The organism is Rheinheimera fenheensis (genome assembly GCF_039871805.1).
Taxonomy (GTDB): Bacteria; Pseudomonadota; Gammaproteobacteria; order Enterobacterales; family Alteromonadaceae; genus Alishewanella; species Alishewanella fenheensis.
This window is the reverse complement of sequence record NZ_JBDPJM010000002.1, coordinates 57443-518815: the sequence shown is the minus strand read 5'-3', so window position 1 is coordinate 518815 and position 461373 is coordinate 57443. Positions and strand designations below refer to the sequence as shown.

The window sequence follows — 461373 nt, the reverse complement described above, 5'->3', positions numbered from 1 at the left end:
GGCATTAAGGTATACCGGCAGCCGGTAAATAAAGGCACTGCCCCCTTGGATCAGCGTAATGGGGCCGACCAGACGCGCCTCGCGTCTTTCAATAATGGCCGCAATATCAGGCCACTGTTCGGTCAAATCGGGGTAGTAGATGCCAATGGCTTTTTCATTACCGCTTAGCGGGTACACGTAGCGCAGGGTGTTGCCGGGAGCAATACCAATATTGCGGATATGCCGTGCCTGGTGCGCCAGCTCGGGTAGCAATAACTGCATTTCAGTGGGGGAGATATCACCATTATTGGCCTGGATATGCGCGGCCAACCCAATGGTCAGATACAGCGGGATATTCAGCTCAGATTCCAGCAGCGCCCTAAGCTGGCCGGCGCTGGCAATTTCATGGCGTAATTGCTGACTGCGCTGATGCTGCTGTTCATGCGTGACCAGGGTTTCGGTGGCCCACACCGCACCCAGCAGCAATGCCAGCAGCAATAGCCATTGCCAAAAAGTTAATAAGGTTTTGTTACGCATCCGTTCAGGCAAAGTCCAACAAAGAAGGCCGACAACCACAATAGCGCTAAGGCATTTAGCTTGTAAATATGCACCATGCAACTGAGTGTTGAAAAAACGCGCAGTCAGGCAATAGACACACACCACAAGGCTGTCTATAATGCGCAGCTTCTGCACATTAGCAGATTGCGCACCCGTAGCTCAGCTGGATAGAGCGCTGCCCTCCGGAGGCAGAGGTCATAGGTTCGAATCCTATCGGGTGCGCCAAAACAAACAACCGCCATTTCGGCGGTTTTTTGTTTTGTGCATCCGTGGATTAGAACCTACGTTCGACAAAAACGTCAGGAACGTTTTTGAACAGCTCCGCTGGCCCGCAGGGCGAGGGCAGGATAGCCCGAGTAATCCTATCGGGTGTGCCATAACCCCAACCATCACAGCTGTTTTTTGTTTACAGCAAATTCCCCGCCACTTACCTCGCGTTATGCTGCGTTGTTTGTCACCTGTGCTAGTATTTTGCCGCTACCTAAACAATAACAACGGAGTTATCCCGATGAAAAAACTGCACCTTTTGCTGGTGCTGTGCTGGCTGCCCTTAATAGCACTGGCGCAGGACGACAGCAGCCTGAGCGTTGAGCGGCTATGGCAGCTTGAGCGTATTGGCCAGCCGGTTACCTCAAATGATGGCCGCTTTATTGTGGCGCCGGTAACCAAATTTGATGTTAAAGCCGATAAAGGCCATACCCGGCTGTGGCTGTTCAGCGCCGATGGCAAACAGCAAACGCCGTTAACGGCGGAAGGCCTGCGTGCCAGTGAGCCGGTGTTTTCACCTGATGGTAATACCCTTGCCTTTATCAGCCAGCGCGATAAAGACGATGCCGGCCAGATTTACCTGTTGTCGATGAACAAACCGGGCGAAGCGCAGCGCTTAACAGAAGTACCCACTGGCGTGTATGGCATTAAGTGGGTAGGCAAGCATCTGTACTTTATCAGCCGCGTTTGGCCGGAAAAAAGCTGGGATGAGATGGCCGCGCATATTAAGGCCGAGAAAGACAATAAAATGTCAGCCAAACAATGGAATGCACTGCCATATTCATACTTTGACCACTGGATAGACGAAAACCGCCAGGCGCATCTGTTTCGCATAGCGGCAACAGGTGGCGACGTACAGCCGGTTACTCAGCCGCTGGGGCTGGAGCTACCGCGCGAAACTCAGGGCAGTGATGACTACGACATTGATGCCAAAGAGCAGTATGTTGCCTTTAGCGCCAATGGCAGCAGCAACCGGGTCGACCCGAATATTGATATTTTTATCGCCCGCATCGGTAGTGATAAAGCCGACAACCTTACCAATGCCAACCCGGCGGCAGATTTTAACCCCAGCTTCAGCCCGGATGGCAAAACCCTGGCCTTTAGCAGCCAGCGTATCCCCGGTTTTTATGCCGATACTGCCCGGTTGCAGCTGTATGACCTGGCTGCGAAAAAACAGCGCGAGCTAACCACCAACTGGGATCGTTCGGTAACTGGCTTTGTTTGGGCGGAGGATGGTAAAGGCTTCTATGCCAGCATCGACGATGCGGCCGTGCGCCGGTTGTATTACATTGATGCGAAAAACGGCAAGCCGCGTGCTATTACCCAAACCACCAGCTTTGGTCAGCCGGCGTTGGCAGCGAAAAACCAGTTGGTGGCCACCAACGACAGCTTTATGTACCCGGCACGTCTAGTGTTGGTCGACAGCAAAAACGGTAAAACCCGCCGCCTGGATACTTTCAACGACGAGGTATTAGCCCAAGCCAAGCTCGGCAGCTATGAGTCAGTTACCTACAAAGGCGCTGACGGTGCCGATATTCAAATGTGGGTGCATTACCCGCCGGGCTTTGACAAGAGCAAAAAGTACCCGCTGTTTATGTTAATTCATGGCGGCCCGCATAATGCCATTGGCGACAGCTTTAGCTATCGCTGGAATGCGCAAACCTTTGCCTCCTGGGGTTATGTGACTGCCTGGCCAAACTTCCACGGCTCCAGCGGCTTCGGCCAGGATTTTGCCGATGCGATAAACCCGGACTGGCGCACCAAGCCGCTGGCGGATATTCAGGCGGCGACCAAATGGTTTGAACAGCAAAGCTGGATTGATACCGAGCGCATGCTGGCAGGCGGTGCCAGCTATGGCGGCTATTTAACCTCAGTGCTGTTAGGCACCGAGCACCCGTATAAAGCGCTGCTTATTCATGCTGCGGTATATAACATGTACTCGCAAATGGCGGCGGATTTTGCCGTTCATTCCACCCGCTTTGGCGGCTTTTGGGATAACCCGGATATTTATAAGAGCATTTCGCCGCATTACCATGCCGACAAGTTCAACACGCCCACCCTGGTGATCCATGGCCAGCTGGATTACCGTGTACCGGTAGGCCAGGGTTTTGAGCTGTTTCGCACCTTGCAAACCCGTGGTGTCGAGTCGCGGATGATCTACTTTCCGGATGAAAACCACTGGATCTTAAAGCCGAACAACTCGATTTATTGGTATAACCAGGTAAAAGACTGGATGACCAAATTTGCCGAGCCGGGCGGTCGTTAAGCCGTTTAGCTGAACATAACGCCGGCGCTGTCCGGCGTTTTTTTGCGCCAGCGCAAAGCCACAGCAGTTAACGCGTAAATGACTTGGCAGTATTGGCATTGGCCGGTAGATTAAGCCTAGGTTGCACCATTAAGGCAGGCTGTGATGAGCAAAAGCAGCAATAAAACCATGCAATTGACGCTAAAGCGGGTGGGCATAGACACCTACCGCGAAAACGTCGCCTATTTACACCGTGACTGCGAAATATACCGGGCTGAAGGCTTTCAGGCACTGGCAAAAATTGAGGTGCAGGCCAACGGTAAGCGTATTTTGGCCAGTTTAAATGTGGTGGATGACACCAGCATAGTCGCCTGCCAGCAGCTGGGGTTATCAGAAGAAGCCTTTGCCATGCTGGGCGTAGCCGATGGCAGTGCTGTTACTGTGTCACCGGCCGAGCCGGCGCGCTCTATTCCGGCGCTACACCGCAAAATTGCCGGCGAGCGCTTAAACGCTGACGATTTTCACCGCATCGTGCAGGACATTGCCAACCACCGCTATTCGAAAATAGAACTGACCGCTTTTGTCGTGGCCTGTAATCAGGGTGAGCTCGATCGCGAAGAGGTGTTCTTTTTAAGCGATGCCATGAGCAAGGTCGGCCGCCATCTGGACTGGCACGAACACCCGGTGGTAGACAAACACTGCATTGGCGGTATTCCCGGTAACCGTACGTCCATGCTGGTGGTGCCGATAGTGGCGGCGCATGGCATGCTGTGCCCGAAAACCTCATCCCGTGCTATTACCTCACCGGCCGGCACCGCCGATACCATGGAGCTGCTAGCCAATGTCGATATGCCGTTTGAGCAGCTCACCGACATCGTACACCGCCACCGCGGTTGCCTGGCCTGGGGTGGCAGCAGCGATTTATCCCCCGCTGATGATGTGCTGATCTCAGTCGAGCGGCCGTTATCGATTGACTCGCCCGGCCAGATGGTGGCGTCTATTTTGTCGAAAAAAGTCGCCGCCGGCTCTACCCACTTACTGCTGGATATTCCACTTGGCCCTACCGCCAAAGTGCGCTCGATGCCTGAGGCACAAAAACTGCGCAAATTGTTTGAGTTTGTCGCCAAGCGTATGGGGATTACCATCGATGTGGTCATCACTGACGGTCGCCAGCCAATAGGTCGCGGTATAGGGCCAGCGCTGGAGGCCCGCGATGTGATGCGGGTGCTGCAAAACCATGAGCAGGCACCCAATGATTTACGGCAAAAGGCGCTACGGTTAGCCGGCCGTATGTTAGAGTTTGCGCCAGACGTGCGTGGCGGTGATGGTTTTGCCATCGCGCGCGATATTCTCGACTCAGGCCGGGCATTGGCGAAGATGCAGGATATTATTGCCGCCCAGGGAAAAATAGACTTCGACCCGGACGCGCCGCCGCTGTCGAAGCTCAGTTTTGATATCACGGCTACAGACAGCGGCACTGTTATTGGCATTGATAATGTGCAGCTAGCGCGCATTGCCCGCTCTGCCGGGGCGCCGCGCGCCAAAGGCTCAGGCGTTGACTTAATGGTAAAACTGGGCGAGACGGTAACTCAAGGCCAGCTGCTATACCGGGTGTATGCGGCTTTCCCAACCGAGCTGGAATTTGCCCGCCAGGCCTGCGAGCGCAGCAGTGGTTATACTATCGGCCCGGCCGGGGCGCTGCAGCCGCTGTTTGTAGAATACTAAGGCTTATTGATGAGTAGAATATGTTGACCGCTGACGGGAGTCTTCTGATGTCTGTAATGTTACTCGCAAGTAGCGATGAGCACGCACCCGCACAGCGCCTGGCCGATGCGGCTGGCTTGCCGCTGTCACTGTATCAGCAGCACCGGTTTCCTGATCAGGAGTTAAAGCTAACGCTGCCTTTTAGCGATAACCTGCCCAAGCAGCTGGTACTGTATCGCAGCCTGAATAACCCGAACGATAAGCTGATAGAACTGTTATTAATTGCCCGCCATGCCCGGGCGCTGGGCATTAATAAGATTTGGCTGGTGGCGCCCTATCTGGCCTATATGCGCCAGGATATTGCGTTTAACCCCGGCGAAATTGTCAGTCAAAAAATTATCGGCCAGTTTTTAGCTGAATTATTCGATGGTGTAATTACCGTCGACCCACACCTGCACCGCATTAATCACTTAACCGAAGCCATTGTCAGCGGCGAGGCGATAGCGCTTAGCGGTGCGCCCCGCTTGGCTGAACTGATTGCTATTGAGTGTCAGCAGCCCTTGTTAATCGGGCCGGATGCCGAGTCAGAACAGTGGGTGGAAAGGGCAGCAACGCAAATAGGCTGTGACTATGCGGTATGCACTAAGGTGCGCAGCGGCGATAAACAGGTGCACATTCAGCTGCCTAACATCAGCGTAAACGGTAGAAATGTGGTACTGATGGACGATGTCGCCAGCTCCGGCCATACACTGGCCGAAGCGGCTAAGTTACTACGTAGCGCTGGCGCGGCCTCGGTCGATGTCGCCGTGACCCATGCCTTATTTGCCGGCGATGCCTTAGCGCTAATTAAAGCCGCCGGCGTAAACCGGGTGTGGAGTACAGATTGTATCGCCCACGCCAGCAACGCCATTAGTATGGCACCACTGCTTGCCAAAGCGTTAAAGCCTTTGCTGTAAATCATCGCCATAAAAAAGCCCCGCCTAACCTGGCGGGGCTGTTTACACTATGACGCCTTAAGCCAGATCAAAACGGTCGGCGTTCATTACTTTTACCCAGGCTTTAACAAAGTCCTGCACAAACTTTTGTTTGTTATCGTGCTGGGCATACACCTCGGCGTAAGAGCGCAGTATCGAGTTTGAGCCAAACACCAGATCGACCCGGGTCGCTGTCCATTTGGTTTTACCGGTGTTACGCTCGACAATGTTATACAGGTTTTTACCCGCAGGCTGCCAGCTGTAGGCCATGTCGGTGAGGTTAACGAAAAAATCATTCGTTAACACACCGGGCTTGTCGGTAAACACGCCGTGTTTAGTGCCACCGTAGTTGGTATCCAGCACGCGCATGCCGCCAATCAGCACGGTCATTTCCGGTGCGGTTAAACCCAGCAGTTGGGTTTTATCCAGCATTAGCTCTTCTGGCTGCACCACATAATCCTTTTTCAGGAAGTTACGGTAGGCATCGTGCAACGGCTCTAACACTTCAAACGACTCGGCATCAGTTTGCTCGGCGCTGGCATCGCCGCGACCCGGCGCAAAGGGCACGCTGATGTTGTGGCCTGCTGCTTTAGCAGCTTGTTCGACGGCCGCACTGCCACCTAATACAATTAAATCAGCCATACTTACCGGCTTGCCAAAGCCGGCTTTAATGCCTTCTAACACCTTGAGCACCTTGGCTAAACGTTCTGGCTCATTGGCCTGCCACTGGTTAAGCGGTGCTAAGCGAATACGCGCGCCGTTAGCGCCGCCACGGTAGTCCGAGCTGCGGAAGGTACGGGCACTGTCCCAGGCGGTGGCGATCAGCTCGCTTTGGCTTAAGCCGCTTTGCAGTAACTTATTTTTTAGCGTAGCAATATCGGCGTCGGTTAAGTCGTAATTGCCTTTAGGTACCGGATCTTGCCAGATCAGGTCTTCTTTTGGCACATCTGGCCCCAAATAGCGGCTTTTCGGTCCTAAATCGCGGTGGGTTAATTTAAACCAGGCACGGGCGAACACCTCAGAGAAGTAGGCCGGATCTTTATAAAACCGCTCAGAAATTTTGCGGTACGCCGGGTCCATTTTCATCGCCATATCGGCGTCAGTCATAATAGGAATAGTGCGGCGCGATGGGTCTTCCACATCGACCGGTTTGTCTTGCTCTTTGATATTAATGGGTTGCCACTGCCAGGCACCGGCCGGGCTTTTTTTGAGTTCCCAGTCGTGCTCTAACAGCATTTTAAAGTAACCGTTATCCCACTTAGTCGGGTGGGTTGTCCAGGCGCCTTCAATACCGCTGGTTACCGTATCGCGGCCTATGCCGCGGGTTTTGTGGTTATTCCAGCCAAAGCCCTGTTCGTGCACATCGGCGGCTTCCGGCTCCGGCCCTAAGTTTTCTGCTTTGCCATTACCATGGGCTTTACCTACCGTATGGCCGCCAGCGGTTAGGGCAACGGTTTCTTCATCATTCATCGCCATGCGGGCAAAGGTAATACGCACATCGTGTGCAGTTTTTAGCGGATCCGGCTTACCATCCACGCCTTCAGGGTTTACGTAAATTAAGCCCATCATTACCGCCGCTAACGGGTTTTCCAAATCGCGTTCACCGCCCTGTGCCGATGAAGAGTAGCGGCTGCCCTCACTGCCACTGGGGGCCAGCCACTGTTTTTCTGAGCCCCAATAAATGTCTTTTTCCGGGTGCCAAATATCGGCGCGGCCGCCGGCAAAGCCAAAGGTTTTTAACCCCATAGACTCATAGGCCATATTGCCGGCTAAAATCATTAAATCGGCCCACGACAGGCTATTGCCGTATTTTTGCTTAATAGGCCACAACAGGCGGCGGGCTTTGTCCAGGTTACCGTTATCTGGCCAGCTGTTTAGTGGTGCAAAACGCTGGTTACCGGTGCCACCACCGCCACGGCCGTCGGCAATGCGGTAGGTGCCGGCACTGTGCCAGGCCATACGGATAAACAAACCGCCATAGTGGCCCCAATCAGCCGGCCACCAACTTTGGCTGTCGGTCATCAGCGCTTTAAAGTCATTTTTAACGGCTTCAAGGTCCAGTTTTTTAAACGCTTCAGCATAGTTAAAGTCCTGGCCCAGCGGGTTAGTTTTGCTGTCGTGCTGGTGCAAAATGTCAAGGTTAAGGCTGTTGGGCCACCAGTTTTTCTCGCTTTTGGCAGCAGAGGTATTGCCACCGTGCATTACCGGGCATTTACCGGCGGTATTGTTGTCCATCAGTTGCTCCTTGGTCGTTAATTTTGTGCAGGTTGTTAAACAGATACCTGCTAAGGTGCCTAAAACTATAGACGGCGAACTTAGGTTACGACAGCGAGTTTTAGCGCTTGGTTTAATCGGTTTTATTGATACACGCTGGTCTAGCCGGTGTGCTTTAGGCTTAAACTGTCCACAGTGAAGCCCTCCGAGCTTAACCAGGCCAGTGCTTGCTGCTCGTCGGGGTAAACCCGGCGTTCAAATGTTGCCGTATGCTCGACAATCATTTTGTCCAGCTGATAACGCTTTATCATATTCGGGCAATATACCTGAGCGGCGTAGCGCAGGCCGTTAGCAAGGCACCAGTTAACCAGCTCAGTGATGACGGGCTCTATTTCCGGCACGCCCAATTGCCAGTTATCCAAATAAACAATGTGTGCCCAGTCAGTGCCGGCCAAGGGCTTCGCCAGCACTTTAAACTCCTGTGCATAATCCTCGGCAGTGAAGCGGTTCCAACTGCCATTCACGCTGGCCAGAATAACCCGCTGTTCTCGCCATATTCTGAATTTAGGCATGGGTTTCATGACTTTTCACCGGCTTGCGTTGCAGGCTTTAAGTTTAGCAGCCGCTAATAATGTCAGCTTGATGTAAAACAGGTTTTTAAGGTTAAATTTTTATCAGCGTGCAATAGTAGCAACATCATTAAGCTTTAAAGGAAGCGCTATGACAACATCTACATGCTCTTACCTGGACTCCCAGCGCCTTACGCTGCACTGCGGCAGTGATCTTCCGGCGGCACAATCCTTATTGCAGCGCTCTGGGCACAGTGCTTTAGTCAGCCAGTTAACGCCGACACCATCGCCACAGCAGTTACTCGATGCTGCCGAACAGGCTTATCAGCAAGGTTATGAGCAGCAGGCGGCGACAGAATTTGAATTACAGGGTCTGGCTATCGCCGGTATTGGCGACCCACTGCTGCATTTAGATGTGTTAGCTGCGTTTCTACCGGCCTTTAAGGCCAAACGCCATGGCGTGCCGATAACGTTGCTAACCTATGGTTTGGTGGACGCGCAGCAGGCCCCGGCAATTTGCCAGCAGCTGCTTGAACTGGAAGTAGAGCGGTTAGAAGTGTACCTGCCAGCGAGCAATCCGCCTGCCTATCAGCAAGCGGTTAAGCCCACCCGGTTCGGTTTTAGTGAAGTCTGCCAGTTTATTCACACCGCCAGCGACGCCGGCCTGCAGGTTAGCTGTTTTGCCTATGCGCCAGTGGCCCAGCAAACCGAACTGCGCGCACTGGCGCTTGATTTAGGCGCCAGAGCTTTTGTGGTTAAGCCTTAGCTGTCGTTTAACCCAACCTATGTGCGTGGCAGCTATGTCGACTTGTACTCATTAATGACTGCTTACGGTAATAAACTGCCGTTAAGTTTGCCTTTTTGACTATTTAGCGGTAACAAACTACTGTTGTATACTATTTAAACGGAGTTAAACTACCGTATATAGCTCTGGAGGGTGTTAATGCTGTTGCAAGTCTTTTCCCGGCGATTGGCTTTACCCAGTTTGAAACCAAACTAAAACGGATGCAGTTGTTATGAGCCAACTTAATCAAAACGACGTTATTGCGGATATTTGCTATAAGTTAAACCGCGCTGAAATAACGCTAGGGCAGGCTATTTACGCTATTCGCACCCGCTTGTATCAGCTAACCCAGGCTGATTACGCCAGGCTGTGCAAGGTGTCAGAGAAAACCCTGCGCGAAGTTGAAAAAGGCAATACCGACCCACGATTGTCGATTATTGAACGGCTGCTGCGCCCCGGCGGTTTAGCGTTAACCACCAGGGTGTTGACCAATCGTGTGCAAACTATGTCTGAGCGGGTGCAGGCTAACAGCCAAAGGTAATACCTTTCTAGCCTAAGCCAAACTATGCACCACTTCGCTGGTGTGGCTTAAATTGTCATGCAGCGGGCAGCGCTGGCATACCTCGTCTAAAAACTGCGCTTTTTGCTCGTCGGTTAAATTGGCATCTATTACCGCGCTAATACGAATTTGTGTAAAACCCACCCTGTCATCGGTCGGCTTGCAGTCAGTATCGTCGGTCATCGCAGCATCAAAAGCTGGGGATGATAACTAAATTGGGCTGGTTACGGGGGATTTGAGTATGTTCATCATCTAGTGCGACAATCGGCAGTATTAATTACTAGTCCAAAAATACGGATATTTAATATGAACACGCCAACAGTCAGCTCAGCTGCCGATGCGGTTGTTTACCCGGCGGATGAATTTCGCACCCCAGTGAATGTACTTGCGCCGGACCAGCGTAATTTCCATTTCGGTGTGACGTCAATCGAAGTGCTTTATGCTCGGATTTCGCAGTGCAGCCTGAATAGTTATGTGCCGGAAGATATCAGAGTGCAATTCGATACCGCTAGAAATCTGTATCTACACGCCTTTTATGTGTATCGCTTTTACGTTGTGGCTGAACGGCATGTGCTTACTACGTTAGAGCTGGCGATTCGGGAATGCATAGGCGATAAGACGCTGGTCGCGTTTCAAAAAGAGCTTAAAGCAAGAGGTATAAATTTCAAAAAAGGCTTAAGGCTGTATCTGGAGTATTTAGCTCAACATCAATTAATACAAAACGAAGACTTCCCGCGCTGGCATCGTCGCAACAGAATGGCTGCAGAGGATGCTTATCGGGATAAAGTCTTTAAGCTAATGGAAGAGCAGGGCTTGGAAGAATACCAATGGGACGAAAGCGAGATAGACGAGAGCGCTTTTAATGTCGAATGGGATTACGTGAGGGATTTAAGCGAAATACTGCCAAAAATCAGGAACAATCACTCACATGGCAGTACAATGCTGCACAATCAGGTCTCGCTTAGCTTTGTAAATGTTTCTGTCATTATTAATAAGATGTTTGAGCGCACTGCCACAGCGCAAAAATAACCGTTATTTAGTAGGGTAAATCAGTAAATGCTAACAGGTAAAATTAAAAATCAGGTCGATGAAATTTGGGAAGCATTCTGGACGGGTGGCATAGCCAACCCGATTTCTGTCATCGAGCAATTCACTTTTTTGCTGTTTATCCGCCGTTTAGACGAAATTCACACCCAGCGCGAGAAACAAGCCATGTTGCTGGAAACGGCTTTTACCAACCCTATTTTTGGTAAGAACGGTAACGATGACGAACTGAGCTACCGCTGGAGCAAGTTTAAAGATCTTGATCCTAAAGTGATGTTTGATTTGGTGAAAGATAAGGTGTTTCCGTTTATCAAAACCATACAGGGTGAAGACACAGCTTTTGCCAAGCATATGGAAGACGCCATCTTTATGATCCCCAAACCAGCGGTACTGGATAAAGTGGTTACTATGATCGATAAAATCGACATGTCAGACCGCGATACCAAGGGCGATTTATACGAGTACATGCTTAGCAAGCTGCAATCATCCGGCACCAACGGCCAGTTCCGTACGCCGCGGCACATTATTCAAATGATGGTAGAGATGACAGCGCCAAAACTAGACGGCGACAAGTCAGATATTATCTGCGACCCGGCCTCCGGCACTTGCGGCTTTTTAATGGCTGCCGAAGAGTATGTGCGTAGCACACACAAAGATGCCTTGTTAAAGCCGCTGAACAGCCAGCATTTTCACAAAAAGATGTTTAATGCCTACGACTTTGATCAGCATATGCTGCGTATTGGCGCTATGAACCTAATGCTGCACGGCGTTGAGCAACCAACCGTAGAATACCGTGATTCACTCAGTGATTATGGCGACGCCAATATCAAAGAAAAATACACGTTGATATTAGCTAACCCGCCGTTTAAAGGCAGTGTTGCCTACGATGAGTTATCGCCGGATTTACTCACCGCCCTTGGTAAAACGCCGAAAAAAGTGCAGGCGAAAACTGAAACTGACGAAGACGGCAATAAGAAAAAAGCCAAAGGCCCATCGGAAAAAACCGAACTGCTGTTTTTAGCATTGATACTGCGTATGTTACAGCCCGGCGGGCGCGCAGCGGTAATAGTGCCAGACGGCGTATTGTTTGGTTCTACCAACTCACATCAAACCATTCGTAAAACCATTATCGAACAGCATAAGCTGGATGCGGTGGTGTCATTGCCGTCCGGTGTATTTAAACCTTACGCCGGTGTATCAACGGCAATTTTGTTCTTTACCAAAACCAACAGCGGCGGTACTGACAACGTATGGTTTTACGATATGCAGGCCGATGGTTTTTCACTGGACGACAAGCGTACGCCATTGATTAAGGATCAAGAGCTAACCACCGAAGCTGATGCTATCGATACCAAGGCTGCCCACGGTAATACCGTACCGTCTGAACTGCCGAACCATAAACTGAATAATATTCCGGATGTACTGTACCGCTGGTTTAACAAGCAAGGCGAAGCGCAGCGTCAGCGTACCGAGCAAAGCTTTTATGTGCCGCTGCAAGAGATCGTTGCCAATAACTACGATTTGTCGATTAACCGCTATAAAGAAGTGGTGTACGAAGAAGTAAAATACGACCCGCCAAAAGTGATCCTGCAACGCATTAAAGACCTGCAAGCAGCTATGGATAAAGGCATCGCCGATTTGGAGGCCATGCTGTGAGCTTTACTTTAGTCGAGCTGTCAGAAGTAGCGGAGATTTTTAACGGTAAAACGCCTTCCAAGGCTGAACAACGTGATAAAGGTTTTCCTGTTTTAAAGATAAAAGACATTTCCGAGCATCGGAAGTTTAAGGGGATTTTTGAGTCCTTTGTGGATGAAAGTGTTGCGTTAAAATCCAAGTCTAAGTTTTTAAGATTAAATGACACGTTGATTCTTAATGCCGCTCATAATGCTGACTATGTCGGTAGTAAGCAGTATAGGGTAGAACCAGAGGTTGTCGGGTGCTTGCCAACTGGCGAATGGTTATTGGTAAGAGCGACAGCTGGAAATATATTAGATGGGATATATCTGAATTTTTGGCTACGCAGTGATTTTGCGCGGCATCAAATTAAAACTTTAGTAAAAGGAATACATCTTTACCCCAAGGATGTAGCGAGATTAAAAATCCCTCTCCCGCCATTACCTATCCAAAAGCAAATCGCCGCAGTATTGGAAAAAGCCGATACCTTGCGTCAGCAATGCCAGCAAATGGAACAAGAGCTTAACGCACTCGCCCAAGCGGTGTTTTTGGAGATGTTTGGTGATCCTACTAAGAACACGAAGGGGTTTAAAACATCATTGCTGGGCAATATAGCCTATGTGCAAATCGGTCCTTTTGGCACCATGCTTCATAAAAGTGACTATGTTACCGGTGGTATTCCACTGATAAACCCCACTCATATTTCGAAGTCGCAAATTATTCCGAGCTATGAATTAACTATTACCAAAAGCAAGTATTTGGAGCTTCCGCAATATCACCTTAAAGAAGGCGACATAATTATGGGCCGTCGCGGTGAGATGGGTAGATGTGCCATAGTAACAGGTAAATCAGCTGGCTATTTCTGTGGCACCGGCAGTTTATTTGTAAGGCCCAATCAGCAAAAAGTAAGATCAAGGTTTCTGAACGATTTTCTGTCGAGTGCTCCTGTAAAACGGTGGTTTGAAGAGCAATCACTTGGTGCGACTATGCCTAACCTGAACAAAGGTATCGTGAATAATTTGTCAGTTCCATTACCGGATTTAGCTGAGCAACTCAAATACGAACATGTGCTAAGCAATCTTTCTGGCAGGCTTGAAAATTACAGAGACCTGAAAGCTGAAATTGAACATAACTTCAACTCTCTAATGCAGCGCGCCTTTAAAGGCGAGTTGGATTTAACAAGCAACGCTTAAGGATAAGCTGATGAGCGAGCGTAGACAGCGATTTAATGATGGCAACAAATGTAGCTGAGCTAATCTGCATATAGAGTTGTTGAAATAGAAACAAAAGTTTGTTTAATGAACACTATCAAGCTGTTATAAATGACACAGGTTTGGCCGCTATGATCTTGTTAGTGGCTGAAGCTTACCCGCGGGAAAGCAGACGTTAATTCGGTTGATTGAGAATGTATTGGCAAAATAATAAATAGCACAGGATGTTGCATGTCGAATTTTTTATTCTTATCTGAATGGCCTGAGTTGCAGCAATATGCGCAAAAAGCTGAAGCGGTGGTGAATGCCGACCCGCGCTCCAGCTGCTTTTACAGCCGCTATACGCTGGAACGTACAGTGCAATGGATGTATGAATTCGACAAAGGGCTGCAAAAGCCGAAATACGATCAAAGCTTAAATACCCTGATTAACCAAAGTGACTTTAAAGCGGCGCTTGGCAGTACAATTTTCCCCAAGATTAAAGCAGTGCAAAAGGCTGGTAATAATGCGGTTCACAGTGAGCGCAAGGTTACAGAGCCGGAGTCGACTCAGGCGTTAAAAGAGCTGCACCATATTCTGTACTGGTTTTACCGAACTTACAGTAGTGCCATCAGCAGCGCCATACAACAAGGCCAGCCGCTACAATATCAGGTATTCGACCTGGCCAAGCTGCCAAAAACTGTGCAAATAAGTGCGGACTTGGTGATGCAGTCTGCCAAGCAGTTAAAGCTGCTGCAAAAGCAACTGACTGAGCGCGACGAAGCACATCAGCAAGCGCTGGACAAAGCCCGAGAGCAAAATACCGCACTGCAACAGCAGTTACAGGCACTGCAAAACCAGCTGGCGCAGCAAAAGGTCAGCAATGCCAAAGTCACGCAAAAGGTAAAGGACCCGCACGATTATAACGAGGCTGAAACCCGTGAATTTATTATTGATCAGTACTTAAAAGAAATGGGCTGGCAGCTGGATGCGGCAAATGTAAAAGAGTATGAAGTAAAAGGCATGCCGCCCAGCTTCCACAATAAAACCGGTGCCGGCTTTATTGATTACGTGCTTTGGGGGGCCGATGGCAAGCCACTGGCAGTAGTCGAAGCCAAGCGCACTATGCTCAGCGCCAAAGATGGTAGGCAACAGGCCATTTGCTATGCGGATTGTCTGGAGAAAGCCTTTGGCCAACGCCCGCTGATTTACTACACCAATGGTTACGAAATCCATTTTTGGGACGATTGCCAATACCCACCGCGTTTAGTGCAGGGCTTTTTAAATCAGGACGAAATGCAGCGTCTGATCAACAGACGTACCGCCAGACAGGCCTTAAGCGCGGTGGAGCTGGATACCAGTATTGCCGGCAAGGGCAGGCCTTATCAGCGCCAAGCTATAGAATCAGTGTGCCAGCAGTTTGATGTGAAAAAACAGCGTAAGGCCCTGCTGGTTATGGCCACCGGTACCGGTAAAACCCGTACCACTATTGCTTTGGTTGATGTACTCATGCGGGCAGGCCTGGTAAAAAACACCTTGTTTTTGGCCGACCGCAATGCGCTGGTAAATCAGGCAAAAAAGGAATTTTCTAAATTACTGCCAAAAAGCTCGCCGGAGATTTTATCCAGCGGTACTTCGCAGTTAAAAGGGCGGGTATACCTTTCTACTTACCCAACTATGATGGGGCTACTCAGTGCCGCACCCGATAGCAGGTTGTTTGGTGTCGGCCATTTCGACTTAGTAATAGTCGATGAAGCACACCGCTCGGTATACAAAAAATACCGCTATATCTTCGATTATTTTGATGCCCTGTTATTGGGTTTAACCGCGACCCCTAAAGCGGAGTTAGATAAGAATACTTACGATATTTTCGAGCAACCGGAAGGTGACCCGACCTTTGCTTATGAGTTAGAGCAAGCCATTGCCGACAAGGTGTTAGTGCCGCCCAAAGATGTAAAAATTGAACTGGGTTTTATTCGTAAAGGCATTAAATACGCCGAGCTGACTGCAGCAGAGAAAGAAGAGTGGGAAAGCAAAGAGCAGTTGGAAGGTAAAGAAGAGGTGTTGCCATCAGAGGTGAACAAGTTTCTGTTCAATAAAGATACCGTTGATAAAGCACTGCAGGTACTAATGGAGCGCGGCGTTATGGTCGCCGGTGGCACCCGGCTGGGCAAAACCATCATATTTGCTGCCAACAACGACCATGCCGAGTTTATTGTTGAGCGCATTAATGCCAATTACCCGAGTTACAAAGGTAAGTTTGCCCGGGTGATCACCTACAAAGAAAAGTACGCTGATACCCTGATTGATGAATTTAAAGGTGAAAAGCCGCCGGCAGACCCCAACCTGCCATTAAGCATTGCGGTTTCGGTAGATATGCTGGATACCGGCATAGACGTGCCGGAAGTGGTTAACCTGATGTTCTTTAAGGTGATCAAGTCTAAAGTTAAGTTTATGCAGATGCTGGGCCGGGGCACCCGTTTATGTGAAGACTTATTTGGCCCGGCAGACCATAAGCAATTTTTTAAGGTATTCGATTGTTGTAAAAACTTTGAATATTTTGAAATGAACCCGGAAGGTGCAAAAGACAACCTGAGTAAAAGCTTGACGCAAGCGATTTTTGAGAGCCGTTTGCAGTTGTCGCAACGGCTTAAAGATAAACCTGAATTCGGCAACTTCGGTATCGACTACCAACAATACAATATTCGCACTTTGCAGCACCGTGTTGCCGGCATGAAACTGGATAACTTTATTGTGCGTGCTAAACGCCAGTTAGTTGAAAAGTATCAACAAAGTGCAATATGGCAGCATTTAACGAACGAACACCTGGCTGAGCTGGAAAAGCAAATTGCGATATTACCCAGTGAAGCTACACCGCTGATCCCCGAAGAAAAAGAAGAAGAATTGTCACTGCGGTTTGATCAATTGCTGCTGACCATGCAATTGGCACTGGTGAATAAAACCGGCATTTCTGATTTTTATCGTGACAAGCTGACTCAGATAGCGGCAAAGCTAGAGAGCAAAGCCAGCGTACCAGCAGTAATGGCGCAGTTGGAATGGATCCAATATGTACAGAGCAGTAATTTCTGGACTGATATAACACTGGAAGATTTAGAGAAAACCCGGCTAAAGCTGCGCTTATTAATGCGTTTTATTGAAAAAGAAAGTACCGGCATAGTGTTCACCAACTTTCAGGACCAGTTGCTGGAAGTACATGAAAATGACGGTGTGTATGAATTTTCTACTGATTCAAGTCTGGTCTTGTATCGCAAAAAGGTTGAAGCCTATATCCGTGAGCATGAAGATGACTTAACGATACAGCGGATTAAGCGTAATCAAGCAATCACTAAGCTGGATTTGCAGCAGCTGGATTACAAGCTATATGAAGCCAGCGGCATCGCAGATTTAGACCAGTACAATAAAACCATTCATCCTGATAAAAGCGTGGGTGAATTTGTGCGAGAACTGGTGGGACTGGATCGCGGTGCTGCCAAAGTGGCTTTTGCTGATTATCTCGATAGCGCCAGATTTAACCCGCAGCAACTGCAGTTTGTGAATACCATTATCGATTATCTTACGCAGAACGGCGTGATGAGCCCGGCACAACTGGCAAAGCCGCCATTTTCAGATATTCACTTCGAAGGTGTGTTTGGTTTATTTGACGATAACGCAGTTATCGATATTAGAAATAGAGTCAAAGGTGTATCGGATGTATCTGCTTTGGTGGTGGACCCGGACTTCCAAATTGAAAAACTAGCCATCGGCTCGGCCAAGCTAGTGCTTGACGAAGAGTTTGGTGCTTGGTCAATCGGGTTTGCCAATGACCTCGCAGCATCAATCAATGAGCGTTTTGTTGAAGCTCTGCCGCCAGAAGCAAACGATTTAACAGTTAATATTGAAGTCACTGAGGTTAAAGCTGGCAGTGTCGATATTGATCTTGTGATCAAATATACGGGTATTGCTGGGGCAGCAATTATGTCGTATCCGGTGCTTAGGGCTGGATTCTTAGCGATCTGGCGTGATTTGGAAGTTATTTACGTTAACTTAGCTCCGAAACTACAAAAGAAGTATCAGCGCAATTTCAAAACTAATATTAAAGCCAGTGAACTAAGACTAATGACGGATGATGAGCTGTTGGAAAGTATTAAGCAGCAAGCCCGAAAATCTGCCCATGACAGAAAAACCGGTTAGCCATGAGCAAAACCATTGATCATTACCATCAGGGCGCAGAGTTATTTGCTGCCCAGTACGATGCGCTGAGCTTTGAGCAGGTGCATGCCTGTTGGAGTGCCTATTGGCCCCAGAGTGGGCAGCAACAACAGCTGGTGCTGGATATTGGCGCCGGCAGTGGCCGCGATGCATTGTGGCTGGCACAGCAAGGCAGCCAAGTTATTGCTGTGGAACCTGCTGCAGATTTACTGCGACTGGGCCAGTTAAAAACGGCTGAAAAAGTAAAATGGTTACACGACAGCTTGCCGGAGCTAAAAGCCTGTTATCAGCTAAACCTGCAATTTAATACCATCTTACTCAGTGCGGTGTGGATGCATATTCTGCCGTCTGAGCGCGAGCGGGCGTTTCGTAAAATCACTAACCTGTTGGCACCCGGTGGCCGTTTTGTGTTAAGCCTGCGTTTTGGCGATTTTAGCGATGAGCGCACGGCGTATCCGGTAACTGTAAATGAAATAGCTGCACTGGCGCGGCAGTTTGGTTTGCTGCTGCGCTTTGTCAGCGAGGTAACCGCAGATGCCGGTGGCCGCGCAGGGGTAGAGTGGCAAACTCTGGTGTTGGAACTGCCGGACGATGGCAGCGGCAGCCTGAGTAAAGTGCGGCATATAGTAGTAAATGACAATAAATCGTCTACCTATAAACTGGCTTTGCTGCGCACTTTGGTGCGCATTGCTGATGCTCACCCTGGCGCTGTGCTGGATAAGCAGGACGGTACTGTCGCTATTTCGCTGGGCTTAGTAGCGCTGTATTGGATCCGGCTGTTTAAACGCTTGGTGGATAACAATATTCAGCAAAGCTCAGATCCGGCCAAAGGCCTGGGTTTTGTCACTGATAACGGCTGGAGATTGTTGCAGCATCTTACGGCAGACGATTTTGCTATCGGTAATTTTTACACCGGCCAGGAGGCTGGCGCTTTGCAGCAATTGTTCAGCGATACTTTAGCCACAATTAAAGCCGGCCCGGTGAAGTATACCTGGCAAGGCCATAAAGATAACCGCCTGTTTGCTATGCAGCGCAGTAAAAACAAACGCCAAAGCACGGTATTGCTGGATAAAACCTTTTTAGACAGCTTCGGCAGCTTTGTGCTGCGCGAGGATATGTGGAACTGCTTTCGCCAATACGGCTGCTGGATAGAACCCTTGCTGGTGCAGCAATGGGTGGTAGAAATGCAAAAGTACGAGCTAAACCAGCAGCGGCAGATCACCCTTGATAGCTACCATAATCAGCTGCGCTGGTTGGATCGGCAGCATGATACGGCGTTGGTCAGGAAAAAGGTTGAAGCACTGCGCGGGCAGGGCGCGGCGGTACATAGCGTCTGGAGTGGTGACTTGCTGTATAGCTACGATATTGACCACTGTGTGCCGTTTAGTTACTGGCCGAATAACGATTTATGGAACCTGCTGCCAGCCAGCTCGCGGGAGAACAAGCTAAAACGCGACCGGCTGCCCAGCCAGGCCCGGTTAACATCTGCCCGCTACCATATTAAAGACTGGTGGCAGCAAGCCTGGCAGAGTGAGGCCGAGCAGCAACGGTTTTTTATTGAAGCCGCTTTATCGCTGCCAAACATCACCAGCGGCTGCCGCGATTTTGATGAGGTATTTCACGCCCTGCAGTTTCAAATTTTTGGCGTTAAACAGCGACTGCAAGTAGCTGAGTGGTAAGAAAAATTAAATCTAATTTGTCTGGCGCAAATGCATTAAATGGCAGTCCGACACCTTCAGCGCCTTTTTCGCTTCTTTACTGCTAAGCCAGTTTTCAGTTTCTTGCTGTTTAGTCGGTTGCATGCTGCACCATTAATAGCCTTGCCGACGTTTGACGATGTGAATTGATAATACTGTTAAGCTGCTTAGGGCACAACAACCCGCATACCGTGCGCACTGTTTAGAAAATCCTGAAAACTGTTTTTGACCTGTCGCAGCAATTCATAGTGCTGCTCAACCTGGGCAACATCGGCACAGCCGTTGGTTAACGTTATAGCGTCGTCTTCTGCTAGGCCGGACATGACCAGCATTTTATTGTCTTTGATAATACTAAGCTCTGCCACCATGAAGGGAATGCCAAAACTTTCTTGACGCACAAATGACGAGACATATTTGAAGCTGTCTGTAGGCTGAGCGGTATGTTCCAGCAATAACACGTCAGTGTTGCCGCTTGTAGCGAGATCGCGGTAGTAGTCTTGCTGAGGTCCTGAGTAAGTCGTAAACATCACAGAGGCTGGCTGCCAGTTTTCTAAATCGCTGGCATCAACACTATTACTGTATTCGTGCTCGGCTTTTTGCTTCAGGCTAGTTGGAATAACCCAGTCGCAGCCCATGTAATGGTGGCTATTTGCCTGACAGGCTGCAGTAAAAACTAACACAATTAATAAAAAGACAGGTTTGAGAAAGCTCATGGGTTTACTACCAAGTGGCTATTTTTGTCTGAGTAATGGATGGCTTCGATTCTCAATCTGGTGTCATAAGTCCACCAAACTGAAGCGCCGATTGGCATACTATTGGCGGTAGTTGTAGGCCCTAGTACTTTCGCGACTAAACCTACAGCACCTGCTGGGGTGCCAGAGATAATAATGGGCGTGTCTGACTTAAGAAAATCTGCCTGCAGTAATTGCACAGCAATGTTTCTTAAATTAATTATCTCTATGTTTACGGCTTGCTGCAGTTGTTGGTCTGTAAATCTGCTGGCGCTTATGCCTTGACCAAGCAACAGCGTTCTGAACTCCTTCATGGACATTTTGCTGAGCATTTTCATCTCATCGAGTGTGGCGTTACGCATGCGGGCAGCCAATACCCGGTCGATAGTAATACTTTTATCTTTCAGGGAGGCTTCAGATATATCCTGCTTCTTCTGTAATTTGTTACTAATGCTTGGCAGGATACTTGTCCCGCCGATCAATAATTGTATCGTCGCCATGATTAAGAGCTTTGCAGATAAAGTAGATGCACTTAATTTACATTAAATAAACAACTAGTCAATTATGCTGTGTTGCTACCAGCGGTTGAATAACGCGCCGGTTAGCTATAGCGGGTATGCACTTCCGTTTTTGCTTGCGTCATCAGCTTATGAATAGAGCATTTGTCGGCAATGGCTGCCAGCTGCGCTTTTGCTGTTTTGTATCTATTTAAGCCTGGTCATGTATTTAAAAAGTTAAATATAAATAAACCCTTGCTTAAAATTGCTAATTTATGTTGTTGACATGTTTGTTTTTTGGGGTGTATGTTGGTTTCGCATCAGTTGCGCTGTCGATGTTTTAAAATTCAAAATATCAACAAGTTGGAGCTAAAAATGAAAAAAATTCAACAAGCAATAATGAAAAAAATGGGTCTACGTATTGATAACCGCGGCTGCGGTTCACGCAATGAAACCTGGTGGCGTTGGGTGTTATACCATAACATCTAACCACTAACGCTGCAGCTTTGCAGTAGAGAGAGTTAGCGTCCTGGCTGGTTACTGCAGGGCGCTGTTACAACGACATAACATAGCTGTGTAACACGCAAATAACGACAATAACAAAGCGAATTGAGTGATGGCTATACCTACAGAAAGTCCGCATATTTCTGCTTTAAAACAGCGTTGCCACGCGGGTGAAGAAAACTTCAAATTGAATGACCATACCGCTTGCATTTTTTCCGCTGCAGCGTCAAAAACGGTCAGCAAAGAAAATTACGCTGATTTAACCTTACCTGACCGACTAATTGATTTAATTCTACGTAGGAAGTCAGCTGCTGTTAGCTGGCAGGAAATTCGTATGCTGTGGCTGGATACGTTACGCAATGCAACGTCGGCTACCGCATTACTTCAGCTGCATGGTGATATGGCTGCGCATTTGCATCAGGCAGAGCAGAGCGCTTCAGCGGTAAACTTTAATGATGTGATCCAACACATGGTTGTCAGGACCTTATTGCCGCAGTTAGTGTCGGGTTTGTCTGAGCAGGATACGCGAGTTATCCATGCTGACCAGCAGAATAAACTGGCCTATTTACTGGACCCTGAACCGAAGCCGCAAACCTGGCGACAGCGTCTGAGCATGATGCGCCATAGTATGCGAACGGCATCGGTGTTTCGTAAACATATCAAACTCCGGGCCAGGGGCAAGTTACCTGGCCAAGCAGATTTACTTGATGCCAGTGTGCGCTTATTAGACCGTCTTGGTATGGACAGGGCCGTTGACGCTATGGTTACTGTGCATACCGCGGTCAATGGGCCACCGGGGGCAGCGCTGAGTTGCCTTGCGTTTGAGTTAAGTAGGCAGCCAGTATGGGCCGAAAAAATCCGTGAGGAGTTGCAACTTCTGCCACTGGCTGAGTTTTGCCAGGCACCAATGAAGCGGGCTCCACTGTTGTATGCGTTTGTGCGTGAGGTGCTCAGAATGTGGAATGTTCCGGTCGTGGCGCGTACAGCCCGCACTGACATGAGTATTGCCGGGCAGGAAATTATGCAAGACTCGGCCATTATTATGAGCCCCTATTTTATTCATCGAAACCCACGTTACTGGCATGACCCTGACCTGTTCAGGCCTGAGCGGTGGCTCGAAGAAAAAGAAACCCAGCCTGGCAGCTATGTGCCGTTTGGCTGGGCGCCCAAAGGCTGTATCGGGTCGCAGCTGGGGTTATGTCAGATGATGTTACTAGGCCATTTACTTAGCTGCCGGTATAGACTGCAATTGCCGGCTGATGCTGCACCTTATGTGGTAATGACAGCCTTACCTACACCGGTTGGTTTTTGTGGCCGGGTGTTGGCAGATAAGCGGGGCAATACAGATGAAAATTGAACAATCGGATGCACTGTATCGCGATCCTTATCACTTTCTTGATCTTGGTTTGGCTTCAGGCGATAACGTAATTGAATTTCCCGGTGGCAGTCATTTCCTTACCTCCGTCGAGGATGCTAAAGCGGTGTTAGCGAATAAGGAACAGAACTATGCCCCGCACTCGGACTTCTTTTTTACCAAAAACGGCCTGTTTGGGCCGCGTAGCCGGCAGGTAGACATTGCCAGAGCAGCGATAAAATTATTACATAACCATTATCTTCAGCACAAAACGCTGTTGGCGCCATTAGTTGAGTCCAGCTTGACCGGGCGCACGCAGTGGCCTGATAGCGGTAACTGGTTGATATATCAGTTTTTACGCTCTGCGCTGATAAACCAGCCACAGATGAAAAACACGTTTAAGTATGTCGATTTGATCGTTCGCCGGTCGGTGTTCTCAGGTGCACGAAGTCAATTTTCCTGGTGGCGGCGTATGGTGTTTCGCCACAAAGCGCTGCGGGCGTTAAAAGCCGAGGTACAAGCGAGGCTACGACATAAATCGGTGCACAGTGATGTGTTGGATGCCGTTATCCAGCATTGCAACGATGATGTCCCAGTCATGGACATGGTGGAAGTGTTTTTATCGTTTTTATTCGCCAGTGCCGGCTCAGTGGGGTTTGCATTGAGCTGGAGTTTATATCTGCAAGGTAGGCATCCGGCGGCGCAAGTTGATAACAAAGAGTGGGTAGTGCTGGAGGCATTACGGTTATGGCCGGTTGCGTGGAACCTTACCAGGCTGCCTTTGAAAGATCATACCTTACCGAGTGGGCTGAAAGTCAGCGTTGATGACACCATAGTTGCTTGCCCATATGCATCGCAGCGCAATCCTGCACAATGGCAAGATGCCAGCGAATTTATGCCGCAGCGCTGGTGTGATGCTGATCTGCGTCGCAATCTTATCGCATTTGGCTGGGGGGAACATAAGTGTGTTGCGGCCAACCTGACCTTACTTATCGTTACTGATGTATTGCAGATTATTAGTCAGTACCGCAGCGAATATCAATTTGTAGAAACCCGGCCGCTAGCACAGGCCGCGCTCGCTCCACCGGCTTTTGAGCTGTGTTTGCATAAGAAAACGGAAGCCGCCTGATATGTTGTCCTGGCAGGTGATCCGCCAACAGGTATTTGTGCATCGCAAGGCGTTGCTGCTGGCCAATATTTTTGCCCTCTGTTCTGTGTTACTCAGCGTGCCATTGCCGCTGATGATACCGCTACTGGTTGATGAAGTACTGCTAAACCAACCGGCACAGTTAAGCGAGTGGTTATCGCTGATCCTGCCAACCCCATGGTCAACTCCAGTGGGCTTTATCTTATGTGTACTGGTGTTTGTGCTGCTATTGCGCACTGTCAGCTTAGGCTTGGATGTTTTGCAGTCGCAATGTTTTACCCGTATTGGCAAAGACATTTCTTTCTTGCTGCGTCAGCGTTTGTTAGATCACCTGGCGATAAGCCGGCTGCAGGAATTTGAAGCGCTGGGCGCTGCTTCGGTTAGCTCGCGCTGTATTGTTGATGTTGAAACTATTGATGATTTTGTCAGTCGGGCGTTATCACGGTTTTTGATCAACGTTCTAACGGTAATCGGTACTTTGCTGGTGCTTTTTTACATCAACTGGATATTGGCATTGGTACTTATTTGCCTTAATCCGGCTATGATAATTTTTGCCCGCTCGTTTGGCCAGCGGGTAAGGACCATGAAAAGTGAGGAAAATCTCGCTTTCGAGCACTTGCAGCAAGCGTTGGTAGAAACGCTGAATGCGATTCAGCAAATTAAATCTCACCGTCAGGAGGGGCCATTTTTTGCTCGTATTAGCCATTGTGCTGAAGTATTAAAAGCCAAAGCCATAGCATCACAATGGAAAACAGAAGCGATTTTTCAGGTAAATAATACGGTTTACTTGGCAGGTTATGAGCTGTTCCGTGTACTGGCAATGTTTATGGTTTTGTTTAGCGGTTTGTCTATCGGCCAGATGTTTGCTGTGTTCGCCTATCTCTGGTTTTTGATGGGGCCAATTCAGGAAATGTTATCACTACAATACGCATATAATCAGGCCGACGGGGCGCTGGCTCGTTTGAATGAGTTACTGCAGCTGAAAACCGAACAGCGGCTGGCGCCGGCGCAGGCAACAAATCCATTTCAGGATACTGCGGCCGTAACAATACGTTTTGATAATGTCAGCTTTGGCTACAGCGCACAAAATCCCGTGCTGGATCGGGTGAATTTGACTATTGCAGCCGGCAGCAAGACGGCGTTGGTGGCAGTGTCAGGTGGCGGTAAGTCAACGCTGGTTAATTTAATGCTCGGCCTGTATGAAAAAACCAGCGGTGATATTCTGATCAATGAGGTGTCGGTTGCTAACATTGGTTATGATCTAATCCGCGAACATATAGTCACTGTGCAGCAACAGCCAGTGTTCTTTAACGCCAGCCTGCGGCAAAACCTGACACAAGGCCGCGTTGATGTCACTGACGACGCGTTATGGCAAGCGTTAGAACTGGCAGAGCTAGACAACACAGTACAAGGCCTGCCTGACGGTTTAGACAGCAGTATTGGCCGCGATGGCGTTAAATTCTCCGGCGGGCAACGTCAGCGTTTGATGATAGCGCGCATGCTGCTTAATCCTGCACCGGTAATTGTGCTGGATGAAGCGCTATCGGCAGTTGATGCCCTGACTGAGGCTCGCATACTGGCAAATTTGCAGCCCTTCATGCGCGATAAAACTGTACTGATTATCTCGCATCGTCTGAGTGTGTTACGACAGGTTGATATGATCTATGTGCTGGAAGATGGCAGCGTCAGGCAGGCTGGTAGTCACTCTCATTTACTGCAACAAGACGGTTTGTACAACACTCTGTATGCGTTACAAAGCTAACTGCGCTGCAAAAATTGCTGTGACTTTCCGATCTGGTGCTGGTTAGCTATAGCGGGTGTTGACCTCAGTTTTCGCCGCCGTCATCAGCCTATGAATAGGGCATTTATCGGCAATGGCTGCTAATTGCGCTTTTTGCTCGTCGCTCAAGTTACCCAGTAGTTTTAACTGCACGTTTAATACATAAGTGCCCTGGGCTTCCTGGCTGTTGTCGCGGGTGATTTCAATGTCGATATAATCCAGCGGCAGTTGCTTGCGTTTAGCGTACATCATTACGGTAATGGCCTTGCAGGCGGCCAGTGCGGCATCGTAATAGTCGTGTGGGTCGGGTGCGCTGTTATCGCCGCCTAAGTCTTTAGCCACATCGGCAAAAATAGTGTGTTGCTGAATACGAAGGGTTTGGCGGTAAATGCCGCTGTCGCTTTTGCGTAGTTGAATTGCCATAACAAGCCTGCTGTTTGCCAAAGGATGCTGCTAAGCCTATGGCATAAATGTGGTTTTTGCCAGTGAGCAAAAGAGCAAGAAATAACTGTGTGAATCGCTTAATTTTTGTTCCGTTTTGTTAACCGCACTGCTATGATCTGCCGTAATTCAAACCCTGTAGTTAAAGGATTAAACGATGTTAACAAAAATAAGGATGTTGGCGGGTGCCGCGACGTTATTGTGTGCCAGTTTTTCCAGCCAGGCCGGGCTTATTGTAAACGGCGATTTTGAAAGCCATAGCGTAAAGACAGGCAACTGGGCCTGGATGAGCAGCAATCTGTTTGAGGGCTGGCAGGGTAGCAACATTGAAGTGTGGAACGCCATGAATGGTGTGTTCGCCGCCAGCGGTAGCCATTTTATTGAGTTAAACGCCCACGGTGCCAACCAGGGCAGCTGGTCTATTTTTCAGTTATTTGAAACTGAAATTGGCCGTGAATATGAGCTGAGCTTTTTCTACCGGGCCCGGGCGAATAACAATGAGCAATTTCAGGTCGCGGCAGCAGACATTAACTGGCTGCTTAACGATCACACGACCAAAAGCTGGAATCAGTTTACCCAGCGCTTTGTAGCAACAGATACCACCACCAAACTGCAGTTTACCTCGTTAAACAGCGGCACTGTGGGTAACTTTTTAGATGCGATACAGGTAACCGCGCTGCCAGCGGTACAGGCGGTGCCGGCGCCAGCCAGTCTGGCCGCTTTTGGCCTGGGCCTGGTGTTACTTGCCGCTGGCCGGCGTAAACGCCGCCAGCATTAAGCCTGGCGTGTTGATAAAAGCCGTCTGTTTATGACGGCTTTGTTGTTTTTACCGCTGCCATTACCCCTTACCCACGTATTTACCCAACCAATACGCCGACAGCAGCGTACTCATGCACTAATCTTGATCACGATGCTGGCGCTTGGTCAGCTTTTTTCTGCCGTTTGTCTCGGCACTGCAGCTTTTGGCTTGATTACATACAGTCTTGTATGTATATTGCGCAGCCTAATCTGCCCCAGTTGCACGTTGTGCTATGCCGCACGGTGCGCTAAGGGGTAGCGACAACAGGAGAGGCTATGGGGTTTAACAGTAAAACGAAGGCTGCATGGGCAGCGGTAATGTTAGCGACGGCCGGGTTATTAACGGCCTGCAGTGAACCACAGCAAGCCGGAGCAGCGCAGGGTGCGCCCACACCCGAGGTTGAAGTGGTTACTCTGCAGCACAGTGAGCTGGCGCTAACGACTGAACTGCCCGGACGCACCACCGATTACCGTCAGGCCGAAATAAGGCCGCAGGTAAGCGGGATTTTGCTTAAGCGTTTATTTACGGAAGGCCAGGTTGTGCAAGCCGGCCAGCAGTTATACCAAATTGATGCAGCGCCTTATCAGGCAGCATTGGCGCAGGCCAAGGCGAATTTAGCCAGCAGCAAGGCACTGGCACACAACGCCAAACTTAAAGCTGAACGCTTTAAAGGTTTACTGGGCAGCAAGGCGGTAAGCCAGCAGGATTATGATGACGCCAGTGCCGCCTTGATGCAGGCCGAAGCTGCCGTAGCCAGCAGTGAGGCGGCGCTGCAAACGGCGCAAATTAACCTGGATTACACGGCGATCCATGCGCCGATCAGTGGCCAGATTGGCCGCTCTCTGGTGACCGAGGGCGCGCTGTTAACGGCGAACCAGGCGCAGGCACTGGCGGTTATTCGCCAGTTAGACCCAATTTATGTGGATTTAACCCAGTCAGCGACTGAACTGTTGCAGCTAAAACGCCAACACAAAGCCGAGAGCGCTGAGGTGGTAGTCGATTTGCTGCTGGATGATGGCAGCCGTTATGCCGAGCAGGGTAGCCTGCAGTTTTCTGAAGTCAACGTCGACCCCAGCACCGGCATGGTGACACTGCGGGCGGTATTCCCCAATACCCAGGGTGAGTTACTGCCAGGCATGTTTGTCCGCGCCCGTTTGCAACACGGCATAGATAACCAGGCGCTGCTGGTGCCACAAGCCGCGGTAAGCCGCACGCCCAAAGGCGACGCTATGGTGATGCTGGTAAATAGCAATAACGAAGTCGAGCAGCGCCAAATTGTCACCGGTAAAAGCAGTGGCCAACACTGGCAGGTACTGTCGGGGTTAGCGGTGGGCGATAAAGTGATCGTCGCCGGCCTGCAAAAAGTACGGCCCGGTGCTCAGGTGCGGGCCGTAGCTGCAGCGCCAGCTGCCAGCCAGATGGCAACAGAGTAACGGGAGCAGTTATGGCGAATTTTTTTATCAGCAGGCCTATTTTTGCCTGGGTAATTGCATTGGTGATTATGCTGGCCGGCTTACTGGCCATTAAGCAGTTACCGGTAGAGCAGTACCCGCGCATCGCCCCGCCGGCCATTAGCATCAGTGCCAGCTACCGCGGCGCCTCGGCGCAAACCGCCGAAGATGCCGTCACCCAGGTAATAGAGCAGGCGATGAACGGCCTGGATAACCTGATGTATATGTCGGCAAACTCAGACTCGTCCGGCAATGTGAGCCTGACGCTGACCTTTGAAACCGGCACCGATGCGGATATTGCCCAGGTACAGGTGCAAAATAAACTGCAGCAAGCGCTGCCGTTATTGCCGCAAGAAGTGCAGCAAAACGGTGTGCGGGTAGCCAAATCAAACGGCGCTTTTCTCATGGTGGTGGGCTTTATCTCTGACGATAACAGCCTGGGCCGTGATGATATCAGCGATTTTGTTGTTGCTAACGTTCGAGACCCGCTAAGCCGCACACCGGGTGTGGGTAACGTCGTGGTGTTTGGCAGCCAATACGCCATGCGGGTGTGGCTGGACGCCGACAAGCTAAACCAGTTTCAGCTGACACCTGCCGATGTTACCGCAGCCATACAGGTGCAAAATAATCAGGTGACGGCCGGCCAGTTAGGCGGCGCGCCAGCGTTGCCGGATCAGCAGTTTAACGCCGCTATTATTGCCCAAACCCGGCTGACCAATGCTGACGAGTTTGGCCAGATTTTACTCAGAGTGAATGCCGATGGCTCAACGGTGCGGCTATCCGATGTAGCACGTATTGAGCTGGGCGGGGAAGATTACTCGGTCATGGCGCGCTATAACGGCAAAGTGGCGACCGGCCTGGCCATTGAGCTGGCGACCGGTGCCAATGCGCTGGATACCGCTGCCGCAGTAAGGGCCAAATTAGACGAGCTGAAGCCGTATTTCCCAGCCGGTTTAAGCACGGTCATTCCTTATGACACCACGCCCTTTGTCGAAATTTCGATTAGCTCGGTAGTGCAAACCCTGATTGAAGCCATTATTTTAGTGTTTTTGGTGATGTATCTGTTTTTACAGAACTTTCGCGCAACGCTTATTCCAACGCTGGCCGTGCCGGTGGTGCTGTTGGGTACTTTTGGCGTGATGGCCGCCTTTGGCTTTTCGATTAATACGCTGACCATGTTCGGTATGGTGCTGGCCATCGGCCTGTTGGTGGATGATGCCATCGTGGTGGTAGAAAACGTCGAACGGGTGATGAGCGAGGAAGGTTTAGGCCCGGTAGAGGCCACCCGTAAGTCGATGGGGCAAATTACCGGTGCCTTAATCGGTATCGGCCTGGTGTTATCGGCCGTGTTTGTGCCGATGGCATTTTTCGGCGGCGCGACCGGCGCCATTTATAAGCAGTTTTCTATTACCATTGTTACCGCTATGGCGTTGTCGGTGCTGGTGGCGCTGATGTTTACCCCGGCGCTGTGTGCCACCATGTTAAAGCCAATTAAAGGCGATCATCATGCCAAGGGCGGCTTTTTTGGCTGGTTTAACCGCGGCTTTGACCGTACCAACAACAACTATCAGCGCGGTGTGGCGGGCATGCTGGCCCGGCCGAAACGCGCTATGCTGGTGTACGGCGCTATTGTTGCGGTGATGGCACTGATGTTTGTACGCCTGCCGACGTCGTTTTTACCGGAAGAAGATCAGGGCGTGTTTTTAACCCTGGTGCAGCTGCCTACCGGCGCCAGTCAGCAGCGTACTGAAGCGGTAATGGATAAGATTTCTGCCCATTACGCCACCGAACAGGCGGTGCAGTCGGTATTTACGGTGACGGGTTTTAGCTTTGCCGGCCGCGGCCAGAATATGGGCCTGGCCTTTGTGCGGCTAAAAGACTGGAATGAGCGTGGCCCGGCGGATGCCGTACAGGCGGTAATTGGCCGAGCCTGGGGCTTTTTTGCCACGGTAAAAGAAGCGCAGATTTTTGCCTTTAACCTGCCGCCTATCTCTGAGCTTGGCCGCGCCACCGGCTTTACGTTGTTTTTGCAAGATCGTGGCGGCCTGGGCCACGAAGCGCTGCTAAATGCCCGAAATCAGCTGTTGGGTATGGCGGCGCAGCAAGCCAATTTGGTTGGTGTGAGGCCAAACGGCATGGAAGATGCGCCGCAGCTGCAAATTGAGGTAGACCAGCTAAAGGCGCAGGCGCTGGGCGTGTCGCTGAATGACATTAACCAAACGCTGTCTATTGGCTGGGGGTCGACCTACGTAAATGACTTTATCGATCGCGGCCGGGTGAAAAAAGTGTTTGTTCAGGCCGAGCCCGAGTTTCGCATGACGCCAGAAGACATCAAACGCTGGCATGTGCGTAACCAAAGTGGTGACATGGTTAGCTTTGCGTCTTTTGCCAGCAGCCATTGGGTGTATGGCCCGCAGCGGCTGGAACGTTACAACGGCGTATCGGCGATGGAAATTCAGGGGGAGCCTGCACCGGGGACCAGCTCAGGTGAGGCTATGGCCACCATGGAGCGGTTAATCAGCCAGTTACCGGCCGGTATCGGTTTTGAATGGACGGCGACGTCTTATCAGGAAAAACTGTCCGGCTCGCAGGCGCCAGCCCTCTATGCGCTGTCTATTCTGGTGGTGTTTTTATGTTTAGCGGCCTTGTATGAAAGCTGGAGCGTGCCTTTTGCTGTGATTCTGGTGGTGCCGCTGGGGATTATTGGTGCCTTAACCGCGGCCTATATCGGTGGTTTGGGTAACGACGTCTACTTCCAGGTGGGGTTGTTAACCACCATGGGGCTGGCATCGAAAAACGCCATCTTAATTGTTGAGTTTGCCCGCGAGTTGCAGCAGCAGGGCAAAGCGCTCACCGACGCCATTTTAGAAGCGGTGCGCCTGCGCCTGCGGCCGATTATTATGACGTCAATGGCATTCTCGCTGGGCGTGCTGCCACTGGTGTTAAGCTCGGGCGCGGGCTCTGCCAGCCGTAATGCAATTGGTGCCGGTGTGCTGGGTGGCATGATCTCGGCCACGGTGCTGGCCGTGTTTTTAGTGCCGGTGTTTTATCTGGTGATTATGCGGCTGTTTGCCAGCAAAGCCGCGCCAGCGGCAGCAGGTACTGAAGTGCCGGCGAAATAAGCGAATAAAAACGGGCAGCGTTGTTAGTGCTGCCCGTCTACAGCGGTTTTGGTACCTTTACCGGCAGGTTTGCACCTTGCAACTTGCCGGTTTTTTTAGGGTTGTTTCAGCCCCTGCAGCATAGTATCAATCAGTGCCGGCGCGTGCTGGCGCAGGTCACACTGTTGAGGCTTTAACAAAAAGTGGCTGATAATGCCGCCGACATACATATGCAGTGACATCGCCGCCAGGCGCGGCGATACCCCTTCACGTAAGCTGCCAGCCCGGGCCGCACGTTCAAAGGCGCGCTGCATCACCGCTACGGCCTGCTCATCTAATTGGTCTTGCTGGGTGACTGCCGGGTTTAACTCGTCAATATATTCACAGCGATGAAATACGATAGTCAGCACCCGGTGGTGCTGTTCACTGCTGGCAATAAGCTGTAGGCCATTGATGTACAACTGGCGTATTTGCTCGAAGGGTTCGTCAGTGGTGTTGTTGTCCAATGCATCGAGTAAATGCTGAAACGGCAGCCGCACCCGCTCTAACATGGCATTGAATAAATCAGCCTTATTTTGAAAGTGCCAGTAAATGGCGCCACGCGTGACATTAGCCGCCGCGGCGATTTTCTCCAGCGTAGTGCGCGACACGCCCTGTTGATAAAACAACACTTCGGCAGCATCTAAAATTGCCGCGCGGGTACTCTCTGCTTCGGCCTTGGTACGTCTTGCCATCTTACTGTCTCTTCACCGGAGTAGCTGCTTAATCCGGCAGCAATTTTAACATAATAAGCCAACGCAGGCCTAACCTAATCTGGGCAGCAATAAAGCTACCGGAGAGCTTGAAACCGCATCTCTGTTTACAGTATTTCAATTTTGGCTCGTTATCAGACCGCCGTTTTTTAAATAACATGCCATTAAATTTATTAATTTAATGGGTTTATTGTTTTTTTTGTTCTGTCATTGAGGTAATAATTTGTTGACTATATCTGTTTTAAAAGATAAAAAGCGAAAAAATTAATATCTTTTAGTCAAGGATGATCTGGATGCTGTTGTTAAGAGCTTTAGGGGAAGTGCGATGCTTTTTAATTGTTACAATTTCTCTTTTTCCTCTTTTGGGTTCATTGCCCGTTTTAGCTCAATCCCTCACCGATACAACAAGTGAAAACAGTATTCAGTACGACTGTGAGCCTTTTATTATTCAGAAAGTGCCTACAGGAAGTGAAGATGACATCAGTCATGAGGCTTCGGCGAGTAATGCGCCAACAAACTGTTTAAAAGTTCCGCCGCCAGTGCCAAATGCGCCAGCTGTCAGTAGCTCTGGCCTGACCTTGAATGTGGTGTGGTCGCACACAACGAATGCAAACTATTATTTTGTTCAGCAGAGCGTCAATCATGGCGCCTGGCAAAGTGCCGTCGCCAGCACGACGAGTACTAAAGCATTTAACGGGGTATCAGGTAGTGCTTACAAATATAGAGTATCTGCGTGTAATGATTGGGGCTGCTCACCATACTCCAGTATCAGTAATACTGTTACATTGGTAGCTGTACCAGCCGTTCCGACAGGACTAAGCCCTACGCTTCTGACGGGAGCCATCAATGTCATGTGGAACGCGTCTGCCAACACAACATCATATCGTATCAGACAAAGCGTAAACGGTAGCTGGCAAACCGAAATTAACAAAAACACCACCCGAACGCATTCCTTTTCTGTATCACCGGGCAACAGTTATCAATATCAGGTTAGAGCATGTGGAGCCGCTGGTTGTTCAGCATGGTCTGCTGCAACTGCAGCTATCGCGCCTCCTGCTATACCAGCAGTACCAGTAGGACTAAACGCCAGCCAGGCCGGTTTAACTATTAATACTGCCTGGAATGCATCTTCAAATGCCACGTCTTATCTTATTCGCCAAAGCGTTAATGGCAGTTGGCAGGGCGAAATTAATAAAGGTACAGCGCGCAGCCATCCATTTACCGCTACACCGGGCAGTACTTATCAGTATCAAGTACGGGCATGTGGACAAAGCGGCTGCTCGGCTTGGTCAGCGGCAACAGCGGCGATTACGCCGCCGGCAATACCGGCGATACCGGGTGGTTTAACTGCGCCTTTATCGGCATTAACAATAAACACGACCTGGAATGCAGCGAGTAATGCTACCTCGTATCGTATCCGGCAGAGTGTGAATGGTAGTTGGCAGGGTGAAATCAACAAAGGCACGACCCGCACGCATGCGTTTACGGTAACACCGGGCAGCAGTTATCAATATCAGGTAAGAGCCTGTGGAACCAGTGGTTGTTCTGCCTGGTCTGCTGCGACAAGCAGTGTGACGCCACCGCCAGTGCCTGCTGTGCCGCCTAAGCCGACAGGAGCACAGCAGACTACATCAAGTATTTTGGTCAGCTGGGCGGGTTCGGCACCGCCACCAGTTGATCCCTGTCAGATTGAGGGTAATTGTCATTGTCAGGATGGACAACCTTGTATTCCACAAAGCGAACCCTCGCCAGAGATAATGGCGGTTAAAGCTGAAGAAGACATGTTCACGACTCAGAGCAGCGCAGTGAGTTATCGGGTTCAGCAACGTTTAGGCAGTGGTAGCTGGCAAACAGAGGTGAATAAAGGCAGTAGTACCAACCACACCTACACCGGGTTAGCCGCCGGCAGTTATACTTACCGTGTCCGGGCTTGCAACAGCAGTGGCTGCTCTAATTGGTCTGGCATAAGTAGTGCCGCCACTATCGTTGCGCCACCGGCAGTACCGGGTGGCCTCAGTGCGAGCCAGAACACGGGTAGTTTAAGTATCAACAGTAGTTGGAACGCTGTGAGCGGTGCGACGTCATACCGTATCCGGCAGAACGTAAACGGTAGCTGGCAAACCGAGATTAACAAAGGGACTAACCTGACTCACAGTGTTTCGGTGGTGGCAGGGAGCAGTTATCAGTATCAGGTTAAAGCCTGTAATACCGGCGGTTGCTCGGCCTGGTCAGCGGCAACAGCGGCCATTACGCCACCGGCAATACCGGCGATACCGGGTGGTTTAACTGCGCCTTTATCGGCATTAACAATAAACACGACCTGGAATGCAGCGAGTAATGCTACCTCGTATCGTATCCGGCAGAGTGTGAATGGTAGTTGGCAGGGTGAAATCAACAAAGGCACAACCCGCACGCATGCGTTTACGGTAACACCGGGCAGCAGCTATCAATATCAGGTAAGAGCCTGTGGAACCAGTGGATGTTCTGCCTGGTCTGCTGCGACAAGCAGTGTGACGCCACCGCCAGTGCCTGCTTCACCAGCATCCCCTATGGCTAGTTTGCAAAATGGGAATAATATTGTCGTGAGTTGGTCCGGCAGTGGCGGCGGTGGAGAGCTTCCCCCATGTCAGATCACCGGAACGTGTCATTGTGACGACTATAACCCTTGTATTCCGCTAGGTGAGCCTGACCAGCCGCAAGCTATGTCATTAAAAGACAGTGAACAGTCTGTAACGGTGCAAACCAACGCTGTCAGTTACCGCCTGCAAGGTTACCGGGATGGTGCTGTTTGGGGTAGTGAAATTGTGAATATTAGCGGCACCTCGCGCTCGGTCAGCTGGAGTCAGCCTGGGGCTTACACTTTTAAAGTCCGTGCCTGTAACAGTAGTGGTTGCTCGGCTTATACTGCGCTTAGCAATACAGTTACGATCAGTCAGGTTGCTACACCGGCTGCTACACCCAATGGCGGTACGCACAGTGGGCACGTTAATGTGACGCTGAACACGGCAACAGCTGGCGCGGTAGTACGCTATACACTGAATAATTCAGCGGTAACCGGTAGCTCAACACAATATACGGCCGCCATACCACTAAGCCAGAGCACTACTATACGCGCTAAAGCCTTTAAGGCCGGCATGGCGGACAGCGGTGAAGTGGTGAAGAGTTTTACGTTGGTACCAGATGTGCCAGCAAAACCATCAGCAAGTGGAGGTGGTAGTCGAATATCAGTTAGTTGGCAGGCTGAGCCGAGTGTGGCGACCTTTAAACTAAGGCAAAGTACTAACAGCGGCACTTCTTGGCAGGAGATCCCCGTTAGCGGTAATAGTGCTTGTCAGCAAAACCAATGTGTATTCAACGATGCCAGTGCTGGCGTCTACAGCTATCAGCTCAGCGCTTGTAATTCTTCAGGTTGTTCCAACTGGTCTGTTAGCAGCGAGTCAGTGGTAATTACAGCAAGTGGTTTCGACAGCGATTTTATTGCTAACGTTCCTGCTGTCGTCAGCGTAACGGTGCCGCATGAGTCTGTTGCCTCCGCTGCAGTCATTGCCGTGAATGGTAGTTTTTCTGTTACAAATCAAGGTGCTGCTACTTACACTATTCCGCTGGAGGTGCCTCAGGGAGTTGGCGGTTTTGCTCCGGAACTGTCGTTACAGTACTCCTCATTATCCAGCAGCGGTGATGCTGGCTTGGGCTGGTCTTTATCTGCAGTGTCATCATTAAGTCGCTGTCAGAAAGTGTTAGAAGAAGATGGTTTGTATCAAGAAATTACATTTACTCACTCTGATGCCCTGTGTCTTGGCGGTGAGAAACTACGCTTGGTTTCAGGCACTAATCTGGCTGGTGGCGCAGAGTACCGTTTAGACAAGCAACCTGATATTAAAATTGTGCAAACAGGCAGTGGTGTTAGTAGCTATTTCACTGTGTACCGCCCTAATGGTGATACGCTAACCTATGGCGATAGCGATAACAGTCTACAAATCGATACAGTTTCAGGCATGCCGCATGCTTGGCTACAATCTGCGCATTTTAATTTATTTGGCCAGAAAATTGAGTATCAGTATCAACGGCAGCAAGACTATGCGCCACTGCTACAGTACATACGTTATGCAGGCAATCAGGTTGAGATAGTGTATGAAGACCGGCCAGATCCGTCTGCCCACTATTATTTAGGTAATAAGTTAGTTTATAACTCACGTATTGCCGACATTATTGTTCGTAACCACAGCAACCAAGCCATCCGTAGTTATCATTTGGGCTACAAGCAAAGCGGCTTTAGTGATCGCAGCCTGCTGCAAACTGTGCAAATGTGTAATGGCACGGCTAGTGGGGTGTGTAGCCTGGTTACACAACTGAATTATTCCGACTACGATTATGCTGGGCTACAAAGCCAAGATGTAATAATTAATCTTGCCAACTTTGAGCCAGTCCAAGGTGAATCGAATTGCAGTGTAAGGAGGCCAAACGCATATTGCCTGACATATAAGCTCCAGGCAGTTGATATTGATGGGAATGGTAAGCGTGACCTGCTGGTATCATCTCACCACGGTGAAGTCGGTAAAATTATGGCTTTTGAGATTGGCAATAATGTTGGTGGTTATAAACCAGCGAGCTCCAAACTTGATGTTGGTCTTCGAGTATACCGAACATTAGATGATGGTGAAGGTAGGCAGTTTTATGAGTTTCCCTGGGGGGTAGCAGATACCGCCGGCACGGGAATATACGATTACAAAATAGGTTACGCCGGCTATTACGATTGGAGTGGTGATGGTATCGATAGGGCCTCTCCACGTGTAACAGATGAGCTGCGGGATTATATTCAGGATAATTTCGATTCGTCATACCCAGGTGTAGACCGTTATTTTGAAGCCTATGGTATTGGACAAAAAATGTCGGATTTTTTGTTTGACTATAACGGCGATGGTTTACTCGACCGGGCTATCCCGATCCACCGTTATGAGGAGGTATATGATCCGGAAACGGGGGATACACCTGCGAGTTTCTTGGGAGAGTTCTGGATTGTGGAGATTAACCGTAGTGTGGGCACCGCATATACCGGCGAATTATTAACAAATGAGTTGTGGGAGCATTTTGATAAACCCGATACCTTGGGTGATGTGAATGGCGATGGCATCACTGATTACTTTACGTCGGTAAGATCCGGTAGAAGGGGCGTTGGAACAACAGGCATGCAATTTGGAGTGGACATAGCCAATTGCGACCCTAAATATACCGGTTACATCAATTGCTTGAAGGGTGTATCAGATATCAATGGTGATGGTAAAGAGGATGTTGTCTATTTAAAGAACGGCGGTATTTATTGGCGACAGTCACTATCTAGCAGTAATGCACCTGAGCAACTGCTTACCACTGTAGATTGGCAGCCACAACAAACGGCACCTTTCCTATGGGCTGACTTAGATGGTGATGATCAGCCAGAGCTGATTTATTTTGACATCGCGGCGCAAAAAATTCACATTCGCTTTGACCGTAATCTCAACAATGAAGTACTGGATAAACTGATTTCAATTGAAAACGGTTTAGGCAAGAATTACGCAATTGAATACCGCCGGTTAAACGACTCACAAGTTTACCAAAAAGGCACCGGTGCAGCGGCAGTGAATTGGGGCCGTGGCTCAAAGGTGCGGGATATTGTCTCGACCATGCCGGTAGTGGCCAAAGTCACTGAAGTGACGGGCTTATCACAAAGCGGCCAGCCACTGCGAAAAGAGATTAACTACAGCTATAAGGGCATGAAAACTCAAGCCGGTGGTCGTGGCGCATTAGGTTTTTCCGAGGTAACAACAGAAGATATCACGGCGAAAACTAAGACCATTAAGTATTTCCGGCAAGACCCACCCTATAATGGCCTACTGGATAAGTCAGATATCTTTGTCGACGGTAAGTTGGCTGAGCGCACCACGGTTTTAACCTGGTGGAACCTGGCCAGTAACAATAACCAAAGCCGTTTTGTGGCGCCACGTAAACAGCAGACGGATAAGTACTATCTAAACGCCGATTATGGTGACATTTCTTCTACTGTTGCCGCTTCTACTACGGTAGCAGAAACTACCGTTGAAATGACCGCTGCAAACTATCCCAGAGTCAAAAACACTGTTACTACACTATCTGATTTGCTTGACAGTAGCAGTAGCAGCCAAACGGTCAGCTATGAGTATACCGACGAGGATCTGGCCAACTGGCGTATTAAGCGGCCTACCCGCACGGTTACTACCCGTAGCCGCAGCGGCCAGAGCAGTATAAGCCAGACTGCTGACACGGTATATAACACTAATGGTAGTGTGCAGCAGGTGCTTCAGGAGCCGGACAGTAGTGATGCCAGCTTGTATCTGCAAACCTTTATGCGCTATGACGATAAGGGCAATCTTACTGAGCAAACCCAATGTAGCCTGCATTTTGCGCAAAACTGTGGTGATGCATCGGTACCCGCTACTCAGGATAATGCTGAAAAAGTATTTCGACGTAAAACGTTCAGCTATGATTCAGCTGGCCGCTACCTGACCAAGATCAGTAACCCGCATTATACTGAACAGTCATTCCATAGCTTTAATAAGTTGGGGCAGGCACAAGAGGTACGCTTTAACCAGTACGACACCCGTGCAGGACAGCGGGAATATTATCGCTATGATAGTTTTGGTGAGCGGTACTTTAGTTACAATAATCAGGGGAGTTCAAGCAAGGTTACTAAACAGCTGTGCAGTAACCGCAGTGATTGCCCGGCAAATGCCATATTGGCAGTAGTAATGTCGTCGCCAAACCAGCCAGATGCTATTACTTATCTGGATAATAGCGGTAATAAAGTGCGGCAGGCAGCTCAATTGCTTGATGGACGCTGGAGCCTTATGGATACGGTATACGACAGCCAGTCCCGCCCTGTTAAAGTGTCTAAACCCTATATTATCGGGCAAGCAACGCACCATGAAACCATCAGCTACGATGCGCTTGGCCGTAAGGGGACAGTGCAGTCAGCAGATGATTTAACTACCCGCTTTAGCTATTACGCTGGTAAGGTTACGCAGCATATAACCGGCAGCTATAGTGACGAGGCCAGCAGTGCCAGCCTGGACCGCACACGGGAAGAGCAACACAATGGCCGTGGTGAAGTAAGCTATTCTACCGATGGCCTGGGTAATAATACCCACTTTACGTACACCGCGCTGGGCTTGCCAGAAACGGTAACCGGCGTAGACGGTGCGGTAACGTCGCTTAGCTATGACCGTTATGGCCGGCGCATAGGTATGGATGACCCGGATAAAGGTAACATTAGCTATGGCTTTAACGCACTGGGTGAAGATGTAAGCCGTAGCAGCCCGGATGGCGTAGTTAAAACCCATTACCGTAATGCCATTGGCCAGGTTGTCAGCATCAATACGGTACAGGGTGCTACGTCGCTTAGTTACAGCTTCAATTATGCAAATACGCCTTTTATCCAGCAACAAAACCATAACGGCAGCGTAACCAGCTATAGCTACGACAGCTACCACCGGCCCTTTACCGAAAGTTATCAGCTAGACAATAAGAGCTGGAGCCGAACCTATTATTACGATGAATACGGCCGCTTGTTCCGTGATATGGATATTGCCGGTAACGGCTATGGTCAGCAGTTTCAGTACGCTTATGGTCATATGAACCGCATTTTTGAGGTGAAAACCGGCCAGGCCTATTACCGGATGCTGGAAGCGGATGCATATCAAAACCTGACGCAGGCTGAAGCGGCTAACCACATACAGGTAGAGCGCGACTACGATGCAAAATCGGGCCGGTTAACCGGGTTGTTCGCCGGCTTTGGCCTTATTCAGCATCAATATTATCGTTATGACCAACTGGGTAACCTGCGCTATCGCAGTAACCTAAATGCCTTTGGCAGTGCCGATTTAATCGAAAGCTTTGGTTATGACGAGTTAAACCGGCTGGAAACGGTCACGTTTAACGGCGTGCTGAGCCAGCAGATAGCCTATCTGGATAATGGCAATATTCTGACCAAGTCGGATGTAGAGAACGCGGCTACCTACCAATATGGCACTAAAGCCAGCTCGTGCAGTGTGACACCTGGCGAGCATGCCGTTAGCCAAATTGGCACGCGGCGCTTTTGTTACGACGCGCGCGGTAACCAAACGCACCGCTATGTTGGTAGTAGCTTAACGCGGCGGGTAGATTACACCGCCTTTGATAAGCCGCACACTATCTGGTCGAATCAGGGTGAAAGCCGGTTTAGCTATGACGCGACAGAAAAGCTGGTAAAACGGATAGACAAGAAAGCCGGCGGCGATATGGTGACTTACTATGTCGGTGGCCATGAGGCGATTTATCAGCCGGACGGCAGCAGTGAAATAAAGCGCTATATCCGTGATATTGCCATTCATACGATAAAAAGCAGCGGCAGCCAAAGCTTGCATTATGTGTTTAATGACCACTTAGGCTCGGGCAGTGTAATAACTGATGCCGATGGCAACGTGGTAGAAACTGCCAGCTTTGATGCCTTTGGTAAACGGCGTAATGCCAACAGCTGGCAGGGTTATACAAACCCGTTTAGCCAACTGCCCAACCTTGCAGCTTTGCTTAACATTACACAAAAAGGCTATACCGGGCATATTCAGGTAGACCATGCGGCGGTTATCCATATGGGCGGTCGGATATACGACCCGGATTTAGGGCGGTTTATGCAGGCCGACCCGATAGTGCAAGACCCACGTGATGCGCAAAGCTTAAACCGGTATAGTTATGTGTTTAACAACCCGTTAAGTTATACCGACCCAACGGGCTATGACTGCAACAACTTAAAAGGGAAACCATGTAACTCTGCGCTGAAGCAACAAAAGGAAGATGCAGTAAAAGCTGCGCAAACTAAGGGTAGTTCAAGCAACGCAGAGGTTAGCCAGGGCAACAGCGGAGCTGATTTGCAGAATTCAGCTAGAGCAGCGAATCGCAAGCAGCTAACACCAGAGCAAAAGCGGGAGCTTCGAAATGCTGAACGAAAAGCGCAAAGGGGTGGCCGTGATTTGGAATTTTGGAGAGAAGTTGTAAATGAATTCATTAATTATCCTGGAGGCTATGCAAAACAATTTGCCAGCGGGTTTGTTAATAATGTGGCAACAAATACACCGCAAGCGGCAGCAGATGTTTCTGGTTATACTACCGCAGTAGAAATTGCGGATGCAGTAAAAGCACGTGATGGACAAGCGCTGGCGATAGCGGTGGTAGTAGGCGTTGCTAGGCCGTTAAAGATTGCAGAACGGTTGGATGATGTTATTCCGGGGCAAATAAGTGTTGATGAAGCTCTGGATAAGGCCGGTGACTTCCTGAAAGATGGAGTTCCAGTAAGAAGTATTGATGGAAAGACTGGCGTCCAGTTTATCCAAGAATTTACTGAGAACGGTCAGGAAATTACGAAACGAGTTGGCTTTGATCTAAATCCAAACTCTAGTCACGTCCAGCAGTTAGGGCCACACCTCAATTTGCAGACTCAAATTAACGGCAAAATTCAAAAAGGTGTGCTTGCAGATCCGCACATCCCAATCGACCCAAAAACAATACGACCTGGAGATTATTAGTATGATGGCTCAGATTTATGTGGCTTGTGATGGTAATTGGAGCGAGCCAGAAGTACAAATATCTGGCTCAGCGAAAGATCTTGCGGATTTTGGTGTATTTTTAAATTCTGTCACTGAATCCACTAGCCTTGAGGTTCCTGTATTAGATAGTGAATTTTATCCTGTGTCAGTGAAGAGGATAGTAATTGAACCTGCTGGGTCGGGAGATGATCGTATTATCGTGACGATTGACGAAGACAACTTTAACCTAACAGGTACTAAAGTTGCGTTGAATAAATTGGGAGATTCATTAATTAATTTCTTTGATAAAAACTCAATTACAGGGGAGCATTTTCAACTGGATTATTACGAAGGGAATAAAGTGTTGAGTGAAACTAACTGCCATTTTATTTTTATATGTGACCGTTAATTTAGCAATGTTATAGAATTAAGATCAATGGGGTCACCCATTAGTCTCTCGTAATCAGTGGGGTCAGGTTCTGAGAGATCCCCACGAATTCAGCCCTCGCATTCAATGCTGTAACTAGCCGTATTTAGCAAGTGTTTACAGTGGCTCAAGGTATTGCGCCACTGTGCTGTTGTAAGTATCACCTGCTTAGCCATCGCTCTTAACCCCAGAGTGTGAAACGGCAAGACACTTTTATCACGATAGCTGTTTGCCTGAAATCGGCGCTGCTGATTAGCTATGGTTAGGCCCACGCCGAGCAATATCAATACCAGCGAAGCTAAATTACTCAGCAGCAGTAACAGGCTTAAGCGGTGTAGTTTGGTACTGCCATTTTGCTCAAAGCCCAGACCATACTGCGTACTTTTCATATCTCTGAAGCTTTCTTCTATCTACATGCGTTGCCTGTAAATCGCGACAACGCGCTTACTGTGGTTATCTTTAGGAGGCAAGTTAGATGTTAGCAACCAAGGATCTGAATTAGCCTGCGCATTGGATTTAGATGTTTTAGAGCGCTTGATGCTGCTATCAGCATTGAGCGAGTGACGTCCTTGGGCTTTGTGCTTGTACAGCGTCAGTGTGCAGGGGAACGGCGTATTCCGTGCAATCTGTGCTTGATATTGTTTCGGCCGCTGCGTTGCCTTGGGATACAACTGGCTAATACACTGCCAGTGTGCTCCATTATCGATAGTGTAAAAGTTGGGCTTACGAACCCTGCCGACAAAATACCAACCGAGCGCTTCAACTTGCCTGAACCAAGGTGTTTTAACGCCTGCATCAGTAACAATCACTGGTTTACAGCCAGTAGGTAGTCACAGTGATAACCGGCGTAAAAATAGTTTATGCGCAGCAGGTTTCTCTTTGGTGCTCAGCGGATGTACTTCCTCATACAGTGTGATAGCACGACCATCAAAGCTCAGAGCAGCGCGAAGCAGAAAGTGCCTTTTACACTCATCTAAATCAGACCAATCAATACTTATCGTTGGATGTTTGGCAGTACAAAATAACCTACAGACGGCTGAGTAAATCAGCGGTTGCTCACGCAGTAAATGCGTATTGGACAGCAACCTGTCAGCCCGCTTAATGTTATGTTTTTCATAGGCATTAGAGTGAATACCCCGGCCAATGCTGGTCACGGTAGCGGCACTGCCGCTTGCCAGGCTATGCACACAATCAATCACTGCTTTTTGTCGGGTAGCATGCATTTTGGGTGTGACAAATGAAACGATATTGGTCAAGATAGTGCGAACATTCATGGCTGTTTGGTCTCGGTGACGTTTGGCGATTGATCTGATCACCGAACGCCATGAATGTTCCTTCCTAGCTCATCTTTTTGTTTTAGCTAGCAATTTTTTGGGGATACCTCAGACTCTGCCCCCTTTGGTCTTTCAGCAGAGCCTGACGACATGGGTGACAACTTAACTTGCTAGTAATAGGCAAAGCTCCGCAGCATTTGGCCAGCAATACAAGGGTAATTCACACTGATATTGTCGGCCGTCACTACGCCAGCTACCGCACCACAAAATCAAAATAGGTATCGGTATAGGCCGGTGGCTGATGGGTAAAATGCCACCATTCCATGTTGTATACCTTAAAACCGCCTTGCAGCATCAGGTTTTCCAGTAGCTGGCGGTTGGCGGTTTGCGCCGCGTTAACAGCCGGGTTACCGACATTGGATACCGGATCAAACATATCAAACGGCGAACCCATATCTATCGGCCGCCAGTTGCCTTCTGTGTCTTTAGCCGCCAGAGTTAAATCTATTGTGCTGCCACGACTATGGCCGGATTTTTCGGCAATATATTCGCCGACCAACTGGTCTTTACCCAGATTAGGGTAATAGGTTGCTTTGGTTGAAGTGTCAGCCAAATCGGCGGCCCAGCGCATAAAATGATTTACCGCCCGCTGTGGACGGTAACAGTCGAAAATCCATAAGCTGTAACCTTGTGCCCTGGCGGCTTGCTGCACTTTCACCAGTGCCTGTGCAGCATTCTGTTGTAAGTAACATTTGTTGGCTTCGTAGCCATCCACGTTGGTACCAACGAAATTGTCCTTGCCCAGGTAGGCCATTCTTATCTGTGCATCCGGTATCAGCTGAGCCACGTCGACAAAATCGGCTGGGATCTCAGTAGCCGCTACACTGTAGCAGCTTAATAGGGCTGCACACCGCCATAATGATTTCATCCGTTGTCTCCTGGTTGTTGTGGCCAGCGGCCATTAGATCATCAGCATACCTGCGGCTAAAAACGCCAGAAAGGCCAGCACACCACAAAATAATGCATAGGGCAGCTGGGTTTTTACGTGCTCCAACAGATCACAGCCCGAGGCAACTGAACTGACAGCGGTACTATCAGATATCGGCGAGCAATGATCGCCAAATACGCCACCGCTTAAAATGGCTGCCAATACCAGCGAAGGCGGTAAGCCCAGCAGCTCTACCATCGGCATACCAATGGGGATCAAAATGGCAAAGGTGCCCCAGCTGGTGCCGGTAGTAACAGAGATCAATGCACCGGCCAGAAACAGCAACGCCGGGATCAGCACCAGCGGCAGATTGTCGTTAACGATAGAAGCGATAAAAGTACCTGTACCCAGCAGCTTTAAGCTGCTGCCCAGTGCCAGTGACAGCAGCACTATGGTCACCAGTGGTAATAGCTCGCTCATGCCTTTAAAGCCGGTGTCGACTAACTGCTGATGGCTAAAGCGCTTGCTAAACAGCATCATACAATAGGCCACCAAACAAGCCAGTGTGGTGGCGTATAACACCGATTGCGAGCCTGAACCTGATACCAGACGGCCGTTCCCAGTGAGTAACATAAAGCCCAGCATAGACGCGACTAATGTCAAAAGTGGTACCAGCATAAAAGCCGGATGGCTGGGTTTAACATCGATCTCGGTATGCGAGGCCAGGGTATGCAGTTGCTGCTCAGACTTACGCATAGGGCCATACACCTTGCCGCTAATAATGGTGTATAGCACCAGTGCCAGGGTAAATAAGGCATAGAAGTTCAGTGGTATAGTGCCAATAAGTACCGATACGGCGGAATCGCCAAGTGAATAGGTGCTAAGTAAGCCCAGAATATAAGCACCCCAGCCATTAAGCAGAATAATAATGCAGATAGGTGCACTGGTACTGTCGATAATATAGGCCAGCCGGGCACGGCTCATTTTAAATTTGTCGAATAAGCCGCGTGAGCTGATACCAGCGGTAAGCGAGCTAAGGTTAGATTCAATAAAGGTGACAGAGCTGATAAAAAACGTCATTAAACCAGCCTGACGCGGCGTTTTGGCAATGCCTTTATCTACCAACATTTTTACTGTGGCCGAGACTCCGCCTGAGTCGCGCATATAGGCCAACAAGCCACCGACTAATAAAGAGAACATCAGAATACGCGCATTGTCGGCGTCACCGGTTACTGCCACTATTCGCTCCAGCGTGGCGATGCTGCCATCGAGCAATACTGCAGGTCCGGCACCTTGTGCCTGGATAAAAATCAGCAGCTCAGCACAGCACAGGGATAACAACAGCGCCAATATCACTTCTTTGCGCCATAACACGATAACGATCGCCACTAAGGCCGGCAGCAAGGTTAACCAATCAGCCAAAATGGCCTCCTGTCATTATTATTGTAATTTGCTTTATTGCTGAATAATTTATACAGATTGTGCCAGAGCGCTGCAAGTGTTTGTGTTACTGACGATGCGATAGCCGGTTGCTACTGCCGGTTTAACCGATACTAATGCACTTGCAATTGTTAACGGCAATGCGCCATGCTAACGGCTTTACTGTCAAGTAAAGAGGGTTGTATGCAGCGTTTCAGCAGCGGGCTACTGGTGGCCACCGTGGTGGGAGCGATGGTTTTGGCCGCCATGACGTTTAAAACAGGGGCAGAGCAGGTAATGACACAGCAAGGGTTAACCGCACAGCACTATTTGCAGATAAAAGCTGCGGGCCTGGATAAGGCGCAGCTGAGCTACCCCGACATCGAGCCACTGCTGCAGCAACATCGTGCTAATACCCCGCTGCGTATTAGCCAGTTAGGCCAGTCAGTGTTGGGGACGCCGATCTGGCAAATAGATATCGGTAACGGGCCGGTAAAGCTGATGGCCTGGTCGCAAATGCATGGCGATGAATCTACCGCTACCGCGTCGGTATTGGACTTACTGCAACTTTTGGCCACCGCAGAGGGGCAACAGTGGCTACAAGGCTGGCAAGACAAGCTGACACTGCGGCTGATACCCATGCTAAACCCCGATGGCGCCGCGGCGGGCTCGCGTTTTAATAGCATGGGCATCGACATTAACCGCGACGCTAAAGCACTGCAAACGCCGGAAGGCCGGCTGCTAATGCAGGCGGCCAAAGAGTTTAAACCGGATTTTGGTTTAAACCTACATGATCAAAACCGTTTTTATGCCGTGGGCGACAGCACTAAGCAGGCGACCATTTCATTGTTAGCGCCAGCGTTTAACGAAGCGAAAGACATTGATGCTGCGCGCGCTAAAGCTATGCAGTTGATAGGCGAGATGCGTGATTTAATGGCGCAAGAGCTGCCGGGCTATCTGGCTAAATATGATGACACCTACTCCTGGCGCTCGTTTGGCGATACCTTCGCTGGCATGGGCATTAGCACGGTATTAATTGAAGCGGGTGGCCACCCGGCTGATGATAACCGCCAGGTGGCGCGCCAGCTGATCACCCAGCTGTTGGTGCTGAGTATCAACAGTATTGCCAGCAACCGCTATCAGCAGCAACCATTAAGTGCCTACCAGGCTATTCCGTTTAACCGCGACGGCGGTATTAAAGATTTGCTGATCCATAACCTGAACCTAAGGCTAAACGGCCAGCAAGCAGAGGTAGATCTGGCGGTCGATTTAGATATTGAAGGCGCTAAACAGGCGCGGTTTAGAGATATTGGCGATTTATCGATTTACGGCAGTTACCACCAATTTGATGCCAAGGGGTTAAGCTACCAACCACCAAAAGCCTATGTGCTGAGCAAACCACTGCAGCTGACTGAGCAGGCGTATCTGGCATTACTGCGCCAGGGTTATAGCCACTTTAGCGGCGATGAGCGCTTGCTGACAATTGAAACCCGCTTGCCTGTGCTGGTTAACCCTACCGGTCTGCCAGGTGATACACCACAGCGCCAGCGCAGAGCGACCTTTTTGCTGACCAATGCGCAGGGCGTGCAACTGGCGCTGCTAAATGGCCAGTTGCTAGAGCTAAGCAGCGGTAAACTATTAAACCCACTGGGCACTTAAAGTACACTTCTTGAGTGTTAAGTGCTTAGGGATGAGTGTTGAGAGCTTGGAGTTTAGCGTTTTGGCTTTGGCCGAGTAAAAAGGTTAAAGGCAGGTGCAGGCGCTCGGCCCAGGCGTTCTCGCTATGCTCAGCACCTTCAAAGCGCAGGGTTTGCCAGTTAGCCGTGGTGTAGCCTTTGCTGGCTAAAATGGCATCGGCTTGTGCTTGTAGCGGCGGATACCAGGCGTCCAAGGTGGCGGTACCGTAATCAAAATACAGTTTGTGGCTAGCGGGTTCAGGCAGTTTTTGCCGCATATAGGCAAAAAATGCTGCGGGTACCGGGTTGTCGTCCTGCTGAAACACGCCGGGCCAGTGGGTAGATAAACAGGCCGCACCGCCAAAAATATCTGGATACTCGCTAATGGCATACAGCGAAATTAAGCCCCCCATGCTGGAGCCCATGACAAAGGTATTGGCCGCATCGGTGTGCACCTGATAACGGCTATCGATATAGGGTTTTAGCTCCTCAACCAGAAACTTCAGGTATCGGTCGGAGTAAATGGCTTCAGTAAACAGGGGCTGCTGGCTGTCACGTTGTAGCTGATACAGCTGGTGTTGTACTGCTTCTGGCAGGCTGGTAAAAGGCTGCTGCGGAAAATACTCGCTATGACGGCGCGCGCCGCCGTTAAAAATGCCCACCACAATAAAAGGCCGGGTAGCGCCGGAGGTCATCAGCGCACTGGCCACTTCATCTACCCGCCATTCTTGTTTATTCCAGCTGCTGCTGCCGTCAAATAACATCTGGCCGTCGTGCATATAAAGTACCGCATAGCGCTGGTTTGGGTTGCTGCCATAACCAGGCGGAAGCCAGATATCGATGTGGCGTGAAGGTACGTGCGCTGAGCTAAAATGGGCCAGGCGCTCAATGCTACCGGCACTGACTTTGGGTAAGTCGGCCAGAGCAAAGCAGCTAAACAGCAGAATAAGCAGCGCCAGTAATTTCAGCATAAAGAGGCCCCAACGGCAGAACATAGCAGGAATTCTGCAACTGATTTTAGCCGATGTTGCGGCCCGCACCCTACTGAATACGAATTCAGCCACTTTGCTATACTAAATGACTTTTAGCCTGAGCTATGTTGCCCAACCTGCAGTTGCGGGCTTCGTTAAACCGGAGGAAGATGTCATGCGTTACCTGATATTACTGCTGGCCAGCCTGAGTATTTTCGCTGTGAATGCCAACCAAACCACGCACTGCCAGAGCGGGGACGCCGTGCGACTGATTGAGGTCGTGTATCCGCAAGGCGGTGAAGTACCCTGTGAAGTGCAATACACCAAGGATGGCAACACAGAGGTATTATGGCGCGCCAGCAATGAGGCGGGTTACTGTGAGCAAAAAGCTGCCGAGTTTGCTGAGCGCCAGCGTAGCTGGGGTTGGCAGTGTGTCACCACTGCCAGTGGCGCTGAGACTCTGCAGCCAAACCCCTAGTGGTTACTTTTGCAGCTGCAGTGCCCACTTTTGCAGGGCACCAAGCTGTTTTACCACCAGCCCCTGAATGCGCTCGTCGGTAAGGTTACCGTCGGTATCAAAACTGCCGCTAAAGGCATTGGCAAACACTTCCGGCTGGTTGAGTGGATGCAGGTTTAAATACACACACACCTGGCGCAAATGGTACTGCGCCCGGCTGGTACCCATGCCGCCGCCTGCGCCCATAATGGCGACTGCTTTACCGCTGAGCAGGTGGTTATCAGGCTCGCGCGAGGCCCAGTCCAGCACGTTTTTAAGTGCCGGCGCCATCGAATAGTTATATTCGGGGCAAGCCAATAACAGGGCATCGGCTTGCGCCAGTTGCTTTAGCAGTTGTTCAACGGCAGCGGGTTTTGCCGCTAAGTCGGCATTATAAAAAGGCACATCCAGAATATCGGCGATATGAATTTTCATGCCTTCGGGCGCACTGGCCTGGGCATAACGCAGCAAGCCGCGGTTGGTCGATTTAGCACGCAGGCTGCCGCAAATCGCCAGAACATTCATCGTCATATCTCTCTCCTTTGCTAGGTTAGGGTAACTTGTGCTGTGCTCTAGTGTAGTTCAGTCAGTTGGCTTCTGCTTAGGTTCAAAAAAACTGAACATTAACGGCAAATTATTCCGCTTTTTCTAAGGCAGTCCGCTGGTTAAGCTGTGCCAATACGCTATGTAGCGACAAACAGGAGTACGCAAATGGTTGAATTACGTAAAGCCAGTGCCCGTGGCCACGCCAACTTTGGCTGGTTGAACAGTTATCACAGTTTTTCCTTTGGCCGTTATTATGATCCGGCCCAGATGGGCTTTTCCGCGCTGCGGGTGATTAACGACGATACCGTGGCTCCGGGTGCCGGTTTTGACACCCATGGCCATCAGGATATGGAAATTTTAAGTCTGGTACTGCAGGGCAGTATCGCGCACAAAGACTCTGCCGGTAATACCGAAGTACTGCCTGCCGGTGAGTATCAACTGATGAGTGCCGGCCGCGGTATTTACCACAGCGAATTCAATGCCAGCAACACTGAGCCACTGAAGTTTCTGCAAATTTGGTTGCAGCCAAATCAGTTTGGTGGTGCGCCGGGCTACCAGCAAAAGGCCTTTGGCGAGAAGCCCGGCCTGACGCTGATTTTATCGCCGGATGGCCGTGATGGCAGTTTAACCCTGCGCCAGAATGCGCTGCTGTATCAGCTTATGTTGGCATCAGGTGAGACAGAGCATGTGACGATAAGGCCCGGCCGGAAAGTATATATACACCTGATAAGCGGTGAGCTGAAGCTGCTCGGGCAGCGGCTGCAAGCTGGCGATGGCATAAAAATCGCTGACGAGACCGAGCTTGCGCTGATGGCACAAGGTGCAGTTAAAGCGCTGCTATTTGATTTACCCTAAGCGCCAGGATCACCACTACGTTTAGGGATAAAGTAAATAAGGCTGACGCTGTTGTTTAAACTGCGCCAGAGCGCTTTGCCAGCTTTGGCGTATTTCGGCTTCCGTTAAACCCTGGCTTATCTGCTGGCGCAGCTGGTCGGTGCCAGCCAGTTTGTCCATAAAGTCCGGCGCAGTAAAAAACACCTCGTTGTGTTTGGCAAATAGCGCCTGCCAGCGCAGCAGATATTGTAAGCTCAGGCCTTGCGCCGTCACCTTTCGTAAGTCTTCAGCTTTAACCTGTTTATTCATCAACGGCGGTGTAAGTGCTGCGCCGGGTGTAGACACCGGGGTAAAGTGAAAGTCTGACGGGCCAAATTTGTCATAGCCTAGTACCTGAAAAGCAACGTCGGTGCCACGGCCAACGCTCATTGGCGTGGCCTCAAAAAAGCCCAGTGACGGGTACAAGGCAATGGCCTGCGCATTGGGTAAATTGGGGCTGGGCTTTACCGGCAGCGAATAGGCCATATCACGGCGGTAATGCTTAACCGGGACCACCTGCAAGTGCAGTTTCTCCGCATCAGTGATCCAGCCTTCGCCTTTAATCATCAGTGCCAGCTCGGCCACTGTCATACCGTGCAGCAGTGGTATCGGGTGCATGCCAACAAAAGACTGAAAGGCCAAGTCCAGCACCGGGCCATCAACATAGGCACCGTTTGGATTTGGCCGGTCCAGCACCAGCATCTGCACGCCGTATTGGGCGGCAGCCTGCATCATATAATGCATCGAGCTGATATAGGTGTAGTAGCGCACGCCAACATCCTGAATGTCGAAAATGACGATATCCAGTTGCTGCATCTGCTCTGCCGACGGTGCTTTGCTGGCGCCATACATTGACCACAGCGGCAGGCCGGTTTTGCTGTCGGTGCCGCTTTGAATATGGGCGCCGGCATCCTTGTCACCACGAAAGCCATGCTCAGGAGCAAAAATGGCCACCACCTGTACCTGGTGCGCTAACAGCACATCGACCAGATGCTGCTGGCCAATCAGGGAGGTTTGGTTAACCAGCAGGCCGACTCTTTTGTCTTTTAACAGCGGTAAATACTGCTGCAGCTGTTCGGCGCCGGTTTGTAAGGTTGGCTGGGCGGCCACAGCAGGCCACAGGGCGGTTAGGTACAACAAACTGAACAGCCACAGTGCTTTTATTGTTGCGGCGCCTGTCATAGTTGCTGCTCCTGTGCTGGCAGTGCGCGGCGAATAAAGCCCTGTTGCTGTGCCAGTTGCTGGCGACAGGCGTCAATGCTGTGGCCGGTTAAAATATGCAAAATGGCCAACTTGGCACTCATGCCGGCGCTTTGTAGCGCGTCGCGGGCGATGGCGGCACTGCAGTCGGTGGCCTGCATAACGATGCGCACAGCACGAGCGACCAGCTTTTCATTGCTGGCGTGTAAGTCGACCATCAGGTTCTGATATACCTTGCCACTGCGGATCATGGCAGCGGTGGTAAGCATATTTAGCATCATTTTTTGCGCGCTGCCGGCTTTCATCCGGGTAGAACCGGTCACCACTTCGGGCCCGACCACGGCGCAAATGCCGGTATCGGCAGCGGTTAATACCGGTGCGCCGGCGTTGCAGCTGATAGCCGCGGTATAACAACCCAGTTGGCGGGCATAAGCCAGGCCACCCAGCACATACGGGGTGCGGCCACTGGCGGCTATGCCCACCAGCACATCGTTGGCGCAAAGGGCAATACTGCTCAGATCGGCCACGGCCAGGTCGGCGTTATCCTCGGCGCCTTCTACCGCTTTGTATACCGCATTGGCGCCACCGGCAATCAAGGCCACCACCTGAGTGGCTGGCACGCTGTACGTAGGCGGGCATTCTACCGCATCTAAGATACCCAGCCGACCACTGGTGCCAGCACCCAGATACACCAGCCGACCGCCGTTGGCAAAGGCCTCGACAATCTTGTCTACTACAGTTGCAATCTGTGGCAGGCACTGCGCCACACTGTGCGCTACGGTTTGATCTTCGCGGTTAATTAGCGTGACAATGTCGAGGCTGGACAGCAGATCAATATTATGGGTGGCCGGGTTGCGCGCTTCTGAGCTCATCGCAGCCAGTTGTTGAAGTAAGGCGTCCTGTTGCGTGTTGGTCATAAGGGTATCCTGCGGTAAAAGCGCTAAGCTGTTGTGTCGGTAAGCTGTTGTGCCAGTAAATAGGCGCCATCTAAAGCGCTGCCGCGCGCCGGCTGCAACAGGGCACAACAGGGTGCATCTAGCAAGGGGGCGGTACGCCCAGCCAGGCCGCCCAGCAATACCACCGGCAGGGCAAAGTGTTCGCGGCCGGCTTGTATTAACTGTTGTACAGCCGCGACATGGCGCTGCTGCAGCTTGTCTGCTATCTCGCAGCGGCCAGCATAATCAAATACCAGCGGTGCCAGGGCGGCAAAATCATTTGGGCTGGCGCTTTTCAGCCAAGGCAGCAAAGTGTCGGCATGGCTGCCGATTTGCGCACCAGCTTGTAGCAGCACCGGGCTTTGAATGCCGGCCAAACTGTCCACCTGCCATAATAGCTCCCGCACCAGTTGTTTACCCAACCAGGCACCGCCGCCCTCGTCACCAATATTGAAGCCCCAGCCGCCAACCTGTTGCTCGCTGCCATCGGCCAGCAAGCGCATGGCCACCGAGCCGGTACCCAGCGCGACCACTAATACCGGCTGGCCTAAATTGGCGCCATACATGGACGTGCGGGCATCGGTGGTAATAAACAGCTGCTGATAACGCCCAGCCAGTTGTTGCATGGCCTGTTGCTGCTGTTGCGGGTTACCGGCGCCGGCCAGCCCCATTACGCAGCGCAGCTCGGTGCTTTGCACACCGGCTTGCTGACACAGGCTGTCAGTAAGTTGGTTAATATTGGCCAGCGCCAGAGCAAAGTCATTAGTCAGCGACGCTGGGCCGGCTTGCTGCTGCCAATGCTGGCCGCTGGGTTGATGCGTTAACCGCGCCAACGTTTTGCTGCCACCGCCATCAACGGTAAGAGTCCACATGTTATTGCTCCTTGCTGGCCGTTGCGGGGTTGCCAGCCAGACACACCAGTGTCGCGATCAAGGTGCCCAGACATAACTGCCAGGTAAAACCTAAGTCCAGTGCTGCCAGTGACGGGCTAAGTTGCTGCAGAATATAGGGTTGCAGCAGCAGGGTCACGCAAAATCCGCTTATAAGCGCGGCTGTCACCGAGTAACGGTTGCCGCGCTTACTAAACAGTGCAGTAAAAAACACGCCAAGCAAACCGCTGTAGGAAAACACCATTACGCTTAAGGCAAACGCCAGTAACGGCATGTTTGAATACTGCTGCCAGTAAAAACACAATATGGCCATCAGCGACAGCACGGTAGCGGTAAGCAGCATGCCAACCTGACCGGCGCGGACAAAGTGCTGCTCGTCTGTTTGCGCATCACGTGCCAGACGCCAGGGTTTGTACATATCTGCCACTAATACTGACGACATCGAATTAAGGCCCGAGGTAATAGTCGACAGTGCCGCAGCAATCACGCCCACTACCACCAGCCCCCGCAGGCCAGAGGGCAGTTCGTTTAGCACATAGTACATAAACACCGTGACTTTTTCGCCGGCAAAGCTGTCGGCAAAGCCCTGCGCTGGATGGTACAGGTCAGGTCTTTGGTAAAAGATATACAGTAAAAAGCCGATCAGAATAAACACCAGCATAGTGGGGATCACCATCAGCGTGGAGCTGAGCAAGGCGCGGGCGCCGGCTTTGTTGTCTTTGCAGGTTAACACCCGCTGGGTCATATCCTGATCCAGACCAAAGGCGGCAATATTCAGCAGAATAAAACCGGTTAGCGCCGAATACATATTAAATACGCCGGCTGAGCTGACATCAAAACGCCAGTCAAACAGCAGCAACTTAGAGTCACCCGCTGGCGGCGTGCTTAACGCTTGCTGTAGCTGTGTCAGTTCAAGCCCTAAACTCTGGTACAGATAGCCCAGCACCAATAATGCTGCCAGCACATACACAGCGCACTGCAGCGCGTCGGTATAAATAACCGAGCGGATGCCACCGGCGACGGTGCAGGCCAGGCCGACCAGCGCCAGTAAGATAATGGCAGCCACCACACTTTGCGGCGCTATATTGTTAAACAGCAACATGGCTACGGCGATAGCGGCCATGTATAGCCGGGCACCACTGGCAAACACCCGGCCGAATAAATACATTTTACCGGCGTGCTCTTTCGCGCTGGCACCAAAACGCTGTTGCAGCAGCTCATAGACAGTGGTCACTTTGAGTTGGTAGTAACGAGGCAGCAAAAAAGTAATCACAATAAAGGTGGCGATCAGGGCGCCGATATTAGTCGCCAGATAGGATAAGTTGCCGCGAAAGCCCATATCCGGGCCACCAAGAAAAGTTGCGGCAGATTGTGAGGTTGCCAGCACCGAGATGGCCACTACCCATACCGGCATGCTGTTGCCGGCTAAAAAGTAATCGGCACTGTTGCCGGCCCGGCGGCGGTTTACCCACCAGCCGACCGCAGTGAGCAGCGTGAAATAGCCGAAAAACACCGTCCAGTCCAGTACAGTCATTTGCATCGCTTCAGATCCGCCACCCTAACTTCGCTATAAAAGGCCTTTACCTTAGCACAAGCTGTAGGATATGAGTAAAGTATACATAAAAAAAAATCTTGAATGAATAATTTATTTTTGTTGTACTGCTTAGCGCTTTCGCCACAATAACAGGAACTCATCGTGTTCAGTGTCAGGAAACCTATGCTATGTCTTTATCGTGCTCTGCTGTTGTGTTGCACTGTGTTCAGTTTGTCACTTTCTGCTGCTGCCATGTCGGTTAAGTTACCTAACGCCAGTGTTAAGCAAATGCTGGGGCAGAAGCTGATGCTGGACTTGCGTTATTACTGCGACACTGTGCCGCTTAACGGCCAGTGCCGCACAGCGATGACGACCTTGCCGCCAGAGCTGGCAGCGCTGCTCCGTGACCATGCGATAGGCGGGGTGATTTTATTTGCCGAAAACCTCAGCGGCACAGAACAAACCATCACGCTAAACCGGGATCTGCAAACTGCGGCTCAGGCCTCAGCGCTGGGCTTGCCACTGTTTATTGGTATTGATCAGGAAGGCGGTCGGGTGGCCCGTTTGCCGCGCAGCCTCGCCACGTCTTTTGCCGGCAATATGGCGATAGGGGCAACGTATCATCGCCACGGCAGCCACTTTGCCACGCAAGTAGGCCACATTCTGGCCGACGAGCTGTTAAGTTTGGGTATTAATGTGAATTTTGCGCCAACGGTTGATGTTAACGTTAACCCGCTTAACCCGGTGATTAATGTGCGTGCCTTTGGTGAAGATCCCGCCGTGGTCAGCGCATTAGGCGGCGCTATGACAGCAGCGATGCAAAGCCGCGGCATGATAGCGGCGCTAAAACACTTTCCCGGTCATGGTGATACCGAAGTTGACAGTCACCTGGGCTTGCCGCGGGTAGAGCACAGCCGTGAGCAAATAAAGGCAGTTGATTTAAAACCCTTTGCCGACATTATTGCCGATCAGCAGCCGGGTATGATCATGACGGCGCATATTCAGTTTCCGGCGCTGGATAGCAGCACCTTTGTGTCAAAAGACGGTGAGCAGATGCTAAAGCCGGCAACGCTTTCTCGTAAAATCCTGCACGATGTACTGCGTACCGAGTTGGGGTATCAGGGCGTGGTGGTCACTGATGCGCTGGACATGGCCGGGATCAGCAAGTTTTTCAGCCAGACTGAAGCGGTGGTGCAAACCTTTGCTGCCGGTGCCGATATTGCATTAATGCCGGTGAAGTTACAGCACCCTGGCGAACTCGCGGCACTGGCGCAGCTACTTGATGCCTTAGCGCAGGCGGTAGAGCAGGGCAGCCTGAGCCTGGCCGAGCTTACTGCGTCTTATCAGCGTATCGTGGCGCTGAAACAGCGTTATCCGCTGTTACCCAAGGCCGAAACTGCCAGTGAGCAGCTGAGCAAGGCGACCGCGCTGCTGGGTAATCCGGCGCATCGCGCGGCCGAGCTTGCCCTGGCCAAAGCGGCCGTTACCAAGGTAAAGCCAGCCACTGCAGACTGGCCGGTTAGGCTTAAAGGCAAACAAAAACTGCTGCTGATTATGCCGGACATGAGCAAGGCGCAGGCATTAGCGGCGGCGCTGAAGCATTACAGTAAAACAACGCTACAGATAGACAGTATTAGCCTGCAGCAGACTGACTTTAGCCGGGCCGGCGCGCAAATTGGCGACGCGGATCTGGTGATCAGCGGCTTTATCGCGCCGATGCAAAGCCTGGCCGATATTGGCGGTATGGATGATTTAACCGGTATTGCTAACCTGGCGGCAGCCTTTGAGCGGCAAAGCCGCAACTACGAGGCACTGCTGCCGCTGATTAGTCAAAGCGGCAAACAGCATGTTTTTTTAAGCTTGCGGGCACCTTACGATATCAGCCGCTACGGCCAGTATGCACAGCTGGTGCTGGCTAGTTACGCTTATAACACCGCAGAGGATGTCAGTGCTATCGGTGCCGGCAACGCCACCTATGAAGCGTTAGCTCAGGCGCTGTTGCAGCAGTATGATCTTTCCGGCACCTTGCCGGTGACGGTAGCGGGGTATAACGACTAATGCTGAGCCTGTACCGGCGCTATGCCGATGCCATTTTGGCTAAACTGAATACCAACCGTATGCTGGCCCTGGACGTGCTGCGCGGTCTGACCATTACTGCGATGATCCTGGTCAATAACCCGGGCAGTTGGAATTATGTGTATAGCCCGCTGTTGCATGCGCAGTGGCATGGCTGGACGATAACCGATCTTATCTTCCCGTTTTTTATTGTCATTGTCGGTATGTCGTTGCAGTTAAGCCTGCGCCAGCACAGCCTGAATAATAAAGGGTTGCTTATTCGTCAGGCGCTGCTGCGCAGTAGCAAGCTATTTGGTTTAGGGCTGCTACTGGCGCTGTTTTATTACAACTTCCGTGACCCGGCGTTTAATTATGTTGAAGACCGTTTGCTGACGATACGCTGGCTGGGCGTGTTGCAGCGCATTGGCTTGGTGTATCTGGCCACGGTACTGATAGTGCTTTACTTTGGCCAGCGCGGCCGCCTGCTGTGGTTACTGGGGCTAATGGCGGTGTATCTGGCCGGGTTGTGGTGGCTGCCGTATCAGGACGCGCAGGGTAATGAATTTCGTGGCTTGCTGCTGTTTGGTAACAGCTTTGTTGCCTGGCTGGACCAACTGCTGTTGGGTGCCAATCATGTGTATTACCGCTCGGCAACGCCTTTTGCCTTTGACCCTGAAGGGCTTTGGTCGACCTTGCCGGCAGTAGCCAGTTGTTTAAGTGGCGTGCTAATGGCGCAATGGCTACAAACCGAGTGTAGCCTGGCGCAAAAAATTCGCGGCCTTTTGCTCTGTGGCGTGGTGGCGGTATGGCTTGGCGAGCTGTGGCATTTTAGTTTGCCGATTAATAAAAGCCTTTGGACACCCAGTTTTGTGCTGTTAAGCAGTGGCTATTGCGCGATTGCGTTGGCCGCTTGCTTATGGCTTTGCGATGTAAAAGGCTGGCGTCGCTGGAGTGCGCCCTTTGTGGTTTTTGGCGCAAACGCCATACTTTTCTATATGTTTTCGGCGCTGTTCGCCCGTATTTTGCTGATGGTGCCGGTGGCTGACAGCTCCTTGCATGGCTGGTTGTACAACAGCGTATTTGCACCGCTGTTTGGTAACTACAACGGCTCCCTGGCCTTTGCCTTAGCGTTTCTGGCATTGTCGTACCTGTTAATGCACTGGTGTTTTAAGCGAGGAATTATTTTAAAGGTATAGCTGCTGCCGCTGGCAAATTTCAGGGGTTAACGTAAGCTGTTCATATAGAGCAAAAAGTTAACCGCCGGAGACGGGATGAAAAGGTGTACGGCCTTATGGCTGCTGTTGTTGTCGCATGGTCTGGCGTTAACGGCACAGGCGCGGCAAGTGGTGGTGGGGGTGTATCAGAATGCACCGAAAATTGTCGCAGCGGCAGATGGCAGCCCGTCGGGCATTTTAGGTGAGTTGCTGCTAAAAATTGCTGCTGAGCAGCAGTGGCAAGTTAAAACGGTGCAATGTGACTGGGCATATTGCCTGCAGTTATTACAGTCGGGCGATATTGACCTGTTGCCCGATGTTGCCTACTCCGAGCAGCGTGCCCAGCAACTGGATTTCCATCATACTCCTGCACTTTACAGCTGGTCGCAGTTTTTTACGGCACCAGGCGTACAATTGACGTCATTGCAACAATTATCCGGTAAACGCCTATTGGTGTTACAGGACTCCATCCAACAGGACTACATACAAAAGCTGATCGCTGAAACTGGCTTGCAGCTGGAGTTACTAACGGCTCGCTCTATGCCGGAAGCCTTTGCTATGGTGTCGGCAGGTCAGGCAGATGTGGTGGCAGCAAACCATTATTTTGGCTTAGCCCAATTGAGCCGTTATCAGTTAAGCCCAAGCCCGGTCACTTTTCAGCCGTCACGGCTTTTTTATGCCACCAAAAAAGGCCGCAACCAGGACTTGCTGGCAATAATAGAGACGCGGCTGGCACAGTGGCAGGCTAATGTCAGCTCACCTTATTATGACATTTTGCAGCGTTGGGGCAGTGATGTACCAAAACCACGCTTGCCTGACAATATCGGCTGGCTACTCGCCGCACTAAGCGGCTTATTACTGTTGTCGATGTTGGCTGTCTGGTGGTTTAAACGCCAGGTCAGGGAGAAAACCCGTCATTTGCAGATGAGCGAAGCCAGGCTCAGTACCATTTTAAACAGTGTCGATGCGCACATTTACATTAAAGATCTGAAAGGCCGGTATGAGTACGCCAATTTGCAGGTTGCGCAGCTGTTTGGTTGCACGGCACAAGAGGTGATAGGGCGGCGTGATGAGGCATTTTTTGATGCTGCAACGGTGGCAAACTTGCGCCAGAACGATGAAAAAGTGCTGCGGGCCGGCGAGCGCCTGGTATCAGAGGAAGACAACGTATCGCGCGATGGTAGACGCCGCCGCGTTTATTTGTCGGTAAAGCTGCCGCTGCGTGATGAGCGCGGTAACATTTATGCGCTGTGCGGCATTTCTACCGATATTACCGAGCATAAGCAGCAGCAACAGGCCATTCATCAGTTAGCCTTTTACGATGCACTAACCGGGCTGCCGAACCGGCGCATGTTGCTGGACCGCCTGCAGCAGGGCGTTGGCAAGCATCAGCGCCAGAGCGATGGCGCTCAGGGGGCGTTATTATTTATTGATTTAGACCATTTTAAAGATTTAAACGACAGCCTGGGCCATGCGATGGGCGATGAGCTGCTGCAACAGGTAGCGCAGCGGTTGCAAAGTCATTTGCGTAAGGTTGATACACTGGCACGGTTGGGCGGCGACGAGTTTGTTGTGCTGCTGACCGATTTACACCCCGACCTTGAGCTGGCCAGCCAAAAAGCCAATCTGATTGGTGAGAAAATTGTGCAGTTATTGTCTGAGCCCTTCATCCTGCAACAGCGGCCCTACAGCTTATCGGCCAGCGTGGGTGTCGCCATGTTCAGCGACGGCTGTAATAGCGATGAGCTGCTACAGCGGGCAGATCTGGCCATGTATGACGCCAAAGAGCGCGGCCGAAATGGCGTGCGGTTTTTTAATCAGCAAATGCAAGCCGATGTCAGTGCTCGTGCTGAGCTGGCGGCAGGTTTGCGTGAGGCGTTGTTACAACACCAATTTGTGCTGCATTTTCAGCCGCAAATTGAACACAGTGCTGGTGTAGTCGGTGCAGAGGTTTTGATCCGTTGGCAGCACCCACAGCGGGGCTTGCTGGCACCGGGAGAGTTTATTAGCGTGGCAGAAAGCAGCGGCCAAATATTGGCAATTGGTAACTGGGTGCTGCAGCAAAGCTGTTATCAATTAGCTGAGTGGGCCAGACAGCCAAACAGCGCGCATTGGTACTTAGCGGTGAACATCAGCGCGCGTCAGCTGCACTCGGTTAATTTTGTGCAAGATGTACACAAAGCGATCAGCGATAGCGGCGCTTTGCCACAGCAGTTGGTGCTGGAAATTACCGAAAGCCAGCTGTTGCAGGATGTCGACAGTGTGATTGATAAAATGCTACAGCTCACCGAGCTTGGCGTCCGTTTTTCTCTGGATGACTTTGGTACCGGTTATTCGTCGTTAAGTTATTTAAAACGGCTGCCGCTGGCGCAGTTGAAAATAGACCGCTCCTTCGTACGCGATGTGCTCACTGATCCAAACGATGAAGTGATCATCAAAACCATGCTGGCATTGGGGCAGAGCCTGGAGCTTTCGGTAATAGCCGAAGGGGTTGAAACACAGGCACAACACGAAAAACTGCTGCAACTGGGCTGCCAGCAGTTTCAGGGCTACCATTTTGGTAAACCGGTACCGCTTATCGACTTTATCAGCCAGCAGCAATCGTCAGCGCAACGCTAAACGGCACAGTTGGCACAGTTGTGCCAGGGCCGCGTGAAACTCAGCATCGCTGTTATTCGCGATGCCCAAAACCAAGCCACAACGCCGCTCAGCGCCAAACAGATACCGACTTAGTGGCTGCGCCTTAATCTGGTGCTGGCTAAGTGTGCTCAGCAAGGCTGCTTCATCTACCGGTGCAGGGAATTGCAGTACCAGATGCAGGCCAGCATCTTTGGCGTGTAACTGGCACTGCGGCAGTTGCTCGGTTAACAGCGCAACGGCCAGTTGTTTACGCTGCTGATAAAAGCGGCGCATTTTACGCAGGTGACGGCCAAAATGGCCTTCAGCGATAAAGTCGGCCAGTGTCGCTTGCGGTAATAATGGTACATCGCCATGCAGCGCCTGCACTATCGCCGCGGCCTCGCCAATAACGCTTTTAGGTGCGACCAGATAGCCCAGCCGCAGCCCCGGAAACAGGGTTTTACTGAATGAGCCGGAAAACAGCACGCCTTCGCCACCGGCTAAACCCTGCAAACTGGCAATAGGCCGGTGTTGATACTGAAACTCGCTGTCGTAGTCATCCTCTACCAGCCAGACGCCGTGCTGCCTCGCCCAATCCAGCAGTGCCAGCCGGTTTGGCAGCGGCATAATGCCGCCCAGCGGATACTGATGGCCCGGCGTTAAAAATAACGCCTTTGCCATGGTCTCGCCGGGCAGGCTGGCAATGTCCAGCCCGTCGGCAGTTGCTGCGTTCAGATGCTGTACCTGCAGCTCACATAGCTGCAGCGCCTGTTTTAACCGTGGATAACCCGGCGTTTCCATTAATACCTGCTGATTGGCGCGGGCCACCAGTTTCGCCGCCACAAACAGCGCCTGTTGGGCGCCGGCGGTGATCAAAATATTATGCTCATCACAGCAAACCTGACGGGATTGTCGTAAATACGGCACCAGTGCCTGACGTAGCGGCAAATAACCAAGCGGATCGGCAAAGCCACTCAGCGCAGCGCGGCTGGCGTGGCGCTGCTGCAAACGTTGCCACAGGGCATAAGGAAAGTGCTGCAGCGCCGATACGCCCGGCTGCAGCAAGCCATTAACCGGGCCCTGTTTTTGCGGCAGCTTGTAGTGTTGCAGTGGTAGTGGTTTTACCGGTATGGTGCTGGCTGGCGCTGGCTGAAAGTACTGCTCTGGCAGCTTACACACCTGATAACCGCGGCCGGGCAGGCCGGCAAGATAGCCTTCTGCCACCAGTTGCTGCAGTACCTGATTTACCGTGTTCCGGCTTAAGCCCAGATCGGCTGCCAGCATGCGACTGGACGGCAAAAATGCACCGCCGGGCCAGTGCCCGCTGAGCAGTTGTTGTGTCAGCACCTGGTAGAGCTGTTGTTGCAGGCTGCCTGCGCCACTGAGTTGCAGGCCCTCAGTAAGTAAACGCAACTGGATCTATCCTTTTGTCAGAACCGGTACTTTTTAGCGTACCAGTTTAGCCGCTATGCTAGGGGCAACACAACCGGAGAGCAGAAGATGAACATAGTGTATCAACAAGAAAGCAGCTTTAAGCTGGACGAGATGCTGGCGCTGTACCGCGCCTCTGGCATTAACCGGCCAGTGGGTGACAGCAACCGGATGGCGACTATGCTGGCGAGCAGCAACCTACTGCTGACTGCCAGACTAGACGGCAAACTGATTGGTCTGGCGCGCTGTTTAACCGATAAGGCCTATGTGGTGTATATCTGTGATTTACTGGTCGATAAGGCTTACCAGCAGCAGGGCATTGGCAAAGCCCTGTTGGCGGCGGTGCAGCAGGCTACCGGGCCGCAGGTACAGCAGCTACTGCGTAGTGCACCGTCGGCAATGCAGTATTATCCGGCCGTGGGTTTTACCGTGATAGACAATGCTTTTCATATCCAGCGCCAGTATTAATGAGAGGCAAAGATGTATCCACCGCCTTATTATGTTTGCCATGACGTCGCCAGACTGCAGGCATTTTTACAGCAACATTATTTTGGTTTGCTGTTAAGCAGCAATAGCTGTTTACGCTATACACCGCTGCCGTTTTTATTTGACTGGCACAGTGACGTAGGTAAAGCTTACTGTCATTTAGCCCGCAATAACCCGCAGCTTGGGCAACTGGACGGCGCACAGGTGAGTATTATTATTCAGGGCCCGCATGCTTTTGTGCCAGCCAGTTGCTACAGTCAGCAACCGGCGGTATCGACCTGGAACTATGCGCTGGTGGAGCTAACAGGCACAGCCCGCGTGCTCAATACAGAGCAAACGCTGGCATTAGTCAGGCAGCAGGAAGCGCATAGCGCACCGGCTATGCTGCAAGCGTCGGAGTATCAACAGAAACTGGTTAAAGCCATCGTCGGGGTGGAGATTAGCTTAAGCAGCCTTATCGGTCGCTTTAAGTTGTCACAAAATAAGCCAGCGGCTGAGCAGCAAGCTGTGATGGCGCACTTACAACAAAGCGAGCAGCCCGCCACCGTATGGCAGCTAATGCAGCAAGCTGGCCAGAGCTAATCTGGCGCTGTTACCCCGCCTAATGGGTTTGGGGTAACTTATCCAGGCCAAGAAGTTGCTCCACAAAAATCAGATTTAGTAAGGTGCCAGCTGCAACGCCCAAAATTATGCCAGTTGCTACTGCAGTAACAGGTGCAGGTAACGACAGATCTATAACCAGATGAAGGTGCAGAATGGCGAAGCTCAGTACGATTAAACCCGCAGTAATGATATTAAACAACAAGCTGGTTGGTACATCGAACACCCACAGACTGGTCGCTGATTTAAAGCGGAAGTAGATTTGTAGCGTTGGTACTATTAAGCAAAGGCCGATACTGGCCAGCAATAGCCAGACGTCCAGCCCAAAGCTCTGCGACTTGATAAGCTCATAGCTTCTGATTCCACCAAAGATTGCGGCGGCAACATAAAAAGCAAAAGCGGGGAGTAGAATAATGCCCATTTAACATCCTTATTATAGGGTTGGTTATGTGGAGTATTGAAATCGTTTCTAGTCACGCCAGCGGCAAATGCTAAAACTGCTATGCGGGAAGTCGGGTTTTTCAATGTTCGGAAAAACGTGCTCCAATTCTTCATTGCTAAGGTCGCAGTTTAACGAGGCAAGCCGCTGTACTACGGCTTGCTGTGGTTTGATACTGGATGTGTTCAGATACCAAAGCAGAAACAGTTTGCCTTGATAGTCGAGTGATATGACTTGCCGACTTCTCGATTGATCAAATTTATTGCCTGGCAGGCGTGATTTAATGTTTTTAGCAGCAAAATAGAAATGACCATTCTCGTCGGTCACTACATCATCGGTATACGGTTTGTCGTAATCCAGTTCACGAAATACTCTGATCCCAGCTAATGGTTTACCATTTAGTGTAACCGTGCCTTGAACAGCAGGGCATAAATGCACATCGTATTTTTTAAACCAACTAAACATAGTTGCCCTGACATCAAAAGAGTATGAAAAGACCAATATCACAGTCAGACATACCAATAACTGTGACATTTTATTGAGATTTTTTTTCATTTTGGGTGGTAGAAAATGGGCCCAGAACACAGTGGCTACCGGGCCGGTGAGGGTTACATCACGCTGTTGATGGCTTCACGAGCGGTGCGGTATAAGGCCCCTAACGTGACATCAAACACCCAGCGGATAAATTTAAACGACAAATCAGCAACCGTTGTTACCGCCTGACGGGCAAACACCAACATATGGCCGAGTAAGCCTTTAGTTTGTTCAGCAAGTTTGGTTGACGCTTTGGCAACAGCCTCTAAGGTTCTGGCCAACATGTCGTAAAATGTTAGTCCGGTACCGATAGCAGCTTGTGCCATAACAGCGGTGTAATATCCGGCATCTTTTAACAAGGTGATTAAACCGGAACTGATCTTTTCCGCCCAGTAGCTGCTAAACGACGCCTGATGCCGGTTCTCATATTTAAACCGCACCGTAGCATGATTTAGCGTAGATTTTGTCTGCAGACTGCGCCAGCTGTTGCTGTTTGCTGTGTTTAAATAGCCCGGTGTCGCTTCCATCGCCATTTTATGTGCGGCAAAACTAATACCCTGGCCCGGCGCCAGTAAAACTTCTTCGCCCTGATAAGGGGCGTGGACAAAAGGCCACAATGGCACCATAGGTACCGGATCAGCAGCATGGGTGCAGCGGAAAATACGGTCAATATTGTTTGAGGTTTTCAGCGCGAAGCCATCAAGCCCTACACGGGGAGCGCCAAAGGTGTATAAAAATACTTTTTGTTTATAGCGCCGCTTTACCCAATCTGCCGTGATATGGGCCAGGGCGCCACCTAAGCTATGACCTACGCAATGCACAGTGCCGGTTGAGCTGCGGGCCAGCAGTGGGGTGAGCGTTTCTTCTAATGCCGGTTTCATGCTTTGAAAGGTTTTATTAAAACCAGCATGGATCAAAGAGTTATTATCGCCACCCGTTAAACCGATATGTGCATCCGTAATGCCATCACTTAAGCTGGCAGTGCCACGAATAGCAATCACATGATCGCCATCGTACTGTCCCTTGCCTTTACCCACTGCAGCAAAACCGGTTGAGCGCTTTAACATGCGGGCCAGTATACTGCCGGAGATGCCCTGAATCGGGCCTTTTGACATGTCAAACTGAAACGACTTGTCGATATCAGGTGCTGATTTACCAAAATAATAAATGCCGGACGAGCCCGGAGCCTTAATGTCATATGCGGCTGATGCCAGCTGTACTGCCAGTTTAGGGGTTAACGTTGCCATGAGATGATCCTTTCGATGGTAATTAGTCCAGACTGCAGACACCTGTAACGCCATGCGGGTGTTCAGGAAACTCTTGGTTAGGTAGTTCGTAGGTTTTTTCCGGTTGGGTTAATTCGCAGCGCAATTGTTGCATTTTCTCGGTCAACGTTTGCGCTGCCGAGGTGTTCAGCGTCGAGTAATACCACAGCACGTAACGCTGGTTGTTGTAATCCAGATACAGTACCTGACGCTTTGAGGTGTCAAAGGCACTGCCAGGCCGGCGTGAGCGGATATTCTTCTCGTCAAACGAAAAACGTCCCTGCGTATCGGTCATGGCGTAATCGAGATATTCTTTGTCATATGTCAGCTCACGAAACACCTTGACGTTAGCGACTGGGTTACCATTAAAGCTAATGTTACCCCGCACTGCCGGTGACAAATGCACGTCGTATTTTTTAAACCAACTAAACATATCTGCCATAACCTGTTGTGAAAAAACAAAAAATACTAAAAACCCTAGGGCGGCTGTTAATAACAGCCATGGCTTGCGCTTTGTACTTATACCTTGCATGGAAAGCTCTGCACCAACGAGGTTGCTAAAAGATAACCAAAAGACAATATTTTGTAAATTAAATATTTGTTAATGAAAGTAAGGGGGAGGGATGGCGCTGTGGTTACAGCGCCTGACAGAGATGGGGTTAGTAGTCGAATTTATGTGCGCTAAATAGCTGTTGTACGCTAAGCCAAACATCGCCGACCTCGCCGTTACCCACTGGCTTGTCGTTAACAAACAGCACCGGCGCGATTTCTTTGCTGGAACTGGTTAGCCAGATTTCGTCAGCAGCCAGCACTTCGGCTTCGCTGATATCGCGCTCTTCTACCTGGATATTGCTGTGCTTGGCTAAAATAGCCAGCAACAGTTGCCGGGTAATGCCAGGCAGCAGTTTATGGCTTAGTGGCGGTGTGGCGATAACGCCGTCTTTAACGATAAACACATTTACCGCAGCGCCCTCGGTAAGGTTACCGTCTTTATCAAACAGCAGAATTTCCTGCGCACCCTGGCTGTAGCCTTGCTGGTAATGCAGCACATTGCCAAGTAGTGAGGTCGATTTAATATGGCAGCGCTGCCAGCGTAAGTCCTGGCCGGTGACCACGGCATAAGTGGTGACTTTCGTTTTATCGGCGACCGGCTCAGGTGGGATAACAAAGGCAAAACCGAATACCGTTGGCGTAATATTGGCCGGGAAGGCATGACCGCGCTTGCTGTCGGTGCCGCGGCTAACCTGAAAATACACGCCGATATTGTCGCCCAGTTCAGCGCGATTATCGGCCAGTAGTTTATCGGCAATACTCTGCCAGTCGGCCTGGCTAAGTTTGGGGTCTATCGACAGCTGGGCTAAACCGCTGTGCAAGCGCTCAATATGTGGGCCAAAGCCAACAAAGCGGCCACTGTAGCTTGGGATCACTTCATAGATACCGTCGCCAAATAAAAAGCCGCGGTCCATCGGCGATATTTTCGCTTGACTGGCCGGTACAAAGGCGCCGTTTAAATATACTGTTGTCATTACGGTTCTCTCGTCAAAGATACTCAAATGTTTGTTGAGCGGAATCGTTATGCTCTAAACCAACCGTTGCAGGTCAGGACGGCCGAATCGAGCCTACAGGGACGTATTTACGGCGTGTTGGTGTGAGCATATCGATTCTGCGATTAGTCAGCACGTTGAAGTAAAGTGCGCAAATCTTTAATCAACTGTTCGCCTTCAGTATGCGCCAGGCCATCTTCGGTGAGCGTATTTAATCTGGTAACACCATCAACGCTGCCTTTGGCCGACAAATACTGCAATATGGTCAGCGGATCGGCGTCGCTTAACAGGTTTTCACCGCGCAATACCGATACCATAGCGGCTAAGGCCCAGGCCGCCCAATTGGATACATCCGCGACAATTAACTCATCGCACTGGGTCACACTGGGGGTGATGTTCAGCGCGCTGACCTGCTGATACACATTCCCCATACCAATTTCGTTGCCACCATCGCCAATGCCAATGGTCGGGCAGGCGGCGTGTGTTAAAAAATAATCGAAGCTGGCGCAGCGTGCGCTAATGTCTTCGCCGCGCATATTGGCGTAGCCTTTACTCGCATTAAAGCCCGGCCGTTCAATCGACACCACCAACTGGGGTTTAAGTTCTGCCAGCGCTGCGCTGGCAATCTCTGGTAGCGCATCATACTGGTTTACGCTGATCTGGTAGCACTGATAATCGGTTTTGAGTGCGCTAAAAAGCGGATCGCCGCAGACAATCACCGGCTTGGCGCCCAGTTTTTGCAGTAACTGGTATAAACCAATAGCACCGACCGGACCGTCGGTTTCAAACGTATCCAGCACCGGAAAGCCGGTGCCGATAAGCACAGTACCGCGGCATTGGTTTAGTAGTTTCGCGGCGCGCAGAATGTAACCCGGCCGCAAATGTGGCTGCAGCGTCGCCATGCCACGTAAATTTTGCCGTACTAATAACTGTTCTATTTGCTGGCTGATAGCCAGATAATCCACTGCAGCTGTGCTCATTTACAGGTTCACCAATTGGCTGGTTAGGGCATCCGTGCGCACTTTAGCCAGGCAAAGCGCATTGTGCGCTTGCTGCGGGCTAACAGGCGTAAAGTAAACTTCAGTACCGGCGCCGGCCTGAGCCAGCAAGGCACAATCCAACGACAGCACACTGCCGATTTTCGGGTAGCCGCCTAAAGTTTGCCTATCGTTTAATAGCACTATAGGCTGGCCATCCGGCGGAATCTGCACCGCGCCATAGCAAATGCCCTCTGATAGCAGTTGAGTTTGCTGGCACTTTATCGCACTACCGCTAAGTTTATAGCCCATGCGGTCGGCCCGCGGCGTCACTTTGTAACTATGCAGATAAAAGCGCTGGCGCTCGGTAGCGCTAAAACTGCTAGCCTGATAGCCCTCAATCAGCCGCAGCGTCAATGTCTGGTTAAACTGCGGCCGGTAGCGGGCCGGTAAGCGCTGGCGTTGCAGCGTGTTGACGGTCTGCGCGGCAAGTTTATCGCCAGCTTGCAGTTTATTGCCGCTTAAACCGCCGATGCCTTCGCGCAGCACGGTCGCAGTGCTACTAAACTGCGGCGCAACGTTAAAGCCGCCTGCTACGGCAATATAAGCACGCAGGCCTTTAGTGACCATACCAAGCTCAATCACATCGCCAGCCTGTACCTTATGCACCGTCCATTGTTCTACTGCTTTACCGTTAATGCTCACTGGCAATATTGCACCGGTAACCGCAATAAAACTGTGGCTGTCGGCGCGTAGCTGCAGGCCGCCAACACTGCACTCAATCAGGGTGGCATTAATGTTGTTACCCAGTAAGCGGTTGGCCCAGGTTGCAGAGGGGGCATCCATAGGACCGCCAGTGGTTAAACCCAGTGCGCTCTGGCCAAAACGGCCGCTGTCTTGCAACAAACTGAGCACGCCGGGCGCGAGTACGCTAAATCCGCTCATAGTTTGCCTCCCGCCTGCTCGGCTTCGGGCAGCTCGCCACCTAAGCGGAGAAACTCGGCTTTATCTATAGCGACAAAACGCACTTCATCACCTACCGCCACCGGCATTGCCGGCTCGGCTTGCGGGTTAAACATTTGCGTAGGGCACAGGCCAATCAGGTTCCAGCCACCAGGAGATGATGCCGGATAAACGGCAGTTTGCCTATCGGCTATGGCAACTGCGCCACGCGGCACTTTGGCTCTGGGTGTGGCTAAACGCGGCATCTGCAGCAGTGGGTCAACCTCGCCTAAGTAAGCAAAGCCTGGTGCAAAGCCAATAGCATAGACTCTATAGCTTATTGCCTGATGCCGCTGTATCACTTCATCAATACTGATATGTTTTGTTTCGGCAATCAGGGCTAAATCCGGGCCGCTTTCTTCACTGTAATATACCGGCAGCTCGACGACTTTACCGCTGTGGCTGTTACCGGTTTGCAGCTTTGCCAAACAATGCTGCAGCTGTGCCTGCACCCGGTAAAAATCGGTGCTAAAAGGGTTAAATATCACCAGTACAGAAGCATAAGACGGCAGAATATCGACGACATCATCGGTCAGCTCTGCTTTAATCAGCGCACAGGCTTGCTGCACCAGCGCGGAAATGGCCGGATCGATGCGCTGGTCAAAATACAGCATCAGGGCATTTTCACCGGCAATCGTCAGGTGGTATTGCACCTGACTCATGCCAGCAGCGCCCGTACTTGTTGCACCTGGGCTATCGCCGCCTGATTATCGCCATGCACACAGAGTGTATCCGCTTGCAGCGCCAGCGATTGTCCGCTGGCAGTGGTAACCGTGCCTTGAGTAACCAGCTGTCTAACCTGTGCCAGCATATCATCAGCATGCAACACCGCACCGGCTTGGCTGCGTGGGGTTAGCGTGCCTTCGTCGGTATAACGCCTGTCGGCGAAGGCTTCAAACAACAGGCTAACGCCTTGCGCTTTGGCCTGGGCAGCAAATTCCTGTTGACGGGCGGTGGCTAAAATCATCAACTTTAACGGTTTATAAAAACCGGCTACGGCGTCAAGCACAGCCGCAAACACGGCCGGTTTGGCCATCATATCGTTGTACAGCGCACCATGCGGTTTCACATAACTCAGCGTTACGCCTGCGCTTAATGCCATACCATCCAGTGCGGCGATTTGATAGCGCATGCAATTAACAATTTCGCTGTGCGACAGTGCCATGCTGCGCCGGCCAAAGCCTTGTAAATCCGGGTATGACGGGTGGGCACCAATAACAACGCCGTGCTGTTTGGCCAGTGCCAGAGTGCGCGCCATCACATCGGCATCGCCGGCATGAAAACCACAGGCGATATTAGCCATATCAATATGCGGCATTACCTCGGCGTCCAGCCCCATTTGCCAGCTGCCATAACTTTCGCCCAGATCACAGTTCAGTTTCATTGCCACGTCACCACTGCAGAAATAATTTATTCATGTTGCTTGCTAATTTTGTAATAGTCTAGTCGGATGCGACCAATTTCGGTAGCCCACCGCTAAGGTTTGGCTTAGGTAAGCCGCCTAGTCCAGTGGTGGCAGCGCCGCCTGATAAAAGTCGCTTGCCACGGTATCTGCCAGCAGTTGCGCCACGGCAAAGACATCACCTTCCTGATAGGGCTGACCAACAATTTGTACCGAGCTTGGCACACCGTTGTCGCAAAAACCATTCGGCATCGCCAGCACCGGGCACTGGCTTAAGCTGTTAAACGGGTAGGTCATAAACCAGCCTTTATTGGCATCAACCGGCTTACCATCCACTCTCACCTGATGTTGGCTGTAGTCAAAGTCTGGCTGAATGTCGCTGGTCGCGACCGTCGGGCAGAGTAACACATCGTAGTGTTTAAATACCCTGGCCAGTGCATCCCACATTTGGCACAGGTATAAATTGGCATCCAGCATTTGCTCTGGCGTTAAGCTATCTACCTGCGCCAGATATTGCTGCATATAAGGTGTCATCATGGCGCGTTGCTCCGGTTTACCAAACTGTCGCCGTAACAATAATCCCATTAACGCGCGCTGCTGAATTTTGGCGGTGTCGATGACGCGCTCATCCCAGTCAAGTTCTACCTCATCCACCTGCAAGCCTTGTGCACGTAAAGCGTCGCTGCTTCGCAGCAATTGGCGCTTAATATCCGCTGCCAGCGGATAAAAGCCTAAATGAGCACAGACCGCGATTTTTAGCTGCTTTACCGGTTTGCGTGGCAAAAGCGCCGGGTTGGTGTCAGGAATAAAAGAGTGGGAGTCGCGCCAGTCGGCACCACGCAGCAAGGGATACACATAGCGTAAGTCGGCCAGGCTACGGGTGAGAATGCTGTGATGGCAGTATAAATCGATGTTGTATGGGCTGATTTCGGCGACCCGGCCATGCGGTGGTTTATAGCCATACAGGCCACAAAACGCTGCCGGAATGCGCACTGAGCCACCGATATCGGTAGCATTGGCAAAGCTGGCCATGCCACTGGCCACCGCAATGGCTGAACCGCCAGACGAGCCACCACAGGTGATAGTGCTATTCCACGGGTTAGAACTCACACCCCATAAATCTGACCAGGTTACCGCTGAGGTAGAAAACTCCGGCGTCGTGGTGCGGCCAAGCAAAATGGCGCCGGCATCCAGCAGGCGCTGCGCTGCCGGATCGGTCTCTTTGGCAACAAAATCCGCCAGGCAGCGTGAGCCATTGGTAGTGATTTGCCCCTTGATATAGGTTTCATCTTTAATCGCCAACGGTAAACCACAAAGTGGTCCGGCTGTACCTTGCTGATAAGCCTTTGCCGCCTGCTCTGCCTGCGCCAATGCGGTATCGGCAAACACGAAGTTAAACGCATTTAGCGTCGGGTTATGCTTAGCAATACGCTCCAGGCTTTGCTGCATCAATGTCACCGGTGACAACTGGCCACTGCTAAACTGGCGCAATTGCTCGGTCAGGGGCAGATAAAGTGGGCTCAAGGGCAGACTCCGCTAACAAATAATACGCCATTGTGCGCACAGCCTGAGCGGGTAGAAAATGAATAACCATCGGTTTACGCTATGGAAGCAGCCGGGCTGAAGCGCCTGCAAGTGCGTTTTTCCCGATCGCCGACATATCGTGCAAACCGATAGTTACTAACATGCCAGAGATTACAGCCACTGCTAGCATCGGGTGACATCAGCGCAAAAAGGACACCTTATGCGAGCTTATTCGTTATTGCTCATTAGCCTGTTAACCGCCTGCAGTAGCGGCTCCCAGTCTGATCTAATGCCACCGCAGCAACACACTGCTGCGGCAGATTTTATTCAATTAGAACAAGACACCGTCTATCAGTTTGACCGCGGTGAAGGCATGCATCGGGTGCGTTTTAATTACACCGGTAAGAACTGGACGGTGGCCGATGTGGCCGCTATCCGGATAAATACCAAGGCACCGATTGCGATAATTCCGCAGCAATATACGACAGAAGGCAAGATGATGCCGGGCGCAGCGGTTAATGGCCGTAATGTCGGAAAATTGTGGAATGAAATCACCCAGCAGGAGATGGCCTGGCGTTTACGGGAGCAAGGCTTTTTCGTGCTGACGCCCAGCATTCAGTACTACGGCGAAAACCTCGATGGCTATCAGGCGTTTGAGCATTACATCGCGGCCATTCATAAGGGTAACCCGCATGTTCAAACGGTGTTGCTAACTGCCGATGCTCACAATCCTAATGTGCAAAACCCGCTGCCAGGTGCGCAAATGCTGGTTACCGGCACTAACCCGCGCAACCCTGAGTGGGAAGCGCTGATTCAGCGGCATATCGCAGCGTTTTATACGCAAGTAGGCCTGGGCAATCAGGGCGCCCGGGTGCGTGGTGGCCATTCAGATGTTGAAGGCTCCTCTGCCGCCTGGCATCCGCTGATTGAGCGCGCCGCCGGCTACGGCGCTACCGTCAGCATTATGGAGGTGAGCCGTGCTATCGATATCGTTGATCAGGCCGGCAGTATTGAAAACGGCCGACAGTGGGCTGCACCGCTGTTTGATGCCCTGACAACTGCTATGACCGAATGGGCCTGCGTTAAAGGCTACCCGCTGAACCGCTGCAAGGAGTTTGCTTATGTTACAACGCATTAATGCGCATTATGTGAATGGCCAGTGGCGCACGATAGCCGCGCCCGACTGGCATACCCTGGTTAATCCGGCCAATGGTGAAGCCTACGCCTGTGTCGCCCGGGCTGATGCCGGCCTGGTGAATGATGCGGTTTCGGCGGCCAGCCATGCCTTTCCCGCCTGGGCTGCACTGAGCTTTGTGCAGCGCGCTGAGTGTCTGGCGGCGTTTGTGCAGCAATTACAACAACGCCGTGACGAGCTGGTCGAGGCGGTAGTGACTGAATTGGGGGCACCGTTATGGTTTGCCCGTGAGGTGCATGTTGATGACCCGTTAGACGCTTTTGCCAAACATCTGCATTATGCCCAGGTGCTTGAAAACGAGCAGTTACAGCTGGATGCCCGTTTAAGGCTGCGCAAAGAGGCGGTAGGGGTATGTGCACTGATTACGCCATGGAATTACCCGTTGCACCAGATTGTTGCCAAGCTGGCGCCGGCACTGTTAGCAGGCTGCACTGTGGTACTCAAACCGGCTGAGCTGACACCGAAAACCGCGCTGTGTGTGGCGATGGCCGCCGATGCTGCCGGTTTGCCGCCGGGTGTGTTTAATCTGGTGCTCGGCAGTGGCAGCCAGATTGGCGATATTTTATCGACGCATGCTGACATCGATTGCGTGTCTTTTACCGGCTCGACTGAAATTGGCCGCCATATTCAGCAGCAAGCGGCTGCGACGGTAAAACGGGTCTGTCTGGAGCTGGGCGGTAAATCGGCTTTTATCATCAGCCCGACTAAGCAGCTTAGCGCGGCGGTAAAGCTGGGCGTGGAGGACGTAATGGCCAACTCCGGCCAAACCTGCACGGCGCTGAGTCGCATGCTGGTGCATCACAGCCAGTATGTCGATGCGGTCGCCATTGCGGCGGCACATGCCAACAGCCTGACATTAGGCGAGCCACATCAGGACGGGGTATTTTTAGGCCCACTGATAAGCGCCAGTCAGTATCACAGTGTGCAGCGCTATATCGAGCTTGGGCTGGCAGAGGGCGCTGAGGTGGTAGCCGGTGGCGCTGAACCGGTGCCTGAACTGGGTGCGGGTTATTATCTGCGGCCGACCGTGTTTGCCAATGTTAATAACCAGATGCAAATCGCCCGTGAGGAAATTTTTGGCCCGGTGCTGTGTATTTTGTCGTATCAGGATGAAGCCGAGGCGCTACGCATTGCCAATGACTCACCCTACGGCTTAAGTGGCCGCGTTTGGGCAGATGATGACGCTACCGCACAGCGGCTGGCAGAAGGCATCCGCGCCGGGCTTATCTTTATCAATGCGGCGCCCTGGCATAACGCTGCACCTTTCGGTGGTTACAAGCAAAGCGGTAATGGCCGTGAGCTGGGTTTAAAAGGCGTAGAAGAATACCTGGAAATTAAAGCCATTGTCGCTGAGGGCGCAGTATGAGCACTGGCAGAGTGTTAAATCAACCGCTTGGCGGCAATGAGATGCCACGCTTTGGCGGCCCGGCGACCTTTATGCGCCTGCCAACGGCGACTGAGCTTAGCGGTATTGATGTCGGTATTATTGGCGTGCCCTTTGATATCGGCACGTCTAACCGGCCCGGTGCCCGGCTGGCACCGCGGCAAATCCGTGATGAGTCACGTATGCTGCGGCCTTACAATATGGCTACCCGCGCCGCGCCTTTTGATTCATTGCAAGTTGCTGATCTGGGCGATGTGGCCATTAATACCTTTAACCTGAGCAAAAGCATCAATATTATCGAGCAGCATTACCGCCAACTTACCGCTGCTGGCGTGCTGCCGCTAACGCTGGGTGGCGATCATACCATAGTGCTGCCGATACTGCGGGCGCTGGCGGTGGAACATGGCCCGCTGGCGCTGGTGCATGTCGATGCCCATGCCGATGTTAATGAGCATATGTTTGGTGAGCCTATTGCTCATGGCACGCCGTTTCGCCGCGCGGTGGAAGAGGGCTTGCTGCAGGGCGATAAGGTGTTTCAGATTGGCCTGCGCGGTACCGGCTATGCCGCAGATGATTTTGACTGGCCGCGCCAGCAGGGTTTCACTGTGGTTACCGCAGAAGAGTGTTGGGGCAAGTCGCTGGAGCCATTAATGGCTCAGGTGCGCCAGACAATCGGCAATGCGCCTTGCTATATCTCGTTTGATATCGACGGCATTGATCCGGCCTACGCGCCAGGCACTGGTACTGTCGAAATTGCCGGCCTTACCGTGCCGCAGGCGCTGCAAGTTATCCGTGGCACTAAGGGGCTAAACCTGGTCGGTGGCGATCTGGTTGAGGTATCGCCGCCTTATGACACCAGTGGCAATACCGCGCTGCTGGCGGCAAACTTAGTCTATGAAATGCTCTGTGTGCTGCCGGGCGTGCGCTACCGTACGGCAGGCGGGAGCTGGTAAATGCAACTGGCAAACTGGAGCGAGCAATTGCTGCGGGTGCAGCAAAGCCAGGGTACAGAGCGGTTTTATCCGGCGCTGTGTCAGCTGCTGAGCCAGTTACAACACCCGGATGAATGTGTGGTACTGTTGTTTCGCCCGGCTGAGCCGCCGCAGTTGTTGTATCAACGTGCGCCTTTGCCCGGTGATAACTTTGGCTGTTACCTGAAGTCGGCCTATGTGCTGGATCCGTTCTACCGCCTTGGCCTACGTGGCAACCATAAAGGGGTGTGGCGCTTAAGTGATATTGCGCCGGAAAACTACACCGAGTTTGAGCAGTACTACAACAGCTACTTTCGGCATCTGAAAATTCAGGATGAAGTTGGCTTTATTATTCCGCTTGGCTTGCATCAGGGCTTTGTGCATATTGAACTGGCGCAAATTGCCGGCAGCGAGCTGTTCCGGCTGGAGGTTATCGCCCAGTGGCAAGCGCTGTTTTGTCTGGTTGAGCAGCTGGTGTTGCAGCATCAGCAACTGTTTCATGCCGACGAGCCAAGGCCTTACGCTACCGGTTATCTGGTGGATGATTTTCAGCGCTGCTTTGGCAGTGAGGTGTGCACCGCACGGGAGCGCGATGTGCTGAATTTAATGCTGGAGGGGAATTGCGTTAAAGCCATTGCCCGCCAGCTAAAACTAGGGCTGGAAACGGTGAAAATGCACCGCAAAAACCTGTACGCTAAGCTGGGCATCAGCTCACACCCAGAGCTGCTGGCATTGTTTATTGAACTGCTGGCTAACTCAGATGCACCGGTGCTGCGCGATCCGTTGCTGCCGGTAGCGGCTGCAGCAGAGTTAAAGCGCACGGGATAAAGGAGTGTTGATGAAATACCGGCTATTACTCAGTGCTTTGCTCGCACTTGGCACTGCATTTTCTGCTCTGGCCGATCTCTTTGCGCCCTTGCCACTGTCGTTACCAGCAGGCAGCAGCAGTACCGGTGTACCATCCGCGCAGTACTGGCAACAGCAGGTCAATTACCGCATTCAGGCCGAACTGCTGCCAGACACAGCCACACTCAGCGCCAGTGCCGACATTGAGTACCAGAATAACTCGCCACAGCCTTTAACCGAGCTGTGGTTTGAGTTGCCGCTTAACCGCTTTTTGCCCGATAGCATCAGTAGCGCTTTGCATGGCGAGGGCTTAGGCAGTGCCGGCGTTAGGCAAATTGCATTTTTCGCCAAAAAACAACCGTTGCCGCTGCTACGTCAGGATACCTTTTACCGTGTAAACCTGCCCCAGCCTCTGGCTGCTGGTGCCAGCATCAAATTAAATGTTAGCTGGCAGCTACAGTTGCCCGAACGCACCGATCCGCGCCGGCCGCGGGCCGGTGTCGAGCGTTTTAGTGATGGCAGTAAACTATTTGGCGTGGCGCTGTGGTTTCCGCGCGCAGTGGCCTTTACCGACAGCGGCTGGGCGTTAAGCCCTTTTATTAAAGATGCCGAATTTGCCACTGAACTGGGCGATTATCAGTTGAATATCACCGTGCCAGACGGCTATTTAGTGCTGGCCAGCGGCGAGCTGCAAAACGCCGCCGAGGTGTTAAGCAAAACGCAGTACCAGGCCTGGCAGCAGCGGGGTGGCAGCCAAACACTGCAAGTGCAGCCGGAGAGTGGTTCGGGCAAGAAAAGCTGGCAGTTTCAGGCGCAAAATGTGCGCGACATTGCGTTTGCCGCCGGTAATAAGCTTATCTGGCATACTGAGCAACTTAAGCTTAACGGCCGCTGGCACAGGCTAAATGTGGCTTACCCGGACAATGGCCGCTGGCTGTGGCACAAATATGCCCTGGCCAGCACCAGGCATTCGGTGCAGCAATTGGCAGAGTATTTCGGTGAATTTCCGTTTTCTGTGATGAACGTGGTGAATATTGCTGGCATTGGCATGGAATATCCGGGTATCACTTTTGTCGGTTTTCGCGGCCCGGATGCGCCGGTTAACGGCCCGGCGCCGGCCTATAGCCGCACTGAAAAACATGATGTGTTAGGCGGCATTATGCACGAAGTGGCGCACAGCTATTTCCCGATGCTGGTCAATACCGATGAGCGGCAGGAAGGTTTCTTTGATGAAGGCATGGTCAGCTTTTTATCGTACTTGCTGGAGCAAAGCTGGAGTATCGATTTTCAAAGCTTTTATGGCAATCCTGATGACGTTGGCGCGGTAATGCACCAAGCCACCTATGCCGCACCGGTGCGCCGGGCTGACCATTTTAACGCCAAGCTCGACTCGCACTACCATGTGCCGGCAGTGGCTTGGGTCATATTACGCCAGCACCTTATCGGGCCTGAATCGTTCGATGCAACATTACGCGACTTTGTTCGCCATTGGCGCGGAAAAAGGGCGCAGTTTGCCGATATTATCCGCTTTTTCCATGCCAAAACCGGCCAGGATTTACACTGGTTCTGGCGCGGCTGGTTTTACAGCAATAAGCATGTGGATTTAGCGCTGGCAGGCATAGACGAGCAGCAAGGTCAGCTAAGCGTGCGTATTGCTAATCGCGGCGGCATTGTGATGCCGTTTTCACTGAAGCTGAGTTTTGCCGATGGTAGCACGGTTGAGCGACATCTGCCGGTCGATAGCTGGCGCTTAGATAATCAGCAAACTCGTGTAAAGGTTAAACGCCCGACAGCTGCTTTGCTGCAGGCTGAGTTAACGGTGTTAGCCGATGCCGATTTGAGCAATAACAGCCTTAAACAGGCAGATTAAAAATAAACGGCGATAAAGCAGCATGTTTATCGCCATGTTTAACCAGATGGTTAGCGCTAATTAGCGGTAAAAGGCTTCTACTTTGCCTTTTAGCGTCATTAACAGTGGTTGGCCGCGGCGGTCCAGCGCTTTGGCGGCAGCTACTTTTACCCAACCTTCGCTAATGCAGTATTCTTCCACATCGAAACGGTCTTTACCGTTAAGTTTAATACCGACATCGTACTGAAAAATCTCTTTCATATAATGTGGGCTGCGCGGGTTAACCGACAGGCGATCCGGTAATGCCGGGCGGTCTTGTTCACTGTTTACTGCATCTTGCGTGGTATCGTTCATGGCGAGTGCCTTAATGTTCAAAAAGTGCATCATTGTAGGCAAAGCCGGCGGTGGGCTCAAGCATGCTGATAACAAAGCTTAAGCCGCAAGGACACGGCTCGGTTTTAATCAGCTGTTTGCGGCGCAAACAGGTGTAACCACAGATCATCGCCGCTGCCGTTGTCGTTGATGGCATGCTCAAATTCGGCTTTCGGGTAGCGGATATTCTTCCCTGACACGCTGGTGTCGTAACTGCCGAACTTAGTCAGATCCCATTTACCGTAAGGGTCATGTACGGTGTAGTACTCGCCATCATAGCCGGTTACCACCAGAATATGCCCAGGCGGCGTAAACCAGCCATGTATTATGGCCGGCAGGCCTTGGCTAACGTGTTGCTGTAACTGCGCAAAGGTACCATTGGTAAGACCGGTAGCGCGGGCAGTGCTGCCGGCCTCCAGCGCCAGTTGATTAAAGGCGCCGGACAGTACCGGTACATCCTGTAGCAAGCCATAGCGTTGATAAAGCTTGTCGGGCACCCGTTCGGTGTCAGATGGCTGCGTAATGCCAAAAAAGTCGGTCACCATCGCCAGTGAGGTGACACTGCAGGTAGATGCAGGCTTATTCTGGTTTTCCAGCTGACTGTAATAAGGTATCGGTGTGTTAATGCTGGCAAGGGTATTAGTTGTAACCTTGGCGATAGCCGCAGCTGCCGCATGGGGCTTTGTATCATCTGCCGTACTGCCACAGCCTGGCAGTGTTAAAAGCACTAAAATGTAGCCAATATTAAGGTGGCGCATAAGCAGCATACCAGGGTTCCTGACAGTGTTTCAGTTACCCTAGATGCAGTGGTTAAATAATTGAAATGATTTACTATCGGCTGTGGCGATAGAACAGCCTGGACGCTATTACTGGCATAGCTCCGGCTTTAACCGCAGGCCGGCCTGAAAATCGGCTTGCGGTATCGGTTCTATCCGCACATAGCCCTGATTGGAGGTCATGCGGTGGATATAGTTACCATCGCCGGTAGCAATACCGACATGTGTAATCACGCCTTTATTCCAGTTGCCGTAGGTATTTTGTAAAAACACTAAATCACCCTGTTGCAGCGCAGCGATACGGGTAATTTTAGTGCCAAATTCATCGGCGGCGAGTGAGTCAGCATGCTCGGGTTTTAGCTCATCAGCCGGCCCAAGCTGGGCTAAGTCCCACGGTTGTTGGCTTTGCAGGCTGGCAAATTTGTCGCCGCAGGCTTGCTGTAATACCTCGCGGGTCCAGTTCATACATTGCTCGGCCTTGCCCTGCGCAAAGGTTTGGTTTTGCCAGGGCAGAGCCGCCTGCATAATCTTATCGGCAGGGGCGGCATCAGCGCAGCCTTGTTGCAACAGACAGCCCAGTAACAGGCCGGAAAATAAGTGACTTTGGCGCATAGTGCTCTCCTTAAGCGCAGATACTGTTTGCAGGCAGCGCATCTTGCTGGCGGACTAAATGCCCCTCAGCATAAAGATCGTCGATGGTCAGTTCAATCGCTTTGCGCAAGGTGACAACAATCTCATCAATTTGCGAGCGACTGATAGTCAGTGGTGGCGACATCACATTTAAATGCACTATCGGCCGTACTATCAGCCCCAACGTCTCGGCGTGATCGGCAATGCGCTTGCCAATATCCAGCTCTTCCGGGAACAAGGCCTTGGTTTTTTTGCAGCGCACATTCTCTACACACACCATCAGTTGCATGCCGCGCACCTGACCAACAATAGGTAAATCCTCCAGTGTTTTCATCTGCTGCTGAAAATAAGGTCCCAGCTGCTGTACGCGTTGCAGCAACTGTTCACGCTGGATAATTTCGATGTTCTTTAGCGCTGCGGCGCAGGCTACCGGATGGCCGGAATAGGTAAAACCGTGGGCAAAACAGCGGCCATGGCCGGGTTCACTGATCACCTTGTGGATGCGATCTGAATAAATACAGGCGCCAAGTGGTTGATAGCCCGAGGTTAAGCCCTTGGCGCTGATAATCATGTCCGGCTCAATATCAAACACTTCTTTGCTGGCAAACCAATGGCCAAGGCGGCCGAAGGCGGTAACCACTTCATCGGAGACATAGAGCACATCGTACTTACGGCAAATAGCAAAGGTGCCCTGATGATAACCCTGCGGCGGCACGATAACGCCGCCGGCACCCAATACCGGCTCGGCATAAAACGCTGCTACCTTATCCGGGCCTATGCGCAAGATGGTTTGCTCCAGCTCATCGAGCAAAAAGCTAAGATACTGCGCTTCGGTTAAGCCCTGCGGCGCGCGATAGTAATTCGGGCAACTGATGTGGTGTATGGTATCACTGATAAAATCGAACTCCGGCGGGTGGTCACCGGCTTTGCCGCCAATCGACATCGACAGGTAGGTTGAGCCGTGATAAGCGTTCTTGCGTGAGATAATGTGCTTCTTTTCGGGTTTGCCGCGACAGTTCTGGTAGTACTGGATCAACCGGTAAGACGAATCGACTGCGGTAGAGCCGCCACAGGTAAAAATAATATGGTCCAAATCGCCCGGTGCCAGCTCGGCCAGCCTGGCAGCCAGCAGGGTGGCCGGTACATTAGTCATATCGACAAAAGGATTGGCAAAGGCCAGCTGACGGCACTGGGCGGCAATAGCATCGGCCATTTCAGTGCGGCCCAGGCCAATATTGGTGCACCAGAGGCCGCCTACGGCATCCAGATAACGGCGGCCGTTAGTATCTTCAATGTAACAGCCCTCGCCATAGCTTATCGGTAAGGCGCCCTGTTCAGTAAACACATCAAACACGGTCCAGGGGTGAGTAAAATGTTGTTTATCCAGCCGGGTCAGTTCGGCGGTATCAAAAGGCTTGTGCATAAAGTACTCCTGTTTCAGTAACACAGGTTGTACCGCAGTTGACGTTGGCGCAGCCATTCCCCGTTCGGGCGGATGGGGGCGGCTTTACCCCCGTTTGTGGGTGATAGATCCGCTTAAATGTTAGCTTAGCTCGCCGCTTTGCTTGCTAAAAGCAATGCCTTGCTCAGTCAGGGCATTAAGTAGCCACTGCATACCCTGGCCAACCGGTGTTTCGCTTTGCCACACCATATCCACGCAGTGTGGAAACGACACCGCCTGATGGCTGGTTGGCAGCTTGACCAATTCGCCGCTTTGCAGCTGCTGTTTAATTAAGTGCAGCGGTAGCTCGGCCCAGCCTAAGCCGGCTGTTACTGCATCAATCAGTAAGGTAGAACTGTTGGTAAACCAGATATTGCTGGATAAATCAGAATCAAAACGGCGAAAACCACTGTCGGCATCGGTGATACGCAGATGGCGGTGCTGCGATAAATCGTAAGGCGTGACCTGGCTGAGCTGTGCCAACGGATGCTGGCTACTGACCACAGTGCCATAATGCACATGCGAAATACCACGAAAAGCCACGTTTTCCGGGTAGTCATCCTGGCTAATGGCAATCGCAATATCCACTTTGCCCTGTTTTAAGAGCTGATACCCCTGTTGATGGCTGGCTTTAAGCAGCATCAGTGAGGTATTGGCAAAGTGCTGTTTAAACTCGTTGGCCACTTTCAGCATAAGGGGCACCGGCAAGGCTAAATCATCAAACGCCAGGCTGATTTCAGTTTCGACATCTTTGTTCAAATTCTGAATGCGGCTTAACAGATTGTTATAGCTTTTCAGTACCGACTTTATATCGTTAAGCAAAGCCAGCCCTTCAGCCGTCAGCGGTGGGGTGCGTTTACTGCGATCGAACACTTCAAAGCCGGCATCTATCTCAAGATTGCTGATCAGACCACTTATCGACGATTGTGCCTTACCCAGTTTACGTGCCGCTGCCGAGAAGCTGCCGGTCTCGACTGTAGTTAAAAACGCCTGCAGTTGTTCAAAGGATAATTGCATCTTGTATCGCCTCAACCGATGGTTAGCAACTGTACTTAGCATAAAAAAGCTTTTATTGATGCTAGTGTACAAGTTCTGAGCAAACAATTTAGCAGGATTACCAGACTTGTAAATTAAAAATAATAATGGCAACAGGAAGGAAACTTAGCATGCTACCTTTTAGTAAACACAGGTTAAGTCTGGTAATTTCAGCAGTATTACTTAGCGGTGCCGCTCAGGCGCAACAGCAACAGGCGCCGGACAGCGAACAGGCCAAAGATGAAAAGCAGATAGAAGTGATTACCGTCACAGCGTCTGGCCGGCCGCAGTTAGCATCGGAAATTCCGATGAATATTAGTGCCATGACCGAAGCTGAATTGCGGGAAAAGCGCATTGGTAACCTAAAAGATTTAATTGCCGATAGCGTGGAGATTAGCGCACCGGGTAACAGTGCCCGTTTTGCCGATTCAGTATCAGTGCGTGGTTTAAACGTGTCGGGCGTAAATGCCAATAATATTCAGCAGTTTATCCGCACCACCATGGCATATTATTTGGATGCAACGCCGCTGCCGAACATAAACTACCGTATTAAAGACATTAACCGGGTAGAGACTCTGCTGGGCCCACAGGGCACCCTGTACGGTGCCGGCAGCCTGGGCGGTACCATCCGTTATATCACCAATCAGCCGGTGCTGGATGATTTCCAGTTCGACTTTAATACCAGTCTGTATCAAACCAAAAATGGCGGCGTTAGTAACGATACCGATATCGTCGTAAACGTGCCACTGGGCGAGCGGGTGGCTCTGCGTGCCTCTCTGGCGAATTTGAATGAAAAAGGTTACACCGACCGTCAGGTCAACCCCAGCTGGCTGGCAGAGGGTGAAGGCTTCCCCGGTAACCCTAACCCGAACCAGACGTTATACAAAGACGACGATTATCAGTACGTCACCGGTGGTAAGGTGGCGCTGTTGTGGCAAGTCAGTGATGATGTAAAACTGACCTTTAGCCATATTCAGCAGGATCAGCTGGCGCACGGGACTAATGGCGCAGCGCGCTTACCGGTGGACCGGGCCTGTGAAGGCATTGCCGATTGCGATCTCAGCTCGTTTGAAACGCCGTTTCAGTATAACGACCACACTATCGTCGCGCGTTTTGAAGAATATGCCGACCGTGAGCTGACGATGGATACGCTGGACTTAGACTGGCAACTGCCGGGCATTAAACTGCACAGTACCACCTCGTACTATAAAGACAGCAGTATCGGCCAGGCCGATTACGCCTCACAGGGTGATGCGTATTATGGCTGGATCCCGGGTTTAGCACTGGCAGATGGCAACGACTCGGCCTATATGACCTTTGATAACACCTACAAAGGCCTGACGCATGAAACCCGCTTAACCTCAGATACCGATAGCCGCTTAAGCTGGATCGCCGGGATATATTACACGGATCAGAAGCGCAATTTTCGTTTCTCCGAATGGTTTGAGCAATTGGATGACATTGCCTCAGAAGTGGGCTGGCTCGGTTTTGACCGCGCCGCTGTCGGCGGTGTGCCGGGCCAGGGCTACGAGGAAGACCTGGGTAGTAAATACAAAGAACTGGCGCTGTTTGGTGAAATTGGCTACGACATCACCGACAAGTTAAATGTCACTGTGGGCGCGCGGGTATTTAACTATGAAGATACCGGCCTGGCGCTTATTCGTGATTACTTAGGTACCACCGACTCTAACCGTGAGTTTAGCAATAAAGAAAATGGCGAGAGCTTTTATAAATTTAATGCCTCGTACAAATTCAGTGATGAAGTATTCGCCTATTTTACCTATTCGCAAGGCTTCCGTCGCGGCGGTACCAACGGCTTTCGTGATGAAGGCGGCCAGCTGGTGGCCGATGATGTGCAAAACTACGAGCCGGATTCTACCGATAACCTGGAGCTGGGGGTAAAAGGCCACTTGGCTGATGGCTGGTATGTACAAACCAACGTGTATCAGATCAACTGGAACAACGTACAAACCTATTTTTCGCAAACCATTGACGGCATTTTCCCGGTTAACGGCACTACCAATGGCCCGGATGCGGTAACCCGGGGCTGGGAATTAAATACCCGTTACTATTTAACCGACAATATTACCTTAAGTTATGCCACGGCTACCACTGAGGGCAAGTGGGATGAAACCTTAACCAAGTGCGTATACCAGGACGTGGCCGAAGCGGATAACGAGTGTCGCACCTGGAACAAAGGCGGCCTGCTGGGCGGCTCACCGAAATGGCGGCATAACTTTGGTGTGCGTTATGACACCGACTTTGACAACGGTATGACGGCGTACGCCGCATTAAACGGCCGCTATGTTGGCAAAGTACAGAACGACCGTCAGGATGACCCAACCTCACCGGTATTTGAATACCCGTCGTACACCACTTTTAGTGCCAATATTGGCTTTGGTAAAGACAACTGGGATGTGGCGATTTGGGCACAAAACCTGACCGATGAAGATGCCATTGTATCGAACTTAAATGGCGGTGTACTGGGCCGGCGTACTATAGCGCTGACGCCACGCACTATTGGTATTAATTTCTCCTACAAATACTACTAACAGTATTGTAGGCTTGGTAAAAGTGAGCCGGTTCGCCGCGCTCACTTTTTCTGCTTTAAGGAGCCGTAGATGCAGGAATTATCCATGGACACCGAGGTTAAGCCTACCGGCTACTGGGCCGAATATGCCGGTCTGATGCTGATTGCCATGATGGGTGCAGCTGTAACCAATTTAATGCCACTTATCGTCGGCGCTTTTTCTGATAGCGGTTTATTCAGCACCCAGCAGGTAGGCTATCTGGCTGCGGCTGATGTTGCCGGTATTTTACTCTCTACCACCTCTGCTTTTTGGTGGGTGCGTAGGGTGCCCTGGCGCCCGGCAGTACAGCTGAGTTTGCTGCTATTTATAGGCGCTAATCTGCTTACCAGCCTGGCAGATGGCTACAGTGCGCTGCTGCTATTGCGCTTTGCCGCAGGCATCGCTTGCGGTGTCAGTTACGCCATCGCGTTGGCGGCACTGGGTGACTCACAGCGGGTAGACAAAGCCTTTGGCGTGATGGTAACGATACAGGTGGTGTTTGGCACTGTCGGTTTTATGCTGCTGCCAGAGCTGATTGGTCGTTTTGGCTATAGCGCCATTTACCAAAGCTTTAACCTGTTTTTACTGGCCGCCTTGCTGCTGAGCTTTATTCGTTTTGCGCAAAACCAAAAACCGCAGCACAGTGTGCGCTTTGAACTCAGTGGCCGCTTAGCGCCGGCCTTGTGGGTATTTGCCGGTGTCGTGCTGTATTACTTTGCGCAGGGCGGCGTGTGGGGCTACCTCGAGCGCTTAGGTGTCTCAGCCGGGCTAACTATGGCTGAAGTCGGCTATGTGCTGGGGTTAGGCTTTGCCATCAGTGCGGTGGGCTCAATGTTATCGGGCACCTTTGTCGGCAAATATGGCCGCACGGCTGCGCTGTGGCTAACAGTCGCGGTTCAGTTGCCCTGTTTACTGGCGCTGGGTTTGTTAAGCAGCGGTCCAGCCTGGCTGATTTATGCTGCAGCGACCATTGTGTATCAGATTTTCTGGAGCTTTGTGGTGCCGGTGATGATGGGCATTTTCAATGATGTCGACCCGTCTGGCCGCTTAATTGTGTTTTGCTTAAGCGCATTTAAAGTGGGCTTAATGCTGGGGCCACCCATTGCAGCGCTGACGATCAGTACCTTTAGCCTGACGGCGGTGTTGCCACTGGGTGCCGCAGCGATAGTGTTAAGTGCGCTGTGCCTGCAGCTGGCACAGCGCAGGGGTTAGTTACTCAAACCGGTGCAACCACAGGTCATTGCCGCTGCCATTATCGTTAATGGCATATTCAAACGCCGCTTTCGGGTAGCGCACGCCCTTACCGGATTTACTGGTGTCGTAGCTGCCCCATTTTTGCAGGTTCCACACACCGTAAGGGTCGTTTACCGTGTAGTGGGTGCCGTCATAGCCAGTTACCACCATAATGTGGCCTGGTACGGTAAACCAGCCATGTACTATGGTGGGTTTGCCGGCACTGGCCAGCGCCCGCAGTTGGCTGATTGTACCGTTAGTCACACCAATATCGCGCAGCGGGCTGCCTTTTTCCTGCGCTATGGTATTAAAACCCCAGGCCAGTGAGGGCACGTCCTGCAATACACCAAAGCGGTTGTTTAAATAATCCGGTGTGCGCTGGCCCAACACTGCCGGGTCGGTCAAGCCAAAAAAGTCGGTGATCATCGCCAGGGAGGTAATGCTGCAAGTGCCGCTTGGGTTCACCGCATTTTGATTCTGGTTCCAGTAGGGGACGGCTTGTGGTGCAGGTGGCGGAGGTGTCGGGCTGCCGGTCAGGTAGTTTTTAAAGCTGTTGTTACCGGCTGAGCAGTCGACATCAGCATCAAAGCTGCTGCGCTGCCAGTTGACATTGCTCCAGTCCTGCCATACGGCTTGCGGTACTGAGCCGCCGGGCACACGCCAGATACTGGCATTAGGGCCGGCCACATTTAAGAACGTATTTAGCTGTGCCGGGCTGATAGTATCGTACTCGGTAGACACGATATGCCAGATTGGTTTATTGGCACCCAAGGCACGGTATTCGCAATTACCGGCTTCAATCCAGCGTTTCGGATCGGCCATGTAGCTGCTGCCCCACACTTCCAGATAGGTTTGCGGCATATGAAAATCGACATACTGGTCGATAATATCCACCCGCATGCCCTGATCAGCCGGGTTGCTCCAGGTAGTCGCACCCAGCGGGAAATCACTCGTGGCATAGCCATCGTTGATGGCGCGGGTGCGGGCGGCACGGAATGCCTGAAACAGGCTGTGCAGTTCCGTGGTTTTGTTATTAAATTCCACTTCAACATCAGAGACAAAACCAACATAACCATAGCGGGCCGCCTGATATAGTGCATCGGCCTGAGCGGCATTATTGCCCGGATAATTGTACGACCAGGCCCAGGGCTCGATGCCTTTGTTTTTGTAGATATTGGTGGTGGTGGTTGAGCACGCATCGACAAACAGCGAGCAAGCGGCGGCATCGTCGGCAATCTTGATAAAGATGCGTTTTACGCCCATAGCGGCAAGCTCATTGGCCAGTTGGGTATGGGTTTTGTTAACCCCAGCCTCGTCGATATACCAGAGCCAGGCACCAAACTTGTTTACCCAGCTGCCGGGCAGGGTGGTGTTTTTTACGCTGGTGTAGAAGGTTGCTGACCAGCGGGTGGTTAAACAGGCCGTGCCGCCTTGTAAATACTGGCATTTTGCTACTTCGTCGGCAGTGAAGTTGCCATAAACATTATTCGGTGTGCCGTCGTTGCGTTGCTCATAGCAGTGGTTGCCATATTGTGCTGAGCGCACGGAACCATCAGGGCAGCTGCCGCTACCGCGCAGGTTAGTGGTAAAGGCCCGCGACCAACGCAGTACACTGATATTAGTGCCGTTTACGCTCACCGTGCGTGGCGTGGTGCAGGCACTGCCACCGCCGGCACTAACACAGCGATCAGTCATGGTTTTGGTAAAGGGGCCATAAACATCGCTACTGTTGGCACAAAAGCTTAAATTATTATCAAAGCTGCTGCCATCCGGGCACAGCGCCAGGGTGTCAAATGATGCCAGTGCTGATAGCAGCAACAGGCCGGATAAATATTTCATTACACTCTCCAACTGTTATTTTTGTCGTTGTCCGTCTTGTTATCTCACTACTCCTTGTAGTGGCGATGGCACGGTACAGCTGGGCCATTGGCAGACTATAAAAACGATAAAACAGCTTGGGAAAATGGTTAGCATCGGCTGATGCGATGAATTGTTTCATTTTTGTGAAAATAGGGCTAAAAAACAGGGCGCCAGGCGCCCTGCGGTAAATATAATACCAGGAGGTAAGTTAAACGCAGGCCGCGAACGGGAGTGTTTCGGCCTGTAACCCGAGGCAGTAATCACCACCGGCCTCAGAATAAGCGCGTATTACAGATAACAAAAATGAGCCACTATCGGTTAACACGATAGAAAGAGGTTTTTGCTTACGGGTAATGAGGTAGCAGCAGACTCGTGCTCATTCTTGTTAGTGCTGTGCTTTCAGCAGGCGCTGCAGTATACCCAGGGCCAGCTGCACCTTGGCGCTGTCGCGGGGTGTCTGTTTACTGACAATAGACTGATTGAAAGGATACCGATATTCAGCCGCTTTCAGATAACGCAATTTACCATCATCTATGTAGGGCCGGGCAATCTCTTCTGGTAAAAAGCCGATATAAACACCAGATAGTAACAGCGCAAGCCGGGTATCAAACTGATAGGCGCGGGCGCCGGCCTTTAGTTTCTGTAATTGTTTGCGCCCTTCCGGGTTAATGTCGACACCCGGGTGAATGGCCGGGTATTGAGCGAGCAACTCATCATTTATGGCGTCATCAGCTACGACAAACAGCGGATGTGTACAAGCGCAGCATAAAAAAATCGGTGTGCTAAGCGCGTGTTGATAGTGTAAGCCATCAATCTGCCGGTAGCCTGGCATCAGGGCCAGATGGGCCTGATCTTTTAGCAGCGCCAGTTCAATTTGCTGCAGGGGTAATACATCCAGCGCCAATGTTAACTGCGGTGCCTGTTGTTGCAGCGCGGTGCTGAATTTACTTAGTAAATGCAAACGCGATTGATCCAACTGATCGGCGGTTAAAATGACCAGCTCGCCACTTAATGAATCCGTCAGGCTGGCGACCAGCTGGCTAAACTGCTGATGTGCCTGCTCCAGCTGCGCTATGGCGTTATAAACCGCCTGGCCTTCCCGTGTTAACGAAAAGCCTTGCCGGCCGCGCTGACATAAGCTTAGGTTTAGCCGGTGTTCCAGATTGGCGATATAAATACTGATGGTCGAGCGGCCAATATTCAGCTCCGTTTCTGCTGCGGTAAAACCACCACAATCCACCACCGTCTGAAAAATGCGCAGCAGCTTAATATCATGCTGCGTCAGGTTTTTTGGTAATCTGGCCATAAAGTTGATTATTTTCAAACTAAGCGTTGAATGTTTGGTATTTAATCCGGTCTGCTAAGCTGGTGCAATACCCCCAATGGTGTGGAGATAAAGATGACCCCTGACACAACCAACCCTTTACTGAAAACTGGCTGCTATATCAATGGCCGCTGGTGCGATGCCGACAAAAGATTTGCCGTGCTAAACCCGGCCAACCAGCAGCTGCTGGCCCAGGTCAGTGATGCCGGTGCGGCCGAGGCTGAGCAAGCGGTACTGGCTGCCAGTACAGCCTTTGCCGGTTGGGCGGCCTTACCGGCGGCCAAACGTAGCGAGCTGCTGCAGCGCTGGTATCAGTTGGTGCTACAACATCAGGATGAACTGGCCCGCTTGCTGACGCTGGAGCAGGGTAAACCGCTTTCCGAGGCCAAAGGCGAAATAGCCTATGGCGCGTCTTATTTACAATGGTTTGCCGAAGAAGCCAAACGGCTTTACGGCGATACCATACCGGCGCCCTCAGCTGATAAGCGCATTATTGTGCAGCGGCAACCGGTAGGGGTGGTAACGGCCATTACGCCGTGGAATTTCCCCAACGCCATGATTGCCCGTAAAGCCGCTGCAGCCCTTGCAGCTGGCTGTACCTTTGTGGTGAAACCGGCGCAACAAACGCCATTGTCGGCGCTGGCGTTGGCAGAGCTTGCCGATCAGGCCGGTATTCCACCTGGCGTATTTAATGTGGTAGTGGGCGGTGATGCCAAAGCCATCGGCGCTGTGCTTACCCAGCACCCTAAAGTGGCCAAGTTTAGCTTCACCGGCTCTACGGCGGTGGGTAAGCAGCTGCTGAAACAATGTGCTGATGGCGTAAAACGGGTCACCATGGAGCTGGGTGGCAATGCGCCCTTTATCGTGTTTGACGATGCCGACTTAGACGCTGCGGTGCAGGGCCTGCTGGCATCGAAGTTTCGTAATGCCGGCCAAACCTGTGTCTGTGCCAACCGCATTTTGGTGCAGCGCGGTGTATATCAGGCTTTTGCCGATAAACTGGCGATTGCCATCACCCAGCTTAAGGTCGGCGATGGTTTAAGCAGCGACAGCCAAATAGGCCCTTTAATTGACGATGACGCGCTGCAGAAAGTCAGCAGTTTAGTGCAAAGCGCAGTAGCGGATGGTGCCCGTGTATTGCTGGGCGGTAAAGCTGATAGCGCAGGGAAACAGTTTTACCAACCCACCTTGTTGTGCGGTGTGCGCGCTGATATGGGCATAAGTCGCGAGGAAATTTTTGGCCCGGTGGCGCCACTGATGGCATTTGACACCGAGCAGGACGCCATTGCGCTGGCTAACAGCACCGAGTATGGCCTGGCAGCTTACTTTTACAGCCGCGATATTGGCCGGGTGTTTCGGGTGGCACAACAACTACAGTTTGGCATGGTGGGTATTAATGAAGGCATTATCTCCAATGCGGCCGCGCCTTTTGGCGGCGTAAAGCAATCGGGCTTTGGCCGTGAAGGCTCTAAATATGGCCTGGATGATTATACCGACGTTAAATACCTGTGTTTAGGTGGGATCTAACCGAGCATATTGAACAGGCAACAGCATGAGTAATCAGCAGTTACAACAGCGTAAGCAGGCCGTATTCGCCCGTGGCCAGGGTAATCTGTATCCGGTGTATGTACAGCGGGCAAAAAATGCCGAAGTGTGGGATGTCGAGGGTAACCGTTATATCGACTTTGGCACTGGCATAGCGGTATGTAATACCGGCCATGCTCACCCCAAAGTGGTGGCGGCGGCACAAGCCCAGTTGGCCGATTTTAGTCACAGCTGCCTGATGATTAACCCCTATGCTGAAGCAGTCGAACTGGCCGAAAAGTTGACCCAGCTAGCGCCTGGCTGCAGCGAGAAAAAAGCCATCTTTGTCAGCACCGGCGCTGAAGCGGTAGAAAACTGTATTAAAATCGCCCGGGCCTATACCCGCCGTCGTGGTGTTATTGCCTTTAGCGGCGGCTTTCATGGCCGCACCAATATGACGATGGCGTTAACCGGCAAAGTCGCGCCCTATAAAACGCTGTTTGGGCCTTTTCCGGCCGATATTTACCATCTGCCCTTTCCGATGGCGCTGCATGGGGTCAGCACAGCGCAGTCATTGGCCGCACTGCATAAGTTGTTTAAGGTGGATATCGCGCCTGAAGATGTTGCGGCGATTATTATTGAGCCGGTGCAAGGTGAGGGCGGTTTTTATCCGGCACCGGCTGAGCTGCTTAAGGCGCTACGCCAGGTTTGTGATCAACACGGCATAGTGCTGATTGCCGATGAAATTCAAACCGGCTTTGGCCGCACCGGTAAGCTGTTTGCCATGGAGCATAGTGGGATTGAGCCAGACCTTATCACCATGGCCAAGGGGATCGCCGGTGGCTTGCCATTGGCGGCCGTGGTGGGTAGAAGTGCCATTATGGATGCGCCGTTACCGGGCGGGTTGGGCGGCACCTATGGCGGCTCGCCGGTAGCCTGTGCCGCAGCACTGGCGGTGCTGGAGGTGATTGAGCAGGATAAACTGTGCGAGCAGGCCAATCTAATTGGTGAAGCCTTTGCCGCACGCTTAGCGGCACTGCAGCAGCAGTTTCCAAAGCGTATTGCCGAGGTACGCCAGCTCGGTGCCATGATCGCCATTGAATTTATGCGCGATGGTGAGCCTGACGTGGCCTTAACCCAGCAGATCATCGCCCGCGCTGTTGATCACGGCCTGATTTTATTGTCCTGCGGCTTTTATGGCAATGTACTGCGCTTCTTACCGCCGCTAACGATAGAAGCCGACATCCTGCAGCAGGGGCTGGACAAGCTGGATGTATTGCTACGCTCGGCGTTAACTGTTTAATATTTTGCTTTTTTGTTAAATATTTGGTTAGTGTCTACGCTTAGTGTTTAGCATAAGGATGGCTAAACATGTTTAAAAATGTGCTTTTGTCGTTGTTGTTGTGTTGGACGCCCCCGCTGATTGCCGCCAAACCCGAGCTGCTGTTGGCCGAAACATACAACAATACGGTGGATGTGCAGCAGTACTGGGTAAGCGAAAAGCTCGACGGTGTGCGTGCGTATTGGAATGGCACGCAACTTATTTCACGCGGCGGTAATATTATTGCGGCACCCGCCTGGTTTACTGCCGGCTTTGGTGCTCAGCCCTTAGATGGTGAGTTGTGGCTCGGGCGTAATCAGTTTGCAGCAACCTTAAGTATTGTCAGTAAGCAGCAGCCAGTTGAGGCCGAATGGCAGCAGCTGCGCTATTACATTTTTGAACTGCCTGCAGCGGCCGGAAACTTTAGCTCACGTGTGGCAGCCATGCAGCAGTTGGTGCTAAAGCAAAACAGCCCTTACCTTACGATGGTGCCGCAATTCAGGCTGGCCGATGCGGCGGCGTTACACGCCAAGCTGGCAGAGCTGGAGCAGGCCGGTGCAGAGGGCTTAATGCTGCACCATCAGGATGCGCATTATCACACCGGCCGAAGCAGTGTGTTATTAAAGCTAAAATCGTATCAGGACACCGAGGCAGAAGTTATTGGTTACCGGCCAGGCAAAGGCAAGTATCTGGGTATGGTTGGGGCTTTAGTCGTGAAAACGCCAGAGGGCAGAACCTTTGCGCTGGGCAGTGGTTTAACCGACGAGCTACGGAAAAACCCACCGGCAGTAGGTACACTAGTAACCTACCGCTACAACGGAGAAACCAGCACCGGCTTACCACGCTTTGCCCGCTTTTTACGGGTGCGGGTGGGCTTTTAGTTCAAATTATTCGACGTTTTGAATTTGCTCTCTCATCTGCTCAATTAGCACCTTCAGCTCCACGGCTGCATTGGTAATGTCGGTGCTGATAGCTTTGGATGACAGCGTATTCGCTTCGCGGTTAAATTCCTGCATCATAAAATCTAACCGTCGGCCGCAGGCGCCGCCTTTTTTCAGCGTATGGCGAGTTTCTTTGATATGGGCGTCGAGGCGATCCAGCTCTTCGGCGACGTCTGATTTGGACGCTAAAAACGCCATTTCCTGCTCTAAACGGCTTTGGTCTAAATCGGTTTGAATTTCATTTAACCGGTTAACGATGCGATCACGCTGCCACTGCATCGCTTGTGGCAGATGGCTGCGGACAAAGGCCACTTGCTCTGAAATTGCCGTTAAGCGCTGTTGGATCATCTCTTCGATGGCTTCACCTTCGCGGCCACGGCCGGCCAAAAAGTCTTGTAACGCAGCGTCAAATCCCGCCAGTAATTCAGCTTGCAGACTATCTACATCTTCGCTTGGGGTTTCCATCACACCAGGCCAGCGCAAAATGTCGGCAATGTTGAGTTGCGCTTGGGGCGCTTTTTGCAGTAGTTGCTGGGCTTTTTGTAGCAATTGCTCAGCGAATACCTCGTTCAACGTCAGCTCGCCGGCGGCCTGGTTAGCCTGATAACGCAGGTTTACTTCGATTTTGCCGCGTTGCAGGGCGTTACGCAGTTTGTCGCGCAGCAAGCTTTCTAAGCCACGAAACTGCTCGGGCAGGCGAAAGTAGGATTCCAGGTAACGCTGGTTTACCGAGCGGATCTCCCACTGGGCGGTGCCCCAGCTGGCTTTGGTTTCGTGGCGGGCGAAGGCGGTCATGCTGTGGATCATAATGAGTTCTCTGGCGACAAATAAACACCGAGTATACCGTAGGAACACGGAATTTGGCGAATTGCTCGCCCTCAACCTGGATCCACCCTATAATAACCGCCATTGTTAATTTCAGGAGTGCAGCTATGCGTCCAAGTGGCCGAACCGCTAGTCAGATCCGTGCCCTTACCTTTACCCGTCAATTTACCGCCCATGCTGAAGGCTCGGTGTTGGTGGAATTTGGTAATACCAAAGTTATTTGTACCGCCAGTGTGATTGAAGGCGTACCACGCTTTATGAAAGGCCAGGGCAAGGGCTGGGTAACGGCAGAATACGGTATGTTGCCACGCGCTACGCACACCCGTAATGACCGTGAAGCAGCGCGTGGTAAGCAAGGTGGCCGCACCATGGAAATTCAGCGCTTAATTGGCCGCGCACTGCGCACCGCGGTAGATTTAAAGCTGCTGGGCGAAAATACCATTACTATCGACTGTGATGTGATTCAGGCTGATGGCGGCACCCGCACCGCCTCTATTACCGGTGCCTGTGTGGCGTTGGTGGATGCGCTTAACTTTATGCGCGCTAAAGGCATGATTAAAACCAACCCATTGAACTTTATGGTAGCGGCTGTTTCCGTTGGCATATACAAGGGCACAGCGGTGGCTGATTTAGACTACGCCGAAGATTCTAATGCTGAAACCGATATGAATATCGTGATGACCGAAACCGGCAAAGTGATTGAAATTCAGGGCACGGCCGAAGAAGCGCCGTTTAGCTTTGAGGAAATGCAGCAAATGCTGGATTTAGGCAAGCATGCCATCCGTGAAATTATTGACGAGCAAAAGCGCGTTTTAGCGTAAGACTTCATTCAGGTTTACAGGTAAAGATAACCCTATGAAACAATTTCAAATTGATTTTATTGAGTTTGCGCTGTCGCGCCAGGTGCTGAAGTTTGGCAGCTTTACGCTGAAATCTGGCCGCACCAGCCCCTACTTTTTTAATGCCGGGCTGTTTAACACTGGCGGTGATTTAGCCAAGTTAGGCCGTTTTTATGCCGCGGCATTACAGGATAGTGGCCTGGAATTTGATGTGCTGTTTGGCCCGGCCTATAAGGGTATTCCTATTGCGACTACCACCGCAGTTGCGCTGGCTGATCACTATAACCGCGATGTGCCGTACTGCTTTAACCGCAAAGAAGCCAAAACCCATGGCGAGGGTGGTAACTTAGTTGGCTCGCCACTAAAGGGCCGCATTATGCTGGTGGATGATGTTATAACCGCCGGCACGGCTATTCGTGAATCGATGCAGCTTATTCAGGCGCAGGGCGCTGAGCTGACCGGTGTGTTAATTGCGCTGGATAGGCAAGAGCGCGGTCAGGGTGAGCTGTCGGCCATTCAGGAAGTGGAGCGTGATTTTAATACCAAGGTTATCTCCATTATCAGTTTGCCGGATTTAATTAGCTACCTGGCCGATAAGCCTGAGATGGCACAGCACCTGGAAGCCGTGAAGGCCTACCGGGCGCAATATGGTGTGAACTAAAATGTTAAAACCAAACGGTGTCGGTTTAGGTCGCATTATCAAAGCAGCAAAATGCTCGATGCAAGGCTTTGCGGCCAGCTGGAAGTTTGAGTCCGCCTTTCGGCAGGAAGCCACTTTAGCCGTTATCTCTGTGCCATTGGCGGCTTGGCTTGCCACTTCGGTTAGCCAGTTTGCGCTGTTAGTCAGTGTTTGGTGTTTGGTGCTGGTGGTGGAGCTATTAAATTCTGCCATTGAATCACTGACTGACCGGGTTAGTTTAGAGCGGCATGAACTGTCTGGCCGGGCCAAAGATATGGGCTCGGCAGCGGTGTTTGTTAGCTTAGTGATCGTGGCGCTGGTATGGGGCGCTGCGATTTACGAACGTTTTATCTGAGCCTAACTTGATGAAAGAAGGGATTAGGTGTGCTTCGGCGCGTTGGCGTAAAGCAGTGTGGCTGGAAATGCTTTCTCCGCCGGCTTCAAGGATCACATCCATGTGCCCTCTCAGCCTGCGCGGCATCCATGCCGCTGCTACGAAAGCACACCAGCCACGCTGCTAACAGTCCGGTGTTTTATTCAGGAAAATAAAGCCAGTTGTAGTTGTGTCCACTGATTAGCCCAGTGCTGGGTGGGTAACCGGGTGAAACCGGAGCGGACAAACTGGCTGAGTTTACCTTCTACCGTGGCCAGCAGCAGGTTAGCCAGCTCACCTTCATCGATACCAAAGCTTTTGCCCTCACGCAGCTTACGTTCACGCAGACATTGCTTTAACTGAGTTTCCAGTTTTTCAAACAGCTGGGCGACGCGTTCTTGCAAGCGCTCCTGTTCGCCTTGTAACGCATCGCCGGTTAAGATGCGGCAAATGCCCGGGTTACGCTCAGCAAACAGCAGTATCAGCTGCAAAATTAACTCGGTGCGGCTGGCGGTGTCTTTGTGCTCGTCCAGAATCACGTTAATGCGTGACAATAGGGTGTCTTCAATAAACTCGATCAGGCCTTCAAACATGCGGGCTTTGCTGGGAAAGTGGCGGTAAAGCGCGGCCTCGGAGACGCCGACTTTCTCAGCTAATGCTGCAGTAGTTATACGCTGGCCGTTATTGCTTTGCAGCATGGCGGCTAAGGCTTGCAGAATATCTTCTTTACGGTTGGTACGACGTGGTGCCGGCATTTACGCTTTCCCTGAATGGCCAAAGCCGCCTTCGCCGCGCGCGGTCTGCTCAAAACTGTCTACGATATTAAATTCAGCTTGCACCACCGGCATAAATACCAGCTGAGCGATGCGATCACCCGGTTCAATGGTAAAGCTATCGCTGCCACGATTCCACATTGATACCATTAATGGCCCCTGATAATCTGAGTCGATTAAACCGACCAGATTGCCCAACACGATGCCGTGCTTATGACCCAGGCCAGAGCGGGGCAGGATAGTCGCGCACAGGTTAGCATCGCCGATAAAAATGGATAAACCGGTTGGGATCAGTACTGTCTCACCCGGTGCCAGGCTTAAAGTGTTATCCAGACAAGCGCGCAAGTCTAACCCGGCAGAGCCTGCTGTGGCATAGGCTGGCAATGGAAACTCGTTACCAATACGCGGGTCAAGAATTTTTAAATCGATGGCTTTTTTCATTTACGGCATAGCTCTTCTATCAAGTTTAAAATTAGTTGGCGCTAAACAGCTGCTTAATCTGTAGCAAAATGGCAGTAGCCAGCGCGGTTTTGCTTTGTACCGGTAAGCTGTGCTGGCCATGCTGCCATAACAAAGTGACAGCATTGTCATCGCTGTTAAAACCTAAATGCTGCGCTGATACGTCGTTAGCGCAAATCAGGTCGAGCTTTTTACGGTTAAGTTTATCCTGGGCGTACTGCAGTACATTTTGCGTTTCTGCGGCAAAACCGACAGTAAAGGGACGTTTGGTTGTTAATGCGGCGACGCTGGCAATAATATCCGGGTTTTGCACCAGCTTAAGCTCAAGCGCGCTGTCGCCTTGCTTTTTCATTTTTTCATCAGCAATTTGCGCCACGCGATAGTCGGCCACCGCCGCACAGCCGATAAAAATATCGCTTTGCACCGCCAGCGCCATAGTGGCGTCATACATTTGCTGCGCGCTGGTCACGTCAATCCGCGTTACACCCGCCGGGGTAGCTAACTGCACCGGACCGCTGATTAGTGTGACCTCTGCGCCCATGGCGGCCGCTTGTGCGGCTAAGGCAAAGCCCATTTTGCCGGAGCTATGGTTAGAAATGTAGCGCACCGGATCAATGGCCTCGCGGGTGGGGCCGGCGGTTATTGTAATTTTAATGTTATTAAGTTGGTGTTCAGTATTAAAATGCTTTTCTAGCGCACTAACCAGCTCTAATGGTTCCAGCATGCGGCCTGCACCTGTATCGCCACAAGCCTGATCGCCTACGCCCGGACCATAAATGTAAAAATTATATGAACTTAACCTGGCTAAATTTTGCTGGGTGGCTATGTTTTTATACATCTGCTGGTTCATGGCAGGCGCAACAGCCACCGGCGCAGCGGTGGCCAAAATGCAGGTAGTCAGCAAGTCGTTTGCCAGGCCATGGGCCATGCGGGCAATAACATCGGCGCTGGCCGGGGCAACTAATACCAGGTCGGCCCATTTTGCCAGCTCGATATGGCCCATAGCCGCTTCAGCGGCCGGGTCGAGCAGGCTGGTGCTAACCGGGTTGCCGGAAAGCGCCTGTAAGGTGAGCGGCGTAATAAAATGCTGGGCGGCGTCGGTTAAAATAACCCGCACCTCAGCACCACGCTCTTTTAAGCGGCGCACAAGGTCGGCACTTTTATAGGCGGCAATACCGCCACTGATACCCAGTAAAATGCGTTTATTGGCAAGCGTTTGCTGCATAACAGAGCCACCGGCAACAGAAAAAACTGGCGCTAAGATAGCATGGAAACACTAATTCAGCATCAATTCAGGGAGTGATTGCATGAGTATTCGACACTGGCCCACCACCGAGCGGCCACGGGAAAAATTGCTCGACAGAGGGGCTACGGCACTGTCGGACGCTGAGCTGTTGGCAATATTTTTACGCACCGGCATCGCCGGTACTGATGCCGTTACGCTGGCGCGCCAATTACTTGGCCAGTTTGGTTCGTTAAGACGCTTACTGGGCGCCAGCCAGGCCGACTTTTGTGCCGCCAAAGGCCTGGGTGAAGCCAAATTTGTTCAGTTACAGGCGGTGTTGGAGCTAAGCAAGCGTTACTTGCAGCAGCAAATGCAGCGCGAAACCGTATTTAACGAGCCTGCCGCAGTAAAACGCTATTTGCAGCACGCGATAAGCGGCGAGCAGCGCGAAGTATTTTTATTATTGTATTTAGACAGCCAGCACCGGCTAATTAAGGCCGAGCCGTTGTTTGCCGGCACGATAGATGCCTCGCCGGTGTATCCGCGTATTGTAGTTCAGCAGGCTTTAGCGCATAATGCCGCCGCTGTTATTCTGGCGCACAATCATCCTTCTGGCGTGGCCGAACCCAGCCGGGCGGATAAAGCGATAACTGAACGTTTGGTTCAGGCGCTGATGTTGGTAGATATCAAGGTGTTGGATCACTTTATAGTGGGCGATGCCGATGTGATCTCCTTTGCTGAGCGTGGCTGGCTGTGATGATCTGCGAAGATCCACGGCGGATCCTTGCGCGCGGCCGAAAGATTTCGCTTGAATAAGGCGGCTTATTCGTGTATAAATTGCGCCCTCTTGTTTTGGGGCAACCTTCTTGGCCGGAAGGGTGATGACAGCTCGAGCTGATGTAATTTTGGAGAACTATTGACATGTCTAGAGTGTGCCAAGTAACTGGCAAGGGTCCGATGGTAGGTAACCGTCGTTCGCACGCCAACAATGCTACTAAGCGCCGTTTCCTGCCTAACCTGCAAACTCACCGTTTCTGGGTTGAAAGCGAAAACCGTTTTGTTACATTACGTACTTCTACCCGTGGTATGCGCATCATCGATAAGAAAGGTATCGATGCGGTATTAGCCGAAGTGCGTGCTAACGGTCACAAGGTGTAAGGAAATAAAAAATGCGCGATAAAATCCGTTTAGTCTCTTCTGCAGGCACTGGTTTCTTCTACACAACGACGAAGAACAAGCGCACTATGCCAGAAAAGATGGAAATCAAAAAGTTCGATCCTAAAGTGCGTAAGCACGTGATTTTCAAAGAAGCGAAAATCAAGTAATCGAACAGCTAAACCCGGCCTATGCCGGGTTTTTGCTTTTTAAGCCCCGCCTCGGCTACTATGCCCCCTGTTGTTTAATCACCTCAGATTTTTACCATGCTAAAACTGTCCCGTCGCAACTGGAACAATGTGCTGATCTTTGCCGTGCTGATTTTAATGTTTGTGTTATACGGCATACCACAGCGCTTGGCAGAGCGGAGTGCTGACGAGCATCGGTTAATTCCTGCCGATGCTGAACTGCTTATGGTAGCGTTTGGCCAACAACGGCTGATTAAGGCCGGGCCACAATGGCAGCTACAACCTGCAGCGACAGTACCGGTAGATGCGGCTAAGCTGGCATTGGCCTGGCAGCACAGTCTGTTAACACCGGTTGAGGTTAATAATGATCAAAGCCGGATACCGCTGGCACAGGCCAGTGTGCAACTGGTGGGCCACAGCGCGCCGATGATATGGCTGTTATATCCGGATGTGGATGGACGTTATTTGTTGCAGCAGGCGGGGCAACAACAATTTTATGCACTGAATGCAGCGGAAGCGCAGTTGTTGTTTCTACTGTAGTGGCAAAGTAAGCAAAAAGCGCAAACTGGCCGCAGCTTGGCCAGTTTGAACAAGGCAAATTTAGAATATTCCGGGTATGAACGCAGCAATCTGCTGTTTGTACTTACGGTAAGTGTGACCAAAGCTGCGCAGTAAATCACGCTCTTCGTAATACATACCCACTGCGATATATATCGAGAACAGCAATGCCAACACAAAACGGCTGGCTGACATCTCGGGCGTTGCCCACAGTAGCATCAGCATGCCCAGCATCATGGGATGGCGGCTGTAGCGGTACATGAACGCCTTGGTAAACGGCAGCGCAGTGTGAGGTGTGCGGATAAAGTACAAATACACCTGGCGCAGCCCCATCAGCTCAAAGTGGTTGGTGACAAACGTCGACAGCAGCAAGTACATCGCGCCAGCACCGTAAAGCAGGCTAAGCATGATGATTAGGCTTAAGCTTTCGACTTGCCATACCATGCCGGGTAAGCTTTGCCAGTAATACATTACCGTGCAGGTGGCTACACCCGACATCAGAATATAGGTAGAGCGCTCTGTCGCTTGTGGCAACAGTGTTGTTAACCATTTTTTAAAGCCGGCTCTGGCCATGACGGAATGTTGTACGCCAAACAGGCCAATTAAGCCCACGTTGGTTAGCATGGCAATCAGTGGAGAGGAAGCTTGCCACAGGCTGAGGCCAGCGGGTGCTAGACCACCCGCTGCCAGGATCAGCCAGAACAAGCCAAAACAGCCTACTGCGTAACTGAAGATACCATAACCAAGTACTGCGGTACGTTTGATAACGCCCTGGTTGTCCAGGTTTGTTGTTACTGCTGATGAGTGTTCTGTTAAGGTTTTCATAATATGTCTGCCTGTTGATCCTGAGCCAGAGTTAGCGCTTTTGCACCACGATTTCCAGGTACTCTGACGGCACTACCATGCTGCCATCTTCTGCGCGGTTAAAGCGGCCAATCAGCGCAATAATGTCTTGCTCTAACTGTCTGGCTTGTTCTGCGCTTAATGCGGCAAAAGCTTTATGCACCGGGCCGTAGTAAGTACGGAACAGCTCTATCCAATGTTGCGCCGAGCGGTAACGGAAATTGAATTCACGGCTGCGATAAGTAATTTGGGCTGCTTGCTGTTCAAACTGCGCATCGATAAAAGCACGGGTGCCCCATAATGCTGGTGACTGCACGCCGGCAGGTGGCGTGACGTAGCTGCCAATCAGCTTAAATAGTTGGCCGATAAAGCCTTCTGGTGTCCAGTTTGCCAGGCCAATTTTGCCGTTGCTTTTGCACACCCGGATCAGCTCTGCCGCACTTTGGCGTTGATTCGGGGTAAACATCACGCCAAAGGTCGACATCACGTTGTCAAAGCTGTTGTCGGCAAAAGGTAGGGCTTCGGCATCGGCCAGTTGATACTGCACCAGTAACCCCTCAGCGTCCGCACGACGTTTTGATTGCGCCAGTAAGGCGTCAACATAGTCGGTAGACATCACCTGGCAAAAGCGCCGGGCAGCAGCGAGCGTGGCATTACCATTGCCGCTGGCTACATCCAGTACCGATTGGCCAGAGCGTAAATCCATTGACTCGCATAATTGTTCACCACTGAGTTGCAGGGTGACACCAATGCGGCCGTAGTCGCCCGAGCCCCAGGTGTTGCGTTGTTTTTCTTTAATTGCAGTAAAGTCGATAGTAGGTGTTGCTTGAGTAGTTGCTAACATGGTTATTTCTCCGCTGGTTGATGTGAAGCACTGTTGTGCCAACGGCAGCAATAGTAGGTTGCAAGCAGATCTGAAGCTTGAAGAGGGTATGGAGATTTTGTGGGGATTTTATGCAGAGCCGAACAAAGTGGCGTGCTGTTTGGTTTTATTGTTTAATTTCAAAGAGTTTGCTGAACTTTGTTTTGGTCTGATTTTAGTTGAGTAAACCATATTGCTGCATTTTTGCCACTTCATCGGGCATAACAAAGCGTTTGATGTCGGCCATGCTCAGCTGTGGCCGTAACCGCCTGGCGTCTTCAATCGCCAGTTTTGCTGCTTTGGGTTTGTCAGCCATTGCCAGTGCAACGCTGAGTACCACGCGGGGTAAAAAAATCTTATCGTCAAAGGCACAGGCATTTTGGGCCACTTCTATTGCCTCATCCAACCGGCCATAGCTGAGCAAGCCTCTGGCCAGCAGGGCACCCCAGGCACCGATACGGTTGTCGCGCGGGCTGATACGAATACCGTGGTACATATGCGCAAAACCCTGCTCGTTACCCACCTGTAATTTGGCTGCGCCCAGTGCGGCCCAACCCTGAGCATTGCTTGGGTCCAGCTCCACGGCGCGCTCCAGCAACTTAATACCGCGAAAATGATCGCCCATATCGGCAAAAGCACAGCCGACATAACCTAATACGTCCGGGTCCTGGCTATCGAGTGCCAATGCGCGTTCGGCAGCGGCCAGTGCTTCGTCATGCCAGCCGTCGTGGCTAACCAAACCTACCAGATGGCCAATGGCTAAGGTGAGTGACAAATAGGCGTGGGCAAAGGCCAGTTCCGGATCTTTGGCGATGGCCTGGCGCAGTAAATTGGCGCATTCGGTAAAGCTGTCTTCGCTCCAGCCTTTTAACCCCAGCACCGCATGGCCCTGGCGGTATAACTCCCAGGCGGCCAGATCGACCTGGCGGCGTTTTCTGAGTGTGGTCAGTTCTACCCGGTTAATTTCCGGCTCGATAGCACTGGTCAGGTGCAGAGTAATGTCTGCTAACTGCTCAATCAGTTGCTCTACCGGTAAGTTTTTTCTTACTCCCCATAACACCCGGTCGCTGCCGGTTTCAATCAGTTTCACTGACAACATGGCCTGCTCGCCCAGGTTACCTACTGCGCCATCAACCAGATATTGAGCGCCGAGTTCCTGTGCAATATGCGCCGCATTAGCGTCTTTAGCGCGGTAATAGGCAGCACTGTTACGTGAGATGACTAAAAAGCCCGGTGTACGGGCTAAATGCAGATTAATGTCTTCGTACAGCGTTTCGGCCAAAAATGCCAATTGTTCAGAGCCATTGCAGGTGAAGGGCAGTACGGCAATTTTTATGCGTTTGTCCGGTGCCAGGTTGCGGATAGGAAACAAACAGGCACTGCCGCTTTCCTGGCTGCTGTCCAGGGCGCTTTGCAGCATCACTTTACTGACATCGGCCGTAAGATTCAGCTCGTTGCTGGCAGGGGCGTCAATGACGCTGGCAATAAACTGAAAGCCGCGACTGTGTAAGGTGGCAATGTATTTTTGCTCTTTACCATCATCACCAATGGCTTTACGGGCCGCTTTAATACAGCCGCTAAGGGTAGACTCCGATACCACTTTACCGGCCCAAAGTTCATCCAGTAGTTCAGTCTTACTCACAATGCGGTCGCGGTGGGCAATTAAATAAGCCAGCAGGTTAAACACCTGCGGCTCTATTGCCTGCACGTCGTCATTACAACGCAACTGATAGGTGCGGGTATCCAGTTCAAACTGATCAAATAACACGTGCATTAGCTTATCCATTACAATGCGCTGTTGCGCTTTCAGTCCATGATGCTGATGTGCAGCTGTTAGCAAGCGGTAGAATTAAGTTAGTAAAGCATAGTGATCGCAACGTAAAATGCCAACTGTCCATTTTTTTGCAGGAGTGTATCGTGCCAGAGTTACCAGAGGTTGAAGTGTCGCGCCAGGGCATTAGCCCGTATTTGCAAAACCAGCAGCTGGTTAACGTGGTTGCCCGCCAACGCCAGTTGCGCTGGTGGGTACCGGACGAGGTATTGGCACAAACTAACCAGCCGATTTTATCGGTTACCCGGCGCGCCAAATATTTGCTTATCCAGCTACCTGCCGGCGATATTATTCTACATTTGGGTATGTCCGGCCATTTAAAGGTTATCCCGGTCGATACGCCAGCCACTAAACATGATCATATTGATTTAGTGTTAGCCAGTGGTATGGCGCTTAGATTAAACGATACCCGTCGCTTTGGTGCGGTGTTGTGGCAGCAGAAGGGGGAAGTACACCCGTTGCTGGCCAGCTTAGGGCCGGAGCCACTGAGCGATAACTTTAATCTGGCACACTTAACGGCGGCGTTTGCCAAGCGTGGCAGTGCCGCCAAACTGGTACTGATGGATAACCATGTGGTGGTAGGCGTGGGGAATATCTATGCCAACGAGGCGCTGTTTAAAGCCGGAATTTTGCCGTCTAAACCGGCCAAAGCGGTTACTGCAGAGCAACTGAAGACACTGTTGCCGGTGATCAAAGACACCCTTGCTGCTGCGATTAAGCAAGGTGGCACCACGTTAAAAGACTTTAGCCAGGCCGATGGTAAACCGGGTTATTTTGCCCAGCAGTTACTGGTGTATGGCCGGGGTGGCCAGCCCTGTATAACCTGTAGTACAACACTGAATGAAATTCGGTTGGGCCAGCGCAGCACCGTGTTTTGCCCCCAGTGCCAGCGTTAAGCTAAAAGCCCCTGGTGGCGGTAACGCGCAGCTCAATACCATTTAAATTGTCGTTGTCAGTCATCGCCCGGGTCAGGTCGATATGAATTAAGGTGCCGCGGCTGGAATGATTTGACAGCAAACGAATGCCGGCGCCCACACCAACCAGCGTGCCGCCGGCTGAGGTATTGGCGTCCTGCTCGGCGGTTTGCCAGATTTTGCCGGCGTCGATATAAGTAGCAAAGGCCACGTCCAGTAGTTGCCATAACGACCAATCGGTATAGCGGCGATATTCCGCTGTTAACAACGCCCTGGCTTCACCACTTCTGAAATAGCTGGGGTAAGCACGTAGCTGGTCATCACCGCCAATATACAGTGGCTCATCACGGAATAAATTTTTCCCTTTATCCAGATGTAATTTACCCACCAAACTGTGGTACTCATCTAGCTGCTTAACCAGTTGCCAGTGGCTACTAAGCAGGTATTGCGGCTGCGCAAACTGACGCTCCAGGTAGCGGGCATCGGCCAGTAAATACAGATCGGCTGCCAGCTGCCAGTTTTTCGCTGCGCTAAGCTGCCAGAAAAGGGCGTTATTGTCAGCACCAAGCTGCTTGCTGTATTGACCAAGACGGGCATTAAACTGCCAGCCAAAGTTAAAATCCTCAGTGCGGTTAAACGAGTTAATATTAAACAGTTTTTTATAGTCAGCCCTTACCAGCTCATATTCCAGCCAAAGTGCCGATAGATTACGCTCCTCTGGCAGGCCAAACAGGGTGTTGTCATTGGCGCTAAACTGCACGTCTTCAAGATCCAGCGCGAAGCGCAGCCGGTGAATATTGTGGCTGTCGGGGTAAAGCCGGTAGCCAAACTCGGCTTTGGCATGGTCGCGTTGACGGTTAAAGCTGTTGTACTCTTCGCCGGCGTCATATTCAAACACGTCTTCGGTGGTGCTCTCGACTTCAAACCCCAGCGCCCATGGGGAGGACAGCCGGTAAAAAGGCCGGTTAACACTTAGCAGATAATTATCGCCGTCGCTGTTGTTGCTGTAGGCCAGAGTACCGTTCCAGAACTCACCAAACAGGTTGGGTGAAAACAGCGTAAAGCCGACGCCACTGCGCTCACTGTCGCGTTTGTACAGCAGGTTTAGCCGGTTGCCACTGCCTAACAGGTTGTCCTCTTCAAAACCTATGGCGCTTTTACTGCGGCCACCCTCACTGGAAAAATCCAGCGTGGGTAGCAGTGACCAGTTGTCCCAAGTGCTGACATTAACAATTACACTGTTATCGCTGGCACAAAAATGAGTAATGCGTACTTCAGCCTCGCGCAGGTAACGGCGGCTACGCAGCAACCGCTCGGTTTCTTTAAGCTCCTCTAAATGCAGGGCATCGCCCTCAGCAAACAGTAAGTCTTCTGCCAGCACTGAGGTTTTGGTGACTGTATGGGTATAGTTGGCAAATTCGTGCAGCCAGAAAGAGGCGGGATCATCCAGATCAAAGATATTATTTGCCGTAAAGCTGATGCTGCGGATAGTGATGCCGGCGTCACTGGTTAAAAACTGGTTTTCAGCGACCGGCTGGCAGTCAGCATAAACCTGGCCACAACACAGCAACAACAGGCTTAGGTTTACGCTTGCTCTCATAACCGGCTCCCTTGGCAGTATGCTGTAATTGTAGTGCAGCAACCTTAAAACTACCTTAACCTGTGCCAAGGCGCCAATAAAATTGGTAATACAATTATTTAGTTGTAGTCAAATTAAGGTCTTTTAGCGTTTTTACCATATTCAGTGGAAATTCACCGCTATGCTTTATAAAATAACGCCATCTTTTGCTTATTGTGCAATAGGTTAATCCCGTTAACCGCAAATGAGGAACCCTATGGACGTGCCCAGTAGCAGGTGTAGCCTGCCAATGATCATTCGTTACGCCATGTTCGCTTAGCCGGGCGCCCAACAGCCCTTGCTAAGCCAGTTTAGTAAGAGGTTGCTATGGAATTGCCGGCGCTTATCAGCACACTGCGTACTGCGCTTGAATCTGATACCGTGCACCTGCTGCGTGAGCAGGTAGAGGATGTACACCCGGCCGATTTGGCCACCGCCTTAGTAGAATTTGCGCCGCAAGACTTATGGACGCTGCTGACAGTGCTGCCGCGCGCCGAGCAGGCCGAAGTGTTTGGCTATTTGCCGCCAGAGCAGCAGGTTAGGCTGTCTATTCGCATCAGCCGGCGCAAGCTGGCGCCTATAATCCGCCAGATGTCAGCTGACGAGCGTGCCGACTTATTTAACCGCTTAAGTGACGAGCAACGCGAAACACTGCTACCCGCACTGGCTCAGGCCGAGCGTGAAGACTTACTGCGCTTAAGTTCGCACGAAGAAGGCACCGCCGGTGCCATTATGACATCTGACTACGCCATTTTGGCGCAGCACCTTAATGTGGCACAGGCGTTGGAGTCATTACGCCGCGAAGCACCGGATAAAGAAACCATCTATTCCGCCTATGTAGTAGACGATGCCCGTAAGTTAATAGGCGTGGTGACCCTGCGCGATCTTATTCTGGCGCCGGTGACGATGCCGATTGACGAGCTGGTAAACCATGACCCTATTTATGCCGGTGTTGAGATGCCACAGGAAGAAGTGGCGGCACTGGTAGCCAAATACGACTTAATGGCACTGCCTATTGTTAACAGCCAGCATCAGATGGTGGGTATTGTTACCTATGACGATGCGATGGACGTTGCCGCCGAAGAAGCCACCGAAGACTTTCACAAAACTGCCACCATCGGCAAACTGGAAACCAGCGTTAAAGAAGCCGGCATAGGCTTGCTGTACCGTAAACGTGTGCTGTGGCTGGTGATCCTGGTGTTTGGCAATATTTTCTCTGGTGCTGGTATTGCCTACTTCGAAGGCACTATTGCCGCCCATGTGGCGCTGCTGTTCTTTTTACCGCTGTTAATCGGCAGTAGCGGCAATGCCGGTGCGCAATCCGGCACCCTGATGGTGCGCGCCCTGGCCACCGGCGAAATTAAACTGCGCGACTGGGGGTATTTACTGGGTAAAGAGTGCCTGGTCGCTGGCCTTTTAGGCCTGACCATGGCCGCGGCGGTAGTAGGCTTAGGCTGGTGGCGCGGCGGTTATGATATTGCAGTTGTTGTTGCCCTTACCATGATGCTGGTAGTACTGGCCGGCAGTTTAATTGGCCTGTCGCTACCCTTTTTACTCAGCCGCTTTAAGCTCGACCCCGCCACCGCCAGCGGCCCGCTGATTACCTCTATCGCCGACGTCGCCGGCGTGGTGCTGTATTTTTCTATCGCCACCTGGTATTTGGGGCTGTAAAAACCCATGAAAATTTAGCTGTAAAAGTAAGCGGTTAATGGCTGCTTACAAATCATTGTTGCCAAAATTTTTGCCGCAGGTAAACTCGCCGTGCATTTAAAGGAGGTTATATGCGCAATATATTAAAAACAACAATACTGGCTTCAATGTTATCAACTGTTGCGGTGGCAGGTGCTGCCCAGGCAGAGGTGTATTATGAGCTGGGTGCGACACAAATTTCTGCCGATATTGAAAGCGAAAGCGTCAGTCATTTCGGTGCAACTGGCGTGGTGGGAACTACTTTAAAAACAACAGAAAAGTTCGCCCACAAAGTAGAAGCGTTAGCCGTTATTGGCTTAAATTCTGACAAAGTGTACGGTGTTGATGTTAAGTTGCAGTCTCTGATCGGTGCTGCTTACCGCCCAACGCTGAAACTGAATGACTCTGTTGAATTACATGCCCGTTTAGGCGTATTCAACGGTCGTGTTAAAGCCAGCGGCTTTGGCATGAGTGAGTCTGACTCGAGCACAGAAGTGGGTTTTGGTGTAGGTATTGATTTTAACAAGGTGTCACTGTCTTACTTAAACGTAGACGACACGAACTTTATCACTGCGACTTACCGCTTCTAATCACACTATCAGAGGTGTGGGTTAAAAAGTATTAAGGCCTGATAATTCAGGCCTTTTTTGTCTTTAGTGTTTACCACAACCAATCAAAACTGATTTCAACCGGCACCCCTTCAATGTCGGTAATTGGCTGCTCGGGCGTTAAGGTGAGTTTAAGTACCGCCTGTTCGCCATCAAACGGGCCGGCTAATTTCGCCGGCAGGCGCTCCAGCAGCTGGGCGGGCTCGGTAATGGTAGCGCGCACCTTATCACCGTTGGGCAGCCGTACCGTTGCGCTGCCGCCTACCTTGGCATAATCGAGGTACTTTGGCTCCAGATAGCCGAAGATCACCGGCGCGGGCCGGTTGGATAACAGCAAAAGCGGCTGGTTTTGCTGGACAAATTCGCCGGCTTTTACCTGAATATCAATAACCCGGCCGGCCGATAAAGCGGTAATCGCCAGCTGCTGTTGCTGTGCTTGCAGCTGGGCCAGAGCCTGTTGCAGCTGGCGGCGGGCCTGGGCCACGCTACCGGCCAGTTGCTGAATTTGTTGCTGCTGGCTTAGCTGCAAGGTATCGGTTTTGGCCTGCTCTAACGCCAGTTTGGCGTTGGTCAGTGTTTGCTGCACGGCGGCCATTTCATGGGTTAGCACTAAGCCCGAGCGCTTAAAGTTCTGGTAGCTGCTCAGGTACTCGCTTTGCTGGGTAACGGCTTGCTCGGCAATGCTAATGCTGGCCTGCCGCTGCTGTAATACTGCCTGATCAGACACAGCAACCGGTTGCGCCAGTTGTGCCAGTTGCTGTTGCAGCTCCGTTATTTGCGCACCTAACTGCGGGTCTTGCAGCTGCAGTAGCAGGCTGCCGCTGTTTATGCGTTGGCCTTTGGTAACCGCAATACTGACTAAACGGGCATTGGCCGGTGAGCGCAGCTCGAGTGGCTCGGTACTGATAAGGCCGGGGGCCAGGATCAGCAGTTGTGGCCTAAGCAGCACCCACAGTACCAGTAGTACCGGCAACAGCACTAACGCCAGCAGCATATACCAACGCGCTTTATAGGCACCGCGTTTGGCCGCTGCGTAGTCGACTTTCAGCCCCTGCTCCACGATGGGCTGGCTGGCTTTGCTGCTTGGCTGATAATTAATTTTCATTAAAACTTTCTTCCCCGTTTCAACACCCACCAGGGTGCCATAGAACTTTCTTCGTGCGAGCGGCGCACCACTTCATTTAACAAGGCAAACATACAGACCAGACGCATAAAAAAGGCATAGAACGGGTACAGCGGTAAAAAGGGCAGTAAGCGAATGTCCTGCCTGACGCGCTCAGAAATGGAGATAAGCACCAGCAGATAAAAAAAGCTTAAGGCGGTCAGATACAGCAAATAAATGGTCAGGCTGATAGAGACTAAAAACTGCCACGGAAAGCTAAGCACCAGGCCCACGCTGTAGCCAACAATAACAAAGGGCATTAACACGTTTTGCATAAAACCATACAGCAGGGTAAAGATAAAAGTACCCATGCCAAGCAGGCGTGGACTAAATGCCGGCCAGTGCTTACGAAAATATAAAAATAGCAGGTCGCCATCCCAGCGCAGCCGCTGCAGTACCAGGGTTTTTAAATCGGCCGGCGCATCGGTATGGCCAATGGCCAGGGTGGCAAAGGGAATACGCAAATTAGGATGCCGGCCAAAGTATTGCTTAATGCGTACCGTTAAATCTAAGTCTTCGGCGGTGTGGGTATCCCAGCCGCCAATTTGTTGCAAAAAGCTGCGGCGAAAGGCACCAAAGGCGCCGCTGATGTTGTTGAGCAAATTCCACTGCGCCAGACCGGTTTTGCCGCCCTGCATTGAGATCAGATATTCTATCGCCTGCATCCGGGTGAGCAGGCTGTCGCCAACATTACGCACCCGTAAGGCACCGCCCAGCGCCGGTACGTTAGGGTCGGCAAAGTAGGGCACCACTTCGCTTATCATGTTGTTATCAAAGGAGGTGTCGGCATCGGCGTTCATCACTATCTCGCCGCTGGCTACGCTTAAACCGGCATTCAGCGTTGACACCCGGCCGCCGCGCTGCCACTTGGGTAACACAATGATGCGCCGGTTGGGTAAGTTGCAGGCGGCTGCTGCGGCTTTCGCCGCCTGATAGGTATGGCTGTTTTGCACGGCGCCATCGACCACAGCAATAATTTCCAGCTTGCCACTATAGGTTTGCTCGGCTAATGAGCTGATAGTGGCTGTTACCGCGTCGCCTTCACCGTAGCAGGTAATAATGCAACTGACATCGGGCTGGTACAGCGACTGGCGCGGTATGGTCATATAGCGCTGATGGTAAAACCGCACTATGCCGCTGACCACCAGCAGCATCAATGGCAGCTCGTACAGCAGTACCAGTGGCAGCAGCCACACCAGTAAAGGCAAATGCGTGCTGATGGCATGCCACATATCCAGCAGGATATAGCTTAGGGTATTGAACTGGCTCATGTCAGCGGCGTAGCCTTTACCAGCTCGTCGGTTAGCCAGTCGGCCACATTGTCACCAATGTTTGCCGGTAAGCTTACCACTTTAATGCAGAGTTCTAGTGCGGTGCCGGCTTGCTTCTGTTGCAGCTCTAACAGTTTGGCGTGCACCGGCTTAATTTGCTTAATGTCAGTCATTGGCAACAGCATCAGTAAGCCGTCGCGGCTATAGTTGCTGCAGGCATCGGTAACCCGGATCACGTTACGCAACCGCTCTTGCAGTGCATCCAGCTGCGCCAGCCCTTTGCTTTCGCCGACACTGGCTAAAAACGAGTTTAGGTTTAAAATTTGCACCGACAAAATGCTGTGGGTTTGTTTGTGTCGCTTCGCCAGCTTATTTTGCCAGTCGATCAGCCAGTAAAATTGCGCCACCGGCATTTGCTCGCCCGGTGTCAGGCTAAATAACGAGTGCAGCCGGCCCTGACGCAGTAGAGTACGGCCAGCGGTGGCCAGTTTGTAGCTGTAAACATTGCGCACCTGCAAGTCAGACACCGCTGTGTGGCTGTGGCAGTGCAGGCACTCGGCCTGCACTAGTGCATCGGTAAACAGCGTATCACAGCTGTTGCAGTGCTGGTTTTCTATCGGTCTGTCATAGTCGACACCGATATGGCGTAGCTGCTGCAGGCAGTTCGGGCAGCTTAGGGTTGATAGCTTACGAAAGCTGCTCTGCTCGCCTACATGGCCACAGCTAAAACAATGCAGGCTGCTTTGTGGCTTAGTGTCGATACTGTGGCAACTGGGGCAGACATCAATATAGTTCAGATGGCCAGAGCGGCAGGACGGGCAAAATCTGACGCGGTTATGCAGTTTGTTCTCATCCAGATAGCCCTGCTGTTTTAAGCCGGTTAACCAGCTAAAACTGTCTTCAGCGCTTAACCCCCATACTTTTAACAATGGGTATTGATATAAAAAGGCTTTGGCCGGCAGTGCATGCGGCAGCAGTATTTCATCGTGCAGCCATAAATAGGCCAGCAGTTTATGGCTGACATCATCCTGGCAATCCAGCTTCAGTTGTTGTTTACGTGCCTGATAAAACTGCACTTTTTCTTTGTAGTTACTGCTCCAGACACCGTTGGCTAAATAGGGTGACAGCGCGCTTTCATGCAGCACCAGGATCAGGCAATGTGAGGTAAGTGCGCAGCGGCGTAAGTTTTGCAGCAGCGTATCCTGCTCTTCAGACTGCACCGCCAGCACAATCAGTTCAGGTGTTTTACCCGCTGCAGCAATATCTTCGGCGCAGTTAACACTGTCAAACCACGGATGCCAGGGTAAAGGCTCGCGCTGACCAATCCACAAATAATAAGGGTGGGGTAAACTAACAGTGTGGGAACGTGATGACACTTCAGACATGCTACAACCTGATCAACAACGGGTGAGGGGGTTACGTCCATTGTGATTAACCGGGCGGCGTCACTGCGTGCCTTGATATATAAATGTAAATAAATAAAGCCAGTAAATATAATTTAATAACACAATTAAATTATATTTAATTATTGAAGCCTTATTTATCTTTTTGTATATGTGCTGCGCATTATAGCGACAGTTTGCTGGTTTTTTAAGTTATTATTTTACTGTAGAGTGAAGATTAATGGTAGGTCCTGCAAAGCGCAGCGAGCATTGGCGTGAGAAATGAGTGAAATTACTTTGTTAGGTACTATTTTTACAGTGCTGCGATACCAAATATTTCTCTTAGGGCGTAGCCGACAAAAAATGCCAGTGCTGCTGCGGTGCTGCCGGTTAACAGGGTGGCCAACCCAGAGCGGATAGCTGATTTAGACAGCATCCAACTTTTCATTGCGCCGATAGAAAAAAACATCACAGCCGCGAGCAATGCACTTATCAGAAACTGGGTGTTCGTTTCTAACCCCGACACCATAAAAGGTGCTAAAGGCATAGCGCCAACGGCAACGAATGAGGCAAAAGTTGTACTTGCTGCCTTGACCGGACTTCTACTGTTTTTTTGCACGCCGTACTCTTCTGTCAACATGGTTTCTACCCATAAGTGTTTATCCGCACTTATGGTGTCCACTATTTCTTCCAGTACTGCTCCGGAAAACCCTTTATTATTGAATATTTGACGAAGCTCTTCCCGTTCACCTGACGGTATTTGATCGATGTGTTCAATTTCTGTGTTGCGAATTTTTTGAATGAACTCGCGGTCTGTTTTTATCGATTCATAGTTGCTTACAGCCATGCTAAAACCGTCCGCAATCAGATTAGCAAAGCCCAACACCAAAGCTACGGCTGGAGGGAGCCCGGCGCCAACCACACCTGACACGACAGCAAAGGTTGTTACGCATCCGTCAATACCACCGAGGACAGCGTCGGAAATAAGGTTTTCCTTTACAGGGCCATTTAACCTTTGCTGTATTACTGCTGGACGGTGTTCATCTATGAGGTTGTTTTTGTCATCACTTTTCATATGACGATATCTCGCCTGTTGTGCTGAGGTGGGTGTAGGCTAAGCATGTTCTTCGGTTAAACGCCTTTCAACCACTGCAGTGTAGAGTAAGCTTAACTGCTTGTCATACGTGCTGTTTTGGCAATAAAGCCGAGACCAGCACAGTGGCGACTAGCAGGGCGCTGGCGATCCATAAACAGGCGGCTAAACCGGCTTGCTGATATACCCAGCCCGACAACACAGTGCCAAGTAGCCGGCCCATCGCATTAGCCATATAGTAAAAGCCAACATCCAGCGATACGCCGTCGCTATTGGCAAAGCGCACTATCATATAGCTGTGCAAAGACGAGTTAACCGCAAACACCGCGCCAAATAGCAATAAGCCGGCAAGCAGCGCTGTTTCGCTATGCCAGTTTTGTTGCAGGGCTATGGCAATAGCGGCAGGTATGGCGCACAGCAGCAGTGCCCATAGGGTTAGCGTCCGGCCATCGGGCAGGCGGCTTTTGCTGCTAAGTGCCGGCGCGATACTTTGTACCGCGCCATAGCCGATAACCCAAAGTGCGAGAAAGCTGCCCACTGCCCAGTGGCTCCAGCCAAACTGGCTGGCCAGTGTGAGCGGCAGCGCGATAACAAACCAGACATCGCGGGCGGCAAATAGCAGCAGGCGGGCGCCAGAGAGCACATTAATGGTGCGGCTTTTTGACAATAAATCTTTGAATTTGGCTTTGTACTTGGCTTTGCCTAAATCTGCTTTTAAGCGCCACAGGCTGATAAGCCAGACGGCTAACAGCATTAGCAGCATCAGTAAAATGGCCAGCTGAAAACCATACACACTGAGCAGTAAACCGCCAACAAAAAAGCCAATGCCCTTTAGTGCGTTTTTTGAGCCGGTAAGCATCGCCACCCATTTAAACAAGGTGCTTTGGGCGCTGTCCGCCACCAACAGCTTAATACTGCTTTTGGCACTCATTTTGTTTAAGTCTTTGGCAATACCCGATAGTGCCTGGGCCGCCATTACCCAGGGTACCATTAAGTACTCTGGCGGTAGCAGCAACATAGCCAGCGCCAGGATCTGCAGCAATAAGCCAATATTCATGGTGTTATTCAGGCCAATACGGGCGCCTAACCAGCCGCCGACTAAATTGGTGACCACACCAAAGATTTCATAAAACAAAAATAGCATGGCAATAGCCAGGCCGCTGTAACCCAGGCTGTAAAAGTGCAGCACCACCAGCATGCGCAGCGCACCGTCGGTCAGGGTAAAGGCCCAGTAGTTACCGGTAACCAGTAAATACTGCCGCACGGGTGCGCTTAGCTGAGCGAACATTATTCTGCTTTATCCTGCAAACCAACCAGTTTGGTCAGCTCTACCGTGCGGTTGGCATAACCCCACTCGTTATCGTACCAGGCATAAATTTTTACCTGAGTGCCGTTCACGACCATGGTTGAAAGCGCATCTATAATGCTGGAGCGCGGGTCAGTTTTATAATCCACCGACACCAATGGGCGGGTTTCAAAACCTAAGATACCTTGTAGTTCGCCCTCTGCGGCAGCTTGCAGCAGGGCGTTGACTTCTTCCGCGCTGGTAGCACGCGCTACTTCAAATACACAGTCGGTCAGCGAGGCATTGGCCAGCGGTACCCGCACGGCATGGCCATTTAAGCGGCCTTTTAACTCAGGGAAAATCTCGGTAATAGCAGTTGCCGAACCTGTGGTAGTCGGGATCAGGCTGCTGCCACAGGCACGGGCGCGGCGCAAATCTTTATGCGGCGTATCCAGAATGCTTTGGGTGTTGGTTAAATCGTGAATCGTGGTAATACTGCCATGCTTAATGCCCAGTGTTTCGTGGATAACTTTTACCACCGGCGCTAAACAGTTTGTGGTGCAGCTGGCGGCGGTAACAATTTTGTGGACTTCTTTGTTATACAGCTGGTGGTTAACGCCCATTACCACATTTAATACGCCAGGCTCCTTTACTGGTGCGGTTACCACCACGCGTTTTACGCCTTGGGCCAAATAGGCCTGCAGCACGGCCTGGCTTTTCATCTTGCCGGAGGCTTCAATCACCACATCACAGCCAGACCAGTCCGTATCAGCAATGGTCTTGTTTTGGCAAACGCTAATACGTTTGCCGTTAATCAGTATGCTGTCGCCATCACTGCTGGCGTTGTGGCGCCAGATGCCGTGTACCGAGTCGAAGTTCAGTAGATGGGCAAAGGTGGCGGCATCCGCTGCCGGGTCGTTAATCTTAACAAAGTCGAACTCGGGCCAGTCAAAGGCGGCGCGCAGCGCCAACCGGCCAATGCGGCCAAAACCATTAATACCTATTTTAATTGTCATCCGGGCGCTCCTTAGCAGCAGCTATTGGCCGGCTGCTGTGCAAGCCGGGCCAGATTAAGTTGAAGAAAGTCAGTATTTTGCTCGGTTGTGTGCCGTAGCACCTGTTGTGTCCAGCCTGGCAGCGCTGCTGACAGAGAATAGTATACCCACAGCCCCTGTTTGCGATGTTGTACCAGACCCACTTGTTTGAGTATCGCCAGATGGCGCGAGACTTTGGGCTGGCTTTCGTCCAGTGCTTGCATCAAGTCACACACGCAAAGCTCTTGCTTATGCCACAGCAGCAACAGGGCTTTAAGACGCGTACTGTCGGCAATGGCTTTGTAAAAGACGATCGGGTCCATAACGAGACTGCTATATCTGTTTTTTCATATGTAATGATGCCGAGTTAATATGACGCTTTGATGACAGTCAAGCGCGTTGTCATATAACTGTCATCTGGTCTGACTAGACTACTTTGCATCACTTCTTTCGAATCGGGCCTGTTATGTTGTCCAGGTTATCTATCTCTTCACGGGTGTTATTGCTGGGTATTATTCCGCTGCTGCTGTTAGTGCTGGTGCTGGGGGCCGCATTTTTCAGCATTCAGCAAAAAGACAAATTGTTTAATAAGCTGTATGACGATCATCTGGCCATACTGTCGGATGTTATGGCGGTGCAGCAAATTCTGCAGCAAAGTGCGCTGCAGGATATCCGCAAATACCGCACTGGCTGGGCGTCAGCTGAGGCGACCGAGCAGGCAATTAAACAGCAGCTGGCTACCGCACAGCAGCATTGGCAGGCTTTTATCGCAGCACGCCCCTCTCACGCTGACGAGGCTTATTACACAGAGCTGGATAGCGCTTTTAGCAAGGCGCTTAAGCACTATGAAGAGTGGATAAGTTATGCCGGCAGTGACGCACTACTGGTACGCATCTTGAATGAGTCTACGGTCAATAACGAAATTGAGCTGCGTATTACCGGTTTTACCAAGTTAGCTGAGGCTTTTATTCAGCAGCAACTTGCCGCTGGGGCCACTGTGCGTGATGAAGCTCAGCACTTTACCTCAATGCTGGTGCGGGGTTTTGTGGTGTCGGTACTGGGGTTATTTCTGCTAATAAGTTTGCTGATCTGGCGGGTACAGCGTTCTGTTTGCCGGCCGCTTTGGGCGCTGCGTGACCTGCTACAGGCAGTGCAACAGAATTCAGATTTAAGCCTGCGCGCCAATGCGCAGGGTAGCGATGAAATTGCACAAGCGGCGCAGGCGCTAAACCAGATGATCAGTCATTTTGAACAGCTGGTAGCTAAGTTGGGCGCCAGTGCTATCGCGTTAAGTGAGCAGGCTGGCACAGTGTTTCAAAGCAGTGACACCGTAAGCCACAGTGCGGCGGATCAGGCCGGGCAGGCGGCGCAGTTGGCCACAGCAGTAGAGCAAATGAGTGCCAGCGTGCGGGATGTTACCGATAATGCCCGTGCTGCGGCGCAGGCGGCACAGCAAGCTGAGCTGCTATGCTCATCCGGTCGAGGGGTTGCAGCAGACAGTGCCGGCGGCATTACAGCTTTAGCACAGCAGCTGACACAAAGTGCCGTTGTGGTGCAAAAACTGCAGCAGGAGTCTGGCCAAATCTCTGCAGTGGTCGATGTGATCCGTAAAATTTCTGAACAAACTAACTTGCTGGCGCTTAATGCAGCGATTGAGGCAGCAAGGGCCGGCGAAGCGGGGCGCGGTTTTTCAGTTGTCGCAGACGAGGTGCGCACCTTATCCGCCAATACCCAGCAGGCGACAGAGTCAATTAATACTATGGTGACCTTACTGCAACAGCAGGCTGCCAGTGCGGTACAAGTGATACAGCAAGCACACCAACAAGCCGATCATAGCGTGCAGCTGGCACAGGAGACCGGCCAGCGTTTTGCACAGCTGGCCTCTGCGGTTGAGGGCATTCACAGTGCTAATCAGAGTATTTGTAGTGCTACGCTGCAGCAACAAGCGGTTACTGATGATATTGCCGATAATATTCACCGCTTAAACGACAATATTAGTCAGTTAAGCTATAGCGCAGGCATTGCTACCGGTGCTAGTGAGCAGCTAACGCAACTCTCTAATCAGCTTAACGCTGACTGGCAGGTGTTTAATAGGCGCGCCTAAGCCAGATTAACCCGGCGGACAGGCACGATACAATGCCATCATTTGGCTGCCGGTTTGCATCAGGCTGAGTAGCAGGCTGGCCGCATAAACAAACACCAGGCTTAGCAGCGCGGAGAATATAATTTTGCCGCTACTTAGTTGTTGCTGCTTACCGTAGGCAAACCAGGCAATAAACAGCCAGCAGACCAAAATAAGCTGCATACCTGCTTGTAACCCGACTCCCAGCAAAAACAGCGGCCGCTCTGTTGCTTGCAGGTACAGGCTTTGCGCCTGCGCCAGTTGCTGCTGTAGAGCATCACTTGCTGTCGGGTTGGCTGCTAACTCGCCTGAGACATCAGTATTGCACAAAAGCTGTGCTGTCATGGGCTGCAATGCTTTAGCGCTTTGCTCCAGCTGGATCCAGCTTTTGGCAACTGTGGGATCTATCATGCCGATATTGGTCAGCGCGTTGGCAAATACCAACAGTACCATGGTGATACCGCAGAAAAAGGCAAACAAACGAAAAAAGGTAAAGAAGCTGCCGCCAGCACCCACCATTTTCAAGCAGCCAAAGGCGATAGCAGCGGCGAAAAATAACAGAAATAAATCAAACAGTGCGCTACTGGCCAAATTAGTAAAAGCAGCGTCGTCGCTGGGTAGGGTGACAGGGTTTACTGCTTCGGGTAACAACTGGCTGATAAACAGCGCAATAAGAAAAGATAAAATAAGAAACTCAACGCCTTTGCTGACTTCATCGGGTTGTTCGGCAATTGCCAGTTGTTGCTGAATAAAGTGTCTTGGGCGAAACAAACACTGGCTGAAGTGCGAAAAAAATAACGGAATTTCAGCAATAACGCGCTCTACATAGCTTTTCATCATGTGTCCTTGTCAGCGAATAAGCCGGCGGAAACAACATAATTCCGCTTCAACTATAGGCGTTGCGGCGCCGTTGTGCATTGCATGGACCAATAAAACGCTATACACTTGCGGCGCGACCAAGGGGTGCAATTGCTGAGATGCCGTCAGGCGAACCCTTAGAACCTGATCCGGATTATACCGGCGGAGGGATGGTGCTAACTCCTCAAGCTGGTGTGATCTCTGAAGTTTGGAGATTCATACAACAATGCGTGTTTTACCTTCAATTTTATCCTTAGCCGTATGTAGCAGTTTTACTGCGCTTGCCAGTCCGTCTGAAACCGCTATTGAACGCCTAACCGTGCAGGGCGATTTACGCCAGCAGTCGGTGCAGCAGCTAGCAGGTAGTATCGCTGTAGTCAGTGAGCAGGACGTAAAGCGCACGTCGGCGCAGCACCTGGACGATTTACTCAGCCAGTTTGCTAACGTCAACTTTGCTGCCGGCGCCTCGCGTGGTCGCTATATTCAAATTCGCGGCATTGGCGAGCGTAGTGAGTTTGTCGATACGATAAACCCTTCAGTTGGCATTTTAATTGATGGCATCGATTACTCGGGGCTGGGCATCAGCGGCATTAGCGATATTGCCCAGCTCGAGGTTTTTCGCGGCCCGGAAGCCAGCCGCTTTGGTGCTAATGCCTTAGCAGGTATGTTGAACTTAACCAGCAAAGGCCCTACAGCAACTGCTGAGGGTAAACTTAGCGCTACGCTGGCTAATTATGACAGCCGGCAGCTGGCCGCGCAGTATAGCAATAGCCTGAACAGCAAGCTGGGTTATAGCCTGTCTTTAGAGCAGCAAAGCTCAGACGGCTTTATTGATAACGCCTTTTTAAACCGCGACGACACCAATAACATTGACGAGTTTACCGGTCGCGCCAAGCTGGCGTATCAGACCACGGATGCGCTGGTGCTGACGTTTATTGCCCATCTGACCGATCAGGATAATGGCTATGACGCCTTTTCGCTGGACCGTAACCGCACCACCTTGTCAGACGAGCCGGGTCAGGACCAAATTCGCAGCAAAGCGCTGGCGGTAAAAGCCGATTACAGCGGCTTGCCATTCGCCACCCTGCAAGGCCAGCTAAGCTGGCTCAGTGCCGACAGCGATTATGGCTTTGATGAAGACTGGAGCTATGTCGGTATTCACCCGGATGAATACTCCACCACTGACCGTTACCTGCGTGCACGTGATCAGCTGACACTGGATTACCGCTTTGTCTCTACACCCGAAGGTAAACTTGGCCAAAGTGACTGGGTGCTGGGGCTTTATGTTGCCAACAAGGGCTTTGATTTAACCCGCCAGTTCTGGAACTGGGATTTATGGCAGGCCGACAGCTTTATCAGCAGCCTGAATCGCACTAATGCTGCAGTATATGGTGAGTTAACCACACCGCTTAACAGTGGCTGGAGCCTGGTGTCTGGCCTGCGCTTAGAGCGCTACGACGATGACTACAGTGATAGCAGCGCCAATGCCATTAAAAACCATGACACCATGTGGGGCGCCAATATTAGCCTGAATTACCAAGTGAATAATCAGGCACTTATTTATTTGCTGGCCTCACGTGGCTACAAGGCTGGTGGTGTAAATGGCGATGCGCTGGCGAAAGCCGCCGACGGCAATTTAGCCGAGCTGAACAGCAAAGCTAGTTTTAAGCCGGAAACCCTGTATAACGCCGAGTTTGGTGTAAAGGGCAGTGCCCTGGATCAAAGCATCACCGCCCGTGTGGCCGCGTTTTATATGTGGCGTGATGATATGCAGGTAAAAGGCTGGCTAAACCCGAACAGCGGCCCGCAATTTGCCGGTTTTATTGATAATGCCGGCAGCGGCCGTAACTACGGTATTGAGATGGAAAACCGCCTGCAGCTGCACCCGCAACTGGCACTGTTTTTATCGGCCAGCTGGCTTAAAACCAAGCTTGGCCGCTATGTTACGCTGGACGGTGATAACTTTAGCGGCCGCGAGCAGGCGCAGGCACCGCGCTTCCAATACAGCCTGGCGACCGACTGGTATATCACCGAGGCGTTAACCTTTAACCTGAGTTTACAGGGTAAAGACAGCTTCTTTTATTCTGATGGCCATAATGCCCGCTCGAGCCGCTATGAGCTGTTAGGCGCGCGCTTAAGTTATCAGCTGGCCAACTGGGAGCTGGCACTGTGGACGCGTAACGCGCTGGATCAGGATATTGGTGTGCGTGGCTTCTACTTTGGTAACGACCCTCGCGACGGCTACCAGCCGCATGTATACGAGCAATTTTCCGAGCCGCGCCGTTTTGGTGCCAGTGCCAGTTATCAGTTTTAAGGAGAAGCTAATGCAACTGTCTGTTGAAATTAGTAAGTATCCGCTGGCGGATGACTACATAACCCCGATAAAAGGCTTTATTGAGCAGCTAAACCAGTACCCGGATATTAAGGTGCTTACCAATACCATGAGCACCCAGTTGTTTGGTGAGTACGACACTGTGATGCAGGCGCTGCAGGCTTGTATTAAGTGGTCGTTCGAGCACTACGGCAAGGTGGTTTTTGTAGTGAAGTTTATTCATGGTGATTTGCGGCCATGAATCAGCTGTTAAGCCAGGCCATAGCGCAGTGGCAGCTGATGCATAGCATCGAGCTTATTGCCACTGTGCTGGCGCTGGCTTATGTGGTGCTTGCGCTTAGGCAAAGCCTGTGGTGCTGGCCGGCAGCGCTGTTAAGCACCCTTTTATTTACCCATGTGATGTGGCAGTCGGCGTTGTTGTCTGATGCCTTGTTGCAGCTTTATTACGCTGCTATGGCATTGTATGGCTGGTGGCGCTGGCGTCAGCTGCAACAGTGCAGTGCGGCCGAACGTGGTCCGGTGTATGAGTGGTGCTGGCAGCGCCATGCGCTGTTAATTGCCCTCACGGCTTTGGCAGGCCTGGCTCTGGGGGCTTTTATGGCAAATTACACTCAGGCTGATTTTGCCTACGTTGACGCGCAAACCACTATGTTTAGCGTGATGGCCACCTGGCTGGTGGCACGTAAACTGGTGTCGAACTGGTTGTACTGGGTAGTGATAGATGCGGTATCGATTTATGTTTATGCACAAAAACACCTGTATTTCTTAACCGGCTTGTTTATGCTGTATACCGTTATTGCAATTGTTGGGTACTTTATTTGGCGCAGTCACTATCAGCAGCAACCCGCAGTGAACTTGAGCACCTAAGGCAGCTTTGTCAGCAGCTGGAGTTTTTTGTTGACCAACCCGTGCTTACGTTTGCCGCCTTATCGCACGGCGAGAGTAACCAAAGTTACTACGTAAAAACAGCCAACAGCCACTATGTGCTACGCTGTTACCCTGCCAATTCGGCTATCTGCCGCCAGCAGGAGCTGCGCTGTCAGCACGCCGCCGCGGCTAAAGGCCTCGCACCGGCACCGCTGTGTTTGAATAATCATTACCAGCTGATGTTAAGCGACTATATCGCCGATGGCGTGCCCTTTGATTATCAGCAGCATGGCCGCAGTGCTTTAGTGCGGGCCGTGGCGGCTTATCATCAGTTAGCGGTACAAAGCAGCGAGCTGGATTGCAGCCAATACCTGCAGCAACTGGTGCAGGCATTACCGCCAGCAGTAACGCCAGAGCCGAGCTTGCTGCGCCAGCTGCAGCTGGCAGCGATACAGTTACAACATCGACATGCTGATACGGTTTTGTGTCATCTGGATTTGCATGCCGGTAACTTGCTCTACGCCAGCGACAAACTCTGGCTGCTCGACTTTGAGTACAGTCAGCGCGCTGACAGCAGCCTGGATTTAGCTGCCATCAGTTTGCATTTCACGTTACCCGGGGTTGAGACACAAGCATTGCTCGAAGATTATGCAGTGCAGCGTGGCACACCTGAGCTGTTGCCGATGCTTAAGCAAAAGCTGCCCTGGGCTAGGCAGTTATATAGCGGGTTTTGTTGGTTGTGGTATCTGTCGCGGCCAGATGCAACTGCGCAGGCACTGCATTGGCAGCACCTTTTAACGACGTTGATGCAGGACAACGCAGTAAAACGGTTATAAGCCGCCCAGGCGCTCGGCCAGGGTTTTGTAGCGTTTTACGTCTTCAGCATCAAACATCGGTTTGCCGTTGCTGTCTTTATCTGCCGGTACCAGCAAATTTTCCCGCGCCAGCCGCTCAACCCGTATTGCCTGCACGCCTAAAAATTCTGCTACCTGATCCACTGTCATTAATGCCATCTTGTTTTCCTTTAGATACTTAGCCAGATAGTAATAGCTTAGTTTGCGGCATTTGTGAATAGTGCCCGCTAAACAAGCGGTTAAAACCGGCTTTGCACACACCCGCTTACACTTTTTTCTGCGGCTTTGCCAAGGCCGACATAGTGACGCTGTAAGCTTTATGTTAATTTCGGCATGTTATTTTAGGAGAACAGAACAATGCAAAAGCACGCAATAGCATTACTGCTCGGCAGCAGCTTGTTTAGCAGCGCCTTATGGGCGACACAACTTATTCCCCCTGTAGCTGTGCAGCAACCTTACACCGTGACATCACCGCATGGCGACCGGCAAGACCCTTACTACTGGCTGCGTGACGACAGTCGCAGCTCGCCAACCGTACTGGACTATCTGTACCGTGAGAACGCCTATGCTAACCAATACGCGGCGGGTTATCAGGCGCTGACCGATAAACTGACCAATGAAATTATTGGCCGTATTAAGCAGGATGACAGCTCTGTACCTTATACCAAGGGCGACTACAGCTATTACAGCCGGGTCGAGGCAGGCAAAGAGTACCCGATCTACTTACGTAAAGCGTTAAAAGATGGCACTGAGCAAGTACTGCTGGATGTTAACGAGCTGGCGAAAGGCAAAAGCTACTATGCCGTAGCAAACTGGCAGGTGAGCCCGGATCAAAATCTGCTGGCTTATATGGAAGATGACAGTGGCCGACGCCAGTACACGCTGAAAGTACGTGATTTGCGTACCGGGCAGGATTTACCCGATGTATTAACCGGCTTGTCTGCCAGTATTGCCTGGGCCAAAGACAGTAAAACACTGTATATGGTGAAAAACGATCCGGTTACGCTATTAAGCACCCAGGTGCTACAACATCAACTGGGGCAAGCCCCTGAAAATGCTAAAACCGTGTATGAAGAAAAAGACAACAGCTTTTACATGGGCGTAGGCAACACCACTGACGGCAACTATGTGGTGATCTATAGCAGCAGCACCGTATCCAGTGAAATGCAGGTGCAAGATGCCACTAAGCCTGACAGCCCGTTCCGCGTACTGGCACCACGTCAGCGCGATATCAAGTACAGTGCAGACCACTTAAATGGCCGTTGGATCATTCAAACCGACTGGCAGGCACCGAACTACCGCATGATGAGCGTGGCGGCAGACAAGATTGGCGATCGTAATAATTGGCAGCCGCTTATTGCCCATAGCGATAGCGTACTCATTGAAGGTTTTAAAGCCTTTAGCGATTATCTGGCCATTAACGAGCGTAGCGATGGTCTGCGTCGTATTAAAGTAATGCCCTGGGCAGCGCCGGATAAGGCTTCCTACGTGGCATCGGATGAAGCCGCTTATGTGGCGGGCTTTGAGGTAAACGTTGAGCAAAACACTAACCTGCTGCGTTATACCTACACTTCACTGACCACACCAGCCAGTGTGTATCAGCTGAATATGCAAACTGGCGAGAAAACCCTGTTAAAGCAAACCGAGGTTCCGGGCGGTTTTGACAAGAATAACTACGCCACTGACCGGGTATGGGCCACGGCGCGCGATGGCGTGAAAGTGCCGGTGTCTTTGTTGTACAAAAAAGACTTTAAGCGTGATGGCACAGCGCCGCTGTATCAGTATGCCTATGGCTCTTATGGGTTTTCTATGGACCCGTTCTTCCGCTCTACCGTGTTGTCATTGGTTGACCGTGGTTTTGTCTTTGCTATTGCACATATTCGCGGCGGGCAGGAGATGGGCCGCCACTGGTATGAAGACGGCAAGCTGCTGAAAAAAATTAATACCTTTACGGACTACATTGATGTGACAGATTATCTTGTTGCCAACAACTATGCGGCGAAAGATAAAGTGTTTGGCATGGGCGGCAGTGCCGGCGGCTTGTTAATGGGCGCGATAGCCAATATGACGCCAGAAAAGTACCGCGGCCTGGTGGCGCATGTGCCCTTTGTTGATGTGGTGACCACCATGCTGGATGAAAGCATACCGCTAACCACCAATGAGTTTGACGAGTGGGGCAACCCGAAGCAAAAAGTGTATTATGACTATATGCTGTCGTACTCGCCTTATGATCAGGTAAGTAAGCAGGACTACCCGGCCATGCTGGTGACCACCGGCCTGCATGACTCACAAGTGCAGTACTTTGAACCGGCAAAATGGGTGGCTAAACTGCGCACTCATAAAACGGATAGCAACCCGTTGCTATTTAAAACCACGATGGAAGCCGGCCACGGCGGTAAATCAGGTCGTTTTGCCCGCCAGGCGCAAATTGCCGAAGAGTATGCCTTTATTCTGAACTTACTTGGCATTAACCAATAACGTTAGACGTCAGTGCAGTAAAAACCGGGCATCAAGCCCGGTTTTTTATATCCAGCACTCTTGGTGCTTCTGTACAGCTTATAAAAAAATCTGTGGCAGGCACGCTTGATTAAACCAAGCGATAATGCAACCCTAAGCCAGTGTTTAAGGGCTGTGCCGTGTCGGCAGGAGTTGGGGCTTTATGTCACAAATTTTCAGCAACGTTGCTATCAGCCGCACCTTACTGCTGCTGATCCTGGCCGCTGGCGTGTTCTTTTTTATCGGCTTTCTGGTGCCCGTGTTGGCGGCACTGATCATTTGCTTTGCCAGCTGGCCCTTGTATCAACGTTTGTTGCGTCGATGTCATGGCAGCAATACCTGGGCCGCCAGTTTAGCATTGCTTATTATTATTATTGGCCTGGTGATCCCGTTAACACTGGTATTTTCCTATGCCATACAAGAAGTAAAGGCCTGGGTGCAGTGGCTGGTGTGGGCGAATCAACACGGCGCTGTGGTACCGCAGTGGATAGCCGATTTACCCGGCGTTGGCAACTGGCTGGCTGAGCAGTGGCAACAACATTTAAGCAAACCGAACGAGCTGGGCCATATTATCAGCGTAGTCAGTGGCGAGCACCTAAGTGGTATTTCGCGCTGGGCGCTGATGCTGGGCTGGCATACCATGGGTTTTGTCCTGACGTTACTGTTTATGCTTATCACGCTGTTTTTCCTCTATAAAGACGGCGATATTCTGGCAGCGCAGCTGGACAATGTCGGCGAGCGTATTCTGCCCAGACGCTGGCAGCGGTTTTCCCGTGTGGTGCCGGCGACGGTAAGTGCAACCGTGATGGGCATGACGGTTATCGCTATTGGTGAGGGAATAGTGCTGGGTGTAGCCTACTGGATTGCCGGTGTGCCCTCGCCAGTGGCGTTTGGCGTACTAACTGCCTTTATGGCGCTGATCCCCGGCGGTGCACCGCTGGCCTTTACCTTGATTTCACTGTATCTGGTCGGCACCGGTGATTTCACTGCCGGTATCGGTTTGTTTATCTGGGGCAGCACTGAGCTGTTTATTGTCGATAAAACCATTCGGCCAGCGCTGGTAGGCGGGCCAATTAAACTGCCATTTTTACCGACCTTTTTCGGCTTAATTGGCGGCGTAAAAACCATGGGGCTGGTTGGTTTGTTCGTGGGCCCGGTGCTGATGGCATTGTTGGTGGCGATGTGGCGTGAATGGCTGCGAGAGGAAACACAACAAGCCGAGTCACCGCCATCTGTGGCAGTACAACAGGAACAAGCATAAAATGCTGGCGCTAACGCCATGATCTAAGGGGAAAGTTAAATGGATATGTTGTGGGCCTGGGTCGGGTTTAATCTGTTTGTGTTAGCACTGTTGGCTTTTGACTTGGGGGTGTTGCACCGCAATGCCAAAGAAATTTCAGTGAGAGAGGCGCTCTGGCTTAGTCTGGCTTATGTTGTGCTGGCAATGCTGTTTGCCGCTGGTGTATTTCATTTTATGGGCGCCGAGAGCGGCTATCAGTTTGTTACCGGTTATCTGATTGAAAAAAGCCTCAGTGTCGATAATATCTTTGTGTTTTTATTGGTGTTTTTGCATTTTTCTGTGCCGCCTAAATACCAGTACAAAGTATTGTTCTGGGGCATTATTGGTGCGCTTATTATGCGCGGTAGCCTGATCTTTGTCGGGGCCAGCCTGATTGAAGCCTTCCATTGGATTATTTACTTGTTTGGCGCCTTCTTAATTATTACCGGCGCCAAAATGCTGATTGCGGTTGGGCAAGAACCTGATATGGAGAATAACCGCATAGTGCTGTTTATGCGTCGTCGCTTTCGCGTAACAGAGGGTTTTGAAGGCGACCGGTTTATTGTCCGCCGCCAGGGCGTGCTGTATATGACGCCGCTGTTTATCGTGCTGGTGCTGGTTGAGCTGACAGATTTAGTGTTCGCGCTGGATTCTATCCCGGCTATTTTCGCTATTACTACTGACCCTTTTATCGTCTACACCGCTAACGTGTTTGCCATTTTAGGCCTGCGCGCGTTGTATTTTGCTCTGGTGGGGATCATTCACCGTTTCCACTATCTGAAATATGGCTTATCACTGGTGCTGATGGTGGTAGGTAGCAAGATGATTTTAAATGCCTATTTTGGCCAAAAAGTGATCCCTACCGAAATTGCGTTGTTAATAACTGCCGTGTTAATTGGTGGTTCAATGGCAATATCACTGCTAAAAACCCGTGGTACGTCAGCCGAGCAGGCACCAGCAGAAGCCAAAGCCTGGTGGGTGCCGGGAAGCCCTGCTAAAGATAAAACAAAGAAAAATTAATCTGTGCGAAACAGTCGGCTGTGGGGGGTAACGCTGTTGGCATTGCTGGCTTTTGCCGGTAACTCACTGCTGTGCCGTGCGGCGCTGGCGCACAGCAGCATTGATGCAGCCAGTTTTACCACTATCCGGCTGCTATCGGGTGCTATCGCGCTGTGGCTTTTGCTGGTTTTACAGCAGCCATCTGCTGCAGCCAGGCTGCGGCCTAGGGGGGATTGGTTCTCAGCACTGGCGTTGTTTGTCTATGCGGCGGGCTTTTCATTCGCCTACCTGCAGTTAAATACCGGTATGGGTGCGCTGATATTATTCGGTGCGGTGCAATTTAGCATGTTGGCCTATGGCTTATGGCGTGGCGAGCGCTTTACAGCGGCGCAGTGGCTAGGGTTTGTGTTGGCGTGCGGCGGCTTAGTCGGTTTGTTATTACCCGGGCTTGCCGCCCCGCCGCTCGGTGGCGCTTTATTGATGATTGCTGCAGGCGTGGCATGGGGCGTTTACTCGCTGCGGGGTAAAGGTGCGAAAGATCCGCTTAAAGTAACTGCTGGCAATTTTTTGCGCACTATACCGCTAACGTTAGTGTTAAGCCTGCTGCTGGTAAGCCAGTTTAAAATAGATAATGCCGGTGTAGTTTATGCACTGTTATCCGGCGCCCTTACTTCAGGTGTTGGTTATGCCATCTGGTACCGTGTTTTACCCCAGTTAAAAGCGACTACTGCAGCCACTGTGCAATTAAGCGTGCCCTTAGTGGCAGCGCTGGCTGGCATATTACTGTTGCATGAGCCGCTAACACTGCGCTTGCTACTGGCAGCGCTGGCTATTCTGGGCGGTATTGCGCTGGTTGTTTTAAAGCCGAACCGAAACTGATGCTCAGCATAATCTCTCTAATAAATCGTGATGTTACTTCATGACCTTACAGGAATGCACTTTGCGGTTGAAAATATTTTTTAGCGATATAGCTGATTGAAACATAACTGTGTACTATTCAGCGCCGATGTAAAGGATATAAAAAAATATAAGAGGGTAAAATGCGCTATTTTATGTTGTTGTTAAGCTTTATGTTGCTTGGTTGTGGTGGATCATCAGGTTCAGATGTCCCACCGCCGGTACAAACCAACACTGCGCCGGTGTTGAGTGGTCAGCTAAGCTTAACGTTGTCAGTAGCGTCTACCGGTGCACTGAGCTTTGCACTGCAAGATGCTGAGAACGATGCCTTATCTGTAAGTTTCACAGGTAAACCTGATTGGGTAAGTAGCAGCCAAAACGGCAATCAGTTGCAATTGTCTGCCACAGCCGGTTTTTTTGATGTAGGGCAGCATCAATTTGATATTCGTGTATCAGACGGTAAGTTACATTCTGACTACACCATTTATTTAACGGTGTCAGATGACCCGTCTAAATGGACAGAAATTGCCACACCAAAAGAAGAGTTCATCGGCCAGTGGGCATTAGATAACGGTGATGCGTTACATTTATACGCGAATGAGACAGGTCGTTACCTGGCGGCAGATGGTGATGTATTCGATTTAGTTTGGTTTGGCATGAATGGTTTTATTGAAATCAGCTCTACTCAAGTCAACTGTGTTGTTGATGAATGTTTTGATTATTTTGAGGTGTATGTTATTGCCTCAGAAGAAGGTAGAAAACGTATCGTACTCGAGTCTGATGAAAACGCACTGGCAGTGACTGTAACGCCATATACAGCCAAACCGATAGAAGACGGTCTGTTCAGTTTAAATCACCTTGCCGTAGATTATGTACATACTATAAAAGGCTCAGATATTAAGATTTACACGCCGTTTAAGTTTGCTGTATCAGGCAGCAGCTTGAGTTCTTGGGCGTCGGTTGAAACACAGCTCGGGCCCGATGGTGGATTACGGGCTAACAGCAAGATTCACCAATTTAGTATGAGACTTTACCGCTATACAATCGGTGATTATGTCGATGTTGGCTTTGACGTGAATGTTATTGGAGGAAAGATATTACCCTCAGCAGAAAGCCGTCTAACCATCGAATATCAGCTGTCATTTACACTTGCAGATAACACCGTTAATCCCGAGGATTTTGATGGTCTGACCGATGCTTTAGCGCAGTCTCATGTCGGACATCTGGAACTTGGTGTGAGTGCGCAACTGCCTGTACCACAATTTGAATTAAACAAATCCTATTTCTCATCTTTCAGGCTGATTCCGGATTTTGACAATCACAATATGCTGTTTGGTGGCACTGAGGTTATTTTTACCAGCGCCAGCAAGGGCGTTGCGCGTTTCAGTATTCCGCAGCGTTTTTCTATACAAGAAAGTGAGTTTGACTGGTCAGTAGAGGACAATCAGTTGGTGCTCATATTGGGCGAGCAGGAATACCGATATCGCTTTATACAACATCCGGTTAATGGACTTAGCTTGGTTAATGATTACAACTTGTATTACCCATTGCTAGTAGCACAACAGTTAAATGCAACTCAGCCTTTAATGGGCAGCTATTTACTTGAACAATACGCCAACAGAACACCCACTTATCACAACTTCTTCGCTGATAATACCGCGTCATTATTTACCGATTATAAAGACAATGACATATCGGGTTATAAATCATATAAGTGGCAGCAAGAAAACGACGGCTCCATAACGGCCCTTTACACAGGCCTGTGTGAGAATGAGCAAACGTTCAGCGAGTGTGCTGATGCGATGGAGCAACGATTGGCAAATGGTGAGAGTGTGGTGGTTAATTACCGAAACTTTAAAGTGATTAAAGAAACTGAGCAGGAAATGTTTATTCAGTACAACTATGATTATCGTACTCAGTCGATTAATCAGAGTTTCCAGAATGTGTCCCGGTTACTTAAGATTGCTATGTAACCCCATCGTCCTGCTTTGCTCTGTATAATCAAAAATCCCCGGACCGGCCGGGGATTTTTATCGCTAATGCACCTTTAGTACTTAGCCGCCACATCTTCTGCTGGCAAGGCATTTAAGATAAATTCGCGTAAATCATCGTTCGATTTTTGCAAATCTTCCGCACGCAGGTACATCATATGGCCACTGCGGTAGCCTTTAAAACTTAAGCGGTGTTTCATTTTACCGCTCGGGTCTAACTGCCACATATTGTATTTGCCATCGAAGTAGTTAGTAGCGCCATCATAATAGCCCGACTGCGTTAACACCTTTAAATAGGGGTTTTGTGCCATGGCCTGGCGCAGGTTTTCACCGGTGTTGTCATCAGATCTGTCCCACGGGTGCACCGGGCCAAACATATTGTATTTAATGTCGGTTTTATAGTTTAGCTCTTCGCGGATATAGTGGTTAATGGCAGGCGTGAATGAATGTAACCAAGAGGTCAGCTCTGCGTTGTAGTCGGGCCGCTCCCCGGCGTCACGCTTATCAATACCTAAATAACGTGAGTCTAAGCGGCCTACTGTCATACCGCGGTCACGTAGCAGCTCCTTCCAGAAATAGCTGGTGGGAATATCCAGGTTGTTTTGCAGTACCGCTTCCAGCGATAAACCGGCATAGCTTGCTACTTGCTTGGCGATACGCTGCTTCTCTTCGTTGCTGATGGCATTACCCTTAGCCAGCGCTGGCAGGTACTGGTTTAAGGTAAAGTCTTCTACCTCTGGCAAAATATCGTATAAATCTTTTTGCTGCAGTTCGCTGGCCAGCTTATTGTGGTACCAGGCGGTAGCGGCAAAATACGGCAGGCGGTTAGCTGCTTTTACCGGACCGTCACGTGAGATGCCTAAGTCGGTGGGCGATACCAGCACCACGCCGTTTAAGTACATCCACTGCTGGTTTTGCAGTGCCAGCGCCAGGCCGGATACGCGGGTGGTACCATAACTTTCACCAATTAAAAACTTCGGCGATTGCCAGCGCTCATTGCGGCTAACAAAGGTATTAATCCACTCGGCCAGGTATTTTACGTCGGCGTTGACGCCAAAAAACATTTTTTGTTGCTGATCTTTGCTTGGCATTTTGCCATCTTTGCCAGGCAGCACCCGTGAGTAACCTGTATTCACTGGGTTAACAAATACGATGTCGGCTACATCCAGCACGGAGTAAGGGTTAGTTTTTACGCCATATGGCTGTAGCGGGTAGCCTTCGTCATCGACATTTAACACTTTAGGGCCGGTGTAGGCCACATGCATCCACACTGAGGCGGAGCCGGGGCCGCCGTTAAACGAAATTAACAGTGGGCGCTTGGCGCGGTCTTTAATATCAGTGCGCTGATAATAGGTATAAAACAGTGTGGCGGTTGGGTTGCCCTCGTCATCCCACACCGGCTGAGTGCCGGTGGTGGCGCTGTAACTTAAGCGTTTACCTTTAACTTCCGTTTTATGCTCGGTTACCACCTTGCTGTCTATTTCAATTTGCCGCTCTGTTGCCTGCACCAGCGTGCTACCAAGCAGAAACAACACCGCAAACGCTGTGATGAATTTCATTATTCCCCCGATCGGACGTTATTGTTATGGTCGGTGTTCTGTTTAACGTAAAAAGCACAAAAATACAAAAGGCTTGCGGTCAGCCGCCAGAAAAACGCTGCCGGTATGCAAGGGTAGTAAAGCGTGACGCGAAACAGGTTAATAATGCAAATTGTTATCAGTGTTATGCTTTTGAATTTAAACATAATTTTGTCATTGTAGTGGTTTTGGTCTACACTTAATGCCATCTTTTGCCGTAGCTATAAGGTAGCATTATGAAAGGCCAGCCACAGGTACTGTCAAAATTAAACGAGGTGCTCACCGCTGAACTCACTTCAATAAATCAGTATTTTTTACATGCCCGCATTTACAAAAATTGGGGCTTAAAAGCGCTGAACGATGCCTGCTATAAAAAATCGATTAAAGATATGAAGCAGGCTGATGAGCTGATTGAGCGTATTTTAATGCTCGAGGGCCTGCCAAATTTACAGGCACTGGGCAAATTGCGCATCGGTGAAGATACACCGGAAATGCTGCAGTGCGATATGGATTTTCAGACCGACCAGTTACCCTTACTGCGTGAGGCTATTGCCTTGTGTGAAGCGCAGCAGGATTACGTCAGCCGTGACATCCTTACCGAGATACTGGAATACGAAGAAGAACATTTAGACTGGCTGGAAACCCAGCAGCATCAAATTGGTGTGATGGGGTTGGGTAATTATCTGCAGGCACAGCTGGGGAGCGAATAAATGAAGGGCAATAAAACCATTATCGATGCGTTAAATGTGCTGTTGGCCAATGAACTGGCGGCGATGGATCAGTATTTTATTCACTCGCGCATGTATCATGACTGGGGCCTGCATAAGCTTTACGAGCGCATTGACCATGAATTTGACGATGAGAAAGGCCACGCTTCTGCCTTAATTGAGCGCATTATCTTTTTAGAAGGCGTGCCGGATATGACCAAGCGTGATGCTATTCACGTTGGTCATGATGTACCGACTATGCTGCAAAACGACTTAAACGTAGAGTACGCCGTACAAAAACTGCTAAAGCAAACCATGGCACTGTGCGAGCGCGAGCAGGACTATGTGACCCGCGCCATGCTGCAGCAATTGCTGGATGATACCGAGCAAGATCACGCCCACTGGTTGGAGCAACAACTTAACCTGATTAAGCTGCTGGGCTTACCTAATTATTTACAATCGCAGATGTAACTTTTTTGGTACACAGTAAGGCTGAGCCTTACTGTGATATCTGCCGACACATTTTATTACAATCCTTCTCTGTGCATTGCTGGTCACCCGCTTGCTGTTTCATTACATTGTCGGTAACAAAAACACAGCAAATTTGTATCTGCAGGTAGTCAAAATGAAAAAACTCTTTGTAATTAGTGCGGTAGCCCTGGCGGTGCTAACCGGTTGTGCGGCTGAGCGCAGTGGCAGCGTAGATAACCCGGTTAGCGCCCAGCAACTGCAAGGTCAGGTCGTTACTAGCCCCAATGATAACCGCGCCTATAAAACCCTGGTGTTGCCAAACAAACTGGAAGTGATGCTGGTGTCAGATCCGCAAGCGGAAAAATCAGCCGCGGCGTTAAGTGTCGGTGTGGGTTTATTGCAAGATCCGATGAGCCAGCAGGGTATGGCGCATTATTTAGAGCACATGCTTTTCTTAGGCACCGAGCGCTACCCGGATACCAACGAGTACAGCGCCTTTATGACCGCCAATGGCGGCGCGCAAAACGCCTACACCTGGCTGGATATTACCAACTATATGTTCAAGGTGAACAACAATGCTTATGACGAAGCGTTGGACAGGTTCTCAGACTTCTTTAAAGCGCCCAAACTTTACCCCGAGTACACTGACAAAGAGAAAAATGCGGTAAATGCCGAGTGGTCTATGCGCCGCGAGATGGACTTTTTCGGCCAGTATAAATTGGCGCGTAATATGATGGGTAGCCACCCGGCTAACCGTTTTTTAATTGGTAACCTGGAAACCTTGGGCGACAAAGAGGGTAGCCAGTTACATGCTGAAACTGTCGCTTTCTATAACAAATATTACTCCGCCAATATTATGAAAGCGGTACTGTTAAGCAATTTGCCACTGGCCCAGATGGAACAGCTGGCGGTGAAACATTTTGCCAGTATTGAAAATAAAAACATCGACAAGCCGATCGTGACCGACACGCTGGATTTTAGCCAGCTCGGTGGCAAGCGCATTCATTATGTGCCAAACCAGGATGTCAAACAGCTGAAGCTGGATTTTACCATTAGCAATAACAGCAACCAGTTTGCCGTTAAGCCAAATGAATTTATCAGCTATCTGCTCGGCTCAGAAATGCCGGGGACACCGGCCTATCAGCTAAAAGCCATGGGGTTAATTTCCAAACTCAATGCCAGCGCCGCGCCGGATCTGTACGGCAACTATGGCTCGCTGAGTATTGATATTGAGCTGACTGATGCCGGCATGCAGGCGCGCGAGGGCATAGTCGCCACCTTAATGCAGTACATCGAGCTGGTAAAACAGCAAGGGGTAGACAGCAAATATTTCAGTGAAATACAAACCAGCCTGAACAACCAGTTCCGCTTTTTAGAGAAAAGTGATGAATTTGGCTACGTATCAAGCCTGGCAGACGCCATGCAAAAGGTGCCATCGGCCAATGCGATCAATGCGCCTTATTATTATCAGCGCTTTGACGCTGAGGCGATAAAGCAGGTGCTGGGTCAGTTAACGCCAGAGCGTTTACGCGTATGGTATATCAGCAAGCAAGAGCCACATGACAGCAGTCTGCATTTTTATGATGGCAAATACAAAATTGCCGATATCAGCCTGGAAGAGCAGCAAAGCTGGCAACAAAGCCCACAACTGGCACTGAGTTTACCGGCGGTAAACCGCTTGCTGCCGGAGAATTTTGAGCTAAAAGCGCCGCAAGCACAGGCAAAACCGCAGTTAGTGGTACAACGTGACGGCATCAGTGCCTGGCTTTACCCCAGCCAGCAGTTTGCCAGCCAGCCACGCGGCGTGCTGGAAATCTTAATTAACAGTGACAGTGCGCAGCAGCAGATTAAAGCCCGGGTAGCGCAGGCGCTATGGCGTGATCTGTACAACCTGCAGCAAGGTGCACTGGTAACGGAAGCCGACATTGCCGGTATGCAGTTAAGCCTGCGAGACAATAATGGCCTGGCACTGATGGTGGCGGGTTTTACCGATAAGCAGCCACAGCTGCTAGAGCAGGCTTTGGCCGGTTTACGTATTAGCACTGACGAGCAAGGCTTTGCCCAGGCGAAAGACCGCTTTATTCGCGGTGTGCAGAATCAGGGTAAGCAGTTCCCGTTTCAGCAGGCATTTATGGCCTACAACAATCTGGTGCGCAGTGGTAACTATGAAGCTGATGCCTTGGTTGCCGCAGCGCAAAGCCTGACGCTGGGCGAGCTTAATGCGATGGTTGATAACCTGCTAGCGAATAACCAGTTGCGGATTTTTGCCTTTGGTAATTACGACAAAGCGGCGTTGGAGCAGGTGGTCAGCACTGTAGCGGCTAGTCTGCCGGCAGTGCGCACTGAGCTGCCTTACAGCCGTACGGCATTCTGGCAGCCAACACCGGGTAAAACACTGGTGGTACAAAAAGACATTGATGTCGCCGATGTGGCACTGGTAGATGTACATGTGCACGCTGAGCCGGGCTACACCCAGTTAGCGCGTGCTACCGTGCTGCGTAGCCACTTTAGTAATATCGCGTTTGATAAATTACGTACCGAAGAGCAGCTGGCTTATGCGGTAGGTGGCACCTCAATGCAGCTGGACAACTACGTTGGCTTTGCCATGTATATTCAAACGCCGGTAAAAGGCGCGGCTGATATGCAAGCACGTTTTGACAGCTTTAAACAGCAGTATGCTGCTGAGCTGGATAAGCTGACTGAAGAGGAGTTTGCCAAGCTCAAAGCCAGCGCCTTAATTACGCTAAAAGAGCCGGCGAAAAACCTGAATGATGAAGTGGCGCCATTGATCACTGACTGGTATCGCGAGCGTTTTAGCTTTGACAGCAAGCAGCAACTTATCGCCGCGGTAGAGCAGGTTACGTTGGCCGATGTAAAAGCTTTTTACCGCGAAACCATGTTAAACGACAAGGCAGCACGTATTTCAGTGCAAATGCGTGGTACTAAGTTTAAAGATCAACCTTTTGCCGACTTGGCAGGTCAGACTAAGGTCACTGACGTAGCAAGCTTTCATCGCCAGATGAAACGACAGTAGCTTTATCGACCGGATATAAAACGCAGCTTCGGCTGCGTTTTTTTATGGCACCAAAAAATTCTGAAAATAGTTCGAGTAATCACTTTAAACAGCAGCGTCAAGGCGTCGGGTTGATGAATTTATCAGCAGGCGTCTAATTACCGTCTATTGCTGCTTTTACATTTTTTGCACTATTAGGGAATTAAAACGCCTTGCTGGTTTTTTCGCCATCTTACTGCGATTTTTGGCTAAGCAGCTGTATTGCAATCAATTTGAAACGGGCTATTTTGTTGTTGGAGTTGTATACCCGTCCTGCTTAACACTGCAGCAAGAATTAACGTGGCGTCGTCTGCAGAGCAAGTGGTTTGGGTACAGTCGCAGGGAAGAGACAAACAATAATAATTAAAACATCTCAGCAAGAACCCAAATTCAGCAGAGAAAAAGACGAGGACAACCCAATGAAAAAATCTACCCTGCTGCTATTGGCAGGCCTGTTAAGCTTTGGCTCACAGGCGGCTGTTGGCGGCTATCCTGTGGTATTAGTGCACGGCTTTCAACCTGACAATTTGGCCAGCCGGCCTACCGGCAGCCAGGTGACGGCGAATGGTGCGGCTTACTGGGCAGAATACTGGCGTGACCGCGCCGATGTGCGTATTGACTGGCCGTCACAAGAGCGTGTCGCCGGTAAAATCGCCAGCGATTATGTTTGGCCCAAACTGCAGCAAATGTCGCGCAATGGTACCTGTGCCAGTGGCTGTATTTTTGTTTCGCACTCTACCGGTGATTTAGTCACCCGCTACATTATTGACAACCAGGCGCTGTGGCTGCAAAACGCCGGGCTGCAACCGTTAAATATCGTCGCCAGCTTTGACTTTGCCGGCGCCGGCGGTGGGGTAGAGCTGGCCGACTTAGCCGTAAACGTGGCCGGTGGCTCAGGTTTAATTGATGCTACCTTACGTTTAGCGCTGTCGTTATGGTTGGGGCAAATACCGTCACCCTCTAACATTGGTGTATTAAATGACTTAAGGGTTAACACCGCCCGCCAGTTAGCGGCGTTTCCCGATGAGCGGGTACCGCGTTTACGCTTTGTCGGTGCCGGGTCCGATTTCCTGGGGGCCACCGGCGCCTTTTTACCCGGCGAGGATGATGGTGTCGTGGCCAGTCACTCCAGCTGCGGCGCCTCCAGTGCCGCCAGCTTTAACAGCTGCTCACGCAGTATCGCCTTTGATGGCAAGTTAACCTCGGTAAGTGGGCCATCCAGCTTTATGCCGTATCACTATCCGATGTTAATGAGCGAGGGCTATAGCCACAGCGATGTGATTGCCAATAGCGCTGCCGACGAAATTACTGCGGCTAACAGTGGCGCCAACTACCTAAATGGTGATCGTTTGCAGTTTAGCACCTATGACGAAACCCGTGGTTGGTGGATCTTTAGCTCGCGCTATCGTGTGGTGCGTAACTCAAATAACACCAGTATGTCGGCGCTGGTGTATCAGGCGGCGAACTAACGTTGATGCGAAAAGTGGTGTTAATACTAAGCCTGTCAGCCTTGCTGGCAGGCTTATGGTTGTTTTGGCCAAAGCAGGCGCCTGTTTTACCATCAAAGCCAGCACCTGCAGCGGCAGCACCTGAACCACAGGCAGCTAAGCCTAAGCCTGATCAAACTGCCAAGCCAACTATCAGCGTGACGGAGAAAATTCCTGAGCCAGTGACCGAAAGCTTTAAGCTATTAGCCAGCGCCTATGCCGCTGAGCTTGAGCTACCGCCATACTCACGGCCGCTAAGCCCTGATGATGAGCATTTACTTAACCCCAACCGTTATATCCCACAGACCGTGCCACTTGAGGGCGGGGCCAGTGCCAGCATAGTGCTGCCCAAATATCGCTTTAGTTACCCCGAGGCAGTACCGGTAACTCTGGAGATTAATGGCTTACAGGTGTTTGATGTCAGTGTGAAGTTGGTAGCAGAGGGCGCAGCCGGTAACAGTGAGACGGCTGAAATGCGTGGTACACCGCAGCGTTATACTGCCACAATTTCCCCTGAGGAAGACTGGAATGGCGCCTTTGAAGTGCAGGTGAGTTTTAGCGCTAGTGGCACGACACAGGTGCTAAAAACCGGTATTGAATATCATAATCCGGTGGCCACTATTGTTAGTGTCGCTGATAGCCGTGGTGTCGGTACCGATATGCAGATCCCGGTGCAGCTAGAGGTGAAGCAGGCTGGCTTTTACCGGCTGCGGGCGAATTTATACACCGAACAGCGCCAGCCGCTGGCGTTATTAACAGCAACAGAAAAACTTGGCAGTGGTAAGCAAGAGCTGACTCTGCGCGCTTTTAAGGCCGTGCTGCGTAACAACAGCGGGCCTTATCTTCTGGGCAGCTTTATCCTGGAGAAACGCCCGGCGGTACCCGGTGAACTAACCCGTTATGGTGATAGTGAACAAGCAGAGTATGCGCTGGAGCCGTTCTCGCTTAACCAGCTAAGTGATGAACCCTGGCAACCAGACGAGCAAGAGCTACAGCGGCTACAGTTTCTTCAGCAGATGGCAAACGAGCAATAAACCAGCTCAGAGTTCAACTTATGGCTAGGCAGACGAACGTTAGAAAAGACTAACGCAGTCATGCCAGTTGCTCCTGGTGCTTGATGAATAAATTTCGATTTTACAAATGCTCGTTAGCCAGCAGCGCTATCAAATCTTTCATACATCCTCACATCGCAGATTAGCGATGGCATCTCAGCCGTTATGTTATCCACCTTGCGCAGCAGTTTTGTTGTCGAAAGCATTGCAGCCCACCATAAAAATGTTATAACATCACAACATTCAAAATATGTTATAACGTAACACTTGGATCGTCAAATCGACTGATCAGGTTGCGACAGCAAATGGCTAACATGGAGTGACAATGTTTAAACCGACTCTGTTAACCGCAGCAGTGTTTGCTGCTTTAACGTCAACGGCTTATGCCGACAGTATTACAGGTACAATAACTGACGCGGCGGGTAAGCCGGTACCGAATGCCCGGGTACAGTTAATGGGCGCTAACGGTGAAACGCGCACGGATGACAATGGCCGTTTTGTGCTGACTAATGTGAACGCCGGTGAAGCAGAGCTGCATATCGAAGCGAGCCGCTTTGCCCACCGCAATGTGCATGTTGATGTGCCTGCATCTGGTTTGGATAAGCTGAGCGTCGTGTTACTAAGTTCGACCATCGAGACCATCGACATCAAAGCTAGCCCGTTTCATGCCTCGGTTACCGAGTCGTCGCTGCCGGTCAACGTGCTGGCGGGCGACAAGCTAAAAATGCGCCAGGCGGCGACGCTGGGCGATACGCTAAAAAATGAAGTCGGCGTGCATTCAAACTTTTATGGCGGTGTGACCAGTAGCCCGATTATTCGCGGTTTGGATGGCCCGCGCGTACTGATCACACAAAATGGCCTGGATGCTGGTGATGCGTCCCGTGTTGGCCCGGATCATAGCGTGGCAAGTGAGGCCAGTACGGCAACCCAGATTGAAGTGCTGCGCGGCCCAGCTACCTTGTTTTATGGTAGCGGCGCCATTGGCGGTGTAGTAAACGTGGTGGACGAGCGGGTGCCTACTGACAACAATACCCGTGCAGAATGGATGCTGCAGCGTGAGTCGGTTAACAACGAAAAGCTGGCCGCGGGTTCTATCGTTACCGGCGCAGACAATATTGCGGTGTATGCCGATGCGTTCTGGCGTGACAACGACAGCTACAGCATTAATGGGTTTGCTGAGGTTGAGCCAGAAGCTGATGCCAAGAAAGGTGTAGTAGAGAATACCGCGGCAAAAGCGAAAGGCTTTACGCTGGGCGGTAGTTATTTGCTGGATAATGGCTATGTCGGCCTGGCCTATGGCCACTTAGATCGTGAATATGGCATTCCCGGGCATGCACACGGTGGCCATGATGAGCATGCTGATGAACACGAAGAAGAGCATGGCGCTGAGGAAGCCGTGTACGCAGATCTGACCCAGCACCGGGTGCAGCTGTTAAGTGAACTGAATTTCTCCTCTGGTGTTATCCGTACTGTTAACAGCCGTTTTGCCTTCACCGACTATGAACATGCCGAGATTGAAGCCGGTGTAGTCGGTACCACCTTCAGTAACCAAAGCACAGAGGCCCGCATTGAACTGCTGCACCGGCCTTATCAGGAATGGCGCGGTGGTTTAAGCTTGCATTACAAGCACAGTGACTTTGACGCGGTAGGCGAAGAAGCCTTTACGCCACCGTCAGAAACCGAAAAACTGGCACTGGCCTGGGTGGAGGAACGTCACTTTGGTCATTGGTTGGTGCAGTTAGGTGCTCGTATTGAAAGTGTGACTATCGATGCTGATCAGGTAACACTGGCGGATATCGGCGTACACGCCGAGGATGGGCACACAGATGAGATACATGAAGACGGCGACCATGCGGATGAAATCGCCGCCTTTTCTGTCAGCGAGCGGTTTACACCCTACAGTTTATCGGCCGGCGCAGTATGGGATTTTGCCGAAGGTTACAACCTTGGGTTTTCGTTATCACGCTCGCAGCGGGCGCCTTCGGCAGCGGAGTTATTGTCATTTGGTCCACATATTGGCACAGAGTCTTATGAGATAGGCGCATTGTTTAAGCTGGAAGACGATGAGTTCGTGATAAGTTCGTCGCCTGTGCGGCTGGAAACAGCAAACAACCTGGATATTACGCTGCGTAAATTCAGTGGCAACACCGGTTTTGTGTTTAATGCTTTTTACAATCAGGTAGATAACTACTACTACCAGCAGAATACCGGTTTGTTCGCTGAAGCAGAGCATGAAGAAGATGCAGGGCATACCGAAGAACATGCCAACGAGCAGGAACTGGGCGAAGAACATGATCACAGCGGTGAATTACCGGTATATTTGTTTACTGCTGCCGACGTGACCTTGCATGGTTTTGAAGCGCAGTATGTCTGGCAAATTAATGCTCCATTCCAATTAACCCTGCAGGGCGATTATATCCGCGCCCGCTTGAATGGCGGTGGTGACTTACCGCGTACGCCGCCGCTGCGCTTTGCTGCCGAACTGGCGTATGAGCAGGAGGCGGTGAGTGCCGATCTACGTGCTACCCGTTATATGAAGCAAGATAAAACTGCCGAGCTGGAAACGGCAACCGATGGCTACACCCTGCTTGATGCCAGTGTCAGCTACCGCTTTGCTGTTGGCTCATCACAGCTAACAGCTTATCTGAAGGGGCAGAACCTGACGGACGAGCTGGTGCGGGTCCATACCTCATTTTTAAAAGATATTGCGCCGTTGCCCGGCCGCTCTGTTGCACTTGGAGTACGTGGTAGTTTCTAAGAGCGTGATGCCTCACATATAACGAGCTAACGATGAAGCAAAAAGCCGTTAAGAAAGTTTAACGGCTTTTTTATTAGATTAAGCGCAATCTCGTTGAGAATTATTCGTATTTGTGCTTAGATAGCAGTCGTTGTGCGTTTCCCTTATCCTTCAGGAGTTTGGTGATGAAATCAGTTAAGGCTATTAGTTTAGTTGGCGCAGCCGTAGTGACGGCACTGTTTAATTTGTCTGTAGCACAGGCCAGCGAAGTGAATATTTACTCGGCGCGGCAGGAAGAGCTGATTAAGCCACTGCTGGACAAGTTCAGCAAGGAGACCGGCATTAAAGTTAACCTGATCACCGGTAAGCCAGATGAATTGATTAGCCGCATGGCCAGTGAAGGCCGTAACAGTCCGGCTGATGTACTAATTAGCACCGATGTTGGCCGGTTATACCGTGCCAAACAGCAAGGCGTGCTACAGACCATTGAATCAGCGGTATTAACCGACACTATACCGGCAGAAATGCGCGATCCGGCAGGCCAATGGTTCGGTTTAACCATGCGGGCGCGGCCGATTTTATATGTGCCGGGCAAAGTCGACCCGAAACAGCTGTCAACCTACGAAGATTTAGCCAGCCCGAAATGGAAGGGCAAAATTTGTATTCGCTCGTCAGACAATATTTATAACCAGTCGATGACCGCCAGTATTATTGCGCATGACGGTGCCGAAAAGGCAGAAAGCTGGGCTAAAGGCCTGGTAGCTAATTTTGCCATGCCACCCAAAGGCGGTGACCGTGACCAGATTAAAGCCGCCGCAGCCGGAGTTTGCGATATTGCCATCGCCAATACCTATTACTTAGGTGGCATGCTGGCTGATCCGCAAGAAAAGGCGGCGGCAGAAAAAGTGAAAGTATTCTGGCCAAATCAGGCTGGTCGCGGCGCGCACATTAATATCTCTGGTGCTGGTGTGGCCAAATATGCGCCTAACAAAGCCGAAGCGGTTAAGCTGCTGGAGTATATGATGACCGCAGAAGCACAGCAGTGGTATGCCGAAACGAACCACGAATATCCGGTGCGCACTGGTGTGCAGGTAAGTGCTATTTTACAAGGCTTTGGTGAATTTAAAGCAGACCAGTTACAATTGGACAAATTGGGCGAATTAAACGCCGAGGCGATCCGGGTAATGGACCGCGCTGGCTGGAAGTAATATTTGAAATCAGTATGTTGTAACAAGGTATGCGCCAGATGTTAACCGGCTGGCGCGATATCTGGCGCTGGGCAGTGCTGCTGCCGGCGCTGCTGTTAGCCTTACCGGTGCTGGTGATTTTTGCCAGCCTGTTACAGCCAGAAACCGAGATTTGGCAGCACCTGCGCCAGACGGTGCTGGCCGACTATGTTATTAATTCCCTATTACTCGCTGGTGGAACCGGGCTGGGCGCGTTATTGCTCGGCACTGGCAGTGCCTGGCTTATCAGTCAGTATCAGTTTATTGGCCGGCGGCTGTTGCAGTGGATGTTGCTGCTGCCACTGGCGATGCCTGCTTATATCATTGCTTATACCTACACCGGTATGCTGGACTTTGCCGGCCCGCTGCAAAATTACATCCGCGAATTAACGGGTTGGCGCTACGGTGATTATTGGTTTCCCGAGATCCGCTCTCTAGGTGGCGCCATCGTTATGCTGTCGTTGGTGTTGTATCCTTATGTCTATATGTTGGCGCGCACTGCTTTTAGTGAGCAGTCTGCTTCCCTGTTCGAAGCCAGTCGCACTCTGGGGCTAACACCCCGGCAGCACTTCTGGCGTGTGGCGTTGCCACTGGCGCGGCCGGCCATTTTAACCGGCACCGCACTGGCGATGATGGAGGCCTTCGCCGACTACGGCACTGTGCAATACTTTGGTGTGACAACCTTTACCACCGGTATTTTCCGTACCTGGTTTGGTATGGGTAGCCAGGCCGGCGCGGCACAGCTGGCCGCTTTGCTGACCGGCTTTGTGTTAGTGCTGCTGCTGCTGGAGCAGTGGTCGCGGCGTAAAATCCGGTATTATCATCAGGGCCAGCGCAGCCAACCGGTAAGCCTGAGATCGGTGAGTCTGAGCCGGCAAATGCTGTTGGTGCTGCTATGCAGCCTGCCGGTGCTGTTTGGCTTTGTGGTGCCGGCAATACAGCTAAGTAGTTGGGCGTTGAGTAACTATCAGATCACCTTCAATCAGCAGTTTATTACTCTGGTGTGGAACAGCTTCTCGCTGGCGGCGCTGGCCGCTGTGGTAGCGGTACTGTTGGCACTGTTATTTGCTTATGGCAAACGGCTAAGGCGCGACGTGCTGGTGCAGGCGCCGGTGCGAGTAGCGGCGCTGGGCTATGCTGTGCCAGGCACTGTGATTGCCATTGGCGTAATGATACCGCTGGCTTATCTGGATGGTCGTATTGACGTGCTGGCCGAGCACTGGTTTGGTGTACGCACCGGGCTGATTTTCTCCGGTACCTTATTCGCCTTAGTGCTGGCGTATAGCGTGCGCTTTTTAGCGGTGTCGCTACACAGTGTGGAAGCTGGCTTACAGCGCATTAAACCCAGTATGGATAACGCCGCCCGCTCGCTGGGTTTTAGCCCGCTTGGCGTGCTGAAAAAGGTGCATGTGCCACTGCTGCGCACCAGCGTGCTAACGGCACTGCTGCTGGTATTTGTTGATGTACTCAAAGAGTTGCCGGCGACATTGATCTTAAGGCCATTTAATTTTAATACGCTGGCGGTGCGTACCTATGAACTTGCATCAGACGAGCGCTTAGCCGATGCGGCCTTACCGGCGTTGGCTATCGTGCTGGTAAGTTTGCTGCCAGTGATGTTGTTGGCCCGCTCAGTAAAAGCTACCCATGAAGGAGCGCCCTAATGCTGGAATTGCAACAGGTTGCTGTCGCCTATAGCGGCAACACTGTGGTTAAAGAGGTTAGCCTGTCGTTGGCGCAGGGCCAGATTGGCTGTTTAGTCGGCCCGTCCGGTTGTGGTAAAACCACCTTACTTCGGGCCATTGCCGGTTTTGAGCCAGTGGCCTCAGGTGTAATTAGCCTGCAACGCCAGCCAGTTAGTGACACCACTTCTCAGCTTGCGCCAGAGCTGCGCCAGGTGGGCATGGTGTTTCAGGATTTTGCGTTGTTTCCGCATTTAAACGTGGCGGACAATATCGCCTTTGGTCTGGGCAAACTGAGCAAAGCTGAGAAGACGACGCAGGTAAAGCAATTGCTGCAGTTAGTCGGATTGCCAGATTTGGGCCAGCGCTATATCCACCAGTTATCCGGTGGCCAGCAACAGCGCGTGGCGCTGGCCCGGGCATTGGCACCCAAGCCGCGGGTGCTATTGTTAGACGAGCCATTCTCTAGTCTGGACACTGAGCTGCGCGAAGGTCTGGCACGTGAAATCCGGCAGATTTTGCAACAGCTGCGCATCACCGCCATTATGGTCACGCACGATCAGAATGAGGCCTTTGCCATGGCCGATATGATAGGGGTGATGGAGTTTGGCCGCTTGCAGCAGTGGGCCACACCGTACGAGCTGTACCACAAACCGGCTAACCGCTTCGTGGCCGACTTTATCGGCCGTGGCGTGTTAATTCCCGGCACTATGCTCGACGCTCAGCAAGTACAGACCAATCTGGGCACCTTTACCCAGCGCTACGTCAGCACCGTGCAGGCCGGCGACCAGGTGGATGTGCTGATCCGCCCCGATGACATCGTACATGACGATGCCAGCGGCATTACCGCCCAGGTAGTAGAAAAAGCCTTTCGCGGCTCGCATATTTTGTATCAGCTGAAGCTACACAGCGGTGAGTTGGTGCAATGTCTGGCCTTAAGCCACCATAACCATGCGATAGGTGAGCAGATAGGCATTCGCCTCGATTTAGACCACCTGGTGCTGTTTCCCCGCGTATAGCTTCCGCGGCATAAAAAAGGTCAGCCTGCGCTGACCTTTTTACTACTCTGTTACGCCAATACAACGGGTTGCGGTTAGTCTTTGCCCGGCGCGTTAGGCTGCTCGGGTGGCAGGCTGGTGCTGGCCTCGGCGTCTTGCTGCGGGCTGGCTAACGTGGCCTGATCGCCAGTAACTGGCATAGCACGCGACTGCTGGTTAATTTGATAAATTTGCTCGGTGTTAGATAAATCCTGCGCGTTCTTAATATTGGCAATGGTTTCGCGCTCGGACAGAAAGCTTTGAATGTCGTCCAGTATCGCCTGCATTTCTTGCGGGTTGTCCGCCATTTCCAAAATATGCCTTGGGTGCTCGACGTTTTTCGCGCCGCTGTCGGCAAAGGTGCTGCTCATAATGCGTGAGCTGATGATCCACGGTGTTAATGAAGAGCGCATCACGTAGTTTTCGGACGAGGTAGAGTCGTAAATGCCTTTACCTGTGGTCAGTTTACTTTGGGTGTAGGTGCCTTCGCATTTTAAGTACACCAGTAAGGAGTCAAAATTCAGCTCGGCCCAAAAGGTATGGCTGTAGTTTTCCAGCAAACGGCCAAAGCTGTGGCAAATAAACCAGCTAAAAATCAGACTTAAAATAAACTGACTTTCGTTAAACAGGCTCACCACAAAGCCTTGTGTCAGCGCATCGCTGGGGCGTGCCAAGGCGGTGTATTCGCGAATAAGCTTTAGCACCGTTTCGGCTTCAAACAACAGATAAAACAGAATAAAGGGGCCAATTAGCAGTAATAACTGGCCGCAGACTGTGGCCCACAGCCGCAGCTGTTTAAACAGGGCACTATGTTGCAGCGGCGCATAAGCTGGCTGGGTTTCAATCATCACTTCGCCGCTAAAATCGCCTTTGCTTTCAGATTGTTCGTTCAGGCTGGGGTTAAGCTCTCGGTACACCCGGTTCGGGATCTCTTTATACCGGCGGTTTGCCATCACGATATTGTCGATATTAACAAACAGTTCGCGCGGGTGAATATTCTCCTGCCAGTTGGCGCGGTACTCCGATACTTTGGTTTGTGCCTGTACCTGAGCGGTACGTTGTTTTAGCAGCAGAAAAATAAAGGCGCCACTTAAGGCAGCAAACAGCAGCACTAATAGCAGCTGCGGTGTTACCGCAAAGCTTTGCAGCTCAGATTGCTGCAGCTCGGTAACAAACTGGTGCACCTCTGGTTGCTGCAGCAGATAATTAATGCCCAGCCCCAGCAGCACTGGTGCCAGAATAGCGAACGCCATAATTTTAGCCAGTTTCAGGTTACCCTGAGTTTCAATGGTTTTTTCTGCCTGCCGGTACACGGTACTGGCCGCGCGCCAGGTTAAAATAAGGTACACCACCAGCACAAAAGAGAAAAACGGTAGCAGGATATCGCCGGTGTCGCCGGCCAGTCCTGTCAGACAGACAAAGGCGGTTAATGCATAGGCTACCAGCGCGATAGCCGTGGCAATTAGCGCGCCGGCAAAGCGCTGCGCCAGGTTACGCAGTGGGTAAGGCAGAAAAATCAGTTTAGGTACCAGGGTATGTACCAGCCGCGAGATAAAGCCAACCGGTTCAACAAAGGTTTTGTTTTTGCGCCCCATCAGCATCTCTTCTAAATCGATGCTTTTATAGTGCGGCTGCTCGAGTTTGGCTGTTTCACGTTCAGACTTACTGAAGTTTGTTGCCAGCGAGGTGGGTACGCTGCGGCCAACAAAAAAGCGCAGCATCTGAAAAATACCGCCGCCCAGCGCCCGCAAACCGCCGGCCAGTAACATAAAGCCGACTGCGGCATAAATCCAGGCCAGCGCTTTGTCCTGCTGCACCAGACTCACCACCTGCAGAAGTGGGTAAATACCCAGTAAGCTTACCAGCAAGCCGCGAATGGCGCGCAGTAAGCCTTCAGCTTTAAACGGGTTACGGATGCCAAGCGATTCACTGCCGTAATCATAGGCCATGGTTACTTCCTTTTAAAAATCAGTTTGTTGTAAAACTGCTATCTTGCCTGACTGCCATGCTTTTGCAAGGCGTTGCCCGATAGATTTAGCGGATAATTGGCCGGTTAGCGACATTTTTTATCAGCAATGAAAAAAGGCGCCCAAGACCTGCAGCGCCTACCAGGAAATGGCACTGTCGTTACTTTAAAAAATCGCTGATTTGGCTGGCCATCGCGCTGATGCCCAGCACGCCGTCTAAATGACCAAAGTTGCCGGGAATTTCGTCATACTGTGCGCTGTTACCGGCTGCCTGCATTACCTTGGCGCTGTGCTGGCTTAATGCCGGTGGTAGCAGTAAATCGCCAGTGGCGGGCAAAAACAGCGTTTTGGCTTTCACTCGGCCCAGTGCCTGCTGCCAGTTTTCGCCCATGCCGGCACGCCACAGTTGCGACGCCCGCACTAAATACAGAATATGGTTGGCATCTTGTTTTGCTGCCCGTTGCCGGGCTTGTGCCAGCAGTTGCTGCCAGGCTTGTGGCAGGGCGCGGATATCCTGATGTAAGGCTTTATCGGTGCTAAAGGCCGCATAGCGCGGGTTAAAGCCGTCCGGGTGCAAGGCATCTTGGGTAATGTAGGCCAGTGCCGTGCTTAAGCCTTGCCAGGGCTGGCCTTGGTCGTAGTAGTCGCCAGCCTGCCAGGCCGGGTCTTGTAAAATCGGGTAGGCCCAGCGCTGCAGTTTAATCGCACTAAAGGTATCCATATAGGCGCTGCCAATCACTGGCAGCAGCCGTTCAACCTTGTCAGGGTAACGCACTGCCCATTCAATGGCCTGAAACGAGCCCATCGACGGGCCAATCACGGCGTGAAGCTTGTCAATGCCGAGGCTGTCGAGCAAGGCCTTTTGCACCTCGACAAAATCACCAATAGTCACCACCGGAAAGCTTAAGCCATAAGGTTTGCCCGTTTGTGGGTTAATCGTTGCCGGGCCCGTGGTGATGACGTTTTGATCAAACACATTCGCGTTTACTAAGGTATCGCTGCTAATAACGTAAAACTTATTGGTATCTATCGCTTTGCCCGGGCCAATAATGGCATCCCAATAGCCGGGCGCCGCATCATCAACGTGGTATTTACCGGCAGCATGGCTGCTACCGGAGAAAAAGTGGGTAATTAAAACTGCATTGGATTTATCGCTATTGAGCGTGCCATAGGCTTCCCAGCCAATATGTACCGGGGCAATCGTCTGGCCGTTTTCAGTCGTAAACTTGTCCAGCGTAAAACGCTGCTTTTCGACCAGTAGCGGCTCAGCCGATAACGCAACACTAAAACAGAGTAGTAGGGCTGTTACCCAGCGCATAATCGCTCCTTAAAACCACTGAAACAATAAGATAGCCAGCGCCGTGCCAAGCACCGGCACTAACACACTGACAACGGCGACCGGCCAATAGGCGTTTTGATGGCTTTCACCACAGATAGCACGGATAGTGGTGACCACATAGCCGTTATGCGGCAGGGAATCCAGCGCGCCGGATGAAATAGCCACCACGCGGTGCAGCTGCTCGGCATCGACACCGCGCTCTAAATAGTGCGGTGCCAACTCGGGCAGGGCAATCACCTGGCCACCAGACGCTGAGCCGGTAAGGCCAGCAATGGCACTTACTGCCACAGCGGCACCCAGCAGCTCAGGCCCGGGTAAATGTGTCATGGTGTTCACTACGTTGGCAAACGCCGGAGTAAGTTTCGCTACCGAGCCAAAACCCACCACGGCAGCAGTGTTGCCTATCGCCAACAGCGCCCCTAATACACCTTCATTGGTGGCTGCAGCCGGGTTATGCAAATAGCGAAAATTAAGCAAGTACAGGCTAACCACGCCGCCGGATAGTGCCACAATGAGCGCCGCTTGTTGCAGGCTGTCGTGCAGTAAAAAAGATAACAGCAGCACCACACCCAGCGGAATAATGCCCATTAGCGGGTGCGGTAGAGCGCGGTCGGTAATTTCCGGATCGCTGCTACGCTGCACAAAGTGCTCGCCAGCAGCCTGCGCCCGTTTAATCATCCACATCAATGCGGCGTAACCGGCAATGGCCATAAAGATGGCGACGACAATACTTACTTGCCAGCCGGCATAAGGTGTGGTGCCTAAGTAAGGAATCGGGATCCAGTTTTGTATTTCCGGTGAGCCGGCCGAGGTCATAGTAAAGGTGACTGAGCCCAGCGCCAGTGCGGCCGGAATAAAACGCCGTGGCAGGTTGGCACCTTTAAACAAGCTCACCGCCATTGGATAGGCAGAAAACGCCACGACAAACACACTAACGCCGCCGTAAGTCAGAACCGCGCAGGCTAACACTACGGCTAACACTGCTTTGCCGTGGCCAAGTTTTTTCACTATCGCCAGCGCCACCGCATCGGCCGCGCCAGTATGCTCCATTAATTTGCCAAACAGTGAGCCCAATAAAAACATCAGAAACCAGGCAGCAACAAAGCCGGAGAAGCCGCTCATGTAGCCGTGGACAAAGTCAAGCTTGTCACTGACCTGCCAAAACGGAATGCCATTGGTGATGGCCACCAGTAAAGCGCACAGTGGTGCAGTGATAAACAGGTTAAAGCCGCGCATAGTCAGTACTATTAACAATGCCAGCCCGGCGAGTAATCCGAGAAGACTCAACATCTTGTTATCCTTGTTCGCATTTTCGTTTAGTCTGATACAGGACAGCAGGCATCACCATAGTACTAAGGTACAGGTTAAAAAATCTGCGTTTGCGCCTACAGTAAGGCTACACACATAACAACAAGATCATGTGAAATCAAACAGCAGGAGAGCCAAGATGGCCCATAACCATAATAAAGATGCACAGCACAAGTTTAGTCGTACCCTGTTAAAACCCAGTCTGGTTGCTTTAGCTATCAGTAGCTGCTTTGCCGCCACAGCGCTGGCGCAGGAAACCGCCAAAGAAGACGAAGCAGTAAAACTGGAGCGGATTGAGGTTACCGCCCGGCGCACAGTGGAAAACCTGCAGGAAGTGCCGGTGGCAGTAACGTCTATTGGTGCTGCCGATATTGCCGAACGCGGTATCTCAACCGTGGTAGAAATTCAGCAATTTTCACCAAACACGACCTTACAGCAAAGCCGTGGTACTAACTCAACCCTCACTGCCTTTATCCGTGGTGTAGGCCAGGAAGACCCACTATGGGGTTACGAGCCTGGCGTGGGTATTTACATTGATGATGTCTATGTCGCGCGGCCACAAGGTGCAGTGCTGGATATCCTCAACGTAGAACGTATTGAAGTACTGCGTGGCCCGCAGGGCACGCTGTATGGTAAAAATACCATTGGTGGCGCAGTTAAATATGTCACTAAAGAGATGAGCGGCGATACTGAGTTTGCGGTAAACCTGACCGCCGGCAGCTATAAACAGGGCGATGTGAAATTAACCGGTCAGATCCCACTGATTGATAACCAGCTGTATTTTGGTTTCGGTTATGCCAACTTACAGCGTGACGGTTATGGTAATTTTTTAACTTCAGCGTTACCTAATCAGGATGGCGAAAACTATAACAAAGACTTGCAAGCCTATCGTATGACGCTGGAGTATCGCCCAAGCGATGCGGTGTTTATGCGGTTGAACTACGACAAAACTGAAGATGACTCTAATGCCAAAGGCGGCTACCGTTTACTGCCCAGTTTGCTCACCGATGCGCCGGTGCCGGATAGCGTATTCGACTCTTACACCAGCTTACCAACCAAAAACAAAGTAGAAACTGAAGGCTTAAGCCTGACAGTAAACTGGGATATTAATGATGACTGGGCGTTCAAGTCGATTACCGCCCAGCGCGAAAGCTATTCGCCCACCAATATCGATTTTGATAACACCTCTTTGCCGATTTTTGATGTACCCGCCATTTATGACGATGAGCAGTTCACTCAAGAGTTCCAGCTGAACTACCAAACCGATGGCTTTAAGATGGTGTCAGGCGCTTACTACTACACAGCAGACTCTTGCGGCGTGTTCGATGCCATCTTAGGTGTGCTTGGTCAGTCACTCGGAGCGCCGGGCCTTACCCGTGAAGTAGGTGGTTGCAGTAACGGCGACAGCACTGCGTTATATGCGCAGGGAACTTATGATATTGATGATAAATGGTCGGTAACCGCCGGCTTACGCTACACCAAAGATGAAAAAGAAGCTGTGGTGCGCAATGGGCTGATTTTTGACATTGTGTATCCGGAGTCGGGCTGGATCCCTGGCTATGTGCGGCCAGATGGCTTAACCACACCAGTGGTACTGGATGACAGCGAAAGCTGGTCTAAGGTAACGCCAAAAATTGGTGTGGAATATCAGTACAGTAATGATCTGATGTTGTTTGCCAGTTACAGCCAGGGCTTTAAGTCCGGTACTTTTAACCCAAGGGCGACGGTGGCAGAGCCTGCCGCAGATCCTGAAGATGTTAACTCTTTTGAAATTGGTATGAAGAGTGACTGGAATGACAGAGTACGTATTAATGCTACCTTATTCATGCTGGACCACAAGGACCGCCAGTATATCGCCGTGATCCCGGATGAAAATGATGCGACGGCATTAAACCAGCGGTTAGGTAATGTTGGCCGTTCAGAGGCGACTGGCCTGGAGCTGGAAGTAACCTGGAAAGCCAGTCGTGAGTTGGAAATTTACGGTAATCTGGGCCTGATAGATGCTAGTTTTGAAGAGGCGCTCACCTTTGTGCCGGGCACTGGCGCGGTGGATATCTCCGATCGCTTCTCGGTAACCAACACACCGGAGACGACGGCGAATGTCGGCTTCAGTTACAACCTGCTGACAGACTTGGGTGATGTCATTTTCAATGGTAACTACAATTACCGTAGCAGCTACTCGCTGGTCGAACTGGACAACCTGTTGACACAAGACAGCTATGGTTTGTTAAACCTGGGGGTAACCTGGTTTAGTAATGATGGCCACTGGAGTGTTGCGCTGCATGGTAAAAACCTGACTGACGAAGAATATCTGGTAGGTAACTATGCGTTTATCGCGCCGGATCCGGCTAATCCAGGCCAGTATATTCCGGGTCTGGGCGGTGATAACACGTTAATCGGCTATTACGGTGCGCCACGCACCGTCAGTCTGACTGTCGGTTACCGTTTCTAACCATAAAACCCTTGCCGGGGCGCGAGCCCCGGTACATTATGGGCAAAAAGCCCAGAAGTTAGTTTATGATTGCCTTAATTGCTGATGATCACCCGCTATTCCGGGTGGCTTTATCCCAAGCTTGTGCCAATATCCTTGGCAGCGACGCCCTGCTTTTGCAAGCTGAAAATATGCAGCAGGTGTGGCCGTTATTGCGTGCCCACCCCGACACCCACTTTATTTTTCTTGATTTAAAAATGCCCGGCAGCGACGGCTTTACCGGCTTAACCGCACTACGCACCGAATACCCGGATGTGCCGGTAATTATGGTGTCGGCCGAAGAAGACCCGGTAGTCATAAAGCAAGCGCTGGCGCTTGGCGCTGCGGCCTATATTCCTAAGTCAGCGCCGCTGGAGTTGCTGTCACAAGCCATTAGTGCCGTGCTAAATGGCGACAGCTGGCTGCCGGCAGAGTTGGCGCAAGACGTGCACAACGCCAAAGCCTTGATCGATGAAGACTTTGCCAGCCGGTTGGAGCAGCTAACACCGCAGCAGTTTCGGGTGCTGAAGATGATTGCCGATGGCCTGCTCAATAAGCAAATTGCCTATGAAATGCAGGTGCAGGAAACTACGGTAAAACAACATGTCTCGGCCATACTGCGCAAGCTGAACGTGAATAACCGCACCCTGGCCGGCATCTTATTTGAAAAACTCAGGCTGCCGGGCTAGCTATATCAGCGTCAGGCAGCTTTACAACGCCTCCTCAGTTTACTATCGAGCGATTTATTAATTTCATATAAAACAGTGCTTTCTAATGTTGGCTTACACTATGCATTGCGCTGCACTGTAGTGCATCCTGCATATTAAGGTGTGATGTGGGTTTCGACTTTTACCAAAGGAGAAGCTAGCAATGGAAAACCTTGTTTCAATCCGGGGCCTTGGCACCCTATCGTTATATTTGCTCTGTTGTCTGAGTTTTGGTGCATTGGCGGGGGCTAAGGCTGTGCTGTCCGGGCCGTCGCACGCTGCAGCCGGTGATATCATCACCTTGCAAGGCCAGCATTTTAGCGCTGGCGAGAGTTACAGCATTAAAACCATTATGGGTAAGAAAACCAGCCAGCAGCTGGTGACGGCAGATGAGTCCGGCAGCTTAAGCTTTCAGCTGGTTACCGGCAGCGCGGGCCAGTATCAGCTGCAGGTGCGTGACAGCAAAAAACGCCTGGTAGCAACCTCTGCGGTGCTGGTAAGGCCAGCAGGAGACTGAACATGAGCTTTCAACAGTATGTTGTAGCCGGTTCAGTGCTGCTGGCAGTCAGCTTTGGCCTTTGTGCCTTGCCGCAGCAGCAAGGGCTGGCTTTTGTCTCTATTCGTGATGGTAATGCCCATATTTACCTGCGTCAGGGCAGTAGTGAGCAAGCGCTAACCAGCGGCAGTTCGGTGAATACCCAGCCAGCCTGGTCTGCCGATGGTAGTGAACTGGCATTTAGTTCAGTACGCGATGGCCAGTCTGCTATTTATCTGATGCAAGCCGATGGTAGTCAGCTGCGCCGGTTAACACCAAGCAAGCTGTGGCAAACTGCACCAGCCTGGTCGCCGGATGGTTCGGCTATTGCTTATCTGGCCAGAGATAACAGTAAAACGGGGGTGGAACTGCATCTGGTGCAACTGGCTACTGGCGAGACCCAGGTGCTGGTAGCGGATGGCCTGGAGAAAGGGCCTGATGCGCCAGTGTGGTCGGCTGATGGTAAGCAGTTAGTATTTTTAGGCGCTAATGCTGATGGCAAGGCCGATGTCTGGCTGGTGCAGCGTGATGGTAGTGGCCTTAAAAATATCAGCGAGCAGACGTCAAAGCGTAACAAAGCGCATCCGGCTATTTCGCCAGATGGTCGTTATGTTGCCTATGTTGCAGATATGCGTGGACATTTGGCGTTGTTTCGTACCGACCTGCAAACCGGCGAGTCCGTTAACCTGACGGCCGACAAACCGGCGGCCTATGAAACGCCGCGCTGGTCTGCCGATGGCCGTCAGTTACTGTTTGCCAGTAGCCGGGATGATCCTGGTCTGACGCGAATGGATATTTTCGTGATGAATGCCGACGGTTCTGCTGTAACGAATTTAAGCCAGCACCCGCACGAAGATTACAACCCACATTGGTCTGCTGATGGCAAACAGGTGTTGTTTACCAGCTTGCGCACCGGCACCGCACAAATTTATCGCTATGACATGGCTAAGCAGCGGGTTGAAAGGCTTAGCATGAACAAATCACATGATATGGACCAGGTGCCACGTCCTGCCTTTGAGCAGCATAGGGCATCTGTGACAAAAGGAGAGCTGTCGTATGAAAAATAGCAACAGCAGTAAAATGTTCAAAGGCATTTGGCGTCAGCTAACGGTCGCTGGCTTGTGCTGTGTCACTAGTATCGCTTGGGCTGCCGGCAAAACCTACACCCTGGATGCCGACTTTGCCCAAGGTGTGCTTGATGGCGTAAATTATGACGCACCGAACGGCGATCAATTACAACTCAATGCGGTAGGTACGACGTTTCCGGTCGCCTGGATAGCCAATGCCGGCGAGGATACCGTATCAAAGTTCGATACTAACCTGAATAAAGAAGTCGCCCGCTATCGCACCTGGTTTGGCCCAGTGGGTCAGCCCGGACATTATAGTCACTTAGGTAATGCCTATGATGGGCCTGCACCCTCGCGAACAGCCGTGGATATTAACGGTAATGCCTATGTACTTAACCGCCACTTTAGTCAGGGTATCAGTAGTGCCGGTGTCGTGCTGAAAATTCTGGCTGAGGGCTTTATCGACCGAAATGGCAACGGTGTGATGGACACTTCCGCTGACGGTAATGATGATGGCATCATCGATAACACTGAGATGTTGCCGCTGGCAGATAGCAACGGTAATGGCATTATTGATGAGAACGAAATTCAGGATGAACGTATCGCCTGGGTTAAGCGGGTGCCTGATGGCATAGCCGCACCGCTGCGGCCAACGGGTACTTTAGGCCGTGCCATGTGCATCGGCACCGATGGCAACTTATGGGTCGGGCTGTTCAATGATCGCACTTATTACAAAATCAGTGCAGCCGATGGTTCTACCATAACTGGCCCGGTATCGACAGTTCCCACTGCTGGGCAGCCTAATGCTGGCTCATGGACGCCTTATGGCTGCCTGATCGATGCCAGTGGCACCTTATGGAGCGCATCCTTATCTGGCGTGTTGGGAAAGATTACCAATACCCAAAGCGACACCGGCCCCTATACCGTGTCATCTTTTGCTTCCAGTTTCAACTATGGTATCGCGCTGGGCAATGGCAAAGTTTACCTGGGTAGCAGCAATCAACAGTTTGATCCGGCCACCAATACTTACAGTGCAATTCCGAATATGACAGTGGGTAGCTCCGGTATCGTTGTCGATGGTGGCGGCAATATCATTGCCGGCAGTGCAACGGTACGCAAAGTGGCGCCTGATGGGACCTTGTTATGGCAGGCACCCTTGCAGGCTGGCGGCAGCAGCTCGGTGGGTATACAGGTAGATGCCAACAATGATGTGTTGCAAATCGGCTTTACCAGTGCTGGCCGTATCCAAAAATACCGCGGTACAGATGGCGCCCCGCTCGGTGTGTTCCCGGTAGGTAATATGCCTTATACCTACAGTGACGCCACCGGTCTGGTGGCGCGCAATGTGACTAACCCCACCGGCACCTGGACAGTGGTGTATGACAGTGGCAACAGTGGCAAGGCCTGGGACAATATTAACTGGAACGATCTGACACCGACCGACACCTCAGTGCAAGTGGCGTTTCGTACCGCAGAAACCCAAGCCGGACTGGCATTAGTCAGTTACCAGCCAACCACTAAAGGTAATGCGTTAGCCAGCAGTGGCCGTTTTATTCAGGTGCAAAGCCGGCTTAACGGTAATGAACAGGGCGATAGCCCGATATTGTTTGACCTGACGATTAATGCGGTCGATGCCGGTTGTGATGTGGATGGCAATGGCGCCACCGATTCGGTTGACGTTGCGCTGGTACGGGCCGGTATTGGCCAGACACCGTTACCCGGTGATGTGCGTGACCAAAACGGCGATGGCAAAATTACCGTCAATGATACCCGGCTATGCGCGCTCAAATGCAGCTTACCACGCTGTGCTTTGGCGCCCTGAACGGATACAACCTAACTAGAAGGATATTACTATGCGTATGTTAGTGCTTTGCGGTCTCTTCGTTCTGGCTTTGTTGGCTCCGGCCAAAGCCGCTGTTATTTACCTGTCGCCGGCACAGCAGCAGGTTGGCGTATCTGACAGCGTATCGGTTGATGTGTTTGTCACCGGATTAGCCGGCGAGGTAGTCTCGGGCTGGGACTTAAATTTGCTGTTTGATGACAGCATCTTACAATTGAGTGATGTATTTTTTGACCTTGCCAATTTTGCTGATGATCCTGTGCTCGATGCGCTGTACGACAGCAGTGCTGTTGGCGGAAATATCAGCAGCTTTCTGGTATCTTTTTTAACCGATGCAGATTTGCTATTAAGGCAGACAGAGCCGGTACGGTTGATGTCGATCAGTTTTTTAGCGCTAACCGATGGTGTTAGCTTAATTAACTTTGGTACAGATCCAGATTATGAGCTTAACGTCACCGGGCTTGACGGTCTTAGCCTGGATCTGGCCGCGCGCGGTGCTTGTATTGGTGTCGGCCAGGGCCAGTGTGGTGCTGATATACCGGCCCCGCCCACCCTGTGGCTATTGGGGCTGGCGTTGTTATTGCCATTTCAGCGCCGTTTCGCGCCACGTTGATATCGCCTAGCGTAATAGGCGCTGGAATAGCCGTTTCAGCGCCGGCGCTTTCAGTGGTTTTAGCAAAAAGTAATAGCCGGCGTTAAGCGCTTGTTCGCGAATATGCTCACTATGATCGGCTGAGTGGATGATCACAGGCAGCTGCACGGCTAAATGCGCCGCTAACTGGTTGGCAACTTCAACGCCAGTGGCGCCGTTATCCAGATGATAGTCAAACAGCAGCAAATCAGCCTTCAGGCCCTGTGCCAGGGCTTGCAGTGTGTCTGCCGGCTGGCCAACGGCGACAACCTTTATCTGCCAACTGCGTAATAGCTCAGCTACCGCCGTGCGTAGCTGCGGTTCGTTATCCAGCAGCAGCACGGTTTTGCCGGCAAAACTAGCTGTAGCTTCAGTGACTTTTATCGGCGCAGTGATGACAGGAGCAACGCCACTTAGTGGTACCCGCAGGCTAAAACAACTGCCTTTACCAGGTGTTGAACGCACCTTCAGCGGATGCGCCAAAATCGTGCTGATACGTTGGGCAATCGCCAGCCCTAAGCCTAAACCTTTCTGGCTTTGCTGCTCGCCTTGCTGAAACTCGTCAAAAATGCGCTGCTGATCTTCCGCTTTAATGCCAATGCCGGTATCCAACACACAAATATCAATATGCTGGCCACAGCGCTTTACGCCCAGCAGCACCTTGCCAGCGGGAGTATAACGAATGGCATTGGCCAGCAGGTTTTGGATCACCCGCTTGAGTAATTTACGGTCGCTGTAAATGCTGAGCTTACTGGCGCGGTAGTGCAGCTGCAGGCCCTTTTCGCTGGCTAAAATAGCGGCGTCGCGGGCAATGTCGTCCAGTACACTGTTAAGACTAACCGGCTGTGGGTTGGCCGTTATCACACCTGAGTCGAGTTTAGTCAGCTCTAAAATAGCGCCTAACAGCTCTTCGGCAGAGTTCAGCGAACTGATTAAATTATGGCTTAGCTGCTTAAGTTCAGTACTGCTTTGTTTATCGCGCAGTAAGCTGGCAAACAGCACTGCGGCGTTAAACGGCTGCATTAAATCATGGCTGGCGGCGGCGAAAAAGCGCGTTTTTGCTTGAGTGCTTTGCTCCAGCTGCTGCTGTGCCTGCTGTAACTGGCCATTTAACTGCTGTAAGGCGGCGGTGCGCTCGGCCACGCGTTGCTCTAATTGCTGTTGGGTATCAATAAAGGCACTGACATCACTATAGGTAGTAACAAAACCACCACCGGGCAGGGGGTTGCCTTGCATTTCCAGCACCCGGCCATCCTGCTGGCGGCGCTGAAACTTGTAGGCGCTGCCCTGGCGCAGGTAGCTTAAGCGCTTGTCGATTTCGCTTTGTACGTCATCACTGTCAATTAAGCCGCGCTCAAGGTTAAAGCGAATAAGCTCTGCCACCGGTTTACCGACTTCGACCAGTCCCGGCGGATAATTAAACATGTCGATATAACGCTGGTTCCAGGCAATTAAGCGTAGGTCAGCATCTACCACGCTAATGCCCTGACTGATATTGTCGATGGTGGCGCGCAGTAGTGCCTGGTTAAACTGAAACACCTGGCTGGCTTCATCGACAAAGCGGGCCACCGACTCCAGCGGCAGGTTAGCATGGCGGCCACTGGCATCCATAATAAGCCGCATAGAGGCGCCGCCCACTACCGCCGCCAGGCTTCGCTCAGCCGCTTGCACCAGATTGGCCGGGGCTAATTGCTGCAGCTCATGTGGTTGCTTTAAGTTACGTTGTAGTAAGCGGCTGGCTTCCTTTTCGCCGGCAAAACGCCTTACCAGTAAGTAACAGTCCTGCACCGTTAAATGCAGTGGTCGCTTAAGCGGGCTGCTAAGCTGGGTGCGTAAAAAACGGCCGCTTTCCAGCCATTCACCCACCCGGGTGGTACTTAGCCGGCTAACCAGAACAATCAGGGCGCAGTTAAGGCTGAGGCTGACCAGTACGCCAATGCTTATCACATCCGCATTCATGCCAAACAGTTGCTGCGGCGCCAACAGTTGCAAGCCGAACGGGCCTTCACTGAGCCAACGGTTGCCGATAAGACCGGCACGGCTTAGCTCAGGCAGTAAAATAATATAGGCCCAAGCCAGCGCGCCGCCACATAAGCCGGCTATAGCACCCTGGCGGTTAATATTGCGGCTTAACAAGCCTAAAATCAGCGCCGGTGCCAGCTGCGCCACCAGGGCAAAGGCCATCAATCCCAGCTGAGCCAGGCCGGTTTCGGTACCAATCCAGCGGTAATACAAATAGCCCAGCGCCATCACGCTTAGCATGGCAATACGGCGCAAGGTAGCTACTTTAATATGGCCTTTGTCGCTGGCTGTGGCGCTACGGTACAACAAAGGGGCCAGCAGCTCGTTGGTGATCATAATGCCCAGCACTACAGTGGCCACTACCACCATGCTGGTTGCGGCAGAAAAGCCTCCCAAATAGGCCAGCAACGCCATATCAGTGCGCTGGGCCGCCAGCGGCAGCTGTAGCACCACTAAATCAATATTGGCATCACTGCCCAGCAGCATTACGCCGGCCAGTGCCAATGGCAGCGTAAACATGCCCATCAGCAACAGATACAGCGGGAAGATCCAACGGGTGGCGCGTAAATGGCCTAAATGTTGGTTCTCGACAAAGGTGACATGAAACTGCCGCGGTAAGCACAGGGTAGCAGCAAAGCCCAGTAACACGTGCAGCCAGTAGGTATGAGACGGCAGGGCTTGTTGCTGAATCTGACTGACGGCCGGGCTTAGTGCTGCCAGCTGAAAAATCTGCCCGATGCCATCATACATGCCCCAGAACACAAAGGCGCCAATAGCTAACAGGGCAAGTAACTTAACCAGCGACTCAAAGGCGATAGCTGTCATCAGGCCAGGGTTGGGTTGGTGAGCTTTGGCGCCTTTACTGACAAACAGCAGTGCAAACACTGCCATCCACAAGCTGACATATAAACCGGTGTCGCTATACCAGGCGCTGCCGGGTGCGGTAGCAACCAAAGTATTAATACTGGTGGCTACCGCATGCAGCTGCAGCGCAACGTAGGGGATGACCGACATCAACAAGATGAGCGTGGTAATAACCGCCAGGCTGCGGGAGTGGCCGAAACGGGTGGCGATAAAGTCGGCAATAGAGGTAATGCGGTAGCGCCTGCAAGCAATAGCAATACGCGCGACTAACTTAAAGCCGAACCAAAACAAAATAAAGGAGCCGATATAGGTAGGCGGCATCCACCAGCCGTTTACCGCAGCCTGAGCGGTTACGCCATAAAAGGCCCAGGACGTGCAATAAATAGACAAGGCAAAACTGAACACCCAGGGTGCTAACGGGTGTTTGCTATTAATGCGTTTGCCAAAGTGGCCGACACTAAACAGCACCAGCAGGTAGAGCAACGAGAGGGCGGCAATGCTACCCAGGCCAATACTGCTGCCGTTTAGAATCATCTGTTCTGCTGTTGTCATCCGTTTATCACAGAAGCCGATTGTGCCTGAGTTTTAGCCGCCCGGCTAGCGGGCTGTCCAGCCGCCATCCAGCACCAGGGTTTGTGCGCTGATATGTTTCGCTGCCGGACTGCACAAAAACAGCGCCGTGGCGGCAATTTCATCGACACCAATAAAGGCTTTTTGTGGCATAGGCGCCAGCATAATTTGCTCTATCACCTGTTGTTCAGTCAGGTTGTGCTCTTTGGCCTGAGCGGCAATTTGCTGCTCGACCAGCGGCGTTTTCACATAGGCCGGGCAAATGGTGTTAATGGTAAAGTTGATGTCGGCATTTTCCAGCGCCACCACCTTGCTAAAGCCCAGCAGGCCATGTTTCGCCGCCACATAGGCTGATTTAAACGGCGAGGCCACCAGAGCATGGATAGAGCCGATATTGATAATGCGGCCAAAGTTACGTGAGCGCATGCCAGGTAGCACGGCGCGGCTTAGCATAGCCGGGCCGGTTAGCATCACGTTGAGCAGTTGCTGCCACTTGTGCGGTGGAAAATCTTCCAGCCGCGCCACATGTTGTATGCCGGCGTTGTTAATCAGCACGTCAATGTCAAACTGACTGGTGCAGCGAGCAATATCAGCCTCGCTAGTGACATCCAACTGGATACCGCAAGCCTCAAAGCCCTGTGCGCTTAACTGGGCGGCTTGTTGTTCTGCTTGCGCTAATTGTAAGTCGGCCAGAATGACACTGTGCCCTGCGCTGGCAAACTGACTGGCGATTTCAAAGCCGATACCACCGGTGGCGCCGGTAACCAGAACCTGCATAGCTGTTACTCCAAACTGTAGTGATGGCCTTATGCTAGGAGCACAGTGGCTTAACGGCAACGCTACTTTAGTGCTATGAGATACTAGCTTGTGGGAAATGCGCGCTAGAGGTGGCTACACGGCTAAAGCTAATAAATGCCCGGCAATATTTGGTACTGAAAGCGCCTTGTGGTACATTTTGCTGGCATAAATAAATAACAAACTTGCTGCAGCCGGCCGGTTTTGTCATAAAAATTATAATATTTCAGCGCTTTAAAGCCGTTTTGCCCTGCAATGCAGTGTAAAGGCCTATTATCTTGTTGCGACCGGCATAAAAAGCAGCCTAACCAAGACTTCACAGAGGACACCCTATGTCAGCGCCTGACAATACAGCCGCGGTAGACAGTGGCAAACGCGGCTGGTTTACCCGTTTTCTTGATACGGTAGAGTTTCTCGGTAACTTGTTACCGCACCCGGTCACTTTATTTGCTTGTTTCGCCCTGGCGGTAGTGCTGGGCAGTGGCATTGCGGCTTATTTTGATGTCAGCGCTATTGACCCGCGGCCAGAGGGTACGGCCGGTCGCGCCGCCGATGGCGTGATCCGCGTGGTGAACTTGGTCAGTGTCGAAGGTTTACAGCGCATAGTGTCGAACCTGGTGACAAACTTCACCAGCTTTCCACCGCTGGGTGTGGTGCTGGTGGCCCTGCTGGGCGTGAGTATTGCTGAGCACTCTGGGCTTATCTCGGCCGCCATGCGCGGTTTAGTGATGGGTGCCTCTAAGCGCATGGTAACCGTTACTATCGTGTTTGCCGGTATCGTGTCTAACACGGCGTCAGAGCTGGGCTATGTGGTGCTTATTCCGATGGCTGCAGTGATTTTTCACTCGCTTGGCCGTCATCCGCTGGCGGGGCTGGCAGCGGCTTTTGCCGGCGTGTCTGGTGGTTACAGTGCTAACTTGCTGATTGGCACTGTTGACCCTTTGCTGGCGGGCTTTACCCAGTCGGCGGCCAACTTAATCGATCCTAATTACACCGTTAGCCCAGATGCAAACTGGTTTTTTATGATCGTGAGTACTTTTGTCATCGCGGCTTTGGGAGCTTTTGTTACCGAGAAAATCGTCGAGCCTAAGCTGGGTAAATATGACCCCAGTGAGGCCAGTATCGATCTGGGTAAGCAACAACTGGACAAACTTACCGCTGCAGAAAAAACCGGCCTGCGCTGGGCCGGTGTAGCCTTTTTAGCCATTGCTGTGTTGCTGGCGTTAAGTGTGGTGCCTGAGTGGGGCCCGTTGCGCCATCCGCAGACCGGCCTGATTGAAGGCTCGCCGTTTTTAAAAGGTATCGTCGTCTTTATCTTTGTTAGCTTCGCCATACCGGGTTTTGTTTATGGCCGTATTGTTGGCAGCATGAAAACCGACCGTGACGTTATTAATGCCATGTCCAAAAGCATCAGCTCTATGGGCTTATATATCGTGCTGGTGTTTTTCGCGGCGCAGTTTGTTGCCTTTTTTGGCTGGTCGAATTTAGGCTCCATTTTGGCAGTTAAAGGTGCAACCTTACTGCAGGATATCGGCCTTACCGGCCCGCTGTTGTTTGTGTTCTTTATTGCCATGTGTGCGCTGGTGAATTTATCCCTAGGCTCAGCCTCGGCACAGTGGGCCATTTTCGCGCCGATATTTGTCCCCATGCTAATGATCGTTGGCTACTCGCCGGAAGTAATCCAAGCCGCTTATCGTATTGGTGACTCGGTAACCAACCTAATTACGCCCATGATGAGCTACTTTGGCTTAATACTTGCCGTGGCGGCACGCTACAAGAAAGATCTCGGTATCGGCACGCTGATTGCCACTATGTTGCCCTACACACTGGTATTCTTTGTTGGCTGGGTAACGCTATTTTATCTGTGGGTATTTGTATTTGGCTTGCCGGTAGGGCCCGGCGCACCCACCTACTATCAGTTTGGTGGCTAGGCAGTTTACTGGTTACTGATAAAAAATAATAAAAAACCGCAGCTAACTGCGGTTTTTTATTAACTACTGACAGCGGTGGACTCGCGCACCACAAGCTCAGGAATAAACACCGGTTGCTTGTCGGACAAATTTTTATTGGCATTGGGTTTGGTATGCCGAAACAGCAGCTCTGCTGCTTGCTGAGCAATGGTGACATTCGGTTGGTGCGCTGTGGTCAGTGGTGGCCAGGTTTGGCGTGAGAAGGGGCTGTTCTCAAAGCCGGCGATAGCCAGTTGCTGCGGAATGGCAATATTCATCAGTCGGGCGCTGAACAAAGCTCCGGCAGCAATTTCATCATTACAGGCAAAAATAGCAGTAGGCTTTTTGCTCAGCTGCATCAGTTTTTCAGCGCCTTTCACGCCAGACTCAAACGAGTAACTGCCCGGCACAATAAACTTCGGGTTAGCGGCTATGCCGCGTTTAGCCAGTGCGGCCTGATAACCGGCTAAACGTTCACCGCTGGAGCTATGCTCATCGTCACCGCATAAAAAGGCAATCTCAGTATGGCCTAGCTCCAGCAGGTGATTGGTAATTTTAAAGGCGGCGGTAAAGTCATCCACCAGCACGCAGTTGCTTAATTTAGGTGACGGTGTTGAACCAGAAATAATACGGATAAACGGCAGGCCGATTTTTTCCAGTGCCTGGGCAATCTCCGGCATTTCAGAAAAAGGCGGTGTCAGTACTAACCCGGCTAAACGGGAGTGCTGCACTAAATCTAACACTTCCTGCACTATCCCGGCCGACTTGGCATTCGTTGGGTGGATAATGAGCTCGTAGCCATGTTTGCGGCAGGCATCCAGCATGCCTTTTTGCATATCAATAACATAGTAAGCGTTGGGGTTATCGTAAATATAGCCAATGCTGAACGAGCGGCTACTGGCCAGATTGCGGGCCGCGGCGTTAGGTTGATATTGCAGCTCATTGATAGCCGCCATCACTTTATCATAGGTGTCTTTACGCACTGAGGGTTCATTATTCATTACCCTGGACACGGTTTTTATTGAGACACCGGCCTGGCGGGCGACATCATTAATCGTTACTTTCATGCTGAGATCCCTGCTCTTTATAGAGTTAATGACAGCGCTGGTCATTTATTAGATCAAATTGAACTAATGGATACCTCTTTTTTGCCGAAACGGCAAACATTTCTTGCTTATTTTTGCTACGACTTTTGGCTTGAATAAGATAGTGACTAAAAGTATATGCTTAACATGCTGTATAAAAACAAGAAAATATTTTGGCGTGGACCGTCATCTTCTGACGGTATATGGAAAACCATTTTACCTGGTGTGATTTTGGCATTGTTTGAACGCGCCAATAACGTTTAAAAAATCGTCGAATTCGGTTTGCAAAGGCGATTTTTTTTGTGTATGTTAAATTCCAATGACAGCGTTGTCATGATTTGTCCGGGAAGTAAAACAGCACTACAACAAGAGAACAGGAACGGGAGAGGGTTATGCAGCACACAAAAATAACGAAATGTGCGATAGCAGTGAAGCTTGGATTAATGGTCGGTGGCGCGAGTTTAGCGATGCCGTTATTGGCTCAGGAAGAAGTCGCTAAAGAGCAGCAGGTAGAAGTGATACAGGTGCGGGGGATTCGTGCATCACAGGAAGCCAACTTAAATGCGAAACGCTTTAATGATGGCACCATTGATATGATTACTGCTGAAGATCTGGGCAAGTTTCCGGATAAAAACGTGGCAGAGTCGTTACAACGTATTCCGGGTATTACCATTCAGCGCCAGTTTGGTGAAGGTGCTGGCGTGTCTATCCGTGGTGCCGGTCTTGATTTAACCCTGACAACGCTTAATGGGCAAAATGTCGCGTCTACTGGCTGGTTCGTGCTTGAGCCGGCAAAACGTAGTTTTAACTATGAATTGTTACCTTCTGAATTAGTGGGTGATTTGGAAGTTTATAAAAGTTCACAGGCTGATCTGGCCGAGGGCGGTGTCGGTGGCACTGTTATTGTTAATACCCGCAAACCGCTTGATTTGGACCCTTTGACCGTTTATGCCTCGGTAGAAGGCTCATATCAGAGTGATTCTGGTGAGACAGACCCATTGTTTTCTGGCTTAGGCAGCTGGAAAAATGATAACGAAACCTTCGGTGTGTTAGTGGCTGGCGTGTTGCAAAATCGTAGCCTGCAGCGCCAGGGTAATGAAGCGTTCTGGCAGTGGGGCGCAGGTCCGGTGGGTTTTGAACAAGACCGTGAACGTACGGCATTAACGGCAACTTTTCAATATCGTCCAAGTGATGCATTAAATATTGTGTTTAATGCAATGGACATGCAGATGGAAGCCAATAACACCAACTATGCGTTATGGTTAACTCAGGCCGATACCACCTGGGGTGATACCTCAGCGACGGAAGCTTGGACCACTTACCCGGGGCTTGATACCCGTACGCCGGTAAAAGGGCCGTTAAACGTGGCTTACTACCAGGCGCGGCCACGGGAAGCGACGATGAAGTCTAAGGTTTTTGACCTAAAAGTCGATTATCAGGGTGATAACTACCTGCTTGAGTTCCAGGTGGGGGATACGTCGTCAACCGGTGGGACTGACTTTGAAATGGTGGTTGATGATGGCACCGGTGGTACACCTATTCCGGGTGGTAAATATGACTTTACCGGCAACGTGCAAACCTGGGATTTGAATGGTTTTGATCTGGCCAGTTATGATCCGGGCTCACTGGTAATGGGTACTGGTGCTAATTTTAATCGTACACCAAAAAGCGATGAGGAAACTTACGCTCAGGCTGACGTTACTTTTGATGTCAGCTACGGCCCTATCAGTGCGTTAAAGTTTGGTGCCAAAGTATCGCAGCATAACACCTGGAGTCGTAAGTTTGACTTTATACAGGCCGAGGGCTTTGATCCGACGATTTCTACCAGCGGTCTGAACACCGGAACGTTCGACATTGGTACCGCGGATTATCAAATGATCCGTTTTGATCCTGAAGCGCTTAAAGCCTGGGCCCGCTCAAGCATTGTTGGCGAAACCGAAGACTTAGGTGCCTATAGCGAAATCGACGAAGATAACTTTGCGCTCTATGGTATGGCGAAATTCAGCACCGAAGGTATTCGCGGTAACTTTGGTCTGCGCTATGTCACCACGGATGCAAAATCAACCTATTATCTGGACGGTGCTCAAGGCTCGAGCAGCGCAGACTATGCCGAGTTTTTGCCAAGCTTTAACATTGCCTTTGATGTTGCACCGGATGTGATTGTACGGGCGTCTGCTGCGCGCGTGATGGCGCGGCCACAATATGCTGATATGTACGTTAATCCAAACGTTATGGGGATTAATGACGATGTGCCGAACAACCAGCGCTGGATTGTCGGTAACATTGGCCTGAAACCCTTTATCGGTGACCAGTTTGATTTAGGCATTGAATGGTACTTTGATGCCAACTCATTAGTGTCTGCTGCGTTGTTTGCCAAAGACGTGAAAAACTTTGTCAATATTAGCAGCAGTACGGCCAGTGCAGATGAGATCCCGTTTGAGCTGGAAAGGCAGGATGAAGCTGATTTTGGCTGGTTGGTAGAGCAAAAAGGCAATGGTAAAGATGCGCAGATCACCGGTATGGAACTGCAGTATCAGCAGTACTTCGGTAATGGTTTTGGTAGCATCGTAAACTATACCTACACCGATACCTCTACCGATGCCGATACCTTTGCTGATCTTAATCCGGTATTAAGTGACAGCTCACGTCACTCGTACAACATCAGCGGCTATTACGAAAACGATATGTTCCAGGCGCGCCTATCTTATAACTGGCGTAGTGAATATATGATCCGTGAAGCCGGCTCATACGGTAACCGTCTGCACGATGACTACGGTTCACTGGATTTAAGCGTGGTATGGTCAGTTACTGACAATATCGATATCAAACTTGACGCGGTCAACCTGCTGGAGGAAGGCTCTAAGCAGATTGGTCAGAACCGCAGTGCGGCAGGCAACAACTACAATGGTTTTGCCTGGGGCTTCCCGGTATTCCAGTATGATCTGGCACGCCGGGTGTCGTTAGGCGCAAGTTTCCGCTTCTAACAGCGCAGCAAACGAAGGGAAGTGGCAACACTTCCCTTTTTCCATCTCAGACAACAGTGTAAGGTAACTTACCTGTGATGAAAAAGAGCGCGAAGTATGAACGCTATTACTCCTCTTAACCCTCAAAACCACAGCGGCCTGAAGCTGGCGCACGACCCAAGTTTTGCCCAGGTTCAACACGAGCATATGTTGCCGGTGGTAGTACACGAATTTAACCGTCTGGCATTGGAATACGCCTTGGTATTTGTCAAAAATGCCAATAGCGGTGCATTTCAACCCGTTGCTTTAACCGGCCTCGCTGCCGGCCAGAATCTGTATTATCAGCCGCAGGCCTGGCAAGCAGACAGCGCGCCGATGATAGTACGTAATTATCCGCTGGTATTGATAGAAGATGCGGCTAACCCAGAGCAGTTACTGGTGGGCATTAACGAAGCCAGCCAGTTGCTCAATGGTGAGCACGGCGCAGCACTGTTTAACGCCGATGGTAGCGAAAGTGAATTTTTAAGCAGACGTAAAAAACAGTTAGAAGATTTCTATCAGTCCAGCCAGTTAACGTCGGCTTTTGTTACCCTGCTGAGCGAGTTGCAGCTATTACAGCCACAAACACTCAACATCACCGTCGCCCAGCAGAAACAACAACTTACCGGCTTATATTTTATTGACGAACAAAAACTGAACGCCTTACCTGCGGCGCAATTTGAGCAGTTGCGCCAACGCGGTTTCCTATCTTTGGTGTACGCGCATTTGCTGTCGTTAAGAAACATTGAGCGTTTAGTGAAAAAAGCGGCAGGCCAGAGTAGCTGATATGGCGCTATCTGAGCAGGGCCTGGTGCAGCATGTGCTGGTGGTGGGCGGTGGCACGGCCGGCTGGTTAACAGCCTGCCATCTGGCCAAAGCATTGCAGTGTCGCAGTAACCCGGCGGTGAGTGTTACCCTGGTTGAAGCACCGGATATTCCCACTATTGGTGTAGGCGAAGGCACTGTACCGGCTATCCGGCAGAGTTTGCAATATCTGGGGATCAGTGAAACCGACCTTATCCGCTATTGTGATGCCAGTTTTAAACAAAGCATTCGTTTTCAGCATTGGCTGAAGCCAGCTGCCGGCCTGGCTGATTTTTACCACCATGTATTCGATTACCCCGAACGGCAGGACATCAAGCTAACACCCTATTGGCTGGCGTCTGATCGCCGGCAACCTTATGCCGATTTTGTTGGCATCCAAAGCCAGCTTTGCGAACTGGGCCTGGCGCCAAAACTGATTACACAACCGGAGTATGACGGCATTGCCAACTATGCCTACCATCTGGATGCCGCTAAGTTTGCGCAGTTACTGACCCGGCATGGTACTGAGCAGTTGGGGGTGCGCCATATCAAGGCCAAAGTGCAGCAAGTTAGCACCGCAGTGGATGGCTGTATTGCCGGCATTAACACCGACACTGCGGGCTATCTACAGGCCGATCTTTACGTCGACTGTAGCGGTTTTCAGGCGCTGCTGCTGGGCGACGCCTTGCAGGTTGGCTTTATTGCCAAAAACGACGTCTTGTTTTGTGACAGTGCTATCGCAGTACAGGTACCTTACGCCGATGATAATACGCCTTTGGCCTGCAGTACGCTGGCCACGGCACAGGATGCCGGCTGGGTATGGGATATCGCACTACCGTCACGGCGCGGCGTGGGCTATGTGTATTCCAGCCGCTATTGTGACCAACAACAGGCAGAGCTCACCTTAGGCCGCTATCTTGGCATGCCGGCAGAGCAATTATCCCTGCGGCATATTCCGATGCAAGTGGGCTACCGGCAACGCTTCTGGCAGCACAATTGTGTCGCTATCGGTTTATCACAGGGCTTTGTAGAGCCGTTAGAAGCGACAGGATTACTGGTGTACGATGCCAGCGCCCGTATGCTGGCCGATACTTTACCGGCACATAAGGCGCAGTTTGCCGCGGCGGCTGAACAATTTAATTTGCAGGTCAGGCAAGCCTGGGACAAGGTCATTGATTTTATCAAACTGCATTATTGTATTTCCGATCGGGATGACTCTGCTTTTTGGCGCGATAATCGCCGCGCCAGCAGCATACCGGATAGCCTGCAACAGAAACTGCAGCTGTGGCAAGGCCGCACACCGACCCCTTATGATTTTCCGGGCCGGTTTGACGTGTTTCACACCGACAATTATCTCTATGTGCTTTATGGCATGCACTTTAACACAGACATCAACGCATTAACGCCAAGGCTGAACCAGCTGCAACGGGTTGCGCAGTTAAGCTCTGCGCAGCAACAGTATCTGAACCAGGCGAAACAGGCCTTGTTACCGCACAGGCAGTTAATACAGCAGATAAAAAAGTACGGATTAGCGTCGGTCTAGCCGGCGAAGGATAACTATGCAAGGTGTAAAAAAACTCACCATAGTCGGTGGTGGCGCTGCAGGTTGGATGGCGGCCATTTATCTGAACAAATATTTCAACAGCAGCCAGCAGAATTTTGCCATTACCGTGCTGGAAAGCCCTGATATTGGCGTTATCGGCGTAGGGGAAGCTACGGTACATAGTATCCGCTTTTTCTTTGCTGCTATGGGGCTGGATGAGACCGAGCTGTTACAACACGCCCACGGCACGCTGAAAACCGGCATTTTATTCCGTAACTGGATGCAACCGGTAAATGGCCAGATGCATGAGTATTTTCACCCGTTTGAACAGCAGCAACTCGGCCGGGATATTGATATCTCCAGCAGTTGGCTACTTAACCGCCGTTTCAAGCAAGAGCGTTATGATCAGGGTGTCAGCTTAAGCGCCCATTTGATGGCGCAAAATCATAGCCCTAAGGGCCGCCAGTCAGTGCCGTTTCAAGGGGTAGTACCTTACGGTTATCATTTAGATGCCGTGTTAATGGCGCGCTATCTGCGCGATAAAGCGGTGGCAGCCGGTGTCAGCCATATTAGCGATACCATCACAGAGGTGACTGTGTTGGATGGCAATATTGCTTCGGTCAGCTCGGCCAGTGCGCGTTACAGCGCGGATATCTTTATCGACGCCACCGGCTTTAATGGTTTGCTGATCAATAAACTGTCTGACAATAACTGGCAAAGCTTTGGTAATGCCTTGCCGTGCAACCGGGCAGTAGCACTGCAGCGCGAGCACGAGCCTGGCTATCAGCCTAAGTCCTATACCACGGCAACAGCACTGGATTATGGCTGGGCCTGGCAGATTGATTTGTCCAGCCGGCAGGGCACAGGGTACGTTTATGACGGTAACCGGCTAAGCCCGGAGCAGGCAGAGCAGGAGCTGCGGGCTTTCTTAGGGCCAGAATCAAAAGTATTGAAAACCAAACACCTGCAAATGCATGTCGGCTGTCGTAAAGCCTTCTGGCTGGGAAACTGTATTGCTATCGGGTTGTCCGGTGGTTTTATCGAGCCGCTGGAGTCTACCGGCTTACATCTTATCAATTTAGGTGTACGCTTGCTGGGTACCCATCTTGGCGCCGCCGAGGTTACGCAGTCGGTACGTGATGCTTACAATAAAGCGATGGATGGTTTTTATCAGGATTTAAAACAATTTATTGTGTTGCATTACTGTCTGACTAACCGCGATGACACACCCTTTTGGCAAGCGGCACCGGCCACCGCCGGCCACTGTGACGGCTTGTTGGAGAAGTTAGCGCTATGGCGGCATAAAATATGTGAATATCACGATTTAGCCGGCGGCTACGCCACTACCTTTACCGACGAAAACTACCGCTTTATTTTATATGGCATGCAACATTACCCCAAGCTACATATGCAGTTGGGTGCCGACGCCCAACAGCCGTTTGCACAATTGCACAGCAGGGTGCAACAAGCGCTTAATATTACAGTGCCACACAGCGAGTTTCTGGCCCGGCTCAGGCACTAAGGGGCATCTGTGCTAAAGACTATCCGGTAGCCTGGTGGTTACGGTTTGTGGTGCGTCTTTTGCAATTAACAGGTTGCGCTCGCCCACCAACCTGGCACCAAAGCGGCGTAATTGCTCAAAACCCAGTAAGCACAGCGCCACCGCCAACACAGACAGCACCGTGCCAGCGACACCCAAGCTGGCGCGCTCTGAGTGCATAGTCCAGAAAAATTGCAGTACACACAACAACGCTACCACCACCAGCGTAGGTTTGCGGCCAATCAGTGCGACAATAAACACACCCAGCGGCGCGCCCAATGCTACTACAGGGGCGGCTGCCAGCCAGTTTTCAAACACGCCGGGTTGGATGCCGGTAGTGAGGTTTTTAACAACAACGCCCAGTACAGAAGTAAACGCCATAATAATCACAGAAGTGGGAATCGCGATTTTCAGATCGGTGCGGCATAACAGCACCAGAGCGGTATACAGCACCATATCGATTCCGACACCGGTTACGGCTGCCACAGTGGCGCCTGATAGCAGGCCTATCCAGGCGCCGACTTTAAAATCCCAGCGCTCGTTAAATTCTGTCATACCGGTGTGGCTGGCGATTTCATTTAGCCGGTACAGATGCAGCAAGCCAAAACTGGCCCATACCACCGCAAAGACGATTTTTATCCACAGGCCCGGAATATAGGGCGCAATAAACCAGATCCCCAGCGGCGTACCAATTAAGCTGCCTAGCATGGCTCCTTTTAACATGGCCCAGGCTACCGGCTGGCGGCGCGCCAGAATAAAGATACTGGCACTGGTCATGCCGATAGCCTGCACCGCAAAGCTAAAGTCGCGTCCGAGAGTGGCAGGCAGTTCAAACAGTAAGACTAACACCGGAAAACCGACGGTACCGCCACCCATAGGGGTAGAGCCCGCAGCATAGCTGCCTGCCGCCATCGCCACTGCTATCGGCCAGTGTGCTTTGGCCTCTGGCCAGTAGTCTAAGCCAATCACCAGATACAGCCAGACAGCATAAAAGCCGAGCAGCCACAACAGCCAGACCCAGAGATAGCGTTTTAATTTTTGCTGCATAACATCGCCTGATACTGCTCTACATAAGGCTGTAGCCGCTGCATTAACGGCTGCAATTGCTGTTGATAACGCTGCCAGCTACCAATGGAAGAGCTAAATAGTGGTTGGCGTACCTGACTGTTGCTAACGGTATAGACAGCACGCTGATTGGTATGAAACGCCATACAGTTTTCTGACCAGGGCAGATCAAGAAAAGCAAGCAACTGTTCTGTTTGCTGGCGCTGCTGCATAACCAGTGTCTCATAAGTGACAACATAGATGTGCTCAGGATACCGCTTAAGCCAGTGTGTCATCAATTGCTGCTGAGCGATAAAAATATCGGCGAGATGGTCAAGATCGTAACTAAAGGCGATACCTTCACCAAATAAATGCTTGAAGCAACTAAATAACGTATCTAAAGGATGGCGTTGGCAATAGATAATTTTCGCCTGCGGCAGCGCGGCTCTGATGATGCCTATCGCTTTATAATTCAAGGGCATCTTGTCAGTAAAATAGCGACTCTGTTGCAACCTTGATGTCAGTTGCAGGTAACGTTCGCCAAGCTGTTGCCATTGCCGGCTGTCCAGCTGCGTTGTCCAATGAGGAAACCGCAAAGCATTCTGTTGCTCCGACAAGGTTTGGGCTGTGGCTTGCGCCAATTCAAATAACTCATCCCCTGCGGTGACATCATGATGACAGGATAAGATCTGCTCAACCAAAGTCGTGCCGGAGCGCGGTAAGCCACAGATAAAAACCGGTGTACTGCCATTTGACGCCTGGCCTAATTGTATCGGCTTAGTAAATGTCTGCATTAGCGCCCGGTATTCCTCCAGTTCCTGCTGGTGGTTGTAACGCAAGGTGCGCTTTTTCGCTGCCGCACCACGCTGTAACTGGGCAAAACTGGCAGAAAACTGCTGTTGCCGCTCCAGCGCACTGGCAAGGGCATAGTGTAGTGGCGCGGCTGCGGTGTCATTTTGACAAGATTCAAGTTGCTGCTGCATTTGCCTGATGTCGGCATCGGTTGGAGTTTTCAGTAAGTCGGCTCTGAGCCAATAAGCCTCATACAGGGTGGGTTGTAACTGAATAGCCTGCTGTAAGTGGGCTAAAGCCGCATCCAACTGCCCGCAATCTTTAAGCAGGATACCTTGCAATAACCAAAGATCAGCAACGTCGGCAAAACGTTGTAGTAGCTGCTTGTTGATATCGATGGCCTCAGCATGGCGTTGCAGCTGACGCAGGCATTTCAGTTGCGATAACCAGGCAATTAACAACTCAGGTTGTTGGCTGGTCAATTGCTGACTCAGCTCCAACAGTTCACTGAAACGGCGTTGCTGGTGCAGCAACTGAAACAAAATGCCACACATTTCCTCCCCGACTGGCGGCTTACTGAGCCATTGCCGGCACTGAGCTTCGACGTCGCTCAGCTGGCCCCGACGAAGCATTAAGCGCAGGCTCGCCAGCGAGGTTAAAGGTATTGGTTGACTCAAGGCGAATCTCAGTTACGCAATTTATGCTGTTGTTGTACTGCACGTTGACAGCGTTGTCAAACGTGGTGCTTGGTAAAAAAATAACTTCAGGCATAGCCACTTGCTATTTGGGCTAATGTTATCCGCAGGCTTGCTGTTGATCACAGTGCTAACTTAGCGCATGATAAGGCCGCACTGCTGATAGCCTGTAGCGCTATGATGATAATAATTTTTGCTATCAGCACTTCTCAAATCCAAGAACAGACTAAAGAGTAGTTTATGACTTCAACACCAAAAATTGTGCCGCTAAACAAAGACCAGCACAGCACAACTAAAATCAACAATACCAATGCCTTTTCTCATATCAGTGGCGAGCATATGCTGCCGGTGGTGGTGCATGAGTTTGTGGTGGCCGGCGCAGAATTTCCGATTGTTTTTGTTAAAGCCAATGAAGGTTTTCAGCCAGTAGCCATGTTAGGGTTAGCCGCACAGCAAAACCTGTTTATGCAGGGCAATGAATGGCAGGCGCTATACGTGCCACGCGCCGTGCGTAACTACCCGCTGGTGCTGGTAAAAGATAAACCGGATGGCGACCGTTTAATGGTGGCATTAGATGAAGCCTCTGAGCGCGTAAGTCAGGCTGAGGGTAACCCGTTATTTAATGAAGATGGCAGCGAAAGCGAGTTTTTGACCCATCGTAAACAGCAAATGGCTGAATACCTGGATATGGGTGTTATTACCCGTAACTTTGTGGAAAAACTGCAAAGCCTGGAGCTGATAAAAGAGCAAACACTGACGTTGAATATCAACGGCACTGAGCGGCGCATTAACGGCATTTTCTTAATTGATGAGAAAAAGCTGAATGAATTAAGCGATGAAACCTTCATTGAACTGCGTAAAAACGGTTATTTAACCGCGATTTATGCCCAGCTAATGTCACTGCAACACACACAAAAACTGGTTAAGCGTATCGCTGAAGCTGGCTAAGCCTGTTGCTTGTCAAAAGTGCAGGCAACAAGCACATTTGTTGCCTGCGTTTATCCTGCTATAACCCTTGTAGTTTTACCAGCCGGCTTGTTTGTTGCTGATAACGGCTACGCCACCAGATATCCTTGTACGTTAATGACAATGGCTGCTGATATTGCTGCCAGCTAACGCCCTGATCCAGACTATATTCAATAACTAAGCCCGGCCAGGCCACATTCGCACTGATAACGCCTTGCTGCTGGTTAACCCCGGGCGGTGGCAGATAAAAGCCACTACCGTTCGCCGTAAGGCGTGTCAGCTCGACCTCGGCAACACGTTTGGCAAAAGCAGAAAAGTCTTGTTGGCGTGCTGCAGTATCGCCTGTGTGTTCCCAGGCGGCTTTATGCCAGGCGCGTTCGGCCAGTGCCAGTAACCTGGGGTAAATCATCTGCTCTAACTGTTCGCTGGTGCGAATGGTTTCACTCCACACCTGGCCCTGAATACCAAGGATATTTTCCGGCCGCTGCAGTTTGGGCAATGCCCGGCCCAGCAGCCGTTCCAGATCGGCAATCGGCTCGCCTCGACGGGTGCTGTCGGCGTTGGCATACAAATTATCCGGCATAAAACCAAATACTTTATCCAGGCTGCTAAAGCGGGTAGCCCAGTAATAGCCGCGCTCCTGTGGGTGTGCTTCGTGCGGGTGGTCAAAATACAAATGGGTACCGGGCGATAACACCACCTGATAACCATTATTGGCCAGCCGGTAAGCACGATCTGCCACGCCCCATTCCCAAATATTGTCCCAGGCATTGGCTATTACTGCGCCGTTGGCAAACTGACTGCGATCAAAGGTGTTTTGCCGGTCATACATTAAGCCGTCTTCCCAGCCTGCCAATTGCAGGCCACGTGCGGCGCTGAGTTTAGCTACTTGGCGGACAAAATAAGGTTTTAAATCGGCAACACCGGCAACGCCATTATCAGGATGGCTAAACAACGCCTGACAGGCCGGTGAGCCCAGCCAGGCGCCATCGGCGACTTCATCGCCGCCCATATGAAATACCCGCAAACTGCTGCCTGCCTGGCGATATAGTTGCTGCAGCTCGTACAGCACTTTATCGACAAAAGCATAAGTAGAATCCAGGCAGACATTGGCGGCGTTGTCGGTATAATTTTGCACGCTTAAATAGCGTGAGCTGTCCTGTGGATCGGACAACAAAAATTGTTCGGCAGCTTCGTTTTGGCCCGCAGCCATCAAGCGCTGGTAGCGGGCCTGCATGGCCACAATAGCGGCGCGGGCGTGGCCAGGCAGGTCAATCTCCGGGATCACCTCAATATGACGCGCTTTGGCATATTGCAGTATGTCAATAAAATCTGCCGTGCTGTAATAGCCGTTACCCGAGCCATCGACATGCGGGCCAGTTCCCAGTTGTGTAAGCAGGCAGCGCTGCTCAGTTAAATCAAAACAGCGGGTGGCACCTATGTCGGTCAGCTCTGGCAAGCCGGGTATTTGCAAACGCCAGCCTTCATCTTCAGTTAAATGCAGATGCAGTTTGTTGAGCTTATAACGCGCCATAGTGTCTATCAGGCGCAAGGTAACGTCTTTGCCGTGAAAATTGCGGCCCATATCATAATGCATGCCACGCCAGCTGGCGCGCGGCGCATCACTAATACTGGCTTTGCTGAGCAACAGGCTGTTGTTATCGGGTTTAGCCAGCGCCAGTAAGGTCTGAATGCCGTAGAACACGCCGGCATTATCGGCGGCGACAATGCTGATAGCCTTGTCACTGATGTTTAGCTGATAGCCTTCTGGCGCGATGGCGTTATCAGCAGCGATACGCAGGCTAAGCTCTGGCGCTTTGTGCTGTAAGCCGTCTGTGTTGTTAGTTAACTGAATGCCGTAAGCCAATAATTGCGCGAGCAGATACTGTGCCTCGCTGCTTAAACGGCCAGCAAAGTTCAGCCGCCATTGACTGTCAAGTTTTACCTGGCCTTTGCTAAAGCGCGCCTGTTTTGGCGTTGGAATAACCCGCTGTTGGCTTGGTTGCTTAGCTGAGTCTGTTAGTAGCGCCCGGTTATACGCAAAACGGCTGGCCGCGTCCACTATGGGCACTAAATCTGTGCCATCGTCGAAATGACGTTGCAACTGTGCCGGCGCGGTTAACGGCAGCACAAAGTCGGTGAAGTGTTCGCTATCGGTGTTGGCAATAATTTCCGCGGTTAAACCGTCTGCCACGATAAAAGCGCGCGGCATAAAATCACTATAGCTCACCATCCACGGCGCCGAGCTGAACGGCAGTACCAGCTGCTGCTGTGGTAGCAAGCCGGAAAAGTTACTTAGGGGGCGCACCCGGTGTAAATCACCCTGCACATGCTCAATTAACAGGCCTTGCTGCTCCAGCGTGTCGATGCGGCGAATAAGATGAAAATATAGCTGCCAGCTGTGCTCACCGGCAGGCAAAGCAACCTTGGAGTCATTACGCAGCACCAGCGCCGCATTAAACTGCATGGGCTCGGCCAGTTGATTGCTTAGCAGCTGATAATGCAGGCTGCTGTTGGCGGCAAAGTCGGCCAGTTGCAGCTGGGTAAAACCGGCGGCAGAGGGCAGGTAACAACAGAGCAAAACAAGCAGTAACTTACGCATTGGCATTCCCTTTAAGTGTATTTTTTAAACAAGGCACTTGTTATTTGTCAGATTTATTATATGCTGATTTGTAAAAATGACAACGCTGTCAATTTTATCGCGCAGTAACAAGTGTAAGGTAAAAAACGGCAATAAGCTAAATGCGCAGCGTATTTCAGCAAAGAGTGCAAGGGGTGGACAGGATGAGTGTAGCGCAAGGTGGCGATACGCCGTTATATCTGGGGATTGATGGTGGTGGCAGCAAATGCCGGGTGGTTATTGTTTCTGCCGATCAGCAGGTATTGGGAGAAGGCTTATCCGGGCCGGCTAACCCGCTGCGCGGCATGAAAACAGCTACTGACTCTATTCTCAGTGCCACCCAGCAAGCGCTAACCTGCGCTGGCCTGGCGTTTAATGATATGGCCCGGCTAACGGTAGGCGCTGGCCTGGCCGGCTTAAATGTACCGCAGTACTTTAAAATGTTCAGCGACTGGCAGCACCCGTTTAAAGCCTTGCACCTGACCAGTGATTTGCACATTGCCTGCATGGGCGCGCATCAGGGCCAGGATGGCGCAGTCATTATTATTGGCACCGGCTCCTGTGGTCTGGCGGCGGTCAATGGCCAGATCATTGAAATAGGTGGCCATGGTTTTCCGTACGGTGATAACGGCAGCGGTGCCTGGTTTGGTATGCAGCTGCTACATAAGGTGCTATTGAGTTTGGATCAACTTGCGCCGCCCACATTGATGACCGGCTTGCTACAGCAACAGCTGGGTGTGCAGGATACAATGGCGCTGGTGTCGCATTTTATGCATGCCACGCCTACTACTTATGCCCGCTTTGCCCCGCTAGTGTTTACAGCAGCCGACGCGGGCGATGACACTGCTATTGAGCTCATTACACAGGGCGCTGGTTTTATTAGTGCCATCGCCCGGCGGCTGCTGACAACCAACCCGCCAAGATTGTCTTTAATTGGCGGCCTGGCACCGAAGTTACTGCCTTATCTGCCGGCAGATATTCAACAACAGGTCACTCCGGCCCTGCAAACACCGGAGCTTGGCGCTATCTGGTTTGCCCGGCAAAGCGGTTCGGCGCAGTCTATCGCACTCTCGTTATAGGTAAATAAAGTTATGTACAACAGTATCATGGCGCAAGAAGCCGCAGAAGCGCCAACGCGCATTGCCGAACAATTAACGGCTAATGCCGGCGTTGTCGCCGAGGTAGTGGCGCAAATACAGGCACGTAAACCGCGTTTTGTTTATATGGTAGGGCGGGGCTCCTCTGATCATGCCGGTGTGTTTGCCAAATACCTGATAGAGATTGAACTGGGCTTGCCGGTGGCTGCCGCCGCTCCCTCTATTGCCAGTGTGTATAACAAAGCATTGCAGTTGGCCGATGCGCTGGTGCTGGTGATCTCACAATCTGGCCGTAGCCCGGATATTCTGGCACAGGTTGAGATGGCCAAACGCAGTGGCGCTATGGTCGTGGCGCTGGTCAATGACACCAGCTCGCCGCTGGCGGAGCAGGCGCACTTTGTGCTGCCGTTGCATGTCGGTGCAGAAAAAGCCGTCGCAGCAACCAAAAGTTATCTGGCAACCTTAAGTGCTATTTTGCAATTGGTGTCGGTGTGGTCAGGCAACCATGAGCTACAGCAGGCACTAGCGCAGTTGCCGCAACGCCTGCGGGCGGCTATTGCACTGCCGGCACAGCTTAAAGCCGAGGCACTTGGCGCAGTGGCGCATTTAGTGGTGCTCGGCCGTGGCCTGGGCTATGCCATTTCGCGTGAAATTGCGCTGAAGTTAAAAGAAGTGTGCGGTATTCATGCCGAGGCCTTTTCCAGCGCCGAGTTTTTACATGGCCCGGTTACGCTGGTAAAAAATCAGTTTGCTATTGTCGATGTGACTGTAGAAGATGAAAGCTTAAGCGCACACCAGGCACAAATTGCCGAGGTTACCCGGCGCGGCGCTGCTGTAGTGCAGCTGCATCATCGGGGTATTAGTGCTCACCCGAGCTTGTTGCCGCTGTTAGTGCTGCAACGGTTTTATCTTGATGTGGAAGTGGTCGCGCGCAGCCGAGGTATTAACCCGGATGCACCGCCGGGGCTGAACAAAGTAACGAAAACAGTTTAAAGAAGGTTGTAAATTATGCAGCAACTGAATGTCAGCCGGCTGTTTGATGGCCATCACTGGCGGGAAAATGTTAGCGTTGTCATCGACAACGGCCTGGTGCAGGCCATTAATCCTGCCAGTGGTGATATCACCGCCGGCATGCTGGTGCCGGGCTTTATCGACATCCAGGTAAATGGTGGTGGCGGTGTGCTGTTTAACAGTACGCCAACCGTGGCAAGCCTGCGTACTATGCTGGCGGCGCATGCCCGTTTTGGCACCACTGCCATGCTGCCGACGGTGATTACCGACAGCATTGAGGTGATGCAACAGGCCGCTGATGCGATAGCCGGGGCCATTGCGGCTAATGAACCCGGCATTATCGGTGTGCATTTTGAAGGGCCGCATTTATCACTGCCGAAAAAAGGCGTGCATCCGCCCCGGCATATCCGCGAGCTCAGTGCGCAGGAGTTGGCATTATACGGTCGTACCGATTTAGGCATCAAACTGGTTACGGTGGCGCCGGAGAACGTTAGCCCGGACCAGATCAAACAGCTAGCCGCGTTAAAGGTGATTGTCTGCCTGGGGCACTCCAACGCGGATGCAGCGACTGTGCAGGCGGCGTTAGACGCCGGTGCCACCGGTTTTACGCATTTATACAACGCCATGTCGCCGTTAACCTCGCGTGAGCCGGGTATGGTTGGCGTGGCACTGGCCGATGCCGACAGCTGGTGCGGCGTGATTTTTGACGGTCACCATATGCACCCACTGGCAGCAAAAGTGGCATTGGCGGCGAAGCCTAAAGGTAAGTTGCTGATTGTCACTGATGCCATGTCACCTGTTGGTACCGATGCGACAGAGTTTGATTTGTTCGACGGTAAGGTTATTCGACAGGACAACAAACTGACTGATGCTGAGGGCAGACTGGCCGGCTCTGTGCTGGATATGGCCGGCGCGGTGCGTTATGCCATTGCGTCCCTGGGGGTTGTGCCGGATGAAGCACTAAGGATGGCCTCGTTGTATCCGGCACAATTTTTAGGCTTAGCTGAAGGTGGCCAAATCAGGGTAGGGGCCGCTGCCGATCTGGTATTACTGGATAAACACTTTCAGGTACAGGGTTGCTGGATACAAGGCCAACAGCAGCCTCTTGCAGCAAAATAATAATTACATAAAAACGGGGAACCTCATGGATACAACAGCAACACAGGCGCCAACGCGCAGCAGCCTGATCCCGATGGCGATAGTGGCCATCTTATTTTTCGTGCTGGGTTTTGCGACCTGGCTTAACGGCTCGTTAATGCCGTATTTAAAACAAATGCTGCAACTGACGCCGTTGCAGGCCTCCTTAGTGCTGTTTTCATTCTATATTGCAGTAACCTTTACCGCACTGCCGTCGGCCTGGCTTATCCGTAAAGTGGGTTATAAAAATGGTATGGCGCTGGGTATGGCCACCATGATGCTGGCCGGCTTGTTGTATATTCCTGCCGCCCAAACGCAAACTTTTGCGCTGTTTTTGTTAGCACAGCTGGTTATAGGTGCTGGCCAGACATTGCTACAAACGGCGGTAAACCCCTATGTGGTAAAAATTGGCCCTGAAGAAACCGCTGCAGTACGCATTAGCATTATGGGCATTTTAAACAAAACCGCTGGCGTCGTTGCCCCTATCGTGTTTACTGCTCTTATGGCGCAGGGGTTTGTCAGCAATAAAGACAGCGTACTGACACAAGCGCAAATCGACACCATGGCTGCCAGTCTGGTGTTGCCTTACCTGGGCCTGGCAGCCTTTTTAGGCTTACTGGCACTGGCGGTAAAATATGCGCCGTTGCCCGAACTGGAAAAAGAGGCTGACAGCAACAACCGCGGCCAGGTTACAGCCGCGCTGGCCCGGCCCAGCCTGGCGCTTGGTGTGTTGGCGCTGTTTGTTTATGTGGCGGTTGAAGTGATTGCCGGTGACACCATTGGCTTATTTGCCTTGTCTTTGGGTGTCGAGCGCTACACTGTGATGACCTCTTACACTATGGCCTGTATGGTGCTGGGTTATGTGCTTGGCATAGTGCTTATTCCCAGAGTGCTGTCGCAGCAGGCAGCACTGGCGGTATCTGCGGTGCTGGGGGTGCTACTTACGCTAGCGATAACGCTGGGTGATACCGGCTCTTATGCTATTGCCAATACGCTGCTGGTGCCCTTTGGTGGCACTGCACTACCCGACACCCTGCTGTATATTGCGGTGCTGGGGCTGGCGAACGCCATTGTCTGGCCGGCGGTGTGGCCGTTGGCACTGTCTGGCCTTGGCGCGTTAACCAGTGTCGGCTCGGCGCTGCTCATTATGGGGATAGCCGGTGGTGCTTTTGGCCCACTGGTCTGGGGTTTGTTAAGTAGCAGCGGTTTAGGGCAGCAAGGTGCCTATATTGTCATGCTGCCGTGCTATCTGTTTATTTTGTTCTACGCGGTAAAAGGCCATAAGCTGACTCGCTGGCGTTAAGCCAGCGCGGTAGTCGCTTAGTTTAGTAGTCGATTGGGTTAAAAGCGGTATTCCCAGGTTACGGCCAGGCTACCGCGTTTAATATTCAGCTCAGGCTGTGGTGATTTATCAAACACCCGGCCTTCAACACTGAGTAAACCGTTTAGCAAAGGCTGACGGTATTCCAGCCTCAACTGCCAGTTCCGCACGGTGTCATTTAGGTTAATAAACTGGCCGCGTAATACACTGGCTGCCCAGCTGTAACCATCAAAGGTCTGATAACGGTAGCCAGCGGATAACACCTTGGCGTCTGCGCCATAACCGCTGCCGATAACGCGGCCGTAGCGGCGATATCCCTGCGGATAAATGTCGCCCTGATAAGCGCAGTTGCCGGCTTGTGGCTGGTCATCACAGCGGATATACGTATCAGACCATTCCAGGCTTAACGTATGCACAGCGCTGTCGCTGCCAAAAAAGCTGCGTAACCCGTACAGTTGTAGTGGTTTGCTGAGTTTGTTGGTGCCGTTATCATCAGCCAATTCAGTATAAAAGCTCAGTGGCCAATCGCCCAGCCGGGTATGAAACGTCAGGTCAAGTGCTGCCATATTGTCGGCGTTATTGTCATCATTTAACAGCAACATGTCGGTAAAGGCACTCAGGCCATTGTCATGGCTATTTTCCAGCCGGTTACCTATGCTGTCGCCACCCCACTGGCTAATGCGACTGAGCCCCAGCTCTAGCTGTGGCAGGGGGCGGGCGCTGAAACGGGCACCAAAATGTTTAATTTGCCGCGGCAGGCTACTATGTTCACCCTGGCCGATAAAGCTGGTGAAACTCCAGGGACCCAGCCAGCTAAATAACACATTATCACTGCCTTGCCAGCTATGGCGGCTCAGGCGCAGCGACGGTATTGGCCGGGCATTATTGCTTAGCAGCAAGCTGGTTTGCTGGCCCGGGCCCCACCACTGTGCTTGCTGGTCCAGCGCCAACACCCAGTTACCGGCAATCACTGCCAGGTAGCTGCCATCAAAGGTCAGGCTTTGCTCCTGCCGGTTATCATCCAGCTTGCGGTAATTCAGCTGGGTTTTGGCTGCCCAGTTATCACCCAGGTACTCTTTGAACACGGCGGCGGAAGCCTGCTCAAAATAGCTTTCGCCAAAGCTTTGAAACAGAGAAGGATCAGAGCTGGCTTTTAACTTCACCCCGGCAATATAGTCATGTTGGTTGGCATGAAGCGCCGAGCGCACATGTGCCAGCGCAAAACGCAGCTCAGCAGTAGGCTGCTCGTCAGCGCGGGCCAAATCGGCGGCAATGTTTTTCCACATCAGCGGGTAGGTATTAACCGGGCCACTAATCACGCCGGCCTGCGCCAGCGTCTGCAACGACTGGCGTAAATAATTGTCCTGAGTGTCAACCCAGGGCGCCGCCCACAACGACGGGGCGCATAGCGCCAGACTTAATAGCGACAGTCTCGGTCGCGACAAGCTCAGTTTCATAGTTTCAGTTTACTTTTTAGCGCGTGTTCAACATGGTTGGGCACAAAACTGGAGATATCGCCGCCGTGGCGGCACACTTCTTTTACCAGTGTCGAGGAGATAAAGGTGTTTTTTTCAGACGGCGTCATAAAAATACTGTCCAGCGCCGGGTTAAGTTGCCGGTTCATGCTGGCCAGCTGAAATTCGTACTCAAAATCGGCCACCGCCCTGACGCCACGGATCAGCACCTGCGCGTTTTGCTGCTCGGCAAATTTGGCCAGTAAGCCGGAAAAACCGATCACCCGCACATTGCTTATGCTGCTAAAAGCCTGCTGCGCCAGTGCGACGCGCTCGTCCAGACTAAACAGCGGCTGTTTGCTGGGGTTGGCGGCTACGCCTACGATAACCTGGTCAAACATACGGGCGGCCCGTTGCACCAGGTCGGCATGGCCGTTAGTGAGTGGATCAAAGGTGCCTGGGTAAATTGCATTTATTTTCATTATGTTATTGGCATTCCATTATCAGGTTAGCGCGCTAAAACGGCCCGACTAGAGTTTTTAGTCGATTTGGCGTTACTATAGCAAATTAATTTCGCCAACTATAAGCCTGTTTCGCAGATGGAAAAAAAGCTCAGAACCAAAGATAAAATTCTGCAGGCCAGCATCGAGCTGTTTAATCAGGTGGGAGAGCGCCAGGTCACCACCAACCATATTGCCGCCCATTTGGGCATCAGCCCTGGCAACCTGTATTACCACTTTCGTAATAAAGAAGACATCGTACGGCACATTTTTAAAGAATACGCCAAGCTGTTGGAAACCCGGATTAAACCACCGTCAGATAAAGCTGAAGCCTTAGATGCACTGGCCTGTTATTTGGATGCGGTGTTTGAACTGATGTGGCGCTTTCACTTTTTTTACGCCAACCTGCCGGATATTTTATCGCGTGACCCGGCGCTGCAGCAGGATTATCAGCACGTGCAGCAGGGCGTGCTGGTGCGGGTAACAGCGGTACTCAAAGCGCTGAAACAGTCCGGCATAATTGATATTGATGATGATGATATTACTGATCTGGCGCACAGCATTAAGCTGCTGGTAACCTTTTGGATCAGCTATTTAAAAACCCAGGCACCGCAGCAAGCGATAGACAAAGCCAGTGTGTATCAGGGCGTGTTAAAGGTGCTGTTGCTGTTTAAACCCTACGCTACCGCCGAGGCTAAACCACGCATTGCCCGCCTGCAGCAACATTACGAGGCACTGGCAAGCTAAACTGGCTGAAATTGTAGGCTAATCTTTACAACAGCAGGTCTGAGCAGCGCTTCAGTTAGTACAAAAGCGCTGCGCCGGCCGGCCATAAGCATTACAATGGCGCCGTTTTTACTATCCTCACCCCCTACACAGGAGGCTTTATGCGCAACAGCGCTTTTCTGCAGCATCTACAACAACAACTAGACGATGTCACCGCAGAAGGTTTATACAAAGCAGAACGTATTATTACCTCGCAGCAGCAGGCCGATGTCACCGTTGGCGGCCAGCAGGTACTGAATTTTTGCGCCAATAACTATCTGGGCCTGGCCAATCACCCTGATCTTATCGCCGCCGCGCAACAGGGGCTTGCCAGCCACGGTTTTGGTGTAGCGTCGGTGCGCTTTATTTGCGGCACGCAGGATATCCACAAACAGCTGGAAGCCAAAATTAGCGCCTTTTTAGGTACTGAAGATACCATTCTGTATTCTTCTTGCTTTGATGCTAACGGCGGTTTGTTCGAAACTATTCTGGGCGCGGAAGACGCGGTGATTTCCGATGCACTAAACCACGCCTCTATTATTGACGGCGTGCGGTTATGCAAAGCCAAGCGCTACCGCTACGCCAACAACGATATGGCCGAGCTGGAAGCCCAGTTAAAGCAGGCCGATGCCGAGGGTGCCCGCTTTAAGCTGATTGCTACCGACGGCGTGTTCTCGATGGACGGTGTGATAGCCGATCTGAAAGCTATCTGTGATCTGGCCGACAAATACAACGCCATGGTGATGGTCGATGACAGCCATGCAGTGGGTTTTGTTGGTAAAAATGGCCGCGGCACCCATGAATACTGCGACGTGATGGACCGAGTAGATATTATTACCGGCACTTTGGGCAAGGCGCTGGGCGGTGCATCCGGTGGTTACACTTCGGGCAAAAAAGAAGTGATTGACTGGTTGCGCCAGCGCTCACGGCCGTATTTGTTCTCTAATTCGCTGGCACCGTCTATTGTTACTGCCTCTATTAAGGTGCTGGATATGCTGGCGCAAGGGGACGCACTACGGGCTAAACTGTGGGACAACGCCAATTACTTCCGCGAAAAAATGTCCGCAGCCGGTTTTACGCTGGCTGGTAAAGACCATGCCATTATTCCGGTGATGTTAGGCGATGCCAAAGTAGCGGCTGAGATGGCTAAACGCATGTTGGCTGAAGGCATTTATGTGGTCGGTTTCTCGTTTCCGGTGGTGCCAAAAGGTCAGGCGCGCATTCGCACCCAGATTTCGGCAGCACACAGCAAAGCACAACTGGATAAGGCGATAGACGCCTTTATCCGCATTGGTAAAGACATGGGCGTGATTGCCTAACGGCGGGGCGTGAAGATGAAAGCATTAGCAAAGTTAAAAGCAGAGCCAGGCATTTGGCAAACCGAAGTCGATAAGCCAGAAGTTGGCCCGAACGACGTACTGATCCGCATTAAAAAAACCGCCATTTGCGGCACAGACGTGCACATATACAAATGGGATGAATGGGCGCAAAACACCATTCCGCACGGTATGGTTGTAGGGCATGAATATGTCGGCGTCATTGAAGGCATGGGCTCGGAAGTACGCGGTTTTAAAGTAGGCGATAGGGTATCGGGCGAGGGCCACATTACCTGCGGTTATTGCCGTAACTGTCGCGCCGGCCGGGTGCATTTATGTCGTAATACTATAGGTGTGGGCGTAAATCGCGCTGGCTCTTTTGCCGAATATCTGGTTATTCCGGCTTATAATGCGTTTAAACTGCCGGACAATATTCCGGATAACATCGCCGCGATTTTCGACCCGTTCGGTAATGCGGTACACACTGCACTGTCGTTTGATTTAGTCGGTGAGGACGTTCTGATCACTGGTGCTGGCCCTATCGGCATTATGGCTGCAGCGGTCGCACGCCATGTCGGCGCCCGCCATGTGGTGATTACCGATGTAAACCCCTACCGGCTGGAGCTGGCGCTGAAAATGGGCGCTACCCGCGCGGTCGATGTCAGCAAGCAAAACCTAAAAGATGTGATGAAAGAGCTGGGCATGACAGAGGGCTTTGATGTGGGCCTGGAAATGTCAGGCGTACCGGCAGCGTTTCGCAGCATGCTGGATACCATGAACCACGGCGGCAAAATTGCCATGCTGGGTATTCCGCCATCTGATATGGCGGTAGATTGGAACAAAGTGATCTTTAAAGGCCTGGTTATTAAGGGTATTTATGGTCGAGAGATGTTTGAAACCTGGTACAAAATGGCGAGTTTAATTCAGTCTGGTCTGGATTTAACACCCATGGTTACGCATGAGCTGCCGATGGAGCGCTTTCAGGAAGGCTTCGATATTATGTGTTCAGGTCAGTCTGGTAAAGTGGTTCTTAACTGGTCGTAAATATCCCCATCATAAAAAAAGCGAACTTCGGTTCGCTTTTTTTATGTCTGCTTTTTTTTCAGCTGCAGATCTTTTCTGTGGAAATGTTAGTCATTAAATCATAATAAGTTGTTTTTTAAGTAAATATTTAGTTGGATTGTTTTATGCATTGTCCGCCCGGCAAGCTGTAATCTTGCACAATAATAAATAACAACATTCAGAGGTATATCCATGTTGAAGTCGATTTTTTTTGCATTATCCACCCTATTACTTAGCGCACTGCCACTGGCTCCGTCAGCACAGGCAGCACCGATCATGACACAAGAGTTTCTGTTCGAAGATGGCAGCAGCTTTGGTGTGTTATCCATCGATCTAGACAATATCGATGAGTCTGGCAATGTGTTGGAATGGGAGTTATTTGAACTGTTTGGTCTCACCATCGGTGAAAGCTTCCTGTTCATTGTTGACTATGACCCACTGGACTTAGCTGCCGGTTTTACTTTCTTCAATTTCGACGTAAATGACCTTAGCAATACTTTTGCCTTCCAGGGCTTCTGGGACGCGGAATTTGGCGAAGGCTTTATGGATATTTTCAGCACTGATGGCCAATTTATAGATGCCGGTAGCTTCGCCTTGGGGCGCGCAACCCTGGTGTCTGAACCGGCAACCGTGTTTCTGATGCTGGCCGCGATGGGTGGCTTACTATTACGTCGTCGCGTCTGAAACTACCGATTACGACATGCCAAGTGTCAGCTTTTTTAGCAGCTTCAGCCTGGCGTCTTTACAAGTGTTATTGCCAATAACATTTCAAATACGCTGGATGCAGACCGAAAACAAGCAAATTGTGCTATCGGGTATGGCTACGAGGGTGTCGAAATTTTATACAGCCAGGGTTGTCGTACCTTTGTCTCTTTACCGGTTAAAAAGGTGCGGCCAAGCAAATATTGCTGAATAAAAAATGCCAACGCATAGCGAACATAACGACCTACTACCGTATCAAGTGTTGAGGTCTGCGCGGCGGCATAAACGGAGAAAACACATGCAATTTAATAAAATAATATCTAAAACCGCGGTTGCCGTGGCGATGGCGATAGGCTCGGTGAGTGCGCAGCAGGCGAATAGCCCTTATCAGCTAAACGTCGATGCAGGTCAGTTGAGGCTGGCCGCTGCTGATACAGCACCTGCACCTTATATTGTGCAAGTGAAAGGTAAGAGCGGTATTGAAAAAGCTCAGGAGCTGGGCGAACTATTACCTGCCAGACAGTCTGTCACTAAGGCGCTGAACCGCTATAATGCCAGCTCTGCCCGGATGCAAAACTACACCAGTTCACTTAAGGCGTTTCATCAGCACCTGGCCAGCAGTACTGGCGCTACTGAAGTGATGTATTCATACACGCATACCTTTAACGGTTTTGCCGCCAAATTAACCCCGGCACAAGCCGAAGCACTGCGTAATCATCCGAATGTTGCTGGTGTCTGGCGCGATGAAGCCCAGCAAATGACCACTTCTAACACTCCAGCATTTTTAGGGCTGACACAAAGCCCTGATGGCTTGCATACCCTGGGTGTGAAAGGTGAAGATGTCGTTATTGGTGTGGTAGACAGCGGTATTTGGCCTGAACATCCAAGTTTTGCTGATGATGGCTCTTATGCACCGCTACCAGGCTGGGCGGGAAGCTGTGATGTGGGTGAGGACACCGAATTTAGTTGTAACAATAAACTGATTGGTGCACGTTATTACAAAAACACTTTTGAAAGCGTGTACGACTTACAGCCCGGTGAATTTGTTTCGCCACGCGATGCTGATAATCACGGTACCCATGTTGCATCTACTGCTGGTGGTAACGAAGGCGTAACGGCAGTATTTAATGGTACGCCAGTGGCAACCGTATCGGGCATTGCGCCACGCGCCCGCATAGCGATGTATAAAGCATGTTGGAATAGCAGTTACGTTAGCCCAGAGGGTGTTGCTGAGCGGGGCTGTTTCTATGGCGATACCATGGCGGCAATTGATCAGGCAGTGGCTGATGGTGTCGACGTCATTAACTATTCGATTGGCGGTAGTTTAACTGATCTGACGACGATGGCGGCGGCAGCTAAGTTACGTGCAGCTCAGGCAGGTGTTTTTGTTGCGGTATCTGCTGGTAACAGCGGCCCGGCGGCAGGCACTGTTGGCACACCGGCGCCGTGGGTAACCACAGTCGCAGCCTCTACTTACAGCGGAACCAGCATTGCCAATGGTATCGAGGTAACAGCTGGGCCATTGCAAGGCACCTATATCGCGGTGGAAGGCGGAACCTCGTTACCGCTAAGCGTTACTGGCGAAATTAGTGCCGATCTCGCGGTTGCGGTGCCATTAGATGCTTGTGCACCGCTGAGTAACGCTGCTGAGGTAGCAGGTAAGTTTGTGCTGATTCAGCGTGGTGCCTGCTCATTTGATATTAAGCTAGGGCAAGCCGAAGCTGCAGGTGCAGCAGGCGTGGTCATGTATAACAATTCAACTGCAGCACCCATCGTCATGGGCGGCACCGGTAGTTTTGGTATTCCGGCAGTTATGACCACTTTAGCTACTGGCAGTGCCTTTAATGCCGAAGTCACCGCTGGCGGTGTGGTGAATATTAAAATGAGTCCGTCGGTGTTTGTCGATGATGTGGTTGAGGTGGGTAATCTGATGGCCGGATTCTCATCACGCGGGCCTAACCTGGCCAGTTTTGATGTGATTAAGCCTGATATTACTGCGCCGGGTGTAAAAATTCTGGCCGGTGCATCTTCACAGCCGATGTTAACGCCTGCCGGTGTGAGTTTCACCTATCTGCAGGGGACTTCTATGTCCAGCCCGCATATCGCAGGTATGGCTGCGCTGGTTAAAGAAAGTCATCCGAACTGGACGCCGGCGATGATTAAATCGGCGCTGATGACCACGGCACGGCAGAATTTAACCAAAGAGAATGGTATTACGCCAGCAGACCCCTTCGATTTTGGTGCCGGCCATGCGGTGCCGAATAAGTCGATTAATCCTGGTTTAACCTATGATATTGAAAACCTAGATTATTTTGCCTTCCTGTGTGGTATTGGCAACGCTAACTTTGTACTTAACACTACCGGCGCCAGCTGTGCACAGTTTGAAGCTGCAGGCTACAACACTGACCCAAGTCAGTTAAACCTGCCATCAATTGCGATTGCTGAGTTAACCGGTGCAGAAACCATAGTACGTCAGGTAACGGACGTATCTGGCAGTGCCTCTGTGTACAGCGCAACGGTGGAAGCGCCGGCAGGTGTCGATGTTGAAGTGATTACTGACGATGGCGGCAATCAAATGTCGGTAGCAGCTAATGGGTCGGCAAGCTACGGCATCAAATTTACGCCGAATGCCAATGCCACTCTTGGTAGCTGGAGCTTTGGTGCTATTACCTGGTCAAATGGGGTACACAGTGTACGCAGTCCGATTGCAATTAAAGTAGAATCACCACAGCTGATTGTTGCGCCTGAGTCTATCGCAGCGAGCGTAAAAGCGAAATCTGGCCGGGTGAGTTTCCCGGTAGAGATGAACTACAGCGGTACCACCAGTGCAGCTATCGTGGGTGTCAGCGCGCCGTTCGGTTCTTCCGATGTGGTTGCACAAGATGCCGACAGGAACTTTGTGTTTAATGAACCAGGCCTTGGCTTCCACGCTTTGCTGGTGCCAGCAGGTACTAAAGTTGCGCGTTTTAGCTTGTATGAGGCGTTAGCCTCGGTGCCAGGTGCTGACTTGGATCTTTACGTCTATCGCTGCATTGCATACAGCTGTGCTGCTGTTGGAACATCAGCCGCTGCAGGTGGTAACGAAGTGGTGACGATAATGAATCCAGAGCCAGCTAATAATGGAGCCGCAGGTGATTTCTATCTGGCATTTGTGCATGCCTATGATTTAGGTGGCGCAGCAGAGGCCAGCTACACTATGCCGTTCTGGATAGTGAATGCCAAAGAAGCGTCAACCCGTATTGCGGCCAGCCCGCGCGCTATTATGGGACGGTTTAATAATGTGACGGTAACGACTACTAACCTCACTGCAAGCCCGTTCCCTTATTTAGGTGTGGCAATGTTTTATGATGCCGATGGGGTAGAGCAGGATAGTACCTTACTGGAGATTACTGCTAACTAACCTGTGTTAGAAAAGGAGAAGCTCGGCGCTGTTTGCCGGGCTTTTTTTATTCAGAGCCTCAACTTTACGCAGTCGGGCCCTGTTCTATACTGAAGTGTCGCGCGAGGATAACAGCAGGCTGGATATTTTTATGTATAGCTTAACAAGCCAGGGTCGGTGTCAGTTTTGCGATATTTCTGGCTGTTAATATTATGTTGCCCCTGGTTGCAGGCCGCTGACACGGTCAGGTTGCAGCTGCGTTGGCACCATCAGTTTCAGTTTGCCGGCTACTATATGGCGCTGGAGCAGGGCTATTACCGCGATGCAGGGTTGGATGTGCAGATTATGCCCGGAGCGCCCGGCATTGCAGCGCTGGATCAGGTACTAAAGCGTGAGGCCGAGTTTGCCGTATCGGCATCCGGTGCGCTGTTAACTTATCTGCAAGGTCAGCCGGTGGTGGCGATGGCGGCTATTATGCAAAAATCGCCCAGCGTCTGGCTGGTGCGCGCCGACTCCGGCATTTACACACTACAGGATCTGGCGCAAAAACGCCTGGAGCTGACACTGTCACAGGAAAATACCGAGCTTTTGGCGGTATTCGCCAAAGAAGGTATTGATATCGGTAAGCTCAAGCTGAGCAGCTCGTCGATGAAGCTGGACAATTTGCTCAGTGGTCAGTCTGATGCCTTTAATGCTTATCTGTCAAACGAACCTTATCTGCTCGAGCAAATGGACGTGCCATACCGTGTAATTCAGCCGATTGAATATGGTGTGAACTTTTATCAGGATATTTTGGTCAGCCATGCCGATTGGCTGAAACAGCATCCTGCTGCTGCCGAGGCTTTTTTGCACGCCAGTTTGCGTGGCTGGCGGTTTGCACTGGATAATATTGACTACACCATAGCGCATATTCACCAGCAGTATGCACCGGATAAAAGCATCGAACACTTGCAGTATGAAGCCAGAGTGCTGCGCCAGTTAATCATGCCCGATCTGGTGGAAATTGGTCATATGAACGCCGGACGCTGGCAGCAGATTGCAGCTATGTATTTGCAGCTGGGTATGATTGACCAGCTAAAACCGCTGGACAGCTTTATTTATCAATCTACGACAGCCGCAGTGGTGGATTACCGCTTGTTACTGAAGTCGGTATTACTGATGCTGTTGTTAATGTCGCTACTGAGCTTTTTTACTTTACGCTACCGTCGGCTGGCCAGAGCCTTACAAGCTGAAATTGCCCGTCATGCAGATACCGAACAGCAGCTGATACAGCGTAATCAGGAGCTGCTGCAGCTGGCCAGCACCGATATATTAACCGGCCTTGCGAACAGGCGGGTGATTATGCAACGGGCACAGGCTGAAATTCGCCGGGCTAACCGCTATCAGAAAGATTTAGCCGTGCTGATGTTGGATATCGACCATTTTAAGAAAGTGAACGACCAATATGGTCATGCTGCCGGTGATAAGGTGCTGGCCGAGTTCGCTGCATTGTGCCAGCGCAATATCCGCGACACCGATTTAGCGGGGCGTTATGGTGGCGAGGAGTTTTTTATTCTGCTGCCAGAGGTCGATTTGCAAACAGCGATAATGTCAGCTGAGCGTTTGCGCCTGGCTGTGTCTGAACACCCTTTTACTTTAAGCTGTGGTGAGCAATTGCAGGTCACCTGCAGTATTGGTATTGCCATGTACCTACCGCAACAGGATAACCTGGACAAATTACTGTTGCGGGCAGATCAGGCGCTGTATCAGGCAAAACATCAGGGGCGCAATCGTTGTGCTGTCATGCATTAGTGACGTTTTTCTGCTGTCAGTAATTTAATTCCAGGCTGTCATATTACTGCAATAAAAATGCAGCAAAATGGCTTCATACCCAGTTCGGATAACCGAGGAATTGATATGAAGCTGAATAAACTGTCTAACCTGTTGCTGGCTGCCAGCATGACTTTTGCTGTAACAGGTGTGGCGCAGGCACAAAGCCGCGACACTATCCAAATCGCTGGCTCATCTACCGTGTTGCCATTCTCTTCTATCGTGGCTGAAGAGTTTGGTAATAACTTCGCCCAGTTTCGCACGCCGGTGGTAGGCTCTGGTGGTTCATCTGGCGGTCTGCGCCAGTTCTGTCAGGGTGTGGGAGCCAATACCATAGATGTGGCAAACTCATCACGCAAAATTCGTCCAAATGAAGTTGAAGCCTGTAAAGCCAATGGCGTTCAGGAAATCATTGAAGTGAAAATTGGTTACGATGGTATTGTGTTTGCCTCTCGTACCGATGCTGCGGTGTTTAAACTGGAGCCGGTGCATGTGTTTTTAGCTCAGGCAGCGCAAGTGCCACAAAATGGCAAAATGGTGGCTAACCCCTACAGCCGTTGGAACCAGATTGACAAATCCCTGCCAGATCAGGAAATTTTGCTGGCCATTCCGGGCTCTAATCACGGTACCCGTGAAGTCTATGAAGAAAAAGTGGTAGTACCCGGTTGTGAGACTTTGGCTGAAGTGAAAGCCATGGATAAAGACGCCGGTAAAAAGTTCTGTACTGCCATGCGTACCGACGGCCGTGTCGTAGAAATCGCCGGTGATTACACTGAGACGCTGGCACGTTTAACCGCGCAAAAAGATGCGTTGGGCGTATTCGGTTTAAGCTTCTATGAGGCCAACCGTGACCGCATTAAGGTCGCTACGGTATCGGGTGTTGAGCCTAATCTGGATACCATCATCTCTGGCGAGTACCCGGTATCACGCCCACTGTATATCTATGTAAAAGGTGCCCATATCGGCGTTATTCCGGGTTTACAGGAATATGCCATGTTCCACGTCAGTGAGGGTATGTCAGGCTTTGGCAGTGTGCTGGAAAGTGCGGGTTTAATTCCGTTGTCAGATGACGAACGCGCTGAAATCAGTGAAAACATCCGGCTGAAAAAATCGCTGTAAGCACTATACTAATGCAGTTTGGCAAAGAGAACCTGTAACGGGTTCTCTTTTTTTGCCTATCGGCTGTCATAAAAATGAAATATAAGCCGCTTACACTGCGCAGCTTATTTAGTGCGAAGTTCTGGCTGTTTACGGAGCAATTATGAGTAATCTTTCGTTAATTGTGGTGCTGCTGGTGTTGCTGGCACTGGGCTACCAGCTCGGCATGGTGCGCAGCCGCAAAGTAGCAACAATTAACGCCGATGCGCGCATGCACTCGCGACCACATCATTACGGTATGATGGTGGGTTTATGGGCGGTGTTGCCGGCGTTCTTTATTCTGTTGCTGTGGCTGTGGTTAGCTCCGGCCGTGATCAATTCCATGATGTTGTCTCAGTTGCCCTCAGATATTGCCAGTCAGAGCACAGAGCAATTGCGCGTGGTCAGTCAGCGCATTAACAACCTGGCGAGTAATTTTGGCGTGGTCGCTGACGCTGCCGATTGGGAGCTGGTGGCTGCTGAGCACTTAAAGCAGTTAAAAGCGAATAGCGCCATAGTATTAACGGCCTTGATGGCAGTGATTGCCGCCGTGGGTATGCTGATAAGTTTGCTGAAAATTACCCCGCATTTAAAAGCCCGGCATCAGGTAGAACGCGTGGTAAAAGCCTTACTGGTGCTGTGTTCTACCGTCGCCATACTGACCACGATTGGCATAGTACTGTCGATGGTAGGGGAAACGTTAAAGTTCTTCAGCTTTATTTCGCCAGCAGAGTTTTTCTTTGGTACCACCTGGAACCCGCGTTTTTCTACTGTTGGCGTCGGTGAGCAGGGCGATTTTGGCTTAATACCGCTGTTGTCCGGTACCGTATTAATCGCCGGTATTGCCATGGTGGTGTCTATTCCGCTGGGCTTGATGGTGGCGGTATATCTGGCGGAATACGCACCGCTAAAACTGCGCAACACGGCCAAGCCGGTAATCGAAGTGCTGGCAGGTATTCCAACTATTGTGTATGGCTTCTTTGCCCTGGTTACCGTGGGGCCGTTTTTACGGGATCTGGGCGCTGCGATAGGTTTGGACATTAACGCCACGTCGGCACTTACCGCCGGTGTGGTAATGGGCATTATGATCATCCCGTTTATCTCGTCTTTGTCTGATGACATCATCACCCAAGTGCCAAAATCCATGCGCGATGGCTCGCTAGGCCTTGGCGCCACCAAATCTGAAACCATCTTAAAAGTGGTGCTGCCAGCGGCTTTGCCGGGCATTGTCGGCGCCATTTTGTTAGCGGTTAGCCGGGCAATCGGAGAAACCATGATAGTGGTGCTGGCAGCCGGTAACAGCCCTGCGCTAACGGCCAATCCGTTTGAGGCGGTATCAACTGTTACGGTGACTATTGTTAATCAGTTAACCGGCGACAATGATTTTTCCAGCCCGCAGTCGTTGGTGGCCTTTGCACTGGGTCTAACCCTGTTTGTTATTACCCTGCTGTTAAACGTGATGGCATTGGTGATAGTGCGTAAATACCGTGAGCAATACGAGTAAGTTATGACCATTCTTGCAGAAAACCCGATAAAAACCGTGGTGCACCCCAGCCAGGTGCAGCAAAAGGTAATCGCGTCGCTACATCGCCGCCACCGTAAAGAGGCCTGGTTTCGTCGCACTGGTTTGTTGGCGGTGTTAATCAGCTTGTCGCTGGTAGCCTTGTTATTTATCAATATTTTCTCCAAAGGTTTGCCGGCGTTTTGGCAGTCGGCCATTACGCTGGAGATCTATTTTGACCCGAAAATTATCAAGATCCCGGCCAAACCGGAACAAGCAGCGGATGAAAGCGATAACGACTTCCGTCAGCGTTATCTGGATTGGCAAACACAAGTCGGCTTTGTTAACTTTAACCGCTTGATCACCGACAGCCTGCAGAAAATACTGCCTGACGCCACTAAGCACCGGCGTGATCTGGGCCGTATTGTTACCTCAGGCGAGCGTTTCGCCCTGCGTGACATGGTGGTAGCCGACCCGTCTATTATTGGCCAGACCCGCAGCCTGCACCTGCTTACCGATGCCAACATTGATGTGTGGTTAAAAGGTAATATTGATCGCAGCCTGCCGGACGAGCAGCAGCAGTTGAGCCCGAAAATGCGCGAGTGGATTGATAAACTTGCCGCTGACGGTGTGATTCAAAACCGCTTCAGTTTGGCGCTGTTTATGAACCCTGACTCGCGTAGCTCACTGGCGTCAGCCGGCTTAGCCGGTGCCTTTATGGGGTCGTTTTATATGATGTTAGTGGTGATTCTACTGGCAGTGCCGATGGGCGTGGCTGCGGCTATTTATTTAGAAGAGTTTGCACCGCGCAATAAGCTGACCGACCTGGTTGAGGTAAACATTAATAACCTGGCGGCGGTTCCCTCTATTGTGTTTGGTCTGCTTGGTGCATCGGTGCTGATTGGCTGGTTTAATCTGCCGATGTCGGCACCTATCGTCGGCGGTTTAGTGTTGTCATTAATGACACTGCCTACGGTTATTATTGCCACCCGCTCGACGTTAAAAGCCATACCGCCATCAATCCGCCAGGCGGCGCTTGGGCTTGGCGCCTCAAAAATGCAGGCAATCTTCCATCACGTATTGCCACTGGCTATCCCCGGCATTTTAACCGGTGCTATCTTAGGTGTCGCGCAGGCGCTGGGCGAAACTGCGCCACTGCTGTTAATCGGTATGAAGTCTTTTGTGGCGTCCATTCCGGCATCGCCTTTTGAGCAAGCATCTGCCTTGCCGGTACAAATTTACTTGTGGCAGGGTAATGAGCTGCGTAATTTCTTTGAAGCCCGTACCTCAGCCGCCATTATCGTGCTGCTAATGATGATGATAAGCCTGAATGGCCTGGCCATTTGGCTGCGTAAGAAATATGAGAAGCGCTGGTAACAGCGCTTTGCTGAGCCGCCTTTCACACAGTTTAAATTTAGCGAACGGAAAAACAGATGAGTAATTCAGCTGCGGTAAAAATCAGTGCCAAAGATGTCAAAGTGTTTTATGGCGAAAACGAGGCATTGCATGGCATCAGCATGGATGTATACGAAAACGAAGTGATCTCGTTTATCGGCCCATCGGGCTGCGGTAAGTCTACCTTTTTACGCTGTATGAACCGGATGAACGACACCATAGAACATTGTCGGGTAACGGGCAGCATTACGCTGGATGGCCGCGACATTCATGATCCGGCTCTGGACGTAGTGCAACTGCGGGCGCAGGTGGGCATGGTGTTTCAAAAGCCTAACCCGTTTCCGAAATCCATTTACGAAAACATTGCCTATGGCCCGAAATTACATGGCCTTGCCGAGCGTAAAGCCGATTTGGATGACATTGTCGAGTCCAGTTTGCGCCGTGCCGGTTTATGGAATGAAGTAAAAGACCGGCTGGATCAGCCAGGTACAGGTTTGTCAGGTGGTCAACAGCAGCGCCTGTGTATCGCCCGAAGCATAGCGGTAAGCCCGGAGGTGATCCTAATGGATGAACCTTGTTCGGCGTTGGACCCTATCGCTACCTCAATCATTGAAGAGCTGATTGATGAGTTGAAACAAAACTTCACTATTGTCATCGTGACACACAACATGCAACAAGCCGCACGGGTGTCAGACAGAACCGCGTTTTTCCATCTGGGTAATTTAATTGAAATTGGTAACACCAATGATGTCTTTACTAACCCGCAGCAAAAACGTACCGAAGATTACATTACCGGCCGCTACGGTTAATACCGGCATAGCAGCGTTAGCAGGAGACAGGCGTTATGCCCAATAACAAGATCGGCGGCCACTATTCACAGGCCTATGATGACGAATTACGCCAGGCGGTAGAGCGGCTGTTGGCCATGGCCACGTTGGCACAGCAGCAGCTTAGCGATGCGATGACGGCTTTTATTAAGGCTGATCGAGCGTTGGCAAAGCAAGTAAAGCAAGCAGACCGTACGGTAAATAACTTTGAAGTGGACATTGACGAACATTGTCTAGACATATTGGCCCGACGTCAGCCGGCGGCGACCGATCTGCGTCTGGTGCTCTCGGTGTTAAAAAGTGTCAACGATATCGAGCGTATCGGTGATTTGGCCAAACGTATCGCCAAAGCCCTGCTAAAAGACGAGAGCGGCAACCGGCCTACAGAGGCTCAACTGGCAGATCTGAATATAATGGGCGCCAAAGTGCAGCAGATGTTGGCGCGGGCTATCACCGCTTTTGAACAAATGGACGCCGATACTGCCCTTGCGGTGCTGCGTGAAGACAAGGCCATTGATGATGATTACGCCCAGATTATGCAGCATAGCCTAAGCAGCATGATGGATGATGCCAGTCAAATTGGTGTTAGCCTGCAAATTTCTCAGGTGGCCAAAGCGCTGGAGCGGGTGGGCGACCATGCGCGTAATATTTGCCAGCACACTATTTTTCTCTGCAAAGGCCGCAATGTCGCGCATTTAAATGACGATGAACTGCAGCAGGTCGTGCAAAAGCGGCGGGAATAGTCGCCTTACCTGATGAAAAAGGAGCTTCGGCTCCTTTTTTTCGTCCTACAGACTTCAAACGCTGGCTATCTGCTTAATTTGATTAATACTTCTGGCTAAGACTATGCCGTAGTTTGCGCCAAGTCATAAAAGCATCATCAAATAGCCATAAAACTGCCACCTTGTCATTTTAGTGTCATAAAATGGCAATATGATGGCCGGCATCGACAACCGCGATGCCGCTAGTGGCCGCAGCGATAATTGATATTAACTCAGGTACAGCATATGAAAAAATCAATTTTAGTAATTGCCATGACAGTGGCAGGTATTGCCTCAGCTCATGCCGAGCCCGTAACGGTTTATGGCCAGTTGAATGTGTCAGCGCAGTCTAGTGATGAGGGCGAAGGCCGCTTCTCAGAGTTGAAAAGTAACAGCTCGCGTTTTGGCTTAAAAGGCGATTACGCCTTAGACGATGGCCTGACACTGGTATACCAATTAGAGTGGGGCGTTGATCTGGCAGACGTGGGTGACGGCGACAACATCACCTCACGAAACCAATATGTTGGTTTGGCCGGGAGTTTCGGTGAAATTCGCCTGGGCCGGCATGACACCGCCCTGAAAGATGCGCAGGGTAAAATTGATTTATTTAATGACTATGAAGCTGACGTTAAAAACCTTTGGCGCGGTGAAGTACGTGCCAGTGACTCAGTGACGTATTACACACCGACTTTCAACGGCTTTGGCTTACACCTGACTTACGTGATGGAAGATGCTGCCGATGCTGAAGATGCCATTTCAGCATCAATTTATTATGGTGATGAAAACCTGAAAGACAGCAATTTCTATGCTGCAGTAGCGGTAGACTCAGAAGTTGCCGGTTATGACGCTATGCGTGTGCAGGCGCAAGGAAAGGTAGCAGGCTTTAAGTTGGGTGCAATGTACCACACGCAGGAAAACATTGTTACCGGCTTGGAGGAAGATGGCTGGTTAGCCAGTGCAGCTTATCCGTTTGGTAAAACTGAGCTGAAAGCCCAGTATCAGACGCTGGAAGACGATGATGCTGTAAGTGTTGGCGTTGACTACAAAGCGGGTAAAAATACGACATTATACGGTTGGTACAGCAGCTTTAATCTGGATGCAGACAACCCGGATCGTGACTACCTGGCGGTAGGTATCAAGCATAAGTTTTAATTAGCTGTTCGCTAAATTAAAAACGCCGGCTCATCGCCGGCGTTTTTTTATTTTAACCTTAGTACTTGTACGAGAAGCTTAAGCTATAGCTTTGGCCTTCAACACGTTTTTGTAGAACTTCGCCTTGTTGCAAAATTTCTACGTCTTCATCCAACAGGTTTTTTAGCCCTAATTTCACCGTCATGCTCTCGGTGGGAGTATAGCTGTAGGTAAAGTCCAACGAGTTAAACGGTTGCTCGAAAGCGTCGTCTTTGTCGTTCACGCCGGCAAACGCAATACGCTTACCAAACACGTTGTAGGTAAGGGTAGCGTTGTGCTGGTTGTTATCTGAGTCAAAGCCCAGCTGCAGGTTAGCAACGTACTTAGAGTGGCCGCTTAAGCCACGTTTAAGATTAGTTAAATCCGCGCCCGGAAACGGCTGAATGGTAATTTCAGACTCACTGACGGTCAGGTTACCGGCAACGAAGAAGTTATTCAGCCATTGACCGGCGTCGCCGCCAAACATGTCTAACTGTTGTAAAAACTCAGCTTCAGCACCATACACTTCGCCGCTTTGCGCGTTGCGGAACGACATCAGCAGGTTGCCATCAGAGCCTGATAACTCGATTGCTTCAATCGGATTGTCTAAGTCTTTATAGAACAGACCAATACTGTAGTTACTGGTGTCAAAGTACCACTCTAACCGCACATCAGCACTGTTGATGTCGGTACTTTTCAGGCCGGCAAAACCGGTCACTTTAAAGTCGGTCAGAGGGTCAACATAGAGTACCGGTGTTACTTCACGCAGGTCAGGTCGCACCACGGTTTTACTGTAACCAAAACGTGCTTGCAAATCGTCATTGATAAACCAGGTCAGTGATAACGCCGGGTAGAAGCCATCTTCTAACAGCACCGAGTCGGTCAGGTTACCACTGATATCGCCATCAGCCCCAATCGGCAGCGAGATTTGCTTAAAATCTTCATAACGCACGCCCAGGTTTAGGCGGAACTTGTAATCGTAATTCAGCTCCAGCGCACCATAGCCGGCATCAATCATTTGTGCGGCAAGGTAATCGTCGGCCTGTGTTGTCACGTTAGAAATTTTAAAGCGGTTATCCGGGTTTAAAATAGTATCGTCAGAGAATATCTCAGAGAAACTGCCAGAGAGCTGCTGTAGGCTATAACCTACGGTATCAAAGTTAAAGCGGTCGGTTTGGGCGTTACGGCTGCGTTCAAAATAACTGTAACCGCCGCTGAATATCATTTCCGCCTTGCCCAGAGTCAGCGGAAGCTTAGCATTCCAACTGAAGTTTTCGGTGTTATCTTTCATATCACCAAAACTGTAATTAACCGCGTTTTGGTTACGGCGCAAAAACGAGAACACTGAACCATCGGCCTGGGTTTCATTCAAGCGGCGATACTCTACTTCACCTGGTGCATAGCGACGTGCTTTGGCGTCGGTATACTGCCAGTCAACCGCTAAGTCCATCAGGTACGGGAAGTTGTGCCGGCCACGCAGCTGGTTGCTCAGCATGCTGCGCTCTTCATATAAAATACTGGTATCGGTGTTAGAACGGTTAGCCTCGTTGATGGTTTCGATACTGTCACCGTTCTTAATTTTTATCTCATCTTTGGTGTCGCGCAGATAAATAGTGGCAGTCTCCAGCCGGTGATCTACCCCCAGCTCTAAACCAAAGTTCAGCATGCCAGACAGCTTAACCTGATGCTCGGTGCCTTTAATGTCGTCATAACGGTTTAGTGGTAGCAAATTATCACCCGATACCGAGTAATAACGTTCCTGCTCTTCAGTATTTTGCGTACTGCGGTCATAACTGACACCACTCATGACGCCAAATACGACGTTTTTCGCCAAATCAAAGCGCGAACCAAAAGACACACTGCCATCAAAATCAGGCTTTACGCTGGTAGGCTTCACATCAATATCACGGTTGAACGCAGTGCCAAGCTCACGTACTATGTTTTCAGCCTGAGCCAGGTTAGTGGCATTAATACCGCCTAAAGCTTCGGCAATATTTACCGGGGTCAGGGTGCCATATTGGGCTTGTGCTGCAGACAAAGCTGGCGATATACCACGCAAGCCATCATCTTTGCCACGCCAGTCATCACTGCCTCCCGCATAGCTAAAGCCGTCGTCACTGTTCAGGCTGTTGTAGCCGGTGCCAACAGAGGCGTTAAAGGTGGTTTGTAGCGGAATCGCTGTGGTGCGGATATTAACATTACCACCGCCAAAGGCGGCCGGCAGCTCGGGCGAATAGGCTTTTTGCACCACCAGGCTTTCAATAATGCCGGCGGGGAACATATCCAGCGGTATCACGTTACGCGTTGGGTCCGGGCTTGGCACCTGAGCACCGTTGAGCAGGGTACTGGAGTAACGCTCGCCCAAACCCCGTACATAAATAAACTTGTCTTTTACCAGCGTTAAACCGGTTACCCGACGCAGCGCAGTAGCAGCGTTGCTATCGCCGGCGCGGGAGATTTGCTCCATACCCAATAGTTCGGCGACGTACGGTTGCTCGCGGCGTTCTGCCGCAGCAGAGGCTGCTGAGCTCATCAGGCGACCGGAAACAGAAATACGTTCAACATCTTCTTCAGCAGTTGCTGGTTGCGTCTGGTTATCTTGCGCGACGGCGTTTAATGAAACCAGAGCGGTCGCTGTGCTTAGCGCCAGCAGCACACTGCGGCCAACACGACTGAAATTAAACTTTTGCATGCTGCTCATCTGAACTTTGTCCTATCAGCGTTTAGGGTTACAACGTGCTTGCACAAACGAAAACCTTGTCGGTGCAATGCAGTGGAATAAAAAAACACTGCCAGGCGAAACCCGGCAGTGTTTATTGCTGTTAGTCGTCTAAGCCAACCGTCCAGCCAGCAGTCCAGTCATTTGCTGCTTCAACCGCACCGATGAAGTCGACGGCTTCAAAGAAACTGTCTACTTCAGTCATGTCTTTAGGTGTAGTGGCGTCGATAGTGAAGATACCATCCAGCACCGCAGCCTGATTAGCCGCTACGCTGTTGCCTGTCTGGCCAAGGAACCATTGCTCTGTGGTGGTGCCGTTACCCAAATCACCGGTGAATGGCTCTGCACAAGCGATAACAGAGTGCGTCATTTCCAACGAACCATCGATAGCAAAGGCTTTAGTCTCTGTGGAGGCCAGCTCTAAACATTCGCCCATACCGGCCGGGCCAGTGATAACAAAGTTATGCAGCTTGGCATTGGTGCCAGCACGTAGCAGTACGCCTTCTGAGTCATCATCGCCATCGAAGTTGTTACCGATAATGGTCATGTTGGCAACGATAGGGTTAGATACCGGTGTGGCAGTCAGGTTATCTGCCTGGTTATCGGCTTCAATACCGCGGTTAGCTTTAGCGTCATCGGCAGCGTGTTTTACCAATACAAACTGCAGCTTACCGCGATAGCCGTCAGCCCAGTCTACCGAGTCATCACCGTTAGCGGTCAGTACCACGTTCTTACAGTTAACGGCGCCACCGAAAAACTCAACGCCATCATCAACGTTCTGATGCACTTGAATGTTACTGCACTGAGTGCCAGAGCCCACGCCAGCAAAGGTAATGCCGTTTAACTCGTTATCCGGGATAACTTCAAAGCCGGCATGTTTTACCACCACGTAATTTAACCGGCCGCTGTTATCTTCCCAATCATCACCGCCGTAAGGGCCGGCTTCGCCTTCTGCCTGAATTTCACAGCTGGCCAAATCAGCCTGATCACACTTGGTGCTTGGCGCGTTACCCAGTAATACTAAACCACCCCATTGACCGGCTGCGGTAGGTGAGCCAATTACATCTTGCACTGAGGTCATCACGATAGGGTTAGCCGCAGTGCCGTTGGCATCAATTTTTGAGCCGCGGGTAACCACCAGGAAGTCGGCACCGGATTTACCATAAATACGCACGCCTGGTTGAATGGTTAGGGTAGCGGCGGTGGTGTTATCTACACCTACACGTACCCGGCCGTTTAGCACATAGTCAGCACCAGCAGCCAGTGTGATGTTCGAGGTAATGTCACCCGTTAACTGACAGTTTAACCGGCCAGATAGGCTATTTACTTCAGTGGTGCCAGCCGGGCAAGCGGCTAAGTCATCTTCCGGGTGAATGCCAACGGTCCAGCCCAATGTCCAGTCTGTTTCGCCGTCGAAAGCGCCAATGTAATCTACGTTGTCAAACCAGGGATCAACATTGTTTGCTACGTTATAACCATTGCCGAGCGCCGGTGAGTTAGGGGCTGGGATATAGCCACCTAATAACGCATCACCAACTATATTGCCAGGCTGTGCGCGGAACCAGGCTTCAGAATCCAGAGTTACGTTACCATTGCCGTCTACGGAGTCTTTAAACGGTTCTGTACAGTCGATAATTGAGTTGCGGAAAATAATCTCGCCGTTCTGCGCATTAGCAACAGACTCGTCGGAGTTAATCTCAAAACACTCGCCCATACCCGCCGGTCCGGTAACAATAATGTTGTACAGTTCACCTGCTGTACCAGCGCGCAGTAAAATGCCCTCTGAGTCATCTTCACCATCAAAGTTGTTACCAATAATGGTCATATTGGCGATGCGCGGTTTAGATACCGGCTCGGCAGTAAAGTTATCTGACTGGTTATCCGCCTCAATACCGCGGTTGGCTTTGGTATCATTTGGGTTGTGGCGAATAAGTACGTGCTGCATACGTCCTTGCCAGCCGTCCGCCCAGTCTAGTGAATCATCACGGTTACCGGTTAACACCACGTATTTGGCATCAACCGTACCGCCGAAAAACTCTACGCCGTCATCCAGGTTGTTATGCACCTGGATATATTCCACTTCGGTGCCGCGGCCCACGCCGGCAAAGGTGATCCCGTTTAATTCGTTGTCCGGAATAACTTCAAAACCGGCATAACGCACCTGCACATACTTTAACGCACCGCTATCATCTTCAGGGTCAGCACCACCATAAGGGCCGGCTTCACCTTCGGCTTCTACCTGGCAGTTTTCCAAAGCGGCTTGATCACATTTAGTGGTAGGCGCATTACCGAGCAACACCAAACCACCCCATTCTGCGGTGGACTCTTCGTCTGACAGGCCGAGCATATCGTTAACTGAGGTCATGATGATGGGCGCGTTTGCAGTGCCCACTGCCTGAATTTTCGAGCCACGCGCAATTACCAGGTAGTCAGCACCGCTTTTACCAAATACGCTGGTACCAGGCTCAATCGTCAGCGTGGCACTGTCAGCATTGTCATTACCTACGGTAACTTTACCGCTTAATGACCAGGCGATATCGGCTGTTAAACGGGTATCGCTGGTAATAGTGCCACTAATTTCGCACACCGTTTTGTTTACACCAGCCAGGCTTTGACCTTCAGTTGCAAAGGCTGGGCAATCACTGGTTGCCGGTGGTGGATTACTGCCACCATTGTTACCACCTGTATCATTGCCGCCTGCGTTAACTACTAAGTCGCCGCCACAACCCGCCAGCATAAGTGCTGATGCGATAGCGCTCAGTTTAATCAGTTTGCCTAAAGCCATTACCTTATCTCCGTTGTGTTATTTGGGGTGTTGCCAAAAAAGTTGCAGGCACCCTACACAAGCGAAGTGACGCTTTTATTACACTAATGCGTCGCTGATGTGACGATGTGGCCGCGCCTTGCTTAGTGCGGTTTTTGCTTGCGGCTGTCAAAAAAAATTCATCTGACTGTCATGGTTTGCGTGTTGCTCAAATGTTTTTATTCTGTGCTTTATGTAAACGGTCAGAGTGGTGTAGCAAACTGCCCGGACACAAAGCGGATTAACCTTTAGTTTTCATAAAAATGTCATAAACTGCAGCAATACTATGCGGCATAACGAGTTACAACAGTCCGGCTTCGGGTCGGTTAACAGTGTTCAGTAAACAGAGTGTGGTGGACCCTATGGCAAGAAAGATCCTGGTGGTGGAAGATGAAGCCCCAATCCGCGATATGTTGTGTTTTGTGCTGGAGCAAAATGGCTATCAGGCCGCAACGGCAGAGGACTTCGACTCTGCCATTAATGCGTTGGTTGAGCCTTACCCGGACTTAGTGCTGTTAGACTGGATGCTACCCGGTGGCAGTGGCATTCAGATTGCCAAGAAAATGAAGCAACACGAGCTCACCCGCAATATTCCTATCATTATGATCACTGCCCGTGGTGAAGAAGAAGACAAAGTACGTGGCCTGGAAGTGGGCGCTGATGACTATGTCACCAAGCCGTTCTCACCCAAAGAGCTGATGGCGCGCATTAAAGCGGTGATCCGCCGGGTGGCGCCGACCAGTTTGGACGAAGTGATAGAAGTGCAGGGCTTAAAGCTGGATCCGGTGTCACACCGGGTGATGGCGCAGGACACACCACTGGATATGGGCCCAACCGAGTTTCGGTTGTTACACTTTTTTATGACCCACCCGGAGCGGGTGTACAGCCGTGAACAACTTCTGGACCATGTCTGGGGCACGAATGTTTATGTGGAAGACCGTACTGTCGATGTACATATCCGTCGCTTACGTAAGGCGATTTCTATCGCCGGCCATGATAGATTAGTGCAAACCGTGCGGGGCTCTGGCTACCGCTTCTCTGCCAAATAAAGGTAATCACTGCCGCTATGCGCCAACTGCTGTCGAAAAGGAAGGTGTACACCAAGCTTTTCTTTTTCTATTGTTTTATTGCACTGGTTGGCCTTATTTCCAACAGCCTGCTGCTGGCGCTGCTGATTTTTACCGTAGCGCTGCTGCTGTGGCATTACCATCATTTGTTTTTAATGGATAAATGGCTGTGGCGCGATCGCAAGCTTTCACCGCCCATCAGCGAGGGGCTTTGGGGCCATTTATTCGAAGGGATTTATTATCTGCAGCGGCGTGATCGTCGCAAAAGACGTGAACTACGTAATGTCGTACGCCGTTTTCGTGACGGCGCCGAAGCACTGCCAGAAGCTGTGGTTGTGCTGCGCGATGACTGGAGCATTATCTGGTGCAATCAGCTGGCGCAAATATTAGTCGGGTTGCACTGGCCGGCCGATGAAGGGCAGCGGCTGGACAACCTTATTCGCCACCCCGACTTTCTGCAGTATTTAAAGGCTGCAAAATTCGACCAGCCGCTAGAGCTGACGTCGCCGGTAAATGATGCGCTGACGCTTGAATTTAACATTATGCCTTATGGCATTGAGCAGTATTTGCTCATCGTGCGCGATATTACCCAGCTAAAGCAGCTGGAGCAAATCCGCAAAGACTTCGTGGCTAACGTGTCACACGAGCTACGCACGCCGCTCACTGTGCTGCAGGGTTATCTGGAAGTGATGGACGATGAACATCTGCCGGATAAAGCCATGTGGAAAAAGGCGCATAACGTGATGCTGGACCAAACCAAACGCATGGATGCACTGGTGCAGCAACTGTTAACCTTGTCGCGCATTGAAGCTTCGGCCCGGGTACAGTTTGACGCCGAAGTAGATGTACCTGCCATGTTATTGCAGCTGGAGCAGGAAGCGCAAACCGTTAACCGCGATAAGCAGCATACTTTGGTATTTGATATTGACCCGACGTTAAAGGTGACCGGTGTCACCGAAGAGCTGCGCAGTGCCTTCTCTAACCTGGTGATCAATGCCATTAAATATACTCAGGATGGCGGCCATATTCAGGTGAGCTGGCAGCGGCAGCACTTAAAAGCGGTATTCTCAGTTAACGACAATGGCCCAGGCATAGCGCCGCAGCATGTGAAACGCTTAACCGAGCGGTTTTACCGGGTAGACGAAGCCCGCGCCCGTAATACTGGCGGCACCGGTTTGGGCTTAGCGATTGTAAAGCACGTTTTATCACGCCATAACAGCCGCTTAATGATCTTCAGCGAGCCCGGCAAGGGAAGCAGTTTTTCTTTTACCCTACCTGCCGAACTGGTAATAAAGCGGCGTAAAGACACCAGCCTCAATTAGGCCTTAACGGCTAGAATTCTGACTCAGGCACATACTTAGGTGCTCAGTGAGAAAACAAAACTGGCGATATTCTTCATCCGCTATGGCATCGCGTGCATTGTGACGCTGGGCAGTGACGAGTCCAATTAACTTGCCTTGTATTTTCACCGGCGCTAAAAGCATGTTGCTTTTGGCCAATAAAAGTTCGGTTTGAGCATCGATATGCTGCCGCCATTGCGCCAGACTTTCCTGGTTTACCAATATAGGCGACGCCTGGGTGACCGTCAGTTGAAACAGGTTATTGCCAGGCATCAGATTAATCACGCGGCGGCTACTGGTAACTGCACCTTTATCATCATAAGCTGAACGCGATTCCATTTTGAGTTTATCTGTGGTCAAAATCCAAAAGGCACAGCTGTCAAACGGGAAAACAGCGGCACACTGTTTTAGAAACAAACTGAGCAACTCGCTGATATTGCATTTTCTAAACGACAATTGCTGTAGTTGCTGCATTAGTTGCAGTAAAGCGCTGTCACGTCCCTGTGGCTTTGCTGGTATGCTCAAGTAAACAAAGTCTGCATCGACAGGCAAAGCTCGGATGTGTTTCTGCAGTACATCTGCACCATAGGAGTGCAGCATCTTTAGCGCCAGTTCACGTGTTAACTTTATCCGTTCTTTTAGTTGACGGATATCAATATTCATCAGACGGGCGATATGTTGCAGCAGTGCATTAAACCCGGCTTTATCAGACGGAGGCGTATGAATAGCCGTGCTGAGCTTGTTCGACAGATCTATGACTTTCATTTCTAGCGTACGACATTGTGGCTCATCAAGCGCTTTAATCAGTAGCTCTCCCAGGTGCCAAGTTTGGGCAAGGCCGCTACTGAGTTCGGTAAAATGGATGCCAGCCTCTTCCCGGCAATACTGCTGAAATTCTGAGGTAGACAAGGCATTTGCCTGACGGATAAGTTGGTCGCATAGCGGTGAGCCACTACTCCAGAATGCAGTTTCCCCAATGTGGTATAACATCGCGGCCAGATACACTTCCTCTTTGGTATCTTCATGATGCTCCGGCAGCATCATGCGAGCCAATAACCCTGCATAGAATGCATTAGCCATCAGCATCAGCAGCCGCTCATAGACATCAGGCTTTAGATTCTTTGATTCAAGTAGGGCGTCAAGTATTTTTGAGGTCAGGCAAATATTTTTCACCGCTTTAATACCCAATACTATTGCGGCCCGCGACACAGTATTAACGCGGTTAACCGATGCATAGTTTATCGTGTTGGCAACTTTCAACAGGCATGAAGACAGCGCTTGATCATGCATGATGGTTTGGCTTAGCTGCGGAATAGATGACACATCATCGTTGGCAAACTTATCCAGGGTAGTGGCCATAGAGGTAATGGCGGGTAATTCCTGCTGCGCTATCTGAGTGACCCATTGTTGCTTACTAAGCCGCTGGCTTGTTTGCATATAACGGTAGCCTGTAAAACTGAACCTGCCGTTTGAGCATAGTGCAACGTAATAGAATTGCGAATGTGAAAATTATGTTCCTTCATTGTTAAACGTATGGTTTTATTGGCGTTTATTTTCTGGTTGACCATACTTGTTGCAGATGAGTGCCCGTTGGCATTCTGCACTTAGGCATATTGCAACACAGGTCATTGTGGATAATCAGGGACTCTTTGGTGCTCCATCAGTTGTAGGTACCCCAGCGCTGTCAATAGACGCACTGCATCAGGGCTTTTGCCTTGGTGATGTGAAGGTGTTGCCATCCCATGGCTTTATCGTGGTTTCAGGTGAGCACCGGCATGTGTCAGCTAAAGCGATGGAACTGTTATTACAACTTGCTTTACATGCAAAGACTATCGTCACTCAGCAACAGCTACTCACCGCAGTCTGGGGCGATGCTGATGCTGCAAAAGCTAACCTTAGTCATGCTATCAGTGAACTACGGCATGTGCTTGGCGATCACAAAAGCTGCCCGGTGTTTATCCAGACATTACCCAAGCGCGGCTACAGATTACTGACAGCTGTCACACCGTTGCCAACCCTATCACCGCAAATGCCGCTTATAGATCGCCGTGGCCGTGGTAATGGTGCCAAGCAACGCTCCTGGTTGATGTCTTTATTCCGCGGTAGCCGTTTGTTTAGTGTCAGCGTAGCATTTTTAGTCAGTGTCTGGCTGTTTATTCAGGTTATGGCCATAACTTTTCCATTGATGAATATCTCTGCTACCGGCATGAAGCTGACATTGCTGCTGATTATTATTGTGTTTCCGGCTGTGTTACTCGTTACCTGGGTGGGTGATCTACGTGAACGGAAAAAGCGTTTGGCGCAATCAGACAATCCACATAAGCAGCAGTACTGGCGTCGTCAGCTATTAATTGAACTTGGATTTTTACTGTTATCTTTTACTGCAGTGGCGCTACTGGCGCATTCGGTAAAACGGGCGATTGATGCCGATACCAGCGATAGCAAGCTTATTGCTACGCTGACTGATACGGCGCCGATACCTAATGCGGTAGCGGTATTGCCATTTCAGGTGGCTCCTGGCAGTAATATTGAAGATTATCTTTTAGCCGGTATCCGCCAAGAGTTATTGTATTCCCTCAGCCAGCTCAACCAGTTCCCGGTGCTTTCAGACCGGGCGATGCTTGCCGATATTAGTACTCTGGACTATCAGCAACTGGCAGCGCTGCTTAGGGTAGAGTATCTGCTTGAGGGCCGCCTGAGTGCCGACAACTCACAATTGCAGCTTGAGGTGTCGGTGATCGAGGCTGCAACTGGCGTCAGACGCTGGGCTAATCGGCTCAACTACAGCCGTCAGGCGCTGCCAGCATTGCAACAGGAGCTGCACCGGCAAGTGCAAAATGCCTTTGCGTTAATGCTTCCCGGCGATAGTGACAGTAAGTACAGCAGCGAATACCGGATTACCGAAAGTTTTTCTGCTTTTGATGCCTATATGCAAGCGCAGCAACGGTTAAAGAAATTTGACGATATGGCCAGCTTAGATCAGGCAGAACAATTTTTGTTGCTGGCGTTAAAAGCCGATCCTGACTTCGCCATGGCATCTGCCGGCCTGTGCAAAGTGCATTTGGATAAATATATGGTCAGCCGCAGTGTTGAGGAATTTGAGCTGGCGCGTCAAGCCTGTCAGCATGCCGCAGGGCTACCGGTGAATCAGGCTCAGGTTGCCACCATACTCGGCGACTTGTACCGTGTCAGCGGACAGTACGATGAGGCCATAGCCCGCTATGAACAGGCACTGCAAGTGAACCCACGCTGGGTGGATGCGCTGAGTGGTAAAGCCTTGGTGCTCAGTGCCAACGGAGACAAAGTGCAGGCAGAACAGCAGTTTAAACTGGCAATAGAGCTTGAGCCGGGCTACTGGCATAACTATATGCAATATGGCGGCTTTCTATATGAAACCGGCCAATTCAGCCTGGCCGCCCGTCATTTTGAGCGGGCGGCACAATTAAAACCCGCAAGTACGGAGGTGCTCAACAGTCTGGCAGCAGCCTGGTTTTTCAGTGGCCAGTTTAGTCAGGCGATAACAGCCTGGCAGCAGGTAGTTGATTTATCACCTGCTGCGTTGTCATTTTCTAATCTGGGCACAGCATATTACTTTAATGGTGACTATGCCAAAGCAGAGCAACTTTACCGGCAGGCACTGAGTAACAGCAGTGACGATTACACCATCTGGACCAATTTAGCGGATGTGCTGGATGTGCAGCCACTACGCCGTCAGGAAGCCTTACCTTTGTACGAGAAAGCGCTGGCGTTGGCACAAAGTAACCTGGTGGTAGACGCTAAGTCGCCAACCCTGTTATCGCAAATTAGCAGGTTGCAAGCAGAATTAAAGCTATGTGAGGCGGCCTTTGCGACTGAACAGCAAGTGCAGGCTGCAACGCAGTCTGATTTTTACCTGTTTTATGATTTGGCGATCGCCAGTTTTAATTGTCAACGCGATCAGCAGGGCAATGATTTCATTAATCAGGCGATACGTTATGGTTATCCGGCGCAGTTAATTGCCGCCGATCCGAAAATTCCTCATACCGGGCAATAGCCGGGTGTCTTTGTGGAAATGCAGTACTGTTATTAATCAAAACAAGGCATTTCACTATGAAAATATGGTTATTACTACTCAGCACCTGCTTTGCAGGGCAGATATTAGCAAACGATAAAGATCAAACCCTTATTTTTACTGAAGTCATTAACGGCGACCAAAGCTGTATAAGTGCAATTACGGTATTGGGTGATGACAATTGCAAGATGGCAGATGGTAAACGCGGCGACTGCGAGGATATTGCGAACTGCATTTGCAGCAAACCCGATAAGCACATTGAATGGCAAGGCGATAATATCAAAAACTTTACTGTGTACTTCTATGCTGATAACTCACCTTTTGAAGAAAACTGCCAGCTGGAGTCGAATAACCAGGGCAAATTAAAATGTCGCATCAAAGGTGATGCCAGTGGGAATTATGATTACGGCGTAAAAGTAGCTGGTTGTGATGATTTTGATCCAAGAATTATTGTAAAACAAAACTAGCCGTAATCATCACCTCGAAGCGGCTGGGTAGCTTTTGTATTAGCAGGAAAAGCGGTACCTCTGCAGTGCCGCTTTCAGGGAGGCAATCTTGCCGTTACTTAGCCATGCAGTCGTGCTTGCGAAAACAATCATTGTGATGATCATTTACCATGCCGCAAGCCTGCATATGGGCGTAAATAATGGTAGAGCCGACAAACTTAAAGCCACGCTTTTTTAAGTCTTTGCTCATGGCATCCGACTCCGGGCTGGTGGCGCGGTAATCTTCAGGCCCGGCAATAGAATTTTGCTGCGGTTTACCGCCGACGAGCTGCCATTGATAGGTGCTAAAACTGCCAAATTCCGCCTGCACTTCTAAAAACCGCGCAGCGTTATTAATGGCCGCCGCAATTTTTAGCCGGTTGCGGATAATGCCGGGGTTTTGCATCAACTCGGCAGCTTTGGCTTCATCAAAAGCGGCTACTTTTACCGGGTCAAAGTTAGCAAAAGCAGCACGATAATTATCGCGTTTTTTTAACACCGTGTACCAACTAAGGCCTGCTTGCGCCGCCTCCAAGGTTAAAAACTCAAATAGTTTATTGTCGTCATACATCGGCACGCCCCATTCGGTGTCATGGTAGGCGACATAGTCAGGTTTGCTTAAGTCGACCCAGTGGCAACGGCACGGTGCATTCATGGTTGTTTCTCTGTCGTTGGTGGATTAGCTAAGTAATCCAGGGCTAAACCGGTAAGTGCCCGCACACCGTTAACTAAGGCATCTTCGTTCACATCAAACATCGGCGAATGGTTTGGCGGTACTTCACTCAGTGGCTTGCCTTCGGGGGAGATACCCAAAAAGAAGAATACGCCCGGAATTTGCTGTTGGTAAAACGAGAAATCTTCCGCGCCGGTTATCGGTTTAATCGGTGCGACACCTTTATCGCCGGCAGCCCACTTCAGGCTTGGCATCGCCCAGTCGGTCAGCGCCGGGTCATTCCAGGTTACGGCGGCAAAATTATGTACATGAAAATGCGCCTCGGCGCCGCTGGCTTTGGCGATATGCTCGCTGGTATGCGCCATGCGGGCGATTAAGTCTTCGCGCATCTCGCTGTCGAAGGTGCGGATGGTGCCCTCTAATTTCACGTCGTCGGGAATAATGTTCCAGCGAATACCACCATGCACCTGACCAAAAGACACCACAGCCGGTGCTTTGGTAACATCAATTTGTCGCGCCGGGATCAGGTTTATGGCGTTAATCAGCTGGCCGGTGACGTTAATCGGGTCTATACCGCGCCATGGGCTGGAGCCATGCACTTGTTTACCTTTTACGGTGATTTGAAAGCTGTCAGCCGCGGCCATAATACCTTCAGTTTTTACCTGTAACTGGCCGGGCTCGCCCGGCCAGACATGCAAACCAAAAATGGCTGATGGCGTAGGATTGGCAAATAAGCCTTCGGCCAGCATCATTTTAGCGCCGCCTTCCTCACCGGCCGGCGGGCCTTCTTCAGCGGGTTGAAACACAAACATAATAGTACCGGCAATGTCAGCGCGCTGTTTGGCCAGCACTTCAGCGGCTCCCATCAGCATGGCCACATGGGCATCGTGGCCGCAGGCGTGCATGACGCCGGTTTGCTGGCCGTTAAATTCGCTGACCACTTTAGAGGCAAACGGCAGGCCGGTTTGCTCGGTCACTGGCAGGGCGTCCATATCAGCACGCAGTGCTACCACCGGGCCGTCTATAGCGCCTTTTAAAATACCGACCACCCCGGTATGGGCAATACCGGTGCGCACTTCCAGACCAAGCTGTTTTAAATGCGCTGCAACCTTAGCGGCGGTGCGCACCTCGCGGTTCGACAGTTCCGGATGCTGATGAATATCACGGCGCCAGCTAATCACTTTGGGCATTACCTGTTCAATCTGCTTACTTAGCTCAGCGCGTGATTCCGCTGAGACGACAGGGCTATGGAATAAGGGTAGGATTGCCAAACTGATGAGTGACCAGCGCATAGTAGCTCCAGATAATTGCAATGCGTAATACCATAAGCGCCGGCAGCGAAAATGGCAATTGTTGCTGGCAAATTGCCGTCAGCTTGGGTAATGTCAGACCAGTTGTTTACGCCAGGGCGAAATACAGAGTAATGCAGTTACATATTCTTCAGGGCTACATTCAAAATATTTATCTGGTGCAGGAAGGAGCCAGCTTAATGTTGCTAGATGGCTGCAGCCGGGCGGATATTGCCACCCTATGTCATTACATTGAGCTGCAATTAGGCTTGCCATTAACTGCGCTAAAGCTGGTTATTGTGACGCATATGCACCCTGACCACGCCGGTGGTGCGCATAAACTGCGCCGCCTTACCGGGGCGCTTATAGCCTGCCACCCCAAAGCGCGGCGCTGGTATGCCGGTATACTCGGCCGTACTGCACATTTAATTGATGTTAGCCTGACCTGGTGGGTCGCCAGTCGGCTGCGCAAGCCAAAACGCCACATCTGGTATAACCCGATTTTAAAGCCTGACCTGCTGTTGTTGGATGAACAGTCTGTGCCAGGCTTCCCCGACTGGCAGGTACTTTACACGCCGGGACACACTGACCATGATTTATCCGTGCTGCATGTGCCAACCAAGCAGCTGTATATTGCCGACCTTATCGTCTCTGTGAAAAAACGCTTAGTGCCGCCGTATCCGGTGTGCCATCCGAATCAATATAAGCAGTCGTTGCAGCGGGTGTATAGCCTTGAAGCCAGCCAGCTGTATTTTGCTCATCTGCCACCACGCGCGGCGGCGAGTATAAACTTTGACGCCATTTTGGCTCAGGCACCTACCTTACCGAAAAATCACTGGCATTCGATGAAAAATCGCATTTTGCACACGCTGGGCCGGCAGACCAAGCAACACTGAGGCTATTGCTGCTTTTGTCGTGTTTTAACAACACTTGGTGAAAAGAATACGGTGTAATTGCCATTTACTACTGATAACGGATGGCTAAACATGCGCCTGATTCTAATGTTACTGCTTTTTGTTTCCTGTTGTCTTCATGCTTTTAGCGCTAATGTGATGGCACCCTTGTTAGTGCAGGACAGAGATACTTTTCGTCAGCAGTTACAGATTGCCAAGCAGATAGGAGTTGAGGGTGTCTCTGTTGATGTTTGGTGGGGGCTGGTTGAAGAGCGCGGCGATCAGCAGTTCAACTGGCAATACTACGACGAAATTTTTGCCGACATTCGCGGCGCGGGCCTCAAAATTATGCCAATTATGGCATTCCATCAATGTGGAGGTAATGTTGGCGATGACTGTGATGTGCCATTGCCTGCGTGGGTTTGGCAACACTTTAGATCACAGGGGCTAACTATAGCTGACCTGCAATACCAAAGCGAGTACGGCAACCGGTCGGCAGAGACGCTGGCGCTGTGGGCTGACCCTTGGGCAATGCCACAATATATAGAGTTTATGCAGGCATTTGTCAGCCAGTACTCCGCCTTAGCTAAAGATATCAGCGAAATTAATATCTCTGTGGGGCCGGCGGGTGAGCTGCGGTATCCGTCATATAACAGTCATGATGGCGGCCGCACCGCCTACCCAAGCCGTGGTGGCTTTCAGGCGTATTCTGCTCTGGCAGTAGCGGACTTTCGTGCCAGCATGCAACAGCGCTATCAGCACATTGACCAGTTAAACCTGGCCTGGCAAACGGCTTTTCGCAGTTTTGAACAGCTGGGACCGCCGCCAGATGCCGAAGCCTTTATAAAAAGTGGTGCCCAGTTTAATAGCGTCTATGGCCGCGACTTTATCAACTGGTATCACAGCGCCTTAGTGGCGCATGGCCAGCGTATGCTAACAGCGGCAGCAATGGCCTTTGATGGCGCTTTTAGCCAGACAGCGCTGGGCTTTAAAATTCCGGGCATTCACTGGCAAATGACGTCTACTGGCAATTTTGCCCGTAGCGCTGAACTTGCCGCAGGGCTGATTAACAGCCAGCAAGAGTACTCGGCAGAGAATGGTTACGGTTATCAGCAAATCGTGGCGCTAGCCGCTGAGTTTAGTCGCAAGCAACGCCCGGTAGTATTGCATTTTACTGCGCTTGAAATGGACGACAACCCCGGCGCACCCAGTTACTCGCTGGCAAAAAGCCTGGTGCAGTGGCTAGGCACAGAAGCTGCGCGCCAGCAGGTCACATTAAAAGGCGAAAACGCACTGGCCGCTGGTGTAACCCACAAACAGGGCTGGGACAATATTGAAGCGGTATTTACCCGTGGCCATTACAGTGGCATTACCGTGCTGCGTTTGCAGCAGGTTAGCAGTGGTGGTCTCGGGCGACAGCGCTATCAACAACTGATAGAGCGGCAAAAGGCAATATCACACTAGCATATTGCCTGCTGCCGGTTGATGACTACCTTAGGATCAGCAAACTGCATTTGGCTTTGCTAATCATCGCCGTGGTGGTGCTGCCGACAATAAACTGGCGGATGCGTGAATGACCGTAGGCGCCCATGACCAGCAGATCAATATTATGCTGCTGCTGATACTGATGCAGCACGGCTTCTGGTTCGCCGCTAACAGTGGCGACGGTAGTCGTAAAACCGGCATTGCGTAAAATGGCAGCGGCACTTGCCATTAGTGCTTCAGTGGCGTCGGTAGTGGCACCGGCCATCACCAGGTGCACCGGTAAACCTTTACCCAATGGGCTGGCAGCTAACATTTCCAGGCCTTTTAGTGCCGTGGCGCTACCATCATAGGCTAGCATAATGCTTTTTGGCTCATTGTAGTGTTGCTGGGTAAGTAAGATAGGCTTTTGCAGGCTGCGGATCACCCGTTCAACATGCAAACCCAGATGGCCGTGGGCATCGGCGCTGCTAAAACCGCGTTTACCCAATACCAGTAAACGGGTTTCGTCTGCCAGCTCGGTTAACGTATTTAGCAGCTCGCCATGGCGCAGGCGCTCATCTACTGCACTAACGCCAGCCGCTTCCGCACGAGCCTTGGCAGCATCCAGCATTATGCGGCCGCGCTGCAGCGCCAGCTTGGCGTGCTGTGCATCCAACTCGGCCAGCTGGGCTAATAAGGCTTCCTGGCTGCCCAGGCCAATGCTGCCGCTAAAGTCGGTATGTACGGTTTTATGTGTGTTATCCAGCACATGTATTACCGACATGGCGACATTAAGTTTTTTCGCTGCCCACACCGCATAGTCGCATACCGCCTGGGCATAGGGTGAGGCGTCAATACACGCCAGGACTTTTCTGCTCATGTTGTATCTCCTAGTGGCCCATCAGTTTTTCGATTGCTTCCGGGCGGTTATGCACGGCAAATTTATCGACTAAGGTGGCGCTGGCGTCATTTAAGCCCAGTAGCTGCACATCGGTGCCTTCGCGGCGGAATTTCAACACTACCTTATCCAGCGAACTTATTGCGGTGATATCCCAAAAATGCGCTTTGCTTAAGTCTATCGTGACTTTTTCTACCGCCTCTTTGAAGTCAAAGGCATTAACAAATTGCTCGCTGGAGCTGAAAAACACCTGGCCTATTACGTTGTAGGTTCTTTCATGGCCATTTTTGGATAAGCTGGAGCCAATATATAAAATTTGGCCCACTTTGTTGGCAAAAAATAAGGCGCTTAACAACACACCCACTAATACACCGTACGCCAGGTTATGGGTAAATACCACGACGATAACAGTGGCGATCATCACCACGGATGAGCTTTTCGGATTTTTGCCCAGGTCTTTTACCGATGACCAGCTAAAGGTGCCAATCGACACCATGATCATCACTGCCACTAACGCGGCCATTGGGATCATGCCAACCCATTCATCTAAAAACACCACCATCAACAGCAGCAAGCTGCCGGCCAATAGCGCCGATAAACGGGTGCGACCGCCAGATTTTACATTTATCACCGACTGTCCAATCATGGCGCAGCCGGCCATGCCGCCAATCAAACCCGAGCCAATGTTAGCAATACCCTGGCCAACACATTCGCGGTTTTTATCACTTGTGGTGTCGGTAAAATCATCGACAATAGTGGCGGTCATCAGTGATTCTAAAATCCCCACCACGGCCAGTGCCAAGGCATAAGGGAAGATAATCTGCAGTGTCTCAACATTAAGCGGTACATCTGGCCATAAAAATACTGGCAGGCTGTCGGGTAATTCGCCCATATCGGCCACGGTGCGGATATCGAGATTAAAATACACGGCAATAGCCGTCAGTACGACGATACACACCAGCGGCGAGGGGATTTTTTTCGTCACATACGGGAACAGGTAAATAATCGCCAGCCCCAATGCTGTCATGCCATACACAGTAGTGGTGCCGTAGGTACCGCTTAGCTCAGGCAGCTGCGCCATAAAAATTAAAATAGCTAACGCATTAACAAAGCCGGTCACCACAGAGCGTGATACAAAGCGCATTAAATCGCCCAGTTTAAACAGGCCAAAGATAATCTGAATAACACCGGTTAATAAGGTGGCAGCCAGCAGGTACTCCAGACCGTGCTGCTTAACCAAGGTAATCATTAACAGTGCCATGGCGCCGGTTGCGGCTGAAATCATACCCGGACGGGCACCGGCAAAGGCGATAATCACACAAATCGCAAAAGAGGCATACAAACCGACTTTGGGATCAACGCCGGCGATAATGGAAAAAGCAATGGCTTCAGGTATCAGAGCCAAGGCCACCACGATGGCTGAGAGAATATCGCCGCGCAGGTTAGACAGCCAATGCTGTTTTAAATAAGTTAGCAACATAGATTAAAATATCGACACTTTAAAAAGGCCGCGCAGTGTACACGAAACACCGCGGCAGTTAAACCGGGGTGACTTCAGCCAGGCCGGGGCAATCGAGCACAAAGGCAATTTTTTTCAGCGCTTTTTGCTCCAACTGCAAGTCGGCGGCCAGCAGGCTTTGCTGTGTTAGCCAGTCAGCGGGCAATTGCAGCTGCAGGTATTGCACACCGGCAGTTGCCTGTAGTTCCGGTAAAATATCATCGCGTCGTTTTTGGTTTAACAGTACCGCCAGGCGTAGCAGTACCAACAAGCACACCACTTGTGGCAACTGGTACAGGCTGAATGCAGGTATATCATCGGCGCGGATTTTTCGCCGGTGAAAGCGTACCAGCGTAGCAACAAGCTGTTGTTGCTCCTGGTTAAAACCGGGCAGGTTGGCGTTTTGTAAAATATAAGCAGAATGTTTTTGTACGCCGGACGAGTTAATGTGCAGGCCCACCTCGTACAAGGTGGCAGCCCAGCCCAGCAATAACGCGTCTTCATCGGTGAGCTGCCAGCTGCTGCGCACCTGACTAAACAGGGTTAAAGCGGTATGGCTTACCCGTTCGGCCTGCGCCATATCGACGTCGTAGCGCCGTTGCAGGCTGGCCACGCTGTGTTCGCGGATATCCAGATGCTGTAGCCGGTCGCTCATCTCGTACAGGACACCTTCGCGCAGCGCTGCATCGCAATAGACCAGCTGCTCAATTTGCAGCAGGTTAAAGGCGGCAATTAAAATGGCTAAGCCGGAGCAAATCAGTAGCTTTCTGTCATCAGTTAAGCCGGGTAAATCCAGCTGATAGCTGTTTTCCTGCATTACCAGATGATCTTTTAGCGCGAATAAATGCGCGCGTTCAATCGCATTGCTGCTAAAACCCAGGCCAACAATAATATCGCGGATCGTTTTTACCGTGCCCGAGGTGCCTACGGCCTGTTGCCAGCCAGCCGCTTTAAAGCTGCTGACAATTGGCTCCAGCTCTTGCTCGGCTTGCAAAATGGCACGGTTAAAACGCTTTTCGCTAATGCGGCCCTGCGGGAAATGCTGCATGGCATAACTGACACAGCCCATATTACGGCTACTGAGTCGAAGTGGTTGTAAGCCTTCGCCGATAGCAAATTCGGTACTGCCGCCGCCGATGTCTATCACCAGCCGGCGGCCGGCAAAATGCTCAAAATGCGCTACGCCCTGATAAATAAAGCGGGCTTCCTCCTGACCTGAAATCACCTCGATAGGGAAGGGGAACACCGCCTTGGCCCGGCGTAAAAAGGTAGCGGCGTTGCGCGCCCGGCGCAGGGTGTAGGTGGCGATAACCCGCACCGACTGCGGCGCAAAGGGCTTTAAGGTGTCGGCAAATTGCGCCAGCACATTCAGGCCACGCTCTATCGCTTCTTCGCTTAATACCAATTGATCGTTTAAGCCCTCGGCCAGCTGCACTTTTTGCTTTTCGCGGTGCAGCAGCTGAATATCGCCGGCAATCACCCGGGCAATCACCATATGAAAGGAGTTTGAGCCCAGGTCAACGGCGGCCATATAGGCCTGCTGATGCGTTACAAGTGATTCGGCGGTGTCGGTCATTCTTCTTGGCTGTCAACCTGCTGTCGGCCCTGCATACGGGCAAAATAATCGTAGATCTGCTGCTGCGAGCGGATGCTGCGTTTATTACCACGTTTTACATAGCCATTACTTTGTCTGGCATCAATAATACGTGCCTTTACGTTATCCCGCCACTGAATATCCAGCGTATCCAGTACCTGCTGCTTCAGGCGAATATCGTAAATAGGTACGCCTACTTCCACCCGCTGGTCGATATTGCGTGTCATCCAGTCGGCAGACGAAATATACACGTCGGTCTCGCCGCCGTTATGAAACACATACACACGGGCATGCTCTAAAAAGCGGTCCAGAACCGAAATAATCTTAATATTCTGGCTCTTACCGGCAATACCTGGCATCAGTGAGCACATGCCACGCACAATAATGCGTATTTTTACCCCAGCCTGGCTGGCGCGGTACAACAGCTCGACAATCTGCTGATCAACCAGGTTATTTACTTTAAGGAAGATCTCGGCCTTGCGCCCGCTGACGGCAAAGTCGATTTCCCGCTGGATCAGCGCGGTGAGCCGGGTGCGGCTCCAGGTGGGCGAAACGATCAGATGGTTAAACTGATAGGGCCGGTAGCTGTACTCAATAAACTCAAATACCTGGCCAATTTCGCTGGTAATTTCCTGATGGCAGGTAAACAGGCTCATGTCAGTGTAAATGCGCGCCGTTTTCTCGTTAAAGTTACCCGTGCCGATATGGCCGTACTGCACCAGCTTGCCTTTTTCCATCCGGCTTATCAGGCACAGTTTTGAGTGAATTTTCAGTGTGGTTAAGCCAAACACTACCTGAATACCGGCTTCGGTCATTTTGCGCGCCCAGTTGATGTTGTTTTCTTCATCAAAGCGGGCTTTAAGCTCAACCACAACGGTGACTTTTTTACCGTTACGCACCGCGTCCAGTAGCGAGTGGATCACCCGTGAGTGCTTCGCTACCCGGTACATGGTCATCTTAATATGGCTTACTTTAGGGTCAAACGACGCCTGGCGCACCCACTCGGTAAAATAGCCAAAGTTATGGTAGGGGTAATACAGCAGAATATCGCCGGCCCGAATGGCATCAAAGCTGGTGGCGTACTGCTCAAATTCCGGGCTGTTCAGCGGCGGCAGGGTGGGGAACTCGAGGCTTTGATGGCCAATATTGGGAAAGCCGATAAAGTCTTTAAAGTTGCGGTAGCGGCTGCCCGGAATAAGTGAGTCGACTGAACTGGTGCCCAGCTGTTTGCTCAGTACTTTTAACATTTGCTCCGGCATCGACGCATCGTATACCAGGCGCACCGGCTCAGATTTTAACCGTTGCCGTATGCCCTTGGACATCTTATCAATCAAGCTTTGGTCCAGTGTATCGCTGATGTTGTACTCGGCATCACGGGTCAGTTTTAACGAGTAGGCCTGAATGCTATCGAACTCGAAAAAGCCGCTGAACAAGTCGGCAATACAGTGCACGATTACATCGTCTAGCAGCAAAATTTGCCGGCGGTAATGGCCGTTTTTCTTGCGGGTGTTTAGGTGCAGCGGCAACTCAATAAAGCGCGACAACTCATTGGTTGGCACTTGCACTATGGCATATTCTGGTTTGCCGCTGCCGGTCATTTCTACCATTAAATAGGTAGTGTTATCTTCCAGAGCTTTCGACAAGCTGACTTCATCACCGGATAAAATCATCGGCGAGATATGCTTTATCACTTCGCTGCGAAAGTAACTGCGCACCCAGCTTGATTGCAGCTCGGTCAGCTTAAAGTTGTCGATAAGCTCGATATTGTGTTTACGCAGTTCCAGCTGAATGTCGAGATAAATAGTGTTAAAGCGTGCACCCAGTTCCAACACTTGCTGCTGAATATCCTGCATCAGATGCTCGGCATCTTCCTGCTCGCTACTCTGATATTTTTTCAGCAAAATGCGCCGCTTGACATCGGCTACCCGCACACGGAAAAACTCGTCCATGTTGTTGGAGTAAATACCTAGAAAGCGCAGCCGCTCAATCGGTGGGTTACGCTCGTCGGCCGCTTCCTGTAATACCCGGCCGTTAAACGCCAGCCAGCTTAATTCACGTGGATAAGTGGGAAATTCAGTGCCAACAGTGGTGTTGGGGTGTTCCATGGTCCAGCTCCCTGACTACAACTTAGGGTTACTCTATGGCAGTTTTATGACAGCAAGATGAATGCGCCGCTTAAACCCGGCAAAGCGGCGTTAGCACAAGCCTAAACGCTGGTTTCTACGTCTACCACGATGTCAGTGGCAATGGCTTCCAGTGCTTTTACCACTTCATCCCGGCTGACGCTGGCCGGTAACTCTACTGTAGCAACGGCATTAAACAGTGGCACACCCCAGTTGGGGGCACTTTGCTTGCTGCTTTCAAAATGAATTATGTTAGTGCCTTTGTGTTTAATAACCGATGACAGTTCGCGCACTATGCCAGGCCTGTCATTACCGGTAATGACAAATTTCAGCTGCTGCTGCTCGTTTAACGCACTGGGGATACCGTGCTGTATTTTGATATCCAGATCGGTCAGCTGCTCCAGCGCAGCGGTAAGTTCTGCCAGGTCCTGCTCTGCGACTTCAATCTGCAAAATACCGGCAAAGTAACCGGCCAGATGGCTGAGGTTACTGGCCATCCAGTTGCCATTGTGACGACTTACTACTGTGGCCAGTTGCTCTACCAGGCCAGCTTTATCTTTACCTATTAATGTCAGTACTAACTGCTTCATTTAATTTCTTCCTGTAAAAACCTGAAACAACATCGCGGCGGCTACCCCGGATAGCGCTGAAAAAAGCCAAAACGCAACCTGAGTGTAGCTGCCAGCCTGACGTTTTTAAATGTATTGCTAACATTATTTGTAAATTTAACGGCTTAGCCTGCTAGGGCCCGAGGGTATTGCTGAAAAAAACCATGACAGCTTTTGGCGCAGCGCTGGCAGTGCCGGGCGCTTTCTGCCTATACTTAGCGCATCATTCAGGGCTTAAGCATCTGCCCTGTTAACTTACCGCAAATGGAGAGCGCAGTGGATAAGCTCAATTTAAGTAAACATATTTCCAGCTCCTTTAATGACGAAATTGACGAAGTGCTTAACCATGTAATGGCAATGGGCGGTTTGATTGAGCAGCAGTTGAACAATGCGCTGATGGCGATTGCCAATGCCGACGCTGAGCTGGCGCAGCGGGTAATAGACACTGACTTGAAAGTAAACGACTGGGAGCTGCAAATTGATAAAGAATGCACCAGCATTATTGTAAAACGTCAGCCGGCAGCCAGTGATTTACGCCTTATTATGGCCATTATGAAAACTATTGCTGATTTGGAGCGCATCGGCGACGAAACACGCCGTATCGCAAGGGTTGCGCTGGAGTCGTTTAACAGTGAGCAGCAAGACTTACTGGTGAATCTGGATAATTTAGGCCGCCATGTTGGCCAGATGCTACATGACGTGCTGGATGCCTTTGCCCGTATGGACGTAGAAACGGCGGTGGCCGTGCATCAGGAAGACAAAAAAGTAGACCGTGAATACGAGGCCATTACCCGTCAGCTGATGACATACATGATTGAAGATCCGCGCTCTATTCCAAAGATTATGAATGTGCTCTGGTCTGCCCGCTCGCTGGAGCGTATTGGCGACAGGTGTAAAAACCTGGCTGAATACATCATCTTCTTTGTCAAAGGTAAGGTGGTGCGCCACAGCAGCGCAGAAAAACTGGAGCAAGAAGCACGCAGCTGATTTTTAAACATTTTTATACAAAGGTGGCAACGCCCTGACGATGACACGTGCAGGGCGTTTTCATCTGGGATTCATTTTTCGTTTTTATTGCGCTTTGAATGCCGTTACAATGCGCGCCGACTGAAGTCTAACCAACATACGGGACCAGGCTATGCCAGCAAGTACTTTTTTATCCGTGTTTGCCAAATCACCAATTAAACCGATAGAAGAACATATCCGCAAAGTACATCAGGCCAGCGAGTTGTTGCTGCCATTTTTTGATGCGGTCTATCAGCAGGATTGGCAAACTGCGGCCGAGGTGCGTAAAAACATCGTCGCGTTGGAAAAGGAAGCCGACAAATTAAAACGGGAAATCCGCATCAACTTGCCTCGTGGCTTGTTTTTGCCGGTAGACCGTACTGACATTCTGGAGCTGGTGTCACAGCAAGATAAAATTGCCAACAAAACCAAAGATATCACCGGCCGGGTGCTGGGCCGCGAATTGTTGATCCCGGCCAGCTTACAAAGCGATTTTAAAACCTATGTGCAGCGCTGTATTGACGCTACGGCTCTTGCCAGTGAGGTGATCAACGAGCTGGATGAGTTACTGGAGACCGGCTTTCGCGGCCGTGAAGTCGATTTGGTTATCAAAATGGTCGAGCAGTTAGACGCCATAGAAGGCGATACTGACGACATGCAAATCAAACTGCGCAAAGCCCTGCGCCTCGCCGAAAAAGAGCTCAATCCAATAGACGTAATGTTTTTATACCGCACGTTGGAGTGGGTCGGCGATTTAGCAGATGTGTCGCTAAAAGTTGGTTCGCGCCTCGAAATTATGTTAGCCCGCTAAAACAAAAAGGTTTTCCAGATGGATATTATTCAATCATACGGCTTAATTCTCATCATTATTGCCGCTGTGTTCGGTTTTCTGATGGCCTACGGTGTCGGTGCCAACGATGTGGCCAATGCTATGGGCACCTCGGTCGGCTCAAAAGCATTAACGATTAAACAAGCCATCATTATTGCCGCAATATTTGAGTTTGCCGGCGCTTATTTAGCCGGCGGCTCGGTAACGTCTACCATTCGTGGTGGCATTACCGATGCGTCGTTTTTTGTTGATACGCCTGAACTGATGGCCTACGGCATGATAGCGGCGCTGTTGGCTGCTGCCACCTGGTTAATAGTCGCCTCGTACTTTGGCTGGCCGGTATCTACCACGCACTCTATTGTCGGCGCTATTATCGGTTTCGCTGCGGTTGGTGTGGGTATGGACGCGGTACACTGGAACAAAGTAGGCGGTATTGTCGGTAGCTGGGTAGTCACCCCTATGCTGGCTGGCGTGCTGGCTTACATGTTCTTTATGAGTGCGCAGCGACTGATTTTCGATACCGATAACCCGCTGGCGAACGCGAAAAAATATGTGCCTTTCTATATGGCCTTTGCTGCCTTTGTCATGACATTAGTTACGGTGCAAAAAGGCTTGAAACATGTTGGCTTGCATATCAGTACGGCAGAGGGCTACTACATTTCAATTGCTATTGCTGTGGTTATTGGTGTGATGGGTAAACTGGTTATCGGCAGGTTAAAGTTTGACCCGGCCGCCGATAAAAAAATGCAATTTAATAACGTTGAGCGTATCTTCGGCGTGTTAATGATTACCACTGCCTGCTGTATGGCATTTGCTCATGGCTCGAACGATGTGGCTAATGCGATAGGCCCATTGGCTGCCGTGGTCAGCGTAGTGAGCAGTGGTGGCGAGATCAGCAGCAAGGCACAGTTAGCCTGGTGGATACTGCCGTTAGGTGCGGTTGGTATCGTGGTGGGATTGGCTACTTTAGGTGCGCGGGTGATTAAAACCGTCGGCACTGCTATCACGCATTTAACACCCAGCCGTGGATTTGCCGCCGAGTTATCGGCTGCCTCAACCGTAGTTATCGCCTCAGGCGCTGGCCTGCCTATTTCTACCACGCAAACGCTGGTAGGCGCGGTATTAGGTGTCGGTTTAGCCCGTGGTATTGCGGCGCTTAATTTGGGTGTAGTGCGTAATATCTTTATTTCCTGGATCATTACGCTGCCGGTAGGTGCTGGCCTGGCTATTGTTTTCTTCTATATTATGAAGGCGATTTTTGGTTAACAACCAGCATAGTCTGGGTAAATAGCCCGAATTAAAAAGCCCTCAGTGTTGAGGGCTTTTTTGTACCTGTCAGTTACGTCTCACAGTGCTTAAGGCTGGTATTCACTGACTAGTGTTAAACCGGTTACCGCACGGTAACCATACACCGACATATGCCAGGTACCTGCTTGTGGGTTCTCTATCACACAGCTTTCTTCGTTACCGTTTTTATTCGGCCGGCAATCGTAACTGCCGCTGCTAGGCTGACTGGCGTATTTTACATACAAGTCTGCATCACCACGACCGCCGCTAATGGTTACGCTTAGCTGCGCCATGCCCTCTGGCACGTCCAGCGTGTAATGCTGCCAGCTGCGACGCGGCACACTGATGTTGCTGATTGTCTCGCCACCGGCGTCCGGTAAATCTGGTGCCACAAAGCTGCCGGTCAGGTTCACGTCAGCAAAAGCGGTATAACCGATTAACTTAACAAAGTAAGTACCGGCCTGAGCTGGATCGATCGGGCAGCTTTCGTTGTTGCCAAACAGATATGGCCGGCAATCCCAGTCAGATGCTGTTGGCTCAGCACCAAACTTGACATACAAGTCGGCATCACCGGTGCCGCCGTTCATTACAAATGACAGGTTGCTGGAGCCCTCTGGCACATTCAGTGTAAACAACAGCTCATCACCGGCAGCACCGCTCAGTGCTGATACGGTTTCACCATTTACCAGTTCAGTACCCGTTGGCGGCGGCGGTGGTGGGGTGTCGTCATCGTCACCGGCACAGCCGTATTGCGCCAGGTAATCTACTGCGGCTTTAGCCTGCACTAAACCGAAACCATAGGAGGTGTCACGACCCTCAGAGCCTAAATCTTCCGCGGTGGCGGCCAGCGCGCTGCGGATCTGGGTATTGGTACATTGCGGATAATGGCTCCACACCAGCGCCGCTACCCCAGCGACATGTGGTGATGCCATAGAGGTGCCGCTCATCAGACCATAGTTAGATGCACCCGAGAACAAATAGGCATCATTACCCAGCTCGTTCATCAGCAGGTTGCCGTCTTCCAGCGATACACTGACGGCCGCAATAGTGGTTGTCGGGTTGTCACCCAGGGTGCCACCAAAATTGCCTGATACATTGTTATAAATGATCGCGCCAACGCCACCGCCAGCCTGGCACGACTCTACTTTTTGTGCAAAGGCGACTTCACCGCGCTGAATAACACAGATCTTACCGTCAACATCGGTGCAAGTCGTCACACCCAAACCACAGCTGGCCAGCTCGGCATTCAGGTTCGCTGTGCCAGAGCCAGTCATCGGAATGGCATCAAACGACTGCGCACCCACTGCCAAGTTGGCTTCCAGGGCGCCGCCTTCAGGGTAGGTACTGCGCACGTTTACGCCCGGGCCTGCCAGTTCAACCTGAACGTTGCGCTGGGAAAAATCGGCCAGTGTCTTAGTGTTATCAACCGCTGCTACTGACACGACAGAATCATAGGATGCCGGGTACGACATAGAGGTGTCGCCATCGTTACCAGCCGCCGCAATCAACAGCACACCCGCATCAAAGGCTGCTTGCATTGCATTGCGCTCAGTCACACTGGAACCGGCGCCGCCTAAGCTCATATTAATTACGGTAGCACCGTTTTGGGCACAGGTATCTACAGCTTGCGCCAGGCTGGAAGAATAGCCCCAGCCATCGTCGTTAAATACTTTTACAATGTGCAGCTTCAGGTTGCCATTGGGCATCACGCCGACAATACCGACATCGTTGTTCAGTGCGGCTATGGTACCTGCAACGTGGGTGCCGTGCGGGCCTCCGGCATCAAACCAGTTACCGGTACCGATGTCATTACTGCCAGTGATATTGGCAGCATTAAAATCTTCATGCGGTAAACCCAGGCCCGAGTCAATCACACAGACGGTCTGGTTAGAAGCAAATTCGTCACTGACTTGATCGGCCTGCACCATGGTAAAACCATAGGGAATTTGCTGCATCATCGGGAAGCGAGGCAAATCGCGCTCGACATATTCTACTGTTGGGTCGGCTTTTAACCGTGCCAGCATTACCGGGTTTAATTCGGCTGCCAGCGCATTGCGCTTGGCCAGTAATTTGTGTACGCGCACGCCCTGACGGCTTAAACGCGCGCCGTTGTCGCTAAGAGCTGCCAGTGCTTGTTGTTTGTTAGCTTTGCTTTGTTGCAGCGCTCGCTCTTTACTCAGACCGGCTTCTTTATACTTGATGATATAACGTTGGCTGCTGGCCTGCTCTGCGACCTGGCGCAGACTGTCGGCCGGTGCCGCAACGGCATTCGCTACACTGGCGGCCAGCAGGCTAACGCCGGCTAATAGCACGATATTTTGACTTCTGGACATGTTCACCCTCCAGGTGATTGTTATCGTTATAGTGTTAATGCCCGGTACTGCGCGGACTGCCTGGCTCGACATCTGGGCGTGTTTCGCTAGAAAATGTAAACAAAAATGGCTTTTATCGCTAAGTGTTGCTAAAAGCGGTTATTAATGCCTGCATTTTGTTATCAAGCTATAACAAATGTAAATTATGTTCAAACTTAAAATTACAAATCGGACAAGTGAATGACTAAAAGCACAGCGGCAAGGCCAGCTAAGCGGAAATGCCTTGCTTCTTGCCATCGGTAGGCGTACATTTTAAACGTTTATTTTAACGACATTTGCATTTTTTAATCGGAATAAATAATGAAGCGCTTACCCAGTGTGAAACAGTTACAGTACTTGTTGGCCTTGCATGAACATCAGCATTTTGGCCGGGCGGCAGAAGCCTGTTACATCGGCCAGTCAACGTTAAGTGCTGCTATTGCTAACCTGGAAGAAACCATGCACGCCCAGTTGCTGGAGCGCGATCACAAAACCTTTATTTTTACCCCGCTGGGCGAAGATGTGGTGCGCCAGGCGCGGTATATCGTTGAGCAGTGTGAAGAGCTGACCGAGTTTGCCAAATGCCAGGGCAAACCCATGGCCGGGCCTTTCCGGCTGGGCTGTATTCCAACCATAGCCCCTTTTGTCTTAAGCGAAGTGATGGCGATGTGCCGTGAGCAATACCCAGAGCTGCAGCTGCTGTTGCGTGAAGATACCTCGGATAACTCACTGCATGCGCTGGCCGAGGGCAGGCTGGATATGGTGCTGCTGGCGCTACCTTATGAGACGGGTGCTTTTCACACTGAAGTGCTGGCCAAAGATGGCTTTAAGCTGGTGCTGCACAAAGACTGGCTGGACAGGGGCTTTAACCAGGACATCAGCCAGTGGCCGGATGAAAGTATCTTTTTGCTTGAGCGCGAGCACTGTTTAACGAACCACGCGGTTAAAGCCTGTGAGCTGGAAGATAGCCGCAAGGTAAACCCGTTTTTTGCCACCAGCTTGCATACGCTTACTCAAATGGTAAACAACAAATTGGGCGTCACTTTTATGCCACAAATGGCGATTAATAGCGGTCTGCTCGATGGCACCGAACTGGTAGCGCAGGCACCGGGTAATGCCGCGGCTTACCGCGATATCGGCGTGGCCTGGCGGCCTACTTCAACCAAAGCACGCAGTTATCGCCTGATGGCCGATTTAATCGCTCAGGTGCTGGCAAACAAATGCCGTTAAGCACCATTTTTTGCTAAACTGCGCGCTGTTTTTGAAGCCGTGCCCCTCTGGTCGGTAAAGCCAAGGAACCCCTATGTCAGTTACAAGTTTGCAAGTTAAAGACTTCTCGTTCGAGCTGCCCGAGCAGCTGATTGCTCGTTTTCCCAAAGCCGAACGTTCATCCAGCCGCCTGCTGGCGATGGATAAACACAGTGGCAAGCTGTCTCACCATATTTTCAAAGATCTGGCCGATATGCTGGCACCCGGCGATCTGCTGGTGTTTAACAACACCAAGGTCATACCGGCGCGCTTATTTGGCCAGAAGGCTTCAGGCGGTAAGGTAGAAGTGCTGGTCGAGCGTATGCTGGACAATCAGCGCTTTTTAGCCCATGTCCGTGCCAGCAAAGCGCCCAAACCCGGCACCGAGCTTTTGCTCGAAGGCAGTGCTAAAGTGGTGATGAATCAGCGCCATGATGAGTTATTTGAGCTGCAGGTTATTGGTGATGAACCAGTGCTGGATATGCTGGAGCGTTTAGGCCATATGCCACTGCCGCCCTATATCGACCGGCCAGATACCGAAGAAGATAAAGCGCGCTACCAAACGGTGTACAACGAAAAGCCCGGTGCTGTGGCGGCGCCTACTGCGGGCTTGCATTTTGACCAGCCGCTGTTAGACAAGCTAAAAGCCAAGGGCGTTGAGTTTGCTTACATTACGTTGCACGTTGGCGCTGGTACTTTTCAGCCGGTGCGGGTAGACAATGTGTTAGAGCATAAAATGCACGCTGAATATATCGAAGTACCGCAGCAGGTTGTCGATGCCATTGCTGCCTGTAAAGCACGCGGTAATAAAGTGGTGGCGGTGGGTACGACTTCTGTACGATCGCTGGAATCTGCCGCGCAGCAGGGCGAGGGGCAGCTTGTTGCCTACAGTGGTGATACGCAAATTTTTATCTACCCGGGTTATCAGTTTAAGGTCATTGACGCCTTAATCACTAACTTCCATTTGCCGGAATCAACACTGATTATGCTGGTATCGGCGTTTAGTAGCCGCGAAAACATAATGCATGCTTACAAAACGGCGATTGCTGAGCAATACCGGTTTTATTCGTATGGCGATGCGATGTTTATTCGCTGACATGATATTACCGGTGTTGCGGGGCTTACGGCAGGGAAAGGCTTATTTCGCCGCCTGAGACAGCACGTCCCTGTGCTGTCTCAGCCTCCGCGGCATCCCTGCCGCTGCTGCATAAGCACACCCTGCCATAGCCTCGATAGTCCGCTGCATCAGCCTTTGGCGGGTTCAGCTTAGCTTCTGCGAGTTAAGCTGCTATAATCGCGGCGCAAAAAGCCAGACTGTTTCTCTGGCGGATGAGGAAAGCAATGAAATTTGAATTAGACACCACAGATGGCAAGGCCCGCCGTGGCCGGCTTATATTCGACCGTGGCGTAGTTGAAACGCCCGCCTTTATGCCGGTAGGCACCTACGGTACTGTTAAAGGCATGACGCCGGAAGAGCTCGAGGCTACCGGCGCACAAATCTGTTTAGGCAATACCTTTCACTTGATGCTGCGCCCGGGCACAGAAATCATCAAAAAGCATGGTGACCTGCACGACTTTATGCACTGGCACAAACCTATCCTGACTGACTCTGGCGGCTTTCAGGTGTTCAGTTTGGGCGAGCTGCGCAAAATTACCGAAGAGGGTGTTAAGTTTCGCTCGCCGTTAAATGGCGAGCGCATCATGTTAACGCCAGAGCGTTCAATGGAAGTGCAGCGTGATTTAGGCTCGGATATCGTGATGATTTTTGATGAATGCACGCCGTATCCGGCAACGGAAATGCAGGCAAAAAAATCGATGGAAATGTCACTGCGCTGGGCCAAACGCAGTAAAGATGCGCATGGCGATAACCCTGCGGCATTGTTTGGCATTATTCAGGGCGGTATGTATCCGCACCTGCGCGATGTGTCACTAAACGGCCTGGAAGAGATTGGTTTTGACGGCTATGCCATCGGCGGTCTATCGGTTGGCGAGCCCAAAGAAGACATGATCCGCATTTTAGACCACACTACCGATAAAATGCCGGCGCATAAGCCACGTTATTTAATGGGTGTGGGTAAGCCGGAAGACATCGTCGAAGCGGTACGCCGCGGTATCGATATGTTCGACTGTGTTATGCCGACCCGCAATGCCCGTAACGGCCATTTGTTTGTTTCAACCGGTGTGGTAAAAATCCGCAACGCCAAATACAAAGACGATATAGGCCCACTGGACGCAGAATGTGATTGCTACACGTGCAAAAACTATTCGCGGGCTTATTTACACCACTTAGACCGCTGCAATGAAATTCAGGGTGCGCGTTTAAACACCATTCACAACCTGCATCACTACCAGAAACTGATGCAAGGATTGCGTGGCGCCATCGCCGCTGGTACTTTGGAGCAGTTTGTCGCACAATTTTACGCTAAACGCGGTATGGCGGTGCCTGAACTTGCAGCACCGGCACAGAATAACGAATAACATTAATCACAATTAAGGGGAAATTTATGAGTTTATTTATCAGCAATGCGTATGCTCAGGCCGCTCCAGGTGGACAACCACAGGGTGGTGGCTGGGATTTGATTATTATGCTGGTGGCCTTTGGTCTGATTTTCTACTTCCTGATCTATCGGCCACAAGCCAAACGCGTTAAAGAGCACCGCAACCTGATGGCAGCACTGGCGAAGGGTGATGAAGTCTTAACCCAGGGTGGCTTGGTTGGCCGAATCAGTAAAATTGCCGAAGACAAAGACTTCGTTGTATTGGCGCTGAATGACAGCACTGAAGTCACCGTACAAAAAGCGGCTATTAGCGCTGTGTTGCCTAAGGGCACGCTGAAATCGCTGTAATTTTCAGTAAAAGGATAGACAGGTGTTAAATCAAAACCCCGTTTGGCGCTACTTTCTGGTGCTTGGCATGTTATTGCTGGCACTGGTGTATGCGTTGCCAAACCTCTACCCGGAAGATCCGGCACTGAATATCAGTGCCAGCCGCGGTGGCACAGTTGAAGAAACCACCCGTGCTCAGCTGGAACAGCGCTTTATCGATGCCAATATTGCCGCAAAATCTGTGGTGTTGGAAAACGGCCAGGTATTGGCCCGCTTTAACAGCACTGAAGACCAGCTGCAAGCGCGTGAAATTGCTAACCAGCTGCTGGGCACCAACTTTATTACTGCACTGAATCTGGCGCCGGCAACACCAGATTGGTTAAGCGCTATTGGTGCTTCGCCGATGAAGCTGGGCCTGGACTTACGTGGCGGCGTACATTTTTTAATGGCCGTAGACATGAAAGCCGCGTTGGATAAAAACGTCAATGATATGGTGCAAACCTTCCGCGCGGATTTACGTGAAGACAAAATCCGTTACCGCAGTGTGCAGCCAGACTTAGCTAACAGCCGGGTCATGGTCAGTTTGCGCACTCTGGAAGACGTGGCTGCTGCCGAAGCCGCGCTAAAAGCGCGGGATCGTGAACTGGTGTTCAGCCAGGGCAGTGACGAGTTGACGCTGCTGGTCGGTATTAGCGAAATTCGCTTAAAAGAAATCCGAGAATATGCACTGGAGCAAAACATCACCATTATCCGTAACCGGGTAAACGAAATTGGTGTGGCTGAACCTCTGGTGCAGCGTCAGGGTGCCGATCGCATCGTGGTGCAGTTACCCGGTGTGCAGGATACTGCTCAGGCAAAAGAAATTTTGGGTGCAACAGCATCGTTAGAGTTTCGCTTGGTCGATGAAGAAGGCGACTTAGCCGCGGCGCTGGAAGGCCGTGTACCGCCTAACGCAGAGCTATACTACACCCGTGATGGCCGCCCGTTACTGCTGGAAAAACGCATTATGTTAACCGGGGAGCATATTACCGGCGCTAACTCGGCGTTTGATGAGTACAGCCGGCCACAGGTTAGCATTAAGCTGGATGCCAAAGGCGGTAACATGTTATCAGCCGCGACCCGTGATGCTATTGGCCGGCGCATGGCGTCGGTGTTTATTGAATATAAACCCGGCACCGAGATTGGCGCTGACGGCAACCCGATCCTGATTAAGCAGCAAGAAGTCATTAACGATGCCACCATTCAGGCGCGTTTAGGCCGTGATTTCCGCATTACCGGTATCGACTCGCCCGGCGAAGCACAAAACCTGGCCACTTTATTACGCGCAGGTGCCTTAATTGCGCCGATCCAGATTATTGAAGAGCGCACCATAGGCCCAAGCCTGGGTAAAGAAAACATTGATCTTGGCGTAACGGCGATTCAGTGGGGCATGGTCGCGGTGCTGGTGTTTATGGTGATCTACTACAAAGCTTTTGGCTTGGTGGCTAACCTGGCACTGGTGGCTAACCTGGTGCTGATTGTTGGCGTGATGTCGATGATCCCTGGCGCCACCCTAACTCTGCCGGGTATGGCGGGTATTGTATTAACGGTAGGTATGGCGGTAGACGCAAACGTACTGATATTTGAGCGTATCCGGGAAGAGCTCGCTGAAGGTCGCTCGGTACAGCAAGCGATTCATCAGGGCTACGACCGTGCTTTTGCTACCATCGCCGACTCGAACATCACTACCTTATTGGTGGCGCTGATTTTGTTTGGTATTGGTACCGGTCCGGTGAAAGGCTTTGCCGTAACACTGGCTATCGGTATCTTAACCTCTATCTTTACCGCGGTAGTGGGTACTCGCTTAGTCGTTAATTTAATTTGGGGTGGCCGCCGTTTGCAGTCACTGCCAATCTAAGGAGTACGGCATGAGAATATTTTACTTTAGCCAGCCGCTTGGTTTTATGAAACTAAAATGGCCTGCCGTAGTGTTATCAACACTGCTGATCCTGGGCTCTTTTGTGTCGTTTTTTACCAAAGGCATAAATTGGGGGCTGGATTTTACCGGCGGTACTGTGATCGAAGTGGGCTTTGTGCAGCCAGCTGATTTGCCTGCTGTGCGACAAACGCTAACCGCCGCCGGTTATGGCGATGCCGTGGTGCAGCTGTTTGGCACCAGCCGCGATGTGCTTATCCGTATTCCGCTGCGTACCGATATCGATCAGTCCAAGCTTGGCGACGAAGTCATTAAGGCGTTGAATGCCTCGCTGACAGAGCCGGTAACCATGCGCCGTATCGAGTTCGTTGGCCCAAGCGTGGGTCAGGAGCTAAAAGAAGACGGTGGCCTGGCCATGTTAGTGGCGCTGATTGGTATCTTGTTGTACGTCACCATGCGTTTTGAATGGCGACTGTCGGTGGGTGCTGTGTTGGCGTTATTTCATGATGTGACCTTAACCATGGGCTTATTCTCAGTGTTACAGCTGGAGTTTGACCTGACAGTACTGGCGGCGATATTGGCGCTAATAGGCTACTCGATAAACGACACCATAGTGGTGTTTGACCGCATTCGTGAGAGCTTTCGCAAATTGCGTGACACCAGCGTCGATGACACCATTAACGATGCTATTACTTCAACGCTAAACCGTACTGTGGTGACATCGTTAACGACAGTGTTGGTATTAGTGGTGCTGTTTTATATGGGCGGCGCCTTAATACACGGTTTTGCCACGGCATTGTTGTTTGGTATTGCTATTGGTACCTACTCGTCAGTTTATGTGGCAAGTTCGATTGCAGAAATTCTCGGCATTAGCCGTGAAGATATGCTGCCGCCGCCACCGGTGGAAAAAGAAGGTGAAAATACCGACGCCTTGCTGTAATTGCGTGGGTAAAGATGCTAAAAATGCCAGTCAATGACTGGCATTTTTTTTACGCTTTTTAAGGACACGTTTTATGAGCAAACAGCATGCCCCGGGTTTTCTGGCGCTGGTAGAGCAAGCCAAAGCCCAGATCAACGAAATTAGCATTGATGAGATGCTGCAGCATAACCAACCCTATGTGCTACTGGATATCCGCGAAGATCACGAATGGCTGGCTGGCCACTTGCCGGAGGCCATGCATTTAGGCAAAGGCATTATCGAGCGGGATATTGAGCAGACTGTGGCAGATAAAAAGCAGAAAATTGTGCTGTACTGCGGTGGAGGTTATCGTTCAGCACTGTCGGCGCAAACGCTGCAGCAAATGGGTTATCAAAATGTGTTTAGTTTAGTCGGAGGCTACCGTGAGTGGTGCGAGCGTAAGTTACCGGTAGAAGTGCCTAAACCTTAGACAGGTGATTTAGCAGGCGTGATGCGTCACGCCTGCTGCTATAGTCTGAACCCCCGATGCGCAGCCACAGAGTGTCTGAGCAAGCCAGGGATGGCTTGCGAGTTGCTGTGGCGAGCACAGCGGGTGTTGCAGACTATGAGGGAATTAACCAAAACCGATTTAGCGAGACAACGCTTCAGTTAAATGTGGCCGAATGCCTTTTAACATGCCGGCAAGCACTTTCGGGCTGGCTGCCACTATGTTACCGCTGCGCATCTGGTTGCTGCCGCCGGTAAAGTCAGACACTAAACCACCGGCTTCACGCACAATAAGCTCGCCGGCAGCAATATCCCAAGGCTTTAAGCCAATTTCAAAGAAACCATCAAAACGACCAGCGGCTACATAGGCTAAATCCAGTGCAGCAGAGCCGGTACGGCGAATATCAGCCGCATCAGCTAATAAGCTGGTTACCATAGCGGCATGGGCCGGTATATGGGTTTTGTTTTTAAACGGAAAGCCGGTGGCTAAGATTGTGCCGCCCATATCTGGCAGGTTAGTCACACGAATACGGGTACCGTTTAACTGGGCGCCGCGGCCGCGAGAAGCCGTAAATAGCTCGCCGCGCAGTGGATCAAAGATTACTGCCTGGTCTAATTTACCCTGATGTTTTAACGCGATAGACACCGCAAAGTGCGGAATGCCTTTAATAAAGTTGGTGGTGCCGTCCAGCGGATCAATAATCCATTGAAATTCGCTGTCGTTATTGCCGTAATCGCCATGCTCTTCGCCGACAATACCGTGTGTCGGGAACGATTTTTTTAACACCTGAACAATGGCTTGTTCAGCTTCTTTGTCGACGTTGGTAACAAAGTCGTTGGTGCCTTTTTGCAGTTTCTGAACCATGTCCAGCTGGCCACAGGCGCGCGCGATCACGTTACCGGCGCTGCGGGCAGCGCGAACCGCGATGTTTAACATCGGATGCATAGCAATTACCTTATTTTGAAAAGAGCTGTGTAAATTTCGGACAAAAGAGCGGCGCGTATTGTAACGGCTACAGCCAAAAAGTAAAGGTAAAACCAACCGGGGCCGGCGATTTTGTCAGCTGTTCATGTTCTGTTACAAGCCAGTGCAACTGTAAGGTTAGTTTTAGTATAAAATCAGGTTAATTATTCAGAGGCAATTCAGTTTGCCGGTACTAGCTTGACAGCAGGCTAGCGGTATCTTCACTTTTGATAAAGGACTTAACATGAAAAGCTTATTTGTTAGCGCGCTTGTGATCACCACCCTAAGCTTAAGCGGCTGTGGTGCCTTACACACGGCAGTAGCCAAGCGCAATCTGGATGTGCAAACTAAAATGAGCAGCTCTATTTTTCTCGATCCGGTAGAGCCAGAGCAGCGCACCGTATTTGTCGACATTCGTAACACCTCAGATAAACCGGAGTTTGATCTTAAACCTCAGGTGATTCAGAGCCTACAGGCCCGTGGTTATCAGGTGATAGATAGCCCGAAACGGGCGCATTACTGGCTACAGGCCAATGTGCTGCAGGTGGGGCGCAGCAATGCCCGCGACACTAATGGTGCACTGGCAGCCGGCCCTGGTATAGCAGGTGGTGCAGTAACCGGTTATGCACTGCACCGTGCTACTGGCGGCAGTTCAGGCGGTGGCGGCGCTATAGGGGCGGCCGTTGGCGGTGCCATTGTCGGTACTGTGGTCGATGCGATGGTTGAAGATGTGTATTACAGCGTTATCACCGACATTCAAATTATGGAGCGCTTTGACGGCGTGGTCAGTGAAAGCTCGCAGCATCAGCTTATTCAGGGCGATAGCGGCAGCACGACTTCAAGTTACCAGCGTGACAGCAACATGCGCAAGTACCAAACCCGCATTGTCAGCTTTGCCAACCAGGCTAATTTAAAGTGGCCTGAAGCAGAGCCAGAATTAACCCAGGGTATGGTGCGGGCGCTGGCAGGCCTGTTCTAAATGCAACGCTGGCTGTTACTTGTTGTTATGCTGCTGTTAGGTGGCTGCACCGCGGTACACACGTCGGTGGCGAAACGTAATCTGGACGTGCAAACCCGCATGAGCCAGACGGTTTATCTCGACCCGGTAGAGCCGGAGCAGCGCACTATTTACCTGGATATCCGCAACACCACGTCAGAATATCAGCTGCCGCTGGCCGACGATGTGCGCAGTTTTATGCTAAGCCGAGGCTATCAGCTGGTGAACTCGCCAATACAGGCGCAGTATTGGCTACAGGTAAATGTGCGTACGGTATTAAAAGAGCGGCCTGATAAAGTGCTGGCCGACGAGTATGGCATGACACCGCAGGAAGTCAGTGAGCTGTTACACCCCGGCATGGCCCCACCGCCAGAGCCGGAAACGCCGGAGCAGCGCGCCGAGCGTTATAGCCGTAACACAGCGGTGTTTGTAGATACGTCAATTGGTACCCATGTCGATGGTAAAGATATTGCCCGCGCTTTAGTGGTGTTGGCAGCCTTTGCTGGCGCCGAGTACATCGGTAACCAGCTGGTGCAGGACAAGTACTACACCATGCTTACCGATATTCAAATTGCCGAACGTATTTCGCCAGACAGCGAGCAAAAAGTGCAGGAATACAGTGAGCACCAGTTACGGCAGGGCGACAGCGGCGCTTTTGAGCAGCTATGGCAGCGCGATACCGATATGCGCAAATACCAGGTACGGGTAGTCAGTTTTGCCAACAAAGCCAACCTGAACTGGCAAGACGCCGAGCAGCCACTGCATCAGGGCTTATTGCGTTCTCTGGCCGGTATTTTTTAACCGGCCGCCGCGTGTGTATTCACTTTAATTACGTCACTTAGCGCCCGCACATCCATACCACTGGGGTGTTGATATACCCGCAGGCCAAATTCTGGCAATATCGCCAGCAAGTGGTCAAAAATATCCGATTGAATACTCTCGTACTTCAGCCAGGCGGTGGTATTGGTAAAGCAGTACAGTTCCAGCGGCAAGCCGTCGGCGGTAGCAGGTAGCTGCCGGGCCATCAACGTCATTTGCTGGTGAATACCCGGGTGGCTTTGTAAATAGCGCTCAACATAAGCGCGGAAGGTACCAATATTGGTAATACGGCGGGTGTTCACCGGCTCTTTGCCTTCTTCTGCCAACTGGGTATTCCAGTCATCAATTTCCTGCTGTTTACTGGCTAGATAGTCTTTTAGCAACTTAAACCGCCCCAGGCGCTTTTTTTGCTCGGCATCTAAAAAGTGTACGCTTTGTTGGTCTAGTAAAATGCAGCGCTTAATACGCCGGCCGCCAGACTCCTGCATACCGCGCCAGTTTTTAAACGGATCTGTCATAAAACGGCGGGTAGGGATGGTGGTAATGGTTTTATCCCAGTTCTGAATTTTTACCGTATGCAGGGCAATGTCGATCACATCGCCATCGGCGTTAAGCTGCGGCATTTCAACCCAATCACCTACGCGTAATACGTCGTTGGACGAGATCTGCACACTGGCCACCAGCGATAAAATGGTGTCCTGAAATATCAGCATCAGCACCGCGGCCATCGCACCCAAACCGGAGAGCAGAATAAGCGGTGAGCGGTCAAACAGCGCTGCGATAATCAGGATCAGCGTCACCGCGTAAATAACGATCTTCAGTACCTGGATATAGCCTTTGATCGGCCGTATTTTCGCATCAGGCCGCTGTTCATAAATGGAATTGACGAGATCCAGCAGGTTACTCAGTGCCAATGCAACAGTGAGCACCATAAAAGCATTACACACATTAACGATAATGGTCGCCACGGCTTCAGGCACACCGCTGATATAACCGATCCCGGTAGAAATAATCAGTGCCGGCACCACATTAGACAACCGCGAGACAAAATTGAATTTTTGCACTACATGTTGCTCGTTAATGGGCGTGGCGCGCAGCAGCTTAAAAATACCACCAATTAAAATGCGTTTTACCACAAAGTTACCCAGCCAGCTAAGCACCAGCAGCAAAGCCAGTTCAGTCGGTAGCTCAAGCTGTGGGTACTGCTTTAGCGTGTCCTGTAGCGGTTGTATCATTTCGTCCACAATATCCTCCATAATCAGCGGCACAGCCTGCCATAGCTTACCTTGATTGTGGCTGAATGTCGTTACAGCCGCTCATTCAGGCGTGTTTACCAGTATTGCTCCACCGTGATATTACCCGGCTCCCGCCGCAAGTTTTTCCGTAAGCCTAAGCTTTCCAGCATGGCTTTGGTGTCTTTAATCATATCCGGGTTGCCGCATAACATGACTTGCGAGCGCGTTGTTAACGGCTGCTGACACGCGCGTTGCAGCTCGCCGCTTTGTATCAGCTCGGGCAGGCGTTTATTCAGTGCGCCGCTGTGTGCCTCGCGGGTAACAATAGGCTGGTAATGCAGCTGGCCCGGATACTGATGCTGATATTGGTTAATCAGCTCTCGGTATACCAAGTCGCCAATAGTACGCACGCTGTGTACCAGTACGATATGGGCAAAGCGCTGCCACAGTTGATGTGTGCCCAGCATAGACAAATAAGGCCCAATGCCGGTGCCGCTGGCGATTAACCATAAATTGTCACCCTCTGGCACTTCATCCAGCACAAAAAAGCCTGACGCCGGCTGGCTAAGCTCTATGCTGTCGCCCATTTTTAGTTGCTGCAGTAGCGGTGATAACTTACCCTCTGCTACCGTACTGACTAAAAATTCCTGCTCGCTGCTGCCGGGGCTATTCACCAGCGAATAGGCGCGCTGCAGCCGACCCTCGGCGGTATTTAAGGCCAGCCGGACAAACTGACCGGCGGTAAAGCTAAAGGCGTCGGTTTTCACCTTTAAGCTAAATAAATTGGCATGCCAGTGATGATTGTCGGTTACGGTGCCGCTAAGCCATTGTGCCATAATCCTTTTCCTCTTAGTCTGTTGCTTTAAGCCTAGCAAACAAGCGCTGTTCTACCAGCTTAGGGCTAAACTAACGCCTCAGTGCATGTTATCTTGGGCAACAAAGCCAAAATTACAAGTTATTATGAGCAATACGTTTTTTCTTGCCGACTGGCAGGTAAACCCAAGCGACAATACCTTGCGCCAAGGCAAACAACTACAGCAGTTAGAGCCTAAGGCGATGGATGTGCTGCTGCTCCTGTGTCGTCATGCCGGCGAGGTATTAAGCAGCGATGACATTATCAGCCAATGCTGGCCCGGCATCGCTACCGGCGATAACCCGCTGCATAAAAGCTTAACCCAACTGCGTAAAGCGCTGGGCGACAGTGCCACCACGCCGGTTTATATTGAAACCATCCGCAAGCGTGGTTACCGCGTTATTGCCCAGGTACGCTATCCGCTGGGGCAGGAACAAAGCGTAAAACAGCAAAGCTGGCAGCAGGGCTCGCCGTTTCCCGGCCTTAAAGCTTACGATGCCAACTATGCCAGTGTGTTTTTTGGCCGTGGCGCACAAATAGATACACTGCTTAGCCGCATTGCGCAGCAAATTAAATTTGGCCGTGACTTTTGCTTACTGCTGGGTCCCAGTGGCAGCGGTAAATCGTCGCTGATCAATGCCGGCGTTATGCCCAACTTAATGCAGCCCGGCGGTTTTAACGGCGTAGAGGTAGTGTCGTTTACCAGCCTGGATTTAGCCGATGTGGCCAAAGGCCAGTTATTGCCCAGTCTGGCCAGCAGCTTGCTGGATTGGGAGTTTAATGATGCACCTGTATTTGCCGGCGACAGCGCCGCCAGCCTGGCACTGAAATTAGCGCAACCAGAGCCGCTACTGCAGCAGTGTAAAAGCTTACTCGGCAGCAAAGGGCAGCACAGCCGGCGTTTTGCCCTTTTTGTTGACCGCTTAGAAGTACTGTTATCGTCACCGCTGTTTAGCGAGCAAGAGCGTACCGGCTTTGTGGCATTACTGGAGCAATTGGCCTGCAGTGGCACTGTGCTGGTACTCAGTGCCTGCAGAAACGAGTTCTACCCCGATTTAGTCGACTACCCCAGCCTGATGGCAGGTAAAGCCAAAGGCGCGCATTTTGATTTGGCCGCCCCCGGCCGCGCCGACTTACTGCAAATGATCCGCTTACCGGCATTGGCCGCCGGGTTAAGCTTTGACATCGACCCCGACAGCGCCATGCCATTGGATGAGATCCTGGTGCAAGAAGCGGCCAGTAACCCCGATGCGCTGCCGATGCTGCAATACACCCTGCAGCAGCTGTATTTGCAGCGTAGCAGCGATAATAAACTGCTGCTAAGCGTGTATCAGGCACTGGGTGGTATTGAAGGTGCTATTGGCAAAAACGCTGAGCAGGCGATTAAAGGCTTAAGCAAAGCTGAGCAAGATTGCCTGCCAAAGGTGTTATCACTGCTGGTGACCTTGCGTGAAGATGAGCAAAGCATTACCAGCCGTAGTGCCCGTTTAGCCCAGCTCACCAGCAACGCCGAGCGCGCGCTGGTCAATACCATGATTGAGCAGCGGCTGTTTGTGTCTAACCTACAGCAGGGCGAGCCAAGCTTTAGCATAGCGCACGAAGCGTTGCTTCGGCGCTGGCCGCGTGCCACTGCCTGGATCAGCGAGCATTTTGACAGCTTAAGCGTGAAAAGCCGCCTGCTGCACTTAAGCCAGCGCTGGCGTAGCGAGCAGAAAAACAGTGCCTATTTACTCGCCGAGGGCAAGCCGCTGCAAGAGGCACTGTTGCTGCAGCAAAACCACCTGTTTCAGCTGGATAACGAAGAGGCCGAATTTATTCAGGCTTCCAATACCAGGGCGCGGCTAAAGCGCTGGACGCGCCGCGCTACAGTTAGCTTGCTTTGTCTGTTAACGCTCACCGCCATGACCATGGGGGTGCGCAGTTTTCAAGCCGAGCAGCAGGCACAGCAAAAGCGGCTGGCGGCAGAAAATCTGCTCGGTTTTATGGTGGGCGATTTTGCCGACAAACTGCGCAGTATCGGCCGCATGGACCTACTCGACGGTATCAGCAATAAAGCGTTGGAATACTTCACCGACTACAGCACTGACGACAGCAGTTTAAGCATCGAAGCACGCTTGCAACACGGCCAAACGCTGGAAGCGATGGGCGAGGTGGCTTACTCGCGCGGTAAAACTGACGAAGCGGTAGCGGCGCTGCAAGCAGCCCGTGTGCAGTTAGAGGCCGTACTGGCGCAGCAGCCAGATAACTTAGAGCTGTTAAAAACCCTCGGCGCTAACGCGTTTTGGCTGGGGCAGATACAGTACGACGCCAGTAACTGGCAGGCGGTGCAACCCGAGTTTGAGCGGTATTACGAGTACAGCGAGCGTATGTATGAACTGGCACCGGATAACCTCGATGCCATTATGGAGCTGTCCTACGCTACCAACTCGCTGGGCTCGCTGGCGATGCAGCGCCAACAGTTTGATAAAGCGCGGCAGAATTTTGAGGAGTCATTACGACTTAAGTTGTTGGCACAGAAACAGCAGCAGAATAATGAGCAGTTAATTGCCGATATTGCAGATACCCGCTCTTGGTTAGCAAGTGCGACGCTTGCTGATGGAGATTTGTCATCTGCTATTGCTATGCACCAACAATTACAGCTTGAGCTTGAAACGATAAAAGCCTCTGCGGAGCCTTATTTGCTTGATATTCTCACGAGTAGCTATCAACTACTCGCTGATTTGTTGGCTTATCAAGGTAAAACTGAAGACGCACTTTCAAAAACCCAGCAAAGCTACAGGGCCATAATGCGAGCATTGCAACAGGATCCAAACAATAGCGTGTGGAAACGCCGCGAACACTATCATTATTTTCAGCTATTTAAACTGGGTCGTTATAACAATAAGATAGAGGTAGAAGCTGAGCTTAAGAAATATCTGGAGGCGCTAAATCGCGATCGTGTAACGTTAACCAGTACCAACGCCAGTGAGATTGACGTCCGCCTTTGGTTAACTGCTGCTGCTCAATTGCAAAATGTCGGAGACTTTGAAAAGAGTCAACACTATGCCGATCTTGCTTTCGTTACAGCAAAAAAGCTTGCCGACACACACTCAAACAATATGACTTACGTGGGTTATTTGTCAGCTGGCCAGTTGTTACAAGCTCAAGCCTTGCTGGTGGCAGATCAACACGATACAGCGAATAATTATTGCTTGGCTGTTCAACGCCGGTTAGAAAGCCTAGTAGAGAACAACAAGGATGCCCGGTACATCATTCTTTTTGCACAAGCATTAGATTGTACGGAGATGCTGGATGATCAAGCCGACTTAGTAACACTGTTGCAGAATAATGGTATCGTCAACTATCGCTTTAACCCTCAACTATAAGGAAGTATGTTATGCCAACTACTCAAGCTGCCAGTTTAATTCAGGTTGTTGTCAATCTGGAAAACGGTGAACCGGTATTCAGTTATCAGACTACCAGCGGCCAACCGCTACCCAGCGGTGATATTACCGTTACCGAAGCCGGCACTATTACCTACCAATTAGTCGACAATACCGGTAAAGGTTTAAAGTTTGTTGGTGTTGGTTTTACCACACCTTTTGATGGCATTATTGATGCGATTACTGTGAGCAGTGATGGCCAGTTAGTGCAAATGCTGGATATGGACCGCAGTGCCGGTACCACTAAGTTTCAGTTTGTGCTGACGAATACTGCCAATACCTTGATGGTGCTTAGTCCGGATCCTCAAGTAAAGAATGAGCCCAAATAATTAGCCGATAAAGCCAGCCCCGCAAGGGGCTTTTTAGTCTTTATAAATCAATGCATTAAATCAGAAGATTACCGAAAGGTTTGCGCGTATATAAATAGCTAAAGTTGGCAGCAGTTAAATTAGCACTGCGGGAAAGCCAAATGAACACTGCACAGCGCAACAGCCAAATACCAGCCCATGCCTTAAACGATGACAGCCCCTGGCTGGAGGATACTGCGAGTAACCCGGGTCTGGATTTAGGTAGTTTTATTCAGTACCTGGCCGAAGCTGTGCTGGTGGTTAGCCCAGATGGCGTAATTGAATGCGCCAACGCCAAAGCTGCCTTGCTGCTTAATTGTGTTGGCGCGCCGCTAATTGGCCGTAAGTGGCCGCAGTTTCTGCTGAGCCGCTGCCAGCAGCAATACGAGGGGCTGGTGAATATGGTGGCCAAACGTATTTTGTCCTTGCAGGCCGGCCCCAGTGAAATGGCAGTACGCTGCGCTGATGGCGAAATTAAAGATATTGAGCTGTCAGTGTCGTTTTTACCTGAACCCGAGGCGCATTTGGTGCTGGTAATGCGCGATTTAACCCGCTACAAAGCCGAGTGCGAGCAGCTGCGACTGGAAGCGGCTACCGATGCACTGACCGGCCTGGCGAACCGCCGAGGTTTTGACGAGCAGTTGCAAACGCAGTGGCTGCAATGTACCGAAGCGCGCCGGCCGCTTAGCGTGATCATTATCGACATCGACTTTTTTAAACAGTTTAACGACCGATACGGCCATATTCAGGGTGATGCTTGCTTGCGTAAAGTGGCCGGTGCCATAGTGCAGGCCATGCCGGTAGATGGCAAACTGGCGGCGCGCTATGGCGGTGAAGAGTTTGCGCTTATTTTACCTAACCATAATGAAATCAGTGCATTAAAAGTAGCGCGTGAGGTGCAGCAGGCGGTAAGGCAGCTAAACTTTAGCGATGCCGGTTTACCGTCAACCGTTAATGTTACCGTTAGTCAGGGCGTGGCAACTGAAATGAACGGCCAATACCGCACCGCGCTGGCGCTGCTGTGTGCTGCAGATACAGCGCTGTATCGTGCTAAAGCCGATGGGCGTGACTGCGTTAATACCAGTAGCTAGTGGTAACGGTTAGCTTATTAGCAAAACGACCCTAAGGGTAGCAGCCCTAGCAGCAGGCCAGCTGAAAGTGCACGGTTTTGTCGCAGTTGCTGCGGCCGCTTTCATCGCATAGCTGCATAAAACGGATGGCATAACGGTATTTATTGCCGCTTACTGTGGGGTACACGCCATCGGCTGGCGTGTAACGAATACGCAATAGCTGATGCTGCTCGGTGTTGCTCTGGTAAAAGCCGTTTTCGGCTGCCACTTCACTAAACTGGCCTTTCTCGCGGCAAAAATTCAGTACAAAGCCCAGCGCGTTTTGCAATAAAGCAAATTCCGCACACCAACGGCTAACATCCTGCTGGCGCTGCGTAATTGGCATACTTAACCAGTATTGTAATTGGGGGACATCGAAGTAGCAGGTACCACCGGCCATAGCAAAACGCTGGCGCAGCGGGCTTAAAAACTTATCGTCTTTTAAATTACCGACAAACTTACCGCTTTTTAACAGCTCGGCCTGCAGCCTTACGGCCTGCTGCAACACCTTGCTGAGTTTATCATCCGCCACCGAAGGGTGGTTGGCCCAGGCCACTAAGGCTGTCTCGCAGCGCTCGCAGTCTTTAATCAGATCAGGCCTAATATCATTTCTGTCCAGCACTTCAATCAGATCAAACAGGATATTAAAAAACGCCAGTTGTTGTGGTTCACTTTCTAACTGGGTTAGCTCAGACAACTGGTTTAGCAGGTATTCCAGCTTAAGGTAGGTGCGTAGTTTTTCATTTAGCGGGTGCTCGTACAATAGCTCGGCCATTGGTGCTGCTATCCTGGTTGTGACAGCACCCGGCCTGATGTCAGTGACGGGCCAGTTGCAGATATTGCTGATGCAGGCGCTCTACCTGGCTGTCTAAGGCTGCAATAGTGCTGTCATTGCTAATAATATCGTCGGCTTGTGCCAGCCGTTCGGTGCGCGAAAGCTGCGCCGCCATAATAGCGCGAATTTGCTGCTCACTGGCGTTATCCCGTGCCATGGCCCGCGCTAATTGCAGCGGCTCGGGTAAGTCTATTACCAATACCCGCTTAACATACTGGTTTAGTTTGTTCTCCAGCAGCAGCGGTGCCACCAATAGCGCATAGGGCGAGCTTAGCGCCTGTAGCTGAGTCAATAAGCTATGGCGAATAGCCGGGTGCAGTAGCTGCTCTAACCAGCTTTTTGCCTCAGGCTGGCTAAAAATGGTGTCGCGCAATTTAGCACGGTTTAATCTGCCATCCGCCTGCAATACACTGCCGCCAAAACGCTGGCTAATGGCATTGTGGCAAGCCGTGCCGGGCATAACCACTTCGCGTGCGACTATGTCGGCATCTACATAGTGTACACCGCGTTTGGCAAATAGCTCTGCCACTGTGGTTTTGCCACAGCCAATACCGCCGGTCAGGCCAACAATATAACCCGACAAGCCTTTACAGCCCCAAATAACGCAAATAGGCGTTGGTTAACTGCTCGCCCCATAACAGGGCTATCCAGCCGGCAGCGGCAATATAAGGCCCAAACGGGATAGGGGTGGCTTTATCTTTGCCCTGAATGCTTAACAGTAAAATGCCAATCACAGCGCCAACCACGGACGACAGTAAAATAATCAGCGGTAGCTGCTGCCAACCCAGTAAAGCGCCAAATATGGCCATTAACTTAAAATCGCCATAGCCCATGCCTTCCTTGCCGGTGAGTAGCTTAAACAGCCAGTACACACTCCACAGGCTTAAATAACCGCAGGCGGCGCCGACAATAGCCTGCGCCGGGTTAACCATAGCTGAATCAGTCAGGCTAAACAGCAGCGCCAGCCATAGCAGCGGCAGGGTAAGCTGGTCTGGCAGCAGCATTTTGTCAATATCAATAAAGGTCAGTGCTACCAGTATCCAGGTCACCAAAATAAGCAGCAGTGCCGGCAAACCAAAGCCAAGCTGCCAGGCCACAGTGGCGGATAATAGCGCCGTTAACGCTTCTATCGCCGGGTAACGCGCACTAATGGGTGCTTTGCAGCTGCGGCATTTACCGCCCAGCATTAACCAGCTAATTACCGGGATATTGTCATAGGCTTTAATGGCAGCGTGGCACTTGGGGCAGCGCGAGCGCGGCACGGCAAGGTTAAACGGTTCAGCGGCTGCGGTGCTTTTATCAGGGCTAAAATAGGCCTGATATTCCTGCTGCCACTCGCGCTCCATCATAATCGGCAGCCGGTAAATCAGCACATTTAAAAAGCTGCCAACAAGCAGGCTAATAATGGCGACTGTAGCAATAAACAGCACCGGGTAGGCGCTAAAAGCATCAACAAAAGGCTGCATCAGACAATCGAACCCATCTGGAAGATTGGCAGATACATGGCAATAATTAAGCCGCCGATAACCACGCCCAATACTGCCATAATCATCGGCTCCAGCAGGGCAGTTAAACCATCTACCGCGTCATCGACTTCCTGTTCGTAAATATTCGCTACTTTGGCCAGCATGCTATCCAGTGCGCCGGTTTCTTCACCAATCGACACCATTGATATCACCATCTCCGGGAACTGGTCGGTTTGCTTCATCGCCAGATACATCTGGTTACCGGAGGACACTTCTTCGCGGATAAATAAAATCGCGTTTTTATACACCTCATTACCCGAGGCACCGGCAGCAGATTCCAGTGCTTCAATCAATGGTACACCGGCAGCAAAGGTGGTCGACAACGTACGGGCGTAGCGCGCTACTGCGGCTTTATTTAAAATATTACCAATCACCGGCAGTTTAATAATGCGGCCATCGGCCCAGGTACGAAACTTAAGATTGCTATTATAGGTTTTTCTTACGATGTAAAAGGTGGCAATTAAGCCGGCCAGTACTACCCACCAGTATTTCTGCATACCCTCTGAAATACCCAGCACAAATAACGTAAAGGCCGGCAGTTCCGCACCGAAGCCAGCAAAAATACTGGCAAATTGCGGCACCACGAAAATCAGCAAAATTGAGGTAACAATAGCGGCCACTACAATTACCGCTACCGGATAAAACATGGCTTTCTTAATTTTTGACTTTAGCGCTTCAGCTTTTTCTTTATACAGTGCTAAACGGTCAAAAATCTTATCCAGCGAGCCTGAGGCTTCGCCTGATTTGACCAGGTCACAGTAGAGATCATCGAAATACTTAGGGTGCTCGCGTAGCGTATCTGAAAGTGGCAAACCGGCCTGAATTTTCACCGAAATTTTTTGCATTAGCGTACGCAGGCTTTTATTGTCTGAGCCATTGGCAATTAAGTCTATCGATTGTACCAGCGGCACACCGGCGCCCAGCATGGTAGCAATTTGCCGGGTAACAATAGCAATATCCAGCGCACTGATTTTTTTCTCACCGCCAAATAAGGACTTGGGCTTTTTCTTTACGCCTGAAGGGGTAATACCCTGCTGGCGCAGCAGTGCTTTTACTTCAGCAATACTGGTGCCTTTAATTTCGCCGTCAATTTTATTGCCACGGCGGTTTAACCCTTTATAGGTATAGGTTTCCAGCTCTTTTATTTTAAATTGTTGTGCCTGAGCCATGTTCTCTGTCCTGTTGCTGCGCTAATGCGCTGAAAATTATAAATTTATTCACTCGTCACTCGTCACTCGTCACTGGCTTCAGCCCTTAGTCACCCTGTTAACCTCAGCCAGGCTGGTTAAGCCGGCAGCGGCTTTAAGCAAACCCGACTGGCGCAGGTTATTAATGCCTTCGGCCTGGGCCTGAGTGGCAATATCCAACGAGTTACCGCCTTGCATAATAATATCGGCCATACGGCCACTTACCGGCATAACCTCGTAAATACCCACCCGGCCTTTATAGCCATTGGTGCAATGCTCGCAGCCGATGGGCTTAAATATTTTCAAGCCCGGTAGTTGCTCCGGGGTATAGCCTTGCTTTAACAGTTCGGCTTCGGGCAGCACCTCGGGTTGCTTACAGTGGTTACACAGGCGTCGCGCCAGGCGCTGGGCAATAATCAATGATACCGAGCTTGCTACGTTGTAAGAGGGTACACCCATATTCAGTAAACGGGTTAACGTTTCTGGCGCCGAGTTCGTGTGCAGGGTCGATAGTACCAGGTGGCCGGTTTGTGCTGCTTTAATCGCGATTTCGGCGGTTTCTAAATCGCGTATCTCACCCACCATTACTACATCCGGGTCTTGGCGTAAAAAGGCTTTTAGCGCTGAGGCAAAAGTTAAACCAGCGCGCGGGTTGACCTGCACCTGGTTAATGCCGGCTAAGTTAATTTCAACCGGGTCTTCGGCGGTAGAGATATTGGTTTCGCTGGTATTTAATATCGCTAAACCGGTATACAGCGAGACCGTTTTACCTGAGCCGGTGGGGCCGGTGACTAAGATCATTCCTTGCGGCTGGGCCAAGGCATCTAAATACAGCTTCTTCTGATTTTCTTCATAGCCCAACACATCGATGCCCAACATGGCGCTGTCAGAGTCGAGGATCCGCATTACAATTTTTTCACCCCACAAGGTCGGCAGGGTGCTTACACGAAAATCGATAGATTTTTTTGCCGACAGCTTAAGCTTGATACGGCCATCTTGCGGTACGCGTTTTTCCGCGATGTCGAGGCGCGACATCACCTTTAACCGTGCCGATAAACGGGTAGAAAGCGCCACCGGGGGACTGGCCATTTCATGCAAAATGCCGTCGATACGAAAGCGGATGCGGTAGGTTTTTTCATAGGGCTCAAAGTGTAAGTCAGAAGCGCCTTTGCGGATGGCGTCCAGCAGCATTTTGTTAATAAAGGCAATGATCGGTTGGTCTTCTTTGTCAACCTGAACGCCGCTGTTTTCCTCTTCTTCTTCCTGCACTATACCCAGCGAGCCTAAGTCCCAATCGCTTTCGGTAAAATCGCCGCCTAAGCTATTATCAAACAGCTTATCAATCAGTTTATGTAGCTTGTCGTATTCAACCACCACCACTTCGGCGTTTAAGCCGGTATTAAATTCGAAATCTTCAATGGTTTGGATATTAGTTGGGTCTACCACGCCCAAAAACATAGTGCGGCCGCGCTTGCCCAGTGGCAGCATATCGGTTTTGCGGATCAGTTTTTCGTTACGTAAATCTTCCGGCACATAATCCAGCGAGTAATGATCCAGGTCCAGACAAATGGCCTGACTAATGCCGGCAGCAGCCTGCGCCAGTTTGTCAGAGCTAATCAGTTTTTCTGTTATTAACAGCTCAGGCAGGTTGCGGTACTGGCCGCCTTTATCGGTCACGGCTTTAGTGGCCAAATCGGCGTTAACGATGCCCAGCTGCACCAGGCGTTTAAATAAAGTAGAGGTAGTGGTTACGGCCATTAAGCGCAAACATCCTGATTTTGCTAAAAGACTTAGATAAAGTTAACTGATTATGCCACTAAACGACGGTTATTCAAGTTTAAGTCGAACGCTGGTCTTATCGTTTAGTTAAACTGCTATGCCAATAAAAAAGCCAGCTTATGAAGCTGGCTTTAAATTAATTACTAACTAATTATCGGCAAGAAGCTGGCGCAAAACGAGCGCGAACTGTACCAGCTGCTGCACCCGCCATACCTGCGTTAGTCGCAGCTACACCAGTTTCAGAAGTACAAGCCCAATCGATTGAACCAGTTGTTCCGTTGGCGATAGCGGTCGCTAAGTCAACTGAAGTACCCGCAGCACCAGTACGCACATAGGGTGACAGCACTATTACGTTTTCAGCGGCGGCAACACCGACAGAAGTTGGGTTATAAGTTACAGTGATCACCCCTGTTGCGTTATTCACCAGAACACTGTTTACAAAACGGCTGTTAGCACCAGTACCGGCTGCCTGAGCATTCCAAGTATTTGCGATTAACTGTAAATCTGCAGCTGTAGCTGAGCCATCTGCGGCAATATTTGCTTTGATAGACTGTGCTAAACCCAGACCTTCAGTGATGCGAGCACGAACGGTATAGTCTTGATAAGCAGGCAGAGCTACTGCTGCTAAAATACCGATGATCGCTACTACGATCATTAATTCTATTAAGGTAAAACCTTGTTGTACGCGTTTCATAATTTACTTCTCCTGATGTTTTAATAGCCGCTGGGGCTAACCGTTATTTTGGTCATTTTTAGACAGGGCGCAAGCTAAATGTTACAAAATTTATCGATAACGCCTAAATTGTTGTCTGACATCATGATTTTTATTTTTAATGCGCACCTTTCATGCATTTTAACTAGTACAAAAGTACTAGTTTAAATGCTCTAAGTGTAAAGCGGCCTGACGTATGCGGCGTTTTGTCGTGGTTGGTTTGCTGTTTAACGCAGTCAAAAAGGTCATGTTAGCCTGATAGCAGCAAATGTTAATGCTGGATTTTTGGGCATGTTGAGGAAAAGAACGTCAGGTTGTATAGCCGGTTGTAAAGTGGTGCAGAGATAAAACAGCCTGGACTTTTGGATATGTCAATTCAACGCCAGACGCCAGCTGGTTTAGCCCGCCAGAAGCGCCATACGGGCTAAAAATGCCTGCCCCCAGGGCGATACCAGCCAGCCGACCAACAAGGTGTTGCCAATAATTACAAAGCCAAATTCGCGCCTGAACGAGATTTTACTGCGCTTGTGCGCCAGTTGCTGCTGGGCGATATAAGCACCGGGCCAGCCGCCAATTAAAGCAAACAGTTGCAGGCTTTCTTCCGCCAGCCGGTTACCGTGACGGGCGATGGCGGCGTCTTTGTCTATTTTATACAGCCAGTAGGTCATTAAACTGGCTTCCACATATAACAGTGGCAACACGTAGAGTAATTTGCCGAATAGCAACGACAGGATGACGGCTAGGAAAAACGCCAGACGGAAAAACAACGCAAACTGGCTGGCTTGCTCGATATCAGCGCCGCTACTTAGAGGGACTTTATTGATTGGGCTTCGGTTGGCTTGTGGACGCGATGTTGTGGCAGACGCTTGGGCAAAGCGCCAGGGGGCGGCGATGGCGCGGCCTTTTTTGTCGGTACCTAAACTAAATTGCAGTTGATCGCCTTGCTGCGGACGGCCTTCCGTGCCGGCAAAGTCGCGGATATGAAAAAACAGTTTTTGTGCATTCTGCTGACACAACACAAAGCCAAAGCCTTTATCGTCACGCCAGAACACTACAGTACCGGTTAATTGCATCGGGTTATCCTGCTGGCTGGTCTCGCTCCGTGAGACCGACCTACTGTAGCAGAAGTTTAGTTTGTCCTGGTCGAATCAGCCGGAAACTTTGTTATTTAATGTAACCTTAGTGGCTGATCGTAAGGCGCATGGATAAATCTATCGCCTGCACATGTTTGGTTAGCGCGCCGCTGGAAATATAATCAACGCCAGTGGCGGCAAGTTCAGTTAAGCGCTCGCTGGTAATATTGCCAGACACTTCCAGTTTGGCTTTGCCGGCGTTCATCGTCACCGCCTGCTTAATGTCCGCCAGGCTAAAGTTATCTAACATAATAATGTCTGCCCCGGCGTCTAACGCTTGTTTCAGCTCATCCAGGTTTTCGGTTTCAACTTCTACCGGTTTGCCGGGGAAGTTTTGCCGCGCTGTGGCAACAGCATTAGCAATAGAGCCGGCGGCGATATGGTTTTCTTTAATTAAAAACGCATCATACAGGCCGATGCGGTGGTTTTTGCCGCCACCGACGGTTACCGCGTACTTTTGTGCAAAGCGCAGGCCGGGAATCGTTTTTCGGGTATCTAATAAACGGGTATTACTGCCGGCTAAAAAGGCGACATAGTGTGCTGTGGTGGTGGCGGTGGCGCTTAACAGCTGCAGAAAGTTAAGTGCCGTGCGCTCACCGGTAAGCAATAGCCGGGCAGGTCCATTAAGTTTGCATAGCACAGTATTGGCGCTGACCTTATCACCATCTTTTACTTGCCAGTTAATTTTCACCTTGTCGCCTAACTGGCGAAACACCTCATCAGCAAAGGCGGTACCACAGACAACACAGTCTTCGCGGGTAATAATGGTCGCGCTGGCTTGCTGTGCGGCTGGAATTAAGGAGGCGGTAATGTCGCCCTGCTCCAGCGATAAAAAGCCGAGATCTTCGGCCAGAGCGGCGGCGACGGCGCGTTGTAGTTCTTGTTGCTGTAGGGTGCTGTGGCTAGTGGTCATAAGTTGGTTCGATCGCGTTGTTAGTGTTGGATCAGCGTCAGCTGATTACCTTGTTGGTGAAATTCTAACTGTTTCAGCGCGCTCATGCCCAGCAATATCTCGGTGCCGGCCCCGCTTTTGTCCATGCCGGGTACTATGCTGGCCGGAATATTACTAAGCACGATGTCACCCAGTTGCAGCGTATCGATGCGGCTGGCGTAAGCGGTAGTGATGCCGTTGGCGGTGCTTACTTGCATGGCCCGGCCAAACTGCAGCCCCAGTTTTTCTGCGGTAGCCTGGGCTATGGCGACGGTGGTGGCGCCGGTGTCGAGCATAAAATCCACCGGCTGGCTATTTACCAGTGCCGTGCCGACATAATGGCCGGCTTTGTTGCGGATAAGCACAGTGCGGGTTTCGCCACGGCTGCCTTGCACACTGTGCAGCTGCTGGTTGGGGTTAAGCTGCTGATCAATGGTGTCGTCAAAGAACAAAAACAGCATCACCATTACAATCAGCCAGGCAATAATGGCGAAGGTCTTACCATAAGACTTTGTCGGTTCAGGTGCTTGCATTCATCGGCTCGGCCAAGGACAATAGCGCCATAGCTTACTAACCAGATTGGTTAAAGGCAAAATTTCTGATGAAGCCGTGTACGCTTGCGATAACGCAGCGCCCCAGTCCACACTGTGATGATCGCCCGCCAGGCGAGACTATCAGCCTGTTGGTGATCCATAACATCAGCCTGCCCGCCGGCGAGTTTGCCGCCATGCCTGAACAAAGCTATGTTGATGCCCTGTTTATGGGATGTCTGGATGTGAATGCTCACCCCAGTTTTAGCGATTTACAGGGCGTGAGGGTGTCGGCGCACTGCGTCATTTGGCGCGATGGCAGTGTATTTCAGTATGTGCCATTTGCCAAACGTGCCTGGCATGCCGGTGTCAGCCAGTTTGCTGGCCGTGAGCGCTGCAATGACTTTTCTATCGGCATTGAGTTAGAAGGCAGTGACAATTTGCCTTATACTGAGCAGCAATATCAAAGCCTTATTGCGCTGACAAAAATGATCTGTCAGCAATATCCAACTATCACGCCCGACCGTATAACAGGCCACAGCGATATTGCGCCGGGGCGCAAAACTGACCCGGGTGCCGCCTTTGACTGGGGCCGTTACCGCAGTGCGCTAGCGGCCTTATAGTAAAACGCGTTCAGGTAAGTTGAAGTGTTACACATGAGTAGATTAAAAGCGGAATAAAAGCGCGAGCAAGGGAGTTTTAAGTATGACCTTAATCAGTATGTTACTGGCATTAATCATTGAGCGCTTAGCCGTGCGCAGCGACGCCTGGCAGGCCAGCCGCTATTGCCGCAGCTATGTGCGCTTTAGTGCCGGCTCGAAACTGAGTGTTTTGTCATCAAACAGCCTGGGGCAATACCTGTGGCTGGCGTTGCCGGGCGCGGTAGTCGCACTGCTACTGCATTGGGCAGACAGCCATCTACTGACCTTTTTGGTCAATACCCTGTTGCTGCTGGTGGGTATTGGCTGCTGGCATTACCGCCAGATGTATAAACAGTATTTAAATGCCATGGACAGAGGCGATGAAGAAGCCGGTTTTATTGCTATGCAGCAAATTCGTACCCAGCTGGGTAGCGCCAGCGAGCAGTACAGTTACGGACAGTTGTTACTCTGGCTGAACTTCCGCTATTACGCTGCAGTAGTGTTCTGGTTTTTACTGCTGGGCGCCTTTGGTGTTATTACCTATGTGCTGGTGCGGCATTTACAGGAAGCGGTAGATGAAAAAGACGCGGCCGATTACGCGGCGGTGTTGGGCAGTGACAGCAAAGTGGACTGTGTAGCACACTGGGCGCTGTGGTTTCCGGCGCGGTTATTTGGTTTAGGCTTTGCTTTAGTAGGGCACTTCTCCCGCGCTTCTAATGCGCTACTTAGTTACTTTTTAGACTTTACTGCCAGCAACGAGCAGGTGGTAGTTGAAGTGGCGACCGCCGCCGAACAGGTACCGGCCGAGAGCATTAACACGCTGGACGACAGCAGCTATATGGTGCAGTTAGCTAAGCGCAATATGCTGTTTTTCTTAGCCTTTACCGCCATTTTAACGCTTAGTGGCTGGCTGGGGTAAACCAGACTGTCAGATTAAAGGCGCCATCAGGGCGCCTTTTTTATCGCCGTTATTTTACTTCACACCAGTTTCACAGCCGCCATGGCACCTTGGGTTGAATATTAAACACAACCTAAAACAGGTGATCACCATGAGCAACACCCTAGTGAAAAAACTCAATGTGAAAAAGATACTGCTAAGCCTTGGCGCTGTAATGGTGCTGCTTGCTGGTGGCTGGTATGCGTTATTTGGCTTAAAACCCTACAGTGTTAGCGCAAGTGAGATAACGCAGCGTTATGCTTACACCTTATCGCAACCGGTGGACGTAACACTGCAGCGCGATAACGCCGATGATCAAAGCAACGGCTACCACGTTTCCTACACCAGCTTTGACGGCGCCAAAGTGAATGGCTATCTGCGTTTACCAAAGCGCTCTGAAAACAGCACTGCAGCTTTGCCGGTGCTAATCGGTGCCCATGCCATGGGGCGCTCGTACCAGCGCTGGTGGCTGCCCAGTTACAAAGCGCGGGCCACCCGGGAAAGCACCGATCAGATTACTGCCTTGGCACTGGCAAAAGGCTATGCAGTGGTCACCATTGATGCCCGTAACCACGGTGAACGCAAAGATCCTGCACACAGTATCGCTGATATTATTCATAATCTGCACTGGTGGGGCGAGCGCGAACCCTACGAGGCTATGCTGATAGATACGGTGCGCGACCACCGGGTGTTGCTGGATTGGCTTGTGACTCAACCGCAGTTTGATGCTAAACGGATTGATGTCACCGGCTACAGTATGGGCGCGCATGTCAGTTTATTGCTGGCGGCAGTGGATGACAGAGTTAATCGGGTCGCGGCTATGGTGCCGCCCCATATCAACAATTACACAGCCATAGTGGCACCACTGAATATGCTGACTGGTTTACACGATAACCCGGTGCTATTGTTTAGCGCCAATGATGATGAATATGCCAGTAAAAAGCAGAACAAAACCTTATTTGATGCCTTACCTCACAGCGACAAACAGCACCATGTGTTTGACGGCGGCCATGTGTTGCCAGCAAGCTATGTTCAGCATTTCGAGATCTGGTTGTAATGACAACGGCAGCTAAACTGACGGTATTAGTAATTGAAGATAATCAAGCGATACAGGCGAATATCGCCGATTATTTTGCCATGCAGGGGGTGGTGGTGGATTTTGCCCTTAATGGCCGCCAGGGCGTGGAGTTGGCTTTGGCACACTATTACGATGTCATCGTACTGGATTTAACGCTGCCACAGTTAGATGGCCTGGATGTCTGCAGTTTGTTGCGACAAAACGCCAACCGACATATCCCTGTGTTAATGCTTACGGCGCGCGATAGCCTGCAGCACAAGCTGGACGGCTTTGCCGCCGGGGCCGATGACTATTTGGTTAAGCCTTTTGACCTTGCAGAGTTGTGGGCCCGCGTGCAGGTGCTGGCCAAGCGTCACCTGCAGCAACATCACACGCTGACGCTGGGTAATATCCGGCTAAACCGGCATCTGCATCAGGTGCACTGTGATACTAAACTGCTGGCGCTAAAGCCAATTGGGTTTCAGCTGCTGAGTATATTGCTGGAAACTTATCCGCGGCCGGTTAGCCGCACTGAGCTGTGCAGCAAGATTTGGGGCGATGAACCTACTGAGTCAGACGCGCTGCGATCGCACTTGTATCAGTTGCGTAAAACCCTGCAACAGCATGGGGCGTCGGTAAGCATTGAAACCCAACTAGGCGTGGGTTTTGCGCTTAAAGCGGTGCCTGCCGTATGACAGTGCTATCACTGCAGCGGCGTATTTTGCTCACCTTTGTCGCTAGCTCGGCGTTGGTAGGGCTACTGTTTGGCGCCAGCGCTATGATTTTTGCTTACCACACTGAAGATCAGCTGTTTGAAACCTTACTGCAAGCCGAAGCGACTTATGCTGAGCAGCAGTTAGCGGCGGGGCGCGAAGTACAGCCACGCCTGCCGTTTATCCGCTATGCCAGCGATATTGCCGTACTGCCACAGCCGATCCAAACCCGGTTGCAACAGACACCCGAACGGCGCGAATTTGCGCTTGAGCAGGGCCAGCACTACCATCTGATGCCGCTGTCGCGCGGCTTTTTGCTGGCCGATGTGACTGAACAGCTGATTGTCAGAGCAATACGGCCGCAGCTGGCAGAGTTTTTACTGCTGCTGCTCGCTGTTGTGCTACTGAGTGCTGCCGGCTTTGCCTATGTGTTGGCAAGGCGGGTGCTTAAACCTTTGCACAAATTAACACAGCAGGTCGATAGCACGGCCCTGCAACCCGACAAGGCAGTAAGCGGTTTTGCCGACGACTTTGCCGCTGACGAAATTGGCCGCTTAGCCCAGGCGCTGCAGGTGGCCTGGCAGCGGGTGGCTGAGTTTATCAGCCGCGAGCAGCAATTTACCCAGGACGTGTCACATGAGCTGCGCACACCGCTCACCGTGATGCAAGGCGCCCTGACCTTACTGCAACATGGCCCGTTAACCGCGCAACAACAGCAATATGTGCAGCGCCTGCAACTTGCCCAGCAGCAAATACACCAGACCATAGACACCCTGATGCTGTTGGCACGAGAGCAGTTGCCAGCCGCTGTGCCGGTAGCACTGCTGCCCGTGGTACAGCAAAGTGTGTTGCAGCAGCAGGCCAAGTTAGCCGGCAAAGCCATTCGGTTGGAGCTGGATATTGCGCCCTCGGCACAGCTGATAATGGATCCGATGTCGCTGCTAATGCTACTGAATAACCTGATTGGCAATGCCTTTGACTATACCGCAGCAGGGGTTATCCGCATCAGCTTTGCCGCACAGGTACTAACAGTGCAGGATAGCGGGGCTGGGATAGATGAGCAGCTGCAATCGCAGGTATTTAACAGCGGTATTAAAGGTGCCAATAGCACCGGTATGGGCGTTGGTTTGTCGCTGGTAAAACGCTTGTGTGATAAATGGCATATTGCTTATCAGCTACACAGTGATAACTCAGGTACCTGTATCCGTTTAACCTTTCGCTAAAATACTCTGGTCAGACCAATTGATTGGCTGTTTTCCTGTTGTGCACTTTCCAGAGTTATTACTCTAACTATTTTCCGCTTTTGCCTTTGCATAGATTCTCTGCTTTATTTACTTGTTATGCAGAAACTGCTACCGTATCGCCACTAAAATTAAATTGGTAATACCAATTTACACTAAGCCTGTAAAACGAACAAAATCACGGGCGCCAACAGGAAAAACATCACGGCATGGCAGATTTCACCATTAAACCGGCTAAGCTTTCAGACCGCATTGTCGAGCAACTGGAAAACATGTTGCTGGAGGGCAGTTTTGCGCCGGGGCAAAAGCTGCCGCCCGAGCGGGATTTAGCACTGATGTTTGCCGTATCGCGGCCATCACTGCGCGAGGCGATTCAGAAACTGGAAGCCAAAGGGCTGGTGAACAGGCGCCAGGGCGGCGGCACTTATGTTTGCGACAATTTGGCCGTGGGTTTAACCGATCCGCTGTTTGAACTGATTGGCCGCCACCCGGAGTCGCAGTTTGATTTGCTGGAGTTTCGCCACGCGTTAGAAGGTATTTGCGCCTATTACGCGGCGCTACGTGGCACCGCAGCCGATTTTGCCCAGATTAAAAAGCATTACGATGCCATTTGCGCCGCGCAGCAGCTAAATGATGTTGAGCAGGAAGCTAAAGCGGTCGGCAGTTTTTATCTGGCGGTGGCAGAGGCATCACACAATGTGGTGTTGCTGCATTTAGTGCGCGGTTTAACGCCGCTGGTCGAGCAGAATATCCGGGTAAACCTGGAAACGCTGAAACAAAAAGACGGCATCGGCGCCAAGTTAAATGCGCACCGGCAAACACTCATGCAGGCGGTGATTAACGGCAAGCCCGAGCAGGCGCGCCAGGCCAGTAACGATCATTTGGCCTTTATTGAAGAAGCCATGCTGGATGTGGGTAAAGAGCGCTCGCGTATTGAGCGCTCGTTACGTCGCAGCCAGCAGGGTTAATTATTTTACTAACGCAGCGGCGCAACCATAGCGCTGGCGTGCACAACCAAAGGAAACTTCGATATGTCTGAAGTCAGTAAAGTTGACATCGACGCTCTGGAAACCAAAGAGTGGCTTGAAGCGCTGGAATCGGTAGTTCGCACACAAGGGGTAGAGCGGGCGCAGTTCCTGCTGGAAAAAGTGCTGGAAGAAGCCCGGTTAGAAGGCGTAGACATGCCAACCGGCGTTACTACCAACTACATCAACACCATTCCGCCGCAGCAAGAGCCGGCTTACCCGGGCGATGTGAACTTAGAGCGACGTATCCGTTCGGTGATCCGCTGGAACGCCATTATGATCGTGCTGCGTGGCTCGAAAAAAGAGCTGGACTTAGGCGGGCACATGGCGTCTTACCAGTCTTCAGCGGCATTTTATGAAACCTGCTTTAACCACTTCTTCCGCGCACCGAACGACAAAGACGGCGGCGATTTAGTGTATTACCAGGGCCATATTTCACCGGGCATTTACGCCCGTGCTTTTGTTGAAGGCCGTTTAACCGCCGAGCAATTAGACAGCTTCCGTCAGGAAGTAGACGGCAAAGGCTTATCGAGCTATCCGCACCCGAAATTAATGCCGGAGTTCTGGCAGTTCCCCACCGTATCGATGGGGTTAGGCCCAATTGCTGCCATTTACCAGGCGCGTTTCTTAAAGTATTTAAACGGCCGTGGCTTAAAAGACACCAGCGCGCAGCGCGTTTATGCCTTTTTGGGCGATGGCGAGATGGACGAGCCGGAATCACGTGGTGCTATCAGCTTTGCCGCGCGCGAGAAGCTGGGCAATCTGTGCTTTTTAATTAACTGTAACCTGCAGCGTCTCGACGGCCCGGTAATGGGTAACGGCAAGATCATTCAGGAATTAGAAGGCCTGTTCCGTGGCGCTGGCTGGAATGTGATCAAGGTAGTGTGGGGCCGTGGCTGGGATAAACTGCTGGCCAAAGACACTACCGGTAAGCTGTTACAGCTGATGAACGAAACGGTCGACGGCGATTACCAGACCTACAAAGCCAACGACGGTGCCTATGTACGTAAGCACTTCTTCGGCCGCTATCCGGAGACGGCTGCGCTGGTTGCCGATATGACCGATGAAGAAATCTTCGCGTTAAAACGTGGTGGCCACGAGCCGTCAAAACTGTTTGCCGCCTTTAAAGCGGCGCAGGCCTGCACCGATAAACCAACGGTAATTTTAGCCAAAACCGTTAAAGGTTACGGTATGGGTGAAGCGGCTGAGGGTAAAAACATTGCCCACCAGGTGAAGAAAATGGATATGACGCATGTGCTGCAACTGCGCAAGCGTCTAGGCCTGGAAGATTACATCAGCGAAGAGCAGGTCAATGAGCTGCCGTACATTAAACTGCCGGAAGGCTCGCCAGAGCTGGAATACCTGCATGTACGGCGTAAAGCCCTGCACGGTTATACTCCGGTACGTTTGCCTAACTTTACCAAACCGCTGACCTTACCAGAGCTAAGTGCTTTTGACGGCCTGCTGGAAGAGCAAAAGCGTGAAATTTCTACCACTATGGCTTATGTGCGGGCGCTGAATATTTTGCTGAAAGATCAGCATATCGGTAAGCAGATTGTGCCCATTATTGCCGACGAAGCCCGTACCTTTGGTATGGAAGGCTTATTCCGTCAAATCGGTATTTATAACCCGGGTGGTCAGAACTACACGCCGGAAGACCGTTCAGTGGTTAGTTACTACAAAGAAGACACCGGCGGCCAGGTATTACAGGAAGGTATCAACGAGTTAGGTGCTATGTCGTCCTGGGTGGCGGCGGCAACGTCGTACAGCACCAACGATTTACCGATGATCCCGTTTTACATCTACTACTCGATGTTCGGTTTCCAGCGCGTGGGCGATATGGCCTGGCTGGCCGGTGACCAACAAGCACGTGGCTTCCTGTTAGGCGCCACTGCAGGGCGCACTACGCTAAACGGCGAAGGTTTACAGCACGAAGATGGCCACAGCCATATTCTGGCCGGCACCGTGCCAAACTGTATTTCGTACGACCCAACTTATGCCTATGAGCTGGCGGTGATCCTACAAGACGGTATCCGCCGCATGTACGGCCCAGAGCAGGAAAACATTTATTACTACATCACGGTAATGAATGAAAACTACCACCACCCGGCCATGCCAAAAGGCGCCGAAGAGGGTATCCGTAAAGGTATTTACAAGCTGGAAAGCTTAAACGGTGACCGTGGTAAGGTGCAGTTAATGGGCTCGGGCACCATTTTAAATGAAGTGCGTAAAGCGGCGGACATCTTAAGTAAAGATTACGGTGTGGCGTCAGATGTGTACTCGGTTACTTCGTTTAACGAGCTGGCGCGTGATGGACAGGACTGCGAGCGCTTTAACATGCTTAACCCGGATGCGAAGGCGAAAACGCCTTACATTGCCAGCGTAATGGGTACAGCGCCGGCCATTGCCGCTACCGATTACATGAAAAATTATGCTGATCAGGTACGGGCCTTTATGCCTGCGGTGTCATACAAGGTGCTGGGCACCGACGGCTTTGGCCGCTCGGACAGCCGTGAAAACCTGCGCCGTCACTTTGAAGTAAATGCCCACTACATAGTTGTTGCGGCACTGACTGAGCTGGTGAAGCAAGGCGAGTTGAAAAAATCGGTAGTAAGCGATGCGATTAAGAAATTTGGCATCGATACCGGCAAAACCAACCCGCTGTACGCATAAGAGGATTATTCATGACTATTGAAATTCATGTTCCGGATATTGGTGCAGATGAAGTTGAAGTCACCGAAATTCTGGTAAAGGTGGGCGACAAGGTCGCCGCCGATCAGTCACTGTTAAGTGTTGAAGGCGACAAAGCGTCGATGGAAGTGCCTGCGGCTGAGGCCGGTGTGGTAAAAAGCATCAACGTAAAAGTAGGCGACAAGGTAAAAACCGGCAGCCTGATCATGACCTTTGAAGGCGAAGGCGCCGCACCGGTAAAAACAGAGGCCAAAGCCGAAGCTAAAGCTGAGTCGAAAGCCGATGCAGCTCCTGCCAAGCAAAGCGGCGCTGCAGTGCAGGATGTGAAAGTACCGGACATTGGCGGTGATGCGGTAGAAGTAACCGAAATTATGGTGAAGGTAGGCGATACCGTTGCCGCTGACCAGTCACTGCTTAGCGTAGAGGGCGATAAAGCCAGTATGGAAGTGCCGGCACCTTTTGCTGGCAAGGTAAAAGAGATCAAAATCAGTGTCGGTGACAAAGTCTCTACCGGCAGCCTGATTATGTTATTTGAAACCGAGGGCGGTGCTGAGGCAGCGCCTGCATCTGAAGCCAAAGCTGAAACAGCAAAAGCTGAGCCTAAAGCGGAAGCCGCACCGGCAGCAGCTGCCCCTGCGGCAAGCTCTGCGCCAGCAACAAACGATGGCTTTGTGGAGAACAGCGCTTATGCGCATGCGTCACCGGTTATCCGCCGTTTAGCGCGCGAATTTGGCATTAACCTGGCCAAGGTGAACGGCACAGGCCGCAAAGGCCGGGTGGTAAAAGAAGACGTACAAAACTACGTTAAGCAGCTGGTAAAACAGGTTGAAAGTGGTGCTGGTGCCGTATCTGGTGCCGCTTCCGGCGCAGGAAGCAGCATGGGTTTTGACTTAATCGCCTGGCCAAAAGTCGACTTTGCCAAATTCGGTGAAGTCGAAGCCAAACCGCTGTCACGTATTCAGAAGCTGTCAGGTGCCAACCTGCACCGTAACTGGGTGCGCATTCCGCATGTTACCCAGTTCGATGAAGCCGATATCACTGGCCTGGAAGAGTTCCGCAAAGAGCAAAACGCGCTGGCAGATAAGAAAAAGATGGGTGTTAAGTACACGCCGCTGGTGTTTATTATGAAGGCAGTAGCCAAGGCGCTGGAAGAATTCCCCACCTTTAACAGCTCACTGTCGGATGATGGCGCCAGCTTAATTCTGAAAAAATATGTGCATTTAGGCATAGCGGTTGATACGCCAAATGGCCTGGTGGTGCCGGTAGTGCGCGATGTAAACAAAAAAGGCATTATCGAGCTGTCGCGCGAGCTGCAGGATATCTCTGTTAAAGCGCGTGAAGGCAAGCTTACCGCCAGCGATATGCAGGGCGGCTGTTTTACCATTTCAAGCTTAGGCGGTATTGGCGGTACAGCGTTTACGCCTATCGTTAACGCGCCGGAAGTGGCTATTTTAGGTGTGTCAAAATCTGATATTAAACCTAAATGGAATGGTAAAGAGTTTGAGCCTAAGCTGATGCTGCCGCTGAGTGTATCTTACGATCACCGCGTTATCGACGGCGCACTGGCAGCACGCTTTACCGCCACCCTGGCCAGCTATTTAGCCGATATTCGCCAGATCATTATGTAAAGTGCAGCCTTACGGCAGAGAAAACTGCCGTAAGGCGAAAATCTTAGGTTACACAGCGGCGGCTGTGATGTTAAAATTCCGCCACTTTTTTCGCCTGACAGCCTTACCCTACAGCGGGCTGTTGGAAAATCGGTCCGATAATGAAAGGTAATACGATGAGCAACGAAATCAAAACCCAAGTAGTGGTGCTGGGCGCCGGCCCTGGCGGTTACTCTGCAGCCTTCCGTGCAGCAGATTTAGGTTTAGAAGTTACCCTGGTTGAAGCCCGCAGCACCTTAGGTGGCGTGTGCTTAAACGTAGGTTGTATTCCGTCAAAAGCCTTATTACACGTTGCTAAAGTGATTGACGATGCCCGCGAGATGGCATCACACGGCGTGACCTTTGGTGAGCCGAAAATCGATTTAGATAAAATCCGCGATTGGAAAGACAAGGTTATCGGTCAGCTGACCAACGGCCTGGGCGGTATGGCCAAAATGCGTAAAGTGAAGGTTGTAAACGGCTACGGTAAATTTACCGGCGCCAATACCTTACAGGTTGGCGACACCAAAATTACCTTTGAACACGCCATTATCGCCGCAGGTTCAGAGCCAGTAGCACTGCCGTTTATTCCAAAAGATGACCCACGTGTTATCGATTCAACCGGCGCACTGGAATTAAAAGACATCCCTGGCGAAATGCTGGTATTAGGTGGCGGTATCATCGGCCTGGAAATGGGTACTGTATACCGTGCGCTGGGTTCAAAAGTATCGGTAGTAGAATTTGCGGATCAGTTAGTGCCAGCAGCCGATGCCGACATCGTAAAAGCCTACACTAAGTACAACAGCAAAAACTTCAACATCATGCTGTCTACCAAGGTAACGGCAGTTGAAGCGAAAAAAGACGGCCTGTATGTCACGTTTGAAGGCAAAAACGCGCCGGCAAATCCAGTTCGTTACGACAAAATCCTGGTTGCCGTTGGCCGTAAGCCAAATGGCGCGTTGTTAGATGCCGCCAAAGCCGGTGTTAACGTAGACGAGCGCGGCTTTATCAATGTAGATAAGCAACTACGCACCAACGTGCCACACATTTACGCTATCGGTGACGTTATCGGCCAGCCAATGTTAGCGCACAAAGCGGTACACGAAGGCCACGTAGCGGCCGAGGTGATCTCTGGCCTGAAGCATTTCTTCGACCCACGTTGCATCCCATCAGTGGCTTATACCGATCCGGAAATGGCCTGGGTAGGGGTAACTGAGAAAGAAGCGAAAGAGCAGGGCTTAAAAGTAGAAACCGCCACCTTCCCATGGGCAGCGTCTGGCCGTGCTATCGCCTCAGCCCGCACTGAAGGCTTCACCAAGCTGATTTTCGACAAAGAAACCCACCGTATTCTGGGTGGCGCTATTGTCGGTATCAACGCCGGTGAAATGCTGGGTGAAATCTGCTTAGCGGTAGAGATGGGTGCAGACGCAGAAGATATCGCGTTAACCATCCATGCTCACCCAACACTGAACGAGTCTATCGGTTTAGCGGCAGAGATTTACGAAGGTTCAATCACCGACCTGCCAAACCCTAAAGCGAAGAAGAAGTAATTTTTCTACGTTAAGTGTTTAGTACAAAGGCCGCATCGCGGCCTTTGTTGTAATTAAGGTTATTACGCCATGAAGAGAGTACTAGCCGTTGTATTGTTAATTTCAGCCTGCAGCACATCAGCAACCAATTATCCTTATCTTGGCTGTCAGTGGTTTATCCCTGCAGAGTATAAAAAGATTTCAGATAACGAATACCGCAGACTACCATCAGCAAATGAACCCGAACGCTCATTTAGCTCTGTGATGTTTACCAGCGTGACGCCACAACATCTGGATACCTATGTTGAGCTGGAGAAGCTTGCAGATACCGAGGTTCTGGTGGTTTCACACCCGGCCACAAGCGATCTAAGTTTTAAATCACTGTTCGTTAATCGAAAAACCAGGCTTGGCAGCACTCTTAAAAGCGATACTTTATTAGTATCGAAAGACGGCTTAGCAGTATCAATGCTGGACGTTACGCCAACAGATAGCTTTCACATGACCAGCGCTTGCGTACCTGCACAGGTAGTAGAACAGCATTACGCTGTGCAAAAGCAACTGGAACAGGGTATTAAATCGTTTCTTGAAACTGATCATGGCCTAAACATCTTAGTACCGGCGCAAAACTGATTGTGATGAGAAAAAAGCTCGCCAAGCTGTTATTCCTAAAACGGAATATAACCGCCGCGCGGAATAAACAGGCTTTGGTTATTTTTATCGGTGTTTTCATTTCAAGCGGCGTTATGGCTGAGATGGCATTTAAGCAGCAAAGCGAGTTAAAGCTGTTTCAGCATTATGCGCAGGCCAGCTGTTTAGCCACCGCATTTCCTCAAGGTGAAATTTACGACCAGGCAGTAAGTGCGTTAAATGGCTATCGCGAGTTTGGCGATATGCCGCTTGAGGCCTATGAAGAGTTGATTGCGCCAATACAGCAGTGGCTGCAAAAAGATTATGCCACCCAAGCGGGTAAACAAAATAACCTGATGAAATGCATCGATCTTGCTGAGTCGGAACAAGTAACTGAGATCTTTCGGGCTCAAGGCGAAGCGCTTAAAAATCAACAATGAATCGACCTAAATCGGTTACCCTGTAACAAGCCTTCATCAAACAGAGCTTTAGATTAATGCCGAAACGTCTTACTGCCGCCTTGTTGTGCATTTTAATACCGCTGGTAGACAGCTTATTTCTGGGTAATGTGTTTGGCCTTCAATGGCACAGCCCGGCTTTGATGTACAAAGCCAGTGTATACCTTATACCGGTAAAGTTGCTGCTTACTATTATTGGCCTGGTGCTGTTGCTGAAATCACCTATAGCCGGTGCGATGAGGTATGTAAAAGGAATTGTGATAGCCCTTGGGGTGTTGCATGCCTGTATGCTGGCGCTGGTGTGTTTGCTGTATCTGCTGCTGGGTGATAAATCAGGTTTTTACCGCCACAACGGCAATATTCAACTTTATACTGCGGATACCGGGGCGATGGGCAAAACCTATCATTATTTTTCCTACCTGTGCCGCGGTAAATATGGCTTTTACACCCTGGTGCCGATTAGCCGGGAAGACTGGCTGGAGCAGTTTAGCTTTCAGCAGAGTGGTGATCAACTGGTGATTACACAGCAGCTTGATGGCGAGGCTAACACGCTAAGCCGCCCGATCCCGATAGGTAGCTGCGACCAATAAACACGTTTAGCATCTGTTAAACCCGGTGCTGCGCAAACTGCATATGCAGCAGTTTGGTGCTTAGTAAAATACGCGCAAATTATCTGCATATGCAATTAACATGACTTTGCTGCTAGTTACCTAACAGCGGATCTTGAGTATGAACCAAACGACAAAAGCAGCCTGTAGATCTGTGGTGTGGTTTTTCGGATCAATCACAACTTAGTGCATTCTTCTGAATAAAGCTTTCAATATCAAAGTGGTTTACCTCGTCCAGAATTTGGCTTTTTGTGCCGATATGAAAGCCGCGAAAGTGGATGTCGCAACCTAGCGCTGAACTGCTGTAAACTCCCGGCCCGCCGCCAAAAATGTAGGTTGTATTGTCTTGATACGCTTGCTCTGGATCTATGCTGGTTAACCAACGCGCGGTGATCTCAGTAAGCTGCTCTGGCGTGTCCTGGCGGAAGAAGCGCAGTTTGTCCGTGGCAATAACACCTTCGCTAATGTTACCTTGTGTTAACAGTACGCCGTTTGCCGGGATCTGGTATTGGCGGGCATCACCTTGATATTGCAACGGTTCACCGCGGGATTGCGCAAATATCACATAGAAGGCGCCAACATATTTAGCCGGCAGTATGTAATGTTCAGCCTCGCGTTGTTGCACTGTCTCGCTGCAGGCGGTTAGAGAGTAGCTAAGTAGTACCGCGGCAACGCTACACAGAAAAATGCTTTTGATATCAGATAAGGCAAAAATTGTTTTCATCGGTTGAAACATCCATCCAGCGAAAAGTTTTCAACCACCATACAGCGGCGATCATTTGGGTTCATGGCCAAAAATTTATGGTTCCAGCTGTTTATGTTTTGGTACCGTAATGTGCTGCTGTGGCTGGCGCGCCGGGCCAGTTCATCACCGACAGTTTCCATAAAATTGCCATGGACATCAATAGGTATGCGTAATGCACAGACAATCATTGGATAGTCCAAATTTAATGCTAGTGTGACCGGAGCCGCCCCTTTTCTTACGTGTACGCCGATAAAAATTTTCTGTCCACTTGGATCCGTAATGAAGGCTTCGCAGTTTGGAAAACCATCGCCAGTGATATACACCACTAAATCGATGTGGTGGTTAAGCCGATCGATGTCCATTTTAATTTGATATTTCACGTCTAAACGGGGCACATATGATGTGCCGACAGATCTTTGCATCTGTTTTGATAGCGGCATAGCATGATTAACGCCCCAATAATGACCTGTAACCGAAAAGTGCTTTACATATTGCCGTGGTGAAGTGCCATTAAATTCCCGTAATTCATGTCGCGGCGCAAGTTCACCCTGATAGTCTTCTGTTTTATCGCTCCATGGTGCCTTTGACGGATCAGAGCGTGTTGTTTGCGCATAGGATGAGTTATGAGTGTTGAGTTGGAATATGTGCCAAATTCGGGAAGTCACCGCACCAGTGCCGCTGGACTGCAATGAGAAACCACGATTATCACCCTCAAACATCATACCGCTCCAGCCAAAGGTCTTTTCCGGATGGAATGAGCGAATGTTAAATTTATACTCGGCAAGGCTCGCTACAGACCGATTTAGCATGATCAAGTCCCTTTTTAGGTAGCTAAAATGTAAATTAGTTGTAATTTACAGCTGTGCGGGAATTTTGTCTATGAAAACGTTTACTCAGAAGCCTGGGCAGATACTGTTGCATCGGTCGGTCTAGCTTGAGGTTATTTATGGGGGCTGATTTTAAACATAATTTTATACGTTTATTTTGAAAAAATATTGTGTTCGTTATGTAGTCGTTAAGGTATATTACGCTGCTTTTTTGTACCACTCTTAGCGCGTGCCGTATGGTAAAACCTAATAACTACCAATAGCCGCAGAAAAGGATATTGCACAGGAATTTTGTATGAGATGGAAATTAGGCTTGCTGAGTTGTTTTATGCCTGTATTGTTTGGCTGCTCTGGCGGTAATAGCTCAGACGATGAGCTGGCACTACAGCTGACCAACCCCGTCATTACCGTTAATGGAGACATGCTGGTTAGGCAGAATGTTAAGCTGCTGATTGGTACTACCAATTATAAATACAATAGTTTAAACCATGCTTCGTTTGATTTGCAGGTGCAGCATCCGGTAATAACAGGAACAGATATCAGTGTTGAAGATGGCAAAGTGTATGCCTTGTTATTTGTTCATTGGGGTTATCCGTCTGTGGATCGCAACGCGCCAACCCGATTAGCGCTACCTGCTACTTTGCATGCCTGTTCTGAAGATTGCACTAAAGCCTTCAAAGGGGCGCCTGCCCAGTTAACTATTAATCTTAATTTTAATCCTGCCGATGTTGATGATGTCCCTGAGCAGCTGACTTTCTCTTCCGCAGAAGCCGGGGATGCGGCTTGGTTAGAGTCAACAACCGAGTTTAAAATAAATAATACCAGCACAGAGCCTTTGCATAGTGAGCTGACAGGGTTTGATGAAGCTTTGATATATGAAGCATCACTCAGGTTAAAAGAGGGCAGTGCTGATACTTACCAGTTAAATCTGAGGTTTGCCAATCAAGCGTATTTGACCAACGAGCTGCACAGTGGTGATGTTTCAATGCGTTTTTGCTATGACCGTTTTTGTGATTTCCCGGTTAAGGATGGGGAGAAGCAAATCGCCGTTGCTTATAATCAGCTGGGTGAACCGTTTAAAAGTTATCCTGAGCTGAATGTGGTAGAGCAGGTGCTGCCTTCGAAATTCAACATCCGCCTGGAAAACCATTTGTTTGCCAGCAATGACATTTTTATCGGCTATCGCACAGAAAATGGCGAACACACGCTGGTGAGCTTTGAGCTGGATACCAAAACCGTTACTGAGCAAACTATCGAAGGTGATCTTTACAACGCAAAATCAGGGGCTGGTTATCTTGTCGTAACCGACAGTGAGCTGACCGCTACTGGTATGCAATATCAGCACAATATATATAAATGGGCAGGTAATGAAGTTGGTTTAACCGATAGTTTTAATTCAGATTTTACAATTACGGCAATGAGTTTCTATAACGATGCTGTCTATTTTCAAAGTAACGATAGTATCTCGCCTTATCGTTACGTCATCAACTCAGCCGCAGTGCCTGAGAATGGCAGACTACATGTGGATCAGACAACAGTGGTAAATGAAAATTCGGGCGACCTGTATTCATTCTATAATGCTGACGAAATACTGGTTAGCCGCTGGTCTGTTGCTGGCTCCGAACCTACAGAAATATACACATCGAAGCCAATTGATAGTGCAGCCCCGTGCAACATGATAAGCAAACTGCTTGGTAATCACTTGCTCACGTCGTGTGGTGAAGTATTTACTTTGAGTGATGTTCCGTCGAATGAGTTTAATACAAAAACTCTTCTCCCACTGCCGGAAACGCACACAATTAATTCTGTTGCATATAATGAGGTATTGCAGAATTTTGTCTTGGTTTTACATCCAAAAGATAATGATCACTGCAACCCTATAAAGCAATACTGTAGTTTAATTATTCAGCGTTATGATTCTAGAACACTTGCTTTGATGGATGAATTTGGTTGGTCTGAACAAAAGCACAGCATGTTGCAAAGAGTATTGTATCCCTCTGTCAGGACGTTTTTTAATAGTGCTGGTGATTCGCTATATATATATGAAAATTCATCAGCGCCTGAAGAGAACGATAAATTGTATCGCATCGAGCTTCCAGCCTATTAAAAGGTTCTAACAATATCTAGTGAAGGCTGCTAAGGCGGCCTTTATACAATCCTCAATCAGCATCGGATTTAATTAAACCGCACCTGCTGCAAATGCGGGTTTTGCACCGTGACTTCCAATAGCGCGATGTCTTCCAGCAGCACTTGCTGCTTGGCTTGATGCTGCTGGATAACTAAACATTCCTGTCGCTGATCGTTGTAGCGGGTGGTGAGTGCCGTGCCGGTGAGCACGGCGCCTGAGCTTAGTGTGAGCTTAAGCGGGTAGTGGTACAGACAGACAATTTCAATATAGTCATGTAAGTCGCACTTAAGCATAGCTGCCTCCTAAGCGAATACGGTCACGGTTTGCCGGCTGATGGCGGCCAGCTTGCCATCGGGTTGCCACAGCTTGGCAGAAATATGGTGATAGCCATCAGCACCGTAGTCAATCTCGGCCAGGTAGCGCCACCAGTCGGTATTGCTAAAGGGTAAATCATGCGCGATAAATTCGATAGTCCATGTCAGTGAGCTGGCCGGTGCTGGTTGGTTAAGTAAGGTTAGGCTAACCGGAGGCCAGGCGTCTACCAGTGCCAGTAGCTCCAGTATGCCGGCTTGTTTGCTCTCGTTGCCGGCCATGCGAATGTCACCGCCCAGTTGGCGTAGCGGGCTGGCGCTGAAGGGCAGCTGTCCGTGGGCAATGCGGTAATCAAAGTGGGTGGTAAATTCGGGTACCGGGCCTTGTTTTGGCAGTGTCAGACTGTTGTCGGTTTGCCACTGTGGCGCGGTATCGGCACTCAGCTGGTGGGCCGACGGGCGGGCGGCACCAAAACTGGCCAGCAGCACCAGGGCGACCTGGTTGTCTTGCACTATGTCTACCTGCGCTTGTATAACCGATTTGCCCTGGCGCAGAATGCGCCGTTGTACGGCCGCTGGCCCGGCGTTTAACGGTGCAACGAAGGAGACTGACACCGAGCGCAGTGGCATGTTTTGTGGTATTACCGGCAGTAAGTGCGCCATTGCCAGCGCCGCGGCCATACCACCAAAGACCGCCCGGCCCTGGCCCCAACCAGCGGGTACGTCAATGGCCATGGTATCTGGCTTATCTGCGCCAAATTGCTGTATTACCTGAAAAAAATGCATAGTCGTATCTCGATTTTGTTTGGCGGTATTGTATCAGCACTGTGGCGCTACTTAGATGGCTAGCTTACGCCTTGGCCGGTAGCGCTGCCAGAGCAGCAAAATGCCGGTGAGGGTAAACAGCAAGGACGCGCCAGCGGTGGTGATAAGCAGCGGGTTATTAAAGTTGCTGCGGGTGTCGTAATCCATAATATGCAGCATCCAAAAAAAGTCGAACCAGCGCCAGCTGTCGGTGCGCACCCTAAGCACGGCGCCGGTGGCAGGGTCGAGATAAAAATGCGTGTTGTCACTGTCGTTAAACTGCAGCTGCCACAATGGCGTGGGTAAATGGCGTACTTCGGCAGGGGCTTGTTGTAGCAGTGTGATGCTACTGAGTGCAGCATCACCAATATATTGCGCTTGTGCCAGTTGGGCGATTTGCTGCTCAGACAGCGATGTGAGCAACCTGCCATCAGCACTGCTGTAACGATACTGCTTGGCGGCATCATCGACCACATACACCGGTATGGCGGTGAGTTGCTGCTGTTGGCTTAAGCTAAGCTGCTGGCTAAAGCTTAGTTGTGCCTCAAGGCTATGCTGTTTCAGCACTAAAGCCGGGCTTACCTGAGCCTGCTGCCAGTTAACACTGGGCTGCTGGCGTAAATGTTCGCCGCGCACTTGTTCAATTGGCAAGATGGCCATCACCAGGCCACTTAAAAACCACAACAAGATTTGCACGGCAAGAATCAGCCCCAGCCAGTTGTGCAGGCGGCGACAGCTTTTGAACATAACAGATTATCTCTTTAGCATAATCTGCTTATAACACCAGAAATCGTCAGCGAAAGTAAAGCGGCAAAATACAAAGCGGCAAAATGCCGCTTTGTTGGGTGAGTGAACTGCATGCGTAACTAGTACTGGCGGCTACGGCGGTTGTCGCGAATAAGCCACCAAATTAAATAACCGACAATAATAACCGGCAATACGGTAACTGCCAGGCTGATGGCTACGCCCAAAATGGCGCCAAAAATACCCATGGCAATACCAAAGGCCGCGGCCAGTATGGCCAGTACAGTGGGCAGGCAGTAAATGCCGACAATAATTAATAATACGATGGCGATTGTTCTGGTCATATTGATGTCCTTTATAACAGTGACGGTAATGACTATCTGACAATCAATTGCTGTGCCATTATTTATTTTATTTAAAATCATTAACTTATATTGAATCCTATTTGTGGGAGCATTATTTTCCCGCCTAACTTGGTGAAATTAACGATTTATTGGTGAAAACCCTAACCGCAAATGGCGGCCAAACAGGCTTGCTGTTAACATTTTTGGCTGTATATTTTTGCGGTTGCTGCTAGCATAGGGTCAGTTTATTTCAGGGATGACCAATGCGCGTTGTAGGACTAAGTTGTTTATTACTCTTGTTATTGTCGCCGCTGCTGTTTGCCCAGCAGCGTTTAAGCGAGGGCGCCTGTATTTTGCTGCTGCAGCAAATAGACCGCTTTAGCCAGCAAAAACAGAGCAGTAACTACCGCAACGCCAAACGCGAGTACGATTTATATTGCCAGCCAGTGGTACAACCCGCTAAGCTGCCGGTGGCCAAGCCAGTGGTAACAGCGCCGGTGCAGACCGCGCCAGCACCTACAGCGCAAGCGCGCGAAGCCGCAAAACCAAACCTGCCAGCACAGCCAATAGCACAGTCAACAACACTGCAGGCAGCACAGCCGCAAACAGCTGCTCATGATGCCACCTCGCAGACTGCCGCAGAGCAGCAGCCTGGCACGGATATCATAGTGCCAACTGAGGCGAAGGCTGAGACCACAAGGGTGGATACTGAAACTGTGGCTACTGCCCCCGTGGCTGCTGAAAATCCCGGCGATACTCACCAAACGGCAGAGTCAGCACCCCATACCGGTGCTGCACAAGCCATGCCGACACCGGCGCCAACAGTGGTACCCGCCAGCACTGATTCGCCAATAGCGCGCCAGAGCACTGAGACGTTATTGATGCGCATACTGACCAGTATTCCGCTGATAGCGGCCAATTTGGTGGCGTTGTTACTGCTGGTGTTTTTAATTACGTCCTGGTTTGGCCTTAACTTACCCGGTTTTAAAGGGGTGTTTGCAGAGTATAAGCTAAACCGGCTGCTACGCTGGCGCTTACCGGCGCAGTATCAGCACTTTCGTAAACTGAAATTGCTTACCAGTAAAGATGAGCCGGTGGTGGTTGATCACCTGGTACTCAGCCCCTTTGGTATTTTCGTCATCCTGGTAAAAAGTGATCGTGGCCGCATTTGGGGCAGTGAAACCCAGGCAAACTGGGTAAGGCAGTATTTTGGCCGCAAAAGCCAGTTAATGAACCCGCTGCATCAGAACTTTAAGAACACCGAAGCGGTGCGTAACTTGTTGCAGCTTAGCGCTTACGATGCCACCGAGCAGTTGCACTCGGTGGTGGCGTTTAACCGGGTGGCGAGTTTTGAGTCGGCGATGCCGGCAAATGTCTGTTATGTCGACGGCGTGGCCGCTTTTATTAAAAGCTTTACCCAGCCGTGCTTAACTGACGAGCAACTGCAACGCTTTGCGGCTGTGCTTAAGCAGGCCAGCACCGGCTAAGGCCCGATCCTGTAATAGATTAAAGCTTGGTAAGGTACAGCTCTACCTGCTGATAATACAGCCGGGTTAGCCCTTCAAAGCCAGAGTCGGTGCCAATAAATACCCAGATACTGCCATCACTGTTGCTGGTAAATTGCAGAGGTGTGCGCCCGGCGCCTACTACGGTTTTGCTGGCAAAACCCAAACCATCGCAGCTTAGGCCGTTAGCGGCAATGTCGCCGATAACCCGGCCATGGCTGCCATCCTGGCTCTGCTGGCCTTTGTCGACATTTAAATAATAGCCATCTTGCGCCGGTTGCTGTTCGGCATAGCCAAATTTCAGATAAACCGCTTCGCCGGGCGCACCGCCAATACCAACACAGCCCGCACCGGCGTTTGTCAGCAGCTGCACCGCGACCGACAGCTGATAACGGCTGGAGGGCTCAAGGCCGGTGATTTGCCGGCTGATGAACATAAATAAATCGTCACTGCGGTTCATGCCGGCCAGATAAAAGCCTTTGCCAGTAAAACCGGCGGGTAAGTCACGCAGGCCGCTGTCTAACTCGTAGATCTCGGCATTGTCGCTGTCATAGTCGGCAAAGCCAGCTTGCCACTGTTGGGTGCTTTGGCTGAAATTGTAATATTGGCCGTTTAGCGTGTTGGCGTCGTTGTTGCAGCCGCTAAGCAGCAACACGCAACCTGCCAGCACCGATGCACGAAAAAACATACTGTTGCTCCTTGCTTGGGAAATGCAACAAGCTTAGTGCGGCGGCGCTGGCCAAAGTGTAATTGATTGCAACCAATTTGAAGTTAAGTGTTAAGCCCGGTTAGCGCGGTTGCAGGTGCAGGCCGGCAATCATGCAGCGCAGTGAACCACCGGCGCTTTCAATACTGCTGACATCAAGCGGTAGCAGAGTGGCACTTTGCTCAATCAGGGCTTTTTGCTTTGTGGTTAGTGCAGCAAAGGCGGTGGCCGACAGCGCCAGCAGGTTGCCATTTTTGCCCTTAAGCTCAATAGCATTGCCACAAAACTGGTTGATCTGCTGCTGACTAAGCCGGATCAGCGTTTTACCGCTGGCGGCAAAATGCGCCAGTAACATGGCGTGCTGTGTCTGGGGCACCATATCTAAACCTATCAGCACAAACTGCTCGGCTAGGCACATTAATACATTGGTGTGATATACCGCTTGGCCTGCTGCATCGAAGGCATCAAATAATACAGCCTGATAGCCCAGTGTCTGGCAAAACTGGTTAAACAGCGTAGCATCGGTGCGTTTAGAGGCCACTGCATAAGCAATGCCCGCTTGCTGGTCCAGCACCATAGAGCCGGTACCTTCTAGAAAACGGCCTTGCGCAGCTTCACCTGTCAGATCAAGGTGGCGGCTTACTTTATAGTGCAGTTTGATAAAGTCGGTAATATCGCTACGTACCTCCAGCCGCCGGTTCGGGATATACATAGGGTAGGTTACCAACTCGCCAGTGCAGTGCGTGCTAAACCAGTTATTCGGAAACACTGAGTCTGGCGTTGTAGTGCCGGTATCTTCAAATAAATGCACGGTGACGCCCGCTGCACTGAGCGCATCCGCTGCAGCGCTGACCTGCTGGTAAGCCAGCGAACTTAGCTGTTGACCACCGGCAGCAACCTGAAAGGTATTGTCGGCCAGGGTGTCGGGGTTAGACTTAAAGTGGTGCGGCCGGATCATGACAATCTGGCTTGGGGTAATGGCTTTTGCGTTCATTTTTATAGCTTTATGTAGGGTTATTATTATTGGGTAGGCACCAGCTTAGCTGCGCCGGCGCACACTATAGCGCTGCTGTTTAAGGCTGTATAGCGAGCCAGGCACTGTGTCTGGTCTGATTAGCGTTTATATTGCGTAGGGCAATAGGCGCGGCTGATATCCGGGTGGCGCAGCTGTAAGTGCTTGCTGGCGCGGCCATGCACTCTGGCACGCCACATTTTAAATGATGATGGCTTAAGTTCACGCCGCATCAGCTTTATCACCGCGGCTTCATTTAACCCATACAGCTTTTCGATGGCTTCAAACGGGGTTCTGTCTTCCCAGGCCATCTCGATAATGCGCGACAGCTCGCTTTCACTAAAAGAGGCTGTCATGCGCTTACCGGTTTAATAAATTTATCGCCCAGTAGACCGGCATCCATATGGCCCACTTTGACATAAATCAGCGCGCCTTCCGGCCCGGTAAAAGGGGTATGTTCGCTGTAGCGCGGGTTTCGCAGCCAGCTGCCAGCCGGGTATTCGCCGTGCTCATCACGAAACAGGCCTTCAAGCACCAGAATTTCCTCGCCGCCCACATGGATATGGCGGTTAAATTGGGTATTGGCTGCCCAGCGTACCAGGGCGGTGCTAACACCATTGTGCTCGTGCAGCGGCATCACAGACAAACCGGGTACCAGGCCCTGACGCCAGCTTTGGTTTCGGGTATCGATAACCAGCTGCTTGCTATCGTCAGCGGCAAACTGCCAGAGTTTTACCAGCAAGGTACAGCCATTTTTGGAAAAAGGCTTATGCGAAGTGCCTGGTGGGTTACGTAAATAGCTACCGGCCGGGTAATCGCCGTGCTCGTCGCTAAACACCCCCTCTAAGACCAGGATCTCTTCACCGCCGTCATGGGTGTGGCTACTGTAACCGCTGCCAGGCGCATAGCGCACTATACTGGTGGCCCGCGCTACCTCGTCACCTGAGCGGTCTAGCATCATGCGGCTGACACCGGCAAGTGGCGAATCGACAAACTTGTATTCGCCAGGCAGTACTACCACCCGGCGCGAAAAGTCACTGTTTACTTGCATGCCAGCTTAACCAAAGTGGCAGAAGCACAGCTTGTTGCCGTCGGCATCTTTAACGTAAGCGCCGTAAAACGTGTTTTCAATGCGCTGACCCGGTGCACCATCACAGGTTGCCCCCAGTGCTATAGCCTTGCGGTACAGCGCATCGACTTTGTCTTTGCTGCCCGGCTGAAACGACACCATATTGCCGTTACCCGGATGCGCTGGCTCTTTGTTAAAAGGCTCGCACACTGCCAGCATCGGCTGTGCCATGCTTTTACCAAAAAAGGCAATACGGCCCATATCCAACAGGTTTTTGCCGCCCAGCTCGCCCAATAATTCGCCGTAAAAGGCTTTGGCTGCAGTTAAATTGTTCACACCCAGAGTAACGTAACTGATCATGGTTAAGCTCCATTAATTAAGTAAAAACGCATATGCCCGCACTATACGCGTCGGGCCGGGCTTTGGTGCAATGAAAATTTAAATAAAAGCTTAATCATCGCCGAACGTGGAGTTTTTATCGCTGTGCTGAATACGGTCAATGACAATAACCGCTGCCAGTAATTGTGTTGTCCACTGCGGCGCATAGATATCGACACCATAGCTGTCAGACCAACTGAACCACTTTTTTGAAATGCTGGCCATCAGCTTGCCGTGCTGGCGAATTTCATATTCGTGTTGCCAAAAATTGCCGGTCATTTCAACCTGGCCTTGTGGCGTAGTGATGCTAAAGCGGCTGGTCCAGAACGGCCAAAACTTTTTGCGGATCAGCCACTCGCTGCCGTCGCGGTTAAGTAACCGGCAGGCGGGCAGCAGCGTAAGGTACTTCCGTTTTATCTTTAATAGCTCACTGCCGTTATGGTCGAACAGGGTTTGGCTGCTGGATAAGCTAAACACCTTGCCTTTAACCGTGAAGGCAATACGGCCCTGCTCATCTTCAATAGTAAAGCTGTCGGTCAGGCTGAAGATTTTTTGCTTAATGCGGTATTTCATATTGGCTAACAGCTAATTAACGTTAGAGCTGATACTAAATTAGCCATCACCAAACACAATACAGAAAATGTAACCGGGTATGTCGTGATAAGGCCGAGCGGCAGTTTGTTTGACTGCCGCTACGTTGTTGCTTACGCCAGTGGGTAGGGCAAGCCATCTTTGCAGGTAAATTGTTTATTGCCTTTGTGGGCACAGCTTACCTGACGGCCGCTAATCATACTAAACCAGGTGCAATCCGGCTCTGACGTTTGCAGCTGAATATCATCAATGCTGGCTTTGTCCTGGCAGCCATTGATACCGCTGCGGTTTAAAATCAGCTCTACATGGCGACCGTTATTATTTAGCACAATAGAATTAGGTGCTTCGCGGTGGCCGCTAAGCGCAACAAACTGCGCCGGGTTTTGTAAACCGCTGGTTGTGCCGTCAGCAAAAAACGCCAGCAGCTGCTGGTAGTAAACCACATAGCTGCACACATCTTTGTGCGAGCCTTGCTGCAGTGGAAAGGTTTTATCTAAAAAGCCTTTAGAGTAATCCATCACCTGCTTAACATGGCGCTGATTCAGCTCGTTAATCACGCTAAGCTCGGTCGCCATCCAGGCAGTTGGGCTCTGTGATGGGCTGCTGTGTTGTTGGGCCAGTGTTGTCATGATGTCATCCTCGTCTCTTGTTATCAGGTACAGTGTGTAGCTTGTATTGCCATCGGTTAAAAACTAGTCTAGGCTAAAAATCAGCATAATTTCACAATAAAAATTTTACAGTGTGAATTTTACAAAATGAAAAACAGTAAAAGCCTGTTACGTAAGTCGCATTTTCTCGGCACTAAGATCAGAAATCTGAGAAAACGCAATAACTTAACCATGGAAGATTTATCGACCCGCTGCATTCGGGTAAACCCGGAATACGCGCCGTCGGTGTCCTATCTGTCGATGATCGAGCGCGGCAAACGCACGCCCGGCATTGAAATGCTGGAAGTGATCGCCGAAGTATTTCAAAAAGATCTGGACTGGTTTTTAGATGGTGAAGACGCCGGTGAAGACTTAACGCCAGAAAAAGGCAGCCGCGGCGGCATCAGCGGTATGGCTCTCGAGCCGGGCTTTCTATTCTCCAATGACATTTTGCAAATTGCCATACCGGAGATGTTGTCGCAAACCGGCACCAGCGGTAAGCAGTTTGCCCAGCTGCTCATTCGGGCACATCAGGAGCATCACCAAAACCATTTTCCCGAGCTGGAGCGCGCCGCCGAAGAGGTGGGCCAGAAGCGAATGCCGCTTAGTGTCGATGAGCTGTTAGCCATTACCAAACAACTGGGGCTAAAAATAAGCTGGTTTGACGAAGCACCGAAAGAGCTGTTGGATGAACTGGGTGTGTTATCAAAAAATGTCGCGACCTCGTTTTTTACGCCGCCCAACACCTTACATCTGAACACTTTGTTAAAGGCGTTTCCGACGCGGTTAAAGTATGAGCTGGCGGTGCATATTGGCCATAGCGTGCTGCACAACAAAGACGGCGTAAAAAGTAGCATGACGGTGGGCGGTGCGCATGATGATGAGTTATCGCATTCTACTGCGGTGCAGCCGCAGGACATTCTGCATGCCTGGCGCGATTTTGAATCAAGCTTTTTTGCTGGCGCACTGCTGTGCCCTAAGTTGCCGTTTCGCCAGTTATTAGACCGCAGCGGCTATGAGATCAGTAGCCATCAGCAAGCCGGGGTGTCGGCCTCGGTAGCGATGCGGCGCATGACGGCCGTTTCGCCTTACACCCACTGGCATTACTTTGATGCTTATACGCCGGGTAAACTTAAAGCGGTGTATCGTGGCAATGGCATACCACTGCCATGGGGTAATATGCGCAAAGTGGAAGACCCTTGCCAGCACTGGGCAGTGTTTCGCATGTTTGATGTCGATGGTGTGGCCAGCAGTGCGCAGTTATCCTTGTTGGATGTAAACGGTGCGCCGCGTATTTATTGCTGTGAGTCGACCAAAGTCAGCGATCTGGCCGGTAATAATCATGTGCTGTGTGCCGGTATCGATTTAAACCCGGCGCTGCTGGCGCAGGGGGTAGATGCTGACAGTATGGCGGCGGAGCTTAAGCAGCTTTGTGTCGGCAGCAGTGGCGGAGCTAAGGTGCCAAAAACCATACAAACGGCCCTGACCAGTGTGGCGAATATTCTGAATATTAACTGGGTGGCACGCAGCTTACAAAAACCGGCGCAACTGATTTGTGCCCGCGGTAATAGTTGCCCGCGGCAGCCCAGTTGTTATCAGTGTAATGGTTAGCGTAAATTCTCACCCAATAAGTGCAGGTTTTCATCCAGCAAGCCGCTCAGCAGCGCTTTGCCGCTGCTATCTACTTTAAACAGACCATAGCGTGCTTGCTCGTAAACGATGGCACTGCCCTCAGTAAAGAAAAACGCATTCGGCCCGACACTGGTGATGCCATCACGTTGGCGCAGCAACAGGGCAATAACACCCGCCTGACTGGGTAAGGTATTGCTCAGGCTATGCAAAGCGCCAACCCCTGTTTCTGTCACAGTAAGCCAGGCGTAACGATACTGGCCAGCATCATCCGGTAGTTCACGGTCAATGGCAAAGGCCAGCGCCATATAGTCACCCTGCATAATAGAGCGCGGATCGACTGGCGCCAGTTTCAATATGACAGTTTGCCCGTTGGCCAGAGTTTGCTCAAAACGCCATACTGTTAAGGCGCTGGCGCTTAAGATCAATAGCATAGCGGCGGCTATCGCGACTTGTTGCAGACGCACCTTCATACCAACCTCCGCTGATAACGTTTAAGCAGCAGCCAGGCCGTCAGCACCAACAGGCCGGATAACGCTAGCAAGCCAGATTTATGCAGCAAACTTAACTGCAGGCTGTAATAAAACTGGCTCAGCGCAAACAGCATACTTAGCAAACACAATGCCGCCCAGCGTTGGCTGCAGCCATAAAAACACGCCAGTAACAGCGCAGTAGCGGCAAGCAAAGCCGACGCCGGATAAAGCAAAATACAGATTACGGTGGTTAGGCTAAGTAGCACCAGCCGGCTGGGCACTGTGGCCAGACGACTTAACCAAAACACTGTGCTAATCAGTATGATGCTGGCAAGTGCACTGTATAGTGCTTGTGCCAGCGCAAGCTGATTGCCCAGCCAGTGACTGCTATCAAATAGCGGTAAGCATTGCCCCAGCAGACTCAGCCCCAACGCCGAGAGGGTAGCAATTTCCAACAGGCTTTTAATTCGCCCGGCGTAGCCTAATACCGCCCAGCGCGGCCGGTTGCACCACAGCCAAACTGACAGCACACACAATAGCGCGCTAATAAGGGCCAGCAGTGGGGCAGATTGCACCAGTGATAACAAACAAAGGGCAGCAATGGTTAAACTGACCCGCTGATGCAGTGGGTTTAGCGGGCTAAACAGCAATGCCAGGGTAATCAGTGCACAGGCGTAACGGGGTACTTGGTCATTATGGCCGCTGAGCTCATACAGGGTATACACCAGCAAGCCCTGTCCGGCGAGGGCAATGGCCACTGACATCTGCTGGACAAAGTCATGTGTTTTTGTCGCCAACCACAATGCCGAACCCAGCAAGATTGCTGCGGCAAACAAGCGCACCAGGTCGTTATCTGCCAGTGCCAGTAATGGGCCAAGAAAGGAGCTGATAATCAGGATTGACGCTATCCAGGCGGCAATGCCCAATAACAGCTGTAACCACCAGGGGCTACCTTGTTGCATCAAACGCTGTGCTTGCTCCGCGTCAATGGCACCAGTTTGTTGTAGCTGAGTGAGTAAACTGTGGTTAGGCGCCATGTTGCGCCTCCCGTAATAAGCGCTTTAACCACAGGGTTGCGCCGGCGCTACAGGCAATAACGTACAGTGCCAGCAGGTTAAACAGAAAAAAGCCATCTGCACCACCCATCAACCGTGCCAACAGCACCGTACTAACCGTAATAGCGCTAAACAGCAGCAGCGCAAAGATCAGTAAATCGCGCTGTAAGCGGAAATACCACAATGCCATTACACCGGCTAGCATTATGTAACATATTAAATTGATGCGATATTCTGCTTCCCAGACACCCATAATAGCGCCTATGGACAAAGGGAGTAGTAGTGCCAGACCTGCAAGCCAGCACAGGGGCTTATGCTGGCGCACGCCCAACCGTGGTAAGGCAAATTCGGCAAACAGCAGCAGTAACAGATTAAGCAAGCAAAACAGTGACAGCATCTGGGCACTGTCCAGCAACCAGAAGCGTGAGCGGTTGTCCAGATAGCGCCACAACGCCAGCTCTATAATGATAAACCACAGCAAGTAGCTGGCGCGGCTTTTACTCAGCAGTACCAAAGGCGTAATTAATGCCGCCCAGGCGGCGAATAGCTGCCAGATATCGGCGCCGGTTTGGTAAACCTGGCCAATGAGTGCCAGCAAGGCCCCGGTTAACAGGCTGCCGCCAAAAAGCGCCGCGCGTTGTATTGCGCTGTCTGCTGTACTTCGTATTGCTACTACAGCTGTTATCAGCACGGCACTGCCAGCCAGCGCCAGCTTGCTAAGGTGGTGCATCAGCGGCCAGTTATAGGCAAAGAAGAACACCAGCGCAGCAAACAGCAATAAGCCAGCGACAAATAGCAGTAGTTTGTTAGCGAATGCCAGCCAGTCATCAACGCTGGCGTTTAGTGTTAGTGGGGCCTGTTTCAGCTGCTGTGGACTCAGTTGCTGCTGCTCTGCCCATTGCAGCAGCTGATCGGCCTTAGGTAAAGAAGACATAAACGCCTGTAATGGTTGCGTTAAGTTATTAGCATCATAGCGTTTTTATAACTTGTTACAACTTCATCGCTAGGGTAGTTTGGGTTAAGGCCTGCAACAGCGTAGTATGGTGTGGCTAAACCCCGATAACACAATCAGGATAACGATAATGAAAAAACTCACCCTTGCTGCCGCCTCTGTGGCGCTGGCGCTTGGCCTGACGGCATGTAACAAACAGGATACCACCCAAACCCAAACTGCAGCACAAAGCGAAGCGCCGGCTGCTGTTGCCAAGGCGCCACTGGTGTCTGGCGTGGATACCCAGTACTTTGACCCGGCGGTAAAATTCTCTGAAGATTTCTTCCTGGCCATTAACGGTAAATGGCTGGCAGAAACCGAAATCCCGGCCGATAAAGCCTCTTATGGCTCGTTCCATATTCTGGCCGATAACTCGCAACAAGCCGTGAAAGCGATCATTGATGAAGTATCAGCCCGTACTGATTTAAAGCCAGGCTCAGATGAGCAGAAACTGGGTAGCTTCTACAACAGCTTTATGGACGAAGCCACCATTGAAAAACTGGGTTTAAGCCCGCTGACGCCGCAACTTGATGCCATTAAAGCCATTAGCGACAAAGGCCAGCTACCGGCCTTGTTTGCCCGGTTGCAGCGCGACGGCGTAGGCATTCCATTTGGCTGGTTTGTGAATAACGACGCGAAGAATTCTACCGAGTATGCAGTATATTTAGGCCAGAGTGGCTTAGGTCTGCCAGATCGTGATTACTACTTCAAAGATGACGAGGCGTCACAAAAAATCCTCACGGCCTATCAGGAATATCTAAAAGATATGTTCAGCCTGGCAGGTTACGCTGATGCAGAAGCCGCTGCTCAGCGTGTATTTGCACTGGAAAAAGCGCTGGCCGAGCATCACTGGACACGTTTGGAAAGCCGTAACGCCGACAAAACCTACAACAAAATGTCCGCGGCCGATTTAAACGCCAGCCTGGGCAGTTTTGACTGGGCGGCCTTTGCTCAGGGCGTCAAGCTTGACGGCGTAAGCGACATTATTGTGCGCCAGCCAAGCTACTTCGAAGGCTTTGCTAAAGTGCTTGAGGCTACTGACTTACAGAGCTGGCAGGATTATTTAAGCCTGAAAACCATTCATGGCTATGCAGACAAGCTAAGCAGCAACTTTGCCGACCGCCGCTTTGCCTTCTACGGTACGACGTTAAGCGGTATTCAGGAGCAGCAGCCGCGTTGGAAACGCGCAGTAGATGCCTCTGATCAGGTATTGGGCGAGCTGACCGGCAAACTGTATGTTGAGCGTCACTTTAAACCAGAAGCCAAGGCGCGGATGGAAGAGTTGGTGGCTAACCTGATTAAAGCCTACGAAATCTCGATTAACGAGCTGGAGTGGATGACCGAAGACACCAAGAAAGCGGCGCAGGAAAAACTGAGCAAGTTTACGCCAAAAATTGGTTACCCGGATAAGTGGAAAGACTACAGCAGCCTGGAGATTAAAGCCGATGATCTGGTAGGTAACTTCGTGCGCGCCAGCCACTGGGGTTACGATGAAATGGTGGCTAAGCTGGGTAAGCCCATCGACAAGAGCGAATGGTTTATGACGCCGCAAACCGTTAACGCCTACTACAACCCGGTAAACAACGAAATCGTGTTCCCGGCCGCTATTTTACAGCCGCCGTTCTTTAACATGGACGCAGACGACGCCGTAAACTACGGCGGCATTGGTGGCGTTATCGGCCACGAAATCGGCCACGGCTTTGATGATCAGGGCGCGAAGTACGATGGTGACGGCAACCTGCGTAACTGGTGGACTGAGCAGGATAAAGGCCAATTCCAGGCCCGCGGTGCTAAGCTGATTGGTCAGTACAATAAGTTTGAGCCACTGCCAGGTGTTAACGTGAACGGTGCGGTAGCGCTGGGCGAGAACATTGGTGACTTAGGCGGTATGACAGTTGCGTTAAAAGCTTATCAGTTATCGTTAGATGGTAAAGCAGCGCCGGTAATGGATGGCTTTACCGGCGAGCAGCGGTTCTTTATCAGCTGGGCGCAAGTGTGGCGTACCAAGTTCCGTGAAGAAGCACTGCGTCGTCAGTTAAGCACGGGGCCGCATTCACCGGCGCATTATCGTGTTATCGGTGTGCTGCCGAACATCCCGCAGTTCTATACCGCTTTTGATATCAAAGAAGGTGATGCGATGTACTTGCCGCCGGAGCAGCGCGTTAAGATCTGGTAATCGCCGGGTAATAAAAATCTGCTACACTGCACAGGCTGAGTGGAAAACCACTCAGCCTTTTATATTTGTAAATCAGCTCAACCCGCCGGTTGCAATTCCCGCCCTGGCGCGCACAGAACTATGTCGGTCTATCCTGCCCGACACCAGAGGCCAGCTAAAGCTGTTCAAATTCGTTCCGGACGAATTTGTCGCCAGCCTACGGCAGGGCTCAGACACTCTGTGACGCCCAGTTCGGGATTCCAACCTCTGATGGGTGAGGCGAGGTCTGACCACTATAACAAAGAATATATAACTCTGGGTTTTGTATTCACCATATTTATAACCACTATAAGTTGGGTGGTTAAGAGCCTGATGTCATTCTGGCCCGAATTTTCATATAATTACGCCCATTCATTCTAAGAATGACGCTGCAGTGGCAAGGCTGCAGCCAACGACCAAGAGGATCATACTGTGCTACAACAATATCGCGAACATGTGGCCGAGCGCGCCGCGCAAGGTATCCCACCAAAGCCGCTCAATGCCGAGCAGGTAGCCGCTTTAGTTGAACTGTTAAAGAACCCGCCAAAAGGTGAAGAAGACACGCTGGTCGACTTATTAGTTAATCGCGTACCACCAGGTGTAGATGAAGCCGCTTACGTTAAAGCCGGTTTCCTAGCCGCGTTAGCTAAAGGCGAAACCAGCTGCAGCTTAATCAGTGCCGAGCGTGCGACTGAACTGTTAGGCACCATGATGGGTGGCTACAATATCGAGCCGCTGATCAGCCTGTTAGACAATGAAAAGCTGGCGCCTATCGCTGCCAAAGCCTTGTCGCATACGTTACTGATTTTCGATGCCTTCCACGATGTGACCGAAAAAGCCGATGCCGGCAATAAGCACGCTAAACAAGTGCTGCAAAGCTGGGCTGATGCCGAGTGGTTTGAAGCCAAGCCTGCACTGGCAGAAAAAATCACTGTTACCGTGTTCAAAGTATCAGGTGAAACCAACACTGACGATTTATCACCAGCCCCGGATGCCTGGTCACGCCCTGACATTCCACTGCATGCCTTAGCCATGCTGAAAAACGACCGCGACGGTATTAAGCCAGATCAGCCAGGTACGGTTGGCCCAATCAAACAGTTGGAAGAGCTGAACAAAAAAGGTTACCCACTGGCCTATGTCGGTGACGTAGTAGGTACCGGTTCATCACGTAAATCCGCGACGAACTCCGTGCTGTGGTTTATGGGTGATGACATTCCATACGTGCCAAACAAGCGCGGCGGTGGTTTCGTATTAGGTGGCAAAATCGCCCCAATCTTCTTCAACACCATGGAAGACTCAGGTGCCCTGCCAATCGAAGTTGACGTATCTAAGCTGGAAATGGGCGATGTGATCGACATTCTGCCATTTGAAGGCAAAATCGTGCGTCATGGTTCAAGCGAAGTGCTGGCAGAATTCAGCCTGGCAACCGATGTATTAATTGACGAAGTGCGCGCCGGTGGCCGTATCCCGTTAATCATCGGTCGTGGCTTAACAGACCGTGCCCGTGAGTTCTTAGGTCTGGGTCATTCAGACAAATTCCGTCGTCCTAAGCCAAAAGCCGATTCTGGCAAAGGCTTCACGCTGGCGCAGAAAATGGTGGGTAAGGCCTGTGGCGTGAAAGGTGTTCGCCCGGGTACTTACTGTGAGCCGAAGATGACCACTGTAGGTTCTCAGGATACTACGGGTCCAATGACGCGTGATGAGTTAAAAGATTTGGCCTGTTTAGGTTTCTCTGCCGATTTAACCATGCAGTCATTCTGTCACACCGCGGCCTATCCGAAGCCGGTTGATGTTGACACCCACCATACGCTGCCAGATTTCATCATGAACCGTGGCGGTGTCTCACTGCGTCCGGGCGATGGTATTATCCACAGCTGGTTAAACCGTATGTTACTGCCTGATACCGTGGGTACCGGTGGTGACTCGCATACCCGTTTCCCTATTGGTATTTCCTTCCCGGCCGGTTCTGGCCTGGTCGCTTTTGCTGCAGCAACCGGTGTTATGCCACTGGATATGCCAGAGTCGGTACTGGTGCGCTTTAAAGGCGAAATGCAGCCAGGTATCACCCTGCGCGACTTAGTACACGCTATTCCATATGTTGCGATCCAGAAAGGCTTATTAACGGTTGATAAGAAAGGTAAGAAGAACATCTTCTCTGGCCGTATCCTGGAAATCGAAGGCTTACCAAACTTAACGGTTGAGCAGGCGTTTGAATTATCAGACGCATCAGCCGAGCGTTCAGCGGCTGGCTGTACCATCAAGCTGTCAAAAGAGTCTATCGCTGAGTATCTTGAATCTAACATCGTGATGCTTAAGTGGATGATCGCTGAAGGCTACGGTGATGTACGTACTATCGAGCGTCGTATCAACGCCATGCAAGCCTGGCTGAAAGATCCTCAGCTGATGTCAGCTGATGCCGATGCCGAATACACTGAAGTGATTGAAATCGACCTGGCAGATATTAAAGAGCCGGTACTGTGTGCACCAAACGATCCGGATGATGCCCGTTTACTGTCTGAAGTGGCTGGTGACAAGATTGATGAAGTGTTCATTGGTTCTTGTATGACTAACATCGGTCACTTCCGCGCGGCAGGTAAGTTACTGGATAAATACAAAGGCCAGCTGCCCACCCGTCTGTGGATTGCCCCGCCAACTAAGATGGACCAGGCACAGTTAACTGAAGAAGGCTATTACAGCATTTTCGGTAAAGTGGGTGCCCGCACTGAGATGCCAGGCTGTTCACTGTGTATGGGTAACCAGGCACGCGTCGCCGAGAAGTCAACGGTAGTGTCTACCTCTACCCGTAACTTCCCGAACCGTTTAGGTCAGGGCGCTAACGTGTACTTAGCCTCAGCTGAGCTGGCAGCCGTTGCGTCTATTATTGGTAAACTGCCAACGGTAGCGGAGTATATGGATTACGCTAAGCAAATCGACGCCACTGCTGCCGATACTTACCGTTACCTGAACTTCCACAAAATGCCGCAGTACACTAAAAAAGCGGATAACGTGATTATCCAGCAAGCGGTTTAATCAACCCCTGTGGTGCTAAAGGCCTGCTTTTGCAGGCCTTTTTTCTGCTCGCGAATCCAGATGCAGCAGCTACACTTTCAGTTATATAACGCTAACGGAGCACTAGCGTGGAATACGATTTTGTTTATGACCGCAACACCCTGCAATTCAGCATCCGGCTTGCCGCTGAGCATGAAGTGCTGGGCCGGTTTTTACTGGACGAATTCGGTCAGGATGCGCAGGCGTATACGCCGCTGATCGATAAATTAACTGCGCTTAAATCGCACCAGAGCATGCAATATCAGGGCAAGGAGTTTTTACTGGAAGTGGACAACGGCGAAGTCACCTTAAGCCACAATACGCTGTTTTATGTAGTAGAGCAGCCATTGCCCGAGCGGCAGCAAGATAAGCTGGCCGATGATGACTTGCAGTTAGACGAGCAGGGTATGCAAGCCCAGTGCGGCTTGGAGGATTTACTCAAACTGCTACGCGAATGGCAGCAGTTTCTTGCGGGTTAAACACGGCAAGCCATGCACTTACACAGGGAAAAAACGCACCTAAATGGTGCGTTTTTTTTCGTCACCAAATCGAAATTATGTTTAATGCATTGATAAATAATAACTTTAAAAAGTTGGCACAAGGCTTCCTTAGTAAATAGCGAATCGCAAAGACGACCACTAAAGGGAACTCACTATGAAGCTTGTATGTGCCATCATCAAGCCGTTTAAACTGGACGATGTTCGCGAAGCTATTGCTGACATTGGGGTAGAAGGTTTAACGGTAACAGAAGTAAAAGGCTTTGGCCGGCAAAAAGGTCACACCGAGTTATATCGCGGCGCGGAATATCAGGTGGATTTTCTGCCCAAGGTAAAACTGGAGATCGCCACGCTGGACGATCAGGTCGACCGCTTAATTGAAGCCATTCAAAAAGCAGCGCATACCGGCCGCATTGGCGACGGTAAGATTTTTGTCTATGACCTGGAACAGGCGGTGCGTATCCGTACCGGCGAGTCCGACGCAGAAGCCATCTAAGGGAGCCGTTATCATGCAAGAGCAAATTTATCACTTACAGTATGCGATGGACACCTTCTACTTTCTGATCTGCGGTGTGCTAGTGATGTGGATGGCCGCGGGTTTCTCCATGTTAGAAGCCGGCCTGGTACGGGCGAAAAACACCACTGAAATCTTAACCAAGAACGTGGCCTTATATTCTATCGCCTGCATTATGTACCTGGTGTGCGGATACGCCTTTATGTACGGCGGCGAGTTTTTCTTAAGCGGTATTAATGCTGTCGATGTTGACGCCACCCTGACCAGCTTTGCCGAGCGTGAAGATGGTTTCACCGGCGGTGCCGTGTACTCATCAGCCTCTGATTTCTTCTTTCAGGTGGTGTTTGTGGCTACCGCCATGTCTATCGTGTCGGGCGCCGTGGCCGAGCGTATGAAGCTATGGGCCTTTTTAGCCTTTGCTGTGGTAATGACCGGCTTTATTTACCCGGTGCACGGCTCATGGACCTGGGGCGCTGAGGGTATGTTTGGTGTAAACCTGGATGATCAGTTCGGTTTCTCTGATTTTGCCGGCTCAGGCATAGTACACATGGCCGGTGCGGCAGCCGCGTTAGCTGGTGTCTTGCTGCTGGGTGCGCGTAAAGGCAAGTACAGCAAAGACGGGAAAGTAAATGCAATTCCTGGCGCCAATATGCCGCTGGCTACTTTGGGTACCTTAGTGCTGTGGATGGGCTGGTTTGGCTTTAACGGCGGTTCGGTATTAAAGCTGGGTGATATCAGTAACGCTAATGCAGTTGCTGTAGTGTTCCTAAACACCAATGCCGCGGCGGCCGCGGGTGCCGTAGCCGCACTGGTCTTATCGGTAATTTTATTCCGTAAAGCCGACTTAACCATGGCGTTAAACGGTGCATTAGCCGGCCTGGTGGCGATTACGGCTGAACCTTCAACACCAAGCGCGCTGCAAGCTACCTTGTTTGGCGCCATCGGTGGTGTGATTGTCGTGGCCTCAATTATTGGCCTGGACAAACTGAAGATTGACGATCCGGTAGGTGCGATTTCGGTGCACGGTGTGGTCGGTCTGTTTGGTTTGCTGATTGTGCCACTGAGCAAAGACGGTGCTACCTTCACTGGGCAGTTAATTGGTGCTGGCGCTATCTTCGCCTGGGTATTTATTGCCAGCCTAGTGGTGTGGTATGTGCTGAAGTTAACCATGGGTATTCGTGTTAGCGAAGAAGCCGAGTATGAAGGCGTTGACGCCTCAGAATGTGGTATTGAAGCCTATCCTGAGTTTGTCGCGTCGGTAAAGTAAGCAGCCTGGAAGGTGTTAGTGGCACCTCCCGGGAGCCTGCTCAGGCAGCGGCACTGCAAAGTGCCAACGCCATGAGCTAAACGTAAATCCACTAAACTACGTCTATCCTTGTCCTTTGTCTTTTTGTCTGACGCCCCGTGCCAATTGGCGCGGGGTTTTTTATTGGCGTCTTTTAGCCTTGTAGTGATTATCTTGCCAGCCGTTTGCGGGCTAAAAAAGTGTCTACCGCCTGGTTAGAGGCTGCCAGTTTTTTGCGGCCTTGCGGGCAGGTTTGCGTTAGCAGAATAAACAGAGTGTCGATCACCAGCTCCTGGGCATTACGCGCCAGAATAGATGATAAACGGGCTGAGCTTTCCTCTGCTACCGTATACAAATTTAGGCTGGCAAGGCGCGCTATGCTGTTGGCACCATACGCGGTAACACTAATAATACCCACACCATTGGCGGCAGCCTGCTCGGTGATTTTTACGCTGTCGGCGGTCTCGCCCGACTCACTGATCACCACCAGTACGTCGTCTGCAGCGTAATTGGCAATATTGGCCAGCTGCACATGGGTGTCGGTTTCAGCAAGCGCCGCCATGCCGAGTTTCTGCAGCTTATAGGAGAAGTCTTTGGCCACCAGAGCAGAGCCGCCTTTACCGCACAGCAATACCCGCTTGGCATTGCGCAACAGCGAGGCGGCCTGCTCAAAACTGCCCTGGCTATTGATGGCATGGGTTTTTTGCAGCACATTAATTTTGCTGGCCAGCAGTTTCTGGCTCATGGTGCTAAAGGTATCGTCTAATGATATTTCACCGTGTAATTTGTCACTGCTGATGGCGGGTGCCTGATGATGCAGGCTGTCGCTGATAGCAAATTTAAAATCCGGATAGCCTTTATAGCCTAATTTTTGCGTAAAGCGCACCACACTGGCCTGGCTGATACCTACTGCATGAGCCAGCATTTGTGAGGACATATCACGTATCTGATCCGGATTGGCCAGCACATAGCTGGCCAGTTGCTGCTCAGCGCGCGGAAACTTATCGCGCAGGGCGGTTATTTTATCCAGTACAGACATAGCGTAATCCTGTTATCAGCGTTAGGCTGCTGATTCTGTCAGAAAAATCAGCAAAGCGGCGAATTAATTGATAATCTTGCCGTATTATACACATAAATTATTCATGCTGTGCCAGGCGCATTCAGGCCTGTTGCGCACCCTGTTAGGACAGCTTATGCACGCGCATATTCAGCAGTTACATGACATTGCCTGCAAATCCAGTCGGATGATTATCGGCTTAATGAGTGGCACCTCGTTAGATGGCTTAGACGTGGCGCTGTGCCGCCTTAGTGGTGATGGCCTGCAGACGCAGGTAGAGTTGCTGCGCTTTGCCACCGTAGCGTACGACGATAGCTATAAACAGCGGGTAAAGGCGGTGTTTGCCAAACGTGAGGTAGACTTGCAGGCGCTAACCTTGCTTAATCCCTGGATAGCGCTGGAGCATGGCCGCATGATTAATCAATGCCTGGCGGCCTGGCAGCTAAGCGCTGCCGACATTGACCTGATTGCCAGCCATGGTCAGACGGTATTTCACTGCCCGAAGCGGCAGCATCAGTTAGCCGATAATGGTAATGCCACCCTGCAGCTTGGCGATGGCGATCATTTAGCTGTGGCCACCGGTATTATGACCATAAGTGATTTTCGCCAAAAGCATATCGCTGCCGGCGGCGAGGGCGCACCGCTGGCGGTATACGGTGATTATTTGCTGTTTAGTAGTCAATACGAAAACCGCATTATGCTCAATATCGGCGGTATCGCTAACTTTACCTGGTTGCCAAAAACACTTGATGCGCAAGCCGTGTTTAGCACCGACATTGGCCCGGGCAATACGCTGATGGATGCTTATGTTCAGCGCCATTTTGCTGGCCAGCATTATGATAATGATGCCCGTATTGCCAAAGCCGGTGTGGTAAGTAAGCCACTGCTTGAGGCGCTGGCGCAGGATGCGTTTTTTCAGCTTAGCTTCCCCAAAACCACCGGGCCTGAGGTATTTAACCTAGCCTATTTGGCGCAGGCGCAGCAATTATCTGGCACCAGCAAGCTAAGCCATGCTGATGTTATGGCAACGCTTAACCGCTTTAGTGCACAGATGATTATTCGCGCTATTGAACAAACCACCAAAGTCCTGGATAAATTTGTGATTTACGCCAGCGGCGGCGGTATGCATAACCCGCTGCTGATGAGCCATATTCAGCAGGCCTTGCCAGAGGTAAGTATTAAAACCACCGCCGATTTAGCGATAAACCCCGACGCGAAAGAAGCCGTGCTGTTTGCTGTTTTAGCTAATGAATGTGTGGCCGGCGGCAAGCAGAAATTCAGTAATGCCCGCGAGGGGATCCCGGGCGTGACCATGGGTAAAATCAGTTTCGCAGACTAGCCGTGGTTATTCTGCGGCTGGCAGGCGAAACCAAAAGGTACTGCCCTGGCCCAGCGTGCTGTTAAAGCCAATTTCACCCTGGTGGCTATCGATGATTTTCTTACTGATGGCCAGGCCTAAACCGGTACCCTCCCTGTTACGGGCATTTGAGGCGTCTTCCTGCGAAAAGCTGGAGAAAATCGATTTGGCAAACGCCGGCGAAATACCCCGGCCGTTGTCGCTAACCTGCCACTGCAGCCTATCTTGCTGTCGTTGCACGCTCACCGTCACCTGTTGGCCGGCAGAGGAAAACTTAATAGCGTTAGATAAAAAGTTATCCATGACCTGACGGATCCTAAGCGGGTCTGCCTGCAGCCAATAAGGCTCGGGATTATCCTGCCAGTGTATTTGCACATCAAAGCGTTTGGCATAGGGCTGGATAGCCTCAATAACCTCTGTCGTCAGCGCATTAAGATCAAACCTGACCGGGTTGAGCTGAAAATTGCCAGAGTCAAATTTCTGCAGATCCAGCAGGTCGCTGATAAGCTGTGCTAAACGTTCACTGTTAAGCTCGGCAATATCCAGCATCTTGTTGTAGGCTGTCGAGCCTGGCTGTATCGCCTGCTTTGATATCAGCGAAATAGCGCCGCGGATGGCCGTTAAAGGTGTTCTTAGCTCATGGCTTACGGTAGAGACGAACTGATCTTTTAGCTTGTCCAGCCGGGTGAGCTCCTGGTTTTTTACCGCTAAATCTTTCAGGCTGTGTTCGAGCTCAGCGGTTTTTACCTGTAGCTCCTGCGTGCGGGTATTCACTGTGTCTTCCAGCAGGCGCTGGTGCTGTGATTTTTCACTGACCGCCTGATTTAATAAACGGTTGATCTGCCTGATGTGTCGCATCCGATAAAAATGAAACGCCAGCAACAGGCTGATAACGATTAAAACCGCGCAGCTTTGTACCAGCCATGATTGCCACCAGCGTGGCTGGATGACAAAAGTAAAACTGGCTGTTTGCGCCGAAATTAAGCCGTGGTTATTCATTGCCATCAATTGGAGTTGATAATCACCCGGCGCCAGATTGGCATACACGGTGTAAGGGCGGTTACCTGCATAAATCCAGTCACTATCCAGGCCAATTAACTTGTAGCGATAGCTATTGCGGTCCACGTCGTGGTAATCCATTGCTGAAAAGTGAAACTCCAGCGTGTTTTCATCCGGTTTCAGCATCAGTGGTGTGTTGGCATAGCTTTCTAGGGCTAATGCTGGCGCATGGTTAATTTTGACTGCCGTTATTCTGGGCGTGGGTGCGGTATTGTTAGTCCAGATTAATCCGGGTTCAGCTTTAAACACCCCTTGCAGGGTACCAAAATACAGGTTGCCGTCAGCATCTATGGCTTTGGCATTGGTGTTCACCTCAGGTGCTGTTAAACCGTCATGCCGGCTAAAGGTTACAATGTGGTTAATCTCTGGGCTAATTAAACTGATGCCCTGGCCTGTCATGACCCAAATGCGGCCATGCTCGGCAATAGCGCCGATAATATTGCTACTGGCCAGGCCGTCACGTTCATCTAGGAAATGTTTTTTGTCGCTGGCCAGATCCCACAGTACCAAGCCGCGGTTTGTGCAGATTAGCAATAGGCTGGCGCCGTCGTTTTCCAAGCATTGGATCTTATCTGACGGTAGTGCGGTGGCAAAATCTTGTTGTAAGCGGTTTTTTATGCCGGCTTCTGCATCCAGCTGGTACAAGCCACTGTAACGGGTGCCCACCCAAACTGTGCCATCGGCCATGAGGGTCATGGCTTCAACCGCATCACCCGAATGACGGCTGGATAGCTCAGGCAGAAAATGACGCACTACGCTGTGCTTTTTGTCGTAATACAGTACGCCATTGCCCCACAGTCCAAACCAGAAGCGCTGCCCGGTTTGGATAAGCATATCTCTGACCAGCGGCCGGTTGATATTCGCCAGCGCAAAGGGCGCAGTAAAAGGCCTCAGTGTTTGCTCAGCGGGTTGCTGAACAAAGACACCCTGATCGGTAGCAATATATAAGGCGTTGTTATCGTCTTTTGCCAGCTTATTAATGGTGCTTTCCAGTTTGACCTGTGTTGCGCTGTCGGTGGTTAAATTGAGCTGATGTAAATGCTGGCCAACAGATAACGATAAGATATCGCGCTCAGTAAAGAGTAAATTACTCACCGAGAAAGCAAAGTTTCTGCTTAATGCCGCTGCAGCAGAATGTTGCAGCAGGGAAAAGGTATTTTGGCTGTAGCGGGTAAAAAACAAACCATGTGAACGGGTACCCAGCCAGAGCAGGCCACTGCGGTCGGTTAATATGGCTCTGATATTAAGGGTTGGCAAAAGCGCCTGCTGCTCTGTGAATGGGATAAAACAATCACAACTTACGCTATATCTGTGCAAGCCCTCGTAGCTGCCAATAAACAAGTTGCCTTTATTATCTGGCTGTAAGGTGTTGATAATAAATTCATCTTTATTGTTTTTGCCGTCGTCACGCTTAATGTGCTTCAGCTTAGCGTTATCAGGGTCAAACGACACTAAGCCGTTACGTGTGCCCAGCCACAGCTTAGCGTTAAAAAAGACCAGTGCTCTTATTTCATTGTCCCGGCTACCGCTTAAGGTGTTTGGGCTAAGTAACGTTGGTGCCGACAAACCTGTTGTTGGTTGCCAGGCATAAAAGCCTTCACTGGTGCCTATCCAGACAGTGTCGTTTTCGCCCTGCGCCAGCGACCAAATACGTTGATGCGCAAAACTGACATTGGCATCGGGGCCGCCAATGCGCTCGACACTGTCACCTGCGGCAATGCGATACAAACCATTGGTTGAGCCGACCCAAATACTGCCGTCGCTGGTTTCAAGTAAACTTTGCACCTGTAAGCCGCCCAGCACAAAACGACTTAATGCGCTGCGATCCGGGCTTAACCGGCTAACACCCAGGCCCCAGGTGCCAACCCAAAGCCGCTGTTTGCTGTCAATTAATAACTTGCCAACGTCTGGCTGAATACCGCTAAGGGCTTCTTGCGGCTCCAGTACGGAGAAGGTGATAAAGCGGTAGCCGTCGTAACGCTTGAGGCCAGACTCAGTGGTCGCCAGCCAGAGGTAGCCAGCTTCATCTTGTGCCAAATCATACAGGGTGTTATTGGTCAGGCCGTCTTCATTGCCCAAACGCTGTATTAAGGGATCGGCCTGGGCCAGACATTGCCACACAGCAAGCAACAACACTAACCTGAAGAATTTACTCAGCAACGCGCTTGTCCTGAACACATAGGTAACCCTGCTAACAACTTACTTGGCGGCTGGTTAATTAGCAAGCAACAGGTGAAATTACAAAATTAAAGGCGTAGTAACAGATGCACTAACACGGGAACGGGCGGCTAACGCCAGTGCCGGGTTTGTGCCCGGCGCGGTGATACAGCATATGGCCTGGCAGGTTAATATTCCCACCAGCAGTCCTGCCACCAGTCTAAAAACTCGGCAAAGTCGATATAGCCATTGTTGTTGGTATCCACCAGCTTAAAGCCTTCTTCCACATGGCTGGCTTTGGTTTTTGGCGCCAGTACGGTAAGCAGTTCAATAAATTCGGGTAATTCTATGCGGCCGTTGCCGTCGCGGTCGAAAAAGTCAAACTCGGCTTTAATCTCGGCAATTTGTTGTTCTGTCAGCGGTTGTCTGTTCACGGCGCTACCTTGGTTGCTGTCTGTCGTTTAGCGGCAGTGTACTGCGCCAGCTGCGCGCTGTCTATGCATGGCCTGTGCAACTACCTTGCCTCTGTCAGCAGCTGCAGGCGCAATGGCTCTAACTGCTCAAGCCGCTGCCGGTAGGGCAAATAACTGGCCTCGCCAGCGACATTAAACAGCTTACCCACCGGGTTATATATCCAGCTGTACCATGGTGCGTCTGCAGTCGGTGTATTATCGGCCTGAGCTAACAACATAGCTGCGCGCTGGTTGCTGGTAGCCTGCGGCTGATATAGGGGTTTAAGCAGCCACCAGGCGAACCTTTCAGCCGCGCTGGCTTGGGCTAAAGCATCGTCATTCAGCAGCGTTTGTTCAGTTAAGGTGTTGCCATACACCCATTCGCCCGACAGCACCTGTCGAAGATTCAACTCCTGCGCGGTAAACGCCATTTGCCAGCTATCGGGTGTCAGGGCAGCCCGCGCTGTGCCAGCCAATTCTTGTTGCAGCATCGCAGCGAATTCAAAATGGCGCTTAATCGCTTCGCTGCTGACCATTTTGCCAATTAGTAGGTTGTGTTTTGTCAGTAAGCCGCGCCAAAACTGCATGTCTTGCTGCAGCAACTGGCGGGCCTGAGCAATGTCTTGTTGCTGCAGCGCCAACCAGGCCTGAGCGAACAGTAGCTGCTGGCCATCCGTCAGCGCTTGCCATGAGGGGAAGAGGTCAGCGACATCGGTTGGAATTGTCTCGTACCAGTGGTCAAAACTGCGGATCTGCTGGTAAAACGCTGCCAGTTCCTGGTGTTCATTTACCCAGCGGGTTAACTCTGGCTCAGCGCCCAGCAGCTGTTGACAATCGCCCTGATGGCATTGGCGCATCAGCGCAGCCAAAGGCTCTGCCAGGCGGTAATTGGGTGAGCTGCCATGCTGTGCCAGGTAAGCATAACCATTCGTCTGTGTGCTTTGCTCTGCGGCGCTTGCTGCTGCCTGTTGCAATTGCTGCATGGTTTGTGCGGCCGCCGAGGGCGGTTCGTCCCTGATGTTAACCAGCAGCAATAGCAAGTAACATAGCAACAGGCTGGCAAACATAACTGCCAGGGTTTTACTGAACATTTTAGTAAGCGTGGCGACCATCGACGCTAACACCTTAATGAAATGAGGAAGTTAGGCCACATACTAGCGCTGTTACGGCGTTGTTACAACTTTGAAGAAAGTTGTTCTAAAAGGGCCATGTTCGGCTAAGCTAAACCACAGTTTAAACTACTGGCTAAGTTAATGATGCGCCGATACATCTTCGTAGCAGTGCACTTGCTGATATTACTACTGATACTAATCATCCTGTTGCTATTTATCGGCGCACTGCGCAGCCCCACCGACAGCCTGCATGGCATGTTAGGCTCGGCGCTGTGGACAACACTAGCGCCGCACTTTCTGCTGTTTAGCCTGGCCGGCAGCCTGTTTAGCGGGTGGTGTTGGCGGCGTAAGCTGAAAACGCGCTTATCGACACTGTCACTGTCGGCGGCACTTGCAGCTGCGATAAGCAGCGCTGTGGTGTGTTATCAGCTTGAGCAAACAGCGCTAACAGCCGGGGGTGACATTAACTGGCTGCACGCCCTGCAGCTTAAAAGCATCAGCGCTGCTAAGCCCGATCTGATGTTAAGTTATGACGGCTATAACGGCATATCAAAGCCGCTGGCGCTGTTTTTACCGCCAGACACGCCAACGGCTGCGCCTGTGCTGCTGTATATCCACGGCGGCGGCTTTATGACCGGCTCTTTGCTGGAAACCAGCAGCGACCTGCGCTGGTTTGCTGAACAGGGCTATCTGGTGGTCAGTGCCGGTTATAGCTTATTTAGCGACGGCAGCCCCAGCTGGCAAAAAGCGCCGCAAGACGTTGCCTGTGCGCTTAGCTGGTTAAAAGACAATGCCGCCCGTTACGGCGGCGATATGAACCGGCTGGCGATACTGGGCGATTCGGCCGGTGGTAACCTGGCGCTTAACCTGGCGTACGGCAGCGCAATGCAGGCAGAGCAAGCCCATTGCGGTGGCACCGCGCCTACGGTTACAGCCGTAGTGGTGCAATATCCGGCGGTAGACCCTTTAGCCATTTATGAATTTGGCTACCCTGTAAGCGGTTTTGAACCGAAAATGCTGGTAACAGGTTATATCGGCGGTGATCCTTATCAGCTAAAACAGCGGTTGCAGGCGGTTAGCAGTTATAGCTATTTATCTGCGCAGGCGCCGCCGACACTGATGTTATCACCGCAGCAAGACGGTTTAGTGCCGGCCTGGTCGGTACAGCGCTTTGCGCATTATGCCCGCCTGGCGGGGGTTAAACTCGAGTTGGTGGCGATTCCGTTTGCCAACCATGTGTACAACCAACTGGCGGCTAACTCGGCGGGTAATCAGCTTCGGCGCAGTGTCACGCTGCGTTATTTGCGCCAGCAGGGGCTGGTGTTCGACAACGCAGCGGCAGGTGAAGAACAAAACACAGCCAAGTAAACGAGGCAGCAGTTAAGTGCTAGCTGCAAGCGCTAAATATATGTTGTAGCCCCTCTGCCCAAGCCTTATTGGGCATGCTAGAGTGCGCGCGATCCGGCTCCGGATCACACCACACCCAATCTCAACACCATTTCAGGTAAAACTTATTTATGTTCACTTATGTCGTAAACAAGTGCGCTGCCGCGCGCCTAAGCTTGTTGTTAGTCGCGGCGTTATTACTCAGTGCCTGTGTTGCACCAGCCTTATTGCTGTCGCCACAGGGGCAGCTTATGTGGGCCATGTTAAAACCCTTAGTCGGGCTAGACCCTAAAGAGGTGAATTTATTTGAACAGCCGTTAATCAAAAACCGGCTGCAGCCACTGTTGGGCGAACATTACCAAACCGCAGTCACCTTGCTAAATACCGCTGATGAGATCAAACAACAAGGCCCGTTGTTTTATGTCGCCTCTAACTACACGCCGATACCCATGCTGGCGGAAAAAGCCGGTTTTGTCTGGAATGCCGACACCAACCAAATGGCGGTACTGCTTAGCAGCGGCGGCGTAACGGAAGTGTTTGCCGAAGCGGCACAGCAGCAGGCCAAAGCGCTGATACCCAGTTGGCCAGATGAGTTAGTGGAATATGCCAATATGGCCCGGCAGCCCGAAAAATTGCTGCAGCAAACTATAGATCAGCAAAAACAGCAGTTAATCGAGCAGCCACAGCAGCAATTGCAGCAAGCGCTAGAGCAGCAAAAACAGCAGCTAATCGAGCAGCCGCAGCAGCAATTGCAGCAAGCGCTGGAGCAGCAAAAGCAGCAGTTAATTGAGCAGCCGCAGCAGCAATTGCAGCACGCGCTGGAGCAGCAAAAGCAGCAGTTAATCGAGCAGCCACAGCAGCAATTGCAGCAAACGCTGCAGCAACAAAAACAGCAAGTGAAAGACGCTGCTTCGCCGATATCCGGCAAAGACTAAACATGTAAACCGCGATTACCTTACACAGTTTTGTAATCGGCGTTGTCGTTACAGCGCTAAAGAGTCAAACCACCTTTAGCGCTTCTGTCATGTCAGCGCCAGTGCTTAAACTGGCCGTCAGTAAAGTTTACAAAAATTACGCCTTAGCGGGCTTAACTTTTCTACACATTCCCTAGCTATTGATAAGCTTGATAATAATTTTCTGGCGTACTTGTTGCGTGTCAATTTGGCCGAACCAAAAGGTAATTCTTTATAAGAATTACATTAAAAACAATATGTTAATAATAATGTCTTTAGGTGTAACCGCATTGTATTAACGTAGAGGGCAACGGCACGGCAGGCACCAATGCCTGTAAACACCAAGGTGTGTTAAACACTATCGCAGAGGAAATATCATGAAACGAGTATTACCTGTATCCGGTAAAATCTGGGCTGCTGTATGTTGTATTGCCAGTTTAACGTTTAATAGCGCGGATGTGCTCGCCGAGCCAGGCGGCAACTATGTATTAAAATATGATGCTGAGAATCTACAAGAGTACCAGCAAAAATGGGCCAATCTTTATGGGCCCTTATCACTGTCTGCCGGTGGCAGCCTGGTGGTATCTAAGCAGGACGTTAGCGTGAGCGCCATTCCATTTCAGGTGGGGGCAGATTTTAGTGTGTTTGACCATCTGAAATATATCGCCATCAGCACCGAGGCATTTAATGTGCCTGAGCATGGGTCTTTGGAGTTTTCTGCTGAAATTGTCGCTCACACGCCAGGTACGGATCCCGCCAGAGTCATTCAGGGTTGCTATGGCCCGGCACTTTCTTATTCAGACGTAGCCGACCCTTGCGAACAGCCTTACCAAGCCACGGTGTTAGAGGGCCAGCAGGCCGGTGTGGTGTTAAATATGATCAATTTTGAAACGGGCCAATTGTTTGATTGGTTTATATCTGAGAATAAAGCCTTTGCGTTAATTGAACGGCTGCCTACCGTGGTTACCGGTAGTCCGGGCACTGGACTAGATCTGGCCTACACCCAGATCATCCGTGAAGTCGATATTAATCCCGGTAAAAAGCAACATGTTGCTATTCGTTACAGCCGTGGGCCTGATGCATCTTTTGTCGAGTATTTTCTAAACGGCGAGCTGTTTGCCCGGGTAGATAACGTCGGCATACCATTGGATAAACAAGGCGTACCCTACACCGGTTATGCGCCGTCCACGGGCGAGGGTGAACTGTTAAAAGACAGGTTAAATTCGTTTGTTATCGGGCATGGTTTGTTTAGTTTACTCGACGCCTATCCGTATCAGCATCCAGAAGCGCCAGAGCTCAGTGTCTCTATTCCCATGTCAGAGCGGCTGTTCGGCCAGGGCGCCGCGGGGCGCTGGAGTAAATTTAAAGTGGTGCAAAAACAGGGTTCGCTACCTTAGTCAGCTAAAGCCATAAGAGCGGTTAACTGGCTGCGGCAAAGCGGCGAAAATCTTCTATGCTTAACCCGACGCCAGTTAACCCCAGGTGGTATCGCAACAAACGGAGTTTGTTATGCAGCCTTTGACTGATCCTAATTTAAGTTTAATCGCTATGTATGCCCTAACCGCACTGCTGTTTACCGGCTTGTTGGTGTCGGGTATTGCAGCTATCTACGCCATTAGCAAGGCGCCAGATACTGCGGCGACCTCATTAAAAGCGTTTTTTGATGGTGGCAACGCGCTGAAAATTCTTACCGTGTTTGCCGTGCTGGTAACGGCGGCTTTTCTCGCTTTAGCGGGGCAGCTCTCTGAAGCCGCCATTGCACTGCTTAGCTCTATAGGCGGTTATGTGTTGGGTGCGCTTAAAAGCTAACCTGCACAGCTTACCATCATATACGGCGCAATATGCAAAGGCTGCTGCAGCTTGCTGGGTAGTTAGCTTTTTGTTAACTATGTGGTACATTTGGGCACAAATAAAACCACACTAGTGAGACGGCGATGAGTATCGCGCTGGCAATCATAACCGGCAGTGTTATTGGTTATATGTTGTACAAGCTGTTGTTCGATAACCTGGATGAGTTTGTGCATTGCGTTAAGTTTTGGCTTACACCGGATATTATCAGCCTGTTTCGCGGGCAGTTTTACGAAGATATGTGGGCAGAAATGAAGCTAATCCTCTGGCTGGTTGTCACGATCGGCTGTGGTTATGGCATGTACGCCAAATTCTGACGCAAAGGGTGATTAATGGCCATTGAAGTTGCCCTGCAACAGCCTGCTATCAGCAAAACCAAAAAGCTTTGCTTCATACTGTTAGCCAACAGCTTAATCGTTGCCGTGTGCATAATAGGTTATCGCTACTTGCCCGGTCTGCTAAATACAGATCAACGCGGTATTAGCAAGTTACTGGCGCTACTGGTGATGGCACCGGCCATTGCGCTGGCAGCAAGTATTCGTATAGCGCTAAAGCAACCCGGATGTTTTCGCGCCAATGCTGAGGGTATTACCCTAGGCGATGCGATCGCCGGCAGCGAGTTTTACCCTTGGCACGATATCAGTGGCTTCAGCTTAAACCCCAATAGCAAAGTGCTGAGATTCCGGGTTGATAGCCTGCAAGTTAAACAGACTTTTAGATTAAAGCAGTTTGGTATTACCCAGCAGCAGTTTGAGCAGTTGCAGCAACTGGCGGAAGAGGGGTTAAAAAGCGATTAGGGCAATGGCAGGTTTGTGCCAAAAGCAGACATTCCAAATCTTCATCTAACGTTAAGACCTGGAAGAGGCATTACAACCTCTTGCTAAGGCTCAAATATTTAGAAACTGGTTGGCTCTGAATAAATATTGAGTTTTTGCAATTTATGCTGATTTTCAGCCTGCTGCCAGCGAAAGGTCAATGTTTTAGAGCAGTGTTGCTCTACATCCATTTCGACGGCTATATCACCAAGAGTATCGTCTTTTAGTACCCATGACAGCAATGTCCCCTTCATCAGGGGTTCGCCAAGCAACTCAACCAGATATTTACTGTTGTCATTGAATCTTCCCCAGTCGGAAAACGCTTCTGTTATTGGTTTAGGAAATGCTCCGGCAACTTTTCCACTTAGTACGGGAATATCATTTACCGTGTATATGAACCGCTGTGAGTCAACTTTACCGAGCTGACAGGTGTTTTCACGATTCTTATTGCCTGCAGAGTAACCCGATGGAACTAACAGATCATAATCTAGTGTGTATGTTTCTACCCCAAAGCTAATAATCTGAATTTTTGAAAGACATCCTTTGTATTTCTGTATTTGCATTGATGTATATTGGTTTTCTTTGTCTGTTCTACGCAATGTGAAACCTTTAGTTCCCATAAGCTCGGCAACTTCAGGTTTTGAAGAAAATACTGCCCGCACTTGCCCATCACTGGCATCAATCGGCAGCTGCATTGCTTTCGTAAAGAATGTTTTCTGCCAGTTAGGCAATTCGTCAGGCAGGGATCTAACGTTTATTCGTTCGCCCCAATCTAGGTTTAGCTTACCTTCTTCTTTTACGCCTTTACTAAACCAGAAGTGTTTAACTAAATAAGCATTTGAGGCGCATTCAGTATCAGTGGATGCTGCGGAAGGTAGTGCCAGATGAAAGGTAAGCATACCTATAACAGACAGAGCAATCACGATAAAAACTTTACTGTTTACTTTCAATTTACAAACGTTCCATGTTTTTAAGTGGAAATGGTGAGCCTTCGGTAACGATACGCAATATAAATAGTAAAAACACAAGTATTATACATATGTTAAGAAGTCCTGATAATATTAGGATCAGATCAAAATCAACCTGACCGTCTGCTATTCGCTCTTAGCAGACGCTTGATGCTATTTTGCAATGTAAAAGTATTGTGATAAATTCAGACATTAATTTCTAAGCTGGTAACAACCCCATGGATCACAACACAGATTTAGCTGATCTAACAACGGCAGTGCAACGCTGTATAGCGACCACAGACAACCCTTTTGCTGTTAAAAGGCCGGACACGCGCCAGCTGACTATACAAGCTATTGCACACTTAACCGGTCACTATCGTATTACTGATATTATTGCTGCACTTACCGCAGAAAAAGAACGTTTAAGCCGCTTTACGCAGCGGTGCGGTGGTATGTTGGCGTACGAGATTTCTCTGCCATATCGTGAAGCACTGTATAACTGCGATGCCGCGCTAGTATTTTTGCAAAGTACAGCTGTCGGGCAAAACTCCGCCGACAACGCTGATGCATAAATTACCGACACAGGGACAACAGATGCCAGATTTGTCTCCCAACAAGAAGCATAGTTTAACCTTTATGGCTAACGGCGAGGTTGGCATGGGTGGGCCTATGATAGGAGCCGTTAGCGTAAACGGTCATCTGCTGGGTCACAACTTTATGGGCTGCTGGCTATGGAATGAAAACTCTGACTCAGTGCTGTTACTGGAATTTGTCAGTCGCGCACCAGACCGAACACAGCTTGTCAGTTATAACGCTGCTACCCATGCACTTAAACACCACTCGCTGCAATTTGGTTACCGCTTGCCAAATTTGTTGTTTACCGACAACTTACTAACCTTTACAGATACTAAGCAGGTTATCGCGTTAGATTGTTGATGCTGGCATGCTGATCCGCCAACTTGTGGTACTGGCAGCAAAAACATTATTGGTCGCCCTTTGCAGCGCCTTTAGGTCCATTCACTACTTGCCTGCAGAATTAGCACATATCGTGATTTATTGCAGCTCAACATAAGTTGCTTGAACGTCAAACCAATTAGTCAGTTTATGCTGTCCATCGTTTCAACAAGGACTGATGAATAGGAGGCGTTTGCCAGACATAATAAATGTATGCCAGATAATCCTCGTCTTTATCCATCTCTGGTTCTAGCGGCACAAAATCCGGGATCTCAGCCCACCATGCCGGATAATCGATAGCAAAATCACCAGCCGGTGATGTTATGGCAAAATGGGTTTGTCGTTTTCTCATGTCATGGTGAAAGTGTAGCTTTAATTGCGGTGCCGATAATAGCCAGATTTGACTGTCAATTTGCAGCATGAGCTGACCATCCTGCGCATAAAGTGCAATCTGATGGCCTGCAACGCAATCTGAGTTGCCTTTTACAGATAGATTGGTAGCGCTGAACTTATTTATGTTGTTGTCCACATTTGAAATATTTCACTATCATTCCGTTTGGCTGCAATCCAGCTGAACAGGTCTACCGATTCGGCATCTGACCATGGATCGAGGTCGTCCGGTGCAGGTGGTTGATAATCGGCTTTGAAAAGTTCCTTACCATCTTGCTGTACGATAAATTGATTACGGCCGTTAAGCTTAGCTAGTGTTACAGTCCATGACTGATTAACAAATGGCAGAACAGTTTCATTAATAAACATGACAGGGCCTTTTCCCGAGGCATAGACACCAATAAATTTGCCATCATATTTAATATATGAGGCTTTCTTTCTTGGCTGCTGACCAGGTGGTAATGCATTCACCTCAGATACGGAACCATTAATATTGTCTCTTACTAGAAAATGACCTGACAAATGCTTGTGTTTAATTATCTCAGTGCTCATCTCTGTTCTTCTATGGTTGATGTTTAATCAAATATTCAGGCGGCTGCTTTTTCAACCAATCTGCAAATCCAGCAAGTAGTTTATCTACATCAGGATTGGGTCTAGAAGCTGAGCGAATTATATCGGTATAAGATTTATCTTTCACGTTAACTAAATAATCGACGGTTGGACCTAACGGATCTCCGTCATATCGAGCTCTGTTAACCTCATAAATAAAGTCGCGAAGTGGCTCTGGAGTTGCGTTTTTATATTTAACCCCGAGTTGACGTCGAGCTTCATTAGCTTCATTAGCCAATTTTTCCAATTCATCTAACGAACTATTGGGTTTTATTGCCTCGGAGTATTTACTCAATGCTGCAACCTCCTGCTCATATTCTTGCCTTAACGGACTTTTCTTAAAGTTTTCACCGACTGATAGCAGAATGTTATTCTCAAGCTTACTTCGGTCTGTGATTGCTTCGGTGGCTGTAGACGCTGGCTCATGGAAAACAGGCTCTTGTGAGGAGTATCCCGATGTTACCCCACCACCTTTGGGTTTAGCCGCTTTGGCGGCCGGTTTACTGCTGGTATTGCCACTGCTGGCTGGCGCTAAGCCGCCTTCACCTATGCCGTTGCCTTCGGGCTGCTTGCCCCAGCCGTCGCTAAGTTGCCACACGCGCATTTCGTCGCGGGCGAACATTTGCAGCAAGGTGTCACGTAGCTGAAAGTTGTTTAGTTTGGTTAAGTCGGTGGCCCAGGGGCGGGCGTGTTGGTAAAGCTGGGCCCAAATATCGCGCAGGTTGTAGCCGGGTTCTAAGTCGTGTAGAAAATAGCGGCCGTATTCGCTGTCGGCCAGCTCGCGTACTGTGTTGCTGCCCAAGTCGGCCCAGGCCAGCAAACAACTGCTGCACAGATAGGTTTTACCCCATTTATCTTCCAGAACTACGCCGTTGTATTGCCGGTCTTGCATCCTGCCACCTTGTTTATAAAAAGCGCTTTTTCTAAACAACAAATTTACAATTTGCGCATTTTTACAACCTGACTGCGGAATGTCAAACGCTGTTTTGCTAAATGGGCGTTTAGCGGCGTGTTGTGGTGCATAAGGTGGGTAAGCAGGGTGAAACTGGCAGGCACTGCTGTGCCTGCCAAAGAGGGGAGTACTTAGGGCCTAATGGCCGCCGCCGAGGGATTTAATCGCCTGGATCATATTCACGATTACCTTTTGCGCATCGCCGTACACCATCTGGGTGTTATCGGCATAAAACAGCGCATTTTCCACGCCGGAGTAGCCCTTACCCTGGCCGCGTTTTACCACGTAGACCTGTTTGGCCATATCGACATTCAGCACCGGCATGCCGTAAATCGGCGAGCTTTTATTAGTGCGTGCCGCCGGGTTTACCGTGTCGTTGGCGCCTATTACGATAGCGACATCGGCTTCTTTAAACTCGTCGTTAATATCTTCCATATCAAAGATAATGTCGTACGGCACGCCGGCTTCGGCCAATAGCACGTTCATATGGCCCGGCATACGGCCGGCCACCGGGTGAATAGCAAATTTCACCTCGACATCGGCGTCCTGCAGCAGTTTTACCAGCTCGAACAGCTTATGCTGCGCTTGCGCCACCGCTAAACCGTAACCGGGCGCGATGATCACCTTAGACGCGTAGCGCATATTAATACCGGCATCGCCGGCATCAATCGGTTTTTGGCTACCGGCAATCTCGCCTTCAGCTTCATCGCTGGCGGCACCAAAGTTAGAAAACAGCACATTGGCGACCGAGCGGTTCATCGCTTTGGCCATCAGCAAGGTTAATAAGGAGCCGGCCGAGCCTACTACCATGCCGGCAATCATCAGCGCCGGGTTATTCAGCACATAGCCTTCAAAGCCAACGGCTAAGCCGGTAAAGGCGTTATATAAGGAGATGACCACTGGCATATCGGCACCGCCAATCGGCATTGTCATCATCACGCCATAAATAAGCGCCAGGGCAAAAAACACGGCAAACAACGGCCAGGCTACCGCGCCGCCGTGCCAGATAATGTAGCCGCCAATGGCCAGTAAAATAAGCAGCAAGCTGCCATTAACCAGCTGCAGCGCACCAAAGCGCAGGGTGCCGTTAATGCGGCCGTCTAACTTGGCCCAGGCAATTAACGAGCCCGATAGCGCCACGGCGCCAATTAACCCGCCCAGTACCGCCAGGCTCAGCGACACGGTGCCGTGGGTTTTGTAGCCAATCAGCTCTATGGCGGCAATAGCCGCTGCCGCGCCGCCGCCCATGCCGTTATACAGCGCCACCATTTGCGGCATTTCGGTCATCGCCACTTTTTTACCGCTGCGCCAGGCCCAGCCTAAGCCCAGTGCCAAGGCAATCAGCGCCAGTGTGATATTGGTATTAAGATGCGGCTTGGCCGCCTCGTTAACATCTAGCGTGTATAAAAAGCTGGCCAGCACCGCCAGCACCATACCCCAGCCGGCAACGATAATGCCAGAGCGGGCACTAAGCGGTGATGACATACGCTTTAAGCCATAAATAAACAAAAAAGCCGCGATAAAGTAGCTACTGTCGATAAGCAGGGCAGCGTTCATGCGTTACTCCTTACCGGGCTTGTTAGAGGGTTTAAACATTTGCAGCATACGCTCGGTCACGACATAGCCGCCGGCGGCGTTGCCGGCACCTAATAACACGCCGGTAAAGCCGATAATTTGCTCGGCCAATGAGCTGGCGTTAATGAGCGCCCACAGTGCACCGACCACAACGATGCCGTGAATAAAGTTAGAGCCGGACATCAGCGGTGTGTGCAAAATGGCCGGTACCCGGCCGATGATTTCAAAGCCGGTAAAGGCGGCCAGCATAAAAATATACAGCGCGACAAAGCCGGTGAGTAAAGTGGTGGTGTAGTCCATAAGCTTCCCCAGTAATTTTTCCCAATCATTGTTTTTCGTTGTATCAGTGTTGTGCCAGCGCCGTTTTTACCGCTTCGGGTTTAATCTCGCCGTTATGGGTCAGCACGGTTTTCGCCAGAATTTCATCATCCCAATTCAGGTTAACAGCGCCATCGACAATAACCAGCTGCAGCAGGTTTAGCAGGTTCTTGGCGTAGAGCTCAGAGGCGTGCTCGGCTAACATAGACGGCACATTCAGTGGTGCGGCTATGGTGATCTGGCCCTGGGTCACGGTTTGCCCCGGTACGCTGTATTCGCAGTTACCGCCCCCTTCGGCGGCTAAATCAATGATGACTGCCCCTAGCTTCATGCCGTCGACCTGAGCTTTGCTGATAAGCTTGGGCGAGGGCCGGCCGGGTATGGCGGCGGTGGTAATGACAATATCCGCCTGCTGAATATGCTTGGTGACGACGCTGGCAATCTGGGCTTTTTCATCAGCGGTAAGCTCGCGGGCGTAGCCGCCTTCGCCACGGGCATCAACGCCGGTATCGACAAATTTAGCGCCTAAGGACTCGGCCTGCTCTTTGGTTTCTGGCCGCACGTCATAGCCTTCAGTAATGGCGCCTAAACGCCGGGCGGTGGCTAATGCCTGTAAACCGGCTACGCCCAGGCCCATCACCAGACAGCGCGCCGGGCGGATAGAGCCCACGGCCGTGGTCATCATCGGTAAAATACGCGCGAGGCTGGTGGCACCTAACAGGGCAGCGTAGTAGCCGGCCAGCGCCGCCTGAGAGGATAGCGCATCCATCGCCTGGGCGCGGCTGATACGCGGCACTTGCTCCATAGCAAAGCAGGTAATGTGTTTTTCACACAATAAGCGGGTCAGTTCAGGCTCTTTATGCGGGTAAATAAAACTGAGCAGAAGGGTGCCGGGCTTTAGCAGGGCAATGTCAGCCGCTTTGGGCGGTTGCACTGCCAGTACGATATCGGCGTCATGCAGTAAATGCTGCTCGGTACCAGCAATGTCGACGCCATGGTAAGCACTGTCGGGCAGTTTGCTACCCAGGCCGGCGCCACTTAGCATGCTGATGCTGCAACCCAGTTTGCTGAGCTTTTCTGCAACGGCAGGCACCAGGGCCACCCGCTTTTCACCGGGCCGGCTTTCCATCAGCACGGCTATTTTTACTGGCATAGGCTTATCTCCTTAAACTAACTGTTTGAGGAGTATAGTCTTTATTTAACGGCTTTTTGGATTGCGGCTAATGATGGCTAACATTTCGCCAGGTTATACTGGTCTAACCTGTTAGTGCGTTGGTCTCAAACTGCAATGCCTGCTCAAGCGTGGCGAGGATCTCACTGCTTTTACGCAGCACCCTAAGCTGGCCAAACAGCGTTGCCGCCTCTGGGTATTGCAGTTTCAAATAGCTAAACCACTGCTTAATACGGTTGCTGTAGTACTGGCTTTTATCGCCGCACATCTCAAACTCAGAGTATTGCATTAACAATTCCAGCACCTGTGGCCAGGGCATGGCGGGCTGGCCGCTGCGGATACTTTGCGCCAGATTGGGCATCGCCAACGCGCCACGGCCAAGCATAATGTCAGTACAGTCAGATTGTTGCTGGCACAGCAGCGCATCACTGGCTTGCCAGATTTCACCGTTGGCAACCAGCGGTATTGCCACATGCTGCTTGATTTTGGCGATCCAGGGCCAGTAGGCCGGTGGGCGGTAACCATCGCTTTTAGTGCGGGCGTGCACGGTAAGCATACTGGCGCCTGCTGCGGCTATCGCGGCGGCATTATCTAATGTCAGTGAGGTATCATCATAGCCCAGGCGGATTTTGGCACTGACTGCAAATTGCTGTGGTACCGCATCACGCACTGCTTTGACAATACGGTACAACTGCTCGGTTTCTTTTAGCAGCACAGCGCCGCCACGGCTTTTATTCACCGTTTTGGCCGGGCAGCCAAAGTTTAAGTCGACCCCGGGCGATCCCAGCTCGACCGCACGCACCGCGTTTTCGGCCAGCCAGTTCGGGTCTTGCCCCAGCAGCTGCACCCTAACCGGCGTGCCGGCCAGGGTTTTGCCATCGGTTAATAGCTCCGGGCACAGTCGGGTAAACACCCGGGCGGGTAGCTTTTGGTCAACGACGCGGATAAACTCGGTGATGCATAAATCATAACCGCCGATGCGGGTTAGCATATCGCGCATCAGGGCGTCGACCACGCCTTCCATCGGTGCCAGAATAATTTTCATGCGTTGTGCTCGCTGGCAGCGGCTTTATGCCGGCGGCAACGTTCAGAGCAATACAGCACAGTGTCCCAGTTGCGTTGCCATTTTTTGCGCCAGCTAAACATCAGGCCGCACACCGGGCAGCGCTTTTGCGGCAGGTTAAGTTTATGGTGTGCCACCGTTAGACCGAGTAAATGGTGCTGATTTGCTGGCGGTGCAGTAATTCGGCTAACTCGGGCAGTTGCAACGGTTCGATATCGAGCACTTCCAGGATGGCGCCTTTGTGCTGCTCCCACTCCGGGTCCAGGCTGATCTCGAACAGCTGACGGCTTTCGCCGCTAAAATGCTCGGCCAGCTTGAGCAGGGCAAACAGTTGTTTTTCCTGCTCACTGTCCGACTCCAGCATCAGGGTAGGGCTGTGGTGATAGGCAATGACGTTGTACAGTGTTGGCGTCAGGCCCCAGGACTCGGCAATCAGGTAGCCCAGCACTTCATGGCAGGTAGCAAAATGTTGCTCTTCAATTTCACTGTAACCGCGCTGCGCCAACAGGCCTTGTTGCATCAGCTGCTCGTATTGTGGTGCTTGCTGGTGAATAAGTGCGATGCCGGCGTTGTGAAACAGCCCCAGGCTGTAGCAGTCGTCCTGCACGTCCTGGCCAAAGTTAAAGTGCTTGGCTAACGTCATGGCAATATTGGCTGTTTGTAGTGCGCTGGCCCACAGTTTCAGGCTGAATTTGTCGTTTTTACCCTCGGCCAGAGTAAAGCGCAGCAGCACACTGCGTACCAGTTTAATTACCCGGTTAACGCCAAGAAATTTGCAGGCATGCTCTACCGAAGTAATTTTGCGCCTAAGGCCAAAAAACGCTGAGTTCACCACTTTTAACGTAAAGCCGGCGATACCGATATCCAGGTTTATCAGCGCGGCGATACGTTTAATATTCGGTTCGGGTGCATCCAGCTGCTGCTGAATATGCTGCAGAATTTCCGGTTGTGGCGGTATGGTAAAGCCGTTTAATGCCTGTTCTATGGCTGACATATCAATGGCTTGTGCCATGTTGCTACTCCGGGAAAGGGGCTTAATTGTTGTTAATAGTAAAAGCGGCGCCTGATAATTGCAAAGCACTTTGGCGGCCGCGCTTGCTGGCTAGCGGCTAAGAGTCAAGATAAGGCCGGCCGGACATCAGTTGTTGTGCCAGCTGCTGCTCGTTTTGCTGCTCGTTAAGCTGTAAATCGTTAAATTGCACATCAAACTGGATAAGCTCTTCATCGTCCAGATGCTGCGCCACTAAACGGTCTGGCACCTGACCCACCTGACGATAGGCATTAATGGCCACCTGTGCGGCCTGCTCCATTAACAGTAAAAAGTGCCCCAGCGGGAACTGGCTGAAAATCTCGGCATCCAGATGCGCCCAACCGAGTAAGTCACCACTGATACTGCCATCGGCATGGTCGGTAAACAGCATAGACACCGCCGGACAGCTGGGGTTTTCGCCTGGCTGAAACTGTTCGGCATCGTCCTGGTTAAATACCAGCACATAGCCAAAGCCCGGGCTGCCTTCAGCATCCATCTCGTCAAATGACGTATCGTACAGCAAAAACAAGCGATTATCGGTCATGACGTATCCTGCTGAAACCTGCTTAAAAAATGGGCGCTAATTTTAGCTGAAAACGTGCTAAGACTAAAGGCCGAACTGCAGTTAAATCTGTGCTAAAGCACAGTGGCGCTGTACGGCATCTCCAGTAACAGTGCCAGTGCCAGCAGCAGCGCCTGCTCCTCACCTTGCAGTCGCTTATCGGCTTGCACTGTCGCTTCCAATGCCTGCCACAAGCGGGCTTTTTGCTGCGGCGCCAGCGCCAGTAATACCGGTAGCTGCGCATCCAGCAAGCTAAAGTTAGCCGCAGGCCGGCTGTCAGTCGGGCTAAAACCCAGCGCGGCTACACCGGCTTGCCAGGCTTGCTGCTGTTGTTGCGTATCGCCGGCCGCCGCGCTTACCAGCGCCAGCAGCTGGGCGATAGCAGCAGCGTGCTGGTTAAGCGGCGTGGTCAAATAGCGTTTACTGATTTCTGTTGGGTCATATTGCACGGCCAGGTTGTGGGTGACAAAAGCACGGATAAGCCAGGGCGCCAGTGTCAGGCTGGGGATAGCCTGTAACAGGGCTTGCAGCAGCTGCTCAAACACCACAAAACGGCTTTCGGGTAGCGCTTTTAGTGCGGGCATCAGGCGTTGCAGCAGCTGCACCTGTTGCAAAGCGCTGAGGCTGGCGACAGTGTCACAGAGCTGGTCAACTTGCTGCAGTAAGCTTGCCGGGCCCATTTCCTTTATCAGCTTAAGCTGGCGGTTACGGCTGGCGTCGTCTTGTTGCAGCAGCAGGCAGCATACCAGTGCCATCGCGGGTTCAGTCTGGCGGCTGCTATGTAATAGTAATAACGGCAGTGCCTGTTGTAAGCGCTCAGCCTGAGACGTTCCCGGCGCGGCATCTGCTTTTGTATCAGCAGCTGTCGCACGTTGTGGTGTACTTGCGGTAGTACTGGGAAATTTGCCATTCCAGTGCGGCTCCAGTCGCTTAATCCGCTGCGCCAGCGGTGGGTGGGTGGCAAAAATAGATGCCCAGCGGCTAATGGCCTCGGCAAAAAACAAATGGCTGTTTTCATCGGCATTGCCGTTACTAATGCGGCTATGCTGGCTGTGGCTGCCAATTAGCTTTAACGCGCCGGCAATACCACCTGGGTTGCGGGTAAACTGCACAGCACTGGCGTCGGCCAGAAACTCACGCTGGCGGCTCACTGCCGCTTTAATGAGGTTACCAAAAAACGAGCCGACATAGCCGATAACCACCAGGCCAAGCCCCAACACCACTATGCCGCCGGCACCGTTTTTATTGTTTGATGAGCGCGAGCTGACCCGGATTGTTGCACCACGACTGCCACGCAGCAAATAATAGCCAATGTGACCTAAAAACAAGATGCCATTCAGAATAGCGATCAGGCGGATGTTCATCCGCATATCGCCGTTTAAAATATGGCTGAACTCATGAGCGATGACGCCCTGCAACTGGTCGCGATTAAGCTGCTCGACACAGCCTCGCGTGACGCCTATCACGGCATCGGCCGGGCTGTAACCAGCAGCAAAGGCGTTAATGCTGCGTTCTGGCAGCAGGTATACCGGCGGCACCGGCGTGTTGGCCGCCAGCGCCATCTCTTCTACCACGTTTAGCAGCCGCCGCTCGGCCGCATCGTTACTGTCGGGCACTATGCGCACACCGCCCAGCGACTCAGCCACCACCTTACCACCAGCTTGTAATTGTTGCCATTTGACCAGCACGGCGACGCCCACGGCGATAATGACCACCAGGCTGACGGTGCCCACCAACGGCCAGGGCAGCTGCTGCCAGGTGAAGCCTTGACTAAGTAAGTTGGGGTCTAGCAGACCAAAGCTGATTAGGGCGAGCAGGTTGGTAAGTGCTAACAATAGCAGCACCGCCAGGCTAAATAACAGTACCAGAATACGGGTATTGCGCCGGGCTAAGTCCTGCTGGGTAAAAAAGTTACTACTCATGGTGTGTAGTAGTTAAAAGCTAACTTTCGGTGCGGCCTGAATGGCGACGGTGTCGGCAAATTCCAGCAGTTTGGCATCGCTGGCATGACCGAAACTGCTGGCAAACAGCACTGGCGGAAAGCTTTGTTTGTAGCTGTTATAGTCGGTGACGGCATCATTAAAAGCCTGACGGGCAAAAGCAACCCGATTCTCAGTGCTGGTCAGCTCTTCTGACAATTGCATCATGTTCTGGTTGGCTTTTAAATCTGGGTAAGCTTCCATGACCACGTTCAGCCGGCTCATCGCGCTTTGCAGCGCGCCTTCTGCACCGGCAAGCTGGCTGATAGCGCCGGCATCGCCCGGATTATTCGCCGCCACTTTTAAGCCAGCCATCGCGGCATTACGGGCACTTATCACGGCCTCTAAGGTGTCGCGTTCGTGCGCCATATAGGCTTTAGCGGTTTCGACCAGATTAGGAATTAAATCGTAGCGGCGCTTTAACTGCACCTCAATTTGGGCGAAGGCATTTTGAAAGCGGTTTTTAAGTTTTACCAGCTGGTTAAAAATGCTGATAACCCAAAACAGGATGGCAACCAGAATTGCCAGTAAAATCAGGCCAGTCATAACAGCTCCATGCAGGAAGTTCAGTTGCCGGTTATTGTTAACAATAGTTTAATTGCTGTCCAGTGTTATCGCGCTCAACTAACACTAAAGTAGGCCGGCTGGTTGAGTGTTACTGCTTGCTGCTAATTGCCGGCGGCTGCGTTATCATAGCCCAAACTTGGTGTAGAGGTAGTTATGAGCGATTTTAAACATATTTCGGTAGCGCAGACCGCAGAGTTACAACAGGCTGGCAAGGTGGTCATTGCCGATATACGCGATGAGCAAAGTTTTGCTGCCGGTCACATTGCCGGCGCCTTTCATTTAACCAATGGCAGTTTGCACAGTTTTATGCAGCAACATGAGTTCGACCAGCCGGTGGTCGTCGTGTGCTATCACGGCAATTCCAGCCAGGGCGCGGCGCAGTATTTAGCCCAGCAGGGTTTTGAGCAGGTGTACAGCATGGACGGTGGCTTTGAAAGCTGGCGTGGGCAACTGCCGTTTGTTACCGGCGAAGCTGAGTAAACAAGGTGAACAAATTCGCCGAGCTAAACTCTGCCAATGCAGCACAGCTGTTTGCTGATTACTGCCGGGCTCAGGGTTTAAATGTCAGCGCTGTGGTGCAGCAAGCCGATTTTGCCGAGCTGTATGCTGACAGTGCCCAACTGCCAGAGATCGAAGCTGAGTTTCACCGCTTTATACAGCAGCCGTCGCACCCGCGTTATCAGGCGGCGGCCTGGCAATTAAGCCAGCCGGCCAGCGTGTCCGGACCTGCGCTAACAGCACCGGATTTCGGCAAGTTATGGCAGCAGGCACCGCTGACCTTACTGATGTTTGCGCTGTGTTTGCTGGTCTATCTCTGGCAGCAGCTGGACTGGCGAGCCAGCAGCGGCGCGTTGCAATTAACAGAGCCCGCACAGCTATGGCGCTGGTTTACGCCGATGCTGCTGCATTTTAGCCTGACGCATATCGTATTTAACCTGGCCTGGTGGTTTTATCTTGGCCGTCAGTTAGAGCAGCGGCTGGGCGCGGCTGTGCTTATCAATATCACCTTATCTGCTGCGCTGGTGTCTAATGCGGCACAGTATTTTATGGTTGGGCCTAATTTTGGCGGTATGTCGGGAGTGGTATACGCCTTACTGGGCTATTGCTGGCTGGCCGGACAGCTTAACCCCAGACAACAGCTTAATATCAGCAATGGTCTGGCCGGTTTTATGCTGTTGTGGCTGTTGCTGGGGTTTATGGATGTGCTGTGGGTTAGTATGGCGAACTGGGCGCACTTAGGCGGTTTACTGACGGGGTTAGTGTGGGCCTGGCTGTTGCGGCGCAGGCCCGGACGATGATCTGGCGTTATTGGTACAGGTATTTAGTAAATAAAATATCACGGATAATGGTGTCGCCGGCTTCACGTTTCATCGCCTGCTGCAGCTGATCCAGTAGCGCCAGGCGAATTTCCTCACGGCCTGTTAACGATTTAATTTTGTCTTCCGGCTGTTTGCTGATGGTGCCGTAGATAATATCGAGGATCAGCGGCTCATGGTGCTCAATGGCCGGTAAAAAAGACTTGTCTTCCAGCATCAGCTCAACCGTAATACGGATATAGCCCAAACTGCGCCGGTTGCCAGAGATATAGTTGGTAACGATATCCGGGTCAAAACCGTAGTACACCACTTCTTTCGGTTGTTCTTGTGCCTGCGTTGGCAGCGCGGCGAGTAGCAACAGGCAAAGTGGAAGAATTTTCAGCATAAGTATCACTTTTAGTTAAGAAAATTGGCCAGCACTGATGCTAACCTTAGCGTGAAGGTTGCCATTTTACCAGTTAAGGCCGGTGGCAGTAAGCGCTTTTGTCGGCCAATAACGGCTGAAAAGCGCCACTGAAGTTGTTATGATGCAGCACGTTTTTTTCACGACAGAACACACCCCCGTGACCACAGCGTTAATTTCGCTGGATCAGCCTTGGCAGGATGCGCGCAGCCTGACCTTGCCGGCTGAGCTGGCACCCTGGATTTTGGAATCTGCTTCACTGACTGCCCGTTTAAAACGGCACTGCCAGCAGTTTCGCCTGCAGCTATTACATGAGCGGCAAAGTGCGTTACCGCCCTTTTTACAGCCGCTATTGCCGGGTACCGCAACTGCACAGTTACGCGAAGTGATGCTGTGGTGCGATGATAAGCCCTGTGTTTACGCGCAAAGCTGGCTGCCGCAGCAAACCATTAACCGGCTGCAGCCGTTGGCGGATATGGGCGAGCGGCCATTGGGCGATTATATTTTTCAGCAACCCGGTTTACGCCGCGGCACTATTGAAGCAACCGAGCTTACGCTGCAAGGCATGCTAACCAGCGTTACGCAGGACAGCCGCTGCTTTGCCCGTCGCTCGGTATTTCAGCTGCATGGTTTGCCGCTGCTGGTAGCCGAGGTGTTTTTGCCAGCCATCACGCAGTTAAAGGTAATAACGGCATGAGGCTGGCACTTAAGGCCAGCAACTGGCGTTACTATTTACAGCTGATGCGGCTGGAAAAACCGATCGGTACTTATTTGTTGCTATGGCCAACCTGGTGGGCGCTGTGGCTGGCTGCAGAAGGCGTGCCGCCGCTATCGATGTTAATCGTCTTTACCCTTGGTGTAGTGCTGATGCGCGCTGCTGGTTGCGTTATTAATGACTACGCCGACAGGCACTGGGATGGTGCGGTAGAGCGCACTAAGGCACGGCCCTTAGCCAGTGGCACGGTTAGCGCCGGTGAGGCGCTGCAGTTATTTGGCCTGTTGGTGCTACTGAGCGCCAGTTTGTTGCTTTGGTTAAACTGGCAAACGGTGCTGCTGTCTGTGGTCGCCTTGCTGTTGGCAGCCGTGTATCCCTTTATGAAGCGCTATACCCATTTGCCCCAAGTGGTGCTGGGCGCGGCCTTTAGCTGGGGCATGCCGATGGCATTTATGGCAATACAGCTTAAGTTGCCGCTGCTGGTGTGGCTGCTGTATCTGGCGAATTTGCTCTGGACCGTGGCTTACGATACTTACTATGCACTGGTCGACCGGCCGGACGATGTCAAAGTGGGCATTAAATCTACCGCGATTTTATTTGGCGATTATGCGCTGCCCATGATTGTGCTGCTGCAATTGGGCAGCCTTGGCTTACTCGCAACCGTAGGCTATATGACAGATTTACACTGGGTGTATTATCTGGGTTTGCTGGCTGTAGTGGGCTGTTTTGTCTATCAGTACCGGCTGGCTCAACGTAGTCGCGCTGGCTGCTTTAGTGCCTTTTTACACAACCACTATGTGGGTATGCTGGTGTTTGCCGGCATTGCCTTAAGTTATGTTTTACAAGGATAGCGCCTGATGAAACGTTTGCTGCTGTTAGTGCTGTTATGTTTGCCGCTGCTGGCCTGTGCCGCTCAGGAGGACGAGCTTGAAGTATTCGACCTGGTGCCATTACAGGTAGGTAATATGACAATACAGGTACAATTAGCCGATACACCTGAAAAGCGCTCGCAGGGGCTGATGTTTCAACAAAGTGCCGACCCCGGCATGTTGCTGCTGTATAGCCAGCCAACAGCGGTATCACTGTGGATGGCCAATACCGCTATGCCACTCGATGTCGCCTATATAGGCCCGGACTGGACGATTACGGAATTGATAACACTTGAGCCGTTTGATGAAACGCCGGTGCCGGCAAAGCAGCCGGTGATTGCCGCGCTGGAACTGCCGCGCGGCTGGTTTGCCCGGCATGGTATTACCCTGGGGCAAAAAGTGGCTCTGGGCGCCGGTAAGAACTGATTTACCTGCGTGGTAGCACGAGAGTGTTACAGCTATGCTCGCCACAGCGGGGTTGCGGGCTTCCTGCCCTCCACCAGGCGGACCAGCTGCGCTGACCAAATTCGCTCCGGGCGAATTTGTTATCCGCCTTCGCTGGCGCGAAAAGGGTCTGTGGCTGCGCTATCGGCAACACTCTCGTGCCAGGTCTTGCTATCACTTTTGTTGCAATGAGCGTCGCAGCAGCAAAAAGTACAGCACCGGCATTAGCAACATCGACACCAGCGGTGCAGCTATCATGCCGCCAAGCATCGGTGCGGCAATGCGCTGCATCACTTCATTACCGGCACCGCTACCGAGCATAATCGGTAACAAACTGACAATAATAGTTAGCACCGTCATGGCTTTGGGCCGCACCCGCTGCACCGCGCCTTGCATTATGGCTTGCCAAAGTTGTTGCTCGTTTGCTGGTCTTAACTCTTCTACCGCCCGTTTTAAATACAGCAACATCACCACCGCAAACTCTGCCGCTACGCCACTGAGCGCAATTAACCCCACCGCCACGGCGACCGACAACTGATAGTCCAACAGATATAACAGCCACAGGCTGCCGCTCATGGCAAAAGGCAGTGAGATAAGCACTAAGCTGACATCGCTGAAGCTACGGAAGGTTAGATACAACAAGATGACGATGATAAGCAAGGTGAACGGTACCAGTTGCTGTAAACGGGCCTGCACCCGCTCCAGGTATTCATACTGTCCGCCAATACTTACACTGACTTGTGCCGGATAACGCTGCTCGCTCAGCAGTTGCTCCAATTCCGCTAAGTAGTTGCCAAGCTGAGTGTCTGCGGGTAAATCGATAAATACCCAGCTGGTCAGGCGGGCGTTTTCAGCCCGGATCATCACCGGACCTTTTGTTACCTCGACCTTGGCGACCTGCTCTAGTAATACATAAGCGCCATCGCGGCTTTGCAGCGGCAAGGTGGCAATATCATCCGGGTGGCTGCGGTAATCACGCGGGAAGCGCAGGCTGATAGCATAACGCTCGCGGCCCTGAATGCTTTGGGCAACCGGGGCGCCGCCAATGGCAAATTGTACGTATTGCTGTAGCTCGCTTAAGGTGATGCCATAGCGCCCCAGTTGCTGCAAATTGGGCGTAATTTGCAGGTAAAGCCCATCTTCGGCTCGCTCGGCAAACACAGAGCGACTGCCGGGTAGCTTTTTAATCTCGGCCTCCAGTTGCTGTGCCACGTCTGAGATAGTGCTAAGGTCGGGCCCGCTTACTCTAACCCCCACAGGGGTACGAATGCCGGTGGAGAGCATATCAATACGGGTTTTTATCGGCGGCAGCCAGGCGTTGGTCAGGCCGGGTACCTGCACCACAGCATCCAGTTCAGCGATAATATCGTTAAGCGTTACGCCTTCACGCCACTGGTTTTGAGGCTTGAGTTTAATGCTGGTTTCCAGCATCGTCAGCGGCGCTGGATCGGTGGCAGTATTGGCACGGCCGCTTTTCCCCAGCACGGTCTCTACCTCGGGCACGGTTTTAATCAGCCGGTCAGTTTGTTGCAGTAGTTTGGCCGCTGTGGCCGGGCTTAAGCCGGGCAGGGTAGTGGGCATATACAGCAAATCGCCTTCAGCAAAGGCTGGCATAAATTCACTGGATAGCCGCTGCCACGGCAGCAAGCTAGAGCTGAGCGCCAATATGCTCAGCAGCACCAGGCTTTTAGGAAAGCGCAGGCAGAGTTTAAGTACCGGCGTATACAGCGCTATTAACAGCCGGCTCAGCGGGTTACTGTGCTCAGACGGAATTTTACCGCGCAGAAAATACAGCATCAGCACCGGAATTAGCGTAATAGCCAACAGCGCTGCCGCCGCCATAGCAAAGGTTTTGGTGTAGGCCAGCGGGGCGAATAAGCGGCCTTCCTGCGCTTCGAGCATAAACACCGGTAAAAAGCTGACGGTAATCACCAGCAGTGAGAAGAACAGCGCCGGGCCAACATCAAGACAAGCATCGATTATCGTCTGGCGAAATTCGGCTTTACTGAGGGTACGGCCATTAGCGCGGGCGTGCTCCAGCTTTTTATGGCCATGCTCTACCATGACAATAGCGGCATCCACCAGTGCGCCGATGGCAATGGCAATACCGCCCAGGCTCATCACGTTGGCGTTAATGCCCAGCAGTTGCATCAGCAAAATACTGGCCAGCAGTGCCAGTGGCAGGCTGATTACCGCCACCAGTGCCGAGCGGGCATGCAGTAAAAATACAAAACACACCAACGCCACGACTGCCATTTCTTCCAGCAGCTTTTGGCTGAGGTTATTTACCGTATTTTCAATCAGCTGTGAACGGTCGTATACGGTGACAATATTAACGCCTTCGGGCAGACCATTTTGCAGCTGCTGCAGTTTTGCTTTCACCGCCACTATGGTTTGCAGCGCATTTTCGCCGTGACGCATTACAATAATACCGCCGACCACTTCACCTTCGCCGTTTAGCTCGGCAATACCACGGCGCGCGGCCGGCACTTCCTGCACGGTACCGATATCAGCCAGGGTGAGCGGGTAATCTGCACTGTTGCGCACCCCAAGCGGTACTGCGGCTAAGTCGGCTAATGACTGAATATAATCACCCGCTTGCACCAACAGTTCGGTCTCAGCTACCTCAATCACGCTGCCGCCTTGCTGCTGATTGTGGCTGTTAATTGCACTGATAACCTGTGCCAGCGTAACATTGTAGGCGCGCATCAGCCGCGGCTCTAACTGTAACTGATAGGTCAGTGCCATGCCGCCAATGGTGGCCACTTCTGATACACCGGCCACACTTTGTAGCTCAGGCGTTAAATAAAACTGTTGCAGGCTGGTGAGCTGCTCCAGCGACATATCACTGTCTGGCGCACTGAGCGCGTACTGAAAAATCCAGCCGACCCCACTGGCGTCAGGTCCCAGTGTGGCACGGGCGCCTTCTGGTAAGGTCACGGTTTGCAAGTATTCCAACACCCGTGAGCGAGCCCAATAGGGATCGGTGCCGTCTTCAAAAATGACGTACAGGTAACTATCGTTTGGCATAGAGAAGCTACGTACCGCTTTAGCCTTAGGTACGGCTAACAGCGCCGTAGACAGCGGGTAGCTCACCTGCTGCTCTATGGTCTCGGGAGTTTGGCCTGGATAACTGGTTTTAATAATAACCTGCACATCGGATAAATCCGGCAGGGCGTCCAATTTAAGTTGCTGGCTGGCCTGATAACCAAACAGCGCCAACGCCAGTGTACTAAGCAGCACCAGCAAAGGGTTTTGTACTGACCAGCGGATAATCGCCTTAATCATATTTCAGGCTCCTAATGCTGATGGCTGCTGCTAACTGGCAGCTGACTGAGGCTGGCTTCTGCATCCAGTAAAAACTGGCCGGACACCACCACCTGTTCGCCGTCGTGCAAACCGGATAACACCTGCACATAGCCTTGCGCACTGATGCCGGTGGTGATTTGCCGCACACTAAAGTTGTCGCCGTCTTTTACCACCACCCGGCTGCTGTTGCCGCCCAGTAGCACTGCATCACGCGGTATCGCCAGCACATCACGCAGTGCTCCGCCATATAGTCGCACGGGCAGCAGCATATTGGGCTGTAGCAGCTGCTGGCGGTTATCCAGCGTCAGGCGGACCTTGCTGCTGCGGCTTAGTGCATCCAGCGCCGGATATATATAGTCGACGCTGGTTTCCAATGCTTTTACTTGCTGCGAAGGGATATCCACTTCGGCACTCATGCCGTTAAACAGCCAGCTTTGCTGCACCTCTGGCACATCGGCCAGCAACCAGACTCTGTCCAGACTGGTTATTTCTATCAGCGTGTCGCCGGGGCTGATATACATGCCATCACGCACGTTAAGCATGGTAATTACGCCATCCTGGTGCGCGTAAACGGTAATTTCATACTGGCTTTGCCGGCTTTGTTGCAGGTTTTTAATATCGTTATCGGTCAGGCCCAGCAGCCGTAACCGGGTTTCGGCGCGTTTTAGCAGGCTGGCGCTGCGCTCACCGTTTTGCTTGCTCACTGACAGCGCCTGTAAGTAGTCATCCTGCGCCACTAGCAGATCGGGCGCATAATAGCTAAACAGCTTATCGCCAGCTTTTACCCGCTGGCCCAGAGTGCGCACATGCAGCTGCTCTATCCAGCCTTCAGCACGGATATGGCTGTGGTGAATAGCATCTTCCGGGTACTGCACCTGAGCAAAGGTTTGAATAAAACGCCATAAGGTGCGGGGCGCCACAGCTTCAGTGCGGATAGCCAGGGCTTGCTGCATGGCGCCGTTAACGTCTACTGTGGCGCTGCGCTGCTGCTTTTGCGCGACTAAGTCCATACCGCATATCGGACAGTTTCCTGGTGTATCCTGCACAATATGAGGATGCATCGGACAAACATAACTGTTTGTTGCTGGCAACACCTGTTGCAACACACTTTGTTTTGCATCATCAAGCGTGTGGGCATGATTGCTGTGGTCAATGGGATCCTGCGCGGCCAAAGCAAAGGGAACTGCGCTGTGCACCAGCAGGGCGGCAAAAACATAACTTTTATACATGGGCTAATTCCTAAAACCAATACGTAATGACGTGATAATACACGCGCGTAAAACGAGTCGGATTAGGCGTTTATCGGTGGTGGTGGCTCAGCGGCAAATAACCATTTCGGCAGCGCTGCCGGGCTGTTGTTCGCCATTGTCTGCGGGCGGATATATCGGAACAATTCAGCAGCCAGCAAGGCGCCGCTGGTAGCACAGTGTTGGGCGCAGCAGTCACCTTTGCACTGGTGTTGTGGTGTGTCGCAACAGTCATGCGTGGCGTCGGTGACGATCACGTTCGCAGTGCTGTTGGGGCTGCTTGTTAGACTATGGCAAGGCATGGCAGTGTCTGCCTCAGTGGCCGCCCCCACATTGGCGCTGCTCTGTTGCTGCTGTATCGCATCGGCCAAAGTATAGGCATGCGCCATTTGCACCGATCCGGGCAGGCCGGATAGTGCCAGGCAAAACAACAAAACATAACTAAACCAGATACGCATGGCGCTTATCATAGGCGTTTTAGCTGGCCGGATCCAGTACGCCGTTCAGGCTGGTATTTTTGCGAAACCAGCCGGCGATACTAAAGCGAGTGTCAACTGCCGGCAGCACCTCGTGCGGAAAGCGCTCGCTTTCAAACAAGATCAGGCTACCCGCTGACGGCAGAAACTTATCAATCAGTTGGTCCTGCTCGTTATACAGTGCCAGTTCTCCGCCCCGGCTAACGTTATTAAGGTAGCTAACCGTGGTTAGCACCCGGTTAGAGCGGCCGCTAAAGGCATCCAGATGCTTTTGATAGTAATCACCCTGCTGATAACGGGCAAAGTGACATTCAAAGTCAAATAAGCCTAAAAAGCAGCGTCGGTTAAATGCTTGCTGTAATTGCGTCATTAGCGCCAGATATTGCTGCTGGGCCGCGCTTGTACCATCAAACCACTGGGTGGCATCACGCCGTACCTGCTGGTTCAGCTGATGATCGCTTTGGCGGCCAATGCCGGCCGGTTTTAGCTGTGCCTGATACTGTGCTTCATGCAACAGGGCACTGTTAAGCTGTTCGCTGATAAAATTTGGCTGCCACACCCAGCCATGCTGATAAAAGGCGTCGATAATGGCATCAATATTTAATGCATTGTGTTGGGATACAACATCAGACATGGTACAGGCTCAACAAGAAAAACCGGCGCTATTGTCGCCGATCAGACTGTGCTTAAAAAGAAATTTTGCTACGCTGGCGACCTGCTATTTATTACTGAGTTAATACTGTGTCTGACGATCGTTATTTTTATCAACCGGCTAATGGGCATGGTTTGCCGCATGACCCCTTTAATGCACTGGTGGCACCACGCCCTATTGGTTGGATTTCATCACAAGATGCTGATGGCAGGCTGAATTTGGCACCTTATAGCTTTTTCAATGCCTTTAATTACACGCCGCCAATAATAGGTTTTGCCAGCACCAGTTATAAAGACACCATCCGCAATATCGAGCAAACGGGGGAGTTTTGCTGGAATCTGGTGACTAAACCCCTGGCCGAGGCCATGAACCAAACCAGCGCTGCAGTGGCGCCAGACATTAACGAGTTTGAGCTGGCGGGTTTAACGGCCAAAGCATCAACCCTGGTGAAAGTGCCGCATGTGGCGCAAAGCCCGGTTACCTTTGAGTGCAAGTTAAGCCAGATATTGCAGTTAACCGGCGCTGATGGCAGTAAAATCAGTACCTGGATGGTATTCGGTGAAGTGGTAGGGGTGCATATTGAACGCCATCTATTAGTAAATGGCATATACGATACTGCAGCCGCGCAACCGGTATTACGCGGTGGCGGCGCCGGCGATTATTTTGTAGTGGATGCAGCAACACGGTTTCAGCTGTTTAGGCCAAAGTAAATAAGCCGGCTTGCGCCGGCCCAAGTTAAAACTGATAGCGCTTGGCTTTGGCGAGTAAATCCGCTGCTTTTATTTTGCCCGCCATGCACTGGTTAATATCGGCTTTTTTCATTACCCAGTAATAACGGCCGGCGTCACTGCGGCTATTAAGCTGCAGGGTAACGTGTTCGTCGTCCGGCAACAGACGCAGGCTGGCACCATAGTCACACAACACCTGACTAAATTGCTCGCCTACCGTCTTCACCAGTGCAGCAGTTTGCTGCTCCTGCTCCGCTTGTCGCTTGGCTCTTTGCTGCGCCAATTGTTCACGGCTTTGCTCGGCTTGCTTGGCCGCTTCGGCTAATTTTTGCTGCAGTTGTTTCGTTTTCTCCTGTAACTGCGTTAGCTCCTGCTGTTGCTCTTTGTCCAGCTTGGTCAGGGTTTGACTAAATTCCAGATCGCGTTTTTCGCGCTCGACGTCGCGCAGCTCACGCTCGATTGTCCGCTGCTGCTCAAACAGGCGGTGATGCTGGCGGAATTGCTGCTGCGCCTGCTCCGCCATCTCCTCAGCCTGCTCGGTAATGAGGGTTAGTTGCTCGCTATCTATCTCAAACTCAAAATGCCCACCGGGCAGCGGCGCAGGGGGAGCTACCGGCACTCGGGCATCGTTAAACTGAAAAATATGGCTGGCGCCAATTTTATTGCTGGCCTGAAATAACAGGCCCTGCCCGGCTAGATAGCTGGATTGTAACGAGGTTAACCGGGCCTGCTCCGTATTGCTAAAAGCGGTTTGTAAAATGGTTTGCAAAATGTCGGCATTCTTTTTCAGTTGTGGTGCCACATCTGCGGCACTGTAAGTGCTGTAGCCAAGCAGGGCGGCACTGGTTAGAGCAAGTATAGTTGGGCGTAATAAAGTCATGGTTTGTCCACTCCGCTATTCGTTGGGGTTAGGTAATAACTGTGATCCGGCCGATAGTTGGCCTGAATGGGTTGATAATTGTCCTGCCAATATTGCCAGTCTGCCTGGCGCTGCTGGTTCAAATGTTCCACCAGTTGCAGCATATCGGTACGTTGATCGCGTTTTAGCTCGTCTTGCAGGTAATCTTTTAACAGTACCAGTTGTGAGTTAGTGTTTTGCTGCTGTAACGTCAGCTGCTGCGCCAGCCACTGTTGCTGCTGTTGCTGATAGGTTGTCAGTGCGCTTTCTACTGCGGCATTAAGCTCACTTTGGCTGTTGCTCCAGCGCAGGCTAAGGCTGCCGTCCTGCAGTTGCAGCTGAGCTGGCGACAGGCTGATAAGCATAGCGGCGCAAGAGAGCGCCAGGCTGACCTGTGGCCACCAGCTCCGTTTTGCTTTGGGCCTCTGCCACTGGCTGGCAAACAGGGCGCTGCTGTCAAACACCGGTATCGCGTCAAACTCTGGTGTGTTGGCATCCTGGCGGACCGCCATAGCGCTGTTAAGCCGGGCTAACCACTCTGGGGCATGCTGTAATTGTGCTTTACACTGCTCGGCGCTAATTTTACCGTCAAGCCAGAGCTCAAAAATTTGCTGATTGTTCGACATGGTCGTCCTCCAACTGCAGACGTAGTTTATCCAGCGCGGTATAAAAACGTGATTTCGCGGTATTGCTGGAAATAGCCAGCTGGCTGGCTATTTCATCAAAGGTAAATTGTTGATAAAACTTCAGCTCCAGTATCAGCCGCTGCTCGGCTGGCAGCTGGCGCAGCTGCAGCCTTACCTGCTGCTGTTGCTGCTTGCTGCTCAGTTGCTGACACAGCGCTGGGCTGTCGTCAGCAAGCTCGGCCAGGCTTTGCTCATCCTCGCTGTATTTGCGCCGGCGCAGTGCGTCCATCGCGCGGTAATTGGCAATGCTGAACAGCCAGCTTTTAAAACTGCTTTCGCCGCGGTATTGGCCTAAATTACGGCACAGCACCATCAGCACGTCCTGCAACAGATCATTGGCATCATCCTTTGAGCCCAGCAGGCGTAAGCCAAAGTAATACAGCGCACTTTGATAGCGGCTGACCAGTTGTTGCCAGGCATGCTGGTCACCTTCCAGGGCTTTGGCGATTAAACTTTCATCACTGCGTTTAAACACGATATGGTTATTCTCTTTCGGTTTTGCATATAAGTCGGTGCTGGCCTGATTTTAGTTGGCGGTTTTCAGCGTTTTTTTCTATTTTTATGAGCCGCTGCAGTATTGTGGCCGTAAATTGGCGAAATACCGGAGGATAACATGCAAAAACTAGCCATTTTAGGCGCTGCATTGCTGCTAAGCGGTTGCAGTCAGTCGGTCACGGATTATGTTAACGAAACACCTAAGCTAAAGCTGGATCAGTTTTTTCAGGGCCAAAGCCGTGCCTGGGGGGTACTGCATGACTGGCAAGGTAAGCAAAGTGTGCGTTTTACCGCCGAGCTATGTGGTAGCTGGCAGGGCAATAATGGCGATTTGTATGAGCTGTTTTATTTCAGTGATGGCCGTATAGAGCAGCGCCATTGGCAGCTGAAGCAAAATGCTGATGGTAGCATCAGTGGCAGTGCCGGCGACGTGATAGGCGAAGCGACAGGCCAGCTGGCCGGCAACACCTTGTATTGGGAATACACCCTGCGCGTGCCTTATGACGGCGATACGCTGGATGTTAAAGTAAAAGATTGGTTATATCTGGTGGATGAGCAAAACCTGCTGAACCGCAGCACTTTGCATAAGTTTGGTGTGACGGTGGGCGAGCTGACCTTATCTATTCAACAGCAAGATACCAATGCGGATTGCGCGCCGCTACAGCAAAAAATTAAACAGCTGGTGCCAAACGCCAGCTAAAAAATGCCGCTTGGCACAAGGCGAAGCGGCGTTTTATCTGTGTCTTTGTCTGGCTTTAGGGCTGCACTGTCTGACGAGTTGGGTACTGCTGGAAGATTAAGCCAACTACGTTAGCGATAGCCTGCTTGGGGTTTTCTAAATCGGCTTTTTTCAGTGTTCCCTCTGAAATACCTTCCCAAATCAGTTGTTTTTTCGCCGCATCAACCACGTCGATATTCACGGTGCCGTATTTGTAACGCACAGTATCAATATCGTTACTAATCAGTGGAAAACCGGCATAAATGCCGTGGCGATAGTTGTAGTAACCGTAATGGATGCTGGCGCTGGGGGTAGAGCGCACATCAGTACGGTTTTCTACATTAGAGTTAAAGTTGACCAGCAAATCGGCATTAGCGTCGCTGTACTGATAGCCCAGTGCGGTCATCTCCGCGGTTATGGCATCTTTAAAGTGCTGCGTTACTAAAGTGGCATAGCCGGCTTTGTCGGTGGCTGGCTCTGGCATAAAACCAAAGGTGCGGTAAGTGGAAAAATTCACGTTAGCAGCACTGTCAGAGCGTACTTTAGGCCCGGTAGCACAGCCCGTTAATATCAGTGCTGCCAGTGCGACAGCGGCGATGCTCAGCGTTTTCATCATGCCAGGTTGCATACTTCTGTTCCTATGCTTAATCCGGGTAGGCATCGCGTATTGCAAGAAATGCCTCCAGGTTGTTTAACAAAATATCCACTAATGCCGGGTCAAACTGTTGACCGCGTTCAGTGCGGATAAGTTCGATGATTTGCTCCAATGGCCAGGCTTTTTTATAACACCGATCGCTGCCCAGTGCGTCAAATACATCTGCCAGCGCCGTGATGCGGCCGGCAATATGAATATTGTGCCCGCTTAAGCCCTGCGGATAGCCTTTGCCATTCCACTTTTCGTGATGCTGGTGCGCTATGATGGCACCCATCTGCAGGATCTCGTTAGTGGAATGTTGTAAAATCTGGTAACCCAATTCAGCGTGCTGCAGCATGATAGCCCATTCGGCAGCGTCATGTTTACCCGGCTTATTCAGAATATGATCAGGGATGGCGATTTTACCCAGATCATGCAGTGGTGATGCTAATTTTATCACTTCAGCTTCGTATTCCGACAAGCCGCACTTTACGGCCAGTAAATGGCTGTAGTTGGCTACCCGTTTTACGTGGCTACCCGTCTCTTTGGATCGTTTTTCCACCGCTTCGCCCAAAATATAGGACAGCTCACGCTGGCTATCACGCATCAGCTCGCGCAAGCGGATGTTTTCATAGGCAATAGCGATATTGTGCGAGAAGTAGCTGAGTAAGTGATGATCAGTGCTTTCCAGCTTGCTGCCTTTACTGACATACAGAAAGTTTTCGCTGCCTTTATGGGTAGTAAAGTAACTGATAAAACAGTCTTCCCCCTGATACGACTGCTTTTGCTGTTGTACCTGCTGAATTTTGGCAAATACCTCAGGCGGCAAGCCGCGCTCCTGCCCCGGATTACTGCTGGCGATGACATCCAGCATTAACCCCTGTTGTTTGGCGTTATTAATGGCCGCGCAGCAGAAAATTTGCTCACGTTGTAAATCGAGCAGATAGGCTACCTGACCTAAAATTAGCGACGCAAAGTCCTTCAGCGTGCTGCATTGCAGGAAACTGGTGGTACAACCAATAATTTTCTCCAGACCGGCTTTATGGTGCTCAATAATGCAGATATCACGGTAAGAGCGCAGGCCAGCATATAACAACGTTTTCAGTTTGATGGCGGTCACTTCAGTTTTGTTTTTGTAGTCGTTGATATCATAGTCGCGGATCACATGCTCTTCCGGGGCCTCACCGGGCTGTCCAGTGCGCAGTATCAGCCGCATACGCTGATTTTTAAGTTGTTGACGGATCGTTTTTACCAATTCAAGTCCGGCATGCTGGGTTTCCATCACCACATCTATCAGCGCCAGCGCTATGTCATCGTGCTGCTGTATCAGTGTCAGCGCTTCACGCGCGCTGTGGGCATGCAGCAGTTTAAGTGGGCGCTGTTCAAACTCGAAATTATTCAATACCAATGTCGTAATTTGATGAATGCTGTCATCGTCATCTACTATCAGTACCAGCCAGGGCGGTGCAGTATTGGTCGGCGCAGGCGTGTCACCCTGGGCACTGTCTTCCTGAAATAAAAAGTCATCATTAGTCATGCTGGTGTCCGCTGCTTGTCGACCTTAACCATGTTGTATCGATTCCAACTCTATATTTATCGCGTCACAGGAAATTTGGATCTCATACAAAGAATAGAGCAGGCTGATTAATAAGCTAATCAGACTGACGACAAACATGAGTTGACCGGCAGTTTGCCACTGCATAAACAGACAAAACATCGCTGCTGTGCACAGCACAAAGCTCAGCACGCCAAAGGCTTGCATGGTTTTAATCAGCACAATGCGTTTACGCAGGTTGGATATTTGTCGTTTTGCCAGGTCACGCACCTGGCCACCTTCGCGTTGGTTTAACTCACGGATCAGCTGGGCCAATACCAGAAAGCGATTAGTATAAGCTAACAATAACAATGAGATAGCCGGAAAAAGCAGGGCGGGGGTGGTCAAATCCATCATATCGGTGTTCCTGTTATAACAATTTAGCCGCTTACGTCACTAAAAGTATCATTAGCGTTAGCTATCGGTGACAACTCATATTACACTAATCAGCGATCTGGTGTGCGCCGGCGCAAATAACTGATAAGGTAGCCGGTGAACTAATCTGAACAGAACGTAGCGTATGCAGCCCAAATTGCAGGCGCTGCCGCAGTAAAGCGAGAGCTGATAATGAATGCAGTGAAAAAGAACAATAATAAAAACGAGCAGCAAGTTATTGCCGATTTAACCGAGGCAGCGCAGCAGCAGTTGGAAGCCAGTCTGGTGGAGTTTTCCAGCCAGTTACTCAATGCCCAGCAACAACAGCTGCAGCAGTTTGCCAGCACCGTGGTGGCTGATAGCCAGAAACAGTGGCAACAGCGCTTAATTGAGCAGGAACAGGCTTATCAGAAACTGTTTAAAGACTGGCAGCAAACCAAGCAGCAGCTTGATTTGGCTGTGCCGGTAGCCAGTGCTGATAATCAGGAACTGTCTAAGCTGCGCCAGCAGCATAAAGTATTGAGTGAAGAGCTGGCAGCCGCGCAGCAAAAGGTCGTTAGCTTAAGTGCTGAGCGCGAAGCGCAAACTAGCCAGTTAGAGCAATTCCAACAGAAATTACAGCAGTTACAGCATGCTTCTGCTGATCCGGCTGCGCAACAAAAGCTGCAGCAAGCTGAGCAGCAACTGGCGCAATTGCAACAGCAGTTAGCCAGCGCCGAGGCCGATGCCGAACAAGCTAAAGCTGCTGTGCACGAGATGAAACTGGTGGTACAGCAAAGCAAAACCGAGCTGAAGCTGGCCACCGAGCAGCAGCAAAAGCAGCTGCAGCAAATTAACGAACTGCAGGCCAATTACCAGACCAAGCTGGAACAACTAGAGCAACAGCTAAGCGAGCAGGCTGCCAGTTTTGCCAGTGAAAAGCAGCAGTTTGTTGAGCTTGAAGCAGCCAATCAGGACAAATTACAAACCATCGGCCGTTTACAGCAGGAAGTGCAGGACCGCAAGAAAACGCAGGAATTGCAGCAGCAAAAAATTCAGCAGTTACAGCAAGATTTACAGGCGCAAGCTGAGCAGCAGCAACAAGACCAGCAGGCACTGCAACAGCAATTAGAACAAGCGAAACAACAACTGGCCGAAACACAACAGCAATTGCAGGCTATGCAGGATGAAACCGGTGGTTTGGGCTCAGAGTTAACTAAGCTACAAGCAGACTACGTTAACCTGACCGAACAGTATCAGCATAGCCAAAGCAAAGCACAGAAAATGGAAGCCCAGCTTGAACATGCGCAAAACCGCCAGTTTGCCGCTGAACAAAAGCAGCAACAGGAAGCGGATGCCAGCCGTGAGCTTATTCGCACCCTGCGTTTGGAGCTGCAACAGCAGCAGGAAGCGCATCAGCAGGCATTACAGACGCTTGAAGAGCGCATGATGGAATATAAGCTGAAGTTTGAATATGCACAAAAGCAGCTGAAGGTAACCAGCTAAGTGCAGTTGTTACACCCGGCTGATGTAACACAGTGGCAGCGGGTGTATTTGGCAGCCAACAGCGTCGAAGCGGCGCTGCTGCGTGGCATGCTGCAGCGTGCTGCCGTGTTGGTGCAGCTACAAGGCGAATTCTTGGCAGGTGCTGCCGGTGAGTTGCCGCTGACTGACATCGGTGTGCAACTGTGGGTACCAGAGCAGCAATTTGCAACCGCAGAGCGTATAATCACGCGATATCTTCAACAATTACAGCATGAACCGGCACAGTGGCGTTGCCTCTGTGGTGAGCTGAACTATGACAGTTTTGACCTGTGCTGGTCGTGCGGCCGAGACCAAGATGAAAGTAAAAGCCAATAATTTTCAGGCGATGCGCGAGCTGGGATTTTATCAGCAAGCGGCCATCGCTGCCACCTTACTTGAACGCATGTTGCCAAACTACCAGTTATTCGCTGAAGTGACCAAAACCGGAGATGCCGAACTGCCGCGACATATTTTAAATCTGGTGTGGGAGTGGTTAACGGTGAAAAAAGCCAAGATAAACTTCGGCAAGTTAGCTGAGGAGCTTGAGCTGATCACACCTGAGCTGACTGATTTTGATATTTTTGGTGTTTACCCGGCTGTGGATTGTGCCACTGCGCTGGATATGATGTTAAGTGGTATTAGTCAGCAAGACGCCAGTGAGTTTATTAATGTGGCAAAAATTTCTCAGGCCACGGTGGCGCGGCTGATTGAGCATGACAGTATTGATGATGACATCACCACCGAAGCTGAGCTGAAAAAAATCGTCCGTGAGCATCCGCTGATGCAATACGAAATGGACTGTCTGGCCGAGTTGATAGCCCTGGTGGCACCGTTGAAACAATTTGGCCGTGACGAGCGCCAGCTGCTGCAGAACTGGGTAGCTGAACAAGGCCTGACCAATTTGGGTATGGAGCTTAACAGCAGCGACGCTATGTAGCAGGTGTCTCCTCACATCGGTTTAGCTGGTGCGCTGATACAAACGGTACGCCAGCTGGCCAGCTACCTTATCTTTTAACAGCCGCCAGTTAGCCGGCAACGCGGCGACGTCCAGTTCTTTCTCTGTTTCCAGATAAATCAGTGCATTGTCAGTTAACCATTGCTGCTGTTCCAGTTGCTGACAGCAGGGTACTGCCAGGTTTTTGCGAAACGGCGGGTCAATAAACACCACGTCATACCGACATAGCGCGGGCTTTGCTAACCATTGCAAGCTGTCGGTGTGAATAACCTCAGCATTGGTACAGGCTAATTTGCGCTGGTTAGCCATCAGCTGGTTAGCCGCTGCTTTATCGCGCTCCAGCAAAGTACAGTGGCTGGCATAGCGTGATAAGGCTTCAAACCCCAGGCTGCCGCTGCCGGCAAAACAGTCCAACACGGTGGCGCCGGCAATGTCATGCATCAGCCAGTTAAACAGCGTTTCTTTTACTCTGTCGGTAGTGGGCCTTAAGCCTTCGGCATCCAGCACAGCCAGTTTTCGGCCACGCCAGCTGCCACTGATGATACGTACTTCGCCAGGCGCACCGCTCACGGCTGAGAGCTTTTTACCTGTGGCTGGACGTTTTGCGGCGCTTTTTGCTTGTTTCATCTAATCCGTTTTGCCTTTAACACAAAGGTGTTAGTATAACGGCCAAGTTTACCTTAGTTTTTATCAGCATACACTTGGGCTTATGAGCAAAAAAAATAAACTGTTTTCCTGGCTTGGACTGGGCAAGGCTGACGAGGCCGAAACGGCCGACAGCGCTAAGCAAAAAAGCCAAACACCTGCAGAGCGGGATGAGCAGGCAGCCGTGGTGCAGGATACCCAAGCGGGAACTGAGCCGGTAAGCACAGCAACACCATCAGCTGCGGCAGATATTGTGCAACCAGATAACCTTGTGGCTGAAACGCCTGCTTCAGCAGCCGCACCAACGGTGGCGGTGGCTGAACCGGTTAAAAAAGCGGGCTTTTTCTCACGCTTAAAGCAGGGCTTGAGTAAAACCAGCCAAAACCTGGGCGCAGGCCTGGCCGGCTTATTCAGTGGCCGTAAAATTGATGACGAATTATATGAAGAGCTGGAAACCCAGCTGCTGCTGGCTGATGTGGGTGTGGACACCACACAAAAACTGATCCGCCAGTTAGAGCAACATGCCGATCGTAAGTCGTTAAAAGACTCGGCGCTGCTGTTTGATAAACTGCAGCAGGATATGGCGGCGCTGCTGGCTGACGTTGAGCAGCCGTTGGTGCCGCTGAACCCGGCCGGCCCCTTTGTTATTTTAATGGTAGGGGTAAATGGTGTCGGTAAAACTACTACCATAGGAAAAATGGCGCAGCAGTTTAAACAGCAGGGTAAAAGCGTGATGCTGGCAGCCGGTGACACCTTCCGCGCCGCTGCAGTAGAGCAGCTGCAGGTGTGGGGCGAGCGTAACCAGATCCCGGTAGTGGCTCAGCACACCGGTGCCGACAGCGCCTCGGTGATTTTTGATGCCTATCAGGCGGCTAAAGCACGTAAAGTGGATGTGTTAATTGCTGACACCGCCGGCCGCTTACAAAATAAAGCTCACCTGATGGAAGAGCTGAAAAAAATTGTTCGGGTATTACAAAAAATTGACCCGGCAGCACCTCATGAAGTGATGCTTACACTGGATGCCGGTACTGGCCAGAATGCGCTAAGCCAGGCCAAAATCTTTAATGAAGCGGTTAAGTTAAGCGGCATCAGCCTGACCAAGCTGGATGGTACGGCCAAAGGCGGGGTAATTTTTGCTATTGCTGACCAGTTCAAATTACCGCTGCGCTACATTGGCGTGGGCGAGGGCATCGATGATTTGCGCGTGTTTAACAGCAAAGACTTTATTCGCGCTCTGTTTAATCGGGACGCTTAAGCATGCTGGAATTTGCCGACGTCAGTAAAAGTTATCCCGGTGGCTTTGTTGCGCTGGACCGCGTCAGTTTTAAATTGGAAAAAGGCGAGATGGCCTTTTTGACCGGCCACTCCGGTGCCGGTAAAAGCACGTTGTTAAAACTGATTAGCTTGATTGAACGGCCGAGCGTGGGCCGGGTGCTGATAAACGATGTGGATTTAAGCCGCATTCGTCGCGCACATATTCCTTATGTGCGGCGTGATATTGGTATTATTTTCCAAAACCACCGCCTGCTGATGAACCACACGGTGTTTGACAATGTGGCACTGCCGCTGGTGATTGAGGGCTTTAGCGGCAAAGACATGGTGAAGCGGGTGCATGCGGCACTGGATAAAGTTGGCTTGCTGGATAAAGTACGCTGCCTGCCGCATACGCTATCTGGCGGTGAACAGCAGCGGGTGGGTATTGCGCGGGCGGTGGTTAATAAACCGCCACTGCTGCTGGCCGATGAGCCTACCGGTAACCTGGATCCGGATTTATCCAAAGACATTATGCGGGTATTTGAAGCCTTTAATCAGGTGGGCGTATCTGTGTTGGTGGCCACCCACGATTTAGGCCTGGTGGCACGGATGAAATACCGCACCTTGACATTGAAGCAGGGCAAGATGATCAATGACGGCCTGCTGCAATATCAGGAGGATCCACTATGAGTATCTTATTCTCAGGCCGGGTCACCAGCGGAGCTTCCGTGCATAAAATCGGCATTGTTCGGCGTTTTGTCATGTTCTGGGTCAATCATTTGCGTCAGGCTGTAGCCAGTTTAGGTGAGCTTTGGCGTACGCCATCGGCCTCGATTTTAACTATTGGGGTGTTGGGCGTCAGTTTAACTTTGCCGGCGACCCTACACCTGCTGGTAAAAAACGTACAACAGGTCAGCGACAGCTTTACCCAGGCAGCGGAAATCAGCCTGTTCATTAAAGAAGGCAGCAGTGACACCCAGATCCGCAGCCTGCAACAAATCTTACAGGCCGATCCGGCCATTGCCCGCGTGAGTCATATCAGCAAACAGCAAGCGCTGGACGAATTTGCCACTGTGTCAGGTTTTGGCGCAGCGTTAAATTATTTAACCGACAATCCGCTGCCGGATGTGCTGCTGGTGCTGCCGAAAAATACCCAGGCCGACAGTGCCCGCGAGCTACTGGCAAGGCTAACTAAAGAGCGGATCGTCGAGTTCGGTAAACTGGATATTGACTGGCTAACCCGGTTAGATGCCATTGTCAGCTTATTACGTCAGGCGGTGCTGGTGATTGCAGTATTGCTGCTGGGCGCTGTCTTGCTGATTATTGGTAACACCATTCGCTTATCTATTATGAATAAAAAAGATGAGATAGAAGTGATGAAGCTGGTTGGCGCCACTGATGCCTTTATTCAGCGACCCTTCTTATACAGTGGCATCTGGTATGGTGTATTTGGTGGCTTATTGGCGTTTTTAATTGTTGAGGCTATGCTGTGGTGGCTACAAAGCGCTATTGTCAGCGTGACTTCACTGTACGACAGCGACTTTAGCTTACAGGCGCTCAGCTTTACCGAATTTGCCAGCCTGATGGCACTGGCGATGGCGCTGGGGCTAGGGGGCTCTTACCTTTCAGTACGCCGCCATATCACGGCCATTGAACCAACTGGTCCTTAATAACGTTTAACTATGAGAACTTAGTTTTTAGAATAAGCAGATCTAAAAAAGGCGGCAACTAAAATTAGCACTCTCTGTCAAAGAGTGCTAATATTGCCTCACTTAGCTTAGGACAGGACACAGAAATGAGCGATACAGCAGAAATGATGTCATTACCGGTAGCGGCCAGCAGTAGCCTGGAAGCTTATACCCATGCTGTCAGTGCTATACCTATGCTCAGCGCAGAACAAGAGCGCAGCCTGGCTGAACGGTTACACCAGCATGGTGATTTGGAAGCAGCTCGCCAGTTGATTATGTCGCACCTGCGTTTCGTGGTGCATATTGCCCGCAGTTATTCTGGTTATGGTTTGCCGGTTAGCGACCTTATCCAAGAGGGCAATATTGGCCTGATGAAAGCGGTAAAACGCTTTGACCCCAGCGTAGGCGTGCGTCTGGTGTCTTTTGCGGTGCACTGGATTAAAGCCGAAATTCATGAATATGTGCTGAAAAACTGGCGCATCGTTAAAATTGCCACGACTAAAGCCCAGCGCAAACTGTTTTTTAACCTGCGTAAAGCAAAAAAACACTTAGGCTGGTTTAATCAGGAAGAAGTGAAAAATGTAGCTGAGTCGTTAGGTGTGGCCGAGCATGAAGTGCGTGAAATGGAAGCGCGTATGAGTAACTACGACATGCCATTTGACGCGCCGGACGAAGATGATGAGTCGGCTTATACTGCGCCGGTATATTACCTGGAAGATAAAGCCTCTGATTTAGCACACAGGGTAGAGGAAGATCAGTGGGATAACGCCGCAGTGGATCGGTTACAAGCGGCGATGCGTACCTTGGATGACCGTAGCCAGGACATTATCCGCGCCCGCTGGCTGGACAATGCCAAACTGACGTTGCAAGAGCTGGCCGATCGCTATGGCGTATCGGCAGAGCGCGTACGTCAGTTGGAGAAAAACGCGATGAAAAAGCTACAGGCTGCCATGAGCTAAGCTGGTCGCACATAAGCTACACGCATAAAAAAACCGCCTGCAGGCGGTTTTTTTATGCTCTACAGCAACTTATTCTTCGTCGCTGTCGGCTTCAATAATCACCGGGATCGGTTTGCCCATACTGGTCAGGATCTGACGCACTTCAGCCGGGATCTGATGCGGGTTGTCTTTACGTAAGTCTTCATCGGCCGGTAATGGCTGGCCGGTGAAGGCATGTAAAAATGCTTCACATAACAACTCACTGTTGGTAGCGTGACGCAGGTTATTCACCTGACGCCGGGTGCGTTCATCTGTCAGCACCTTTAACACGTTCAGCGGAATTGATACGGTGATTTTTTTTACCAGTTCTGATTTTTTACCGTGTTCCGCGTACGGGTGAATGTATTCCCCATTCCACTTAGCCATATGCTTACCTTGTAGTAGTCTGAATAATGTATTGCTCGCGCAAGTGGCGAAATTCTATCTTGTTATGCCGCCGAGTCAAACAGTGCACAACAAATAATCATTATAGACGGCTAAATGGTTTGACATCTTTATTTCTGACATTATACTTTTAGACGTCTAAACATCTAAATGAGGTTTGTTATGTCAAAGCGTCATGCCGCGACCATCGCTGCCCGTGCCGGCATTGCCCAGGATACTGCCTATGGTGCCGTTACGCCGCCATTGTATTTAACCTCAACCTACGAATTACCGGCATTTAAACAACCGGGGCCTTACGACTATTCGCGCTCGAACAACCCCACCCGTGACTTACTGGCCGGGGCGTTAGCTGAGCTGGAAGGCGGTGCTAAAGGTATTGTCACTAATACTGGTATGTCAGCTTGTTTACTGGCGCTGCAGCTGCTGACCCCGGATGACACTTTGGTGATCCCGCATGACTGTTATGGCGGCAGCTATCGGTTATTTACCAACTTAGCCACGCGTAAAAAGGCGTTTAAACTGCTGATCGTCAATTTCCAGCAAGCGGATTGGGCTGCTCAGATAACTGCTGCCAGACCAAAAATGATCTGGCTGGAAACGCCATCAAACCCGCTGTTGCAAATTACTGATGTGCAGGCGGTGTGTCAGCTGGCAAAGCCATTACAGGCGTTAGTGGTGGTGGATAACACCTTTTTATCACCGGTATTGCAGCAACCGCTGGCGCTGGGCGCAGATATCGTTGTGCACTCGACTACTAAGTTTATTAATGGCCACAGCGACATTGTCGGTGGTGTGCTGGTGTGTGCCAGTGCGCAATTAGGCGATGAACTAAAGTGGTGGGCCAACTGCTTGGGCCTTACCGGCGCCCCCTTTGACAGCTATATGACACTGCGCGGCCTGCGCACTTTGGAGCCAAGGCTGCGATTGCAGCAAGACAACACGGCAATAATTGTTGAATTTCTGGCAAAGCAGCCGCTGGTAAGCAAAGTGTATTACCCAGGCTTAGTGGAGCACCCTGGCCATGCTATCGCCAAAGCGCAGCAAAGCGGCTTTGGCGCTATGTGCAGCTTTGATTTGGCAGTAGAGCAGGCGCTGCTACCGGTATTTTTCAATGCGCTGCAGCTATTTACTCTGGCGCAGTCATTGGGCGGTATTGAAAGCCTGATCTGCCACCCCGGCACTATGACGCATGCGTCTATGGATGCCAAAGCGCAGCAAACGGCCGGTATTGGCTCAACGTTGATCCGCTTATCAGTGGGTATAGAAAACCCTGACGATTTACTGGCTGATTTGCAGCAGGCCTTCAACGCCCTGGCCAGTGCGCAGCGCCAGCTGTCTGATGTCGCTAAGCCTGCTGGTGCTAAAGCAGGCTCAGCGCAAAATTCACAGCAGTTTAGATTAAATCCGGCGCTTTGCGCCCTTTGGTAACAACATGCATTCAAAAACACTACTGCAGCCGCAACAGGCGGCACAGGTACATAAATTTGGTGGCAGCAGCCTGGCCGATGCCAATCGCTTTGCTGCAGTAGCCAAGCTGGTACAACAGCTACAACAACAGGCCGCCGGGCAGGCATTATGGCTGGTGGTTTCCGCGCCTGGCGATACCACCGATGCCTTACTTAATATTATCGCCAGTGGTGATAACGTCGCACAGTGCGACAGCTTACTGAGTGCACTGCAACAACAGTTAAGCCAACTGGTACAGCAGGCACTGAGTACAGAAGATGCGCTGAGCGTACAGGCACAGCTACAGCACTGGCTGGGCGAGGTACCTGCGCTTTTAACACAGCAGCGGCATAACGAAGTGCTGGCCATCGGAGAGCGCTTATCTGCACTGCTGCTAAGCGCGGTACTAAACGAGCGCGGCCTTAATGCAGTGGCGCTGGATGCGCGCGATTTTTTACGTTTAAACCAGCACCAGCCAGATTTGCCGCAATCGGCAGCCTTATTAGCCGCGCTAACCCAGGTAGACACTATTCATGTGGTGACTGGCTTTATTGCCCGTGATGAACAGCAGCGCAGCATTACGCTGGGCCGCAACGGAAGTGATTACTCAGCAACCTTATTAGGGGCTTTGGTGAACGCTGCTGAAGTGACTATCTGGACCGATGTAAAAGCCATATACAGCGCCGATCCGCGCAAAGTGGCGTCGGCGTTGCCTTATCAGCAAGTAAGCTGGCAGCAAGCCTGTCAGCTGGCGCGTCTGGGCAACCCGGTGCTGCATGCCCGCACCTTGTCAGCGCTAACCGGCACGGCTACCCGGCTGCGGGTGCGTAGCAGTTATCAGCCAGTGCATCAGGGGTGTCAGGTGCAGCAGCAGGTAAAAGCGCAGCATTTTATTACCGAGCTCAATGACGTCACTTTACTGACGCTGGCCGCCGGCAGTTATGATGCTGAGCGGCTGGCACTGCAGCTGCAACAGCCGGTGGTAACGCTGGCGCACCAGAGCGACCATGTGATCTGGTTATTGCCGGCCAACTGCGCCGAACAGGCGCTGGCGCTGTTGGCGGCAGAGCATATTCATGCGGTTTGGGACACCAGGCGTTACCATGCGCTGGCATGGTTAAAGGGCGAACAGGCCATTGATGCCAGTGCTAACCTGCTGCCGCAGGCGCTACACCGCTACGAGAACGAGCAGCAGCTGATTTGGTTATTGCCAACGCCACTTAATGCCGAACAATTACAGCAGCTGCATCAGGCCTTGGTAACGCCGGCCGCCGAGCTCAAGCTGGTGGTGGCTGGTAGTGGCAATGTTGGCGGCGAGTTTCTGGCAATGTTAGCGCACCAGCAACAGCGGTTACAGCCGCAGGTGAAGTTGTCGCTGGCCGGTGTAATGAATTCGCGCCAGGCGTTGTTGCAGCCTGACATCGCACCAACTGACTGGGCGCAAGCCTTAGCTGATGCTACCAGCTGGGACAGCGATAGCTTGCTTAGCTATTTGCAGAGTTTGCCCGCACCCAAGGTGCTGGTAGACATTACGCCCAGTGCCGATTTTGCCCGCTTGTATCCGAAATTTATTGCCGCCGGCTGCGACATTATCAGCGCGAACAAGCAGGGCGTCACTCTGCCGGGCAGCGAGTACCAATGCATCCAGCAAGCGCTGACAGATCACCAGCGTCAGTGGTTAAGCAACACAACTTGCGGCGCCGGTATTCCGGTACAGCGTAGCCTGCAGGAATTGCTCAGCGCTGGTGATCGTATTCGCCAGGTCAGCGGTATTTTCTCCGGCACCTTATCTTGGTTATTTTGCCAGTTTGATGGCAGTAAGCCGTTTTCTGACTTTGTGCTAGAGGCGCAGCAAGCTGGGCTGACTGAGCCCGATCCGCGTGATGATTTATCCGGTAAAGATGTGCAGCGTAAATTGCTGGTGCTGGCACGCGAACTTGGCCTGACGCTGGAACTTGAGGATATTAAGCTGCAACCACTGCTACCCGCCGAGCTGGAGCAGGGTAGCTGGCAGCAGTTCTGGGCACAGCGTGATGTATTGGATGACGCTATGGCGCAGTTGTTTGCCCAGGCGAAGGCTCAGGGCCAGTTGCTGCGTTACGTTGCCTGTTTAACACTACAGAATGAAGGTGCACTGGCCAGTGTGGCGCTGCAGGCGGTTTGCCCGGCGCACCCACTGGCGGCCATAGCGCCTTGCGATAATGTGTTTGTCATTGAGTCAGACTGGTATAGCAGCAACCCGCTGGTGTTAAAAGGGCCGGGTGCGGGAAAACAGGTTACCGCCGGCGGCTTACATGCCGATCTGGCGCAGCTTATCGATTTTTATTTTCGTCGGGCACAGCCCGCTACACTGACGTAACAGAAGAGAGTGGTTATGGCATTTGCAAATGCACAGTATTTAGAAGCAATCAACCGCAACCTGCAAGATGTAGAAGGCAAGGTTAACGTCAGTTTTGAGTTTTTCCCGCCCAAAACGGCGCAGATGGAGCAAACCCTGTGGCAGTCTATTGAGCGGCTGGCGCCACTGGCACCGTCTTTTGTTTCGGTAACCTATGGCGCTAACTCGGGTGAGCGCGACCGCACGCACGACATTATTAAATCCATTAAGCAGCGCACCGGCCTTATTGCCGCGCCGCATCTGACCTGTGTTGATGCCAGCAAAGACGACTTAATTGCTATTGCCAAAGATTACTGGCAAAACGGTATCCGCCATATCGTGGCGCTGCGCGGTGATTTGCCGCCAGGCAGCGGTGCCAAACCGGATCTTTATGCCGCCGATCTGGTTGAAATTCTGCGCTCAGTAGCCGATTTTGATATCTCGGTAGCAGCCTACCCGGAAGTACATCCTGAGGCGCCCAATGCGCAGTTTGATCTGCTGAATTTGAAGCGCAAAGTGGATGCGGGTGCCTCCAGAGCGATTACGCAGTTTTTCTTTGATATTGAGAAGTTTTTACGTTTTCGTGACCGCTGCGCTGCTATTGGTATCGACGTGGACATTATTCCGGGTATTTTGCCGGTAACCAATTTTGCCCAGTTGCAAAAGTTTGCCAGCCTGACCAATGTGGCGGTACCGCAGTGGATGCACAAAGCCTACGAAGGGCTGGAACATGATGCCACCACGCGTAATCTGGTGGGGGCAAATATCGCCATGGAGATGGTGAAGGTGCTCAGCCGCGAAGGCGTTGATCACTTTCACTTTTACACCCTTAACCGCAGCGAGCTGAGTTACGCCATCTGCCACTTGCTGGGGGTGCGGCCACAAAGCGCAGTGTAATGCCAGCTGCGGTTAACAGCGCTTAACAATAGTGCTGTGTCCTGGCTTGGCGAGCGCGCCGTTTTGCGTTACTCTTGCCCTACTGTTGCTTTAGCAGCTGCTTAAGAACCAGGGATGTGCAGTGATGTTGAGTAAAGCAAAACACCCATTCAGTGTATTCAGCTGTGTGTTAGCAGTAGCTTTGCTGTGTCTTAGCGTCAGGAGCGAGGCCGGTCAAACGCTGCTGAGTGACTATTTTCAGGAAAGCTGGACTACCCGCGACGGCCTGCCGCATAACACCATTAACAGTCTTAATCAAAGCGAAGACGGCTACCTGTGGATTGGTACCTGGGAAGGTGCTGCCCGTTTTAACGGCCGGGAGTTTGCCGTATTTGGCCGCGGAGAACCTACCGGTTTGCCCGACTCCGGTATCAGAAGTATCAGCAAAGACAAGCAACATAACCTTATTCTGGCCGGTGCCCGTGGCGGCATCAGCAAGCACAGCGCCAGCGGCTGGCAAAGCTGGCCTGCCTTCAATGTACTCATCAATGCTGTAGCCGAAGATCAACACGGTAACCTGTGGCTGGCCAGCGAAGGGCAGGGCTTGTTTTGGCAAAATGCCAAGGGCGAGCGCAGGCAATTTACCACCTTTGATGGCTTAATTAGCGATGTGGTGCACAGTGTACTGGCTACTACAGATGGCAAGGTTTGGGTGGGCACTGGTCGTGGCCTGCAATGGTTCAGCAGCAGTGATAGCAGTGTAAAACTGAAGACGGTGAGCGTTTTACCCCAGGTGCCGGTATTTGCACTGCGTCAGTATGGCGACAGCGTGCTAATTGGTACTGAGCGCGGTTTATACCGCTATCACGCAGGTAGTGTTAGCCTATTTTCAGCAGCCTTAAGCGATATACCGGTATCGGCGCTGTTGGTTAGCGGCGAGCAGTTATGGATTGGCACCACCGACCGTGGTCTGCTAAGGCATAGCGCGCTGGGGCTGGAAACGCTCAGTATGGCCGATGGCCTGCCGAATAACCGCATCTTATCGCTGTATCAAGACCGTGAACAGAGCATTTGGGTGGGTACCAACGGTGGCTTGTTCCGTTTGCGTGACGCGCCTTTTGTCACCTATACCACCGCTCAGGGACTGGCAGGGGATTATATACGTGCCGTATTAGCGCATAGTGACGGCAGTGTCTGGATTGGCAGCAGTCAGGGAGTTAGCCGCTATACCACACAGGGCATAAACAATATTGACCTATCGCTTGTCAGTACCGGTCAGTCGGTGCTCAGTCTGGTGGAAGCGCCGGACGGCTCGGTTTGGATTGGCACCTACTCTGATGGTGCCATTCAATGGCGTGATGGCCGTGTTGTGCGTCAATTAGATAGGCGCAGTGGTCTGCTGGCCAATGAAATTCGCGCTATTGCCATCGCTGACGACGGCGGCTTATGGTTTGGCACCGGTCAGGGCTTAAACTATGTTAGCGGACAGCAGGTAACCAGTTTTGCCAAAGAGCAGGGTTTACCCACGCCTTTTGTGATGACGCTGTATTTGCACACTGATGGCCGTTTATTTATCGGTACCGGCGGTGGGGTAGCAATACGTCAGGCGGATGGCCGCATTGAAACGCTGGATTTTACCGGTTTGGATGATGCTGAGTATGCTTTTGGTTTTACGCCTGACTTAGCCCACGACCTGCTTTGGATGGCAACCGATCGCGGTTTAGTCGCTTTTGATTTGAAAACTGACCAACTGACGATGCTGGGACGCAACGCCGGCCTGCCATTTGATAAGGTATTTCAGGCAGTCATCGACCAACAGCAGCACCTGTGGCTGAGCAGTAACAGAGGCATACTGCGCGTTGAGCGCCAGCAACTGCAGCAGTTTTTGGCTGCCAAGCGCAGTGACGTGGACTATGAACTGTTTGGCGAAAGTGATGGCATGCAAAGTGCCCAGGCCAATGGTGGCTCGATGCAGGCGGCAGCTGTAGCGCGGGATGGCAGTGTTTGGTTTGCTACCTCTAAAGGTGCCAGTAAAGTGCAGCCAGAGGATTTAGCCCGTTTTGCCGCAAACATACCTCCTGTGGTGATTGAAGGCTTTAAGGTAAATGGTAAGTCTCTGCCGCTATACATTGACAGCCAACTCGCTGCCGGCGCCAGTCGCATAGAGTTGCAGTTTGCCGGTTTAGGCTTTGTGATGCCGCAGCGCATTCAGTACCGTACTAAACTCGAGGGCTTTGATACCGATTGGGTAGAGCGGGGTTCTAATACCAGTGCTGAATACACTAACCTGTCACCGGGCAACTATCGTTTTATGGTTAGTGCCGCCTACCCGCAGGGTGGCTGGAGTGAGCACAACGCCAGTTTTAGCTTTAGCATAGCGCCCTATTTTTGGCAGCTGCCGCTGTTTTGGCTGATGTTGATCGTGTTTAGCGTGCTGAGCGCTGTGCTGGTGCTGCGCTGGCGGCTGGGCAGTCTGAAACGGCGTGCTAAGCAGTTAAGTGCACAGGTAGCAGAAAAAACCTTTGAATTGCAGCAGCAGGCCGATCATTTGCGCCAGGTGGATCAGGAGCGCTCAGCCTTGTTAATGCAAATAAAGCAGCAGGCGCAGGAGTTCGAGCTGCAAGCCCGGCTGGATCCTCTTACGGGTCTTGCCAACCGGCGTGCGTTTGATGAGGCACTGTTGCGTGAGTGCGCGCGCTCACGCCGTAATGGTTTACCGCTTTGTTTAGTGCTTGTCGACATTGACCACTTTAAACGGGTAAATGATCGCTACAGTCACAGTGTGGGTGATCAGATCCTGAAGTTGGTTGCCACTGAAATCAGCCAGCATTGCCGGCAGGACGATACCATAGCCCGCTGGGGCGGCGAAGAATTTGCTGTACTGCTGCCCAATACCGCCCTGGCCGATGCAAGAGACATTTGTGAGCGCATTCGCCTGGCAATAGAGAAAATTGATTGCTCGGCTTTCGCCGCTAATTTGCATATCAGTATCAGTATGGGCATCGCGCAATATGCCGGCGAGGCTGCCCACGACAAACTTTTAGTCCGCTCAGACAACGCTTTATATCAAGCGAAACAAAATGGCCGCAACCGAATTGAGGTAGCGGCATAAGTCCAAACACTGCAATTTAAAAACAAATAAAAATTCAAAAAAACAGAATAATAATTCTTGAAACTGCATGACGGCCGTTCTACACTAGCGGCTGTTTCGTGCTATACCTATACGTTATTTATTGTTTAAGAGCTGTTACCCATGTTATCGACTGACAAAACTTCTTCTTCTTTAGTGCGCAGCATTGTATTAGGTGCTGCCGGTTACAGCGGTGCTGAGCTGGCGGTGATTTTAGCGCGAAACCCGTATTTTCAGCTGGTAGGGGCTTATGCCTCGGCCGGTCGGGCTGCCGAGCCGTTCTCTGCACTGTATCCGCGCTATAAGCAACAACTGGATATACTGGTGGAGCCGTGGACTGATGAGCTGGCCACTGGCCTGAATGGTAAAGTAGACGTAGCCTTTTTGGCGCTGCCACATGAAGCCAGTGAAGCAGTAACGCCACTGCTGTTGGCGCAAGGTATTGATGTGGTGGATTTATCTGGTGCCTTTCGTTTAAAGCAGCCACAGCTGTATCCAAAGTATTATGGTTATGAGCATCTGCACCCGGAATTACTCGCGGAAGCGGTGTACTCATTAATGGAGTGGCAAACCGAGCCATTGCCTCGGTTGATTTCAGTACCGGGCTGTTACCCAACGGCCTGTACTCTGGCACTGTTGCCGCTGATTAAAGCCGGCTTAGTAGCCGATGATTGTATTCCGGTCATTAATGCCACCAGTGGTGTATCCGGCGCCGGCCGTAAAGCCGCGCTTAATACCTCGTTTTGTGAGGTGGGTTTAAATGCTTATGGTTTCTTTAAGCACCGGCACCGGCCTGAAATTGAGCAAAACCTGGGCCGCAAAGTCGTTTTTACGCCGCATCTGGGCAACTTTAAACGCGGCATTCTGGCGACCAGTGTCGTCACCTTAAAACCGGGCGTTACACCTGAGCAGGTTGTTGCAGCTTTTAACCAGGCTTACGCCGGTAAGCCGCTGGTGCGGCTGGTGTCACATTCACCCAATGTGGCGGATGTGGCCGGCACACCTTATTGTGACATTCACTGGCAGCAGGACGGCGAGCAGCTGGTGGTGGTGTCGGCAATTGATAACCTGTTAAAAGGCGCGGCGGCGCAGGCGATGCAGGCGGCGAATGTGCGTTTTGGCAAACCAGAAACTGCCGGCTTGTTCGCGGGAGTGGCACATGAATAAGTCACCTCTGGTTTTGAAAATGGGTGGCCGCTTATTACAGGATGAAGCGGCGCTTGATGCTTTGCTTGCCGTGTGTGCAGAACTAAAGCAGCAGTATCCCTTGGTACTGGTGCATGGTGGCGGCGATCAGGTCGATCAGTGGCTGGCCAATTTTGGCTTTCACACCGAGAAGCTCGATGGTCAGCGTGTATCACCGCCGGAGCAAATGCCGGTAATTACAGGTGCTTTAGCCGGTGCGGTGAATGCCCATATGGTGGCACGGGCCGACTTAAAAGGCTTAAAGCCGGTTGGCTTAACCCTCTCTGCCGGTAATAGCTGCAGGTTTGAATTAAACACCAAACTGGGTGCTGTGGGTGTGGCAAAACCACGTGATGGTGCTTTACTACAGAATTTGCTGGCTGGCGGCTTTACCCCGGTGTTCTGCTCTATTGGTCATGGCGAACAGGGGCAATTATTGAACGTGAACGCTGATTTGGCTGCTGCAGCTATCTGTCAGTTGGTGCAAGGGCAGTTAGTACTTCTCACCGATGTGCCGGGTATCTTAGATGGTGACGGCAAACTTATTAGCGAACTGAATAGTGAGCAGGCTACAGCGTTAGTACAACAAGGCATAATTAAAGGCGGTATGAAAGTAAAACTTGACGCCGCTTTAGACACTGCTCAGGCGCTGCGACGAAGCATTAGCGTCGCGGGCTGGCAACACCCGCAGGATTTATTAAATCTGATGCGACAGCAAGCAGTAGGCACGCGCATCGTCTGTTAGTCCCTTAAACAAGGATGCCGCTGCGGCGGCAAATCAGCTGAACATGAGTAAACTGAACCAACTATTGAGCCTGGCTGAATTAAGCCCGGCAGCGCTGAGCGATTTGCTGAATTTAGCGCTTAATGTAAAGCAACAGCCGCAAAACTACAGCCAGGCTTTAGCCGGTAAAAGCATCGCGCTTATTTTTGAGAAACCGTCGCTGCGTACCCGTGTCAGTTTTGACGTCGGTATTTATAAGCTCGGTGGCCATAGCGTCTATCTGGATCAACAAAACGGCGCTATGGGTAAACGTGAGACTGTGGCGGATTTTGGCCGCAATCTGGCGTGCTGGACCGATGCGATAGTGGCCAGGGTGTTCTCGCAGCAAACGCTGGAACAGTTGGCTCATGCCAGCCATAAGCCAGTGATCAATGCGCTAAGCGACTTGTATCATCCATGTCAGGCGCTGGCTGATTTGCTGGCGTTAAAAGAGCGCTTCGGTGATTTAACCAAAGTACATTTGGCCTATGTCGGCGATGGCAATAATGTCTGTCATTCATTAATGATTGGTGCTGCACTCAGCGGTATGAAAATGACCGTCGTTACGCCACAAGGCTTTTCACCCGATGCACAGGTACTACTCAAGGTGCAAAAAATCGCCGCTGACACCGGCGCTGAGCTGGAGCTAAGTCCACATTTATCCGCTGCAGCTGGTGCGGATGCTATCTATACCGATACCTGGCTGTCGATGGGCGATAAAGCCGATCCTGAGCTTATAGAACGGGTGTTTACGCCCTACCAAATTAATACCGCTGTGATGCAACGCCTGGCGGTGAAATATTTTATGCACTGTTTACCGGCGCATCGTGAACACGAGGTTACCAGCGAGGTGCTCGACAGCGAGGCGTCACTTGTTTTACTGCAGGCGGAAAACCGCATGCATGCCCAGAATGCCGTACTAATCAGTTTATTTGCGTGAGGACACTATGAGTATCAAAAAAGTCGTTTTAGCTTATTCCGGTGGTTTAGATACCTCGGCCATAGTGCCTTGGTTAAAAGATAATTATGACTGCGAAGTGATCGCTTTTGTCGCCAATGTGGGGCAGGGTGATGAAGAACTGGCCGGCGTTGAGCAAAAAGCGATCAATTCTGGCGCCAGCAGTTGTCATATCGTTGATTTACGCGAAGAGTTCGTCAAAGAAGTCATTTACCCTACGATGAAAACCGGTGCTGTGTATGAAGGCCAGTATTTGCTGGGGACATCTATGGCACGGCCGGTCATTGCCCGCGCGCAGGTTAAATTGGCGCTGGAGTTAGGTGCTGACGCACTTTGCCATGGCTGTACCGGTAAGGGTAATGATCAGGTGCGTTTTGAAGGTGCCTTCGCCGCACTGGCACCTCAGCTGAAGGTGATTGCGCCGTGGCGTGAGTGGCAGTTTAACTCCCGCCAGTCGCTGCTGGACTATCTGGCCGAAAAGAAAGTGCCTACTACAGCGTCGGCTACCAAGATTTATAGCCGCGATGCTAACTTATGGCACATTTCACATGAAGGTGGCGAGCTGGAAAACCCCTGGTGTGAACCGTCTGAGCAGGTGTGGATGTGGACCAAGTCACCTGAACAGGCGCCAGACCATGCTGCATATGTTGAACTGCGCTTCGACAAAGGTGAGTTGTGTAAAATTAACGGCCAGGCCATAGCGCCGGTAGCGGCTATTGAATTGTTAAATGAGATAGGCTCTGAGCATGGTGTCGGCCGTATCGATATTGTAGAAAACCGTTTGGTTGGCATGAAATCGCGTGGCTGTTATGAAACCCCAGGCGGCACTATCTTGATGGCGGCGTTAAAAGGTTTAGAAGCACTGGTGTATGACCGTACTTCACTGAAATACCGCGAAGAAGTGGGGCTGGAGTTTGCCCAGCTGGTGTACGATGGCCGCTGGTTTACCCCGCTAAAAGATGCGTTGTTGGCGGCTGCGACCTCGCTGGCTGAACAGCTAACGGGTGATGTGGTGATCAAGTTGTACAAAGGTAATGTTACAGTAGCCAAGCGCCGTTCACCGAACTCGTTATATTCTGAAGCCTTTGCCACCTTTGAAGGTGATGAAGTGTACAACCAGAAAGATGCCGCCGGCTTTATCCGTTTATACAGCCTGGCCAGCCGCATCCGGGCACTGCATCAGCAACAAAAGGATTAATACTATGGCAATGTGGGGCGGACGTTTTCAGGAAGCCACACTTAGCGAGTTTCGTCAGTTTAACGACTCGCTAAGCTTTGACTACCTGCTGGCGCAACAGGATATTCAGGCATCAAGAGCCTGGGCGCAGCAACTGGCGCAGGCCGGTATTATCAGCCATGATGAGGCCGCGCAGTTAGATGCGGCGCTGGCCGATTTAGCCGTGGCGATAGAGGCTGATCCAAAGCTGCCGCTGCAAACCAGCGAAGAAGACATTCATAGCTGGGTAGAGGCTCAACTCACGGTAAAGCTGGGCGCTGTAGCGAAAAAACTGCATACCGGCCGTAGCCGCAACGATTTGGTGGCAACCGACTTAAGGTTGTGGAGTAAGCTTAACGCGCAGGGCGTGCGCCAGTCGTTACTGGGCACTATTGGAGCGCTGTTAAACTTCGCCGACAACGCCGGTACAGCCGTGATGCCGGGTTTTACCCATTTACAACGCGCTCAGCCGGTGTTGGTAGCTCACTGGGCGTTGGCTTATGTCGAGATGTTTAAACGCGACTTAAGCCGATTGGATGATGCGTTAACCCGTATGGATGTATGCCCGCTGGGTTGTGGCGCCTTAGCAGGCACTGGTGTAGCGATAGATCGTCAGCAACTGGCGCAGCGTTTGGGCTTTGCCAGCGCCGCGCTTAATAGCTTAGATGCGGTGTCTGACCGTGATTATGTGGTCGAGCTTTCTGCCGCCGCCAGTATCTGTATGACGCATTTATCGCGCTTATCTGAAGATGTGATTTTCTTCTGCTCTGGTGAAGCAGGTTTCTTTAAATTAGGTGATGCGATTAGCTCAGGCTCGTCGTTAATGCCGCAAAAGAAAAACCCTGATGTGTTTGAGTTGTTGCGTGGTAAAACCGGCCGGGTACTGGGGCATTTGGTAGCTATTTTACATGTACTGAAAGGATTACCGCTGGCGTATAACAAAGATATGCAGGAAGACAAACAGGGCTTCTTTGATCTGATGTTTACCTGGCAACAATCTTTACTGGTGCTGGCGACAGTGCTACCACATTTAACAGTTAATGAAGCGCAGTGCCGTCAGGCAGCAGAGTTGGGTTACAGCAATGCCACTGATTTAGCTGATTATCTGGTGAGTAAAGGTATGCCGTTTCGCGATGCTCACGAAGTGGTCGGCGAGTTGGTGGTGCATGCCGCCAAGCAGCAACTGGCGCTGGAAGCCTTGCCATTGCATGAGCTTAAGCAGTTTAGTAGCTTGATTGGCGAAGATGTATATCCGGCACTGCAACTGGAAGCCGGTTTGCAAAAGCGTGCGGCGTTAGGCGGCACAGCACCACAACAGGTGCTGTCAGCCTTGCAGCAGGCGAAGCAGTGGTTTGAACAACAGGTTTGAGCAAGATGTTTGAGCTATAGCCTTGAGCTGTGAGGTGGTACTGTTCACAGAAAAAAGCCCGCATTTTTGCGGGCTTTTTGTAACTGGGGTTAAAACAGCTCGACTTCTTCTTCTTTGTCCTGCTCAGCCGGTTTTTTCTCAGCGCTACTGTCAAAACTGATCTGCTGAATATCCGCACTGGCATACTGGCTGGGCTCTGTGCCAGGTTTAAAGTACTCAAAGCTGCTACTGTGATCAGTTTTACGGCTTAGCAGGCCGGTTTGCAGGTCAATTCGCACCGATGCCAGGCCAATCGGTGGTGTAACTTGCCGCTCAGGCAGGCTGCTGCTAACGGCTTGCATATAGTTTAACCAGGCTGGTAGTGCGGTACGGGCACCCGATTCAGTGCCGGCGCTTTGTTGCTGACCCATATTAGCATGCCACTGGGCGCGGCCTAAACTGCGGTTAGCGTCGTCAAAGCCAACCCACACAGTGACGGCCAGATCTGGGGTGAAGCCAGAGAACCAGGTGTCTTTTGAATCATTAGTCGTACCGGTTTTAGCCGAGATATCCCGCCGTTTCAGGCTTTGCACCCGCCAGGCCGTACCATTCCAGCCGGTACCATGTTGCCAGCTACCTCCGCCCCAGACGCTACTTTTCAGCGCATCGGAAATCAAAAAGCTGTTCTGCTCGGAAATAACCTGCTCGGCCAGCCGCTGTTGTGGTTCGCTAATGACTTCAGGCTCAGTTTCGCTGTTGTTATCTTCTGCCGCTAAATGGCTAAATAGTTGATCAAGCTGTGCTTCACTGTCTTCAGTGTTGTTTGCTGCTTCTTCAGTTGCTGTCTGCTCACATTGCTGACAAGCAATAGCCGGGTTCTGCTCGAATATTACCTCACCTTCATCCGATAGCACTTTATCGATGACATAAGGGGTAACCAGATAGCCGCCGTTGGCAAATACTGCATAGCCAGTTACCAGTTCCAGCGGCGTCAAAGACGCAGAGCCCAGCGATAAGGTTTCGTTACGGGGCAGGTCGCTGGCGGCAAAGCCAAAGCGTTGCAAATGGCGAATACTGTTGTCGATACCTACACCACGCAGTAAGCGCACTGACACCACGTTTTTCGATTTCGCCAGTGCTTCGCGGATCCGGATAGGGCCGTCGTACACCGCGGGTGAGTTCTTTGGCCGCCAGGCGATACCGGCATTATCATCCCATTGGTGTATGGGAGCGTCGTTCATAATCGACGCCAGGGTATAGCCATGCTCTAATGCAGCTGAATAAATAAACGGCTTAATGTTCGAGCCAACCTGACGCTTAGCTTGGGTGGCGCGGTTAAACTGGCTTTGACTGAAACTGTAACCCCCAACCAAGGAGCGGATAGCGCCGTTATTAGGATCTATCGCTACAATAGCGCTGCTGGCCTGAGGCACCTGAGATAAACGCCATTGTTGCTGCTGTTGTCGTACCAACACGTGCATACCTGGCGCCAGTATATTAAAGGCAGTTTTAGGTGCAACCGCCTGACGCTCATCGTTAATAAAACGACGCGCCCATTTTAAACCATCCCACTCTAAAGTGATCTGTTGGCCACCGGCGATAATAAGCTCGGCACTTTGTGTAGTAACCTGTATTACCACGGCGGGGATCAAATCTTCGATACCGCTTTGTTTGTCCAGGTAGGCCAGAATGTCTTCACGCGAAAGCGGGTTTTCTTCAACAAATACCGGTTCGCTATCGGCGGCTTGTTGCAGCGTTGCCGGCCATAGCTGGGCAACAGGCCCCCGGTAACCATGACGCTCGTCGTAATCGTACAGGTTTTGCTGCAGCGCTTGTTTTGCTACAGCCTGCTGCTGACTATTCACTGTGGTATACACTTTGAGGCCTGCGGAATAAGCAGTCTCCTCACCGAAACGGTTTACCATGTCCTGGCGCACCATTTCGGCTATATAGGGTGCTGAGGCTGTGATTTGCGCGCCGTGCAATTTACTGGTGATGGGCGCGGCGATCGCGGCATCATAAGCGGTTTTATCAATAACACCGGTATCAAGCATACGACCAAGCACGATATTACGCCGGGCTCTGGCATTGCTGGCTGAGCGCACCGGGTTTAGCGCCGATGGCGCCTTAGGCAGGCCGGCGATAATAGCTATTTCATCGACTGTCAATTCATGCACGGTTTTGCCAAAATAAACCTGAGCTGCGGCACCCACGCCGAAAGAACGCTGGCCTAACTCAATTTTGTTCAGGTACAGCTCCAATATTTGGTCTTTGCTCAGTAGTTGCTCGATGTGAAAGGCGAGAAAAATCTCTTTGATCTTACGGATCAGCTTTTTTTCCCGGCTCAAAAAGAAGTTGCGCGCCAGCTGTTGGGTTATGGTACTGGCGCCCTGGCTAAAGTCACCTGACTGCGCCACCACCGTTGCCGCGCGGAAAATGCCGATAATATCTATGCCGGGGTGTTCGTAAAAGCGAGTATCTTCAACAGCTAAAAATGCTTGAACTAATAAAGGCGGCATTTCTGCTAATTTAAGTGGGATACGACGTTTTTCACCAAATTGCGAAATAAGCTCGCCATCTTCGGTAAACACCTGCATCGGGGTCTGTAATCTGACGTCTTGCAAGGTGGTTACGTCAGGTAGATCGTCTTTTAGATAGAAATAGATCCCTGCGATCGTTGTTATACCGAGCAGGATCAGGATCAGACTGAGAATTAAAAGTTTTTTAACCCAAGACACTGAATAGCCCCAATTTTTACTCCCAATTCTTTTACAACGCTGCTAGTATATATTTATTAGCTTTAGATTAAACGCTTTTTCTTGCCAAAAATTAGCGACTGAGCTAACAATGAGACAATAATCATAACTATAAATTGGCCGCAGGAAGCTATGATAAATCGCCTGTTCAGTAAACAAACACCGATGATGGTGGGGATCGATGTCGGTGCACACTCCGTTAAGGCTGTGTTACTTAGCCAGCATAATGGTGTCTGCAAAGTAGAAGCCTTTGCCGTTGAACCTATGGTTAAAGGTGCCATGTCTGATCGGGAGATCCAGGACATTGAAGCAGTAGGTAATGTACTGGCTAAGATCCGGAAGAAGATCCCCAGATCAGTCAAATTTGCCGCCACTGCTGTTTCCGGATCCACCGTGATCAGTAAAGTCATTTTTATGGATGTGTCCTTAACTGATGCTGAACTTGAAAGTCAGATAGAAGTCGAGGCTGACACCCTTATTCCCTATCCACTTAACGAAGTTAGCCTCGACTTTGAAAAGCTCGATGTTAACGAAGCCGATCCATCAAAAGTAAACGTTCTGCTTAGTGCAGCCCGTACTGAGAGTATCGAGGCCAGAGTTGCCGCGTTAGAGAACGGTGGTTTTAGTGCTAAAGTTGTGGATATTGAAAGCTACGCATTAAGCCGTGCTGCAGAGCTGTGCCTAAAGCAGTTGCCTGATGATGCTAACAAGAAAGTGGTTGCTATGGTTGACATAGGGGCGACTATGACGCTTCTTAGTATTATCGAGAACGGTAAAACACTGTATACGCGAGACCAAGTATTTGGCGGTGACCAATACACCCGCAGTATTTTGTCTTACTATAATAAGAGTTATGAGGAAGCCGAGCAGGCTAAAGTCAGTGGGGATTTACCGCCCAACTATACATTCGAAGTCTTGGCACCTTTTCAGACCATGTTGTTACAACAGGTTCGTAGGGGTATCCAAATGTACCTGACCAGCAGTGGTAAGGATGCAGTGGACTATTTGGTCATCTCTGGTGGTACCGCGCTTATTGAAGGTATTGACCGGTTGTTAATTGATGAGCTAGGGATCCACACTGTAGTCGCAAATCCTTTCAAAACTATGGAAGTGGCGACAGCAGTCGATCGTGATCACCTTAATCGTCACGCACCTCAGTTAATGGTTGCCAGTGGCCTGGCGTTAAGGAGTTTCTCGTCATGGCATATATAAACCTGTTGCCGTGGCGCGACGCAGCGCGCAAAGAACGGCAAAAACAATATCTTACGCTGTTAACGGGTACTGCAGTACTTAGCTTTTTACTGGTGTTTGTTGTCAACATGATTTACAGCGCCCGGATAGACGGTCAGTTACAGCGCAACCGCTTTTTGGAAAGTGAAATCAAAGTATTGGATCAACGCATTGCCGAAATCCGTACCTTGAACGAAACCAAGAAAAGCCTGCAGCAACGTATGTCGCTTATCTCTCAGCTACAGAGCAGCCGAAACCTGGGTACCCAGATAATGGACGAAATTGCCAGCTCAGTGCCAGCAGGTGTCTATTTAACGCAGCTGGACAAAAAGGGTACGGCATTACTGTTGGTGGGTAAGAGCGAGTCGAATAACCGGTTATCGAACATGTTACGTGAGGCCGAAGAGTCGGAATTGTTGACAACGCCTTATCTGGAGTTTATCGAGGCTGGTAAAGATTCCGTCAGCTTACTGAGCAACTTTAAAATGCACCTTAAAGTAAAAGGCTACGAGGAAGTACAAGGCGCTGAAACGACGCCGCCGGCGCGGGGAGGTGCAAAATGAGTATGAACTTTAACTTGTCCGAGATCGACATCAATGATCTGGACTTTGAAAATATGGGCTCTTGGCCCACACCCGCCAAAGTAGTGTTTGCAGTGCTACTTGCGTTACTGGTTTCTGTAATTAGTTACTTTTTGCTGGTAGATAGCAAGATAGACGAGTTGGCATTTGCTCAAAATAAAGAACAGGAGCTACGTCAGGTTTACCGGACTAAATACGCATCAGCGGTTAATTTGGATTTGTACAAACAACAGATGGTTGAGATGGAGCAAACCTTTTCATTTCTGTTAAAGCAGCTACCGACTACGCACGAGACACCGGGCTTGCTAGACGATATTACCTACGTGGGTACTACCAGTGGCTTAACCTTTATTCGTATTAACTGGGAGCCAGAGATAGAAAAGGAATTTTACACCGAGCTACCGATTAAAATTGAAGTGATCGGCGATTATCACCAATTTGGTAATTTCGTCAGTGAAGTGGCGAAGTTACCGCGAATCGTCAGCTTACATGACTTCTCTATCCAGACTGAAAAGGACGAGCGCTTACGTTTTAACGTTGTGGCAAAAACCTACCGCTATAAAGAGGTGCAGCCATGATTAGACGGTTAACTGTAGTTGCATTAGCATTGTTACTAAGTGGTTGCTTTGACGATCTAAGCGATGTGCAAAATTACATTGCTGATGTCAAAGCCAATACCCGGGCGAGGGTTGAGCCACTGCCAGAGGTACAGGAGTTTGTTCATATTCCGTATCGTTCACAAGATACCCGTAGTCCGTTTTCTGCACCTCGTCCAGAAGCGATTCAGGACAAGTTTTTGCAGGTGCAGGACTGTTTACATCCGGACCCGCGTCGCCGAAAAGAGCCGTTAGAAAAATACGCTTTGGATAATTTAAAGATGCGTGGCACTTTGGGCGATATAGGGAATATCTGGGCGTTAATTGAAGCGTCAGATAAAACACTACACCGGGTTACCCTGAACAACCACGTCGGATTGTTTCATGGCCGCGTTATTAACGTTGAACCAACTCACATTGAGTTGCTTGAATTAATCCCAGATGGCGCCGGTTGCTGGAAAGAACGGACGACCATGTTGCAGATGGCTGACGGGTCATCAGCAGCTAGTAATTTATAGGTATGCGAGTAAATCATGGATAAAATAATCAAAACAATGTCTGACAGCATCCAGCGCACCATACTGTGCTTTGCAGCCTTAATGCTACTCTCATTGCCGGCTTCAGCAGTGCCACTGTTGTACGACGTGCGATACAACCCTTTATTAACCGGCGAGACTGAGATTGAGTTCGTGTTTGACGAAGAGTTGTACGCAGACCCGAGCATTCAGGTATTCAACGAGCCTGCCCGTATCGAACTGTTTTTTGATGAGTCAGATTACGAAGAAAAGCTTAATGAAGTCTTGATCGACAAGGCCGGTGTTAAGCGCATTACATCAGAATTCTCTGGTGATGGTTTCAAAACCGTAATCTATCTTGATTACCTGAAAATCTACCGTACACGGGTACGGGGTAATGTGTTTTACATGCACATTTCTGATAACCCAACAGCAGGCGACGTTGGCCAAGCTGCGGATGTTAAACCTACCTACATTAACCGGGTAAACGCTATTGATTTTCGTCGTGGTGATAAAGGCGAGGGCCGTGTGCTGGTATTTTTACGCGACAATACGGCAGCGGTTGATGTGTCAGAGCGTCTGGGTAAACTGGAAGTTGAGTTTCACAATACCGACATTCTTGATGAGTTACTGTATCAGTTAGACGTGGTGGACTTCGGCACTATTGTCAAAGGTATTGAGACGTTTAAAGACGGTGCCTCTGCCCGCTTGGTTATTGATACCACCGCAGAATTTACCTATACCTATCAGCAGATTGATAATATTTTCACGCTGAATGTAGAGCGCGATACCACTAACCGCAGTATTTTAGGTGGTGGTAAAGAATATAAAGGCCGTGCGATATCACTGAATTTCCAGGATATCCCAGTGCGTACTGTGTTACAGATTATTGCTGACTATAACGGCTTTAACCTAGTAACCAGCGACTCTGTTACTGGAAATATTACCTTGCGTTTGGATGGTACCCCTTGGGATCAGGCATTAGATATCGTTTTACGGGTGAAAGGTCTGGATAAACGCATGGAAGGCAACATTCTGATGGTAGCGCCCACCGATGAGCTTGCTGCGCGTGAAGCTCGTGAACTGGAAGCTAAGCAAACGGTAGCAGATTTAGAGCCGTTATACTCTGATTTCTTATCGGTAAATTATGCCAAAGCGGCAGATATTACCAAGTTACTGAGCAACAAAGATGCCACCTTGCTGTCTTCACGTGGCTCGGTAAATGTAGATGAGCGTACTAATACTATTCTAATTAAAGACACTGCAGTTAATATTGAAAACGTACGTAAATTAATTGAACGCTTAGACGTGCCAGTACGTCAGGTGTTAATCGAATCGCGTATGGTCACGGTACGTGACAGTGTGACTGATGAGCTTGGTATCCGCTGGGGTTTTAGCGACCAGCAGAGCAGCAGCAGTTCAAACCAGGGCACCTCTGGTACAGCTGGCGGTGCGAATACCATTGCTAACGGTGTGATCCCATCTCTGGACGATCGTTGGAACGTTAACTTACCAGCTAGTAACCCGGCGGGAAGTATAGCATTCCATATCGCCCGTTTAGCCGATGGTACCTTACTAGATTTAGAGTTGTCTGCGCTGGAGCAGGAAAACAAAGGTGAGATTATTGCCAGCCCACGCATTACCACCGCTAATCAGAAAGAGGCCCGTATTGAGCAGGGTGTGGAAATCCCTTACGTACAGGCCGCATCAAGTGGTGCTACCACAGTAGAGTTCAAAAAGGCGGTGTTAAGCCTGACAGTAACTCCTCAGATCACGCCGGATAATAAAATTATTCTAGATCTGGTTATCACACAGAATACCCGTGGAGAAACCGTACAAACCCCAACCGGCCCTGCTACGGCGATTGATACACAGCAGATCCAGACTCAGGTGTTGGTTGATAATGGTGAAACTATCGTTCTTGGCGGTATTTATCAGCAACAGATCTTATCGACGGTAAGTAAAGTACCACTGTTCGGTGATATTCCTTACGTAGGTAATCTGTTTAAGTCGACCCGTGAGGTTAATGAGAAGAACGAGTTGTTGATCTTCGTTACACCGAAAATTATCACTGACGGCATATAACCGCTTCACCCGGCTAGCTGCTGTTACAGCTAGTCGGGCTTTTCAGAATTAGCTTGCCAACGAAAGGCTATTCCTGACATAATTCAGCGCTTCAAATTTTCGTGGGAGCCTTTTGGTCCTTGAATTCAACTTTTCGCTGATTAGTAATACGACTTATGGCAGAAAAACGTAATATCTTCCTCGTAGGGCCGATGGGTGCGGGTAAAAGCACAATCGGACGTCACCTAGCAGACATGCTTCACCTAGAATTCTACGACTCAGATCAGGAAATAGAGCGCCGCACCGGGGCAGATATCGCCTGGGTATTCGATTTGGAAGGTGAAGAAGGTTTTCGCGTACGTGAAGAAAATGTCATTCAGGATCTGACAGAGCTGCAAGGCATTGTGTTGGCCACGGGTGGTGGCTCGGTGCTGAGCAAAGAGACTCGTAACCGCCTGTCGGCACGTGGTATCGTTGTTTATCTTGAAACACCTATCGAAAAACAAGTAGCACGTACCCAACGTGATAAGCGTCGCCCTCTGCTACAAACTGAAGAAGCGCCCAGAGAAGTACTGGAGCGACTGGCAGCTGAGCGTAACCCACTGTATGCGGAAATCGCCGACTTTACAGTGCGCACAGATGAGCAGAGTGCTCGGGCAGTGGCCAGCCAAATCATCGATCAGCTGGGTTTTTAATTTTCTTCTAATCAGGGGGCTGCAAATGCAAAGAGTTGACGTGCAACTTGGCGAGCGCAGCTACCCGATTAATATTAGCGATACCTTCAGCCCGCTTTTACCTGCATTAGCCGCGAAAAAGCAGGTTGTCGTCATTTCAAATCCTACCGTTGCGCCACTCTATCTAGATGCCGTGCAAGTACTATTTGGTCAAACCCAAGTGCGGCATTTTTTGTTACCCGACGGCGAGGCCTATAAAACCTTAGAGTCGTTCGAGCAGGTATTGAGCTTTTTATTACAGCAGCAAATATCACGCGATGTGTTGCTGGTGGCCCTTGGTGGCGGTGTAATCGGCGACCTTACCGGTTTTGTTGCTGCTTGTTATCAACGTGGTGTCAGCTTTATTCAGATCCCAACCACACTGCTATCTCAGGTAGACTCTTCTGTGGGTGGTAAAACAGCGGTGAATCATCCGCTGGGTAAAAACATGATTGGTGCTTTTAAACAACCGGCACAGGTGTTGATAAATACGCGTGTACTTGCCAGTTTACCCAAACGTGAATTTGCCGCAGGCATGGCGGAAGTCATTAAATATGGTCTGATTGGCGACGCATCTTTTTTTAGCTGGTTAGAGCAACAGCAACAGGCAATATTACAGTTAGACGATAGTTGTCTGGCACAGATGGTACGTCATTGTTGTCAAATGAAAGCAGATATTGTCAGTCGTGATGAGACTGAGCAGGGTGACCGGGCTTTGTTAAACCTGGGCCATACTTTTGGCCATGCTATTGAGGCCTGGCTTGGTTATGGTAACTGGCTGCATGGTGAGGCAGTTGCAGCGGGTATGGTAATGGCTGCTAAGGTATCGCTTGCGCGCGGCTGGCTTAACGAGGCGGAGTTAACACGGATCTGCACTTTACTAAACGCCTTTGACTTGCCTATATTACCCCCGTCTGGCATGCAGCTTGCCGATTTTATGCCTTATATGAAAACCGACAAAAAAGTCCGTGATGGTAAAATGCGTTTCGTCTTACCGACGAGCTTTGGCAAAACTGCGGTTGTCGATGATGTGACTGAGCAGGAACTAACAAGGATATTTGCCTGATGGATATCACGCTTTTGCAGCAAAAGTTAGCGCAACAAACTCAGCTATTGCCTACGCAGCGTGAATGGTTGGAAAGGCTATTATTCCAGTTAGCGTTTAACGATGTACCACAAGTTGAGGCCCTCGGCGCTGTCGGTAGCGGTAAATCAACACTGGCATTAGCGACTGCCGAGTTGTTCTCTGACCATTATAATGTCGCCTTGCTGGATGGCAAAGTTGCTGCGGCTCAGGCAGGTGAACAACTGATGCAACAGTGGTTTTCGCAACCGCTGCAGCCGCACGCTGATTTAGCGTATCAAGTCACTGCTGCTAAAACGACAACGCCACTTTTGTTGATCGTCGATGACACCGAGCAGCTTCCACTTACGGTGCTACAGCAGCTCGCTGATTTACCTTGTTTGCTGATTTATTTTTGTAGCGAACCGCTCAGAGTGGCACCGTTAAGTCTGACATTAAACCGGCTAACAGCGGACGATGCAGCCATTTTGTTACAGCATGAAACACTGAACAGCATCGAGCTGGCAAGCCGTCTGGCAGCCGCTGATGGCAATATACATGCGTTACTGCTGCCACCACGGTCACCATCAGCGACCACCGCAGTTGATACGGTTAAAAGCCGCATTCCACTGTGGGCCATCGGTGCTAGCGGCGCAGTGGTTGTATTGTTGCTTTTATTGTTGTGGCCGGCTGAAGATAAAGCAGCTAAACGTCAGCCGTTGCCAACTGAGCAAAATATAACGCATTCTGATGATACTACAGCGACAACTGCCAGCAGTGACACCGTTACTGATGACCGCATCAGCGATCTAGCTGCAGGCGTCAGTGATGCAGACGTTGGTTTGGATAACCTCAGCGACACCAGTAGCGCAGCGCCGGATGTCGACGCTTTGCAACCGCAAACTTTAGCCGCTGACACGGCGGCGGTGATAGCTCCAGCGCAAGAGTTTGCAACAGCACAGCCAGAGATTGAAGCTGTGGAGGATGAGGCGCAAAGCTTACCAGCGGATATTACCGGTCTGGTCAATGACAAGCAGCAAACCGTGCAAGCCGATAATAACGTGCCTGCTTATGTTTATCAGGAAACTGCATTGTTACAGATAGCAAAAAGCGACTTTGCCGTGCAGCTGGCCGTGTTATCCAGCGACGCGGCGCTGGCACGTTTTACCGCAGCCTATCCAGAACTGGAAGTGCTTAGCTATCAGCGCCAGTGGCAAGGTAAGATGCAGTTAGTATTAGTTTTGGCGCCATTTAATTCATCTGAACAGGCAAAACAGCAAATGGCACAATTGCCCTCGGCACTTCGTGCAACAGGCCCTTTTGTTAAGAGTGTACAGGCGATTCAGGCTGAGATAAAAGCACGTCAGCTTAGTCTGCAGGCGCAATAGGCGGATAATGGCTGCTGTGCAAAAAAGCCGGGCATTTTTAAAATGGGCTGGCGGTAAGTATAACCTGGTCGATGCTATTAGCAGGCATCTGACGCCTGCAGATACCCTGGTTGAACCCTTCGTTGGCGCAGGCTCGGTGTTTTTAAATACCGATTATCCCGCTTATCAGCTAAATGATATAAATGCTGATTTAATCGCGCTATATCAACTACTGCAAAGCCGCCATCAGAGTTTTATCGCTGATGCCAAAGCCTTATTTACCAGCCAAAGTAACCAGCGTGATGCTTATCTGAGTTTGCGTCAGCAGTTTAATTTAAGCCAGGATCCGTACGAGCGCTCGGTGCTGTTTCTCTACCTTAACCGACATGGCTACAATGGCCTGTGCCGCTATAATTTGTCGGGCAAGTTCAATGTACCTTTTGGTAGTTATAAGAAACCTTACTTCCCGGAAGCCGAGTTGCATTATTTTGCTGAAAAAGCACAGCGTGCAACGTTCACCTGCAGCAGTTATCAGCAGGTGATGCAGCATACTCAAGCTGGCGCAGTTATATATTGTGATCCGCCTTATGTACCACTGAGCAAAACCGCAAGCTTTACCAGCTATGCCAGGCAAGGCTTTGATTTGGATGATCAGGCACAACTGGCTAATTTGGCAGAAAAAGCTCAGCAACGCGGTGTAACGGTAGTGATCAGTAACCACGATACCACCTGGACACGTAAAATATATCAGCAAGCGGTATTACATAGTTTGCAGGTAGGGCGTTCAATTAGCCAAAAGGGTTCTGGCAGGGGTAAGGTAGCGGAATTATTTGCGGTGTATCAGGCTATGCCAGTACCAGTTTCACCACCAGTAACAATACAGCCACAAAAAGTAGGGTAACGACTAAGCCGACTACGATGTAAGGAATAGGACTGCTGCTGGCAAAGTCCTGTTGGCGCTGTTGCTCTGACTGCACACCAATGAAAGCACCAAAAACAGCCTTAATCACTTGTCTCAGCGTTGGCTTATTTGCCATTTAAGGTTTTTGTGCAGGGCTTAGCCGGCTCAACAGTTCCAGCAAGTCAACAAAATGAAACTGAGTAGAGCGACTATTGCCCTGAAACCAACTAAACCAGCTTTGTTGCTGTGTTGCTAAACACTGTTGCTGTGCAGTAGTGTCTTCAAGCGCGGCACAGTGTTGGCTAGTTAGCAGCTTTGGCGCTACAACATAAAGAGCACCGGCAGTAATGCCAGCTGAAATTAAAGCAGCTTGGTACAGCTTGGTAAATTTCATGTTAAATCCATTTGCTCTTCTAAAACACACTGATGATAAAACATCTGGTTAAGTGACACAAGCTGATTATTAATTCAGCAACCAAGCATTTATAAGCCATAGTGCCGCACATGGATCAGTGGGTAGTGAAAAAAGCTGGCAGCACGCTGCCAGCCTGTCAGATTAGAAGCTTTTTGATATGGCAAAAATGACCCGGCTATCTGCCAGGTAAGACCCATTGATATCGGTATCGACATACGTCAGGCTTAACCCTGCTCCCAATACTTCTGTGCTTAAACCGATACTCCAGTCCAGATAACTGGCACTGCTATCATCATATTCGTTTTGACCCACATGTAAGTCCAAACTCAGATTGTCGCTAAGCGCATAGGCATAATTGGCATACACATAAATAAAGTTGCCACTATTCGCGTAGTAGTCATCACTGTACGCCAAACCAAACGTCAGATCTTTGTATGACAGCGAGCCATAAAGCTCATAAAAGTTAGAGCCGTCAATTTCAGCATTCGGGTAGCCATAACGCATAATGCCGACATCGGTCGACCAATCGTCATTAATAGCACCACTCCAACCCAGCATCACATCCAGCTCCAGCGTGCCTTCAGCCAGAAAGTCAACGTTCGAGCCCCAGACAGAAGCGTAAAAGCCCGATGCAGAGCTCAGTGATAAGCCACCTTGTAGTGCCGGAGCTTCCTCGGTTTGTGATATACCGCGAAAGGCATAGTCTGACGCAAAGGTTACATCACCGCTCAACGTTAGCTCTGATGCGGTCGCGTTGCTAAGGCCAGTGCCCAGCATCCATAAACTTGCTGCCAAAATAGTACGTTGTGTTGCTGTTTTCATTTTATTAGCCCTTTTCTCTGTTCCCTGCCTTTGGCATTCCAAGATGTATGCCAGTTAAATAAATCATTTATTTTCAAACGCATAGACATTTTAGTCGGTTTGAGTTAGCAGCAACTTGTGCAGTATTGGTGCGTTGTTGCTTATTTTGCGTGCAGCAAGTTGGCGCTGTGTCAGCGTGTTTTTTAGCAGCAAATCCAGTAAAGTATCGGCTTTGCGGATTTTGGGGGTGTTGCTATGCAACCTTATCTGATTGCACCATCGATTTTGTCGGCTGACTTTGCCCGTTTAGGCGAGGAGGTCAAGGCAGTGTTGAACGCGGGTGCCGATGTGGTGCATTTTGATGTGATGGATAATCATTATGTGCCCAACCTGACTATTGGCCCTATGGTATGTCAGGCGCTGCGTAACTATGGTATCACTGCACCTATTGATGTGCACCTGATGGTAGAGCCGGTGGACAGTTTAGTGCCACAGTTTGCTCAGGCCGGCGCCAGTATGATTACCTTTCATCCTGAAGCCTCACGCCATATTGACCGCACACTACAACTGATCAAAAGCCATGGCTGCAAAGCTGGCTTGGTTTTTAATCCGGCTACGCCATTGAGCTATCTTGATTATGTGCTGGATAAAGTTGATATGGTGCTACTGATGTCGGTAAACCCGGGCTTTGGCGGACAAAAATTTATTCCGGCTACGCTAACTAAGCTATCTGACGCTCGTCGGTTAATTGATCAGAGCGGCTTACCCATCCGGCTAGAAATCGATGGCGGTGTGACAGTGGAGAACATTGCTGAGATTGCCGCTGCTGGTGCAGATATGTTTGTTGCCGGCTCAGCCATTTTTAATGCGCCGGACTACAAAGACGTAATAAATCAAATGCGTCAGCAGCTGGCCAAAACCCTAACCTCTTAGTGGTATGCTAAAACGCATTTTTACTGCCGGTCTAGCCCCTTAGCAGATATAATGGCGCACACAGCGGCTGGGTTGCCGGCCTAAAGTTAACCTGAAACAATGGTAATAGTGGATACAATAATGAGCAAAAAGCCCATAGTACTCAGTGGCGCACAGCCATCTGGCCAACTGACAATAGGAAATTATCTGGGTGCCCTGCGCCAGTGGGATAAAATGCAGGATGATTATGACTGCTTATATTGTATCGTTGACCTGCACGCCATTACGGTGCGTCAAGAACCTGCAGCGCTACGCAGCGCCTCCCTGGATAGCCTGGCGCTTTATCTGGCATGTGGCATCGACCCTAAGCGCTCAGCGGTGTTTATGCAATCGCATGTGCCTGAGCATAGCCAACTGGCCTGGGTGCTGAATTGCTACACCCAATTTGGCGAGCTAAGCCGCATGACGCAGTTTAAAGACAAGTCAGAACGGCATAACAATAACGTCAATGCCGGTTTGTTTACCTATCCGGTGCTGATGGCCGCAGACATTTTATTGTATCAGGCTAACCAAATTCCGGTAGGCCATGACCAAAAGCAGCATCTTGAGTTGGCCCGCGATGTCGCTATGCGGTTTAATGCGGTACATGGTGATATTTTCACCGTACCCGAGCCTTATATTCCACCGGTGGCTGCCCGGGTGATGAGCCTGCAAGACCCAACGAAGAAGATGTCAAAATCGGATGATAATCCGTGGAATTTTGTTGGTCTGCTCGAAGATCCGAAGATGATCAGCAAGAAATTCAAAAAGGCGATGACTGATTCAGAAGATCCACCACGCGTAAGGTTTGACCTTGATGCCAAGCCTGGTGTTGCCAATCTGCTGAGTATTTTAAGTGGTGTTACCGGTAAAACCATTACCGCGCTGGAAGCCGAGTACGAAGGAAAAATGTATGGCCATTTAAAGGGCGATGTCGCTGATGCTGTTATCAGTCTGTTAGAGCCGGTACAAAAAACCTTTAGCGAGCTGCGCGCTGATTTGCCTACCTTACAAGCGGTAATGCGTGAAGGAGCAGAAAAAGCCCGTAGCCGTGCCGCTAACACCCTGGCCAAAGTAAATGATGCTGTGGGTTTTGTTGCGCCCTAGGCGCGCCACAGGCCACGCTTATGCTACTGCTGATTGATAACTACGACTCCTTTACCTATAACCTGATGCAGTATTTCGCTGCATTGGGCCAACAGGTGATGGTGCGACGTAACGATGACATTAGTCTGACGCAAATTCAGGCGCTCTCACCAGCCTATCTGGTGATTTCGCCTGGGCCAAAAACACCGGACGATGCCGGCATTTCACTGGGGGCAATTGAGCATTTTGCCGGCAAGCTGCCCATTTTGGGCGTTTGTCTGGGGCATCAGGCCATTGCTCAGGTATTTGGTGCCAAAGTCGTGCGTGCCGCACAGGTGATGCATGGCAAAAACTCGTTAATCCGCCACAACAGTCAGTCAGTGTTTGCCGGGCTGGCTAACCCGTTGGATGTTACCCGTTACCACTCGTTGGTGGTGGAACGGCAAAGCCTGCCTGCCGAGCTGATTGAAACTGCCTGGACCACTAATGATAACGATACAGCGGTCGATATTATGGGTCTTATGCACCGTAGTTTGCCTATTCATGGCATACAGTTTCATCCTGAGGCAATATTAAGTCAGCAAGGTAAAGAGCTGCTGGCAAATTTTTTACAGTTAACGACAGACACAGCGCGGCTTGACTGAAACCTGTCTGCACCACAGGATGGGGTATTTTTAATTTGGCTAATGGAAGTAACGACACGTGACAAACTCCACAGTGCTGGCAGCGGATACGCTTCAGCAGCGTTTTTTTGACCAGTTGGTTGGCGTTAATCCAGACAGCAAACGACTGCGCTATCAAATCCGTGCCGGTCAACCAACTGATAGCCGCAATCTGCTTGATGTTGATGCCAGAGCTGCGCAATTACGCGCAGCCGGTGCTCAGGCCAAAGCCCAGTTCAGTGAATTTGCTCAGGCGCACTTACATGACCAGGTTGCAGACGAGCTGCTGCGTAAGCTACACAATATCGGTCAGGTAACGGCTTCACTCTTTGATCCTGGTCAGAATTTCTATCTGTTACTGGACGCGCTCAGCGCCAAAGTGGTGACGGTAAATAAACTGGATGGTTTAATTTCAGCTGTGCCCTGGTTGGTGGAAGACTTATTACGGCTGGTTAATCAGCCACAATATCGTAACCGCACTGCGTCAGGTGCTATGGTAAAAGACATTAAAACCGCCTTACGTTTTCTTGGTGTTGAAAGCCTGCAACTGATTTTACCCGTCTATGCCATGCGTCGCATGCTGCCGCATTCGACCGACCCCTTCACCAGTTTGAAGAGCAGGATCTGGGACTACTCGCTGGCGGTGGCCATAGCCGCGCGTAAGCTGGCAGAAAACAGTGCCGAGGTCCCCTATAACGCCTTTTGTGTGGGGCTGTTTCATACGCTGGGGCACTTGGTGGTCACGCGTAATTACCTGCGTACTTTTGCCGAGGTACGCCAGCAGCAGTTGTTACATGCCCGGGAAAACCGCGATGTGCAGCTGACCGACGCGCTGGATGCATTAACACCCGATGCCAGTTTTTTGTGTGAAAGCATGCATGAATTTGCGGCTATTCTCAGTGCTGATATCACGTCTTGCTGGCAATTACAGTCACTGCCATTGTGTCAAACGCTGGATCAGCTGGCAGAGGGCATTGGCTACAATGGTTGCACACCATTGGCTCGTCTGGTGCAGCAGGCACAAACCTACGTACAGTGGCAAGAGCTGAAAAGTCTTCAGCAGGTTACAGAAGCCGAACGTCAGATATGGTTTGCCAAAGTTCAGCTTAGCGGCGAAAACATTGAACTGCTGGCTAAAACTAACTTAAAACGCTTGGGTGTCGATATTTAACAAAAAAATTTCTGGCCATAAACATGCATCAGTGTGTAAACAGACGGCCATTGCAGCAACACGGTGCAGCGGCCTATGGCAGCAACACGCTAAGGACTATGCCAAGGTTGGCAAAATTTGCTTTAGCTGCGTAGTTATTCAAATAGCATGCAAATCTATCTGCAGGCCTTGTTTTTTCTGGCTTTTGGCTGCCTTAGCAGGCAAGACAAGGCGGGTTTAATCTGCAATAATGCCTGACAATTAAGGCTAAAGCCTAACCTGATCGCTGACAGCACAGCGGCATCCAGCAGACCAAAGAGGAACAGAACATGAGCGGCCAGTCGCAAATCACTCGCGCATTATTTGATGAAGTTATGGTACCCAACTATGCTCCTGCCGGCGTTATTCCGGTGAGAGGCGAGGGTTCCCGCGTTTGGGATCAACAGAGCCGCGAATACGTTGATTTTGCCGGTGGCATTGCCGTAAGCAGTCTGGGCCATTGCCACCCGGCATTGGTTAATGCGATTAAACAGCAGGCCGATAAGCTGTGGCATTTAAGCAATGTGATGACCAACGAACCGGCGCTGCGGTTAGCAAAAAAGCTGGTTGACAACACCTTTGCTGATAAAGTGTACTTTGCCAATTCAGGTGCAGAAGCCAACGAAGCAGCCTTTAAACTGGCGCGGCGCTGGGCGCTGGATAAATTCGGCGCGCATAAAGATCAAATCATCTCCTTTGGTAAAAGCTTTCATGGCCGTACCTTTTTCACCGTAACCGTCGGCGGCCAGGCGGCGTATTCAGATGGTTTTGGCCCCAAGCCTGGCGCCGTGCTGCATACGGAATTTAATAACCTGGAAAGTGTAAAAGCGTTAATCTCAGACAACACCTGTGCCGTGGTGCTAGAGCCGATTCAGGGCGAGGGCGGTATTATTCCTGCCACAGCCGAATTTTTACAGGGCGTACGCGAGCTGTGTAATCAGCACAATGCACTGCTGGTCATGGATGAAGTACAAACCGGCGTTGGCCGCACCGGTAAACTGTATGCTTATATGCACTATGGCGTAACGCCGGATATCTTAACCACCGCCAAATCATTAGGCGGCGGCTTCCCGATTGGCGCCATGCTAACCACGACAGAAATTGCCAGCCACCTGAAAGTGGGCACCCACGGCAGTACCTATGGTGGTAACCCGCTGGCCTGTGCCGTGGCTGAAGCGGTACTAGATACGGTAAATCAGCCAACCGTGATGGCACAGGTGTTAGAAAATGAGCAGTTATTCCGCCAGCAGCTTGATGCTATTAACCAAAAATACCAGGTATTTAGCGAAGTACGCGGTAAGGGCATGCTGCTGGGGGCCGTGTTAAACGATAAGTACAAAGGCCGTTCACGTGATTTCTTTTTGGCTGCTGCCGAGCATGGTGTGATGGCCTTAGTTGCCGGGCCTGATGTCGTGCGTTTTGCTCCATCGTTGGTGATTACCCCGGCCGATATCCACGAGGGTATGCAACGCTTTGAGCAGGCGGTTAAACAGGTGGTTGGCGCCTGATAGCTCGCCAAACTGAGATACCAAGCAGCATTAAGACTGCAAAAATGAAGCAAGGGGCCTTTAGGCCCCGAAAACTATAAAGCAAAACTGGAGTAAGCGACGATGATGGTGATTCGCCCAATCCGAGCGGATGATTACCCGGCGCTGTATGATATTGCAGTCGAGTCCGGGCATGGCTTTACGTCCCTGCCGGTCAATGACGAGCTACTGATGCGCAAAATCAGCCGCTCTGAGCATTCGTTCAGTAAACAGGTGACATCACCTGGTGATGAAGGCTACCTGTTTGTGCTGGAAGACACCGCCACCGGTGAAGTCTGTGGCACCAGTGCGCTGGAAGCTGCTGTAGGCCTGGACGATGCTTTCTACCATTATCATTTAGGTAAGGTAGTGCATAGCTCACGCTCACTGGGCGTGTACAAAACAGTGGATATTTTAACCCTGTGCAACGACTACACTGGCGTCAGTGAATTGTGTACGCTGTTTTTACGTGAAAGCCGGCGCGAAAAGCACAATGGCCGCCTGTTGTCGAAAATGCGCTTTTTATTTATGGCAGAATTTTCTGAGCGTTTCGCTGATAGGGTAATTGCCGAGATGCGTGGTGTGTCGAATGACGATGGTAGCTCGCCGTTCTGGCAGTGGTTGCAGGAGCATTTTTTCTCGCTGGATTTTCCCACCGCCGATTATCTTACCGGCATAGGACAAAAAGTCTTTATTGCTGAGCTGATGCCAAAATACCCGATTTATGTCAGTTTGCTGAGCAAACAAGCGCAGGCAGTGATTGGCAAAGTGCATGAAAAAACGAAGCCGGCGCTGGCGTTGTTACAATCAGAAGGGTTTTCTAACCGCGGTTACGTTGATATTTTCGATGCCGGCCCCACCGTAGAGGCAAGGGTAGAGCATATTCGCTCGGTGCGAAATAGCCGCCGCTTACAGGTAGTGATTGGTGAGGTAACTCAGGGCCAGCCGCATTTAATCAGTAATACGCAGTTGGTAAATTTTCGCGCCACCTGGCTGTTGGTGCAGCCTGACGAACACAGTGAGCAGGTAACCATACCGGCCGATGTTGCAGCCGCGCTGCAGGTTGATGCCGGCGATTGGGTCAGGGTTACCCGCATCTAGGGCCTAATTTTAGCAGGGGAGTAGCATGAAGCACGCAGAGCAGTTTATTAATGGTGAGTGGGTGTCGGGCGAAGGTAAAGCCTTTGTTTCATTAGATCCGGCAAAAAATGTGCAGATCTGGCAAGGCCAAGCAGCCACGGCTGAGCAAGTGGCAAAAGCGATAGACACAGCACGTAAAGCACAGTACGACTGGGCTGGCTTAAGTTTTGACGAGCGGGTGTCGGTGGTGAAAAAATTCGCTGAGCTGCTCACTCAGCATAAAGAAGCCATGGCATTGTCGATTGCAGAAGAGACCGGTAAAGCGCTGTGGGAAGCCCGCACTGAAGTGGGCGCCATGATTGGTAAAGTTGATATTTCTGTGCGTGCCTACCAGGAGCGTACCGGCACCAAAGAAAACCCGATGCCACAAGGCCGGGCCTTTATCCGTCATAAGCCGCATGGCGTAGTCGCCGTGTTTGGCCCTTATAACTTCCCCGGGCATTTGCCTAATGGTCATATAGTGCCGGCGCTGCTGGCGGGCAATGCCGTGGTGTTTAAGCCTTCAGAGCTGACACCTAAGGTGGCGGAAGATACAGTAAAACTATGGCAGCAAGCCGGTTTGCCTGCGGGCGTATTAAGTCTGTTACAAGGCGAAGTGGATACCGGTAAAGCCATAGCGGCCCATGATGGTATTGACGGTATCTTCTTTACCGGCAGCTCGCGTACCGGCCATTACTTACACCAGCAATTTGCCGGCCGGCCGGATAAAATCCTGGCGCTGGAGATGGGCGGCAATAACCCGCTTATCGTGCAGGATGTCAGCAATATCGACGCCACGGTACACGATATTATTCAGTCTGCCTTTATTTCTGCCGGTCAGCGCTGTACCTGTGCCCGTAAATTGTTTTTACCTAAAGGCGCACAGGGCGATGCCATTTTAGCGCGCTTATTAGAGGTTAGCCGAAACATTAAAGTGGGCATTTACGATGCACCTGAGCAGCCTTTTATGGGCTCGATGATTTCGGTTGCCGCCGCCAAAGGCATGTTAGCGGTACAGCAACAGCTGGTAGAGCTGGGTGGTAAGGTGCTGCTGGAAATGCGTCATCTGGATGAAAATACCGCTCTGGTAACACCGGGTATTATCGAATGCTCGACTGTAACTAGCTTCCCGGACGATGAGCACTTTGGGCCGTTACTGAAAGTATTCCGTTTCAGCGACTTTGACCAGGCCATTGATCAGGCTAACAGCACGGCGTTTGGTTTGTCGGCCGGCCTGCTTAGCGACAGTGCCGAACTGTATCAGCACTTTTTCCGCCGGATCCGCGCTGGTATTGTTAACTGGAACCGACCCATTACTGGTGCCAGTTCAGCCGCACCTTTTGGTGGCATAGGCGCCAGCGGTAACCACAGAGCCAGTGCGTATTATGCCGCTGACTATTGCGCTTATCCGGTGGCATCGGTAGAGCTGGAGCAGGTGGTGATGCCGGAGCAGCTCTCTCCGGGCTTGCAGTTTTAAGTAGCATAAAAAATAAATCCTACCGGGGCGCCAGCCCCGGTTTGTTTTATGCTATGGTTTTTGCTTAAATAACGAAAACTTATTGCTGTTTTGCCAGCAGCCAGGTGTAAGCGAGTTATGGTTACAGACAAACCCGGATACGAACATCTGATCCAGTTTCTGACTGAGCATCTGTCATTGTTTGAGCAGGGCGGCAGTAATGGTAGTGGTAAAACCATAGGTGAGCTGTTAGAAGAGTCAATTGCCGAGCAAATCATCACCCTGTGCACCCAACATACCGAATTGGAAATGAACCACCGCAGCATGATTATCCGCGAAGTGGATGGCATTATGTATGACTTTCAAGAAGTGTTAAGCAGTGTGCTGGAAAAAAAAGCGACTGCGCAGCAAGCTGAACTCATCAACGAAATCTCTCTGTTAATCAAAAACCTGTTTGATAACGCCATCGCCGATCTGCTCGATTAACCTGCCAGACCGCGCAATTATGCTAGATACCTGCCGCCGTTTTACGTAAAATACCGCCCTTGTTTTTTCGGCGGGGGTAGCCTGTGCAAGCAAAAGTTAAATGGCTGGATAACAACACCTTTATCGGTCGCTCAGGCAGCGGCCATGCGGTCGTGTTTGACGGCAATAAAGACGGCAGCGTTGCCGCCAGCCCAATGGAGATGGTATTGATGGCCGCCGGCGCCTGCTCGTCGGTGGATGTGGTGAGCATTTTACAAAAAGCCCGCCAGCAGGTGCAGGATTGTGAGGTTGAGTTAAGCGCCGAGCGCGCTGACACTGTGCCCAGAGTCTTTACCAAGCTGCATCTGCATTTTGTTGTTACCGGTACTAATTTGAGTGAAAAGCAGGTAGAGCGCGCGGTGCAGTTATCCGCCGATAAATATTGCTCGGTATCTATTATGTTATCGGGCAGTGTCGCAGTGAGTCACTCGTTCAGCGTTATCGAAGCAGCAACGGCGCCCAACGGCAGCCAGCAGCAGTAATTCAGTTAATAACCGCGCTGCGGTTTTTTGCGGAGACAAAGTTAAGTGGTTAAACCTTTTGAAAAATTGAAACTACATGGGTTCAACAACCTGACGAAAAGCTTGAGTTTCAGCCTTTACGATATCTGCTATGCCAAAACAGAGCAGCACCGGCAGGAATATATCGAATATATTGATGAGCAGTACAATGCTGACCGCTTAACCGACATTCTGACCGAAGTGACCGATATTATCGGCGCTAATATTCTGAATGTGGCCCGCCAGGATTACGATCCGCAAGGCGCCAGCGTGACCATACTGGTTAGTGAAGAGCCGGTGCTGGTCGACCCGGATAATTCAGAAAACCCTGGCCCACGGCCTGATGTGGTCGTTGCCCATCTGGATAAAAGCCATATTTGTGTGCACACCTACCCGGAAGTGCATCCGCATGATGGCATCTGTACTTTCCGTGCCGATATCGAGGTGTCAACCTGCGGTATTATATCGCCACTGAAAGCACTGAATTTCTTAATTCACAGCTTCGAGTCTGACATTGTGACCATTGATTACCGGGTGCGTGGCTTTACCCGTGATGTCAGTGGTACCAAGCACTATATCGATCATCCTATTACGTCTATACAGAACTTTATGGACGAAGAGACCAAACGCGCCTTTCAGATGATCGACGTCAACGTGTATCAGGAAAACTTGTTCCACACCAAGATGATGCTAAAAGAAGCCGATTTGAACAATTACCTGTTTGGCATGGGTACCGATTCAATGACGGCAGAAGAACAGAAAATCATCAGCAAAAAAGTGTTTCGTGAAATGCGCGAAATTTTCTACGGCCGTAACCTGCCGGACATGAAATAAGCATGCGCAACCAGGTGCTTGCCGCTCATCAGTTTTCTGTCGCGCCCATGCTGGACTGGACCGACAAGCACTGCCGCTATTTTCACCGTCTGTTAAGCCGACATGCCGTGTTGTATACCGAGATGGTGACCACTGGTGCTATTATTCATGGCAGTGGTGACTATTTAGCTTTCAATGAGCAAGAGCATCCGGTGGTGCTGCAGTTGGGCGGCTCTGAGCCGGCCGACATGGCGCACTGTGCCAGGCTTGCCGAGCAGCGTGGCTATGATGCGGTAAATATTAACGTGGGTTGTCCGTCAGATCGGGTGCAAAATGGCATGTTTGGCGCTTGTCTGATGGCGCAGCCGGCGCGGGTGGCCGATTGTGTTAAAGCCATGCAGGATGCGGTGTCTATACCGGTGACGGTGAAAACCCGCATCGGTATTGATGATTCAGACGACTACCAGTTTTTGCAGGATTTTATCAGCGAGGTGGCTGATGCCGGCTGCGAGCAGTTTATTATCCACGCCCGTAAAGCCTGGTTAAAAGGCTTAAGCCCGAAAGAGAACCGCGAGATCCCGCCGCTAAATTACCCCAGGGTGCAGCAGCTGAAACGGGAGTTTCCACAGCTTAATATCAGTATTAACGGCGGCATTAAAACGCTGCAACAAGCCAAAGAGCAACTGCAGTACCTTGATGGTGTTATGGTGGGGCGTGAGGCTTATACCAACCCGCTGCTGTTAAGCGAAGTTGATGCACTTATTTATGGTGATACCACTGCCGCCTTAAGCCCCGAGCAGGTTGTGCTGCAGATGCTACCTTATATCGAGCAACAAATGCAGCAGGGCGCGCGTTTTTGGCACATTGCCCGCCATATGCTGGGGCTGTTTCAGGGCAGGCCCGGTGCCCGCCAGTGGCGACGATTACTCAGTGAGCAGGGCCATTTTGCCGATGCTAAACCGGCATTATTACTGCAGGCGCTGGCTAAGCTTAAACCCGTAGCCGATTTGACCAGCTAGTTAGTTAATTTCACTATTTTTTGGTTTTCATTCAAGGCGCTACTGTATGGCAGTTGGCGCCTTATTTATATTATTTATTTAAAATCATGTGTTTACCTTGTTTTTGTTGGTTGGCACAACACTTGAAATACCTTGGTATCGAAACAGTGTAGTACCGACTAACAAGTAACAAGGATATGACAATGAAACGCTTCACTACTCTGGTTTTAACCTGTTCTCTTGCAACCGCCCTTAGCATTAACCCGCTGTTGGCCGATGAGGTCTCTGCTGAATTACAGCAGGTGGTACAACAGCAACTGAACACATTGTCCGCAGAAACGCAGCAGCAAGCGCGTCTGGCGCTGCAAAGCAGTGTGCTGGATTTGATTGCACAGCAAAGCGCACGTCAGGACGTTACTGAGCTGGCCAAACAAGCGCTAGCCCAGGTAAGCGTAATTGCGGAATAAGCCATGCTGATCCCGTCATTCTGGTTATTGCTGGCGTATTTAAGTCCTGTACTGAGCATAGTGCCTGTGATGTTGGCCTGGCAGCTGTTGGCGCCGCGGGCCATACGGTTAACAGGAGAGCACTGATGAGCTGGTTAAATATGGAATTACTTACCTTTGCTTTATTTGGCAGCCTGCTGTGGCTGGCTAGGTCAGCCGCTCAACCGAACCACAAAACAGGAGACTAACACATGGCGACTTATGACACTGACCGCTGGTATTGCGCACGTAATTATCGCAAAGTTGCCGGCGTCTGTGCCGGTCTGGCGGGCTATTATCAGCAGCCGCGCTGGCTGATCCGTGCGCTGGCGATCATCTTATTGTTACTCTTTCCGGTGGCAACCCTGATTGCTTATTTGGTGGCGGCAGCCATACTGCCCGATCGCTAAATTCGCTACCTTCGCGTTACAGGCTGTGCCAGCGGTTAAACTGGTGTAATATAAAGCTGTGACGAATAAGGAGAAAAGTAATGCGATTGCTAAATAAAACGCTGTTGTTACTGGCTTTAGCCAGTCCGCTGCTTCAGGCCGCTACCCCCACAGTGCAAGATGGCCAGGTACGTCAGCCAATGCCCGGGCGCAGTGTTACTGCAGGTTACTTTACCCTGACTAACTCCACCGATACCGCGCTACAGTTGGTGTCGGCGCAAAGCCCGCTGTTTGCAAAGGTAGAATTGCATCAGCATAGCCACATAGATGGCATGATGCGGATGGAACAAGTCAGTGCCATTGATATTGATACGGGTGCTACTGTTGAGCTGGCGCCTGGCGGCCTGCATTTGATGCTGTTTGAGCCTCAGGGTGAACTGACACCCGGCATGCTGGTGCCGCTGACATTACGCTTTGCTGATGGCCAACAACTTCAGGTTGAACTGCCGGTAGTGGCGATGCCAAAACGCTAAGGAGCCGTTATGTTTAATGCACGTGTGTTAGGTGCGGCCGCCGCGGCAGCGCTGCTGGTGCTTTATATTATTGGTTGGTGGGCCAGCCGGGAGCCGGATTTACTGGTGGATGATATCGCTCAGAGCCGGCAGCAATTAGGCGACAGTGCTATTATCGGCTATAGCACAACCACAGCGCTTATCAGGGTGAGTGAAACTTTGCTGGATAAAAACGCCGGGTATCTTGCCAATGATGTGATGCCGCCTTTTGTGCTGCTGGACAATATGCCGGCATGGGAGCTGGGAGTATTGGAGATGACTCGTGATCTGGCGCTGGCGCTACGCAAAGATTTAAGCCGTTCACAGTCGCAATCTACCGAAAACCCGTATCTGAAAATCGCTCAGCCGAAGTTTAATATTGACCATCGTAGCTGGGCCATTCCCAGTGCAGAGGCCGAGTATCGCAAAGCAATAGAGCAACTCTACCTTTACCGTACTGAGCTGATGGACCCGCAGCGACCCGATAGCCAGTTTTATGCCCGCGCCGATAACCTGCGAGATTGGTTAAAAGCGGTGGAAAAGCGCCTGGGTAGCTATTCGCAGCGTTTAAGTGCCAGTGTTGGGCAAGACCGGCTGAACACTGATTTAGCCAATGATGCCTCGGCCCGTCAGTCTACTGACACACCCGCGCACCGGCGCATTAAAACCAGTTGGTGGAAACTGGACGATGAGTTTTATGAAGCGCGCGGTGCCAGCTGGGCACTACTACATTTTTTGAAAGCGGTGGAGACGGATTTTGCTGATGTGCTGGTGCGAAAAAATGCCATGGTAAGCCTGAGGCAAATAATCCGTGAGCTTGAGGCAACACAGCAGCCAATCTGGAGCCCAATGGTGCTTAATGGCAGTGGTTTTGGTTTGATGGCAAACCATTCACTGGTGATGGCAAACTATATCTCTCGTGCCAATGCGGCGCTTATCGACTTATCTGAATTATTAACACAAGGGTAATTACACCAATGAAACACTCTGTTTTAATGCTTGCGCTGGCTGGCAGTCTTGTTACCACAGCGGCACAAGCCGATACGTTACTGGGTTTGTATATCGGCGCTGATGGTTGGCGCACCTCTACCGATGGCAGTTTTGCTAACAATGAGCAGCTACAAAGCTTTAATTTTAATGATAAAACCCAAAGCTCTTACTATGTAGCATTGGAGCATCCTCTGCCACTGCTGCCCAATATCCGCCTGCAGCATAATCAGTTGGAAAGCAACGGCTTAACGGTATTGAACGCCAGCTTCAGCTTTGCCGGCGAGACCTTTGCTGTCGATACTGATATTGCCAACCAGGTTGATTTGACTAACACGGATTATGTGCTGTATTACGAAATTCTCGATAATGACCTGGTGAGCCTGGACCTGGGTATTAACGCCAAACATATTGACGGCAGTGTGGCTGTGGCTGACCTTGGTGGTAGTGGCGCGGTAGCAGTTCAGGATGCGTCAACCTTTATCCCTATGCTTTATACCTCAGCTATTGTGGGGTTACCGCTAACCGGGCTGGAGCTGTTCGCCAATGGCAGCTTTGTGTCTTACGACGGTAGCCGGGTTTATGACATGCAAGCCGGTGTAGCTTATGCGCTGCTGGATAATCTGGCGGTCGATTTAAGGCTGAAGCTGGGTTACCGCGCTGTTAATCTGCGTTTAGATGATATCGACAATCTGTACGCCGATCTGGATTTTAAAGGTGCTTTTGCCGGCATTGAACTGCATTTTTAGTTTGTGTGTCTCTGGCTGCGTTGTTGAAACGCAGCCCAGGTCGTCCATCCGGGGCGGCCTTGTTCGTGTTGGCGAATCAATTTATAGTTAAGCCAATCTTCGTTAAAGCAGAAGCAATTTTGATAAATTTTTTCAGGCAGTTAACCTTACCCTGGTTAGTTTCGCTACTGGCGATGACGCTATTTATCGGCCTGTGGTCTCAGTATGAAGCAAAAACGCAGCAGCAGCTTCAACTGACGCGTTTTGCTGCTACCTTGCAGCTCAGTATCAGGCCTTTACTGAATAGCAGCGATCCGCAATGGTTAAAAGCCCAATTAGCCCACATTGGTCATAACAGTGGCCTGGGATTGACCACCATAGCGGTGTTTGATCAGCAACATCAAATGCTCATCAGCACCGGGCCAACGGATATGGTGCGGCCTTTAGGCAAGAATGAACAGATAGACCGCTTCCAGTTAGTGTCGTCAGGCCATTACCTTATTGCACTTCAACCTGTTGCTGAACCCGCTGCAGCGAATACCAGTACACTGAAACCGATGGCGCAGCAATACTATTTAATGCTGGTGCTTGAGCAGCAGCCCCTGTCTGCTGCATGGCTAATGCCGGTGCTGATGGTGGCACTTATGGGGGGGGGCGTGTTGTTGTTATTCCGCCGTACGGTCACACAGCACCAGCAACGTTTGCATATCGATGTCAGCTTATTAACGCATAAACTGAATCAGCTGCGGCATGGCCAGCTTAACGTAAAGGTTGAAGAGCAACTTGTTGATGAATTAGCGCCTCTACAACATGGACTTAATGCGTTAGCGTCTGCGCAGGTCAGCATGCAGCAGCTGCTGCAGAATCAGCAACAGCTGCAGCAACAACAGCTTGAAACTCTGCAACAGGAGCAGGCGCAAATAAAAGCGCAAACCGCATTAATACAACAGCAGAGCAGCCAACAACAACAGCAACTTCAAACGGCTGTACGCAATATGCAGCAAGTGTTGGGCCAGTCATTGTCCGGCGATGAATTGGCCTGGCAGCTTAATGCGCAATTATTTCTGTTACAACACACCAGTGCAGACACCACGGCAGAGAGCATAAATTTAGCGCAATTTTTGGCTGCACAGTTACCACAGCTGCAAGCTCAGCTGGCTAACCACAATGTCAGTCTGCAGCTGTTTGAAGCTGCTGATAATTGCCGTTATAACGTGGAGTGTTGTGGGCATACCCTGGCTATTTTGCTACAAGCCCTATTGCGTTTAGGCTGTCGTAGTAATGAGGTAAGTGATATTAGCTTATATATGCAGCTCAAAGCTGAGCAGCGACAACTGCAACTGACGTTAATTTGTGACGGTGATGGCCTAAGCAGAGCGGTGCGGCAAAAGCTAATGCAAGACACGGCAACCATGCAGCCCTGGCAAGATGCTGACATCGCGATTGTCGCCAGTGCCAGGCAAGACTTGGCAGGGGATATTATTGTGCAGTCGCTTGACGGATTGGGCTGCACCCTTCAGGTCAAACTTGCCCTGACAGCAGTCTCGCCCCAGGAAGCGGTAATGTTGCAGCATGTATTGCTATTTGATAACCAGCCGGCAAGGTTAAAAGAGCGTGCTGTCAGCCTGAGTGCCTTAACCGGTTATCTGGCCAGCTGTAATGATCTGGCTGATCTTCAGCGAAAAGTGTCGTTGCATCAGTATGATGCGGCGATTATTTTCTTACCGGAAGAGGGGAGTGCACCCGTCGAACCTCAGCGTTGGCAAGCAATCATGCAAATGCTTAGCCACTGCCAGCGTGTACTCTGCTATGCCAGCGCTCAGACATGCGCAACTTGGCAGCAACTGCTGCAGTTGCCAGTGAGTGTTGGTCCATTTTGTCTTCGGCAGTTAACGCAGACGTTGCCACCCGATACTGAAGTGCCGAAATTGCTGGTGGTTGATGACAATACGACTAATCTGGCGTTTATTCGGGTGCTGTTACAGCATCAATCGCTGCAGCTTGAAACCGCCGTAACCGGCGCTGAAGCGATTGAACTTTGTGCTCGCCAGCGGTTTGATCTCATTTTACTGGATATTCAGTTGCCTGATATCGCCGGCACTGAGGTGGCACGTCAGTTAAGACAACAACCGGAATATCAGCAAACACCCATACTGGCATTTACTGCCCATGCGCTTGATGAAGAAATTGAGCAGTTTTTGCAGGCAGGCATGAACGATGTCATCATCAAACCCCTGGGTGCTGACAACCTAAAGCAGATTGTGCATTGGTGCCAATCAGCCCGTAAATCGGATAGTCGTACGTAAGAGGGTTTTGAGTGCATCAAGATAAGCCTGATGTGGTTCCCGCGTAACCAGTGGTAACAGCTCAGCACCGCTGGCAGTGTATTTGTAATACTGTAACACCACGTTTTTACTGCTGATGGTGCCGGTCAGACTGGCTTGCTGATATTGCCAATGAAGCTGTTGACCATAAGTCAGCTCACCACTTTCAATCTCAGAGCTGTGCAGCAAGCCGATATCAACCAGGCTAAGTATTTGCGGATAAGACAAACCAAACTGGTTCAGGTTTAACATGGCTCTGCTGCGGCCAGTGAGAAAGTGCCATAACGATGGCCGGCGAATATAACCAAAGTAAATACGCGGCGTCGGATCCTGACGGGTGCGGCAGCTTAATGCTGCGGCTTGTTGCAGTGCCATAGCTTCTTTTACGCTCATGCGCTTTAGCGTATGCAGGGTTTTTAACGCAAACTTGCCGGGACTGGCGATTTCACCGGCAAGAATTTTCGCCCACAGCTGCTGCATGCTGGCGTTGGATATATCGAGCGTTAACTCACAAAATTGAGTAAACCAGTCGGGGTCCACTTCCTGGTTAGAGACAGTATCGGGGCAATATTCCAAAGCCTGGGAGATCACACGTTCTAAATTATGTTGCTGGCGCTCACGTTGCATCTGCAGCCGCCGTTCAGCCCGTTCGGCAAGGTTTAAATGACTGCTTTGTGCCCCTGAACGCGCAGCCAGCTGCTGGTGTTTGTCGTTAAACTGGCCATGCCCGGCTGGTTGTGGTGCCATATCTGGCTCTGTCGGCGATACCACACTATTACCCAGCTGCATTTTGGCTAATTGCCGCAAGCGTTGTTGGCCGCTCACACTGCTTATCTTTACCATTGCGATGACTGTCCTGAAACCCTTTGCATCGCTATCTTGGCACCGTGGATATTTTGCAGCAAGTTTCGCTTACCGCTTTGCACAAAATAAAATCTGGTATAACTTAGTCTTATCAGGTTTAAGCATGTATATTTAAACGGAATCATTCAATAAGGCTTAATGATGGTGTCAAAAGAAACAGATGAGGATTTTCTGTTTTTAGCAGAAGATGAACCCGTAGCAGCCGCTCAGCAACAAGCACTGGGGGAATGGCACCTGCTAATCGTTGACGATGACGAGGAAATTCACACTGTTACCAAACTTGCACTAAGTGATTTGACGGTGCTTGGTCGTAAGCTTTTGTTTCATCATGCTTATTCTGGCAAGGAGGCGGTCAATTTTTTACGGCAGAATCCAAACACTGCCCTGGTGTTATTGGATGTGGTGATGGAGTCGGATGATGCTGGCCTTAAAGTGGTGCAACAAATCCGTGATGAATTATGCATGGACGAGATCCGCATTGTGCTGCGCACCGGACAGCCGGGTTATGCCCCTGAAGAAAGCGTGATCAAAGAATATGATATTAATGATTACAAAACCAAAACCGAATTAACCCGTAGTAAACTGGTTACCTCAATTATCGCTTCGCTGCGTTCGTATCAGCAGATCCGTACCATTAACCAAAGCCGACGTGGTCTGGAAAAAATTATTAATGCGGGTGCTAACTTGTTGGAGCAGCATTCGCTGCATGAGTTTTCTGAGGGCGTCGTCACACAAATTTCGTCATTAATTGGCTTACACGCTGAGGGTGTGCTGTGTGCCCAAATTGAAGATGACGGCAGTGCCAGCGAGACGATTTACGTTCTAGGTGCTGCCGGCCATTATGCACCTTTTATCAAATGCCAACTGGAACGGCTGGATAATCCGCGTATAGTCAGCCAGATCACCAAGTGTCTGACAACCCGCCAGCATATCTTTACTGATATGGATACTGTGCTGTATCTGGGCAATGATAAACATAGCGCAGCAGTTTACATAGAAACCAACCGGCCAATTGAAGAGCTTGATCGTCAGTTGATCCAGGTATTTTTGAGTAACATCTCTATCGGCTATGAAAATGTGACACTGTTCCAGCAATTGAAACATGCGGCTTATATTGACCCGCTGACAAAAACACCCAACCGTAATGAGTTTATTCAGATCTTACAGGATACCAAGCGTTACGAAGCCGCTAACAATGTTGTGGTGCTAATTGATATTGATCATTTTTCTGACGTAAACGATGGCTTAGGCCAGGATGTTGGCAACGAGTTGCTGATTGCCGTAACGCTGAGGCTTATTGAACATTTTGGCGCTTTTGCCCAGTTAGGTCGCATTGGTGCTGACGTCTTTGGCTTGGTTGGGCCTGAGCGGGAGCTTACCCCTGAGCGCTTGCAAGCGGTATTTGAGGCGCCGTTTCAGGCCTCAGAGCATGCACTGCAGGTAAATGCGACCTTTGGTCTGTGCCGGCTCACTGACACGACTGAGCAAGGCCTGACCATTTTAAAGCACGTTTACATAGCGCTGAATAAAGCGAAAAAGCAGCTTGGGAAAAATTATCAGTATTATCAATCTGATATGGAAGAGCAAATGGCCGAACGGCTGGCACTGCTGCGGATGTTGCGACAAGACTTTGCCCATGACCGGTTGCAGCTGTGGTATCAGCCCCAGGTTTCGCTAAACACTCAGCGCGTGGTGGGGATGGAAGCGCTGCTGCGCTGGCCGCAAACTAACGGCCAATTTGTCTCGCCGGCCGTGTTTATTCCATTGGCTGAATATTCTGGTCTTATTGTCGATATTGGTAGCTGGGTGCTAGAACAGGCATGTTTACAAATAAAACAGCTGCAGAAACAAGGTTTTGCTCAACTGCGAATCGCAGTAAATGTGTCAATGCCGCAATTCAGAAACCATGGCTTTGTGCAATCGGTCATCGATTGTGTGCAGCGCCACCAGATTGCTCCGCAGTTGCTGGAGCTTGAAATCACCGAGTCTGTGGTGATGGACGAACCGAAAATAGTGATAGATGCACTGCAGAAGCTGAAGAATTTTGGTATTAAAGTCGCTATTGACGACTTTGGTATTGGATTTTCTTCGCTCAGTTATCTGCAGCAATTACCGCTGGACCGGATTAAAGTAGATCGCGCCTTTATCCGTGATTTAGATAAAGTAGAAGGTGAGGTAATCGCTGAGACTATTATCAGTCTGGGCAAACGACTACACTTATCTACCATTGCTGAGGGCGTCGAAACCGCTGCACAGGAACAGGCGGTAAAAGCCATGGGCTGTGATGAGGTGCAAGGCTTTATGTATGCCAAACCGATGCCAGCTGCCGAGTTGCTGCTGTTTTTACAGCAGCAAAAGTAATACCCTGCCAAGCCACTTAATAGCATCAGGCCCGCATAACGGGCCTGACGTTTATTGCGGGGCAGAGACTGCCGGTGCCGTAAAGCCGGCCGCCACAACGTCATGATGCTGGGGCAGTAACTGTGAAATACTCACCAGCTTAATACCCTGTTGTTGCAGCTTTGGCAGATGCTTGCGTAAAAACTTATGGGTTTGTGGGTACGGGTGCGCAATGGCAATGGCGCTTTGCCGCTTGCGGGCAATATTAATTAAGATTTCCAGTTGCTTCAGCATCGCAGCTTCGTTTTGTTCATTGTCTAAAAACACCTGCCGGCTTAAGTTGGTGACGCTGAATTGTTTGGCATATTTACTGGCCTGGCTACGTGACGTCGTCAGGCTGTCAACGAAGAACAAATGTCGCTTGCTTAAATACTCCATGGTCCAGGCCATGGCATCGGCTTGTTCGGTATAATAGCTACCCATGTGGTTGTTAATGCCAATAGCATAGGGTATATCAGCCAATGCTGCTTGCAGGGTTTGTTGCACCTGATGTTTATCCATCTCTACCGTTAAGGCGCCAGGCCCCAGTGCCATGCCGTTGGATGCTTGCATTGGCATATGCAGCATCACGTCTTTGTTGTGCTGAAAGGCATAACGTGCAGCGCGCTGGCCATAAGGCGTATGTGGCAACACAGCAAAGGTTAGCGGGTAGGGCAGATCAATCAAAGATAAGTCGGTTTTTTGATAGCCAATATCGTCTATGATGATAGCAACACGTGGTGCATCGGCAGCATAGGCACCGACCAAAGTGAAGATCCCAAAGATGAAAAACAGTAGTGGTCGCACGTCGTTATTATTCTCGTTCTTGTGTCGTTCGCCCGCTTATATGCGGTTCATATCGGCGAAAGTATAAACTGAATTTTGCCACTTTCGCTATGCTTTTAACGCCGGCTTTTTTCCAACCACTGTAGCGGGTTAACTGCTTCGCCCTTGTCACGAATTTCAAAGTACAGGCCTGCCGTAGCCTGGCCGCCACTCATGCCGGTTAAGGCAATGGTTTCTCCGGCACTGATGCGCGAACCGGGTTGTTTTAGCAAGCTTTGGTTATGGCCATACAGGCTCATGTAGCCTGCACCATGATCCAGCACGATCACCCAGCCATAGCCCTTTAGCCAGTCGGCATAAATAACCTGGCCATCGGCGATAGCTTTTACCGCGTCGCCCTCCCGGCCCTGGATCAAGATGCCACGGGCTGGCATGCCGCCCTGACGGTTTTCGCCAAAGCGCTGCAGTAAGGTGCCGCTCAGCGGCCAGGTGAGTTGTCCTTTTTGTCGGGTTAAACCGGCTAATTCCCGCGCTTGCTGCGCTACACGGCGCAGCTCTTCCAGTTTTGTCTGCAGGCTGTTCTCGTTCTGGCGCAGATAGTCCAGCTGGCGGCCTTGTTGCTTTAAGGTGTTGCTGAGTTTATCGACCGCTTGTTGTTGCTGTGTTTTTGCCAGCGCCAATTGCTGTTGCTGCTGTTCAAGCCTGGTGAGTTGCTGAGCCAGTTGTTGTTGTTTGTCCGTTAGCTCGGTCAGAACCTGTTGTAACTGGCTGATGGTGCTATTGATTTCGGCAAGCTGTTTTAAACGGGCGCGGTTAAAGTACTGGTAATAACTCAGTACCCGCTCCAGTTTGGCGGCGTCCTGTTGATTGAGCAGCATGCGGCTGTAATCATGCTGCCCAAGGCTGTAGGCGCTTTTGAGTTGCTCTGCCAGTAGTTGCTGCTGCTGCTGTAACTGTTGTTCGAGCGTGCTTTGCTGCGCCAGCAGCTTCTGCTCTTGCTGGCGCAGTTGGCTAATTTGCTGCTCTGTATCGCGTTTTGCATTGGCTGCTGTGGCCAGTGCGCGATCAGATTGCTGCAAAGCCGCTTCTGCTTGCTCCAGTTGCTTTTGCTGCTGCTTTACTTCGCGCTCCGTCAGCTGGATTTGCTGCTGTAGTTGCGCCAGCTCCTGCTCCTGCTGTGTCTGGCTATGCGCAGGTTGCGCAAAGCACAGCAGGACAGCGCTAAACAGCAGGCAAGGCTTGCAAGTCAGCGTCATCTAGCGCGGTTGCATCAAAATTTTACCGGTCATCTCTGCCGGTATCGGCAGCCCCATCAGGCTTAGCATAGTAGGGGCTATGTCGCTTAAAATACCACCTGGGGTAACAGTAGCTGGCCGGCCAACATAAATAAGCGGCACCGGACCACTGGTATGGGCGGTATGCGCCTGACCGGAGTCAGTGTCGAGCATCATTTCGGCATTACCATGATCGGCAGTGATTAAACACTCACCTCCCACTTCCTGCAGCGCCTTCACCACCCGACCAATACAGCTGTCAACGGCTTCCACGGCTTTAATTGCTGCCGACATCACGCCGGTGTGGCCTACCATGTCTCCGTTAGGGTAATTACAGATAATGACATCAAAGTCACCACTGTGAATGGCGGCTACCAGCTTGTCGGTTAGCTCTGCTGAGCTCATTTCTGGCTGCAAATCGTAGGTAGCCACTTTAGGCGAGTCGATCAAAATGCGCTGCTCGCCATCAAACAGCTGCTCACGGCCACCACTAAAAAAGAACGTCACATGGGCGTACTTTTCGGTTTCAGAAATTCTCAGCTGAGTTTTACCTTGCTTTGCCAGCCATTCTCCCAGCACATTATCCAGGCTTTCTGGCGGGTAAGCACAAGGCGCGTCAATATCGGCAGCGTATTCGGTCAACATGACAAACCGGCTCAGTTTAGGCCAGTATTTGCGCTTAAAGCCGGCGAAATCAGCATCGATAAAGGCACGGCTGAACTGCCGGGCGCGATCCGCGCGGAAGTTCATAAAAATCAGCGCGTCACCATCCTGCATCTGCACAGGGCTGCCGTTTTTGGTCAAAATGGCGGTGGCTTTTACAAACTCGTCATTTTCGTCACGCTGATAGGCCATCTCCAGCGCTTGCAGCGCATCAGTGGCCTGATAAACGCCCTGGCCCAGGGTGAGTAAATCATAGGCTTGTTCTACCCGGTCCCAACGCTTGTCTCGGTCCATAGCATAATAGCGACCTACTACTGAGGCAATTTGGCCGCTGCCGGTGCGCGCAAAATGCTGCTGAATTTTTTCCAGTGAGGCTTTGGCGCTGCGCGGCGGTGTATCGCGGCCATCCAAAAACGCATGCAGGTAAATGGGCCCGGCGCCCTGGCGCTCGGCCAGTTCAATCATCGCCAGAATATGGTCTTCGTGGCTGTGCACGCCACCTGGCGATAACAGACCCATAATATGCACTGCTTTTTGCTGCTGTTGTGCACTGTTTACTGCATCGACCAGCACAGGATTGGTAAAAAAGTCACCGTCGCTAATCGCTTTGGTAATACGGGTAAAGTCCTGATACACCACCCGGCCAGAACCTAAATTAACATGGCCAACCTCAGAGTTTCCCATTTGGCCATCGGGTAAGCCCACATCCAGGCCAGAGCCCGAAATTAACGTATGCGGATAATCACGCCATAGCGCATCCATCACCGGTGTTTGCGCCTGGGCAATAGCATTATTGTCAGTCTCTTCGCGGTAGCCCCAGCCATCAAGAATTAATAACACCAAAGGTTTTTTGCCACTTGTCATGCTAGCTCCGGCTTTGTCAGCGAAAAAAGAGAGGTTATCTTACCGAAATCTGGATAATTCTCCAGCCCCATGCATGGGCTTATCGCGTTTCAGGGCTGCTTTTAATCAGCAAACTCAGTATACTCAGCGCTGGTTTTTTTAAGCGTAAGCAGAGTAAATATGCAGCAGTATATTGAGTTTTTTTCAAACCATCCGATTCTAAGCGCAGTTTGGGTTGTGCTGTTTGTGATGTTAATGGTCAGCATAATTAAATCGCGTTTCTCCGCGGTTAAGCAACTAAGCCCAACCGAGCTAACCCTGCAAGTTAATCGTGACGATGCTGTGGTCGTCGATATCCGCGCCGAGGCCGATTTTGCCAAGGGCCACATTACCGGTGCCCGTCAGCTAGCGCTGAGTGATATTGAAAAACAGCAGCTGGCCGGGCTTGAAAAACACAAAGCGCAACCCATTATTGTGGTATGTCAGGCCGGAATGACGGCACAAAAAGCAGCTGCCAGCCTTATTAAGCAAGGTTTTAGCAAGGTGTCAGTACTGCAAGGTGGCATGAGTGGCTGGACTGGCGCCAGTTTACCGGTGGTTAAAAGTAAGAGGTAATGATGTCGCAAGTGACTATTTACACCAAAGCCTATTGTCCTTATTGTGTTCGCGCTAAGTCAGTACTGGACAATAAAGGCGTAAGCTATACCGAACTGCGTATCGATGAGCAGCCAGAACTGCGTCCCCAGATGATTGAACGTGCCAATGGGCGCAGCACAGTGCCACAGATTTTTATCGGTGAGCGCCATATTGGCGGTTGCGATGATATGTTAGCGCTTGATGCCAGCGGGCAACTCGATCCTTTATTACATAAATAACTACAGTAGGAATTATCATGGCCGAACAACAAGCAAACGGCGTTGCAACTGAGCAGCAAGGTTTACAATTTGCAATCCAGCGTATTTTTGTTAAAGACATTTCTTTCGAAGCACCTAACGCGCCGGCTATCTTTCGCAAAGAGTGGAAACCGGAAGTCAAGCTAGACCTGGATACCCGTAGCGAAAAGCTGGAAGACAACGTTTACCAGGTGGTGCTGTCATTAACCGTTACCACTACAGTAGAAGGCGAAACGGCGTTTTTATGTGAAGTGCAGCAGGCCGGTATTTTCTCTATTGGTCAGTTAGAAGACGCGCAAATGGCACATATGCTGGCATCATTCTGCCCTAATGTGTTGTTCCCTTATGCCCGTGAAGCCGTGTCTAACCTAGTTAACCGTGGCACCTTCCCGCAACTGAATCTGGCACCGGTGAATTTTGATGCACTGTTTGCCCAGTATGTGCAAAAACGCCAGGCTGAAGCCCAGGCGGTAAAGGCTGACGCCTAAGCAATGCAGCCTTCAGCGATTGCTGTGCTCGGAGCGGGGTCTTATGGCACCGCTCTGGCAATTTGTCTGGCCCGTAACGGTAATACCATCAGCCTATGGGGTCGCAACAGCGACGACATGGCACAGATGGCCGCGCAGCGTATTAATCAAAAATACCTGCCGGATATTGCCTTACCAGAAAGTTTGCAGCTGACCGCCGATTTAGCCGCTGCTGTATCCAGTAGCCGCGATATTCTGGTTGTGGTGCCAAGCCATGCCTTTGCCGATACGTTACGGCAGATAAAACCACTGTTACGAGCTGATGCGCGAGTTGCCTGGGCAACCAAAGGCTTGGAGCCAGAAACCGGTCGCTTACTGCAGGATGTGGCACGCGAAATTTTAGGTGAACAGGTGTCACTGGCGGTGCTGTCGGGGCCGACCTTTGCCAAAGAGATGGCGATGGGCTTGCCAACGGCGATTTCTCTGTCATCAACTGATGCTGACTTTATCCGTCAGTTGTCCGATTTATTGCACTGCGCTAAGAGTTTTCGCGTCTACACCAACCCGGACTTTATCGGTGTGCAACTCGGTGGTGCGGTGAAAAACGTTATCGCTATCGGCGCCGGGATGGCCGATGGTATTGGCTTTGGTGCCAATGCCCGTACGGCGCTAATTACCCGCGGTTTAACTGAGATGTGCCGCTTAGGCTGTGCGTTAGGGGCAAAGAAAGACACCTTTATGGGCATGGCCGGTCTTGGCGATTTAGTGCTGACCTGTACCGACAACCAGTCGCGCAACCGACGCTTTGGCTTATTACTCGGGCAGGGCAAGCCTGTCGCCGAAGCCATGCAGAGCATTGGTCAGGTGGTTGAAGGGTATCGCAACGCTAAAGAGGTGTTTAATTTGGCGCAGCGGGTGGGCGTGGAAATGCCTATCACAGAGCAAATCTACCAAGTGCTGTATCAGAGCAAAGATGTCAAACTGGCCGCATTGGATTTACTCGGCCGTGAGAAGCGCGACGAAGTCAGCTAACCTGTTTTCGCACCAATTTACTCTCTTTTGCCAGCAGCAGCGGGATCTCAGCTGCTGGCAAAGCTTTACTAAATAAGTGGCCAAGTAAAATATCGCAACCCATTACATGCAGCAAATAGGCTTGCATTTCGTTTTCAATACCACTGGCAATCACATCTAACTGTAAGTAAGACGCCAGCCTGATTATATTTGCAGTGATATTACGCTGCTGCTCATTATGCTCCATATCTTTAATGTACGATGCGGCAATTTTCAACCCGTGCAGCGGAAATTGTTTCAGCACCGACAGCGATGATACGCCAGTACCAAAGTTATCCAGTGTCAAATGCAGGCCCATCTGGGCCAGTTGCTGCAAGTTAGTGTTAACGACACTGTCGGCTTCTAACAGTAATGGTTCTTCAATTTCAAATTCAAATTGTTCTGCTGTTAAACCACAGTGCTGCAACTGCGCAGCAATTTGACTGACAAATTGCGCTTGTTTAAGACTCAGGCCGGAGATATTCAGACACATACGGCCCCGGCTAATGTCTGTTTGTTGCCAGCGTAACTGCTGTTCACAGCATTTTTGAAATACCAGCAGATCCAGTTGCACAATAAAGCCGGTTTCATCGGCCAGGGTTAGAAAGTGTTGTGGTAATAGCACGCCACGCCTTGGGTTATGCCAACGCAGCAGTGCCTCATAGCCCACAATACGGTTGCTGCCGATACTGTAACGCGGCTGATAGTACAGCTCAAACTCATCGCGCTGTAGCGCTTTGTGCAGCTCAACCTCTAATGTCAGATATTCCGGAGCGCGCTGCTGTATAGCCCGGCTGGCAAAAGCAAGCTGGCTATCACCGGTTTTACTGGCTAGCTGCAGAGCCGCATTTGCTGCGACCAGCAACTCAGAAGCATACTGACCATCATTAGGATAGATGCTAATGCCTACCAGCGTTTGTAGCGCCAGTCCCGGATTAAACCCCGCCGACTCACTCAAGCTAAGCAGCTTATGTCCCAACCGGTTCAGCGTAATTTCGATATGCGCACCGCATAGCTGGTGGGGTACAACAACAGCAAGAGTATCGCTATTGTAACGGGCGATCATACACTCAGGGCCAGCTAGTTGCGCCAGTGACTTCGCCAATATTGGCATCGCTTGCGGCAGGGTAATGTTAGGGTTCACAGGTCGCTCACCGAGCAGTTGACTAAATTTAACCAGCATTAGCGCGAAGTTAGGCTGGCGTTTACCGGATAACTGAATGCAGCTGTGCAGGTATTCGTTCAGCAACAAGGGGCTTAATAAGCCGGTTTGCGGATCGCGTAGTGTATCTTGCTCCAGCTGTTGTTGCTGCTGTTTCAAATCGTCAATATTACGCGCCAATAACAGGTATTGCGCTGGTGTGTTGTTTAGGCGGGTAATCGCCACAGATAACGCCAGCCGCTTGCCGGCAGTTAGCTCAAGCCAGGCTTCGCCAAGCCAATTATCGCCGGGTTGCAAGTGTGACAGTAGTAAACTGTTGCCCTCAGGCTCAAGATAAATCGGTAACTTATTGTCGTCGGTAACGCCTGCAGCAGTGAGTGAGACATTTTTATATTGCGGCATTAACTTGGCATCCAACACCGCAATGTAATCATCGCAGCGCTGTAAAAACTGGTTAAGTTGTTGCTGCTTAAGGTCGAGTTGTTGATAGCGTGCGTTAAGCTTCAGGTTGTATAGGGTTAGCACGGCGATGACCAGCAGGCTTATTAGCAGTGCAGCTAATGGTAAGTTCGAGACAATAGCTTCAACGGCCGCAGCGGCAGCAAAACAGGGCAGTAGCCCAGCCAGGGGCAACCAGCGAAAGCTTGGCATGGTGTCGACATCCTTGTAATCGAGCAAAGCGCCATTAACTATAGCTGCAGCTGGGGTAATTAGGCAAATTGTGCGTGGCTTAACTGCGGGCGCCGGCAAATCCTAACTGACGCCAGGATTCATAGACAAACACGGCCACAGCATTAGATAAATTCATCGAGCGGCTGTGTGGTGTCATAGGAATGCGCAGCCAATGCGCCTGCGGCAGTTGTTGCAGTACTTCTGGTGGCAAACCGCGGCTCTCCGGGCCAAAAATTAACGTATCACCACTCTGGTAGTTGACTTCGCTATGGCCGGTACTTCCCTTGGTGGTGCAGGCAAACATCCGCGTTGGCGTGACCTCGCTAACAAAAGCAGCAAAATTGGCGTGGCGTTTAACCGGGGCAAACTCGTGGTAATCTAATCCGGCGCGCTTTACCCTTTTGTCATCCCAGGCAAACCCCAGCGGCTCAATTAAATGCAGCTGATAACCGGTGTTAGCACACAGGCGGATAATATTGCCGGTATTGGGCGGAATTTCCGGTTCAAATAACACAATGTTTAACATAACAAACTCCTGATTTCAGCGCCGCTCAGTTTACCAGATCAGCGGTTGGCTGACAGTGAGGCAAGAAAAACGTTTATTGCCTGCAGTGCTTGCTCACGAATGCTGTCCTGCTCCATAAAAATTTCATGCCGTGCCGCGTGCAGGCAAACTTTTTGCCGCAGTAGTGACTTGGGTAGTTGCTGGTACCACAAATCTTGTGCGTAATTACTGACCACTTTGTCGGCACTGGCTTGAAGTAGCAGTACAGGTACTGACCACTGGCTTGCCGTTTGCTCAATGCTGCGCATAGCCGCTATGGCGGCACTGACCCAAGGGGTAGTTACGCCGCCCAGCCTGGCCTGTGGTTGTTCGCGAAAGAGCAGATTAAGCCAGCTGTAGCGCTCTGCACAGCTGGTTAGCGGATTATTGGCAAACACCTTTTCACGGTAGTTAGTCTGGCCAGGAAAATACCAGGGCGTATTACTAAACCGGCGGTTTAGTGTGCCAAAAGCCAATGCCAGGCTTTCAGCCAATCGGGCCGGTACCAGGCCGGTATAAATACCAAACATCGGCGAGGCAAAAATAGCTGCAGCAAACGGATGCGTATAGCGCTGCATATAGCCGGCTAAAATGGCGCAGCCCATCGAATGCCCTAGTGCCAGATAGTGCTGATGGCCGGATGGCAACACGATCTGGTGGATAAATAGATCGAGATCCTGCTGGTACAAGCTGAAGTCTACAACATAACCTTTGTCTGGGTTGGCCAATTCCCGTCCCGACAGCCCCTGGCCACGGTGGTCGAGCAAATAGACACTGTAACCCGCTTGCACCAACTCATAGCATAACTCGGCATACTTGACCGCCATTTCCATACGGCCACTACTAATGACAATAGCGTGATGCGCGCCTGGCGTGCGGTGGGCATAGTAATGCAGTGGTAAATCACCGTAGCCGGTTAATACACCGCATTGCAGGCTTTGCCAGAACGGCTTTAGCCGCGCTGGCCAATCCTGTAGCAGGTTGGCAGCCTGGCCTAAAACGGAAATTAGCGGAAATTCAGAGATGTCAGTCGTCAATATCAGGATCCGGCCAAAGGTTAAACCGCGCTAGTGTAACGGTAAGCGCAGCCTGATACAAAGCCCGCCGCTGCTTTGATTCGATGCACTGACACTGCCATCATGCTGGCGCACAATTTGCGCTACTATCGCCAGCCCCAGGCCTGTGCCGCCGCTATCATGCTCGCGATTGCTGGACAAGCGATAAAACGGCTGAAAAATAGCGCTTAACTGGCACTCGTCAATGCCTGGCCCCTGATCGCAGATGTCTAGCTGGCAGCAATCTGCCTGCAACTGTAACTGGCAGCTGATGTTGCTGTTGGCCGGGCTATATTTTATAGCGTTACGTAAAATATTTTCGATTGCCCGCGCCAGCAGGTGGCTATCGGCATTGATGATAAGCTCAGCCGGAGCACTCAGCTGCAGTTGTTGTTGTTTGGCGTCTGCCTCTACCTGGTTAACCGCAATGATTTCAGCGAGCAGCGAAGGCAGATCAACTGGCGCTTTATGCAGTTGGTATTGTCCGGCATCCAGTCTGCTGTATGTCAGCAGCTCATCGAGCATGGCATCCAGCCGGTCCAGCTCTTGTTTTAACCTTGGCATTTGTGCCAGATTCTGCTGACGCTCGGTTAAGCCCAGAGCCAGCTGGGCGCGCGCCAGCGGTGAACGCAGTTCGTGCGAAATATCGCGCAATAAACGCTGTTGATTCGTCAGCAACGCACTGATGCGCTCGGCCATGGTATTAAAACTGTGGCCTAGCTGTCCCAATTCATCTTGTCGTTTTACCAGATGCTGTACCCGGCTATCGAGCTTGCCATCGGCGAACGCTAAGTTACGCTGCAGTAACTCGCGTAGCGGCCGCGAGATCGATACGGCCAGAATAAAACTGGCGATCGCGGAAATGACTAACGTAAACAGCAGCAGCACATGCTGAGGCATGGCATTTAAACGCCACCAGGGCTGTGGCGGGCGTTGGCGTTTTTGATATAGCGCCAGTTGCTGGTTGCCTATTTGTAGTAAAAAGGGGCCGGCCAGTGAGGTGTTGTGATGTTTAAGCCAGCGCGGCCGCGTCAGCTGGGACAATTCTGTTAACCAGTTCTGGTCAAAATCGCGCGGTAATAAATCGGCTGTCAAGATGGTATGGCTTTGTGCATCGACCACCAGCCAGCGCTGAGGATTATCCTGTTGCAGGCGACTTAACAACTGTTGCGTCGTCTCAACGCCGGCAAAACGCTGCAATTGCTGCTGTAGCTGTTGCTGAATGCTCAAGGGCAGCCGACGGATCTCTGTTGGCTCGGTCAGTGCTCGCGACAGCGCCAAAGTGGCAAATACTGCGGTGAGTAACACCAGCCAGAACCAGATAAAAATGCGGCCGGCCAGGTAGCGAAACGGGTTTAATTTGCTTAGCACCGGCATTATTCGCCACCGACAAATAAATAGCCACTGCCGCGCAGGGTCTGGATTTTTTCATCGCTGGCAAAAGGGGCAATTTTTTTGCGGATATTACTGATATGCATATCCAGGCTGCGGTCATACATTTGCAAGCGTTTGCCCAGCACTTCGCGGCTCAGCTCGTCTTTGCTGACCAGCTCGCCAGCACGGCGCATTAGCATCTCCAACAGTTGAAACTCGGTTGCGGTAAGGCTTACCGGCTGGCCATTACAACTTAATTGGCGGTTATGCGGGTTTAGCACCAAACCGTTTTGCTTAAGAATGTTGAGGCTGCTGTCCTGCGGGGTGCGCGTTAATTCTACCCGGCGTATTATCGCCTTGATGCGCGCGACCAGCTCTCGCGGGTTAAAGGGTTTAGCCAGATAGTCGTCGGCACCCAGCTCCAGGCCGACAATTCGGTCTACGTCATCACCGCGTGCGGTCAGCATCAGCACCGGGCAGTAGTGACCTTCGCGCAGGGCTTTAAGCACGGCTAAACCGTCCATTACCGGTAGCATCACATCCAGCAGGATCAGATCATAAGCTGTTTGCTGCGCCAGTGTCAGGCCGGTTCTGCCATCATGGGCGGCGTCAAAGCTAAAGCCATCCAGTGCAAGATATTCCGCCACCAGCTCACACAGCCCGGTATCGTCATCAATCATTAAAATTGCCGGCATTATTCCTCCTTACTGCTGTGGTCAGTTTACGTAAAATCGGTGCTGGCGCGCAGCCCTTTACGTAATCTTTACCTGCTCTTTGCGTTACTTTGCATAGGCTGTTTTAAGCTAATGTTGTCTTAAACACCGGAGTAACGCTAATGAGAGCAACACAACTGATTTTTGCCTTAAGTATGTTTACCGCTGCAGGCGTGGCTGTAGCCGGGGTTCCGGCAAAACAAGCAGATGCACAGCACCAGGCTGTCAGCCATCAGGCCAAAGATGCCAAGCATAACAGGCAGCACGGCTTTGGCCTAAAACGTGCGCTGGCACGGTTAGATTTAAGCGACAGTCAACAGCAGCAAATTAACCAGTTAATACAGCAACACCGCAACGAGCGCGCTAGCAAAGCTGAGGGTGGTAAAGCTGATAGTAAAGCAGAGTATCGCGCCAGCCATCAACAATTAAAAGCGTTGATGGCGGCCGATCAGTTCGATGAAGTCGCTGCACGGCAGTTGTTAGAGCAGCGCCAGCAGGCAAAACTAGAGCGAAAACTAGCGGGGATGAAACTGCGTCATGACATTATGCAGCTGTTAACCGAGGAGCAGCGCCAGCAACTGCAGCAGATGCAGTTACAGCGCCGGCATAACCAGCAAAGCCGCCAATCAAGCTAACTATCGATCAAACTAACTTAAAGCGGCCAGCACCGGGCTGGCCGCTTAATCTATATCCAGCTCTTTTAACTTGCGCGTTAGCGTATTACGCCCCCAGCCCAGGCGTCTGGCCGCTTCTTGCTTATGGCCATGAGTAAATTGTAACGCTTGCTGCAGTACAGTGCGCTCAAATTCCGGCGCGGCTTGTGCAAGGATATTTTCCTCGCCGGCATTTAACTTCTGGCTAATCCAACCTGCCAGCATATCTTGCCAGCTATGAGCCTGGCCATTCGCTGCTACAGCAACAGGTTTTGCCACCGTGCTTAGCTCAGGCGGTAAGTCGGCGACGACTATATGTTTGCCACTTGCCATAACAGTGAGCCAGCGGCAAGTGTTCTCTAACTGGCGTACATTGCCCGGCCAGTCTAACTGGCTTAAAAACTGCTCGGCCTCTTTGGTCAGGGTTTTCGCTTCCACGTTCAGCTCTTTTGCTGCCTGTTGCAAAAAGTGCTGGGCCAGTTTGGCAATATCCTGCCTACGCTCTTTAAGTTGTGGCAAATGAATGCGAATCACATTCAGACGATGAAACAAGTCCTCGCGAAACTTACCTTCGCTAACCAACTGCTCTAAATCCTGGTGAGTCGCCGCGATAATACGCACATCGACACTCACAGCCTGATGGCCGCCAACACGATAAAACTGGCCATCAGCCAGCACCCGTAGCAGCCGGGTTTGCACATCCAGCGGCATGTCGCCAATTTCATCGAGAAACAGGGTGCCGCCATCGGCTTGCTCAAAGCGGCCTTTGCGCAGGTTATTGGCACCGGTAAAGGCACCTTTTTCATGGCCGAACAGCTCAGACTCAATTAAGTCTTTTGGAATAGCGGCCATATTCAGCGCAATAAAAGGCTGCTCGGCACGCGGACTATGTTTATGCAAGGCTCTGGCGACTAACTCTTTACCGGTACCTGATTGACCGTTGATCAACACGCTGATGCTGGAGCGGGCCAGCCGGCCGATAGCACGAAATACCTCCTGCATTGCCGGTGCTTCACCGATAATTTCCGGTGACAGCGTCGCTGCTGCGGCTTGCGGCTTGGGCTGACGTGCCCTGGCATGCTCCAGTGCGCGGCTAATCAGCGCTACCGCATCGTTAACGTCAAAAGGTTTTGGCAAATATTCAAAGGCGCCGCGTTTAAACGCATTCACCGCGCTGTCTAAATCTGAGTGGGCGGTCATAATGATTACCGGCAGCTCTGGCGACAGCTCTTGTAACCGGCTGAGCAGCGCCATACCATCGGTGCCGGGCATGCGGATATCAGACACCACGACGGCTGGGGTGTCGTACTCCAGCCGCTGCAGCATCAAATCGGCAGAGGCATAGCTTTCACACAATATGTCCGCCCGGGCCAGGGCTTTTTCCAGCACCCAGCGGATAGAATTATCGTCATCAATTATCCAAACAGTATGACTCATCAGTTCAATCCTCAGTGTCGGCAATGGGCAGGTATAGGGTAAATTCGGTATGACCAGGCCAGCTGTCGCAGTCAATCCAGCCGCCATGCTGGTGGATCAGTGTTTGTGCTATAGACAGGCCCAAGCCGGTGCCACCAGCTTTACCACTGACCATAGGGTAAAACAGCGTATCTTTAATGTCGCTCGGAATGCCGGGGCCATTGTCCGTCACCCTAATCATTGCCACCAGCTTGTAACGTTTACCATGCAAGGTATGTTGATGTAATACCCGGCTTTGCAGGCAAATGGCTGGCTGCTCGGTTTGACTCAGTGCCTGCTGGGCATTACGTACGATATTGAGTAACGCCTGCTGTAACAGCTCAGGGTCAAAAGCAAAATCGGGAATGCTGGGATCATAATCGCGGCTAAAGCTGACTTGTGCCGGGTTATCCATCAACGCTAGCTGACGCACTTGCTCTATCATCTGGTGTAGGTTGCTACTTACCCGTTGTGCCGGCCGATAAGGGCCAAGCAGACGATCGACTAAGTTACGTAAACGGTCAGCCTGCGCGATAATCAATTGAGTATATTCGGTGAGCTCTGGTGGCAATGAGTCTTCCAGTAACTGTGCAGCACCGCGCAGGCCGCCTAGCGGATTTTTAATTTCATGCGCCAGGCCGCGGATCAGTTCACGGGCGGCCAGATGTTGATGTTGTTGCAGGCTTTCCAGACTGATTTTTCGCTGCTGTTCAACCTGGCGGATTTCCAGCAGCAAATGATCTGCCGGTTGCTCGCTTAACGTGACGGCAATGTCCAGCAATAAATGACGGCCATCAGCCAGTACCGCCTGCACATCGCTGACGCTGAAACCTTGTCTGCTGTTAAACGCTGCATGAAAGTGGGCAGGGCTGATATCGATATGCTGAAATAATGCCGGGTAATACTGGTCTGACAGACGTTTTTCACCCAACCCCAGCACCGCACAGCAGGCAGTATTAAAATAGCGGATCTGTAAACCTGCATCGAGCAGCATAACAGCAGTTGTTAGCTGTTCGGTGATTTGTGTGTGTAGTTGTGCTGTTGTATCTCGTGTCACTGCGCCACCTTTTGCACCAAATTGGTGCGGTTGGCTGACAGTGTAATTCAGTTTCGCCTGAATTGCCTAGCCTATGCACTAATTTGGTGAAATTACCGATGCTCTATGCAAATAGAAGGTTGTTATAGGACTGACTGCAATTATCTTGCCGTTTTGATCGAATAATTCCATTTGCAGTGTGTGCTCACCACGTTCAATATCACGCAGAATAAACACGGCATTGTTTTGCGGTTCGGTTTTCGCATTACCATCAATTAACAACCTGACACGTAATCCGCGTTCAAACATCGGACTGATTTTACCGGAGACATACACAGAACCGGTATTATCGCGCACTGTACCTTGATGTTCAGGTTGTACAATCTCTACTGTGAACGATTCTGTAGCGGCTTTTTTGGTAGTGGGTAGGGTAGGGTCTGTTGCAGCCATGATATTAGCTCGGCTGGAAAGGGTTAGCTCTTCAGCATCTGCTTGTGGGCTGTCAGAGAATACCAGCACACCATTAGCGTCACGGCTGACGAACACCTTTTTACTTTCCTGAGCACTAACGGCTGTTGTTGCAAACAACAATACTAAAATAAACAATATGTTATTCATACGGTAATCCATCGAAGCGTTATTATTATTGTTGTTATCCCATTACGTTACTCTAGCTTGCTTCAGGGCTTTTTTCTACAAAAATAAAGCTCACCGTAGTGAGCTTTATTCAGTTTATTAAGCTAAAACCGGATTAGACGCTGTAGTACAGCTCAAACTCTAACGGGTGAACAGCTACTGCCACACGACGCGCTTCGGCACGCTTCATGTCAATGTAAGCATCAATCATAGCGTCTGACATTACGCCACCTTTGGTGAAAAGGCCGCGGTTTTTATCCAGCTCATTTAACGCTTCTTCTAGTGAAGAGGCAACCTGTGGAATATTTGCCGCTTCTTCTGCCGGTAAGTCGTATAAGTCTTTATCCATGGCATCGCCTGGGTGGATTTTGTTCTGAATACCATCCAAGCCAGCCATCAGCTGTGCAGTAAATGCCAGGTACGGGTTAGCCGCCGGATCCGGAAAGCGACACTCGATACGGCGTGCTTTGGCGCTTGGTACCAACGGAATTCGAATTGACGCTGAACGGTTACGGGCAGAGTAGGCTAACATAACCGGTGCCTCATAATGTGGCACTAAACGCTTGTACGAGTTAGTAGAAGGGTTAGTGAAAGCATTTAATGCTTTAGCATGCTTAATAATACCGCCGATGTAGTACAGTGCTAATTCAGATAAACCAGCATATTTATCGCCGGCAAACAGGTTAACGCCGTCTTTAGCCAGTGACTGGTGGCAGTGCATGCCTGAGCCGTTATCGCCAACCAGTGGTTTTGGCATAAAGGTAACGGTTTTGCCATACAGGTGTGCAACGTTATGAATAACGTACTTTAACTGCTGAATTTCATCTGCTTTTTTAGTCAGGGTGTTAAAGCGGGTAGCAATTTCGTTCTGGCCCGCAGTGGCCACTTCGTGGTGGTGGGCTTCAACGGTCTGGCCCATTTCTTCCAGCACCATACACATGGCACTACGGATATCGTGGCCTGAGTCTACCGGCGGTAACGGAAAGTAACCGCCTTTTACGCCCGGACGGTGGCCTTTGTTACCATCTTCGTAGGCAGTACCTGAGTTCCAGGCTGCTTCAGTAGAGTTAATTTTGAAGAATGAACCTGACATGTTGGTTTCAAAGCGGATATCGTCAAACATGAAGAACTCTGGCTCTGGACCAAACAATACGGTGTCTGCAATGCCAGTCGATTTTAAGTATTCTTCAGCACGCTTAGCGATTGAACGCGGGTCACGATCGTAGCCCTGCATGGTACTTGGTTCGATAACATCACAGGTGATGTTTAGCGTAGTTTCTTCAAAAAACGGATCCAGCACTGCAGTACTTGGGTCTGGCAACAGGATCATGTCTGAGTCGTTAATGCCTTTCCAGCCGGCGATTGATGAGCCGTCAAACATTTTACCGTCTTCAAAAAAGTCTTCAGTGATTTGGTTCACCGGCACGGTAACATGCTGCTCTTTACCTTTAGTATCGGTAAAACGTAAATCAACAAACTTTACTTCATTTTCTTTAATTAAATTCAGTACAGATGATGCAGACATGCATTCCTCCAAATTGACCTGTTTTGAACTGTTTTTGCGGTGTTGCGCCATTAAATGCCAATTACATGCCACTTTATTAACGTATTGATTTTAAATGGAATGCGTTGCTTTGTGTTTGCGCAATGACATAGTGTTGCACCAAAATAGAGCTTTGTCGCCTTGTTATGGTGCAATTGTGGCCGTGCTAAGTGTAGCGGCTGCCTGACATGTTGTGAAAAAAAATCAGCGAAACCGCCAATGCGGTTTTTCTTTCCACTGAAAAACAGAGTAGAATATGCGCCCTTTCGTTTCAGTTCGTATTTGCCTGGTGGTCATTATGGTCATCTAGTGCCACAGAGGATAAGTTACATGAGCGTTACCGCGACAAATTTAGAAAAGCTGCGCAACATTGCCATTATTGCGCACGTTGACCATGGTAAAACCACTTTGGTTGACAAACTGCTGCAGCAGTCTGGCACCTTCGATGCCCGTGCCAAAATGCAAGAGCGCGTGATGGACTCTAACGCGCAGGAATCTGAGCGCGGTATTACGATCCTGGCAAAAAACACCTCAGTACGCTGGAACGGTTATCACATTAATATTCTGGATACGCCCGGCCACGCGGATTTCGGTGGTGAGGTAGAGCGGGTTCTGTCGATGGCAGACTCAGTATTGCTGCTGGTTGACGCAGTAGACGGCCCTATGCCACAAACCCGCTTCGTGACGCAAAAAGCGTTCGCGCATGGTTTAAAGCCAATAGTGGTAGTAAACAAGATTGACCGCCCTGGCGCACGGCCGGATTGGGTTATCGATCAGGTATTTGACCTGTTCGATAACTTAGGCGCCACCGATGAGCAGCTGGACTTTCCAATTGTTTACGCTTCAGCGTTAAACGGCTGGGCCACCCTGGATTACAACGAGCCGAAAACCGACATTAATGATTTGTTCCAGGCGATTGTTGATCACGTAGCGCCACCAGCAGTAGAACTGGACGGCGAAACACAGCTGCAGGTTTCGCAGCTGGACTACTCTAGCTACTTAGGTATTATCGGTATCGGCCGTATTAAACGCGGCAGTTTAAAGCCAAACCAGCAAGTCACTATTGTCAGTGCTGATGGCAGCAAACGAAATGGTAAAGTGGGCCAGGTATTTGGCTACTTAGGTTTAGAGCGGGTAGAAACGACTGAAGCCACCGCCGGTGATATCGTTGCTTTTACCGGCTTAGGTGAGCTGAAAATTTCTGACACCATTTGTGCGACCAGTAAAGTGGAAGCCTTGCCGGCGCTGCAGGTAGATGAACCAACAGTGACGATGACGTTCCAGGTAAACACCTCACCTTTTGCTGGTAAAGAAGGTAAGTTTGTTACCTCACGGCAAATTTTAGAGCGTTTACAGCACGAACTGAAACACAACGTTGCGCTGCGGGTAGAAGAAACTGATGATGGCGACAAGTTTAAAGTGTCAGGCCGTGGCGAGTTACACCTGGGTGTATTAATTGAAAATATGCGCCGTGAAGGTTTTGAACTGGCGGTATCGCGGCCTGAAGTTATTATGAAGACCGTTGATGGTGTGAAAATGGAGCCGATGGAGAACGTGACCATCGACTGTGAAGAGCAGCATCAGGGGTCTATTATGGAGCGCATGGGCGAACGTAAGGCCGAAATGACCAATATGCAGCCTGACGGTAAAGGCCGTATCCGTATGGACTTCACCATGCCAAGCCGTGGCTTAATTGGTTTCCGTACGGAGTTTATGACTATTACTTCAGGTACCGGTCTGATGTATCACAGCTTCGACCACTACGGCGAGCATAAAGGCGGTTCTATCGGCCAGCGTACTAATGGCGTGATGATTTCAAACGCTATGGGTAAAGCGGCCGGTTACGCCATTTTCTCGTTGCAGGAACGTGGCCGCATGTTTATCAGCCACGCCGAAGAGGTATACGAAGGCCAGGTGATCGGTATCCATAGCCGTAGCAATGACTTAACGGTTAACTGTTTAAAAGGCAAACAGTTAACTAACGTTCGTGCATCTGGTACTGACGAAGCCATTAACCTGGTGCCGCCAATCCGCTACACGCTGGAGCAGGCGCTTGAGTTTATCGACGATGACGAGCTGGTAGAAGTGACACCAAAATCTATCCGTATCCGTAAGCGTCATTTAACTGAAAGTGACCGTAAGCGCGCCAGCCGTAGCGCGGATTAACACAGTACGATAAGCATCAAGGCCAGCCTTAGCGCTGGCCTTTTTTATGCCATAAGCATTTGACCTTTGCTGGTTGCTAACGTTATTTTCTTGTATTCTCTGCATTTAACCTTGTCAGGGAGGCAATATGCAGCGCGATTGGCAGTCTTATCTCGATACCGCTCTGAGGTTTGGCCGGCTGTATGCTCAGCGCTGTCAGCAGGATCAGATTGGTATGATTGGCGGCTACCTGGCCTATATCTCTTTATTGTCGCTGGTCCCGCTGGTAGCGGTGATGTTCTCGATGCTTAAAGCCTTTCCGATGTTCAGTGAATTTCGCCAGGACATTGAAGCTTTTGTTTACGCTAATGTTATCCCGTCGCGCGGTGAAGAAATTCAGGCTTATGTCAGCCAGTTCATTGGTAACACCGGTGGCATGACGGCAATTGGGGTGTTGGCGCTGGTCGGCGTGGCCTTGTTGCTCATTCATAATATTGACAAGACACTGAATAAAATCTGGCGGGTACAGCGCAGACCCCGGCCAATTATCTCGTTTTCAATTTATTGGATGATCCTGACGCTGGGGCCGATATTGTTCGGTTCTTCTATTGCTGTTACCTCTTACCTTGTTAGCCTGACACGTTTTGCTGACGATTACACCCCGGGCTTTTCTACTGTTTTATTGGGGCTGGTGCCTTATCTGATGTCGTTAGTGGCATTTTTCATTCTGTATTTGCTGGTGCCCAATATCAAAGTGCGGGCCCGCCATGCGTTTTGGGGTGCGCTGTTGGCGACGTTGTTGTTTGAATTGTCCAAACGCGGTTTTGCACTTTATGTCACCCATTTTCCGGCTTACGATACGCTGTATGGCGCGCTGGCACTGGTGCCGATTTTATTTGTTTGGGTGTATTTATGCTGGTTGGTGGTGTTGTTGGGGGCAGAGCTGACTGCCTTATTGCAACAACTGGCTTCCGATACGCCGTCTGCTGCGCCGGACGATCCGGATCAGCTGGAGCAAAATTCAGAGGTAAGTCGTTAACATGAAAGCATTAATTCAGCGGGTTAGCTCGGCAGCAGTGCGTGTTGACACTGAGACCGTTGGTGAAATAAGCCGGGGTTTACTGGTACTGTTGGGCGTTGAAGCTGAGGATAGCGAAGCGGACATAGCAAAACTAGCGCACAAGGTACTGCACTATCGCGTATTTGCTGATGCCAACGGCAAAATGAATTTAAATGTACAACAAGCGGGTGGCAGTGTGTTGGTGGTGTCGCAGTTTACGCTGGCTGCGGATACGCAATCGGGCCTCAGGCCAAGCTTTACGCCGGCGGCAACGCCGGAAAAAGCCCGCATTTTTTACCAGGCTTTTATCGACTATTGTCAGGCGCACGGGCTTAGTGTCGCTACCGGCCGTTTCGGTGCCGATATGCAAGTCAGCCTGGTCAACGACGGCCCGGTAACCTTTTTGCTGCAGAGCTGATTTTGCAAGGAGATAGGATGCGACACTGGCAATTACGCTCGCCGCAAAGCGCGGATGAGTGGCGGCAGTATTATCAGTTGCGTTATCAGGTGCTGCGCGCACCCTGGCAGCAACCACCGGGCTCTGAGCGCGATGCACTGGAGCAGGATGCCTACCATTTAATGCTGGTAACTGAACAAGGTGAGGTAGCCGCGGTTGGACGTTTGCACCGCTGTGATGAGCACAGTGCTCAGGTGAGGTATATGGCGGTTGCCGAGGCTTATCGTGGCACTGGCGCCGGTAAGCGCCTGTTAGAAGCGCTAGAGCGTGAAGCCGCGCAGTGGGGCTGCAGTAGGGTTCAGCTTAATGCGCGTGATAGCGCCGTCGGCTTTTATCAGCGGCAGGGGTATGCTATCGGGCAGCAAGCGCCGGCCTTGTTTGGCATCGCGCATCTGCACATGCATAAGCGGCTACGCTTAGCTGGCAGTATGCTGCAATTTGCCAGTTGGTGTGATGCCTTAAGTCAGACATGGCAGCAAACTATTCCGCTTAGCCAGTATATGCAGCTTACAATAAGCCACTTTGACGGCAATGAACTGTGCTGTACAGCACCACTGGCACCAAATATTAATCTGCATCAGACTATGTTTGCCGGCAGTATTTATACGCTGGCAACGTTAACCGGTTGGGGAATGTTGTATCTGCAATTGCAGGCCGCTGGCTTATCGGGCCATCAGGTATTAGCCGATGCGAATATCCGTTATGTCAAACCGATTAATGCTGCACCTGAAGCGCGCTGCGTTCTACAACACTGCCATGGCGATTTAAGTGTGTTAGCTCAAGGCAAAAAAGCGGTGCAGCACATTCGGGTTGGTATTTATTGCGATAACAGCCTGGCTGCCGAATTTAACGGTCGGTATGCGGTGTTACCGGTGTCAGGCAACAATACAACGCTGGCGTGATAAAGTAGCCAGATTAATCGAGAAGCGGTGTTGATATGAAGGTCGTTATCGTTGGCTGCGGCTGGCTGGGAAGTCTGTTGGCCAAGGTATTAGTGGCAGCCGGCCACAGTGTCACGGTAACACAGCGCAGTGAAGGGGCGACAGCCTTAGCTGGCCTCGCGGTTGGTTTCCAACAGCTGGATTTAGCTCAGCCAATCATTGACCCTACTGCGCTGGAGACGCTGTTTGCCAATGCGGTAGTAGTCTGTGCCATTACGCCCGGGCGACAACAGCAGGATGACCGTTATTACTATTCATTGACACAGCTGGCCGATTTGCTACAACGAGCCGGTAGTCGCGGTGTTATTCATTTTAGCTCAAGCGGTATTTATCAGGGACTAGCCGGCGATGTCACCGAGCAAAGCGATCTGGTACTGACTGAGCCCAGGGTGGCACGGTTATATAGTGGCGAGCAGGCACTGCAGCAATTTCAGCCTTGTATGACGTTACGCTTGGCCGGGCTAATGGGGCCGGGGCGTCATCCGGCACGTTTTAGCGACGGAAAAGCCCTTACCGATCCGGATGCTGCCGTGAATATGGTGCACAGTGCTGATATTTGCCGTGCGGTGATACAGCTGTTGAGTTATCCAACCTTACCTGTCGGAACCTATAATCTCGTTTGCCCACAACGGGTAAGCCGTGTTGAGTTTTATCAGCAAGCAGCCAGGCATGCCGGTACTACGGTGAGTTTCGCCGGCACAGCCGACAAACAGCGCCGCGTCATAGCGCAGGCATTTATTGACTGCTTTGATTTTCAATATCAATTTGCTTGCGCCTCTGCTGCTTTATTGCACTGCGGCTGATGCTTTTGTCACCAAATAAGCTTTTGTAAAGCATTTATCAGCGTCTTATCAGGATTATTTCTGCCTGCCGCCACATACTTGCTGCTCAACAGATGGAGTTGAGGGCATTATGAAAAACAAATGGCTGGTGATTTCCTCGGTCAGCACCGCACTTGGCGTTGTCGCAGGGGCACTATATCTGTTCTTCGCTGAGCATTCTTTATTACTGAGTAACAACACCTGGGTGATGTCGGCATTTTGGTCTGCCTTTATGCTTTGGAGTTTTGTGTTGATGTTCGTCGTCGCGCTGCTATTTAACGTATTGGCATTTTTTGAACTTGATGAGCAGTACCGGATGTTTGGTTTATCGCTCAGGTTGAAGCCTTTTCTGTCAGGTAGCGATAAACAACAGCAATTTTTACAGGATGCTGAACGTTTTTTATTGCATCAGGGCAAATTATCTCACTCTGAGCGGGTAGGTGCTGAATATCAATGTCTGCACTTGCAGGGGCAGCAGGAAAAACTGGTGTTTATGCAGCAAACGAATCAGGTGGTTGATATTAACCAGATCCGGGCGTTGTTTCAGCAAATGCTGGCCGCCGATTTTAACAGCGGTATTGTGGTCAGTTACGCTGGCTTTAGTAGTCAGGCCTGGATTTTTGCCCACGAGGCCAATATTGAGCTTTTAGATGCAAAGAGTTTAAAAAAGCAGCAAAAAAAGCACCGGGAACAACAATTTGCGTTAGTTTGATGCTGATATCATCTTTTCATCGGGTTTTTTTGTCCTGATTTGGCACACTAGACAGCGAAGGGAATCGAGAAAAACAACAGGATGCAAAAATACTTCCTGCCTGGCTGGACAACGTCCAGCCTTTTTCTTTGCTAAGGACTAGCCTGAGCGCATCTGCGTTTGTTAAGGAGTTATCACCTGCTGGCATGATGCTGGTAAGTGCTGAGGGATATGGCAAATATGGCGGCAGGACGCCGCCTCATGCTGGTTGTTTGTCTGTCAGGATATCTTAAAGGCGCCAGCGGCTTTTTGTAGCGCATTGGCCAGGCGTGATACACCGTCACTGTGTTGTAAGGTGCGTTCGGCTTTCTCGCTGCTCACATGGGCAACTTCCACCATTTCCTGCATGTTTTGATCAATAGTGCTACCCAGTTTTAGCTGGGTTTCAGTTGCTGCTGTAACGCGGCTACTGATGTCCTGAGTTGTCGCCATGGCTTGTATTACCACACTTAGTGAACTAGCCAGCTCTTGTGTTTGTGCTACGCAGCTGTCTGCATCAGTTTTACCGTTGCTTATGGCTTGCACCGCGTGCTTACTTTGTTGCTGCAGAGTCTCTATCATCTGACGGATTTCATCCGTTGCTTGTTGTGTGCGTCCTGCCAGTGAGCGAACCTCGTCAGCTACAACAGCAAAGCCTCTGCCTTGCTCACCGGCTCTGGCTGCCTCTATGGCCGCATTGAGAGCCAGCAGATTAGTTTGCTCAGCGATGCTGCGAATAGTTGCCAGTATACTCCCTATGTTATTGGCTTCATCATTAACCCTGCTCATGATGGCACTGGTGTTGGTAAGTTGCTGTGCTAGATGAGCAATGCGGTCGCTATTTTGCCGCGCAATTTGGTCTATTTGCTGGCCTTGACTCAGTGCTTGCTGCATTGCATCTGTCGTTTCGGCAGATTGGCTGGCAATATCACGGGTGCTGTCCGCTAACTGGCGGGTAATGTCGTTCACGTTGGCAATTTGTTGTTGCTGATGTTGCAGCGAGTCGTTAATTTCACCCACCTCGTAAGCTGACTGGCTGGCATTCTGGTTCAGTTCGCTGGCGTTGTGTTGAATATCGATAATCAGGCTGCTAAGGGCACTGGTCAGGCTGTTGACTTTCTCTGCCAGCGCGCCAAATTCATCTTGTTGCTCCACTTGCAGCTTTCGGGTCAAATTGCCTTGGGCTACGTCGCTGAGCACTTTATTAATCTCTGCCAGTGGCCGCAACATCGCGCCTATCGTCAGATAGGCGGCGGCCACGGCAAGTAAAATAAGCACCAGCATCAGGCTTAAGGTGCGGGTATTACCTGAACTGACCGAGTCAGACACATTTTGCTGTAAAGCGGCGAATTGTTTATCTGCAGCGCTTTGTAAGGCATCTAACGCTGTGATGACTTGCTCTACCCGTTGCTCCGATAGCGTCAACTGTTGGCGCGCCTGTTGCTGCGCTTCAACCTGTGCCAGCTTAATTCGGGCCAGACTGCTCTGGCTCTCGACCCTATTGGTCAGTTCAGACAACTGTTCGGTGATACTCTGCCACAGGCCATCTGTATTAAGCGTGGCAACCTGGTTAGCCATATAGTCGATATTGACCTGCATATCACTGAGCGAAAAACTGAGGTTTTCCTGACCGGCTTCGGCCTGCGCTATATCGTTATAAGCCGCCACTTCTTTAAAGGTATTTAATAGTCCCAGCAACTGCCCATCGATACGGTTTGCGCTACCGGCGATAAGCTCCATCTGACGGGCGCCACCCGGTAGATCCAGATACGAAATATCTAGCAGGTTTGCGCCTATGCTGTCGACCAGTTGTTCCAGTATGGCAAATTCTTCCAGCACCTTTTGCTGCAATGCCAGACTCTTTAGCCGGGCATTGAACATGGCGTCAGCCGCGCTGGCGTATTGCTGATAGCGGTTGTCAATATCGGCCAGTGCACTGGTAAACTGCGCTTCGCCATTGGTCAGGCTGGATAGCGCTTTTAGTTGCTGGCGCAAGTCGTTGCTGCCAGCAGTAAACTGTTGTTGATACTGGCTAATATCAGCGTCCTGCTCGGCGGTATAGCCTAATGCAGAAAGCTTAGCTAATTTCAGTAATTGTACCTGAGCGGCATTGCTTTGCTGTTGCACCGGCACAGCTAATTGATTCACCCGTTCACTGGAGTGTGAAACAGCAGCGAAGCTTAATAACGCCGAGCCGCTGGATAGCAATAATAACAGGGCAATAAACCCAAAGCCGAGGATGACTTTATGCGCAACTTTTAACTGGATCACAGGTGTTCACTCCGCGCTCAAGCTGAGCCCTAAACATAGACAGCAGATAATTGCTTAACAAGTTGACGTTAACAAACAAATCTTTACTGATCTAGCCAAAAAATTGTGCTCACTAAAAAATGTTGTCTAGTAAAACAAACTGGTGATACCTGCAATGGGCAGTAAAGTGTTAGCGGTTAGGTTGCAGACTAAAATTAAGGTATCCCCCCAGGCGATAGCGGCTGCCGGGCGCTGTTAAATAAGCCAGGCTTACCGCCCCTTCGCGGCTGAAGGTGCGCCGGGTCAGACGTAAGCAGGGCTCTGGTTTCTTGAGCAATAAATGCCGACAGGTAAAATCATCCGGCCATATTGCCTCGACTAAGTGTTCTGCTTCGGTTAGCGGCGCAATCTGGCTGAGATACTGGTGCGGTGTTTGCTGATTAAAATCCTGCCTGACATAGTCTGGCACCAGACGTGGGCTAACATAACGGGCTTCTAACTGCAGTGGCTGATTGTTTTCCAGGTGCACGATCAGAGAAAAATATACCGCTTCATTACGCTTAAGCCCCAATGCACTGGCGATAACAGCCGGGCAGGGCAGTTCGGTCAGCTGTAACAGGCGGGCATTGTAAGCGTGGCCTCTGCTGTATATCTCATCGGCAATATTGCGAATTTCCAGCAATGAGGATTGCGATTTAAGTGCGGCGACAAAGCTTCCAACACCTTGTGTGCGGTATAAAATGCCCTGTTCGTTCAGCTCTTGCAGTGCACGGCGCGCTGTCATACGGCTGACGCTGAATTGTTCTGCTAATACATTCTCTGAAGGTACCCGGCTGTGCTCGGGCCAGGCACCTATTTCTATCTGGCTGAGAATGTATTCTTTGATCTGGGCGAATTTGGCCACGCTAAGCTCCATCACGATACTGCTATAACAAATACTGCAGATTTGTTGTATAGACAAGTTGTTGGTGTAAAATTAGTGCCGACCCGCATACAGGAGAGAGTCATGCAGCAATTTGATGCGATCTGGGTAAATGCCAATATCGCCACTATGACCGATAATGGTCAGCCATATGGCAGCATTGAAAATGCTGTGCTGGCGGTAAAAGACGGCCGTATTGCCTTTATTGGCCCACGTGATCAGTTGCCGGCTTTTGATGCACTGGCAACGCCCCTTTATGATGCTGCAGGTCAGTGGCTGTTACCGGGGTTTATTGATTGTCATACTCATCTTGTTTACGCCGGTGATCGTGCCAATGAGTTTGAAATGCGACTGAATGGCGCCAGTTACCAGCAAATAGCCGCTGCCGGAGGAGGTATCAAAGCGACAGTTGCTGCAACGCGTGCCGCCAGTCATGAACAGTTGTTTGTGCTGGCTAAAGCCCGGCTTAATGCCCTGTTAAGCCAAGGGGTTACCACAGTAGAAATTAAATCCGGCTATGGCCTTGATCTGGCCAGCGAGCAGAAAATTCTCGAAGTTGCTGCTGAGTTATCAAAACATCACCCGGTATCGGTGCAAAAAACCTTTTTGGGCGCCCACGCCTTACCGCCGGAGTATGTCGACAATGCTGATGGCTACATTGATGCTGTATGCAATATGCTGCCGCACTTAACGGCGATTGGCCTGGTAGATGCAGTAGACGTGTTCTGTGAAAGCATTGGCTTTAGTGTTGAGCAAAGCCGAAAGGTGTTCAATGCGGCTGCCGCGCTCGGCTTGCCAGTGAAGGCGCATGCGGAGCAGCTGTCCAATTTGGGCGGCAGTGCGTTAGTGGCTGAATTTGGCGGCTTGTCGGCTGATCATATCGAGTTTCTTGATGAAGCTGGCATCGCCGAGATGGCAAAAGCCGGGACTGTTGCCGTTTTATTACCCGGTGCCTTCTATTTTCTGCGTGAGCAACAGCAGCCACCCATAGCACTATTACGCCAGTATAAAGTGCCAATGGCAGTGGCAACCGATCTTAACCCGGGTACATCCCCGCTTTGTTCACTGCCGCTGATGCTGAATATGGCGTGTACCTTATTCCGTTTAACCCCCGAAGAAGCCCTGCTCGGCGTGACTCGCCATGCCGCCAGGGCATTGGGCCTGAATGATCGCGGAACCCTGGCGGTTGGCCAGCGAGCTGATTTTGCTTGCTACGGCATCAGCCGGCCTGCTGAGCTCTGTTATCAGTTCGGTGTGAGCCCACTTAAACAGCTGATAATAAATGGTAAAGAGGTTAACCCGCGGCTGTAAGTGGCTTTACAACAGGTGGTTTTCGATTATGCTAGTAACAATGTTAATGCGGGAGAATCACTTTGTCTTACCGGCTGTTAAGTTTGGAATTATTAAGTTGGCCCGTTGCGGCGCAGGCTGAACCAGAGCAAGTCCCATTACTCGGTTTACTGTCAGGGTTACTGCTGTTGAGTTTTATCTATTTGATTAAACTTAAGTTCGACCTGCACAAGCTGAATAAGCAACAACAAAAAAAACAGGCCAACCCGCTGGGGTTTTACTCACTGCATGATGATATTAGTGGGTTTCCTAACAAATTTTTCCTACAACAGCAGCTGGATGAACTGTTAAAGCGGGCACCGCAACAGCAGTTCTCGTTGCTGCTGATAAAAATCAGCCAGTTTGAGCAAATAAATCAGTTACTTGGCCACAGCAACAGTAACCTGATCTTGGCTCAGATTGCTCAGCGCATTAACCAGCAGCTGAAAGACACCCCAGAGGCGCTCACCTTTGAGTTTCGTCAACAGCTGCCAATCCGGCTTTGTCATTTGGGCGGCGTCGATTTTGCCGTCTGGTTAGACAGCACCGAGCAGCAACATTTGGCCGAATACGTGGCAGATAATCTGGAAAAGCATGTCCCGGAACCAATGATAGTGCACGGTTGTGCAGTCGAATATCAGCTGCACTCTGGTATTGCCAACTACCCTGAGCATGGCACCTTGTTAAGTGAATTATCGGAGCGCGCTTATCTGGCGCTGCAGCATCATAGCTGGTTGCAGGGGCAAAGTCAGGTGTTCAATCCTCGCATGCTTAACTACAGTAGCGACAAACTGACCCTGATGGCAGAGTTGCGACAAGCGATTGCGGATAACCAATTGGCGCTTTATGTGCAACCACAAATTGATATGAAAACCCGTCAGGTGTTAGCCGGCGAAGTCTTTGTGCGTTGGCGTCATCCGAGCCGTGGACTGATGACACCGTCCAGTTTTCTGGCGCTGGCTGAGCAAACGGGTGTTATCTACCCGTTAACCCAGTGGGTAGTGCGAGAGGCGGTTGCTATGATCGCCACTTTGGAGCAAGCCGGTTTAAACAGCAAGATAGCGGTTAATATTTCCAGCAAAGACTTACTGCAGGACGAGCTGGTCGATAGTTTAGAGTTTTTGTTTGAAAAATATAAAGTTAAGCCAGCACTGCTGATGCTGGAAATTAAAGAAGGTGCGCTGGCTGATGCGCCGGATAAAGCACTGGCAACCATACAGCGCTTACACCGCTTAGGGGTAGAGCTGGCGCTGGACGATTTTGGCACCGGATTATCATCACTGGCCTATTTGCGTCGTTTACCCATCCAATATGTCAAGGTTGATTGCAGTTTTATCAATGATTTACATAAATCCGATATGCACTCTGCCATCACCGGTGCCATTATTGATATGGCGCGTAACCTGGATCTTGGCGTCATTGCTGAGGGTATAGAAGAGGTAGAAGTCGAACAGAAGTTACTGCGCATGGGCTGCACCCGTGGTCAGGGCTTTTTATACTCCCGGCCGTTCGAGTTAAGCGGTTTTGCGGTCTGGTTAAAACAATGGCAGCAACAGCCAAAAGGTCCTACAGCGCTGTAGCCTGATGCTGCTTACCCTGAATAAACGCGTATACCAGCGCTGCCAGAATTTGGCCGGCCTCACTGTTGCCTGCGGCTAAACCCGCTGCATGCTGTGCCGGTGCGGCCTCGGCCAAATGCAAATAACGGCTGCGGGGTAACTTGGCCAGTTGATACACAAATTGCTCTGCCGCTTGTACGCTGATACCACAGTTGGTAAAGGCACTTACCGGCATCATGCTGATGCTGTCGGTATCCAGTTCAATGCCAATAGCGCCGGTGCCCTGCACTACCGTATCAATGCACAGATCCAGAGCCTGCTGGTAGTTCAGCTCTTGCCGGACAAAGATACGTTGATAACTGCAAAACTCTGCTCCGGCTTGCTGTAATTGGTGCAGCGTGGCAGCGGAGTTTTTCAATTCATGTAGCCCCAATACAAAGTAGTGTTTCAAGTAGCCATCTTGCCAGGCATAGCTAAAACCGTTACCGCTGTGGCGTCCTTCCAGCGGACGAAAATCACTGTGTGGGTCCAGGTTGGCGCTGTTTGCCGGCTTGCCGCTCTGTGTGGCAAGTGCCTTTAATAATGGGTAACTATTGTTATGACCGCCGCCAATCACAATAGGGTATAAACCTGCAGCGAAGATGGCCTGTGCTACGTTGCTGACATACTGATCTAACTGGCTTACCAGCTCACGTAGCAACCCCAGTTGTTCAGGCTGCTTATTATCCAGCTTATCAGCCTGTTGTTGTAAGGCAGTGCAGTCAATCTCGCCAAGCAGTAGCAGTTGGCTGGCAGCAATAAAATTGTTGTTTTGCAAAGACAAAAAGCGGCTTAAAAACGCTTGCCAACCGCCAGTGGCTCCTGGCGTGCCCAGGTTTGCCCTGGGCCCGATATCTTCAGGTATACCTAACAGCACAAATTGACAGCCAGCTGCTTTGGCTTGTTCAAGCTGAGCGCTGATGCTAAGGCCAGCCTGTGGCAGTGCAACGGCTTCGCCCAATCGTTGTTCACCAGGGCGGCTGGAACTTAGCTGCTTAAGCCGGGTGGCGGTAAAAAGGGTTAGCATTGACCAACCTGACTATTCAATGTCCAGTGGATCGGGTGACATAATGATACCGGTGCTGTCAGCATACAAATGATCGCCGGGTAAAAAGGTGACGCCAGCAAAATTAACCGGCACTTCAGTTTCACCAAAACCTTTGTCATCGGCGCCTACCGGAATGGCATTAACGGCCTGAATGCCGATGTCAAAATCCTCCAGCAAATCCAGGTCGCGCACACTGCCGTAGCACACTATGCCTTCCCAGCCGTTGGTCGCCGCAAGCGAGGCTAGTTCAGCATCAATAATTGCGCGCCGCGCCGAGCCGCCGGCATCAATTAGCAGCACTTTGCCGACACCTGGATCGCTTAGCATTTGTCGTACTAAGCCGTTGTCTTCAAAACATTTAACAGTATGAATTTGGCCACCAAAAGAGCGCCTGCCGCCATAATTAGCAAAGAGCGGTTCAACCACATCGACCAAATCGGCATAAAGATCACATAATTCAGACGTATTGTATTCCATGGTGAGCTCCGGCAATGACAGAATTAATCGTCAGTATAGCGCTCAGTGTAGCAAGCTCAAACACTTATTATTATTAGCTTTTATCCAGCCTTGGTTAACTGCGTATTGTCGGCAGGTGTTGTTGTTTGTTAAGGTGTGCAAAGATGTATTAACAGGTACTGACAGTGGCTGCAGAAATTTTTGCTCGTTTGGCCATTTATTTGACCCAGGTCGGCGTGGGGCTATTGCTTTGCTTGTTGCTTTGGAACCTGAACCGGGTTTATCAGCAAAGCTATATACGCTCCTGGTGTATCGCTGTATTGGGTTTTAGCTGTTACCAACTGGCTATTTTACTGCAATGGCTTTTGCCACAGCCGGCAATAATGCAAGGGTTACAGCTGGTGACCATCATGGGGAGTTACACCTTTGCTGTATTATTGCTACGTGGCATGATGCAAACTCGCCGGTCAGTTGCGCCGCGTTGGGCTGAGGTGCCAACGCACCTCATCCTGTTACTGCTCCTAGCCATAAGTGCGTTAACATTACTGCCTTTTCAACTGGTGGAGCTTGGCAGTGACTGGCGTGAATACTTCCAAGTCTACTTAAGATTATTATTGATGGGCATTTTGCTGTTGGGCGCCGCAGTAAGTCTGTTACAACGGTTGGAGTCGTCACTGGGGCAAAGGTTAGCAGCTGCAACGCTGTCTTTATGGGGGTTTTTGTACATTGTTTTTTCAGTCTGGCGTTTGCTCAGTGCAGCTGAATTAGCCGATCCCCGTCTAACATTAATTTATAAGTGCGTAGAGCTTTTTTTACTGGTGTGCCTGGGCCTGGCGCTACTGATCTGGCTGCATGAGCATGAACGTAGCGCCAATATGCAGTTAACTGAAAAAGCCCGCTATCTGGACAGTTACGACCAACTGACCGGGGCGCTGAACCGGGACGCTTTACTGACGCAGTTGCAGCATAAACTGCAGCAAAGCGCCGATACACCACTTTATCTGTTGATGCTGGGTCTGGATAAGTTTAAAACCATTAATGAATCGGTTGGCTTAAAGCAAGGCGATATGCTGCTACGCCAGTTAAACCAACGCTTTGCTAACAGTATCTTAAAACCGGCATTGGTCGCCCGTACTGGCGGCGATATCTTTGCGCTGGCGCTGACAGATATTCAGGACGATTCTCAGCTGACTTACGCGCTACGTCATCTGCAGCAGTTGGTGGAAAAGCGCTTTGACTCGCAAGCTGGACAGCTGCAGCTAAGTTGTACTGTCGGGATTGCCTGTGCACCCTATGATGCTGACAGCGCTGAAACATTATTACAGAAAGCCAATATAGCTTTTCATCAGGCTAAACGTTTGCAAGCGAGGCACCTGGCGTATAAAGCGGGTATGGAAGATGAGTCAGCCCGTTTAATCGGTTGGGAGACCGAGTTGTTGGCGGCGATGCAACATGATCAATTAGTGCTGTATTTTCAGCCACAAATGAACCTGCGCAACAACAAACTTGATGCCTTTGAAGTACTGGTACGCTGGCAGCACCCCAAGCTGGGCTTACTGATGCCGGGACAGTTTTTACCCTTCGTTGAACAGTTGGGCTTAAGCCGGCAACTGGATTTCTGGATCTTGCAAAAGGCAGTGCAAACCATCAGCCAGTGGCGACAGTCGGGTATTGAGGTCCCGTTGGCGGTAAATATGTCACCACTGCACTTTCAGCAGGACGGCCTGAAGCAGCATATTCAACAGCTGCTGCAGCAGTATCAGGTAACACCCGAGTTTCTGGAGCTTGAGATCACCGAAAATACCGCGATGCATGATATGGAGAAGGGCTCTAACCATGTGCTGGAGCTGCAGCAGATGGGGATCCGGGTCTCGATTGATGACTTTGGTACCGGCTACTCTTCGCTCGCCTATTTGCGACGTATGCCAATAGACAAAATTAAAATTGACCGCAGCTTTGTAATGGATATGGCAGGTAACGACTCCGATATGATGATCGTAAAAACCATGACCAAATTGGCACATGGTTTAGGCAAACGCATTCTGGCCGAAGGCGTAGAAACTGCTGTCCAGCTTGAGCTACTGAAAAGTATGGCCTGTGATGCCGTACAAGGTTATTACATCGCCCGGCCATTACCCGAGCCGGAAGCCTTAGCGTTTGTCCGGGCACCCGGTGTCACGCTAACGTCATAAAGTCGCGCTAGCCTGTTGTTAGTCGATACTCAGGACAGCGCTTATTATGTTGCTTAAACGACTGGAACAGTGGGATCAGGCGTCATTTCAGCGGCTGTTTCGCCGCAGTCGCTCACTACAGGCCCGCCAAATAAGCTTGTGGTTGTCAAAGACCGCCGATGGTCCCTTGTACCTGCTGTTTGCACTGGTGCTGCTAAGCTCCGGCTCGACAGAAGCTTACACCGCCAGTGGCTTATTGCTGGCTGCCTTTGCTGTGGAATTACCGCTGTATTTAGTGTTAAAAAACAGTATCAAACGGGCGCGGCCGGCAGACGCGTTGGCAGCCTTCATCAATGCTCACATTATTCCGTCTGACCGTTTTAGTTTGCCATCAGGCCATACCGCCGGTGCCTTTGTGTTTAGCACTGTCATAGCAATCTATTTTCCGTTTTGGTGGCCGCTGGCACTGCTATGGGCCATGGCGATAGGTGTATCGCGCATCATGCTTGGCGTGCATTTTCCATTAGACGTACTGGCTGGTGCGATTTTGGGAGCAATTAGCACCCTGGCTGCCCACAACTTGCTCAATTAGGCGCTTAGCCGACAATTTTTGCAGCATTTTGTTACGCCTGAACTATCATCAAAGCTGTTGTTAACATTTCAGGTGTAGAACATGAGTCGATTAAGACATTTAACGATTAAACAGCGGTTATTTATTAATGGCGGTGCCCTGGTGCTGGCAATGGCTATTATGCTGCTGATTTTGTTTTATCAAAGTGCACAACTGACCAGTCTGGCGAAGACCCAGCAGCTGGTCGAGCAAATTAGTGCTGATGTGCTGATGTTTCGCCGCCATGAAAAAGATTTTATGATGCGCACCGAGCTGAAATATCAGCAGCGGTTGGTCGATCATCATCAGCAAATGCTGCAACGCGTACAGGCATTAGACAACTTGTTACAACAACACGGTATTGACCGTAAGCCGTTAGCCGAGTTTGGCAGCCTGACGGCAGACTATCTGCAAAGCTTCAATCAGCTGGTAAGCCAGCAGCAACGGATCGGGCTGGATTACAGCTCTGGCGTTATGGGGCAGTTGCGTCAGGCGGTGCAGCAGTTAGAGCAACAACTTGACGCGGCTAACCGCGATGATCTTAGTGTACTGATGCTGCAACTGCGCCGGGCTGAAAAGGATTTTTTACTCCGTAAAGACATGGCGCATGTTCAGCGTTTTGAACAGACGTTTTTACAGCTTAGCCAACAACTGAATGCCGAGCCAGGCAGCCTGCAACTGGCACAGCAATACCAGCAACATTTTACTGCGCTGGTTAACGCCATGCAGCAAATGGGGCTGGATGAAACACAGGGCGTAACGGGGCAAATGCGTAAAGCCATACAAAGCACCGAGGCCAGCTTAAAGGCGTTGTCAGAGCAAACCAGTACTGCCATTAGTGCCGCAGTTAGCACCACCCAAACGCTGGCCTTAAGCGCCTTTGTCCTGGTTTTAGTCATAGTGTTAACACTGGTGGCCTTAACCAGTCGGAGCATCTTACGCCCGGTATTAGAGGTGTGTAAAACCATAGGGCTGATCCGGCAACACAATGATTTTCGTATGCGGGTTGATGTGGCCGGCAAGGATGAAATGACCATGCTGGCAACCGATTTCAACAGCATGCTGGGTGATTTTCAAAACTTGATTAAAACGGTTAATCAGGCGCTCGAAATGCTTGATGTCGCTACAGCGGAGTTGGCCAAATCAACGTCAGACACCAGCACGGGTATGCAAATGCAGCAGAACGAGACCGATATGGTGGCCGCTGCAGTTACGCAAATGGGCGCAACGATCAACGAAATTGCCAGCAATACCGAAACCACTGCAGCCAAGGCCGAAGCAATGAACCATAATGCGCAAAGTGGCCGCAGCGAAGTGCAGCAAACCGTCGATAGAATTAGTTCTCTGTCTGAACGCTTAAAAGATGCTACGGCTGTGGTGGCTGAACTGGAAAAAGACAGCAAAACCATCGGCTCGGTATTAGATGTAATCCGCGCTATTGCTGAACAGACCAATTTACTGGCGCTAAATGCCGCCATTGAAGCTGCCAGAGCAGGTGATCAAGGGCGGGGCTTTGCCGTGGTCGCTGATGAAGTGCGCAGCTTGGCTATGCGCACTCAGGATTCTACCCGGCAGATAGAGACCATAGTGTCAGGTTTGCAGGGCCGCACAAACGATATCGTGCAGGTGATGCAGGGCTGCCGTCAGCAAGGCAGTGAGAGTGCAGAGCAGGCCGGTATAGCGATGACGCTTCTGAGCGAAATCACCGCGGATGTGACAAATATTATGGATATGACTACGCAGATCGCCGCTGCCATTGAAGAGCAAAGTCAGGTGGCTGCCGAAGTGAATAAAAACGTGGTAAAAATTCGCGATTTGTCGGACGAAACCTTTGGCCATGCCAGACACAATGCGTCCATTAGCGAGGAGGTCGCGCAGCAGGCCGCACGTTTGCGTCAGACAGTTGAACGTTTTCAGGCCTAAGAGCCGACTGCTTGAACTGAGTTAGCCGCTAATCGTTGCGTTAGCGGCACTCAGGGTTTTAATGTTACGGCAATCAGCTCGTCACGCTGGGCATTTGCCTGGCGTAACTGTGTCAGGTATTGCTGCCATAAGCTATCTTGCTGCGTCGCCAGCTGATGCAGATAGCGCCAGCTGTAAATGCCGCTGTCGAGGCCATCATCAAACACCAGCTTTACCGCATAATGGCCCACCGGCAATACCTTGCTGATGGCGACATTTTTTTTGTTTGTTACCAGCATCGGCTTGCCATGGCGGCGTACCTCGGCCGAGGGCGACAACACGCGCAATAACTCGGCGCTTAAACTGGCCGTTTCGCCATTGTTAAACTCTACATCCAGCTTACGGCTGCGCTGGTGGTAGTGCAGCCGGCTAACCTGAATGTCTGTGTCAGTGCTAGGGGCGTTGGAGGCCATTAAAGAATAAACCGGCTTAAATCATCATCTTTCACCAGTGCGCCCAGGTGCTTTTCCACGTAGGCCGCGTCGATATGAATTTCTTCACCAGCGTGGTCGGCTGCATCATAAGAGATTTCCTCCAACAGCCGCTCCATCACCGTGTATAAACGCCGCGCACCGATATTTTCCGTCGTTTCATTCACCTGCCAGGCGGCGGCGGCCAGGCTTTTTATGCCATCAGTGCTAAAGCGTAAACGCACGCCCTCTGTTGCCAGCATAGCGGTGGCCTGCTCGGTTAAGGAGGCTTTAGGCTCGGTTAAGATACGCTCAAAATCAGCGGCACTTAAGGCTTCCAGTTCAACCCGTATTGGCAGACGGCCCTGTAGCTCTGGTACCAGATCTGAGGGTTTGCTCATCTGAAAGGCGCCCGAGGCAATAAACAGGATATGGTCAGTTTTCACCATGCCGTGTTTGGTATTGACGGTGCAGCCTTCAATAAGTGGTAGTAAGTCGCGCTGCACGCCTTCGCGTGACACATCAGGGCCACTGGTTTCGCCGCGCTTACAAATTTTGTCTATCTCGTCCAGAAACACGATACCGTTTTGCTCAACCGCCTCCAGCGCTGCGGTTTTCAGCTCTTCCGGGTTAACCAGCTTGGCGGCTTCTTCTTCAATAAGCTGTTTTAGCGCGTCTTTTATTTTCAGTTTGCGCTTTTTCTTTTTGTCCTGGCCCAGGCTTTGGAACATGCTTTGTAATTGCGATGTCATCTCTTCCATGCCCGGCGGCGCCATAATTTCGACGCCAATGTTTGGCTGTGCCAGTTCCAGCTCAATTTCTTTGTCGTCCAGCTGGCCTTCGCGCAGCTTTTTACGGAAGATCTGCCGGGTGTTAGAGTCGGTTGGTGTTTTATTCTCCGGCTCGCCCCAGGCCGCTTTGGCCGGCGGCAACAGCACGTCCAGAATACGCTCTTCGGCCATTTCTTCGGCGCGGTAACGGTTTTTCTCTATTGCCTGCTCACGGAACATCTTTACGGCGCTGTCAGTCAGGTCGCGGATAATGCTTTCTACTTCCTTGCCGACATAACCCACTTCGGTAAACTTGGTGGCTTCTACTTTGATAAAAGGTGCATTGGCGAGTTTTGCTAGTCGACGGGCTATCTCGGTTTTACCCACCCCGGTTGGGCCTATCATTAGGATGTTTTTCGGCGTCACTTCCTGGCGCAGTGCTGCATCTAACTGCATGCGACGCCAGCGGTTGCGCAGGGCAATAGCGACGGCACGTTTAGCTTTGTTTTGGCCGATAATATGGCGGTCCAACTCGTGGACAATTTCTCTTGGCGTCATGTCAGACATAAGGCTACCTGCTTAGAGTTCTTCAATGGTCTGATGCTGATTGGTGTATACGCAGATATCACCGGCGATGGTCAGGCTTTTCTCCACGATGTCGCGGGCGCTAAGCTCAGTGTTTTGCAGCAGTGCCGTGGCGGCTGCCTGGGCGTAAGGGCCACCGCTGCCAATGGCAATTAAGTCGTGCTCTGGCTGTACCACATCACCGTTACCGGTAATGATCAGCGAGGTGTTGGCATCGGCTACGGCAAGCAGCGCTTCTAATTTGCGCAGCATACGGTCGGTACGCCAGTCCTTTGCCAGCTCTACTGCTGCTCTCATTAAATGGCCCTGGTGCAGTTCCAGTTTGGCTTCAAAGCGCTCAAATAGGGTAAAGGCATCGGCGGTGCCGCCGGCGAAACCGGCGATGACCTTGTTGTTGTACAGCCGGCGAACTTTACGGGCATTGCCTTTCATAACGGTATTGCCAAGTGAAACCTGGCCATCGCCGCCAATGGCAACTTTACCATTGCGGCGCACAGAAACGATCGTTGTCATACTTTAGCCTTAGGGCGTCATTAACCTAGGCCTTAAGTAAGGCTGGCTGGCGACTATTTCAAGACCAGTTCCAGATCTGGCAGGTATTAATGCTTTGTTGGCGTAGCCGGTTGCGGTCAGCAGTGGCCTGACGCTTTGACTCATAAGGCCCTAGCACTACCCGATACCATACGCCGTTATTGCCCTCTGTGCGGCGGATTTCAGAGCTAAACCCGACAAAAGCAATTTGCGCTTTCATCGCTTCGGCTTGTTTTTGCTCGCGGAACGAACCACATTGCATCTGATAGGGACCGGTGGACTGAGGCTGTTCAGTCACTTCTACGGTAACTTGTTTATTTTCCAGCTCTTTAATGTACTGGTATGGCTCTTGTGTGGGTTTTGCCGGCAGCTCATCGGTTTTCACTGGCTTGGCGGCAGGTTTTTCTGCGGAAGTAGTGACTGCAGGCTGCTGGTTTAAAAACCATAAAAAGTAGATAAAGCCGGCAATTAAGCCTGCCGTAACGACTAACAACAGCCAGGGTTTGCGCCCGGGTGCTGCAGCTTTCGTGTTGGCGCGGCCTCGTCCCCGTGCGGGTTTGGCTTTGGGCCGGCTGGCTTTAACATAGTCTTTTTGTGGCATAACGGCTGGAATACTCTTACTACTGTGCTGGGCGCTATTCTACCCGGTTGTACTGAAAAAGAAACCGCGCCCTTGTTGTCGGCTCGTCTTAGGTAAGGTCGGTCGGATCCACGTCAAGCTGCCATTTAATTTTACGGCTAAGTGGCCACTTACTTACGCAGTCTAACAAGGCAGTTAGCGCCTGATGCATAGCGGTGCGGTTTGCACTGTACAGCTGCAGCTGCCAGCGATATAAGCCGGCGCGCCGCTCCAGCGGTGCCGGTATGGGCCCGAGTAACTGCAATGCCGGATATTGTCTGGCCTGCTCGGCCAGTTGTGTCAGCCACTGCTGGCATAGTGTCGCCTGATGCGCCTGGGCACTAAACAGGCTTAAGTGCTGGTAAGGCGGCAGCCGGGTTTGCTCGCGCTCCAAAAGCGCACTACGGGCAAAAGACGCATAGCCATTTTGAATAATGTCTTGCAGCAACGCATGTTCCGGATAATGGGTTTGTAGTAGCACTTTGCCTGCTTTATCGCCACGCCCGGCGCGACCCGCTACCTGTGTAAGCAGCTGTGCCAGTTGCTCTGGGGCGCGGAAATCGCTGCTGTACAGCGCACCGTCCACATCAACTATCACCACCAGAGTTACATTGGGAAAGTGGTGGCCTTTTGCCAGCATCTGGGTGCCGACAATCAGCCTGGTACCATGCTGATGAATGTCGTCCAGCAGGCTGTTTAGCGAACCTTTACGCCGGGTGCTATCGCGATCCAGCCTCGTTATGGCGATATCGGGGAACAGCTGCTGCAGGTTTTCTTCCAGTTGTTCAGTACCCTGGCCCAGTGGCGTCAGTTTAGTGCTGCCACAATGGGCGCATTGGCGCGGAATAGCTTTACTGGCACCGCAGTGATGGCATACCAGTTGCCGGCTTTGCTTATGATAGGTGGTAAAGGCACTGCAGCGCTGACATTCGGTCAGCCAGCCGCATTCGTCACAGCACAGCGCCGGCGCAAAACCGCGCCGGTTTAAAAACAGCATTACCTGATGGCCTGCATTCAGTTGTTGCCTGATCTGTGCCAGTGTTTGGCTAGCCAGACCATATTGCAGCACCTGCTGTTTTAAGTTTACCAGCTCAAATCCGGGTAAGGCCTGGCCTGCGGCACGGTCTGGCAGCGGTAAATGGATAAAACGTTTGTTCAGTGCATTATGCAGGCTTTCCAGGCTGGGGGTGGCTGAGCCCAGCACGATAGGGCAGTGCTGCAGCGCCGCGCGCTTTATCGCCAGGTCACGCGCATGGTAGCGAAAGCCATCCTGTTGCTTTAATGACTGGTCGTGCTCTTCGTCAATAATAATCAGCCCCAGACGCCAGAAGGGTAAAAACAAGGCTGAACGGGTACCGACGATAATGGCCGCTGCACCACTTTGCGCCTGCAAATAGCAGTGTAAGCGCTCGCTATCGCTAAGGTTTGAATGCCAGCAAAGCACCGGCACATCAAAGCGGGCCTGAAACCGCGCCAGTGTTTGTGGGGTTAAACCAATTTCCGGCACGATCACCAACACTTGCTGCTGCTGACATAATAAACTGGCGATACTTTGCAGATAGACTTCGGTTTTACCCGAGCCGGTAACCCCTTCCAGTAACAAGCGTTCGAAGCGGCCAAACGCCTGATGAATGGCTGTGACAGCCAGTGCCTGAGCTGTTGTCAGCTTTAAACCACTTGGCGCCGCGGCGGGGGCGGTGTAAGGCGAGGCGGGCACAACCACTTCTTCGGCCAGGCCTTTATCCATTAACTGCTTCAAGCTGGCTCGGCTGTATTGTTGCCCTAGCAAAGACTCGCTGATGCGGTGTTTCGCCAGTGCTTGCCAGAGTTCTGATTGTTTGGGGGCACGTTTTAGCGCGCTGGCATCTATTGCCTGGCCCGCGGGGGTAAGCTGATAGGCTTTGGGTTGGTAATCGTTCAGGTTACGCCCTTCGCGTAGTAACAGCGGCAGGGCGCTAATTAATACTTCGCCCAGCGGATGGTGGTAATACTCAGCGGCAAAGCTGAGCAAGCGGCAGAGTATTTCTGGCAGCACCGGCGTACTATCCAGCAGGGCCTGCACCGGCTTCAGTTTGTCGGCGGCAAAGCTATCATCAGGGTTTATTTGCCAGACAATGCCTACCAGGGTGCGGTTGCCAAAGGGTACCCGCACCCTGCAGCCTACCTGAGCCGGCTGGCTGGCATCGAGCAGATAATCAAAATGTTGCCTAAGCGGCAGCGGCAGGGCCACACGTACAACTGTCACAGCAGGTTTCCGTTATCAAGCAGCGGTTAAGTGTAAGGAGGCCTTGGCCAAATGCCAAGTAAAACAAAATTTGCCTTCAAAGCGTCTGATCTGTTGCAACTTGGCTGGCTATCTATTAAGCTACGCGCCCTTAATTAACTGTAATTACGTATGGTGTCTGGCAATAGTTGACCAGATAGCGATACGGCCTAACGAGGTAAGCCATGAAACCAGGTATCCACCCAGAATACAAAGAAATTACTGCAACCTGTACTTGCGGTAACTCATTCAAAACCAAATCTGCCCTGTGCAAAGACATCCACCTGGACGTTTGCTCAGCGTGCCACCCGTTCTACACAGGTAAGCAGAAAGTGTTAGACGTTGGCGGCCGTGTTGACCGCTTCAAAAAGCGTTTCTCTGTACTGGGCAGCCGTTAATCGGTTATTGCCTTACAGCAAAAAAGCACCTGCGGGTGCTTTTTTTGTTTCTGTTTGCTGGCTGTTTTTTGTGCAAATAGTCAGTATTTACTGAAAAAATATTTTTATGCCGGCCTTGTTGTTAAGTTAGCCTAGTACGCTTAACGGTAGTTTTTTAATTTAAGCTAGACATTTCATCAGCTTAGCGCTTATCTTTGTCCATCATTCTTAGACTCGTCAGTGCTGCAGGCGGGCAGTGGTGGGCATGGTTATGCTGCTGCTTTGGCATCTGTATTCAATGATCAGGCCGTCAATTGGTTTGGGTGGCTAGACGTCTCTTGGCGTGGGCAACTTTTATTGTTATAACACCTTGGCTACGACTAAAGTGGTATGGCATTTTTAACCACGACAGGCTGGTACGATCAGACCGATTCTGTTTCTCTTTAGCAGCTTGCCTCTTTAGAATATGCCGCCCACAGCGTAGTAGCCCGATAACACTATAACAATACGCTTAGCCCTACAAAACAGCAGGATAGAACCGATGGCAGATTTCAGAGAGCAGGCACTGCGTTATCATGCAGAGCCGAAACCCGGCAAAATTAGTATCGAGATCAGTAAACCGGCCGAGACGGTAACTGATTTAGCGCTCGCTTACAGCCCGGGTGTGGCTGAGCCGGTGCGGGAAATTGCCGCCGACGTCGATAATGTTTACAAGTACACCGGCAAAGGCAACCTAGTTGCGGTAATTTCCAATGGTACCGCCATTTTAGGCCTGGGTAATCTGGGGCCTATGGCATCTAAGCCAGTGATGGAAGGTAAGGCGCTGTTATTTAAACGTTTTGCTAATCTCGACTCAATTGACATCGAGGTGTCTCACCGCAGTACGGAAGATTTTATCAATACGGTAGCGAACATCGCCGATACCTTTGGTGGCATTAATTTAGAAGATATTAAAGCGCCTGAGTGTTTTGAAATTGAGAAAGAGCTGATTAAGCGCTGCAATATCCCGGTGTTTCATGATGATCAGCATGGTACCGCTATTGTTACCGCCGCCGGCATGTTAAATGCGCTGGAAATTCAGGGTAAAGATATAAAAAACGCCATTATCGTCTGTATGGGCGCCGGCGCTGCTGCTATTGCTTGTATGGAGCTGCTGATTAAATGCGGTGCCCAGCGTGAGCATATTTATATGCTGGATACCAAGGGCGTGATTCATACCCGCCGTAACGATTTAAATGAATACAAAAAGCTGTTTGCCAATAATACCGATAAGCGCAGTCTGGAAGATGCGCTGATGGGCGCTGATGTTTTTGTTGGTGTGTCAGGCCCGGACGTGCTGCCGGCCGAGGCATTAACCTTGATGGCCGACAAGCCGGTGATTTTTGCCTGCTCTAACCCGGATCCGGAAATTAAACCTGAGCTGGCCCATGCTACGCGTAACGACATTATTATGGCTACCGGCCGCTCGGATTATCCGAATCAGGTCAATAATGTATTGTGCTTCCCATTTATCTTCCGCGGTGCATTGGATGTGCGTGCCAGTGTTATTAACGATGAGATGAAGCTCGCCGCAGTGCATGCTATTCGTGCCATCGCCAAAGAGCCGGTACCGCAGGAAGTGCTAACAGCGGCCAAAGTGAATACCTTACAGTTTGGCAAACACTACATTATTCCCAAGCCGATGGACCCACGCTTATTGCCACGTGTCGCTCGGGCGGTGGCAGAGGCAGCTGTTGCATCAGGTGTAGCGCGTATTAGCCTGCCAGAGAATTATTACCGTTAAACATTTGTAATGCGAAATAAAAAGCCGGCATACTCGCCGGCTTTTTATTTTTAAAACAATAGATTATACCCGGAACAGCCGGGTAATATTTTCCAGGCTTTGGGCCAGCGCAGCCAATTCACTGCTGGCTTTGGCAATATTGCCGGCACTTTCAGAGCTGTGTTCGGTGTTGGTAAAAATTTCATCGACGTGATGCACTATGCTATTGGCCATTTTCTGCTGGTCATCAGTCGCATCGGCAATTTGCTGGTTCATCAGACGTATTTGCGCAATGCTTCTGGTGATAAGCTGTAATGCATCCCCGGCCTGATTGGCCGATTGCACACTATTACCCGCCTGAGCTGTACTGTGCTGCATTTTCTGCACGGCCAAACGAGCGGCATTTTGCAATTGCTCTATGGTGCGCTGAATTTCTTCGGTCGATTTTTGCGTGCGCGAAGCCAGGGTGCGCACTTCATCGGCAACCACGGCAAAGCCTCGGCCTTGCTCACCTGCGCGCGCTGCTTCGATAGCCGCATTTAACGCCAACAGGTTAGTTTGCTCTGCAATGCCTTTGATCACGCTAAGTACCGTGCCAACCTGGTTAGCATCTTTTTCCAATTGGGTAATAACATCTGAGGCTTCCTGTACGTTACCGGCCAGTTGTTGAATGTTTTCTACCGTCGAGATCACAGTTTGCTGGCCTTGAGCTGCTGCATCGTTCGATTGTGTTGCAGCCACAGCGGCTTCGTTAGCGCTTTGTACTTCTGCCTGCACGCTGGCGCTCATGTCATCCACTGCATGTTTGGCTTGGTTCGCCGCTTTGCGCTGCTGCGCTATGGTTTTGTTGGTATCGTCAGTGAGTTCACGTAAGTCTTTTGCCAGTGCAGATAACGGCACTGCAGTATTGACGATGTCTTTTACGACATGCTGCAACTTCTGCATAAAGGTATTAAACCAATGCGCCAGATCGCCAAGCTCATCGACACTGTTGGTATGGATACGGGCGGTAAGATCGCCATCTTCTTTGGCCAGACTTTGCAGCGAGCTTATCATATTGGCCAGGCTGCTTTGGATGCCGCGTGCTACCGGAAAAGCGGTGGCGAACAACAACAGGGTGGTGATAACACCCATAATAATACCCACGGTAATAAGCGTACCCGCTTGTTCACTGGCATCATCGATGCTGTGAGTAAACTGCTGCAAGCGCTGATCGCGGAATTGGCTGAGTAAAAGTGCTGTGGTGTCATAATCGGCGTTCATTTTTTCTGAGCGTTGCGCCAAAGTACTGAAATCAGCGGTATCACTTATCATTTCCAGGGAAACTTGATAAGCCACTTTATAGTAGTTGTCATAGCTTTGTTTCACCTGACTGATGGCACCGGCATAATCACGGTTTAACTGGGCAATGCGGTCTAAATCCTGGCCAAACTGTTTACTGAAATTAGCTGCGCCTGTCAGCGCTTCTTTGTCACCTGTGGTGACTGCACTGGCCAGAGAGTCTTTTACCCGCTCCAATAACACCAAAGAGCTTTGCGCTGCTTGTAACACCGGAAATTGCACGTCCCGGGTTTGTTCCAGGGTATGAACGTTGTTCAGTGCAGTGTTGCTGGCAAGCGCCAGATAAATGATAAAACTAAATGTGCCGATAATGGGAATTAAGTAGATTTTTTTCGCGATAGACAGACGTCGTAACACATCCATACTGCAGGCCTCTGTGATTTTGAGATGTTATTATTAGTACTTATTTAACTGCAGTATAGTGCTTCAATTGAGCAAATGCTTGTAGTTAGCGTTGTTCTGTATAAAAACAAAACCCGGACGAACCGGGCTTTGTTAGTTGAAACAACAGTTATTTTTTCGCCCGTTCAAACGAGGTTAAAATTTCCGCTTTAGCGGCGGCGGCATCGCCCCAGCCGTTCACTTTTACCCATTTGCCTGGCTCTAACTCTTTGTAACGCTCGAAGAAGTGCTGAATTTGTTTTTTCAGCAGCTCGTCGACATCACCGATGTCTTTGACGTGGTCATACAGCTTGGTCAGTTTGCTAACCGGTACAGCGATCACTTTGGCATCTTCGCCTGATTCATCTGACATAAACAGCACGCCAACCGGACGGCATTTAATCACCGCGCCCGGTACCAGTGGATAAGGCGTCGGTACCAGTACGTCTACCGGGTCGCCGTCAAGCGACAGCGTTTGGTTAACAAAGCCGTAGTTGCACGGATAAAACATTGGCGTTGCCATAAAACGATCAACCCAAACGGTGCCGGTATCTTTGTCTACTTCGTACTTGATCGGATCGGCATTGGCCGGAATTTCAATGATTACGTTAATCTCTTCTGGCAGGTTTTTACCCGCTGCAACATCGCTTAAGCTCATGGCCTTTCCCTTATCTGTGCAAAAATTAGTATTGGTGCGAAAAAAGTGGCGCTTATTATAACGCCCCGGTTAAAAATGGCTATCGCTGATGGTACGCCACACAACTTTCCACTTCATGTTTTGAACCCAGGATCACTGCCACCCGCTGATGAATGTCGGTTGGCACGATATCCATAATGCGCTCATAGCCGGTAGAGCTCATGCCGCCAGCTTGTTCTACCAGAAAACTCATCGGGTTGGCTTCATACATTAGTCGCAGTTTGTCTGGTTTGTTGGGATCTTTTGTATCCCGCGGATAGGCAAAAATACCGCCACGACACAGCACCCGGTGTACATCACCCACCATGGCAGCAATCCAGCGCATATTATAGTTTTTACCGCGCGGGCCTTCTTTGCCCTGCAGTAAGTCGGCAATATATGCCTGCATCGCGGGTTGCCAATAGCGCTGGTTCGACATATTAATGGCAAATTCGGCGGTGTATTTCGGGATAGCCGCCTGCTCTGCGGTCAGCAAAAAGCCGCCGTAGGTTTTATCCAGCGTATAAAGCCGGGTACCCTTGCCGGTCGTCAGTGCCAGCATGGTTGAGGGACCATACAGCACATAACCGGCCGCCAGCTGGGCGCTGCCGGGTTGTAAGAACTGGCCGGCATCTTCAGGTGCCAACTCAGCTTTGGCTGGCAGAATAGAGAATATCGTGCCAATTAAGCTGTTAATATCGGTGTTAGATGAGCCGTCCAGGGGGTCAAAGGTGACCAGATATTTGCCGTTCGGGTTGCCGGCAACCGTGTCATCTTCTTCTTCAGAGCTGATGGCTTTAACCACGCCGGTTTCCAAAATGACCTCTTTTAATAACTCGTTGGCAATAACATCGAGTTTTTTCTGTGTTTCCCCTTGAATATTCTCGGCCAGGGTAGAACCTAATACTCCAGCCAGCTCACCCTGGCTGACACGAAACGAAATTTCCCGGCAGGCTGCCAGAATGGTTTTTATTAGTGAAATCAGGTCGCTGTCGACTCCGTCCTGTTGCAGTACTGGCGAGATGCGGCGCATGCAGTGAGTTCCTTATTGGTAATATAGTTTTGCTTAAGGTATAGAGGCTGGCGTATTTTAAAGAATTTCTGCACAAATTGCAGGTGTTACTGTGTCGGCGGCCATTTTTGCTACAATGGCGCAGGCTATTTTTCAGGATAAGTTATGCATATTCATATACTGGGCATTTGCGGCACCTTTATGGGCGGTATTGCCGCCATTGCGAAAGCCCTGGGCCACAAGGTCACCGGCGCCGATGCCAACGTTTACCCGCCGATGAGCACCCAGCTGGAACAATTGGGTATTGAGTTGACTCAGGGGTGGGATCCGGCGCAGCTGGAACCCGCGCCGGACTTAGTCATTATCGGTAACGCTTTATCGCGTGGTAACCCGGCGGTAGAGTATGTACTTAATACCAACCTGCGCTATAGCTCTGGCCCGCAGTGGCTGGCCGAGCAGGTATTGTTTGACCGCTGGGTTCTGGCAGTGTCGGGTACGCACGGTAAAACCACCACCAGCACTATGCTGGCCTGGATTTTAGACTGTGCCGGCTTGAAACCTGGCTTTTTAATTGGCGGCATACCGCAAAACTTTGACTGCTCGGCCCGCCTGGGTGAGTCACCATTCTTTGTCATTGAAGCTGACGAGTACGACACCGCGTTTTTTGATAAACGCTCTAAGTTTGTGCATTACCGGCCACGTACACTGGTGATCAATAACCTAGAGTATGATCATGCTGACATTTTCCCGGATTTGGCGGCCATTCAGCGGCAGTTTCATCATTTATTGCGCATGGTGCCGGCTAACGGCCTGGTGCTGTCACCGGAAGATACACCGGCAGTGCAGCAAACGCTGCAGATGGGCTGCTGGAGCGAGCGGCAAAGTTATGGCAAAGACTGGCGCGCTGAGTTGATAAGCCCGGACGGCAGCCAGTTTGCGCTGTATTTACAGCAGCAGAAGCTGGGCGAGCTTCACTGGCAGTTAAGTGGCCAGCATAATGTCGACAATGCGGTGATGGCAATTGCCGCTGCACGCCATGCCGGGGTGCCGGTTGAGGTAGCATTGGAGGCGCTGACACGTTTTGTCGCGCCTAAGCGGCGGATGGAGCTAAAAGCTGAGGTGGCCGGCATTAAGGTGTATGACGATTTTGCTCATCACCCCACCGCAATCAGTACCACCTTGCAGGGCATTCGCAATAAAGTGGGCCAGCAGCGGGTTATTGCCGTGTTGGAGCCACGTTCAAATACCATGCGTATGGGCGTGCATCAGGCCGCGCTGCCTTTGGCGTTAGCCCTGGCCGATCAGGTGTTTTTATACGAGCCTGCTAATGCCAACTGGTCTTTAGAGTCATTAACCCGTGCGTTAGCACCCAAAGCCAGTCTGAGCAGGGATATTGATGCCTTAGTCAGCGAATTAACCGCTCAGGCGGGCGCTGGCGATAATATCGTCATTATGAGTAACGGCGGCTTTGGTGGTATTCACGACAAGCTAATTAGCGCAATTAAGCAAAAATGGGAGCCATAATGGCCAAACCACAGGAAATTACGCTAGCGTTTAGCGGCGCGTCAGGCGCGCCCTATGGCTGGCGCTTGCTCGAAGTGTTACTGGCGCAGGGCATTAAGGTGCACTTGCTGGTATCCAGCGCAGCGCGGGTGGTGTTTGCCACCGAGCATGATATTAAGCTGCCGGCGGCGCCGGATAAATGCACCGATATGCTGCAGCAGCATTTTGCCTGTGCACCCGGCCAGTTGAAAGTATATGGCAAAGACGACTGGTTCTCGCCGGTGGCTTCAGGCTCGGCGGCACCAAAGCAAATGGTGATTTGCCCCTGCTCAACAGGTACTGTATCGGCCATCGCCTGTGGCGCCAGTGACAACCTGATAGAGCGCGCCGCCGATGTGGTGATAAAAGAAGCCGGTCAGTTGATTTTAGTGCCGCGCGAAAGCCCACTTAGCGCCATTCATCTGGAGAACCTGTTAAAGCTGGCCAAGCTGGGCGTCACCATCATGCCGGCGGCGCCCGGTTTTTATCATCAGCCAAAACAGATAAGCGATTTAGTCGATTTTATGGTGGCGCGCATTTTAGACCACTTAAAACTGCCGCATCAGCTTACCCAACGCTGGGGCTACGGCCACAGCGGGCAAACAGGAGAGCAAGATTGAGTTTAGCTTTAGATATTAAAGGCCTGCACAAGGTGTATAAAAGCGGTACCGTGGCACTAAGCGGTATCGATCTACAGGTAAAACAGGGCGATTTTTTCGCTTTGTTAGGCCCCAACGGCGCCGGTAAAAGCACCACCATTGGCATTATCAGCTCGCTGGTGAATAAGACCAGCGGCAGCGTAAAGGTGTTTGGCCATGATATTGATACCGAGCTTGAAGCGGCGAAAAGCCAACTGGGGCTGGTGCCGCAGGAATTTAATTTTAACCAGTTTGAAACGCTGCTGCAGATAGTGGTGAATCAGGCAGGTTATTACGGCGTGCCGAAAAAACTGGCACTAGAGCGGGCAGAAAAATACCTGGGCCAGCTGGGGCTTTGGGAGAAGCGCCATGCCCGCTCGCGTGAGCTGTCCGGCGGTATGAAGCGTCGGCTGATGATTGCCCGCGCCTTAATGCATGAACCTAAGTTGTTGATCCTCGATGAGCCTACCGCCGGTGTTGATATTGAGCTGCGCCGCTCCATGTGGGAATTCTTGCGTAAAATTAACCAGCAGGGCGTCACCATTATTCTGACCACCCATTATCTGGAAGAGGCCGAAATGCTTTGCCGCAATATCGCCATTATCGATAAAGGCCAGATCATTGAGAACACCAGTATGAAAGCGCTACTGAGTAAGCTGACGCTTGAAACTTTTGTACTGGATGTGGCGGGTGATATCGCCAGGGTGCAACTGGATGGCTTTAACTGGCGCCAGCTGGACGATCACAGTCTTGAGGTTGATGTGGAAAAAGCTCAGGGTTTAAACCCGATTTTTGCTCAGCTCACAGCACAGGATATAAAGGTGTTATCGATGCGAAACAAAGCCAACCGGCTGGAGGAGTTGTTTGTCACCCTGGTGGAAAACGGCCGCGGAGGTGCCAAATGATTAAAGCAAATTATATGGTGGCGCTAAAAAGTATTCTGGATAAAGAAACCAACCGCTTTTTACGTATTTGGGTGCAAACCCTGGTACCGCCCGCCATTACCATGACACTGTATTTTGTGATCTTTGGTAGTCTTATTGGCTCGCGGATTGGCGATATGGGCGGTTTTAGTTATATGGAGTTTATCGTTCCCGGGCTGATTATGATGTCGGTCATTACTAACTCCTATGCCAACGTGGCGTCGTCATTCTTTAGTGCCAAATTTCAGCGCAACGTAGAAGAGCTGCTGGTCGCGCCGGTGCCTAACTACATCATTGTGCTGGGGTTTGTCGGCGGCGGTATGGCGCGCGGCATGCTGGTGGGCTTAATTGTGACAATACTGTCGCTGTTTTTTGTCACTATTCAGATTCATAACCTGGCGGTGATTATTGTTACCGTTACGCTGACCTCAATGCTGTTTGCTTTGGGCGGCCTGATTAACGCGGTGTACGCCAAAACCTTTGACGACATCAGTATTATTCCGACCTTTGTGTTAACGCCGCTAACTTATTTAGGTGGGGTGTTTTACTCGTTAACCTTGTTGCCGGGCTTTTGGCAGCAGGTGGCCGCGTTAAACCCGGTGGTGTATATGGTTAATGCGTTTCGCTACGGCTTTTTGGGTGTTACCGACGTCAGCCTGTGGTTGGCGCTGGCAGTAGTAGTAGGCTTTATTGTGGTGCTGTTTAGCTATGCCATGTACCTGATAAACCGGGGTATAGGCCTGCGCAGCTGATACGCCACTTTTTTGCAGACATTTTTCGGCGCTTGCAGTAAAGTGAGCGCCATTTTCCGGCTGTTTAGCCACTGCTAAAGTGAACAGGCAGAGTAATTAGTTGATGACAGAATCAAGCAAACGACAGGCAACCGCTTCTGAAGATGCACTGTGGCGCATCTTTACCGTGCCTGAAGCACCTGACTCTACGCTAAGTATTATCGAGCAAAACCTGTCGCAGAATCTGGCCGGCTTTTTGCGCGAAAGTATTGTCGCGGTGGAAAAACCGCTATGGCAAATTGAGCGTGATTTTCAGGCACATCAGATTCCGCAGCAGCCCAATTTTGTTTCTGATTACGCCGAAGGCCTGATGCAAAAGCTGGTGGCGCACTCGGTGCATACCGCAGCGCCTAGCTTTATCGGCCATATGACCTCGGCCTTACCGTATTTTGTGCTCTCGCTGTCAAAAATGATGGTGGGGCTTAACCAAAACCTGGTCAAAATTGAAACCTCCAAAGCCTTTACGCCGATGGAGCGTCAGGTGCTGGGCATGATGCACCACCTGGTATACGGCGAGAACGACGGCTTTTATAAAAAATGGATGCACAGTGCTAACCACTCGTTAGGTGCGTTTTGCTCCGGCGGCACCATTGCTAACATTACGGCGCTGTGGATAGCACGCAACCGGCTGCTAAAAGCGGATGGTGACTTTAAAGGTATTGCCCGCGAAGGCTTGTTCCGCGCTATGCAGCACTACGGCTACAATGGTTTAGCGATTCTGGTGTCGGAGCGGGGCCATTACTCGCTGGGTAAAGCGGCCGATGTGTTAGGTATTGGCCGCGAGTCGCTGATTGCAATTAAAACCGATAGCGATAATAAAATTGACACGGCGCTTCTGGCCGAAAAAATGGCTGAACTTAAAGCGGCCAACATCCGGCCGCTGGCGATAGTCGGTGTAGCGGGTACCACCGAAACCGGTAACGTCGACCCGCTGCACCAACTGGCTGATTTAGCCGAGCAGTATCAGTGCCATTTCCATGTCGATGCGGCCTGGGGCGGCGCGACCTTGTTATCAAACAAATACCGCCATCTGCTATCTGGCATAGAACGCGCCGATTCGGTGACGATAGATGCACATAAACAAATGTATGTGCCGATGGGGGCTGGCATGGTGGTGTTTAAACACCCCTCTGCGGCGCATGCTATTGAGCATCATGCTGAATATATTCTACGTAAAGGCTCCAAAGACTTGGGCAGCCAAACGCTGGAAGGCTCACGCCCTGGTATGGCCATGCTGGTGCATGCCTGCTTGCAGGTAATCGGCCGTGAAGGTTATGAAATTCTGATTAACCGCAGCCTGGAAAAAGCCCGCTATTTCGCTACTTTAATCGCGCATAACATCGACTTTGAGCTAATTACCGAGCCAGAACTGTGCCTGCTGACCTACCGCTATGTCCCGGCACAGGTACAAAAAGCCATGGCTAAAGCCAGCCCAGAGCAGCTGCAACGCTTTAATGAGCTGCTAAACGGCCTGACCAAGTTTATTCAAAAGCGTCAGCGCGAAGAGGGTAAATCTTTCGTGTCTCGTACCCGCTTAACGCCGGCAAAATATCAGCGCCAGGAAACCATAGTGTTTCGTGTGGTGCTGGCTAACCCGCTGACCACTGAGCAAATTTTGCATGATGTACTGGTAGAGCAAGATCAAATTGCCCAGCTGGACAAAGAGTTTTACCCTAAATTGCTACAATTGGCGAAAGAGCTGGCAGCCTAAGCTGCCAGCGATACCACTTTGCATTTGTTCTGTCCGATTTAAGCGGCTATTATCAGCCGATAATGTTAAAGCAACGGATTGAAATTATGCGCTATTTAACCCTGCTGTTACCCCTATTTTTAAGCCTCACCGCTTGCCAAAGTGCGTATTATTCTGCGATGGAAAAAGTGGGCGTGCATAAGCGCGATATTCTGGTAGACCGGGTTGAGGAAGCCCAGCAATCACAGCAAGAGGCACAGCAGCAGTTTAAATCAGCGCTGGAGCAATTTAGCAGCCTGATTAATTTTGATGGCGGCGATTTACAGCGCATGTACGAGGCCACCGACAGCGAGTATCAGGCGTGCAACAAGGCGGCAGAGGACGTTAGCTCCCGCATTAACAGCATTGAAAGCGTAGCGGATGCGCTGTTTGACGAGTGGCAGGATGAGCTGGAGCAATACAGCAACGCCAAGTTAAAACAAGACAGTGCCCGCAAACTGGCCAACACGCGCAAACAATACGCCAGCCTGCTAAAAACCATGCGCCGCGCTGAGCAAAGTATGCAGCCGGTACTGGCATCGCTAAAGGATAATAGCCTGTATTTAAAACATAATTTAAATGCCAAAGCCATTGGCGCGCTGCAGGGCGAATTTGACAGTATTCAGCGTGATATTAACCGGCTGATCAAAGAAATGAACCAGGCGATTGCCCAGTCAGAGCAATTTGTCGCCACCTTAAAACAATAACAGGAGAGTAGGATGTCAGGTCAGGGTTCCGGCGGTAATGTTATCGCTGCGCTATGTAATGTGTTTTTCCCCGGTTTGGGCCAGTTGGTACAAGGCCGTATTTTGGCAGCGATTATATTCTTTTTGGTTTGTGCTACCGGTTATGCACTGTTTTGGCTGGTATTCCCGTTCATTATCGCTGCCATTGTGCATCTGTGGGCCATTATCGACGCGGCTAAGTTTAGGGCAGTCTAAAATGCAGACCGGGCGTTATGCCCGGCGCTGAAGGGTGTTACAACATAGATTTAAGTACCCGGTCTTTGCGGATAACGTGGTGATGCAGCGCGCCGGCAATATGCAGCATAATTAACGCTACCAGCGCTAATGCCAGGATGCCGTGCATCTCGCGAAAGAGTGAGTACAGGCCGATATTAACTTCCAGTGCAGCCGGCAGGCGAAACCAGCCAAATACCTCAACTGGCCGGCCGGCAAAGTACTGCATGGCATAACCGGACAGTGGCATGGCAAACATCAGGCCGTACAGCAAATAATGTGACGCCCTGGCGATGGCTTTTTGTATTGCAGGTAAGTTGTCGGGCAATTCAGGTAGCTGATGGCGCAAGCGGTTGACCAGCCTTAAGCTCACCAGCACCAGAGCCAGCAGGCCAAAGGCTTTATGCAGGCTCAACACGGTTAGCTGCCATGGATCCAGCGACTTCACCATCAGAAGCCCTGCAGTTAGCATGGCCAGCATCAGCGCCGCCATACTCCAGTGAAACAGCCGCATAGATAACGAAAAGCGTGTTGGCTTAGTCATGGCTTGTCTCCTTTAACGCGCCCTGAAACTGCTCTTTTGCCCGACGCCGGTAGGATTCGGCATAGGCGCCCGAGCGTGCGCGTAAAATGGGGTCGGCGGTAGCTTTAATGCCGCTTGGCAGCACCAGCGGGTCAAAGTTAATGGCATGGCAGTTACCTTCAAGTTGTGCTGCTGTGCCGGTAAGCACGATTTGCCCGGCGTTAACTTGCCTGCGGCTTGCTGGCCAGGCTTTAGTAGGGTTAGTTTCATCGTCGCTGGCATCGGCCAGGGTAAACACCCAGTCAAACACCACTGGCCCCTCTGTTATACGGGCGCTGATTTCCTGTTGCAATGCATCGTCACCGTCAAAAGCCATCGTGTCCGCGGTAACGGTGGGCATCAGTGCCCAGCGCACCGCTTGCTGCTGGCCATCGCTGTTAATCAGATAAAACGCATTGATGCTATGATAGGTTTCGCCGGCAAAGCTGCCGCTGGGCTTGTACTGGGCGGCCCAGGTACGAAACTCGCTACTTTCTGGGTGTGCAGCAAAAAATTGCCTAATGGCTTCTGGGCCAGCCTGGATCGCCTGTATTTGCTGGTAAAACGTGTGCGGGTCTGCCACGGCCATCACCGGCGGGGTGTTCATGGCCAGGCGCCATTGCTCGGTACGGCTTAAGCTAAAACTTAGCGCCAGGCTGCGTACAGGCGCTTTTAGATCTGGTGCAGTGGGGTTATTGCCGGCAATAGACAAGCGGCCAACAAAGGGCGTAACGCCACTGTTAAACAGGCTGGCGCTGCTGTAGGGCGCCAGCTCGCCGTTTGATCTGAACTCGCCGCTTACGCACAGGCCTTTGGCATGAGCGCGGCGAAAACCGGCAAACAGGCTGTTGCCCTGTTGCAAATCGACAAACTGCTGTGCACTTACTTTGGGCGGGGTGTCGGCGGCTGCATTGTCGGCTGATAACATCAGCAGTGCCAGCGTAATGGGCAGCGCCAGAGCGCCTGGTTTCTTCATAAAATACTCATTGTCAGGTTAAGAAGCAGTTGAGGATAGATCAAAAACACCTTTCTGGTTCACCAAGACCCGGGTATTAGCAAAAATCTTTCCGGCGCTGAGAATAAGTGACGCATAAAAGCAAAAGCCGCTGCGTGGCATAGCATCACAGCGGCTTATTGGTCTTGTTGCATTAAAAACACGGGGTAAGCGGCTTACAGCTCCAGATTATCAATTAGCCGGGTGCTGCCCAGGCGGGCTGCGGCTAGAATAACCTTTGGTTCGGTTTCTGCAGTGGCAAGCGCCAGGCTGTGCTGATGGCTGATATTTACGTAATCAGGTTCAAAGCCGGCAGCGCTTAGCTGTGCTTTGGTCTGAAACTCCAGCGCGCGATAGTCGTGATTGCCCGCCTCAATAAGCTGTTTGAGTTGCTGTAGCAGCTGATACAGCTTGGGCGCAGTGGCACGCTGCTCCTTGGTTAAATAACCATTGCGCGAGCTAAGCGCCAGGCCATCGGCAGCGCGCTCTGTTGGTACACCAATAATCTCAATCGGCATAGATAAATCAATCACCATCTGGCGGATAATGGCCAGCTGTTGATAGTCTTTCATGCCAAAGCAGGCGATATCGGGCTGCACCAGGTTAAACAGCTTGCAGACGATGGTAGAGACACCACGGAAATGACCAGCCCGGCTGGCACCGCAGTGCAAATCGCCCAGCAGCGGTACTTCAACATAGGTTTGCACATCCAGCCCGCGCGGGTACATCAGTTGTGGTGTTGGGGTAAACACCGCATCGGCGTGGTGCGCGCTTAAGCCTGCACAGTCAGCTTCTAAGGTGCGCGGATATTTGTCTAAATCTTCGTTCTTGCCAAATTGCATCGGGTTAACAAAGATGCTGACTATCACTCTATCGGCGCGGCTTTTCGCCACGTCGACCAGCGTTAAATGGCCGTTATGTAAATTGCCCATAGTGGGCACAAAGGCGATGGTTTCGCCCTTTTTGCGCCAGGCAGCAATTTGTGCCCGCAGCGCCTCAACAGTAGTAATAATGTTCATCTGCTTTAAAAACTGTGCTGATCGGTCGGGAAGGTCTGGCTTTTTACTTCGCTGACATAGGCGGCTATCGCGCTTCTTATCTCGCCGGTTTGTGCCAGATAGTTTTTGGAAAACTTCGGAATATAGCCGCTGCTAATACCGAGTAAATCGTGCATTACCAGTACCTGGCCGTCGGTCACATTACCGGCGCCTATGCCAATAACCGGAATCGTCAGCGCGTCGGTAATGCGTTTAGCCAAGGCTGTTGGAATGCATTCCAGCACCAGTAGCTGCGCGCCGGCATCCTGCAAGGCTTTGGCTTGCGCAACCATAGCGTCAGCGGCGGCATCGGTTTTACCCTGCACTTTATAGCCACCAAAAATATGCACCGACTGTGGTGTTAACCCTAAATGGCCACATACCGGCACACCGCGCTCTGTTAGCGCTTTTACGGTGGGCAGCAAAAAGTCGCCGCCTTCTAGTTTGACCATGTTGGCACCGGCTTGCATCAGCGGTACCACGCTTTGCAGCGCCTGCTCCAGCGTGCCGTAGCTCATAAAGGGCATATCGGCGATAACAAAAGCATCCGGTGCACCGGCGCGCACGGCGCGGGTATGGTAGGCAATGTCGTTAATGGTAACCGGCAGCGTATCGCTGTGACCTTGCAGCACCATGCCCAATGAGTCGCCAATTAACAGCACCTCGACGCCTTGCTCGGCAAACAACTTGGCAAAGCTGGCGTCGTAGGCAGTCAGCATGCTGATCTTGTCGCCTTGCTGTTTCATTTTCTGTAATACGGCAGTGGTGATCTTAGCCATAATAATCTCATCCGACCATTTAACGCAGGAGGCGCAAGATCGCACAAAGTGCCATCAGCTGCAACTGCTGTGAAGCTTTTGCAGGCCGTTAAGCGCTACCTGCTCAAGTAAAGAGGATAGTACAGTGCCATCAGGTAGCTGTAATTCAGCGGCAATTTCTGCCAATGGGTACAATACAAATTCACGCTGCTTCAGGCCATAGTGTGGCACGGTCAGCCGCTCTGTGTTGATGATCTGCCCGCCATACAGCAGGATATCCAAATCCAGCGTGCGAGGGCCCCAGCGCTCAGCTTTACGCTGCCGGCCCTGGCTTTGCTCTATGTTTTGCAGTGCATCTAGCAGCTGCTCGGGTAGCAGTGAGGTGTCAAGCGCGGCAACGGCGTTAACGTAATCAGGCTGATCTTGTGGCCCCATCGGTTTAGAGCCGTATAAAGATGAGACCGCCACTAAGTGGCTGTGCGGCACCTGACGTAAAGCAGCTATTGCCAACTCAAGCTGCTGTACCGGGTTGGCCAGGTTTGCGCCCAGGCCAATATAACAACGTACCGTTACCATTATTCGGCTGTGCGCTTACGTTTGTAGTTGCGCCGCCGGCGCGGGCCTTTGTCGATACCGTCTTTACCCAGCTGGTTAATCAGCTGCAGGCGGCCAGCTTCGTCAGCAAACTGGAAGCGCTCCCACCATAGTGCCAACTCGGTCAGCTCGCCGCCTTCAGCCTGGGCGCGTAGCTGCAAAAAGTCGAAGGCGCCGCGAAACTTAGGTTGCTCCAGCAGTTTGAAGGCGCGGCGGCCTGCACGTTTGGTTAAGCGGCTTTGCAGTGCCCAGATATCGCGCATCGACAGCGTAAAGCGTTTAGGTATAGCAATAGTGCGCTGCACATCGTCCAGCACTTCGGTCATGGCGATATTCATTGCATCAATTTCGCTTAAGCCGTCAATCACTAACGCCTGGCTACGCCGCTCTACCGGGTACCACAGCAGGGCTGCGAAGATAAAGGCCGGTGTCACCGGTTTATCGGCATCGACTCTAGAGTCTGTGTCTTGCAGCGCTTTGGTTGCTAATAAAAAGGCTTTACCTTCGGGCTCTTGTTTTAACAGCTTATCCAACTGCGGCAGCAATTGCTTTAAGACGCGGGTATCGCGCATTAGCATAAAATTGTCGAAGGCTTTACCGGCCAGTAATAGTTTTACCAGCTCGTCAAATAGCCGCGGTGCCGGAATGTTTTTCAGCAACACCGCCAGCTCCGTAATAGGTGCAGCAGTAGCGGGCGCGATTTGCATATTCAGTTTGGTGGCAAAGCGGATCGCGCGCAAAATGCGCACCGGATCTTCGCGGTAACGCGTTTCTGGATCGCCAATCAGTTCAATTTTGCGCTCGGCAATTGACTGCAGGCCGTTGGCAAAATCGTAAACGGAAAAATCACTCACCGAGTAATACAGTGCATTAATGGTGAAGTCGCGCCGCTCGGCGTCTTCTTCGATAGTGCCGTACACATTGTCGCGTAAAATCTGGCCCTGCTCGCTGGCGCTTGCGGTTTTGGCCTTGGGTGCAGTGTCTTCATCGTCATCGCTGCCGCTGTGGTGGCCGCGAAAGGTCGCCACTTCTATCACTTCACGGCCAAATACCACGTGGGCTAAGCGAAAACGCCGGCCGATTAAACGGCAGTTACGAAATACCTGCTTTATCTGCTCTGGTTCAGCGTTGGTCACTACATCAAAATCTTTTGGTTTTAAACCCAGCAGTAAATCGCGGATACAGCCGCCAACTAAATAGGCATCAAAGCCAGCATCATTGAGCCGATACAGCACTTTAAGCGCATTGGGGCTGATGTCTTTGCGGGAAATACTGTGCTGGTCACGGCTTAAGCGCTGCACTGCTGGCAGTAAACTGGCGGCAGGCTTAGGCCGCGCTGCTCTGTGGCCTGAGGCTTTATCGCGCTCTGGCTGAGCTCTTTGCGTAGACGCTTTGTCCGAAGCTGTTTTGCCCGCCTGAGACTTGCTTTTAGCGGGCTTTTTTGTTGCGCCTACGCTGCGGCGCAAAAAATCTAACACTCGAGAAATAATGATCCATCTCCTGCACGATACCGCCACTGGCGGCCGTTTAAAAAAACCGGCTAATAATACCGCAGCTGCGCAAAAAAAAGAACGCAGGCGCGCCGGGTTAGACAAATTCTGTGCCGGGTATTTCCAACTGACGTGGAATTGCGCCTAACTGCCAGTGTGCAATCGCCCAGCTAAGTTGCTCTGCTACTTCTGCCTGCTGCAGCTCTGTCGGCAGCGGCTGGCCTAAAAAGGCTAACACTTTGGCCATTACCTGATTGGCCGGCCATTGGCTAATGGCTGCAGCGTGATTTTGTTTGCTTAATTTAAAACCGGGCTTGGCCACTGCCAGCGGTAAATGGCCATAACGGGGTGGCTGCTGGCCCAGCAAGCGGCACAGTGCCTGCTGCCGCGGGGTCATTTGCAGTAAATCGGCGCCGCGAATAACCTCCGTAATGCCCTGGTCAATATCGTCCACCACTACCACCAGCTGATAAGCAAACAAACCATCACGGCGTTTAATAATGTAGTCTTCCTTCGCCAGCGCTATGTCAATCTGCTGCTGGCCAAAAACCAGATCGGTAAAGTGGCAGCTAACGCCCTGGCTGCGTAAACGCCAGGCTAGCGGTGGCTGGGTAAGCTCCAGCGTAGCGCAATGGCTATTATACAGGCCGCCCATTTCACTGATTTGCTTGCGGCTGCACTGACAGCCATAAACTGATTTCTGTTGCTGTAGCTGATTAAAAACATGCTGGTAACGCGCCAGGCGCTGGCTTTGATACAGCACGCTGTCGTCCCAGTGCAGGCCGAATTGCTCCAGTGTGCGCAAAATGTCGCTGTCGATACCGGCCACCATACGCGGTGTGTCAATATCTTCCATGCGCACCAACCATTTGCCGTGCTGACTTTTTGCTTGCAGGTAGCTGCCGACAGCAGCAATCAGGGAGCCGAAATGAAGCGGGCCGGAAGGCGAGGGTGCAAACCGGCCGATATAAGCAGGGGAACCGGCCATGTTAGCCGCCGAGTTGCTTTTCCTTGATCTCTGCTAAGGTTTTGCAATCGATACACATATCTGCCGTAGGACGGGCTTCTAAGCGCTTGATACCAATTTCAATACCGCAGGTGTCGCAATAACCGAAGTCTTCATCTTCAATTTTTTGCAGTGTTTTTTCAATTTTTTTCAGTAGCTTACGCTCACGATCCCGGGCGCGCAGCTCTAAGCTGAACTCTTCTTCCTGAGCAGCACGGTCTACCGGATCCGGGAAGTTCGCCGCTTCGTCGGCCATATGGTTTTTGGTACGGTCAACTTCTTCGCGTAATTGCTGGCGCCAGGCATCCAGTATGCGGCGGAAATGTTCCAGTTGCTTCGGGTTCATATATTCTTCCCCGACAGCTTCCTGATATGGCGCTACGCCTGCAAGGGCCAGTAAGCCCAGCGTTTTGGTAGTATTGCCCTCTGGCATAATCATCTCCTGTATAATGCCAAGCAAAAAATATGGCGGCTATAGATAGCAGAATATCGCTGGCATCGCAATCAGATTTAAAAAGACGCGGAAGTATACAGATTGCTGTGCTGGCCGTCATCTTATTTAAACAACAGCTTTGCAGGTGGCATTGTATGTGCCGTGTACAGTGGTGCCGGCAGGTGCTTGTGGTACACTGGCTGCCACTTTTCGGTATTAACGAGAATAAGGAAAACAGATGGCAGATCTGATCCAAATCCAGCTTCAGTTTAGTGCGCCAGAGGCAAAGTGGGGCAAGGCTAGCGTAATCCCCAACACCTCGGGATTTGTGCTCTGTATCAATGAACAAGACCCGTTACGCAGTGTGCAAAAAGCGGCGCGCAGCCTTGATGCGCTGGGTATTAGCGAAGTAACACTGACAGGTGATAACTGGACACTGGAGCTGCAATGGGCGTTTTATCAGGGCTTTTGTAATGCCAAACGTCATGGCGGCGTGCAATTTTGTGGTGACCAAGCCACTCAGGTCCATCTGGCACATTTGCAGCAGTGCTTTAGCTTTGCCAAGCAGCTCACTAACCAGACACCGGATGAACTGTACCCAGAGCAATTAGCACAGCAGGCAGTAGATTTTATCAGCAGCATTGCCGCCAAAGGCACAGTAAAAAGCCAGATCCTGCTCGATCAGCAGTTGTTGGATGCCGGCTGGAACGGTTTGCACGCTGTGGGCCGCGGCAGTATCAGAAAACCTGCCATGCTGGTGCTGGATTACAACCCAACCGGCAACGCTGACGCACCGGTGTCGGCGGCGCTGGTGGGTAAAGGCATTACTTTTGACAGCGGCGGCTATTCGATTAAAGCCACCGAAAGCATGTTAACAATGAAATGTGATATGGGCGGCGCCGCTACGGTAACGGCAGCACTTGGGTTGGCGATATTGCAGGGGTTGAATAAACGCGTACAGCTGATTTTGTGCTGCGCCGAAAACCTGATCAGTGGTAATGCTTACAAGCTGGGCGATATTATCCGCTATAAAAACGGCACCACGGTGGAGATTGTTAACACCGACGCTGAAGGGCGTTTAGTGCTGGCCGATGGCTTAATGTGTGCCGGCGAATCGGGCGCTGGCCTGATTATTGATGCCGCAACCCTAACCGGTGCAGCGATGACGGCGGTAGGCGGCGAATACAACGCCCTGTTTGCGCTGGATAAAGCGCTGGCACAGCGCACCCTGGGCTATGCAGCACAGGTGCAGGAGCTAACCTGGCAATTACCGCTGGAGCTGTGGCATCAGCAGCAGTGTCCGTCGGCTTATGCCGATACGGCCAACAGCCGGCCGGTTAAAGGCGGCGGTGCCGGTGGCGCCAGCAACGCAGCTGGCTTTTTAAGCCGCTTTGTGCCAAACGACGGCCAGGGCTGGCTGCACTTTGATCTGGCTGCAGCCTTTAATAATAGCAACAACGCCTACTGGGCGGCCGGCGCAACCGGCCAGGGTATTCGCAGTATTTGCCATACCTTACTGGCTGAGCTGGGTTAACGGCAATTGGTTCTGTGTTACGTTACCGGGGTAAATAGTGTTACCTGTTGCTGATGTTCTGCCGCAGTTAACCGAACTGCTTGCCCGGCATAACCGGGTGGTGCTGTCGGCACCGCCTGGTGCCGGTAAATCAACCTATCTGCCGCTTTATTTACTCAAGCATGCTGATTTTGCCGGTAAAACCCTGCTGATGCTCGAGCCGCGCCGCCTGGCGGCTAAAAGCATCGCAGCGTATCTGGCCAGCCAGTTGGGTGAGGAGGTGGGTGTCACCGTTGGCTATCAGATCCGCCAGGAGCAAAGGCGCAGCAGTCACACCCGTTTACTGATCGTTACCGAAGGCGTACTGACGCGAAAGCTGCAGCAAGACCCTGAACTTAGCGGGGTTGACCTGCTGCTATTTGATGAGTTTCACGAGCGCTCGTTACATGCCGATCTGGCGCTGGCGCTGTGTTTGGAAGTGCAGCAGTTAAGGCCAGATCTTAAACTGCTGATTATGTCAGCCACGCTGGACACCGCTGAGCTGGCTACTGCACTTGAAGCACCGGTATTACAAAGTGAGGGGCGCAGCTATCCGGTCACGGTTGAGTATCTGCTGCCGGATCAGCGGCCGTTGGTGGTGCAAATCGCCAGCGCGGTGCAACAAGCCTTAGCTAAACATGCCGGCAATATACTGGTGTTTTTGCCCGGGCAGGCTGAAATAAACCAGACAGCACAGTTACTAGAGCAGCAAGGCTTGCCGCCACAGGTGCAATTACACCGCTTGCTTGGCAGCTTAACACTGCAACAGCAACAAGCTGCTATAGCCCCGCCGCCTGAAGGCCAGCGCAAAGTGGTGCTGTCGACCAACCTGGCAGAAACCAGCTTAACCATTGAAGGCATAACCGTAGTGATTGACAGCGGTCTGTGCCGGCAAAGCCGGTTTTATCCGCGCCATGGTATCAGCGTGCTTGAAACTGCGGCGGTTAGTCAGGCAGCGGCTATTCAGCGTGCAGGCCGGGCTGGCCGTTTGGCGCCGGGGCATTGTTACCGGTTAGACAGCAGTGAAAAGTGGCAGCGGCGTGAGCGTTTTACCGCGCCGGAAATTGCTGTGGCTGATTTAACCGCACTGCGTTTAGAAGTGGCCGCCTGGGGCTGCCAGGTTGACGAACTGGCTTGGCTTACCCCACCGCCTGCTGCGCATCTGGCGGTAGCAGAGCAATTGCTGCAGCAACTGCAACTACTGGACATTAAAGGCAATATCACAGCGCTGGGCCGGCAGGCCCATCAACTGGGCACTGAGCCAAGGCTGGCAGCCATGCTACTGCATGCAAGGCTGTTAGAGCAGCAAGGCAACACCGGCGCTATGGCGCTGGCCTGTATACTGGCCGCCGTGCTGGAAGATAGCCGGGTACTGCAGGGCGATATTGAACAGCTATTGGGCCGGGTGAAACACAGCCTGCCGCTGCAGTGGCAGCAAGCACAGCGTTTTGCCGGTTTACTTGGTTGCAAGCTGACAGCACAGCTTCCGCTGCAGCTTAGCGCCGTGCTGGCACTTAGGGCTTATCCTGACAGGCTGGCACGTCAGCGTGGTCAGGGTTACCAGCTTGCGAACGGCAGTGGTGCTGTGCTGGCGCCAGAGCACGCACTCAGCGGCCAGCCACTGTTAGTGGCGCTACATGTACAGCAAATTGGCCGCGAAAACCGTATTTACCATGCTTTGCCTATTGGCCTCACTGATGTGCTAAGTGATTGGCAGCATGAACTCACCTGGCAAACACTGACCTTATGGGATGACAACAGCGGCAGTTTTTACACTGAGCAGCAGCTACATTTTGGCCAGTTGGTGTTAAACGCTAAGCCAGTCGCACTGGCACTGAGTGCTGAACAAAAGCAGCAGGCTTGGCAGCGTTATATTGCAACCAAAGGACTAGATTGCCTACCGTGGACGGATGCTGCCAGCCAGCTGTGCCGGCGTATGCAGCTGCTGGCGCAGTTGCAACCGCAGGCCAACTGGCCAGACTTTAGCGATGATGCTTTGCTTAGTGAGCTGGATAGCTGGCTTGGGCCTTATCTTGGTAATATCAGCAAAAGTGCTGCGCTAGCGCAGCTGCCGCTGTATGACGCCTTACTACAGCGGCTGAGTTACCCGCAGCAGCAACAGCTGCAGCAGTTATTGCCAACGCACTGGCAGGCACCTACCGGTTCAAAGCTGCCAATAGATTATGCTGGCGACGGTGGGCCGCGTATTTCAGTGCGGGTTCAGGAAATGTATGGCCAGATGAGCTCGCCCACCGTGCTACAGGGCCAACTGGCGGTGACGGTTGAACTGCTGTCGCCATCGCGACAGCCACTGCAGGTAACACAAAATCTGGCCAGTTTCTGGCAGAATGCCTGGGTTGAGGTACGCAAAGAGATGCGCGGCCGTTACCCGAAACATTATTGGCCGGACAATCCGGCCGCAGCAGTACCGACCACCAAAACCAAAAAAGCGATGGCGAAATGAGCAGTAAAACCGGGCAACGTAAAACGACAAAAACCACGGCTAACCCCAAAGCCACAGCTAAGCCAAAATCAATTAAAGGCTGGCTGAAAAATGCTGCGCTGTTTTTCGTTAAATCGGCATTGGTGTTATTGCTGGTACTGGTGTTTTATCTGGTGTACCTGGATAGCAAAATCAGCAAGAAATTTGCCGGACAAAAATGGCAGGTGCCGGCACAAATTTATGCCCGTAGCCTGGAGTTGGTGCCGGGTAAAACACTCAGCCAACAGCAGCTGATTAGCCAGCTGGATAATTTACAATACCAGCGTAACCCCAAACTGGATGCGCCCGGCCAGTACAGTGTATCGCGCAATCATGTCAGCATTTACCGGCGGCCGTTTACCTATATTGATGGTTTTGAGCCGGCACAACTGTTTAGTGTCGAATTTAATCGCAGCGGCATTAACCGCATTATGCAGCGCCAGCAAAAAGAGCCGCTGAATTTCGCCAGGTTAGAGCCGCAACTGATTGAGCACTTGGTGGCGGCCCAGCAGGAGGACCGCGAGTTGGTGCAACTGCAACAGGTACCTGAGCTATTTAAAGACACGCTATTGTTGGTAGAAGATCGTGAGTTTTATCATCACCACGGCGTATCCCCCTGGTCGGTGCTCAGAGCATTTTGGGTTAACCTGGTGGCAGGGCGCACGGTGCAGGGCGGCTCTACCTTAACGCAGCAGCTGGCTAAAAACATGTTCCTTAGCAGCGACCGTACTTTGTGGCGCAAAGCCAACGAGGCGTTAATCGCATTGGTACTGGATTATCGCTTTAACAAAGATCAAATTCTTGAAGCCTACTTAAACGAAGTCTTTGTCGGCCAGCATTATGCCAATGCTGTGCATGGAGTCGGCCTGGGCAGCCGGTTTTATTTCGGCAAGCCACTCTCAGAATTACAACCTGCTGAATACGCCTTATTAATTGGCCTGTTAAAAGGCCCGTCTTATTTTGACCCGCGGCGTTTCCCCAAGCGGGCGCAGCAGCGGCGCGATCTGGTGCTGCGGTTAATGTTTGAGCAGCACTTGCTCAGCCGCCAACAGTATCAACAAGCTGTTGAGCAACCGGTTAAGGTAATAGCCCGGGAGCAATACCGGCGCACCGGCTCGGTGGCCTATCTGGATTTAGTAAAAAAAGAGCTGCGCCAACTGAGTATCGACAGCAAATACCAACATCAGGGTATTAAGGTATTTACCTATTTGGACCTACAGGCGCAACACGCTGCAGAGCGCGCGGTACAGCAACAGTTGTCTAACCTTGATGCTGAGCTGCAAGCGGCCATGGTGGTGGCTGATTATCAGCAGGCTGAGCTTATCGCACTGGTAGGTGGCAAAGAGGCACTGGCCGGCGGTTTTAACCGTGCGCTGGATGCCAGGCGGCAAATTGGCAGCATTGTTAAGCCCGTTATTTACTTAGAAGCCTTGGCACAGCGAGGCCGTTATACGCTGGCCAGCAGGCTGCAGGACGAGCCGATTCGGCTGCGCAGTAACGATCAGGACTGGCAACCGCAGAATTTTGATAAGCAATTTCGCGGTGAAGTGAGTTTGCTGGACGCTTTAGCGAACTCGCTAAACGTACCCACCGTACGTCTGGGGTTGCAGCTGGGATTGCCGGCACTGAATGACGGCTTGCGCAAGCTTGGTTTAAACCGCAAGGTAAAACTGCACCCGGCAGCACTGCTCGGTGCAGTGGAGTTAAGCCCGCTGGAAGTGGCACAGCTGTATCAGACTATCGCCAACAATGGTATGCATCAGCAGCTTACCACTTTACAGGCGGTTACCGACCATACCGGCTTTACCTTGTATCAGCGCCAGCATCAGCTAACCCGGCGCTATGATGAGCAGGAAGTGTACCTGCTGCAGTATGCGCTGATGCAAGCGGCGAAAACCGGCACCGCCAGGGCACTGAGTAACAGTTTTGCCGATATTACCTTTGCCGGTAAAACCGGGACTTCCAGTGATTATCGCGACAGCTGGTTTGCCGGTTTCGACCAGCGTTTAGTGAGTACTGCCTGGCTGGGGCGTGATGATAATAAAGCCATAGGCTTAACCGGCGCGAGTGGTGCCCTTGGCGTATTTAGCGGTTTTCATCACAATTACGGCGCTGAATCATTGATCCGTGCCATGCCTGAACAGGTTTCTTTACAGGCGTTCTCGCGTAAAACCGGTTACCCGCTACCACAAAATTGTATTAACGTATTGTTATTGCCAGCGATTTCAGTTGAAATGCCGGTAATGTCCGAATGTACCGACGACTAGCCGCAATTAGCAGACTTTATGAACATAAAACCTGACAAGCCATTACAGGTTGGCGATTGGCAATATTTACCCGAGCAGGACAAACTGGTGCAGTTTGATGCAGCGGGTAAAATTGCTGTCACCGCTGAGCTGGATAACCTGTCACAGAAAGTTGCCAACTACTTTATTGCCAATGCCGGCAAGCTAATCACTAAAGACGAGTTACTACAAGACGTCTGGGGTATACGAGATGTATCGGATGGCCGTGTAACCCGCGTTATCCGGGTGCTACGCGTTGCCTTAGGTGATGATACCCGTGAACCAACCTACATTGAAACCATCCCAAAACGCGGCTACCGTTTTATCGCCCCGGTAACCGAGATAGTACAAGCCGAAGAGGGTGAACAGTCAGAACCTGCAGGTCAGGTTGCTGCAAGAGCGACCCGCCAGCGTCAGTGGCCCATGGCAGCTGCGTTGACTTTACTACTCGCAGTTTTTATTGGAGCCTCGGCGTGGTGGTTATCTCCAGATGAGTCGATTACTGCGGAGAATATGCCTATTCCAATGCTGCGTTACAAACCACTTACATCCCTGGACGGGCTCGAATTCTATCACGGCGTATCACCTGACGAACGTTACTTAGTATACAGTTATGCCAAACCTGGAAATGAATCTGTTGCTGTGCTGATGCTGGAGGATTTATCGAAAAATAAACGAGTACAGTTAACAACAGAAGATTTTAGTAGTTTCGGTGCTACTTTCAGCCCAGATGGGAAGTTCATCGCTTATCAAAAATTAAAAGCCAGCGAGACTTGTGAAATAAGAAAAATCCATTTCGACAGCAACGACTTATCAATATTTTCTGAAACTTTTCTCGCTAGTTGCGGCGTGAGTTCTGTTTCTTCAAGGCTAGATTGGTCGCCTGATGGTCGATCTATTGTTTACGCCGAAATTCGTGACGGTGAAAAACAGATGACGTTAAGTTTGTTGTCCACTGCCACTGGAACAACCGAAAAACTCACTGTACCTCCTGCTAGCAGTTTTGGTGACTACAGTGCTCGGTTCTCAAACAAGGGCGATAAACTAGTTTTTCTTCGAGAAGCGGCTGGTAATGCTCAAATATGGACGCTAGATCTTGAGTCGAGGGCGAGCAAGCTATTAATGAAAATGTCAGATACATCCCCAGGAAACGTAGATTGGGATTTGTCAGACAAGTTTGTGTTGTATCCGTCAACCTCCAATAGTCTAAGTAAAGTAGACCTTGACGGTAGCTCTACTATCGTTGCTTATACGGACGAAAATACAAATGAACTTCTACTCACCAAATCTGGAAAAGTAATTGCAGCTGTAGGCAATTATTCGCGAATAAACCTACGTAAAGTAGCAAACAAACTAGAGAATCCAGTCCCACACGATGAACCAGTCTTCAATTCCAACCGAAACGAGACTTTAATTGAGGTAAATCCTCAGCCAAACGGACCTTTTGCCGTAGTATCCAGGCGCTCTGGGTTACCGCAAATATGGCTGATATACCACGACGGCTCGCAGCGTCAACTATCGGACTTTAAAGACCGAGAACGGATCAGAGGGCTCATGTTTTCTCCGGATGGCAAACGACTTTTGGTCCACCTTAATCAAAATATTCGTATCTACAACGAAGACGGTAGTTATTCGGAGGTATTGGGCGTCAACGGTAGTGTCTTGGGTACTCCATCTTGGAGCAAAGATGGACTAGCAATCTATTTCGCTGAGGTTACCCAAGGAGCTTGGCAAATTGTGAAAGCTAGCGCTGACAATCATGAAAAAAGGGAGTTGGTCGCCGCAGAAAGAGAGTTTTACTTTGAATCTTATGGTGGTGACTTTGTATTTTGGCGCGATAGTAACAGTAAAAAACTTTTTATACAGGAGGAAGGGCAGAATCCTCGCGAGGTCGATTTTGAGCTACCGGTCAATCAAGTCGTAACCCGTTTTCAATTAACAGCGGATGGTATTTACTTCGTTCGGCTGATAGGTGATCTAACCTATGGCCTCTTTTACTATGACGTTAAAACAAGGCAAATTAAGCCAGTAATTGAAGAATTATCTGTCGGACGATTTAGTGTCACACCTGATGAAAAATTCATTTTTATACTGCAAAACGAATTGGCTGATATCGATATCGGTATTTTGCCAACGCCAATAAATTTTTATAATTAATTTATATAAAAATCATAGAGCTTAATTTCGGCGTTTCTCTAATGTCAATAACGATTACACAACTGACAAGGGAAAATGCATTATGAAGACTTCTACTTTAACGATGATGATACTGGCAGCAACTGTGGCTAATACTGGAGTTGAGCAACCGAAAGAGCTTTCTAGCGGATATGAGCATAAAGATTTATACGCATGTATAGTATGGCCATTATGTGATATGGATAACGAAAATCATCTGTTGCAGCCTAAAGACAAGAAAACCGAAACTCAGGACACTAAAGACGAAAAACTAGCCTGATACATTGTCTTACAAATAGAAACGCTAAACATTTCCAAGGCTTAAGGTATAATCCGCCCAGATAACACGTTATCGGGCGGACCTTAATGTCACATCTGGACCCTGTGGTACAAATTGGTGACTGGTATTATCAGGTGATCTACGGTCAGCTATGGCCTGCTGCTGTACCCGTAAAGCCCGAACACATGGTGCGCTTGGAGCCACGACTACACAGCCTGCTCAATTTCTTTTTGCAACACCCCAACACCCTATTAGCCAAAGATACCTTGATTGAAAAAGTCTGGCCGGCTGATGAAGGTACCGATGCCGCCGTAATGCGTGCTGTCGGCGCGCTGAGAAAAGTGCTGGGTGATGATGTGCGAGCGCCGGTCTACATTGCCACGGTATCGAAAAAAGGCTACTGCTGGCTGGCCGATATTAACCCAGTTGCACCGGGCACCCTGTTGCCCCATGTTGATATGCCTGACACAGCGCAGCCGGACCTTAGCAAGCCTGTTGTATTATCACCGCGCTGGCCCTGGCGTTTTATCAGTCTGACGGCTGCAGCGATATTGCTTGGCTGTGCCAGCGTCGCTTATGTGTTGGCGAGTCTCACTGCAGCGCCGCTGCTGAAGTTGCCGGATACGATTACACCGATTAGCGCGTTAAGCGGGCAGGAATACTGGCCAGTGCTAAATGACGCGCAAAGCCAGGTGGTGTATCAACACCGGCCGCTGGATGCTAACAGCCTGAACTGGAACCTGCAAAATCTGACTGATTTACGGGTAAGCCCATTACCGCAGCAGTTTAATGCCCTGTCACAACCACACTGGTTGGATGCAGAGCAGGTGCTGTTTCGTGGCGTAAAACCTGGCGAGTCATGTCAATTTTACCGCCAGCGGCTGTTGCCGCAGCCGGCAGCGCCAGTCGCTTTGTGGTCTTGTACTGCTGTATTGCCGCAAGCGTTGGTGCGCTGGCAGCAGCAGTGGCTTTGGTTAGACAATACTGCTGACGATACTACGCAGGCGCTGTGGAGTGTTGAAACCCAGCGACCACCACAGCTGCTGCGAAGCCTAACCAGCCTGTATTGGCCAGTGCAGCATATGCTGATACAGGATGACATGCTGTACTTGCTGGTGCAGCAAACGCATAACAGCAGCAGCTTGTTTAGGTTGCAACTCCCTGATGGTGAGCCTGAACTTGTCCGACAGTTTCCTTATCTGATAGAGCAGTTTTCCTGGTGGGATCAGCAGAGGTTGTTATTGTCACCCGCACAGCACGAGCTGCAACTGTACGATATTAAACGTGACACTAGTCAAAGCCTTGGTCCGTTAACGCGTGAGTTGACTCAGGCTCAGCGCTACGACAACCGTATCCTGGCTACGCAATATTTAGATTACACAACCGATATTTACCGGCTTGAGCCGTTTGAAAGCACAGTCACTGTCAGGCCCTGGCAAGTGTCAAACCGCAGCGAGCGCTTGGTGGCGCATAGCGACGCTGGCACAGCCTTTGTGTCAGACAGGGCGGGTATAAGCCAAATATGGCTGGCACAGGGCCGTGACAGCATTCAGCTTAGCCGCTTAACCGAGCAGCAGCAGATCCAACAACTGCTGTGGCACCAGGGCGAATTGCTGGTGTTGATAAACAGCCGGCTGTATCACATAACAAACAATAGCGAGTTAAACCTGCACGCCCAGCAAGCTGCCGCTCCCGGACGTTATGCCAGTTGTAATGACCAGCTATATTGGACCGAGCGACGTGAAGAGCGCTGGTGGTTAATGACAGCACGACAGCAGCAAGCCAAGCCTTTGCGTGTTGACGTGGTAGATGTGCGCTGCGGCCACGGTGAAAGCTTGCTGTTGCAGCTTAGCGATAACCGCAATCTGCAGCTGCTAGAAGCCGATGGCACCTTAACTGCGCTGCCTGTTGAACTTGACTGGCGTTATGTTAAACCAGAGCACTGGTTTAGTGACCAAAGCGGCATTTACTGGTTAACCGCTCAAGGTATTGAAGTGCAGGCATATCTGTGGCAAGACCAGCACCTAACCGCCTTTAACTTGCCGCTAGAAAAACGCGCCATCGCAATTTATAGCAACGGCGCGGGTTTGGGTTATCTGGTGCGGCCAAGGCCGCACGATACAGACATTGTTTGGCTACACAACCGCCGTTAAAGCTGTTTAAAGCTATGCTCGGCCGCTGCGATAGTTTGGGCTAAGTCTTCGGCTGAATGCGCCAGAGATAAAAAGCCGGCTTCATAGGCAGAAGGTGCCAAATAGATACCTTGCTGCAGCATCAGGTGGAAAAAGCGCTTAAAGGCGTCAATATTACACTGTGTGGCTTGGGCAAAGTTATTCACCTGTGGCTCGCCGGTGAAGAAGAAACCAAACATACCGCCAACCTGGTTCGTGGCTAACGGCACACCGTGTTTGGCTGCAGCCTCACGTAAGCCGTTAACCAGTTGCGTCGTCTTAGCTGTAAGGGCGTCATAAACCCCCGGTTTGCTGATTTCAGTAAGCGCCGCTAAACCTGCCGCCATCGCAATAGGGTTGCCTGACAGCGTACCCGCCTGGTACACCGGGCCTAATGGCGCAATAAACGACATAATCTCACGTTTGCCGCCAAAGGCACCTACTGGCATACCACCACCGATAATTTTGCCTAAGGTGGTTAAATCCGGTGTCACGTTATAAACGGCTTGGGCACCGCCTAATGCCACCCGAAAACCTGTCATCACTTCATCAAAGATCAGCACAGCACCGTAGTCGTCGCAAAGTTTACGCAGGCCTGGTAAAAAGCCCTCGACCGGCGGAATACAGTTCATGTTGCCGGCGACCGGCTCTACGATAATACAGGCAATGTCATGGCCGTGTTCGGCAAACATCTGCTCAAGCTGCGCCAGGTTATTAAATTCGCTGGTCAGGGTGTATTTGGCAAAGTCGGCCGGTACGCCTGGTGAGTTCGGTACGCCCAGCGTCAAGGCGCCCGAACCGGCTTTTACCAGTAAAGAGTCAGCATGGCCGTGATAACAGCCTTCAAATTTTACAATCATATTACGGCCGGTATAGCCACGTGCTAAGCGGATTGCACTCATAGTGGCCTCAGTACCTGAGCTCACCATTCGCACCATTTCCATACTGGGCACCAGCTTACTCACCAGTTCAGCCATGGTAATTTCGGCCGGGCAGGGGGCACCAAAGCTCAGGCCTTTGCCTGCCGCTTCAATCACCGCATTACGAATGGCCGGGTGGTTATGCCCCAGTAACATAGGGCCCCAGGAGCCAATGTAATCGATATAACGTTTGCCATCGACATCATATAAGTAAGCGCCATCGGCGCGGTCAATAAATACCGGTGTGCCGCCCACGCTTTTAAAGGCACGTACTGGCGAGTTTACGCCACCGGGAATGGTGTGCTGGGCACGTTGAAATAATTCTGCAGATAAAGACATAAGGTAATTCCGCTTAAAAAGTTAACACAAACAGCCGGCTTAGCCGCTGTGCTTGTTGCTATACCAGGGCACAGCGCATTCATAATGACTAACGATATTTTCCACCCCCAACGTAAGCGCAAACAGCGCCATCCGTACCAAAATGCCGTTGTCGGCCTGGCGAAAAATGGCCAGGTTAGGGTTCAGGTTTAAATCGTTATCCAGCTCGTTGGCTTCCTGGCGTGAATCACGCGGCAGCGGGTGCATAATCACAGTATTGGATTTGCAGTAGCGGGTATAAATTTCCTGATTTAAGCGGAATTTGCCGCGGTACAAATTCGCTTCAGCTTTAGACGGGAAACGCTCTTCCTGGATGCGGGTCTGATAGACGATATCGGCATTAAGGTTGCCTTCCAGCACATCAGTTATATCGACCTTATGGCCAGCGTTCTCGATAGCGCTGACAATCTCATCCGGCATCGCCAACTCTTTGGGCGAAATGAGGGTAAAACGCACATTTTTATACAGCTTTAATAGCTTAGACAGTGAGTGCACGGTGCGGCCAAATTTAAGGTCGCCCACCATAGCGATGTGCATGCCGTCGATGCTCTGGCCACTGGCGGCCAGTTCGCGCTCTATGGTGAATAAATCCAGCAGGGCCTGGGTCGGGTGCTCGTTAGCACCGTCGCCGCCGTTTAATACCGGTACCCGGCTGCCTTCGGCAAACTCGGCTACTGAGCCAGCCTGTGGGTGGCGCATGGCAATCACATCACTGTAGCTACTGATCACGCGGGCAGTATCGAACAGCGACTCACCCTTTGACAGCGCAGAGGATTCCATACCGGTGGTTTCGCGCACTTCACCGCCAAGCAAGTTAAAGGCACAACCAAAGCTGACCCGGGTGCGGGTACTGGGTTCAAAAAACAAATTGCCAAGAATCGCGCCTTCGAGCACCTTGGTGCGTTTTTGCCGGCTGGCATAAGGCTGCATATTGCGGGCTATATGAAAAACCTGTTGGATGGCATCGCGGTCAAACTGGCTTACTGAGAGGATGTGTTCGCCTTTAAAGCTCATAATCTGTGCTCTTTACGCTGAGAGTTAAGCCGCGCCAGAGACCCCGGCGCCGGCAGTAGACGGCCGTTATTATACGGCAAAGTCGCCGTTAAAAGCGAATCGGCTGCTAAATAGGTTTCAGGTAAGCCAGCAGTATCACCGCCAGTAAAACCAGTACTGGCAACTCATTAAAAATACGGTAAAAACGTGGGCTGCGCTTATTGCGGTTGTGCTTAAAATCGGCCAGCAGCTTAAAGCAGTAGGCGTGATAGCCATACAACAAGCCCACCAGTACGAGTTTGTAATGCAGCCAGCTACTGGCGGCAAACCAGGCGCGACCGTAGCTGTAGATCAGCAACAAGCCAAACACCAGGGTAAGCAGGGCAAACGGCGTGACAAAGTAGAGCAAGCGCCGCTCCATCACTTTGAATTCAGCGTCACAATCGGTGCTTTGAGTGGCTGCATGATAGACAAACAGCCTTGGCAGATAAAACATACCGGCAAACCAGGCCACCATAAAAAACACATGCAAAGCTTTGTATACCAGGATGCTTGTCATAATAAATTGTTCTGTTTCACTAATAAGCTGCGTACCTGGTCCCAGCGGATAATACCAATCAGCTGGTCAGGCTCTTGTTCACGGTAGATGTAGACGGCGCCTTCGCGTTTATCTTCCAAAATGGCAAACACTTCCGCCATCGTGGCCTGATGGTTTAGGCCTTGAATCGGCTGATAATGCACGGCGCTGGCGCCGGTCATCGATAACTGTACATCGTAGCTCGCCAGCACAAATTCAACACTGTCGGCATGCGTACGGCGGATAATCAGTTGCTGTGGAGGCTCCAACTGATCCAGCGTTTGAGTAATCTGTGGCTCGTCCGGGTTATCCAGCAGCTGGTATTGGTTATCGAGCACGGCCAATACCCCCACTTTTTGCAACACGTCATCGGCCGGTGACAGCTTGTAAGGCATTTGCAGAAAATCAAGCTGAAGTAAAAACAACGACTTATTATTGAAAAACTGCACGCCAGTAATATAGGCAGTCGTTATTACCAGCATCGCCGGCACAATAATACTGGGGTTATGCGCCAGCTCCATCACCGCGACCAGTGCAGCTAATGGCGCATGCATAGTGGCGGCCATTAAACCGGCCATACCCAATACGGCATAGGTACCGGCAACACTGTTATCGCCAATAATGGCAGAGGGAATGATCGCTAAAATAGTGCCAAGCACTATGCCAATACCAAACACCGGGCCGATAACCCCGCCTGGCACGCCAAGACCCAGTGCAAACAGCGTTAATAGCATTTTGCCGATAAAAATGGTCAGCAGCAGGGCAATATCGTTAGGTGCATTCACGGCATAATGAATGGCACCGGCTTCAGCCCCCATGGCATGAGGGATGACATAACCCACCGCCGCCGTTACCGCACCGGCTAAGGCTAAACGCAGCAGCAAAGGCCAGTTACGAAACAGCTTAATCAGCCGCATCATATTGTTATTAAACACAAAAGCGATAGCGCCAAACACAATACCGCACAGCACCAAATAAGGCAGATGCCAGCCACTGATAGAGACGATATTCAGCAGGGCTAATTCTTTACCACTGCCAAAAACGGTTTGCGTTACCAGCGCGCCCACGACAGAAGACAGCATAATTGGAATAAACACATGCACGCGGTATTCACGCAGCACCACTTCCATCACAAAAATCACCGCCGCTAACGGGGTATTGAACGAGGCGGAGATACCGGCGGCAATGCCACAGCCGGCCAGAATACGGATACTGTTATAGGGCAACTGTAAATACTTGCCCAACGTACTGGCACCGTAGGCGCCTAGGTGTACAGAAGGGCCCTCGCGGCCAACGGAGAAACCGCTGCTAAGCGCCAAAATACCACCAAAAAACTGATTTAACGTATTGCGCGTCGGCATCATGCCGTATTTAAGTTTCATACGGTGAATAACAAATGGAATGCCAAGCCGGTAATGCTTATACCCGGTTATCCAGGCAATCAGACCAATTAATACGGCGCCAGCTAAGGGCAGCAACCAGCGGATGTCGCTTTCCACGCTGGAGAAGTCATCGGTCTTATCAAGGAAGAAGCTTTGCAGGCCAATAATGGCAAGGCGAAACAGTATTATCAGAATCGCAGCCGCTAAGCCGCCCAACATGCCTAATACGCACAATTGCAAAGACGTTTGCGGGAACGCCAAACGACGTTGTAACGACACAAGCCTGATCTGCCAGCGTTGCATAGTCATAATACCTGTAAAAGTTAGCTCAAAGTTTAACATAAGTAGCTGAACTTTCAGCTTATAAATTAACGTTAGCGCTAACCTGTCGCCTAACCCGGCTAATACTTGAATAAATTACTCAGGTATTAGATAATTTGCCGCCCAGCGAAACCCTTGGAGTTGTTATGTCAGAGCCAGTTGTACCCATTGAATTTACTGAAGCCGCGGCCCGTAAAGTGGCGCTGTTGGTCAGTGAGGAAGAAAATCCGGATCTGAAACTCAGGGTATATATCACCGGCGGTGGTTGTTCTGGTTTTCAGTACGGCTTCACCTTTGATGAAAAGGTGAACGAGGGTGACTTTGTTGTCGAGAAGCAAGGCGTTGCTATGGTAGTCGACCCTATGAGTTTGCAATACCTGATGGGTGGCGTAGTTGATTACACCGAAGGTTTACAAGGCAGCCGCTTTATCGTACAAAACCCTAACGCTACGACGACCTGCGGCTGTGGCTCATCATTCTCTGTTTAAAATTATTGCTTAATGTAAATTAAACAATACATTAACACTGCTCTGTCTGCTGCACAGCTTAGCGCTGTGTCAGCAACAGGATCAGCCATAAACTGGCTGCAATCACCAGATTAAACCCAATAATATACGCAAAGCCTTTCTTACCCTGCGTTATGCTCCAGCCTTGTTGTCTAAGGTACCAGTACCAGGCTAAGCACATTAAAAGTGGCAGCAAAAATAACAATTTGACCATGTGAGCTCCCAATTTATCGCCGGTTATGCAGGCCAGCATAGCGGTATTTTTAGCATAGAAACAACAACTAAACGCTAATGTAAAGTAGCTGTACAGTTTTTAACGCTTGTAGCTGTACGCTTGTCGCGTCCTGTGGTTTAATTAACCGATTTTTATTGCTTATTGCGCTGGCAATAAGGTTTGGATTTTATTTTGCAGGAAGTATTTTTGACATAATAAAAGCGTAACACGCTGGGAGAAGAAAAAACATGAAAGGTACCAAAAGCGTTACTTCTGATGAGAACAAGCGGTTGTGTGTTTGGCTGAAGCGTCAGCGTCAGGAAAAAGGTCACACTATGCGCAGCTTATCGGAGATTTTAGGGACGCCGCATTCCTTTATAGGCAAAGTAGAAAATCAGGAACGCCGGCTGGATGTGGTTGAGTACGTCCGCTACTGCCAGGCGCTGGGTGTTGACCCCACGGAAGGGCTGAAACAGGTATTATCTGCCTGACATTAATGCAGACGCCGCTATCCAGCGGCGTTTTGTTTTGTTAAGCGTTGTTTTTCAATCAGCACAATTAATAGTAGAGCAGGAATGCCCATGGCTGCTGTCATGGTAAAAAACGGGCTGTAGCCCATTTGTTCAACCCAACTGCCAGAAAAGCCGCCGACAAACTTCGGTAACAGCAACATTAATGAGCTGAACATCGCGTACTGGGTAGCGGTAAAGGCTAGGTTAACCAGTGACGATAAATAGGCAATAAAGGCACTGGTGGCAATGCCGGCACTGAGGTTGTCTGCCGAGATAATTAAGGTTAACCAGGCCAGGTCATAACCAATTTGGCTAAGCATCGCGAACAACAAATTGGTGGCTGCACTTAATATGGCGC

The 461373-nt window shown here is 51.0% G+C and carries 406 protein-coding genes, 1 tRNA gene and 1 riboswitch (2 of these 408 only partly in view); of the genes, 229 read left to right on the top strand and 178 right to left on the bottom strand.

Annotated features, from left to right (window positions below; translation table 11 throughout):
- A protein-coding gene (locus tag ABGI61_RS05295; RefSeq protein ID WP_347597975.1) for an ATP-binding protein crosses the window boundary here: on the bottom strand, positions 1-516 show its 5' end (the start). Its footprint begins 1416 nt before the window's first position; the window shows 516 of its 1932 coding nt (coding positions 1-516); its start codon is at positions 514-516; its stop codon lies beyond the left edge, outside the window.
- 169 nt (positions 517-685) lie between these two features.
- On the opposite strand from ABGI61_RS05295, the gene ABGI61_RS05290 reads away from it, so the two are divergent.
- The 4 genes from ABGI61_RS05290 (at position 686) to ABGI61_RS05275 (ending at position 5709) form a co-directional block, all read left to right on the top strand.
- A tRNA-Arg gene (locus ABGI61_RS05290) sits at positions 686-762 on the top strand.
- A 283-nt stretch (positions 763-1045) separates the two neighbouring features.
- Positions 1046-3070, top strand: coding sequence for a S9 family peptidase (locus ABGI61_RS05285; protein WP_347597972.1), 2025 nt, complete (start codon positions 1046-1048; stop codon positions 3068-3070).
- Positions 3071-3214: 144 nt separating this feature from the next.
- Positions 3215-4774: a thymidine phosphorylase family protein gene (locus tag ABGI61_RS05280; protein WP_347597969.1), complete on the top strand. Its 1560-nt coding sequence runs from the start codon at positions 3215-3217 to the stop codon at positions 4772-4774.
- Positions 4775-4821: 47 nt separating this feature from the next.
- Positions 4822-5709 carry a ribose-phosphate diphosphokinase gene (locus ABGI61_RS05275; RefSeq protein ID WP_347597966.1) on the top strand — a complete coding sequence of 296 codons (888 nt, stop codon included), beginning with the start codon at positions 4822-4824 and terminating at the stop codon, positions 5707-5709.
- Positions 5710-5766: 57 nt separating this feature from the next.
- On the opposite strand, the gene katG is transcribed toward ABGI61_RS05275, so the two are convergent.
- On the bottom strand, positions 5767-7962 hold the full coding sequence (gene katG, locus ABGI61_RS05270) for a catalase/peroxidase HPI (protein WP_347597963.1): 2196 nt from the start codon (positions 7960-7962) through the stop codon (positions 5767-5769).
- Between the two features lie 140 nt (positions 7963-8102).
- Positions 8103-8522 (bottom strand): hypothetical protein, encoded by a 420-nt coding sequence (locus ABGI61_RS05265; RefSeq protein WP_347597960.1) that lies wholly within the window; start codon positions 8520-8522, stop codon positions 8103-8105.
- Positions 8523-8661: 139 nt separating this feature from the next.
- Here ABGI61_RS05265 and ABGI61_RS05260 point away from each other — a divergent pair, with 139 nt between their 5' ends.
- Together ABGI61_RS05260 and ABGI61_RS05255 are read left to right on the top strand one after the other, a co-directional pair.
- On the top strand, positions 8662-9276 hold the full coding sequence (locus tag ABGI61_RS05260) for a hydrolase TatD (protein WP_347597957.1): 615 nt from the start codon (positions 8662-8664) through the stop codon (positions 9274-9276).
- 250 nt (positions 9277-9526) lie between these two features.
- Positions 9527-9835 carry a helix-turn-helix domain-containing protein gene (locus ABGI61_RS05255; RefSeq protein WP_347597954.1) on the top strand — a complete coding sequence of 103 codons (309 nt, stop codon included), beginning with the start codon at positions 9527-9529 and terminating at the stop codon, positions 9833-9835.
- Positions 9836-9847: 12 nt separating this feature from the next.
- Here ABGI61_RS05255 and ABGI61_RS05250 read toward each other — a convergent pair whose 3' ends face one another.
- Positions 9848-10036, bottom strand: coding sequence for an OsmC family protein (locus ABGI61_RS05250; RefSeq protein WP_347597951.1), 189 nt, complete (start codon positions 10034-10036; stop codon positions 9848-9850).
- Positions 10037-10159: 123 nt separating this feature from the next.
- Between ABGI61_RS05250 and ABGI61_RS05245 the strand changes: the two genes are divergently transcribed.
- The 5 genes from ABGI61_RS05245 to ABGI61_RS05225 all read left to right on the top strand — a co-directional run bounded on the left by ABGI61_RS05245 (position 10160) and on the right by ABGI61_RS05225 (position 19649).
- Entirely contained in the window at positions 10160-10882 is a 723-nt protein-coding gene (locus ABGI61_RS05245) for a hypothetical protein (protein ID WP_347597948.1), read from the top strand.
- Positions 10883-10909: 27 nt separating this feature from the next.
- Entirely contained in the window at positions 10910-12553 is a 1644-nt protein-coding gene (locus ABGI61_RS05240) for a type I restriction-modification system subunit M (protein WP_347597945.1), read from the top strand.
- Positions 12550-13764 (top strand): restriction endonuclease subunit S, encoded by a 1215-nt coding sequence (locus ABGI61_RS05235; RefSeq protein WP_347597942.1) that lies wholly within the window; start codon positions 12550-12552, stop codon positions 13762-13764. The genes ABGI61_RS05240 and ABGI61_RS05235 overlap by 4 nt, the downstream gene beginning before the upstream one ends.
- 249 nt (positions 13765-14013) lie before the next feature.
- Positions 14014-17952 carry a DEAD/DEAH box helicase family protein gene (locus ABGI61_RS05230; protein ID WP_347597939.1) on the top strand — a complete coding sequence of 1313 codons (3939 nt, stop codon included), beginning with the start codon at positions 14014-14016 and terminating at the stop codon, positions 17950-17952.
- Positions 17953-17954: 2 nt separating this feature from the next.
- Positions 17955-19649: a class I SAM-dependent methyltransferase gene (locus tag ABGI61_RS05225; protein WP_347597936.1), complete on the top strand. Its 1695-nt coding sequence runs from the start codon at positions 17955-17957 to the stop codon at positions 19647-19649.
- 185 nt (positions 19650-19834) lie between these two features.
- On the opposite strand, the gene ABGI61_RS05220 is transcribed toward ABGI61_RS05225, so the two are convergent.
- Positions 19835-20380, bottom strand: a complete 546-nt coding sequence (locus ABGI61_RS05220) for a hypothetical protein (protein WP_347597933.1) — start codon at positions 20378-20380, stop codon at positions 19835-19837.
- Positions 20377-20898 (bottom strand): hypothetical protein, encoded by a 522-nt coding sequence (locus tag ABGI61_RS05215; RefSeq protein WP_347597930.1) that lies wholly within the window; start codon positions 20896-20898, stop codon positions 20377-20379. The genes ABGI61_RS05220 and ABGI61_RS05215 overlap by 4 nt, the downstream gene beginning before the upstream one ends.
- Positions 20899-21733: 835 nt before the next feature.
- Here ABGI61_RS05215 and ABGI61_RS05210 point away from each other — a divergent pair.
- From ABGI61_RS05210 to ABGI61_RS05200, 3 genes are read left to right on the top strand one after another with little or no spacing between them, the layout of a single operon-like run.
- Complete coding sequence (locus ABGI61_RS05210) at positions 21734-22756, top strand: cytochrome P450 (protein WP_347597927.1); 1023 nt, start codon at positions 21734-21736, stop codon at positions 22754-22756.
- Positions 22746-23882, top strand: a complete 1137-nt coding sequence (locus ABGI61_RS05205) for a cytochrome P450 (protein ID WP_347597924.1) — start codon at positions 22746-22748, stop codon at positions 23880-23882. Before ABGI61_RS05210 ends, ABGI61_RS05205 begins: the two co-directional genes overlap by 11 nt.
- A gap of 1 nt (position 23883) precedes the next feature.
- On the top strand, positions 23884-25662 hold the full coding sequence (locus tag ABGI61_RS05200) for an ABC transporter ATP-binding protein (protein ID WP_347597921.1): 1779 nt from the start codon (positions 23884-23886) through the stop codon (positions 25660-25662).
- 42 nt (positions 25663-25704) lie between these two features.
- On the opposite strand, the gene ABGI61_RS05195 is transcribed toward ABGI61_RS05200, so the two are convergent.
- Positions 25705-26103 (bottom strand): OsmC family protein, encoded by a 399-nt coding sequence (locus tag ABGI61_RS05195; protein WP_347597918.1) that lies wholly within the window; start codon positions 26101-26103, stop codon positions 25705-25707.
- A gap of 175 nt (positions 26104-26278) precedes the next feature.
- On the opposite strand from ABGI61_RS05195, the gene ABGI61_RS05190 reads away from it, so the two are divergent.
- The 3 genes from ABGI61_RS05190 (at position 26279) to ABGI61_RS05180 (ending at position 31493) form a co-directional block, all read left to right on the top strand.
- Entirely contained in the window at positions 26279-26899 is a 621-nt protein-coding gene (locus ABGI61_RS05190) for a DUF642 domain-containing protein (protein ID WP_347597915.1), read from the top strand.
- Positions 26900-27195: 296 nt separating this feature from the next.
- Positions 27196-28353 (top strand): efflux RND transporter periplasmic adaptor subunit, encoded by a 1158-nt coding sequence (locus ABGI61_RS05185; RefSeq protein WP_347597912.1) that lies wholly within the window; start codon positions 27196-27198, stop codon positions 28351-28353.
- A gap of 11 nt (positions 28354-28364) precedes the next feature.
- Positions 28365-31493, top strand: a complete 3129-nt coding sequence (locus ABGI61_RS05180; RefSeq protein WP_347597909.1) for an efflux RND transporter permease subunit — start codon at positions 28365-28367, stop codon at positions 31491-31493.
- Between the two features lie 95 nt (positions 31494-31588).
- Here ABGI61_RS05180 and ABGI61_RS05175 read toward each other — a convergent pair whose 3' ends face one another.
- A complete protein-coding gene (locus tag ABGI61_RS05175) occupies positions 31589-32206 on the bottom strand; it encodes a TetR family transcriptional regulator (protein WP_347597906.1) in 618 nt (205 codons plus the stop codon).
- A gap of 869 nt (positions 32207-33075) precedes the next feature.
- Between ABGI61_RS05175 and ABGI61_RS05170 the strand changes: the two genes are divergently transcribed.
- Both ABGI61_RS05170 and ABGI61_RS05165 read left to right on the top strand, forming a co-directional pair.
- Positions 33076-41793, top strand: coding sequence for a chitobiase/beta-hexosaminidase C-terminal domain-containing protein (locus tag ABGI61_RS05170; protein ID WP_347597903.1), 8718 nt, complete (start codon positions 33076-33078; stop codon positions 41791-41793).
- 1 nt (position 41794) lies between these two features.
- Positions 41795-42202 carry a hypothetical protein gene (locus ABGI61_RS05165; protein WP_347597900.1) on the top strand — a complete coding sequence of 136 codons (408 nt, stop codon included), beginning with the start codon at positions 41795-41797 and terminating at the stop codon, positions 42200-42202.
- Between the two features lie 89 nt (positions 42203-42291).
- Here ABGI61_RS05165 and ABGI61_RS05160 read toward each other — a convergent pair whose 3' ends face one another.
- The 5 genes from ABGI61_RS05160 to ABGI61_RS05140 form a co-directional block, all read right to left on the bottom strand.
- Entirely contained in the window at positions 42292-42609 is a 318-nt protein-coding gene (locus ABGI61_RS05160) for a hypothetical protein (RefSeq protein ID WP_347597897.1), read from the bottom strand.
- Positions 42610-42630: 21 nt separating this feature from the next.
- Positions 42631-43029: a hypothetical protein gene (locus ABGI61_RS05155; protein ID WP_347597894.1), complete on the bottom strand. Its 399-nt coding sequence runs from the start codon at positions 43027-43029 to the stop codon at positions 42631-42633.
- Between the two features lie 21 nt (positions 43030-43050).
- Positions 43051-43494 (bottom strand): hypothetical protein, encoded by a 444-nt coding sequence (locus ABGI61_RS05150; RefSeq protein ID WP_347597891.1) that lies wholly within the window; start codon positions 43492-43494, stop codon positions 43051-43053.
- 253 nt (positions 43495-43747) lie between these two features.
- The gene (locus tag ABGI61_RS05145) at positions 43748-44422 is read right to left on the bottom strand and encodes a M15 family metallopeptidase (protein WP_347597888.1); all 675 of its coding nucleotides are present in this window, start codon (positions 44420-44422) and stop codon (positions 43748-43750) included.
- A 33-nt stretch (positions 44423-44455) separates the two neighbouring features.
- Positions 44456-45844, bottom strand: a complete 1389-nt coding sequence (locus ABGI61_RS05140) for a Na+/H+ antiporter NhaC family protein (protein WP_347597885.1) — start codon at positions 45842-45844, stop codon at positions 44456-44458.
- Between the two features lie 201 nt (positions 45845-46045).
- Here ABGI61_RS05140 and ABGI61_RS05135 point away from each other — a divergent pair, with 201 nt between their 5' ends.
- Positions 46046-47500 carry a M14 family zinc carboxypeptidase gene (locus ABGI61_RS05135; RefSeq protein ID WP_347597882.1) on the top strand — a complete coding sequence of 485 codons (1455 nt, stop codon included), beginning with the start codon at positions 46046-46048 and terminating at the stop codon, positions 47498-47500.
- A gap of 25 nt (positions 47501-47525) precedes the next feature.
- Here ABGI61_RS05135 and ABGI61_RS05130 read toward each other — a convergent pair whose 3' ends face one another.
- Positions 47526-48488, bottom strand: coding sequence for an alpha/beta hydrolase (locus ABGI61_RS05130; protein ID WP_347597880.1), 963 nt, complete (start codon positions 48486-48488; stop codon positions 47526-47528).
- Between the two features lie 175 nt (positions 48489-48663).
- Here ABGI61_RS05130 and ABGI61_RS05125 point away from each other — a divergent pair, with 175 nt between their 5' ends.
- Positions 48664-48966 carry a hypothetical protein gene (locus tag ABGI61_RS05125; RefSeq protein ID WP_347597877.1) on the top strand — a complete coding sequence of 101 codons (303 nt, stop codon included), beginning with the start codon at positions 48664-48666 and terminating at the stop codon, positions 48964-48966.
- Positions 48967-48969: 3 nt separating this feature from the next.
- On the opposite strand, the gene ABGI61_RS05120 is transcribed toward ABGI61_RS05125, so the two are convergent.
- Entirely contained in the window at positions 48970-49515 is a 546-nt protein-coding gene (locus tag ABGI61_RS05120) for an NADPH-dependent FMN reductase (RefSeq protein ID WP_347597874.1), read from the bottom strand.
- A 180-nt stretch (positions 49516-49695) separates the two neighbouring features.
- On the opposite strand from ABGI61_RS05120, the gene ABGI61_RS05115 reads away from it, so the two are divergent.
- The gene (locus tag ABGI61_RS05115) at positions 49696-50385 is read left to right on the top strand and encodes a pirin family protein (protein ID WP_347597871.1); all 690 of its coding nucleotides are present in this window, start codon (positions 49696-49698) and stop codon (positions 50383-50385) included.
- 21 nt (positions 50386-50406) lie between these two features.
- Here the strand turns inward: ABGI61_RS05115 and ABGI61_RS05110 are convergent, their stop codons facing one another.
- Genes ABGI61_RS05110 through ABGI61_RS05095 form a run of 4 tightly spaced genes read right to left on the bottom strand, consistent with a single transcriptional unit; the run spans position 50407 to position 54968 of the window.
- Complete coding sequence (locus tag ABGI61_RS05110; protein ID WP_347597868.1) at positions 50407-51585, bottom strand: exo-beta-N-acetylmuramidase NamZ family protein; 1179 nt, start codon at positions 51583-51585, stop codon at positions 50407-50409.
- The gene (gene murQ / locus ABGI61_RS05105; protein WP_347597865.1) at positions 51582-52520 is read right to left on the bottom strand and encodes an N-acetylmuramic acid 6-phosphate etherase; all 939 of its coding nucleotides are present in this window, start codon (positions 52518-52520) and stop codon (positions 51582-51584) included. The genes ABGI61_RS05110 and murQ overlap by 4 nt, the downstream gene beginning before the upstream one ends.
- Positions 52521-52543: 23 nt before the next feature.
- Positions 52544-53410 (bottom strand): glucosamine kinase nucleotide-binding domain-containing protein, encoded by an 867-nt coding sequence (locus ABGI61_RS05100; protein ID WP_347597862.1) that lies wholly within the window; start codon positions 53408-53410, stop codon positions 52544-52546.
- A gap of 1 nt (position 53411) precedes the next feature.
- On the bottom strand, positions 53412-54968 hold the full coding sequence (locus ABGI61_RS05095; protein ID WP_347597859.1) for a sodium:solute symporter: 1557 nt from the start codon (positions 54966-54968) through the stop codon (positions 53412-53414).
- Positions 54969-55214: 246 nt separating this feature from the next.
- On the opposite strand from ABGI61_RS05095, the gene ABGI61_RS05090 reads away from it, so the two are divergent.
- From ABGI61_RS05090 to ABGI61_RS05080, 3 genes are all read left to right on the top strand, one after another.
- Positions 55215-57020 (top strand): glycoside hydrolase family 3 N-terminal domain-containing protein, encoded by a 1806-nt coding sequence (locus tag ABGI61_RS05090; protein ID WP_347597856.1) that lies wholly within the window; start codon positions 55215-55217, stop codon positions 57018-57020.
- Positions 57020-58213 (top strand): acyltransferase family protein, encoded by a 1194-nt coding sequence (locus tag ABGI61_RS05085; protein WP_347597853.1) that lies wholly within the window; start codon positions 57020-57022, stop codon positions 58211-58213. The genes ABGI61_RS05090 and ABGI61_RS05085 overlap by 1 nt, the downstream gene beginning before the upstream one ends.
- A 75-nt stretch (positions 58214-58288) precedes the next feature.
- Complete coding sequence (locus ABGI61_RS05080; RefSeq protein ID WP_347597850.1) at positions 58289-60850, top strand: EAL domain-containing protein; 2562 nt, start codon at positions 58289-58291, stop codon at positions 60848-60850.
- On the opposite strand, the gene pdxR is transcribed toward ABGI61_RS05080, so the two are convergent.
- Positions 60836-62263, bottom strand: a complete 1428-nt coding sequence (gene pdxR / locus ABGI61_RS05075; RefSeq protein ID WP_347597847.1) for a MocR-like pyridoxine biosynthesis transcription factor PdxR — start codon at positions 62261-62263, stop codon at positions 60836-60838. The genes ABGI61_RS05080 and pdxR overlap by 15 nt on opposite strands.
- Before the next feature lie 87 nt (positions 62264-62350).
- On the opposite strand from pdxR, the gene ABGI61_RS05070 reads away from it, so the two are divergent.
- Both ABGI61_RS05070 and ABGI61_RS05065 read left to right on the top strand, forming a co-directional pair.
- Positions 62351-62749 (top strand): GNAT family N-acetyltransferase, encoded by a 399-nt coding sequence (locus ABGI61_RS05070; RefSeq protein WP_347597844.1) that lies wholly within the window; start codon positions 62351-62353, stop codon positions 62747-62749.
- A gap of 12 nt (positions 62750-62761) precedes the next feature.
- Positions 62762-63349: an FMN-binding negative transcriptional regulator gene (locus ABGI61_RS05065; protein WP_347597841.1), complete on the top strand. Its 588-nt coding sequence runs from the start codon at positions 62762-62764 to the stop codon at positions 63347-63349.
- Positions 63350-63368: 19 nt separating this feature from the next.
- Here ABGI61_RS05065 and ABGI61_RS05060 read toward each other — a convergent pair whose 3' ends face one another.
- The 10 genes from ABGI61_RS05060 to ABGI61_RS05015 form a co-directional block, all read right to left on the bottom strand.
- On the bottom strand, positions 63369-63788 hold the full coding sequence (locus tag ABGI61_RS05060; protein ID WP_347597838.1) for a hypothetical protein: 420 nt from the start codon (positions 63786-63788) through the stop codon (positions 63369-63371).
- Positions 63789-63836: 48 nt separating this feature from the next.
- Entirely contained in the window at positions 63837-64271 is a 435-nt protein-coding gene (locus ABGI61_RS05055; RefSeq protein ID WP_347597836.1) for a DUF6795 domain-containing protein, read from the bottom strand.
- Between the two features lie 143 nt (positions 64272-64414).
- Positions 64415-65587 (bottom strand): lipase family protein, encoded by a 1173-nt coding sequence (locus ABGI61_RS05050; protein WP_347597833.1) that lies wholly within the window; start codon positions 65585-65587, stop codon positions 64415-64417.
- A 22-nt stretch (positions 65588-65609) separates the two neighbouring features.
- Entirely contained in the window at positions 65610-66038 is a 429-nt protein-coding gene (locus tag ABGI61_RS05045; protein ID WP_347597830.1) for a DUF6795 domain-containing protein, read from the bottom strand.
- A gap of 226 nt (positions 66039-66264) precedes the next feature.
- On the bottom strand, positions 66265-67131 hold the full coding sequence (locus ABGI61_RS05040; RefSeq protein WP_347597827.1) for a D-amino acid aminotransferase: 867 nt from the start codon (positions 67129-67131) through the stop codon (positions 66265-66267).
- A 143-nt stretch (positions 67132-67274) separates the two neighbouring features.
- Positions 67275-68129 (bottom strand): DUF4392 domain-containing protein, encoded by an 855-nt coding sequence (locus ABGI61_RS05035; RefSeq protein WP_347597824.1) that lies wholly within the window; start codon positions 68127-68129, stop codon positions 67275-67277.
- Positions 68130-69071, bottom strand: a complete 942-nt coding sequence (locus ABGI61_RS05030) for a 5-oxoprolinase subunit C family protein (protein ID WP_347597821.1) — start codon at positions 69069-69071, stop codon at positions 68130-68132.
- A complete protein-coding gene (gene pxpB, locus ABGI61_RS05025) occupies positions 69068-69790 on the bottom strand; it encodes a 5-oxoprolinase subunit PxpB (RefSeq protein WP_347597818.1) in 723 nt (240 codons plus the stop codon). The genes ABGI61_RS05030 and pxpB overlap by 4 nt, the downstream gene beginning before the upstream one ends.
- Entirely contained in the window at positions 69787-70512 is a 726-nt protein-coding gene (locus ABGI61_RS05020; protein ID WP_347597815.1) for a 5-oxoprolinase subunit PxpA, read from the bottom strand. Before ABGI61_RS05020 ends, pxpB begins: the two co-directional genes overlap by 4 nt.
- 117 nt (positions 70513-70629) lie before the next feature.
- A complete protein-coding gene (locus ABGI61_RS05015) occupies positions 70630-72054 on the bottom strand; it encodes an amidase (RefSeq protein WP_347597812.1) in 1425 nt (474 codons plus the stop codon).
- 220 nt (positions 72055-72274) lie between these two features.
- Between ABGI61_RS05015 and ABGI61_RS05010 the strand changes: the two genes are divergently transcribed.
- Genes ABGI61_RS05010 through ABGI61_RS04990 form a run of 5 tightly spaced genes read left to right on the top strand, consistent with a single transcriptional unit; the run spans position 72275 to position 78320 of the window.
- Positions 72275-73192 carry a hypothetical protein gene (locus ABGI61_RS05010; RefSeq protein WP_347597809.1) on the top strand — a complete coding sequence of 306 codons (918 nt, stop codon included), beginning with the start codon at positions 72275-72277 and terminating at the stop codon, positions 73190-73192.
- Positions 73176-74615, top strand: a complete 1440-nt coding sequence (locus tag ABGI61_RS05005) for an aldehyde dehydrogenase family protein (protein WP_347597806.1) — start codon at positions 73176-73178, stop codon at positions 74613-74615. The genes ABGI61_RS05010 and ABGI61_RS05005 overlap by 17 nt, the downstream gene beginning before the upstream one ends.
- Positions 74612-75586 carry an agmatinase gene (gene speB / locus ABGI61_RS05000; RefSeq protein ID WP_347597803.1) on the top strand — a complete coding sequence of 325 codons (975 nt, stop codon included), beginning with the start codon at positions 74612-74614 and terminating at the stop codon, positions 75584-75586. The genes ABGI61_RS05005 and speB overlap by 4 nt, the downstream gene beginning before the upstream one ends.
- Positions 75587-76432 (top strand): helix-turn-helix transcriptional regulator, encoded by an 846-nt coding sequence (locus ABGI61_RS04995; RefSeq protein ID WP_347597800.1) that lies wholly within the window; start codon positions 75587-75589, stop codon positions 76430-76432.
- Between the two features lie 10 nt (positions 76433-76442).
- The gene (locus tag ABGI61_RS04990; RefSeq protein ID WP_347597797.1) at positions 76443-78320 is read left to right on the top strand and encodes a M1 family metallopeptidase; all 1878 of its coding nucleotides are present in this window, start codon (positions 76443-76445) and stop codon (positions 78318-78320) included.
- Between the two features lie 60 nt (positions 78321-78380).
- Here ABGI61_RS04990 and ABGI61_RS04985 read toward each other — a convergent pair whose 3' ends face one another.
- The 5 genes from ABGI61_RS04985 to ABGI61_RS04965 all read right to left on the bottom strand — a co-directional run bounded on the left by ABGI61_RS04985 (position 78381) and on the right by ABGI61_RS04965 (position 82535).
- On the bottom strand, positions 78381-78653 hold the full coding sequence (locus tag ABGI61_RS04985) for a DUF3297 family protein (RefSeq protein WP_347597794.1): 273 nt from the start codon (positions 78651-78653) through the stop codon (positions 78381-78383).
- A gap of 104 nt (positions 78654-78757) precedes the next feature.
- The gene (locus ABGI61_RS04980; RefSeq protein ID WP_347597791.1) at positions 78758-79438 is read right to left on the bottom strand and encodes a C39 family peptidase; all 681 of its coding nucleotides are present in this window, start codon (positions 79436-79438) and stop codon (positions 78758-78760) included.
- 99 nt (positions 79439-79537) lie between these two features.
- Positions 79538-80059 (bottom strand): NlpC/P60 family protein, encoded by a 522-nt coding sequence (locus ABGI61_RS04975; protein WP_347597788.1) that lies wholly within the window; start codon positions 80057-80059, stop codon positions 79538-79540.
- A gap of 10 nt (positions 80060-80069) precedes the next feature.
- Entirely contained in the window at positions 80070-81500 is a 1431-nt protein-coding gene (locus tag ABGI61_RS04970; RefSeq protein ID WP_347597785.1) for an aminotransferase, read from the bottom strand.
- Between the two features lie 120 nt (positions 81501-81620).
- Positions 81621-82535 carry a LysR family transcriptional regulator gene (locus ABGI61_RS04965; protein WP_347597782.1) on the bottom strand — a complete coding sequence of 305 codons (915 nt, stop codon included), beginning with the start codon at positions 82533-82535 and terminating at the stop codon, positions 81621-81623.
- Between the two features lie 149 nt (positions 82536-82684).
- Here ABGI61_RS04965 and ABGI61_RS04960 point away from each other — a divergent pair, with 149 nt between their 5' ends.
- Both ABGI61_RS04960 and ABGI61_RS04955 read left to right on the top strand, forming a co-directional pair.
- Positions 82685-85105 carry a TonB-dependent receptor gene (locus ABGI61_RS04960; RefSeq protein WP_347597779.1) on the top strand — a complete coding sequence of 807 codons (2421 nt, stop codon included), beginning with the start codon at positions 82685-82687 and terminating at the stop codon, positions 85103-85105.
- A gap of 69 nt (positions 85106-85174) precedes the next feature.
- A complete protein-coding gene (locus tag ABGI61_RS04955; protein WP_347597777.1) occupies positions 85175-86335 on the top strand; it encodes an MFS transporter in 1161 nt (386 codons plus the stop codon).
- On the opposite strand, the gene ABGI61_RS04950 is transcribed toward ABGI61_RS04955, so the two are convergent.
- A complete protein-coding gene (locus tag ABGI61_RS04950) occupies positions 86336-88195 on the bottom strand; it encodes a C39 family peptidase (RefSeq protein WP_347597774.1) in 1860 nt (619 codons plus the stop codon).
- Positions 88196-88601: 406 nt separating this feature from the next.
- Complete coding sequence (locus ABGI61_RS04945; RefSeq protein WP_347597771.1) at positions 88602-89522, bottom strand: LysR family transcriptional regulator; 921 nt, start codon at positions 89520-89522, stop codon at positions 88602-88604.
- 93 nt (positions 89523-89615) lie between these two features.
- Between ABGI61_RS04945 and ABGI61_RS04940 the strand changes: the two genes are divergently transcribed.
- From ABGI61_RS04940 to ABGI61_RS04930, 3 genes are all read left to right on the top strand, one after another.
- Positions 89616-91067: an NAD-dependent succinate-semialdehyde dehydrogenase gene (locus ABGI61_RS04940; protein ID WP_347597768.1), complete on the top strand. Its 1452-nt coding sequence runs from the start codon at positions 89616-89618 to the stop codon at positions 91065-91067.
- A 25-nt stretch (positions 91068-91092) separates the two neighbouring features.
- Positions 91093-92367 carry a 4-aminobutyrate--2-oxoglutarate transaminase gene (gabT, locus tag ABGI61_RS04935; protein WP_347597765.1) on the top strand — a complete coding sequence of 425 codons (1275 nt, stop codon included), beginning with the start codon at positions 91093-91095 and terminating at the stop codon, positions 92365-92367.
- Between the two features lie 68 nt (positions 92368-92435).
- Complete coding sequence (locus ABGI61_RS04930) at positions 92436-93266, top strand: DNA ligase (protein WP_347597762.1); 831 nt, start codon at positions 92436-92438, stop codon at positions 93264-93266.
- A 6-nt stretch (positions 93267-93272) separates the two neighbouring features.
- Here ABGI61_RS04930 and ABGI61_RS04925 read toward each other — a convergent pair whose 3' ends face one another.
- Positions 93273-94133 carry a YicC/YloC family endoribonuclease gene (locus ABGI61_RS04925; protein ID WP_347597759.1) on the bottom strand — a complete coding sequence of 287 codons (861 nt, stop codon included), beginning with the start codon at positions 94131-94133 and terminating at the stop codon, positions 93273-93275.
- A gap of 125 nt (positions 94134-94258) precedes the next feature.
- Between ABGI61_RS04925 and rph the strand changes: the two genes are divergently transcribed.
- Genes rph through ABGI61_RS04910 form a run of 3 tightly spaced genes read left to right on the top strand, consistent with a single transcriptional unit; the run spans position 94259 to position 96024 of the window.
- A complete protein-coding gene (rph, locus tag ABGI61_RS04920; protein WP_347597756.1) occupies positions 94259-94972 on the top strand; it encodes a ribonuclease PH in 714 nt (237 codons plus the stop codon).
- A gap of 34 nt (positions 94973-95006) precedes the next feature.
- Complete coding sequence (gene pyrE / locus ABGI61_RS04915; RefSeq protein WP_347597753.1) at positions 95007-95651, top strand: orotate phosphoribosyltransferase; 645 nt, start codon at positions 95007-95009, stop codon at positions 95649-95651.
- Position 95652: 1 nt separating this feature from the next.
- Positions 95653-96024: a diacylglycerol kinase gene (locus ABGI61_RS04910; protein WP_347597750.1), complete on the top strand. Its 372-nt coding sequence runs from the start codon at positions 95653-95655 to the stop codon at positions 96022-96024.
- 182 nt (positions 96025-96206) lie between these two features.
- On the opposite strand, the gene slmA is transcribed toward ABGI61_RS04910, so the two are convergent.
- From slmA to coaBC, 3 genes are read right to left on the bottom strand one after another with little or no spacing between them, the layout of a single operon-like run.
- Positions 96207-96797, bottom strand: coding sequence for a nucleoid occlusion factor SlmA (gene slmA, locus ABGI61_RS04905; RefSeq protein WP_347597747.1), 591 nt, complete (start codon positions 96795-96797; stop codon positions 96207-96209).
- Positions 96798-97256 (bottom strand): dUTP diphosphatase, encoded by a 459-nt coding sequence (gene dut, locus ABGI61_RS04900; RefSeq protein ID WP_347597744.1) that lies wholly within the window; start codon positions 97254-97256, stop codon positions 96798-96800.
- 31 nt (positions 97257-97287) lie between these two features.
- On the bottom strand, positions 97288-98499 hold the full coding sequence (gene coaBC, locus ABGI61_RS04895) for a bifunctional phosphopantothenoylcysteine decarboxylase/phosphopantothenate--cysteine ligase CoaBC (RefSeq protein WP_347597741.1): 1212 nt from the start codon (positions 98497-98499) through the stop codon (positions 97288-97290).
- An 82-nt stretch (positions 98500-98581) separates the two neighbouring features.
- Between coaBC and radC the strand changes: the two genes are divergently transcribed.
- The 4 genes from radC (at position 98582) to ABGI61_RS04875 (ending at position 100382) form a co-directional block, all read left to right on the top strand.
- Entirely contained in the window at positions 98582-99256 is a 675-nt protein-coding gene (gene radC, locus ABGI61_RS04890; protein ID WP_347597738.1) for a RadC family protein, read from the top strand.
- A 164-nt stretch (positions 99257-99420) separates the two neighbouring features.
- Positions 99421-99657 carry a 50S ribosomal protein L28 gene (rpmB, locus tag ABGI61_RS04885; RefSeq protein ID WP_040551802.1) on the top strand — a complete coding sequence of 79 codons (237 nt, stop codon included), beginning with the start codon at positions 99421-99423 and terminating at the stop codon, positions 99655-99657.
- Between the two features lie 11 nt (positions 99658-99668).
- Entirely contained in the window at positions 99669-99824 is a 156-nt protein-coding gene (gene rpmG / locus ABGI61_RS04880; protein ID WP_008219722.1) for a 50S ribosomal protein L33, read from the top strand.
- A gap of 96 nt (positions 99825-99920) precedes the next feature.
- Positions 99921-100382 carry a hypothetical protein gene (locus ABGI61_RS04875; protein ID WP_347597731.1) on the top strand — a complete coding sequence of 154 codons (462 nt, stop codon included), beginning with the start codon at positions 99921-99923 and terminating at the stop codon, positions 100380-100382.
- Between the two features lie 60 nt (positions 100383-100442).
- On the opposite strand, the gene ABGI61_RS04870 is transcribed toward ABGI61_RS04875, so the two are convergent.
- Together ABGI61_RS04870 and ABGI61_RS04865 are read right to left on the bottom strand one after the other, a co-directional pair.
- Positions 100443-101225 carry a methyltransferase family protein gene (locus ABGI61_RS04870; RefSeq protein WP_347597728.1) on the bottom strand — a complete coding sequence of 261 codons (783 nt, stop codon included), beginning with the start codon at positions 101223-101225 and terminating at the stop codon, positions 100443-100445.
- 31 nt (positions 101226-101256) lie between these two features.
- A complete protein-coding gene (locus ABGI61_RS04865; protein ID WP_347597725.1) occupies positions 101257-102087 on the bottom strand; it encodes a class I SAM-dependent methyltransferase in 831 nt (276 codons plus the stop codon).
- On the opposite strand from ABGI61_RS04865, the gene ABGI61_RS04860 reads away from it, so the two are divergent.
- Positions 102086-102292: a hypothetical protein gene (locus tag ABGI61_RS04860; RefSeq protein WP_347597722.1), complete on the top strand. Its 207-nt coding sequence runs from the start codon at positions 102086-102088 to the stop codon at positions 102290-102292. The two genes, ABGI61_RS04865 and ABGI61_RS04860, sit on opposite strands and share 2 nt — an antisense overlap.
- Here ABGI61_RS04860 and ABGI61_RS04855 read toward each other — a convergent pair.
- Positions 102281-103879, bottom strand: coding sequence for a winged helix-turn-helix domain-containing protein (locus ABGI61_RS04855; protein WP_347597719.1), 1599 nt, complete (start codon positions 103877-103879; stop codon positions 102281-102283). The two genes, ABGI61_RS04860 and ABGI61_RS04855, sit on opposite strands and share 12 nt — an antisense overlap.
- A 143-nt stretch (positions 103880-104022) precedes the next feature.
- On the opposite strand from ABGI61_RS04855, the gene mutM reads away from it, so the two are divergent.
- Positions 104023-104832 carry a bifunctional DNA-formamidopyrimidine glycosylase/DNA-(apurinic or apyrimidinic site) lyase gene (mutM, locus tag ABGI61_RS04850; protein ID WP_347597716.1) on the top strand — a complete coding sequence of 270 codons (810 nt, stop codon included), beginning with the start codon at positions 104023-104025 and terminating at the stop codon, positions 104830-104832.
- A gap of 1 nt (position 104833) precedes the next feature.
- On the opposite strand, the gene ABGI61_RS04845 is transcribed toward mutM, so the two are convergent.
- Entirely contained in the window at positions 104834-106450 is a 1617-nt protein-coding gene (locus ABGI61_RS04845; protein ID WP_347597713.1) for a BamA/TamA family outer membrane protein, read from the bottom strand.
- 345 nt (positions 106451-106795) lie between these two features.
- On the opposite strand from ABGI61_RS04845, the gene mgtE reads away from it, so the two are divergent.
- Positions 106796-108139 carry a magnesium transporter gene (gene mgtE / locus ABGI61_RS04840; protein ID WP_347597710.1) on the top strand — a complete coding sequence of 448 codons (1344 nt, stop codon included), beginning with the start codon at positions 106796-106798 and terminating at the stop codon, positions 108137-108139.
- A gap of 110 nt (positions 108140-108249) precedes the next feature.
- Positions 108250-108747, top strand: a complete 498-nt coding sequence (locus ABGI61_RS04835) for an outer membrane beta-barrel protein (RefSeq protein WP_347597707.1) — start codon at positions 108250-108252, stop codon at positions 108745-108747.
- A 70-nt stretch (positions 108748-108817) separates the two neighbouring features.
- Here the strand turns inward: ABGI61_RS04835 and ABGI61_RS04830 are convergent, their stop codons facing one another.
- From ABGI61_RS04830 to ABGI61_RS04800, 7 genes are all read right to left on the bottom strand, one after another.
- Positions 108818-109870 carry an HlyD family secretion protein gene (locus ABGI61_RS04830; protein ID WP_347597704.1) on the bottom strand — a complete coding sequence of 351 codons (1053 nt, stop codon included), beginning with the start codon at positions 109868-109870 and terminating at the stop codon, positions 108818-108820.
- The gene (locus ABGI61_RS04825) at positions 109870-111198 is read right to left on the bottom strand and encodes a glycosyltransferase family 2 protein (protein WP_347597701.1); all 1329 of its coding nucleotides are present in this window, start codon (positions 111196-111198) and stop codon (positions 109870-109872) included. Before ABGI61_RS04825 ends, ABGI61_RS04830 begins: the two co-directional genes overlap by 1 nt.
- On the bottom strand, positions 111195-112583 hold the full coding sequence (locus tag ABGI61_RS04820) for a TackOD1 domain-containing metal-binding protein (protein WP_347597698.1): 1389 nt from the start codon (positions 112581-112583) through the stop codon (positions 111195-111197). The genes ABGI61_RS04825 and ABGI61_RS04820 overlap by 4 nt, the downstream gene beginning before the upstream one ends.
- A gap of 310 nt (positions 112584-112893) precedes the next feature.
- Positions 112894-113655 carry a VIT1/CCC1 transporter family protein gene (locus ABGI61_RS04815; protein ID WP_347597695.1) on the bottom strand — a complete coding sequence of 254 codons (762 nt, stop codon included), beginning with the start codon at positions 113653-113655 and terminating at the stop codon, positions 112894-112896.
- Between the two features lie 103 nt (positions 113656-113758).
- Entirely contained in the window at positions 113759-114961 is a 1203-nt protein-coding gene (gene arsJ / locus ABGI61_RS04810) for an organoarsenical effux MFS transporter ArsJ (RefSeq protein ID WP_347597692.1), read from the bottom strand.
- The gene (locus ABGI61_RS04805; RefSeq protein ID WP_347597689.1) at positions 114961-115974 is read right to left on the bottom strand and encodes an ArsJ-associated glyceraldehyde-3-phosphate dehydrogenase; all 1014 of its coding nucleotides are present in this window, start codon (positions 115972-115974) and stop codon (positions 114961-114963) included. Before ABGI61_RS04805 ends, arsJ begins: the two co-directional genes overlap by 1 nt.
- 11 nt (positions 115975-115985) lie before the next feature.
- Positions 115986-116315, bottom strand: coding sequence for a metalloregulator ArsR/SmtB family transcription factor (locus tag ABGI61_RS04800; RefSeq protein ID WP_347597686.1), 330 nt, complete (start codon positions 116313-116315; stop codon positions 115986-115988).
- A 143-nt stretch (positions 116316-116458) separates the two neighbouring features.
- Between ABGI61_RS04800 and ABGI61_RS04795 the strand changes: the two genes are divergently transcribed.
- On the top strand, positions 116459-118096 hold the full coding sequence (locus ABGI61_RS04795; RefSeq protein ID WP_347597683.1) for a methyl-accepting chemotaxis protein: 1638 nt from the start codon (positions 116459-116461) through the stop codon (positions 118094-118096).
- A gap of 6 nt (positions 118097-118102) precedes the next feature.
- On the opposite strand, the gene ABGI61_RS04790 is transcribed toward ABGI61_RS04795, so the two are convergent.
- A complete protein-coding gene (locus ABGI61_RS04790) occupies positions 118103-118951 on the bottom strand; it encodes a hypothetical protein (protein ID WP_347597680.1) in 849 nt (282 codons plus the stop codon).
- Positions 118952-119063: 112 nt separating this feature from the next.
- A riboswitch (TPP riboswitch) is annotated at positions 119064-119160 on the top strand.
- Positions 119161-119198: 38 nt separating this feature from the next.
- Here ABGI61_RS04790 and ABGI61_RS04785 point away from each other — a divergent pair.
- Genes ABGI61_RS04785 through ABGI61_RS04770 form a run of 4 tightly spaced genes read left to right on the top strand, consistent with a single transcriptional unit; the run spans position 119199 to position 123007 of the window.
- Complete coding sequence (locus ABGI61_RS04785; protein ID WP_347597677.1) at positions 119199-121286, top strand: TonB-dependent receptor; 2088 nt, start codon at positions 119199-119201, stop codon at positions 121284-121286.
- A 10-nt stretch (positions 121287-121296) separates the two neighbouring features.
- The gene (locus ABGI61_RS04780) at positions 121297-121545 is read left to right on the top strand and encodes a YkoF family thiamine/hydroxymethylpyrimidine-binding protein (RefSeq protein ID WP_347597674.1); all 249 of its coding nucleotides are present in this window, start codon (positions 121297-121299) and stop codon (positions 121543-121545) included.
- The gene (pnuC, locus tag ABGI61_RS04775; RefSeq protein ID WP_347597671.1) at positions 121542-122171 is read left to right on the top strand and encodes a nicotinamide riboside transporter PnuC; all 630 of its coding nucleotides are present in this window, start codon (positions 121542-121544) and stop codon (positions 122169-122171) included. The genes ABGI61_RS04780 and pnuC overlap by 4 nt, the downstream gene beginning before the upstream one ends.
- Positions 122123-123007 carry a phosphotransferase family protein gene (locus tag ABGI61_RS04770; protein WP_347597668.1) on the top strand — a complete coding sequence of 295 codons (885 nt, stop codon included), beginning with the start codon at positions 122123-122125 and terminating at the stop codon, positions 123005-123007. The genes pnuC and ABGI61_RS04770 overlap by 49 nt, the downstream gene beginning before the upstream one ends.
- On the opposite strand, the gene ABGI61_RS04765 is transcribed toward ABGI61_RS04770, so the two are convergent.
- Positions 123002-123184: a MerR family transcriptional regulator gene (locus ABGI61_RS04765; protein WP_008219658.1), complete on the bottom strand. Its 183-nt coding sequence runs from the start codon at positions 123182-123184 to the stop codon at positions 123002-123004. The two genes, ABGI61_RS04770 and ABGI61_RS04765, sit on opposite strands and share 6 nt — an antisense overlap.
- Before the next feature lie 198 nt (positions 123185-123382).
- Here ABGI61_RS04765 and ABGI61_RS04760 point away from each other — a divergent pair, with 198 nt between their 5' ends.
- The 5 genes from ABGI61_RS04760 to ABGI61_RS04740 all read left to right on the top strand — a co-directional run bounded on the left by ABGI61_RS04760 (position 123383) and on the right by ABGI61_RS04740 (position 130669).
- On the top strand, positions 123383-125503 hold the full coding sequence (locus tag ABGI61_RS04760) for a S9 family peptidase (RefSeq protein WP_347597665.1): 2121 nt from the start codon (positions 123383-123385) through the stop codon (positions 125501-125503).
- 181 nt (positions 125504-125684) lie between these two features.
- Complete coding sequence (locus tag ABGI61_RS04755; protein ID WP_347597662.1) at positions 125685-126782, top strand: AI-2E family transporter; 1098 nt, start codon at positions 125685-125687, stop codon at positions 126780-126782.
- Between the two features lie 39 nt (positions 126783-126821).
- Positions 126822-127820 carry a TerC family protein gene (locus tag ABGI61_RS04750; RefSeq protein ID WP_347597659.1) on the top strand — a complete coding sequence of 333 codons (999 nt, stop codon included), beginning with the start codon at positions 126822-126824 and terminating at the stop codon, positions 127818-127820.
- 3 nt (positions 127821-127823) lie between these two features.
- Complete coding sequence (locus tag ABGI61_RS04745) at positions 127824-128678, top strand: DMT family transporter (protein ID WP_347597656.1); 855 nt, start codon at positions 127824-127826, stop codon at positions 128676-128678.
- Positions 128679-128839: 161 nt separating this feature from the next.
- Positions 128840-130669, top strand: coding sequence for a hypothetical protein (locus tag ABGI61_RS04740; protein ID WP_347597653.1), 1830 nt, complete (start codon positions 128840-128842; stop codon positions 130667-130669).
- 74 nt (positions 130670-130743) lie between these two features.
- Here ABGI61_RS04740 and ABGI61_RS04735 read toward each other — a convergent pair whose 3' ends face one another.
- On the bottom strand, positions 130744-132246 hold the full coding sequence (locus ABGI61_RS04735; protein WP_347597650.1) for a S10 family peptidase: 1503 nt from the start codon (positions 132244-132246) through the stop codon (positions 130744-130746).
- 254 nt (positions 132247-132500) lie between these two features.
- Here ABGI61_RS04735 and bfr (ABGI61_RS04730) point away from each other — a divergent pair, with 254 nt between their 5' ends.
- The 9 genes from bfr (ABGI61_RS04730) to ABGI61_RS04690 all read left to right on the top strand — a co-directional run bounded on the left by bfr (ABGI61_RS04730) (position 132501) and on the right by ABGI61_RS04690 (position 145694).
- Positions 132501-132974 (top strand): bacterioferritin, encoded by a 474-nt coding sequence (gene bfr / locus ABGI61_RS04730; RefSeq protein ID WP_347597647.1) that lies wholly within the window; start codon positions 132501-132503, stop codon positions 132972-132974.
- On the top strand, positions 132975-133442 hold the full coding sequence (gene bfr, locus ABGI61_RS04725) for a bacterioferritin (RefSeq protein WP_347597644.1): 468 nt from the start codon (positions 132975-132977) through the stop codon (positions 133440-133442).
- A 154-nt stretch (positions 133443-133596) separates the two neighbouring features.
- Positions 133597-136476 carry an insulinase family protein gene (locus ABGI61_RS04720; protein ID WP_347597641.1) on the top strand — a complete coding sequence of 960 codons (2880 nt, stop codon included), beginning with the start codon at positions 133597-133599 and terminating at the stop codon, positions 136474-136476.
- A 437-nt stretch (positions 136477-136913) separates the two neighbouring features.
- Positions 136914-137963, top strand: coding sequence for a hypothetical protein (locus tag ABGI61_RS04715; RefSeq protein ID WP_347597638.1), 1050 nt, complete (start codon positions 136914-136916; stop codon positions 137961-137963).
- Between the two features lie 5 nt (positions 137964-137968).
- Positions 137969-139015, top strand: coding sequence for a DUF4785 family immunoglobulin-like domain-containing protein (locus ABGI61_RS04710; RefSeq protein ID WP_347597635.1), 1047 nt, complete (start codon positions 137969-137971; stop codon positions 139013-139015).
- A 343-nt stretch (positions 139016-139358) separates the two neighbouring features.
- Complete coding sequence (locus ABGI61_RS04705) at positions 139359-141791, top strand: TonB-dependent receptor (protein WP_347597632.1); 2433 nt, start codon at positions 139359-139361, stop codon at positions 141789-141791.
- Between the two features lie 164 nt (positions 141792-141955).
- A complete protein-coding gene (locus tag ABGI61_RS04700; protein WP_347597629.1) occupies positions 141956-142978 on the top strand; it encodes a Fe(3+) ABC transporter substrate-binding protein in 1023 nt (340 codons plus the stop codon).
- A 38-nt stretch (positions 142979-143016) separates the two neighbouring features.
- The gene (locus ABGI61_RS04695) at positions 143017-144657 is read left to right on the top strand and encodes an ABC transporter permease (RefSeq protein WP_347597626.1); all 1641 of its coding nucleotides are present in this window, start codon (positions 143017-143019) and stop codon (positions 144655-144657) included.
- Positions 144657-145694, top strand: coding sequence for an ABC transporter ATP-binding protein (locus ABGI61_RS04690; RefSeq protein ID WP_347597623.1), 1038 nt, complete (start codon positions 144657-144659; stop codon positions 145692-145694). Before ABGI61_RS04695 ends, ABGI61_RS04690 begins: the two co-directional genes overlap by 1 nt.
- A 74-nt stretch (positions 145695-145768) precedes the next feature.
- Here ABGI61_RS04690 and ABGI61_RS04685 read toward each other — a convergent pair whose 3' ends face one another.
- The 3 genes from ABGI61_RS04685 to ABGI61_RS04675 all read right to left on the bottom strand — a co-directional run bounded on the left by ABGI61_RS04685 (position 145769) and on the right by ABGI61_RS04675 (position 150308).
- Positions 145769-147661 (bottom strand): hypothetical protein, encoded by a 1893-nt coding sequence (locus ABGI61_RS04685; RefSeq protein ID WP_347597620.1) that lies wholly within the window; start codon positions 147659-147661, stop codon positions 145769-145771.
- A 178-nt stretch (positions 147662-147839) separates the two neighbouring features.
- On the bottom strand, positions 147840-148997 hold the full coding sequence (locus ABGI61_RS04680; protein ID WP_347597617.1) for an E22 family MetX-like putative esterase: 1158 nt from the start codon (positions 148995-148997) through the stop codon (positions 147840-147842).
- 9 nt (positions 148998-149006) lie between these two features.
- Positions 149007-150308 carry a GntP family permease gene (locus ABGI61_RS04675; protein ID WP_347597614.1) on the bottom strand — a complete coding sequence of 434 codons (1302 nt, stop codon included), beginning with the start codon at positions 150306-150308 and terminating at the stop codon, positions 149007-149009.
- Between the two features lie 157 nt (positions 150309-150465).
- Between ABGI61_RS04675 and ABGI61_RS04670 the strand changes: the two genes are divergently transcribed.
- From ABGI61_RS04670 to ABGI61_RS04645, 6 genes are all read left to right on the top strand, one after another.
- A complete protein-coding gene (locus tag ABGI61_RS04670; RefSeq protein ID WP_347597611.1) occupies positions 150466-152778 on the top strand; it encodes a TonB-dependent receptor in 2313 nt (770 codons plus the stop codon).
- Positions 152779-152843: 65 nt separating this feature from the next.
- Positions 152844-153485: a response regulator transcription factor gene (locus ABGI61_RS04665; RefSeq protein ID WP_347597608.1), complete on the top strand. Its 642-nt coding sequence runs from the start codon at positions 152844-152846 to the stop codon at positions 153483-153485.
- A 181-nt stretch (positions 153486-153666) separates the two neighbouring features.
- Positions 153667-154020: a hypothetical protein gene (locus ABGI61_RS04660; protein WP_347597605.1), complete on the top strand. Its 354-nt coding sequence runs from the start codon at positions 153667-153669 to the stop codon at positions 154018-154020.
- A gap of 2 nt (positions 154021-154022) precedes the next feature.
- Positions 154023-155105 (top strand): TolB family protein, encoded by a 1083-nt coding sequence (locus ABGI61_RS04655; protein ID WP_347597602.1) that lies wholly within the window; start codon positions 154023-154025, stop codon positions 155103-155105.
- Positions 155095-156927 (top strand): hypothetical protein, encoded by a 1833-nt coding sequence (locus tag ABGI61_RS04650; RefSeq protein WP_347597599.1) that lies wholly within the window; start codon positions 155095-155097, stop codon positions 156925-156927. Before ABGI61_RS04655 ends, ABGI61_RS04650 begins: the two co-directional genes overlap by 11 nt.
- A gap of 31 nt (positions 156928-156958) precedes the next feature.
- The gene (locus tag ABGI61_RS04645; protein ID WP_347597596.1) at positions 156959-157558 is read left to right on the top strand and encodes a hypothetical protein; all 600 of its coding nucleotides are present in this window, start codon (positions 156959-156961) and stop codon (positions 157556-157558) included.
- Positions 157559-157564: 6 nt separating this feature from the next.
- Here the strand turns inward: ABGI61_RS04645 and ABGI61_RS04640 are convergent, their stop codons facing one another.
- Positions 157565-161014, bottom strand: a complete 3450-nt coding sequence (locus tag ABGI61_RS04640; protein ID WP_347597594.1) for a hybrid sensor histidine kinase/response regulator — start codon at positions 161012-161014, stop codon at positions 157565-157567.
- A 45-nt stretch (positions 161015-161059) separates the two neighbouring features.
- Complete coding sequence (locus ABGI61_RS04635) at positions 161060-161809, bottom strand: 3-hydroxybutyrate dehydrogenase (protein ID WP_347597591.1); 750 nt, start codon at positions 161807-161809, stop codon at positions 161060-161062.
- A gap of 350 nt (positions 161810-162159) precedes the next feature.
- Here ABGI61_RS04635 and ABGI61_RS04630 point away from each other — a divergent pair, with 350 nt between their 5' ends.
- Positions 162160-163758 carry an AbgT family transporter gene (locus tag ABGI61_RS04630; RefSeq protein ID WP_347597588.1) on the top strand — a complete coding sequence of 533 codons (1599 nt, stop codon included), beginning with the start codon at positions 162160-162162 and terminating at the stop codon, positions 163756-163758.
- 59 nt (positions 163759-163817) lie between these two features.
- Here the strand turns inward: ABGI61_RS04630 and ABGI61_RS04625 are convergent, their stop codons facing one another.
- Positions 163818-164843 carry a LacI family DNA-binding transcriptional regulator gene (locus tag ABGI61_RS04625; protein ID WP_347597585.1) on the bottom strand — a complete coding sequence of 342 codons (1026 nt, stop codon included), beginning with the start codon at positions 164841-164843 and terminating at the stop codon, positions 163818-163820.
- 410 nt (positions 164844-165253) lie between these two features.
- On the opposite strand from ABGI61_RS04625, the gene ABGI61_RS04620 reads away from it, so the two are divergent.
- The 4 genes from ABGI61_RS04620 (at position 165254) to ABGI61_RS04605 (ending at position 171732) form a co-directional block, all read left to right on the top strand.
- A complete protein-coding gene (locus ABGI61_RS04620) occupies positions 165254-167845 on the top strand; it encodes a TonB-dependent receptor (protein WP_347597582.1) in 2592 nt (863 codons plus the stop codon).
- A gap of 96 nt (positions 167846-167941) precedes the next feature.
- On the top strand, positions 167942-168649 hold the full coding sequence (locus tag ABGI61_RS04615) for a SapC family protein (protein WP_347597579.1): 708 nt from the start codon (positions 167942-167944) through the stop codon (positions 168647-168649).
- A gap of 1 nt (position 168650) precedes the next feature.
- Entirely contained in the window at positions 168651-170210 is a 1560-nt protein-coding gene (locus tag ABGI61_RS04610; protein WP_347597576.1) for a tryptophan halogenase family protein, read from the top strand.
- 16 nt (positions 170211-170226) lie between these two features.
- Positions 170227-171732, top strand: a complete 1506-nt coding sequence (locus ABGI61_RS04605; RefSeq protein WP_347597573.1) for a tryptophan halogenase family protein — start codon at positions 170227-170229, stop codon at positions 171730-171732.
- Positions 171733-171744: 12 nt separating this feature from the next.
- Here the strand turns inward: ABGI61_RS04605 and ABGI61_RS04600 are convergent, their stop codons facing one another.
- Entirely contained in the window at positions 171745-172797 is a 1053-nt protein-coding gene (locus ABGI61_RS04600) for a sulfite exporter TauE/SafE family protein (RefSeq protein ID WP_347597570.1), read from the bottom strand.
- Positions 172782-174263, bottom strand: a complete 1482-nt coding sequence (locus tag ABGI61_RS04595) for a tetratricopeptide repeat-containing sulfotransferase family protein (RefSeq protein ID WP_347597567.1) — start codon at positions 174261-174263, stop codon at positions 172782-172784. Before ABGI61_RS04595 ends, ABGI61_RS04600 begins: the two co-directional genes overlap by 16 nt.
- 258 nt (positions 174264-174521) lie before the next feature.
- Here ABGI61_RS04595 and ABGI61_RS04590 point away from each other — a divergent pair, with 258 nt between their 5' ends.
- Positions 174522-175229, top strand: coding sequence for a SapC family protein (locus ABGI61_RS04590; RefSeq protein ID WP_347597564.1), 708 nt, complete (start codon positions 174522-174524; stop codon positions 175227-175229).
- A gap of 58 nt (positions 175230-175287) precedes the next feature.
- On the opposite strand, the gene ABGI61_RS04585 is transcribed toward ABGI61_RS04590, so the two are convergent.
- Positions 175288-177849: a family 20 glycosylhydrolase gene (locus ABGI61_RS04585; protein ID WP_347597562.1), complete on the bottom strand. Its 2562-nt coding sequence runs from the start codon at positions 177847-177849 to the stop codon at positions 175288-175290.
- 182 nt (positions 177850-178031) lie between these two features.
- Between ABGI61_RS04585 and nagK the strand changes: the two genes are divergently transcribed.
- From nagK to nagP, 4 genes are read left to right on the top strand one after another with little or no spacing between them, the layout of a single operon-like run.
- Positions 178032-178946 carry an N-acetylglucosamine kinase gene (gene nagK / locus ABGI61_RS04580; protein ID WP_347597559.1) on the top strand — a complete coding sequence of 305 codons (915 nt, stop codon included), beginning with the start codon at positions 178032-178034 and terminating at the stop codon, positions 178944-178946.
- 12 nt (positions 178947-178958) lie between these two features.
- Positions 178959-179957 (top strand): glucosamine-6-phosphate deaminase NagB-II, encoded by a 999-nt coding sequence (gene nagB-II / locus ABGI61_RS04575; RefSeq protein ID WP_347597556.1) that lies wholly within the window; start codon positions 178959-178961, stop codon positions 179955-179957.
- A gap of 15 nt (positions 179958-179972) precedes the next feature.
- Positions 179973-181094, top strand: a complete 1122-nt coding sequence (gene nagA, locus ABGI61_RS04570) for an N-acetylglucosamine-6-phosphate deacetylase (protein WP_347597553.1) — start codon at positions 179973-179975, stop codon at positions 181092-181094.
- Positions 181095-181119: 25 nt separating this feature from the next.
- Entirely contained in the window at positions 181120-182415 is a 1296-nt protein-coding gene (gene nagP / locus ABGI61_RS04565) for an N-acetylglucosamine MFS transporter NagP (protein WP_347597550.1), read from the top strand.
- Between the two features lie 38 nt (positions 182416-182453).
- Here the strand turns inward: nagP and ABGI61_RS04560 are convergent, their stop codons facing one another.
- Complete coding sequence (locus ABGI61_RS04560; RefSeq protein WP_347597547.1) at positions 182454-183890, bottom strand: capsule assembly Wzi family protein; 1437 nt, start codon at positions 183888-183890, stop codon at positions 182454-182456.
- Positions 183887-184369, bottom strand: coding sequence for a pantetheine-phosphate adenylyltransferase (gene coaD, locus ABGI61_RS04555; RefSeq protein WP_347597544.1), 483 nt, complete (start codon positions 184367-184369; stop codon positions 183887-183889). The genes ABGI61_RS04560 and coaD overlap by 4 nt, the downstream gene beginning before the upstream one ends.
- 117 nt (positions 184370-184486) lie before the next feature.
- Between coaD and ABGI61_RS04550 the strand changes: the two genes are divergently transcribed.
- The 12 genes from ABGI61_RS04550 to ABGI61_RS04495 all read left to right on the top strand — a co-directional run bounded on the left by ABGI61_RS04550 (position 184487) and on the right by ABGI61_RS04495 (position 200193).
- The gene (locus ABGI61_RS04550) at positions 184487-185134 is read left to right on the top strand and encodes a TetR/AcrR family transcriptional regulator (protein WP_347597541.1); all 648 of its coding nucleotides are present in this window, start codon (positions 184487-184489) and stop codon (positions 185132-185134) included.
- A 140-nt stretch (positions 185135-185274) separates the two neighbouring features.
- On the top strand, positions 185275-186471 hold the full coding sequence (locus tag ABGI61_RS04545; RefSeq protein ID WP_040551784.1) for a glycine C-acetyltransferase: 1197 nt from the start codon (positions 185275-185277) through the stop codon (positions 186469-186471).
- Positions 186472-186486: 15 nt separating this feature from the next.
- Positions 186487-187512: an L-threonine 3-dehydrogenase gene (gene tdh, locus ABGI61_RS04540; protein ID WP_347597537.1), complete on the top strand. Its 1026-nt coding sequence runs from the start codon at positions 186487-186489 to the stop codon at positions 187510-187512.
- A gap of 210 nt (positions 187513-187722) precedes the next feature.
- Positions 187723-188214 carry a PEP-CTERM sorting domain-containing protein gene (locus ABGI61_RS04535; RefSeq protein ID WP_347597534.1) on the top strand — a complete coding sequence of 164 codons (492 nt, stop codon included), beginning with the start codon at positions 187723-187725 and terminating at the stop codon, positions 188212-188214.
- Between the two features lie 316 nt (positions 188215-188530).
- Positions 188531-191632: a S8 family serine peptidase gene (locus tag ABGI61_RS04530; protein ID WP_347597531.1), complete on the top strand. Its 3102-nt coding sequence runs from the start codon at positions 188531-188533 to the stop codon at positions 191630-191632.
- A 165-nt stretch (positions 191633-191797) separates the two neighbouring features.
- Positions 191798-193402: a diguanylate cyclase gene (locus ABGI61_RS04525; RefSeq protein ID WP_347597528.1), complete on the top strand. Its 1605-nt coding sequence runs from the start codon at positions 191798-191800 to the stop codon at positions 193400-193402.
- Between the two features lie 105 nt (positions 193403-193507).
- Positions 193508-194539 carry a substrate-binding domain-containing protein gene (locus tag ABGI61_RS04520; protein ID WP_347597525.1) on the top strand — a complete coding sequence of 344 codons (1032 nt, stop codon included), beginning with the start codon at positions 193508-193510 and terminating at the stop codon, positions 194537-194539.
- 142 nt (positions 194540-194681) lie between these two features.
- Positions 194682-196061, top strand: coding sequence for a phosphate ABC transporter permease subunit PstC (pstC, locus tag ABGI61_RS04515; RefSeq protein WP_347597522.1), 1380 nt, complete (start codon positions 194682-194684; stop codon positions 196059-196061).
- Between the two features lie 3 nt (positions 196062-196064).
- The gene (gene pstA / locus ABGI61_RS04510; RefSeq protein ID WP_347597520.1) at positions 196065-197435 is read left to right on the top strand and encodes a phosphate ABC transporter permease PstA; all 1371 of its coding nucleotides are present in this window, start codon (positions 196065-196067) and stop codon (positions 197433-197435) included.
- A 56-nt stretch (positions 197436-197491) separates the two neighbouring features.
- Positions 197492-198262 (top strand): phosphate ABC transporter ATP-binding protein PstB, encoded by a 771-nt coding sequence (gene pstB / locus ABGI61_RS04505; protein ID WP_347597517.1) that lies wholly within the window; start codon positions 197492-197494, stop codon positions 198260-198262.
- A gap of 35 nt (positions 198263-198297) precedes the next feature.
- Positions 198298-199023, top strand: coding sequence for a phosphate signaling complex protein PhoU (gene phoU / locus ABGI61_RS04500; RefSeq protein ID WP_347597514.1), 726 nt, complete (start codon positions 198298-198300; stop codon positions 199021-199023).
- A gap of 264 nt (positions 199024-199287) precedes the next feature.
- On the top strand, positions 199288-200193 hold the full coding sequence (locus ABGI61_RS04495) for a porin (protein WP_347597511.1): 906 nt from the start codon (positions 199288-199290) through the stop codon (positions 200191-200193).
- A gap of 58 nt (positions 200194-200251) precedes the next feature.
- Here ABGI61_RS04495 and ABGI61_RS04490 read toward each other — a convergent pair whose 3' ends face one another.
- Both ABGI61_RS04490 and ABGI61_RS04485 read right to left on the bottom strand, forming a co-directional pair.
- Positions 200252-202903: a TonB-dependent receptor domain-containing protein gene (locus tag ABGI61_RS04490; protein ID WP_347597508.1), complete on the bottom strand. Its 2652-nt coding sequence runs from the start codon at positions 202901-202903 to the stop codon at positions 200252-200254.
- Positions 202904-203033: 130 nt separating this feature from the next.
- Positions 203034-205715 carry a beta-helix domain-containing protein gene (locus ABGI61_RS04485; RefSeq protein WP_347597505.1) on the bottom strand — a complete coding sequence of 894 codons (2682 nt, stop codon included), beginning with the start codon at positions 205713-205715 and terminating at the stop codon, positions 203034-203036.
- A gap of 380 nt (positions 205716-206095) precedes the next feature.
- On the opposite strand from ABGI61_RS04485, the gene phoB reads away from it, so the two are divergent.
- The gene (gene phoB / locus ABGI61_RS04480; RefSeq protein ID WP_347597502.1) at positions 206096-206782 is read left to right on the top strand and encodes a phosphate regulon transcriptional regulator PhoB; all 687 of its coding nucleotides are present in this window, start codon (positions 206096-206098) and stop codon (positions 206780-206782) included.
- Positions 206783-206799: 17 nt separating this feature from the next.
- Positions 206800-208122, top strand: a complete 1323-nt coding sequence (gene phoR, locus ABGI61_RS04475) for a phosphate regulon sensor histidine kinase PhoR (protein WP_347597499.1) — start codon at positions 206800-206802, stop codon at positions 208120-208122.
- 3 nt (positions 208123-208125) lie between these two features.
- Here the strand turns inward: phoR and ABGI61_RS04470 are convergent, their stop codons facing one another.
- The gene (locus ABGI61_RS04470) at positions 208126-209577 is read right to left on the bottom strand and encodes an HDOD domain-containing protein (protein ID WP_347597496.1); all 1452 of its coding nucleotides are present in this window, start codon (positions 209575-209577) and stop codon (positions 208126-208128) included.
- Between the two features lie 193 nt (positions 209578-209770).
- On the opposite strand from ABGI61_RS04470, the gene ABGI61_RS04465 reads away from it, so the two are divergent.
- Positions 209771-212173, top strand: coding sequence for a tetratricopeptide repeat protein (locus ABGI61_RS04465; RefSeq protein ID WP_347597493.1), 2403 nt, complete (start codon positions 209771-209773; stop codon positions 212171-212173).
- Between the two features lie 56 nt (positions 212174-212229).
- The gene (locus tag ABGI61_RS04460) at positions 212230-212658 is read left to right on the top strand and encodes a hypothetical protein (protein WP_347597491.1); all 429 of its coding nucleotides are present in this window, start codon (positions 212230-212232) and stop codon (positions 212656-212658) included.
- A 94-nt stretch (positions 212659-212752) separates the two neighbouring features.
- Here ABGI61_RS04460 and ABGI61_RS04455 read toward each other — a convergent pair whose 3' ends face one another.
- The gene (locus ABGI61_RS04455) at positions 212753-213331 is read right to left on the bottom strand and encodes a DNA-3-methyladenine glycosylase I (RefSeq protein WP_347597488.1); all 579 of its coding nucleotides are present in this window, start codon (positions 213329-213331) and stop codon (positions 212753-212755) included.
- Positions 213328-214641: an amidohydrolase gene (locus ABGI61_RS04450; protein ID WP_347597485.1), complete on the bottom strand. Its 1314-nt coding sequence runs from the start codon at positions 214639-214641 to the stop codon at positions 213328-213330. The genes ABGI61_RS04455 and ABGI61_RS04450 overlap by 4 nt, the downstream gene beginning before the upstream one ends.
- A 20-nt stretch (positions 214642-214661) precedes the next feature.
- Between ABGI61_RS04450 and ABGI61_RS04445 the strand changes: the two genes are divergently transcribed.
- Together ABGI61_RS04445 and ABGI61_RS04440 are read left to right on the top strand one after the other, a co-directional pair.
- Positions 214662-215534 (top strand): MBL fold metallo-hydrolase, encoded by an 873-nt coding sequence (locus tag ABGI61_RS04445; RefSeq protein WP_347597482.1) that lies wholly within the window; start codon positions 214662-214664, stop codon positions 215532-215534.
- A gap of 90 nt (positions 215535-215624) precedes the next feature.
- Positions 215625-216995 carry a family 14 glycosylhydrolase gene (locus ABGI61_RS04440; RefSeq protein ID WP_347597479.1) on the top strand — a complete coding sequence of 457 codons (1371 nt, stop codon included), beginning with the start codon at positions 215625-215627 and terminating at the stop codon, positions 216993-216995.
- A 25-nt stretch (positions 216996-217020) separates the two neighbouring features.
- On the opposite strand, the gene ABGI61_RS04435 is transcribed toward ABGI61_RS04440, so the two are convergent.
- The 5 genes from ABGI61_RS04435 to ABGI61_RS04415 form a co-directional block, all read right to left on the bottom strand.
- The gene (locus tag ABGI61_RS04435) at positions 217021-217875 is read right to left on the bottom strand and encodes a universal stress protein (protein ID WP_347597476.1); all 855 of its coding nucleotides are present in this window, start codon (positions 217873-217875) and stop codon (positions 217021-217023) included.
- Positions 217876-217885: 10 nt separating this feature from the next.
- Complete coding sequence (locus ABGI61_RS04430; RefSeq protein WP_440590651.1) at positions 217886-219373, bottom strand: SulP family inorganic anion transporter; 1488 nt, start codon at positions 219371-219373, stop codon at positions 217886-217888.
- A 58-nt stretch (positions 219374-219431) separates the two neighbouring features.
- Positions 219432-220967, bottom strand: a complete 1536-nt coding sequence (locus ABGI61_RS04425; protein ID WP_347597473.1) for a Ppx/GppA phosphatase family protein — start codon at positions 220965-220967, stop codon at positions 219432-219434.
- Positions 220964-223090, bottom strand: coding sequence for a polyphosphate kinase 1 (gene ppk1, locus ABGI61_RS04420; RefSeq protein ID WP_347597470.1), 2127 nt, complete (start codon positions 223088-223090; stop codon positions 220964-220966). The genes ABGI61_RS04425 and ppk1 overlap by 4 nt, the downstream gene beginning before the upstream one ends.
- 101 nt (positions 223091-223191) lie before the next feature.
- Positions 223192-223698, bottom strand: a complete 507-nt coding sequence (locus ABGI61_RS04415) for a glycine cleavage system transcriptional repressor (RefSeq protein WP_347597467.1) — start codon at positions 223696-223698, stop codon at positions 223192-223194.
- 294 nt (positions 223699-223992) lie between these two features.
- On the opposite strand from ABGI61_RS04415, the gene phoU (ABGI61_RS04410) reads away from it, so the two are divergent.
- The 3 genes from phoU (ABGI61_RS04410) to ABGI61_RS04400 all read left to right on the top strand — a co-directional run bounded on the left by phoU (ABGI61_RS04410) (position 223993) and on the right by ABGI61_RS04400 (position 226816).
- Positions 223993-224703, top strand: coding sequence for a phosphate signaling complex protein PhoU (phoU, locus tag ABGI61_RS04410; RefSeq protein WP_347597464.1), 711 nt, complete (start codon positions 223993-223995; stop codon positions 224701-224703).
- Between the two features lie 151 nt (positions 224704-224854).
- Positions 224855-225532 (top strand): TIGR00153 family protein, encoded by a 678-nt coding sequence (locus ABGI61_RS04405; RefSeq protein WP_347597461.1) that lies wholly within the window; start codon positions 224855-224857, stop codon positions 225530-225532.
- An 18-nt stretch (positions 225533-225550) separates the two neighbouring features.
- Complete coding sequence (locus tag ABGI61_RS04400) at positions 225551-226816, top strand: inorganic phosphate transporter (RefSeq protein ID WP_347597458.1); 1266 nt, start codon at positions 225551-225553, stop codon at positions 226814-226816.
- An 89-nt stretch (positions 226817-226905) separates the two neighbouring features.
- On the opposite strand, the gene ABGI61_RS04395 is transcribed toward ABGI61_RS04400, so the two are convergent.
- Positions 226906-229170, bottom strand: a complete 2265-nt coding sequence (locus ABGI61_RS04395) for a S8 family serine peptidase (RefSeq protein ID WP_347597455.1) — start codon at positions 229168-229170, stop codon at positions 226906-226908.
- Positions 229171-229509: 339 nt separating this feature from the next.
- Here ABGI61_RS04395 and ABGI61_RS04390 point away from each other — a divergent pair, with 339 nt between their 5' ends.
- The 7 genes from ABGI61_RS04390 to ABGI61_RS04360 all read left to right on the top strand — a co-directional run bounded on the left by ABGI61_RS04390 (position 229510) and on the right by ABGI61_RS04360 (position 236564).
- On the top strand, positions 229510-230418 hold the full coding sequence (locus ABGI61_RS04390) for a hydrogen peroxide-inducible genes activator (RefSeq protein WP_347597452.1): 909 nt from the start codon (positions 229510-229512) through the stop codon (positions 230416-230418).
- Positions 230419-230506: 88 nt separating this feature from the next.
- On the top strand, positions 230507-231532 hold the full coding sequence (gene queA / locus ABGI61_RS04385) for a tRNA preQ1(34) S-adenosylmethionine ribosyltransferase-isomerase QueA (protein ID WP_347598072.1): 1026 nt from the start codon (positions 230507-230509) through the stop codon (positions 231530-231532).
- A 245-nt stretch (positions 231533-231777) separates the two neighbouring features.
- On the top strand, positions 231778-232914 hold the full coding sequence (gene tgt / locus ABGI61_RS04380) for a tRNA guanosine(34) transglycosylase Tgt (RefSeq protein WP_347597449.1): 1137 nt from the start codon (positions 231778-231780) through the stop codon (positions 232912-232914).
- A gap of 26 nt (positions 232915-232940) precedes the next feature.
- The gene (gene yajC, locus ABGI61_RS04375) at positions 232941-233282 is read left to right on the top strand and encodes a preprotein translocase subunit YajC (RefSeq protein WP_347597446.1); all 342 of its coding nucleotides are present in this window, start codon (positions 232941-232943) and stop codon (positions 233280-233282) included.
- Positions 233283-233304: 22 nt separating this feature from the next.
- Positions 233305-235158 carry a protein translocase subunit SecD gene (gene secD, locus ABGI61_RS04370; RefSeq protein WP_347597443.1) on the top strand — a complete coding sequence of 618 codons (1854 nt, stop codon included), beginning with the start codon at positions 233305-233307 and terminating at the stop codon, positions 235156-235158.
- Between the two features lie 10 nt (positions 235159-235168).
- Positions 235169-236116, top strand: coding sequence for a protein translocase subunit SecF (secF, locus tag ABGI61_RS04365; protein WP_347597440.1), 948 nt, complete (start codon positions 235169-235171; stop codon positions 236114-236116).
- A gap of 73 nt (positions 236117-236189) precedes the next feature.
- Positions 236190-236564: a rhodanese-like domain-containing protein gene (locus ABGI61_RS04360; protein WP_347597437.1), complete on the top strand. Its 375-nt coding sequence runs from the start codon at positions 236190-236192 to the stop codon at positions 236562-236564.
- Between the two features lie 159 nt (positions 236565-236723).
- Here the strand turns inward: ABGI61_RS04360 and suhB are convergent, their stop codons facing one another.
- Positions 236724-237527: an inositol-1-monophosphatase gene (gene suhB / locus ABGI61_RS04355; protein WP_347597434.1), complete on the bottom strand. Its 804-nt coding sequence runs from the start codon at positions 237525-237527 to the stop codon at positions 236724-236726.
- Positions 237528-237789: 262 nt separating this feature from the next.
- Between suhB and ABGI61_RS04350 the strand changes: the two genes are divergently transcribed.
- Complete coding sequence (locus ABGI61_RS04350) at positions 237790-238524, top strand: complement resistance protein TraT (RefSeq protein WP_347597431.1); 735 nt, start codon at positions 237790-237792, stop codon at positions 238522-238524.
- Positions 238525-239343 (top strand): complement resistance protein TraT, encoded by an 819-nt coding sequence (locus tag ABGI61_RS04345; protein WP_347597428.1) that lies wholly within the window; start codon positions 238525-238527, stop codon positions 239341-239343.
- Here ABGI61_RS04345 and ABGI61_RS04340 read toward each other — a convergent pair.
- Positions 239340-240596, bottom strand: coding sequence for a mechanosensitive ion channel family protein (locus ABGI61_RS04340; RefSeq protein WP_347598069.1), 1257 nt, complete (start codon positions 240594-240596; stop codon positions 239340-239342). The two genes, ABGI61_RS04345 and ABGI61_RS04340, sit on opposite strands and share 4 nt — an antisense overlap.
- Positions 240597-240691: 95 nt before the next feature.
- A complete protein-coding gene (locus ABGI61_RS04335) occupies positions 240692-241432 on the bottom strand; it encodes a ferredoxin--NADP reductase (protein WP_347597425.1) in 741 nt (246 codons plus the stop codon).
- Between the two features lie 124 nt (positions 241433-241556).
- Between ABGI61_RS04335 and ABGI61_RS04330 the strand changes: the two genes are divergently transcribed.
- From ABGI61_RS04330 to ABGI61_RS04320, 3 genes are all read left to right on the top strand, one after another.
- Positions 241557-244814 (top strand): nSTAND1 domain-containing NTPase, encoded by a 3258-nt coding sequence (locus tag ABGI61_RS04330; protein WP_347597422.1) that lies wholly within the window; start codon positions 241557-241559, stop codon positions 244812-244814.
- An 11-nt stretch (positions 244815-244825) separates the two neighbouring features.
- Complete coding sequence (locus ABGI61_RS04325; RefSeq protein WP_347597419.1) at positions 244826-245200, top strand: DP-EP family protein; 375 nt, start codon at positions 244826-244828, stop codon at positions 245198-245200.
- A 140-nt stretch (positions 245201-245340) separates the two neighbouring features.
- Complete coding sequence (locus ABGI61_RS04320; protein ID WP_347597416.1) at positions 245341-246309, top strand: sensor domain-containing diguanylate cyclase; 969 nt, start codon at positions 245341-245343, stop codon at positions 246307-246309.
- A gap of 46 nt (positions 246310-246355) precedes the next feature.
- Here ABGI61_RS04320 and zapD read toward each other — a convergent pair whose 3' ends face one another.
- The 9 genes from zapD to ABGI61_RS04275 form a co-directional block, all read right to left on the bottom strand.
- Entirely contained in the window at positions 246356-247102 is a 747-nt protein-coding gene (zapD, locus tag ABGI61_RS04315) for a cell division protein ZapD (protein WP_347597413.1), read from the bottom strand.
- A 40-nt stretch (positions 247103-247142) separates the two neighbouring features.
- Positions 247143-247745 (bottom strand): dephospho-CoA kinase, encoded by a 603-nt coding sequence (coaE, locus tag ABGI61_RS04310; protein ID WP_347597410.1) that lies wholly within the window; start codon positions 247743-247745, stop codon positions 247143-247145.
- Positions 247746-247749: 4 nt separating this feature from the next.
- A complete protein-coding gene (locus ABGI61_RS04305; protein ID WP_347597407.1) occupies positions 247750-248628 on the bottom strand; it encodes a prepilin peptidase in 879 nt (292 codons plus the stop codon).
- Positions 248628-249857: a type II secretion system F family protein gene (locus tag ABGI61_RS04300; RefSeq protein ID WP_347597404.1), complete on the bottom strand. Its 1230-nt coding sequence runs from the start codon at positions 249855-249857 to the stop codon at positions 248628-248630. Before ABGI61_RS04300 ends, ABGI61_RS04305 begins: the two co-directional genes overlap by 1 nt.
- Before the next feature lie 78 nt (positions 249858-249935).
- Entirely contained in the window at positions 249936-251633 is a 1698-nt protein-coding gene (pilB, locus tag ABGI61_RS04295; RefSeq protein ID WP_347597401.1) for a type IV-A pilus assembly ATPase PilB, read from the bottom strand.
- 172 nt (positions 251634-251805) lie between these two features.
- The gene (locus ABGI61_RS04290; protein ID WP_347597398.1) at positions 251806-252348 is read right to left on the bottom strand and encodes a pilin; all 543 of its coding nucleotides are present in this window, start codon (positions 252346-252348) and stop codon (positions 251806-251808) included.
- A 416-nt stretch (positions 252349-252764) separates the two neighbouring features.
- The gene (locus ABGI61_RS04285; RefSeq protein WP_347597395.1) at positions 252765-253439 is read right to left on the bottom strand and encodes a DUF1294 domain-containing protein; all 675 of its coding nucleotides are present in this window, start codon (positions 253437-253439) and stop codon (positions 252765-252767) included.
- A 106-nt stretch (positions 253440-253545) separates the two neighbouring features.
- Positions 253546-254412, bottom strand: a complete 867-nt coding sequence (nadC, locus tag ABGI61_RS04280) for a carboxylating nicotinate-nucleotide diphosphorylase (RefSeq protein WP_347597392.1) — start codon at positions 254410-254412, stop codon at positions 253546-253548.
- Positions 254413-254432: 20 nt separating this feature from the next.
- The gene (locus tag ABGI61_RS04275) at positions 254433-254963 is read right to left on the bottom strand and encodes a retropepsin-like aspartic protease family protein (RefSeq protein WP_347597389.1); all 531 of its coding nucleotides are present in this window, start codon (positions 254961-254963) and stop codon (positions 254433-254435) included.
- Between the two features lie 68 nt (positions 254964-255031).
- Here ABGI61_RS04275 and ampD point away from each other — a divergent pair, with 68 nt between their 5' ends.
- The 12 genes from ampD to ABGI61_RS04215 all read left to right on the top strand — a co-directional run bounded on the left by ampD (position 255032) and on the right by ABGI61_RS04215 (position 268115).
- A complete protein-coding gene (ampD, locus tag ABGI61_RS04270) occupies positions 255032-255583 on the top strand; it encodes a 1,6-anhydro-N-acetylmuramyl-L-alanine amidase AmpD (protein WP_347597386.1) in 552 nt (183 codons plus the stop codon).
- An 82-nt stretch (positions 255584-255665) separates the two neighbouring features.
- Positions 255666-256520, top strand: coding sequence for a regulatory signaling modulator protein AmpE (gene ampE / locus ABGI61_RS04265; protein WP_347597383.1), 855 nt, complete (start codon positions 255666-255668; stop codon positions 256518-256520).
- A 130-nt stretch (positions 256521-256650) separates the two neighbouring features.
- Positions 256651-257595, top strand: coding sequence for an alpha/beta fold hydrolase (locus tag ABGI61_RS04260; protein ID WP_347597380.1), 945 nt, complete (start codon positions 256651-256653; stop codon positions 257593-257595).
- Positions 257595-258290, top strand: a complete 696-nt coding sequence (locus tag ABGI61_RS04255) for a response regulator transcription factor (protein WP_347597377.1) — start codon at positions 257595-257597, stop codon at positions 258288-258290. Before ABGI61_RS04260 ends, ABGI61_RS04255 begins: the two co-directional genes overlap by 1 nt.
- Positions 258287-259531 (top strand): sensor histidine kinase, encoded by a 1245-nt coding sequence (locus ABGI61_RS04250; RefSeq protein ID WP_347597374.1) that lies wholly within the window; start codon positions 258287-258289, stop codon positions 259529-259531. The genes ABGI61_RS04255 and ABGI61_RS04250 overlap by 4 nt, the downstream gene beginning before the upstream one ends.
- Before the next feature lie 227 nt (positions 259532-259758).
- Positions 259759-260517, top strand: coding sequence for a pyruvate dehydrogenase complex transcriptional repressor PdhR (gene pdhR, locus ABGI61_RS04245; RefSeq protein WP_347597371.1), 759 nt, complete (start codon positions 259759-259761; stop codon positions 260515-260517).
- Positions 260518-260580: 63 nt separating this feature from the next.
- Positions 260581-263247 (top strand): pyruvate dehydrogenase (acetyl-transferring), homodimeric type, encoded by a 2667-nt coding sequence (gene aceE / locus ABGI61_RS04240; RefSeq protein WP_347597368.1) that lies wholly within the window; start codon positions 260581-260583, stop codon positions 263245-263247.
- Positions 263248-263258: 11 nt separating this feature from the next.
- On the top strand, positions 263259-264893 hold the full coding sequence (aceF, locus tag ABGI61_RS04235; protein WP_347597365.1) for a pyruvate dehydrogenase complex dihydrolipoyllysine-residue acetyltransferase: 1635 nt from the start codon (positions 263259-263261) through the stop codon (positions 264891-264893).
- A 155-nt stretch (positions 264894-265048) separates the two neighbouring features.
- On the top strand, positions 265049-266461 hold the full coding sequence (gene lpdA / locus ABGI61_RS04230; RefSeq protein ID WP_347597362.1) for a dihydrolipoyl dehydrogenase: 1413 nt from the start codon (positions 265049-265051) through the stop codon (positions 266459-266461).
- A 69-nt stretch (positions 266462-266530) separates the two neighbouring features.
- The gene (locus ABGI61_RS04225) at positions 266531-267070 is read left to right on the top strand and encodes a hypothetical protein (RefSeq protein ID WP_347597359.1); all 540 of its coding nucleotides are present in this window, start codon (positions 266531-266533) and stop codon (positions 267068-267070) included.
- A gap of 113 nt (positions 267071-267183) precedes the next feature.
- The gene (locus ABGI61_RS04220; protein WP_347597356.1) at positions 267184-267507 is read left to right on the top strand and encodes a T6SS amidase immunity protein Tai4 family protein; all 324 of its coding nucleotides are present in this window, start codon (positions 267184-267186) and stop codon (positions 267505-267507) included.
- A gap of 56 nt (positions 267508-267563) precedes the next feature.
- Positions 267564-268115 carry a hypothetical protein gene (locus ABGI61_RS04215; protein WP_347597354.1) on the top strand — a complete coding sequence of 184 codons (552 nt, stop codon included), beginning with the start codon at positions 267564-267566 and terminating at the stop codon, positions 268113-268115.
- A gap of 190 nt (positions 268116-268305) precedes the next feature.
- Here ABGI61_RS04215 and ABGI61_RS04210 read toward each other — a convergent pair whose 3' ends face one another.
- Both ABGI61_RS04210 and ABGI61_RS04205 read right to left on the bottom strand, forming a co-directional pair.
- On the bottom strand, positions 268306-268857 hold the full coding sequence (locus ABGI61_RS04210) for a DUF6843 domain-containing protein (protein WP_347597352.1): 552 nt from the start codon (positions 268855-268857) through the stop codon (positions 268306-268308).
- Positions 268854-269687, bottom strand: a complete 834-nt coding sequence (locus tag ABGI61_RS04205; protein WP_347597350.1) for a hypothetical protein — start codon at positions 269685-269687, stop codon at positions 268854-268856. The genes ABGI61_RS04210 and ABGI61_RS04205 overlap by 4 nt, the downstream gene beginning before the upstream one ends.
- 313 nt (positions 269688-270000) lie before the next feature.
- On the opposite strand from ABGI61_RS04205, the gene ABGI61_RS04200 reads away from it, so the two are divergent.
- On the top strand, positions 270001-271812 hold the full coding sequence (locus tag ABGI61_RS04200; protein WP_347597347.1) for a hypothetical protein: 1812 nt from the start codon (positions 270001-270003) through the stop codon (positions 271810-271812).
- A 68-nt stretch (positions 271813-271880) separates the two neighbouring features.
- Here the strand turns inward: ABGI61_RS04200 and ABGI61_RS04195 are convergent, their stop codons facing one another.
- The 4 genes from ABGI61_RS04195 to ABGI61_RS04180 form a co-directional block, all read right to left on the bottom strand.
- Positions 271881-272126, bottom strand: a complete 246-nt coding sequence (locus ABGI61_RS04195) for a Rho-binding antiterminator (protein ID WP_347597344.1) — start codon at positions 272124-272126, stop codon at positions 271881-271883.
- Positions 272127-272135: 9 nt separating this feature from the next.
- Entirely contained in the window at positions 272136-272930 is a 795-nt protein-coding gene (locus ABGI61_RS04190; protein ID WP_347597341.1) for an acyl-CoA thioesterase, read from the bottom strand.
- Positions 272931-272981: 51 nt separating this feature from the next.
- Complete coding sequence (locus ABGI61_RS04185; protein ID WP_347597338.1) at positions 272982-273695, bottom strand: PepSY domain-containing protein; 714 nt, start codon at positions 273693-273695, stop codon at positions 272982-272984.
- Positions 273696-273814: 119 nt separating this feature from the next.
- Complete coding sequence (locus ABGI61_RS04180) at positions 273815-274036, bottom strand: hypothetical protein (RefSeq protein ID WP_347597335.1); 222 nt, start codon at positions 274034-274036, stop codon at positions 273815-273817.
- Between the two features lie 263 nt (positions 274037-274299).
- On the opposite strand from ABGI61_RS04180, the gene ABGI61_RS04175 reads away from it, so the two are divergent.
- On the top strand, positions 274300-275523 hold the full coding sequence (locus ABGI61_RS04175; RefSeq protein ID WP_347597332.1) for a nuclease-related domain-containing protein: 1224 nt from the start codon (positions 274300-274302) through the stop codon (positions 275521-275523).
- Between the two features lie 19 nt (positions 275524-275542).
- Here the strand turns inward: ABGI61_RS04175 and ABGI61_RS04170 are convergent, their stop codons facing one another.
- From ABGI61_RS04170 to ABGI61_RS04140, 7 genes are all read right to left on the bottom strand, one after another.
- On the bottom strand, positions 275543-276229 hold the full coding sequence (locus ABGI61_RS04170) for a hypothetical protein (RefSeq protein WP_347597329.1): 687 nt from the start codon (positions 276227-276229) through the stop codon (positions 275543-275545).
- A gap of 100 nt (positions 276230-276329) precedes the next feature.
- Positions 276330-277241, bottom strand: a complete 912-nt coding sequence (ctlX, locus tag ABGI61_RS04165) for a citrulline utilization hydrolase CtlX (RefSeq protein WP_347597326.1) — start codon at positions 277239-277241, stop codon at positions 276330-276332.
- 119 nt (positions 277242-277360) lie between these two features.
- Positions 277361-277615: a TIGR03643 family protein gene (locus ABGI61_RS04160; protein ID WP_347597323.1), complete on the bottom strand. Its 255-nt coding sequence runs from the start codon at positions 277613-277615 to the stop codon at positions 277361-277363.
- Entirely contained in the window at positions 277612-278310 is a 699-nt protein-coding gene (locus ABGI61_RS04155; protein WP_347597320.1) for a cupin domain-containing protein, read from the bottom strand. The genes ABGI61_RS04160 and ABGI61_RS04155 overlap by 4 nt, the downstream gene beginning before the upstream one ends.
- Positions 278311-278316: 6 nt before the next feature.
- Entirely contained in the window at positions 278317-278688 is a 372-nt protein-coding gene (locus ABGI61_RS04150; RefSeq protein WP_347597317.1) for a VOC family protein, read from the bottom strand.
- A 90-nt stretch (positions 278689-278778) separates the two neighbouring features.
- Positions 278779-279279 (bottom strand): LURP-one-related/scramblase family protein, encoded by a 501-nt coding sequence (locus ABGI61_RS04145; protein WP_347597314.1) that lies wholly within the window; start codon positions 279277-279279, stop codon positions 278779-278781.
- 131 nt (positions 279280-279410) lie between these two features.
- Positions 279411-279926 carry an aldolase/citrate lyase/malate synthase family protein gene (locus ABGI61_RS04140; protein WP_347597311.1) on the bottom strand — a complete coding sequence of 172 codons (516 nt, stop codon included), beginning with the start codon at positions 279924-279926 and terminating at the stop codon, positions 279411-279413.
- A gap of 126 nt (positions 279927-280052) precedes the next feature.
- Between ABGI61_RS04140 and ABGI61_RS04135 the strand changes: the two genes are divergently transcribed.
- A complete protein-coding gene (locus tag ABGI61_RS04135; protein WP_347597308.1) occupies positions 280053-281555 on the top strand; it encodes a DUF3612 domain-containing protein in 1503 nt (500 codons plus the stop codon).
- Here ABGI61_RS04135 and ABGI61_RS04130 read toward each other — a convergent pair.
- Genes ABGI61_RS04130 through ABGI61_RS04120 form a run of 3 tightly spaced genes read right to left on the bottom strand, consistent with a single transcriptional unit; the run spans position 281552 to position 284035 of the window.
- Positions 281552-282046 (bottom strand): GDYXXLXY domain-containing protein, encoded by a 495-nt coding sequence (locus ABGI61_RS04130; protein WP_347597305.1) that lies wholly within the window; start codon positions 282044-282046, stop codon positions 281552-281554. The genes ABGI61_RS04135 and ABGI61_RS04130 overlap by 4 nt on opposite strands.
- Complete coding sequence (locus ABGI61_RS04125) at positions 282043-283083, bottom strand: DUF4401 domain-containing protein (protein WP_347597302.1); 1041 nt, start codon at positions 283081-283083, stop codon at positions 282043-282045. Before ABGI61_RS04125 ends, ABGI61_RS04130 begins: the two co-directional genes overlap by 4 nt.
- Positions 283073-284035 (bottom strand): DUF2157 domain-containing protein, encoded by a 963-nt coding sequence (locus ABGI61_RS04120; protein ID WP_347597299.1) that lies wholly within the window; start codon positions 284033-284035, stop codon positions 283073-283075. The genes ABGI61_RS04125 and ABGI61_RS04120 overlap by 11 nt, the downstream gene beginning before the upstream one ends.
- A gap of 148 nt (positions 284036-284183) precedes the next feature.
- Here ABGI61_RS04120 and ABGI61_RS04115 point away from each other — a divergent pair, with 148 nt between their 5' ends.
- From ABGI61_RS04115 to ABGI61_RS04095, 5 genes are all read left to right on the top strand, one after another.
- Positions 284184-286268: a M13 family metallopeptidase gene (locus ABGI61_RS04115; protein WP_347597297.1), complete on the top strand. Its 2085-nt coding sequence runs from the start codon at positions 284184-284186 to the stop codon at positions 286266-286268.
- Positions 286269-286718: 450 nt separating this feature from the next.
- Positions 286719-289316: a bifunctional aconitate hydratase 2/2-methylisocitrate dehydratase gene (gene acnB, locus ABGI61_RS04110; protein WP_347597294.1), complete on the top strand. Its 2598-nt coding sequence runs from the start codon at positions 286719-286721 to the stop codon at positions 289314-289316.
- Positions 289317-289423: 107 nt separating this feature from the next.
- Positions 289424-289813, top strand: coding sequence for a YacL family protein (locus ABGI61_RS04105; RefSeq protein ID WP_347597291.1), 390 nt, complete (start codon positions 289424-289426; stop codon positions 289811-289813).
- Positions 289814-289988: 175 nt separating this feature from the next.
- Positions 289989-290327 (top strand): P-II family nitrogen regulator, encoded by a 339-nt coding sequence (glnK, locus tag ABGI61_RS04100; protein WP_008217600.1) that lies wholly within the window; start codon positions 289989-289991, stop codon positions 290325-290327.
- Between the two features lie 13 nt (positions 290328-290340).
- Positions 290341-291612 carry an ammonium transporter gene (locus ABGI61_RS04095; protein ID WP_347597287.1) on the top strand — a complete coding sequence of 424 codons (1272 nt, stop codon included), beginning with the start codon at positions 290341-290343 and terminating at the stop codon, positions 291610-291612.
- Between the two features lie 187 nt (positions 291613-291799).
- Here ABGI61_RS04095 and ABGI61_RS04090 read toward each other — a convergent pair whose 3' ends face one another.
- Entirely contained in the window at positions 291800-292669 is an 870-nt protein-coding gene (locus tag ABGI61_RS04090; protein ID WP_347597284.1) for a MurR/RpiR family transcriptional regulator, read from the bottom strand.
- Positions 292670-292823: 154 nt separating this feature from the next.
- Here ABGI61_RS04090 and ABGI61_RS04085 point away from each other — a divergent pair, with 154 nt between their 5' ends.
- Positions 292824-294026 carry an anhydro-N-acetylmuramic acid kinase gene (locus tag ABGI61_RS04085; RefSeq protein ID WP_347597281.1) on the top strand — a complete coding sequence of 401 codons (1203 nt, stop codon included), beginning with the start codon at positions 292824-292826 and terminating at the stop codon, positions 294024-294026.
- A 6-nt stretch (positions 294027-294032) separates the two neighbouring features.
- On the opposite strand, the gene ABGI61_RS04080 is transcribed toward ABGI61_RS04085, so the two are convergent.
- The 3 genes from ABGI61_RS04080 to ABGI61_RS04070 form a co-directional block, all read right to left on the bottom strand.
- On the bottom strand, positions 294033-297263 hold the full coding sequence (locus tag ABGI61_RS04080) for an ATP-binding protein (protein ID WP_347597278.1): 3231 nt from the start codon (positions 297261-297263) through the stop codon (positions 294033-294035).
- Positions 297264-297448: 185 nt separating this feature from the next.
- On the bottom strand, positions 297449-297694 hold the full coding sequence (locus ABGI61_RS04075) for an EF-hand domain-containing protein (RefSeq protein WP_347597275.1): 246 nt from the start codon (positions 297692-297694) through the stop codon (positions 297449-297451).
- An 80-nt stretch (positions 297695-297774) separates the two neighbouring features.
- The gene (locus ABGI61_RS04070) at positions 297775-298824 is read right to left on the bottom strand and encodes a hypothetical protein (RefSeq protein WP_347597272.1); all 1050 of its coding nucleotides are present in this window, start codon (positions 298822-298824) and stop codon (positions 297775-297777) included.
- Between the two features lie 141 nt (positions 298825-298965).
- Here ABGI61_RS04070 and ABGI61_RS04065 point away from each other — a divergent pair, with 141 nt between their 5' ends.
- The 6 genes from ABGI61_RS04065 (at position 298966) to ABGI61_RS04040 (ending at position 303808) form a co-directional block, all read left to right on the top strand.
- Positions 298966-300192, top strand: a complete 1227-nt coding sequence (locus ABGI61_RS04065) for an alpha/beta hydrolase (protein WP_347597269.1) — start codon at positions 298966-298968, stop codon at positions 300190-300192.
- A gap of 149 nt (positions 300193-300341) precedes the next feature.
- Entirely contained in the window at positions 300342-301145 is an 804-nt protein-coding gene (locus ABGI61_RS04060) for an Ivy family c-type lysozyme inhibitor (protein ID WP_347597266.1), read from the top strand.
- Between the two features lie 395 nt (positions 301146-301540).
- Complete coding sequence (locus tag ABGI61_RS04055) at positions 301541-302560, top strand: DUF6081 family protein (RefSeq protein ID WP_347597263.1); 1020 nt, start codon at positions 301541-301543, stop codon at positions 302558-302560.
- A gap of 112 nt (positions 302561-302672) precedes the next feature.
- On the top strand, positions 302673-302972 hold the full coding sequence (locus ABGI61_RS04050; RefSeq protein WP_347597260.1) for a hypothetical protein: 300 nt from the start codon (positions 302673-302675) through the stop codon (positions 302970-302972).
- A gap of 125 nt (positions 302973-303097) precedes the next feature.
- On the top strand, positions 303098-303328 hold the full coding sequence (locus ABGI61_RS04045) for a hypothetical protein (protein ID WP_347597257.1): 231 nt from the start codon (positions 303098-303100) through the stop codon (positions 303326-303328).
- A gap of 15 nt (positions 303329-303343) precedes the next feature.
- Positions 303344-303808, top strand: a complete 465-nt coding sequence (locus ABGI61_RS04040; protein WP_347597255.1) for a PH domain-containing protein — start codon at positions 303344-303346, stop codon at positions 303806-303808.
- A 98-nt stretch (positions 303809-303906) separates the two neighbouring features.
- On the opposite strand, the gene ABGI61_RS04035 is transcribed toward ABGI61_RS04040, so the two are convergent.
- Positions 303907-304776, bottom strand: coding sequence for a hypothetical protein (locus ABGI61_RS04035; RefSeq protein ID WP_347597253.1), 870 nt, complete (start codon positions 304774-304776; stop codon positions 303907-303909).
- Positions 304777-305012: 236 nt separating this feature from the next.
- Between ABGI61_RS04035 and ABGI61_RS04030 the strand changes: the two genes are divergently transcribed.
- Complete coding sequence (locus ABGI61_RS04030) at positions 305013-305348, top strand: hypothetical protein (protein ID WP_347597250.1); 336 nt, start codon at positions 305013-305015, stop codon at positions 305346-305348.
- Positions 305349-305370: 22 nt separating this feature from the next.
- Positions 305371-305712 (top strand): hypothetical protein, encoded by a 342-nt coding sequence (locus ABGI61_RS04025; RefSeq protein WP_040551349.1) that lies wholly within the window; start codon positions 305371-305373, stop codon positions 305710-305712.
- A 166-nt stretch (positions 305713-305878) separates the two neighbouring features.
- Here ABGI61_RS04025 and ABGI61_RS04020 read toward each other — a convergent pair whose 3' ends face one another.
- The 12 genes from ABGI61_RS04020 to ABGI61_RS03965 all read right to left on the bottom strand — a co-directional run bounded on the left by ABGI61_RS04020 (position 305879) and on the right by ABGI61_RS03965 (position 315925).
- The gene (locus tag ABGI61_RS04020) at positions 305879-306151 is read right to left on the bottom strand and encodes a hypothetical protein (protein WP_347597246.1); all 273 of its coding nucleotides are present in this window, start codon (positions 306149-306151) and stop codon (positions 305879-305881) included.
- Between the two features lie 92 nt (positions 306152-306243).
- Complete coding sequence (locus tag ABGI61_RS04015; protein ID WP_347597243.1) at positions 306244-306672, bottom strand: hypothetical protein; 429 nt, start codon at positions 306670-306672, stop codon at positions 306244-306246.
- A gap of 10 nt (positions 306673-306682) precedes the next feature.
- Entirely contained in the window at positions 306683-307621 is a 939-nt protein-coding gene (locus ABGI61_RS04010; RefSeq protein ID WP_347597240.1) for a hypothetical protein, read from the bottom strand.
- Positions 307622-307819: 198 nt separating this feature from the next.
- A complete protein-coding gene (locus tag ABGI61_RS04005) occupies positions 307820-309238 on the bottom strand; it encodes an NAD(P)(+) transhydrogenase (Re/Si-specific) subunit beta (RefSeq protein WP_347597237.1) in 1419 nt (472 codons plus the stop codon).
- Between the two features lie 3 nt (positions 309239-309241).
- Positions 309242-309556, bottom strand: coding sequence for an NAD(P) transhydrogenase subunit alpha part 2 (locus ABGI61_RS04000; protein WP_347597234.1), 315 nt, complete (start codon positions 309554-309556; stop codon positions 309242-309244).
- A gap of 43 nt (positions 309557-309599) precedes the next feature.
- Positions 309600-310727, bottom strand: coding sequence for an NAD(P) transhydrogenase subunit alpha (locus ABGI61_RS03995; RefSeq protein WP_347597231.1), 1128 nt, complete (start codon positions 310725-310727; stop codon positions 309600-309602).
- 103 nt (positions 310728-310830) lie between these two features.
- The gene (locus ABGI61_RS03990; RefSeq protein WP_347597228.1) at positions 310831-311790 is read right to left on the bottom strand and encodes a tRNA-dihydrouridine synthase; all 960 of its coding nucleotides are present in this window, start codon (positions 311788-311790) and stop codon (positions 310831-310833) included.
- Complete coding sequence (locus tag ABGI61_RS03985) at positions 311787-311945, bottom strand: DUF2256 domain-containing protein (RefSeq protein WP_347597225.1); 159 nt, start codon at positions 311943-311945, stop codon at positions 311787-311789. The genes ABGI61_RS03990 and ABGI61_RS03985 overlap by 4 nt, the downstream gene beginning before the upstream one ends.
- Before the next feature lie 2 nt (positions 311946-311947).
- Positions 311948-312820 carry an HDOD domain-containing protein gene (locus ABGI61_RS03980; protein ID WP_347597222.1) on the bottom strand — a complete coding sequence of 291 codons (873 nt, stop codon included), beginning with the start codon at positions 312818-312820 and terminating at the stop codon, positions 311948-311950.
- A 97-nt stretch (positions 312821-312917) separates the two neighbouring features.
- A complete protein-coding gene (locus ABGI61_RS03975) occupies positions 312918-313382 on the bottom strand; it encodes a hypothetical protein (RefSeq protein WP_347597219.1) in 465 nt (154 codons plus the stop codon).
- A gap of 92 nt (positions 313383-313474) precedes the next feature.
- Entirely contained in the window at positions 313475-315322 is a 1848-nt protein-coding gene (locus ABGI61_RS03970; RefSeq protein ID WP_347597216.1) for a M48 family metallopeptidase, read from the bottom strand.
- 12 nt (positions 315323-315334) lie between these two features.
- The gene (locus ABGI61_RS03965) at positions 315335-315925 is read right to left on the bottom strand and encodes a LemA family protein (RefSeq protein WP_347597213.1); all 591 of its coding nucleotides are present in this window, start codon (positions 315923-315925) and stop codon (positions 315335-315337) included.
- A 174-nt stretch (positions 315926-316099) separates the two neighbouring features.
- Here ABGI61_RS03965 and glpE point away from each other — a divergent pair, with 174 nt between their 5' ends.
- A complete protein-coding gene (gene glpE / locus ABGI61_RS03960) occupies positions 316100-316426 on the top strand; it encodes a thiosulfate sulfurtransferase GlpE (protein ID WP_347597210.1) in 327 nt (108 codons plus the stop codon).
- Positions 316427-316431: 5 nt separating this feature from the next.
- Positions 316432-317244 (top strand): rhomboid family intramembrane serine protease GlpG, encoded by an 813-nt coding sequence (glpG, locus tag ABGI61_RS03955; protein ID WP_347597207.1) that lies wholly within the window; start codon positions 316432-316434, stop codon positions 317242-317244.
- Between the two features lie 7 nt (positions 317245-317251).
- On the opposite strand, the gene ABGI61_RS03950 is transcribed toward glpG, so the two are convergent.
- Entirely contained in the window at positions 317252-317647 is a 396-nt protein-coding gene (locus ABGI61_RS03950; protein ID WP_347597204.1) for a flagellar basal body-associated FliL family protein, read from the bottom strand.
- 139 nt (positions 317648-317786) lie between these two features.
- Between ABGI61_RS03950 and ABGI61_RS03945 the strand changes: the two genes are divergently transcribed.
- Genes ABGI61_RS03945 through ABGI61_RS03935 form a run of 3 tightly spaced genes read left to right on the top strand, consistent with a single transcriptional unit; the run spans position 317787 to position 319675 of the window.
- Positions 317787-318362, top strand: coding sequence for a chorismate--pyruvate lyase family protein (locus ABGI61_RS03945; RefSeq protein ID WP_347597201.1), 576 nt, complete (start codon positions 317787-317789; stop codon positions 318360-318362).
- Positions 318359-319231, top strand: a complete 873-nt coding sequence (gene ubiA / locus ABGI61_RS03940; RefSeq protein WP_347597198.1) for a 4-hydroxybenzoate octaprenyltransferase — start codon at positions 318359-318361, stop codon at positions 319229-319231. The genes ABGI61_RS03945 and ubiA overlap by 4 nt, the downstream gene beginning before the upstream one ends.
- 6 nt (positions 319232-319237) lie before the next feature.
- Positions 319238-319675: a DUF192 domain-containing protein gene (locus tag ABGI61_RS03935; protein ID WP_347597195.1), complete on the top strand. Its 438-nt coding sequence runs from the start codon at positions 319238-319240 to the stop codon at positions 319673-319675.
- A 192-nt stretch (positions 319676-319867) separates the two neighbouring features.
- Here the strand turns inward: ABGI61_RS03935 and ABGI61_RS03930 are convergent, their stop codons facing one another.
- The 4 genes from ABGI61_RS03930 to ABGI61_RS03915 form a co-directional block, all read right to left on the bottom strand.
- On the bottom strand, positions 319868-322981 hold the full coding sequence (locus ABGI61_RS03930) for an efflux RND transporter permease subunit (protein ID WP_347597192.1): 3114 nt from the start codon (positions 322979-322981) through the stop codon (positions 319868-319870).
- Positions 322982-322992: 11 nt separating this feature from the next.
- Positions 322993-324231 carry an efflux RND transporter periplasmic adaptor subunit gene (locus ABGI61_RS03925; RefSeq protein ID WP_347597189.1) on the bottom strand — a complete coding sequence of 413 codons (1239 nt, stop codon included), beginning with the start codon at positions 324229-324231 and terminating at the stop codon, positions 322993-322995.
- A 62-nt stretch (positions 324232-324293) separates the two neighbouring features.
- Positions 324294-324707: a hypothetical protein gene (locus ABGI61_RS03920; protein WP_347597186.1), complete on the bottom strand. Its 414-nt coding sequence runs from the start codon at positions 324705-324707 to the stop codon at positions 324294-324296.
- A 19-nt stretch (positions 324708-324726) separates the two neighbouring features.
- Positions 324727-325359: a 2OG-Fe(II) oxygenase gene (locus tag ABGI61_RS03915; protein WP_347597183.1), complete on the bottom strand. Its 633-nt coding sequence runs from the start codon at positions 325357-325359 to the stop codon at positions 324727-324729.
- A gap of 107 nt (positions 325360-325466) precedes the next feature.
- On the opposite strand from ABGI61_RS03915, the gene ABGI61_RS03910 reads away from it, so the two are divergent.
- Positions 325467-326087: a flavin reductase family protein gene (locus tag ABGI61_RS03910; protein ID WP_347597180.1), complete on the top strand. Its 621-nt coding sequence runs from the start codon at positions 325467-325469 to the stop codon at positions 326085-326087.
- A 25-nt stretch (positions 326088-326112) separates the two neighbouring features.
- Here the strand turns inward: ABGI61_RS03910 and ABGI61_RS03905 are convergent, their stop codons facing one another.
- From ABGI61_RS03905 to ABGI61_RS03895, 3 genes are read right to left on the bottom strand one after another with little or no spacing between them, the layout of a single operon-like run.
- Positions 326113-326985 carry a hypothetical protein gene (locus ABGI61_RS03905; RefSeq protein WP_347597177.1) on the bottom strand — a complete coding sequence of 291 codons (873 nt, stop codon included), beginning with the start codon at positions 326983-326985 and terminating at the stop codon, positions 326113-326115.
- A complete protein-coding gene (locus ABGI61_RS03900; RefSeq protein ID WP_347597174.1) occupies positions 326982-327629 on the bottom strand; it encodes a hypothetical protein in 648 nt (215 codons plus the stop codon). The genes ABGI61_RS03905 and ABGI61_RS03900 overlap by 4 nt, the downstream gene beginning before the upstream one ends.
- Positions 327604-328164: an RNA polymerase sigma factor gene (locus tag ABGI61_RS03895; RefSeq protein WP_347597171.1), complete on the bottom strand. Its 561-nt coding sequence runs from the start codon at positions 328162-328164 to the stop codon at positions 327604-327606. The genes ABGI61_RS03900 and ABGI61_RS03895 overlap by 26 nt, the downstream gene beginning before the upstream one ends.
- 138 nt (positions 328165-328302) lie before the next feature.
- Between ABGI61_RS03895 and ABGI61_RS03890 the strand changes: the two genes are divergently transcribed.
- Positions 328303-328884 (top strand): DUF3833 domain-containing protein, encoded by a 582-nt coding sequence (locus ABGI61_RS03890; protein ID WP_347597168.1) that lies wholly within the window; start codon positions 328303-328305, stop codon positions 328882-328884.
- 55 nt (positions 328885-328939) lie between these two features.
- On the opposite strand, the gene ABGI61_RS03885 is transcribed toward ABGI61_RS03890, so the two are convergent.
- The 3 genes from ABGI61_RS03885 to ABGI61_RS03875 are packed head-to-tail and all read right to left on the bottom strand — an operon-like array spanning position 328940 to position 331487.
- Entirely contained in the window at positions 328940-329530 is a 591-nt protein-coding gene (locus tag ABGI61_RS03885) for a DUF4136 domain-containing protein (protein ID WP_347597165.1), read from the bottom strand.
- A 16-nt stretch (positions 329531-329546) separates the two neighbouring features.
- Entirely contained in the window at positions 329547-331073 is a 1527-nt protein-coding gene (locus ABGI61_RS03880; protein ID WP_347597162.1) for a DUF3369 domain-containing protein, read from the bottom strand.
- Positions 331074-331097: 24 nt separating this feature from the next.
- On the bottom strand, positions 331098-331487 hold the full coding sequence (locus ABGI61_RS03875; RefSeq protein ID WP_347597159.1) for a DUF2721 domain-containing protein: 390 nt from the start codon (positions 331485-331487) through the stop codon (positions 331098-331100).
- 210 nt (positions 331488-331697) lie between these two features.
- On the opposite strand from ABGI61_RS03875, the gene ABGI61_RS03870 reads away from it, so the two are divergent.
- From ABGI61_RS03870 to ABGI61_RS03860, 3 genes are read left to right on the top strand one after another with little or no spacing between them, the layout of a single operon-like run.
- On the top strand, positions 331698-332990 hold the full coding sequence (locus ABGI61_RS03870; protein WP_347597156.1) for a coiled-coil domain-containing protein: 1293 nt from the start codon (positions 331698-331700) through the stop codon (positions 332988-332990).
- Positions 332991-333344 (top strand): putative signal transducing protein, encoded by a 354-nt coding sequence (locus ABGI61_RS03865; protein WP_347597153.1) that lies wholly within the window; start codon positions 332991-332993, stop codon positions 333342-333344.
- The gene (locus ABGI61_RS03860; RefSeq protein WP_347597150.1) at positions 333283-333945 is read left to right on the top strand and encodes a YjaG family protein; all 663 of its coding nucleotides are present in this window, start codon (positions 333283-333285) and stop codon (positions 333943-333945) included. The genes ABGI61_RS03865 and ABGI61_RS03860 overlap by 62 nt, the downstream gene beginning before the upstream one ends.
- 21 nt (positions 333946-333966) lie before the next feature.
- On the opposite strand, the gene rsmD is transcribed toward ABGI61_RS03860, so the two are convergent.
- On the bottom strand, positions 333967-334590 hold the full coding sequence (rsmD, locus tag ABGI61_RS03855; protein WP_347597147.1) for a 16S rRNA (guanine(966)-N(2))-methyltransferase RsmD: 624 nt from the start codon (positions 334588-334590) through the stop codon (positions 333967-333969).
- A gap of 82 nt (positions 334591-334672) precedes the next feature.
- On the opposite strand from rsmD, the gene ftsY reads away from it, so the two are divergent.
- The 4 genes from ftsY to rpoH all read left to right on the top strand — a co-directional run bounded on the left by ftsY (position 334673) and on the right by rpoH (position 338509).
- Positions 334673-335863 carry a signal recognition particle-docking protein FtsY gene (ftsY, locus tag ABGI61_RS03850; RefSeq protein ID WP_347597144.1) on the top strand — a complete coding sequence of 397 codons (1191 nt, stop codon included), beginning with the start codon at positions 334673-334675 and terminating at the stop codon, positions 335861-335863.
- 2 nt (positions 335864-335865) lie between these two features.
- Positions 335866-336552 carry a cell division ATP-binding protein FtsE gene (gene ftsE, locus ABGI61_RS03845; RefSeq protein ID WP_008217693.1) on the top strand — a complete coding sequence of 229 codons (687 nt, stop codon included), beginning with the start codon at positions 335866-335868 and terminating at the stop codon, positions 336550-336552.
- Positions 336549-337532, top strand: a complete 984-nt coding sequence (ftsX, locus tag ABGI61_RS03840; RefSeq protein WP_347597139.1) for a permease-like cell division protein FtsX — start codon at positions 336549-336551, stop codon at positions 337530-337532. The genes ftsE and ftsX overlap by 4 nt, the downstream gene beginning before the upstream one ends.
- A 125-nt stretch (positions 337533-337657) precedes the next feature.
- A complete protein-coding gene (rpoH, locus tag ABGI61_RS03835) occupies positions 337658-338509 on the top strand; it encodes an RNA polymerase sigma factor RpoH (protein WP_008217697.1) in 852 nt (283 codons plus the stop codon).
- A gap of 69 nt (positions 338510-338578) precedes the next feature.
- Here rpoH and metJ read toward each other — a convergent pair whose 3' ends face one another.
- Positions 338579-338914: a met regulon transcriptional regulator MetJ gene (metJ, locus tag ABGI61_RS03830; protein ID WP_008217699.1), complete on the bottom strand. Its 336-nt coding sequence runs from the start codon at positions 338912-338914 to the stop codon at positions 338579-338581.
- Between the two features lie 180 nt (positions 338915-339094).
- Between metJ and metB the strand changes: the two genes are divergently transcribed.
- The 9 genes from metB (at position 339095) to argH (ending at position 352252) form a co-directional block, all read left to right on the top strand.
- Complete coding sequence (metB, locus tag ABGI61_RS03825; protein WP_347597134.1) at positions 339095-340360, top strand: cystathionine gamma-synthase; 1266 nt, start codon at positions 339095-339097, stop codon at positions 340358-340360.
- A 4-nt stretch (positions 340361-340364) separates the two neighbouring features.
- Complete coding sequence (gene metL / locus ABGI61_RS03820) at positions 340365-342737, top strand: bifunctional aspartate kinase/homoserine dehydrogenase II (protein ID WP_347597131.1); 2373 nt, start codon at positions 340365-340367, stop codon at positions 342735-342737.
- A 15-nt stretch (positions 342738-342752) separates the two neighbouring features.
- Entirely contained in the window at positions 342753-343652 is a 900-nt protein-coding gene (metF, locus tag ABGI61_RS03815) for a methylenetetrahydrofolate reductase (protein ID WP_347597128.1), read from the top strand.
- A 124-nt stretch (positions 343653-343776) separates the two neighbouring features.
- Positions 343777-346743, top strand: a complete 2967-nt coding sequence (locus ABGI61_RS03810; RefSeq protein ID WP_347597125.1) for a diguanylate cyclase — start codon at positions 343777-343779, stop codon at positions 346741-346743.
- Between the two features lie 141 nt (positions 346744-346884).
- Positions 346885-347928, top strand: a complete 1044-nt coding sequence (argC, locus tag ABGI61_RS03805) for an N-acetyl-gamma-glutamyl-phosphate reductase (RefSeq protein WP_347597122.1) — start codon at positions 346885-346887, stop codon at positions 347926-347928.
- A complete protein-coding gene (gene argB, locus ABGI61_RS03800; protein WP_347597119.1) occupies positions 347921-348691 on the top strand; it encodes an acetylglutamate kinase in 771 nt (256 codons plus the stop codon). The genes argC and argB overlap by 8 nt, the downstream gene beginning before the upstream one ends.
- Positions 348692-348734: 43 nt before the next feature.
- The gene (locus tag ABGI61_RS03795) at positions 348735-349649 is read left to right on the top strand and encodes an ornithine carbamoyltransferase (RefSeq protein WP_347597116.1); all 915 of its coding nucleotides are present in this window, start codon (positions 348735-348737) and stop codon (positions 349647-349649) included.
- A 7-nt stretch (positions 349650-349656) separates the two neighbouring features.
- Positions 349657-350865: an argininosuccinate synthase gene (locus ABGI61_RS03790; RefSeq protein ID WP_347597113.1), complete on the top strand. Its 1209-nt coding sequence runs from the start codon at positions 349657-349659 to the stop codon at positions 350863-350865.
- A gap of 4 nt (positions 350866-350869) precedes the next feature.
- Positions 350870-352252 carry an argininosuccinate lyase gene (gene argH / locus ABGI61_RS03785; RefSeq protein ID WP_347597110.1) on the top strand — a complete coding sequence of 461 codons (1383 nt, stop codon included), beginning with the start codon at positions 350870-350872 and terminating at the stop codon, positions 352250-352252.
- Between the two features lie 89 nt (positions 352253-352341).
- Here the strand turns inward: argH and ABGI61_RS03780 are convergent, their stop codons facing one another.
- Entirely contained in the window at positions 352342-354969 is a 2628-nt protein-coding gene (locus tag ABGI61_RS03780) for a penicillin-binding protein 1A (RefSeq protein WP_347597107.1), read from the bottom strand.
- Positions 354970-355119: 150 nt separating this feature from the next.
- Between ABGI61_RS03780 and ABGI61_RS03775 the strand changes: the two genes are divergently transcribed.
- The 9 genes from ABGI61_RS03775 (at position 355120) to ABGI61_RS03735 (ending at position 364017) form a co-directional block, all read left to right on the top strand.
- Positions 355120-356199: a pilus assembly protein PilM gene (locus tag ABGI61_RS03775; protein WP_347597104.1), complete on the top strand. Its 1080-nt coding sequence runs from the start codon at positions 355120-355122 to the stop codon at positions 356197-356199.
- Positions 356187-356780: a PilN domain-containing protein gene (locus ABGI61_RS03770; RefSeq protein WP_347597101.1), complete on the top strand. Its 594-nt coding sequence runs from the start codon at positions 356187-356189 to the stop codon at positions 356778-356780. Before ABGI61_RS03775 ends, ABGI61_RS03770 begins: the two co-directional genes overlap by 13 nt.
- Entirely contained in the window at positions 356777-357376 is a 600-nt protein-coding gene (locus ABGI61_RS03765; protein ID WP_347597098.1) for a type IV pilus inner membrane component PilO, read from the top strand. Before ABGI61_RS03770 ends, ABGI61_RS03765 begins: the two co-directional genes overlap by 4 nt.
- Positions 357373-357912 carry a pilus assembly protein PilP gene (locus ABGI61_RS03760; RefSeq protein WP_347597095.1) on the top strand — a complete coding sequence of 180 codons (540 nt, stop codon included), beginning with the start codon at positions 357373-357375 and terminating at the stop codon, positions 357910-357912. Before ABGI61_RS03765 ends, ABGI61_RS03760 begins: the two co-directional genes overlap by 4 nt.
- A gap of 36 nt (positions 357913-357948) precedes the next feature.
- The gene (locus ABGI61_RS03755) at positions 357949-359994 is read left to right on the top strand and encodes a type IV pilus secretin PilQ (RefSeq protein ID WP_347597092.1); all 2046 of its coding nucleotides are present in this window, start codon (positions 357949-357951) and stop codon (positions 359992-359994) included.
- A gap of 155 nt (positions 359995-360149) precedes the next feature.
- Complete coding sequence (gene aroK / locus ABGI61_RS03750; protein WP_040551360.1) at positions 360150-360668, top strand: shikimate kinase AroK; 519 nt, start codon at positions 360150-360152, stop codon at positions 360666-360668.
- Positions 360669-360693: 25 nt separating this feature from the next.
- The gene (gene aroB, locus ABGI61_RS03745) at positions 360694-361752 is read left to right on the top strand and encodes a 3-dehydroquinate synthase (protein ID WP_347597088.1); all 1059 of its coding nucleotides are present in this window, start codon (positions 360694-360696) and stop codon (positions 361750-361752) included.
- Positions 361752-363137 (top strand): hypothetical protein, encoded by a 1386-nt coding sequence (locus ABGI61_RS03740; RefSeq protein WP_347597085.1) that lies wholly within the window; start codon positions 361752-361754, stop codon positions 363135-363137. The genes aroB and ABGI61_RS03740 overlap by 1 nt, the downstream gene beginning before the upstream one ends.
- Before the next feature lie 7 nt (positions 363138-363144).
- Complete coding sequence (locus tag ABGI61_RS03735) at positions 363145-364017, top strand: Dam family site-specific DNA-(adenine-N6)-methyltransferase (protein WP_347597082.1); 873 nt, start codon at positions 363145-363147, stop codon at positions 364015-364017.
- Here ABGI61_RS03735 and ABGI61_RS03730 read toward each other — a convergent pair.
- The 3 genes from ABGI61_RS03730 to ABGI61_RS03720 all read right to left on the bottom strand — a co-directional run bounded on the left by ABGI61_RS03730 (position 363962) and on the right by ABGI61_RS03720 (position 365254).
- Positions 363962-364153 carry a DUF2970 domain-containing protein gene (locus tag ABGI61_RS03730; protein WP_347597079.1) on the bottom strand — a complete coding sequence of 64 codons (192 nt, stop codon included), beginning with the start codon at positions 364151-364153 and terminating at the stop codon, positions 363962-363964. The genes ABGI61_RS03735 and ABGI61_RS03730 overlap by 56 nt on opposite strands.
- Positions 364154-364411, bottom strand: coding sequence for a hypothetical protein (locus tag ABGI61_RS03725; protein WP_347597076.1), 258 nt, complete (start codon positions 364409-364411; stop codon positions 364154-364156).
- 162 nt (positions 364412-364573) lie between these two features.
- A complete protein-coding gene (locus ABGI61_RS03720) occupies positions 364574-365254 on the bottom strand; it encodes a TorF family putative porin (RefSeq protein WP_347597073.1) in 681 nt (226 codons plus the stop codon).
- A gap of 234 nt (positions 365255-365488) precedes the next feature.
- Here ABGI61_RS03720 and rpe point away from each other — a divergent pair, with 234 nt between their 5' ends.
- The 18 genes from rpe (at position 365489) to ABGI61_RS03630 (ending at position 381504) form a co-directional block, all read left to right on the top strand.
- Positions 365489-366166 carry a ribulose-phosphate 3-epimerase gene (gene rpe / locus ABGI61_RS03715; protein ID WP_347597070.1) on the top strand — a complete coding sequence of 226 codons (678 nt, stop codon included), beginning with the start codon at positions 365489-365491 and terminating at the stop codon, positions 366164-366166.
- 120 nt (positions 366167-366286) lie between these two features.
- Positions 366287-367291 carry a tryptophan--tRNA ligase gene (trpS, locus tag ABGI61_RS03710; protein WP_347597067.1) on the top strand — a complete coding sequence of 335 codons (1005 nt, stop codon included), beginning with the start codon at positions 366287-366289 and terminating at the stop codon, positions 367289-367291.
- 20 nt (positions 367292-367311) lie between these two features.
- The gene (locus ABGI61_RS03705; RefSeq protein WP_347597064.1) at positions 367312-367914 is read left to right on the top strand and encodes an anthranilate synthase component II; all 603 of its coding nucleotides are present in this window, start codon (positions 367312-367314) and stop codon (positions 367912-367914) included.
- Between the two features lie 58 nt (positions 367915-367972).
- The gene (locus ABGI61_RS03700; protein ID WP_347597061.1) at positions 367973-369103 is read left to right on the top strand and encodes an HDOD domain-containing protein; all 1131 of its coding nucleotides are present in this window, start codon (positions 367973-367975) and stop codon (positions 369101-369103) included.
- A 308-nt stretch (positions 369104-369411) separates the two neighbouring features.
- Complete coding sequence (locus ABGI61_RS03695) at positions 369412-370629, top strand: aspartate aminotransferase family protein (protein ID WP_347597058.1); 1218 nt, start codon at positions 369412-369414, stop codon at positions 370627-370629.
- A gap of 102 nt (positions 370630-370731) precedes the next feature.
- Positions 370732-371748, top strand: a complete 1017-nt coding sequence (gene astA / locus ABGI61_RS03690) for an arginine N-succinyltransferase (protein WP_347597055.1) — start codon at positions 370732-370734, stop codon at positions 371746-371748.
- 25 nt (positions 371749-371773) lie between these two features.
- Complete coding sequence (gene astD / locus ABGI61_RS03685; RefSeq protein ID WP_347597052.1) at positions 371774-373243, top strand: succinylglutamate-semialdehyde dehydrogenase; 1470 nt, start codon at positions 371774-371776, stop codon at positions 373241-373243.
- 117 nt (positions 373244-373360) lie between these two features.
- Positions 373361-373708: a DUF3802 family protein gene (locus ABGI61_RS03680; protein WP_347597049.1), complete on the top strand. Its 348-nt coding sequence runs from the start codon at positions 373361-373363 to the stop codon at positions 373706-373708.
- An 83-nt stretch (positions 373709-373791) separates the two neighbouring features.
- Entirely contained in the window at positions 373792-374229 is a 438-nt protein-coding gene (locus ABGI61_RS03675; RefSeq protein ID WP_347597046.1) for an OsmC family protein, read from the top strand.
- Positions 374230-374274: 45 nt separating this feature from the next.
- A complete protein-coding gene (gene speD / locus ABGI61_RS03670) occupies positions 374275-375081 on the top strand; it encodes an adenosylmethionine decarboxylase (RefSeq protein ID WP_347597043.1) in 807 nt (268 codons plus the stop codon).
- Between the two features lie 2 nt (positions 375082-375083).
- A complete protein-coding gene (dusA, locus tag ABGI61_RS03665; protein ID WP_347597041.1) occupies positions 375084-376079 on the top strand; it encodes a tRNA dihydrouridine(20/20a) synthase DusA in 996 nt (331 codons plus the stop codon).
- A gap of 182 nt (positions 376080-376261) precedes the next feature.
- Positions 376262-376525 carry a hypothetical protein gene (locus ABGI61_RS03660; protein WP_347597038.1) on the top strand — a complete coding sequence of 88 codons (264 nt, stop codon included), beginning with the start codon at positions 376262-376264 and terminating at the stop codon, positions 376523-376525.
- Between the two features lie 3 nt (positions 376526-376528).
- Positions 376529-376651, top strand: a complete 123-nt coding sequence (locus ABGI61_RS03655) for a hypothetical protein (RefSeq protein WP_347597036.1) — start codon at positions 376529-376531, stop codon at positions 376649-376651.
- 104 nt (positions 376652-376755) lie between these two features.
- Positions 376756-376953: a PspC domain-containing protein gene (locus ABGI61_RS03650; protein ID WP_347597033.1), complete on the top strand. Its 198-nt coding sequence runs from the start codon at positions 376756-376758 to the stop codon at positions 376951-376953.
- Between the two features lie 80 nt (positions 376954-377033).
- Positions 377034-377465, top strand: a complete 432-nt coding sequence (locus tag ABGI61_RS03645) for a copper chaperone PCu(A)C (protein WP_347597030.1) — start codon at positions 377034-377036, stop codon at positions 377463-377465.
- Positions 377466-377474: 9 nt separating this feature from the next.
- Entirely contained in the window at positions 377475-378452 is a 978-nt protein-coding gene (locus tag ABGI61_RS03640; protein WP_347597028.1) for a DUF2333 family protein, read from the top strand.
- A gap of 8 nt (positions 378453-378460) precedes the next feature.
- Positions 378461-379219 (top strand): TIGR04219 family outer membrane beta-barrel protein, encoded by a 759-nt coding sequence (locus ABGI61_RS03635; protein ID WP_347597024.1) that lies wholly within the window; start codon positions 378461-378463, stop codon positions 379217-379219.
- A 119-nt stretch (positions 379220-379338) separates the two neighbouring features.
- Complete coding sequence (locus ABGI61_RS03630; protein WP_347597021.1) at positions 379339-381504, top strand: response regulator; 2166 nt, start codon at positions 379339-379341, stop codon at positions 381502-381504.
- Here ABGI61_RS03630 and ABGI61_RS03625 read toward each other — a convergent pair.
- Positions 381475-382347 (bottom strand): TIGR03899 family protein, encoded by an 873-nt coding sequence (locus ABGI61_RS03625; protein WP_347597019.1) that lies wholly within the window; start codon positions 382345-382347, stop codon positions 381475-381477. The genes ABGI61_RS03630 and ABGI61_RS03625 overlap by 30 nt on opposite strands.
- Before the next feature lie 177 nt (positions 382348-382524).
- Between ABGI61_RS03625 and ABGI61_RS03620 the strand changes: the two genes are divergently transcribed.
- Positions 382525-384747 carry a two-component system response regulator gene (locus ABGI61_RS03620; RefSeq protein WP_347597016.1) on the top strand — a complete coding sequence of 741 codons (2223 nt, stop codon included), beginning with the start codon at positions 382525-382527 and terminating at the stop codon, positions 384745-384747.
- A gap of 51 nt (positions 384748-384798) precedes the next feature.
- Here the strand turns inward: ABGI61_RS03620 and ABGI61_RS03615 are convergent, their stop codons facing one another.
- From ABGI61_RS03615 to gpmM, 3 genes are all read right to left on the bottom strand, one after another.
- Positions 384799-385572, bottom strand: a complete 774-nt coding sequence (locus ABGI61_RS03615; RefSeq protein ID WP_347597013.1) for a divergent polysaccharide deacetylase family protein — start codon at positions 385570-385572, stop codon at positions 384799-384801.
- 95 nt (positions 385573-385667) lie between these two features.
- A complete protein-coding gene (locus ABGI61_RS03610) occupies positions 385668-386807 on the bottom strand; it encodes a murein hydrolase activator EnvC family protein (RefSeq protein WP_347597010.1) in 1140 nt (379 codons plus the stop codon).
- Positions 386808-388352, bottom strand: coding sequence for a 2,3-bisphosphoglycerate-independent phosphoglycerate mutase (gene gpmM, locus ABGI61_RS03605; protein ID WP_347597007.1), 1545 nt, complete (start codon positions 388350-388352; stop codon positions 386808-386810).
- Positions 388353-388511: 159 nt separating this feature from the next.
- On the opposite strand from gpmM, the gene ABGI61_RS03600 reads away from it, so the two are divergent.
- Genes ABGI61_RS03600 through gpsA form a run of 4 tightly spaced genes read left to right on the top strand, consistent with a single transcriptional unit; the run spans position 388512 to position 390723 of the window.
- Entirely contained in the window at positions 388512-388946 is a 435-nt protein-coding gene (locus ABGI61_RS03600; protein WP_347597004.1) for a rhodanese-like domain-containing protein, read from the top strand.
- Positions 388946-389206 carry a glutaredoxin 3 gene (gene grxC, locus ABGI61_RS03595; RefSeq protein WP_440590623.1) on the top strand — a complete coding sequence of 87 codons (261 nt, stop codon included), beginning with the start codon at positions 388946-388948 and terminating at the stop codon, positions 389204-389206. Before ABGI61_RS03600 ends, grxC begins: the two co-directional genes overlap by 1 nt.
- 17 nt (positions 389207-389223) lie before the next feature.
- A complete protein-coding gene (gene secB / locus ABGI61_RS03590; protein WP_347597001.1) occupies positions 389224-389712 on the top strand; it encodes a protein-export chaperone SecB in 489 nt (162 codons plus the stop codon).
- A 3-nt stretch (positions 389713-389715) separates the two neighbouring features.
- Positions 389716-390723, top strand: a complete 1008-nt coding sequence (gene gpsA, locus ABGI61_RS03585; RefSeq protein ID WP_347596999.1) for an NAD(P)H-dependent glycerol-3-phosphate dehydrogenase — start codon at positions 389716-389718, stop codon at positions 390721-390723.
- Here the strand turns inward: gpsA and ABGI61_RS03580 are convergent.
- The 5 genes from ABGI61_RS03580 to ABGI61_RS03560 form a co-directional block, all read right to left on the bottom strand.
- Entirely contained in the window at positions 390716-392554 is a 1839-nt protein-coding gene (locus ABGI61_RS03580; protein WP_347596996.1) for a putative bifunctional diguanylate cyclase/phosphodiesterase, read from the bottom strand. The genes gpsA and ABGI61_RS03580 overlap by 8 nt on opposite strands.
- Positions 392555-392633: 79 nt before the next feature.
- On the bottom strand, positions 392634-393101 hold the full coding sequence (gene trmL, locus ABGI61_RS03575) for a tRNA (uridine(34)/cytosine(34)/5-carboxymethylaminomethyluridine(34)-2'-O)-methyltransferase TrmL (RefSeq protein ID WP_347596993.1): 468 nt from the start codon (positions 393099-393101) through the stop codon (positions 392634-392636).
- A 38-nt stretch (positions 393102-393139) separates the two neighbouring features.
- Positions 393140-394156: an alpha/beta fold hydrolase gene (locus ABGI61_RS03570; protein ID WP_347596990.1), complete on the bottom strand. Its 1017-nt coding sequence runs from the start codon at positions 394154-394156 to the stop codon at positions 393140-393142.
- 30 nt (positions 394157-394186) lie between these two features.
- A complete protein-coding gene (locus ABGI61_RS03565) occupies positions 394187-395551 on the bottom strand; it encodes an ATP-binding protein (RefSeq protein WP_347596988.1) in 1365 nt (454 codons plus the stop codon).
- Complete coding sequence (locus ABGI61_RS03560) at positions 395551-396243, bottom strand: response regulator (RefSeq protein ID WP_347596985.1); 693 nt, start codon at positions 396241-396243, stop codon at positions 395551-395553. Before ABGI61_RS03560 ends, ABGI61_RS03565 begins: the two co-directional genes overlap by 1 nt.
- Before the next feature lie 140 nt (positions 396244-396383).
- Between ABGI61_RS03560 and ABGI61_RS03555 the strand changes: the two genes are divergently transcribed.
- A complete protein-coding gene (locus ABGI61_RS03555; protein ID WP_347596982.1) occupies positions 396384-396896 on the top strand; it encodes a Spy/CpxP family protein refolding chaperone in 513 nt (170 codons plus the stop codon).
- 45 nt (positions 396897-396941) lie between these two features.
- On the opposite strand, the gene glnG is transcribed toward ABGI61_RS03555, so the two are convergent.
- The 4 genes from glnG to glnA all read right to left on the bottom strand — a co-directional run bounded on the left by glnG (position 396942) and on the right by glnA (position 401566).
- The gene (gene glnG, locus ABGI61_RS03550; protein ID WP_347596979.1) at positions 396942-398351 is read right to left on the bottom strand and encodes a nitrogen regulation protein NR(I); all 1410 of its coding nucleotides are present in this window, start codon (positions 398349-398351) and stop codon (positions 396942-396944) included.
- A gap of 4 nt (positions 398352-398355) precedes the next feature.
- Positions 398356-399426 (bottom strand): nitrogen regulation protein NR(II), encoded by a 1071-nt coding sequence (gene glnL / locus ABGI61_RS03545; protein WP_347596976.1) that lies wholly within the window; start codon positions 399424-399426, stop codon positions 398356-398358.
- A gap of 78 nt (positions 399427-399504) precedes the next feature.
- Positions 399505-400023, bottom strand: a complete 519-nt coding sequence (locus ABGI61_RS03540; protein WP_347596973.1) for a DUF4124 domain-containing protein — start codon at positions 400021-400023, stop codon at positions 399505-399507.
- 133 nt (positions 400024-400156) lie between these two features.
- The gene (glnA, locus tag ABGI61_RS03535) at positions 400157-401566 is read right to left on the bottom strand and encodes a glutamate--ammonia ligase (RefSeq protein ID WP_008217822.1); all 1410 of its coding nucleotides are present in this window, start codon (positions 401564-401566) and stop codon (positions 400157-400159) included.
- A gap of 348 nt (positions 401567-401914) precedes the next feature.
- Between glnA and typA the strand changes: the two genes are divergently transcribed.
- The 6 genes from typA (at position 401915) to ABGI61_RS03505 (ending at position 407720) form a co-directional block, all read left to right on the top strand.
- On the top strand, positions 401915-403750 hold the full coding sequence (gene typA, locus ABGI61_RS03530; RefSeq protein WP_347596969.1) for a translational GTPase TypA: 1836 nt from the start codon (positions 401915-401917) through the stop codon (positions 403748-403750).
- Positions 403751-403877: 127 nt separating this feature from the next.
- On the top strand, positions 403878-404768 hold the full coding sequence (locus ABGI61_RS03525; protein WP_347596966.1) for a virulence factor BrkB family protein: 891 nt from the start codon (positions 403878-403880) through the stop codon (positions 404766-404768).
- A gap of 1 nt (position 404769) precedes the next feature.
- Positions 404770-405207 (top strand): D-aminoacyl-tRNA deacylase, encoded by a 438-nt coding sequence (gene dtd, locus ABGI61_RS03520; RefSeq protein ID WP_347596963.1) that lies wholly within the window; start codon positions 404770-404772, stop codon positions 405205-405207.
- 17 nt (positions 405208-405224) lie between these two features.
- Positions 405225-406148: a bifunctional GNAT family N-acetyltransferase/hotdog fold thioesterase gene (locus ABGI61_RS03515; protein WP_347596960.1), complete on the top strand. Its 924-nt coding sequence runs from the start codon at positions 405225-405227 to the stop codon at positions 406146-406148.
- Positions 406149-406183: 35 nt separating this feature from the next.
- A complete protein-coding gene (locus ABGI61_RS03510; RefSeq protein WP_347596957.1) occupies positions 406184-406990 on the top strand; it encodes an NAD-dependent epimerase/dehydratase family protein in 807 nt (268 codons plus the stop codon).
- A gap of 109 nt (positions 406991-407099) precedes the next feature.
- On the top strand, positions 407100-407720 hold the full coding sequence (locus ABGI61_RS03505; protein ID WP_347596954.1) for a restriction endonuclease: 621 nt from the start codon (positions 407100-407102) through the stop codon (positions 407718-407720).
- Between the two features lie 258 nt (positions 407721-407978).
- On the opposite strand, the gene ABGI61_RS03500 is transcribed toward ABGI61_RS03505, so the two are convergent.
- A complete protein-coding gene (locus ABGI61_RS03500; RefSeq protein WP_347596951.1) occupies positions 407979-410009 on the bottom strand; it encodes a methyl-accepting chemotaxis protein in 2031 nt (676 codons plus the stop codon).
- 169 nt (positions 410010-410178) lie between these two features.
- On the bottom strand, positions 410179-410892 hold the full coding sequence (gene hutC, locus ABGI61_RS03495) for a histidine utilization transcriptional repressor HutC (protein ID WP_347596948.1): 714 nt from the start codon (positions 410890-410892) through the stop codon (positions 410179-410181).
- A gap of 102 nt (positions 410893-410994) precedes the next feature.
- On the opposite strand from hutC, the gene hutI reads away from it, so the two are divergent.
- Entirely contained in the window at positions 410995-412221 is a 1227-nt protein-coding gene (hutI, locus tag ABGI61_RS03490) for an imidazolonepropionase (protein ID WP_347596945.1), read from the top strand.
- An 83-nt stretch (positions 412222-412304) separates the two neighbouring features.
- On the top strand, positions 412305-413819 hold the full coding sequence (locus ABGI61_RS03485; RefSeq protein WP_347596942.1) for a putative bifunctional diguanylate cyclase/phosphodiesterase: 1515 nt from the start codon (positions 412305-412307) through the stop codon (positions 413817-413819).
- On the opposite strand, the gene ABGI61_RS03480 is transcribed toward ABGI61_RS03485, so the two are convergent.
- A complete protein-coding gene (locus ABGI61_RS03480; protein ID WP_347596940.1) occupies positions 413806-414864 on the bottom strand; it encodes a formimidoylglutamase in 1059 nt (352 codons plus the stop codon). The genes ABGI61_RS03485 and ABGI61_RS03480 overlap by 14 nt on opposite strands.
- A gap of 12 nt (positions 414865-414876) precedes the next feature.
- Positions 414877-415362: a ribonuclease E activity regulator RraA gene (gene rraA, locus ABGI61_RS03475; RefSeq protein WP_347596937.1), complete on the bottom strand. Its 486-nt coding sequence runs from the start codon at positions 415360-415362 to the stop codon at positions 414877-414879.
- Positions 415363-415526: 164 nt separating this feature from the next.
- Between rraA and ABGI61_RS03470 the strand changes: the two genes are divergently transcribed.
- The 3 genes from ABGI61_RS03470 to ABGI61_RS03460 all read left to right on the top strand — a co-directional run bounded on the left by ABGI61_RS03470 (position 415527) and on the right by ABGI61_RS03460 (position 420045).
- On the top strand, positions 415527-417533 hold the full coding sequence (locus tag ABGI61_RS03470; RefSeq protein WP_347596934.1) for a putative bifunctional diguanylate cyclase/phosphodiesterase: 2007 nt from the start codon (positions 415527-415529) through the stop codon (positions 417531-417533).
- A gap of 46 nt (positions 417534-417579) precedes the next feature.
- Positions 417580-418104, top strand: coding sequence for a phosphatase PAP2 family protein (locus tag ABGI61_RS03465; RefSeq protein ID WP_347596932.1), 525 nt, complete (start codon positions 417580-417582; stop codon positions 418102-418104).
- Between the two features lie 81 nt (positions 418105-418185).
- Positions 418186-420045 (top strand): methyl-accepting chemotaxis protein, encoded by a 1860-nt coding sequence (locus tag ABGI61_RS03460; RefSeq protein WP_347596929.1) that lies wholly within the window; start codon positions 418186-418188, stop codon positions 420043-420045.
- Positions 420046-420095: 50 nt separating this feature from the next.
- On the opposite strand, the gene ABGI61_RS03455 is transcribed toward ABGI61_RS03460, so the two are convergent.
- From ABGI61_RS03455 to priA, 5 genes are all read right to left on the bottom strand, one after another.
- Positions 420096-420497, bottom strand: a complete 402-nt coding sequence (locus ABGI61_RS03455; protein WP_347596926.1) for a gamma-butyrobetaine hydroxylase family protein — start codon at positions 420495-420497, stop codon at positions 420096-420098.
- Positions 420497-421831: an ATP-dependent protease ATPase subunit HslU gene (gene hslU / locus ABGI61_RS03450; RefSeq protein ID WP_347596923.1), complete on the bottom strand. Its 1335-nt coding sequence runs from the start codon at positions 421829-421831 to the stop codon at positions 420497-420499. Before hslU ends, ABGI61_RS03455 begins: the two co-directional genes overlap by 1 nt.
- 12 nt (positions 421832-421843) lie before the next feature.
- The gene (hslV, locus tag ABGI61_RS03445; RefSeq protein ID WP_347596920.1) at positions 421844-422362 is read right to left on the bottom strand and encodes an ATP-dependent protease subunit HslV; all 519 of its coding nucleotides are present in this window, start codon (positions 422360-422362) and stop codon (positions 421844-421846) included.
- 58 nt (positions 422363-422420) lie between these two features.
- Complete coding sequence (locus tag ABGI61_RS03440; RefSeq protein WP_347596917.1) at positions 422421-422981, bottom strand: SPOR domain-containing protein; 561 nt, start codon at positions 422979-422981, stop codon at positions 422421-422423.
- Between the two features lie 88 nt (positions 422982-423069).
- Positions 423070-425244: a primosomal protein N' gene (gene priA, locus ABGI61_RS03435; RefSeq protein WP_347596914.1), complete on the bottom strand. Its 2175-nt coding sequence runs from the start codon at positions 425242-425244 to the stop codon at positions 423070-423072.
- A 203-nt stretch (positions 425245-425447) separates the two neighbouring features.
- Here priA and rpmE point away from each other — a divergent pair, with 203 nt between their 5' ends.
- Positions 425448-425660: a 50S ribosomal protein L31 gene (gene rpmE / locus ABGI61_RS03430; RefSeq protein WP_008217865.1), complete on the top strand. Its 213-nt coding sequence runs from the start codon at positions 425448-425450 to the stop codon at positions 425658-425660.
- Between the two features lie 520 nt (positions 425661-426180).
- Positions 426181-427422 (top strand): malic enzyme-like NAD(P)-binding protein, encoded by a 1242-nt coding sequence (locus ABGI61_RS03425; protein WP_347596910.1) that lies wholly within the window; start codon positions 426181-426183, stop codon positions 427420-427422.
- Between the two features lie 63 nt (positions 427423-427485).
- Here ABGI61_RS03425 and ABGI61_RS03420 read toward each other — a convergent pair whose 3' ends face one another.
- From ABGI61_RS03420 to ABGI61_RS03410, 3 genes are all read right to left on the bottom strand, one after another.
- Positions 427486-429105, bottom strand: coding sequence for a methyl-accepting chemotaxis protein (locus tag ABGI61_RS03420; protein WP_347596907.1), 1620 nt, complete (start codon positions 429103-429105; stop codon positions 427486-427488).
- Positions 429106-429253: 148 nt separating this feature from the next.
- Positions 429254-429781 carry an inorganic diphosphatase gene (gene ppa, locus ABGI61_RS03415; protein ID WP_347596904.1) on the bottom strand — a complete coding sequence of 176 codons (528 nt, stop codon included), beginning with the start codon at positions 429779-429781 and terminating at the stop codon, positions 429254-429256.
- A gap of 79 nt (positions 429782-429860) precedes the next feature.
- Complete coding sequence (locus tag ABGI61_RS03410) at positions 429861-430832, bottom strand: class 1 fructose-bisphosphatase (RefSeq protein WP_347596901.1); 972 nt, start codon at positions 430830-430832, stop codon at positions 429861-429863.
- Between the two features lie 144 nt (positions 430833-430976).
- On the opposite strand from ABGI61_RS03410, the gene mpl reads away from it, so the two are divergent.
- The 7 genes from mpl to ABGI61_RS03375 all read left to right on the top strand — a co-directional run bounded on the left by mpl (position 430977) and on the right by ABGI61_RS03375 (position 437375).
- Positions 430977-432335, top strand: a complete 1359-nt coding sequence (gene mpl, locus ABGI61_RS03405; RefSeq protein WP_347596898.1) for a UDP-N-acetylmuramate:L-alanyl-gamma-D-glutamyl-meso-diaminopimelate ligase — start codon at positions 430977-430979, stop codon at positions 432333-432335.
- Positions 432332-432973 carry a flavin prenyltransferase UbiX gene (locus tag ABGI61_RS03400; RefSeq protein ID WP_347598063.1) on the top strand — a complete coding sequence of 214 codons (642 nt, stop codon included), beginning with the start codon at positions 432332-432334 and terminating at the stop codon, positions 432971-432973. Before mpl ends, ABGI61_RS03400 begins: the two co-directional genes overlap by 4 nt.
- Entirely contained in the window at positions 432970-433896 is a 927-nt protein-coding gene (locus tag ABGI61_RS03395) for an ABC transporter ATP-binding protein (RefSeq protein ID WP_347596895.1), read from the top strand. Before ABGI61_RS03400 ends, ABGI61_RS03395 begins: the two co-directional genes overlap by 4 nt.
- Positions 433893-434666, top strand: coding sequence for an ABC transporter permease (locus ABGI61_RS03390; RefSeq protein WP_347596892.1), 774 nt, complete (start codon positions 433893-433895; stop codon positions 434664-434666). The genes ABGI61_RS03395 and ABGI61_RS03390 overlap by 4 nt, the downstream gene beginning before the upstream one ends.
- A gap of 103 nt (positions 434667-434769) precedes the next feature.
- Positions 434770-436416: a pyridoxal-dependent aspartate 1-decarboxylase PanP gene (panP, locus tag ABGI61_RS03385; protein ID WP_347596889.1), complete on the top strand. Its 1647-nt coding sequence runs from the start codon at positions 434770-434772 to the stop codon at positions 436414-436416.
- Positions 436417-436502: 86 nt separating this feature from the next.
- Complete coding sequence (locus ABGI61_RS03380) at positions 436503-437141, top strand: DUF2959 domain-containing protein (protein WP_347596886.1); 639 nt, start codon at positions 436503-436505, stop codon at positions 437139-437141.
- A 12-nt stretch (positions 437142-437153) separates the two neighbouring features.
- Positions 437154-437375: a hypothetical protein gene (locus ABGI61_RS03375; protein WP_347596883.1), complete on the top strand. Its 222-nt coding sequence runs from the start codon at positions 437154-437156 to the stop codon at positions 437373-437375.
- Positions 437376-437412: 37 nt separating this feature from the next.
- Here ABGI61_RS03375 and ABGI61_RS03370 read toward each other — a convergent pair whose 3' ends face one another.
- The 8 genes from ABGI61_RS03370 to dksA all read right to left on the bottom strand — a co-directional run bounded on the left by ABGI61_RS03370 (position 437413) and on the right by dksA (position 444267).
- A complete protein-coding gene (locus tag ABGI61_RS03370) occupies positions 437413-437937 on the bottom strand; it encodes a cytochrome b (protein WP_347596880.1) in 525 nt (174 codons plus the stop codon).
- Positions 437930-438931: a catalase family peroxidase gene (locus tag ABGI61_RS03365; RefSeq protein WP_347596877.1), complete on the bottom strand. Its 1002-nt coding sequence runs from the start codon at positions 438929-438931 to the stop codon at positions 437930-437932. The genes ABGI61_RS03370 and ABGI61_RS03365 overlap by 8 nt, the downstream gene beginning before the upstream one ends.
- A gap of 194 nt (positions 438932-439125) precedes the next feature.
- Positions 439126-439968 (bottom strand): pantoate--beta-alanine ligase, encoded by an 843-nt coding sequence (panC, locus tag ABGI61_RS03360; protein ID WP_347596874.1) that lies wholly within the window; start codon positions 439966-439968, stop codon positions 439126-439128.
- A gap of 5 nt (positions 439969-439973) precedes the next feature.
- The gene (gene panB / locus ABGI61_RS03355) at positions 439974-440765 is read right to left on the bottom strand and encodes a 3-methyl-2-oxobutanoate hydroxymethyltransferase (RefSeq protein ID WP_347596871.1); all 792 of its coding nucleotides are present in this window, start codon (positions 440763-440765) and stop codon (positions 439974-439976) included.
- Positions 440766-440819: 54 nt separating this feature from the next.
- Positions 440820-441320: a 2-amino-4-hydroxy-6-hydroxymethyldihydropteridine diphosphokinase gene (gene folK / locus ABGI61_RS03350; protein WP_347596868.1), complete on the bottom strand. Its 501-nt coding sequence runs from the start codon at positions 441318-441320 to the stop codon at positions 440820-440822.
- Entirely contained in the window at positions 441320-442816 is a 1497-nt protein-coding gene (gene pcnB / locus ABGI61_RS03345; protein WP_347596865.1) for a polynucleotide adenylyltransferase PcnB, read from the bottom strand. Before pcnB ends, folK begins: the two co-directional genes overlap by 1 nt.
- 109 nt (positions 442817-442925) lie before the next feature.
- Complete coding sequence (gene gluQRS / locus ABGI61_RS03340) at positions 442926-443816, bottom strand: tRNA glutamyl-Q(34) synthetase GluQRS (protein ID WP_347596862.1); 891 nt, start codon at positions 443814-443816, stop codon at positions 442926-442928.
- Between the two features lies 1 nt (position 443817).
- A complete protein-coding gene (gene dksA / locus ABGI61_RS03335; protein WP_008217905.1) occupies positions 443818-444267 on the bottom strand; it encodes an RNA polymerase-binding protein DksA in 450 nt (149 codons plus the stop codon).
- A gap of 238 nt (positions 444268-444505) precedes the next feature.
- Between dksA and pepB the strand changes: the two genes are divergently transcribed.
- The 6 genes from pepB to ABGI61_RS03305 all read left to right on the top strand — a co-directional run bounded on the left by pepB (position 444506) and on the right by ABGI61_RS03305 (position 455194).
- On the top strand, positions 444506-445801 hold the full coding sequence (pepB, locus tag ABGI61_RS03330; RefSeq protein ID WP_347596859.1) for an aminopeptidase PepB: 1296 nt from the start codon (positions 444506-444508) through the stop codon (positions 445799-445801).
- Between the two features lie 37 nt (positions 445802-445838).
- Positions 445839-448283 carry an ATP-dependent helicase HrpB gene (gene hrpB, locus ABGI61_RS03325; RefSeq protein ID WP_347596857.1) on the top strand — a complete coding sequence of 815 codons (2445 nt, stop codon included), beginning with the start codon at positions 445839-445841 and terminating at the stop codon, positions 448281-448283.
- Positions 448280-450568, top strand: a complete 2289-nt coding sequence (gene mrcB, locus ABGI61_RS03320; RefSeq protein WP_347596854.1) for a penicillin-binding protein 1B — start codon at positions 448280-448282, stop codon at positions 450566-450568. The genes hrpB and mrcB overlap by 4 nt, the downstream gene beginning before the upstream one ends.
- Before the next feature lie 18 nt (positions 450569-450586).
- The gene (locus ABGI61_RS03315; protein WP_347596851.1) at positions 450587-452743 is read left to right on the top strand and encodes a winged helix-turn-helix domain-containing protein; all 2157 of its coding nucleotides are present in this window, start codon (positions 450587-450589) and stop codon (positions 452741-452743) included.
- Positions 452744-452825: 82 nt separating this feature from the next.
- A complete protein-coding gene (locus tag ABGI61_RS03310) occupies positions 452826-453041 on the top strand; it encodes a hypothetical protein (RefSeq protein WP_347596848.1) in 216 nt (71 codons plus the stop codon).
- 86 nt (positions 453042-453127) lie between these two features.
- Positions 453128-455194, top strand: a complete 2067-nt coding sequence (locus ABGI61_RS03305; RefSeq protein ID WP_347596845.1) for a winged helix-turn-helix domain-containing protein — start codon at positions 453128-453130, stop codon at positions 455192-455194.
- Here the strand turns inward: ABGI61_RS03305 and hemL are convergent.
- The 4 genes from hemL to ABGI61_RS03285 all read right to left on the bottom strand — a co-directional run bounded on the left by hemL (position 455191) and on the right by ABGI61_RS03285 (position 459765).
- Positions 455191-456471, bottom strand: coding sequence for a glutamate-1-semialdehyde 2,1-aminomutase (hemL, locus tag ABGI61_RS03300; RefSeq protein ID WP_347596842.1), 1281 nt, complete (start codon positions 456469-456471; stop codon positions 455191-455193). The genes ABGI61_RS03305 and hemL overlap by 4 nt on opposite strands.
- A 39-nt stretch (positions 456472-456510) precedes the next feature.
- The gene (locus ABGI61_RS03295) at positions 456511-457524 is read right to left on the bottom strand and encodes an aspartate carbamoyltransferase (RefSeq protein WP_347596839.1); all 1014 of its coding nucleotides are present in this window, start codon (positions 457522-457524) and stop codon (positions 456511-456513) included.
- 106 nt (positions 457525-457630) lie between these two features.
- A complete protein-coding gene (locus tag ABGI61_RS03290; RefSeq protein WP_347596836.1) occupies positions 457631-458062 on the bottom strand; it encodes a CopD family protein in 432 nt (143 codons plus the stop codon).
- Entirely contained in the window at positions 458059-459765 is a 1707-nt protein-coding gene (locus ABGI61_RS03285; RefSeq protein WP_347596833.1) for a chloride channel protein, read from the bottom strand. Before ABGI61_RS03285 ends, ABGI61_RS03290 begins: the two co-directional genes overlap by 4 nt.
- A 164-nt stretch (positions 459766-459929) precedes the next feature.
- Between ABGI61_RS03285 and erpA the strand changes: the two genes are divergently transcribed.
- Positions 459930-460271, top strand: a complete 342-nt coding sequence (erpA, locus tag ABGI61_RS03280) for an iron-sulfur cluster insertion protein ErpA (RefSeq protein ID WP_008217942.1) — start codon at positions 459930-459932, stop codon at positions 460269-460271.
- Between the two features lie 58 nt (positions 460272-460329).
- Here the strand turns inward: erpA and ABGI61_RS03275 are convergent, their stop codons facing one another.
- A complete protein-coding gene (locus ABGI61_RS03275) occupies positions 460330-460503 on the bottom strand; it encodes a hypothetical protein (RefSeq protein ID WP_347596829.1) in 174 nt (57 codons plus the stop codon).
- 248 nt (positions 460504-460751) lie between these two features.
- Between ABGI61_RS03275 and ABGI61_RS03270 the strand changes: the two genes are divergently transcribed.
- On the top strand, positions 460752-460994 hold the full coding sequence (locus ABGI61_RS03270) for a helix-turn-helix domain-containing protein (protein ID WP_347596827.1): 243 nt from the start codon (positions 460752-460754) through the stop codon (positions 460992-460994).
- Positions 460995-461011: 17 nt separating this feature from the next.
- Here ABGI61_RS03270 and ABGI61_RS03265 read toward each other — a convergent pair whose 3' ends face one another.
- Positions 461012-461373, bottom strand: the 3' portion of a protein-coding gene (locus tag ABGI61_RS03265; RefSeq protein ID WP_347596824.1) for an AmpG family muropeptide MFS transporter. It continues 973 nt past the right edge of the window; 362 of the gene's 1335 nt are visible here — the last part of the coding sequence; its start codon lies beyond the right edge, outside the window — the gene reads right to left on this strand; the stop codon is at positions 461012-461014.

Coding starts and splice junctions, on each gene's coding strand:
- ABGI61_RS04255 (WP_347597377.1), top strand. CDS start 257,595: ATGACAACGGCAGCTAAACTGACGGTATTAGTAATTGAAGATAATCAA.
- ABGI61_RS04140 (WP_347597311.1), bottom strand. CDS start 279,926: ATGACAACACTGGCCCAACAACACAGCAGCCCATCACAGAGCCCAACT.
- ABGI61_RS05285 (WP_347597972.1), top strand. CDS start 1,046: ATGAAAAAACTGCACCTTTTGCTGGTGCTGTGCTGGCTGCCCTTAATA.
- ABGI61_RS03810 (WP_347597125.1), top strand. CDS start 343,777: ATGTTGAGTAAAGCAAAACACCCATTCAGTGTATTCAGCTGTGTGTTA.
- ABGI61_RS03635 (WP_347597024.1), top strand. CDS start 378,461: ATGAAACACTCTGTTTTAATGCTTGCGCTGGCTGGCAGTCTTGTTACC.
- ABGI61_RS05215 (WP_347597930.1), bottom strand. CDS start 20,898: ATGGCGACGATACAATTATTGATCGGCGGGACAAGTATCCTGCCAAGC.
- ABGI61_RS05095 (WP_347597859.1), bottom strand. CDS start 54,968: ATGCAAATGACTGTACTGGACTGGACGGTGTTTTTCGGCTATTTCACG.
- ABGI61_RS04470 (WP_347597496.1), bottom strand. CDS start 209,577: ATGCAAACAAGCCAGCGGCTTAGTAAGCAACAATGGGTCACTCAGATA.
- ABGI61_RS05195 (WP_347597918.1), bottom strand. CDS start 26,103: ATGGCAATTCAACTACGCAAAAGCGACAGCGGCATTTACCGCCAAACC.
- glpE (WP_347597210.1), top strand. CDS start 316,100: ATGAGCGATTTTAAACATATTTCGGTAGCGCAGACCGCAGAGTTACAA.
- ABGI61_RS04960 (WP_347597779.1), top strand. CDS start 82,685: ATGCTACCTTTTAGTAAACACAGGTTAAGTCTGGTAATTTCAGCAGTA.
- ABGI61_RS04445 (WP_347597482.1), top strand. CDS start 214,662: ATGCGTAATACCATAAGCGCCGGCAGCGAAAATGGCAATTGTTGCTGG.
- ABGI61_RS03375 (WP_347596883.1), top strand. CDS start 437,154: ATGTCAGGTCAGGGTTCCGGCGGTAATGTTATCGCTGCGCTATGTAAT.
- ABGI61_RS03510 (WP_347596957.1), top strand. CDS start 406,184: ATGAAGGTCGTTATCGTTGGCTGCGGCTGGCTGGGAAGTCTGTTGGCC.
- ABGI61_RS04065 (WP_347597269.1), top strand. CDS start 298,966: ATGATGCGCCGATACATCTTCGTAGCAGTGCACTTGCTGATATTACTA.
- ABGI61_RS05275 (WP_347597966.1), top strand. CDS start 4,822: ATGTCTGTAATGTTACTCGCAAGTAGCGATGAGCACGCACCCGCACAG.
- ABGI61_RS04985 (WP_347597794.1), bottom strand. CDS start 78,653: ATGAACGATACCACGCAAGATGCAGTAAACAGTGAACAAGACCGCCCG.
- ABGI61_RS05125 (WP_347597877.1), top strand. CDS start 48,664: ATGCGTTACCTGATATTACTGCTGGCCAGCCTGAGTATTTTCGCTGTG.
- ABGI61_RS04170 (WP_347597329.1), bottom strand. CDS start 276,229: ATGTTTTTTCGTGCATCGGTGCTGGCAGGTTGCGTGTTGCTGCTTAGC.
- ABGI61_RS04070 (WP_347597272.1), bottom strand. CDS start 298,824: ATGGTCGCCACGCTTACTAAAATGTTCAGTAAAACCCTGGCAGTTATG.
- ABGI61_RS04635 (WP_347597591.1), bottom strand. CDS start 161,809: ATGCAGGTTCTGGTTACCGGCGCCACCGGTGGTATCGGCTTTGAAATC.
- dut (WP_347597744.1), bottom strand. CDS start 97,256: ATGAAAAAAGCCATCGATTTAAAAATTCTTGACCCGCGTATTGGTAAC.
- gpsA (WP_347596999.1), top strand. CDS start 389,716: ATGCAGCCTTCAGCGATTGCTGTGCTCGGAGCGGGGTCTTATGGCACC.
- ABGI61_RS04300 (WP_347597404.1), bottom strand. CDS start 249,857: ATGGCTCAGGCACAACAATTTAAAATAAAAGAGCTGGAAACCTATACC.
- ABGI61_RS04680 (WP_347597617.1), bottom strand. CDS start 148,997: ATGCGCTGGGTAACAGCCCTACTACTCTGTTTTAGTGTTGCGTTATCG.
- ABGI61_RS03480 (WP_347596940.1), bottom strand. CDS start 414,864: ATGCTAACCCTTTTTACCGCCACCCGGCTTAAGCAGCTAAGTTCCAGC.
- ABGI61_RS04090 (WP_347597284.1), bottom strand. CDS start 292,669: ATGTCTGTACTGGATAAAATAACCGCCCTGCGCGATAAGTTTCCGCGC.
- ABGI61_RS04860 (WP_347597722.1), top strand. CDS start 102,086: ATGGTTATTTCTCCGCTGGTTGATGTGAAGCACTGTTGTGCCAACGGC.
- ABGI61_RS03765 (WP_347597098.1), top strand. CDS start 356,777: ATGAGTATGAACTTTAACTTGTCCGAGATCGACATCAATGATCTGGAC.
- ABGI61_RS05200 (WP_347597921.1), top strand. CDS start 23,884: ATGTTGTCCTGGCAGGTGATCCGCCAACAGGTATTTGTGCATCGCAAG.
- ABGI61_RS04225 (WP_347597359.1), top strand. CDS start 266,531: ATGAAGAGAGTACTAGCCGTTGTATTGTTAATTTCAGCCTGCAGCACA.
- ABGI61_RS04155 (WP_347597320.1), bottom strand. CDS start 278,310: ATGCAAGTAAACAGTGACTTTTCGCGCCGGGTGGTAGTACTGCCTGGC.
- ABGI61_RS04785 (WP_347597677.1), top strand. CDS start 119,199: ATGCGTGTTTTACCTTCAATTTTATCCTTAGCCGTATGTAGCAGTTTT.
- phoB (WP_347597502.1), top strand. CDS start 206,096: ATGGCAAGAAAGATCCTGGTGGTGGAAGATGAAGCCCCAATCCGCGAT.
- ABGI61_RS04425 (WP_347597473.1), bottom strand. CDS start 220,967: ATGACCGACACCGCCGAATCACTTGTAACGCATCAGCAGGCCTATATG.
- ABGI61_RS03755 (WP_347597092.1), top strand. CDS start 357,949: ATGTCTGACAGCATCCAGCGCACCATACTGTGCTTTGCAGCCTTAATG.
- ABGI61_RS05110 (WP_347597868.1), bottom strand. CDS start 51,585: ATGACAGGCGCCGCAACAATAAAAGCACTGTGGCTGTTCAGTTTGTTG.
- ABGI61_RS04830 (WP_347597704.1), bottom strand. CDS start 109,870: ATGAAAATTAATTATCAGCCAAGCAGCAAAGCCAGCCAGCCCATCGTG.
- phoU (WP_347597514.1), top strand. CDS start 198,298: ATGCCCAATAACAAGATCGGCGGCCACTATTCACAGGCCTATGATGAC.
- ABGI61_RS04995 (WP_347597800.1), top strand. CDS start 75,587: ATGCAACTGGCAAACTGGAGCGAGCAATTGCTGCGGGTGCAGCAAAGC.
- ABGI61_RS04285 (WP_347597395.1), bottom strand. CDS start 253,439: ATGCAATTAACCGGTACTGTAGTGTTCTGGCGTGACGATAAAGGCTTT.
- ABGI61_RS03935 (WP_347597195.1), top strand. CDS start 319,238: ATGAAACGTTTGCTGCTGTTAGTGCTGTTATGTTTGCCGCTGCTGGCC.
- ABGI61_RS03980 (WP_347597222.1), bottom strand. CDS start 312,820: ATGGCACAAGCCATTGATATGTCAGCCATAGAACAGGCATTAAACGGC.
- ABGI61_RS04815 (WP_347597695.1), bottom strand. CDS start 113,655: ATGAAAAGTGATGACAAAAACAACCTCATAGATGAACACCGTCCAGCA.
- mgtE (WP_347597710.1), top strand. CDS start 106,796: ATGGAATTGCCGGCGCTTATCAGCACACTGCGTACTGCGCTTGAATCT.
- ABGI61_RS03310 (WP_347596848.1), top strand. CDS start 452,826: ATGAAGACTTCTACTTTAACGATGATGATACTGGCAGCAACTGTGGCT.
- ABGI61_RS05060 (WP_347597838.1), bottom strand. CDS start 63,788: ATGGGCATTATTCTACTCCCCGCTTTTGCTTTTTATGTTGCCGCCGCA.
- ABGI61_RS04925 (WP_347597759.1), bottom strand. CDS start 94,133: ATGATCCACAGCATGACCGCCTTCGCCCGCCACGAAACCAAAGCCAGC.
- pstC (WP_347597522.1), top strand. CDS start 194,682: ATGAGTAATCTTTCGTTAATTGTGGTGCTGCTGGTGTTGCTGGCACTG.
- coaBC (WP_347597741.1), bottom strand. CDS start 98,499: ATGCAGCAAACGCTTGCCAATAAACGCATTTTACTGGGTATCAGTGGC.
- ABGI61_RS03735 (WP_347597082.1), top strand. CDS start 363,145: ATGGCTGCTGTGCAAAAAAGCCGGGCATTTTTAAAATGGGCTGGCGGT.
- panP (WP_347596889.1), top strand. CDS start 434,770: ATGACAGAATCAAGCAAACGACAGGCAACCGCTTCTGAAGATGCACTG.
- ABGI61_RS04930 (WP_347597762.1), top strand. CDS start 92,436: ATGTTTAAAAATGTGCTTTTGTCGTTGTTGTTGTGTTGGACGCCCCCG.
- ABGI61_RS04705 (WP_347597632.1), top strand. CDS start 139,359: ATGTTTAAACCGACTCTGTTAACCGCAGCAGTGTTTGCTGCTTTAACG.
- ABGI61_RS03885 (WP_347597165.1), bottom strand. CDS start 329,530: ATGCAACCTGGCATGATGAAAACGCTGAGCATCGCCGCTGTCGCACTG.
- ABGI61_RS04865 (WP_347597725.1), bottom strand. CDS start 102,087: ATGTTAGCAACTACTCAAGCAACACCTACTATCGACTTTACTGCAATT.
- rph (WP_347597756.1), top strand. CDS start 94,259: ATGCGTCCAAGTGGCCGAACCGCTAGTCAGATCCGTGCCCTTACCTTT.
- ABGI61_RS04685 (WP_347597620.1), bottom strand. CDS start 147,661: ATGGCCTATGATTACGGCAGTGAATCGCTTGGCATCCGTAACCCGTTT.
- ABGI61_RS03610 (WP_347597010.1), bottom strand. CDS start 386,807: ATGACGCTGACTTGCAAGCCTTGCCTGCTGTTTAGCGCTGTCCTGCTG.
- suhB (WP_347597434.1), bottom strand. CDS start 237,527: ATGCATCCGATGTTAAACATCGCGGTTCGCGCTGCCCGCAGCGCCGGT.
- ampD (WP_347597386.1), top strand. CDS start 255,032: ATGAAGCCGTGTACGCTTGCGATAACGCAGCGCCCCAGTCCACACTGT.
- ABGI61_RS04755 (WP_347597662.1), top strand. CDS start 125,685: ATGTCACAAATTTTCAGCAACGTTGCTATCAGCCGCACCTTACTGCTG.
- yajC (WP_347597446.1), top strand. CDS start 232,941: ATGAGTTTATTTATCAGCAATGCGTATGCTCAGGCCGCTCCAGGTGGA.
- ABGI61_RS04620 (WP_347597582.1), top strand. CDS start 165,254: ATGCAGCACACAAAAATAACGAAATGTGCGATAGCAGTGAAGCTTGGA.
- ABGI61_RS03460 (WP_347596929.1), top strand. CDS start 418,186: ATGAGTCGATTAAGACATTTAACGATTAAACAGCGGTTATTTATTAAT.
- ABGI61_RS04990 (WP_347597797.1), top strand. CDS start 76,443: ATGAAATACCGGCTATTACTCAGTGCTTTGCTCGCACTTGGCACTGCA.
- bfr (WP_347597647.1), top strand. CDS start 132,501: ATGAAAGGCCAGCCACAGGTACTGTCAAAATTAAACGAGGTGCTCACC.
- ABGI61_RS04325 (WP_347597419.1), top strand. CDS start 244,826: ATGCCAACTACTCAAGCTGCCAGTTTAATTCAGGTTGTTGTCAATCTG.
- ABGI61_RS04950 (WP_347597774.1), bottom strand. CDS start 88,195: ATGAAATATTTATCCGGCCTGTTGCTGCTATCAGCACTGGCATCATTT.
- ABGI61_RS04290 (WP_347597398.1), bottom strand. CDS start 252,348: ATGAAACGCGTACAACAAGGTTTTACCTTAATAGAATTAATGATCGTA.
- mpl (WP_347596898.1), top strand. CDS start 430,977: ATGCATATTCATATACTGGGCATTTGCGGCACCTTTATGGGCGGTATT.
- ABGI61_RS03925 (WP_347597189.1), bottom strand. CDS start 324,231: ATGTATAAAAGTTATGTTTTTGCCGCCCTGCTGGTGCACAGCGCAGTT.
- ABGI61_RS04550 (WP_347597541.1), top strand. CDS start 184,487: ATGGAAAAAAAGCTCAGAACCAAAGATAAAATTCTGCAGGCCAGCATC.
- nagP (WP_347597550.1), top strand. CDS start 181,120: ATGGATACAACAGCAACACAGGCGCCAACGCGCAGCAGCCTGATCCCG.
- ABGI61_RS05090 (WP_347597856.1), top strand. CDS start 55,215: ATGTCGGTTAAGTTACCTAACGCCAGTGTTAAGCAAATGCTGGGGCAG.
- grxC (WP_440590623.1), top strand. CDS start 388,946: ATGATGTCGCAAGTGACTATTTACACCAAAGCCTATTGTCCTTATTGT.
- ABGI61_RS03695 (WP_347597058.1), top strand. CDS start 369,412: ATGAGCGGCCAGTCGCAAATCACTCGCGCATTATTTGATGAAGTTATG.
- ABGI61_RS05135 (WP_347597882.1), top strand. CDS start 46,046: ATGCAGCGTTTCAGCAGCGGGCTACTGGTGGCCACCGTGGTGGGAGCG.
- ABGI61_RS05165 (WP_347597900.1), top strand. CDS start 41,795: ATGATGGCTCAGATTTATGTGGCTTGTGATGGTAATTGGAGCGAGCCA.
- ABGI61_RS04495 (WP_347597511.1), top strand. CDS start 199,288: ATGAAAAAATCAATTTTAGTAATTGCCATGACAGTGGCAGGTATTGCC.
- ABGI61_RS04050 (WP_347597260.1), top strand. CDS start 302,673: ATGCAGCCTTTGACTGATCCTAATTTAAGTTTAATCGCTATGTATGCC.
- rpoH (WP_008217697.1), top strand. CDS start 337,658: ATGAGCGATACAGCAGAAATGATGTCATTACCGGTAGCGGCCAGCAGT.
- ABGI61_RS04760 (WP_347597665.1), top strand. CDS start 123,383: ATGCAAAAGCACGCAATAGCATTACTGCTCGGCAGCAGCTTGTTTAGC.
- ABGI61_RS03505 (WP_347596954.1), top strand. CDS start 407,100: ATGAAAAACAAATGGCTGGTGATTTCCTCGGTCAGCACCGCACTTGGC.
- ABGI61_RS04585 (WP_347597562.1), bottom strand. CDS start 177,849: ATGCGTAAGTTACTGCTTGTTTTGCTCTGTTGTTACCTGCCCTCTGCC.
- ABGI61_RS05035 (WP_347597824.1), bottom strand. CDS start 68,129: ATGAGCACAGCTGCAGTGGATTATCTGGCTATCAGCCAGCAAATAGAA.
- ABGI61_RS04440 (WP_347597479.1), top strand. CDS start 215,625: ATGCGCCTGATTCTAATGTTACTGCTTTTTGTTTCCTGTTGTCTTCAT.
- ABGI61_RS05040 (WP_347597827.1), bottom strand. CDS start 67,131: ATGACAACAGTATATTTAAACGGCGCCTTTGTACCGGCCAGTCAAGCG.
- ABGI61_RS04330 (WP_347597422.1), top strand. CDS start 241,557: ATGAGCAATACGTTTTTTCTTGCCGACTGGCAGGTAAACCCAAGCGAC.
- ABGI61_RS04125 (WP_347597302.1), bottom strand. CDS start 283,083: ATGGCGCCTAACCACAGTTTACTCACTCAGCTACAACAAACTGGTGCC.
- ABGI61_RS03995 (WP_347597231.1), bottom strand. CDS start 310,727: ATGCCAGTAAAAATAGCCGTGCTGATGGAAAGCCGGCCCGGTGAAAAG.
- ABGI61_RS05190 (WP_347597915.1), top strand. CDS start 26,279: ATGTTAACAAAAATAAGGATGTTGGCGGGTGCCGCGACGTTATTGTGT.
- ABGI61_RS03440 (WP_347596917.1), bottom strand. CDS start 422,981: ATGCCACAAAAAGACTATGTTAAAGCCAGCCGGCCCAAAGCCAAACCC.
- glnK (WP_008217600.1), top strand. CDS start 289,989: ATGAAGCTTGTATGTGCCATCATCAAGCCGTTTAAACTGGACGATGTT.
- ABGI61_RS03795 (WP_347597116.1), top strand. CDS start 348,735: ATGAGTAAACTGAACCAACTATTGAGCCTGGCTGAATTAAGCCCGGCA.
- ABGI61_RS04965 (WP_347597782.1), bottom strand. CDS start 82,535: ATGCAATTATCCTTTGAACAACTGCAGGCGTTTTTAACTACAGTCGAG.
- ABGI61_RS04340 (WP_347598069.1), bottom strand. CDS start 240,596: ATGATACAACCGCTACAGGACACGCTAAAGCAGTACCCACAGCTTGAG.
- ABGI61_RS05255 (WP_347597954.1), top strand. CDS start 9,527: ATGAGCCAACTTAATCAAAACGACGTTATTGCGGATATTTGCTATAAG.
- ABGI61_RS04405 (WP_347597461.1), top strand. CDS start 224,855: ATGCCAGCAAGTACTTTTTTATCCGTGTTTGCCAAATCACCAATTAAA.
- ABGI61_RS05240 (WP_347597945.1), top strand. CDS start 10,910: ATGCTAACAGGTAAAATTAAAAATCAGGTCGATGAAATTTGGGAAGCA.
- rsmD (WP_347597147.1), bottom strand. CDS start 334,590: ATGAAACAAGCAAAAAGCGCCGCAAAACGTCCAGCCACAGGTAAAAAG.
- ABGI61_RS03580 (WP_347596996.1), bottom strand. CDS start 392,554: ATGCCAAGCTTTCGCTGGTTGCCCCTGGCTGGGCTACTGCCCTGTTTT.
- ABGI61_RS04650 (WP_347597599.1), top strand. CDS start 155,095: ATGAAAAATAGCAACAGCAGTAAAATGTTCAAAGGCATTTGGCGTCAG.
- ABGI61_RS04655 (WP_347597602.1), top strand. CDS start 154,023: ATGAGCTTTCAACAGTATGTTGTAGCCGGTTCAGTGCTGCTGGCAGTC.
- ABGI61_RS04870 (WP_347597728.1), bottom strand. CDS start 101,225: ATGAAAACCTTAACAGAACACTCATCAGCAGTAACAACAAACCTGGAC.
- trpS (WP_347597067.1), top strand. CDS start 366,287: ATGAGCAAAAAGCCCATAGTACTCAGTGGCGCACAGCCATCTGGCCAA.
- ABGI61_RS04560 (WP_347597547.1), bottom strand. CDS start 183,890: ATGAAACTGAGCTTGTCGCGACCGAGACTGTCGCTATTAAGTCTGGCG.
- pyrE (WP_347597753.1), top strand. CDS start 95,007: ATGAAACAATTTCAAATTGATTTTATTGAGTTTGCGCTGTCGCGCCAG.
- ABGI61_RS03790 (WP_347597113.1), top strand. CDS start 349,657: ATGAGTATCAAAAAAGTCGTTTTAGCTTATTCCGGTGGTTTAGATACC.
- arsJ (WP_347597692.1), bottom strand. CDS start 114,961: ATGTTCGCTCAGCTAAGCGCACCCGTGCGGCAGTATTTACTGGTTACC.
- hutI (WP_347596945.1), top strand. CDS start 410,995: ATGCAGCAATTTGATGCGATCTGGGTAAATGCCAATATCGCCACTATG.
- pnuC (WP_347597671.1), top strand. CDS start 121,542: ATGAATCAGCTGTTAAGCCAGGCCATAGCGCAGTGGCAGCTGATGCAT.
- ABGI61_RS04215 (WP_347597354.1), top strand. CDS start 267,564: ATGCCGAAACGTCTTACTGCCGCCTTGTTGTGCATTTTAATACCGCTG.
- ABGI61_RS04115 (WP_347597297.1), top strand. CDS start 284,184: ATGAAAAAACTCACCCTTGCTGCCGCCTCTGTGGCGCTGGCGCTTGGC.
- zapD (WP_347597413.1), bottom strand. CDS start 247,102: ATGGCCGAGCTATTGTACGAGCACCCGCTAAATGAAAAACTACGCACC.
- ppk1 (WP_347597470.1), bottom strand. CDS start 223,090: ATGGAACACCCCAACACCACTGTTGGCACTGAATTTCCCACTTATCCA.
- metJ (WP_008217699.1), bottom strand. CDS start 338,914: ATGGCTAAGTGGAATGGGGAATACATTCACCCGTACGCGGAACACGGT.
- argC (WP_347597122.1), top strand. CDS start 346,885: ATGTTATCGACTGACAAAACTTCTTCTTCTTTAGTGCGCAGCATTGTA.
- ABGI61_RS03410 (WP_347596901.1), bottom strand. CDS start 430,832: ATGCGCCGCATCTCGCCAGTACTGCAACAGGACGGAGTCGACAGCGAC.
- ABGI61_RS04875 (WP_347597731.1), top strand. CDS start 99,921: ATGCTAAAACTGTCCCGTCGCAACTGGAACAATGTGCTGATCTTTGCC.
- ABGI61_RS04765 (WP_008219658.1), bottom strand. CDS start 123,184: ATGGCATTAATGACAGTGGATCAGGTAGCAGAATTTTTAGGCGTGCAG.
- ABGI61_RS03305 (WP_347596845.1), top strand. CDS start 453,128: ATGTCACATCTGGACCCTGTGGTACAAATTGGTGACTGGTATTATCAG.
- ABGI61_RS03315 (WP_347596851.1), top strand. CDS start 450,587: ATGAACATAAAACCTGACAAGCCATTACAGGTTGGCGATTGGCAATAT.
- ABGI61_RS05185 (WP_347597912.1), top strand. CDS start 27,196: ATGGGGTTTAACAGTAAAACGAAGGCTGCATGGGCAGCGGTAATGTTA.
- folK (WP_347596868.1), bottom strand. CDS start 441,320: ATGGTAACGGTACGTTGTTATATTGGCCTGGGCGCAAACCTGGCCAAC.
- ABGI61_RS03365 (WP_347596877.1), bottom strand. CDS start 438,931: ATGAAGAAACCAGGCGCTCTGGCGCTGCCCATTACGCTGGCACTGCTG.
- ABGI61_RS05175 (WP_347597906.1), bottom strand. CDS start 32,206: ATGGCAAGACGTACCAAGGCCGAAGCAGAGAGTACCCGCGCGGCAATT.
- ABGI61_RS04040 (WP_347597255.1), top strand. CDS start 303,344: ATGGCCATTGAAGTTGCCCTGCAACAGCCTGCTATCAGCAAAACCAAA.
- ABGI61_RS03775 (WP_347597104.1), top strand. CDS start 355,120: ATGATAAATCGCCTGTTCAGTAAACAAACACCGATGATGGTGGGGATC.
- ABGI61_RS04845 (WP_347597713.1), bottom strand. CDS start 106,450: ATGAGAGCAAGCGTAAACCTAAGCCTGTTGTTGCTGTGTTGTGGCCAG.
- ABGI61_RS03900 (WP_347597174.1), bottom strand. CDS start 327,629: ATGTCGAACAATCAGCAAATTTTTGAGCTCTGGCTTGACGGTAAAATT.
- gabT (WP_347597765.1), top strand. CDS start 91,093: ATGAGTAATCAGCAGTTACAACAGCGTAAGCAGGCCGTATTCGCCCGT.
- argB (WP_347597119.1), top strand. CDS start 347,921: ATGAATAAGTCACCTCTGGTTTTGAAAATGGGTGGCCGCTTATTACAG.
- ABGI61_RS04360 (WP_347597437.1), top strand. CDS start 236,190: ATGAGCAAACAGCATGCCCCGGGTTTTCTGGCGCTGGTAGAGCAAGCC.
- ABGI61_RS04835 (WP_347597707.1), top strand. CDS start 108,250: ATGCGCAATATATTAAAAACAACAATACTGGCTTCAATGTTATCAACT.
- panC (WP_347596874.1), bottom strand. CDS start 439,968: ATGAACATTATTACTACTGTTGAGGCGCTGCGGGCACAAATTGCTGCC.
- pxpB (WP_347597818.1), bottom strand. CDS start 69,790: ATGAGTCAGGTGCAATACCACCTGACGATTGCCGGTGAAAATGCCCTG.
- ABGI61_RS04625 (WP_347597585.1), bottom strand. CDS start 164,843: ATGAAAGTAACGATTAATGATGTCGCCCGCCAGGCCGGTGTCTCAATA.
- nagB-II (WP_347597556.1), top strand. CDS start 178,959: ATGTACAACAGTATCATGGCGCAAGAAGCCGCAGAAGCGCCAACGCGC.
- ABGI61_RS03425 (WP_347596910.1), top strand. CDS start 426,181: ATGGCAGATTTCAGAGAGCAGGCACTGCGTTATCATGCAGAGCCGAAA.
- glnG (WP_347596979.1), bottom strand. CDS start 398,351: ATGAGTCATACTGTTTGGATAATTGATGACGATAATTCTATCCGCTGG.
- ABGI61_RS04545 (WP_040551784.1), top strand. CDS start 185,275: ATGCGCAACAGCGCTTTTCTGCAGCATCTACAACAACAACTAGACGAT.
- ABGI61_RS03655 (WP_347597036.1), top strand. CDS start 376,529: ATGCTGATCCCGTCATTCTGGTTATTGCTGGCGTATTTAAGTCCTGTA.
- ABGI61_RS04715 (WP_347597638.1), top strand. CDS start 136,914: ATGAAAAAATCTACCCTGCTGCTATTGGCAGGCCTGTTAAGCTTTGGC.
- ABGI61_RS04275 (WP_347597389.1), bottom strand. CDS start 254,963: ATGCAAGCACCTGAACCGACAAAGTCTTATGGTAAGACCTTCGCCATT.
- typA (WP_347596969.1), top strand. CDS start 401,915: ATGAGCGTTACCGCGACAAATTTAGAAAAGCTGCGCAACATTGCCATT.
- panB (WP_347596871.1), bottom strand. CDS start 440,765: ATGGCTAAGATCACCACTGCCGTATTACAGAAAATGAAACAGCAAGGC.
- ABGI61_RS04135 (WP_347597308.1), top strand. CDS start 280,053: ATGAAAAACAGTAAAAGCCTGTTACGTAAGTCGCATTTTCTCGGCACT.
- katG (WP_347597963.1), bottom strand. CDS start 7,962: ATGGACAACAATACCGCCGGTAAATGCCCGGTAATGCACGGTGGCAAT.
- dtd (WP_347596963.1), top strand. CDS start 404,770: ATGAAAGCATTAATTCAGCGGGTTAGCTCGGCAGCAGTGCGTGTTGAC.
- pstB (WP_347597517.1), top strand. CDS start 197,492: ATGAGTAATTCAGCTGCGGTAAAAATCAGTGCCAAAGATGTCAAAGTG.
- ABGI61_RS04055 (WP_347597263.1), top strand. CDS start 301,541: ATGAAACGAGTATTACCTGTATCCGGTAAAATCTGGGCTGCTGTATGT.
- ABGI61_RS04010 (WP_347597240.1), bottom strand. CDS start 307,621: ATGCAAGACCGGCAATACAACGGCGTAGTTCTGGAAGATAAATGGGGT.
- ABGI61_RS04710 (WP_347597635.1), top strand. CDS start 137,969: ATGCGAAAAGTGGTGTTAATACTAAGCCTGTCAGCCTTGCTGGCAGGC.
- ABGI61_RS04665 (WP_347597608.1), top strand. CDS start 152,844: ATGATTGCCTTAATTGCTGATGATCACCCGCTATTCCGGGTGGCTTTA.
- ABGI61_RS04980 (WP_347597791.1), bottom strand. CDS start 79,438: ATGCTGCTTATGCGCCACCTTAATATTGGCTACATTTTAGTGCTTTTA.
- ABGI61_RS04005 (WP_347597237.1), bottom strand. CDS start 309,238: ATGAACGCTGCCCTGCTTATCGACAGTAGCTACTTTATCGCGGCTTTT.
- aroB (WP_347597088.1), top strand. CDS start 360,694: ATGCAAAGAGTTGACGTGCAACTTGGCGAGCGCAGCTACCCGATTAAT.
- ABGI61_RS04615 (WP_347597579.1), top strand. CDS start 167,942: ATGAACGCTATTACTCCTCTTAACCCTCAAAACCACAGCGGCCTGAAG.
- ABGI61_RS05230 (WP_347597939.1), top strand. CDS start 14,014: ATGTCGAATTTTTTATTCTTATCTGAATGGCCTGAGTTGCAGCAATAT.
- ampE (WP_347597383.1), top strand. CDS start 255,666: ATGACCTTAATCAGTATGTTACTGGCATTAATCATTGAGCGCTTAGCC.
- ubiA (WP_347597198.1), top strand. CDS start 318,359: ATGAGGCTGGCACTTAAGGCCAGCAACTGGCGTTACTATTTACAGCTG.
- ABGI61_RS03455 (WP_347596926.1), bottom strand. CDS start 420,497: ATGGCCTCCAACGCCCCTAGCACTGACACAGACATTCAGGTTAGCCGG.
- ABGI61_RS04390 (WP_347597452.1), top strand. CDS start 229,510: ATGAAGCGCTTACCCAGTGTGAAACAGTTACAGTACTTGTTGGCCTTG.
- ABGI61_RS03875 (WP_347597159.1), bottom strand. CDS start 331,487: ATGATGGATTTGACCACCCCCGCCCTGCTTTTTCCGGCTATCTCATTG.
- ABGI61_RS03915 (WP_347597183.1), bottom strand. CDS start 325,359: ATGTCTGATGTTGTATCCCAACACAATGCATTAAATATTGATGCCATT.
- ABGI61_RS03560 (WP_347596985.1), bottom strand. CDS start 396,243: ATGCCGGCAATTTTAATGATTGATGACGATACCGGGCTGTGTGAGCTG.
- ABGI61_RS04800 (WP_347597686.1), bottom strand. CDS start 116,315: ATGGACCCGATCGTCTTTTACAAAGCCATTGCCGACAGTACGCGTCTT.
- ABGI61_RS04095 (WP_347597287.1), top strand. CDS start 290,341: ATGCAAGAGCAAATTTATCACTTACAGTATGCGATGGACACCTTCTAC.
- ABGI61_RS03970 (WP_347597216.1), bottom strand. CDS start 315,322: ATGAGTAGTAACTTTTTTACCCAGCAGGACTTAGCCCGGCGCAATACC.
- dusA (WP_347597041.1), top strand. CDS start 375,084: ATGCGCAACCAGGTGCTTGCCGCTCATCAGTTTTCTGTCGCGCCCATG.
- ABGI61_RS03420 (WP_347596907.1), bottom strand. CDS start 429,105: ATGGATGTGTTACGACGTCTGTCTATCGCGAAAAAAATCTACTTAATT.
- ABGI61_RS04780 (WP_347597674.1), top strand. CDS start 121,297: ATGCAACTGTCTGTTGAAATTAGTAAGTATCCGCTGGCGGATGACTAC.
- pilB (WP_347597401.1), bottom strand. CDS start 251,633: ATGGCCGTAACCACTACCTCTACTTTATTTAAACGCCTGGTGCAGCTG.
- ABGI61_RS04600 (WP_347597570.1), bottom strand. CDS start 172,797: ATGCAGCAAAAATTAAAACGCTATCTCTGGGTCTGGCTGTTGTGGCTG.
- ABGI61_RS04020 (WP_347597246.1), bottom strand. CDS start 306,151: ATGCTGCAAATTGACAGTCAAATCTGGCTATTATCGGCACCGCAATTA.
- ABGI61_RS03720 (WP_347597073.1), bottom strand. CDS start 365,254: ATGAAAACAGCAACACAACGTACTATTTTGGCAGCAAGTTTATGGATG.
- metL (WP_347597131.1), top strand. CDS start 340,365: ATGCATTCAAAAACACTACTGCAGCCGCAACAGGCGGCACAGGTACAT.
- ABGI61_RS04180 (WP_347597335.1), bottom strand. CDS start 274,036: ATGACCAGAACAATCGCCATCGTATTATTAATTATTGTCGGCATTTAC.
- ABGI61_RS03945 (WP_347597201.1), top strand. CDS start 317,787: ATGATGCAGCACGTTTTTTTCACGACAGAACACACCCCCGTGACCACA.
- ABGI61_RS03555 (WP_347596982.1), top strand. CDS start 396,384: ATGAGAGCAACACAACTGATTTTTGCCTTAAGTATGTTTACCGCTGCA.
- ABGI61_RS04485 (WP_347597505.1), bottom strand. CDS start 205,715: ATGGCTTTAGGCAAACTGATTAAACTGAGCGCTATCGCATCAGCACTT.
- ABGI61_RS04790 (WP_347597680.1), bottom strand. CDS start 118,951: ATGAAAAGCTATGTAGAGCGCGTTATTGCTGAAATTCCGTTATTTTTT.
- ABGI61_RS05205 (WP_347597924.1), top strand. CDS start 22,746: ATGAAAATTGAACAATCGGATGCACTGTATCGCGATCCTTATCACTTT.
- ABGI61_RS04820 (WP_347597698.1), bottom strand. CDS start 112,583: ATGTCTGAAGTGTCATCACGTTCCCACACTGTTAGTTTACCCCACCCT.
- rpmE (WP_008217865.1), top strand. CDS start 425,448: ATGAAACCAGGTATCCACCCAGAATACAAAGAAATTACTGCAACCTGT.
- ABGI61_RS04675 (WP_347597614.1), bottom strand. CDS start 150,308: ATGTTGAGTCTTCTCGGATTACTCGCCGGGCTGGCATTGTTAATAGTA.
- ABGI61_RS04975 (WP_347597788.1), bottom strand. CDS start 80,059: ATGCGCCAAAGTCACTTATTTTCCGGCCTGTTACTGGGCTGTCTGTTG.
- ABGI61_RS05210 (WP_347597927.1), top strand. CDS start 21,734: ATGCTGTGGCTGGATACGTTACGCAATGCAACGTCGGCTACCGCATTA.
- rpmG (WP_008219722.1), top strand. CDS start 99,669: ATGCGCGATAAAATCCGTTTAGTCTCTTCTGCAGGCACTGGTTTCTTC.
- glnA (WP_008217822.1), bottom strand. CDS start 401,566: ATGTCTGCATCATCTGTACTGAATTTAATTAAAGAAAATGAAGTAAAG.
- ftsX (WP_347597139.1), top strand. CDS start 336,549: ATGAGTATCTTATTCTCAGGCCGGGTCACCAGCGGAGCTTCCGTGCAT.
- metF (WP_347597128.1), top strand. CDS start 342,753: ATGGCATTTGCAAATGCACAGTATTTAGAAGCAATCAACCGCAACCTG.
- ABGI61_RS04795 (WP_347597683.1), top strand. CDS start 116,459: ATGTTGTCCAGGTTATCTATCTCTTCACGGGTGTTATTGCTGGGTATT.
- ABGI61_RS04045 (WP_347597257.1), top strand. CDS start 303,098: ATGAGTATCGCGCTGGCAATCATAACCGGCAGTGTTATTGGTTATATG.
- ABGI61_RS03965 (WP_347597213.1), bottom strand. CDS start 315,925: ATGACTGGCCTGATTTTACTGGCAATTCTGGTTGCCATCCTGTTTTGG.
- ABGI61_RS04400 (WP_347597458.1), top strand. CDS start 225,551: ATGGATATTATTCAATCATACGGCTTAATTCTCATCATTATTGCCGCT.
- ABGI61_RS04700 (WP_347597629.1), top strand. CDS start 141,956: ATGAAATCAGTTAAGGCTATTAGTTTAGTTGGCGCAGCCGTAGTGACG.
- ABGI61_RS04720 (WP_347597641.1), top strand. CDS start 133,597: ATGAAAAAACTCTTTGTAATTAGTGCGGTAGCCCTGGCGGTGCTAACC.
- ABGI61_RS04030 (WP_347597250.1), top strand. CDS start 305,013: ATGGATCACAACACAGATTTAGCTGATCTAACAACGGCAGTGCAACGC.
- gpmM (WP_347597007.1), bottom strand. CDS start 388,352: ATGACAAGTGGCAAAAAACCTTTGGTGTTATTAATTCTTGATGGCTGG.
- ABGI61_RS03975 (WP_347597219.1), bottom strand. CDS start 313,382: ATGACCGATAATCGCTTGTTTTTGCTGTACGATACGTCATTTGACGAG.
- ABGI61_RS04825 (WP_347597701.1), bottom strand. CDS start 111,198: ATGAGCCAGTTCAATACCCTAAGCTATATCCTGCTGGATATGTGGCAT.
- radC (WP_347597738.1), top strand. CDS start 98,582: ATGAGTATTCGACACTGGCCCACCACCGAGCGGCCACGGGAAAAATTG.
- hslU (WP_347596923.1), bottom strand. CDS start 421,831: ATGTCTGACATGACGCCAAGAGAAATTGTCCACGAGTTGGACCGCCAT.
- ABGI61_RS04260 (WP_347597380.1), top strand. CDS start 256,651: ATGAGCAACACCCTAGTGAAAAAACTCAATGTGAAAAAGATACTGCTA.
- ABGI61_RS03920 (WP_347597186.1), bottom strand. CDS start 324,707: ATGCGTATCTGGTTTAGTTATGTTTTGTTGTTTTGCCTGGCACTATCC.
- ABGI61_RS04940 (WP_347597768.1), top strand. CDS start 89,616: ATGACCCCTGACACAACCAACCCTTTACTGAAAACTGGCTGCTATATC.
- ABGI61_RS04530 (WP_347597531.1), top strand. CDS start 188,531: ATGCAATTTAATAAAATAATATCTAAAACCGCGGTTGCCGTGGCGATG.
- ABGI61_RS04130 (WP_347597305.1), bottom strand. CDS start 282,046: ATGAAGGTGCGTCTGCAACAAGTCGCGATAGCCGCCGCTATGCTATTG.
- ABGI61_RS04320 (WP_347597416.1), top strand. CDS start 245,341: ATGAACACTGCACAGCGCAACAGCCAAATACCAGCCCATGCCTTAAAC.
- ABGI61_RS05115 (WP_347597871.1), top strand. CDS start 49,696: ATGGTTGAATTACGTAAAGCCAGTGCCCGTGGCCACGCCAACTTTGGC.
- ABGI61_RS05010 (WP_347597809.1), top strand. CDS start 72,275: ATGCGAGCTTATTCGTTATTGCTCATTAGCCTGTTAACCGCCTGCAGT.
- ABGI61_RS05065 (WP_347597841.1), top strand. CDS start 62,762: ATGTATCCACCGCCTTATTATGTTTGCCATGACGTCGCCAGACTGCAG.
- ABGI61_RS05120 (WP_347597874.1), bottom strand. CDS start 49,515: ATGACGATGAATGTTCTGGCGATTTGCGGCAGCCTGCGTGCTAAATCG.
- ABGI61_RS03860 (WP_347597150.1), top strand. CDS start 333,283: ATGACAGTTTTGACCTGTGCTGGTCGTGCGGCCGAGACCAAGATGAAA.
- astD (WP_347597052.1), top strand. CDS start 371,774: ATGAAGCACGCAGAGCAGTTTATTAATGGTGAGTGGGTGTCGGGCGAA.
- argH (WP_347597110.1), top strand. CDS start 350,870: ATGGCAATGTGGGGCGGACGTTTTCAGGAAGCCACACTTAGCGAGTTT.
- bfr (WP_347597644.1), top strand. CDS start 132,975: ATGAAGGGCAATAAAACCATTATCGATGCGTTAAATGTGCTGTTGGCC.
- ABGI61_RS04025 (WP_040551349.1), top strand. CDS start 305,371: ATGCCAGATTTGTCTCCCAACAAGAAGCATAGTTTAACCTTTATGGCT.
- speB (WP_347597803.1), top strand. CDS start 74,612: ATGAGCACTGGCAGAGTGTTAAATCAACCGCTTGGCGGCAATGAGATG.
- ABGI61_RS04015 (WP_347597243.1), bottom strand. CDS start 306,672: ATGAGCACTGAGATAATTAAACACAAGCATTTGTCAGGTCATTTTCTA.
- trmL (WP_347596993.1), bottom strand. CDS start 393,101: ATGTTAAACATTGTGTTATTTGAACCGGAAATTCCGCCCAATACCGGC.
- dksA (WP_008217905.1), bottom strand. CDS start 444,267: ATGCCAGAGGGCAATACTACCAAAACGCTGGGCTTACTGGCCCTTGCA.
- ABGI61_RS04640 (WP_347597594.1), bottom strand. CDS start 161,014: ATGACAACAGCAGAACAGATGATTCTAAACGGCAGCAGTATTGGCCTG.
- ftsY (WP_347597144.1), top strand. CDS start 334,673: ATGAGCAAAAAAAATAAACTGTTTTCCTGGCTTGGACTGGGCAAGGCT.
- ABGI61_RS03285 (WP_347596833.1), bottom strand. CDS start 459,765: ATGCAACGCTGGCAGATCAGGCTTGTGTCGTTACAACGTCGTTTGGCG.
- ABGI61_RS04645 (WP_347597596.1), top strand. CDS start 156,959: ATGCGTATGTTAGTGCTTTGCGGTCTCTTCGTTCTGGCTTTGTTGGCT.
- ABGI61_RS03540 (WP_347596973.1), bottom strand. CDS start 400,023: ATGAATAACATATTGTTTATTTTAGTATTGTTGTTTGCAACAACAGCC.
- ABGI61_RS04210 (WP_347597352.1), bottom strand. CDS start 268,857: ATGAAAACAATTTTTGCCTTATCTGATATCAAAAGCATTTTTCTGTGT.
- ABGI61_RS05080 (WP_347597850.1), top strand. CDS start 58,289: ATGAAAAGGTGTACGGCCTTATGGCTGCTGTTGTTGTCGCATGGTCTG.
- ABGI61_RS05045 (WP_347597830.1), bottom strand. CDS start 66,038: ATGTTTAGTTGGTTTAAAAAATACGACGTGCATTTGTCACCGGCAGTG.
- pdhR (WP_347597371.1), top strand. CDS start 259,759: ATGGCAGATTTCACCATTAAACCGGCTAAGCTTTCAGACCGCATTGTC.
- ABGI61_RS04955 (WP_347597777.1), top strand. CDS start 85,175: ATGCAGGAATTATCCATGGACACCGAGGTTAAGCCTACCGGCTACTGG.
- ABGI61_RS03525 (WP_347596966.1), top strand. CDS start 403,878: ATGCAGCGCGATTGGCAGTCTTATCTCGATACCGCTCTGAGGTTTGGC.
- ABGI61_RS04750 (WP_347597659.1), top strand. CDS start 126,822: ATGGATATGTTGTGGGCCTGGGTCGGGTTTAATCTGTTTGTGTTAGCA.
- nadC (WP_347597392.1), bottom strand. CDS start 254,412: ATGACCACTAGCCACAGCACCCTACAGCAACAAGAACTACAACGCGCC.
- hemL (WP_347596842.1), bottom strand. CDS start 456,471: ATGTCTTTATCTGCAGAATTATTTCAACGTGCCCAGCACACCATTCCC.
- ABGI61_RS04735 (WP_347597650.1), bottom strand. CDS start 132,246: ATGAAATTCATCACAGCGTTTGCGGTGTTGTTTCTGCTTGGTAGCACG.
- ABGI61_RS04395 (WP_347597455.1), bottom strand. CDS start 229,170: ATGTCCAGAAGTCAAAATATCGTGCTATTAGCCGGCGTTAGCCTGCTG.
- ABGI61_RS04605 (WP_347597573.1), top strand. CDS start 170,227: ATGCAAGGTGTAAAAAAACTCACCATAGTCGGTGGTGGCGCTGCAGGT.
- ABGI61_RS05130 (WP_347597880.1), bottom strand. CDS start 48,488: ATGCTGAAATTACTGGCGCTGCTTATTCTGCTGTTTAGCTGCTTTGCT.
- tdh (WP_347597537.1), top strand. CDS start 186,487: ATGAAAGCATTAGCAAAGTTAAAAGCAGAGCCAGGCATTTGGCAAACC.
- ABGI61_RS03650 (WP_347597033.1), top strand. CDS start 376,756: ATGGCGACTTATGACACTGACCGCTGGTATTGCGCACGTAATTATCGC.
- ABGI61_RS04740 (WP_347597653.1), top strand. CDS start 128,840: ATGCGCTATTTTATGTTGTTGTTAAGCTTTATGTTGCTTGGTTGTGGT.
- slmA (WP_347597747.1), bottom strand. CDS start 96,797: ATGCCGGCACCACGTCGTACCAACCGTAAAGAAGATATTCTGCAAGCC.
- ABGI61_RS03370 (WP_347596880.1), bottom strand. CDS start 437,937: ATGACTAAGCCAACACGCTTTTCGTTATCTATGCGGCTGTTTCACTGG.
- ABGI61_RS04520 (WP_347597525.1), top strand. CDS start 193,508: ATGAAGCTGAATAAACTGTCTAACCTGTTGCTGGCTGCCAGCATGACT.
- pstA (WP_347597520.1), top strand. CDS start 196,065: ATGACCATTCTTGCAGAAAACCCGATAAAAACCGTGGTGCACCCCAGC.
- ABGI61_RS03600 (WP_347597004.1), top strand. CDS start 388,512: ATGCAGCAGTATATTGAGTTTTTTTCAAACCATCCGATTCTAAGCGCA.
- ABGI61_RS03380 (WP_347596886.1), top strand. CDS start 436,503: ATGCGCTATTTAACCCTGCTGTTACCCCTATTTTTAAGCCTCACCGCT.
- ABGI61_RS04460 (WP_347597491.1), top strand. CDS start 212,230: ATGAAAATATGGTTATTACTACTCAGCACCTGCTTTGCAGGGCAGATA.
- ABGI61_RS04415 (WP_347597467.1), bottom strand. CDS start 223,698: ATGAAGCAGTTAGTACTGACATTAATAGGTAAAGATAAAGCTGGCCTG.
- ABGI61_RS03740 (WP_347597085.1), top strand. CDS start 361,752: ATGGATATCACGCTTTTGCAGCAAAAGTTAGCGCAACAAACTCAGCTA.
- nagK (WP_347597559.1), top strand. CDS start 178,032: ATGAGTGTAGCGCAAGGTGGCGATACGCCGTTATATCTGGGGATTGAT.
- ABGI61_RS04000 (WP_347597234.1), bottom strand. CDS start 309,556: ATGGACTACACCACCACTTTACTCACCGGCTTTGTCGCGCTGTATATT.
- ABGI61_RS04145 (WP_347597314.1), bottom strand. CDS start 279,279: ATGAAATACCGCATTAAGCAAAAAATCTTCAGCCTGACCGACAGCTTT.
- ABGI61_RS04695 (WP_347597626.1), top strand. CDS start 143,017: ATGTTAACCGGCTGGCGCGATATCTGGCGCTGGGCAGTGCTGCTGCCG.
- rraA (WP_347596937.1), bottom strand. CDS start 415,362: ATGGAATACAATACGTCTGAATTATGTGATCTTTATGCCGATTTGGTC.
- ABGI61_RS04120 (WP_347597299.1), bottom strand. CDS start 284,035: ATGTCTTCTTTACCTAAGGCCGATCAGCTGCTGCAATGGGCAGAGCAG.
- metB (WP_347597134.1), top strand. CDS start 339,095: ATGTCAAAGCGTCATGCCGCGACCATCGCTGCCCGTGCCGGCATTGCC.
- secF (WP_347597440.1), top strand. CDS start 235,169: ATGAGAATATTTTACTTTAGCCAGCCGCTTGGTTTTATGAAACTAAAA.
- ABGI61_RS04430 (WP_440590651.1), bottom strand. CDS start 219,373: ATGTTGCTAACTTATTTAAAACAGCATTGGCTGTCTAACCTGCGCGGC.
- aceF (WP_347597365.1), top strand. CDS start 263,259: ATGACTATTGAAATTCATGTTCCGGATATTGGTGCAGATGAAGTTGAA.
- ABGI61_RS04220 (WP_347597356.1), top strand. CDS start 267,184: ATGGCTGAGATGGCATTTAAGCAGCAAAGCGAGTTAAAGCTGTTTCAG.
- lpdA (WP_347597362.1), top strand. CDS start 265,049: ATGAGCAACGAAATCAAAACCCAAGTAGTGGTGCTGGGCGCCGGCCCT.
- ABGI61_RS03760 (WP_347597095.1), top strand. CDS start 357,373: ATGATTAGACGGTTAACTGTAGTTGCATTAGCATTGTTACTAAGTGGT.
- ABGI61_RS04855 (WP_347597719.1), bottom strand. CDS start 103,879: ATGCACGTGTTATTTGATCAGTTTGAACTGGATACCCGCACCTATCAG.
- ABGI61_RS04345 (WP_347597428.1), top strand. CDS start 238,525: ATGCAACGCTGGCTGTTACTTGTTGTTATGCTGCTGTTAGGTGGCTGC.
- ABGI61_RS03890 (WP_347597168.1), top strand. CDS start 328,303: ATGCAAAAACTAGCCATTTTAGGCGCTGCATTGCTGCTAAGCGGTTGC.
- ABGI61_RS05070 (WP_347597844.1), top strand. CDS start 62,351: ATGAACATAGTGTATCAACAAGAAAGCAGCTTTAAGCTGGACGAGATG.
- ABGI61_RS03930 (WP_347597192.1), bottom strand. CDS start 322,981: ATGATTAAGGCGATTATCCGCTGGTCAGTACAAAACCCTTTGCTGGTG.
- ABGI61_RS04195 (WP_347597344.1), bottom strand. CDS start 272,126: ATGCTTAAGTGCGACTTACATGACTATATTGAAATTGTCTGTCTGTAC.
- ABGI61_RS05085 (WP_347597853.1), top strand. CDS start 57,020: ATGCTGAGCCTGTACCGGCGCTATGCCGATGCCATTTTGGCTAAACTG.
- ABGI61_RS03290 (WP_347596836.1), bottom strand. CDS start 458,062: ATGACAAGCATCCTGGTATACAAAGCTTTGCATGTGTTTTTTATGGTG.
- astA (WP_347597055.1), top strand. CDS start 370,732: ATGATGGTGATTCGCCCAATCCGAGCGGATGATTACCCGGCGCTGTAT.
- ABGI61_RS04450 (WP_347597485.1), bottom strand. CDS start 214,641: ATGCGCTGGTCACTCATCAGTTTGGCAATCCTACCCTTATTCCATAGC.
- ABGI61_RS04335 (WP_347597425.1), bottom strand. CDS start 241,432: ATGGCACAATGGCTTAGCGGCACCGTAACCGACAATCATCACTGGCAT.
- ABGI61_RS03515 (WP_347596960.1), top strand. CDS start 405,225: ATGCGACACTGGCAATTACGCTCGCCGCAAAGCGCGGATGAGTGGCGG.
- ABGI61_RS05280 (WP_347597969.1), top strand. CDS start 3,215: ATGAGCAAAAGCAGCAATAAAACCATGCAATTGACGCTAAAGCGGGTG.
- ABGI61_RS05250 (WP_347597951.1), bottom strand. CDS start 10,036: ATGACCGACGATACTGACTGCAAGCCGACCGATGACAGGGTGGGTTTT.
- rpmB (WP_040551802.1), top strand. CDS start 99,421: ATGTCTAGAGTGTGCCAAGTAACTGGCAAGGGTCCGATGGTAGGTAAC.
- ABGI61_RS04175 (WP_347597332.1), top strand. CDS start 274,300: ATGCGCGTTGTAGGACTAAGTTGTTTATTACTCTTGTTATTGTCGCCG.
- ABGI61_RS05265 (WP_347597960.1), bottom strand. CDS start 8,522: ATGAAACCCATGCCTAAATTCAGAATATGGCGAGAACAGCGGGTTATT.
- ABGI61_RS05100 (WP_347597862.1), bottom strand. CDS start 53,410: ATGTGGACTCTTACCGTTGATGGCGGTGGCAGCAAAACGTTGGCGCGG.
- ABGI61_RS03770 (WP_347597101.1), top strand. CDS start 356,187: ATGGCATATATAAACCTGTTGCCGTGGCGCGACGCAGCGCGCAAAGAA.
- ABGI61_RS03990 (WP_347597228.1), bottom strand. CDS start 311,790: ATGAAAATTATTCTGGCACCGATGGAAGGCGTGGTCGACGCCCTGATG.
- ABGI61_RS05055 (WP_347597836.1), bottom strand. CDS start 64,271: ATGTTTAGTTGGTTTAAAAAATACGATGTGCATTTATGCCCTGCTGTT.
- ABGI61_RS03950 (WP_347597204.1), bottom strand. CDS start 317,647: ATGCTGAAAATTCTTCCACTTTGCCTGTTGCTACTCGCCGCGCTGCCA.
- ABGI61_RS03295 (WP_347596839.1), bottom strand. CDS start 457,524: ATGAGCTTTAAAGGCGAACACATCCTCTCAGTAAGCCAGTTTGACCGC.
- ABGI61_RS04945 (WP_347597771.1), bottom strand. CDS start 89,522: ATGGCCAGATTACCAAAAAACCTGACGCAGCATGATATTAAGCTGCTG.
- ABGI61_RS05245 (WP_347597948.1), top strand. CDS start 10,160: ATGAACACGCCAACAGTCAGCTCAGCTGCCGATGCGGTTGTTTACCCG.
- ABGI61_RS03705 (WP_347597064.1), top strand. CDS start 367,312: ATGCTACTGCTGATTGATAACTACGACTCCTTTACCTATAACCTGATG.
- ABGI61_RS03660 (WP_347597038.1), top strand. CDS start 376,262: ATGAAACGCTTCACTACTCTGGTTTTAACCTGTTCTCTTGCAACCGCC.
- ABGI61_RS03620 (WP_347597016.1), top strand. CDS start 382,525: ATGATGGTGTCAAAAGAAACAGATGAGGATTTTCTGTTTTTAGCAGAA.
- rpe (WP_347597070.1), top strand. CDS start 365,489: ATGCAACCTTATCTGATTGCACCATCGATTTTGTCGGCTGACTTTGCC.
- ABGI61_RS04200 (WP_347597347.1), top strand. CDS start 270,001: ATGAGATGGAAATTAGGCTTGCTGAGTTGTTTTATGCCTGTATTGTTT.
- ABGI61_RS03645 (WP_347597030.1), top strand. CDS start 377,034: ATGCGATTGCTAAATAAAACGCTGTTGTTACTGGCTTTAGCCAGTCCG.
- ABGI61_RS04205 (WP_347597350.1), bottom strand. CDS start 269,687: ATGCTAAATCGGTCTGTAGCGAGCCTTGCCGAGTATAAATTTAACATT.
- ABGI61_RS03390 (WP_347596892.1), top strand. CDS start 433,893: ATGATTAAAGCAAATTATATGGTGGCGCTAAAAAGTATTCTGGATAAA.
- ABGI61_RS04590 (WP_347597564.1), top strand. CDS start 174,522: ATGACTTCAACACCAAAAATTGTGCCGCTAAACAAAGACCAGCACAGC.
- ABGI61_RS05050 (WP_347597833.1), bottom strand. CDS start 65,587: ATGGCAACGTTAACCCCTAAACTGGCAGTACAGCTGGCATCAGCCGCA.
- ABGI61_RS04630 (WP_347597588.1), top strand. CDS start 162,160: ATGTCAGCGCCTGACAATACAGCCGCGGTAGACAGTGGCAAACGCGGC.
- gluQRS (WP_347596862.1), bottom strand. CDS start 443,816: ATGGCCGGTTCCCCTGCTTATATCGGCCGGTTTGCACCCTCGCCTTCC.
- nagA (WP_347597553.1), top strand. CDS start 179,973: ATGCAGCAACTGAATGTCAGCCGGCTGTTTGATGGCCATCACTGGCGG.
- hslV (WP_347596920.1), bottom strand. CDS start 422,362: ATGACAACGATCGTTTCTGTGCGCCGCAATGGTAAAGTTGCCATTGGC.
- ABGI61_RS05225 (WP_347597936.1), top strand. CDS start 17,955: ATGAGCAAAACCATTGATCATTACCATCAGGGCGCAGAGTTATTTGCT.
- ABGI61_RS04185 (WP_347597338.1), bottom strand. CDS start 273,695: ATGTTCAAAAGCTGTCGCCGCCTGCACAACTGGCTGGGGCTGATTCTT.
- ABGI61_RS05145 (WP_347597888.1), bottom strand. CDS start 44,422: ATGAAATCATTATGGCGGTGTGCAGCCCTATTAAGCTGCTACAGTGTA.
- ABGI61_RS03725 (WP_347597076.1), bottom strand. CDS start 364,411: ATGAAATTTACCAAGCTGTACCAAGCTGCTTTAATTTCAGCTGGCATT.
- ABGI61_RS05150 (WP_347597891.1), bottom strand. CDS start 43,494: ATGAATGTTCGCACTATCTTGACCAATATCGTTTCATTTGTCACACCC.
- phoR (WP_347597499.1), top strand. CDS start 206,800: ATGCGCCAACTGCTGTCGAAAAGGAAGGTGTACACCAAGCTTTTCTTT.
- ABGI61_RS04660 (WP_347597605.1), top strand. CDS start 153,667: ATGGAAAACCTTGTTTCAATCCGGGGCCTTGGCACCCTATCGTTATAT.
- tgt (WP_347597449.1), top strand. CDS start 231,778: ATGAAATTTGAATTAGACACCACAGATGGCAAGGCCCGCCGTGGCCGG.
- ABGI61_RS03640 (WP_347597028.1), top strand. CDS start 377,475: ATGTTTAATGCACGTGTGTTAGGTGCGGCCGCCGCGGCAGCGCTGCTG.
- ABGI61_RS03905 (WP_347597177.1), bottom strand. CDS start 326,985: ATGACTTTATTACGCCCAACTATACTTGCTCTAACCAGTGCCGCCCTG.
- ABGI61_RS03870 (WP_347597156.1), top strand. CDS start 331,698: ATGAATGCAGTGAAAAAGAACAATAATAAAAACGAGCAGCAAGTTATT.
- ABGI61_RS04610 (WP_347597576.1), top strand. CDS start 168,651: ATGGCGCTATCTGAGCAGGGCCTGGTGCAGCATGTGCTGGTGGTGGGC.
- ABGI61_RS04305 (WP_347597407.1), bottom strand. CDS start 248,628: ATGCAGCCTTTTGTTGATGCTTTTAGCGCCTACCCGGTGCTGTTTATT.
- ABGI61_RS03275 (WP_347596829.1), bottom strand. CDS start 460,503: ATGGTCAAATTGTTATTTTTGCTGCCACTTTTAATGTGCTTAGCCTGG.
- ABGI61_RS04910 (WP_347597750.1), top strand. CDS start 95,653: ATGTTAAAACCAAACGGTGTCGGTTTAGGTCGCATTATCAAAGCAGCA.
- coaD (WP_347597544.1), bottom strand. CDS start 184,369: ATGAAAATAAATGCAATTTACCCAGGCACCTTTGATCCACTCACTAAC.
- aceE (WP_347597368.1), top strand. CDS start 260,581: ATGTCTGAAGTCAGTAAAGTTGACATCGACGCTCTGGAAACCAAAGAG.
- pepB (WP_347596859.1), top strand. CDS start 444,506: ATGGCAGATCTGATCCAAATCCAGCTTCAGTTTAGTGCGCCAGAGGCA.
- ABGI61_RS05220 (WP_347597933.1), bottom strand. CDS start 20,380: ATGAGCTTTCTCAAACCTGTCTTTTTATTAATTGTGTTAGTTTTTACT.
- ABGI61_RS04455 (WP_347597488.1), bottom strand. CDS start 213,331: ATGAATGCACCGTGCCGTTGCCACTGGGTCGACTTAAGCAAACCTGAC.
- ABGI61_RS04350 (WP_347597431.1), top strand. CDS start 237,790: ATGAAAAGCTTATTTGTTAGCGCGCTTGTGATCACCACCCTAAGCTTA.
- ABGI61_RS05170 (WP_347597903.1), top strand. CDS start 33,076: ATGTGGAACGCGTCTGCCAACACAACATCATATCGTATCAGACAAAGC.
- ABGI61_RS04060 (WP_347597266.1), top strand. CDS start 300,342: ATGTTCACTTATGTCGTAAACAAGTGCGCTGCCGCGCGCCTAAGCTTG.
- aroK (WP_040551360.1), top strand. CDS start 360,150: ATGGCAGAAAAACGTAATATCTTCCTCGTAGGGCCGATGGGTGCGGGT.
- ABGI61_RS03270 (WP_347596827.1), top strand. CDS start 460,752: ATGAAAGGTACCAAAAGCGTTACTTCTGATGAGAACAAGCGGTTGTGT.
- ABGI61_RS04250 (WP_347597374.1), top strand. CDS start 258,287: ATGACAGTGCTATCACTGCAGCGGCGTATTTTGCTCACCTTTGTCGCT.
- mrcB (WP_347596854.1), top strand. CDS start 448,280: ATGAGCAGTAAAACCGGGCAACGTAAAACGACAAAAACCACGGCTAAC.
- ABGI61_RS04490 (WP_347597508.1), bottom strand. CDS start 202,903: ATGCAAAAGTTTAATTTCAGTCGTGTTGGCCGCAGTGTGCTGCTGGCG.
- ABGI61_RS03880 (WP_347597162.1), bottom strand. CDS start 331,073: ATGACTAATGATGACTTTTTATTTCAGGAAGACAGTGCCCAGGGTGAC.
- ABGI61_RS04150 (WP_347597317.1), bottom strand. CDS start 278,688: ATGATCAGTTACGTTACTCTGGGTGTGAACAATTTAACTGCAGCCAAA.
- ABGI61_RS03680 (WP_347597049.1), top strand. CDS start 373,361: ATGGTTACAGACAAACCCGGATACGAACATCTGATCCAGTTTCTGACT.
- ABGI61_RS05030 (WP_347597821.1), bottom strand. CDS start 69,071: ATGAGCGGATTTAGCGTACTCGCGCCCGGCGTGCTCAGTTTGTTGCAA.
- ABGI61_RS04190 (WP_347597341.1), bottom strand. CDS start 272,930: ATGCATTTTTTTCAGGTAATACAGCAATTTGGCGCAGATAAGCCAGAT.
- ABGI61_RS03465 (WP_347596932.1), top strand. CDS start 417,580: ATGTTGCTTAAACGACTGGAACAGTGGGATCAGGCGTCATTTCAGCGG.
- ABGI61_RS05160 (WP_347597897.1), bottom strand. CDS start 42,609: ATGAAAAGTACGCAGTATGGTCTGGGCTTTGAGCAAAATGGCAGTACC.
- ABGI61_RS04970 (WP_347597785.1), bottom strand. CDS start 81,500: ATGCACAAGCCTTTTGATACCGCCGAACTGACCCGGCTGGATAAACAA.
- ABGI61_RS05260 (WP_347597957.1), top strand. CDS start 8,662: ATGACAACATCTACATGCTCTTACCTGGACTCCCAGCGCCTTACGCTG.
- ABGI61_RS04085 (WP_347597281.1), top strand. CDS start 292,824: ATGCACGCGCATATTCAGCAGTTACATGACATTGCCTGCAAATCCAGT.
- ABGI61_RS05020 (WP_347597815.1), bottom strand. CDS start 70,512: ATGAAACTGAACTGTGATCTGGGCGAAAGTTATGGCAGCTGGCAAATG.
- ABGI61_RS04690 (WP_347597623.1), top strand. CDS start 144,657: ATGCTGGAATTGCAACAGGTTGCTGTCGCCTATAGCGGCAACACTGTG.
- erpA (WP_008217942.1), top strand. CDS start 459,930: ATGTCAGAGCCAGTTGTACCCATTGAATTTACTGAAGCCGCGGCCCGT.
- ABGI61_RS05005 (WP_347597806.1), top strand. CDS start 73,176: ATGTTACAACGCATTAATGCGCATTATGTGAATGGCCAGTGGCGCACG.
- ABGI61_RS04160 (WP_347597323.1), bottom strand. CDS start 277,615: ATGACAGCCTCTTTTAGTGAAAGCGAGCTGTCGCGCATTATCGAGATG.
- ABGI61_RS03565 (WP_347596988.1), bottom strand. CDS start 395,551: ATGCCGGTGCTAAGCAAATTAAACCCGTTTCGCTACCTGGCCGGCCGC.
- ABGI61_RS04805 (WP_347597689.1), bottom strand. CDS start 115,974: ATGACAATTAAAATAGGTATTAATGGTTTTGGCCGCATTGGCCGGTTG.
- secB (WP_347597001.1), top strand. CDS start 389,224: ATGGCCGAACAACAAGCAAACGGCGTTGCAACTGAGCAGCAAGGTTTA.
- murQ (WP_347597865.1), bottom strand. CDS start 52,520: ATGACCAACACGCAACAGGACGCCTTACTTCAACAACTGGCTGCGATG.
- ppa (WP_347596904.1), bottom strand. CDS start 429,781: ATGAGCTTAAGCGATGTTGCAGCGGGTAAAAACCTGCCAGAAGAGATT.
- ctlX (WP_347597326.1), bottom strand. CDS start 277,241: ATGAACGCAAAAGCCATTACCCCAAGCCAGATTGTCATGATCCGGCCG.
- ftsE (WP_008217693.1), top strand. CDS start 335,866: ATGCTGGAATTTGCCGACGTCAGTAAAAGTTATCCCGGTGGCTTTGTT.
- ABGI61_RS05180 (WP_347597909.1), top strand. CDS start 28,365: ATGGCGAATTTTTTTATCAGCAGGCCTATTTTTGCCTGGGTAATTGCA.
- ABGI61_RS04535 (WP_347597534.1), top strand. CDS start 187,723: ATGTTGAAGTCGATTTTTTTTGCATTATCCACCCTATTACTTAGCGCA.
- ABGI61_RS04670 (WP_347597611.1), top strand. CDS start 150,466: ATGGCCCATAACCATAATAAAGATGCACAGCACAAGTTTAGTCGTACC.
- ABGI61_RS04435 (WP_347597476.1), bottom strand. CDS start 217,875: ATGAGCAGAAAAGTCCTGGCGTGTATTGACGCCTCACCCTATGCCCAG.
- ABGI61_RS03730 (WP_347597079.1), bottom strand. CDS start 364,153: ATGGCAAATAAGCCAACGCTGAGACAAGTGATTAAGGCTGTTTTTGGT.